This is a genomic window from Cupriavidus sp. SIMBA_020, from assembly GCF_046535395.1.
GTDB lineage: Bacteria > Pseudomonadota > Gammaproteobacteria > Burkholderiales > Burkholderiaceae > Cupriavidus > Cupriavidus campinensis.
The window spans coordinates 55,498-514,274 of the sequence record NZ_JAWRWU010000003.1 but is presented as its reverse complement, the minus strand read 5'-3'; the positions used below and the strand labels follow the sequence as shown (position 1 = coordinate 514,274).

General features: G+C 66.9%; 405 protein-coding genes, 4 pseudogenes and 1 riboswitch (2 of these 410 only partly in view). Of the genes and pseudogenes, 196 read left to right on the top strand and 213 right to left on the bottom strand.

Annotated elements, in window-relative coordinates; translation table 11 throughout:
- Positions 1-149, top strand: partial view of a hypothetical protein gene (locus SB751_RS09185; protein ID WP_211943505.1) — the 3' end only. 370 nt of this gene lie to the left of the window's left edge; only the last 149 of its 519 coding nucleotides appear in the window; the start codon falls outside the window, past its left edge; its stop codon occupies positions 147-149.
- 576 nt (positions 150-725) lie between these two features.
- Here the strand turns inward: SB751_RS09185 and SB751_RS09180 are convergent.
- From SB751_RS09180 to SB751_RS09170, 3 genes are all read right to left on the bottom strand, one after another.
- Entirely contained in the window at positions 726-1,742 is a 1,017-nt protein-coding gene (locus SB751_RS09180) for an aldo/keto reductase (protein ID WP_410747966.1), read from the bottom strand.
- Positions 1,743-1,823: 81 nt separating this feature from the next.
- Positions 1,824-2,690 carry an NmrA family NAD(P)-binding protein gene (locus SB751_RS09175; protein WP_410747965.1) on the bottom strand — a complete coding sequence of 289 codons (867 nt, stop codon included), beginning with the start codon at positions 2,688-2,690 and terminating at the stop codon, positions 1,824-1,826.
- 63 nt (positions 2,691-2,753) lie between these two features.
- Positions 2,754-4,067: a serine hydrolase domain-containing protein gene (locus tag SB751_RS09170; protein ID WP_410747964.1), complete on the bottom strand. Its 1,314-nt coding sequence runs from the start codon at positions 4,065-4,067 to the stop codon at positions 2,754-2,756.
- 347 nt (positions 4,068-4,414) lie between these two features.
- Between SB751_RS09170 and SB751_RS09165 the strand changes: the two genes are divergently transcribed.
- Positions 4,415-5,347: a LysR family transcriptional regulator gene (locus SB751_RS09165; protein ID WP_410747963.1), complete on the top strand. Its 933-nt coding sequence runs from the start codon at positions 4,415-4,417 to the stop codon at positions 5,345-5,347.
- 131 nt (positions 5,348-5,478) lie between these two features.
- Here SB751_RS09165 and SB751_RS09160 read toward each other — a convergent pair whose 3' ends face one another.
- Positions 5,479-6,234, bottom strand: coding sequence for an SDR family NAD(P)-dependent oxidoreductase (locus tag SB751_RS09160; protein WP_144203666.1), 756 nt, complete (start codon positions 6,232-6,234; stop codon positions 5,479-5,481).
- A 142-nt stretch (positions 6,235-6,376) separates the two neighbouring features.
- Between SB751_RS09160 and SB751_RS09155 the strand changes: the two genes are divergently transcribed.
- Complete coding sequence (locus tag SB751_RS09155) at positions 6,377-7,270, top strand: AraC family transcriptional regulator (protein WP_144203668.1); 894 nt, start codon at positions 6,377-6,379, stop codon at positions 7,268-7,270.
- A 69-nt stretch (positions 7,271-7,339) separates the two neighbouring features.
- On the opposite strand, the gene SB751_RS09150 is transcribed toward SB751_RS09155, so the two are convergent.
- The 3 genes from SB751_RS09150 to SB751_RS09140 form a co-directional block, all read right to left on the bottom strand.
- A complete protein-coding gene (locus SB751_RS09150; RefSeq protein ID WP_313816003.1) occupies positions 7,340-12,487 on the bottom strand; it encodes an AAA family ATPase in 5,148 nt (1,715 codons plus the stop codon).
- A gap of 393 nt (positions 12,488-12,880) precedes the next feature.
- Positions 12,881-13,621 carry an SDR family oxidoreductase gene (locus SB751_RS09145; protein ID WP_410747962.1) on the bottom strand — a complete coding sequence of 247 codons (741 nt, stop codon included), beginning with the start codon at positions 13,619-13,621 and terminating at the stop codon, positions 12,881-12,883.
- 85 nt (positions 13,622-13,706) lie between these two features.
- On the bottom strand, positions 13,707-14,255 hold the full coding sequence (locus tag SB751_RS09140; protein WP_410747961.1) for a TetR/AcrR family transcriptional regulator: 549 nt from the start codon (positions 14,253-14,255) through the stop codon (positions 13,707-13,709).
- A 426-nt stretch (positions 14,256-14,681) separates the two neighbouring features.
- On the opposite strand from SB751_RS09140, the gene SB751_RS09135 reads away from it, so the two are divergent.
- Positions 14,682-15,035, top strand: coding sequence for a hydroxyquinol 1,2-dioxygenase (locus SB751_RS09135; RefSeq protein ID WP_410747960.1), 354 nt, complete (start codon positions 14,682-14,684; stop codon positions 15,033-15,035).
- 36 nt (positions 15,036-15,071) lie between these two features.
- Complete coding sequence (locus SB751_RS09130; protein WP_313815995.1) at positions 15,072-16,277, top strand: CynX/NimT family MFS transporter; 1,206 nt, start codon at positions 15,072-15,074, stop codon at positions 16,275-16,277.
- A gap of 164 nt (positions 16,278-16,441) precedes the next feature.
- Here the strand turns inward: SB751_RS09130 and SB751_RS09125 are convergent, their stop codons facing one another.
- The 9 genes from SB751_RS09125 to pcaH all read right to left on the bottom strand — a co-directional run bounded on the left by SB751_RS09125 (position 16,442) and on the right by pcaH (position 27,537).
- The gene (locus SB751_RS09125) at positions 16,442-17,431 is read right to left on the bottom strand and encodes a sensor histidine kinase (protein WP_410747959.1); all 990 of its coding nucleotides are present in this window, start codon (positions 17,429-17,431) and stop codon (positions 16,442-16,444) included.
- A gap of 218 nt (positions 17,432-17,649) precedes the next feature.
- Entirely contained in the window at positions 17,650-18,312 is a 663-nt protein-coding gene (locus SB751_RS09120) for a response regulator transcription factor (RefSeq protein WP_313815991.1), read from the bottom strand.
- Between the two features lie 598 nt (positions 18,313-18,910).
- Positions 18,911-21,595 carry a tannase/feruloyl esterase family alpha/beta hydrolase gene (locus SB751_RS09115; RefSeq protein ID WP_244845151.1) on the bottom strand — a complete coding sequence of 895 codons (2,685 nt, stop codon included), beginning with the start codon at positions 21,593-21,595 and terminating at the stop codon, positions 18,911-18,913.
- Positions 21,596-21,729: 134 nt separating this feature from the next.
- Positions 21,730-22,284 (bottom strand): lipocalin family protein, encoded by a 555-nt coding sequence (locus tag SB751_RS09110; protein WP_144198394.1) that lies wholly within the window; start codon positions 22,282-22,284, stop codon positions 21,730-21,732.
- A 93-nt stretch (positions 22,285-22,377) separates the two neighbouring features.
- A complete protein-coding gene (gene pobA, locus SB751_RS09105) occupies positions 22,378-23,574 on the bottom strand; it encodes a 4-hydroxybenzoate 3-monooxygenase (RefSeq protein ID WP_244845153.1) in 1,197 nt (398 codons plus the stop codon).
- A gap of 36 nt (positions 23,575-23,610) precedes the next feature.
- Entirely contained in the window at positions 23,611-24,780 is a 1,170-nt protein-coding gene (pcaD, locus tag SB751_RS09100; RefSeq protein WP_211944273.1) for a 3-oxoadipate enol-lactonase, read from the bottom strand.
- 25 nt (positions 24,781-24,805) lie between these two features.
- Positions 24,806-26,182 (bottom strand): 3-carboxy-cis,cis-muconate cycloisomerase, encoded by a 1,377-nt coding sequence (locus SB751_RS09095; protein ID WP_410747958.1) that lies wholly within the window; start codon positions 26,180-26,182, stop codon positions 24,806-24,808.
- 76 nt (positions 26,183-26,258) lie between these two features.
- On the bottom strand, positions 26,259-26,828 hold the full coding sequence (pcaG, locus tag SB751_RS09090) for a protocatechuate 3,4-dioxygenase subunit alpha (protein ID WP_144198397.1): 570 nt from the start codon (positions 26,826-26,828) through the stop codon (positions 26,259-26,261).
- A gap of 4 nt (positions 26,829-26,832) precedes the next feature.
- On the bottom strand, positions 26,833-27,537 hold the full coding sequence (gene pcaH / locus SB751_RS09085) for a protocatechuate 3,4-dioxygenase subunit beta (protein ID WP_144198398.1): 705 nt from the start codon (positions 27,535-27,537) through the stop codon (positions 26,833-26,835).
- 102 nt (positions 27,538-27,639) lie between these two features.
- On the opposite strand from pcaH, the gene SB751_RS09080 reads away from it, so the two are divergent.
- The 4 genes from SB751_RS09080 (at position 27,640) to treF (ending at position 31,326) form a co-directional block, all read left to right on the top strand.
- Entirely contained in the window at positions 27,640-28,581 is a 942-nt protein-coding gene (locus SB751_RS09080) for a LysR substrate-binding domain-containing protein (protein WP_410747957.1), read from the top strand.
- 266 nt (positions 28,582-28,847) lie between these two features.
- On the top strand, positions 28,848-29,126 hold the full coding sequence (locus tag SB751_RS09075; RefSeq protein ID WP_144198400.1) for a type II toxin-antitoxin system RelE/ParE family toxin: 279 nt from the start codon (positions 28,848-28,850) through the stop codon (positions 29,124-29,126).
- Positions 29,127-29,143: 17 nt separating this feature from the next.
- Positions 29,144-29,446 carry a HigA family addiction module antitoxin gene (locus SB751_RS09070; RefSeq protein WP_144198401.1) on the top strand — a complete coding sequence of 101 codons (303 nt, stop codon included), beginning with the start codon at positions 29,144-29,146 and terminating at the stop codon, positions 29,444-29,446.
- Between the two features lie 56 nt (positions 29,447-29,502).
- Positions 29,503-31,326, top strand: a complete 1,824-nt coding sequence (gene treF / locus SB751_RS09065; protein WP_410747956.1) for an alpha,alpha-trehalase TreF — start codon at positions 29,503-29,505, stop codon at positions 31,324-31,326.
- Between the two features lie 322 nt (positions 31,327-31,648).
- On the opposite strand, the gene SB751_RS09060 is transcribed toward treF, so the two are convergent.
- Together SB751_RS09060 and SB751_RS09055 are read right to left on the bottom strand one after the other, a co-directional pair.
- The gene (locus SB751_RS09060; RefSeq protein WP_144198402.1) at positions 31,649-32,332 is read right to left on the bottom strand and encodes a Fe2+-dependent dioxygenase; all 684 of its coding nucleotides are present in this window, start codon (positions 32,330-32,332) and stop codon (positions 31,649-31,651) included.
- 40 nt (positions 32,333-32,372) lie between these two features.
- Positions 32,373-34,589 carry a TonB-dependent receptor gene (locus SB751_RS09055; protein WP_244844794.1) on the bottom strand — a complete coding sequence of 739 codons (2,217 nt, stop codon included), beginning with the start codon at positions 34,587-34,589 and terminating at the stop codon, positions 32,373-32,375.
- Between the two features lie 464 nt (positions 34,590-35,053).
- Here SB751_RS09055 and SB751_RS09050 point away from each other — a divergent pair, with 464 nt between their 5' ends.
- Both SB751_RS09050 and SB751_RS09045 read left to right on the top strand, forming a co-directional pair.
- Entirely contained in the window at positions 35,054-35,437 is a 384-nt protein-coding gene (locus tag SB751_RS09050; protein ID WP_144198404.1) for a cupin domain-containing protein, read from the top strand.
- Between the two features lie 23 nt (positions 35,438-35,460).
- Positions 35,461-36,102 carry an MliC family protein gene (locus SB751_RS09045; protein ID WP_144198405.1) on the top strand — a complete coding sequence of 214 codons (642 nt, stop codon included), beginning with the start codon at positions 35,461-35,463 and terminating at the stop codon, positions 36,100-36,102.
- Positions 36,103-36,125: 23 nt separating this feature from the next.
- Here SB751_RS09045 and SB751_RS09040 read toward each other — a convergent pair whose 3' ends face one another.
- The gene (locus SB751_RS09040; protein ID WP_144198406.1) at positions 36,126-36,536 is read right to left on the bottom strand and encodes a hypothetical protein; all 411 of its coding nucleotides are present in this window, start codon (positions 36,534-36,536) and stop codon (positions 36,126-36,128) included.
- 292 nt (positions 36,537-36,828) lie between these two features.
- On the opposite strand from SB751_RS09040, the gene SB751_RS09035 reads away from it, so the two are divergent.
- Positions 36,829-37,167, top strand: a complete 339-nt coding sequence (locus tag SB751_RS09035) for a 2TM domain-containing protein (protein ID WP_410747955.1) — start codon at positions 36,829-36,831, stop codon at positions 37,165-37,167.
- 8 nt (positions 37,168-37,175) lie between these two features.
- On the opposite strand, the gene SB751_RS09030 is transcribed toward SB751_RS09035, so the two are convergent.
- The 4 genes from SB751_RS09030 to SB751_RS09015 form a co-directional block, all read right to left on the bottom strand.
- Positions 37,176-37,970, bottom strand: coding sequence for a LytR/AlgR family response regulator transcription factor (locus SB751_RS09030; RefSeq protein WP_144198408.1), 795 nt, complete (start codon positions 37,968-37,970; stop codon positions 37,176-37,178).
- On the bottom strand, positions 37,967-38,878 hold the full coding sequence (locus tag SB751_RS09025; RefSeq protein WP_211943383.1) for a sensor histidine kinase: 912 nt from the start codon (positions 38,876-38,878) through the stop codon (positions 37,967-37,969). The genes SB751_RS09030 and SB751_RS09025 overlap by 4 nt, the downstream gene beginning before the upstream one ends.
- 187 nt (positions 38,879-39,065) lie before the next feature.
- Positions 39,066-40,337 carry an NAD(P)/FAD-dependent oxidoreductase gene (locus tag SB751_RS09020; protein ID WP_211943382.1) on the bottom strand — a complete coding sequence of 424 codons (1,272 nt, stop codon included), beginning with the start codon at positions 40,335-40,337 and terminating at the stop codon, positions 39,066-39,068.
- A 127-nt stretch (positions 40,338-40,464) separates the two neighbouring features.
- The gene (locus SB751_RS09015; protein ID WP_144198411.1) at positions 40,465-41,397 is read right to left on the bottom strand and encodes a LysR substrate-binding domain-containing protein; all 933 of its coding nucleotides are present in this window, start codon (positions 41,395-41,397) and stop codon (positions 40,465-40,467) included.
- Between the two features lie 234 nt (positions 41,398-41,631).
- Between SB751_RS09015 and SB751_RS09010 the strand changes: the two genes are divergently transcribed.
- Positions 41,632-42,591, top strand: coding sequence for a Bug family tripartite tricarboxylate transporter substrate binding protein (locus SB751_RS09010; protein WP_410747975.1), 960 nt, complete (start codon positions 41,632-41,634; stop codon positions 42,589-42,591).
- Between the two features lie 31 nt (positions 42,592-42,622).
- On the top strand, positions 42,623-44,146 hold the full coding sequence (locus SB751_RS09005) for an amidase (protein ID WP_144198412.1): 1,524 nt from the start codon (positions 42,623-42,625) through the stop codon (positions 44,144-44,146).
- Here the strand turns inward: SB751_RS09005 and SB751_RS09000 are convergent.
- Positions 44,088-45,086 (bottom strand): LysR substrate-binding domain-containing protein, encoded by a 999-nt coding sequence (locus SB751_RS09000; protein WP_144198413.1) that lies wholly within the window; start codon positions 45,084-45,086, stop codon positions 44,088-44,090. The genes SB751_RS09005 and SB751_RS09000 overlap by 59 nt on opposite strands.
- Positions 45,087-45,228: 142 nt before the next feature.
- Between SB751_RS09000 and SB751_RS08995 the strand changes: the two genes are divergently transcribed.
- The 5 genes from SB751_RS08995 to SB751_RS08975 are packed head-to-tail and all read left to right on the top strand — an operon-like array spanning position 45,229 to position 51,703.
- Positions 45,229-46,302, top strand: a complete 1,074-nt coding sequence (locus SB751_RS08995; RefSeq protein WP_144198414.1) for a tripartite tricarboxylate transporter substrate binding protein — start codon at positions 45,229-45,231, stop codon at positions 46,300-46,302.
- Between the two features lie 42 nt (positions 46,303-46,344).
- Positions 46,345-47,868: a UxaA family hydrolase gene (locus SB751_RS08990; RefSeq protein WP_410747954.1), complete on the top strand. Its 1,524-nt coding sequence runs from the start codon at positions 46,345-46,347 to the stop codon at positions 47,866-47,868.
- Positions 47,869-47,893: 25 nt separating this feature from the next.
- On the top strand, positions 47,894-49,369 hold the full coding sequence (locus SB751_RS08985; protein ID WP_144198416.1) for an NAD-dependent succinate-semialdehyde dehydrogenase: 1,476 nt from the start codon (positions 47,894-47,896) through the stop codon (positions 49,367-49,369).
- Between the two features lie 37 nt (positions 49,370-49,406).
- The gene (gene hpaI / locus SB751_RS08980) at positions 49,407-50,213 is read left to right on the top strand and encodes a 4-hydroxy-2-oxoheptanedioate aldolase (RefSeq protein ID WP_410747953.1); all 807 of its coding nucleotides are present in this window, start codon (positions 49,407-49,409) and stop codon (positions 50,211-50,213) included.
- Positions 50,214-50,254: 41 nt separating this feature from the next.
- Entirely contained in the window at positions 50,255-51,703 is a 1,449-nt protein-coding gene (locus SB751_RS08975) for an FAD-binding oxidoreductase (RefSeq protein ID WP_250025834.1), read from the top strand.
- 78 nt (positions 51,704-51,781) lie between these two features.
- On the opposite strand, the gene SB751_RS08970 is transcribed toward SB751_RS08975, so the two are convergent.
- From SB751_RS08970 to SB751_RS08945, 6 genes are all read right to left on the bottom strand, one after another.
- Complete coding sequence (locus SB751_RS08970) at positions 51,782-51,967, bottom strand: CsbD family protein (protein ID WP_144198419.1); 186 nt, start codon at positions 51,965-51,967, stop codon at positions 51,782-51,784.
- A 159-nt stretch (positions 51,968-52,126) separates the two neighbouring features.
- Entirely contained in the window at positions 52,127-52,945 is an 819-nt protein-coding gene (locus SB751_RS08965) for a GntR family transcriptional regulator (RefSeq protein ID WP_313819254.1), read from the bottom strand.
- 114 nt (positions 52,946-53,059) lie between these two features.
- A complete protein-coding gene (locus SB751_RS08960) occupies positions 53,060-53,914 on the bottom strand; it encodes an oxaloacetate decarboxylase (RefSeq protein ID WP_211943381.1) in 855 nt (284 codons plus the stop codon).
- A complete protein-coding gene (locus SB751_RS08955) occupies positions 53,911-54,459 on the bottom strand; it encodes a 3-isopropylmalate dehydratase (protein WP_144198422.1) in 549 nt (182 codons plus the stop codon). Before SB751_RS08955 ends, SB751_RS08960 begins: the two co-directional genes overlap by 4 nt.
- Positions 54,456-55,742, bottom strand: coding sequence for a 3-isopropylmalate dehydratase large subunit (locus SB751_RS08950; RefSeq protein ID WP_186296863.1), 1,287 nt, complete (start codon positions 55,740-55,742; stop codon positions 54,456-54,458). Before SB751_RS08950 ends, SB751_RS08955 begins: the two co-directional genes overlap by 4 nt.
- Before the next feature lie 6 nt (positions 55,743-55,748).
- Positions 55,749-56,663: a tripartite tricarboxylate transporter substrate binding protein gene (locus SB751_RS08945; protein WP_250025967.1), complete on the bottom strand. Its 915-nt coding sequence runs from the start codon at positions 56,661-56,663 to the stop codon at positions 55,749-55,751.
- A gap of 281 nt (positions 56,664-56,944) precedes the next feature.
- On the opposite strand from SB751_RS08945, the gene SB751_RS08940 reads away from it, so the two are divergent.
- Positions 56,945-57,082: a hypothetical protein gene (locus tag SB751_RS08940; protein ID WP_186296864.1), complete on the top strand. Its 138-nt coding sequence runs from the start codon at positions 56,945-56,947 to the stop codon at positions 57,080-57,082.
- A 51-nt stretch (positions 57,083-57,133) separates the two neighbouring features.
- Here the strand turns inward: SB751_RS08940 and SB751_RS08935 are convergent, their stop codons facing one another.
- The 3 genes from SB751_RS08935 to clsB are packed head-to-tail and all read right to left on the bottom strand — an operon-like array spanning position 57,134 to position 60,106.
- Positions 57,134-57,883: a PIG-L deacetylase family protein gene (locus SB751_RS08935; protein ID WP_144198423.1), complete on the bottom strand. Its 750-nt coding sequence runs from the start codon at positions 57,881-57,883 to the stop codon at positions 57,134-57,136.
- Between the two features lie 10 nt (positions 57,884-57,893).
- Positions 57,894-58,859, bottom strand: coding sequence for a lysylphosphatidylglycerol synthase domain-containing protein (locus tag SB751_RS08930; protein ID WP_144198424.1), 966 nt, complete (start codon positions 58,857-58,859; stop codon positions 57,894-57,896).
- Positions 58,856-60,106 carry a cardiolipin synthase ClsB gene (gene clsB / locus SB751_RS08925; RefSeq protein ID WP_211943377.1) on the bottom strand — a complete coding sequence of 417 codons (1,251 nt, stop codon included), beginning with the start codon at positions 60,104-60,106 and terminating at the stop codon, positions 58,856-58,858. The genes SB751_RS08930 and clsB overlap by 4 nt, the downstream gene beginning before the upstream one ends.
- Positions 60,107-60,312: 206 nt before the next feature.
- A riboswitch (cobalamin riboswitch) is annotated at positions 60,313-60,570 on the top strand.
- Between the two features lie 34 nt (positions 60,571-60,604).
- On the opposite strand from clsB, the gene SB751_RS08920 reads away from it, so the two are divergent.
- Complete coding sequence (locus tag SB751_RS08920) at positions 60,605-61,741, top strand: HoxN/HupN/NixA family nickel/cobalt transporter (protein ID WP_410747952.1); 1,137 nt, start codon at positions 60,605-60,607, stop codon at positions 61,739-61,741.
- On the opposite strand, the gene SB751_RS08915 is transcribed toward SB751_RS08920, so the two are convergent.
- The 10 genes from SB751_RS08915 to SB751_RS08870 form a co-directional block, all read right to left on the bottom strand.
- Complete coding sequence (locus SB751_RS08915) at positions 61,738-62,784, bottom strand: T6SS immunity protein Tli4 family protein (RefSeq protein ID WP_211943375.1); 1,047 nt, start codon at positions 62,782-62,784, stop codon at positions 61,738-61,740. The two genes, SB751_RS08920 and SB751_RS08915, sit on opposite strands and share 4 nt — an antisense overlap.
- Before the next feature lie 13 nt (positions 62,785-62,797).
- Positions 62,798-63,871, bottom strand: a complete 1,074-nt coding sequence (locus SB751_RS08910) for a T6SS immunity protein Tli4 family protein (protein ID WP_211943374.1) — start codon at positions 63,869-63,871, stop codon at positions 62,798-62,800.
- Positions 63,872-63,881: 10 nt separating this feature from the next.
- Entirely contained in the window at positions 63,882-64,853 is a 972-nt protein-coding gene (locus SB751_RS08905) for a T6SS immunity protein Tli4 family protein (RefSeq protein ID WP_410747951.1), read from the bottom strand.
- Positions 64,854-64,965: 112 nt separating this feature from the next.
- The gene (locus SB751_RS08900; protein WP_410747974.1) at positions 64,966-65,928 is read right to left on the bottom strand and encodes a T6SS immunity protein Tli4 family protein; all 963 of its coding nucleotides are present in this window, start codon (positions 65,926-65,928) and stop codon (positions 64,966-64,968) included.
- A gap of 101 nt (positions 65,929-66,029) precedes the next feature.
- A complete protein-coding gene (locus SB751_RS08895; RefSeq protein ID WP_410747950.1) occupies positions 66,030-67,577 on the bottom strand; it encodes an esterase/lipase family protein in 1,548 nt (515 codons plus the stop codon).
- Positions 67,578-67,618: 41 nt separating this feature from the next.
- Positions 67,619-68,686 carry a T6SS immunity protein Tli4 family protein gene (locus tag SB751_RS08890; RefSeq protein WP_144198433.1) on the bottom strand — a complete coding sequence of 356 codons (1,068 nt, stop codon included), beginning with the start codon at positions 68,684-68,686 and terminating at the stop codon, positions 67,619-67,621.
- The gene (locus tag SB751_RS08885; protein WP_211943369.1) at positions 68,683-70,299 is read right to left on the bottom strand and encodes an esterase/lipase family protein; all 1,617 of its coding nucleotides are present in this window, start codon (positions 70,297-70,299) and stop codon (positions 68,683-68,685) included. Before SB751_RS08885 ends, SB751_RS08890 begins: the two co-directional genes overlap by 4 nt.
- On the bottom strand, positions 70,281-72,791 hold the full coding sequence (locus SB751_RS08880) for a type VI secretion system tip protein VgrG (RefSeq protein ID WP_313819155.1): 2,511 nt from the start codon (positions 72,789-72,791) through the stop codon (positions 70,281-70,283). The genes SB751_RS08885 and SB751_RS08880 overlap by 19 nt, the downstream gene beginning before the upstream one ends.
- A 181-nt stretch (positions 72,792-72,972) precedes the next feature.
- A complete protein-coding gene (locus SB751_RS08875; RefSeq protein WP_211943367.1) occupies positions 72,973-73,725 on the bottom strand; it encodes a CDP-diacylglycerol diphosphatase in 753 nt (250 codons plus the stop codon).
- A gap of 156 nt (positions 73,726-73,881) precedes the next feature.
- Positions 73,882-74,538, bottom strand: coding sequence for a GntR family transcriptional regulator (locus SB751_RS08870; protein ID WP_144198441.1), 657 nt, complete (start codon positions 74,536-74,538; stop codon positions 73,882-73,884).
- Positions 74,539-74,618: 80 nt separating this feature from the next.
- On the opposite strand from SB751_RS08870, the gene SB751_RS08865 reads away from it, so the two are divergent.
- The 4 genes from SB751_RS08865 (at position 74,619) to SB751_RS08850 (ending at position 78,190) form a co-directional block, all read left to right on the top strand.
- Positions 74,619-75,380, top strand: coding sequence for an enoyl-CoA hydratase/isomerase family protein (locus SB751_RS08865; protein ID WP_144198443.1), 762 nt, complete (start codon positions 74,619-74,621; stop codon positions 75,378-75,380).
- 30 nt (positions 75,381-75,410) lie between these two features.
- On the top strand, positions 75,411-76,406 hold the full coding sequence (locus SB751_RS08860) for a tripartite tricarboxylate transporter substrate binding protein (RefSeq protein WP_144198445.1): 996 nt from the start codon (positions 75,411-75,413) through the stop codon (positions 76,404-76,406).
- Between the two features lie 17 nt (positions 76,407-76,423).
- Positions 76,424-77,614: a CaiB/BaiF CoA transferase family protein gene (locus SB751_RS08855; RefSeq protein ID WP_144198447.1), complete on the top strand. Its 1,191-nt coding sequence runs from the start codon at positions 76,424-76,426 to the stop codon at positions 77,612-77,614.
- 153 nt (positions 77,615-77,767) lie between these two features.
- Positions 77,768-78,190: a hypothetical protein gene (locus SB751_RS08850; protein ID WP_211943365.1), complete on the top strand. Its 423-nt coding sequence runs from the start codon at positions 77,768-77,770 to the stop codon at positions 78,188-78,190.
- Between the two features lie 76 nt (positions 78,191-78,266).
- On the opposite strand, the gene SB751_RS08845 is transcribed toward SB751_RS08850, so the two are convergent.
- Positions 78,267-79,331, bottom strand: coding sequence for a VWA domain-containing protein (locus tag SB751_RS08845; RefSeq protein ID WP_250025822.1), 1,065 nt, complete (start codon positions 79,329-79,331; stop codon positions 78,267-78,269).
- Between the two features lie 75 nt (positions 79,332-79,406).
- Here SB751_RS08845 and SB751_RS08840 point away from each other — a divergent pair, with 75 nt between their 5' ends.
- From SB751_RS08840 to SB751_RS08825, 4 genes are read left to right on the top strand one after another with little or no spacing between them, the layout of a single operon-like run.
- The gene (locus SB751_RS08840; protein WP_144198453.1) at positions 79,407-80,357 is read left to right on the top strand and encodes a S1C family serine protease; all 951 of its coding nucleotides are present in this window, start codon (positions 79,407-79,409) and stop codon (positions 80,355-80,357) included.
- A 12-nt stretch (positions 80,358-80,369) separates the two neighbouring features.
- Positions 80,370-81,383, top strand: coding sequence for an AAA family ATPase (locus SB751_RS08835; protein ID WP_144198456.1), 1,014 nt, complete (start codon positions 80,370-80,372; stop codon positions 81,381-81,383).
- Positions 81,361-82,377 (top strand): DUF58 domain-containing protein, encoded by a 1,017-nt coding sequence (locus SB751_RS08830; RefSeq protein WP_144198458.1) that lies wholly within the window; start codon positions 81,361-81,363, stop codon positions 82,375-82,377. Before SB751_RS08835 ends, SB751_RS08830 begins: the two co-directional genes overlap by 23 nt.
- Positions 82,374-83,429 carry a VWA domain-containing protein gene (locus SB751_RS08825; protein WP_144198461.1) on the top strand — a complete coding sequence of 352 codons (1,056 nt, stop codon included), beginning with the start codon at positions 82,374-82,376 and terminating at the stop codon, positions 83,427-83,429. Before SB751_RS08830 ends, SB751_RS08825 begins: the two co-directional genes overlap by 4 nt.
- 38 nt (positions 83,430-83,467) lie before the next feature.
- Here SB751_RS08825 and SB751_RS08820 read toward each other — a convergent pair whose 3' ends face one another.
- The 3 genes from SB751_RS08820 to SB751_RS08810 all read right to left on the bottom strand — a co-directional run bounded on the left by SB751_RS08820 (position 83,468) and on the right by SB751_RS08810 (position 85,884).
- A complete protein-coding gene (locus SB751_RS08820) occupies positions 83,468-84,175 on the bottom strand; it encodes a cysteine hydrolase family protein (RefSeq protein ID WP_144198464.1) in 708 nt (235 codons plus the stop codon).
- A gap of 31 nt (positions 84,176-84,206) precedes the next feature.
- The gene (locus tag SB751_RS08815) at positions 84,207-85,193 is read right to left on the bottom strand and encodes an alpha/beta fold hydrolase (RefSeq protein ID WP_144198467.1); all 987 of its coding nucleotides are present in this window, start codon (positions 85,191-85,193) and stop codon (positions 84,207-84,209) included.
- Between the two features lie 100 nt (positions 85,194-85,293).
- The gene (locus SB751_RS08810) at positions 85,294-85,884 is read right to left on the bottom strand and encodes a TetR/AcrR family transcriptional regulator (RefSeq protein WP_250025820.1); all 591 of its coding nucleotides are present in this window, start codon (positions 85,882-85,884) and stop codon (positions 85,294-85,296) included.
- Positions 85,885-86,111: 227 nt separating this feature from the next.
- Here SB751_RS08810 and SB751_RS08805 point away from each other — a divergent pair, with 227 nt between their 5' ends.
- The 4 genes from SB751_RS08805 to SB751_RS08790 all read left to right on the top strand — a co-directional run bounded on the left by SB751_RS08805 (position 86,112) and on the right by SB751_RS08790 (position 90,853).
- On the top strand, positions 86,112-87,620 hold the full coding sequence (locus SB751_RS08805; protein WP_211943362.1) for an efflux transporter outer membrane subunit: 1,509 nt from the start codon (positions 86,112-86,114) through the stop codon (positions 87,618-87,620).
- The gene (locus SB751_RS08800; RefSeq protein WP_244844791.1) at positions 87,617-88,792 is read left to right on the top strand and encodes an efflux RND transporter periplasmic adaptor subunit; all 1,176 of its coding nucleotides are present in this window, start codon (positions 87,617-87,619) and stop codon (positions 88,790-88,792) included. Before SB751_RS08805 ends, SB751_RS08800 begins: the two co-directional genes overlap by 4 nt.
- 7 nt (positions 88,793-88,799) lie before the next feature.
- On the top strand, positions 88,800-90,332 hold the full coding sequence (locus SB751_RS08795; protein ID WP_144198478.1) for an MFS transporter: 1,533 nt from the start codon (positions 88,800-88,802) through the stop codon (positions 90,330-90,332).
- Between the two features lie 80 nt (positions 90,333-90,412).
- Complete coding sequence (locus tag SB751_RS08790; RefSeq protein WP_144198481.1) at positions 90,413-90,853, top strand: MarR family winged helix-turn-helix transcriptional regulator; 441 nt, start codon at positions 90,413-90,415, stop codon at positions 90,851-90,853.
- Between the two features lie 15 nt (positions 90,854-90,868).
- Here the strand turns inward: SB751_RS08790 and SB751_RS08785 are convergent, their stop codons facing one another.
- Genes SB751_RS08785 through SB751_RS08775 form a run of 3 tightly spaced genes read right to left on the bottom strand, consistent with a single transcriptional unit; the run spans position 90,869 to position 95,229 of the window.
- Positions 90,869-92,524 carry a DHA2 family efflux MFS transporter permease subunit gene (locus tag SB751_RS08785; RefSeq protein WP_410747949.1) on the bottom strand — a complete coding sequence of 552 codons (1,656 nt, stop codon included), beginning with the start codon at positions 92,522-92,524 and terminating at the stop codon, positions 90,869-90,871.
- Positions 92,481-93,767: an HlyD family efflux transporter periplasmic adaptor subunit gene (locus SB751_RS08780; protein WP_410747948.1), complete on the bottom strand. Its 1,287-nt coding sequence runs from the start codon at positions 93,765-93,767 to the stop codon at positions 92,481-92,483. Before SB751_RS08780 ends, SB751_RS08785 begins: the two co-directional genes overlap by 44 nt.
- Before the next feature lie 34 nt (positions 93,768-93,801).
- Positions 93,802-95,229 (bottom strand): efflux transporter outer membrane subunit, encoded by a 1,428-nt coding sequence (locus SB751_RS08775; protein ID WP_244844793.1) that lies wholly within the window; start codon positions 95,227-95,229, stop codon positions 93,802-93,804.
- A 387-nt stretch (positions 95,230-95,616) separates the two neighbouring features.
- Between SB751_RS08775 and SB751_RS08770 the strand changes: the two genes are divergently transcribed.
- Complete coding sequence (locus SB751_RS08770) at positions 95,617-97,209, top strand: ATP-binding protein (protein WP_410747947.1); 1,593 nt, start codon at positions 95,617-95,619, stop codon at positions 97,207-97,209.
- Here SB751_RS08770 and SB751_RS08765 read toward each other — a convergent pair.
- Positions 97,206-98,438 (bottom strand): CaiB/BaiF CoA transferase family protein, encoded by a 1,233-nt coding sequence (locus SB751_RS08765; RefSeq protein WP_244844788.1) that lies wholly within the window; start codon positions 98,436-98,438, stop codon positions 97,206-97,208. The two genes, SB751_RS08770 and SB751_RS08765, sit on opposite strands and share 4 nt — an antisense overlap.
- Before the next feature lie 2 nt (positions 98,439-98,440).
- Entirely contained in the window at positions 98,441-99,232 is a 792-nt protein-coding gene (locus tag SB751_RS08760) for an enoyl-CoA hydratase/isomerase family protein (protein WP_211943359.1), read from the bottom strand.
- Between the two features lie 141 nt (positions 99,233-99,373).
- On the opposite strand from SB751_RS08760, the gene SB751_RS08755 reads away from it, so the two are divergent.
- Complete coding sequence (locus tag SB751_RS08755; protein WP_211943358.1) at positions 99,374-100,366, top strand: LysR family transcriptional regulator; 993 nt, start codon at positions 99,374-99,376, stop codon at positions 100,364-100,366.
- A 38-nt stretch (positions 100,367-100,404) separates the two neighbouring features.
- On the opposite strand, the gene SB751_RS08750 is transcribed toward SB751_RS08755, so the two are convergent.
- From SB751_RS08750 to SB751_RS08740, 3 genes are read right to left on the bottom strand one after another with little or no spacing between them, the layout of a single operon-like run.
- Entirely contained in the window at positions 100,405-101,385 is a 981-nt protein-coding gene (locus tag SB751_RS08750) for a Bug family tripartite tricarboxylate transporter substrate binding protein (RefSeq protein ID WP_410747946.1), read from the bottom strand.
- 27 nt (positions 101,386-101,412) lie between these two features.
- On the bottom strand, positions 101,413-102,468 hold the full coding sequence (locus tag SB751_RS08745; RefSeq protein ID WP_250025815.1) for an acyl-CoA dehydrogenase family protein: 1,056 nt from the start codon (positions 102,466-102,468) through the stop codon (positions 101,413-101,415).
- A complete protein-coding gene (locus SB751_RS08740) occupies positions 102,465-103,616 on the bottom strand; it encodes an acyl-CoA dehydrogenase family protein (protein WP_144198505.1) in 1,152 nt (383 codons plus the stop codon). Before SB751_RS08740 ends, SB751_RS08745 begins: the two co-directional genes overlap by 4 nt.
- A 285-nt stretch (positions 103,617-103,901) precedes the next feature.
- On the opposite strand from SB751_RS08740, the gene SB751_RS08735 reads away from it, so the two are divergent.
- Positions 103,902-104,936 (top strand): Bug family tripartite tricarboxylate transporter substrate binding protein, encoded by a 1,035-nt coding sequence (locus SB751_RS08735; protein ID WP_410747945.1) that lies wholly within the window; start codon positions 103,902-103,904, stop codon positions 104,934-104,936.
- Positions 104,937-104,966: 30 nt separating this feature from the next.
- Here the strand turns inward: SB751_RS08735 and SB751_RS08730 are convergent, their stop codons facing one another.
- The 11 genes from SB751_RS08730 to SB751_RS08680 form a co-directional block, all read right to left on the bottom strand.
- The gene (locus tag SB751_RS08730) at positions 104,967-118,622 is read right to left on the bottom strand and encodes a filamentous haemagglutinin family protein (protein WP_410747944.1); all 13,656 of its coding nucleotides are present in this window, start codon (positions 118,620-118,622) and stop codon (positions 104,967-104,969) included.
- 235 nt (positions 118,623-118,857) lie between these two features.
- Complete coding sequence (locus SB751_RS08725) at positions 118,858-119,862, bottom strand: FecR family protein (protein WP_250025811.1); 1,005 nt, start codon at positions 119,860-119,862, stop codon at positions 118,858-118,860.
- 99 nt (positions 119,863-119,961) lie between these two features.
- Complete coding sequence (locus SB751_RS08720; protein WP_144198520.1) at positions 119,962-120,477, bottom strand: RNA polymerase sigma factor; 516 nt, start codon at positions 120,475-120,477, stop codon at positions 119,962-119,964.
- 3 nt (positions 120,478-120,480) lie between these two features.
- On the bottom strand, positions 120,481-121,194 hold the full coding sequence (locus tag SB751_RS08715) for an STN domain-containing protein (RefSeq protein ID WP_144198523.1): 714 nt from the start codon (positions 121,192-121,194) through the stop codon (positions 120,481-120,483).
- A gap of 155 nt (positions 121,195-121,349) precedes the next feature.
- Positions 121,350-121,877 carry a YbjN domain-containing protein gene (locus SB751_RS08710; RefSeq protein WP_144198526.1) on the bottom strand — a complete coding sequence of 176 codons (528 nt, stop codon included), beginning with the start codon at positions 121,875-121,877 and terminating at the stop codon, positions 121,350-121,352.
- A gap of 37 nt (positions 121,878-121,914) precedes the next feature.
- Positions 121,915-122,655: a hypothetical protein gene (locus SB751_RS08705; protein WP_092295233.1), complete on the bottom strand. Its 741-nt coding sequence runs from the start codon at positions 122,653-122,655 to the stop codon at positions 121,915-121,917.
- 10 nt (positions 122,656-122,665) lie between these two features.
- Positions 122,666-124,504 (bottom strand): putative porin, encoded by a 1,839-nt coding sequence (locus SB751_RS08700; protein ID WP_144198531.1) that lies wholly within the window; start codon positions 124,502-124,504, stop codon positions 122,666-122,668.
- Between the two features lie 47 nt (positions 124,505-124,551).
- A complete protein-coding gene (locus tag SB751_RS08695) occupies positions 124,552-125,262 on the bottom strand; it encodes an energy transducer TonB (protein ID WP_246118981.1) in 711 nt (236 codons plus the stop codon).
- Between the two features lie 10 nt (positions 125,263-125,272).
- On the bottom strand, positions 125,273-125,683 hold the full coding sequence (locus SB751_RS08690; protein ID WP_092295239.1) for an ExbD/TolR family protein: 411 nt from the start codon (positions 125,681-125,683) through the stop codon (positions 125,273-125,275).
- Between the two features lie 15 nt (positions 125,684-125,698).
- Positions 125,699-127,480, bottom strand: coding sequence for a DUF2341 domain-containing protein (locus SB751_RS08685; protein WP_144198534.1), 1,782 nt, complete (start codon positions 127,478-127,480; stop codon positions 125,699-125,701).
- Positions 127,481-127,519: 39 nt separating this feature from the next.
- On the bottom strand, positions 127,520-129,154 hold the full coding sequence (locus SB751_RS08680; protein ID WP_410747943.1) for a ShlB/FhaC/HecB family hemolysin secretion/activation protein: 1,635 nt from the start codon (positions 129,152-129,154) through the stop codon (positions 127,520-127,522).
- A gap of 290 nt (positions 129,155-129,444) precedes the next feature.
- On the opposite strand from SB751_RS08680, the gene SB751_RS08675 reads away from it, so the two are divergent.
- The 7 genes from SB751_RS08675 to SB751_RS08645 all read left to right on the top strand — a co-directional run bounded on the left by SB751_RS08675 (position 129,445) and on the right by SB751_RS08645 (position 137,013).
- Positions 129,445-129,798 (top strand): hypothetical protein, encoded by a 354-nt coding sequence (locus SB751_RS08675; RefSeq protein WP_211942959.1) that lies wholly within the window; start codon positions 129,445-129,447, stop codon positions 129,796-129,798.
- A gap of 222 nt (positions 129,799-130,020) precedes the next feature.
- Positions 130,021-131,952 (top strand): TonB-dependent receptor plug domain-containing protein, encoded by a 1,932-nt coding sequence (locus tag SB751_RS08670; RefSeq protein WP_410747942.1) that lies wholly within the window; start codon positions 130,021-130,023, stop codon positions 131,950-131,952.
- 31 nt (positions 131,953-131,983) lie between these two features.
- The gene (locus tag SB751_RS08665) at positions 131,984-133,303 is read left to right on the top strand and encodes an HmuY family protein (protein ID WP_144198546.1); all 1,320 of its coding nucleotides are present in this window, start codon (positions 131,984-131,986) and stop codon (positions 133,301-133,303) included.
- A gap of 28 nt (positions 133,304-133,331) precedes the next feature.
- Positions 133,332-134,369, top strand: a complete 1,038-nt coding sequence (locus SB751_RS08660) for a hemin-degrading factor (protein WP_410747941.1) — start codon at positions 133,332-133,334, stop codon at positions 134,367-134,369.
- Between the two features lie 28 nt (positions 134,370-134,397).
- Positions 134,398-135,240, top strand: coding sequence for a hemin ABC transporter substrate-binding protein (locus tag SB751_RS08655; protein WP_250025807.1), 843 nt, complete (start codon positions 134,398-134,400; stop codon positions 135,238-135,240).
- On the top strand, positions 135,240-136,229 hold the full coding sequence (locus SB751_RS08650) for a FecCD family ABC transporter permease (protein WP_144198554.1): 990 nt from the start codon (positions 135,240-135,242) through the stop codon (positions 136,227-136,229). The genes SB751_RS08655 and SB751_RS08650 overlap by 1 nt, the downstream gene beginning before the upstream one ends.
- 1 nt (position 136,230) lies before the next feature.
- On the top strand, positions 136,231-137,013 hold the full coding sequence (locus tag SB751_RS08645; RefSeq protein ID WP_144198557.1) for a heme ABC transporter ATP-binding protein: 783 nt from the start codon (positions 136,231-136,233) through the stop codon (positions 137,011-137,013).
- Positions 137,014-137,049: 36 nt separating this feature from the next.
- On the opposite strand, the gene SB751_RS08640 is transcribed toward SB751_RS08645, so the two are convergent.
- Genes SB751_RS08640 through SB751_RS08620 form a run of 5 tightly spaced genes read right to left on the bottom strand, consistent with a single transcriptional unit; the run spans position 137,050 to position 141,878 of the window.
- Positions 137,050-137,751 carry an RraA family protein gene (locus SB751_RS08640; protein WP_313818564.1) on the bottom strand — a complete coding sequence of 234 codons (702 nt, stop codon included), beginning with the start codon at positions 137,749-137,751 and terminating at the stop codon, positions 137,050-137,052.
- Between the two features lie 26 nt (positions 137,752-137,777).
- Complete coding sequence (locus tag SB751_RS08635; protein ID WP_211942963.1) at positions 137,778-138,980, bottom strand: pyridoxal phosphate-dependent aminotransferase; 1,203 nt, start codon at positions 138,978-138,980, stop codon at positions 137,778-137,780.
- Between the two features lie 2 nt (positions 138,981-138,982).
- Positions 138,983-139,576: an alpha-IPM isomerase gene (locus SB751_RS08630; RefSeq protein WP_144198566.1), complete on the bottom strand. Its 594-nt coding sequence runs from the start codon at positions 139,574-139,576 to the stop codon at positions 138,983-138,985.
- Entirely contained in the window at positions 139,573-140,886 is a 1,314-nt protein-coding gene (locus SB751_RS08625) for a 3-isopropylmalate dehydratase large subunit (RefSeq protein WP_246118982.1), read from the bottom strand. The genes SB751_RS08630 and SB751_RS08625 overlap by 4 nt, the downstream gene beginning before the upstream one ends.
- A 17-nt stretch (positions 140,887-140,903) precedes the next feature.
- Positions 140,904-141,878, bottom strand: coding sequence for a Bug family tripartite tricarboxylate transporter substrate binding protein (locus tag SB751_RS08620; RefSeq protein ID WP_144198569.1), 975 nt, complete (start codon positions 141,876-141,878; stop codon positions 140,904-140,906).
- Positions 141,879-142,041: 163 nt separating this feature from the next.
- Between SB751_RS08620 and SB751_RS08615 the strand changes: the two genes are divergently transcribed.
- The 4 genes from SB751_RS08615 to SB751_RS08600 all read left to right on the top strand — a co-directional run bounded on the left by SB751_RS08615 (position 142,042) and on the right by SB751_RS08600 (position 147,915).
- Positions 142,042-142,980 (top strand): LysR family transcriptional regulator, encoded by a 939-nt coding sequence (locus tag SB751_RS08615; RefSeq protein WP_144198572.1) that lies wholly within the window; start codon positions 142,042-142,044, stop codon positions 142,978-142,980.
- Positions 142,981-143,092: 112 nt separating this feature from the next.
- On the top strand, positions 143,093-145,195 hold the full coding sequence (locus SB751_RS08610) for a hydantoinase/oxoprolinase family protein (protein WP_250025804.1): 2,103 nt from the start codon (positions 143,093-143,095) through the stop codon (positions 145,193-145,195).
- The gene (locus tag SB751_RS08605; protein WP_250025803.1) at positions 145,192-146,817 is read left to right on the top strand and encodes a hydantoinase B/oxoprolinase family protein; all 1,626 of its coding nucleotides are present in this window, start codon (positions 145,192-145,194) and stop codon (positions 146,815-146,817) included. The genes SB751_RS08610 and SB751_RS08605 overlap by 4 nt, the downstream gene beginning before the upstream one ends.
- A gap of 105 nt (positions 146,818-146,922) precedes the next feature.
- On the top strand, positions 146,923-147,915 hold the full coding sequence (locus tag SB751_RS08600; protein ID WP_244844618.1) for a Bug family tripartite tricarboxylate transporter substrate binding protein: 993 nt from the start codon (positions 146,923-146,925) through the stop codon (positions 147,913-147,915).
- A 51-nt stretch (positions 147,916-147,966) separates the two neighbouring features.
- Here SB751_RS08600 and SB751_RS08595 read toward each other — a convergent pair whose 3' ends face one another.
- Entirely contained in the window at positions 147,967-148,965 is a 999-nt protein-coding gene (locus SB751_RS08595; RefSeq protein WP_144198580.1) for a LysR family transcriptional regulator, read from the bottom strand.
- Positions 148,966-149,182: 217 nt separating this feature from the next.
- Positions 149,183-150,094 carry a LysR substrate-binding domain-containing protein gene (locus SB751_RS08590; RefSeq protein WP_144198584.1) on the bottom strand — a complete coding sequence of 304 codons (912 nt, stop codon included), beginning with the start codon at positions 150,092-150,094 and terminating at the stop codon, positions 149,183-149,185.
- A gap of 248 nt (positions 150,095-150,342) precedes the next feature.
- Here SB751_RS08590 and SB751_RS08585 point away from each other — a divergent pair, with 248 nt between their 5' ends.
- Entirely contained in the window at positions 150,343-151,293 is a 951-nt protein-coding gene (locus SB751_RS08585; RefSeq protein WP_144198587.1) for a ring-cleaving dioxygenase, read from the top strand.
- A gap of 26 nt (positions 151,294-151,319) precedes the next feature.
- Positions 151,320-151,946 (top strand): NAD(P)H:quinone oxidoreductase, encoded by a 627-nt coding sequence (gene wrbA / locus SB751_RS08580; RefSeq protein WP_144198590.1) that lies wholly within the window; start codon positions 151,320-151,322, stop codon positions 151,944-151,946.
- 101 nt (positions 151,947-152,047) lie between these two features.
- Here wrbA and SB751_RS08575 read toward each other — a convergent pair whose 3' ends face one another.
- From SB751_RS08575 to SB751_RS08560, 4 genes are read right to left on the bottom strand one after another with little or no spacing between them, the layout of a single operon-like run.
- Positions 152,048-153,094: a glutathione S-transferase family protein gene (locus SB751_RS08575; RefSeq protein ID WP_144198593.1), complete on the bottom strand. Its 1,047-nt coding sequence runs from the start codon at positions 153,092-153,094 to the stop codon at positions 152,048-152,050.
- The gene (locus SB751_RS08570; protein ID WP_144198840.1) at positions 153,091-153,993 is read right to left on the bottom strand and encodes a tryptophan 2,3-dioxygenase; all 903 of its coding nucleotides are present in this window, start codon (positions 153,991-153,993) and stop codon (positions 153,091-153,093) included. The genes SB751_RS08575 and SB751_RS08570 overlap by 4 nt, the downstream gene beginning before the upstream one ends.
- Before the next feature lie 23 nt (positions 153,994-154,016).
- Positions 154,017-155,432 carry an amidase gene (locus SB751_RS08565; RefSeq protein WP_410747940.1) on the bottom strand — a complete coding sequence of 472 codons (1,416 nt, stop codon included), beginning with the start codon at positions 155,430-155,432 and terminating at the stop codon, positions 154,017-154,019.
- Entirely contained in the window at positions 155,432-156,550 is a 1,119-nt protein-coding gene (locus SB751_RS08560; protein WP_144198599.1) for an iron-containing alcohol dehydrogenase, read from the bottom strand. The genes SB751_RS08565 and SB751_RS08560 overlap by 1 nt, the downstream gene beginning before the upstream one ends.
- A 403-nt stretch (positions 156,551-156,953) precedes the next feature.
- Here SB751_RS08560 and SB751_RS08555 point away from each other — a divergent pair, with 403 nt between their 5' ends.
- On the top strand, positions 156,954-157,667 hold the full coding sequence (locus SB751_RS08555; protein WP_250025800.1) for a nitroreductase: 714 nt from the start codon (positions 156,954-156,956) through the stop codon (positions 157,665-157,667).
- Between the two features lie 10 nt (positions 157,668-157,677).
- Here SB751_RS08555 and SB751_RS08550 read toward each other — a convergent pair whose 3' ends face one another.
- The gene (locus SB751_RS08550; RefSeq protein ID WP_250025965.1) at positions 157,678-158,499 is read right to left on the bottom strand and encodes a sulfite exporter TauE/SafE family protein; all 822 of its coding nucleotides are present in this window, start codon (positions 158,497-158,499) and stop codon (positions 157,678-157,680) included.
- 122 nt (positions 158,500-158,621) lie between these two features.
- Here SB751_RS08550 and SB751_RS08545 point away from each other — a divergent pair, with 122 nt between their 5' ends.
- On the top strand, positions 158,622-159,392 hold the full coding sequence (locus SB751_RS08545; RefSeq protein WP_144198602.1) for an AraC family transcriptional regulator: 771 nt from the start codon (positions 158,622-158,624) through the stop codon (positions 159,390-159,392).
- 7 nt (positions 159,393-159,399) lie between these two features.
- Here the strand turns inward: SB751_RS08545 and SB751_RS08540 are convergent, their stop codons facing one another.
- From SB751_RS08540 to SB751_RS08495, 10 genes are all read right to left on the bottom strand, one after another.
- On the bottom strand, positions 159,400-159,993 hold the full coding sequence (locus SB751_RS08540; RefSeq protein ID WP_144198605.1) for a helix-turn-helix domain-containing protein: 594 nt from the start codon (positions 159,991-159,993) through the stop codon (positions 159,400-159,402).
- 52 nt (positions 159,994-160,045) lie between these two features.
- Positions 160,046-161,395 (bottom strand): M20 family metallo-hydrolase, encoded by a 1,350-nt coding sequence (locus SB751_RS08535; RefSeq protein ID WP_410747939.1) that lies wholly within the window; start codon positions 161,393-161,395, stop codon positions 160,046-160,048.
- Between the two features lie 12 nt (positions 161,396-161,407).
- Positions 161,408-162,709, bottom strand: a complete 1,302-nt coding sequence (locus tag SB751_RS08530; RefSeq protein WP_144198610.1) for an amidase — start codon at positions 162,707-162,709, stop codon at positions 161,408-161,410.
- A gap of 34 nt (positions 162,710-162,743) precedes the next feature.
- A complete protein-coding gene (locus tag SB751_RS08525) occupies positions 162,744-163,457 on the bottom strand; it encodes an ABC transporter ATP-binding protein (RefSeq protein WP_313818544.1) in 714 nt (237 codons plus the stop codon).
- Positions 163,454-164,236: an ABC transporter ATP-binding protein gene (locus tag SB751_RS08520; protein WP_211942969.1), complete on the bottom strand. Its 783-nt coding sequence runs from the start codon at positions 164,234-164,236 to the stop codon at positions 163,454-163,456. The genes SB751_RS08525 and SB751_RS08520 overlap by 4 nt, the downstream gene beginning before the upstream one ends.
- The gene (locus tag SB751_RS08515; RefSeq protein ID WP_186296867.1) at positions 164,233-165,441 is read right to left on the bottom strand and encodes a branched-chain amino acid ABC transporter permease; all 1,209 of its coding nucleotides are present in this window, start codon (positions 165,439-165,441) and stop codon (positions 164,233-164,235) included. Before SB751_RS08515 ends, SB751_RS08520 begins: the two co-directional genes overlap by 4 nt.
- Positions 165,428-166,357: a branched-chain amino acid ABC transporter permease gene (locus SB751_RS08510; protein ID WP_092295344.1), complete on the bottom strand. Its 930-nt coding sequence runs from the start codon at positions 166,355-166,357 to the stop codon at positions 165,428-165,430. Before SB751_RS08510 ends, SB751_RS08515 begins: the two co-directional genes overlap by 14 nt.
- 86 nt (positions 166,358-166,443) lie before the next feature.
- Positions 166,444-167,619: a branched-chain amino acid ABC transporter substrate-binding protein gene (locus tag SB751_RS08505; protein WP_144198619.1), complete on the bottom strand. Its 1,176-nt coding sequence runs from the start codon at positions 167,617-167,619 to the stop codon at positions 166,444-166,446.
- A gap of 388 nt (positions 167,620-168,007) precedes the next feature.
- On the bottom strand, positions 168,008-168,997 hold the full coding sequence (locus SB751_RS08500) for a Bug family tripartite tricarboxylate transporter substrate binding protein (RefSeq protein WP_144198622.1): 990 nt from the start codon (positions 168,995-168,997) through the stop codon (positions 168,008-168,010).
- A 211-nt stretch (positions 168,998-169,208) separates the two neighbouring features.
- The gene (locus tag SB751_RS08495) at positions 169,209-169,997 is read right to left on the bottom strand and encodes an HpcH/HpaI aldolase family protein (protein ID WP_144198625.1); all 789 of its coding nucleotides are present in this window, start codon (positions 169,995-169,997) and stop codon (positions 169,209-169,211) included.
- A gap of 118 nt (positions 169,998-170,115) precedes the next feature.
- Here SB751_RS08495 and SB751_RS08490 point away from each other — a divergent pair, with 118 nt between their 5' ends.
- Positions 170,116-171,054 carry a LysR family transcriptional regulator gene (locus SB751_RS08490; RefSeq protein ID WP_144198628.1) on the top strand — a complete coding sequence of 313 codons (939 nt, stop codon included), beginning with the start codon at positions 170,116-170,118 and terminating at the stop codon, positions 171,052-171,054.
- Positions 171,055-171,099: 45 nt separating this feature from the next.
- Here SB751_RS08490 and SB751_RS08485 read toward each other — a convergent pair whose 3' ends face one another.
- The 6 genes and pseudogenes from SB751_RS08485 to SB751_RS08460 all read right to left on the bottom strand — a co-directional run bounded on the left by SB751_RS08485 (position 171,100) and on the right by SB751_RS08460 (position 179,985).
- A complete protein-coding gene (locus SB751_RS08485; RefSeq protein WP_144198631.1) occupies positions 171,100-172,134 on the bottom strand; it encodes a hypothetical protein in 1,035 nt (344 codons plus the stop codon).
- A 187-nt stretch (positions 172,135-172,321) separates the two neighbouring features.
- Positions 172,322-176,191, bottom strand: a complete 3,870-nt coding sequence (locus SB751_RS08480) for an autotransporter domain-containing protein (RefSeq protein WP_410747938.1) — start codon at positions 176,189-176,191, stop codon at positions 172,322-172,324.
- A gap of 265 nt (positions 176,192-176,456) precedes the next feature.
- Entirely contained in the window at positions 176,457-177,542 is a 1,086-nt protein-coding gene (locus SB751_RS08475; RefSeq protein ID WP_144198637.1) for an alpha/beta hydrolase, read from the bottom strand.
- Between the two features lie 9 nt (positions 177,543-177,551).
- A pseudogene (locus tag SB751_RS08470) lies at positions 177,552-178,144 on the bottom strand (aldo/keto reductase).
- Between the two features lie 27 nt (positions 178,145-178,171).
- Positions 178,172-178,987 carry a cupin domain-containing carboxymuconolactone decarboxylase family protein gene (locus tag SB751_RS08465; protein ID WP_250025795.1) on the bottom strand — a complete coding sequence of 272 codons (816 nt, stop codon included), beginning with the start codon at positions 178,985-178,987 and terminating at the stop codon, positions 178,172-178,174.
- 17 nt (positions 178,988-179,004) lie between these two features.
- Positions 179,005-179,985: an aldo/keto reductase gene (locus tag SB751_RS08460; protein ID WP_144198643.1), complete on the bottom strand. Its 981-nt coding sequence runs from the start codon at positions 179,983-179,985 to the stop codon at positions 179,005-179,007.
- Positions 179,986-180,114: 129 nt separating this feature from the next.
- Here SB751_RS08460 and SB751_RS08455 point away from each other — a divergent pair, with 129 nt between their 5' ends.
- Positions 180,115-181,089, top strand: coding sequence for a LysR family transcriptional regulator (locus SB751_RS08455; RefSeq protein ID WP_410747937.1), 975 nt, complete (start codon positions 180,115-180,117; stop codon positions 181,087-181,089).
- A gap of 15 nt (positions 181,090-181,104) precedes the next feature.
- Here the strand turns inward: SB751_RS08455 and SB751_RS08450 are convergent, their stop codons facing one another.
- Genes SB751_RS08450 through SB751_RS08430 form a run of 5 tightly spaced genes read right to left on the bottom strand, consistent with a single transcriptional unit; the run spans position 181,105 to position 187,248 of the window.
- Positions 181,105-181,923 carry an enoyl-CoA hydratase gene (locus SB751_RS08450; protein ID WP_144198648.1) on the bottom strand — a complete coding sequence of 273 codons (819 nt, stop codon included), beginning with the start codon at positions 181,921-181,923 and terminating at the stop codon, positions 181,105-181,107.
- A 25-nt stretch (positions 181,924-181,948) separates the two neighbouring features.
- Positions 181,949-183,364, bottom strand: coding sequence for an aldehyde dehydrogenase family protein (locus tag SB751_RS08445; RefSeq protein WP_211942975.1), 1,416 nt, complete (start codon positions 183,362-183,364; stop codon positions 181,949-181,951).
- Positions 183,361-184,131, bottom strand: a complete 771-nt coding sequence (locus SB751_RS08440; protein ID WP_410747936.1) for an enoyl-CoA hydratase/isomerase family protein — start codon at positions 184,129-184,131, stop codon at positions 183,361-183,363. Before SB751_RS08440 ends, SB751_RS08445 begins: the two co-directional genes overlap by 4 nt.
- Positions 184,132-184,133: 2 nt before the next feature.
- Positions 184,134-186,224: an acetate--CoA ligase family protein gene (locus tag SB751_RS08435; RefSeq protein WP_244844621.1), complete on the bottom strand. Its 2,091-nt coding sequence runs from the start codon at positions 186,222-186,224 to the stop codon at positions 184,134-184,136.
- On the bottom strand, positions 186,217-187,248 hold the full coding sequence (locus SB751_RS08430; RefSeq protein ID WP_410747935.1) for a Bug family tripartite tricarboxylate transporter substrate binding protein: 1,032 nt from the start codon (positions 187,246-187,248) through the stop codon (positions 186,217-186,219). Before SB751_RS08430 ends, SB751_RS08435 begins: the two co-directional genes overlap by 8 nt.
- A 127-nt stretch (positions 187,249-187,375) precedes the next feature.
- Here SB751_RS08430 and SB751_RS08425 point away from each other — a divergent pair, with 127 nt between their 5' ends.
- Positions 187,376-188,284, top strand: coding sequence for a LysR family transcriptional regulator (locus SB751_RS08425; RefSeq protein ID WP_144198663.1), 909 nt, complete (start codon positions 187,376-187,378; stop codon positions 188,282-188,284).
- A 142-nt stretch (positions 188,285-188,426) separates the two neighbouring features.
- Here the strand turns inward: SB751_RS08425 and SB751_RS08420 are convergent, their stop codons facing one another.
- Positions 188,427-189,293: a LysR substrate-binding domain-containing protein gene (locus tag SB751_RS08420; protein ID WP_092293593.1), complete on the bottom strand. Its 867-nt coding sequence runs from the start codon at positions 189,291-189,293 to the stop codon at positions 188,427-188,429.
- A gap of 125 nt (positions 189,294-189,418) precedes the next feature.
- Here SB751_RS08420 and SB751_RS08415 point away from each other — a divergent pair, with 125 nt between their 5' ends.
- The 7 genes from SB751_RS08415 (at position 189,419) to SB751_RS08385 (ending at position 198,444) form a co-directional block, all read left to right on the top strand.
- The gene (locus SB751_RS08415) at positions 189,419-190,006 is read left to right on the top strand and encodes a cysteine dioxygenase family protein (RefSeq protein WP_144198666.1); all 588 of its coding nucleotides are present in this window, start codon (positions 189,419-189,421) and stop codon (positions 190,004-190,006) included.
- A gap of 149 nt (positions 190,007-190,155) precedes the next feature.
- A complete protein-coding gene (locus tag SB751_RS08410) occupies positions 190,156-191,769 on the top strand; it encodes a rhodanese-like domain-containing protein (RefSeq protein ID WP_410747934.1) in 1,614 nt (537 codons plus the stop codon).
- A 72-nt stretch (positions 191,770-191,841) separates the two neighbouring features.
- Positions 191,842-192,843: a Bug family tripartite tricarboxylate transporter substrate binding protein gene (locus SB751_RS08405; protein WP_144198672.1), complete on the top strand. Its 1,002-nt coding sequence runs from the start codon at positions 191,842-191,844 to the stop codon at positions 192,841-192,843.
- A 99-nt stretch (positions 192,844-192,942) separates the two neighbouring features.
- Entirely contained in the window at positions 192,943-194,157 is a 1,215-nt protein-coding gene (gene metC / locus SB751_RS08400) for a cystathionine beta-lyase (RefSeq protein WP_250025794.1), read from the top strand.
- Complete coding sequence (locus SB751_RS08395) at positions 194,141-195,166, top strand: M14 family metallopeptidase (RefSeq protein ID WP_211942977.1); 1,026 nt, start codon at positions 194,141-194,143, stop codon at positions 195,164-195,166. The genes metC and SB751_RS08395 overlap by 17 nt, the downstream gene beginning before the upstream one ends.
- Before the next feature lie 58 nt (positions 195,167-195,224).
- Entirely contained in the window at positions 195,225-196,193 is a 969-nt protein-coding gene (locus tag SB751_RS08390; RefSeq protein ID WP_244844622.1) for a Bug family tripartite tricarboxylate transporter substrate binding protein, read from the top strand.
- Between the two features lie 4 nt (positions 196,194-196,197).
- Positions 196,198-198,444, top strand: a complete 2,247-nt coding sequence (locus tag SB751_RS08385; RefSeq protein ID WP_144198681.1) for a molybdopterin-dependent oxidoreductase — start codon at positions 196,198-196,200, stop codon at positions 198,442-198,444.
- Positions 198,445-198,465: 21 nt separating this feature from the next.
- On the opposite strand, the gene SB751_RS08380 is transcribed toward SB751_RS08385, so the two are convergent.
- From SB751_RS08380 to SB751_RS08360, 5 genes are all read right to left on the bottom strand, one after another.
- Positions 198,466-199,221, bottom strand: a complete 756-nt coding sequence (locus SB751_RS08380; protein WP_250025792.1) for an aspartate/glutamate racemase family protein — start codon at positions 199,219-199,221, stop codon at positions 198,466-198,468.
- A gap of 11 nt (positions 199,222-199,232) precedes the next feature.
- Positions 199,233-200,651 carry a dihydropyrimidinase gene (gene hydA / locus SB751_RS08375; RefSeq protein ID WP_144198687.1) on the bottom strand — a complete coding sequence of 473 codons (1,419 nt, stop codon included), beginning with the start codon at positions 200,649-200,651 and terminating at the stop codon, positions 199,233-199,235.
- Between the two features lie 27 nt (positions 200,652-200,678).
- A complete protein-coding gene (locus SB751_RS08370; protein ID WP_144198690.1) occupies positions 200,679-201,407 on the bottom strand; it encodes an aspartate/glutamate racemase family protein in 729 nt (242 codons plus the stop codon).
- A 63-nt stretch (positions 201,408-201,470) separates the two neighbouring features.
- Positions 201,471-202,670, bottom strand: a complete 1,200-nt coding sequence (locus SB751_RS08365) for a serine hydrolase domain-containing protein (protein ID WP_211942979.1) — start codon at positions 202,668-202,670, stop codon at positions 201,471-201,473.
- Positions 202,671-202,695: 25 nt separating this feature from the next.
- Complete coding sequence (locus SB751_RS08360; protein ID WP_144198696.1) at positions 202,696-203,994, bottom strand: MFS transporter; 1,299 nt, start codon at positions 203,992-203,994, stop codon at positions 202,696-202,698.
- Between the two features lie 193 nt (positions 203,995-204,187).
- Here SB751_RS08360 and SB751_RS08355 point away from each other — a divergent pair, with 193 nt between their 5' ends.
- Positions 204,188-204,910, top strand: coding sequence for a GntR family transcriptional regulator (locus SB751_RS08355; protein ID WP_144198699.1), 723 nt, complete (start codon positions 204,188-204,190; stop codon positions 204,908-204,910).
- A 155-nt stretch (positions 204,911-205,065) separates the two neighbouring features.
- Positions 205,066-206,205, top strand: a complete 1,140-nt coding sequence (locus SB751_RS08350) for a hypothetical protein (RefSeq protein ID WP_410747933.1) — start codon at positions 205,066-205,068, stop codon at positions 206,203-206,205.
- Here the strand turns inward: SB751_RS08350 and SB751_RS08345 are convergent.
- Both SB751_RS08345 and SB751_RS08340 read right to left on the bottom strand, forming a co-directional pair.
- Positions 206,197-206,565 (bottom strand): annotated as a pseudogene (locus tag SB751_RS08345) (SDR family oxidoreductase); the annotation flags it as partial. The gene SB751_RS08350 and the pseudogene SB751_RS08345 overlap by 9 nt on opposite strands.
- A 95-nt stretch (positions 206,566-206,660) precedes the next feature.
- Positions 206,661-207,986 carry a hypothetical protein gene (locus SB751_RS08340; RefSeq protein ID WP_211943010.1) on the bottom strand — a complete coding sequence of 442 codons (1,326 nt, stop codon included), beginning with the start codon at positions 207,984-207,986 and terminating at the stop codon, positions 206,661-206,663.
- Positions 207,987-208,236: 250 nt separating this feature from the next.
- Here SB751_RS08340 and SB751_RS08335 point away from each other — a divergent pair, with 250 nt between their 5' ends.
- From SB751_RS08335 to SB751_RS08300, 8 genes are all read left to right on the top strand, one after another.
- Positions 208,237-208,944 (top strand): LuxR C-terminal-related transcriptional regulator, encoded by a 708-nt coding sequence (locus SB751_RS08335; protein WP_244844626.1) that lies wholly within the window; start codon positions 208,237-208,239, stop codon positions 208,942-208,944.
- Between the two features lie 73 nt (positions 208,945-209,017).
- The gene (locus tag SB751_RS08330) at positions 209,018-210,913 is read left to right on the top strand and encodes an ATP-binding protein (protein ID WP_211942982.1); all 1,896 of its coding nucleotides are present in this window, start codon (positions 209,018-209,020) and stop codon (positions 210,911-210,913) included.
- 108 nt (positions 210,914-211,021) lie between these two features.
- On the top strand, positions 211,022-211,414 hold the full coding sequence (locus SB751_RS08325) for a cupin domain-containing protein (RefSeq protein WP_144198711.1): 393 nt from the start codon (positions 211,022-211,024) through the stop codon (positions 211,412-211,414).
- Between the two features lie 46 nt (positions 211,415-211,460).
- Complete coding sequence (locus SB751_RS08320) at positions 211,461-212,360, top strand: N-acyl homoserine lactonase family protein (protein ID WP_211942983.1); 900 nt, start codon at positions 211,461-211,463, stop codon at positions 212,358-212,360.
- Between the two features lie 375 nt (positions 212,361-212,735).
- Positions 212,736-213,926 carry a mandelate racemase/muconate lactonizing enzyme family protein gene (locus SB751_RS08315; protein ID WP_144198716.1) on the top strand — a complete coding sequence of 397 codons (1,191 nt, stop codon included), beginning with the start codon at positions 212,736-212,738 and terminating at the stop codon, positions 213,924-213,926.
- A 195-nt stretch (positions 213,927-214,121) separates the two neighbouring features.
- Positions 214,122-215,453, top strand: coding sequence for an MFS transporter (locus SB751_RS08310; protein ID WP_144198718.1), 1,332 nt, complete (start codon positions 214,122-214,124; stop codon positions 215,451-215,453).
- Positions 215,454-215,502: 49 nt separating this feature from the next.
- Positions 215,503-216,444 (top strand): 2-dehydropantoate 2-reductase, encoded by a 942-nt coding sequence (locus tag SB751_RS08305; RefSeq protein WP_250025790.1) that lies wholly within the window; start codon positions 215,503-215,505, stop codon positions 216,442-216,444.
- 157 nt (positions 216,445-216,601) lie between these two features.
- Positions 216,602-217,282 (top strand): GntR family transcriptional regulator, encoded by a 681-nt coding sequence (locus SB751_RS08300; protein ID WP_211942985.1) that lies wholly within the window; start codon positions 216,602-216,604, stop codon positions 217,280-217,282.
- Between the two features lie 14 nt (positions 217,283-217,296).
- Here the strand turns inward: SB751_RS08300 and SB751_RS08295 are convergent, their stop codons facing one another.
- Positions 217,297-217,701 carry a nuclear transport factor 2 family protein gene (locus SB751_RS08295; RefSeq protein ID WP_186296870.1) on the bottom strand — a complete coding sequence of 135 codons (405 nt, stop codon included), beginning with the start codon at positions 217,699-217,701 and terminating at the stop codon, positions 217,297-217,299.
- Between the two features lie 275 nt (positions 217,702-217,976).
- Here SB751_RS08295 and SB751_RS08290 point away from each other — a divergent pair, with 275 nt between their 5' ends.
- From SB751_RS08290 to SB751_RS08275, 4 genes are all read left to right on the top strand, one after another.
- Positions 217,977-218,162, top strand: a complete 186-nt coding sequence (locus SB751_RS08290; protein ID WP_144198726.1) for a hypothetical protein — start codon at positions 217,977-217,979, stop codon at positions 218,160-218,162.
- Positions 218,146-219,120, top strand: a complete 975-nt coding sequence (locus tag SB751_RS08285) for an LLM class oxidoreductase (RefSeq protein ID WP_313818491.1) — start codon at positions 218,146-218,148, stop codon at positions 219,118-219,120. The genes SB751_RS08290 and SB751_RS08285 overlap by 17 nt, the downstream gene beginning before the upstream one ends.
- A gap of 75 nt (positions 219,121-219,195) precedes the next feature.
- Complete coding sequence (locus tag SB751_RS08280) at positions 219,196-220,107, top strand: LysR family transcriptional regulator (RefSeq protein WP_144198730.1); 912 nt, start codon at positions 219,196-219,198, stop codon at positions 220,105-220,107.
- A gap of 178 nt (positions 220,108-220,285) precedes the next feature.
- Positions 220,286-222,403, top strand: coding sequence for a LamG-like jellyroll fold domain-containing protein (locus tag SB751_RS08275; protein ID WP_144198732.1), 2,118 nt, complete (start codon positions 220,286-220,288; stop codon positions 222,401-222,403).
- Between the two features lie 99 nt (positions 222,404-222,502).
- On the opposite strand, the gene SB751_RS08270 is transcribed toward SB751_RS08275, so the two are convergent.
- Complete coding sequence (locus SB751_RS08270; protein ID WP_186296871.1) at positions 222,503-222,685, bottom strand: hypothetical protein; 183 nt, start codon at positions 222,683-222,685, stop codon at positions 222,503-222,505.
- On the opposite strand from SB751_RS08270, the gene SB751_RS08265 reads away from it, so the two are divergent.
- Both SB751_RS08265 and SB751_RS08260 read left to right on the top strand, forming a co-directional pair.
- Positions 222,671-223,210, top strand: a complete 540-nt coding sequence (locus SB751_RS08265) for a LysR substrate-binding domain-containing protein (protein WP_410747932.1) — start codon at positions 222,671-222,673, stop codon at positions 223,208-223,210. The genes SB751_RS08270 and SB751_RS08265 overlap by 15 nt on opposite strands.
- A 97-nt stretch (positions 223,211-223,307) precedes the next feature.
- Positions 223,308-223,805: a glycine zipper 2TM domain-containing protein gene (locus SB751_RS08260; RefSeq protein WP_144198736.1), complete on the top strand. Its 498-nt coding sequence runs from the start codon at positions 223,308-223,310 to the stop codon at positions 223,803-223,805.
- Positions 223,806-223,841: 36 nt separating this feature from the next.
- Here the strand turns inward: SB751_RS08260 and SB751_RS08255 are convergent, their stop codons facing one another.
- From SB751_RS08255 to SB751_RS08215, 9 genes are all read right to left on the bottom strand, one after another.
- Positions 223,842-224,090 carry a hypothetical protein gene (locus tag SB751_RS08255; protein WP_144198738.1) on the bottom strand — a complete coding sequence of 83 codons (249 nt, stop codon included), beginning with the start codon at positions 224,088-224,090 and terminating at the stop codon, positions 223,842-223,844.
- A gap of 168 nt (positions 224,091-224,258) precedes the next feature.
- Positions 224,259-225,107, bottom strand: a complete 849-nt coding sequence (locus SB751_RS08250; protein WP_244844628.1) for a Pnap_2097 family protein — start codon at positions 225,105-225,107, stop codon at positions 224,259-224,261.
- A gap of 1 nt (position 225,108) precedes the next feature.
- Entirely contained in the window at positions 225,109-226,392 is a 1,284-nt protein-coding gene (locus SB751_RS08245) for an MSMEG_0569 family flavin-dependent oxidoreductase (protein ID WP_410747973.1), read from the bottom strand.
- A gap of 126 nt (positions 226,393-226,518) precedes the next feature.
- Positions 226,519-226,806 (bottom strand): MSMEG_0570 family nitrogen starvation response protein, encoded by a 288-nt coding sequence (locus tag SB751_RS08240; RefSeq protein WP_144198740.1) that lies wholly within the window; start codon positions 226,804-226,806, stop codon positions 226,519-226,521.
- Between the two features lie 38 nt (positions 226,807-226,844).
- Positions 226,845-227,855 carry a sll0787 family AIR synthase-like protein gene (locus tag SB751_RS08235; protein WP_410747931.1) on the bottom strand — a complete coding sequence of 337 codons (1,011 nt, stop codon included), beginning with the start codon at positions 227,853-227,855 and terminating at the stop codon, positions 226,845-226,847.
- A gap of 11 nt (positions 227,856-227,866) precedes the next feature.
- Positions 227,867-228,421, bottom strand: coding sequence for an MSMEG_0567/Sll0786 family nitrogen starvation N-acetyltransferase (locus SB751_RS08230; RefSeq protein WP_144198744.1), 555 nt, complete (start codon positions 228,419-228,421; stop codon positions 227,867-227,869).
- The gene (locus SB751_RS08225; RefSeq protein ID WP_144198746.1) at positions 228,418-229,497 is read right to left on the bottom strand and encodes an MSMEG_0568 family radical SAM protein; all 1,080 of its coding nucleotides are present in this window, start codon (positions 229,495-229,497) and stop codon (positions 228,418-228,420) included. Before SB751_RS08225 ends, SB751_RS08230 begins: the two co-directional genes overlap by 4 nt.
- Positions 229,490-230,506: a Nit6803 family nitrilase gene (locus SB751_RS08220; protein WP_313818478.1), complete on the bottom strand. Its 1,017-nt coding sequence runs from the start codon at positions 230,504-230,506 to the stop codon at positions 229,490-229,492. The genes SB751_RS08225 and SB751_RS08220 overlap by 8 nt, the downstream gene beginning before the upstream one ends.
- Positions 230,507-230,558: 52 nt before the next feature.
- On the bottom strand, positions 230,559-231,041 hold the full coding sequence (locus tag SB751_RS08215) for an MSMEG_0572/Sll0783 family nitrogen starvation response protein (protein ID WP_144198750.1): 483 nt from the start codon (positions 231,039-231,041) through the stop codon (positions 230,559-230,561).
- Between the two features lie 404 nt (positions 231,042-231,445).
- On the opposite strand from SB751_RS08215, the gene SB751_RS08210 reads away from it, so the two are divergent.
- The gene (locus tag SB751_RS08210) at positions 231,446-232,837 is read left to right on the top strand and encodes a PLP-dependent aminotransferase family protein (RefSeq protein ID WP_144198752.1); all 1,392 of its coding nucleotides are present in this window, start codon (positions 231,446-231,448) and stop codon (positions 232,835-232,837) included.
- 135 nt (positions 232,838-232,972) lie between these two features.
- Here the strand turns inward: SB751_RS08210 and SB751_RS08205 are convergent, their stop codons facing one another.
- The 3 genes from SB751_RS08205 to SB751_RS08195 form a co-directional block, all read right to left on the bottom strand.
- Positions 232,973-233,626: a BON domain-containing protein gene (locus SB751_RS08205; protein ID WP_144198754.1), complete on the bottom strand. Its 654-nt coding sequence runs from the start codon at positions 233,624-233,626 to the stop codon at positions 232,973-232,975.
- A 69-nt stretch (positions 233,627-233,695) separates the two neighbouring features.
- A complete protein-coding gene (locus tag SB751_RS08200; RefSeq protein ID WP_144198756.1) occupies positions 233,696-234,160 on the bottom strand; it encodes a cyclic nucleotide-binding/CBS domain-containing protein in 465 nt (154 codons plus the stop codon).
- A 13-nt stretch (positions 234,161-234,173) separates the two neighbouring features.
- Positions 234,174-234,662: a universal stress protein gene (locus SB751_RS08195; protein WP_144198758.1), complete on the bottom strand. Its 489-nt coding sequence runs from the start codon at positions 234,660-234,662 to the stop codon at positions 234,174-234,176.
- Between the two features lie 468 nt (positions 234,663-235,130).
- Between SB751_RS08195 and SB751_RS08190 the strand changes: the two genes are divergently transcribed.
- From SB751_RS08190 to SB751_RS08180, 3 genes are read left to right on the top strand one after another with little or no spacing between them, the layout of a single operon-like run.
- Complete coding sequence (locus tag SB751_RS08190; RefSeq protein ID WP_144198760.1) at positions 235,131-235,865, top strand: ABC transporter ATP-binding protein; 735 nt, start codon at positions 235,131-235,133, stop codon at positions 235,863-235,865.
- Positions 235,859-238,225: an ABC transporter permease gene (locus tag SB751_RS08185; protein ID WP_410747930.1), complete on the top strand. Its 2,367-nt coding sequence runs from the start codon at positions 235,859-235,861 to the stop codon at positions 238,223-238,225. Before SB751_RS08190 ends, SB751_RS08185 begins: the two co-directional genes overlap by 7 nt.
- A 6-nt stretch (positions 238,226-238,231) precedes the next feature.
- A complete protein-coding gene (locus SB751_RS08180; protein ID WP_144198764.1) occupies positions 238,232-239,419 on the top strand; it encodes an efflux RND transporter periplasmic adaptor subunit in 1,188 nt (395 codons plus the stop codon).
- 260 nt (positions 239,420-239,679) lie between these two features.
- Here the strand turns inward: SB751_RS08180 and SB751_RS08175 are convergent, their stop codons facing one another.
- Positions 239,680-239,892: a DUF2892 domain-containing protein gene (locus SB751_RS08175; RefSeq protein WP_144198766.1), complete on the bottom strand. Its 213-nt coding sequence runs from the start codon at positions 239,890-239,892 to the stop codon at positions 239,680-239,682.
- 290 nt (positions 239,893-240,182) lie between these two features.
- Here SB751_RS08175 and SB751_RS08170 point away from each other — a divergent pair, with 290 nt between their 5' ends.
- The 3 genes from SB751_RS08170 to SB751_RS08160 are packed head-to-tail and all read left to right on the top strand — an operon-like array spanning position 240,183 to position 244,130.
- Positions 240,183-242,903, top strand: a complete 2,721-nt coding sequence (locus SB751_RS08170; RefSeq protein WP_144198768.1) for a bifunctional acetate--CoA ligase family protein/GNAT family N-acetyltransferase — start codon at positions 240,183-240,185, stop codon at positions 242,901-242,903.
- The gene (locus tag SB751_RS08165; RefSeq protein ID WP_144198770.1) at positions 242,900-243,616 is read left to right on the top strand and encodes a hypothetical protein; all 717 of its coding nucleotides are present in this window, start codon (positions 242,900-242,902) and stop codon (positions 243,614-243,616) included. The genes SB751_RS08170 and SB751_RS08165 overlap by 4 nt, the downstream gene beginning before the upstream one ends.
- A gap of 25 nt (positions 243,617-243,641) precedes the next feature.
- Entirely contained in the window at positions 243,642-244,130 is a 489-nt protein-coding gene (locus SB751_RS08160; RefSeq protein ID WP_410747929.1) for a hypothetical protein, read from the top strand.
- 241 nt (positions 244,131-244,371) lie between these two features.
- Here SB751_RS08160 and phaZ read toward each other — a convergent pair whose 3' ends face one another.
- Both phaZ and SB751_RS08150 read right to left on the bottom strand, forming a co-directional pair.
- On the bottom strand, positions 244,372-245,634 hold the full coding sequence (phaZ, locus tag SB751_RS08155) for a polyhydroxyalkanoate depolymerase (RefSeq protein ID WP_410747928.1): 1,263 nt from the start codon (positions 245,632-245,634) through the stop codon (positions 244,372-244,374).
- A gap of 373 nt (positions 245,635-246,007) precedes the next feature.
- Entirely contained in the window at positions 246,008-246,622 is a 615-nt protein-coding gene (locus tag SB751_RS08150; protein WP_144198774.1) for a TetR/AcrR family transcriptional regulator, read from the bottom strand.
- A gap of 111 nt (positions 246,623-246,733) precedes the next feature.
- Here SB751_RS08150 and SB751_RS08145 point away from each other — a divergent pair, with 111 nt between their 5' ends.
- From SB751_RS08145 to SB751_RS08045, 21 genes are all read left to right on the top strand, one after another.
- Positions 246,734-248,026 carry an NAD(P)/FAD-dependent oxidoreductase gene (locus tag SB751_RS08145; protein ID WP_211942995.1) on the top strand — a complete coding sequence of 431 codons (1,293 nt, stop codon included), beginning with the start codon at positions 246,734-246,736 and terminating at the stop codon, positions 248,024-248,026.
- Entirely contained in the window at positions 248,023-248,781 is a 759-nt protein-coding gene (locus tag SB751_RS08140; protein ID WP_144198778.1) for a DUF1365 domain-containing protein, read from the top strand. The genes SB751_RS08145 and SB751_RS08140 overlap by 4 nt, the downstream gene beginning before the upstream one ends.
- A gap of 117 nt (positions 248,782-248,898) precedes the next feature.
- Positions 248,899-250,056, top strand: a complete 1,158-nt coding sequence (locus SB751_RS08135; RefSeq protein ID WP_244844632.1) for an SAM-dependent methyltransferase — start codon at positions 248,899-248,901, stop codon at positions 250,054-250,056.
- 1 nt (position 250,057) lies between these two features.
- Entirely contained in the window at positions 250,058-250,597 is a 540-nt protein-coding gene (locus SB751_RS08130; protein WP_211942996.1) for a chalcone isomerase family protein, read from the top strand.
- Positions 250,594-251,895, top strand: coding sequence for an MFS transporter (locus tag SB751_RS08125; RefSeq protein WP_410747927.1), 1,302 nt, complete (start codon positions 250,594-250,596; stop codon positions 251,893-251,895). The genes SB751_RS08130 and SB751_RS08125 overlap by 4 nt, the downstream gene beginning before the upstream one ends.
- Positions 251,892-252,428, top strand: a complete 537-nt coding sequence (locus SB751_RS08120; protein WP_410747926.1) for a DUF3833 domain-containing protein — start codon at positions 251,892-251,894, stop codon at positions 252,426-252,428. The genes SB751_RS08125 and SB751_RS08120 overlap by 4 nt, the downstream gene beginning before the upstream one ends.
- A 10-nt stretch (positions 252,429-252,438) precedes the next feature.
- The gene (locus SB751_RS08115) at positions 252,439-253,227 is read left to right on the top strand and encodes an SDR family NAD(P)-dependent oxidoreductase (protein ID WP_144198788.1); all 789 of its coding nucleotides are present in this window, start codon (positions 252,439-252,441) and stop codon (positions 253,225-253,227) included.
- A complete protein-coding gene (locus tag SB751_RS08110) occupies positions 253,228-253,686 on the top strand; it encodes a nuclear transport factor 2 family protein (RefSeq protein WP_144198790.1) in 459 nt (152 codons plus the stop codon). It abuts the gene before it with no gap.
- Positions 253,687-253,891: 205 nt separating this feature from the next.
- Positions 253,892-254,785: a fasciclin domain-containing protein gene (locus SB751_RS08105; protein ID WP_244844633.1), complete on the top strand. Its 894-nt coding sequence runs from the start codon at positions 253,892-253,894 to the stop codon at positions 254,783-254,785.
- A 160-nt stretch (positions 254,786-254,945) separates the two neighbouring features.
- The gene (locus SB751_RS08100; RefSeq protein ID WP_144198794.1) at positions 254,946-255,299 is read left to right on the top strand and encodes a hypothetical protein; all 354 of its coding nucleotides are present in this window, start codon (positions 254,946-254,948) and stop codon (positions 255,297-255,299) included.
- Between the two features lie 94 nt (positions 255,300-255,393).
- Positions 255,394-256,599, top strand: coding sequence for a TolC family protein (locus SB751_RS08095; RefSeq protein ID WP_313818453.1), 1,206 nt, complete (start codon positions 255,394-255,396; stop codon positions 256,597-256,599).
- On the top strand, positions 256,596-257,147 hold the full coding sequence (locus SB751_RS08090) for a hypothetical protein (protein ID WP_211943000.1): 552 nt from the start codon (positions 256,596-256,598) through the stop codon (positions 257,145-257,147). Before SB751_RS08095 ends, SB751_RS08090 begins: the two co-directional genes overlap by 4 nt.
- On the top strand, positions 257,125-258,282 hold the full coding sequence (locus tag SB751_RS08085) for an efflux RND transporter periplasmic adaptor subunit (RefSeq protein ID WP_244844634.1): 1,158 nt from the start codon (positions 257,125-257,127) through the stop codon (positions 258,280-258,282). The genes SB751_RS08090 and SB751_RS08085 overlap by 23 nt, the downstream gene beginning before the upstream one ends.
- 9 nt (positions 258,283-258,291) lie before the next feature.
- Positions 258,292-261,396, top strand: coding sequence for an efflux RND transporter permease subunit (locus tag SB751_RS08080; protein WP_144198801.1), 3,105 nt, complete (start codon positions 258,292-258,294; stop codon positions 261,394-261,396).
- 54 nt (positions 261,397-261,450) lie between these two features.
- On the top strand, positions 261,451-261,828 hold the full coding sequence (locus SB751_RS08075) for a hypothetical protein (RefSeq protein ID WP_144198803.1): 378 nt from the start codon (positions 261,451-261,453) through the stop codon (positions 261,826-261,828).
- Positions 261,829-261,947: 119 nt separating this feature from the next.
- Positions 261,948-262,916, top strand: a complete 969-nt coding sequence (locus SB751_RS08070) for a chromate resistance protein ChrB domain-containing protein (RefSeq protein WP_410747925.1) — start codon at positions 261,948-261,950, stop codon at positions 262,914-262,916.
- A 48-nt stretch (positions 262,917-262,964) separates the two neighbouring features.
- Entirely contained in the window at positions 262,965-264,170 is a 1,206-nt protein-coding gene (locus SB751_RS08065) for a chromate transporter (protein WP_250025775.1), read from the top strand.
- A gap of 236 nt (positions 264,171-264,406) precedes the next feature.
- Positions 264,407-265,036, top strand: coding sequence for a GbsR/MarR family transcriptional regulator (locus SB751_RS08060; protein ID WP_144198809.1), 630 nt, complete (start codon positions 264,407-264,409; stop codon positions 265,034-265,036).
- A gap of 3 nt (positions 265,037-265,039) precedes the next feature.
- Positions 265,040-266,428, top strand: coding sequence for a cytochrome ubiquinol oxidase subunit I (locus tag SB751_RS08055; protein WP_144198811.1), 1,389 nt, complete (start codon positions 265,040-265,042; stop codon positions 266,426-266,428).
- Entirely contained in the window at positions 266,425-267,462 is a 1,038-nt protein-coding gene (locus SB751_RS08050; protein WP_144198813.1) for a cytochrome d ubiquinol oxidase subunit II, read from the top strand. The genes SB751_RS08055 and SB751_RS08050 overlap by 4 nt, the downstream gene beginning before the upstream one ends.
- A gap of 59 nt (positions 267,463-267,521) precedes the next feature.
- Positions 267,522-268,445, top strand: coding sequence for an oxygenase MpaB family protein (locus SB751_RS08045; protein ID WP_144198815.1), 924 nt, complete (start codon positions 267,522-267,524; stop codon positions 268,443-268,445).
- A 28-nt stretch (positions 268,446-268,473) separates the two neighbouring features.
- Here SB751_RS08045 and SB751_RS08040 read toward each other — a convergent pair whose 3' ends face one another.
- Both SB751_RS08040 and SB751_RS08035 read right to left on the bottom strand, forming a co-directional pair.
- Entirely contained in the window at positions 268,474-270,042 is a 1,569-nt protein-coding gene (locus tag SB751_RS08040) for an MDR family MFS transporter (protein ID WP_244845169.1), read from the bottom strand.
- A gap of 229 nt (positions 270,043-270,271) precedes the next feature.
- Positions 270,272-272,245, bottom strand: coding sequence for a methyl-accepting chemotaxis protein (locus SB751_RS08035; protein WP_410747924.1), 1,974 nt, complete (start codon positions 272,243-272,245; stop codon positions 270,272-270,274).
- 906 nt (positions 272,246-273,151) lie between these two features.
- Between SB751_RS08035 and SB751_RS08030 the strand changes: the two genes are divergently transcribed.
- The 16 genes from SB751_RS08030 to SB751_RS07955 all read left to right on the top strand — a co-directional run bounded on the left by SB751_RS08030 (position 273,152) and on the right by SB751_RS07955 (position 288,065).
- A complete protein-coding gene (locus tag SB751_RS08030; RefSeq protein ID WP_144202913.1) occupies positions 273,152-273,472 on the top strand; it encodes an RNA chaperone Hfq in 321 nt (106 codons plus the stop codon).
- Between the two features lie 237 nt (positions 273,473-273,709).
- Positions 273,710-274,900, top strand: coding sequence for a FliC/FljB family flagellin (locus tag SB751_RS08025; RefSeq protein WP_144202915.1), 1,191 nt, complete (start codon positions 273,710-273,712; stop codon positions 274,898-274,900).
- A gap of 127 nt (positions 274,901-275,027) precedes the next feature.
- On the top strand, positions 275,028-275,405 hold the full coding sequence (locus tag SB751_RS08020; RefSeq protein ID WP_144202918.1) for a flagellar protein FlaG: 378 nt from the start codon (positions 275,028-275,030) through the stop codon (positions 275,403-275,405).
- A 49-nt stretch (positions 275,406-275,454) separates the two neighbouring features.
- The gene (fliD, locus tag SB751_RS08015; protein ID WP_144202921.1) at positions 275,455-276,870 is read left to right on the top strand and encodes a flagellar filament capping protein FliD; all 1,416 of its coding nucleotides are present in this window, start codon (positions 275,455-275,457) and stop codon (positions 276,868-276,870) included.
- Between the two features lie 15 nt (positions 276,871-276,885).
- Positions 276,886-277,335: a flagellar export chaperone FliS gene (gene fliS, locus SB751_RS08010; protein WP_144202924.1), complete on the top strand. Its 450-nt coding sequence runs from the start codon at positions 276,886-276,888 to the stop codon at positions 277,333-277,335.
- Between the two features lies 1 nt (position 277,336).
- A complete protein-coding gene (locus tag SB751_RS08005; RefSeq protein WP_144202927.1) occupies positions 277,337-277,669 on the top strand; it encodes a flagellar protein FliT in 333 nt (110 codons plus the stop codon).
- Positions 277,670-277,746: 77 nt separating this feature from the next.
- Positions 277,747-279,126, top strand: coding sequence for a flagellar hook-length control protein FliK (locus tag SB751_RS08000; protein WP_144202930.1), 1,380 nt, complete (start codon positions 277,747-277,749; stop codon positions 279,124-279,126).
- Positions 279,123-279,419 carry an EscU/YscU/HrcU family type III secretion system export apparatus switch protein gene (locus SB751_RS07995; protein WP_144202933.1) on the top strand — a complete coding sequence of 99 codons (297 nt, stop codon included), beginning with the start codon at positions 279,123-279,125 and terminating at the stop codon, positions 279,417-279,419. Before SB751_RS08000 ends, SB751_RS07995 begins: the two co-directional genes overlap by 4 nt.
- A gap of 169 nt (positions 279,420-279,588) precedes the next feature.
- Positions 279,589-281,838 (top strand): hypothetical protein, encoded by a 2,250-nt coding sequence (locus tag SB751_RS07990; protein ID WP_410747923.1) that lies wholly within the window; start codon positions 279,589-279,591, stop codon positions 281,836-281,838.
- The gene (rfbF, locus tag SB751_RS07985) at positions 281,835-282,605 is read left to right on the top strand and encodes a glucose-1-phosphate cytidylyltransferase (protein ID WP_144202939.1); all 771 of its coding nucleotides are present in this window, start codon (positions 281,835-281,837) and stop codon (positions 282,603-282,605) included. Before SB751_RS07990 ends, rfbF begins: the two co-directional genes overlap by 4 nt.
- A complete protein-coding gene (gene rfbG, locus SB751_RS07980; RefSeq protein WP_144202942.1) occupies positions 282,605-283,687 on the top strand; it encodes a CDP-glucose 4,6-dehydratase in 1,083 nt (360 codons plus the stop codon). The genes rfbF and rfbG overlap by 1 nt, the downstream gene beginning before the upstream one ends.
- Complete coding sequence (locus SB751_RS07975) at positions 283,684-284,937, top strand: class I SAM-dependent methyltransferase (RefSeq protein ID WP_144202945.1); 1,254 nt, start codon at positions 283,684-283,686, stop codon at positions 284,935-284,937. The genes rfbG and SB751_RS07975 overlap by 4 nt, the downstream gene beginning before the upstream one ends.
- Positions 284,934-285,479 (top strand): dTDP-4-dehydrorhamnose 3,5-epimerase, encoded by a 546-nt coding sequence (rfbC, locus tag SB751_RS07970; protein WP_211944182.1) that lies wholly within the window; start codon positions 284,934-284,936, stop codon positions 285,477-285,479. The genes SB751_RS07975 and rfbC overlap by 4 nt, the downstream gene beginning before the upstream one ends.
- A gap of 43 nt (positions 285,480-285,522) precedes the next feature.
- A complete protein-coding gene (locus SB751_RS07965) occupies positions 285,523-286,593 on the top strand; it encodes an FkbM family methyltransferase (protein WP_144202951.1) in 1,071 nt (356 codons plus the stop codon).
- Positions 286,594-286,611: 18 nt separating this feature from the next.
- Positions 286,612-287,421 carry an NAD-dependent epimerase/dehydratase family protein gene (locus SB751_RS07960; protein ID WP_144202954.1) on the top strand — a complete coding sequence of 270 codons (810 nt, stop codon included), beginning with the start codon at positions 286,612-286,614 and terminating at the stop codon, positions 287,419-287,421.
- The gene (locus tag SB751_RS07955; protein WP_187645218.1) at positions 287,412-288,065 is read left to right on the top strand and encodes a hypothetical protein; all 654 of its coding nucleotides are present in this window, start codon (positions 287,412-287,414) and stop codon (positions 288,063-288,065) included. The genes SB751_RS07960 and SB751_RS07955 overlap by 10 nt, the downstream gene beginning before the upstream one ends.
- A gap of 125 nt (positions 288,066-288,190) precedes the next feature.
- Here the strand turns inward: SB751_RS07955 and fliE are convergent, their stop codons facing one another.
- The gene (gene fliE, locus SB751_RS07950) at positions 288,191-288,511 is read right to left on the bottom strand and encodes a flagellar hook-basal body complex protein FliE (protein WP_092295476.1); all 321 of its coding nucleotides are present in this window, start codon (positions 288,509-288,511) and stop codon (positions 288,191-288,193) included.
- A 353-nt stretch (positions 288,512-288,864) separates the two neighbouring features.
- Here fliE and fliF point away from each other — a divergent pair, with 353 nt between their 5' ends.
- The 7 genes from fliF to SB751_RS07915 all read left to right on the top strand — a co-directional run bounded on the left by fliF (position 288,865) and on the right by SB751_RS07915 (position 297,050).
- The gene (fliF, locus tag SB751_RS07945) at positions 288,865-290,547 is read left to right on the top strand and encodes a flagellar basal-body MS-ring/collar protein FliF (protein ID WP_410747922.1); all 1,683 of its coding nucleotides are present in this window, start codon (positions 288,865-288,867) and stop codon (positions 290,545-290,547) included.
- Complete coding sequence (fliG, locus tag SB751_RS07940; RefSeq protein ID WP_144202960.1) at positions 290,531-291,544, top strand: flagellar motor switch protein FliG; 1,014 nt, start codon at positions 290,531-290,533, stop codon at positions 291,542-291,544. Before fliF ends, fliG begins: the two co-directional genes overlap by 17 nt.
- Positions 291,531-292,361: a flagellar assembly protein FliH gene (gene fliH / locus SB751_RS07935; protein ID WP_144202962.1), complete on the top strand. Its 831-nt coding sequence runs from the start codon at positions 291,531-291,533 to the stop codon at positions 292,359-292,361. The genes fliG and fliH overlap by 14 nt, the downstream gene beginning before the upstream one ends.
- The gene (fliI, locus tag SB751_RS07930; protein WP_410747921.1) at positions 292,354-293,826 is read left to right on the top strand and encodes a flagellar protein export ATPase FliI; all 1,473 of its coding nucleotides are present in this window, start codon (positions 292,354-292,356) and stop codon (positions 293,824-293,826) included. Before fliH ends, fliI begins: the two co-directional genes overlap by 8 nt.
- Positions 293,819-294,271 (top strand): flagellar export protein FliJ, encoded by a 453-nt coding sequence (gene fliJ, locus SB751_RS07925; protein WP_144202967.1) that lies wholly within the window; start codon positions 293,819-293,821, stop codon positions 294,269-294,271. The genes fliI and fliJ overlap by 8 nt, the downstream gene beginning before the upstream one ends.
- A gap of 15 nt (positions 294,272-294,286) precedes the next feature.
- Positions 294,287-295,864 carry a flagellar hook-length control protein FliK gene (locus SB751_RS07920; RefSeq protein WP_313817630.1) on the top strand — a complete coding sequence of 526 codons (1,578 nt, stop codon included), beginning with the start codon at positions 294,287-294,289 and terminating at the stop codon, positions 295,862-295,864.
- Between the two features lie 115 nt (positions 295,865-295,979).
- Positions 295,980-297,050 carry an alpha/beta fold hydrolase gene (locus SB751_RS07915; protein ID WP_144202973.1) on the top strand — a complete coding sequence of 357 codons (1,071 nt, stop codon included), beginning with the start codon at positions 295,980-295,982 and terminating at the stop codon, positions 297,048-297,050.
- A 6-nt stretch (positions 297,051-297,056) separates the two neighbouring features.
- On the opposite strand, the gene SB751_RS07910 is transcribed toward SB751_RS07915, so the two are convergent.
- The gene (locus SB751_RS07910) at positions 297,057-298,043 is read right to left on the bottom strand and encodes a glycoside hydrolase family protein (RefSeq protein ID WP_244845116.1); all 987 of its coding nucleotides are present in this window, start codon (positions 298,041-298,043) and stop codon (positions 297,057-297,059) included.
- A 258-nt stretch (positions 298,044-298,301) separates the two neighbouring features.
- On the opposite strand from SB751_RS07910, the gene alkB reads away from it, so the two are divergent.
- The 5 genes from alkB to SB751_RS07885 all read left to right on the top strand — a co-directional run bounded on the left by alkB (position 298,302) and on the right by SB751_RS07885 (position 303,044).
- A complete protein-coding gene (gene alkB / locus SB751_RS07905) occupies positions 298,302-298,964 on the top strand; it encodes a DNA oxidative demethylase AlkB (protein WP_250025764.1) in 663 nt (220 codons plus the stop codon).
- A 152-nt stretch (positions 298,965-299,116) separates the two neighbouring features.
- Positions 299,117-300,586 (top strand): SLC13 family permease, encoded by a 1,470-nt coding sequence (locus tag SB751_RS07900; RefSeq protein ID WP_211944186.1) that lies wholly within the window; start codon positions 299,117-299,119, stop codon positions 300,584-300,586.
- A 120-nt stretch (positions 300,587-300,706) separates the two neighbouring features.
- A complete protein-coding gene (locus tag SB751_RS07895) occupies positions 300,707-301,768 on the top strand; it encodes an acyl-CoA dehydrogenase family protein (RefSeq protein ID WP_410747920.1) in 1,062 nt (353 codons plus the stop codon).
- Positions 301,765-302,361 carry a class I SAM-dependent DNA methyltransferase gene (locus SB751_RS07890; RefSeq protein ID WP_144202982.1) on the top strand — a complete coding sequence of 199 codons (597 nt, stop codon included), beginning with the start codon at positions 301,765-301,767 and terminating at the stop codon, positions 302,359-302,361. Before SB751_RS07895 ends, SB751_RS07890 begins: the two co-directional genes overlap by 4 nt.
- Positions 302,358-303,044 carry a glycosyltransferase gene (locus tag SB751_RS07885; RefSeq protein WP_144202984.1) on the top strand — a complete coding sequence of 229 codons (687 nt, stop codon included), beginning with the start codon at positions 302,358-302,360 and terminating at the stop codon, positions 303,042-303,044. Before SB751_RS07890 ends, SB751_RS07885 begins: the two co-directional genes overlap by 4 nt.
- Positions 303,045-303,056: 12 nt before the next feature.
- Here SB751_RS07885 and SB751_RS07880 read toward each other — a convergent pair whose 3' ends face one another.
- Together SB751_RS07880 and SB751_RS07875 are read right to left on the bottom strand one after the other, a co-directional pair.
- On the bottom strand, positions 303,057-303,299 hold the full coding sequence (locus SB751_RS07880) for a helix-turn-helix domain-containing protein (RefSeq protein ID WP_377731879.1): 243 nt from the start codon (positions 303,297-303,299) through the stop codon (positions 303,057-303,059).
- A 258-nt stretch (positions 303,300-303,557) separates the two neighbouring features.
- Positions 303,558-304,511, bottom strand: coding sequence for a DMT family transporter (locus tag SB751_RS07875; protein WP_410747972.1), 954 nt, complete (start codon positions 304,509-304,511; stop codon positions 303,558-303,560).
- A 110-nt stretch (positions 304,512-304,621) separates the two neighbouring features.
- Between SB751_RS07875 and SB751_RS07870 the strand changes: the two genes are divergently transcribed.
- The 6 genes from SB751_RS07870 to SB751_RS07845 all read left to right on the top strand — a co-directional run bounded on the left by SB751_RS07870 (position 304,622) and on the right by SB751_RS07845 (position 311,457).
- A complete protein-coding gene (locus SB751_RS07870; RefSeq protein WP_144202987.1) occupies positions 304,622-305,002 on the top strand; it encodes a VOC family protein in 381 nt (126 codons plus the stop codon).
- A 120-nt stretch (positions 305,003-305,122) separates the two neighbouring features.
- Positions 305,123-306,862: an L-arabinonate dehydratase gene (gene araD, locus SB751_RS07865; protein ID WP_144202991.1), complete on the top strand. Its 1,740-nt coding sequence runs from the start codon at positions 305,123-305,125 to the stop codon at positions 306,860-306,862.
- A 99-nt stretch (positions 306,863-306,961) separates the two neighbouring features.
- Positions 306,962-307,900 (top strand): 2-hydroxyacid dehydrogenase, encoded by a 939-nt coding sequence (locus tag SB751_RS07860; protein ID WP_410747919.1) that lies wholly within the window; start codon positions 306,962-306,964, stop codon positions 307,898-307,900.
- Positions 307,901-308,021: 121 nt separating this feature from the next.
- A complete protein-coding gene (locus SB751_RS07855) occupies positions 308,022-308,945 on the top strand; it encodes an intradiol ring-cleavage dioxygenase (RefSeq protein ID WP_410747918.1) in 924 nt (307 codons plus the stop codon).
- A gap of 238 nt (positions 308,946-309,183) precedes the next feature.
- Entirely contained in the window at positions 309,184-310,782 is a 1,599-nt protein-coding gene (locus SB751_RS07850) for an EAL domain-containing protein (RefSeq protein WP_144203001.1), read from the top strand.
- 57 nt (positions 310,783-310,839) lie between these two features.
- Positions 310,840-311,457 carry a LysE family translocator gene (locus SB751_RS07845; RefSeq protein WP_211943987.1) on the top strand — a complete coding sequence of 206 codons (618 nt, stop codon included), beginning with the start codon at positions 310,840-310,842 and terminating at the stop codon, positions 311,455-311,457.
- Positions 311,458-311,470: 13 nt separating this feature from the next.
- Here the strand turns inward: SB751_RS07845 and SB751_RS07840 are convergent, their stop codons facing one another.
- Together SB751_RS07840 and SB751_RS07835 are read right to left on the bottom strand one after the other, a co-directional pair.
- Positions 311,471-312,466, bottom strand: coding sequence for a Bug family tripartite tricarboxylate transporter substrate binding protein (locus SB751_RS07840; RefSeq protein ID WP_144203006.1), 996 nt, complete (start codon positions 312,464-312,466; stop codon positions 311,471-311,473).
- 91 nt (positions 312,467-312,557) lie between these two features.
- On the bottom strand, positions 312,558-313,493 hold the full coding sequence (locus SB751_RS07835) for a LysR substrate-binding domain-containing protein (RefSeq protein WP_144203009.1): 936 nt from the start codon (positions 313,491-313,493) through the stop codon (positions 312,558-312,560).
- Positions 313,494-313,695: 202 nt separating this feature from the next.
- On the opposite strand from SB751_RS07835, the gene SB751_RS07830 reads away from it, so the two are divergent.
- The 4 genes from SB751_RS07830 to SB751_RS07815 all read left to right on the top strand — a co-directional run bounded on the left by SB751_RS07830 (position 313,696) and on the right by SB751_RS07815 (position 319,260).
- Positions 313,696-314,151: a polyhydroxyalkanoate granule-associated phasin gene (locus SB751_RS07830; RefSeq protein ID WP_144203012.1), complete on the top strand. Its 456-nt coding sequence runs from the start codon at positions 313,696-313,698 to the stop codon at positions 314,149-314,151.
- Positions 314,152-314,381: 230 nt separating this feature from the next.
- A complete protein-coding gene (locus SB751_RS07825; RefSeq protein WP_144203014.1) occupies positions 314,382-314,699 on the top strand; it encodes a hypothetical protein in 318 nt (105 codons plus the stop codon).
- 212 nt (positions 314,700-314,911) lie between these two features.
- Positions 314,912-317,857 carry an ATP-binding protein gene (locus tag SB751_RS07820; RefSeq protein ID WP_410747917.1) on the top strand — a complete coding sequence of 982 codons (2,946 nt, stop codon included), beginning with the start codon at positions 314,912-314,914 and terminating at the stop codon, positions 317,855-317,857.
- Positions 317,858-317,868: 11 nt separating this feature from the next.
- On the top strand, positions 317,869-319,260 hold the full coding sequence (locus SB751_RS07815) for an ATP-binding protein (protein WP_410747916.1): 1,392 nt from the start codon (positions 317,869-317,871) through the stop codon (positions 319,258-319,260).
- On the opposite strand, the gene SB751_RS07810 is transcribed toward SB751_RS07815, so the two are convergent.
- From SB751_RS07810 to SB751_RS07800, 3 genes are all read right to left on the bottom strand, one after another.
- The gene (locus SB751_RS07810) at positions 319,244-320,659 is read right to left on the bottom strand and encodes a hypothetical protein (RefSeq protein ID WP_211943984.1); all 1,416 of its coding nucleotides are present in this window, start codon (positions 320,657-320,659) and stop codon (positions 319,244-319,246) included. The two genes, SB751_RS07815 and SB751_RS07810, sit on opposite strands and share 17 nt — an antisense overlap.
- 168 nt (positions 320,660-320,827) lie before the next feature.
- Positions 320,828-321,205, bottom strand: coding sequence for a potassium channel family protein (locus SB751_RS07805; RefSeq protein WP_211943983.1), 378 nt, complete (start codon positions 321,203-321,205; stop codon positions 320,828-320,830).
- A 76-nt stretch (positions 321,206-321,281) separates the two neighbouring features.
- Complete coding sequence (locus SB751_RS07800; RefSeq protein ID WP_410747915.1) at positions 321,282-322,016, bottom strand: GntR family transcriptional regulator; 735 nt, start codon at positions 322,014-322,016, stop codon at positions 321,282-321,284.
- Between the two features lie 163 nt (positions 322,017-322,179).
- Between SB751_RS07800 and pcaB the strand changes: the two genes are divergently transcribed.
- Genes pcaB through SB751_RS07785 form a run of 3 tightly spaced genes read left to right on the top strand, consistent with a single transcriptional unit; the run spans position 322,180 to position 326,000 of the window.
- Positions 322,180-323,553 (top strand): 3-carboxy-cis,cis-muconate cycloisomerase, encoded by a 1,374-nt coding sequence (gene pcaB / locus SB751_RS07795; RefSeq protein WP_211943989.1) that lies wholly within the window; start codon positions 322,180-322,182, stop codon positions 323,551-323,553.
- Between the two features lie 60 nt (positions 323,554-323,613).
- Positions 323,614-324,600: a tripartite tricarboxylate transporter substrate binding protein BugD gene (locus SB751_RS07790; RefSeq protein ID WP_144203030.1), complete on the top strand. Its 987-nt coding sequence runs from the start codon at positions 323,614-323,616 to the stop codon at positions 324,598-324,600.
- Positions 324,601-324,605: 5 nt separating this feature from the next.
- Positions 324,606-326,000 (top strand): class II fumarate hydratase, encoded by a 1,395-nt coding sequence (locus SB751_RS07785; protein WP_410747914.1) that lies wholly within the window; start codon positions 324,606-324,608, stop codon positions 325,998-326,000.
- A gap of 26 nt (positions 326,001-326,026) precedes the next feature.
- On the opposite strand, the gene SB751_RS07780 is transcribed toward SB751_RS07785, so the two are convergent.
- Genes SB751_RS07780 through SB751_RS07770 form a run of 3 tightly spaced genes read right to left on the bottom strand, consistent with a single transcriptional unit; the run spans position 326,027 to position 328,222 of the window.
- Positions 326,027-326,809, bottom strand: a complete 783-nt coding sequence (locus tag SB751_RS07780; RefSeq protein ID WP_144203033.1) for a class II aldolase/adducin family protein — start codon at positions 326,807-326,809, stop codon at positions 326,027-326,029.
- Between the two features lie 50 nt (positions 326,810-326,859).
- The gene (locus SB751_RS07775) at positions 326,860-327,228 is read right to left on the bottom strand and encodes a RidA family protein (protein ID WP_410747913.1); all 369 of its coding nucleotides are present in this window, start codon (positions 327,226-327,228) and stop codon (positions 326,860-326,862) included.
- 7 nt (positions 327,229-327,235) lie between these two features.
- Positions 327,236-328,222: an NAD(P)-dependent oxidoreductase gene (locus tag SB751_RS07770; RefSeq protein WP_211943980.1), complete on the bottom strand. Its 987-nt coding sequence runs from the start codon at positions 328,220-328,222 to the stop codon at positions 327,236-327,238.
- A gap of 206 nt (positions 328,223-328,428) precedes the next feature.
- On the opposite strand from SB751_RS07770, the gene SB751_RS07765 reads away from it, so the two are divergent.
- Both SB751_RS07765 and SB751_RS07760 read left to right on the top strand, forming a co-directional pair.
- Positions 328,429-329,457, top strand: coding sequence for a Bug family tripartite tricarboxylate transporter substrate binding protein (locus SB751_RS07765; RefSeq protein ID WP_250025755.1), 1,029 nt, complete (start codon positions 328,429-328,431; stop codon positions 329,455-329,457).
- A 152-nt stretch (positions 329,458-329,609) separates the two neighbouring features.
- Positions 329,610-330,281, top strand: a complete 672-nt coding sequence (locus SB751_RS07760; protein WP_211943979.1) for a GntR family transcriptional regulator — start codon at positions 329,610-329,612, stop codon at positions 330,279-330,281.
- Between the two features lie 110 nt (positions 330,282-330,391).
- On the opposite strand, the gene acnB is transcribed toward SB751_RS07760, so the two are convergent.
- Positions 330,392-332,983: a bifunctional aconitate hydratase 2/2-methylisocitrate dehydratase gene (acnB, locus tag SB751_RS07755; protein WP_144200025.1), complete on the bottom strand. Its 2,592-nt coding sequence runs from the start codon at positions 332,981-332,983 to the stop codon at positions 330,392-330,394.
- Positions 332,984-333,204: 221 nt separating this feature from the next.
- Between acnB and SB751_RS07750 the strand changes: the two genes are divergently transcribed.
- A complete protein-coding gene (locus SB751_RS07750) occupies positions 333,205-333,351 on the top strand; it encodes a chorismate-binding protein (RefSeq protein ID WP_144200023.1) in 147 nt (48 codons plus the stop codon).
- Here the strand turns inward: SB751_RS07750 and SB751_RS07745 are convergent.
- A complete protein-coding gene (locus tag SB751_RS07745) occupies positions 333,333-334,049 on the bottom strand; it encodes a 4'-phosphopantetheinyl transferase (RefSeq protein WP_211943978.1) in 717 nt (238 codons plus the stop codon). The genes SB751_RS07750 and SB751_RS07745 overlap by 19 nt on opposite strands.
- 257 nt (positions 334,050-334,306) lie before the next feature.
- Between SB751_RS07745 and fliL the strand changes: the two genes are divergently transcribed.
- The 7 genes from fliL to fliR all read left to right on the top strand — a co-directional run bounded on the left by fliL (position 334,307) and on the right by fliR (position 338,830).
- Positions 334,307-334,795: a flagellar basal body-associated protein FliL gene (gene fliL, locus SB751_RS07740; RefSeq protein ID WP_144200019.1), complete on the top strand. Its 489-nt coding sequence runs from the start codon at positions 334,307-334,309 to the stop codon at positions 334,793-334,795.
- A gap of 147 nt (positions 334,796-334,942) precedes the next feature.
- A complete protein-coding gene (gene fliM / locus SB751_RS07735) occupies positions 334,943-335,956 on the top strand; it encodes a flagellar motor switch protein FliM (RefSeq protein WP_144200017.1) in 1,014 nt (337 codons plus the stop codon).
- On the top strand, positions 335,949-336,422 hold the full coding sequence (fliN, locus tag SB751_RS07730) for a flagellar motor switch protein FliN (protein WP_144200015.1): 474 nt from the start codon (positions 335,949-335,951) through the stop codon (positions 336,420-336,422). The genes fliM and fliN overlap by 8 nt, the downstream gene beginning before the upstream one ends.
- Positions 336,419-336,946, top strand: a complete 528-nt coding sequence (gene fliO, locus SB751_RS07725) for a flagellar biosynthetic protein FliO (RefSeq protein ID WP_410747912.1) — start codon at positions 336,419-336,421, stop codon at positions 336,944-336,946. The genes fliN and fliO overlap by 4 nt, the downstream gene beginning before the upstream one ends.
- Positions 336,943-337,749 (top strand): flagellar type III secretion system pore protein FliP, encoded by an 807-nt coding sequence (gene fliP, locus SB751_RS07720; RefSeq protein ID WP_144200011.1) that lies wholly within the window; start codon positions 336,943-336,945, stop codon positions 337,747-337,749. Before fliO ends, fliP begins: the two co-directional genes overlap by 4 nt.
- Positions 337,750-337,762: 13 nt before the next feature.
- Positions 337,763-338,032 (top strand): flagellar biosynthesis protein FliQ, encoded by a 270-nt coding sequence (gene fliQ / locus SB751_RS07715; protein ID WP_092295594.1) that lies wholly within the window; start codon positions 337,763-337,765, stop codon positions 338,030-338,032.
- A 12-nt stretch (positions 338,033-338,044) separates the two neighbouring features.
- On the top strand, positions 338,045-338,830 hold the full coding sequence (gene fliR / locus SB751_RS07710) for a flagellar biosynthetic protein FliR (RefSeq protein WP_144200009.1): 786 nt from the start codon (positions 338,045-338,047) through the stop codon (positions 338,828-338,830).
- A gap of 26 nt (positions 338,831-338,856) precedes the next feature.
- Here the strand turns inward: fliR and SB751_RS07705 are convergent, their stop codons facing one another.
- Positions 338,857-339,663 carry a class D beta-lactamase gene (locus SB751_RS07705; RefSeq protein WP_144200083.1) on the bottom strand — a complete coding sequence of 269 codons (807 nt, stop codon included), beginning with the start codon at positions 339,661-339,663 and terminating at the stop codon, positions 338,857-338,859.
- A 261-nt stretch (positions 339,664-339,924) separates the two neighbouring features.
- Between SB751_RS07705 and SB751_RS07700 the strand changes: the two genes are divergently transcribed.
- Positions 339,925-341,565, top strand: coding sequence for a hypothetical protein (locus tag SB751_RS07700; protein WP_250025753.1), 1,641 nt, complete (start codon positions 339,925-339,927; stop codon positions 341,563-341,565).
- On the opposite strand, the gene SB751_RS07695 is transcribed toward SB751_RS07700, so the two are convergent.
- Positions 341,555-343,204 carry a methyl-accepting chemotaxis protein gene (locus SB751_RS07695; RefSeq protein WP_410747911.1) on the bottom strand — a complete coding sequence of 550 codons (1,650 nt, stop codon included), beginning with the start codon at positions 343,202-343,204 and terminating at the stop codon, positions 341,555-341,557. The two genes, SB751_RS07700 and SB751_RS07695, sit on opposite strands and share 11 nt — an antisense overlap.
- A gap of 396 nt (positions 343,205-343,600) precedes the next feature.
- Here SB751_RS07695 and SB751_RS07690 point away from each other — a divergent pair, with 396 nt between their 5' ends.
- Both SB751_RS07690 and SB751_RS07685 read left to right on the top strand, forming a co-directional pair.
- The gene (locus SB751_RS07690) at positions 343,601-344,806 is read left to right on the top strand and encodes an NnrS family protein (protein ID WP_144200003.1); all 1,206 of its coding nucleotides are present in this window, start codon (positions 343,601-343,603) and stop codon (positions 344,804-344,806) included.
- A gap of 191 nt (positions 344,807-344,997) precedes the next feature.
- A pseudogene (locus tag SB751_RS07685) lies at positions 344,998-345,795 on the top strand (YoaK family protein); the annotation flags it as partial.
- Between the two features lie 35 nt (positions 345,796-345,830).
- Here the strand turns inward: SB751_RS07685 and SB751_RS07680 are convergent.
- Positions 345,831-346,772 carry a GlxA family transcriptional regulator gene (locus SB751_RS07680; RefSeq protein ID WP_144199999.1) on the bottom strand — a complete coding sequence of 314 codons (942 nt, stop codon included), beginning with the start codon at positions 346,770-346,772 and terminating at the stop codon, positions 345,831-345,833.
- A 147-nt stretch (positions 346,773-346,919) separates the two neighbouring features.
- Between SB751_RS07680 and SB751_RS07675 the strand changes: the two genes are divergently transcribed.
- On the top strand, positions 346,920-347,729 hold the full coding sequence (locus SB751_RS07675; protein ID WP_144199997.1) for an SDR family NAD(P)-dependent oxidoreductase: 810 nt from the start codon (positions 346,920-346,922) through the stop codon (positions 347,727-347,729).
- A gap of 3 nt (positions 347,730-347,732) precedes the next feature.
- Here the strand turns inward: SB751_RS07675 and SB751_RS07670 are convergent, their stop codons facing one another.
- The 3 genes from SB751_RS07670 to SB751_RS07660 form a co-directional block, all read right to left on the bottom strand.
- Positions 347,733-348,380: a 4-carboxy-4-hydroxy-2-oxoadipate aldolase/oxaloacetate decarboxylase gene (locus tag SB751_RS07670; protein WP_144199995.1), complete on the bottom strand. Its 648-nt coding sequence runs from the start codon at positions 348,378-348,380 to the stop codon at positions 347,733-347,735.
- An 18-nt stretch (positions 348,381-348,398) separates the two neighbouring features.
- The gene (locus SB751_RS07665; RefSeq protein ID WP_144199993.1) at positions 348,399-349,421 is read right to left on the bottom strand and encodes a Bug family tripartite tricarboxylate transporter substrate binding protein; all 1,023 of its coding nucleotides are present in this window, start codon (positions 349,419-349,421) and stop codon (positions 348,399-348,401) included.
- A 63-nt stretch (positions 349,422-349,484) separates the two neighbouring features.
- Positions 349,485-350,198 carry an RraA family protein gene (locus SB751_RS07660; protein WP_410747910.1) on the bottom strand — a complete coding sequence of 238 codons (714 nt, stop codon included), beginning with the start codon at positions 350,196-350,198 and terminating at the stop codon, positions 349,485-349,487.
- 100 nt (positions 350,199-350,298) lie between these two features.
- On the opposite strand from SB751_RS07660, the gene SB751_RS07655 reads away from it, so the two are divergent.
- Entirely contained in the window at positions 350,299-351,204 is a 906-nt protein-coding gene (locus tag SB751_RS07655; RefSeq protein ID WP_211943251.1) for a LysR family transcriptional regulator, read from the top strand.
- Between the two features lie 113 nt (positions 351,205-351,317).
- Entirely contained in the window at positions 351,318-353,300 is a 1,983-nt protein-coding gene (locus SB751_RS07650; protein ID WP_144199987.1) for a phosphatase PAP2 family protein, read from the top strand.
- Positions 353,301-353,374: 74 nt separating this feature from the next.
- Here SB751_RS07650 and SB751_RS07645 read toward each other — a convergent pair whose 3' ends face one another.
- Complete coding sequence (locus tag SB751_RS07645) at positions 353,375-353,866, bottom strand: flavodoxin family protein (RefSeq protein ID WP_144199985.1); 492 nt, start codon at positions 353,864-353,866, stop codon at positions 353,375-353,377.
- A 35-nt stretch (positions 353,867-353,901) separates the two neighbouring features.
- Complete coding sequence (locus SB751_RS07640; protein WP_144199983.1) at positions 353,902-354,579, bottom strand: hydrolase; 678 nt, start codon at positions 354,577-354,579, stop codon at positions 353,902-353,904.
- Positions 354,580-354,694: 115 nt separating this feature from the next.
- On the opposite strand from SB751_RS07640, the gene SB751_RS07635 reads away from it, so the two are divergent.
- Positions 354,695-355,600: a LysR family transcriptional regulator gene (locus tag SB751_RS07635; RefSeq protein WP_144199981.1), complete on the top strand. Its 906-nt coding sequence runs from the start codon at positions 354,695-354,697 to the stop codon at positions 355,598-355,600.
- 59 nt (positions 355,601-355,659) lie between these two features.
- Here SB751_RS07635 and ycaC read toward each other — a convergent pair whose 3' ends face one another.
- The 3 genes from ycaC to SB751_RS07620 form a co-directional block, all read right to left on the bottom strand.
- Complete coding sequence (ycaC, locus tag SB751_RS07630) at positions 355,660-356,286, bottom strand: isochorismate family cysteine hydrolase YcaC (RefSeq protein ID WP_144200081.1); 627 nt, start codon at positions 356,284-356,286, stop codon at positions 355,660-355,662.
- A 204-nt stretch (positions 356,287-356,490) separates the two neighbouring features.
- On the bottom strand, positions 356,491-356,910 hold the full coding sequence (locus tag SB751_RS07625; protein ID WP_144199979.1) for an organic hydroperoxide resistance protein: 420 nt from the start codon (positions 356,908-356,910) through the stop codon (positions 356,491-356,493).
- Positions 356,911-356,976: 66 nt separating this feature from the next.
- Complete coding sequence (locus SB751_RS07620; protein WP_410747971.1) at positions 356,977-357,318, bottom strand: hydroxyquinol 1,2-dioxygenase; 342 nt, start codon at positions 357,316-357,318, stop codon at positions 356,977-356,979.
- A 490-nt stretch (positions 357,319-357,808) separates the two neighbouring features.
- Here SB751_RS07620 and SB751_RS07615 point away from each other — a divergent pair, with 490 nt between their 5' ends.
- The 4 genes from SB751_RS07615 (at position 357,809) to SB751_RS07600 (ending at position 362,038) form a co-directional block, all read left to right on the top strand.
- A complete protein-coding gene (locus SB751_RS07615) occupies positions 357,809-359,644 on the top strand; it encodes a cytochrome c biogenesis protein DipZ (RefSeq protein ID WP_410747909.1) in 1,836 nt (611 codons plus the stop codon).
- Between the two features lie 358 nt (positions 359,645-360,002).
- Positions 360,003-361,079 carry a porin gene (locus SB751_RS07610; protein WP_410747908.1) on the top strand — a complete coding sequence of 359 codons (1,077 nt, stop codon included), beginning with the start codon at positions 360,003-360,005 and terminating at the stop codon, positions 361,077-361,079.
- A 57-nt stretch (positions 361,080-361,136) separates the two neighbouring features.
- Entirely contained in the window at positions 361,137-361,517 is a 381-nt protein-coding gene (locus SB751_RS07605; protein WP_092295655.1) for a VOC family protein, read from the top strand.
- Between the two features lie 47 nt (positions 361,518-361,564).
- The gene (locus tag SB751_RS07600) at positions 361,565-362,038 is read left to right on the top strand and encodes an MEKHLA domain-containing protein (protein ID WP_144199972.1); all 474 of its coding nucleotides are present in this window, start codon (positions 361,565-361,567) and stop codon (positions 362,036-362,038) included.
- 27 nt (positions 362,039-362,065) lie between these two features.
- On the opposite strand, the gene SB751_RS07595 is transcribed toward SB751_RS07600, so the two are convergent.
- Positions 362,066-362,500 (bottom strand): cupin domain-containing protein, encoded by a 435-nt coding sequence (locus tag SB751_RS07595; protein ID WP_144199970.1) that lies wholly within the window; start codon positions 362,498-362,500, stop codon positions 362,066-362,068.
- 195 nt (positions 362,501-362,695) lie between these two features.
- Here SB751_RS07595 and SB751_RS07590 point away from each other — a divergent pair, with 195 nt between their 5' ends.
- Positions 362,696-363,451 carry a transporter substrate-binding domain-containing protein gene (locus SB751_RS07590; protein WP_144199968.1) on the top strand — a complete coding sequence of 252 codons (756 nt, stop codon included), beginning with the start codon at positions 362,696-362,698 and terminating at the stop codon, positions 363,449-363,451.
- A gap of 211 nt (positions 363,452-363,662) precedes the next feature.
- Here the strand turns inward: SB751_RS07590 and SB751_RS07585 are convergent, their stop codons facing one another.
- The gene (locus SB751_RS07585; RefSeq protein ID WP_410747907.1) at positions 363,663-364,253 is read right to left on the bottom strand and encodes a PAS domain S-box protein; all 591 of its coding nucleotides are present in this window, start codon (positions 364,251-364,253) and stop codon (positions 363,663-363,665) included.
- Between the two features lie 90 nt (positions 364,254-364,343).
- Positions 364,344-364,805 carry a MarR family winged helix-turn-helix transcriptional regulator gene (locus tag SB751_RS07580; protein ID WP_092295696.1) on the bottom strand — a complete coding sequence of 154 codons (462 nt, stop codon included), beginning with the start codon at positions 364,803-364,805 and terminating at the stop codon, positions 364,344-364,346.
- Between the two features lie 229 nt (positions 364,806-365,034).
- Between SB751_RS07580 and SB751_RS07575 the strand changes: the two genes are divergently transcribed.
- Entirely contained in the window at positions 365,035-365,481 is a 447-nt protein-coding gene (locus SB751_RS07575; protein WP_211943253.1) for an Ohr family peroxiredoxin, read from the top strand.
- A 53-nt stretch (positions 365,482-365,534) separates the two neighbouring features.
- Here the strand turns inward: SB751_RS07575 and ydfG are convergent, their stop codons facing one another.
- Positions 365,535-366,284, bottom strand: a complete 750-nt coding sequence (gene ydfG / locus SB751_RS07570) for a bifunctional NADP-dependent 3-hydroxy acid dehydrogenase/3-hydroxypropionate dehydrogenase YdfG (RefSeq protein ID WP_144199964.1) — start codon at positions 366,282-366,284, stop codon at positions 365,535-365,537.
- Between the two features lie 211 nt (positions 366,285-366,495).
- Here ydfG and SB751_RS07565 point away from each other — a divergent pair, with 211 nt between their 5' ends.
- Positions 366,496-366,954, top strand: a complete 459-nt coding sequence (locus SB751_RS07565; protein WP_144199962.1) for a hypothetical protein — start codon at positions 366,496-366,498, stop codon at positions 366,952-366,954.
- Between the two features lie 58 nt (positions 366,955-367,012).
- Here SB751_RS07565 and SB751_RS07560 read toward each other — a convergent pair whose 3' ends face one another.
- Positions 367,013-367,774, bottom strand: a complete 762-nt coding sequence (locus SB751_RS07560; protein ID WP_410747906.1) for an SDR family oxidoreductase — start codon at positions 367,772-367,774, stop codon at positions 367,013-367,015.
- A 46-nt stretch (positions 367,775-367,820) separates the two neighbouring features.
- Entirely contained in the window at positions 367,821-368,663 is an 843-nt protein-coding gene (locus SB751_RS07555) for a DMT family transporter (RefSeq protein ID WP_144199958.1), read from the bottom strand.
- Positions 368,664-368,761: 98 nt separating this feature from the next.
- On the opposite strand from SB751_RS07555, the gene gcvA reads away from it, so the two are divergent.
- From gcvA to SB751_RS07525, 6 genes are all read left to right on the top strand, one after another.
- The gene (gcvA, locus tag SB751_RS07550) at positions 368,762-369,646 is read left to right on the top strand and encodes a transcriptional regulator GcvA (protein WP_144199956.1); all 885 of its coding nucleotides are present in this window, start codon (positions 368,762-368,764) and stop codon (positions 369,644-369,646) included.
- A 79-nt stretch (positions 369,647-369,725) separates the two neighbouring features.
- Positions 369,726-370,649, top strand: coding sequence for a LysR substrate-binding domain-containing protein (locus SB751_RS07545; protein WP_410747905.1), 924 nt, complete (start codon positions 369,726-369,728; stop codon positions 370,647-370,649).
- A gap of 154 nt (positions 370,650-370,803) precedes the next feature.
- Positions 370,804-371,946 (top strand): NAD(P)/FAD-dependent oxidoreductase, encoded by a 1,143-nt coding sequence (locus tag SB751_RS07540; RefSeq protein ID WP_144199952.1) that lies wholly within the window; start codon positions 370,804-370,806, stop codon positions 371,944-371,946.
- Positions 371,930-372,238: a (2Fe-2S)-binding protein gene (locus SB751_RS07535; protein ID WP_211943254.1), complete on the top strand. Its 309-nt coding sequence runs from the start codon at positions 371,930-371,932 to the stop codon at positions 372,236-372,238. Before SB751_RS07540 ends, SB751_RS07535 begins: the two co-directional genes overlap by 17 nt.
- Complete coding sequence (locus tag SB751_RS07530; protein WP_211943255.1) at positions 372,235-373,749, top strand: NAD(P)/FAD-dependent oxidoreductase; 1,515 nt, start codon at positions 372,235-372,237, stop codon at positions 373,747-373,749. Before SB751_RS07535 ends, SB751_RS07530 begins: the two co-directional genes overlap by 4 nt.
- A gap of 132 nt (positions 373,750-373,881) precedes the next feature.
- Positions 373,882-374,847, top strand: coding sequence for a Bug family tripartite tricarboxylate transporter substrate binding protein (locus SB751_RS07525; protein ID WP_244844723.1), 966 nt, complete (start codon positions 373,882-373,884; stop codon positions 374,845-374,847).
- 60 nt (positions 374,848-374,907) lie between these two features.
- Here the strand turns inward: SB751_RS07525 and SB751_RS07520 are convergent, their stop codons facing one another.
- The 13 genes from SB751_RS07520 to flgB all read right to left on the bottom strand — a co-directional run bounded on the left by SB751_RS07520 (position 374,908) and on the right by flgB (position 388,880).
- Positions 374,908-377,583, bottom strand: coding sequence for an excinuclease ABC subunit UvrA (locus SB751_RS07520; protein ID WP_211943256.1), 2,676 nt, complete (start codon positions 377,581-377,583; stop codon positions 374,908-374,910).
- A gap of 490 nt (positions 377,584-378,073) precedes the next feature.
- Entirely contained in the window at positions 378,074-379,309 is a 1,236-nt protein-coding gene (gene flgL, locus SB751_RS07515; protein ID WP_144199946.1) for a flagellar hook-associated protein FlgL, read from the bottom strand.
- A gap of 43 nt (positions 379,310-379,352) precedes the next feature.
- Positions 379,353-381,272 (bottom strand): flagellar hook-associated protein FlgK, encoded by a 1,920-nt coding sequence (flgK, locus tag SB751_RS07510; RefSeq protein ID WP_144199944.1) that lies wholly within the window; start codon positions 381,270-381,272, stop codon positions 379,353-379,355.
- Positions 381,259-381,513, bottom strand: a complete 255-nt coding sequence (locus SB751_RS07505) for a hypothetical protein (RefSeq protein WP_410747904.1) — start codon at positions 381,511-381,513, stop codon at positions 381,259-381,261. Before SB751_RS07505 ends, flgK begins: the two co-directional genes overlap by 14 nt.
- 12 nt (positions 381,514-381,525) lie before the next feature.
- Positions 381,526-382,539 carry a flagellar assembly peptidoglycan hydrolase FlgJ gene (gene flgJ / locus SB751_RS07500; protein WP_144199939.1) on the bottom strand — a complete coding sequence of 338 codons (1,014 nt, stop codon included), beginning with the start codon at positions 382,537-382,539 and terminating at the stop codon, positions 381,526-381,528.
- Entirely contained in the window at positions 382,539-383,732 is a 1,194-nt protein-coding gene (locus tag SB751_RS07495; protein ID WP_144199937.1) for a flagellar basal body P-ring protein FlgI, read from the bottom strand. The genes flgJ and SB751_RS07495 overlap by 1 nt, the downstream gene beginning before the upstream one ends.
- Before the next feature lie 7 nt (positions 383,733-383,739).
- Positions 383,740-384,438, bottom strand: coding sequence for a flagellar basal body L-ring protein FlgH (gene flgH, locus SB751_RS07490; RefSeq protein ID WP_244844726.1), 699 nt, complete (start codon positions 384,436-384,438; stop codon positions 383,740-383,742).
- Positions 384,439-384,449: 11 nt separating this feature from the next.
- The gene (gene flgG, locus SB751_RS07485; RefSeq protein ID WP_144199935.1) at positions 384,450-385,235 is read right to left on the bottom strand and encodes a flagellar basal-body rod protein FlgG; all 786 of its coding nucleotides are present in this window, start codon (positions 385,233-385,235) and stop codon (positions 384,450-384,452) included.
- A 36-nt stretch (positions 385,236-385,271) separates the two neighbouring features.
- Positions 385,272-386,015, bottom strand: coding sequence for a flagellar basal-body rod protein FlgF (flgF, locus tag SB751_RS07480; RefSeq protein ID WP_144199933.1), 744 nt, complete (start codon positions 386,013-386,015; stop codon positions 385,272-385,274).
- Positions 386,016-386,046: 31 nt separating this feature from the next.
- Positions 386,047-387,270: a flagellar hook protein FlgE gene (flgE, locus tag SB751_RS07475; RefSeq protein ID WP_144199930.1), complete on the bottom strand. Its 1,224-nt coding sequence runs from the start codon at positions 387,268-387,270 to the stop codon at positions 386,047-386,049.
- 74 nt (positions 387,271-387,344) lie between these two features.
- Positions 387,345-388,007 (bottom strand): flagellar hook assembly protein FlgD, encoded by a 663-nt coding sequence (gene flgD / locus SB751_RS07470; RefSeq protein WP_410747903.1) that lies wholly within the window; start codon positions 388,005-388,007, stop codon positions 387,345-387,347.
- Between the two features lie 45 nt (positions 388,008-388,052).
- Positions 388,053-388,460 carry a flagellar basal body rod protein FlgC gene (gene flgC, locus SB751_RS07465; protein ID WP_092295836.1) on the bottom strand — a complete coding sequence of 136 codons (408 nt, stop codon included), beginning with the start codon at positions 388,458-388,460 and terminating at the stop codon, positions 388,053-388,055.
- A 12-nt stretch (positions 388,461-388,472) separates the two neighbouring features.
- On the bottom strand, positions 388,473-388,880 hold the full coding sequence (flgB, locus tag SB751_RS07460) for a flagellar basal body rod protein FlgB (RefSeq protein ID WP_144199926.1): 408 nt from the start codon (positions 388,878-388,880) through the stop codon (positions 388,473-388,475).
- Positions 388,881-389,169: 289 nt separating this feature from the next.
- On the opposite strand from flgB, the gene flgA reads away from it, so the two are divergent.
- From flgA to SB751_RS07440, 4 genes are all read left to right on the top strand, one after another.
- Positions 389,170-389,907, top strand: a complete 738-nt coding sequence (gene flgA, locus SB751_RS07455) for a flagellar basal body P-ring formation chaperone FlgA (protein ID WP_149138702.1) — start codon at positions 389,170-389,172, stop codon at positions 389,905-389,907.
- 181 nt (positions 389,908-390,088) lie between these two features.
- Positions 390,089-390,406, top strand: coding sequence for a flagellar biosynthesis anti-sigma factor FlgM (gene flgM, locus SB751_RS07450; RefSeq protein ID WP_149138701.1), 318 nt, complete (start codon positions 390,089-390,091; stop codon positions 390,404-390,406).
- A 9-nt stretch (positions 390,407-390,415) separates the two neighbouring features.
- Positions 390,416-390,877 (top strand): flagella synthesis protein FlgN, encoded by a 462-nt coding sequence (locus tag SB751_RS07445; protein ID WP_144199920.1) that lies wholly within the window; start codon positions 390,416-390,418, stop codon positions 390,875-390,877.
- Between the two features lie 172 nt (positions 390,878-391,049).
- Positions 391,050-391,220 (top strand): hypothetical protein, encoded by a 171-nt coding sequence (locus SB751_RS07440; protein ID WP_177219943.1) that lies wholly within the window; start codon positions 391,050-391,052, stop codon positions 391,218-391,220.
- A 43-nt stretch (positions 391,221-391,263) separates the two neighbouring features.
- On the opposite strand, the gene SB751_RS07435 is transcribed toward SB751_RS07440, so the two are convergent.
- The 6 genes from SB751_RS07435 to SB751_RS07410 all read right to left on the bottom strand — a co-directional run bounded on the left by SB751_RS07435 (position 391,264) and on the right by SB751_RS07410 (position 401,216).
- The gene (locus tag SB751_RS07435; protein ID WP_250025747.1) at positions 391,264-391,674 is read right to left on the bottom strand and encodes a hypothetical protein; all 411 of its coding nucleotides are present in this window, start codon (positions 391,672-391,674) and stop codon (positions 391,264-391,266) included.
- A gap of 156 nt (positions 391,675-391,830) precedes the next feature.
- The gene (locus SB751_RS07430) at positions 391,831-392,070 is read right to left on the bottom strand and encodes a hypothetical protein (protein ID WP_250025746.1); all 240 of its coding nucleotides are present in this window, start codon (positions 392,068-392,070) and stop codon (positions 391,831-391,833) included.
- Positions 392,071-392,522: 452 nt separating this feature from the next.
- Entirely contained in the window at positions 392,523-392,933 is a 411-nt protein-coding gene (locus SB751_RS07425) for a hypothetical protein (RefSeq protein WP_410747902.1), read from the bottom strand.
- A gap of 69 nt (positions 392,934-393,002) precedes the next feature.
- Positions 393,003-393,392, bottom strand: coding sequence for a hypothetical protein (locus SB751_RS07420; RefSeq protein WP_222104633.1), 390 nt, complete (start codon positions 393,390-393,392; stop codon positions 393,003-393,005).
- Between the two features lie 2 nt (positions 393,393-393,394).
- Entirely contained in the window at positions 393,395-398,074 is a 4,680-nt protein-coding gene (locus tag SB751_RS07415) for an RHS repeat-associated core domain-containing protein (protein WP_410747901.1), read from the bottom strand.
- A gap of 85 nt (positions 398,075-398,159) precedes the next feature.
- Positions 398,160-401,216: a type VI secretion system Vgr family protein gene (locus tag SB751_RS07410; RefSeq protein ID WP_410747900.1), complete on the bottom strand. Its 3,057-nt coding sequence runs from the start codon at positions 401,214-401,216 to the stop codon at positions 398,160-398,162.
- A 173-nt stretch (positions 401,217-401,389) separates the two neighbouring features.
- Between SB751_RS07410 and SB751_RS07405 the strand changes: the two genes are divergently transcribed.
- Positions 401,390-402,418 carry an FUSC family protein gene (locus SB751_RS07405; protein ID WP_144199910.1) on the top strand — a complete coding sequence of 343 codons (1,029 nt, stop codon included), beginning with the start codon at positions 401,390-401,392 and terminating at the stop codon, positions 402,416-402,418.
- A 6-nt stretch (positions 402,419-402,424) separates the two neighbouring features.
- Here SB751_RS07405 and SB751_RS07400 read toward each other — a convergent pair whose 3' ends face one another.
- Positions 402,425-403,057: a LysE family translocator gene (locus SB751_RS07400; RefSeq protein ID WP_149138697.1), complete on the bottom strand. Its 633-nt coding sequence runs from the start codon at positions 403,055-403,057 to the stop codon at positions 402,425-402,427.
- 203 nt (positions 403,058-403,260) lie between these two features.
- On the opposite strand from SB751_RS07400, the gene SB751_RS07395 reads away from it, so the two are divergent.
- From SB751_RS07395 to SB751_RS07380, 4 genes are all read left to right on the top strand, one after another.
- The gene (locus tag SB751_RS07395) at positions 403,261-404,145 is read left to right on the top strand and encodes a YihY/virulence factor BrkB family protein (protein ID WP_144199906.1); all 885 of its coding nucleotides are present in this window, start codon (positions 403,261-403,263) and stop codon (positions 404,143-404,145) included.
- Positions 404,146-404,370: 225 nt separating this feature from the next.
- Positions 404,371-406,614 carry an NADP-dependent isocitrate dehydrogenase gene (locus tag SB751_RS07390; protein ID WP_144199904.1) on the top strand — a complete coding sequence of 748 codons (2,244 nt, stop codon included), beginning with the start codon at positions 404,371-404,373 and terminating at the stop codon, positions 406,612-406,614.
- A gap of 108 nt (positions 406,615-406,722) precedes the next feature.
- Positions 406,723-408,657, top strand: coding sequence for an ATP-binding protein (locus SB751_RS07385; RefSeq protein WP_144199902.1), 1,935 nt, complete (start codon positions 406,723-406,725; stop codon positions 408,655-408,657).
- A 68-nt stretch (positions 408,658-408,725) separates the two neighbouring features.
- Positions 408,726-409,079, top strand: coding sequence for a DUF1428 domain-containing protein (locus SB751_RS07380; RefSeq protein ID WP_144199900.1), 354 nt, complete (start codon positions 408,726-408,728; stop codon positions 409,077-409,079).
- Positions 409,080-409,086: 7 nt separating this feature from the next.
- Here the strand turns inward: SB751_RS07380 and SB751_RS07375 are convergent, their stop codons facing one another.
- A complete protein-coding gene (locus SB751_RS07375) occupies positions 409,087-409,965 on the bottom strand; it encodes a LysR family transcriptional regulator (RefSeq protein WP_410747899.1) in 879 nt (292 codons plus the stop codon).
- Between the two features lie 144 nt (positions 409,966-410,109).
- On the opposite strand from SB751_RS07375, the gene SB751_RS07370 reads away from it, so the two are divergent.
- Positions 410,110-411,252: a TauD/TfdA family dioxygenase gene (locus SB751_RS07370; RefSeq protein ID WP_211943262.1), complete on the top strand. Its 1,143-nt coding sequence runs from the start codon at positions 410,110-410,112 to the stop codon at positions 411,250-411,252.
- Between the two features lie 49 nt (positions 411,253-411,301).
- The gene (locus SB751_RS07365; RefSeq protein ID WP_144199894.1) at positions 411,302-412,258 is read left to right on the top strand and encodes a tripartite tricarboxylate transporter substrate-binding protein; all 957 of its coding nucleotides are present in this window, start codon (positions 411,302-411,304) and stop codon (positions 412,256-412,258) included.
- 39 nt (positions 412,259-412,297) lie between these two features.
- On the opposite strand, the gene SB751_RS07360 is transcribed toward SB751_RS07365, so the two are convergent.
- The 6 genes from SB751_RS07360 to flhB all read right to left on the bottom strand — a co-directional run bounded on the left by SB751_RS07360 (position 412,298) and on the right by flhB (position 420,179).
- Entirely contained in the window at positions 412,298-412,750 is a 453-nt protein-coding gene (locus SB751_RS07360) for a flagellar protein FlhE (protein ID WP_244844730.1), read from the bottom strand.
- Positions 412,750-413,466 carry an RNA polymerase sigma factor FliA gene (locus tag SB751_RS07355; protein ID WP_144199892.1) on the bottom strand — a complete coding sequence of 239 codons (717 nt, stop codon included), beginning with the start codon at positions 413,464-413,466 and terminating at the stop codon, positions 412,750-412,752. Before SB751_RS07355 ends, SB751_RS07360 begins: the two co-directional genes overlap by 1 nt.
- A 117-nt stretch (positions 413,467-413,583) precedes the next feature.
- Positions 413,584-414,387, bottom strand: a complete 804-nt coding sequence (locus SB751_RS07350; protein ID WP_144200069.1) for a MinD/ParA family protein — start codon at positions 414,385-414,387, stop codon at positions 413,584-413,586.
- Positions 414,388-414,399: 12 nt separating this feature from the next.
- Entirely contained in the window at positions 414,400-416,943 is a 2,544-nt protein-coding gene (gene flhF, locus SB751_RS07345; RefSeq protein ID WP_250025739.1) for a flagellar biosynthesis protein FlhF, read from the bottom strand.
- 9 nt (positions 416,944-416,952) lie between these two features.
- Positions 416,953-419,040, bottom strand: a complete 2,088-nt coding sequence (flhA, locus tag SB751_RS07340; RefSeq protein ID WP_144199888.1) for a flagellar biosynthesis protein FlhA — start codon at positions 419,038-419,040, stop codon at positions 416,953-416,955.
- Positions 419,037-420,179 (bottom strand): flagellar biosynthesis protein FlhB, encoded by a 1,143-nt coding sequence (flhB, locus tag SB751_RS07335; RefSeq protein ID WP_144199886.1) that lies wholly within the window; start codon positions 420,177-420,179, stop codon positions 419,037-419,039. Before flhB ends, flhA begins: the two co-directional genes overlap by 4 nt.
- Positions 420,180-420,607: 428 nt before the next feature.
- Here flhB and SB751_RS07330 point away from each other — a divergent pair, with 428 nt between their 5' ends.
- Together SB751_RS07330 and SB751_RS07325 are read left to right on the top strand one after the other, a co-directional pair.
- On the top strand, positions 420,608-421,072 hold the full coding sequence (locus SB751_RS07330) for a hypothetical protein (protein ID WP_144199884.1): 465 nt from the start codon (positions 420,608-420,610) through the stop codon (positions 421,070-421,072).
- Between the two features lie 5 nt (positions 421,073-421,077).
- Entirely contained in the window at positions 421,078-421,359 is a 282-nt protein-coding gene (locus SB751_RS07325) for a type II toxin-antitoxin system RelE/ParE family toxin (protein ID WP_244844735.1), read from the top strand.
- A 36-nt stretch (positions 421,360-421,395) separates the two neighbouring features.
- Here SB751_RS07325 and SB751_RS07320 read toward each other — a convergent pair whose 3' ends face one another.
- From SB751_RS07320 to SB751_RS07300, 5 genes are all read right to left on the bottom strand, one after another.
- A complete protein-coding gene (locus SB751_RS07320) occupies positions 421,396-422,259 on the bottom strand; it encodes an oxidoreductase (protein WP_211943265.1) in 864 nt (287 codons plus the stop codon).
- Positions 422,260-422,414: 155 nt separating this feature from the next.
- The gene (locus SB751_RS07315) at positions 422,415-424,202 is read right to left on the bottom strand and encodes an ATP-binding protein (RefSeq protein WP_410747898.1); all 1,788 of its coding nucleotides are present in this window, start codon (positions 424,200-424,202) and stop codon (positions 422,415-422,417) included.
- Between the two features lie 207 nt (positions 424,203-424,409).
- A complete protein-coding gene (locus tag SB751_RS07310) occupies positions 424,410-425,117 on the bottom strand; it encodes a YceH family protein (RefSeq protein ID WP_144199878.1) in 708 nt (235 codons plus the stop codon).
- A gap of 93 nt (positions 425,118-425,210) precedes the next feature.
- On the bottom strand, positions 425,211-426,530 hold the full coding sequence (locus tag SB751_RS07305; protein WP_144199875.1) for an ATP-binding protein: 1,320 nt from the start codon (positions 426,528-426,530) through the stop codon (positions 425,211-425,213).
- A gap of 2 nt (positions 426,531-426,532) precedes the next feature.
- A complete protein-coding gene (locus SB751_RS07300; RefSeq protein ID WP_144199872.1) occupies positions 426,533-427,276 on the bottom strand; it encodes a response regulator in 744 nt (247 codons plus the stop codon).
- A 238-nt stretch (positions 427,277-427,514) separates the two neighbouring features.
- Between SB751_RS07300 and SB751_RS07295 the strand changes: the two are divergent.
- The 3 genes and pseudogenes from SB751_RS07295 to SB751_RS07285 all read left to right on the top strand — a co-directional run.
- Positions 427,515-428,042: pseudogene (locus SB751_RS07295) on the top strand (thioredoxin family protein); the annotation flags it as partial.
- Between the two features lie 76 nt (positions 428,043-428,118).
- Positions 428,119-428,754 carry a maleylacetoacetate isomerase gene (gene maiA, locus SB751_RS07290; RefSeq protein ID WP_144199870.1) on the top strand — a complete coding sequence of 212 codons (636 nt, stop codon included), beginning with the start codon at positions 428,119-428,121 and terminating at the stop codon, positions 428,752-428,754.
- 124 nt (positions 428,755-428,878) lie between these two features.
- The gene (locus SB751_RS07285) at positions 428,879-429,829 is read left to right on the top strand and encodes an ABC transporter substrate-binding protein (protein WP_211943268.1); all 951 of its coding nucleotides are present in this window, start codon (positions 428,879-428,881) and stop codon (positions 429,827-429,829) included.
- A 19-nt stretch (positions 429,830-429,848) separates the two neighbouring features.
- Here SB751_RS07285 and SB751_RS07280 read toward each other — a convergent pair whose 3' ends face one another.
- The 19 genes from SB751_RS07280 to SB751_RS07190 all read right to left on the bottom strand — a co-directional run bounded on the left by SB751_RS07280 (position 429,849) and on the right by SB751_RS07190 (position 450,918).
- A complete protein-coding gene (locus SB751_RS07280) occupies positions 429,849-431,198 on the bottom strand; it encodes a M20/M25/M40 family metallo-hydrolase (protein WP_144199864.1) in 1,350 nt (449 codons plus the stop codon).
- A gap of 193 nt (positions 431,199-431,391) precedes the next feature.
- Positions 431,392-432,027, bottom strand: coding sequence for a protein phosphatase CheZ (gene cheZ / locus SB751_RS07275; protein ID WP_144199862.1), 636 nt, complete (start codon positions 432,025-432,027; stop codon positions 431,392-431,394).
- 12 nt (positions 432,028-432,039) lie between these two features.
- Positions 432,040-432,426, bottom strand: a complete 387-nt coding sequence (cheY, locus tag SB751_RS07270; RefSeq protein ID WP_144199859.1) for a chemotaxis response regulator CheY — start codon at positions 432,424-432,426, stop codon at positions 432,040-432,042.
- A gap of 71 nt (positions 432,427-432,497) precedes the next feature.
- A complete protein-coding gene (locus SB751_RS07265; protein ID WP_144199855.1) occupies positions 432,498-433,574 on the bottom strand; it encodes a chemotaxis response regulator protein-glutamate methylesterase in 1,077 nt (358 codons plus the stop codon).
- A 22-nt stretch (positions 433,575-433,596) separates the two neighbouring features.
- Positions 433,597-434,253, bottom strand: coding sequence for a chemoreceptor glutamine deamidase CheD (cheD, locus tag SB751_RS07260; protein ID WP_144200062.1), 657 nt, complete (start codon positions 434,251-434,253; stop codon positions 433,597-433,599).
- Complete coding sequence (locus tag SB751_RS07255; RefSeq protein WP_144199853.1) at positions 434,253-435,170, bottom strand: CheR family methyltransferase; 918 nt, start codon at positions 435,168-435,170, stop codon at positions 434,253-434,255. The genes cheD and SB751_RS07255 overlap by 1 nt, the downstream gene beginning before the upstream one ends.
- Before the next feature lie 79 nt (positions 435,171-435,249).
- A complete protein-coding gene (locus SB751_RS07250; RefSeq protein ID WP_092295931.1) occupies positions 435,250-435,744 on the bottom strand; it encodes a chemotaxis protein CheW in 495 nt (164 codons plus the stop codon).
- Between the two features lie 33 nt (positions 435,745-435,777).
- Positions 435,778-437,790 (bottom strand): chemotaxis protein CheA, encoded by a 2,013-nt coding sequence (gene cheA, locus SB751_RS07245; protein ID WP_211943269.1) that lies wholly within the window; start codon positions 437,788-437,790, stop codon positions 435,778-435,780.
- A 61-nt stretch (positions 437,791-437,851) separates the two neighbouring features.
- On the bottom strand, positions 437,852-438,847 hold the full coding sequence (motB, locus tag SB751_RS07240) for a flagellar motor protein MotB (RefSeq protein WP_144199849.1): 996 nt from the start codon (positions 438,845-438,847) through the stop codon (positions 437,852-437,854).
- Between the two features lie 13 nt (positions 438,848-438,860).
- Positions 438,861-439,724: a flagellar motor stator protein MotA gene (gene motA, locus SB751_RS07235; RefSeq protein WP_092295940.1), complete on the bottom strand. Its 864-nt coding sequence runs from the start codon at positions 439,722-439,724 to the stop codon at positions 438,861-438,863.
- A 123-nt stretch (positions 439,725-439,847) separates the two neighbouring features.
- On the bottom strand, positions 439,848-440,453 hold the full coding sequence (gene flhC, locus SB751_RS07230; protein ID WP_144199847.1) for a flagellar transcriptional regulator FlhC: 606 nt from the start codon (positions 440,451-440,453) through the stop codon (positions 439,848-439,850).
- Positions 440,450-440,767 carry a flagellar transcriptional regulator FlhD gene (gene flhD, locus SB751_RS07225; protein WP_010812713.1) on the bottom strand — a complete coding sequence of 106 codons (318 nt, stop codon included), beginning with the start codon at positions 440,765-440,767 and terminating at the stop codon, positions 440,450-440,452. Before flhD ends, flhC begins: the two co-directional genes overlap by 4 nt.
- A gap of 413 nt (positions 440,768-441,180) precedes the next feature.
- The gene (locus tag SB751_RS07220) at positions 441,181-441,933 is read right to left on the bottom strand and encodes a DUF4088 domain-containing protein (protein ID WP_144199845.1); all 753 of its coding nucleotides are present in this window, start codon (positions 441,931-441,933) and stop codon (positions 441,181-441,183) included.
- 101 nt (positions 441,934-442,034) lie between these two features.
- The gene (locus SB751_RS07215; RefSeq protein WP_144199843.1) at positions 442,035-443,885 is read right to left on the bottom strand and encodes a methyl-accepting chemotaxis protein; all 1,851 of its coding nucleotides are present in this window, start codon (positions 443,883-443,885) and stop codon (positions 442,035-442,037) included.
- A gap of 129 nt (positions 443,886-444,014) precedes the next feature.
- Positions 444,015-445,673: a PAS domain-containing methyl-accepting chemotaxis protein gene (locus tag SB751_RS07210; RefSeq protein ID WP_211943270.1), complete on the bottom strand. Its 1,659-nt coding sequence runs from the start codon at positions 445,671-445,673 to the stop codon at positions 444,015-444,017.
- Positions 445,674-445,753: 80 nt separating this feature from the next.
- Positions 445,754-446,242, bottom strand: coding sequence for a chemotaxis protein CheW (locus tag SB751_RS07205; RefSeq protein ID WP_144199839.1), 489 nt, complete (start codon positions 446,240-446,242; stop codon positions 445,754-445,756).
- Positions 446,243-446,425: 183 nt separating this feature from the next.
- Complete coding sequence (locus SB751_RS07200; protein ID WP_144199837.1) at positions 446,426-446,809, bottom strand: response regulator; 384 nt, start codon at positions 446,807-446,809, stop codon at positions 446,426-446,428.
- A 211-nt stretch (positions 446,810-447,020) separates the two neighbouring features.
- Positions 447,021-449,006: a putative bifunctional diguanylate cyclase/phosphodiesterase gene (locus SB751_RS07195; RefSeq protein ID WP_144199835.1), complete on the bottom strand. Its 1,986-nt coding sequence runs from the start codon at positions 449,004-449,006 to the stop codon at positions 447,021-447,023.
- 133 nt (positions 449,007-449,139) lie between these two features.
- The gene (locus tag SB751_RS07190; protein ID WP_144199833.1) at positions 449,140-450,918 is read right to left on the bottom strand and encodes a methyl-accepting chemotaxis protein; all 1,779 of its coding nucleotides are present in this window, start codon (positions 450,916-450,918) and stop codon (positions 449,140-449,142) included.
- Between the two features lie 570 nt (positions 450,919-451,488).
- Between SB751_RS07190 and SB751_RS07185 the strand changes: the two genes are divergently transcribed.
- Positions 451,489-451,797, top strand: a complete 309-nt coding sequence (locus SB751_RS07185; protein WP_144199831.1) for an H-NS family nucleoid-associated regulatory protein — start codon at positions 451,489-451,491, stop codon at positions 451,795-451,797.
- A gap of 118 nt (positions 451,798-451,915) precedes the next feature.
- Here the strand turns inward: SB751_RS07185 and galE are convergent, their stop codons facing one another.
- Together galE and SB751_RS07175 are read right to left on the bottom strand one after the other, a co-directional pair.
- The gene (gene galE / locus SB751_RS07180; protein ID WP_144199829.1) at positions 451,916-452,935 is read right to left on the bottom strand and encodes a UDP-glucose 4-epimerase GalE; all 1,020 of its coding nucleotides are present in this window, start codon (positions 452,933-452,935) and stop codon (positions 451,916-451,918) included.
- A gap of 130 nt (positions 452,936-453,065) precedes the next feature.
- Positions 453,066-454,130, bottom strand: coding sequence for a tyrosine-type recombinase/integrase (locus SB751_RS07175; protein WP_186296897.1), 1,065 nt, complete (start codon positions 454,128-454,130; stop codon positions 453,066-453,068).
- Between the two features lie 173 nt (positions 454,131-454,303).
- On the opposite strand from SB751_RS07175, the gene SB751_RS07170 reads away from it, so the two are divergent.
- Together SB751_RS07170 and SB751_RS07165 are read left to right on the top strand one after the other, a co-directional pair.
- Positions 454,304-454,735: a nuclear transport factor 2 family protein gene (locus tag SB751_RS07170; protein WP_092295976.1), complete on the top strand. Its 432-nt coding sequence runs from the start codon at positions 454,304-454,306 to the stop codon at positions 454,733-454,735.
- A 49-nt stretch (positions 454,736-454,784) separates the two neighbouring features.
- Positions 454,785-455,780 (top strand): NAD(P)H-dependent flavin oxidoreductase, encoded by a 996-nt coding sequence (locus SB751_RS07165; RefSeq protein ID WP_149138671.1) that lies wholly within the window; start codon positions 454,785-454,787, stop codon positions 455,778-455,780.
- Positions 455,781-455,789: 9 nt separating this feature from the next.
- Here SB751_RS07165 and SB751_RS07160 read toward each other — a convergent pair whose 3' ends face one another.
- Entirely contained in the window at positions 455,790-456,380 is a 591-nt protein-coding gene (locus SB751_RS07160) for a PadR family transcriptional regulator (RefSeq protein WP_144199823.1), read from the bottom strand.
- A gap of 337 nt (positions 456,381-456,717) precedes the next feature.
- Here SB751_RS07160 and SB751_RS07155 point away from each other — a divergent pair, with 337 nt between their 5' ends.
- Positions 456,718-456,933: a hypothetical protein gene (locus SB751_RS07155; protein ID WP_144199821.1), complete on the top strand. Its 216-nt coding sequence runs from the start codon at positions 456,718-456,720 to the stop codon at positions 456,931-456,933.
- Positions 456,934-457,100: 167 nt separating this feature from the next.
- Here SB751_RS07155 and SB751_RS07150 read toward each other — a convergent pair whose 3' ends face one another.
- The gene (locus SB751_RS07150) at positions 457,101-458,105 is read right to left on the bottom strand and encodes a Bug family tripartite tricarboxylate transporter substrate binding protein (RefSeq protein WP_144199819.1); all 1,005 of its coding nucleotides are present in this window, start codon (positions 458,103-458,105) and stop codon (positions 457,101-457,103) included.
- Between the two features lie 103 nt (positions 458,106-458,208).
- Positions 458,209-458,777 carry the 3' portion of an SDR family NAD(P)-dependent oxidoreductase gene (locus SB751_RS07145; RefSeq protein ID WP_410747897.1) on the bottom strand. Its footprint extends 163 nt past the window's final position, so only the last 569 of its 732 coding nucleotides appear in the window; the start codon falls outside the window, past its right edge — the gene reads right to left on this strand; the stop codon is at positions 458,209-458,211.

Here is a 458,777-nt window from a genome sequence, read left to right as displayed (position 1 = left end):
CGGCCGGCAACAAGGGCGAGCTGATGGCACGTTTCAGCGGGCTGCGTACCGGCATATTTCAAGCAGCAAGCGCTCCGTGGTTTTCACCGAGCAACGTCGTGCCTCCCAATCAGCCCAACTCGTCCGATCTCCTCGCACTTTTGCCGTAGCAACGGAATCCAGCGGTGCCAACGCCAATCAAGACTTGCACACTTGTGGCGGCCGAAACTTGCACGGAGGTGGGACAACGTCGCACGGCGGCGGGTCAGGTGTGGCCGCCGGCTGGTGGTAAAGCCACGATAGCGACCAACACGTATTGACCTTGGATACGCCCAAGAATCCCATCCGCGCCCCGCGCGGATGGCTGACCGCTCAGCTATCGCGTGCGCGAGCACACAGAACACTCGCGGGTTCTACAGGATGAGACGCGCGCCCAGTTGAAAGCGAACGGTCGTCGCAGTGCAACAACAACGCGCAATCGTGATACTCGCCGCGGCGCCCCGCTTTCAGGTCGGCAGCTTTCAGGAGAGTCGCAGACGTCGGCGGCGGCCGATTCACCACCGCAAGTGCTTGATTGCCGCAGGCGGACGGACAACCTCGTGGCGAGGGGCGGTAGCCGACCCATTCCGGTCGGCCAGCCGCAGACTTCCAACGGCGGCTATTCGAGGATGAGCTGCCGCACATGGTCACAGGCATTCCCCATTCAACCGCCTCGCGCAGGCAGGATTCCCGACGCCCGCCCCTCATTAGCAGACGCGATCCCGGTCATGGAAGCGTTGCATCCAGTAGGGGAATGAAAGTGACGGTTCAGATACTTTATCGAGCCGCGCGCACTGTTCGGAGGTTAGTGCGAGATTCTGTGCATCGAGGTTAGCTACGAGTTGCTCGCACGTGCGGGCTCCGACAATGACGGAAGTGATCTGCTCGCGCGCAAGCAACCAACCTAATGAGACTTGAGCCGTCGTGGCCGCCAGTTCGTCGGCGACTTCACGCAATACTGCGAGGATCGGCTCCGCGCTGACTGTATCTACCGGCGGAAAGTCGAGCTTCGCACGCCGCCCGGTAGCTTCGCCATTCTGCGGGTACTTGCCGCTCAGGTAGCCACCTGCGAGCGGACTCCAGACCAGAAGACTCATTCTGTTTGTCGCTGCAACCGGCATTATCTCGAGTTCTATATCGCGGCTCGTCAGCGAATAGTGCACCTGATTGCTCACGACATGAGCCCGATCGGTACGGGACGTTATCCCGACGGCCCGCTCGAGATCGCCTGCACTGAAATTGCACACGCCAATATGGCGGACTTTTCCCTGCGTGACGAGGTCGTCCAGCACACGAAGCGTCTCGTCGAGCGGAACAAGCGCGTCACGGTCATGCAACTGGAACAGGTCGATGTGATCGCGACCGAGTCTCTTCAGACTTGTCTCGACCGAGCGCATGATGTGTGAGCGGCCCAATCCCACTTCGTTCTGGCCGCTGCCGGTACGCAGCCGAACCTTGGTCGCGACGAGCATTCGATCTTCGTCCAGCCCTAGCGCTTTCAGCACATGGCCCACGACCTCTTCTGAGCGACCTTGCGAATAGGCGTCCGCCGTGTCGATCAGGTTGACTCCACGTTCCACGGCCATCGCGACGAGCCGGGCGGCCTGATCGCTGTTCAAGCCGGCAATATTGCCCCAGATGCCCGAGCCGGCACCGAACGTCATTGCGCCCAGGCTCAGCCGTGAGACGCGTAGCCCGGTTCTGCCAAGTGTGCTGTATTCCATCGTGTATTCCTTGTTTGAACGAAAATCTGATGCACCGGTAGAGTAAGACCTGGAGTCCACGCGTCGCGCCATCGACTCTGGTCAGATTCGACGCAACACAAGCTCGCCCAGAACGGTTTCCAGTTCGACGTGGCCGCGCAAGATTTCGTCGGAGCTGCTTTCGAAATCGATCCAGTCTTCGTTGAAGCCGTCCAGCATGCGCATGCGAGGTAGAGGATGCTTCATGCCCTGCTTGCGGAACAGCGCTTCCCACGTCTTCCTTTCGACAACTTCCGCACGCACCTGACGACGCAACACGCCGGCGAAAGCGACTGCGAGATCGTTAGGACTCACCCGGCGTGGGCCCTCAAGCTCGACGATGCGCACACCGCGCCACGTCTGCTGAAGCAGTTCAGCAGCAACGCGGCCTACGTCCGCGGTGGCGACCATCGGCACCGGCTTGTCGAGCGGATGCAGGTAACTGGAAATGACGCCATCGTCGCTTGCAGACGCAACATCCCATGCGGCGTTCTCCATGAACCAGGCAGGCCGCAGGAAGGTCACCGGCATGGGCATCTCGCGCAGCGCATGCTCCATCAGCGTGCGTTGAGTGAGCAGGTTGACCTCGTCGGCCTGTGCGCCGATCGTCGAGAGGCAAACGACCTTGTCCGGCCGCGCCTTTAGGAGTGCCGCGGACACAGCCTCAATTACTGTGCGCGCTTCAGGAAACCCAGGCTCCGGATCGAACTCCGAAGGCGGCAGGATGAAAGCGCCCGTCGCGCCTTCGAACGCTGCGGCGAGCGACGAAGGGTCTTCCATGAAAGCCGTCGCGATCTCGCAACCTCGTTCTGCCCACGCCTCCGCCCGCGTCGCATCCCGCACGACTGCGCGCACTGGCTGTCCGGTAGCCAGCAGTTCGCGGGCCAGTGCGCCGCCCACCTTGCCGGTGATTCCTGTGATTGCATACATTGCTCGTTCTCCATGTGTGGATATATCGTGTGACGCAGCCTGGATGTGCCGACGCTCAACCACTCAGGCGCGACGCAAACCGTCGTAAAACGCCTGCTCGAACTGTCCGTATAGGTTCACGACGCGCGCATCGTAGAAGGGCAGCATCTGCGTAAAGAGCGATCCGGCGACCCGCTTGACCGGATCGACCCAAAAGTAGGTGTTCAACAACCCGGCCCAGCTCACGCTGCCAGCGCTTCGTCCGTGGGGTCCTTGCTCTGTATTGATGTCGAACGAAAGCCCCCACTTGTGCGCGGTCCCCGGAAACTGATCGAAGCTGTTCGACCACGACGGCTGCGCGGTCCTCATTTCCGCGACCTGCAGATCGCCAATGTGATTGCGGAGCATCGTCGCGACGGTGTCGGCGCGCAGCACGCGTTCGCCGCCATACGTGCCGCCGTTCAACAGCATCTGCAGAAACGCCATGTAATCGCGCGGCGTGCTGAAGAGTCCGCCTCCACCCATGAAAAACTCGGGGCGCTGGTTGATCTCGAACGGCTCGGGCGCAAGTGAGCCGTCCGCCTGACGCCTGTGCATGGTCGCGACTCGCTGCTTCTGCTTGCTACCGATGAGAAAGCCCGTGTTGCGCATGCCCAGCCGATCGAAGATGTGCTCGCGAAAGTAGACTTCCAGCGACTGATCGGTCACGGCCTCGACCAGTTTGCCGACCCAGTCTATGCTGATGCCGTACTCCCAGCGCTCGCCCGGCTCGAACTCGAGCGGCGCCGCGAATGCACCGTTCATCGAATAGCCGATGTCCGGCATGCCCGTTACCGTCTCGTACCGACTGAGCTTGTCGCTCCAGATGCTGTAGGTAAAGCCGGAGGTATGCGTGAGCAGATGGCGCACCGTAATCGCATTGCGCGCAGGACGCAGCTTCGACTGCCCCGAGACGTCGAATCCATCGAGGATTTGAGGCGACTTCAACTGCGGCAGGATCTCGCCCGCAGGTTGATCCAGCCGCAGTCTGCCCTGTTCGATGAGCTGCATGCACGCGGTTGCGGTAATCGCTTTTGTCATCGACAGGAGCCAGAAGACCGTGTCAGGACTAATAGCCTCGCCGGTGCGTGCATTCCCCCGGCCACAGGCGCCCTCGTAAACCAGTCCGCGGTCCGTTGCGCCCATGGCGACAACACCAACCACCGTGCCGTCGTCCACCGCCCGTTGCAGGCATTGATCGATCGAACTATGGGCCGGGTGATGGGCCAGCGCGGCGTCGCCACTCGCACGCTGCGGTACTGCCCGCGCGTCGCGGCTTGCGACGCCACCAAGTGTCGCAAGAGCCAGCAGGCTCGACGCTCCCTTCAGGAGGCGACGACGATCCGTTTGAACTGCCATTTTCCGTTCCTTTCCAAATGAATGAATCGCGACATCACAGTGCTTCGGTGGTGGGCGAGCAACGCGCGCCGCGATCGGTTCCAGTTGATGCGTCCAACGGTCGCCAGAGCAACAATGAAAATGGGCTGTGCATGGCGACTTCCTTCGATTGGCGAGACCGGATGTCTCGGTGAGACGTATTCTGGACAAGCACCAAACAAAACAAAATGACATGGATGTCATTGGATAAGTGACAACGCATTACCAATTTGGCATGATCCCAAGACACGATCAGCACTGCTGCGCGGCGAAGCGTTTGCATTCAGGTAGTCGGTCGCGCTCCGCCACACGTATTAACTCGAGAAACCATGAGATCCAGTAGCGAGAAGCTTTCCGGCAGCATTAGCGTGTTCGCCGCCGTAGTGGATGCGGGAACGTTTGTGGCCGCTTCGGAGGTGATAGGAATGACGCCGCCGGGCGTCAGTCGGGCAATTGCGCGGCTGGATAAAAGGTTGAACATCCGGCTCTTCAGCCGAACAACGCGTTCCGTCTCCCTGACTGAAGAGGGCCGCCGCTTTTACGAGGAGGTCATGCCCCATCTCGCCGGGCTTGAGGAAGCAGCGGCCGCTGCGGCAGGTGGCGCGTCCGCTGTGCGTGGAAAGCTGAGAATCAATCTGGATCCTGTCGTCTACCGGACCATTCTCGGGCAACAACTCGATGCGTTCATGGACGCACACCCGGAACTCGAAATCGAGTTCATCGCGCGAGACAGTCTTGGCGACCTCGTCATGGACGGCTTCGACCTCGCTGTGCGATTCGGCGAACCCAAAGCGTCTACTCTGATCGCGAGAAAGCTGCTCGACACCCGCATCGTGACGGTCGCAGCGCGATCGTACGTTGCTCGCTGGGGACGGCCGTCAAGACCCGAGGACCTCGAAGGTCGAGGCCACAGATGCCTTGAGTTTCGCAACCCGGAGACAGGCAAGCCATTTCAGTGGGAATTTCATCGCAAGCGAAGACGTATTGTGGTCGACACTCACGGACGACTCACGGTCAATGATCCGGGTGCCCTGCTCAACGCATGTCTCGCCGGTTCGGGAATCGCGCAGATGTTGCTGCTCGGTGCCGAGCCTCTGATTGCTGACGGCCGATTGATCAATCTCTTTCCCGAATGGGTAGACGAACGGTATCCTTTATACGTCTACTACGCGTCCCGGCACTACGTGCCGGCAAAGACCCGCGCTTTTCTTGACTTCGTGGTGGAACTGACAGGCAATCACGAGCGCGCCGGGGCGCGCTAATGCTGTCGCGGCGGACTGGTGAGGCCATATCGAATGGCCGGGCACGTATGGGTTGCGGTCTGCCATGATCAGGTTACGAACGTCTAGTGCTGGCCGAACGCGGACTCGCGTCCGCGCAAGGTTAGCAGGGCTCAGATGCGCTGGCCGCCCGATACCTCGATGCGTTGCGCGTTGATCCACCGGTTGTCGGCGGAGAGCAGACTCGCAATCATGGGGCCGATATCGTCGGGCACGCCGACGCGGCCCAGGGCGGTCATCGCTGCGAAGGACTGGTTCAGCTCGGGATTGTCTCGCACCGCACCGCCGCCGAAGTCGGTCTCGATTGCTCCCGGTGCCACCGTGTTGACCGCGATGCCGCGCTGGCCCAACTCCTTGGCCAGGTAGACCGACAGCACCTCGATGGCGCCCTTAGCCGCGGCATAAGCGGCATAGCCGGGATAGCTGACGCGTGTCAGGCCCGACGATAGATTGACGATGCGGCCGCCATCGGCAATCAGGGGCAGCAGCGCTTGCGTCAGGAAGTAGACGCCTTTGAAATGCACATCCACCAGCCGATCGAATTGCGCCTCGGTAGTATCCGCGATCAGTGCGTAGTCGCCGTGGCCGGCGTTGTTGACCAGATGGTCGAACGAGTTGCGGCCCCAATGTTGTTGTAACGCCTTCCGCAGTTGTTCCGCGAAGGGCGCAAAGGTGGCGACAGCGCCGGTGTCGAGCTGGAACGCCATCGCCTTGCGTCCCATGGCCTCGATCTCGGCCACGACAGCTTGGGCATCCTGCGCCCGGCTCTGATAGGTGATGATGACGTCGCCGCCCTGGCGGGCGATGCTCAGTGCGGCATTGCGGCCAAGCCCACGGCTTGCGCCGGTAACAACGGTGATTCGGGTCATGTCTGGCTCCTGTCTGGGGTGTGGATGACTGGAAGCCAGTATCGAATTCCACCGCCTCGAGGGGTTGTCGGAAACTCGGAAATTCTTGCCTGATCCTGCAAATTCGTCGCACCACTGCCACCACAGGTGTAGGCTTGTCGCCATGGAATCCACACTGCTCTCCGCCGTCCGACGCTATGCCGACGCCCATTCCGATGCAGCGGGCACGGCCCTGACGCCTGTTCCCGGACTGACCATCATCCAGGCCACGTCGGCGAGCGCGCTGCTCTATTCGATCTCGCGGCCATTGATCTGCCTCGTACAGCAGGGCAGCAAACGCGTGACGATAGATGCACAGAATTTTGATTTCACCGCCGGGGATTCGCTGGTGATTTCGGCTGATGTGCCGACCGTCAGCCAGATCACCCGGGCAAGCATCGCCGCACCGTATCTGTCGCTGGTCATGGAACTCGATATCCTGCTGATCGCCGGGCTGTGCCAGGAGATTGGCGCTGCCGGCGATATCGATGAGACGCCCGTCCGCGTCGATCGCACCGATACGGAAGTGACAGACGCTGCCTTGCGGTTGATGCGTTTGCTCGATCGTCCAGCGGCTGTCCCGGTATTACAGGCACAACTCGTGCGCGAACTGCATTACTGGTTGCTGATGGGGCGCCACGGCACGGCAATCCGAAAGCTGGGCAAGGTAAATAGTCACGCGCAACGCGTGGCACGCGCCGTCGCGGTGATTCGCGCCGAATTCGACAAGCCGCTGACTGTGGAGCGGCTCGCAGCGGTGGCAGGCATGAGCCAGGGCTCCTTTCATCAGCATTTCCGTTCAGTGACATCGCTGACACCGCTGCAATTCCAGAAGTACCTTCGCCTGATCGAGGCGCGGCGCCTGATGTTGTCAGAGAGCGCAACTGCCAGCCGCGCGGCCTTCGCCGTCGGCTATGAAAGCGTGCCGCAGTTCACGCGCGAATACGGACGCATGTTCGGCCAGTCGCCGGCGCGGGATACGCGGGCGGCGCGCGGCAATATCAAGGATGCGGCATAAGGTCCACGCGATCCGTAAGATTGAGGATCGTCGAATGACTGCTCCTTGCTGAGGACTGGGCCCTTGGAATCAACTTGGCGCTGTCGGGATGGAAAAGCGGAAAGTGGTACCGTCGGCACCGGAACTGGATACTTCGATGATGCCTCCATGAGCTTCTACCACCGATCGGCAGATCGAGAGTCCCATGCCCATTCCATACCCCTTCGTGGTCGCGAGCGATTCAAATATGCGACTGGCAATGGCTTCGGAAATCCCGCTCCCTGTGTCCCTGACCGAAGTCCACATCATCCCTTCAGCGTCACGGCGCGTTTGAATCGTGATCTCCTTCGGCCGGTCTTGAATGCCGCTCATGGCGTCAAGCGCGTTCGTCAAGAGGTTGGCAACGACTTGCTGCAACAGAATTCGATCGCCAAGAATGCTCAACGGTCCTTCCTCGAAATCAGTGGCGATGGTCACCCGTTCAACATCGATGCGCTCTTTCAACACACGAAGGACTTCCAGAATCGCTTCGTCGAAATCCATGCGCGAGATATTTGGACGTGACTCTCGGACCATCGATCGGATGCTCTCAATGATGCTCCGAGCGCGGTCACTGCTTGCCGATATCATTTCGAGCGCTGCCACCGCTTGGTCAAGTTTCGGAATCTCCCTGTTCAGCCACCTAATTGCGGACCGGGCGTAAAGGCCCAACGCCGTAATGGGTTGGCTAATCTCATGCACAATGAAAGCCGCGAGCTCTCCTAGTTCGGACAGCCTGGTGACCTCGGCCAGTTTCGCTTGCGCTTCACGAACGTGACGCTCCGCTTCCGCGCGCCGCCTGTGCTCGGCGTCGACGCTTTCGTACAGTTGCGCATTATCGAGCGAGACCGCGGCTTGCGATGCCAGCACCTCTAGCGTTCGAACGCGTGCCGCGTTGAATACATCGGCCGCCAGCGCATTCTCGAGATACAGTAATCCGGTGAGGACGCCCTGCTTAACCAAGGGCACGCACATGATGGAGCGCGGTCTGTGTACCTTGACATAGCTATGAAGACGATATTGCTCGTCTTCACGCGCATCCCTAAGGACCACTGACCCCTTGCTACGCAGTGTTGAATATGCAATCGGTGTCGCGAGCAAGTCTTCAGAGAGTGGTTGACGCAAAAGATCAACCTCGATTTGGCAGTTGACCAATCTCGCGTGTGCAGCCACATCCAGCCTCCCATTCTCGATCAGGCAAAGGACCGCACGCTCCGCGCCCGCATACTGGAGGGCGTTATTCAGAATCACCTCTATTACTTTGGATAGCGAAATTTCTCCTGACAGGGCGCGGACGGCTCTCAGGACTACTTCTGCTTCGAATCGATCTTCGCTCCATGTCAGCGCGACTTCCAGAGGGTGCAACTCCGTCTGACGACGCGTCAGGAGGTGTGGAAATGCTGTGTGGAGCTGACGGACTTTGGCGTCGGCGCCCCAAGTAGCGAAGGCGCTTCGCGCCTGCACCAGGTAACCCTGTTGGGCTGAGCGAAGCCCGCAGCGACCGGCATAGTGAGCCGCAAGTTCTCTCGCAACACTCTGGATATGCATATCGTGTGCTTGGTCAGCCAAGGCGATTGCCTCTTCGTACAGAGAAAGGACTTGACTCTGCTCACATGCAAACGCTCCCCACTCGGCAGCCAGCAATCGCTCACGAGATCGGAAGTTTGTTGGCGACGCTTCGGCCCAAACCTCCATTGTTCTCTTGTGTGCCAGTGCACGACGAGCATGCTCTGATTGAATACCTTCGCCGGACCTATTTGCCAAGGCCATGCGCAGAAGTCCGCTGTAGAAAACAAAATCTGCGTTCTCCAAGAAGGCAGGCGAGGCCCACGCCGCCGCCGCGGCGCGTTCCTCTGCGTTAAGCGCGTCTTCCAACCTGTCCCACAAGAATGCCGACTGGAGCCGGTATGTCCAGAACGCGAAAGCAGCGATATCCCGTTGGAACTCTCCGCTAACGCAATCTGCCATGAGTTCGGCATAGTCGACGCTCGAGTCGGGCAATCCAATGTCGACCGGCACTCCCCGCAACTCGCGGATGAGCCACGCTTGCGCCATGAATGCATCAATCACCAGAGCGAAATTGGCGTCGCGCGCCAGTTTCAATCCCTCTTCGGCGACCTGTTGGGCCTCCGACAATGATCCCCCGCTGAATAGCAGGTTCGTGACGATATGCCGCCGCGAATACACTGCAAATGTCAGGTCACCTTGGCGGCCGGTTAGCTCAGTTGCCTCTTCCAGATGTCGCTTCGCTTCAGCGGATGACCCCGTCCACGGAAGGCTCAGAGAGCCGAAACACATTTGAACGCGGCCTGCGTAGAGCTTGAGCCCTCGCTCCCCGGGAAGCCTCATTGCAAGCTCGCCAAAGGCCGCGGTTATTGCATAGTCACCATACTTGGCACCCGCGACGAAGCTTAGGCAAACGTAGGCATAGCAGGACGCATCGGAATGCCCGTACTCGAGGCTCAGATTTATCATCCTGAGGATGAGCAGCTCAACCATTTCCTGGCTAGTAAACTGCACCGCAGGAATGAGATCCGTCATGACATCTACCGCATTCCGAATCCGGTCATCCACCATCAACGGCAACTGTATCAACTCGTCAACACTTCTGTTCCCATACATTCGCAACAGGCGTTGATACTCACGATCCACGCTTTCCGGATGTGGTCCCTTTGGCAGATTGATCTCCGCTTCTTCGGACAAATAGCGGTAGCCAACCTCCAACGCTCTATCCGATTGATCCAAAGCGACATACATCGCCAGGCGCAGGCGAACGAGTTCCGCGCGATGAGTCGCATTCAGGAAGCGTTGGCGGATCGCAGCCAATCGATCTGAAGCTGTGGCAACGCGCATACATATAAACTCGCACTCACCAAGTCTTAGTTCAATCAGAGCAATCAGGCCGCCATCGACCTCGTCTTCGTCGCCAAGGAAACTCCGCGCGGTCAGCAAGTATGAGATCGCTGACTCGTAGGCCGTTGCCTCTTTCGCTTTGACGGCGGCATTGAGAATGCTAGACGCGAAGAAGCGTCGGCGGTCAGGCGAGTTTGGCATCGCTGCACGAGTAAGGTGATTTGCAACAACAAAGGCGCCCAGCTTAAGCCCTCGATTGGTGGCGTGTTCTACCAGATTTGTTGCCACTTCCAGATGCTTGGTTTGTCTGCCGGACTCGCTGAATGTCAAATACACGGACTCGCGGACTCGATCGTGCATGAAGGCATATTCACCCATTCGCTCTTCGATAAGCTGCTGCTCGATAGCTTCGGCAAGCGAATGCTTCAGCGCGGCGGCCTGAAGGCCGCCCATCGCGGCACACAATATCTCGATTGAAGCTGGTTCCGCGAGAATCGCAAGATATTGAACTGCTTCGAGTGCTCTTCCTGCGAGGGTGGCTACACGTGTAGATAGCAGGGCGACGACATTGGAGGCGTCGGATCGTGCTTCAACTTCTGCAGAAGAGGCTGTCCATTCGCCATGAACCTTGTCGTACACCAAAACGTCGTCGTCAACGAGAGAGCGGGTGAACTGAATGGTGTGAAGCGGATTGCCTCCAGCACTCCGGAAGATGGCACTCTCGAGTACTTTGAGATCCCCAACCTCGTCGTCGAGAATGGCTTGGACCAGGGCACTCACCTCCGAGCCCGATAGCGGCCCGAGCTGGATCCGTTCGATCAAATTTTCCGAGAGGAAGGGCCGCACGTGGGCTCCCTGCCGCTCAGTTTCTCGATCCCTCATTGCGGCCATCAACATAACATGATGGCAATACGGATCGTTCATGAGATAGCAAACGACTTCCAGGGTTGCCTCATCGACCCACTGTAAGTCGTCTAGGAACAAGAGCAGAGGGCGCGTTGGGGAACCAAAGGCGCTAAGTAGCTTTGCCACTGCCGCGAGGAACCGCATCCGCTCTACATGGGGCGACACTGCGGCGTGATGCGTGTGTTCGCCCAAGAGGTGAGTAAAGTCGGGAAAATTGGCCGTAATAAAGGAGGAATCGTCGGAGAGGGCTTCCGCCAGCTGTCTACGTAGTTCATCGAACTGCTTCGGATGGTAGGCAAGAGCAGCCTTGAGAAGCGTTTGAAGGGCGCGGGCAAGACTCGCATAAGGCGTCACTCCGTCGCCGACCTCGCATTTTCCGTGTGCGAATTCACAAGCGTCTACGCCCTCCTCAGCTCGGAATTGGTTGATGAGCGCGGTTTTTCCAATACCTGCCGGCCCTTCAACTAACAACAATCGCCTCGTCTCGCCTGTTCTGTCGCGAATAGCGGCGTGAAGTCTTTCAAGCTCGCGGCGACGACCGATCAGATTCAGTGTGCGACCAAACGGTGATTCGGCTCGACGGAGAATATTCGTAGAACCGGTAGCAGAGGGCGATATGCTTAACGCGATGAGGTCATCGACGACGTCGCGCGCGTTCTGGTAGCGTTCATCGGGCTCCTTCGCGAGCAGCCGACACACAAGCTCGACTATGGGCTCGCCAAAGACTCGACGGAGCTTGATAAGCTCCCGCGCTTCAGGGCGACGTGCGATGTGCGCGTGACCAAGCTCCCATGGCGATAACCCTGGGAAAAGGACTGTGCCGGTTAGCAACCGGTAAAAGATGCAGCCGAGTGAGTATAGGTCAGATCGGTTGTCGAGGATCCTATTCACGCGCCCTGTTGCTTCCGGCGCCATGTAGTCGAGGATTCCCAACTCGATCTCTTGCTCCGCACCGTCGAGGGCGGGGAGCACCGCTACGGAGCCTCGTTTGCGGAAGCCAGTCAACCTTGGTGGTAGCCCGCCGGGGGGAATCATGATGTTCGAAGGCGCGAGGCCACCATGAATCAACCCGCTTTCGTGTGCGGCTTGTAGCGATTGCGCCAAACGTAGCGCATCTCCCAAAAATTCCTCCGCGGTGGTCGACGCAGCAAGCTGGCTTGCCAGCATGTCACCACCAGGATCCTCCAACAGCAAAGCCGGGTTCTGATTATGTACAGCGAACCTCAGAGGGCGTAAGGAGAATCCCTCGTCGCATTTTGCGCGGATGCTGAACTCATAGCGCAGTTGTTCTCGGCTTGCGTCTGAGGCCGGAGCTAGCGGTATCGCGGCAAGTACCGTAGCTCGGGAGAGCTGGGCGCGGTACAGTTCAACGGGCCCTCGGCGCAGTAACGTTAACCTCGCCCCAGCCAGACTGTCCAGCCCACTAATAAACTTAGTCAAAATCGCGCCCCCCTTCCGTATCGTCGCAATTAGGTATAGAGGAGCTTGTCCGTTCCAAGACGGCTTCGTTCAATCCCCGATGTGACGCACCGATGCAAGTGTGTTGGCACATATACCTGCTTCACGACCCGTTCGCGCTCACTGCCAAGCTAGCTTAACCGTGGCGCATGCGGCCTTGGCATTGTGTCAGTTGTAGCCGGCATTATCCCGGATTTTCAATTGTGTTTGCTGTGTCCGTGATCGCTCCTGGCTTGGCGGCAACGCCGTCAGCACAAGTCATCTTGTTAAGGCCCAGCTTCTTTCCGCGTCCGTCGCCCCAACCAACGGGGGCGCGGACGACGAAACAGATCCGCGTCAATATGGCTGGCGGCCTATACGCCATGCAAATGGTAGTTAGAGGGTGAATCCACCATCGATCGTGAGGCTGGCGCCGGTGACATAGCCCGCGTCTTCGCCTACAAGGTAGGCAATAAGGCCCGCGATTTCCGACGGTTGACCGACCCGCTTGAGTGGACTCATTCCCGCCAGAACCTCCGTCAATCCAGCATTCATGTCCGTGTCAGTCGGACCTGGCTGAATATTGTTGACTGTGATGCCCCGCGGCGCCAGATCGAGTGCTACACCCTTGACCATTCCCACCAGGGCGGTCTTGGTCAACTGATAGACGCTGAATCCAGGTGTGCGCGTATGCAGCGCAACGTTACTGCCGATCGTCACCACACGCGCCCCATCATTCAGATGCGGCACAGTTGCCTGGATCGAAAGGAAGACACCGCGCACATTGACGCTCAGCATCTGGTCGAGGTCTTCCAGACTCACGGCATCAACTGCCGCGGCACGCAAAATCCCTGCATTCACAACCACTGCGTCAATGCTGCCGAAACGCGCCACGGTCTCTGCCACCGCTCTGCGGATCGCTTGTGGATCGCCACTATCCGCTTGGATCGCCGCGACTTCCACTTCCAGAGACGCAATCCGATCAACCAGAGCCTGGGCTTTCGTGAAACTGGAAGCATAGGTGAATGCTACGTTGAACCCCTCCTTGGCGAGTCGTTCCACTGCAGCGGCCCCAATGCCACGCGAGCCACCAAAAACGAGAGCCGTTTTGCGAACCGAGTTATCTGCTTTTTGCATGGTTACCTCTTTTTTGACTGTTCAGTCCATAATAAACCAAAAAATACGCCGGAAGGTCCGTGCCGTTGGACGTGCCGGCGTCTGCCTAGATCGCCTGCAGGCGACTCACTACGAACTCAGCTTGTTTATGCAGCTGCTGCATCGTTGCACCTGCACGAGCCGCCAACTGCAGGCCGCTCATCGTGGTCAAGATGAAAGCCGCGGCGTCATTTCGATCAATGTCGGCCGCGATCTCGCGCTGCGCTTGACCTTCTGCAATCCGCTCTGCAATACGTTTGCTCAACGAACGCGACACGCTGTGGGCGAGTTGGAGAAGCTCCTCGTCTGTTGTCCCGAACTCGCCAACAGCTCCCACACCTAGACACCCGAGCGCTCGCTCTGCCGCGTTGGATGGCGCCAACCCCCACAGCAAAGCCCGAATTCCGCTAAGCGCAGACACCTCCCCGTTCAGTCTTGTGAGGTGGATCGCCAGCATCTTCTGCTGATACGTTCGCACTACCTCCATATACAACGAGCGCTTGTCGCCAAAAGCGTTGTACATGCTTTGACGACCAATGTTCATGGCGCTCAGGAGATCGTCTGTCGACGTTGATGCGAACCCCTTCGCCCAGAACACACGGGTTGCCTGATCCAACGCAGCATCTCGATCGAACTCTCTTGGTCTCACCATGAGGCACATCGTAGTAATTATGGATCGTTGTGTCAATAACTATCTCTCAAACAATGAGTGCGCCCGTAGCAAGGGCAGCCGAAGCATGAGAGCGGTGCCGGCCGAGTAAGGGTTGGGCAATGGTTGGGGTTCAGGATTCGGACGTGTTCTCACAACATCACGGATTCCCACCCTCCTTTCCCGTTACCGCTGTTTCCACTTGGATCCTGCATTTGTACGCCTTTGTATCAAGCCGCGTGCACGATACGTGCCGGGACATTAAGGGCGCAAACATGCCACGAACGAGATACGTGAGCGGGCTTAAATAGCATCCATGGCAGCGCACCTCGACGACGACACAGCGGATCGCTGCCAGCAACCCACTCACGCATCCAATCAAGGAAACCGATCATGTCCAAGACCTTCACTTCCCGCCTCGTTCTCGCCGTTGCCCTCGCTGCTGCCGCTGTCGGCGCACAAGCTTCCGTCCTCGGCGCCCGCGACCCGTACAGCGATGGCGCCCGCGCCGTGCAGAGCGCGCGGGATGTCTTCAGCGAAGGCGCCCGCTCGGCGACGGCGGCCCGCGACCCGTACACCGAAGGCGCCCGGTCGGCGGACCCGTATCTCGATGGCGCCCGCTCGGTGCAAGACCAGCGCAGCCCGTTCACCGACGGCGCCCGCACGTTGGCCGGCATGGACCGCACTGGTGTATCGGCAGCCCCGGCACGCAGTGTCGACCCGTACCTGGACGGCGCCTACGCCTGACACCTGACGCCCCCCCTCTACAACCAGGAGAAACCAGTGTTGGTGGCTACAAGGCAGGAAGACAGATCGCTCAGGCTGTTTGCTGGACTTGGCCTGTTCATCATGGCGCTGTCGCTGAGACCGGGCATTGTGTCGATGGGGCCGCTGGTGCATGCCATTCAGTCGGAATTCGGCATGAAACACGCGGAGGCGGCGCTGCTGACCGCCATTCCTGACCTGTGCATGGGTATCTGCGCGATCTTCGTGCCGGCAATCGGCCGCCGCTTCGGCGGCGACCGGGTAGTACTGTTCTCGCTTGTGCTGTTGGGCGTGGCGTTGGCCCTGCGGGCATTCGCAGGATCGCCCGGCAGCCTGTTGTTCGCCACGCTGCTGGTTGGGATTGGCGTCGCCATTTCCGGGCCGCTCCTCGGTGGCTGGATCAAGAGCCATTTCTCCGGCGAGGCCGCGTTCTTCATGGGTATCTACGCCGCCGGGCTCGGTATCGGGGCGACGTTGGCGGCGGTGGGCAGCGAGGCCATCGCCCACGCCGGTGGCGGCTGGCGGCTGGGCGCCGGCATCTGGGCCGTGGTTTGCGTCCTCGCCATTGTGAGTTGGCGCCGCCTGACATCGGCATTTCCGTCGAAGTCGCATGCTGCCCGTGTGGAAGCCGCGGTCAGCCGTGCGCCATGGCGCACGGGGCGCGCCTGGCTGATTGCCATGTATTTCGGGATCGGGCAGTTCATCTGCTACGCCTGCTTCGCCTGGGTAGGGGAGAGCAGTCGGGAATTGCAGATCAACGCGCTGAGCCCGGGTGTCAATCTGGGGTTGTTCGCCGCAATGATCGCGATCAGCAGCTTCCTGTCGGGCTATGTCACCAGCAAGTCATTGGACCGTCGGGGCTGGCTTGTTTGGGCGGCCCTGCTCTCGATTGGTGGCGCCGGCGTGCTTTGGTGGTCGCCGGGCATGTTCGGGGTGGTGCCAGTGGTGGCGCTGGCCCTGGGTCAGGGCGTCTGTTTTGCCTTGGCGATGACGCTGCCCCTGGACAACACCACGTCCCATCATGAAGCGAGCCAGTGGACCGCATTCATGCTGTTCGTGGGCTACCTTATTGCCGCGCTTGGACCGTTTGTCTTTGGCTTCCTGCGTGACGTGACGGGTGCTTTCCAGGCATCCTATGGTGTGCTGGTTGCCGCATCTGTGGCGCTGCTGGTGCTGACGCCGTGGCTTGCGCCACGACTGCAGGACGAAACTCTTCTTGGCTAGACGGGTGCGCATCCACCCTGCCGCCGGCAGAAGACGCCGCGAGGACCATCGCCGGCCCGCGGCGTTTCCGTTGTGCCGAGTGCTAGATCTCGTGGGCTCAAGCGCCGTCCCGCCCGCTGCAGCGTCACAAAGGTACCTCGGTCGCTGTCGGCAAAATGCGAATCTCAAAGAGGCAGGGACAATCTCGCCTCAAGGCCACCCTCTTGCCGATTTTCTAATGTCAATTCGCCACGAATTGCCTTCGACAGTCGGAGGGCAATCGCCAGCCCCAACCCGCTGCCCGGTCCCCGGCCAATAGTTTCCGGCGACCTGTACCACGGCTTGAATACGGCATCGAGTTCCGACGGCGCGATTCCTGGCCCGGAATCGATCACCGCCAAGTGTAGACGCCGGCTTTCCACTCGTACGGTTATGCGAACCACGCTGCCATAACGAAATGCATTGTCGATCAGGTTACCCAACAGCCGGCGCAGCGCGTGCGGGCATGTCACCACAGGACGCCCTACATTTCCCTCAAGGGCCAGCACGCAGCCTGCATCCCGATAATTATGGACCAGCGCCCCAAGAATGCTGTCGGCGTCGACGCTTTCCAGGACTTTGGCAATACCACTCTGCGTGCGTGCGCAGGCCAGTCCTGCTTCAGCAAGTTCCCGAACCTCATCAAGATCCCGTTCCATCGCGTCACGAAGCTGCACATTGTCAATCATGTCGCAACGCAAGAGCATCCGCGTCAGGGGAGTACGCAGATCGTGCGCAAATGATGCCTGCACAGTCAGCAACTCAGACTCTCGCTCCCTACATTGCCGCCACGCGTCGTTAATCGCGCGGATCAATCTTGCGACAATAAGCGGTCCCGCTTCTACCAGGGGGTCCCCCCCTTCTATTTCCGCAGCAGACACGGAGGCCATCTGCCCCGCCAGCGCCCCGATAGCGATCTTCAGCCTCAACATAAGTAGTGTGCAGATCAGCGCCAGTAGCATGGACCCGGCGCATGCGACCGAAAGTGCAATCACTTGGCTTCCCTTGCGCGGAGCTAAAGCCAGCTCTAGGTCATGCGCGGAGACCCAGGGCGCAACAAGCAACGCACCGAGAAGGGCCAAAGCTGCCGCCAAGTAGCGCCGTGTGGAACCCCGGACATGGTAGCGGTCATACATGGAACTCATTTTCCGCGCGTTCTCGTCCGAGTCCGCGAGCGATCGTGAGGGGACCTCATCGGGCGTCGGGCATTCCATCGTCATTAGCATTCTCCGTTCGCCGTCATCCGACGGCGCCGCGGCATAACACCATAGTCTGTGTGCCCGCACCATCAGTCGGTCAGATGATCGCCACTATACGAAAAGATGCTCGGACGTTCTTTCCCGCGCATGCCCGTCTATGCGGCAGATACCTCACCCAGCGCCCGCATGATTTGAACGGCCTCCACCACTGTGCGCGCATTCATCTTGCGCATCGCGTGTCCGCGATAGATCTTCACCGTGATCTCGGCAATTCCCATTGCCGCAGCAATCGTCTTATTCATCGATCCGGCCGCCACGTGTCGTAGAACCTCACGCTCACGCGTGGTTAGGGTCTCCCAGGAACTTCTCAGCCCAGACAACGACTGCTCCGTCTCAAGGCGCCGCATGTCGCGTTCCAGCGCAACCATGACCGCGTCAATCATGTCCTGATCCCGGAACGGCTTCGCAAGGAAATCGACCGCCCCTGCTTTCATGGCTTTCACCGACATCGCAATATCGGCGTGTCCACTCATGAACACCATCGGCATGTGTGGCTGCCCCGTCTGCATCGCAGACTTCTGGAACGCAAGCCCGCTTTGTCCGCGCAACCGAACATCAAGGACAAGACACGACGGTCCCTCCAATTTCGGTGCCCGAAGATAGTCCTCGACAGACCTAAACGACCTTACGTGTAAATCGATCGATTCCAGGAGCGCAGTCAATCCTTTGCACATCAGTTCATCGTCGTCCACGACGTGGACGGTGCCTTGGGCAAACGCCCGCGGGGAAGTCGTGGGGGCGTAAATTGGTGCAGTCATGATCGGAAAGCGTGCGATATCGGGGAAATTTGTGGAGGGGTCGACCGGCAATTCAGTTGCGTTCCGGAAATGCTTTCACATACGGGGGCAGGAGGAAACTCACACGAAAGTATAGTCAGAACACTACTTGTAACCGAAACCGCATCCGGTCGGCTTGGGGCGCGCAAATTGCCTCAATCCCGCTCGTGCACCTGCCTTCTTGCTTTTAACGCAAGGCGTGCCCCATCCGAGGGCAATCATAACTCTGGGACTGAGTTGAAAGCCAGGCATCTTCAATCACGCCGCCACATTCCTCCCGATCGAGATGCCGCCGCTTCCTGATGCCCGATACTCGTTTAGTCTCAGTCAATTCAGAACAACTCCGAGGGGCGGCACGACAGCTTTAGATTGCGGCTCCTGGAGTGACGCAAAGTTTGTCGAACATAATGGGATGACACGCTGATTCGCTCGTTCTCGCGGCGGGTCGAACGTCGGCTTTTTAGCGTTGCAACTGACCGCAACGGATCGTTCTGCCACCCTCAGCCCCCCCGCAGACCGGCGATGAACCAAAAAAAGGCGGGCCCTCAAGGCCCGCTTTTTTCCTCATCGCAGCATCACATCAATTCAACAACCCCAGCTCGAAGCGTCCTGCCGACGTACCGATCAGCAGGCCACCGTTCGACAGGTACGACGCCACCACCCCGCCCGAGGCGTCGAGCACGCCTGCCACCGGCTGGTTGTAGGTCAGCACGCCCGAGGCGCCGTCGCGCACGATGGCCGTGGCGTTGAGGTCGGCGCTGACCTGGCTGCCGTCGGTGCCCATCATGCGGTACCGGCCATCGGCCGCGCCCGCCGTCAGCGGGGCGGTGGGCTGCGAGGCGTAGACGTTCATCCCATAGGCCGTGGCCGAGCGCGTCAGGACCACCGGCACCGGGATGCCGTTGACGATGCCGCTGATCAGCGACCCGCTCAGCACGCCGTCCCCGGCGGCGATGGTGCCGCCCACGTAGTAGTCGAACGCGTTGCGCGCCGGGTTCCAGACGATGTAGCCCTTGGTGGTGTTGGCGCAGGCCGCGTCATAGACCATGAAACCGCCCGCCGCCGTTGCCGAGCAGGTCTGCCACGTGGCCGCCGACGAGCGCAGCCGTGCCGAGCCGGTGCGCAGTGTCACCGCGCCACCCGCCACCGCCGTCTGCACGCCATTGACGTTGTAGATGTCGGCCACGGCCTTGAAGTCCGATGACACGGTCTGGAAGGCCACCAGTGGCAGGAAGCCAGCGCCCGAAACCGGCGCAACCCCACCGGCCAGCACCCCGCCGCCAGTGAAAGTGAAGTTGGCGCCGTTCTCGTCGCTGGCATAGGTGCAGCCGCCCTGCGAGACGAGCTGGCCGGTGCGCGTAACGCCAGCGGTCCGTTGCAGGCTGGCATCGATCGTCACGGTGTACTTGAGGGTGGCCGGGTCCACGCGCACCGACAGCTCCTCGCCGTTGGTGTTGCCGCCCTTCCACGTGGTGGCCACAGCCGGCAGGTTCAGGCAGGACTGCACGATGCCGGACGCGCCCTCGCAGGTGTAGTTGATGGCCGCATCCTGGCTGCCCGAGCCCTTGTACTTCGGCCACGCCGGGTACTGGCACAGCGGCCGCGTGCGGCCATAGGTGCCGGCGTTGGTGTCCATCACCGTACGCTGGCCCGGCGCCACGCCCATCTCCACCCAGTTCTCAAGCGCAGTCAGGGAGTTCCACGCCGGCAGGAAGCTGCCCGTGCCGTGGCCCATGCCGGGCACTGTGTAGAACGTGATGCCCTGGTCCACCGCCGCCTGCCCTACCCGCGCGATCACGGCCTTGTACCAGGCGATGGTGGAATTGGGGCTGATGACTTCGTCGGCCAGCCCGTGCAGCAGGATCAGCCGCCCGCCCTTTGCCAGGAACGCGGACAGGTCCGGATTGGTGGCATCGGTCAGCGCCGAGACGGTCTGCACGCGCGAGGTCCAGCTCCCCGGGCTGGCCGGGTCGAAGGTCAGCGCGTCGAACGTGGCGGCGCGGGTGACGAAGTACTTCACCCACTGGTCGCCGGTCAGGTACATGTTCGCGTCCGCGGTGGTGGCCGGATTGCCGGGCACCGGCCGCGTGCCGAGGTCGCGCGTGGTGAACGGCCCCGCCACCAGCGCGCCTTCCAGGATGTTGTAGCCGCCGGCCACGGTCACGCCGTTGGCCAGCGGGTAGGTCAGCTGGAGCGGCTGCTCGATGGTCTTGACGGTGGCAATCTGCGCATCCGAGAGGCAGGTGTCGCCCGTGTCCGTACCGCCGGGGCAGCGCAAATTGGCCAGCACCTGCATCGCGCCAAGGCGGCAGCCCTCAACATTGCTGACTACCTTGTCGGCCACGCCGTCCAGCGTGTCGCAGGCGGCCATGGCAGCGGCCTGCACCATCAGCGTCTTGTTGATGTTGAGCCAGCCGGCGCCGCCGTTCAGGTAGAGCGCGCGGCCCACGGCCACGTTGGAGAGGCGCGTGCCGGTGTAGTTGAGCGCCGGCTCGTTGGCGATGACGCCGTCGTAGTCGGCCGGCCAGCGCTGGATATAGCTCAGCGCGTCACGCCCGCCCGTGGACGTGCCGAGGAAATACGCGCGCGTGGGTGCGCGGCCATAGCGCTGGCGGATCATCGCCAGGGCCACGTCGTGGGTTTTCTTGAGCGTGTCGCCGCCATAGTTGGCGAGCTGCTCGTCGTTGGTGGCAAAGCGGCCATCGGTGATGCTGGTGCTCTGGTGGCCGGAATCGTCGCCCCAGGTGGCGTAGCCGCGCGCCAGCGGCGCCGGGTCGTCCGGCAGCGCGAAGCGGACGGTCTCGGTGCCGTCGATCAGCGTGCCGTCGAAGCCGCCGCCACCGAACTGGATGCCCTTGCCGTTCCACTGCGTGGGCAGGTTCACCGCGAAGTTGATGTTGGACGCGGCAGCGTCCACCGGGGCGATGGCGCCGCGCACCTGGCAGTACTCGCCGAGCGTGTTGCCGGTGGCGTCGGCGGCAATCAGCGTGGCCGCCGTGACCGTGGCGCCGCCCGAGGCCAGCGTCAGCGCCGAGGCCGGCACGCTGGCGCCGTTCAGCGCGTTGCACGCTTCCAGCGCGCTTAACGTCGGCTGGGCCGGCTGGGTCGGGTTATCGGGATTGTCAGTGCCGGGGGCGGTGCCGGGTGCCCCGCTCGACGCCGACGGGGCATCGTCGCCACCGCCGCACGCGGCCATCAATGCAGTGGCCGCGCAGGCGGCCGCCAGCAGCGCCAGGCGCCGCCGGATGTTCGATCCGGATGTCATGTTGTGGTCTCCTCCAAGCGCACGCGGGTACTTGTGCCGGCATGCTGGAGCGAGACGGTATCACCGGGTCGGTGCTACGTAAAATATATGTCGAGTTGAATATCCATATTTCATTTATATGGATTGCGGGGACATCAGTCCTGCGGCGTAGCCTGGAGCCGGGTGATGTCGAAGCCCTTCGCCTCCAGCCGGCGCAGCAGCGCCTGATAGGCGCCGGACTCCACCGTGGGCGTGCGGGAGAGAATCCAGAGGTACTCGCGGCTAGGCTCGCTGACGGCGGCCAACGTGTAGCCGGGGTCGAGGTCGATGACCCAGTAGTCGCCCCACACCCACGGGATAAACGACAACCACGCCGGGGCAAACCGTACCTCCAGCTTCGGCGTGCCGGCCTCCCCCACCGGCCTTGCCACGCCGGTGGCGTCATCGCTCGTCCCATCCGCCTTGCGGCAGCGGTTCACCACGTCGACCCGCCCATCGGACCGCGCCGCGTACTGCGCCGTGGTGTGGCCGGCGCACTGGCGCTGGAAGCGGTTCGGATACTTGGCGATCTCGTACCACGTGCCCATGTAGCGGGCCACGTCGAGCGAGGCGATGGGCGCCAGCGGCGCGGCCGGCTCGGCGCGGGCGGGAACCAGCGCGGCAGTGGTAAGGGCAGCGAGGGCAGCAAGCCCAAGCACGAAACGCTTCATGGCGGACCTCCGGGGAGACGATAGCGGCATTGTCGCGTGGCATGCGCGCCGCCCGCTGTCGGCGGGCAGACGACTTGCGCCTCGGCAAGCGTCCTACGCCGGCAGCCCAACGTAGTTCTCGGCCAGCGCCCGGCAGGCGGCTTCGGAGCCCACCAGATAGTCGAGTTCGGCCTGCTGGATGCGGTGCGCAAACGCGTCGGCATCGGGGAAGCGATGCAGCAGCGCCGTCATCCACCACGAGAACCGCTCCGCCTTCCACACGCGCCGCAGGCATTTCGCGGAATAGGCGTCGAGTTCGGCCGGATCGCCGCGCTGGTACTGGGCGATCAGCCCGTCGGCGAGGTACAGCACGTCGCTGGCGGCCAGGTTCAGCCCCTTGGCGCCGGTGGGCGGCACGATATGCGCGGCATCGCCCGCCAGGAACAGGCGGCCGAAGCGCATCGGCTCGCAGACAAAGCTGCGCAGCGGCGCGATGCTTTTCTCGATGCTCGGGCCGGTGACCAGCGCCTGCGCGGCGGCGGGGTCGAGCCTGGCGCGCAACTCACCCCAGAAGCGCGCATCCGACCAGGCCTCCGCGCGCTCCGTGGCCGGCACCTGCACGTAGTAGCGGCTGCGCGTCTTCGAGCGCATGCTGCACAGCGCAAACCCGCGTTCGTGGCTGGCGTAGATCAGTTCGTCCGCCACCGGCGGCGTCTCGGACAGCACGCCGAGCCAGCCGAACGGATAGACCCGTTCGAAGATCCGTGTCGATGTCTCCGGCACGCTGGCCCGGCTCACGCCATGGAAGCCATCGCAGCCGGCCACATAGTCGCAGGCCAGTTCATGCGCGCTGCCGGCGTGGCGGAAGGTCACGCGGGGCCGGTCCGTATCGAAATCGTGCAGCGAGACATCGGTGGCCTCGTAGACGATGGGCATGCCGGACGCCGCGCGCGCCGCCATCAGGTCGCGCGTGACTTCGGTCTGGCCATACACGGTGACGTCGCGCCCAATCAGCGCGTGGAAGTCGATGCGGTGGCGCGCGCCCCGGTACGACAGCTCGATGCCGTGGTGCCGCAGCCCCTCCGCGCGCAGCCGCTGGTCCACGCCGGCGCGCGCCAGCGCATCCACCGTCACCGATTCGAGGATGCCGGCGCGGATGCGCCCCAGCACGTGTTCGGCGCTGCGCTGCTCGATGATGACGTTGTCGATGCCGGCCACCGTAAGCAGTTGCCCGAGCAGAAGCCCAGCCGGCCCCGCCCCGATGATCGCCACGCGCGTGGCGCGCGGCATGCCGTTGCCCTGCTGACCCATGGCCTGTCTCCCGATCTGTTTTTTTGTGGTGTGGGACTACCGGTCAACGGCGGCGAAAACCTCCTCCGCCATGTGGAACGCCGAATTCGCCGCCGGCACGCCGCAATAAATCGCAGTCTGCAACAGCACTTCCTTGATCTCGTCGCGCGTGACACCGTTGTTGGCGGCGGCGCGCAGATGAAGCTTCAACTCCTCCGAGCGGTTCAGCGCCACCATCATCGCAATCGTGATCAGGCTGCGCGTATGGCGCGGCAGGCCCTCGCGCGTCCAGATCTCGCCCCAGGCATAGCGCGTGATCAGGTTCTGGAATTCCTCGTTCAGCGGCGAGATCCGTTGCAGCGACCGATCCACGTGGGCGCTGCCCAGCACGTCGCGGCGCACCGCGAGGCCGGCCTCGTAGCGCGCGGCATCGTCGGTCACCGGGCGGCGGCCGAGGATGAAGTCGAGCAGCGCGGCGGTGAAGCGGCCCGGCTGCTCGCGGTTGGACAGGTGCGCGGCGTGCAGTTCGACGTAGATCGCCCCGGGGATGGCCGCGGCGAGTTCGCGGCCCTGCGCCGCCGTGGTCGAGGGGTCGTCGCCGCCCGCAATCACCAGCACCGGCACGGGGATGGCCTTCACGGCCTCGCGCAGGTCCGCGTCGCGCACGGCGCCGCAACTGGCGGCGTAGCCACGCGGGTCAAGGCCGGCGAGCACCGCGCGCAGGTCATCGAGCGCATGACCGGCCGTGGCCAGGAAGCCCGGCGTGAACCAGCGTTGCAGCGAGGCATCGGCCAGCGGCGCCATGCCGTCGCGCAGCACGGTGTCGATGCGGCTGTTCCAGGCGTCCGCCGTGCCGATCTTGGCCGCCGTGTTGGCCAGCACGATGCGGCTGAAGCGCGCCGGGGCATGCGCGCCCAGCCACATGCCGGTGAGGCCGCCCATCGACAGGCCGCAGAACACGGCCTGATCGATCTGCAGGGCGTCGAGGATGGCCACCACGTCACGGCCCAGCACGTCCACCGTGATGGCGCCCTCGGGCGCGGTGGAACGGCCATGGCCGCGCACGTCGTAGCGCACCACGCGGAAGCGGCCGGCCAGCGCGGCGGCCTGCGGCTGCCACATCGTGTGATCGGTGCCCAGCGAGTTGGAAAAGACGATGGCGGGCGCGGTGTCCGGGCCATCGACGGTGTAGAACAGCCGGGCGCCGGCGTGGTCGAGATAAGGCAACGTGGTCTCCTTTTCGGTATGGGGATCAGACGGCGCGCAGGGCCTGCCAGGCGGCCACGGCGGCATCGGCGAAGGCGGCGGCCTGCCCGGCGTAGTGCGCCGGATCGCTGAGGCGGTCCAGTTCGGCATCGTCCAGCAGCCCGGCGTGCGCCGGGTTAGCGGCGATCGTGGCGGCCAGCGCCACGCGCAGCGTCACGCCCTGCTCCACCGCGTGGCGCGAGGCGGCTTCCACCACGTGGTGCGCTTCCAGCCGGCCGATGCGGCCACCGAGGGCCAGCATCGCGGCCTCGCCCAGGATCAGGCCGTGCGTCAGGTCGAGATTGGCGCGCATGCGGGCGGCATCCACCTCCAGGCCCGCTGCCACATCGCCCAACTGGCGCAGCGCGCCGGCGGCAAGGGTGACGATCTGCGGCAGCGTGTCCCACTCGGCCTGCCAGCCGCCCAGCGCGCGCTCGTGCTCCTGCACCATGCCGGCGAGCATCGTCGCCACCAGCGGCGGCACGCGCACAGCCACGGTCAGCACCGCCGCGCAGCCCACCGGGTTGCGCTTGTGCGGCATCGTGCTGGAGCCGCCCCGGCCGGGGCCCGATGGCTCGGCCACCTCGCCCACTTCGGTCTGCATCATCAGGGACAAATCGCGCGCCATCTTGCCGAGCGTGCCGGTGAGCAGGCCCAGCGCCGTCGCCACCGCCACCAGCCGGTCACGGTGGGCGTGCCAGGGCAACGCGGGCAGGTCCAGGCCCAGCTCGCGGGCGAACTGCGCGGCCACGGCGGGCGCCTTGTCGCCCAGGCTCGCCAGCGTGCCGGCGGCGCCGCCGAATTGCAGCACGCGCGCCTGATTGGCGGCCTGGCGTAGGCGGGTCACGTCGCGGCGCAGCGCATCGACCCAGCCGCCGGCTTTCAGGCCGAACGTGGTGGGCAGCGCGTGCTGCAGCCAGGTACGCGCCACCATCGGCGTGGCGCGGTGAGCGGTGGCCAGCGTCGCGCAGGCATCGCCCAGGCGCAGCAGGTCGGTGTCGATGGCGTGCAGGGCGTCCGCCAGTTGCAGCACGGCGCCGGTATCGATGATGTCCTGGCTGGTGGCGCCCCAATGGACGTAGCGGCCAGCCTCGGCATCGCGCCGCGCCACGGCGGCGGTCAGCTGCTTCACGAACGGGATGGCGAGGTTGCCGCCGGCCACGGCGGCCTGCGCGAGGGCGTCGAGGTCAATCACGCCGGCATCGGCACAGACTTCGGTGATGACGGCAGCGGCCTGCGCGGGAATCACGCCGCAGTGCGCCTCGGCGCGCGCGAGGGCCGCCTCGGCATCGAGCATGCGCTGCACCGTGCCGGTATCGGAGAAGATCGCGAGCACGGCGGGACTGCCGAACATCGGATCGGTCAGGCGGGAAATAGAGGGCATCGTCGGCGGGGGCGGACCGGTGGGAAGGCTCCGATTGTGCGGCAAAACGCCTCGCGGAGGGCGAGGCGTGCCGGGGTCAGATATCGAAGAACACGGTTTCGTCCGCGCCCTGCAGCACCACGTTCCAGCGGTAGGTGCCGGGGGCCGTCGCCTCGGCAACCAGCGTGGCGCGGCGCGCGGACGGCACCAGGCCGAGCACGCTGTCGGTGGCGTTGGCGGCGGCTTCATCGCCGAAGTACAGCCGCGTGGCCACGTGCTTGACCAGCCCGCGCATGAACACGGACACCATGATGTGCGGCGCCTGCAGGCCGCCGGCGAGGTCCGGCACCGGGCCGGGCTTGACCGTGACGAAGCGGAAATCGCCGTCCGGGCCGGTCGGCACGCGGCCAAAGCCGGTGAAGCCGGGCACCAGCGGCGCGTCGCCGGTGTCTTCCTCATGCCGATAGCGGCCGGCAGGATTGGCCTGCCAGATCTCGACCATGCCGTCCGGCACGGGCTCGCCGCGGCCATCGATGACACGGCCCTCGATCACGATGCGCTGGCCGGCAAGCTGCGGTGCATCGGCGGTCAGGTCGGCGCAGTCCAGCGCGGCAAGGCCGATATGGAGGTACGGCCCAACGGTTTGGGAGGCGGTAGCGTAGAGCATGGCCTTACTCCATCGGCGTGGCATCACGGCCACGCAGCACGATATCGAATTGGTAGCCGAGCGCGTATTCGGGCGAGGTGGTGGCCCAGTCGAACGTGGCGATCAGGCGGTCGCGTGCCTTGGCATCGGGCACGCAGTTGAAGATCGGGTCGTACGCGAGCAGCGGGTCGCCGGGGAAATACATCTGCGTGACCAGACGCGTGGCGTAGGCATTGCCGAACAGCGAGAAGTGAATGTGCTGCGGACGCCACGCGTTGTGATGATTGCGCCACGGGTAGGCACCCGGCTTGATGGTCTGGAACTGGTAGCGGCCCTGCGCATCCGTAAGCGTGCGGCCATCGCCCGTGAAATGGGGGTCGAGCGGCGCGTCGTGCTGGTCGCGCTTGTGCACGTAGCGGCCGGCGGCATTGGCCTGCCAGATCTCGATCAGCGCGTGCGGCACTGGGCGGCCGTTCTCGTCGAGCACGCGGCCCGTCACGAGAATCCGCTCGCCAATCGGCTCGCCGCCATGGCCGGCGGTCAGGTCGTTGTCGCCTTCGCGGACGAACTCCGGGCCGAAAGTCGGGCCGGTCAGCTCGGACAGCGATTGCGGCAGCGCGATCAGCGGCTGGGACGGCGCGCGCAGCTGGGTGGACGCGTAGGGGTCGAAGCGGTACGGGGGCTGGGTGTCCCAGTACGGGCGACGGTAGGGACCGGGGCGTGGGGGCATCGCGCTGTCTCCGTTTTTGATGAATGTGGCGAGACTTAGACTGTAAGCAACGTCGTAAGTCATGTAAATTGAGTTTTTGCGTAATTTAGATGACTTTTTGTTATGGATGTCACTGATCCGTCGCCCGAACTGTTCCGTAACCGCATTCGGCTGCGGCACCTGCACTGCTTTGTCACCGTGGCGCAGACCCAGCACCTGGGCCGGGCCGGCGCGCGGCTGGGCCTGACCCAGCCGGCGGTGTCCAAGACGCTGACCGAACTCGAGGAACTGGTCGGCACCCGGCTGCTGGTGCGCCAGCGCGCGGGCACGGACCTGACTGCGGCCGGCATGCGCTTCCTGCGCCATGCGCTGCGCATCATCGAGGACGTGGACGCGGCGGCGGACAGCCTGGCTGGCGCTGATGCCCCGCGCCACGAGCGCATCCGGGTGGGCGCGCTGCCGAGCATCGTGCCGGCGCTGCTGCTCGACGCCGTCTCGCAGTTCCGCGCCGCGCACCCCGAGGTGGCGCTGGCCGTGCAGACCGGCATGAACCGCACGCTGATCGACCTCCTCAAGGCCGACGTGCTCGACCTCGTCATCGGCCGCATGGACGACCCCGCCGTCATGGAGGGCCTCTGGTTCGAATCGCTGGGCCCGGAGCCGCTGGTGCTGGCCGTGCGCGCGGGCCATCCGCTGGCGGACAACGCGCGCCCCACCATGCGCGAGGTGCTGGCGTGGCCGCTGGTGATTCCGGTAGTCGGCTCGATCCCGCGCCACAGCACCGAAAGCCTGCTGGCACGCCACGGCCACACCCTGCCCGAAGGTTGCGTGGAAACCGCCGACGCCTACCTGGGCCGCCTGCTCACGCAGCAGAGCGACACCGTCTGGGCCGCGCCCCTCTCTGCCGCCCGCCGCGCCGTGGCCGCCGGCGAGATGGTGCTCCTGCCCGTGGACACCCAGGGCACCGAGGAACCCATCGGCCTGCTCCGCCACAGCGACCGCACGCTGGAACCCGTGGCGGAGGCGTTCGTGGCAGGGATCAGGGGGATTGCGGCGGGGCGGTGAGAGGGGTGTTGCAGGCGAGTTTGTCGCCGCTGCACAACGGACTGCATCAGGATTTGCACCCTTCGTAACAGATCCGCGCGCGTTAGGCCAAATGGGCTCGGGGGCGAGAACTCGCATCCGCCAGCCCTATCGAAGCGATTCTCCCGGACAACGGGAAATCGTTGCGCGCGCCAGCCCTGCGAAGACGCGAAAACGACCATCGTCCGGCATTCAGCAATGCCTTGCGAAGTGTATAGCGAGGCTATACACTTCGAGCCAACACTGACATGATCAAAAGCTTCGCGCATCCTGGCCTGAGGCGTTTCTTCGAGACGGGTTCCAAAGCAGGCATCCAGCCGCATCACGCGGAGAGGCTACGCAGGCAACTCTTTGTCCTCGACCACGCCAAGCGCCCCGAAGATCTCGGATTGCCAGGCTGGCGATTGCATCGACTTAGCGGAACGCTGGTTGATCATTGGTCGGTACACGTCGACCACTGCTGGCGACTGACGTTCCGGTTCGATGGTGACGACGCGATCGTCGTCAACTATCAGGACTATCACTAAGGACCGCGAGACAACGCATGACTCGAATGCACAATCCTCCCCACCCGGGCTCGGTGCTCGCCGAATGGCTGGACGGCCTGGATTCCATGACCATCTCCGCCTTCGCCCGCCATATCGGGGTGACGCGCGCCACGCTGTCGCGCATCGTGAATGGCCATGCGGCCATTACGCCTGATATCTCGATCCGGCTGGAAGAGGCGCTGGGCGCGAGCCGCGAGATGTGGAGCGGCATGCAGACGACCTATGACTTGTGGCAGGCTGCGCAGAAGCCCCGCAAACGTATTCCCCGCATTGCGGGTGCCGAAGACCGGTCGGTTTGAACTTTGCCCAATCCCCCCGACTCTCACCGTGAACCAATCCCCTGGGAGGCATGGCCATGCGACTGCAAGGCAGGACGGCGCGAGACGGCGCCACGCCCGGGCCGGCGGCCCAAACGGGGCCCCAATCGGTGCCGCACGTCGTCGCCCACACCCGCCCGGCAGCGGCCGATGCTGCTGCCGCCCGGCAGGCCAGCTGCGCCGACACCCCGCGCCCCGCGCATTGCCACGCGCTGGCGCCCACGGTCACCCACCTGCCCTGCCCCGGTCCGCGCACGCTCCATGGCTGCGCGGCGGCCGATGCGGTGTCGCCGGCCGAGCGCTACGCCGAGCTGTTCGTCGACGTGCAGGCCAGCGGCCTGTTCGCTGACAGCAAGACATTTCCCGACTGCGTGCCGCTGGTGGCGCCGGAGGTCATCCTGGAGCGCTATCGCGCGCAACGCGAGGCGGCGGATTTCTCGCTCGATGCATTCGTGCAGGCGCATTTCGCGCGCGAGACGATTCCGGACGAGCACTATGTCTCCAACCCCGACCACTCCCTGCGCGACCATATCGACGGCCTGTGGCCGGTGCTGACGCGCGAGCCCGCCGAGCATCCGTCGCTCTGCTCGCTGCTGCCGCTGCCGCGCCCCTACGTGGTGCCGGGCGGGCGCTTCCGCGAACTCTATTACTGGGACTCGTATTTCACGATGCTCGGGCTGGCGGCCAGCGGCCGGCACGACCTGATGCGCGCCATGGCGGACAACTTCGCCTACCTGATCGATACCTATGGGCTGGTGCCCAACGGCACGCGCACGTATTACCTCACCCGCTCGCAGCCGCCCGTGTTCTCGCTGATGACCACGCTGCTCGAAGGCCATGTCACCGATGCGTGCGCCTACCTGCCGCAACTGAAGCGCGAGTATGCATTCTGGATGGACGGCGCGGAGCACCTGCGGCCCGGCGGAGCCTACCGGCGCGTGGTGCGGCTGCCTGATGGCGCGGTGCTGAACCGCTACTGGGATGACCGCGCCCATCCGCGCGAGGAGGCCTACCTTGAGGACGTGGAAACGGCGCGGCGCAGCGGCCGGCCCCACCATATCGTGTTCCGCGACCTGCGCGCGGCGGCCGAATCGGGCTGGGATTTCAGTTCGCGCTGGTGCGATGCCCAACCCGATGCGACAGCCGGGTATTCGCAGGCGCCGGCCAGCGACCTCGCCACCATCCGCACCACCTGCATCCTGCCCATCGACCTCAACGCCCTGCTCTGGCACGCCGAGATCCGGCTGGCCACGCTGTGCAGGGCAAGCGGCGACCACGATTCCGCCAAGCGATACACGGAAGCCGCAGACCGGCGGCGCCACGCCATCTTCGCCAGCATGTGGGACGAAGACACCGGCGCATTCTTCGATTTCGACTGGCAGCGCGGCAAGCGGCGCGACCTGCTGACGGCAGCGACGCTGATGCCGCTCTACCTGCGGCTGGCCACACCGGCGCAGGCCGCACGGGTGGCCGAAGTGGCGCGCGCCCGGCTGCTCGAGGCCGGCGGCCTGGCCACGACCGAGCGCAACTCCGGCCAGCAGTGGGACCAGCCCAATGGCTGGGCCCCGTTGCAGTGGATCGCCATCCACGGGTTGCGGCACTACGGCTGCAAGGCGCTGGCCGACGAGATTGCACAGCGCTGGCTGGCCACGGTGGCCAGCCTCTACACCCACGCGTACAAGCTGGTCGAGAAATACCGGCTCGGGCCGCGCAGCGATGGCGCCGAGGGCGGCGGGGGTGGCGAGTATCCCCTGCAGGACGGCTTCGGCTGGACCAATGGCGTGGTGAGCGCGCTGCTGGTGCAATATCCCCACCATCCCGCAACGCACAGCGAGGCCGGCCGGCGCGACGCCAACGGGTAGGTGCGCCGCCTCACCCTAACGCGTGATGCCACGGGTGCACGGGGGCTGGCGGCGCCTTTCCGTGCGCATCATGGAATTTCGTTCTTTTGTTCAGAATCTCGCAGCGCAGCAGTGGAATTTGCCCGATTTGCCTTCGTTTCCCGCAATAACTCAGCTGAGTTATTGGCGGGCGTAGCGTCGCAGGTCACACTTGCCCCAGGGTCACTCGACACGACCCCAAACGACTTGGCAACTCTTACTACCCCGACGATCCCGCGCGTCGGGGTATTTCTTTGTGCGGCCGCTTTTTTGTGGAAGTAAAGCGCCATCGCGGCCGGGCCGCTCAGGCGTCGGCCCAGCGGCGCAGCAGGTTGTGATAGAGGCCGGTGAGGCCGATCACGGCCTCGTGTTCGTTGCCGAGCGTGGCGGTGACCTGGCGCAGGCGGTGGTCCAGCTCGAACAGCATCGCCCGCTCGCCGTCATCGCGGACCATGCTCTGGATCCAGAAGAATGACGACACCCGCGCGCCGCGTGTGACCGGCGTGACGTGATGCACGCTCGTGGCCGGGTAGAGGACCATGTGGCCGGCCGGCAGTTTCACGCGCTGCTGGCCGTAGGTGTCTTCCACCACGAGTTCCCCACCGTCGTAGTCCTCGGGCTCGGTCAGGAACAGCGTGGCCGAGAGGTCGCTGCGGATGCGGAAGTCGGTGCCGCGCAGGAAGCGGATGGCGTTGTCGACATGATTGCCGAACGTGTGGCCGCCTTCGTAGCGGTTGAACAGCGGCGGATAGACCTTCAGGGGCAGGGCCGCCGAGAAGAACAGCGCGCTGTTGGCCAGCGCGTCCTGGATCAGGTTGCCCACCTCGCGCGACACCGGCGACCCTTCGGGCAACTGGAGGTTGCGTTTGGCCAGCGCGGACTGATAGCCAGAGGTCTGGTTGCCATCGGTCCAGTCAGCCGCGTCCATCAGCGCGCGGCAACGGGCCACCTGGTCTTTGGACAATACGTCCGGAATCTGCAACATCATGATGGTATGCCCCCCGGCGTTACCGCCGGGGGTGGTCGGCTTAGAAGCGGAAGTTCGCCGTCAGCATACCAAAGCGGCCCGGGGCCAGTGCGGCGTAGTGGGTCGTGAATGCCTTGGTGTAGTACGTCTTGTCAAACAAGTTCTGAATATTGAGCTGCAGGGTCAGATTCTTGTTGACACGGTACGCCGCCATGGCGTCGAAGCGCCAGTACGCCGGCACATAGGTCGAGTTGGCCGGATTGCCGTACACCTTGCTCACATAGTAGGCGCCGCCGCCCACCGTCAGCGCCGGCAGCACCTGGTACGTGCTCCACAGGCTGAAGCTGTTCTTGGGCGTATTCGGGAACTGGTTGCCGTTGTTGGCCGCGTTGGCGCTCTGCGGGCCGTTGTCCTTCAGCTCGCTGTCCAGGTAGGTGTAGCCGCCGAACAGGTTCCACTTGTCCGTCACGCTGCCCGCGAAGCCCAGCTCGAAGCCGCGCACTTCCTGCTTGCCGACGTTGGCCGTGGTGTTCGCGTCCACCGCCACGCGGGCGTTGTTCTTCTCGATCTGGAAGATGGCGCCGGTCAGCGACAGGCGCTTGCCGAGCAGGTCCCACTTGGTGCCGAGTTCCCAGGCGCGGCTGCGCTCGGGGTCCAGGTTCTGGACCTGCGCCGACAGGTTGTCCGACCCGTCGCCGTTGGAGGTGCCCGGCGGGGTGGACGCCGTGCCGTACGACAGGTAGATGCTGCCAATGTCCACCGGCTTGTAGACGATGCCGGCCTGGTAGTTGAAGAAGCTCGAATTGTTGGCCAGGTTCACCGCCGCCACGGCCGCGTTGGTGTTCGGGTTGGTGTACGCCGGCGTGGCCGAGGTGGTGCGGTAGCTGTCGTAACGCACGCCGCCGTTGATAAGCCACTGCCTGGTGAGTTCGACGGTATCGAACAGGTACACCGCGCGCGTGTCGGTCTTGGTGGTCTGCGTGTAGCCCATCTTGCCGACACGGCCGGTCCAGACCGCGCCGGGGTTCGGGTTGTACAGGCTCGTGCAGTCGCCGCTGTTGAGCAGCGCGGTGTTGCACGTGGTGCCCGTGGCGCCCGGCACCACGTTGTACGGCGTATTGTCCGTGTCGTCGCGGCTGAACTCGAAGCCGAACAGCATCGAGTGCTTGAGACGGCCAGTGTCGAACTTGGCGATGAAATCGGTCTGGTTGATCAGCGTGTCCGTCGAAGAATCACGGTTTTTACTACTCCGGTACACAAAGCCGTTCGGCACGTTGCCGCGGCTGTCGTCAGGGTTCGTGACGATGTAGTCGTTGCTGCTGCGGCCCCAGCGCGTGGTGTTGCGGAAGGTCAGCTTCTCGCTGAATTCGTGCTGGACGATGGCCGTGGCGATGTCGGTCTGCGTCTCGCGGAAGTCGCGGCTGGTCAGCCCGTAGAAGTTGTTGCGATCCACGTTGGCCGGTCCCACCGGGTTGGCCTTGGTGGCGGTTGCCGACGGACGCGCATACGGGATGCTGTAGTCCGGCATGTCGCGGCCCTGCAGATGGTAGTAGGACAGCGTGACCTTGGTCGGGCTGTTCAGGCCGAACGTAACCGACGGCGCGAAACCCCAGGAATGGCCGCCCACGGCTTCGCGGCCCGGCGTGTTGGCGTCCATCGCCATGGCATTCAGGCGCAGGCCGGTGTTGTCGTTGAGGACGTAGTTGCCGTCGACCGTGGCACGCTTGTAGGCATCGGTGCCGATCCCGACCGAGCCCTGCACGAAGTTTTCCTTGGTCGGCAGCTTCGACACGATGTTGATCATGCCGCCCACCGAGCCCTTGCCGCCGTAGGCCGAGCTGGGGCCCTTGATGACCTCGATGTTCTCGATGTTGAAGGTGTCGCGCGTTTGCGAGCCCGCGTCGCGCGCGCCGTCCACGAAGATGCTGGCGCCAGAGTCGAAGCCGCGGATGAACGGGCGGTCCCCGAGCGGGTTGCCGCCCTCGCCCGCGCCGAAGGTAATGCCGGGGGTGGTGCGCAGGGCGTCCTGCAACGTCACCGAGCCCGATTGCTGGATCACTTCCGCCGGCACGATGGTGACGGACTTCGGGGTATCGAGCAGCGGCGCGGTGAATTTCGGCGATTCCGCCTGATCGACCTTGTAGCCGTCCTCGCGAACTGCCTTGACCGTCACATCCTGCAATTGCTGGACGGAACGGGACGCGGCGGGCGGCGTGGCGGCCAGCGTGGCCGGTGCGGCTTCCTGGGCGGCGGCGCCCTGCATGGCCATCAGGGCCATCGGGCCGGCCAGCGCGGTCACCAGTACGTTGGGACGGAATACCTCCGAATACTTGCTCATCTGCTTCTTCCCCGTGAACTGCCTGTTATGAGTGGTGCTGCCTACGGGGCGCGATTGTATGAGTGTGTAAATAAAAGTACAAATGCGAATCATTCGCATACGTAATGCGCGGACAGGGGTGTCCTCTCGTGCTTCTTCCCTCTAAAGCTGACAAACTCCCGACAAATTCTGCCAATTTCAATGAAACAACCGAGGCAAAACGGTTCCAACCCGACTGGAACTTTTTTATTACGTTTTATTACTGTTGCGGAACCCCCGCAGGCCGTATGACGTTTGGTAGACATGCGGGCAACGGGCATGTGGTGCCTTATGCACCCGCATGACACCGTTCGCTTGCCCACGTGTGACGCCAACGGGCCGCGCTACACTTGCGGCTTGTATTCATCCGCCACCCACCTGTCACCGTGTCAGATTCCCACCCCGCCCTGCCCGCCCTCACCGATTTCCGCGCCGACCCTGCGCCCACGCACGACCGGCCCCGGCCGGATCGTCTTGTCGACGGCAATCCGGCCCGCACCACGTGGACGCACTACAGCGCCACGGCGGGCGATTTCGACTGCGGAATCTGGGCGTGCGAGCCCGGCGCGTGGCGCATTGCGTTTCCGGCGGGCAAGGAGGAGTTCTTCCACGTCATCAGCGGCCGGCTGCGGATCATTGACCATGCCGGCGTGGCGCGCGAGTTCGGCCCCGGGAATGCCTGTGTGATCCCGGCCGGTTTCGAAGGGATATTTGAAGTGATCGAGCCCGTGCGCAAGCACTTCGTCGTCCTGGAACGCAACGCGGGCTGACCACGCCCGGAGGAGGTCTGGCCATGCTTCCACGCCGCATCCTGTCTGTCACCGCGCAATGTGCCATGCTCGGCGCGCTGGCAAGCGCGGGGCACGCCGCCAGCCCCAGCTTCGACTGCAAGCGGGCCGAAGGCCAGATCGAGCAGATGATCTGCAAGGACGACACACTGGCGCGGCTCGACAAGGAAACGACGCGCCTGTACGGGCTGGCGCTCGATGCGCGCTCGATGAGCACGGGCCGCAAGAAGACACTGCTGGCCGAGCAGCGCGGCTGGATCAAGGGCCGCAATGACTGCTGGAAGGCCACCGACGCGCGCGCCTGCACCACCGCCGAATACATCGACCGGATTCACGTGCTGCGCCAGAACTACGCCGGCGCGCGCACGCAGGACGACAAGGGCATCAGCCGGGGGCCATTCTCGGTGCGCTGCCCGGGCGCCGACGCGCTGATCCTGGGCACCTTCGTCCAGACCGAGCCCGGCTACGCCTACCTGACCTGGCTGGACAAGAAGCTGCTGCTGCCGCAGACGCGCGCGGCGTCGGGGGCCCGCTATGCAGCCACGACCGAAGCCGGCGAGGCGATGCTGTGGGACAAGGGCCCCGAGGCCCAGCTTGAACTACCGGGCAAGCCGGCAATGGCCTGCCGCATGGAAGCCCCGGAGTAAGCCCCCGGGGAGCCCCCTCGGGGTCAGTGCACGCGATGAGCGTCGAGGTCCAGCGCCGCCTCGGCGGCGTCGCCGGTCTTGCCCTTGTAGTACAGGTGCACGCCGATGGCCAGCGAGTCATGGCGAATCTCGTGCATGGCGCGCCAGGCTTCGGTCGGGTCCTTGAAGACGAGGTAGTGCGCTTCCTGATCCACCAGCTCCGCCACGCGGTGCAGGCCGTGGCCGTGCAGCGCGTTGACCAGGTGGCCGAGGCTGCGGTGGGTGCGCGCATCGGTGCGCGGATAGAGCATGTGCAGCACCGCCACTTGCTGCGAAGCCATCAGCGCGGAGAACGCGACAACGATGTCCTGGTGTTGAATGGCAGTGACCGAGTCCCCCACGGCCGCGCCGGTTTCACGTTGGGCGGGCAGAATGGCTTCGAGCGTCAGGTTCATGGCGGTACCTCCTTGTTGTAACCGAAAGAACTGTCACACGAAGATTAGGTGGTGATTGCTGCAACGCAATGGACAGGATGGGCAACAGACTGTTCCAGCCAATGCGTCTAATCGCCGCGATACTCGCGCGTTAACCCCGCATAAGCTTTCAATTCCCTTGCAACGCGCCCTGTCACTGGCGCCCCGTTCCGGTCATTCGCGAAGCGAATCCGTCGATTCGGCGCCTCCCCCTGGCATCCCGCCCGCCGGCGGCGTAATTTGTCCTCATCCACCCTATCCGATGAGGTTTCCGATGCGACACGACGCAATGCACCGCCCCGCCAGCCCCGACGACGAGAACGCCATGGCGTACTGGCGCGCCCACCGCATGGTCCGCGCGCTGCGTGGCTGGTATCTGCACCTGTTGATCTACCTGGCCGTGAACGGATGGCTCTGGTTCCGCTTCCTGTTCATGCCGTCGCCAGACTGGGCGCACCGGTCGGTCGAAGCCGGCTGGCCGTGGCCGCTCACCACCACGCTGGCCTGGGGGCTGGGGCTGACGATCCATGGCCTGCTGGTGTGGTGGCGCGTCTCGCAACGTGGGCGCGACTGGGAGTCCCGCAAGATCGACCAGTTCATGAACCGCGACTAAGCCCCCCGCTACATCTGGCGGAAGCGATGCGCGTAGGCGCGCGAGACCGGCAGTTCGGTCTCGCTTTTGGTTTCCCCCTGAGTTTCCCGATTCTGCAGCCGCACAAACAGCCGCCCGGCGTCGTCCCGCCGCGTGCCGGCCACGTATTCCATATTGACGATGGTCGAGCGATGCACCTGCCAGAAGGTGTCCGGGTCGAGCCCCTCCATCAGCTCGGCCAGCGGCGTGCGGATCAGGTGCTCGCCGTCGCGCGTATGCACCACCACATATTTGTCGTCGGCCTGGAAGTACAGCACGTCCTGGATCGGCACGTGGCTGGTGGTGTTGCCCCGGCTCGCCCGCACCCAGCGCAGCGGCGGCGCGCCGGCCTCCGGGCGGGCCGGGCCGCGCGTGAGCTGGCTCAGCAGCTGCGCCAGCTCCGGCAGGGGCGCCGCCTCCTGGAAGGCCTTGCGCAGCCGCTCCACGGACCGCGCCAGGCGCTCGTCCGTGACCGGCTTGACGAGATAGTCCACGGCCTCGCGCTCGAAGGCGTCCAGCGCGTACTGGTCGAAGGCGGTGACGAAGACCACCCGCGTGTCGGTCTCGATGCCCTGCGCCACCTCCAGCCCGGACAGCCCCGGCATCTTGATATCAAGAAAGGCCACCGCCGGCGCCAGTTGTGCGATGGCCTGCGCGGCCTCCACGCCATTGGCCGCCTCCCCCACGATGCGCAACTCGGGCCACAACCGCTCCAGCTTGCCGCGCAGGTGCGTGCGCAGGTGTTCCTCGTCATCGGCGATCAGCGCGGTGGGCGTCCGGGTCATGGGGTCTCTCCGTTTCGGAAGGGGGCGGACAGCGGAATGTCGATGTGGACGGCCGTGCCGGGCGAGCGCTCCACGATGCGCACCTGCGCCTCGCCGTCGTAGAGCACGGCCAGCCGGTCGCGCAGGTTGGACAGCCCCACGCCGGCGCTGGCCGATGGCCGGAAGCCCATGCCGTCATCCTCGATCGAAGCCAGCATGCGCCCGCCGCGCCGCGTCAGCCGCACGGTCAGGTGCCCGCCCTCGATCTTCGGCTCCAGCCCGTGCCGGATCGCGTTCTCCACCACCGGCTGCAGCAGCATCGGCGCCAGCGGCACCTCGTTCAGCGCCGGGTCCACGTCGATCCGGTACTGGAGCCGCTCGCCCATGCGGATCTTGATCAGGGCGAGGTAGTCGCGCAGCAGCGTGGCCTCCTGCGCCACCGTGCCCTGCGTAGCCCGGCTCGCGGCCAGCGACGCGCGCAGGTAGGCGATGAAGTGTTCGAGCATCAGCGTGGCCTTGCGCGGCGCCGGCTCGATCAGGCTCACCACATTGGCCAGCGTATTGAACAGGAAATGCGGCTCGATCTGGGCCTGCAGCAGCCGCATCTGCGCCTCCACCAGCTGCTTCTCGGTGGAGAGCGTGCGCACCTGCTCGCGCGCCATGTACTCGGCGATCTTGCGCTCCTCCCAGCGGCGCCCGAGCAGGCCCACACGGCTCCAGACCAGCACGCCGTGGGCGGTCAGCCCCAGTCCCCAGCCCAGCAGCGGCGCACCGGACCAGGGCCGGTGCGAGGCGCCGAACACGTTCCAGAGCACGAGGATGGTGTTGACCACCACGTAGAGCGTCAGGTGGATATAGAAGCCACGCAGCGCGCGCACGTTGCGGCGGGCGTCCTCATAGGCGCGTTGGTCGGCGGCGGACCGCCACATCTGCGGATCAGGATGGCGCACGGTGGGGTGGGGGCCAGGGGCCGGGGGCGGATCGGGAACGCTGGGAGGTTACCACCGGCGGCGCCCGGCGCAACAGCCCCGCGCGGCGAACCGACGGCGGCGCGGCGTCAGCCGCAATCTGCCGGCGCCAGTGAAGGGCCGGTGTCTCGGACGAAGTCCGGCCCGCTCAATCTCCAAACCGACGCGGGTCGTACGGCGCGGCATCCACATACGTCGCATCCCCGTCGAACAGCTCGGCCAGCAGCCGCGCCGTGGCCGGCCCGAGCGTCAGGCCCTGGTGGCCGTGGCCGAAATGGAACCAGAGCCCGGAGTGGCGCGGCGCCCGGCCCACCACGGGCAGCATGTCGGCGATGCACGGGCGGGCGCCCATCCACGGCTGCGCCTCCACGGGGGCGCCCAGCCGCACCATCTGCGCGGCGATCTGCTCGGCCCGGCCGGACTGGACCGGCGTGGGCGGCGCGTCGCGATGGGCAAACTCCGCGCCCGTGGTCACGCGCAGGCCCTGCCGCATCGGCACCAGCAGCACGCCGTTCTCGGCGTCCAGCACCGGCTTGGACGGCATCGTCTCGGCCGCATAGTGGCGGTGATAGCCGCGTTTTACGAATAGCGGCAGCCGATAGCCCAGCCGCGTGGTCAGATCCGCCGCCCACGGCCCCAGCGCGATTACGGCCTGCGCGGCCTCGACCGTGCCGTCCGCGGTGGACACCTGCCAGCCCGATCCGCTGGCGCGCAGCGTGGCGGCGTCGCCGTGGCAGAAGGTGCCGCCCTGCCGCTCGAACAGCGCCGCATAGCGGGCGACCAGCTCGCCGGGATCGCTCACCGTCCACGGGTCGCGCCAGTGGATGGCGCCGGCCAGCACGTCGCGCAGGGCCGGCTCGGCCTGGTGCAGCGCCGCGCGGTCCAGCAGGGCGTGATCGAGCGCATGGTCGGCGGCCACAGCCGTGGCGTCGCGGGCGGCGGCATCGAATTCGGCTTCGCTGCGGTAGGCCTCCAGCCAGCCGTCATGGCGCACGAGGTCCTGCGCCCCGGCACGGGCGATCCACGGCGCGTGCTCATCGAGGCAATGGCGGATCAGCGCGCTGTAGGCCGCCACCGTGCCGGCATAGCGTGCGGGCGCCGACGCGTGCCAGTAGCGCGCCAGCGCCGGCACCAGGGCCGGCAGCGCGCGCAGGTGGTAGTGCACGTCGTTGCCCTGCCCCGTGGCCACGCGCAGCAGCGCCTGCCAGTCGCGGGGGAAGGCATAGGGCCGCACCGCCTCGCGCTGGAGGATGCCGCAATTGCCGTAGGACGTGGCCCGGCCCGGCGCCTGCCGATCGACCAGACAGACCGCATGGCCGCGCTGCTGCAAGGCCAGCGCGGTGGAGACGCCCACAATGCCGGCGCCCAGGACGATGACGGCGGTGGAGGAAGGATTACCGGGCGCGGACGAATCGGTCATATCGAGATGTATCTATATAGAGGGGGGCGGCGTCAGCCACGATTCTGCCAAGGCAGGCCCGGCGGCGGTGCATCCCTCATGTGCAATGAATCGAATACTCGATTGCCTGTTCGGCAATCATTGCCGCTCAGGCAGGCTCATGGGCCTCCCCCATGCCGATCAGGGAATCGGTCAGTTGCTGGAGGAAGGCGCGGGCGGCCTCGGGCAGGTTACGCTTGGCCAGGGTCTGGACCTCGATATAGCGCTCGTTCATCTCGCGGTCGCGCAGCGGCACGGCGGCGATCAGCCCGGCGGCCAGCCGGCTGCGCACGGACACCTCGCCATAGAACGTGATCGCCCCCCCGCCCGCCGCCGCGAACGACACCAGCGAATCGAGGTAATTGCTGGAAAAGATAGTCTCGTAGTTCAGGCCCTGCCGGCTGCAGCTGGTGTCCAGCAACTGACGCAGCGAGCTGTCCGCGGGCGCCAGCGCCAGCGGGTAGGCCACGACCTGCGAGAGCGAGATCTGGCGCTGGCCGGCCAGCGGATGGTCGGGCGCCATGATGGCCAGCACCGGCGCCGGGTGGCGCAGCTCCACCTCGATGTTCGGCTCGGGCAGCCCGCTCAGGGTCACGCCGATGTCGGCCTCGCCATCGCGGATGCGGCGCGCCACGTCGGCCTGCGGGCAGACCTCCAGATCGAAGCGGATGCCGGTGTGCTGGGCCCGGAACGCCGCCGCCAGCGAGGGCAGGAACTCGTGTGCCAGCCCGGCCACGCTGGCCAGGCGCACCCGGCCGGCGCGCAGGCCGCGCAGGGCCTGGATATCGCCGGTCACGCGCTCGATGTCCTGTTGCGTGCGCTTGGCGTAGGCGGCCAGCAACTCGCCCGCCGCATTGGGCACCAGCCCGCGTGCGCGGCGGTCGAACAGCAGGGTGTCCAGTTCGGCCTCCAGCCGCGCCACCTGCCGGCTCACGGCGGAGGGCGCCACGTTCAGCTTCAGCGCGGCGTCCTTGACCGACCCCGTCCGCACCACTTCCAGGAAGTAGCGGACGGCGGTTTCCTGCAGGGTGCGATACGACATGGAATCTCCGGGATGGCACGTGACACCAACGTCGCCAGTCTAGCGAAGATTGCCGATATGGCAATTGAATATTCGAAAGATTGCGCACACCGCAAGCATGGACCGGCTTACGATGAGATCCAACGAAGCCTGTGACGTGTCCTTTCTCTCTACTGCCGGAGCCTGTTCATGCTTTTCCCCGCCCCCCGCCTTTCGTATCGATTCCCGCGTGGCCGTCGCCTGACGCTGGCCCCCATGGCCGGCGCCCTCGCGCTGGGCCTTGCCAGCGTAACCGGCACCGCCGCCGCGCAGGGCGGCTACCCGACCAAGCCGATCCAGCTGGTGATTCCGTTCCCGCCGGGCGGCTCCACTGACGTGATCGGCCGTATCGTCGGCCAGAAGCTTGGCGAACGGCTTGGCCAGACCGTGGTGGTGGACAACCGGCCCGGCGCGGGCACCATCGTCGGCGCCAGCTTTGTGGCGAAGGCGGCACCTGACGGCTACACGCTGCTGGTTACCTCCGGCACCACCTTCACGGTCAACCCGGCTATCCACGCCAAGCTGCCGTACGACCCCATCAAGAGCTTCGACCCCGTGGCCCAGATGGGCGTGACCGGGCTGATCCTGCTGGCCAACCGCGACACGCCGGCCAACAACCTCAAGGAATTCGTGGCGATGGTCAAACCCTCGCCGGGCAAGTATTCCTATGGCTCGTTCGGCGCCGGCACCACGGCGCACTTCGCGGGCGAGGCGCTGCAAACCCTCACCGGCACCAAGATGCTCCACGTGCCCTACAAGGGCAGCGCGCCGGCCATGACCGACCTGATCGGCGGCCAGATTCCGTTCAGCATGGACACCGTGACCGCCGCCATCCCGCAGGTGAAGGCCGGCAAGGTCAAGGCGATTGCCGTGACCACGGCCAAGCGCTCGGCCCTGCTGCCGGACGTGCCCACGGTGGCCGAGAGCGGCTACCCCGGCATGGACGCCGCCACGTGGCTCGTCATCGTCGCCCCGGCCGGCGTGCCCGCCGACGTGAAGGCCAAGCTTGAGAAGACCCTGGGCGAAGTAGCGGCAGACCCCGCCACACGCCAGAAACTGATCGACAACGGCTTCGAGCCGACCTTCGCCACCGGCGCGCAGGTGGCCGCGAAGATCGTCAAGGAAACGCCCCAGATGCGTGCCATCGCGCGCGCCGCCAATATCCAGGCCGAGTAACCCACCCCTGACGCCTGGCTCCGGAGACAGCATGCCCCTGCAAGACAGCCTGCCGACCTTGTCGGCAGTGGAACTGCGCCGCCTGATCGGCAACAAGGAAATCTCGCCCGTCGCACTGCTCGATGCCTGCATCGCGCGGATCGAGGCCTACAACCCGAAGATCAACGCGATCACGGCCACGGACTTCGAGCGCGCCCGCGAGCAGGCGCGCGAAGCCGAACGCGCCGTGATGCGCGGCGAGCCGCTCGGCCTGCTGCACGGCCTGCCGCTCGGCGTGAAGGATCTGGAGGCCACCGCTGGCCTGCTGACCACCTTCGGCTCGCCGCTGTATCGCGGCAATGTGCCGGCGCAGGACAACGTGCTGGTGGCCCGGCTGCGCGCCGCCGGCGCCATCGTCACGGCCAAGACCAACGTGCCCGAGATGGGCGCCGGCGCCAATTCGCGCAACGTGGTGTGGGGCGCCACCGGCAATCCGTTCAATCCGAATCTCAATGCGGGTGGGTCGTCGGGCGGCTCCGCCGCTGCGCTGGCGGCGGACTTCCTGCCGGTCTGCACCGGCTCGGACACGGGCGGTTCGCTGCGCATTCCGGCCGCCAAGTGCGGCGTGGTGGGCTTCCGGCCCTCGCCGGGGCTGGTGCCGAGTTCGCGCAAGCTGCTGGGCTGGACGCCGATCTCGGTGGTCGGCCCGATGGGCCGCACGGTGGCCGATGCCTGCCTGCAGTTGGCCGCCTCGGCCGGAATGTCGGTGACGGACCCGCTGAGTTACGAGAGCGATCCGCTTGGTTTTCTGGTGCCGGCCAATGTCGACCTGGGCTCGCTGCGCGTGGGCTACACCGAGGACTTCGGCTGCTGCGATGTGGATGACGACATCCGCCAGACCTTCCGCGCCAAGATCGCCGCGATGAAGCACCTGTTCCGCAGTTGCGAGCCGGTGACGTTCGACCTGGGCGATGTGCACCGCTGCTTCGACGTGCTGCGCGCCGAGAGCTTCGTGGCCGGCATGCACGACGCCTACACGCGCGATCCGTCGAGCCTGGGGCCGAATACCCGTGCGAATTACGAGATGGGCGCGCGCATGTCGCTGGTGGACAGCGCCTGGGCGCAGGCCGAGCAGACGCGCATTTTGCAGCGCTTCCAGGCGGCGTATCGGGACTATGACGTGATCCTGTCGCCGACCACGCCGGTCTCGCCGTTTCCGTGGACGCGCCTCTACGCCGACACCGTGGGCGGCCAGCCGCAGGCCAACTACTACCGCTGGCTGGCGCTGACCTACGTGGTCACGCTGACCACGCATCCGTCGATCGCGCTGCCGTGCGGCACGGACATCGCCGGCATGCCGTTCGGGCTCCAGGTGACCGGCGGCTTCCGCGCGGACCGCCAGACGCTGGGCATCGCGCAGGCGATGGAAACCGCCTTCGCCACCTCCCCCACCCTGCGCCGCCCGGTACCGGACCTGGCCGCGCTGGCGGCGCCCGAGCCGGCGCTGCGCTCGATCGTTACCGATCCGCCGTTGTCCGGCGCGACGGAGCCGGCGCGGGACGTCTCTGCGGTTTGATTGCGGATTGAATCGACGCTGCCTCCGCCCGGAGGCAGTCGATCAACTGCTCCGCGCTCGGGGCCTGCCGGCGCTCGCGCAGCCGGATCAGGCCCACGGGCGGCAACGCCACCTCCACATCGAGCGGCAGCACATGGAAACGCCCTTCCGCCTCCAGTTGCTGCCCCACCGACCGCGCCACGAACCCCGCCGCGCCGCGCTGGGCAACGAAGGTCGTCACGGCCAGATAGGATGACGATTCCATCACATCGGCGGGCGGCTGCTGGCCGTGACGAAAGAAGGTCTGTTCGATCTTCACGCGCAGCGAGGCCCACGGCGGCGGCAGCACGCAGGGCATGGCCGATAGGTCGGCCCAGTCCGGCCGGGCCTTGCCGGCGAGCGGATGACCGGCGCCGACGATAGCCACCATCGGCTCGTCATAGAGCGGCTCGGTCACCAGATCCGGCGCCGCGTAGGCCGGCTCCAGCCGCCCCACGATCACATCCAGTTCGCTCAGGCGCAGGCGCGGCAGCAGGTGCGTCAGGTCGCCCTCCTCCACCAGCACCGTGGCGCGCGGAGACTGCGCCTTGAGCCGCGTGACGGCGCGGGCCAGCAGCACCGGCAGCGCCGCGCCCATCGACCCCACCCGCACCCGGCCAGCAGCGCCGCTGGCCACGGACTCGATTTCGTCGCGCGTGACCTCGTACTGCGCCAGTACCGAGCGCGCGAAGCGCACCAGCGACTCCCCGGCCGGCGTGGGCTCCGTGCCGCGCGTGGAGCGCGTGAACAGCGTCATGCCCAGCATCTTCTCCACCTCGGCCAGCACCTTGGACACCGCCGGCTGGCTCACGGCCAGGAACTCGGCGGTACGGCCCAGATGGCGGAATTCGTCCAGCGCCACCAGCAGTTGCAGGTGGCGCAGCTTGATATTGGAGCGCAGCGCGCGGTCGATATGGGCCATCCGGGCAGTCTATCTAACCTTAAGGTTATGAAGCAATGCCATTTCTTGATTGGATTGTTATGGCTGTCATGACCACAATGAGGGCATGGCGATGGCAAAGCACCATCGCCCAGAACGCAAACACAAAAGAGACGGAGACAACATGCCACACGGTATCCCCACCGCTTCCCCCACCGCTTCCCTCATCGCTTCCCCTTCAGAACTCCCGACCAGTCTCGCCCGCCGCCGCCTGCTGCTGGGCGGCGCAGCCACTGCCGTGGCGGCTGCCACTGGCACCGCCGGCCTGATCCTGCCGAACGGCGCCCGCGCTGCGGCCGCCTACCCCGAGCGGCCCATCAAGTTCATCTGCCCGTGGCCCGTGGGCGGCACGGCGGACCAGTCGATGCGGGCGCTGTGCCAGGTGGCGGCCGGCCTGCTCGGCCAGTCGGTGGTGGTGGAAAACCAGGCCGGCGCGTCCGGCATGATCGGCACCAAGGCGCTGGCGCGCGCCAACCCGGACGGCTACACCATCGGCCAGATCCCGATCTCGGTCACGCGCTTCTCCCAGCTTGGCATGCTGCAACTGGACCCGCGCACCGAGCTGACCTATCTGGCGCGCACCTCCGGCCAGACCTTCGGCATCGCCGTGCCAGCCAATTCCCGCTTCCACACGCTGCAGGACGTAATTGCCGCCGCCAAGGCTGACCCGGGCAAGCTCACCTATGCGCACGCCGGCATCGGCGGCGCCACGCACGTGGGCATGGAGCAGTTTGCGATGGCGGCCGGCGTCAAGTTCAACGCCATCGCCTACAAGGGCGGCGCGCAGGCGTTGCAGGACGTGCTGGCCGGGCAGGTGGACCTGCTGGCGGACTCCAGCTCGTGGGCGCCGCATGTGGAGGCCGGCAAGCTGCGCCTGCTGGCGACCTGGGGCGAGCAGCGCACGCCGCGCTTCGCCAGCACGCCCACGCTCAAGGAGCTGGGCTACAACGTGGTGGTGGAGGCGCCCAACGGCATCGGCGCCCCCAAGGGCCTGCCGCCGGCCATCGAGAAGAAACTGCGCGAAGCCTTCCGCGCCGCCGTGGCCAGCAACGAATTCAAGGCCGTGGCCGCCCGCATCGACGCGCCCGTGATGTACCTCGACGGACCGGACTACAAGAAGTACGTGTCCACGGTCTACGACCAGGAAACCCAGTTGATCCAGCGCCTGAAACTGAAGGAAATGCTCCAGCAGAGCTGACCTGAGCTGATCCCAACGCATTTTTGAACGGCAACGTCCATCGTGAATCCGAACCCCGTCATCCGGCTCCATGCCAACGACAACGTGCTGATCGCGCGCAGCGACCTCACGCTGGGCCAGCACCTGCCCGACCTGGGCGTGCGCGCCCGCGCGCAGGTGCCGGCTGGCCACAAGATCGCCGCGCGCGCCATTGCCCAGGGCGAGGCCGTGCGCAAGTACGACACCGTGATCGGCGTGGCTGACCGCGACATCGCCGCCGGGGAGCACGTGCACAGCCACAACCTGCGGCTGGTGGACTTCTACCGCGACCCCGCGTTCTGCCGCGACGTGCGCCCGGTGCAGTACGTGCCCGAGGCCGAGCGCGCCACCTTCATGGGCTACGTCCGCCCGGACGGCCGGGTCGGCACGCGCAACTTCATCGGCATCCTGTCCTCGGTGAACTGTTCCGCCACGGTGATCAAGCACATCGCCGCGCACTTCACGCCGGAGCGGCTGGCGGCGTATCTCAATGTCGATGGGGTGGCCGCGTTCGCCCAGAGCAGCGGCTGCGGCATGTCTTCCCCCAGCGAGCATTTCGACGTGCTGCGCCGCACGCTGGCTGGCTACGCGCGCCATCCGAACCTGGCTGGGGTGCTGATCGTCGGGCTCGGGTGCGAGCGCAATCAGGTGGCTTCGCTGGTCGATTCGCAGGGGCTGGTGCCGGGCGAGAACCTCCACACGCTGGTGATGCAGGACACCGGCGGCACGCGCGAGACCATCGCCGCCGGCATCCGGGCGATCGAGGCCATGCTGCCGGCCGCCAATGCCGCCACGCGGCAGCCGGTGCCGGCCAGCCATCTCAAGATCGGGCTGGAATGCGGCGGATCGGACGGCTTCTCGGGCATCACCGCCAACCCGGCCCTCGGCGCGGCCATGGACATCCTGGTGCGCCACGGCGGCACGGCCATCCTCTCCGAGACCCCCGAGATCCACGGCGTGGAATACATGCTCACGCGCCGCGCCGTGACACCCGAAGTCGGCCAGAAGCTGCTTGACCGCCTCGCCTGGTGGGAGCGCTACACCGCCGGCCACAACGCCCAGTTCAACGGCGTGGTGGGCCACGGCAACCAGCAGGGCGGCCTGGCCAACATCTTCGAGAAATCGCTCGGCTCGGCCATGAAGGGCGGCACCACGCCGCTGCAGGCCGTGTACGAGTACGCCGAGCCGATCGACCAGGCCGGATTCGTGTTCATGGACTCGCCCGGCTACGACCCGGTGGCCGCCACGGGCCAGATCGCCAGCGGCGCCAACCTGATCTGCTTCACCACCGGGCGGGGGTCGATGTTCGGCTCCAAGCCGGCGCCGACGATCAAGCTGGCCTCCAACTCGCCGATGTTCCACCGGCTGGAAGAGGACATGGACATCAACTGCGGCCTCGTGCTCGACGGCGAGCTGAGCGTGGCGCAGATGGGCGAGCGGATCTTCGCCCATATCCTGCGCGCCGCCTCCGGCGAATCCACCAAGAGCGAGCTGCTGGGCCTGGGCGACCATGAATTCGTGCCCTGGCATCTCGGCATCGTCAGCTAACCTCTCACCCACCGTCCCCGCACCCATGCTTGATTCCCTCGCTCAGGCGGACCTGTTGCGTTCGCAGAACCTCGTCGGCCAGGAATGGTCCGATGCCCGCGCCGGCCAGCGGCTGGCCGTGACCAACCCGGCCACCGGCGAGGTCATCGCCAGCGTGCCGGACAGCCATGCCGCCGATGCCGCGCTGGCCGCCGACGCCGCCGCAGCCGCCTTCCCCGCCTGGAGCCGCCGCACCGCCCGGGAGCGCGCCCAGATCATCAAGCGCTGGCACGCGCTGATCCTTGCGCATGAGGCGGACCTGGCCCGCATCATCTCCGCCGAGCAGGGCAAGCCACTGCACGAGAGCACGGGCGAGGTGCGCTACGGGGCGTCTTACGTCGAATGGTTCGCCGAGGAAGCCACGCGCATCTGCGGCGACGTGATTGCCGAGGCCGTGCCGGGCCGCAAGATGCTGGTGATCAAGGAGCCGGTGGGCGTGGTGGCCGCCATCACACCGTGGAATTTCCCGCTGGCGATGATCGCGCGCAAGATCGCCCCGGCGCTGGCGGCCGGCTGCACCGTGGTGGCCAAACCCGCCGAGGACACCCCGCTGACCGCGCTGGCGCTGGTATGGCTGGCCCAGCAGGCCGGGTTGCCGGCGGGCGTGCTCAATATCGTCACGGCCTCGCGCGAGCACACGCCGGCCGTGGTGGATAGCTGGCTGGCCGATCCGCGCGTGCGCAAGATCACCTTCACCGGCTCCACACCGGTGGGCAAGCATCTGGCCCGCGAGTCCGCCGGCACGCTCAAGAAGCTGTCCCTGGAGCTGGGCGGCAACGCGCCGTTCATCGTCTTTGACGATGCCGACCTGGACGCCGCCGTGGACGGCCTGATGGCGGCCAAGTTCCGCAACGGCGGCCAGACCTGCGTGTGCCCGAACCGCGTCTACGTGCAGGACGCCGTGCATGACGACTTCGTCCAGCGGCTGGCCGCCCGGGTGCAGGCGCTGCACGTGGGCCCGGCCACCGAGCGGGCGGCCCAGATCGGCCCGATGATCAACGCCCGCGCCGTGGACAAGATCGACCGCCACGTGCAGGATGCCGTCGCCCATGGCGCGCGGGTGGTCACGGGCGGCGCGCGCGTGCGGAGCGCCGACGGCCCCCACTACTACGCGCCCACGGTGCTGGTGAACGCCACCCCGGCAATGGCGCTGGCCGGCGAGGAGACCTTCGGCCCGGTGGCGCCGGTGTTCCGCTTCCACGGCGAGGAGGAGGTGGTCCGGCATGCCAACGACACCCCGTTCGGGCTGGCCGCGTACTTCTATTCGAACGATGTGCGGCGCATCTGGCGCGTCGCCCAGGCGCTGGAAACCGGCATCGTCGGCATCAACGAGGGCGCGCTGGCGTCCGAGGCGGCGCCGTTCGGCGGGGTGAAGGAATCCGGCTACGGGCGCGAGGGATCTCGCCACGGCCTGGACGACTACATGCATACTAAGTACCTCTGCCAGGGCCAGCTGCTCTGACGCCCCTGCCCTGAACCCATAAAAGAGGAGATTCCCGATGCCCGCCCACAACCCCTTCAAGGCCGCCCTGGCCGCGCGCCAGGCCCAGATCGGCCTGTGGATGTCCGCCGCCACGCCCTACCTCGCGGAAATCACCGCCACGGCCGGTTTCGACTGGCTGCTGATCGACGGCGAGCACGCGCCCAACGACGTGCGCACCATCCTCCAGACCTTGCAGACGCTGGCGCCCTACCGCTCCCAGCCCGTGGTGCGCGCCGTGGCCGGCGAGACCGCGCTGATCAAGCAGCTGCTGGACGTGGGCGCCCGGACCCTGCTGGTGCCGATGGTCGATACCGCCGAGCAGGCGGCGGCGCTGGTGCGCGCCACACGCTATCCGCCGTTCGGCGTGCGCGGCGTGGGCAGCGCGGTGGCACGGGTGTCCCAGTGGAGCGCGCGCACGGACTACCTCGACATCGCCGATGACGAAGTCTGCCTGCTGGTGCAGGCCGAGACCGTGGCTGCCATGCAGAACCTGGAGGCGATCTGCGCCGTGGATGGCGTGGACGGCGTGTTCATCGGCCCGGCCGATCTGGCGGCATCCATGGGCCATCGCGGCAAGCCCGGCCACCCCGAGGTGCAGGCGCAGATCGAAGCCGCCATGCGCACCATCATCGCCAGCGGCAAGGCGGCCGGCACCCTGACGTCCGACCCTGTGCTCGCGCGCCGCTACCTGGAACTGGGCTGCACCTTCGTCGCCACCGGCGTGGACGTGCTGGTCTATGCCAACGCCGCCCGCAAGCTCGCCGCCGAGTTCCTGCCCGACACGGCCACCGCCGCCGCCACGCGCCCCGGCGCCGCCTACTGATTGCCTGATTGCCTGATTGCTGATTGCCTGAAATCCGAGCGATGACCGCCCTGCCCTCTCCCGACCACATCCTCGCCGCGATGCAAGACATCGTCGGCGCCTCTGGCTGCCTGACTGACGCCGCCGACACCGAGTCGTACGTCACCGACTACCGCCGCCTGTATCGCGGCAAGTCGCCCGTGGTGGTGCTGCCCGCCACCACCGAGCAGGTCAGCGCGGTCATGGCGTGGTGCTACGCCCATGACGTGCCCGTGGTGCCGCAGGGCGGCAACACCTCGCTGATGGGCGGGGCCGTGCCGGACGACAGCGGCACCGCCGTGGTCATCAACCTGCGCCGCATGAACCGCGTGCTGGCCATCGACACGATCAACGACACCATGACCGTGCAGGCCGGGGTGACGCTGGCCGGCGCCCGTGCCGCCGCCGAGGAGAGCCGGCGGCTGTTCCCGCTGCGCATCGGCTCGGAAGGCTCCTGCCAGATCGGCGGCAACCTCTCCACCAATGCCGGCGGCACGGCCGTGCTGCGCTACGGCAATATGCGCGACCTCGTACTGGGCATGGAAGTGGTGCTGCCGGACGGGCGGGTGTTTTCGTCGCTGCGCGGGCTGCGCAAGGACAACACCGGCTATGACCTCAAGCACCTGTTCGTCGGCGCCGAAGGCACGCTCGGCCTCATCACGGCCGCCGTGCTGAAGCTGATGCCGCAGCCGCGCGCATCGGCGGTGGCCTTTATCGCCGTGGAAAGCCCGGACGCCGCCGTGAAGCTGCTCGGCGAAGCGCGCCAGCTCGCCGGCCCGGCCGTGACGGCGTTCGAGTTGATCTCCGCGCCGGCGCTGGATCTGGTGCTGGAGTACCTGGGCGATACCGCCTCGCCGCTGCCGGAACGGCACGACTGGATGGTGCTGGTCGAACTGACCTCCGGTGCCGACGAGGAAGCGCTGAACGCCACGCTGATGCAGATCCTGGAGAGCGGCCTGGAGCGCGGCTGGGTCAAGGACGCCGCCGTGGCGGCGAGCGGCGCCGACGCGCAGACCTTCTGGCGCATCCGCGAGGAAATCTCGGACGCCCAGACCCGCACCGGCGGCAGCATCAAGTGCGACGTCTCGGTGCCGCTCTCGCGCATCGCCGAATTCATCGGCAACGCCTCCGCCCGCGTGCTGGCGCTGGAGCCGGCCACGCGCATGGTCATCTACGGTCACATGGGCGACGGCAACGTCCACTTCAACCCGCTGCGCCCCAAGGACCGCAGCGCCGCCGACTTCCTCGGCCAGTGGTACAAGCCCGTCTCGGACCTCGTGGACGGCCTGGCCCACGCCGAAAACGGCTCGATCTCGGCCGAACACGGCATCGGCGTGGCCAAGCGCGACGACCTGCGGCAATACAAGTCCCAGGTGGAACTGGAGCTGATGTGGCAGGTGAAACGCGCCCTGGACCCGAAGAACCTGCTGAATCCTGGGCGGGTGTTGCCGGGGTTGGACAGCCCCAAATAAGGAAGGCGGGGAGTCACCCCCGCCTTCTTACGTACCGAAGTACCGAAGGGCGCCCAGGCGCCCTTTATTTCGGGCCCCTTAGCGCGGCTTCTTCGTGTCCTTCATGTCCTGCTTGGCGTCGCCGTACGCGGCCTGGGTGCGGCCGGCCACCTGCTGCGCCTTGCCCTTCATTTCCGTCGAGGTCTTGCCGGTCATCTTGCCGGCGACTTCCTTGGCCTTGCCCTTGGCCTCTTCCATACGGCCCTTCACTTGATCCTTGTTCATGGTGAGGTCTCCATCGGTCAGGTTGAGACAGTCCGCGCCCGGATTCCGGCATCCCGGGGGCACGGCGCTAATGGACAGTGTAGGAAGGCTGGCGCCCGGCGGGTGTAGGACGTCTTCCCAATGCGCTGTCGGCGTGGCGCCCGGTTTTCGGGGTTTCGGTCACACGTCGTCGCTGGCCGCCGGCTGCGCGGACGGGTCCGCGTCGATCCAGACCTTGGTAGAGGCCCCCACGCGCGTGAGGCGCATCTGGTAGGCGTAGCGCTCCGGGTGATACAGGCCCACCAGGAACTGCACGGGCCGGCCGTTGCGGTCACTGGCCACGCGGGACACGCGCAGCAGCGGCACGCCCGGCGCGATGCGCAGGATGCGGGCCACGTTCAGGTCTGCCGCCGCTGCGCCCAGCGTCTGCTCGGCGGAAACCACCTCCACCCCGTGTTGCTCCAGCGCCACGAGCATCGGGGTGTCCTGGAGGGTATGGCGGTCGATGGCCGCCGCGAGGTCGGCGGGCAGGAAGACTTCGGTATAGGCAATGGGATGGGTCTTGAACTTGCGCACCCGCACCACCTTGAGCACCGGCGCGCCGGGCGGCAGCCCCAGCGCCGCGCTGACCCGGGCGGGCGCGGCCATCTGGCGCCATTCCAGCACGGAGACCCGCGTGCGCAGGCTCATGCTGACGATGTTGTCGAGCAGGCCGCCGCCATGCGAAGTGCCCAGCGCGGCGCCGGGCGGGCCCTCATGACGCGCGGTGGGCACGGTCGGCACCGTGCCCTTGCCGCGCAGCCGCGCCACCAGCCCCTCCTCCTGCAGCCGGGCCAGTGCGGACCGCACCGTCACCCGCGCCACGCCGAATTCCTCGGCCAGCTGGCGTTCGCCGGGCAGGGGCAGCCCGCTCTCGTAGAAGCCGGCGCGGAGGCGGTCGCGCAGGATCAGGCGAACCTGCTGGAACCGGGGCAGCGTGATGTCGACATCGGGCAACATGGCAGGTGGCTTAATAAAGTGGCGTAACGAACATCTCGCCACGGTACGCGCGCCGCGCCCCCTCCGCAACCTTGGCAACCTTGGCAACCTTGGCAACCTCGGCGCCCTGCCCTCTTACTCGTAGCGCTTGCCCAGTGCCAGCATCTCCGGCGTGCCGATGACGTCGTTCAGCTCGGCAAACGTCAGCATCTTCGGCAGGTACGGCGTGGTGGTGCCGTGGGCCGCCAGGCTGGCGAGGTAGTCACGCAGCGCGAAACTGAGCGCCCGCGCCGTGCCACCGGGGAAAATCACGATCCGGAAGCCGATTTCCTCGAGTTCCGCCGCCGGCAGCACCGGCGTCTTGCCCCCTTCGACCATATTGGCCAGCAGCGGCGCGCGGTGGCCGAGCCGGGCGATGGCCGTGCCCATGTCCTCGCGGCTGCGCAGGGCCTCCACGAACAGCACGTCGGCGCCGGCGTCGGCGAGCATCTCCGCCCGCGCCAGCGCGGGCTCCAGCCCCTCCACCGCCACCGCGTCCGTGCGGGCGATGATCAGCGTGCTGGGGTCGCGGCGGGCGTCGCAGGCGGCGCGGATCTTGCCGGCCATTTCCTGGGCCGAAATCAGCGTCTTGCCGTCCAGATGGCCGCAGCGCTTGGGCGCCGCCTGGTCCTCGAACTGGATCGCCGAGGCGCCGGCGCGCTCCAGCACGCGCACGGTCTGCATCACGTTGAGCGCGTTGCCGAAGCCCGTGTCGGCATCGACGATCAGCGGCAGGTCCACCCGCTCGCGGATATTGCGCGTGACCGAGGCCACGTCATCCAGCGACAGGAAGCCGATGTCCGGCCGCCCGAAGCGCGTATAGGCGATGCTGGCGCCGGACAGATAGGCGGCCTGGAAGCCGGCCTGCTCCACCAGCAGCGCTGAAAACGCGTCGTACACGCCCGGTGCGGTGACGATGCCCGGTGCCTGCAGCCGTTCCTTGAGATTCATGGTGTTGCCTCCGTGAGGGACTGTCCGTTCTGTTGCTGTTGTCGTGCCGCGAGTTTGCGCGCGAGATGTGGCACCAGCCCGCCATCGCGGATCATGGCAACCAGATGTGGCGGAATCGATTCGCAGGCGAGCACCGCGCCGGTGTCGGCCACGTGCACGCGCGCGGCGTCGATGTCGCCATGCACGCGCTGGCCCGGCTGCACCACGCCCGCCTCCGGGCAGATCAGCAGCGGCAGGCCGAGGTTGAAGCCATTGCGATAGAACAGGCCGGCGAACGCGGGCGCCACGACGGCGGCCACGCCCAGGTGGCGCAGCACCTCGACAGCCTGCTCGCGCGAGGATCCGGCACCGAAGTTCCGTCCGCCGATCACCACGTCGCCGGGTTGCACCGCCTGCGCGAAGGTGGGATCGAGCGCTTCCAGGCAGTGTTTGGCGATCTCGCCGATGCCGTATTTCATATAGGCGCCGGGCGCCAGCAGGTCGGTGTTGACGTCATCGCCGAAGACCCAGGCGCGGCCGAAGACGGGTTTCTGCGTGGCGTTCATGCCATGACCTCGCGAGGATCAGTGATGCGGCCGGCGATGGCCGAGGCCGCCACCGTGTAGGGCGAAGCCAGATAGACCTGCGACGAGGCGGCACCCATCCGGCCCTTGAAATTGCGGGCGGTGGTGCTGATGGCCACGGAGTCCTCGCCGAAGCGGTGGGCGCCGTAGCCGGCGCAGGCGCCACAGGCATTGGGCAGCAGTTCGGCCCCGGCGGCCTCCAGCGCGCCGAGCGTGCCATCGGCGGCGGCCCGGGCCTGATCGGCCGCGCTGGCCGGCGCCACCAGCAGCCGTACGCCCCTGGCCACGCGCTGGCCGCGCAGCACGTGGGCCGCCATCCGCAAATCCTCGAGCTTGGCGCCGGTGCAGGCGCCGATATAGGCGATATCCACCGAGACATCGGCGAACACGCCGGCGTCTTCGGCCCCAGCCGGGCTGTGCGGGCGGGAGACCTGCGGGGCCAGCGCGGCGGCGTCGAATCGGTGCTCGGCCAGGCACGGCGCGTCTGCGTCGGACTGCCAGGCGGCCAGGTCGATCTGGTCCGCATCGGCCACGCCTACCCGGGCGAGCCAGTCCCGCGTGACCGCATCCGGCGCGATCAGGCCGACCTGCGCGCCCAGTTCGACGGTCATATTGGACAGCGTCATGCGCTCCTGCATCGGCAGCGCGCGCACCGCCTCGCCCGTGTATTCCACGGCCTGGTACTGCCCGCCATCCATGCCGAGCTGCGTACACATGCGCAGCATCATGTCCTTGGCCGAGACGCCCGCCTGGAGCCGGCCATGCCAATGCAGGCGGATGGTCTCCGGCACGCGCACCCAGATCTCGCCCGTGACCAGCACGCCCAGCATCTCCGTGGCGCCGATGCCGAACATGTACGCGCCAAACGCGCCGCCGGTGCAGGAATGGCTGTCGCCGCCCACGGCGAACATGCCGGGGCGCAGGTAGCCCTTCTCGGGCAGCACCACGTGGCAGATGCCTTCCATATCGTGGAAACGCGCCACGCCGGCGGACTTCACCCAGTCGCGCGCCAGCTGCACGATGGCCTGGCTGTCCGCGTCATGGGCGGGCACGTAGTGGTCGGTCACCACCACCACCTTGTCCGGGTCCCAGACCTTGGCGCCGAGCTTCTCCAGCATCGGCTTCACGCGCCGGGGGCCGCCCGAGTCATGCATCATCGCCAGATCCACGCCACACGTGACGATCTCGCCCGGGGACACATGCTGGCGCCCCGTGGCGCGTGCCAGCAGCTTCTGCGCCAACGTCTGCGGCGCAATCTTGGTCATTGCCACTTATTCCACCTTCGTGCCAGACGCCTGGATCACCTTGGCCCAGTGCTGGATATCGTTGCGGACGAACTGTCCAAACTGCTGCGGCGTCATGCTCACCGCCGTGGCGGCCTCGGTCTCCATGCGTTGCCGGTAGGCCGGGTCTTCCACGGCCACGCGCACGGCGCGGTAAAGCTGGTCGACCGTGGCCGGCGGCAGCCTGGCCGGGCCGAACAGGCCAAACCACGCGCTCGACTCGAAGCCCTTCACCGTGCTGCCGATGGCCGGCACGCCGGGGAACTGCGGCAGCGGGTCCTTGCTGCTGACGCCGAGGATCTTGATCGCGCCGCTGCGCGCGTGGGGCAGCACGTTCACCGTGCTCGCGAACATCAGGTCCACCGTGCCGCCGAGCAGGTCGGTCAGCGCGGGGTTGGTGCCCTTGTAAGGGATGTTGAGGATGTCCGTGCCGGTCTGGAGCTTGAACTGCTCGCTGGCCAGATGCAGCGACGAGCCCTGCGCGCCGATGGCGAAGCTCAGCTTGCCGGGATTGCGCTTCGCGTAGTCGATCAGGCCGGCCGTGGTGTCGAACGGCGCGTTCTTGCGCGCCACCAGCACGCTGGGCACCCGCGCCACCATGGTGATGGGCGTGAAGTCACGTACGGCATCGAACGGCAGGTTCTTGTAGAGCGAGGCGTTGATGGTGTGGCCGGTGAAGCTCATCAGCAGCGTACTGCCGTCCGGCGTGCTGCGCGCCACGTACTGCGCGGCGATATTGCCGCCCGCGCCGGGCCGGTTGTCCACCACTACGGTGCGATGGAGCGAGTCCCCCATCGACCGGGCGATCAGCCGGGCCAGCGCGTCGGTGGTGCCGCCCGCCGGGCTGCCCACGACGATGGTGATGGGCTTGTCCTGCGCCATGGCCAGCGGGGAAGCAGTCATTGCCACGGCGGCCACGGCGGCCACGGCGGCCACGGCGCAATGATCGAAGAATTGGCCGAGGAATTGGCCGAGGAATTGTCGTCGGTTGGGGTGCACGTCCTGTCTCCGGTGGGTGTCGGTGTTATGGAGACTGACTCTAGGGGAGCCGCCCGGACGGTTCAATGGGACCAGCTGGTCCTATCGGCAGGACCGGCTGGCCGCCTCCGGCGCCCGGGCCGGTGGCACGCAATCTGCACATGGCAGAGACCGGGCCCGAATGGGTCGCTCACCTGGGAGATTCCATGCTTCATGGCGACGTGCAGGACAAGCAGCAGAAAATGCACCGTTTGCGCGGCAAGCCGCGCCGGGTCTGGACCCATCCGCTCATCCTCGGGGGCATCGCGCTGATGCTCGTGGCCTACATCGCCACGTACTGGTAGGGCCGGGTAAGCCTTACAAGGAAGGGTAACGGCTACCGCTGGCTGGACCGCTCACCGTGCGGGTTTCGGATGCGGATCGAGGGTCCAGTAACGCTCCGGCACACTGATATCCGCCAGTTGCTCCGCATTGAACAGGCGCAACTGGCTCTCGTAGGCTTCCACGGCAAGCGCCTTGCGGGACTGGTACTGGGGCTGGGATAGCGGCAGGTGCACGGGGGCAGCGATCAGGCCCTCCTGCCACCAGCCGGCCAGGCGGCTCTGCAACGCGCCAGGCATGCGGCGGTGGATGGCGTCCTCGTAGAACAGCCACTGCTGGGGGGCCGGGGCCGGGGCCGGGGCCTCGTCGTCGGCGACGGCCAGCGCCGAATGGTCCACCGCCACGGCTTCGCGCAGCAGCATGCAGGCGGCGTTCACGAGCACGTGGTCGGGGTGGTACACCCCCAGCGGCGCGACGATGGTGGCGCGCCGCTGCAGGGACAGCAGGCGGCCAAGCCGCACGGCGATGTCCACCGCGGTGCGGCGCCCGCCGTACTGGCCGTCGAGGAAGTCCAGCCAGACCGGCTCGGCGCCGAGCCGCCGCAAGGCGCGGCCATCCTCCTGCCGGCGCGCCCGCACCGCCTGGGCGCCGCTGGAAAACCCGGCCGCGAGGTCCCATTCCGGCGCGCCAGGTGCCGGGGCAGGCTCGCCGGCAAAGACGGTCACGACCATTGCCGCGTGGCTGGCGGCGATCAGGTTGCCGCAACTGAACACAGCATCGTCCAGATGCGGGGAAATGACGATGATCGAGGCAGGTATATCCATGGTGTCAGGGTTAGGCGCTGTCCGTCCTCGGCTGCGGAGGCCCAGTCCGCATCTCCATCCACGCATACAGCGCAGAGGCAAAGACCATCGGAATCAGGTAGTACAGCGCGCGGTAGACGATCAGCGCCGCCAGCAGCGTGTGCTGGGGCACCTGGTTGCCCAGCAGCAGCACGAACACCGTCTCCAGCACGCCCAGGCCGGCGGGGATATGCGCCAGCGCGCCCGCCACGCTGCCAATCAGCAGCACGCTCAGCACCGCCGGCAGGTTCACCTCCTTCGGCAGCAGCAGGTTGATGATGGCGGCGAGCGTGATCCAGTTGGTGATGGACAGCGCGCTTTGCAGCAGGGCGAAGCGCAGGCTGGGCAGGCTGAACACGTGCCCGCGAATCTTGATGCGGCGCCGCGTGGCCTTGGCGCAGGCCAGCCAGTAGGCCAGCCCGGCAAGGAACATCAGCACGCCCAGGCCGCGCAGTGCCAGCTCGCTGATGCCCCAGGCCGGCGGCAGCGCTGGCGGATACAGGCTGAAGACGATGCCGGCAATCAGCATGTAGCCGGTCCAGTTCGTGACGATGGCGATGGTGTAGACCCCGGCCACCTGCGAGCCGCTGACTTCGGCCTTCGAGTAGAGCCGCAGCCGTACCCCGAGCCCGCCCACCACGGCGCCGATATTGAGGTTGAAGATATAGGCGATGAACGCGGTCAGCATCACGCGCAGCGTCGACAGGTGGTGACGCGTGTAGTGCCGGCCGAGCAGGTCGAACGAGGCGTGGAGCAGGAAGCTCAGGCACGCCAGCCCGGCGGCGGGCAGCAGCGTGCGGGCATCGTAGCCCTTCAACCCCTGCCACACCTTGGCCCAGTCGATGCCGCCCAGCGCGCGGAAGATCAGCACCACCACCAGCACGACGAACGCCACGCCGGCCACGCGTTTGACGGCTTTCCAGGGGATGCGCCGGCGCGCCTTGGCGATCATCGTCATGGGCAGTCCTGTTCGCGCGGGGGCGTGGCCACGCCGCTTTGCCAGCCGGACGGCGGCGCGTCCAGCGTCGGCGTGAGCAGCTTCGGCGTATGGGCCGGCAGCCATCCCGCCCAGGCCGGGAAGCGCCGCAGCGCGTGGAAGACCAGTGCCGTGGCCAGGCCCTGCCAGCGCGGGCGGGCGCCGTCTGGCGTGGCGGGCACTTCCTGGCAGCTGCTTTCCATGCGCGTGCGCAGGTTTTGCTTCAGTGTGGCGGCAAAGGCTGTGTCGCGGATGATGAGGTTGGCTTCGAGGTTCAGGAACAGGCTCAGCGGGTCCAGATTGCTCGAGCCGACCGTCGCCCAGTCGTCGTCGACCACGGCAACCTTGCCGTGCAAGGGCCGCTCGCAGTACTCGAAGATGCGCACGCCCGCCTCGCGCAGGTGGGCGTAGAGCATGTCCACGGTGCGCTTGACCCACATCATGTCGGGGTTGCCCTGGACAATCAGCTGCACGTCCACACCGCGCCGGGCGGCATCGCAGATCGCCTGGAGCAAGCGGTATCCGGGCAGGAAATAGGCGTTGGCGATGATCAACTCGCGCTCCGCACCACGGATGGCCAGCAGGTATTGGCGCTCGATGTCGCGGCGGTGCCGGTCGTTGTCGCGCGTGACAAGGAGCGCGGCGCCGGGGCCGGCCAGCGCGCCAGCCTCGCGCATCCGGCGTGCCGGGCGCTGGGGCGGTGCCTTCGGGCCCGGTGAGTTGGCGTGGATGGCGTCCAGCAGGAACGCATGGATCTCGCGTGCGGCGGGGCCGCGTACCTCGACCGCGTAGTCCTGCTTGGCCAGCGGGCCGGAATCGATCAGGTGCTGTACCGAGACGTTAATGCCGCCGACGAAGGCCACGCTGGCATCCACGGCAACAAGCTTGCGGTGCAGGCGCCGGAACAGGTTGGTACGCATGCCGACCAGCCGCCGGCGGGGCGAGAACAGACGGACAACCACGCCCGCCTCCACCAGCCCGGAAAGGAACGCGGGCGACAGATCGGCCGAGCCGAAGCCGTCGACAGTCAACGCCACGCTGACGCCCCGGCGCGCCGCCGCGATCAGCGCGTCGCGCAGCGGCTGGCCGACCTCGTCATCAAACAGGATGAAGGTCTCCAGCAGCACGCTCCGCTGCGCACCTGCGATGGCCGCCAGTACCCGCGGGAAGTATTCCTCCCCGTTTTCGAGTAGGCGGAGCTGGTTTCCGGTCGTCCATGTGGGGCCCATCTCTGGCACCAAGCACGAACGGTGCCTGCCGCCGCCAGTGCGCGTCGCGGCTTGCCAGACAAGCCTTCCGCACCCGAAAGTGGCCAGATCGTTGCAGCGATTACCGGGCGCGCCTACCTGCCGCTGCAATTTGGGCGCTGCAGGGGACGTCACTTTCCATGCGGCGCCGCAACCCGTAGAATCCGCGCCTGCGGCACAGGTTTTGCCTGCCGCGAGCGATTGCAGGTGCCCGCGCCTTGCGCGGGTTAAACGGGAAACAGGTGCGCCATGGTCCGGGAGATCCGCCCGATGGCAAAGCCTGTGCTGCCCCCGCAACGGTCAGCAGGTCAGGAATCGCCATGCCGGTCCACGGACCGGCAGTCACTGCGCCACGCCGCCACGGCAGGCGCGGGAAGGCGGCGAAACCGGGGAGCCAGCCTCCCGCCCTGCAAGCCCGGATACCGGCCTGTGGTCATCATCGTCACCCCTGTTGCACGGGCGGGGTCGCCCGGCTTATCGATGACACACCATCCGTCTGCGCATTCCCATGGCCGCTCGCGCCCGGCCGCCGTCACCGGGCTGCGCGCCTCTGCCGCCTTTCTCGCCTTCCTCGCCAGCATTTTCGATGACCAGCCCGCCGACAGCCGGCGCAAGGTCACCGCGCTCTACGCGTTCCTGATCCTCGCCAACGTCGTGGCATGGCTGTGGGCCTGGATCGCGTTCCGCCACCAGCCGGTCCTCATGGCGTCGGCGGTGCTGGCCTATACGCTGGGGCTGCGCCACGCCGTGGATGCCGACCACATCGCGGCCATCGACAACGTCACGCGCAAGCTGATGCAGGAGGGTCGCTATCCGATCTCCGTGGGCTTCTTCTTCTCGCTCGGGCATTCGTCGGTGGTGACACTGATGTCCATCGGGGTCGCCTTCGCCGCCGTGTTCCTGCAATCGCACTTCGGTGAGATGCAGGACGTGGGCGGGCTGATCGGCACGAGCGTCTCGGCCACGTTCCTGTTCCTGCTGGCCTTCTTCAACCTGTTGATCCTGCGCTCGGTGTGGCGCGCCTTCCGCAAGGTCCGGCGCGGCGGCACCCTCGCCGCCCAGGACCTGGACCTGATGCTGTCCGGCCACGGCGTGGTGGCGCGGCTGTTCCGCCCGCTGTTCCGCATGACCTCGCGCAGCTGGCACCTGTATCCGATGGGCTTCCTGTTCGGCATCGGCTTCGACACCGCCACGGAGGTGGCGCTGTTCGGCATCGCAGCCGGGCAGGCGGCGCAGGGCATCTCGTACTGGAGCGTGATGGTCTTTCCGGTGCTGTTCACGGTCGGCATGTCGCTGGTCGATACCACAGACGGCGTGCTGATGCTGCGCGCCTACGGTTGGGCCTTCACGCGCCCCATCCGCAAGCTGTACTACAACATGACCATCACGCTGGTCTCGATCCTCGTGGCGGTGGTGATCGGCGGCATCCAGGCGCTGTCACTGATCGCGCGCAAGCTGGAGCTGACCGGCCAGCCGTGGGACTGGATCACCGGCATCGGCGAGCAGTTCGGCATGCTCGGCTACGTGATCATCGGCGTGTTCGTGGTGAGCTGGCTGGTGTCCATGGCGGTGTATCGGATCAAGGGGTATGACAAGATCGACGTGAAGGTTGGCTAGAAGGCATTCGGGCGGGGGCGGAGGGTTTTCGATACGGCGTCCCAGAGGGCCAGTGCCTGGGCTTCGGTGAAAGCGGCCGGCGTTGAGGGGAGATTGCGCATCGTCAGCGCAAAATAGGGCGTGTCCGGACTGCCATCCGTCGCGCCGATCTCCAGCCGGAACAGATGTTCCTGCTCCCCTTCCGCGCGCGTCGGCCGAACGATCAGCCATTCTTCGGCCAGCTCCATCGGCAGCTTGACGACACCCTTTCGCAGCGTGCGCCACCCGTCCGGCGCGCCCGTCGCCGCGTCAATACCGTCTCGCTGCAACAGCGATGGTGCCTCGTGCAGGCTGGAATGGGTGAGGATGTGGAACGAGACCCCTGTGTGGGATGGCAGATCGAAGCGCACATCGACATACTCGTACGGCTTGGATTTGCCCAGCAGATAGCCATGGGGAACACAGAGCGCGGGCTTTGTGGGAAGGCGACCGGCGGCCAGGCCCCGGAAGCTATCCAGCATGTTCAGCACTTCAACGGCGCGCTGGGGAACATTGTTCTTGACCGTCACGTTGCCAACCAGTGGGTTCGCGGACTGGTCCGGCTCGGTGAAGTCCCAGGCCTCGCGCTCGATCCGGATGCGGGCGCCATTCTCCCAGCGATACCCTTCCAGCACCCGCCTGGCCGGATCGGCGTCTACCGCGCCTCGGTGCATGAAATAGCCCGGCTGCCCGTCCTGGGATGTGGTGTTCTTGTACAGGAACGGTTCAGCATCGACGCTCTTGACTGCCTTGAGTTGGGCGCCCCGCTTCTCGATCTCATTCTGGAAGGCGCCGAGGGACATGACTTCTGTCCCAATCATGATGCCGCGAATCTTTGTCGAACCGAGCATCGCCATGCCCGGCGGCATCTCCAGCAGGTAGCGACCCACGCAATGGGGGATCAGATTGTGGGTCAGCGCATCGACGGCCTGTTGTTCCGGCGGGGACATCTTGGGCGCCCTGCCGCAGGCCCCGAGCATCAGGGTCGCGCAGAGCGTGAGGGCTGCCGCGGCATGCGCTTTCACAGACCCTCCGCTGTCAGAAGCCATTGGGCCGGGGCCGCAGGGTTCGGGAGATGGCGTCCCAGACCGCGAGGGCTTCGGCGTCCGTCAGCGATGCGCGCTCTAGCCCGCGATCGTCCGGGAGCGGGACCGCTGTCTCCATATCGAGCCCTACGAAAGGCGCCAGCACATCGTTCTCAAGCGCGTTGCCTTCCAGGCTGAAGAGATGCCCATGCACTTCCGTGGTGGGTCTCGGGCCTGCCAACAGCCATTCCTCGGCGTCAACGCCGGCCAAAGCAACCTTGCCTTTTCGAACCGTTCGCCCCCCCTCGATCTGCGACAATGCGTCCTCGATCTGGCGATGCCTCTGCAATAGCGAACTCCTTTCAACGAGATCCGAATCCGTCACAAGTGTGAATTCGACGTCCTCATGGCTTGCGACGTTGAACATCGCAGTCACGCGTTCGTCCTCTTTCGCTTTTCCGAGAATCAGACCGTCCGGCAAGCACAATCCCGGCTCCGATGGAATCTCGTTCTCGCCGCGGCCCCGGAAATTCGTGAGCAGTTCAAAGACATGATTGGCCTTTGTCGGCACACTGTTCTTGACATCCATACGCTGCACGATCGGGTCATCCGCCTGATCGGGGCTGCTGAAATCTGACGCCTCCAGCGTGACCTTGACGCGAACCCCATTCTCCCAACGATAGCCTTCCAGAATCCGGTTTGCGATGTGGCTGTATTCCGAGCCCCGGTGCATGAAGTAGCGGGAATGCTCGTCCCACGCGGGTACATTCAGATAGAGGAATGGGTGAGCGTCAATGCTCTTTACCGCCTTGAGTTCCGTTTCCCGCTCCGATATTTCCTTGTTGAATGCGTCGATGGACATGATTTCTGTCTCGATCAATGCGTCCTGCAAGGTGACGACGCCCCCGACCGTCGCGTCAGCAGGCAAATCGATAAGATGGCGTCCCACACAACGCGGGGTCAAATTGGAAGTCATGGCATTCACGGTCTGTTGTTCCTGAGGCGCCAATGGAGGGGTCTTCCCACAAGCCGGTAGCGCCAGCGATGCGCCCAGGATCGCGCTGATCACCACATATCGTTTCATCATCGCGGCGCGCTCAGAAGGCATTCGGTCGGGGCCGCAGGGTTCGGGAGATGGCGTCCCAGACCGCGAGGGCCTCGGCGTCGGTCAGCGATGCGCGTTCGAGCGGACGATAGTCCGGAAGCGGATTCGCTGTATCCATTTCGAGCCGCACGAAAGGCGTCAGTACATCGTCCGCGAGCGCGTTCCCCTCCAGCGCAAAGAGGTGCCCGTGCACTTCCGTGGTGGGTCTTGGGCCTTCCAACAGCCATTCTTCTGCGTCGACGCCGGTCAATGCGACCTTTCCTTTACGAACCGTTCGCCCGCCCTCGACCTGCGACAACGCCTGCTCGATCTGACGATGCCTCTGCAGAAGCGAGTCCCTTTCAACGACACTTGAGTCCGTCAGAATGGTGAAACCGAGATCCTCATGGCTTGCAAGACGGAACCTCGACTTTGTGCGTTCCTCCTCGCGCGCCTTGCCGCGGATGTATCCGCGAGGGAGACATAATCCAGGCTCCGTTGGAATCTCGTCATCGGCCCGGCCGCGAAAATTCGTGAGCAGTTCAAAGACATGGTTGGCCTTTCGCGGCACACTGTTCTTGATTTCCATGCGCTGCACGATCGGGTTATCCGCCAGATCGGGGCTGGTGAAATCGGACGCGTCCAGCGTGACCTTGACGCGAACTCCATTCTCCCAACGATAGCCTTCGAGTTTCCGGATTGCGATGTGACTGTGTTCCGAACCCCGGTGCATGAAGTAGCGGGAGTGCTCATCCCACGCGGGCACATTGAGATAAAGAAATGGATGCGCATCCATGCTCTTCACCGCCTTGAGTTCCGCTTCGCGCGCGGATATCTCCTCGTTGAATGCATCGAGGGGCATGATCTTCGTCTCGAGCCGTGCGCTTTCCACAGTGGCGGACCCTTTGACCGTCACGCCGGCGGGCAAATCGATAAGATGGCGTCCCTCACAACGCGGGGTCAAATTGGAAATCAGGGCATTCACGGTCTGTTGTTCCTGAGGCGTCAATGGAGGGGTCTTCCCACAAGCCGGTAGCACAAGCGATGCGCCCAGGATCGCGCTGATCACCACATATCGTTTCATCATCACTGCGCGCTCAGAAGGCGTTCGGCCGGGGCCGCAGGGTTCGGGAGATGGCGTCCCAAACCGCGAGGGCCTCGCCGTCGGTCAGCGATGCACGTTCGAGCGGACGATAGTCCGGAAGCGGATTCGCTGTCTCCATATCGAGCCGTACGAAAGGTGCCAACACATCGTCCGCGAGGGCGTTCCCTTCCAGGGTGAAGAGATGCCCATGCACTTCCGTGGTGGGTCTTGGGCCTGCCAACAGCCATTCCTCGGCGTCAACGCCGGTCAAAGCGACCTTCCCTTTACGCACCGTTCGCCCGCCCTTGATCTGCGACAACGCGTCCTCAATCTGCCGATGCCGCTGCAATAGCGAACCTACTGCAGCGAGACCTGAATCCGTCACAAGTGTGAAGTCGACATCCTCGTGGCTTGCAAGAGTGAAAATCCCAGTCACGCGCTCACCTTCTCGCGCCTTGCCCAGAATCAGACCGTACGGCAGGCACAATCCCGGCTCCGTTGGAATCTCGTTCTCGGCGCGGCCGCGAAAGTTCGTAAGCAGTTCAAAGACATGGTTGGCCTTCGGGGGAACATCGTTCTTGATGTCCATGCGCTGCACGATCGGGTCATCCGCCTGATCGGGGCTGCTGAAATCTGACGCCTCCAGCGTGACTTTGACGCGAACCCCATTCTCCCAACGATAGCCTTCCAGAATCCGGTTTGCGATGTGGCTGCGTTCCGAACCCCGGTGCATGAAGTAGCGGGAGTGCTCATCCCACGCGGGCACGTTGAGATAGAGAAAAGGATGCGCATCCATGCTCTTCACCGCCTTGAGTTCGGCTTCGCGCGCAGAGATCTCCTTATTAAATGCATCGAGGGACATCATCTTCGTCTTGACCCGTGCGTCTTCCACGATGGCCGAGCCTTCGACGGTCATGCCTGCAGGCAGATCGATAAGATGGCGTCCCACACAACGCGGGGTCAAATTGGAAGTCATGGCATTCACGGTCTGTTGTTCCTGAGGCGTCAATGGAGGGGTCTTCCCACAAGCCGGGAGCACAAGCGCATGGATCACGATAAGCAGCGATGAGAGGCGCTTCATTTGCAATAGGCCATGGAAGTGTCTTTCACGGCATCCGTGATCTTGACAATGGACCAGACCGTGAATAGCCGGAGTGGCCAGACCTTGTACACGGCTTCATGCTCGATCCCACGGTAAGCCAGGCAGACCTTCGCTTTCTCTCGTGGCGCTGCGCCGGACCGGCGCGGGACGGTGCCGTCACCGCTCTCGTCCGCACCGTTCAGGTCAAAGACAACGCGCAATGGGTTTCCGGCACTTCGCGTGAGGACCGAAATGGTCCCACGACCTGTGTCGTGCATTACCGTTCCCTCGGCAAGGTCGTCAACGGCGCGCGGCCCGAAGCGCGGCGCAGCATACCGCCGTCCCCATGTGACCTCTCCCCAGGTCGTGTGTGCTGTGTCGTCGCCGTAGAACGCATACGTATTCGGGTGATATCGGTTGGCGATGGCAAGATGAAATGGGCGGACTCGCTTCTGAATGGTTTGCACATATTGTTTCCAGTCCTTGTCGACCGTCTTCTTGCGCGTATCGAGCGGATTGATAAGTTTTTCGTGGCATAGCGCCCACCACTTTCCCCGCACGGTGTAGATCTCGTTATAGGGGTCGGATCGTGGAAGCGAGACCATGCGATTGCCATCACGGATCTTCAGCCAATGGGAGCCGTACTCGGGCGTCGGGAGCAATTGCAGGGGTCCGGGAGCCTGTGCGAAAACCGCCGTCACTTCTTCGGCATTACGACCCAGGACGCTGCCCGCCGCACCCTCCGTACCGGCTTTCACCCGCTTGTAGGCGACCGCCGCACCGGTCGCCGGCATGACTCCATTCACCACCCCAAGGATGACGTCCTTGCCGCCCATCGATTCAGTGAAGTAGCGCCCGACAAGCCCCCCCATCGAATGCGTGACGAGGATGGCGCGGTCACACATGAATCCCTTGCTCCGGTAGAAGGCCATGAACGCATTGACTCTCGCCGCCAGGCGCTTTGCGGAGTCTTCGTTGGACTGCAGCCAGTTGTATCCCACTGCATGGACGGGGTAGCGATACTTATAGGACAACGCGGCTTCTTCGCGCGTAAGCGCGGCCACGCCGATCGATCGGGCCTCCGCCTCCCTTAGCAGCGTGGAACGTATGCCGTTCTGCCATTGATGCGTATCGTTGAGCGCCTCATCGAGCCAGGCGAGGAACTCTCCGTAGCTCATATATGCGACTTCGCCCCAGCCTCGCCGCCGCATTTCCGCCGTCGATAGAGGCGTTTCTGTCGGAAGCTTGCCACCTCCGTACACAACTGTGTCCTGTGGATTCAATATCACCTTCCGCTCGGCCGCACTTCGATTCATCCAATGGAACACGGTACTCAAGCTGTCCAGCAGCCAAATAGCTGTGCTCGCTTTATCCGACTTTGCCAAATTCGACCCCATCACCCCCGGCACGAACACCACCGGGATGACCCGCCGCGAGACCAGGTAGCAAATCGCCTCGGTCTTTCCCTTCGACATGACGGATCGATACCGCACGGAGCCGTCTTCCTGAATCTCGGGCGGGATAATGCGTTGCGTGACTTCCATGACATCACCGTTGTTGTTTGACGTTGACCATCGCCGGCTTCTCAGAGAGCACCCGGCCTGGGCCGCAGGGTGCGGGACACGGCGTCCCATAGGGCCAGTGCCTGCGCCTCCGTCAGCGAGGCCTTCTTCAACGGTTCTTCCAGGCCCGTGGGGCCGCCGTTGCTCAGCTTGACGGCGATGAACGGTGTCTCCGGGCTGCCGGTCGTGGCGTTGCTCTCCAGCCGGAACGCCTGCCCCTGGACGTTCGTCACGATCATCGGCCCCGCAATAACCATCTCCTCGCCCCGGCCACCCGGCAGATCCACCGTGCCCCTGCGTAACGTCTTGCCGTCATCGAGCACGCGTTGCGCAGCGGCAATCGGGCCGCCCCGCCACAGCAAGGAGGTCTTCTCCTGAAGGCTGGAATGGGTGAAGACATTGAAGTAGACGTCCGGATAGGCCGGCAGGTTGAAATCGACATCAACCTGCTCGTCATCCTTCGACTTGCCCAGGAGAATCCCGCCGGGAACGCAGAGACCGGGCTCTGTGGGTATCGCGCCATCCGGCCGGCCGCGGAAGCTGGTGAGCATTTCGAACACCTGCGTGGCGGCGCGGGGCACGTCGTTTTTGACCGCCATCTGCCGTACGAGCGGATCCCTGGTCTGATCTGGCTTTGTGTAGTCCGACGAGCGAAGTCGGATACTGATCAGGACACCGTTCTCCCAGCGATACCCTTCCAGTATCCGATTACCCGGATCGTCGCCGATCGAGCCGCGATGCAGGAAGTAGCGTGAATGCTCATCCCAAGCCGGCGCGTTCACGTACAGGAACGGATGGGCGTCGATACTCCGCGTCTTGGTGAGTTCGGTCTCCCGCGCCGCCATCGCTTTGCGGAACTCGTCCAGCGACATGGCCATCGTCTCGACGATGGCACCTTCAATCTTCACCATGCCGCTCAATTCAACTTGCGCCGGCATATCGATGAGATAGCGCCCCACGCATTGCGGGACGAGCCGGGTAGTCAGTGCCTGGATGGCTTGTTGTTCTTGCTCGGTCATTTTCGGAGAGAAATCGCAGCCTGCAAGCGTCAGGCAAAGGCCGGCGGTAAAGCATCTACGGCTGAACTTCATTTGCTGTACGCCATGGAGGTGAGCTTGACGGCGTCGGTGATCTTCACGATCGACCAAAGCGTAAAGAGTTGGATGGGTAGCGCCTTGAAGGCGCCTTCGTGGTCGATGCCACGATAGGCAAGGCAGACCTTTGTCTTTCCTTTTGGCGCGGCACCCGAGCGGAGCGGGACCGTACCGTCACCGCTTTCTGCTGCGGGTTGGATCTGGAAGACCGTACGAACGGTGTTTTCACCGCGTCGGGTGTGGACGGCGATCTCCCCGGTGCCCTTGTTCGCCACTACCTTGCCCTCCAGCGGGTCATCGACCGGCAAGCCTCTTGCGGGCCCGAGGCCTGCCTGATGGCGTCGCTGCCATGTCACCTCGCCCCAGCTCTTGTGATTGGCATCGTCGCCGAAGAAGGCGTACGAGTTCGGATGGTATCGACCGGAGATTGCCTGATGAAACGGCCTGACGTCGTCCTTGACCATCGACTCATATGTCTTCCAGTCGCGCTCGAGGGTCTCCTTCTTCTTGTCCGCCGGATTGATCAACTTGTCATCGCAGAGGCACCACCACTTTCCACGCTTGATATAGATCTCGTCATACGGATCCGTGTTCGGCAAGCCGATCACCTTGTCCCCGTCCCGGAACTTCAGCCAACGCATGCCGTACTCCGGCGTCGGCAGCAGTTGCAGCGGGCCCGGTGACTGTGCGAAGACCGCAGTCATTTCCTCCGCATCGCAGCCCAGTGCCCAGCCAGCCGGTTTTTCCGTTCCCGCCTTGACGCGCTTGTAGGCGGCTGGCGCGCCGGTAGCCGGCATGACGCCATGCACGACGCCCAGCACCCTGTCTCGCCCGCCCAGCACTTCGGTGTAGCAGCGTGACACCAGCCCGCCCATGGAATGCGTGACGAGGATCACCCGGTCGCACATGAATCCCTGCTTCCGGTAGTACGCCATGAACGTCTCGACGCGCGCCTTCAGGTGCTCCGCCGATGCGCGGTTCGACTGCAGCCAGTTGTAGCCGACGGCATGCACCGGGTACCGGTACTTGTAGGACAGCGCCACCTCCGCGCGGGTCAGCGGCTCCACGCCCACGCGTTGCACGGTGCTCGGCTCCATCAACTGCGAACGCACGCCTGTCAGGAAATCGTGGGTGTCGTTGAGGGCGTTCTCCAGCCAGGCCAGAAACCCGCCGTAGCTGATGTGGGCGACCTCTCCCCAGCCACGGCGTCTCATCTCGTCTTCTGTCAGCGACGTCCCGGCAGGCAGCTTTCCGCCGCCATAGACGGAAGTCGTTCCCGGGTCCAGCATGATCTTCCGGAACTCGGCGCCAACGGGAATCCAGGTCGCCGCATCGGCCATGCTGTCGAGCAGCCACACTGGCTCCTTCGTCAATTCAATGTTGCCGTTGAACCGCCTGCGGGGCCGGAGGCCAAGCAGATTCGACCCCATCACGCCCGGCACGAATACCACCGGGATCATCCGGCGTGACACCAGATAACAGACCGCGACGCTGTCGTCCGGCGGCGTCATGACAGAGCGATAGCGGACCGAGCCGTCCGGCTGGATTTCGGGCGGGATAATGCGTTCTCTCGCTGACAAGGTTGTCGTCCTCAGGATTTCAATGGGCAAAGCAGTTCCACGCTCTCGGCGAACAGGCTCTTCTGCAGCGATGTCCTGCCTTCCGCATCCACCTTGCCGCGAATGCGGCTGCCGTCGTCGCGGACCACGGCATACGACTCATGGCTGGCGGGTTCGTCGTCGAACGGCCACCGGACCGTGAACGCTTCGTCGAACTCCGTGTGCTTCCACGTATTCATCGCCTGCGAGAGCGACTGTTTTCTATCGAGCGTGTAGGAGGCCGACCGGATGATCCGGTCGCCACGCGTGCCGTCCTCGATACCCGTGAGCGACAGGCGCAGGTAGGAGCCGCCGCACTTCAGCAGCAGTTCCTTTTCGGCCTCGATGACCACCCTGCCGTGGGCGCTGCTGATGGTCACGTTCTGGTCGGCCAGCAGGCGCATGTCGTCGCTCTGCGCCTGGATGTCGATGGGTCCCCTTGCGGCGAACAGCTTGATGCCGAGCTTCTGCGCGAAGACCGACACCAGTTCGCCGGCGGCGACGGTGAAGCGCTTCAACGCGCTGAAGTCCGCGTGGCCGCCCGATGTGCCGATCAGGTTCTGGCTCGCGCTCAGTTGCAGGTCGCCGCCAGACGCCAGCGCCATGCCGGCCGGCGCGCTGGCCAGCAGGCCGGCTTGCTTGAGGGTGTCGAGGGTGTTGTCGAGCAGCGCCTTCTGGCGGCCGTAGTCCGCCGCCACCGCCTGCGCGGCCTGCGCGGCGGAGGCCAGCGCCTCGGTCTGCTGGAGCGCCTGCTGGAGCAAACCCCGGGCCGCGTCCATGCCGAGTTGCGGGCCTCTCGCGGCGGGCTGGTCATCGGCCGACAGGAACAGGCCCTTGCCGCCCCGGACGGCGCCCCATCCGGACGTGCGCAGCTCGAAGCCCTCGCCACGCTTCTGCCGCTTGTCGTCGACCAGATAGCCGAGGTTCAGCTGCGACTTGCGCGCAAAGTCGGTGGAGAGCTTGACGCCCTCCTGCCCCTCCCAGTCCTCGAAGCGCAGCTTGTTGTTGCTCTGGGTGCGGATCACGTTGCGCGACAGCCAGCGGTCCCGGTTCGTGATCAGGTCTTCGTGCTGGCTGTTGTGCTGCACGTGGGCGATGTACGGCTTGTTCGGATTGCCGTCGCGGAAGGCCACGTCCACGTAAGTGCCATCGACGAGCGGGAAGTGGAAGCCGGTCTGCCTCGCCCCCGCGAACGGCTTGGCCAGCGCCAGCGGCACGCTTTCGCCGCCATTCGGCCAGGTGTCGAAATCGAGGTCGAAGCGGACCGTGTAGTGCCCCTGCTGCGTCAGGTAGGCGTACTTGTACTGGCCCGGCGAGGTCACGCGGGCAGACAGCGTGCCCTGGATCCTCGGCCATCGGTCTTCGGCCAGCGGCAGCCGGAAGCGCCGGTCCGAAGGGATGGCCTTGAAGGTGTTGCGATAGGCGGCATCGCGCGCGCCGGTGTGGATGACCTCGGTGATGACCTGCCCGTTCGGTGCCTCGGCCAGCGCCAGGTCCATGCGCAGGATGCGCGCCGGGCGCAGGTCCAGCACGTTGCTCTCGCCCGAGAACACCAGTTGGCCGGCCATTGCCGCTTCATGGCGCAGCTGCGCCTCCCACTTGCCGCCCGCGAAGTCCAGGTGATGGGTGCCGAAGACATAGGACTCCCCGTAGGTTGTGGCCTCCTTGCGCGCGACATTCGCCTCACCCGTGAAGCGCTCCCACGCACTGCCCGGGTGGTAGTCCGCCACGCGAAATGACGCCGCCACGGTCTGCGCATGGGATTGCAGCGCGAGCACCGCCTCCACGCCCGCCTCCAGCCCGGCGGTCTCCCGGTACGGCACGCGCAGTTCCGGCTGGTAGAGGTAGTGGTCGATGTCGTCCCCGAACACCAGCATCTCGCCAAACTTGCCGGGCACGAAGTAGCTGTACAGCCCCTCCTGCTCCATCAGCAGGCGGATGTAGGCCCAGTCGGACATCTGGTACTGGAAGCGGAACGCATGCTGCGGATACTTGCGGCGCAGCCGGAAGGTGAACTGATGCCCCTGCAGGCCGTGCCGGCGCAGGATGGCCTCGATGATCTGCGGCGCAGTCTGGTGCTGGTAGATGCGGCTGGCCTGCGTGAGCTTCAGCCGCGCAGCGAGCGGTTCCACCACGGCCTCGTAGGTGAACAGGTCGCGGGAGCGCTGGAGCCGGCTGAGCCGGGTGATGCAGCCGGCAAACTTGCGGGGTTCGGCCCCATCGGCCCCATCGGCGCCATCGGCACCATCGGCACCATCGACGGAATTGCCGTGGTCGATCCGGAAGGTGGCGGCCTTGCCGAGATAGTCGGCGCGCGGGAGTTCCAGCGGGTGCGTGAACTGCACCGTGACGACGTAGGTGTCGCCAAGCCATTCCTTGGCGGTGAAGGACACCACCGACAGCGCGGCGGCATGTTCGGCGCCGGGCACGTCGAGGAAGTAAGACTGCCTCCCCGCCGCCAGGGCACCGCCATCGTCCGCCCGGTATTCCGTCCGCTGCGCCATTGCTTTCACTTCCCTCCCCATCGACTTGGATTTGCGGCAGAACCGTACTCCGTTTCGATGGCGCCGGAAGCGCGCAAAGCGCGCTGTTTGCGCTACGTCATGTGTAGCTAATTCGTTGATTTTCCTAGGGTTTCTCGGAATCTCCTGAGGTCCGGCCAGCCCCTTCCCAGGCGCCCCTGATCTATCGGCCGAGCTTGCAGCGGCGGTCCAGGAAGTCGCTGGCGTGGCCGTTGTTGCCGGGCGCGAGATCGACCGGCTCGTCCACTACGACAAAGCTGCCGCCGGTGTAGGCGAGAAAGATGCCCCGGTCCTGCGGCGCGATGGCGGTGCCCGGTGCCGTACCCATGTCTCCACGCACTTCATCGAACGGATTGAAGGCCAGCACCGGCTGGTCCGCCGGCACGCGCTTCGCCAGCACGCGCTTCCCTGCGAACGTGAACGCCCCCCACGTCGGCGTGATGCCGCTCTGATTCAGAAACTTCTGAGCGGCGCCGCTGATGCAGTCCAGATGGATATGGAGCTGGTCCTGGCTCCGGGAGGCCCTGGAATTCACGGCCAGGCCGATCAGCGTATCGGGCACCGGCTTGCCGACCGCCCTCGCCACGATCTGGCGTTCTTCCCACCCGAAGGCCCAGCCGTTGGCGCGCGGGCCGGTCCAGACGCGCGGGTCTTCCACGCCCGTAACGGGGTGATCGGGAATTACGAGGTAGTGAGAGGCGCCGACGGCGTCCTTGTAGAGCACGAGGCCCCGGTCGCGGTCAACCACGGCGCAATCGGCATGGCGCGGCGCGCCGGCCGTGAGGCAACGCGCCTGCACGTTGCGCCAGAGACCATTGCGGGTGAAGCCGCCACCGGCATTCGGCGGCCACACGATCTCCGCGCTGGCGACGACCGAAACGCAGGCCGCGATGATCGCGACGAACAAGCCTCGCATCGGAAAACTCCTGGGTATGGGTGAGATGTCTTGCGGCGCAGGCATGCGCCGGACCCGGGAGAGTTACCAGAACTTGTGTGGCATTTCTACCATAGGGCGGACTGGCTATCTGGATTGCACGGCGTGGATTGCACGGCGCGGATTGCACTGCGCGCCCTACTCCACCCCCGCGCTGGCCAGCAACACGAGATCGGCGATGGCCTTGCCGCCCGCCGAGATATGGGTCCGCATGGCCTCGGCGGCGACGTCGGCATTGCCCGCCAGCACCGCCTCCACCACATGCCCGTGCTCGCGGTGGGAGCTGGGTACGCGGGCGTCGTTGATGAGGCCCTTCTTCTGCCAGTAGATCGCCAGCCGGCGGCGCAGCTGCACGATCTGCTCCGACAGGAACGGATTGGCTGCAGCCTGGTACAGCACGTCGTGGAATTTGCGGTTGGCTTCGATATAGCCCGCAGTATCTCCGCGCTCAACGTGCTCGGCCGCCGCCTCATGCGCATTGGCCAGCACTTTCTTGCCGGCAGCAGTGATGCGCTGGGTCGCCAGCCGCGCCACCACGCCCTCCATCTCGGCCAGGGTTTCGAACATCGCCACCAGTTCGGCGGCGGTCGGCCGGTGCACGAACATGCCGGCGCGCGGCACGATGGTCACCAGCCCCTGCGCGGCCAGCATCAGCAGCGCCTCGCGCACCGGCGTGCGCGAGCTGTCGAACGCATCGGCCAGCGCCTTCTCGTCGATCTGTGCCCCCGGGGGCAGCGCGCCGGTCTGAATGGCCGACACCACGTTTTCTCGGATGCGATCCTGGAGTGATTGCACGGGTATACCCTCTTTTGTCCTAGAAAAAAAATATCTGTAGGCTTCGTGAATATATCAAGACACCAGGGAGATATTTCGGAATGGATGATAACTCGCCTCTGCTCACTGTGGACGGCGCCGTCGCCACGATCGCGCTGCGCCGCCCCGAGGTCGCCAACCGCCTCAACCCGGGTGATCTACGCGCCATACGGAATCATATCGAGGCGGTCAACGAGATGGCGCGCGTGCTGGTGCTCCGCTTCGTCAGCGCCGGCAAGTATTTCTGCAGCGGCTACGACATCGGCTCGCTGGCCGGCAAGTCTGACGAAGGTGCGCTGAACTTCGGCGAAGTCATGGACGTCATCGAGGCCGCCCGCCCGGTCACCATCGCCGCCATCAACGGCGGCGTCTACGGCGGCGCCACCGATCTCTGCCTCGCGTGCGACTTCCGCATCGGCGTGCCCGGCTGCGATATGTTCATGCCGGCCGCCCGCCTGGGCCTGCACTTCTATCGCGGCGGCATGGCGCGCTACGTGTCGCGGCTCGGCCTGAACGCCGCCAAGCGCCTGTTCCTGACCACCGACCGCATCGACGCCGCCACCATGCTGGACATCGGCTTCCTGACCGAGATGGTCGAGCCGGCGGCGCTCCACGCGCGGGTGGACCAACTGTCTGCCCAGCTGGCCGGCATGGCGCCCATCGCCCTGCTCGGCATGAAGCAGCACCTCAACGCGCTGGCGCGCGGCACGCTCGATGCCGACGCGCTGGCGCGGGACATTCATCGCTCGGAGACCTCGGCAGATCTCCGGGAAGGCGCGGCGGCGTGGAAGGAAAAGCGCCAGCCGGTATTCAGCGGCAAGTAGCGATACAGCTACCCGGAGGAGACACCCACCATGACAAAGACCCCCGTATCCACGCAGTCCCTGGCCGCCCTGGCCACGCTGGCCCTCATCGCCACCGCCGTACCTGCGCAGGCTTCGCCGCAGACGGCCTACCCGACCAAACCCATCCGCCTTGTCATCGGCTTTCCCGCCGGCGGCGGCGCGGACAACACGGCGCGGCTCTATGGCGATGCGCTGAGCCGCGAACTGGGCCAGCCCGTCATCGTCGATAACCGGCCCGGCGCGGGCACCACCATCGCCGCCGAGTTCGTCGCCAAGGCACCGCCGGACGGCTACACGCTCTACATCGCCACGGCCAGCCTGATGGGCGGCGACAAGGTGCTCTACAAATCCATCAGGTACGAGCCGGCCGACTTCATCCCCATCACGCGGCTGGTGGCGGCGCCGATGATCCTCGCCGTCAACAAGGACACCGGCATCCGCAACGTGGCCGACCTCGTGGCGCAGGCCAAGGCGCACCCGGGCTCGCTGAACTATTCGTCCTCCGGCAACGGCGTCATCACCCATCTGGCCGGCGTCTACTTCACCAAACTGGCCGGCGTGAAGATGACCCACGTGCCATACAAGGGCGGCGCGCCGTCCGCACAGGCCGTGGCCGCCGGCGATGTGCAGCTCACCTTCGGCACGGCGCCGTCCGTCAAGCCGATGATCGACACCGGCAAGATCGTGCCGATTGCCGTGACGTCCGCCCAGCGCTCGCCGGCCAACCCCCAGTTGCCGACCATCGCCGAGGGCGGCGTGAAGGGCTACGACCTCTCCGCGTGGTACGGCCTGTTCGCGCCCGCCAAGACGCCGCCCGAGATCATCGACAAGCTCTACGCGGCCACCGCCAAGGTCATGGCCAACCCCGAACTGAAGAAGAAATTCCTGATGCAGGGCGATGAGGTGGCCGTCTCCGCCTCGGTGGCCGAATTCCAGGAATACGCGGCGCGCGAAGGCCGGATCGGCGTGGACCTGGCGGTCTCCAGCGGCGCGAAGATCGATTGAAAGACATGGAGCATGCAATGACCAATCCGACCATCCCCCCCAACACGCCCCCGGCGGGTCAGGGCCAGTTGCCGCTGGCGGGCCTCACCGTGGTGGATCTCACGCGGGTGCTGTCCGGCCCCTATTGCACGATGATGCTGGCCGACCTTGGCGCACGCGTCATCAAGATCGAGCACCCCGACGGCGGCGACGACTCGCGTCAGGTGGGCCCGTTCGTGGATGGCGAGTCGGCCTACTTCGCCTCCATCAACCGGAACAAGGAATCGATCGCGCTGGACCTCAAGCAGCCGGACGACCGCAAGGTGCTCGACAAGATGCTGGAGACAGCCGACGTGCTGATCGAGAACTTCCGCGCCGGCGTGATGGAGAAGCTCGGCTACACCTGGGCCGCGCTGCACGCGCGCTACCCGAAGCTGGTCTTCGCGTCGATTTCCGGCTTCGGGCAGACCGGTCCCTACCGGAACCGCCCGGCGTACGACATGGTGGTGCAGGCCATGGGCGGCCTGATGAGCGTGACCGGCGAGGCCGGCGGCAACCCGGCACGCGTGGGCGTATCGATTGGCGATATCGGCGCGGGGCTGTACGCCACCATCGGCATCCAGTCCGCGCTGCTCAAACGGGCGGCCACGGGGCTGGGCGAACGGGTGGACATCTCGATGCTCGACTGCCAGGTGGCGTTGCTGGAGAACCCCATCGCGCGTTACTCGGCCACGGGCGGGGTGCCGAAGCCGCTGGGCACGCGGCATCCGTCGATCACCCCGTTCGACATGTTCGCCACCCGGGACGGCTTCATCGTCATCGCCGTGGGCAACGATGCGCTGTTCACGACACTCTGCACGGCGCTGGGGCGAGAGGAATGGGCGCGGGACCCGCGCTTCGCCACGGTGCCGGCCCGCAACGAGCACCACGCCGCGCTGAAAGAGGCGCTCGAGGCCCGCTTGGCCGATGCCACCACGGCGGAGTGGGAAGCCGCGCTGGAAGCCGCCGGGGTGCCGCATGGTCCACTCAACGGCGTGCCAGAACTGGTCGAGAACGCGCACGTGGCGGCGCGCGGCATGCTGCTGGACATCGGCATTGGCAACGGCAAGGCGCTGCGCGTGGCCGGCAACCCCGTCAAGATCGGCACGGCAGACGCCCTGTCAGGCGTGCGGAACCCGCCGGCGCTGGATCAGGACCGGGCCCGGCTGCTGGCCGAGTTCCGGGTGTAGGCCCCGCTAAACGGGGTACGCGCGCGTATCTAACCGGCCTTGGCGTGGCGTGCAAGGCTCGTAAATGTCAGTTGCACAATCAAACAGAATGTCAGGTGCCTCGACGCTACAGTGGTCACTCCCAAGCCTGTAGGCGTTTTAGGAGGTACACGAATGAAGCAACATCTGGCGAAATCCCTGTTGATGGCTGGTGCGATGATCGCGTCTTACCCGCTGCTGGCGCAGCAGACGCTGCCAGCCCAGCCGGTGCAGCCGGCGCCACCGGTGCAACAGGGTCAGCCGCCGATGCAGTCGGCCGCGCCGTCCACGGTGGGCGCGCAACAGGGCACGCAACAGGGCGCGCAACCAGGCGTGCCGACTGCTGCACCCGACACCTACGCGCAAGGCTCGGGCCAGTCGGTCCAATACGGCGTGCCGCCCACGGCGGGCGCGCCCATGGCGGCACCGACTTCAGCACCGGTCGCCCCGGCCGTCAGTCCGGCGATGGACCCGAGCGCGGCGGCCAACACTACCCTGCCGCCTGACGCACTGGGCACGCGGCTCGGCCAGCGCAGCCCCTTCCTGGACGGCGCCTGATCCAGCCCCGAGGCACCGAGGCGCCGGGGCGCCGGGGCACCTTGCGGGTGCCTCGGCATGCCGGCGCTGCCGGTACTCACCGCCGGAACCACAGCATCGACAAGGCGCACGCCGCCACCAGCAGCAACACCGACGCCGCCGCCAGCAGCGCGCTCACCTCGGTTTCCTTGTGTTCCAGCGCAAAGCGGGCACTGAGCTGGCGATAGACCTGGCTCAGGTCGGCTGCCGACCCCGCCTGGAAGTACTCCCCGCCCGTTATCGTCGCCACCGCGCGCAGCGCCGGTTCATCGAGCTGCATGAAATAAGACAGGTTCGATTCCCCCGCCGCGCCGCCCTGCGTGGACCCAAACCCCACCGTATAGACACGCACGCCCCGCTGGGCCGCCATGCGCGCGGCTTCCGCCGGGTCCGGGCCTGTGGTGCGCCGTCCGTCACTCAGCAGGATCACCGCGCCGTGCCGATACGAGCCCGGCTGCACCGCCTCCCGTTCCTGGTCGCGCTTGCGCGCGGCATCGGCCGACGCGGCCTCGTCCAGTGAGCGTGGGCCGCGCCCGGGGCGGGCCGACATGCCATTGAACAGGATGTCTTCCAGGTCGATGCCATCGTCGGGAAACAGCACCGCCAGTGCCTGGATCAGCCCACTGCCGGTTGCCGTGCCGCGCTGGAGCTGGAAGCGTTCGAGTGCTTCCAGCATGTCCTGCCGGTTGTTGGTGGGCGGCAGCACCACCGTGGCAGTGGTGGCGAAGGACACGATGCCCAGGCGCACATTGGCCGGCAGCCCGATGATGAGGTCCCGCGCCGCCTGCTGCGCGGCGCTGATGCGCGTGGGCGCCACGTCGGTGGCCTCCATGCTGCGGGAGATGTCCATGGACAGGACCAGCGTGACGGTGTCCGATGGCAGGGTGATGGTGGCGCTGGGGCGCGCGCATGCCAGCAGCGCCAGGGCCAGCGCCACGAAGAACAGCAGGGGTGGAATATGGCGCCGCAGCCGCTGGCGCGAGCCCAGCGCGGCGCGGGGCAGCGCCAGGCTGGCATAAAGCAGCGCGGTCTTCTTCCGCCGTGCCAGCAGATAGAGATAGGCGGCGGCCAGCAGCGGAAGCGCCAGCAGCAGCCAGAGCATTTGCGGCCAGAGAAACTGCATGCCCTGCTCCTTGGCGCGTGAGTGAGAACGATGGTACTGTATTTTCCACGGCGGGACGGGACCTCGGGAGCAGCAATGAAACGGGTGACGATCTACGGATGGCTCTCGGCGGCAGTCGCGCTCGTGTTCATCGCTGGCGTGGGCGTCGCCTGGCTGATGCAGCCGGCCTCGCCGCGCGCGCCCACGCAGGCAGACATCGATTCTGCCGTGCTCCATACGCTGCAAACCAAAAGCCTGCCGTCGCGCACGGCGCGCGCCGCAGAGGCAGTGCGCGAGTCAGTGGTGGAAGTCCGCAGCTACGCGCCAGGGGAAGACAAGGCGAAGCCGGCACCGGCGGCGCCTGACAGCAAGCCGGCGCCATCCGCCAAGGCACCCACCAGGCCGTCGCCAAAATCCTCGCCAAAGTTCTCCGCACCTTCGCCCACGCCAACCCCCGCCCCGCCGCGTGACGAAATCGCCGCGGAAGGCATGCCCGACCACAAGACCGAGGAGCGCCAGATCGGTACCGGCGTGGTCGTGACCGAAAGTGGCATCGTCATCACCAATCACCACGTCATTGCCGACGCCAGCCGCGTGGAAATCCGCTTCCATGACGGGCACATCGCCGAGGCTTCCATCCTCCAGGCGATTCCGGAAAAGGACATCGCCATCCTCCAGGCCAAATCCATCCCCGACGACCTGCCGGCGGCCACGCTCGGCTCCAGCCGGGAGCTGGCGCCCGGTGCCGAAGTCGTGGCGGTGGGCTTTCCGTTCGGCATCGGCCCGTCCGTCTCCGCCGGCGTGGTGTCCGGGCTGGACCGCCAGTTCGTCTCGCCGGACAACAAGCAGAAACTGGACAAGCTGATCCAGTTCGACGCCGCCGCCAACCCGGGCAACTCGGGCGGGCCGCTGGTCAACATGAACGGCGAGGTGGTGGGCATCGTCACGGCCATCCTCAATCCCAACAAGGACGGCACTTTCCTCGGCATTGGCTTTGCCATCACGATCGAAAGTGCCGGCGCATCCATCGGATCTTCTCCCTTCTAGACGCGGAGGCCTATGAACGACGAAGCCCGCAGCGCTGCAGACAGCGCCAACCTGATGGAACGCCTGCTGTACGAGGTGAAGCGCGTGGTGGTGGGGCAGGACCACTTCCTGGAGCGGGTGCTGGTGGCCGTGCTGGCCGGCGGGCACCTGCTGGTGGAAGGCGTGCCGGGCCTGGCCAAGACGCTGACCGTCAACACCCTCGCCCGCACCATGCGCGGCACCTTCAAGCGCATCCAGTTCACGCCCGATCTGCTGCCCGCGGACCTGGTCGGCACCCGCATGTACAACCAGGGCACCGGCGAGTTCTCCACCGTGCGCGGGCCGGTGTTCACCAACCTGCTGCTGGCCGATGAAATCAACCGCGCGCCGGCCAAGGTGCAGAGCGCACTGCTGGAGGTCATGCAGGAGAAGCAGGTCACCATCGCCGGGGAGACGCACCGCGTGCCGGCGCCCTTCCTGGTCATGGCCACGCAGAACCCGATCGAGACCGAGGGCACCTACCCGCTGCCGGAGGCGCAGGTAGACCGCTTCATGATGAAGGTGCTGGTGGGCTACCCGAGCGAGGAGGAGGAGGTCGTCATCGTCAATCGCGTGACCGGCCCGCGCATCCACGTCGGGGCGATCGCCACGCCCGAGCATCTGGTCGAACTGCAGGAAGCCTGCCGCAAGGTCTACGTCGACCCGGAACTGATCCAGTACGCGGTGCGCGTGGTGGCAGCCACCCGCAAGCCGGGCAACTACGGTCTGGCCGACATGGATCGCTACGTGTCCTTCGGCGCCAGCCCCCGCGCCACCATCGGCCTGATCGAAGGCGCCCGCGCGCTGGCCTTCCTGCGCGGCCGGCACTATGCCGTGCCGGAAGACGTGGTGGACCTGGTGCCCGATGTCCTGCGCCACCGGCTGGCGCTCTCCTACGAGGCCATGTCCGATGGCATGACGGCGGATCAGCTGATCGCGCGCATCCTCAAGGCCCTGCCCGTGCCAGAGCGGCCGCTGGAAGCCCATGTTCGGGCGGCTGCTCGCTAGGCGCCGGGCCGGCCCGGACGCCGCTGCCCCGCTCCCCCCGGTCCCGCCCCCCGCGGAGGCGCCGCTGGGCGGCCCGCGCGCCAGCCAGACCGAGGTGCTGGTGCGCCGCCTGGAGTGGACCGTGGTGCGCCGGCTCGATGGCATGCTCCAGGGCGACTACCGCACCCTGTTCCGCGGCTTCGGGCTGGACCTTGCCGATCTGCGCGAATACCGTCCCGGCGACGATGTGCGCCACATCGACTGGAACGTGACCGCGCGGCTGCAAACGCCGCATGTGCGCGAGTTCCAGGAAGACCGCGAGGTGGCGGTCTGGTTCCTGCTGGACCTGAGCGGCTCGATCGATTTCGGCTCCGGTACGGTGCGCAAGCGCGACCTGCTGAACGACTTCACCACCGTGCTGGCGCTGCTGCTGACGCGCTATGGCAACCGGGTGGGCGCGGTGTTCTACGGCGGCGCGGGCGAGATCGCCACGTCGGTGATACCGGCGCGTGCGGGGCGCCGCCAGTTGCTGCACCTGCTCGACCGCATGCAGGCCACGCCCGCCGCATCGCCGGGCGACACCCGGCTGCGTGACCTGCTCGAGCGCGCGCGGTCCGTGGCGAAACGCCGCTCCGTGATGTTCGTGGTCTCAGACTTCATCAGCGCGCCGGGCTGGCAGGCATCGCTCGCCATGCTGGCCCGGCGCCACGAAATCGTCGCCGTGCGGCTGGTCGATCCACTGGAAGTCGCCTTGCCGGACCTCGGGCTGGTGGTGCTGCAGGATGCCGAAACCGGCGAGCAGATGTTCGTCGACACCCATGACCCGGCCTTCCGCAAGCGCTTTGCGGCCGCCGCCGAGGCGCGCGAGGCCGAACTGCGGCAGGGCTTCGCGCGGGCCGGCGTGGAGTGCCTGACCCTGTCGACCTACGCCCGGCTGGATCTGGCGCTGCTGCACTTCGCCCGGCAGCGCCGCCATCGGCAGCAAGGGGCCGCGAGCGGCGCGGGGGCAGCATGATCGATGCGATGAGCGGCCTGCCCCTCTTCAGTTTCCTGTGGCCGGAAATGCTGTGGCTGCTCGGCTTCGTGCTGGTGCTGGGGGCCGCCTATGTCTGGCTCGATGCGCGCCGGCGCCGTGTGGCGGTGCACTATCCCGCGCTGCGCACCGTCGGCCTGACCCCCACCGGCGGCGCCGGCTGGCGCCGGCACGTGTCGCCCGTGCTGGCCCTGCTGGCCCTGAGCGCGCTGATCTTCGCCATCGCCCGCCCGCAGGCCGTGCTGATGCTGCCCTCCCGCATCGAAACCGTCATGCTGGTGATGGACCTGTCCGGCAGCATGCGCGCGCAGGACGTGAAGCCTACCCGCATCCGCGCCGCCCAGCAGGCCGCCAAGGTGCTGCTGGATGCCCAGCCCTCGGGGGTCAAGGTGGGCGTGGTGGCAATGGCCGCCACGGCGGCGGTGGCGCAGGCGCCCAGCCGCAACCGGGAAGACGTGGCCAGCGCCATCGACCGCCTGAAACCGCAAGGCGGCACGGCGCTGGGCAACGGCCTGCTGATCGCGCTCACGACCCTGCTGCCGGAGGCCACCACCGACGCGGCGCTCCTCATGGACGACGACATCCCCCCGCAGAAGACCGCCGATGCGCTGGGCGGCGACGACAAGCGCCCCGGCGCCTACGCCTCGGGCGCCATCGTCCTGTTCTCCGACGGCGAAAGCAACGCCGGCCCGGCGGTAGCCCAGGCCGCCCAACTCGCCGCCGCGCACGGGGTCCGCATCTATACGGTGGGGGTCGGCACCACCGACGGCGTGGTGCTCTCGGTGGATGGCTGGTCAGCCCGGGTCAAGCTCGACGAGCAGGTGCTGAAACAGGTGGCCGACATCACCGGCGCCGAGTACTTCCGCCTGGAAGACGCGAGCCAGCTCAGGAAGGTGTACCGCGCCCTCAGCGCCAGGCTGGCATTCGACAAACGCAACCAGGTGGAGATCACCGCGTTCTTCGCGGCGCTGGGCGCCTTGCTGGCCGGCTGCGCCGGATTGCTGTCGCTGTGGTGGTTTGGGAGGGTGTTGTAGGGCGCCTCCGAACTGCCTACCCGGCGGCCTCAGGCGGCTTACGGCGCCAGGCGCCTGACCGTCTCGTCGGTGTCCCAGAGCGCGTTGGCGATGTAGCGGAAGTTGACCAGCGCCGCATGGTAGCCGTCGCCCTCGGGTAGCTTGGGGCCGGCCACGGCATCGCGCACCACCGCCACCTCGAAACCCTGTTCGAGGAGGTCGCGCAGATGGGACTCGACGCACAGGTTGGCCGCCATGCCGGCGAGGATGACCTGATCCACCCGCTGCTTGCGCAGTTGCAGCACCAGATCGTTGGCCTGCGGCCCATAAAGCTTGTGGGTCGAGCAGATGATGGTCTCGCCGTCCTCGATGTAAGGCTTCAGCTCGGGCATGAAATCGGCGCCCGAGTCGCGGAAGCCTTCCAGCGTCAGCGCGCCGGGGCGGTCGAACATGCCCACGGCATGCTGGAACATCTCCGCCGGGCCCAGCACCTTCCACTTGTGGTCGTGCGGAAAGTAATAGTGCGGGGAGATGGCGACGCAGATGCCGGCCTGCTTCGCCGCCGCGAACAGGCGGACGAGGTTGGGCACCAGGTTCTGCTCGGTCACGCTCTCCCCCACCACGCCCCAACTCCGGCCTTCGGGGCTCATGAAGTCGACTTGCGGGTCGATCACGACCAGCGCGGTGCGCGCAAGGTCCAGCGTCAGGCTGGCGCTGGGCAGGGCCGGCTCGGCCGGGTCAGTGTAGGCAGGGTTGTGATTGCACATGGCGGGGGCCTTTCAAGTTGGGTTGCGCAGGTCAGCTACGGAGGAACGCCAGCAGGTCGGCGTTGAATTTTTCCTTGTGGGTGTCGGTCAGCCCGTGCGGCGCGCCCGGGTAGACGATCAGCCGGGAGTTCTTGACCAGCTTCGCCGAGGCGCGGCCGGCAGCGTCGATCGGCACGATCTGGTCGTCGTCGCCGTGGATGATGAGCGTGGGCACGTCGATCTTCTTGAGGTCTTCCGTGAAATCGGTTTCCGAGAAAGCCTTGATCGAGTCCAGGGTGTTCTTGTGTCCGCCCTGCATCCCTTGCGCCCACCAGGCGTCGATCAGCCCCTGCGACGGCTTGGCGCCCGGTCGGTTGAAGCCGTAGAACGGGCCGGACGGCACGTCGCGGTAGAACTGCGAGCGGTTGGCAAGCTGGGCCGCGCGCAGCCCGTCGAAGACCTCCAGCGGCAGGCCGGTCGGATTGGCCGGCGTCTTGACCATCAACGGCGGCACGGCCGAGACCAGTACGACCTTGGACACGCGCCGCGTGCCGTGGCGGCCGAGATAGCGCGCCACTTCGCCGCCGCCGGTGGAGAAGCCCACCAGGATGGCGTCCCGCAGGTCGAGGGTTTCGATCACCGTGGCGAGATCGTCGGCATAGTGATCCATGTCATTGCCCTGCCACGGCTGGCTGGAGCGGCCATGGCCACGGCGATCATGCGCCACGGCGCGGAAACCCGAGCTGGCCACGAGCAGCATCTGCGACTCCCAGCTATCGGAACTCAACGGCCAGCCATGACTGAACACCACGGGCCGACCCGATCCCCAATCCTTGTAGTAGAGCTGCGTGCCGTCGCGGGCGGTGATGTAGCTGCCGTGCGGCTTGCCCGCTGTCGCGGCGCTGGCCCCCTTGGCAGCCTGTGCGGCTTCGGCGCCGCCGGGAAGGCTGGTGGCCACCAGCGCGGAGGCTGCGGCGGCGCTGCCGAGCAGCAGGTTACGGCGTGACACGCGATTCGGGAGACTCTGATTGGAAGACATGGCGACACTCCTTGCTTTACTACAGGGTTGAGAAAGGGGATGGACCACTGCACGCCTTTTTATATACGACCAGTCGTCTATTAATAGGCGCAAAAAAATTTCAGGACAACAAGCGCTTGAGCGTGACATCCAGGAAGCGCTGACAAGGCGCACCGCTGCGCTCGACCTTCGCGCGCAACACGGCCCCTTCCCACGCTTCGATCACCACCGCCGCCAGCGGCGCGGCATCGACGTCCTGGCGCAACTCCTGCCGCACCTTGGCCTCCTCGATGCAGGCTACCAGCATCCCCTGCCAGCTGGCGAGGATGCCTTCCAGCGCCTTGCGGACCTCGGCGCTGGCATTGGACAGTTCGAGAGACAGGTTCCCGACCAGGCAGCCCAGCTTGAAAGCCTGCGCGGCGTGGTCTTCCACCAGCAGTTCGAACAGCTTTTCGATCCGCTCGAGCGGCTTGATCCGGGCGTCGTACATCACCACCCCGTGCCGGCGCTCGATAGACGCCCAGTACGCACAGAGAACTTCGGCCGCGAAGGCTTCCTTGCTGTCGAAGTAGCTGTAGAAGGAGCCCTTCGGGACCGCCGCAGCCGCCACGATGTCCTGCACGCCGGACGCGTTGAAGCCCAGTTCGTGGATCACACGTCCACCTTTGGACAGCAGTCGCTCGCGGATCTCGGGGTTGGCGGGTCTTGGCATGGTTGTCGTGCTCGGCTGGTATGGAGCGAAATATAGACGACTGGTCGGCTATCGTCAAGCACTGTCCGCGCGTCGATTGGTGCCCGCGCGGCAACATCGTGCGTGTCGCCAGGGCACTACCGGCAGGCGTCACGGCCCCCTACATTGCCAGCAGGCAACCGGCCTGTCGTCGGGGCCGATGTTCAGCCCCGGCCATGTCGTCCGGGCGAAGGTTGCGGAGAAAGGTGATGGCGAAGCCAAAGACGCGTACCGTGCCGGCCTGGGTATGCCTTGGCGTACTGGGCGCGGCGGCGTTCCTGCCGGGCTGCGCCAGCATGACGGGGCTCAAGACGCAGGCCACGGTCGAAGATCCCAACCGCCTGACCGCCACCGCATCGCTCGCGGGCACGCCCCTGTCGCCGGCCGCCTGGCCGGACCGCGCCTGGTGGGAAGGCTTTGGCGATCCGCAGCTCACCGCGCTGGTCGAAGCGGCGCTGGCCGGGCAGCCCACGCTGCGTATCGCCGCCGCGCGGGTGCGCCAGGCCGATGCGCTCGCCGGCGGTGCCGAATCCGCCTTGTATCCGCAGGTCAACCTGAGCGCCCGGACCACGCGCCAGCGCTTCAGCGAGAACGGTCTCGTGCCACGCCCGCTCGCAGGCAGCTGGAAGTGGTCCAGTGACGTGCAGCTTGGCCTCGGCTACGAACTCGACTTCTGGGGCAAGAACCAGGCCGCGTTCGACGCCGCGCTGGACCGCGTGCGCGCCGCCGAGGTCGATTACCACGCGGCGGAACTGATACTGACCACGTCCGTCGTGCGCACCTACCTGCGGCTCGACGCCGCCTACGCCCAGCGCGCGCTGACCGAGCAGACCTACCGCCAGCGCCAGAACACGCTGGACCTGACGCGCCGGCGCGTGGATGCGCAGCTCGACTCCGCCTTCGACATGAAGCAGGCCGAGGCGGCCCTGCCCGCCACGCGCGAGCGCCTTGCCGCCATCAACGAGATCATCGCGCTGACCCGGAACCAGCTCGCGGCGCTGGCGGGCAAGGGCCCGGATGCCGGCGCCGAGGTCCGCCCCCCGCAACTGCGCGACCGCTACGCGGCGGCGGTGCCGGCCACCCTGCCCGCCGAACTGATCGGCCGCCGGCCGGACGTGGTGGCGCAGCGCTGGCGCGTGGAAGCGGCGAGCCACGACATCCGCGCCGCCAAGGCCGAGTTCTATCCGAACATCAGCCTGAACGCCTTTGCCGGCCTGCAGAGCCTGAGCCTGTCCGACTTCCTGACCGCGGGCAGCCGCACCTTTGGCATTGGCCCGGCGCTCTCGCTGCCGATCTTCGACGGGGGCCGGCTGCGCGCCAATCTCGGCGTGCGGCAGGCCGAATACGACGCTGCCGCGGAGCAATACAACGCCACGCTGGTCACTGCGCTGCACGATGTCGTCAACCAGCTGGTGTCCCTGCGCTGGCTGGCCGAGCGCGCCAACGAGCAGCAGCAGGCGCTGCAACTGACGCAGGAGGCCTATGACATGGCCGTGTCGCGTTATCGCAGCGGCGTTGGCAACTATCTGCAGGTGCTGTCCGCCGAGGGCCAGGTCCTGCAGCAGAAGCAGTTGCTGATCGACATTGAAACCCAGGAGCGTACGTTGCACCTCGAACTGATCCGCGCGCTTGGCGGCGGGTATGACACCGCGACAGCCCCGGCCTCCCCTGCCCCCCCGGCCCAGCGCGGCGGTGCGGCCACCCGGAGCGCATCTTGAATCCCGCCAGCCAACCCAATCCCGCGCAAGACCCTGCAAAACCGGCCGAGGTCCGCCCGGCCCGGCGCTGGCGCATCGCCGGCAGCGCCTTGCTCGCCCTCCTGCTCGCCGCCGCAGCCGGCTACTGGCTGCAATATGGCCGGGACCAGGTCTCGACCGAAGACGCCTATGTCGAAGGCAACGTGGTGCAGGTCACCCCACAGGTGGGCGGGGTGGTCACCGCGATCCTCGCCGACAACACGGATCTGGTCACCACGGGCGTGACGCTGGTCGAACTCAATGGCGTGGATGCCCAGTTGGCGCTCGCGGCGGCGCAGGCCCAGCTGGCCCGCACGGTGCGGCAGGTACGCGGGCAGTTTGCCGCGGTCGGCCAGGATCGCGCCAATGTGGCGATACGCACGGTAGATCTGGCGCGGGAGCAGGAAAACATGACGCGGCGCACGGCGCTGGTCGCAAGCGGGGCGATCTCGGGCGAGGAACTGATCCACGCGCGGCATGCCGTACGCGCTGCGCAGGCCGCGCTGACCATGGCCAGCGAGCAGCTCAAGCGCAACCAGGCGCTGGTGGAGCGGACGTCGGTGGGGTCTCACCCCGACGTGCTCGCCGCCGCCGCGCAGGTGCGCAATGCCAGCATCGCCCTCTCGCGCACGCGCATCGCGGCGCCGGTGGGGGGCGTGGTGACCAAGCGCTCCGTGCAGGTGGGGCAGCGCGTCAGCCCGGGCGTGTCGATGATGTCCGTGGTGCCGCTGGATCAACTGTGGGTCACGGCCAACCTGAAGGAGTCGCAATTGCGCGATATCCGCCTCGGCCAGCCGGTGACGCTCACCACCGACCTGTACGGCCGACGGGTGGTGTATCACGGCCGCGTCATCGGGCAGGACGCCGGCACTGGCAGTGCGTTTGCGCTGCTGCCGGCGCAGAACGCCACCGGCAACTGGATCAAGGTGGTGCAGCGCGTGCCGGTGCGCATCGCGCTGGACCCGGCGGAAGTGACGGCCCACCCGCTGCAGATCGGCCTGTCGATGAAGGTGGCCGTCGATACGCGCGCGCGGGACGGCAAGCGGCTGGTGGCCATTGACGCACCGGGCCAGAACTACCGCACCACGGTGTTCGCGGACGAGCTGGCGCACGCCGACGAGGCCGTGCGCCGCATCATCGAAGAGAACTCCTAGGCACGCCATGACTTCCGCCATGACTGCGGCGCCGCCCCGCCGCCTGCTGCTGACGATAGCCGCGCTGACCACGATCGACTTCCTCCAGAACGGCATGGTCGCCTTTGCCGCCGCGCCGATCATGGGGGAGATTGGCGCGAGCCCGGACCAGTACAGCACCCTCGCGGCGGCCTACGCCAGCGTGGCCGTGGTGGTGATCGCCCTGCAACGCTGGATCGTGGAGCGCGCGGGATGGCGGCGCTATCTCCAGGGGTCGCTGGGAGCGGCGGCGCTGGGGGCGCTCCTGTGCGCCCATGCCGACAGCTACGAAACCTTCCTGGTCGCCCGCATGGTCATGGCGCTCGGCTGTGCCGGCATGGTGACCTCATCGCGGCTGACGGTGAACCTGATCCCGCCCGGCCCGGCCCGGTTCTTCGGCATCAAGGCGTTGGCATCCGGCGTGTGCTGCGGCATGGCGCTGGCACCCTGGCTGGCCTCCGCCATCGTCAGTGCAGACCGCTGGCCGCTGATCTTCTGGCTGGTGGCCGGGTGCGCGCTGGCACTGCTGCCGGCCACCAGCGTCCTGCCCGAGGCCACGGCGCCGCCCGCGCAACGCTCGGATGCCCATCCGGTGCGCCTCGCGGCGCTGGCCGTGGGCAGCTTCCTGGTCCTGTATGTCCTGCAGCGTTCCTACTACGATTTCTACGCCGACCGGCTCTGGCTGGTAATCGGCGCCGTCGCGGGCGGCGCCGCCCTGCTCGGCTTCATCTGGGCGGAGTCCCGCAGTGATCGCCCGCTGCTGAAGCTGCGCAATCTGGTTGAACCGCGCTACCTGAGCGGGCTGGCGCTGTTCACGTTCTGCTACGTCACCCTGGGCGCGAACGGCTACCTCCTGCCCATCGCCCTGCAGCGCTCGCTGGGGCATGCCTGGTCCACCGCCGGGCAGTTCTATGCGATGGGACTCTCGGCGGGTGTCCTGACCTGGCTGACCGTTTCGCGCCTGCTGCCGCGCTGGCCCAGTCCGCGCAAGTACTTCGTCACCGGCTTCCTGGCGCTGGCCGTCTCGGCCTGGATGATGAGCCGGATGCCGCCCGCGCCCGACCTGTGGGGCGACGTGCTGCCCGCGCTCGCGCTGTACGGGGTCTTCATCATGATTCTGATGCCGGTCACGGCCATGCAGACCTTCAGCGGCGTGGCGCACGACGAGTCCGTGTTCTCCAACGCGCAGCAGACCAAGAACATGCTGGGGCAGATCGGCCAGGCGCTGGGGGTGACCATCGCCACGGTGGGCCAGCAATGGCTGACCACGTGGCACTACAGCACGCTGCATGACACCATCTACCCGGGCAGCCCGCAGTTCCAGGACGCCCACGCACGCTTCACGGCGGCGATTGCCGCGTCGTCCGATCCGGCGCGCGCCGCCGAACTCGCCACGGCGCAGATCGCGCAGGTACTGGCGCAGCAATCCGCCCTGCTGGCCAATCTCGACCACTTCCGCGCGCTCGCCGTCGTGGCCGTGCTGGCCATCGTCGTGAGCCTGACCCAGAAGGTGATTCGCTGAGCGCGCCGATGCTGGCGCCCGCCCTTCCCATTGACTGACGCATCAGATACATTGACGGCTCCTGGCTTACCCGAGGCGCCGTGAAACACTACAACCGCGAGAACTTCCAGCTGACGCAGAGCGTTGGCTTCCACCTGAACAAGGCCCGCAACGGGCTGCTGATGGAAGTCGACGCGGCGCTGCGGCCGCTGGACATTACCGGCCAGCAGATGGGCATCCTGCTGTCGCTCACGCAAGGCGCGGCCAGCACGCCGCTGGAGATCAGCAAGCTGCTGGAGATCGACACCGGCCTGATGACGCGCATGCTCGACAAGCTGGAGAGCAAGGGCATGGTGCAGCGGCAACGGAGCGAGGCAGACCGCCGCGTGGTCAACCTGATCCTGACCGACAAGGGCCGGGACGTTGCCAGCCGCATTCCCGACATCGCCCCGGACGTGCTGAACCACCGCCTGCGCCATTTCACCCGGGACGAGTTCAGCGAGTTCCTGCGCCTGCTGCGCAAGTTCACCGAAGACGCCTGAGCCGCAGGCGGCCCCTCAGTGGGCTGCCGCAGCGGCGCCCGACATTGCGCCCTTGGTGGGCCGCGTCAGCCAGATCAGCGGCACGATGGCGACGAAGATCACCGCCGAGACCCAGAAGATGTCGTTGAGCCCGAGCATGATGGCCTGCGCATTCAAGCCGCGTTCGAAGAACGCCACGGACTGGCCTGGCGACAGATGCATGGCCGACTGGATCGACTCCAGCGCGGCGGTATAGCGCGGATTGCCCGGGCTGGCCTGCTCCGCAAGCCGGGCGTGGTGGAGCACCGCGCGATCGTTCCACACCGTGGTGGCCAGCGACGTGCCGGCCGCGCCAAAGAAGACCCGCACGAAGTTCGACAGGCCAGCTGCCGCCGGAATTTTCTCCGGCGGCAGGCCGGAGAGGATGATGGCCGTCAGCGGCACGAAGAACAGCGCCATCGGAATACCCTGCAGCAGCGTGGGCAGCACCAGCGTGAAGGTATCCACGCCAGTCGTGTACTGCGAGCGCATGAAGAACACGGCGGCAAAGCCCAGGAAGGCCAGCGTGGCCAGCACGCGCAGCTCCGCCTTCGGCAGCAGCTTGCCCACGACCGGCGCCAGCAGCACGGCAAAAATGCCCAGCGGCGCCGTGACGAGGCCCGCATTGACCGCCGGATACGCCAGGTATTGCTGCATCCACTGGGGCAGCACCACGAGGTTGGCGAAGAACAAGGCAAAGCCTACCGAAATCGCCGCCGTGCCCACCAGGAAATTGCGGCCCTTGAACAGGCGCAGGTCGATGATCGGGTCCGGCTCGGTCAGCTCCCAGATCACGAAGAACAGGAAGCTGAGCAGCGCTACCACCCCGAGCGCGATGATCACCGGCGACGCAAACCAGTCGAGATCCTTGCCCTTGTCGAGCATGATCTGCAGCGCCGCCACCCAGGTGATCAGCGATGCCAGCCCGACCGTGTCGATCGGCAGCTTGCGCACCGGCGATTCGCGGTCGCGATAGACCGCCCAGGTCACGGCGGCGGCGAACAGCCCCACCGGCACGTTGATATAGAAGATCCAGGCCCAGGAATAGCTGTCAGTCATCCATCCGCCCAGCGCCGGGCCGGCGATTGGCCCCACAGTGGCCGTCATGGCCCACAGCGCCAGCGCCTGGGAACTCTTCTCCTTCGGAAACGAGCCGAGCAGGATGGCCTGCGACAGCGGAATCAGCGGGCCGGCCACCGCGCCCTGCAGGATGCGTGCGGCCAGCAGCGCGGTCAGGTTCGGGGCGATGCCGCACAGCCATGACGCCAGCACGAACAGCAGCAGCGAGCCGACGAACAGGCGGATCTGCCCCACGCGCTGCGTGAGCCAGCCCGTCAGCGGAATGGCCACGGCGTTGGCGGCCGCGAACAGTGTAATGACCCACGTGCCTTCATGGACGGACACGCCGAGGTTGCCGGAGATGGTGGGAATCGCCACGTTGGCGATCGACGAATCCAGCACGTTCATAAAAGTGGCAAGCGCCACGGCAAAGCTGCCCAGCACCAGCTTCCCGCCGGTGAGCGGCGGGGGCGGCTGGAAGGCGGTCGCGGTAAACATGATGCGGCTCCGGTAGCGGTGATGGCGGGGTGATGGCGGAGTGGTGCCAGGGTTAAGACGCGGTGCGCGTGCGCGTTTGCTCGCCGCCTCGCTCACGCTTGCGCGCAGCGCTCTGCTCGCCGCCCTGCCCCTGGTTCCGCGCGATGATGCGGGCGATCTCCACGTCCGCCTCGGCGCCGTATTGTCGGAACACGTCGGTGCTGTACGTGGTTCGGGCCGGCTCGGCGGCGCTGCGTGTGGCGTTGCGTGTGGCGCTGCGTGTGGCGTTGCGCGTGGCATCCAGGGCATCGCCGCGCGCCTTGGTTTCCACGTCCACCTGCATGGACAGCCCGATCTGCAGCGGATGCGCACGCAGTTCGGCCGGGTCGAGGGCGATGCGCACCGGCAGGCGCTGCACCACCTTGATCCAGTTCCCCGTGGCGTTCTGCGCCGGCAGGGCCGAGAACGCGCTGCCGGTACCGGCGGAGAAGCCCGCCACCTTGCCGTGGTAGGTCACCGTCCTGCCGTAGAGGTCGGCATGCAGGGCCACCGGCTGGCCGATGCGGATGTGCTTAAGCTGGACTTCCTTGAAGTTGGCGTCCACCCAGACGCCGTCCAGCGGCACGATGGCCATCAGCGGATTGCCGGGCGCCACCCGCTGCCCCACCTGCACGGACCGGCGCGCCACATAGCCGGTGACCGGCGCCGGCAGCGTATTGCGGGCATTGGCGAGGTAGGCGTCGCGCACGCGTGCGGCGGCGGCCTGCACGCTGGGGTGGTCGGCCACGGCGGCCCCGTCGGTCAGGGCATGGTTCGAGGCGAGTTGCTGGCGGGCCGTCTCCAGCGCGGCGTCGGCGGACTTGACCGCATCGCGGGCATGGGCGATGTCCTCCACCGCCACGGCGCCGGATTCGGAAACCGCGGTGCGGCGCCGCAGATCGTCACGCACGCGCGCCACGTCGGCCTCCCGCTGCCGCACGGTGGCGGCCAGCACATCGTTATTGATATAGAGCGCGCTCACCTGCCGGACGGTCTGGCCCAGCGCGGCCTCGGCGCTGGCCAGCGCAATGCGGGTATCGGCCGGGTCCAGCGTCACCACCGGCTCGCCGGCGCGCACGATCTGCGTGTCGTCGGCATTGACCGACACCACGGTGCCGCTCACCTGCGGCGTCAGCTGCACGAGGTTGCCGTTGACGTAGGCATCGTCGGTGTGTTCTTGGAAGCGGGCCACGCCGTAGTAGTAGGCGCCATAGCCTGCGGCGGCCAGGAGCGTGGTCAAGCCCAGCAGGGCCAGCAGGCGCTTGCGGGTCTTCGGCGCGGTGCCGGACGGCTGGCCGGCGGAGGTGGGAGTCGAGGTCATGAGAGGGTCCGTTATCGAGGAAAAGGAGGGCGGATCAGCGGGCTGCCGCTGTCGGCTGGGCATCAGCGACGGTCGCGGCGGTCTCGGTGTACCCGCCGCCGAGCGCGGTCGCCAGCGCGATCTGGCGGTCGCGGCGTTGCATGCGCAGGTTGGTCACCACCTGGCTGCTGGCCAGCGCTGTGGTCTGGGCGTTGAGCACGGTCAACTGCGTGGTCAGGCCACCCTGGTACTGGGCCATCGCCAGCCGGAGCGCGCGCTGCGCGGCCTCGTCGGACCGCGTGGCGTTGACCAACTGCGCGTCCACCGCGCGGATATCGGCCAGTTGCGTGGCCACATCGGTCAGCGCCTGGATCAGCGTGTCGTTGTAGTTCGCCACCGCGAAGTCGAACTCGGCATAGCGGCCCTTGAGCTGGGCGCGCAGCGCGCCGCCATCGAAGATCGGCAGGTGGATGGCCGGCCCGGCCGATGCCGTGCGGCTCGCCGCGCGCAGGAAGCGGCCCCAGCCAAAGGCATCGAGGCCGATGGCCGCGCTCAGGTTGATATCCGGATAGAACTCGGCCTTGGCCACCTTGATGTCGTGCGTGGTGGCCTCCACGCGCCAGCGCGCGGCCACGATGTCCGGGCGGCGCGAGACGAGGTCGGCGGGCAGGTTGGCCGGCAGATGGATCTCGTCGCCCACGCCGAGCGTGGGACGCGCAATCGCCAGGCCGCGATCCGGCCCCTGCCCCAGCAGCGCGCCCAGTTGGTAGCGCGTGCGCTGGATATTGCCTTCCAGCGCGGAGACCGTCACCTGCGCTGCCGCCAGATTGGCCTCGGCGGTACGGAGCTCGACTTCGGTGTCGAGCCCCATCCTCACCCGCCCCCGCGCCACGCGCAGCACTTCGGTGCGCTGGACCCCTTCGTCGCGCGCAATGTCGAGCAAGGCGTAGAGCCGCCCCAGCTCGTTGTAGCTGCGGGCGATGGTGCTCGACAGCGTCAGCCGCACCTGCTCGGCTTCGGCCTGGTTGGCGTGCACCTTCGACACGGCCGAGCGCAGCGCCTCGCGGTTCTTGCCCCACAGGTCCAGCTCGTAGCTGGCGCCGAGGAAGGCCTTGTTTTCCGATTGCCAGGTCCCGGCAAACGCGGGCGGAATGAAGGTGCTTTCGGTCAGGCGCTGGCGCGTCCAGCTATAGCCGGCGCCCACCTGCGGCAGCGTGTTGGCGTTGGCGGTCTCGCTGAACGCCACCGCCGCCGCCACGCGGGCGCGGGCCTTGTCGAGCGTCGGGCTGTCCTGCAGCGCTTCCGCGATCAGCGTCTTGAGTTGCGCATCCCCGAACTGGTCGGCCCAATCCGCCGCCGGCCACCGGCCCTGCTCCGCCGGAAGGCTCTGCGCCGTGGCGTATTGGCCGGGCTGCGCCATCTGGCTCTCGCTCCGCATGCCGGCGTAGTTCGCACAGCCCGCCAGCACCGCTGCTACCACCATGGCCACCGGGGCCGACAGCGCCGGCAGCGTCGGCAGCGCCGGCAGCGCTGGTGCGGCCAGGCGGCGCGCCCCGGGCGGCATTCCGTTTGATTGTTCGAACATTATCTGACCTGTCAGTTAAACGTGCAAAAAAGTGGCGCAGCGTCGGCTCCTGTAAAATCCGGCCGGACTGCGCATTGTTTGCCCGAACAATAATTGACAGGTCAGTAAAAAACAAGCCCTGAATGGACGTTTGTGCGTGCACGTGGCGAAGGCGACAGAAAATGCCTGAAACGCCACAGATCCGCCGGTATCGCGTCCGTCATCTCAGTTGTTCGGGTTTAGCGCTACCATCTGAACCGAGCTCCAGCTGCGGAACACCAGATTCGCCCTTCCCTGTCCTCCCCCATGCCCCACGCCCTCGAAGTCCCCCCGCAAACCGTCGACAAATGGCAAGACATCGTCAACCTGCTCGCCGAGATCATGAGCGTGCCGTCCGCACTGATCATGCGGGCGAAGGCGCCCAATATCGAAGTGCTGGTATCGAGCCACTCGGCAGGCAATCCTTATGAGGCGGCCGAGACCGCCCCGCTGGATACGGGACTGTATTGCGAGACCGTGATGGAGACCCGCCAGCCACTGCTGGTGCCGGATGCCATCGCGGACGTGGACTGGAATGCCAACCCGGATATCAAGCTGGGCATGATCTCCTACATGGGGCTCCCGATCAGTTGGCCCGATGGCGAAGTGTTCGGCACGATCTGCGTGCTCGACCGGAAGAAGAACGCCTACAGCGACCAGTTTCTCCGCCTACTGGCAATGTGCCGGGACATCCTGCAGGCCGACCTGAACATGCTGATGGCCTTGAGCGGCCAGCTCGCGGAAAGCCAGGCCAGGATCCGGCGCCTGGTGGACTCGGACATCATCGGCATTTTCCTGTGGGAGGTGGAAACCCAGGTCATCGTCGAGGCCAATGACGCCTTCCTGCGCCTTGTTGGCTACGACCGCGAGGACTTGCGGTCGCGCGGCATGCGCTGGACCGCGATGACCCCGCCGGATTGGCTCGAGGTGGATCTGCGAGACCGGTTGCCGGTGCTCAAGCGCAGCGGCCACCTGCAACCGTTCGAGAAGGAATACTTCCGCAAGGATGGCAGCCGGGTGCCGGTGATGATGGGCGTGGCCCGGTTCGAGGACGGCGGCAAGCAGGGCGTCGCGTTCGTGCTGGATTTGACCGAACGTAAGCTCGCCGAAGCCGAAGCGCGCGAGAGCGAGCGCCGCTACCGGGAAACCCAGAACGCGCTGGCGCACGTCAACCGGGTCACGACCATGGGGCAGCTCACGGCCTCCATCAGCCATGAGCTGAAGCAGCCGATCGGCGCCTGTGCGATGAACGCCAGCGCGGGCCTGCGCTGGCTCGGCGCGGTGCCGCCGAATCTGGAGGAAGCGCGCCTCGCCTTCGAGCGGATCAACAAGGATGCCCGGCAGGCCAGCGACATGATGAGCCACATCCGCGACCTGTTCAAGAACGCCCCGCTGCAAAAGGAGGGGGTGCAGATCAACGAGGCGATTCGCGAGGTCATTTCGCTGACGCGCGGCGAAGTCGTCCAGCATGGCGTGGCAGTGCAGATGCAGCTCGCTGAAGATCTGCCACCGGTCAAGGGCGACCGCGTCCAGCTGCAACAGGCCTTGCTGAACCTCATCATGAATGCCGTGGAAGCGATGAGCACCGTGGAGGACGGCCCCCGGGAACTGACCGTCCGTACCGCCGCCGATGCGGACCACACCGTGGTGGTCACGGTGCGTGACTCCGGACCGGGCGTGCCGCCCGAGCACGCGGCGCGCCTGTTCGAACCCTTCTGCACCACGAAGTCCAGCGGCATGGGCATGGGACTGACGATTTGCCGATCGATCATCCAGGCCCATGGCGGCACCCTGGAGCTCTGCGAGAACGAAGCGCGCGGGGCCTTGTTCCAGTTCACGGTGCCCACGCTCGACGCCTAGCGGGCGTTCCCGGCAATCATCGCCGCGATCTCGGCGACGTCCATCCCCGTCTCCCCCAGCACCTCGGCCGTATGCTCGCCCAGCGCCGGCGCCGGGCGGTGGATCGCGGTCGGGGTTGCGGAGAACCTGGCCGTGGGGCGGATCTGGCGAATCGGCCCAACCACCGGATGCGTGGACTCCTGGAACAACCCCACCTCGCGCAGATGCGGATGCGCGGGCAGTTCATCCAGCCCGTAGATCGGTGTGGCGGGGATGTCCACCCGCTCGCACATCGCCATCCATTGGGCCGTGGTCCGTTCTGGCGCCAGTTCGCGCAGATGACCGTACAGGGCCTGGATATGCGCATTGCGCGCGCGCCGGCTGGCGATGTCGTAGCGGCTGGCGAGGTCGTTCCGCCCCACCTCGGCAAAGAAGGCGTGCCAGTGCTTCTCGGTGTAGGGCAGCAGGCTCATCCAGCCGTCCGCCGTGCGCACCGGCTTGCGCCCGCCGCCGAGCAGCCGCGCGTAGCCAGCCTTGCCCGGATTGGCCGGGAACGTCATGCCGCCCATATGCTCGGTCAGCACGAAGGCGGTCATGGTCTCCAGCATCGGCACCTCCACGTACTGCCCCGTGCCGTGCCGCTCGCGATGGAACAGCGCCGCCAGCACTGCGTTGGCCACCGCGAGGCCCGTGGTCTTGTCCGCGATCAGGCTCGGCATGTAGTCCGGCGCGGCACCATCCCCCGACGCGGCCCCCACGAAACCGCACGCGGCCTGGATGATGTCGTCGAACGCCGGCTTGTCGCGGTGCGGCCCGTCCTGGCCAAAACCGGTGGCGGCGCAGTAGACGATGTCCGGCTTCAGCGCCGCCACGGCCGCATAGCCCAGGCCCAGCCGCTCGATGGCGCCAACCCGCATGTTGTGGATCAGCACGTCCGCCGTGGGGATCAGCCGCGCCAGCGCCTCGCGCCCCGCCGCGCTTTTCAGGTCGAGCACGATGGAGCGCTTGTTGCGATTCAGCGCGAGGAAGATCGAACTCATGCCCGCGTGATGCACCACGCCGTTGGCGCGCATGAGGTCGCCTTCGGGCGCCTCTACCTTGATCACGTCGGCGCCCATGTCGGCCAGCAGCTGCGTTGCCATCGGCCCCAGCACGACCGAGGACAGGTCCAGCACACGTACCCCGTGCAGCGGGCCGGCGGCAGCCGGCGCGTCGGGCATCGATCGATCGCTCTTGGCAGTCCGCTCCATGTTCAGCGCCCCTGGAATTGCGGCAGGCGCCGCTCGGCCATCGCCGCCACGCCTTCGCGGAAGTCCTCGCTGGCGAACTCCTTCAGTTGCGCCGCCAGTTCCTGCCGGTTGACCTCGGCAATGCGGTCCGCCAGCCCCTGCCGCAGCGTGGCGCGGGTGCTGCGCACAGCCAGCGGCGCGGAGATGGCGATCTCCTGCGCCAGCGCGTGGGCCTGCGCCAGTTCGTCGCCAGGCTCGGCCAGCACGTCGGCCAGGCCGATCTCCACGGCGCGCGCGCCATCGATGCGCCGGCCCGTGTAGAACAGCAGCGCCGCCTGCTGCTCGCCGATCAGGCGCGGCAGCGTCACGCTGAGGCCGAAGCCCGGATGAAAGCCGAGCCGGTTGAAGTTCACGCTGAAGCGCGCGTCGCGGCTGGTCACGCGGAAATCCGCAACGAGCGCCAGCCCCACGCCCGCGCCAACGGCCGCACCATGCACGGCGGCCACGATCGGCTTGGCCGTGCGGAACAGGCGCATGGCCTGCCGGTAGAACGGGCTGGGGTCGCGCGCCACGCTGCTGTCCTGCGCGCCGAAGTTGGCGCCGGCGCAGAACGCCTTGCCCTCCGCCGCCAGCACGATGGCGCGGCACTGGGGTGTTTCGTCGAGCGCGGCGAAGACTTCGGCGAGCTGCGTCATGCAGGGCTCGTCCACGTAATTGTGCGGCGGGCGACGCAGCGTCACCTGCGCCACATGGCCTGTCATGGCGACCTGGACCATGTCGGTGGAAAGCTCGGACACGGCACGTTGCGTAGGCATGGGGGGCTCCTTCGGTTGGATGGCGCGCATCGGGCGCCACGAATAGTGGGTTATGTCTGGATCGATATACACTGCAGGGGTCCACCGGACGCCCCGCCAGGGGCCAGGTCCGGCCTCAACATACAAAACCTAGGGACATCGATGGAGCAAGGAGACAGCCTCGCCGGACCGGGGGGCGACACATCAGGCAACACCACGGGCGGCCGACGCCTGCCGCTCGCGGACCTGCGCAAGAAAGACCTCAACCTGCTGGTGGTGCTTGCCGCACTGCTGGAGGGCAACAGCGTGAGCGAGGCCGCCAAGCGGCTCGACAGCACGCAGCCGTCCACCAGCCGCATGCTGGAGCGGCTGCGCGACGAAATCGGCGACCCGCTGCTGATCAAGAGCGCGCTGAAAATGCTGCCGACCCGCCGCGCCCAGGAATTGCAGCCGATGCTCGAAAGCGTGCTGCGCCTGATCGAGCAAATCTACACCCAGGCGGCCGACTACGATCCCACGCTGGAAACCGGCTCCTACGCCATCGGCATTAACGACTCCCTGCAGGCCGTGATCGCGCCCGGCTTCCTGGAGGCGCTGCGCCAGACCGCGCCGCGTGCGCGCGTGCGCATGCAGCCGGTGCCGATGCCGAGCGGCGTCAGCGCGCTGTCCAGCGGTGCCATCGACGTCATGGTGGCCTTCCACCCCGCCGAGGAGCACGAATCGCTGCGCGCGGAACTGCTGTTCAACGCGCAGTTCGGCTGCCTGTGCGCCACCGGCAACCGCCAGATCGGCGACCACCCGACGCCGGCCAACCTGACGCCGCTGCCCTGCCTGGACGTCTCGCAGTTCGGCCTCGTGACCAAGCTGATCGACCGTTACTTCGGCGCCCACGGCACCACCCGCAACATTGTCGGCACGCTGACCAGCTATCTGGCTGTGGCCGACGCCGTGGCGGGCACCGCCATGTACGCGATGGTGCCCGGCTACCTCGCCCCGCTGCTGTGCCGCCACACCGGCGTGCGCTTCGCGCCGGTGGTGGACCCGCTGCTGACCGTGCCGGTCCACCTGTGCTGGCACAACAACGTCCACACGCACCCCTTCGTGTCGGTGCTGCGCACGCTGCTGACGCAAGCCGCCGCGCCGCTGGCGCGCTGACGTCCCGGGTAGTCCATGACGGCTGCGTCCCATCGCGGCTACTCCGGACGGATGCCCGCTGCCTGCGCCACCCGGCGGAAGCGCGCCATCTCGGTCTGATGGAAGCTGCGCATGGCATCGGGGTCGTAAGGCATCAGGCTGGACCCCGAGCGCGCCACGTAGGCGGCGGACTCCGGCGTCTTCAGGATGGCCTGCATCGTCGTGGCCAGCCGGGCGACGATATCGTCCGGCGTCTGCGCGCGCACGTAGAACGACACCCAGCTGTACTGGATGTAGTCCGGATAGCCGCTCTCGCGCACCGTGGGCACATCCGGCAGCTCCGGATGCCGGCGCTCGCCAGACACCGCCAGCGCGCGCAGCTTGCCCTGCTTCAGCAGCGGCAGCGCGCCGCCGGTATCCACCAGCGCCAGGTCAAGCTGGTTGCCGAGGATGTCGGCCATGATCTGCGCCTGTCCCTTGTAGGGGATATTGGTAAAGCGGATGCCCGCGAGCGACCCGAACCAGACCGCCGCCAGCTGGTAGCCAGCGGAGTAGGTGCCGACGTTGAACGGCCGCTCCTGCTTCTTCGCCGCCGCAGCCAGGTCGCCCATGGTCTTCAGCGGCGACGTCAGCGGCACCACGAACACATTCATATTGCGGCTCAGGCCCGCCACCGGGCGCAGATCGGCGACGGGGTCATAGGGCAACTGCTTCGTGACGAGGGGATTGACCGACATCGGCGAATTGCTGGCCAGCAGGATCGTGTAGCCGTCCGCCGGCGCGCTCTTGAGCGCCTGGATGCCGATCACGCCATTGGCCCCGGGCCGGTTCTCCACCACCACCGCCTGGCCGAGTTCGCGCGCCAGCGCCTCGCCGTAGAAGCGCGCCGAGGCGTCCGAGCCGCTGCCGGGCGTGAACGGCACGATGATCCGCAACGGCTTCGAGGGGAAGTCCTGCGCGCGCTCGCCCGCCTGCGCCATCGACGCGTGGGCGAGCAGCGTGGCGGCCACCCCGGCCAGCATCGTCTTCAGCCATGTCATGGTGTCTCCCCGTGTGTCGTCTGAAGGCTAGGCCGCGGCGGTGGTCAGGTCCGCCCACAGCGCATCGCCGCCGCGCGCAATCGCGCGCCGGCCAATCTCGGCCGCCCAGTACGCCTCGGTGCCGCACTCGGCACGCCAGGCCCACACGCGCCGCGTGGATTGGTGCAGCGAATGCTCGTGCGTGAAGCCGATCGCCCCATGCACCTGATGCGCGATGGCGGCCGCGCGGCCGGCGGACTGCCCGCAGATCACCTTGGCGACCATCGCCGCCTGGGTCCAGTCCCCGGCGTCGACCGCCGCACAGGCGGACGCCACGGCCATGCGCGCGGCCACGGTCTCGTTGGCGAGGATGGCCAATTGCTGCTGCACCGCCTGGAACTTGCCGATCGGGCGGCCGAACTGCGTGCGCTCGTTGGCGTATTGCACGGTCTGGTTCAGGATGCGCTCCAGCAAGCCAGCGATGCCGATGGCCCGCGTCAGTGCGCCAAGCGCCTGCGGCGGCGCCGGCCATCCCGCAGGATCGCCGCGCACGGCGGCACTGTCCGGTACGCGCTGGACGGTCAGCCGATCGCGCGGCTCGTTGGCGAGGTTCACACCGGTTTCCACCGCCGCGGCGCCGGTCGCGGCGAGCAGCCAGAGCGGCGCCTTGGTCTCGGCGTCGATCGCCCGGATCAGCACATGGCCCACGTAGCGGCCCCACGGCACCGCCACCGGGCTGTCCAGTTCCCATCCATCGCCATGCAGGCACGCGCTGACGGGCACGGCAAGGTCGGCCATGCCGATCGGGCCGCCCGGCATCGACACGCCAAGCTGGTTCAGGACCCAGCCTGCCACCACGGTGTCCAGGAACGGCGCCGGGGCGTTGGCGCCGGCCAGCAGCACCGGCAGGCCCTCGGTCCAGCTGGCCTGCGCGCCCTCGTCCGCTTCCGGCACAAAGAGGCGGGTGAGGCCGCTGGCCTCTACCTGGTCCCACAGTTCGGCCGGCCACAGGCCGTGTTCCATCGCGTCGATCCGGGCCGGCGTCACGGCATCGGCAAAGAGACGGCTGGCGCTGTCCGCCAGCATGCGTTCGAGTTCGTTCATCGGACCCCCAGTCCCTTGGCAATGATGCCGCGCAGGATTTCGCGCGTGCCGCCGCGCAGCGAGAAGGACGGCACAACCTGTGTCAGATAGCGGTGCGTGGCCGCGAACGGCGAGCCGCTCCCCTGCAGGGCATCCCCGAACAGCTGGTGCGCCACTTCGGGAATCCGTTGTTCGAACAGCGCACCAAGGTCCTTGACGTTGGCGGCGGCCACCTGCGGGTTCTCCCCGCGATTCAGCATGGCCGCGATGCCGCGCGACATCTGCCGCAAGGTGGTCAGTTCCGCCACCAGCAGGCCCAGCTCCGTGGCCTGGCGGCTATCGGCAGCGTCGGCGTGGTCCAGCATCTCGGGCAGCAGCGCGTAGCTGCTCAGGTAGCGCTCGGGGCCGCTACGCTCGAACGTCAGCTCCGCCGTCACCTGCGCCCAGCCGTCGCCCTCCTTGCCGATCAGCATGCGGTCCGGCACGAACACATCGGTAAACACCACCTCGTTGAAGCCCTCTTCGCCGGAGAGGCTGCGGATCGGCCGTACCTGCAGGCCCGGCGCAGTCATGTCGACCAGGAACTGCGACAGGCCCTTGTGCTTGTCGTCGGCGCCGCGATCGGTGCGCACCAGCGCAATCATGTAGTGCGAGCGGTGCGCGTTGGAGGTCCAGAGCTTGGTGCCGTTGATGACCCAGCCACCCGCCACGCGGTCGGCGCGGGTGCGGATCGAGGCGAGGTCGGAGCCCGAGTCGGGCTCGCTCATCCCAATACAGAAATAGACCTCGCCACGGGTGATGCGCGGCACGATCTCGGCGGCAACGGCCGGATCGGCGTAACGCATCAGCAGCGGCCCGCTCTGCCGCTCGGCCACCCAGTGGCCGCCGACCGGCGCGCCGGCGGCAAGCAATTCCTCAAGGACCACGTAGCGTTCGAGCATCGAACGCCCCTGGCCGCCGAACTCGCGCGGCCAGGTCATGCCGATCCAGCCCTGCGCGCCAAGCGCCAGGCTGAACTCCGCATCGAAGCCGCTCCAGCTCTTGGCGCGCAACGGCCTTGGCCGGTCCGGCATGACCCGGGCGAGAAATGCCCGCACCTCGGCCCGCAATGGTGCCAGCGGCCCATCGGGCTCGGCTGGGCGGATCACTATCCTGGCGGCTGTGTCCACGCTGTCTCCTGTCGTTTTGGTGTGTCGCGTTGCCGGGGGCCCCGCGAAAGTGACGACGAGATTAGCAAGCCGCAGACGCCGCACCTATCGCACGGACGGCATATCCGAAATGCATGCGCGGGAGCCCGAGGCATGGTTTTCCCGTAGCCGGACCCGTGCCTGCGCGGCGCATACCGGCCCGCGCATAACGGATATGCCCCGCCGAACCTTGCCTCGGTGCGGCGCGAGCCAGTAGGCTCTTCCTCCATCAAACGACGACGGATCACCGTTGCGGAGGAGACCACCATGAGACACCGACAGGACAAGGTTCGCACCATCCCTCACCAAACCCGGCGCCGTACGCTGCACACGCTGGCCACGCTGGCGGCGGCTATCGGGCTGGCCCCGCTCGCTGCCCTCCCCGCCCTGGCGCAGGGCGATGCCGCCAGCTTCCCCAACCGGCCCGTGAAATTCATCGTGCCGTTTCCGCCGGGCAGCGGCACGGACACCGGCGCGCGCATCTTCGCCAAGAAGATCGGCGACCTCACCGGCCAGCCGGTCACGGTGGAGAACAAGCCGGGTGGCAACGGCTTTATCGGCGTGCAGACCGCGCTCAACGCGCCGGCCGATGGCTACACGGTCTTCATCGGCAGCAACTCCACGCTCTCCACCAACGCCGCCACGTTCCGCAAGCTGCCCTATGACCCGCTGACCGACTTCGCGCCGATCAGCCTGCTGACGCGCGGCCCGTGCCTGATCATCGTGCCGCCGAATTCGCCGTACAAGAACGTCGAGGAGCTGGTGGCGGACGGCAAGAAGCGCCCCGGCGCGCTCAACTACGCGAGCGGGTCGATGTCGTACACGCTGTATTCGGAATGGCTCAACGACATGACCGGCATGCGCACCACCGGCATCAACTACAAGGGGGCGGGCGATGCGATCAACGTGACGCTCTCCGGCACCGTGGACTTCGCGGTGGTGGACGCCAGCGGCGCCATCGAGCTGGTGAAGAGTGGGAAGCTGCGCGCGCTGGCGTACACGGCCCCGCAGCGCACCCACCTGCTGCCCGATGTGCCGAACGCGCAGGAGGCAGGCATTCCGCAGTTCCTGGCCTACAACTGGGTGGCCGCGGCGGTCTCGGCCAAGACGCCGCCGGAGCTGGTGCGCCGCTGGGCCACGCTGTTCCACCAGGCGGCAGAGACACCGGAACTCAAGGACTACTACAAGCGCCAGTCCACGACGGTCATCATGTCCAGCCCGGCCGAGATGCGCCAGTACCAGCAGGAGGAAATCCAGCGCTGGAAGCAACTGGCTTCCAGCGCCGGCATCCCCCTGCAGTAAGGGTCGCAGTAAGGGCCGCTGTACGGTCCTTTACCGTTCCAGGTTCTTGCGCTCCGTGGCGGTAAGCATGCGCAACTGCGACTCGCCCAAGTCCATCTGCCCCAGCACCTGCACCACGCCTTGCGGATCGTACTTCGGCGGCGTGGCACTGGCCCCTTCGCGCCCACGCGGCGCATAGGCGCCGGCGCCCCCGTCGCCCTCATTGCCGTTGCCGAGCACCCGCACCGTGAACACCGACGGCAAGCCCTGACGCGCCGCCGCGCGGTCACGCTGCACGGCATCCTGCGCCGCGCTGGCCGCCTGCGACGCCGCCGCGCTGGCGTTGCTCAACGCCCCCACGTTGATCGCCGCCACCACCGGCATGCCCGCCGCCTTGCCCTGCACCTGGATGTTTTCCGCATTGACCACTCGCAGCGCCGCCAGATTGACGTTGCCCGAGACCCGGATACCGGCCTCGCCCGCGTCGATGGTGCCGAGCGGCGCAATCAGGTCGATATCGCCCGGCGGCACTTCCGGGATCGGGTTCAGCGTGGCGATGCCCGCGCCGGTGTTCGGCGTGGTCGGTGACAGCGCCACCAGCCCGATGTCGTCATACGTGCGCCGCTGCGGCGTGTAGACCACGGTGGACTTGGAGCCGCGCCCCGCGTTGATGTCGCCCTGCGCCGACCAGCCCAGGATATTGCCGCCGAAGGTGGTGAAGATGCGGCTCTGGCCCAGCAGGATGCTGTCGCGGGCATACATCTGGATCTCGCCCGCGCCCTGCGTCAGCACGCCGGAACCCTCGCCCGGCACGAAGCCACCGTCCACGCCGACCAGCGTCCGGCCACCCGGCGTGAACACGCTGATGTCGCCGCCGAAGTTGGTGTGGATGCCGGCGTCGAGCACGTCGTAGAACGGCACGCTGCCGGGGCTGCCCGCGGCCAGCCACTCGGCCTTGCTCAGATACTTCGTCCCCGGCTTGGGACGCGTGGTGAAGCGCCCGTCCAGGCTGTCCTGCCCGTTCTGGTAGAAGCGCGCGCTGCTGAACATCGTCAGGTCGCCCTGATAGTCACCCTGAGCGTCCGCCGCCTGCCCCGGGAACAGCGTGGCGATGGCCTCGCGGCCGCGCAGGTAGCTGCCCGCGCGCGGGCCCGTGGCGTCGTTGAACTCGCGGCCCGAGGCCTTGAGTTCCGCGTAGTACACGTTGCGCAGGTAGGCGCGCTGCTGTTCCGGCGGCAGCGCGGCGAGGAACTGCCGCGCGTCCATGGTGGCGGCATCGAAATGCACGCCCAGCCCGTTGCTGCCGCCGAATCGGTCCGTCAGCCAGTTGACCAGATGCAGTTGGCCGGCCAGCCCGTACTCGCGTTGCAGGTCGCGGCTGGGCGCCGTGGTGCCGGCAGCCAGCGCGGTCTGGCGCGACTGGTCCAGCTCGGCCTGCCGGGCGGCCAGGAAGGCCGGGGCGCCGGCCTCGTCGCCGGTGTAGCCGAACTCGGCGCGCAACCAGTCGCCCAGCGTCAGCTTGCCGCCGTAAGTGGTCACGGCCTTGCCCGGCTGGTCGGCCAGCGGGCGCCCGCTGTCGGCCTGATTGGCCGCGTCCAGGTAGCGCGCGGCGAAGGCGTCGAAGCCCAGCCCATCGAGCCCCCTGGCGCCCACGCCGGCGGCCACGGCAATGGCCGCGCCGTTGGAGCGGTCGTGCTGCGCCGAGCCCGCCACCGCGCCGATGCTGCGCAGCTCGCCCTTGTCGGCCAGATAGAGATCGCGCCCGGCGGTCACTTCCAGCAGGCCGGGGCCCGCCACGTAGAAGCTGCCGCCGCGGATGTCGCGGCCCGCCGAGATCACCGAGATGTCATCGTCGTTGCCATGCACGATCAGGTTCCCGCGCGTGGTGGCGATCGTGTTCCGGGTGGGCCGCAGCGGCGCGTTGGGCTCGCTGCTGTAGTACTGGCCAAACCAGCCCAGCGCGTCTTCCGGTGCCATCGCGAAGGTGCCCAGCGGCGTGCCGGCGTTGACGATATCGCGCCCCGCGCGGATCGCCACCGGCCCGCCCCCCTCGTACAACGGGCTCTGGGTGCCTACCGTGCCCGTGAGGCTGCCCACGTAGACGATGGTGCCGGTACGCAGGCCGACGATATCGCCCTCGTTCGCATAGAAGCGCGCGGGCGGCTGCCCCTCGCGGGTATAGCCGGACGCGGTGGGCGACGTCAGGCTGAACAGCGGATACAACTGCTCGCTCTCCACCCCCTTCGAGAACAGCACGCTGGGCGCCAGCGCCTGCGGGTCGATATTGCCGACCACGTGCTGGCCGTACCAGGCGTTGCCGACCACGCCGAGGAAGCCCGGGTTGAACGGGCTCGGCAGCAGCGTGGGATTGGCGCCGGACTGCGTGACCGCATAGCCGGCGGCGTAGATCGAATCCCCGGCCAGCAGTTCCAGCGCGCCGGTGCCCGTCACCGCGAAATGCGGGCTCACCGGCGAAGGTGCCAGGATCAGGCCGACCGGCGACTGCTCCGGACTGTTGTTGCTGACCCGGCCGGAACTCGCATTGCCGTAGTACAGGCTGCCGTTGGGCGCCGCCGCGCGCAGGATCGACGGCATCACGAAGCGACCGTCGGTGGCGCTGTGGTTGCTGCGGTCCCGGTCGTCCGTCCACGACGTGGACGGCGTCAGGTTGCCGCCGGCGCTGAACAGGTCGATGGCGGTGGACGGCGTCCACAGCGAGAACCAGCTCCAGCCCTCGCCATCCTGCGCGGTGCCGTCGAGCGTGAACGGCGTGCCGTTGTGGAACTGGGCCACGCGGCCCGGATCCGCCACGCCGCCGATGACCAGATCGCCGCGCGACTCGATGCGCACGCCGGCATCGCCCACCACCAGCACCGGCCCGCCGCCCGCGATGGACGAGGTGGCCACATAGGGCTGGTAGGCGCGCGTCTCCATCGGATCGGCACGGTCGTAGCGCAGCTCGATGCCGCCCACGGCGCCGGCTTCCAGCCGCAGCGCGCCGCGCAGGTTGACGAACGTGCTGTTCAGGTCCAGGCGCGGATTCGAGAAGCGGGTCAGCGGCGTGATCTCGCCATTGCTCTCGGGCTGGTTGCGGACTTCCGCCACCGGGTTCAGGCCGCCGCCGATGCGGATGTCGAGGTCGCCCCCGCCGGTCTGCGTCAGCGTGCTGCCATCGGCCGAGACGCGGCCCGTGCTGCCCACGGCCAGCACCAGACCCTGGCTGCGCGAGAGCACCGGCGCGCCATTGCCCATGCGCGATTCCAGCATGCCGGCGTTGCCGCCGGCTTCCATCACCAGATTGCCGCCGCCGAGCGTGCCGATACCGGTGAAGCCCACCAGGAACGGCAGGGTGCCCTGCACCGCGTACTGGTCGTCCTTGGCCGCCACATAGCTGCCGAAGTTGACCCACCACGCCGTGGGCACGCCCTCGCCGGGCGCTGCCGCGCTGCCGGTGCCCTGGCGCCACAGCCAGCCGCCCACGGCCGAGGTGTCGAAGTGGATGCGCATCTGGCCCAGCGCATCGTCGTTGCGGATGGTGCCCGGCTTGGTGCCGATGATGTCGCCGCGCACATCGCCCTGCGCGCGCACCAGCACGTTGCCGCCGTGCTCGGGATACCACGCCTGGTACGTGCTCTGCGCGCCGCCGTTGATGAACGGCTCCAGGTAGGCGCCGTTAGCGCCCAGCAGCGTGCCGTCCGCGCCCCTGGCGCGCGCCTGGTTGTAGGCGGCATCCACGCCGGCCGCCTGCGTGCCGGCGGTATAGACGCCGAACGGCGAGGTCATGGTGAAGTCGGCCGCGGCCAGCAGGTCGAGGTCGCCGGTGCCGGTGCGCAGCACGCTGAACATCTGCTGGCGCCCCGGCATCATCTTGTCCTCATAGACCGGCGGCGTGCCATCGGCGATCTTCTCGACGAGGATGCCAAGGCCCAGGTCGTTGAGCCCCGCCACTGCTTCCTCACCGCCATACGCCTCGAGGTTGATCGGCGTGCCCGGCACTTCGCCGAACATCCAGGCCTCCGGCCCCCAGATGTACTTGCCCGGGATGCCCGTGCCCGGCTTGAGCACGGTCTGCTGGGCCAGCCCGTAGTGGGTATCGGCCAGCAGGAGCTGCCCGCGCGTGCTGCGCGGCTGCAGCGCGCGGGTGTCGGCCGCCGTGAGGTCGGCGCCGCCCACCAGCCGCATCGACCACGCCTGCGAGCCCTGCTCCAGCATCGGCGCCAGCGCCCAGGTGCGGCCCTGGTTGCCGCTGGCATCCGCGTCGCGCATCAGCACGGTGGTGGCGTCGCCGGGCAGCTTCACCACGGTTTCGGCCGGGATCATGGCGCCCTTGCGCAGCATCAGGTCGCCCGCCAGCACCACGCCGTTGACCGGGCCGTAGGTGGGCATGTCCACCACGGCGCCATCGGGGAACGGCAGCGGCACGCCGGCCGGCCACGTCATGGCCGCCACGTGCGCGGCGCCCGGCAGGCGGTTGCCCGCGTCGAGCTGCATGCCGGTGGTCAGCGTGAGCGCGGCGGAGAGCACCGTGCCGGCCGGATGAATCACATTGCCCGCGCCGTCGCGGATCGCGCCGCCCAGCACCGTGCCGGCCGGCAGCACGAGGTCCGCCGTCAGCGTGGCGCGCGTGGGCAGCTCGGTCCCGGCGCGCAGGCTCATGGCCTGGATCGGCAAGGCGTAGTTGAGCGCGCGGCCCGGCTGGAAGAAGGTGCCGTCGGCCAGCGTGACCTTGCCGTCGGTCGGCACCACCACGTCGCCGCCCCAGGGCACGCGGCCCTTGACCAGCATCCAGCCGTTGTCGTCCGGCGTGACGGGCAGCGCGGCGCCGTCGAAGCCATCGGACACGCTGCCAAAGATCTTGAAGTCCCCGCCGGCACGCATCACCAGCGCGCCCGCCTCGCCGGAGCCGCGCACGCCGGTCTGCTGCGTATGCGGGTTGACGCTCGCGTAGCGGTAGCCGGACAGGTCGATATCCCCGTCGATATGCAGGTCGCCATCGGGCGTGATCGAGACGATCTCCACGCCCGGGCGCAGGTGGAAGGCATCCGCGTAGGTGCGCAGGCCGGCCAGCCTGCGGGTCATCAGGTCGCCGTTGGCCAGCGCGTTGCCCATGAAGGTCAGGCTCTCCGCGTGCTTCTGGTCCAGGTAGCCCTGGGTGATGGACTGGTAGTCGCGCCCATCGGCCGTGCCGCCGGAAACCAGCGGCGCGTCGTTGTAGGTCTGGAAGGCGTTGACGGTGATCGCGCGCGCGCCGTCGATGCGCACGCTGCCTGATGCGTCGATGTCGACGTCGTTGCCGGTGGCGCCGCCCAGCCGGCGGGCGCTCAGCTCCACCGTGCCGAGCGACAGCGGCGTGCCGTCGGTGCCGGCGCGCACGTCCATGCGCGCGCCGTCCGCCAGCGTCAGCCGGCCTTGGCCCGCGTTGATGTCGATCACGGCGCGGTTGGGCGCCTCGATCACCTGCCCGTAGCTGTCCACGCGCAGCACGCGGCCATGGGCGTCCAGCAGCGCGCCGCCGCCAATCGTCACGCCATCGCGCGCGGCCAGGCGGATGCTGCCGACCTGCTCGCCGCTGGCGTCCACGATGCCGTTGACTACCAGCCGGCCGCCATCCACCGAGACGCTGATCTCGCGCGCCTTCAGTTCGTCACCCACCGTCAGGTCGCCCTGCTTGATCTGGAAGTTGCGGCTGCCGGTGACCCCGCCCGCCGTCAGGCGCTGGTTGAGGCCGATGAAGTCGGCCACGTGCTGGCCGCGAATGTCGGCGCCGCCGGCCGCGTACGGCACCCACGTGCCGCCCGCATCGTAGTAGCCGGTGCTGCCGCCCACGATGGCGCCGCGCAGGTCCACCGTGCCGGCCCCGGCCCCAGCCCCCACCGCCACGGCGGTGAGCTTGCCGGCGCGGTTCTCCAGCGCGGAGAGGTCGATGCGCGAACCAGCCGTCTGCAGGATGTTGCCGGACTGGCTTTCCAGCACCACGTCGCCGCCCCAGCTGTACTTGCTGACGTCGAAGAAATCGACCTTGCGGCCGGCGAGGTCCAGCCGGGCGCCATCGCCGAGCACGACATCGCCCTCGGCGGACACCGTGAGCTTGCCGCTGGGCAGCGCCACGGTGGTGTCAAGTGCCACGCTGCGTCCGGCGAGCGAGACTTCCGCGCCCAGCGCGGCAATCAGCTCCGCATTCGTCAGCGCGGGCGCGGTAGCCCCGGCAGGCGCGGCCACGTTCACCGCGCCGCCCGCGCGGATCTTGTTGACCGAGCCTGCCGCGCCGGTCAGCAGCGGCGTATGGATGGTCAGGTCGCCGCCGCTGTAGGCGTAGGCGTTGGTGGCCGCATCCCAGGCGCCGCGCGTCTGGTAGACCGCGAGCGAGCCGGTCTGGTTGGCCGTGACGCGTTCGCTGGCGTTCAACGCCACGCCGCCGAAGCCGAGCACCAGCCGGTCCATATCGTGGATGGTGTCCGGACGGGTGCCGGGGCCGTAGCCGAATTCGATCTGGCGCGCATCGACGATGAACTGCCCGCTGCCGTTGCCTGCGCCACCGGCCGCCACCTGCCCCGGCGCGGTGTTGGTGCCGTTCCAGACCAGCGTGTCGGTACGGATGCGGGCGCGGGCGTCGGCGTCTCCCAGGCCGCAGATGGCCGGGGTGGTCAGCACCAGCCGTTCCAGCGAGGACTTGCCGGTGGCAGGATCGATGGTGGACAGTTCGATCGAATCGTAGAAATTGACCGCGTCGCGCGCCGTCAGGACGAGGTTTTCCAGTGCCGGTGCGCCGGCGCTGGTGTCGCCGCGCAGCAGGCGGTCGAGCACGCCCTGGTTGAGGGTCAGGCCGGGGGTCAGGGCGTTGCGCGCGGCCATGGCCGCCAGCGACGCCTCGCTCCCCACGTTGATGCCGCCGACAGCCAGCGTCAGGTTGCGCGTGCCGTAGCGCGCCGTGTCGCGCAGCTCGAAAGTCTGGTCGGTGGCGGCCGCGATGGTGCCTTCCGAATAGAGCTGCGTGGTGCCGTTGCAGACGGCGCCCGCCGCGCAGGCGCCAATGTCGATGCGGCCCGGGCCCTGCGCCGGGTCATTGCCGATGGCAGGCGGCAGCAGGTCCAGCCAGCCGTTGGACACCGCCAGCACGGACAGCCGGGCCGGATCGTAGACGTAGCCGTCCATGGAATCCCACGCGGCCTTGCCCTGGCCGAGCGTGTTGATGCCCGCGCCCTGCTCGATGACGATGCCGCCAGACTTGAGGCCGGTGACGAGGAACACCTCGCCGGCCTTGAGCACCGCGCCTTCGCGCAGCACGATGTTCCGCGCGTTGCCGGTGAAGGTGGCGATGTTGTCGCGCTGCGAGTTGGTGGCGGAGCGCACCACGGCGGGCAGGCCGCCGATGCCGAGGCGGTTGGCGCCGATGGCATTGAGGTCGTCCGCGTGCAGCGAGATCTGGTTCAACAGATCCCCGCCGGGCAGCGCCCTCGGCGTCGCGCCGGCCGCCAGGATCTCGTAGTCGCCGGAGTTGCTGACGACCAGCGCGCTGCCGCCATAGCCGCCCGTCGGCGTGCCGTAGGCGGTGGTGCCGCTGGCAAAGCGCAGCGCGGGCGCGTCACCGATCTTGCCGGCCTGGATGTCGGCGATGAATTCGAGCTGAAGGCCCTTGGCGTCGCGCTCGAGCATGGGCCGCGGCACGCCGTTGAGGGCCGCGTTCGCCAGGCCGAATTCGGCGTAGCTCGTTTCGTTGTACTGCGACAGCCGGCGCAGCATATCGGCCGAGGTCAGGAAAACCTGCGTCGGCAGCGCATCGCGGAGGGTCGTGTTGGCCGTGCCGAGCTGCGCCGAGGTCGCGTACGAGCCATTGCGCATGGCCAGCGCCGGTCCCTGCCCCAGCCCAGCCTGGCTGGCGCCGTTGAGTTCCACGCGGAACGCGCCCGGCAGCAGCGCGAAGGTCGAGGGCAGCAGCGTGTAGGTGCCGGCCGGCAGCCCCGGCACCCCCGCGCCGATGGTGATCTGGCGGCCGATGGCCGGGTCGCTCGCGCCGTGTTCGGCCACGATCGGCGCATAGCCGGCCTGCGCACCCGGCACGATCGCATAGATGGGGTTGGTGTCCACCCCGGGCAACGTGAAGCCGCCCTTCGGCGACACCTGCACCAGCGGGTTCATCCGTGCGTCGGTAGAACCGCCGCGCCCGGCCAGGAAGGCCGCGCCGGTCAGCTCGCCGCCGCCCGACATGTCCAGCAGCGCGCCCGGCTGCACGTCAATGGCGTGGCCGGTCAGGTTGATGGTCGGCCCCGCGCCTACGCCGGGGAACACCACGTCCGCGCCGTTGTGCATATAGCTCAGGCCGTCGAGCGTGCCGCCATAGGGCATCACCAGCCCGTTCGCGCTGACCGAGGTCACGCTGCCGGGCAGCACATTGACCACGCCGGTCTCTGTGCCGTTGCCGCTGGTCCCGATCGAAACCGACCCGAGCGGCGCCCGCACCACGCCGCCCTGGTTGACCGTGGGACCGGACAGGCTCAGCGTGCCGAAGACCGAATACGGCGTGGCGGGGAGTGCATCCCCCACCCGCTCGATGTTCAGCACGCGGGTCGGATCGAAGGTGCGGATGGGGCTGCCCCACTGGTTGACACCGTCGATCTGCCCGACCAGGACCCTGCCGCTGTCCAGCATGGCCGGGTAGATCTGCGAGGCGGCCAGCGTCAGGTCGCCCGGCTGGTACAGCAGCGCGGCGCCGGACATGCGGATGTCCGAGGCGCTGCGCAGCGTCATCTGGTCGAACGCATCGCGCTCCACCTTGAGCGGATCGACGGCGTTCTGGATGATCTCGCCGCGCGCGCCAACGCTCAACTCGCCCACGATGTCGAGGAACTGCGCATCGGCCAGGAAGCTGGTGCCGTCCGCCACCAGCGGCACACCGAGCGTGCCGCCCGCCGCGCCGGAATTCTTGGAGCCGCGCACCGGGTTCGGCATGATGCCGTTTTCGCCCTGGCTGCGCGTGGCGCCGGCGAGGCGCATATAGGGCGCCGCCAGGCTGACACGCGTGCCGGCCGCAGCCTGTTCGGCCAGGCCGATGGCGCTGGCCGTCAGGCTCAGGCTCTGGCCCATGGCCAGGTTCACGTCGCCATCGAAGCTGATCAGGCCGTTGGCAAGCAGCGCCAGATTGTCGAAGCCGCCCGCCGCCACGCGGTCCACGCCCACGCGGGCGGTGCCGTAGCGCAGCGCGGTGTCGCGCATGCCGGGGCGCAGCGCGTCGGAAAGGCCGCTATCGCCCTGCACCTGCGCCACCACCAGTTCACGCGGCACGCGCACTGCGTCGTCCACCGCCGCGCCCTTCAGGGTGTTGCGGTCCACGCCGAGGTAGGACGGCGTCTCCAGGTTGATCGCCAGCGTGCCGCCGGCCGCGCCCGCGCCACCGGCGGCCGCACGCAGGTCGCCATCCACGAACAGGCCGCGCATGGAACTGAGCGCGATCACCCCGCCGTTGCTGGCCACGTTGACCGGGCCGACGCCGGCCACGTCCACCACGGCCGACGCCCCGGAGGCGTCCAGCCGCGCACCGGGCCGCACCACCACGAAGGCATCGGCCGCATCGACCTCCCGTGCGCCGTCCACGTGGCGCGCGCCGATCTCGATGGTGCCGCCGTTGGCGACCTCGCCATAGGCCCGGCCCTGCACGTCACGCGCGGTGACCGCACGGCCTGCCACGTCGATCACGGCATCGCCGCCGATCCAGATCGAGCGGGCGTCGGGCGTGCCGCTGGGTGACGCCGCGTTGCCCACGCCCAGCGCGGTCTGCAACACGGCCACGCTGCCGCCCCACGCGTTGAGCGTGCCGTCGATGGTGATCTGGCCGTTGCCCTGCAGCGTCAGCGCGTGGCCCGGATCGACCGTGACCGTGGCGCCCTGCCCCACCGTCACCGGCGCCTGGCCGTAGACGTTGCCGCCACCCAGCACGAGGTCGGCGCCGCGCCGCTGCGTCAGCACGCCATGGACCGGATCTTCCTCCCACAGCGGCGGCAGCCAGCGCTCCAGCGCCTGCGCGGGGTCCGCGCCGGTGGGCACCCTGTGCGCCGCCGTGGTGTCGTGGCGCAGCACCGGCATGATGACGTCGACGGTGGCGCCGTTGGCGATCTGCGAGCCCTGCTGGCCCGATACGTCGTACTTCGAAAACCCGGTCTGGAACAGGTCGGTGTCCAGCACCAGCAGCGGCTTGACCGCTACGTCGGTGGAAAGCACCACGCCGGCCGGCAGGCGGTCCCCGGCGGCCATCGCATGGTCGGTCTGGAACGCCGTGCCCGCCTTGACCGTGGTGCTGTACATGGCCACCGGCATGCCATTCGGGAACACGTTGGCCGGCACCACATAGCCGGCGCCCATTTCGCCCTGCGTGCGCACCAGCACGGTCCCGGCGGGCACCGTGGTGCCGCTCGCGTACCAGCCGCCGTTCGTGTCGTACACGAGGAACGGGTTGAAGCCGACGCCCTGCGGCACCACCCACGGCGTAGCGAGCGTGAGCGGCCGGCTCGGCGCGATGGCGATGGTGCCCGGCGACACCTGGCCCGGCGCAGCAGTGTCGGACGTGAACGTGTAATCCACCGGCAGCACCGTGCCCGCCTTGATCGTGAACGGCTGGTCCAGCGTCAGGTGCACCGGCACCGATTCCCCCGCGCGCAGCACGCCGGATTCGGCCAGCAGGCCGCCGCCGATGGCGACGCCCAGGCCCGAGTCGATGGTCAGCGTACCGCCGCCGTTCACCCCGTAGCCGCGCAGATCGCCATCCATGCGCAGCGTGCCCGAGCCGGTGCCGGCCACGTCATACTGGTTCGAGCGCAGCGTGATATTGCCGCCGCGCCCGCCGCGCAGCGCGCCGTCCGCCATCAGCGCGGCGCCGGACGACACATCGATCAGGCTACCCGCGCCGAGCGTGACGTCGCCCGAGCTGCTGACCGTGACCGAGCCGCCGTTCACATAGGGCAGGCCGTCGATGTTGCTGGGGTCCTGCTTGAGATTGGTCCACAGGCCGCGCGCATCGAGGGTGACGCCGGGCGCCACGGTCACGGTTGCCGCGCCGGTGGGCGAGTCAGTGACTGGCCGGTCGATCCAGTTGCCCGGGCTGCCCCGGCTGACGATGTCCCCGAGCGCGATGGTGCCGCCACGCGCGGTAAGGTCCGCGCCGATATCCACCGTGGTGGCATGCAGCCCCAGCGCGCCGCCCGGCGCCACGGCCAGCGGCGCATCCACCGCGATGCCGTCCTTGGCGAACACGGTGAAGCCGCCGAGTTCCAGCCCGTTGAGCCAGCCGGCATCCAGGCGGATATGGCCGCCGCTCTGGTCCGCCGGCAGCGCGTCGTCCAGACCGATACCCTGCGCGATGCCCTGCACCGCGCCAATGTCGACCTGCCCGGCCACCGCCGTCGGGATTTCCCGGATCGTGTTGGTGGCGGGATCGAACAACGGCACCAGCTTGCCGATCACCAGCTGCCCATGTCGAGGTGCGGCGATCTGGGACTGCTGATAGCCGTCCAGCCCGGCATCGCGCGCCTGGCCCTGGCGCGGGCCCTGGTAGACGGTGGCGTCGATATCGCCCTGCATCACGGCCGAGGCGGTGGACACCACCACGCGGCCAGCATCGCGGCCCACCGTGTAGCCGTTCTCCAGCCGCTCGCGCGGCGCGATCAGCGGGTTGTAGAACTGCTCGGTGGCCTTGGCGCCCCAGCGCTTGTGCGCCGCCTCGAAGCCGCGATAGACGCCCTCGTAGGTCATGTCGCCGGGCGCCGTGGCGAGGTTGTAGAGCTGGCCGTCGCTGCCGCGCAGCCAGGTCTGCTTGATCTTGCCGGTCTGCACGTCCAGCGAGCCGCCCGCCACGTTGATGGACGACCCCGCCCGCGAGACCAGCTCCCCGCCTTCGAACAGCACGGTGCCGCCCAGCGCGGCCCATTCGCCGATGCCGTGGCCGCTGGTGTTGAGGTAGCCGCTGACTTCCAGCAGGCCGCCGCCGGTGTACCAGCGGTCCGTGGTGGCGCCGTTGGTGCCGGCGGGCACGCGCACGAGATAGCGCCGGTCCACCCACATGGTGGTGTTGTTCAGCTTGCCGGAGTCCCGGTTGTTCGGCGCGTCGCGCTGCTCGTTGCCCTGGACGTTGATCTCGACGTTGTTGGACTCCATCGCCACGCGCACGCCCACGGCGCCCGCCACGTCCAGCACGGCGCGATCGGCCAGCAGCGTGCGCCGCGCGGCATTGACCTGGATCTGCCCGCCGGTGGCCAGCGCCAGCGAATCGGCGTCGAACAGCACGTCCCCGCCCGAGGCGATCTGCACCAGCGACTGGTCGCGCCGGTTGTAGCCGCCCTCGCTGGCGGTGGCGGAATCCTTGATCAGCGCGTCGCGCTGCACGTCGAGCGCGGTCTCGTTGCTGTCGGCCAGCAGGATGGCGGTGACGCTGCCCGGGGCCAGCGTCACGCGGCTCTTGTCGTCGCCCTCGGCGCGCAGGTGCACCGTGCCGCGCGTGGTGACGGAGCTGCTGGAGAGCAGCACGCCGCGCTGCTCGACCGTATGGCCCTTGAGCGTGATGTCGCCGGTGGCGGCCTGGATCAGGCCGGCGTTGGTGACCAGCCCGGCCGTGGTGCCGGTGTTGCGCAGCACGTCCACCTCATTGCCGCGCGTGGTGGACGTCTTGTTCGCGTCGGTGCCCATGCCCCGGCGAATCACAAAGCTGTCGCCGGCGGCCAGCGTGGTCTGGCCGTTCGGCGTGACGATGGTGCCCCGGTTGTGCGCCTCGCGGCCGGCCAGCAGCACATAGCCGCCGCCCTCGGTCACGCTCTGCGGCGTGCGCGTGGCGATGCGGGCACCCGCTTCCACCACTACGTCGCCCGTGGCATTGCCGAATGACGTGGCGGTCGCCGTCGAAACCAGGTCATTGGCGAAGGTGGGCACGTAGCCGCTGCCCTTGGCCTCGCTGAACAGCCCCTTCTGGAACTGGGCATCGGTCATGCCGGCGGCGGCGGCCACGAGGTTGCGCGTGTCGACCTGGCTGGTGCCCTTGAAGACGATGCCGTTGCGGTTGACGATCATCACCGTGCCGTCGGCCTTGATCTGTCCCTGGATCTGGCTGGGCCGCGCCTGCGGGTCGTTCACGCGGTTGAGCACGGCCCAGTCGGCCTGCTGGTGGAACTCCACCGTGGTATTGCGCCCCACGTTGAAGGTTTCCCAGTTCAGGATGGCGCGGTCGCCGGTCTGCTCGATGGAGACCACGGTCCGGCCATCGACAACCTTCTGCCCGGTGGCCTTGTCCAGCGGCCGGGCGTTCTGCCAGCCCGCCGTCAGGCTGTTGGTATCGACCTTGAGGCCGCCCTCGGCCAGCCCGTCGGGGACGGACGGGTCCTGCGCGGCGGCCTGGCGCGCCGCAGCCTGCGCGGCCTGCATGGCGGCGATGGCCTGCGCGGTGGTGGCGAGGTTCTGGATCGAACGCTGGAGCTGCTGGCTGGCCTGCTGTTGCTGCGCGGACGGGTTGGTCAGCGCGGAGGCCGGCATGCCGTTCGGCAGCCGGCCGGTCGCGGCCGCCGTGCCCTGCATCATGTTCTTCTGGGCCATCCAGTCGCGGCTGAAGGCCTGCTGGGCGTGCGCGCTATCGAGCATGCCGCCCGCTGCCACCAGCAGCGCTATCGCATGGGCCAGCGGCCGGCGGCGTGGATTCGGAAGCCGGAAGCCGCCGCCGTATTGTGGCGAAGGCATGTTCCCGCTGTGAGCGCGCATCTGCATGGTGATCTCAATCCCGTCAAGCAACGTTGGCGGGCCGCCTCTCGCAATCTGCGTGGCGTGGCGGCCCTGTCGTCATGTCCACCGACGGCAAGCGCCGTCGATGCTCCTGGGACCTAGACCATTGGGCCGAAGGGAATCGGCAAGCTTTTCCTTGAAGATTTCGTGACAGCGATCCGGGAAAACCCGGACCGGCGTGCCTGCGAAAAACCTAGCTCAGCAGCACCACGCCGCCCGGCAACGTGCGGGCATGCAGGCCGAAAGAACGCTGCATCTGGACGATGGCCTTGTCGAGCGCATGGATCTGAAAACGGCCGGTGACCGGCTTCGCCGCGAGTTGCCGATCCAGCAGCACCACCTTGCCGGTGCGGTAGCGGTTGATCTCGTCGAGCACCTCGCCCAGCGGCGCATCGGTGAAGCGCAGGTAGCCCGCGCGCCAGCCGGGCATGCGCGCGGCGTCGAGCTGCTCGGCGCGGCCCAGCGCGTGGTCGTCGTAGCGCAGTTGCTGGCCGGCTGACAGTTGCGCGGTGCCGCTGGCATGGGCCACCTGGACCTGGCCGTCGATACAGGTCACGCACACCGCGCCGCCCAGGTGCCGGACCTCGAAGCGCGCGGCCCGGCGCTGGAGCGCCTGCGTGCGACCGGCGCCGGCCGCCACCACGAAGGGCGTCTCGGCGTGGGTCAGGTCGATGGCAGCTTCCCCCGCGATCAGGTCGATACCACGCGTGCCGCCGGCGCCGGGCCACACCGCGATGCTGGTGCGCGTATTGAGTTCGACATCGACCGCCCCGCCCAGCGCCAGCCGCCGCTGCTCGCCCGTGGCGGTGCGGTAGTCGGCACGCCATTCGTTGGCGGCGGGCCACAGGCCCAGCGGCGGGTGGACCACGGCCGCCACCGCTGTGGCGGCGGTGGCGCCGAGCGCGCCGCCGAGGAACGCGCGCCGCTGCCAGCTGGACGGACGCCGTGCCGCCGGCAGCGTGGCGTGCATGGCGGCGGGGTTGCGCGCCTTGACCATCGCGGCGGCCTCCCCAAGCTGGGCCCAGCGGGCGCGCGCGGCGGCAAAAGCGGCCGCGTGGGCAGGGTTGGCCTGGCACCACTGGCGCAGCGCCGCACCGTCGGCATGCGTGATCTCGCCCGCCGCAACACGGCGCACCCAGGCGAGCGCCTGCCGCTCGACGGGATCCAGTTCGCGCGGCGGGGGGAACGGAGCATTCATGGTTGGGATCATGGCGTCAGACGAGCCATCCTCGGGTAGCGCCCGGCAAGCAGGCTTACAGACAAGACGGTTGGGCGGACGCGGATCGGCACGATTTCTTCACTCATGCTTCGGCATGTGCGCCATGCAGTACTCATGGGCGCGTTTCAGTTCCAGGCCGACCAGCCGCGTGGATACGCCGAAGCGCACCGCCACCTCCTGGTTGGAACGCTCCTCCACGCGTACCGCGAGGAAGATCGCCCGCCGCCGGGGCGGCATGCTGTCGATCAGCCGCGCCAGCGCCTCCACCTCGTCGCGCGCGGCCACGGTCTGCGCCGGCCCCGGGGCGGGATCGGCGATCTCGAGCATCAGCGTGTCCACCTCGTCCGCGCTCATATAGCGGCGGTCGCGCTGGAGCCGGTCCAGCGCGAGGTTGGTCGCCATCCGCATCAGGTAGGCGGCCGGGCTCTTGACCGGGCCGCTCTCCTCGCTGCGGTCTTCCAGATGGACCCAGGTGTCGTGCAGCGCGTCGCTGGCCAGCTCGGACGAGCCGAGCCGCCACGTCAGGCGCCGCTTGAGGTCTTCGTAGCGCAGCGCGAGGAGATCGCGCAGGGTGGCGCGGGTGGAATCGCTCATGGCTCAGCCCGCCTGCCGTTCGCACGCGGGGCGGCACGCGCCGGCCTGCGCCGCCCGCGCGTCGCAGTGCACGGGATGGACCAGCAGCACGAAGGGCCGCGACGGATCGGTCGGCGACAGGCCCACATCGACCTGTTCGAGGGTCTCAACGATGGCTGCATCGCGTGCCTTGTCGCCGGTGGTGTCCAGCAGCCGCACGTGGCGAACATGGCCGGACGCATCGACATGCACCCGCAGCGCCAGCCGGTATTCCCCGAACGCCAGCGACGGCCGCGCGCACAGCGCCCGGTAGATGCGCGCCTGCACCGCGCCGTCGACCTGGCGCTGCCGGCTGGCGGTGGCCTCTGGCGCGGGCGCATCCGGCGGGCGGGGTGTGGGGATCAGCACGAAGGCATCGGACGCGGCGGCCTGCACGGCCAGTCCCGTGCCCTCCACCAGCCTGCGCAGCGCGTCCTCGGGGCGATAGCGCCCGTGAACCGGCGCCGAGCTGCGGCCCTCCGCGAGTTCGGAGGGGAAGAAGACGGACAGGCTGGTCAGCCTGTCGTACTGCGCCAGCGCCTGTTTCAAGGGCTGGGCCGGCAGGTCGAAGGCGATCTCGGCCATGCCGTCCGGCGTGGCCTGCTGGGCGCGGAGCTTCTGGCAGGCCATGCAGAGCACGAGCAGCGTCAGGTAACCCACCAGCGCGCGCGCACTGGGCGATGCGACCAGCCTTGCCATCACGATCCAAGATGAGTCGTCCGTTGAGGAATGCCCGACGGCGCTGCATGCGGGCGCCTTGAGCCGGTCCGCATCGTAGGACTCCTGTGTGACGTAACCGTGACTGCAAGGCGGTGCACTGCCCGCCCCCCTCCGGGAGAGGGGCGTGGCAAGTTTCAGCCGGCAACGGCGTCGGTGACTTCATCAGCGGCCAGCCCCGCTGATTCCGTCCCGGCGGCCTGGAAGTTGCGCAGATGCAGGAAGAACTGCCCCATCATCTGCACCCACAGCTGCATCGCCACGCCGACATAGGCGGGCGCAACGCCGCCGGAGACCATCACATCCATCTCCAGCACCACGAACTCGCCATGCTGCGCCACCCGCGCGAAGCGCCGGCTGCGGTGCCACTCGGCCACCACGCCCTCGGGCAGCGTGCCGCCCTGCACGCGCAGCGGGCAGCTCAGCGTGAAATCCACATACTCGCCCGGCGCGGCGGCATTGCCCCACAGCACCTGGAAGCCGACGCCGTGGCTGGCGCTGTGCAGGCGCGGCACGCCCTCCTGCTCGATGACGGTGACGGCGCAGCCGGCCGCCTTGATGGCGTCCGCTACCTGATCGGGCGTGATGGCCTGCAGGAGCGTGGGTTGTTCGGTGGTTTGCGCGACGGTGTCGAACGGCGTGGCGATGGTGGCGATGGTGGTCATGGACTTGTCCTGAGATCTGAAATACGTGGAAGAGGGGTTAGTGCGTCTTTTGCGGCGCGGCGTCCGGCTGGCTCGCTGACTGGGCCGATGGAGCCGCCGGCGCAGCCTGCGCTGCCGCGGCGGCGGAGAACTGCCCTTCGTAGAGCTTGTCGCCAAACTGCTGCGCAATCTGCTCGTAGCGCACGCGGCTCTGCGCGGCGAAGGGCTGGCGCGCGCTCAGCACCGTGCCGAGGTCGACGGTCTCGTAGGCCTGCAGCACCTCCTGGCCCACCGCGTACAGCTGCGCGTTCTTGGCTTCGCACTGGGTCAGCGCGGTCTTCTGCGCGGTGGTTTCGGCGGCCAGGCGCTGGCGCTCGGCGTCCAGTCCGCGCGCCATCCTGAGCAGTTCGTCGTACGCCCCGCGATACTGGGCAATCTGCGCGCCAGCCTTTTCCGCCAGCGCCTGGCCCTGCTGCTGGCTCTGGCGTAGCGCCTCGCGCGACTGGCGCTCGCCGGCCAGTTGCGCGCGCGCAGCCTCCAGCTCCTTCTTCAGGGCCTCGACATCGGCCGACGCCGCGCCGGCCTTGGCGGCGGGCTGGCTGCCGGCGCCGGCCTTGAGCACCGCCAGTTCGTTCTGCGCCTGCTGGAGCTGCGCGGTGGTGTTGCGGAGCTGGTTGCGCAGGCGCTCTTCCATGCTCTGGCCGGCCGGGGCCTGCTGGGCATGGGCGGCGTCGGCGGCGGCGCCGGCCACCAGCAGCGTGGCGGCCAGGGCAATGCCGGGGAGGAACGGATGGGACACGGTGTCCTCCTTAGAAACGGGCGTTGACTTCAAGCTGCAGCGTGTCGATCGACAGCGGCGGCCCGAACACTTCCTTGGTCGAGATCCAGCGGCCGGTCAGCCAGGCGTTCTTGTCGAACGCGTAGGAGCCGCCCAGGTAGTAGCCGCGCGCATTGGTGCCGCCCATGTGGAAGGTAGAGTCGTTGTAGCCGTCCGGCATGGCGTCCGGCTCGATGCGCTTGTAGCCAGCCAGCACGTTCCAGTCGCCGCGTGCCGAAGGCGTGGGCTTGCCGAAGGTGGCCTGGAACATGTAGGCGTTGCCGCCGCTCTTGAAGTCCGCGCGGCTGGTGCCGCCGCTGGCGCCGAAGTTGTTCACGATGCCGCCGTTGGCGCGCGCGAACATCTCGTCCGGGTCGTAGGCCAGGTTGCGGATGTAGTTGCCGTCCAGGCGGAGCATGTACTTGCCGGCCACCTTGGTGTCCCAGCGCAGGTTGACGTCGAGCAGCTGGAATTGCGAGGCCAGGCCCACGTACTGCGGCTGCGGCGTATTGGCCGGGTCAAGCGGGTTGAGCGCGATATTGCGCAGCAGCATCAGCGTGTTGCCCTTCTGCATGAAGGCCGGGCGGCTCCAGTCGGTGCTGCAGCTGGTGGCGCCCGCGTAGAGCGCGCACGGGTCGGAGACGCGGCCGCTGACGTTGTGGAAGTCGTAGTAGGCCAGCGCGCCGCGCAGGCGATTGTCGTCGTTCACCTTCCAGCTCGCGCCGATCTGCGCGCCCAGCAGCCACTTGTTCTCGCTGCCCATCTTGTCCTGGCTGTTGCCCGGGAAGCCGTCCGACGAGTATTCGAGCGGGATCAGGCCGAGCGAGCCGAACAGCGAGACGTCGCGGTTGGGTAGCGCCTTGTCGAACTGCGCGGCGATGCCGTCGAAGTTCAGGTCGTTCGAGAACAGCGTGTCAGACGACACGAACGGGTTGCCGAAGCGGCCGCCGGTGATCTTGACCCACTCGAACGGCTGGTACGACAGCCAGCCCTGGTCGAGCCAGACGTCCTTCTTGGCCAGCCCACCGCCGAGCGTCTGGTTGGTGGAGACCGGGCTGTTGTCGTTGCCGGTGGCCAGGCGCACGCCGGCCTTCACGCTCTCGGACACATCGGCCAGCACGCCGAGCCGCGCACGGGCCTTCCACTGGAGCGTGCGGTTCTGGCGCGTGTTGAGCAGCGGCGGCAGCGCCAGGTTGGTGTTCGGGTTGACGTCGAAGCCGCTGCCCGAGTTGATGGCGGCCCAGTCGATCTCGATATTGCTGTTGTTGGCGGAATAGAAGCGCGATTCGTTGCGCAGGCGCACATCGCCCTCGACATGGATGCGCTGGGTCCACTCCGGCATCTCGTTGGGCGCGGCCCAGCCTTCGGCCTTGGCCTGGGCCATCACCTGGACCTTCACCTCGTCGCGGATCTCGTCCCGCACGGTTTCCGGGATGTACGGCACGCGCACGTCGCCAGGCTGCAATGCAGCGGCGGTCACGGCTCCAGCGGCCGCGCCCGTGACGGCCCCGGCCCCGGCACCCGTACCCGCAGACGTCTGCATGGTCGCCAGTTGGCGCTGGGTCTGCTGCGCGGCCATCGCCTCGGTCTGGGCCTGTGCGAGCAGGGCCTCGCCGGCGTCCTTGCGCAGCGCGCCGCTCTCGATCAGGCCACGGATCAGCTTGACCATGGTGCTGTCTCCCGGCGCGGCGGCGGTCTGGGCGCGGGCGCCGCCACCCGCGGCCAGCAGCGCGACGGCCAGGGCAAGCGCCTGCGCGCGGCGCCGGGTGCGTGGAGCGCGCGTGATGTGCGGGGTGCACCGGGTGCGCGGGTGGATGGCGGAGGGATTCATCGGTGTGTTCTGCATGATGTGTTGGGAATGGGGGGCACGCGGCATCGTCATGGTCGGCGCCCCTTGATCGACATGCGCAGCGGCGAGCGCAGCGTGGCCGGCGGGCGTTCGTCGGCACGGAAATCGCGCACCATGGCGAGCACCGCTTCGTCAGTCCTCGCGTTGCCGGTGCCTTGCGTGAGCTGCACGCGCGTGACCGTGCCGTCCGCATCGAGCCAGAGGTCGATGCGGATATCGTCGAACGCCAGCTGGCGGGTGCGCGCATCACGGGCGAACGCCTGCTGCAGCGCGCTGGACAGCCACGACGCATAGGAGCGGCTGCCGAGCCCGCCACCGCCGCCGGTCATGCCGCCGCCGCGCCCCGCGCCGATGCCGAACGCATCGGTGCCGGCCTGCGCGGCGCCGTCGATGGTGACCGGGTCGCCCAGATCCTTGGAGGGACTGGGCGGGCTGTCGTCCTTGGGCGGATCGAGCGGTTCCATCGGCTTGGGCTCGGGCTCGCGCACCTCCGGCTTGACCTTCTCCGGCTCCGGCTCGGGCAGCTTCTCGGGCTCGGGCGGCGGAGGCGGCGGCGGGGGCAGCACCAGCGTGGGCGTGGCGGCTACCTCGCGCCTGGTGCTGGCCGTGCCGGACAGCAGGTGCCAGACCACGGCCACAAGCACCACGAACGCCAGCGCGCCAATCAGGTGCCCGCCCCAGCGGCGCCACAGCACCGCAAAGCGCGCGCGGATATCAGGCGGGGGATCGCGACGGTTCACGCTGTCTCCCTTACGCCGGCTTGCCGGTGACGAGGCCAATCTGGTTGAGCTCGATCCGCCGCAGCAGGTCGAGTACCTCCACCACCTTCGCGTATTGCACGGCGGCATCGCCGCGCACGATCACCGGGAAATCCGGCGTCAGCGCCTTCTCGGTGCGCAGGCGCTCCTCCAGTTCCGGCAGCGACACCGGGTAGGCGTCCAGGAACACCTGGCCGGCGTTGTCGATGGTGATGGCCTTGGTCTTGGGCTTCTCCAGCGCTACCGAGGCGCTGGCCTTCGGCAGGTCCACCTTGATGCCAGGGATGCTGGCGTTACTGGTGAGGATGAAGATCACCAGCACCACCAGCAGCACATCCACGAACGGCGTGATGTTGATGCCGCCGGTGCGCTTCTTGGTGCCGAACTTGGCTGCGTGTGCCATGGTCTCGGTACCCCGTCAGGCGCTGTGCAGCGCGGCGGGCACGCGGCGGCCCTCGCCCTGCTCTTCGGCCAGGCGCGTGGCGAACTCGTCCACGAACACCGCCATGTCGGCGCCGATGGCGTCCGAGCGCGAGGCCAGCCAGTTGTAGCCGAACAGCGCAGGGATGGCGACACCGAGGCCGGCGGCGGTACACAGCAGCGCCGCGGCCATGCCCGGTGCCACCGAGTTGATGTCCACGGCGCCGGCCATGGCCGCCACCACGAACACCAGCATGATGCCGATGACCGTACCGAACAGGCCCACGTAGGGGGCGCCCTCGATAGTGGTGGAGAGCCAGTTCATGCGTTGCGCCATGCGCTCGTTCTCGCGCACCATCACGCCGTCCATCGCCGCGCGGATCGCGCTGATGGTGGCATCCGACACCGCGTTGAGGTCGTAGCCCATCTGGTGGCGGCGATGCAGCTCCTCGGTGGCCACCTCGTACAGGCGCCACAGCGACGAGTACGCCTTCACCTCCGCCGGCACGCGGCCAGTCTTGGCGAGGTGGTCCAGCGAGGCCGCGGAGGTATCGCGGAAATGCGCCATGAAGGCGGCGTTGGCGCGCGCGTTGGCGCCGTAGCTGCGGCCCTTGGTGATCATGATGGCCCACGAGGCGGCCATCATCAGGCCCAGCAGCGCCACCACGATCCAGGCGTCCAGCGGCATGGCCGCAAGGATGAAGCCGAAATGGCTCTTGCCGGCCTGCTGCTCATCGGGTCCGTATGCCGTCAGGCGCGATTCGGCGCCTTGCGACACGGCATCCGCCAGCAGCAGCGGCGCCGGGCGCGCGATCTTCGACAAACGCAGTTCGTCGATGGCGCCGGCGAACGGCGTGCCACCGGCCTCGGCGGTAGCCCCCGCCAACGGCGCGCCGATGGCGGCGGGCGTGTTCAGCGCCGGCAGCGCCAGCGGCAGCGTCGCAGCCGAGCGGCCGCCCACGTACAGCGTGACCGCCTTGCCATCCGCACTGACCGCCAGGTGCGACCACTGCCCGGCCTGCACCGGCTGGCCCGGGCGGCTGCGCTGGCCGTTGACCTGTACGAACGGCACGCCCTGGTCGATGCCGATCACCAGTTCGCTGGCGCCATCGCGGCGGGCATAGATCACCTGCTGCGCGCCGAGCTGGTCCGGGCGTACCCACGCCGAGAACGTGAACGCCGCGCCGGCCTGCAACGCCAGCGACGGCGAGGCGGGCAGCATCAGCGGTGCAGCGCCAAGCTGCGCGCCGCGCCCGATGATGGTGCCGTCCTTGGTCACCACGGCGGTCTGGCTGTTGTTGCCGTAGGCGGTGGAGTCGCGCGCCGGCACGTTGGCCTCGGCGAAGTGATAGACCAGCGTGTAGTCGGGGTCGAAACTGCGCTGGCCGTTGCCCGAGGCGGGCGCCTTGGGGTTGCCGTAGTACATCCAGATCTGCTGCGGACTGCCCGCCGAGACGGCCGGCACATCCACCCAGACCAGCGCGATGCCCAGCAACGGGTCGAACTGTTCGATCTGATGGTTCAGCACGGTCTTGTCGTCACCGGCGACGAAGCGCAGGTCGGCGCCGCTCTCGCTGACGCCCTCGAAGGTGAAGTTGCCGGTATGCAGGCGCAGCAGCACCGGCGTGCGGCCGGCATCGCCGCCAATGGCACCGCCCTGCGGGCCGGCATCGATCGTGACCGGCTTGCGATAGGCCCAGTCGGGCTGCCACCAGGCGTGCGCCAGGCCCGGCAGCAGGGTGCTCGCTAGCGCGAGCAGAAGCAAAACGATGCGTCGCATGACAAGGGTTCTCCGTAGATATATGAGGGGCGCCCGCGCTCAGTAGCTCGCGGTGACGCTGAAATTCAGGCGTGGATCGAAGCGTTCCGTGCGGGGGCCAGCCTTGAGCGGGAAGCCCAGGTCCAGGCGGCCCGTGACCTGCTGGCCCAGACGGAAGCTGGTGCCCAGGCCCGCCGAGGCCAGCGAGAAGGTGCTTTCCTGCTCGGGCAGCGGTTCGCGCAGCCGCAGCTGGCCGCCATCGACGAAGGCGTACACGCGCCAGTCCTCGACCACGGTGGGGAAAAACGGCAGCGGCGGCGCGCGCAGTTCGAGCGAGCCGACCACGCCGTAGTCGCCGGTGGCTTCGGCCGAGAGGTAGCCGCGCACCGAGTTCATGCCGCCGGCCGCGATCTGCTCGCTCGATACCAGCGGGGAATCGGTGATCTGCCCGGCCAGCCGCCACGCGAGCTGGGTGTTGCCGGGGAAGCTGTAGCTGCCGGTGGTGTCGGCCTTGAGCACGGTGAAGCTCGGCGACGCCTTGTAGCGCTTGTAGTCGAACTGTTCCCAGTTGCTGCCGTAGCCGAGGAAGCTGCGCGTGCCGGATACCAGCGCGATGTTCAGGCCGTACTGGCCGCGCTCGCTCTGGGTAAAGCCCGAATAGGACAGCGTGATGGGCGCGTACTTGAGCGGCACGTTGTCGCTGGCGCTGCCGAGGCGGGTGGTTTCCTGGTTGTCCTTGAAGTCCACGCCAAGGCTCAGCGCATGCCACCACGCGCCGGTGTCCGGCACGGTGTAGGTGCCCTTGACCCCGACCGAGTGGCCCTTGCCGAGCACGCTGGTGCCGCCCACCGTGGCGACATTGCTGTCCGACTTGTAGCCCGAGGCTTCCACGCTCCAGTTCGTGCCCCGGAACGGCGCCACGTAGGAGCCCGAGAACACCTTGGTCTGGTTCATGTCCTGCGGCGCGCCGAAGACGCTCAGCGAGGCGCTGTGGCCGAGCTGCCAGAGGTTGTCGTGCCCCAGCGAGGCGGTGGCGCGCAGGGCCTCGGTATCGGGGCTGTAGTCGTTATTCAGGCCGACGCTGGCGCGCCACGGGCTGCTGTCGTCCACCTTCAGGTCGACATCCATCGTGCCGGGCAGGCTGCCCTGCCGGACCAGCGGCGCCACCTGGCGCTTCGCGCCGCGATTCACGGCGGTCAGCTCCGCCTGCACCTGCGTGAAGTCGGGCACTGCGCCTTCCTTCAGCGCCGATACCTGCTCGCGTACCTCGCGCGGGGAGTTGTACTCGGCGCCCACCACGCGCACGCGGCCCACGCGCGTCTCGCTGACCTGCAGGAACACGATGCCGCCGCTGACCTGCTGCTCGGGCAGTTCGACATAGACCGACTGGTAGCCCTTGGCCTGGTAGGCCGCCGTGAGCGCGTCGCGCGCGCCCTCGATGTCCTGCATGGTGCGGTCCGGGCCCAGGAACGGCCGGACTGCCCGCTCGATCGAGCGGACGTCGAGCACGGTATTGCCGCGCACGATGTACTCGTTGACGTTGACACGCCGCGCCGTCTCCGCCGTCTCCGCCGTAGCCGCCGTAGCCACTGCGGCCTGCTGCGCGCCTGCCAGACCCGGGGTTCCCAGTCCAATGACCGCCAGCCACACCGCACTCCAGCTCGAAGGCGGGCCGTTCTTCTTCACGTCATGCATTGTTGACTCAATTGCTCTTGTTCGATTCGGTGCCGTGGCGCGCCCGCGGCCTCGACCAAGGCCCGTGATGCGGATGCATTCGGCAGCGGGAGACATGATGGAAAGCCTTCATGTCAGCGTTGCGCTCGGTTGCCTAGACGGCCGGCACGGCCGCCGACTGTCGTTTGTCACAAAAGCTTCATCGAGAAAAAAATGCTGCGTGGCCACACGGCACGGCTGGCTATACTCGGCCGAGGCAGAGCGCCGGAACGCCGGAACGCCGAAACGCCGAAACGGACGGAGGGATCGACATGGGAATGCGGAACTGGCTGGGCGCGATGGCCGCCATCGTGGCGGGCAGCGCGGCGCCCATGACGTCGGCCTGGGCGGCGCCGTGCGTGCAGGTGGAGGTGAACGGGGAACGCGCGCCCTCGTACGACTGCCTGACCGAGAAGCTGAAGCCTGCGCGCGGCGGCCCGGCCGCCAAGGGGGAGACGGCAATGTCGTCCGAATCCACCGTGCAGCGGCCATCAAACCAGCTGGGGCTCTATAACCACGCAGCCACCAGCCACCGCATGGGGAACACCTTCGGCACCTCGGTGTATCCCCAGCGGCCAGCCCCCGCACCGCCGGCTGCGCCGGTGGTGCCACGCGGGCAGCCCTGACGGTTCTTGAGCCTGGGGCGGCGCGGTCCTGTGCCAGCCCGCCCCGCTGCCGCTCTCCATCTCCACCCAGCCTGAATCCCCTTAAATGTATCTAAACGTTTCCAAACGTATCTTCTTGTACAAATTAATACGAATCATTATCATTCGTACTTTCTTTCGTATTGATGCCCCCAACCCATGCGCCTCACACGCATTGCGCTCGTTACCAGTTCCCTGCTTTCCATGTGGCCGACGGCCCCTGCCCTGGCGGCCGATGGCCAGGAATTGCCAGCCGTGGTGGTCACCGGAACCCGTTCGGAGAAGCCGATCGACGAGACGCCCATCCGTACCGAGGTGGTGGATCGGCAGGAAATCGAGCGCACGCATGCGCGCACGCTGAAAGACGCGCTGGAGAACGTGCCCGGCCTGCAACTGAGGGAAATCCACGGCAAGTCGGGCTACGAGGTGACGCTGCAGGGCATGACCAGCGACCAGGTGCTGGTGCTGATCGACGGCCTGCCGATCACGGCCAGCACCGGCTCCACGGTGGATGTCTCCCAGTACCTGCTGACCGAGGTGGACCGGGTGGAGGTGGTCAAGGGGGCCAGCTCGGCGCAATACGGCAGTTCGGCCATGGGCGGCGTGATCAACGTCATCACGCGCCCCATCCGCAAGGGCTTTTCGGGCGCGATGACGGCCGATGGCGGCAGCTACGGCGGCCAGAACGCCGATGGCTCGCCCGGCCTGCTGCACGGCAACGTGCGCCTGGAAGGCGGCACCGGGCAGTTCCGTGGCCGGCTTTCCGCCGACGCCCTGGACAACAAGGGCTTCGCAGTGGACCCCGATGGCTGGACCCGCCACGGCGACGCCGTGCGCCGCCAGCAGTACGCGGGCCGGCTCGAGTGGCTGCCCACGCAGGCCGGCAGCTTCTGGTTCGACGCCAGCGCCTATCGGGAAACCGACGAGCAGCGCTACCAGTACTACGCCCCGCCCAACTACGTGCCGCAGCGCAAGACCGAGGATATCGACCGCAACCGCTATACCTATGGCGGCCAATGGCGCTTCGACAACAGCGTGCGGGCCCGGCTGGCGGGTGTGGCCGAGACCTACGACACCACCACGCGCGAGTACTCCAACAGCTTCCAGACCGCCACGCGCAACAGTTCGCAGCGCACCGACCATGTATCGACCCAGTTCGACCTGCCGGCGTGGTACTCGCAACTCTGGCAGTTTGGCGCCGATTTCCACCGCGAGCGGCTGGACCAGACCGTCAACGGCGCCTCCGAGCTGGCCGGGAATGCCGAGCGCCGCGCCGGCGAGCTCTACTTCCAGAACGACATCCTGTTCAGCGAGACCTGGGAGATGATCGTCGGCCTGCGCGGCCAGCAGGATTCGGACTTCGGCAGCCATTTCGCGCCCAAGGTGGGCGTGCGCGGCAACCTGCTCGCCACCGAGGACTGGAAGGGCGTGCTGCGCGCCAACTATGGCCAGGGCTATCGCGTGCCGAACCTCAAGGAGCGGCACTACCTGTTCGACCACAGCTCGCTGGGCTACATGGTGCTGGGCAACCCGGACCTGAAGCCCGAGTCGTCGCACAGCTTCCAGCTCGGCGGCCAGCTGAGCTGGCGCGACCGCGTGACGGTGGATGCCAACCTGTTCTACAACCGCGTCTCGGACCTGATCCAGACCGACATGGCCAACTTCACCGTGGTCAATGGCATTGCCACCTACACCTACCGCAACGTGGCGCGGGCGCGCACGCAGGGCGCGGAAACCTCGCTGCGCTGGCGCGCCACCGGGGCGCTGGGCCTGACCGCCGCCTACACCTACACCGACGCGGACGACCTCGACACCGGCGCGCAGCTGACCCGCCGTCCGCGCCATATGGGCCGCCTTGGCGCCGACTGGCGCGTGCTGCCTTCCACGGAAATCACCGCACGGGCGCGCTTCCAGAGCAGCGAGGTGTCGGATTCCACCACCGGCGCACGCTCGCCGGGCTGGGGCACGCTCGATCTGGTCGTCAACCAGCGCATCGGCCGCAATGCCACCGTCTTCGCCGGCGTGAACAACCTGTTCGGCCGCCAGCGCGATTTTTCGAATGCCAGTGATTTCGGGCCCGTGGCGGGGCGCTTTGTCTATCTGGGCGCGCGATTCAACGTCGACGTCGCCCGCTGATTCCAACAAGCAACCAGGGGAGCGAACCACCATGAAACACACCCAACCCATCACCCGTCGCGCGCTGGGCGCGCTCAGTCTCATCGCGCTGGCCGCGACGCTGGCCGCCTGCGGCGGCGGTGGCGACGATGGCGGCACCGCCACCACGCCGCCCACCAGCGGCGGTGGCACGGTTACCCCGCCGACCACCACGCCGTCCACGTCCAGCTTCACGCAGACGGCCGAATGGACGTTCACGCTGCCGGCCGCCGGCACGTCGCTGTGCTACGACTTCAACACCAAGGCCGAAGTGGCCGGCTGCACCGGCACCGGCTGGGATCTGAAGGTCACCAGCAGCGGGCTCACCGGCACGCTCTGGAGCAATAGCGGCACGAGCGGCACGGGCGGCGGCGGCGTGTTCGGCAGTCCCCTCGCCAACACCTGGGCCGACCTGTCCACCTGGAAGAACGCCACCATCGATCCGGTCAACGGCACGCTGCCTGCCGCCGTGTTCCTGAAGGACTCCGCCGCCGGCGTGTTCGCGAACAGCAACGCGATCAGCTCGGCAGCCTTCGAGTACGGCGTGGCCAGCGCCACCGACCACCTGCTCTACCCGACCTATCGCACCTTCATCATCACCAGCAACAGCGCCAGCGCCGACACCACGGGCACCGTGGGAGCGCCGGTCTTCGCGCTGCAGGTCACTGGCTACTACGGCGGCTCGGGCGGCACCACGTCCGGCTATCCGTCGTTCCGCTGGATCGACCGCAGCGCGCCGGGCGTGGTGCGCACGGCCCAGGTCAATGCCTCGGCGGACTGGGTCTACTACGACCTGGTGGCGGGTGCCGTCAGCACGGCCAGCGGCACGTGGCATATCGCGTTCAACCGCTATAACGTGAAGCTGAACGGCGGCCAGTCCGGCAGCGGCACCGTGGCGGGCTTCCTGGGCAAGACGCCGGCGGGCTTCTATGACGGCACCGGTGCGCCGGTTGCGTCGAAGTTCACCGATGCCTCGAACCTCACCGCCACGCTGGCCGACCTCACCGCGCCGGACCTGACGCTGCCCACGGCCGCCAACCAGTGGATCAAGGACGCCAACGCTTCGGCCCTGAACCCGAAGTACACCGGCACCTACCCGAACGCGCTGAACTACGGCTGGCTCTCCTACTTCCCGACCGCTGCCGCGTCGGCCGCGAATGGCCTGCCCGCGGTGGCGCACCTGATCGCCGCCAATCCGCAAGGCGCCGTCATGCTGCGCGGTGGCGAGGGCTCCACCTACGCCCGCTTCCACCTGACCAAGATCCAGTACGCCGATCCGAACGTCAACAGCAGCGCGCAGACGTGGACCATCAATTTCGACGTGCAGCCCTGATACCCGACCCCCAAACAACCCGAACCCTATGGCACACGATAGTTTTGAAGCCCTGCGCCAGCGCCACGACGCGCTGGTGGCCGCCACGCCCGACCTGCGCATCCGCGAACGCGCCAGCCGCCTTGGCGCGACCGAGGCCGAACTGGTAGCCGCCGGCTGCGGCGTGACCTCGCGCCAGCTGGGCGGCACCGCGCAGGCGGTGTTCCGCGACCTCGGCTCCCTCGGGTCGGTCATGGCGCTGTCCCGCAACGACGCCGCCGTGCACGAGCGGCATGGCCACTACGAGAACATCCAGGCCGATGATGGCCCGGTCGGCATCGTGCTCGGGCCGGATATCGACCTGCGCATGTTCTTCAGCGCGTGGCAGTACTTCTACGCGGTAACCGAGAACGGCCGGGACAGCATCCAGTTCTTCGACAAGGCCGGCGAGGCGGTGCACAAGGTCTACCGCACCGCCCAGACCGACGCGGCGGCCTGGCAGGCGTACATCGACCGGCATGCCCTGCCGGCGGCGACGCCCGTGGTGGTGGCGCCGTTCGCGGCGTCCACGGAAGCCGCCCAGCCCGCTGACGCCGAAGCGCTGCGCACCGACTGGCGCGGCCTGAAAGGCACGCACGACTTCTTCAGCATGCTGCGCCAGCACAAGGTCTCGCGCATCGGTGCGCTGCGCAACGCCGGCCAGGACCTGGCGCAGCAGGTGGCCGACGGCGCGGTGGAAACGGTGCTGCAACGGGCGGCGGAGACGGAGCTGTCGATCATGTGCTTTGTCGCCAATCGCGGCATCGTGCAGATCCACACCGGGCCGGTGCAGCGGCTGGCCCGGACCGGCCCGTGGTTCAACGTGCTGGACCCGGCGTTCAACCTGCACCTGAACACTACCGCGGTGACGTCAAGCTGGGTGGTCAACAAGCCTACGGTCGATGGCTGGGTCACGTCGCTCGAGCTGTATGGCGCGGACGGCGCGCTGATCGTGCAGTTCTTCGGCGAGCGCAAGCCCGGCAAGCCGGAGCTGCCGGCGTGGCGCGCCCTGCTGCAGTCCCTGTGCCCGACGGCGCTGGCGGCGTAAGCCGTCTTTTCAGGAAGGAGGTTTCATCATGACTTTGCTGCGCCTGGCGCTGCTTTCGCTGCTGTGCGCAGCCGGCATGACCCACGCGGCGCCGCCGGCCCGCGTGGTCGGGCTGGGCGGCGCCATCACCGAGATTGTCTATGCGCTCGACGCTGGCGGCACGCTGGTCGGCGCCGATTCGTCGAGCATCTACCCGCCCGAGGCGCTCAAGCTGCCCAAGGTGGGCTACTACCGCACGTTCTCGGTGGAGGGCGTTGCCAGCCTGAAGCCGAACCTCGTGCTGGCGTCCGACCAGAGCGGCCCGCCGCAGGCCTTCGAGCAACTGCAGCGCCTGGGCAGCAAGGTGGTGGTGCTGCCCTCCGCGCCGACACTGGCGGCGCTGGACCAGCGCATCCTCGGCGTGGCCGCCGCGCTGGACATGCAGGCCCGGGGCACCGCCCTGGTCGATCGGCTGCACGCCGAACTGCGCGAGCTCAAGCCGCCGGCACAGCGTCTGCGCGTGCTGATGGTGAGCAGCCATACCGGCAAGATGCAGGCCGCCGGCGAGGACACCGCCGCCGACGCGATGCTGGCGCTGGCCGGCGCGACCAATGTGCTGGCCGGCCAGACCGGCTACAAACCCTTCTCGGCCGAGGCGGCTGCCGCGCTCAAACCCGATGTCATCGTCACCACAACGATGTCCGTCAGTGCCAGCGGCGGCGTGGACAAGTTCCTGGCGCAGCCCGGCCTGAACGCCACACCGGCCGCGCGCCAGAAGCGCGTGATCGTCATGGATGACCTGCTGCTGCTCGGCTTCGGCCCGCGCCTGCCGGACGCGCTGCGCCAGCTGCAGGCCGGCTTTGCGGCCCGCCCGGTGGCCGCCGCACGCTGATGCCGCGTCCGCCGCTTGCCGTATTCACGGCCCTCTGCGCCGTGCTGGTGGTCTCCGCGCTATGGGCGTCCGCCAGCGGCGCGCTGTCGATCCCGCACGGCAGGCTGCTGCCGCTGCTGTGGTCCGGCGCCACCGACGGTGACGACGTCATCTGGCGCAATGTGCTGATCGAGGTGCGGCTGCCCCGCATCGTGCTGGCGGTCACCGCGGGCGCCGCGCTGGCGCTCTCCGGCGCCGTGATGCAGGCGCTGTTCCGCAACCCGCTGGCGGAGCCGGGCCTGATCGGCATTTCGCTGGGCGGCGCCGCCGGTGCGGTGGCGGCCATCGTGCTGGGGGCGGAAGGGCTGTTCGGCATCGCGCCGGCCGCTTTCGGCGGCAGCCTGATCGCCACCGCGCTGGCCTATCGCCTGGGCACGCTACGGCCCGGCGTGGCCAGCCTGCTGCTGGCGGGCGTGGCCATCAACGCCATCTGCGCCAGCATCGTCGGCTTCTTCACCTATCAGGCCAGCGATGTGCAGCTGCGCAACCTCACCTTCTGGAACATGGGCAGTCTGGCCGGCGCCACGTGGAGCATGCTGGCCTGGCTGGTACCGCTGGTAGTGGTGATCTGCGCGTTGATGTTGCGTGACTGGCGCGCGATGAACGCGCTGCTGCTGGGCGAGCGCGAGGCGCAGCACCTCGGCTTCGACCTCGCACGCCTGCGCCGGCGCCTGATCGTGCTGACCGCCCTGCTGGTGGGCCCCCTCGTCGCCGTGACCGGCACCATCACCTTCGTCGGGCTGGTGGTGCCGCACCTGATCCGTCTGCCGCTGGGGGCCGATCACCGATGGCTGCTGCCGAATACGCTGGCTGGTGGCGCGATTGCCCTCACGCTGGCCGACTGGCTGGCGCGCACGGTGGTGATTCCTGCCGAGTTGCCGATCGGCATCGTCACGAGCCTCGTGGGCGGCCCCTTCCTGTTGTGGATGCTGACGCGCCGGAGCGCCTGACATGCTGACTGCACGCAACCTGCAATGCAGCCGTGGCCGCCGCCGCGTGCTGGACGCCATCGATATCGACCTGCCCGCCGGGGAAGTGCTGGGCGTGCTGGGCGCCAACGGCGCCGGCAAGAGCACCCTGCTCGGCACGCTGGCCGGCGAGCTGACTCCGGAGCCGGGCCTGTTGCTCAATGGGCGGGAGATGGCCGCGTGGTCGGTGGCGTCGCTGGCGCGCTGCCGCGCCGTGCTGCCGCAATCGCCGGGGCTCGGCTTCGACCTGCCCGCGCGTGACGTGGTGGCGATGGGTGCCTACCCGTTCCCCGAACTGGCGCCGCGCGCGCTCGCCACGCTGATCGACCGCACGCTGGAGATTGCGGACGTGCGCGCGCTGGCGCCGCGCGCCTACCAGAGCCTGTCCGGTGGCGAACAGCAGCGCGTGCAGTTCGCCCGCACGCTGGTTCAGGTGCTGGCCTGCCGGGCGGCTGACGAGTACCGGGTGCTGTTCCTCGACGAACCTACGTCGAGCCTGGACCCGCGCCACCAGTTGCTGTTGCTCCAGGCCGTGCGCACGCTGAGCCGCACCGATGGCCTCGCGGTGCTGGTGGTGCTCCACGACGTCAACCTCGCCGCGCGCTGGTGCGACCGCCTGCTGTTGCTGGCCGATGGCCGCACCGTTGCGCTGGGCGCACCGGCGGACGTGCTGTCGCCAGCCCATCTGGCCACGGTGTACGGCATGGACGCCACCGTCATCGACTCCCCGGTGCATCCGGGCACACCGATGGTGGTGTTCGGCTAAGCGCCGCGCACAGCCGAGGCCGCAACCGGGGGCCGGTCAGATCGGCAGGCCCTTCTCGCGCAGTACCGCGTCGAACCGTTCCGGGTCCGCGGTGCCCAGCCGGTTCGTTTCGCGAATCCTGGCCTCGCGCTCCAGGTGCAGGCGCGTGCGGCGCAGGACATCGGCGGCTTCGGCCGCCGGCACCGCAATCACCCCATCGGCATCGCCGACAATCAGGTCGCCGGGCAGGACGGCCATGCCCGCACACGAGACCGGCACGTTGATCTCGCCCGGGCCATCCTTGCTCGGGCCGCGATGGGTATGACCCCTCGCAAAGATCGGCATGCCGTCCTCGGCCCACTCCAGCAGGTCGCGGATGGCGCCGTCGATCACCAGCCCGCCGAGCTGCCTGGCCATGCAGGTGGTGCGCATCAGCCCGCCAACGAGGGCCTGCGTGACGTCGGCGCCGCCGTCGATGACAAGCACGTCGCCGGGCTGCACCATCATCAGCGCCTTGTGGATCATCAGGTTGTCACCGGGCCGCACGCGCACGGTCACGGCCGGCCCGCAGAGCACGGTTTCCAGCCGCGCGTGATACTGCCGCAAGCCGTACGTGCCGACGTTGCGGCTCATGGCATCGCCAATCGCCGCCACGGGCATCTCGCGGAACGCGTCGACGATGGCTTTCGCAGGCCCCTCGGCGCGCGGGTTGATGCGATAGCCGGCCGGCCACTGCACCGGTTGGGTGGTATCGGTCATGTCAGGACTCCCTTGTCAGCGGTGATTCAGCGCAGTTGTTCGCAGGCCGTACGCAGGCGCGCCAGGCCGGCTTCGAGCCGCTGCATCGACGTGGCAAACGAGATACGGAAGAACGGCGACACGCCATAGGCGCCGCCCTGCAACACCGCGAGATTCTGCGCATCCAGCAGGTACATCACGAAATCCTCGTCGGTCTCGATCCGCTTGCCATCGGGCGTGGTCTTGCCCAGCAGGGCCGCGCACGAGGGAAACACATAGAACGCGCCTTCGGGCGCATGGCAGGTGATGCCCGGCATGCTGTTCAGCGCCGTCACCACCGCGTCCCGGCGCGACTGGAACACCCGGCTGCGTTCGGCAATGAAGTCCTGCGGCCCGGTCAGTGCTTCCAGCGCTGCTGCCTGGCTGATCGATGACGGATTCGACGTGCTTTGCGACTGCAGCTTGACCATCGTCTTGACCAGCGCCGCCGGCGCGCCGCCGTAGCCAATGCGCCACCCGGTCATGGCGTAGGCCTTCGATACGCCGTTGATGGTCAGCGTGCGTTCCTTGAGCGCCGGCTCCACCTGCGCAATCGTCGCGAACTCGCGGCCATCGTAGAGGATGTGCTCGTAGATATCGTCCGTCATCACCCAGACGTGCGGATGCCGCAGCAGGACCTCCGCCAGCCCTTTCAGCTCCGCATAGGAATAGGTGGCGCCGCTCGGGTTGTTCGGCGCATTCAGCACCAGCCAGCGTGTGCGCGGCGTGATGGCCGCCTCAAGCTGGGCGGGCGTGAGCTTGAACGCGTTCTCGGGCAGGCAGTTGACGAAGACCGGCTTGCCTTCGGCCAGCAGCACGATATCCGGATACGAGACCCAGTACGGCGCCGGCACGATGACTTCATCGCCGGCCTGCACGGTGCACATGAAGGCGTTGAAGATGATCTGCTTGCCACCCGTGCCGACGATCAGCTCGTTGGGCGCGTAGTCGAGCCTGTTGTCGCGGCGGAACTTGTCGGCAATGGCCGCGCGCAACTCGGGCGTGCCGCCGACGTCGGTGTACTTGGTCTGCGACGCCGACATGGCGCGCGTGGCGGCCTCGCAGATGTTCTGCGGGGTGTCGAAGTCAGGCTCGCCGGAAGTCAGTCCGATGATGTCGCGGCCAGCGGCGCGCAACTCCCGGGCGCGCTGGCCCGCCATGGAACTGGGCGACGGCTTGATACGGTTCAGGCGTTCAGCAATGAGGGGCATGATCAGAGCGGTTGAGAAGTGATGGCAGTTACAGGCCGGGACGGCTTGAGGAACTGGCGGTGCTGCCGCAGATACGGCACCAGCCCGCCAGCTTCGCGGATGGTCAGGACCACATCGGGCACCGGCTCGCACGCGATCACGTGCGCGGCATCGGCGCCGACGTGCAACGTGGCCTGCGCGCCGGCAAGCCGCAGCGAGAGCGGCGCGCCTTCGGGCACGGCGCCGGTATCGGTACCGGTATCGGCGGTAATCAGCAGCAGGCCGTTGTTCACGGCATTGCGCCAGTAGGTGCGGGCAAAGCTCTTCGCCACGACCACGCGAATGCCGGCAGCCAGCACCACGGTGACGGCCACCTCCATGGCCGAGCCACAGCCGAAGTTGTGCCCGGCGACGAGGATGTCGCCATCGCGGACGCTGCCGGCGAAGTCCGGGTCGAGGTCTTCCAGCAGGAAGTGCCGCAGCATGTGCGGATCGACACTGTGTTTCTTGCGGCTGGAGGCGATGATGTAGTCGGTGTTGATATCGTCCCCCAGACGGCGGGCGCGGCCTTCGATGACAAGGGAACGGGAATCGGCTGCGGGTAACGGCGAATTCATGACGTGACGACGGAGTCTCGGGGGTCCGCCAGATGGCCACTCGCTGCGGCGGTGGCGCATGCAAGCGGCGAGGCGAGGAAGATCTGCGCATGGCGATTGCCCATGCGCCCCTTGAAATTGCGGTTGGCGGTCGAGATCACGCGTTGGCCGTCACCGGGAATGCTGCCGCAGGTGCCGCAGCAACTGCCGCACCCGGGCGGCTGCAGTTCGGCGCCGAGGGCGACGAACTCGGCCAGCATGCCGTTGCGCTCCATCTCGGCCCGCACCGGTTCGGAAGCCGGCGTGACGATCAGCCGCACGCCGGGCGCCACGCCGCCGCGTGCGCGCAGCACCGCCAGCGCCTCGCGGTAGTCCTTCACGCGGCCACCGGTACAGGTACCCAGGTAGACGATGTCGATCCTGGTGTCGCCCGCGTCGGCCAGATCGACCACGTTGTCCACGCGATGCGGCAGCGCCACCTGCGGCGCGACCGCCGACAGGTCGAAGGTCAGCGTGTCGACATAGGTGGCGTCGGCATCGGCGGAGACCGGCGTGTAGCGGTCGGGGCTGACGGACGCGTTGGCCGACAGCCAGTCCGCCGTGCATTCGTCGAACGGAAACAGTCCGGCCTTGGCGCCCATTTCCACAGACATATTGGCGAGCACGATGCGGTCGTCCATATCGAGCGCCGCCACGCCGGGGCCGGCGAATTCCAGCGCCAGATAGTTGGCCCCGCCCACGCCGAGGCGCCGGGCCATGGTCAGGGCGACATCCTTCGCCGAGGCGTAGGCCGGCAGCGCGCCCGTCAACCAGATGCGCAGCGTGCCGGGCACCTTCAGCCAGAGCTGGCCGCACTGGAGGATGCCGGCGAGATCGGACGAGCCAATGCCCGAGCCAAACGCGTTGAGCGCGCCATAGCTGACCGCATGGGAATCGGCACCGACCACCAGCTGGCCCGGCAGCACGCGGCCGCGTTCCAGCATCAGTTGATGGCCGATGCCCTCCCCCACCTCGAACACGCACAGGCCGTGCGCCCGGGCGTAACTGCGCGCCCGGTCCTGCAGCCGCAGCGCCTGTTCGCCCGACGGGGCGCCGTAGTGGTCCAGCGCGAATACCAACCGCTCCGGGAAGGCTGGCGGCGGCAGGTTGCCCTCGGGCTGCATGTCGCGGAAGTAGTCGAGCGCCATCGGGATCGACCCATCCGTGCCCATGGCGCCATGCGGCGCGCAAATCGCCAGGTCGTCGGCGTAGACCGCTTCGCCTGCGGCCCGCGACAACAGCTTCTCGGCAAGGGTCTGGCCACGCGTAGCGGCCGGCTGGAGAGACATCATGACTATCAGGGCGTGGCTCAGTTGAGCTTGATCTGGGCGGTCTTGATGACCTTGCCCCACTTGTCGTGCTCGGCCTGGATCAGGCGCCCGAAGTCCTCGGGCGTGCCGCCGACCGGTTCCACGCCCAGGTTCAGAAGCTTCGCCTTGACGTCATCGGACTTCAGGATCGCATCGATCGCACGGTTGAGCTTGAGCACGATCGCGCGCGGCGTGGCGGCCGGCGCCACCACCCCACTCCACGAGAGCGATTCGTAGCCCTTGACGCCTGCCTCGTCGAGCGTGGGCACATTGGGCAGGCCTGGCAGACGCTTGCGGCTGGTCACGGCCAGCGCCTTGAGCTTGCCTTGCTGCACGAAGCCGATGGACGACGGCGCGTTGTCGAACAGCATCGTGACATTGCCGCCGAGCAGATCGGTCAGCGCTGCCGAACTGCCCTTGTAGGGCACGTGCAGCATGCTCACGCCGGTCATCGACTTGAAAAGTTCGCCGGACAGGTGCGTGGAGCTGCCGGGGCCGGACGACGCGAAGCTCAGCGCGCCGGGGCGCGTCTTGGCCAGTTGCACGAGGTCCGCCACGTTGGTGGCCGGCATGCCCGGCGACACCACCAGGATGTTGGCGTTCTGCGTGGCGTAGCTCACGGGCACGAAGTCCTTGGCCGCGTTGTAGTTGAGCTTGCCGTACAGGTGGTCGTTGATCGACAGGATGCCCGTGGCCCCCATCAGCAGCGTGTAGCCGTCAGCGGGAGACTTGGCCACCAGCTCGGCACCGATATTGCCGCTGGCGCCGGCGCGGTTGTCCACCACGAACGGCTGCTTGAACTGCTCCTGCAGCTTCTCCGCGAGGATGCGCGCCACCACGTCGGTGGAGCCGCCGGCCGCGAACGGCACGACAATGCGGACCGCCTTGTCGGGGTAGGAATCTTCCGGCCCGGCAAGGGCCAGCGTGGGCAAACAGGCAAGCAGGACTGCGGCGCGACCAAACAGGTTCTTCATGGGGGGATCCTGGGCAGAGGGGGTAGGGTTTTGCTTGGCCACGTATGCAGCCCCGTGGTTGCGAACACAGTCTAGAGAGGGCCATTACCGTGGACAATCGACTTTTTTGCGCCCACTATTACCAAATTCTGATAAATCGCCCGCCGCCCCCCCCCCCCGCCTGATGCGTCACAACGTCACCCTCAAGCAGTTCCGCTGTTTCCTGGCCGTGGCCGAGACCGGCTCGTTCACCGCCGCGGCGTTGCGGCTGCACATCACCCAGTCCGCATTGACCGCGACGATCCAGCAACTGGAGGAGGTGCTGGGCCTCCGGCTGTTCGACCGCACCACCCGCCGGGTGACGCTGACCGGCCATGCGGAGCGCTTCCGGCCCGAAGCGGAGCGGCTCGTCAACGGTATCGACGGCGCCGTCTCGGACCTCGTGGCGCTGGCGCAGGGCGAGCGTGGCCATATCCGCATCGGCGCGGCGTCGTCCGTCATCAGCCAGTTCCTGGTGCCGGCGCTGCCGCGCTTTCGCGACGCGTATCCGGGCATCACCGTCTCCCTGCGCAACCCCGCCGCGCAACAGACCGAGCGCCTGGTACTCGAGGGGGAAGTCGACTTCGCCATCGACAGCAAGTATCGCGGTGCGGAGGAACTCGACTACACGCCGCTGGTAGGCGACTGCTATGGCGCGGTCTGCCACCGTGATTCGCCACTGGCCACCCTTGATCGCCCGATCCACTGGACCGACCTGCCCACGGGCGGCTATATCGGCTTCAGCGCGGACACTGGCATCGGCCACTTCCTGCGCACACACGCGGCCCACTGGTCCATGCTGCAGGGCGAGCACGATGAGGTGGAAAGCACCACCTACCTCTTCGCCATGCTTGCGCGCGGCAACTACTACTCGGTGCTGCCGGCGCTGGCGTATCAGCGCAACGAGTTTCCGGAACTCGTGTTCCGCGAACTGCACGGCCCGCGCCTGTCGCGCGAGCTTTGTGTCATCACCCGGCCGCTGCGCTCGCTGGCGCCCAGCGCGCAACGGCTGCTGGCCCTGCTGACCGATACGCTGACCGAGATGCCCATGCCGCCGGGGGTGACGCTGCTGGCCAGACGGTAGTCGGCAAGCGATATATCGCCACGACTGATCAATCGATCTTTATTTTTCATTGGTCATCATCAATCGGTATTCCTATCATCGTCTGACGATTTCATGACGACGGGAGTGCCTTGTGACGACGTGGGCAATTGGCATCGATATTGGCGGCACCTTTACGGATGTCGTCGCACTGGACTACGGCGCGGGCAGGCTCGTCAGCCTGAAGGTCCTTACTACCCACGGTGACCCGGCGCAGGGCGTGGCCGATGGCGTCAGCCGGCTGATGCACACCCACAACATCGACCCACGGCGGGTCACCCGCGTGGTCCACGCCACCACGCTGTTCACCAATGCGTTGATTGAACGCCGTGGCAGCACCACCGGCTTGCTGACGACCTTGGGTTTCCGGGACGTGCTGGAGATTGGCCACGAGCGCAAGTACGACCTGTATGACCTGACGATCGAGCCAGCGCCGGCCCTGGTGCCGCGCCGGCTGCGCGCCGAGATTCGGGGACGCATGGATGCACAAGGCCACGAGATCGAGGCGCCGGACGCCGGGGAGGTCCGCGCGGTAGTGGGACGGCTGGTCGAGCAAGGCGTCGATTCACTTGCCGTGTGCCTGCTGCACGCCTACGGCACGCCGGCGCACGAGCGGCTGGTGCGCGACTGGATCGAGCGTGATTTCCCCGGCCTGCACGTCACCTTGTCTTCCGATGTGGCGCCCGTCATCCGCGAGTTCGAGCGCAATTCCACCACCGTCGCCAATGCCTATATCAAGCCGCTGGCAACGCGCTACCTCGACGCGCTCGAAGGTCGCCTGCAGGCGCTGGGTCTGCACGCTGGCGTGCTGATGATGCTGTCCAACGGCGGCCTGGCGCATATCGGCGAGGCCAAGCGCAATCCGATCGAGCTGCTCGAGTCCGGCCCCGCGGCTGGCGCGATCTCGGCGGCCCACTACAGCCTGCGCGATGCACAGCCAGACCTGCTGGCCTTCGACATGGGCGGCACCACGGCCAAGCTGTGCCTGGTGGAGGATGGCAAGCCGGCCATCACCTTCGGCTTCGAAGCGGCTCGGCGCAAACGTTTTGCCGAAGGCAGCGGCCTGCCAATCCGCATTACCACCATCGACCTGATCGAGATCGGCGCCGGTGGCGGCAGCATTGCGCACCAGGACGCCCTGGGCCTGCTGAAAGTGGGGCCGCAGAGCGCCGGTTCCGAGCCGGGGCCGGCCTGCTACGGGCTGGGCGGCACCGATCCGACCGTGACGGATGCCAATCTCGTGCTCGGCTACCTCAATCCCGATTACTTCGCAGGCGGCACGATGGCCATCAGCGTGGACCGCGCCGCCGAAGCACTTGGCCGTGCAGGCGAGCGGCTGGCGCGTGACGTCACCGGCGTGGCCTGGGGCATCCATGACATCGTTGCCGAGAACATGGCCGGCGCCGCGCGCGTGCACGTGGCCGAGCGCGGGCGCGATCCGCGCGGCTTCGTGCTGCTGTGCACCGGCGGCGGGGGGCCATTGCATGCGTACTACGTTGCCCAGAAGATTGGTGTGCGGACCATCCTGTGTCCGCCCGCCGCTGGCGTGGCGTCTGCATACGGCCTGCTGGTGTCACCGGCACGCGCCGACCGCTCGCGCACGGTAAGCGTGCGGCCCGCCACGGATGCGCTCGACCGGCTGGAAGCCGCCTTTGCCGAACTGGAATCGCAATCGCGCGAGGCGCTGGCACCACTGGACGATAGCTTCGGCCCGATACAGCTGGTGCGTCACGCCGATGGCCGCTTCGCCGGGCAAGGCTTCAACCTGTCGGTGCGCCTGCCCGATGGCCCCTACATCGGCAAGCAGCCGGCGGACGTGGTGCGCGCCGCCCTGATCGCCGCGTTCGAGTCCGGCTATCGCGAGAAATTTGGCCGCACCCCGCCCGATGTACCCGTTGAACTGGTGACCTTGCGCGTGACGGGCGAGGCGCCGCCACGGCAGGCTTTCGTGGCCGAAACCCTGCCTGAAGGCGTGGACGCCGCCCCCGGCAGCCGGCGCAAGGTCTATTTCAGGGAGGCCGACGGCTACCTGGACACGCCGGTCTTCGACCGCGCCACACTGCCAGCGGGATTCCGCGCGCAGGGGCCGCTGCTGATCGAGGATGCCGGCTCCACGCTGGTCGTGGGACCGAAGGGCCGCGTCACGCAGGGCGCGAGCGGCAATCTCGTCATCGAACTGGAGGAGCACGCAGCATGACCCGCCACCCCATGCCCGGCGCGGCTTCCGCCGCCGACCCCATCTTCCTGGAAGTGTTCTGGACGCGCGTGCGCGCGGTGGTGAACGAAGCCGCCAAGCTCATCGTGCGCACCTCCTTCTCCACCCTCTCCACCGAGGCCAACGACTTCGCGGTGGTGGTCACCGATTCGGCGGGGTGCGCGCTGGCAGAGAACAGCGGCAGCATTCCCTCGTTCATCGGCACGCTGCCACGCACCGTGCGCGCCGCCATCGCGCAGATCGGCGCGGACAACATGCGGCCCGGCGACATCTTCATCACCAACAACCCGTGGATCGGCACGGGGCACCTCAACGACGTGTGCCTGGTCAAGCCGATGTTCCATGGCGAGCGCCTGGTGGGGTTCGCCGCGACGGCGGGCCACGTGCCCGACATCGGCGGCAAAATCCGTTCGGTGGATGCGCGCGAGCTGTTCGAGGAGGGCTTCCACATCCCGATGATGCCGCTCATGCGTGAGGGGCAAGTGGACGACACGCTGCTGCAGCTGATCCGCACCAATGTGCGCACGCCCGAGCAGACCGTGGGCGATATCTGGTCGCAGGTGGGCGCGGTGGAGCTGATTGCGGCGCGCCTCCATGACATCCTGGCCGAGTACGCCCTGCCCGGCATCGACGATCTGGCACAGGCCCTGTTCGACCGCAGCGAGGCTGCCATGCGCCACGCGATTGAGCAGCTGCCAGCGGGGGAATATCGCTACACCATGCAGACCGATGGCTTTGGCGAGCGCTTCACCTATGCCGTCACGGCGCGCATCGGCAATGGCGAGATCGAGTGCGATTTCGCGGGTACGTCGCCGCAACAGCCGCGCGGCATCAACTGCGTGCTGGCCTATACCAGCGCGATGACCGCCTATGCGATCAAGTGCCTGCTGCTGCCCGACCTGCCGAACAACGACGGGCTGTTCCGCCCGATCCGCGCCGTGGCGCCGGAAGGCTCGCTGCTCAATCCGCGCTCGCCCGCACCGGTGGGAGGCCGCGCATGTACGGGCCACTACGTGCCCACCGTCATCTTTGGCGCGATGCAACAGGTGCTGCCCGAACGCGTGATGGCCGGCGCCGGCTCGCCACTGTGGATTGCCAACCTCAGCGGCACCCGCGAGGATGGCCGCCCGTTTGCCACGGTGCTCTTCTATAACGGCGGCCTGGGCGCCACGGCCGGCAAGGATGGCGCGTCCGTCATGTCCTGGCCCAGCAATATCTCCCCCACGCCAGTGGAAGTGGCCGAGCGCGACGCGCCGCTGTTTTTCCGCTACAAGGCCCTGCGCCCGGGCACGGGCGGTGCCGGGAGGCAGCGCGGGGGGCTTGGCGAAGAGGTGTGCTTCGTCAGCCGTCACCCAATGCCCCTGTCGATTGTCTTCCTGACGGAACGGCTGATTGTGCCGGCGCCAGGTTTCGCCGGTGGCGAGGCCGGCGCCTGCGGCGAAGTGCTGATCAACGGGCAGGCCGTGGATGCACGCCAGCCGCAGACGCTGCAGCCCGGCGACGAAGTGATCCTGCGCACCCCGGGCGGTGGTGGCTTCGGCCCGGCCACCGAACGGGACATCCAGCGCATCGCGTACGATCGGGAACAGGGCTACGCCACCTGAATCGGCACGCATCATGCATGCGGAGGAGACAAGAGCCGGCACCCGAAGGTGCCTTTGCCACACAACATCCGGGCGGACCCACGCCGCACCGGTGGAGAGGTAGTCATGCATTGCATCTTCAAGACGCTGTCCCTGCCCGTCGCGCTGTTGTTGCTGACGCCCCTGGCCCACGCGGCCGATGCCACGCCCGCGGAGATCGCCGCGTATCCCAGCAAGCCGGTTCGCATCATCGTGCCGTATCCGGCGGGCGGCTCCACCGACGTGCTCGCGCGCGTGCTCGGCCAGAAGATCGGCGAGGAAATGGGCCAGCCGGTGGTGGTGGAGAACCGCCCCGGCGCCAGCGGCAATATCGGCGCGAGCTATGTCGCCAAGTCGCCGGCGGACGGCTACACGCTGTTCCTCGGCACCTCCACCGCGCTGGCCGCCAATCCCGGCCTGTACAAGACGCTGCCCTACGATCCGCAGAAGGACTTCGCGCCGATCATCCTGGCCACCACGCTCGCCAGCCTGGTCGTCGTCAACCCATCGGTGCCGGTGAAGACCATGCAGGAGCTGGGCGCCTACCTGAAGGCGCATCCGGGCACGAGCTATGCGTCGTCCGGCAACGGCACGCCGGCGCACCTCGGTGGCGAGCTATACAAGAAGATGGCGGGCGTGCAGATGAACCATGTGCCCTACAAGGGCGGGGCGCCGGCGCTGACGGACCTCATTGGCGGGCAGACCTCGCTGATGTTCGCGATCCTGCCCGAGGCGATGCCATTCGTGAAGGAAGGCAAGCTGCGCGCCCTGGCGGTGACCACGGCCAGGCCCACATCCAACGCGCCGCAACTGCCGACGGTGGCCGAAGCTGGCGTGCCGGGCTATGAGCTGATCGGCTGGTATGCGTTCCTGGCGCCGCGCGCCACGCCACAGCCCATCGTCGCCCGGCTGAACAAGGCGTTCGACGAGGCGCTGCAGGACAAGGCCGTGCGCGAGCGGCTGACCAGCCTCGGCTTCGATGTCGCCGGCGGCCCGCCGGAGCGCCTGGCCAGTACGATTCGCAGCGAGACGAAGAAGTGGAAGCAGGTCATCGACGAGGCGCACATCAGCCTCGACTGACGGTTGCAGCGCCGGATGGGCTGGGGCGGCGCGGGCGCGGGGCCGGCCGCTTCAGCCCGCTTTCCGGCGCGTGGTGTGATGCGTGGTGTGACGCGTAGGGCTGCGCGGTGCGGGTTCCTCGCCAATGATCGACACGCCATCGGGCAACGCCTGCGCACGGATGGTGTCCATGATGACGTCAAGCATGCGTTGCGAACTGGGCGACAGCGAGCGTAGCCGCCGCGTGATCAGGCAGATCTCGCGGGACAGCACCGGCGCGGCCAGCTCGCGGTACGCCAGATCGGTAAAGCCGGCCGCCTTGGCCGCCAGCGCGGGGATGATCGAAAAGCGCCCACCTTCGTTGAGCACTGCGAACAGCGAGGTCGTGCTCGAAATCTCGTCGCGTTCCCCGCCGAAGACCGGCCAGTGTCCCGCGTTCTCGTGCAGGAAGGTGCCGATGCCCGTGTCGGCCGTGAAGGCGACGAAACCTTCCGGACCAAGATCCGCCCACCGCAAGGGCCCGGAACGCCGGGCAAGCGGATGGTCCGCACGGCAGACCACGCCGTAACGGTCTTCCAGCAGCGGCACGTAGGAGAGTTCGTCGATGCCCTTGTGGCGGCTGGTGATGGCAAAGTCGAGCTCACCATCCATCACCATCTGTTCGACCTGCTCCGCGCCGGCATCACGCAGCGTGAACGTGACGCCCGGATACTGCTGGCGGAACTTGCCTACGGCCGTGACCAGGAACTGATAGATCACCGACGCCGCTGCCGCGATGCGGATATGCCCCTTCTGGCTTTCCGCGAACGATTGCAGGTCGGAAATGGCGCTGTCGAAATCCCGAAGGATCCGGTCGGCCTCGGCCTTGAAGCGGACCGCCTCCTGCGTCATGATCACGCGCCGCGTACTGCGATCGAACAGCTTGAGCCCGATCGATTCCTCGAACTGCTGGATGGTCGCCGTCAGCGCTGACTGCGTGACAAACAGGCGCGCCGCCGCCGTGGTGAATGATCCGGCATTGGCCACCTCGACAAACGAGCGCAGGTGACGCAGGGAGATAGTGCGATTCATGAGGCGTGCGACGTGCCGGCGTTGGGAGGGATGCCTGCCAGCATATATTCGATGCGGTGAATGATCAACGATGACTGATCGCGGCTGGCGAAAAGCCACGCGCCGCGCATCCAACGCTGGCCGGCATCGCCGCCTAAGGACGCGGTTTGATGAGAGTCCTGCAAAACGGCTGCGGATCTCGCCGCCGCCGGGACGGTCTGGCGCAAACCGCGCGCGACTAACCGCGGTCGAAGGCGGTCACCTTGGGCAGCACCACGGCCAGGTAGTCCACCATCGTGCGCACCGCCGGCAGCAGGCCGATACGGTATGGGATCAGGGCGGTGATGCGCGCGTCGGCGGCGATCCATTGCGGCAAGATCTGCCGCAACGCCCCGGCCTTCAGTTCCGTCTGGCAGATGTATCCGGGCAACGCCGCGATGCCGATGTTTGCGCAGGCGGCTTCCTTCAGTGAAATCAGGCTGTTGCTCTGGAACCTCGGATCGATCGGCACCGTAACGGTGCGCTTGTCGGGGCCCTGCAAATGCCATTGCAACGGTCCCTTGCTGACCATGCCGATGAGCGAATGGGTCATCAGGTCTTCCGGCTCGGCCGGCACAGACATCCGTTCAAGGTATTCCGGACCCGCGAACAGGTACCACGGCGCCTTCGCCAGCGGGTGCTGGATCAGGTTGGAGTCCTGCAGTTGCCCCGTATGTCCGCGAATCGCGAGGTCGAAGCCCTCCCCCACGATATCCACCAGCCTGTCCGTAGCGGTCTCGACGATCTTGACCTTGGGATTCTCGGATAGGAAGGTGGGCAGCACGTGCCGCAGCGCAAACTGCGCGATCTCGGCGGCGGTGGTCACGCGGATCACGCCGCTCGGTTCCGCCAGCCGCTGGCGCATCGCCTCCTCGGCCACCTCCGCGCTGCGCAGCAGGTTCATCGCGTACTGGTAGAACTCCTGGCCCACCTCGGTCATGGCGAACTGCCGCGAGGTGCGGTTAATGAGGCGCACGCCCAGCGACGCCTCCAGTTCCTTGACCCGATGGCTCAGCGTCGACTTCGGCAGGCGCAGCACCTCGCCGGCCGAGGTGAAGCCACCACGGTCAACGACCTGCACGAAGAAATAGACATCCTTCAGATCCAGCATTGCATGGGGGCGCGCAGTCCGCTGTCGCTATGGCAACGGCTGTCATGGCAGTATGGTATCGAGCTCCGATCATACTGCACGGCGCGCCCAGTGGCATCCGGGCAAACCTTGGTACGCCGATCGTTCGGTTTTGCCGAACCTTGCGTACACGATCTGACCGCTTCCCAATCGATATTGAACGCTTAAGCTGTTGCATATGAGCGGCTTCGCGCTGTCTCGTGACCATCAATACTCAAGTGGAGAGGACAATGTCGATGATCAAGGGATTTCATCATCTGACCGCCGGCGTGAGACACGCGCAGGAGGATGTGGATTTTTACGTCAAGCTGTTGGGGCAAAGCCTCGTCAAGAAGACTGTTCTTCTGGACGGCGAGGACCCGATCTATCACCTCTACTACGGCAATGCCAACGGCGACCCGGGTACCCTGGTGACATCGTTCCCGTTCCGGCAGAAAGGGGTCACGGCGCGCCCCGGCTCGGGCCAGGTCCGGGTCATCAACTACTCGGTGCCGACTGGCTCGCTCGATTTCTGGCGCGCCCGCTTCGACGCGATGGGCATTGCCTACGACAACGCCATCACCGCGCGCTTTGACGAGCGGCGCCAGCGTTTCCATCACCCCTGCGGCATCGAGTTCGACCTGGTCGAGACCGATCTCGATAAGCGTCCGGCCTGCGTAGCCAGCGATATCCCCGAGGCGTTCGCGATTCGCGGCGTGCACAGCATCACGCTGTCGCTGCGCGAGGTGGCCGAATCGATCCGTTTCATGAGCGAGGCGATCGGCTTCCGCCAGGTTGGCCAGTCCGGGCCGTACTACCGCTTCGAGACGCACACCGGAGGCCCCGGCATGGTCGTCGAGTTCCTGCATGAACCGGACCGCCACCAGGGTTCCTCGGTCTATGGCGAAGGCACGATCCACCACGTGGCGTTCGCCGTCGACACCATGGACCAGCAGATGGCCCTCAAGGAAAAGTTCATGGCGCTGGGCTACATCGACACCTCGGAGTCGGTGAACCGCAACTACTTCCGCTCCATGTATTTCAAGATGCCGGGCGGTGTGATGTTCGAGGCGGCCACCACCGATATCGGCTTCGCGATCGATGAGGAACCCGGCCACTTCGGCGAGGAATTCCAGCTGCCGCCCTGGCTGGCCGACCGCAAGGACGAGTTGCTTGGCCGACTCGAACCCATTTCCGTTTGACCGACTTCACCCTGTCTGGACCTGACATGCAGAAACCCAAAGTACTGATCGCCTTCTATTCCCGCAACAGCTCCACCGAACTGCTGGCCAAGGCCGTGGCGGCCGGCGCCATCGAGGCCGGCGCGGAAGTCCGCCTGCGCCGCGCGCGCGAGGTGGTCGGCCCCGACGTGATGCGCCAGGCGCCGGGCTGGCTCGAGAACGCCACCGCAATGAACGACCGCTACGAAGCGCCGACCGAGGCCGACGCCGAGTGGGCCGACGCCATCGTGTTCGGCACCCCGACGCGTTTCGGCTCGATCTCGACGGAACTCAAGGCCTATATCGACAGCCTGGGCGGCCTGTGGTTCCAGGGCAAGCTGAACGGCAAGGTCGGCTCTGTGTTCGGATCGACGTCGTCGCGTCACGGTGGCAATGAATCGACGCTGCTCTCGATCTACACGCCGATGGCACACCTGGGCCTGATCATCGTGCCGCTGGGCTACGCCGACGCCGTGATGTTCAAGGCCGGCACGCCGTACGGCGCGACCCATGTCTCGCACCTCGACGCCAACAAGCCCGACGAAGACCACCTGGCCGTGGCCCGCTTCCAGGGCCGTCGCGTGACCAGCGTGGCGCGCTCGCTGCGTTGTGCGCAGGAACCCGTGGCCGCTTGATGTCAAAAAAGGGCGGGGACTTGCGGTCCCCGCCCTTCTCTGCCCTCCGCCCTTCTCAATACCCCGCCGCCTGTTTGCTTCCCGCTTCCAACGCTGCAACCCTAAACCGCCACGGCCTCACCGCAGCTCGCCACCGCTTCCATGTACAACGACGGCGGCATCGCGCCGAGCGTAGCCTGGATGGCTTCCTTGCACAGCGACGGCCGCCTGGCGAGCAGATCCACATAGCGCGAGACGTTCGGCAGATCCCCCCACAGCAACCCCAGCCCGAGGTATGCCATCCGCACCAGGTTGACGCCCCACAGCACATCGCCCAGCGTGAACGGGCCGCCCTTGAGATAGGTTTCCGACGACAAGGACAGCGCCCGTTCGAGGTCTTCCAGCAGGCTTGCCACGTGAAGGCGCGCAGCCCGCTGGAACGCCGCATCGTGGCGAACTGACTTGCCACCGCGCTCCTTGGCGATCTTGGCGCGATAAGCGGCTACCAGCGCGGCATCGTCCGCGTTGGCGGCAATCATCGCTTCGAGCGCCATGATCTTGTAGTCGTAGACCCGTTCCATGCCGGCCTTGAGTGCATCGGGCCGCGCATCGGCATCGGGATGGAAGCCATAGAGCAGCGTGCCGTTCGGGATCCTGTCGACAATATCGACCTGCTGCATCACCGCCGCGCGCGCCACTGCGTCTTCCGGCACCAGTTTCACCGGATCATGGGACACCGCGTCCAGGTAGCAGCAGATCCGCTTCGAATCGGCGATCACCCGCCCGGCCTCGTAGTCCACCAACAGCGGCACCACGCACGGATCGAAGCCTTCGGTCTCGACCGAGGTACGCCCGCTGTAACCGCTGACAAATGCCCTGTTCACCTCCTGCCCGGCGATCAGGCGCAGGCGGACATAGGGCGGATGGTAGTGCTCGGCCGGGATGACGCCCTCCGGCCCCATCGAGCCCAGGATCATCATGTCGTTCGAGCGGTACGACAGGCGCTTCTCGGCCAGCACCGTGCGCACTTTCTGCGAGCACAACGAGCTCGCCGCATGAAAGAGCTCGAAGCGCGGCGCCGCATCACCCCCGACGATCGTGATCCGCGCGGGATCGGCAATGGCGGCACGGGCACCGGCCGCCAGACTCGTCAATGTCGTATGGTTCATTGCTGTGCGCCCCCTTGCTTGTGCATGTGCGGGCATGCCGCCGGCGGGTCGCCGATAAAGCCACGCGCCGACCAGAGTTCCGGAAACGGGATCTCCGCCATGGTCGGCACCAGCCAGGCAACGCCCTCGGTGCCGAAGTAGGCCGGGCGGGCGCCGAACGTGCGGCGCGTGGCCATCAGATGCAGGTGCTTCCAGGCGGAGAAGCCCTCCGCGACATCGGCCAGCGTCTCGCCGAGATGCTGGAGTTCGAGATGCTGGTGCGGGTCGGCATACACATCGCGCCATGCCTTCTCGACGTCCTTGCTGGGCGTATAGGGTTGGCTGAAGTCGCGCTGGAACACGGCTGCCGGCACCGGGAAGCCGTGGCGGTCCAGGTAGCCGAGCACATCGTCGTAGACGCTCGGCTGGTGCAACGTCGTGTTGAGCTGGTCCCAGCGCGCGGGTTGCGGTTCGAAATGCTGCAGGTGCTCCCCCTGCTTGATACCGAGCAGGTAGACCATCTGCCGGTAGGTCCAGCCCTGCAGCGCGGTGTCCTTGCCGAACGTCGCCACCGCGCGCGACAGGATAGCCAGCAGGTCGGTAGGGGTCATCCACGCCAGCGAGCGCCACGTGGCGTTGAGCGGCTCGTGATGGGCAACCACGCGTTGCAATGTCTTGATGGCCTGCGCCAGATCATTGGCCCGCAACTGCGCCTGGGCGATCCGCAGCTCCTTGATGATCAGCATCCAGTAAAGCTCGGACACCTGCACCGACGTGATCCATGCATGCTCGCCGGGATGATCGCTGACCGGGTGTTGCAGCGAGTGCAGCACGTCGGTGCGCATCCAGGCGCTGTAGGGCGTCTGCCCGGGGGAAGCGCTGGCCGGGGCGGCGCGCTCTGGCTTGACGGAGTCGTCCATCATTGTCTCCTGGTTGTGAGGGGTTAGATCTCGTGGGCCGCACCAGCCCGCAGCAGCAGTTCCATCTGCTGCGCGATCTGCAGCAGCGCGCCGTCGTCGCCCGGCTTGGCCACGACCTGCAATGCCGCAGGAAGACTGCAATCGCCGCTCGGCAATGGAATCGAGATGGCGGGAAACCCGGCGATGTTGAACGGCGCGGTGTACGTCATCAGCGCTTCGCGAACCGTGCCGGACCAGGCGCCGATCTCCACGGTGGCGGCACCAAGATAGGGGGCAACGCACGGGCAGGTCGGCAGCACGAGGTAGTCGACCGTCGACATCGCCTCGCGCAGCCTGGCCGTGAATTGCCGCCGGGTCTGCTGGGCCGCCGCGTAGCCGCTCAGGTCCATCGTCTCCGCGCGCCGCAATCGGTCGACGGTCTCGGGGTTGTAGTGCGTGGCGATGCGGTCCCGGTCGTTGCGCCGGAAGTGCTCGATGCCGCCCTCGATCAGCACGATGTTCGCGAAGGCATCGAATGCGCCGTCGAACACGCCGGACGTGTCGACATTCACGCAGGCGAAGACCCGCCCCAGTCGTTCGATCGCACGCTCGAATGCCGCGGCGACAGCCGGGCTCGCCGGTACCGGCGCGATCTCCGGGATCACGCCAACGCGTGCGGACAGCCACGCATCGCTTTCGGGCACCTCGATGTGAAGGGCATCGGCCAGCAACAACACATCGTCGACCTGCGCGCCAAGCAGGCCAACGTGGTCGCACGAGGGCGCCAGCGGAAACACGCCACGCGTGGAGAACGTATCGAACGTCGGCTTGTAGCCGACCACGCCGCACAGCGCGGCGGGAATACGCACGGAGCCGCCGGTATCGGTGCCCACCCCGGCCATGACCGCACCATAGGCGATCGCCGCCGCGGCGCCGCCGCTGGAACCGCCCGGGATACGTGTGCGGTCGAGCGGGTTCAGCGTATCGCCAAACCTTGCGCTGGCGGTGGTCACGCCCCACGCGAACTCATGGGTCGTGGTCTTGCCGACGACGATCGCGCCCCGCTCCGTCAGCGCTTTCACGATGTCGGCGTCGGCGGCAGGCAGGTGCCCGAGGTAGGCCGCCGAACCGTAGCGGGTCTCCATGCCCTTGGTGTCGATCAGGTCCTTGATCGCGATGGGCAGCCCTTCCAGCGGCCGCTGCCGATTCTCGGCGTAGCGACGGTCACTCTCCGCCGCCGCCTTGAGCGCGCGGTCCCAGTCGATGGTCGAGAATGCATTGACGGCTCGCTTGCTGGCTTCCGCCTCGTGGAGCGCCTGCTCCGCCAGCGCCGTCGCGGATACCTGCCGCGTCGCCAGGGCGTCGAGCGACCTGCGCAGCCCGGCTGGTTGCGTGGCCGCGCGGGCCGACTGCAGCAGATCACGGTGATGAAGGTCGGGATGGATGTCAGGATGGGTCATCACCACATGCTCTCCAGCAGTGCATCGAGCTTCTGTCCGGCGTGGTCGCCCAGGTCACCGACCTCGGCGGGATAGTTCTGCTTCAGCAACGCCGCCACCTCGGACAGCTTCGCGCGGTCGAAATCGAAGGCGGCGAGCCGGCTCGGCAAGGCCAGGGCGTCCACGACATGCGCAATGCGGTTGGCCAGTGAAGTGGCAGCCGTTGCGTGCCCCGTACCGGAAGCGAAGATGCCGAACTTGTCGCCATAGGCATCGGCGCAGGCGCGAATGACGGGCGCCAGCGTGATGCACGAGGTCATGCTGTGTGGCAGCCCGAACGTGCCGCCCAGGATGTGCCCGATGCGATGGCTCAGTCCGTAGATGACCGACGCGGGATAGAAGTAGCACTGCCAGGCACCAAGCTGGAGCTGCAGCAGGTCGTCGGCCGAGACCAGGCCGCGCGCGATGGCTTCCCGTGTCTCAAGCTGCGGCGGCCACTTCTCCAGCACGGCGAGGAAGCGCTCGACGCCCCGCGCGGCCAGGATCGCGTGCGGATGATCCACGCCCACCCTGCGCATCCCTTCCACCGCGTGGTCGATACCCTTGATGGCCGAGCTCAGCAGTAGCGCGCGGGGGGTATCGATGACCAGGCGCGGATCGATGGCCACGATCTTGGGCGCCGTTTCACGCACGGCGTAGCTACGCTTGAATTTCTGCGGACCATCCGTCTCCGTCACACCGAAGTAGTGGGAGAACTCGGAGCCGGACAAGGTGGTCGGGAAGGCCGCGATGGGCAGGTAGCGCCCGGTCTGCTTGAAGTGCTCGTAGGAGACCGCCTTCGCTGCGTCGAGCACCGAGCCCCCGCCCAGCGCGACGATGGACCCCGCGTCACGCGTGAGGCACGCTTGCAGGCCGTCGCGCACGGCGAAGTCCGGCACATGCGGTGGCAGGTCGATAAAAGACCCCACGCCATCCCGGATGCCCGGCTTCAGGATGTCACGATGCAATGATTCGAGGAACCCGACCGTGAAGGTGATCGGGCGGCGGATGCCGCGGTCTCCCAGCGACGCGGCAACTTCCTCCAGGATGTCGTGTCCCCAGACAATCTCTTCTTGCGGCAGGCATTTCAACTGGTTCATCCACTCGCTCCAACGTATGTCGCATGCAATCGATGCAAGGATCTCGAGTGAGAAGATAGGCGATCCGGATTCAGCCGTGCGCGCGGCTTTCAGGAACATTGCGTCCATGAATATGGACGCCGGAATGCATGCATTGGCGCGCGCTTGCCAGCGGTGCATCGCGGCGATGTAGCGGTGCAAGCGGCATATTTTTCGTCCCACTTGCACAGGTAAACCCTCAGAGATCGGCACCGTCTTCACGCATGGCGCGCCGGTGCGGTGCATCGTTCATCGTTCTCGGACGAAGCATGCAAAGATCGCCATCTTTTCAGCGTCCACCACACGGCTATGATTTTTTCACCGCGACCCCCACATGGAGAAAAGAGCGATGGAAATGGAATTGGAGGCTGAGATGGAGACGGCGATGAACACAGAGACGGGCACGGAGATGAGCACGGCGGCGACCCGGTTCACCGAGACACTGATTCGAGGACGCCGCAGCAAGCGTGCGTTCCTCGACCGGCCGGTGCCGCTCCGGACGGTGCGGGATATCCTCTCGGTGGCGAAGTACGCGCCGAGTTCAAGCAACACGCAACCGTGGAAATGCTATGTCCTGACCGGCAGCGCACGCGAGCGCATCACCACCGCCGCGGTCGACGCCTATCGCGCCGGCCCGGACACACTGGCCCACGAGTATCCGTTCTTTCCCAAGGATCTGCCGGCGCCGTATTCGTCGCGTTTCAACATGTTCCGCGGCATGCTCGGCGACGCGCAGGGCGTGGCCCGGAGCGATATCGCCGGACGCCGGCGCGACGTGGAACGCCAGTTCCGCTTCTTCGACGCGCCGGTCGGGCTGATCTTTACGATGGACCGATGCCTGGAATGGGCCAGCTTCCTCTGCTACGGCTGCTTCCTCCAGAACGTCATGCTGGCCGCGCGCGCGGAAGGGCTGGATACCTGCCCGCAGCAGATCTGGTCGCTGCAATCCGACGTGCTCCGCAAGGGCCTCGGTATTCCCGACTGCGAGATGGTGGTGGCCGGCATGTCGCTGGGTTATGCGGACAACAGCGTGCCCGAAAACAACATGGCTCTTCAGCGGCTTGAACTCGACGCCTTTGTCTCGTTCATCGACAACTGAAGCTGGCAAGTCACGCAAAGCTGCCGCCCGCCACCATCGTCACCAGCACCAGGGCGAGCAGCGCGATATACGTGACGGCGTGGACGCGGTCGGGGATGCGGCCGATCCACCGCGCCGCCAGCCGGATACCCGCCCAGGAACCGGCCGCCAGCACGACGAACGCCAGCAGATCGACATACCCGGCGTGGCCGGGCCCGAAGCTCGCGCCGTGCCGCCAGGCCAGCGCGACGTAGGTGGCGGTGGCCGCCACCGCCATCGGCAATGACAGCGGGTTGGCCATCGCCGTCGCCTGCGTCATGGTGGCGCCGCGCCGGCGCATCAGCGGCACGGTCATCACGCTGCCGCCAACCCCCAGGAAGGCGGCAATCGCCCCGATACCGACGCCGATGGCGGCCGTGGCGGCTGCCGTCAGCGGCCGCGCGGTGCCCGGGCCGGCACGCATGAATCCGGGGCGCAGCGTGCTGTCCAGGATCGTCGCGGCCAGATAGGCGACGAACGCCCACCGCACCCAATCGCTGCTGAGCCAGCTCGCGGCGGCGGCACCAGCAACGGCGCCAACGGCGATATAGGCGCCCATCGCCCGGATGCGCGGCCAGTCCAGATTGCCGGCGCGATGATGGCGCCACGTGGCCATGGACGCGCCAAAGATCATCACGCACGACGACGTGGCCACGGCGATCTGCATCGCCGCCTGCGCCACAGCGCTGCCGGCCGCGTGCGTCATCGTGAGCATCGTATAAAGCAGCGGCACCACGACAAAGCCACCGCCAAAGCCAAACAGCACCGTCGTCACGCCGGCAAGGCCGCCGCAGATCATGAGTACCGCGTACATCGACATCGTCAACCCTCGTTTCCCATCGAATGGATCATGACGATACGGCGGTCGTCGCTGGCAAACTTGCGAGGTTTGGACAATAATCTTCGAGATTCTGCCAACGCTTCCGCGGCGCCCACATGCTCAATGTTCCGCTCGACAGCGTCGATGCCAGCCCGTGTGCCGCGCTGGCCATCGGCACCGATTACAGCTTCGGCACGCTACTCGATACGCACAGCCACCGCCGCGCCCAGTTCCTGTATGGCATGACGGGATTGATGGAGGTGGGCACCGAAGAAGGTGCGTGGGTGGTGCCGCCCTATACGGGCGTGTGGATTCCTGCGGGGAAGCCGCATCGGGTCCGCATGAATGGTGTCAGTACGCGCAGCGTCTACGTGCTGCCGGAGTCCGCGCCGCGCAGCAGTCCAGGCTGCGAGGTGCTGGTGGTCAGCCCCTTACTGCATGCGTTGCTGCTGGCTTCGTCAGACGTGCCCGCGCACTACGCGGCAGACAGTCGCGAAGGGGCCCTGATGCAGCTGATCCTGTTCGAATTGAATCGCGCGCCGACCTTGCCGCTGTTTGCGCCCATGCCGCGCGACCCGGCGCTAGCCAAGCTCTGCGCGGCACTGCTGGCGCACCCCGATATCCGCGCATCTGCCGACGACTGGGCGCGGCAACTGCATTGCAGCCCGCGCACGTTTGCGCGCCTGTTCCAACAGCAAACCGGGATGCCGTTCGGCGCGTGGCGCCAGCAGGCGTGCCTGTTGGCTGCGCTGTCCCGCCTGTCGGCCGGCACGCCCGTTACAGAGGTGGCGCTCGATCTCGGCTACGACAGCCCTAGCGCGTTCTCGACGATGTTCCGCAAGGCCCTGGGCGTGCCGCCCTCCTCGTTCCTGACATGGCATCCGTGATGGCCCGCTAGAACGTCGCCGGTGAATTCACCCAGAGCACCTTGGCCACGACGTCGCCGACGTTGCGGTAGCCGTGCGGCACCTGGCTCGAGAATGTGAACGCATCCCCCGGGCCGATCAGGTAGACATCGTCCCCGAGCATCAACTCAAGCTTGCCTTCCAGCACGTAGCCGACTTCCTCGCCCTGATGCTCGATCTGGCCGTCACTGGCTTCGCCCGGCCAGACGATGTGGATGTTGGCCTGCAGCAGGCCGCCGCGCTTGGGCAACACCACCCGTTCGAGCGCCACGCCCCCCACGCGGATGACGGGCCGCTCGCCATGACGGAGGATCGGGGACTGATGCGCATCATCCTCGCTGGTGAGCGCGCCGATATTGGTGTCGAGCGCCACGGCCAGCCGGTGAAGCGTGGTGAATGACGGCGTGGCCAGGCCGCGCTCGACCTTTGAAATCAGGCTTTCGGAGCAACCGGCCTTGTTCGCCAGTTGCAACAGGGTATAGCCGGCCACCAGTCGCGCGTGGCGCAGCTTGACACCAAGCGTCAGGGTGGCCGACTTGCTGTCGACCGGTTCTTGCGGGATCGGGCTCGCGGTCTTTGCCATGCGGGCTTTTTGATTGGGATTCAAAGGGGCGGCCACGCTGCGCCGGAGTCTGTCACGGCCGGCGGCAGGCCAGTTCGGCGACAGTGTACGCCAGCGCCTGCGCGCCCAGGAACAGGTCCGTGGCGTCGGTCTCCTCCGCGGCGTTGTGGCTGATGCCGTCCTTGCTCGGCACGAAGATCATCGCGGTCGGGCAATGATCGGCCAGGTACATGGCATCGTGAAAGGCGCCGGACGTGAGCCGCATGGGTGGCGCACGGCCCGCAAGCTGGCTGGCCCGCGCGCAGGCGCGCTGGATGGATGCCAGCATCGCTTCGGGAAAATACGTCGGGCCTCGATGGAAGAAGCGCGTGATCGCCACGTCAGAGGCCGGGGCATGACGCGTGCAGGCCAGCCGCAGCGCTGCCTCGGCGCGATCGAGGGCGGCGTCGTCCAGGCAGCGCATGTCCACGGTGAAGGTCACCTTGCCCGGGATGGTGTTGACCGAATTCGGTACCACCGCCCATTGGCCAAGCGTCAGGCGCAGCTCCGGCGCGCCCGTTGACCCCGTTGACCCCGGTTCGCGCGGTGCCAACGCATAGAGGTCCTGCGCGATGGCGACGGCCACGGCCATCGCATCGCGCCGCACGGCCATCGGCGTGGTGCCGGCGTGCGCCATGGTGCCCGCGCACTCCACGCGGAACCAGCGCACCGCCTGGATGCCGGTGACGACCCCGAGCGGCACGGCGGCCGCCTCCAGCACGGGGCCCTGCTCGATATGGAGTTCCACGCAGGCGGACATCGGTCGCGCCATCGGCACGCGCTCCACGTCAGGACTGGCGGCCAGCGCAGCGTCCAGTGCATCGCCAAATCGAACGCCAGCCTGATCGGCGGCATCGCGATAGCCGGCCAGCCGCGCCGGATCGACAAAGGCGCTGGAGCCCATCGCGCCGGGCCCGAAGCGGCTGCCCTCCTCGTTGGTCCAGGACACCACCTCGATGGGCCGCACCGTTTCAATGCCAGCCGCGTTGAGCGCTGCAATCACTTCGAGGCCCGCCAGTACGCCATACGCACCGTCGTACTTGCCACCCACGGGCTGGGTATCGGCATGACTCCCGGTCAGCACGGGAGGCAGGTCCTCGGTGCCGGCCCGCCGGAAGAACAGGTTTCCGCAATCGTCGATGCTGACCTGGCAGCCCAGTGCGCGCGCCTGATCCACAAGATGGCGGCGCGCCGACAGGTCGATCGCCGTCAGCGTTTCGCGCGACACGCCGCCGTCGTCACGACCGCCAAACTGCGCCAGGGCAGCGAGCGATGCCGCCAGGCGACTGGCGTCGACATGATCCTGTGCCCGTTCCGCGACGGCCTGTACGGCGCTGTCCACGATGCCCTCGGTATCCTTGGGCTGATGCAAGCGATTCAACATGTTCTCCTGATGTCAGGCTGCCAGAGCCAGCGCCTGATGCAAACGATGCGCCACGGCCAGCACGTGCGCATCGGTGTGGCGCGGCGCGGTCACGGTGACGCCCACGGGCATGCCGCTGGCGCCCGTTCCAGTCGGCACATGGACGCACGGCGTACCGAGCAGCGTCCACATGCGGCAGAAAATCGGATCGCCGGTGGCGGCCAGCCCCTCGGGTGCTTCGCCTTCGGCGCTGGGCGCCAGGACCACATCGAATCCATCCAGCAACACCGCCAACGACGTCCGTGCGGCTTCTGCGTGCGCAAGCGCCGCGCGGAAGCGCTCACCCGACACCGCGCGCCCGGCTTCGAGCTGCCGGGCAAACGCCGCGCTGAATTCCGCTGCCCGGTCACGCGCTTCCGGTGCAAACGCGGCGACGGCCTCGAAGGCCATGATGTCCATCTGGGCTTCGGTGAGGCCATGGCAGGCCACGGGCAACCCGACATCCTCTACCGTTGCGCCGAGGCCCTGCAAAACCCGTGCAGCCGTCTCCAGCGCGGTACGCGCATCCGCACTGGCGCGGTCCCAGTGTGGCGTGCGGACAATGCCGACGCGCAACGGCGTGGGTGCCTGGGCACAGGCTTCCGCAATCGAGACATCGCGTGCCAGCGTGCCGATAAACAACGCCGCATCATCCACGCGCCGGGCCAGCACACCGACCGTATCCAGGCTGGGCGACAACGGCTTGATGCCGGCCAGCGGCAACGTGGCGTGCGTGGGCTTATAGCCAATCACACCGCAGTAGGCGGCAGGACGAATGATCGAGCCGGCAGTCTGGGTACCAAATGCCAGCGGCACCATGCCGGCGGCCACGGCGGCGGCAGAGCCACTCGACGAGCCACCGGGCGTGCGGGGAGCCTCCACAGGTGCCCGCGGATTTCGCGTGGGGCCCGGCTGGAATGTCGCAAACTCCGTGGTAACGGTCTTGCCCACCACCACCGCGCCGGCACTGCGCGCCAGCGCCACGGCGGCGGCATCCAGCGCAGGCCGATGTGTCGCGTAAATCGGCGATCCATATGTCGTCGGCAGATCCGCCGTATCCATCAGATCCTTGACGCCGAGCGGGATGCCGTGCAGCGCGGCCGAGGCGGTGCCGGCATCCAGGCAGCGCGCCTGCGCGATGGCGGCTTCAGCCCCAACGTGCTGCCACGCATGGATGGCGTCGTCCTGCACCCGGATGCGCTCGAGCGCGGCGCGCACCACGGTTTCCGCACGCAGTTCGCGGCGGGACATGCGCGCTACCAGCTCACGCACGGGAAGATCGAGATATTGGTCCACGGCATCAGTCTCCAGAATCGATCCGCCAGCACACTCAGCCAAAGTACGCGGCGCGCACTTCGTCATTCTCACGCAACGCCTGCGCCGAGCCTTGCGCCACCACGCGCCCCTGCGTCAGCACATAGCCCTGGTGGGCAATCGCCAGCGTCTGGCGCGCGTTCTGTTCGACCAGCAGCACGGTCATGCCAAGCTCATTGATCTGCTGGATGACCTTGAAGTTTTCCTTCACGTACAGCGGCGACAACCCAAGCGACGGCTCGTCGATGACCAGCAGCCGCGGCTGCGCCATCAATCCACGGCCAATCGACACCATGGCCTGCTCACCGCCCGACATGGTGCCGGCCAGCTGCCCCGACCGCTCGCGCAGGCGCGGAAATATCTCGTAGACGCGCGCGATGCGCTCCCGCACCTTGGCCGGATCGGCCTCCAGAAAGGCGCCCAGTGCCAGGTTCTCGGCAACGGTCATGCGCGGAAATACCTTGCGGCCCTCCGGTATGCAGGAAATGCCGCGCGCGATGATGTTGTGCGTCTTCTCCGCAGCGATATCCACGCCATCCCACAGGATGCGGCCCTTGCGTGCGGGCGTCAGGCCCAGGATCGCACGAATCAGTGTGCTCTTGCCCGCGCCATTGGCACCGAGGATGCAGGTGATCTTGCCCGGCGGCACTTCGATGGAGACGTCATGCAGCACGTTGACCTTGTCATAGCCCGTGCTCAGGCCCTCCACGCGCAACGTGTTATCGCTCATGCGGCTTCCTCCCCGAGATAGGCTGTCTGCACGTCGGGATCGGCGGTGATCTCGGCATACGTGCCTTCGGCGATCTTCTTGCCGTAGTTCAGCACGACGCACCGTTCGGTGATGCGCTCGATCACGTTCATTTCATGCTCGATGAGCACGACGGACAGGTCTTTCAACTGGCTTCGCACCTGGAGGATGTCGTCCATCAGCTCATGGGTCTCGTCATGGGTCATGCCGGCCGACGGCTCATCCAGCAGCAGCAGCCGTGGCCGGCTCATCAGCGCGCGGCAGACCTCGATACGGCGACGGTCGATCATCGTGAACGATTCGACCGGCTCGAACAGCCGACTCACCAGCGGCGGGCTGAAGATGCCCAGCAGTTCGCGCACCGATTCCACATAGCGCTCATATTCGGCCCGGAATGCCTGGCGGCGAAACAGGTTGAACACCAGCCCGTGCTGCATGTGCTGGTAGTCGCCGATCACGATGTTGTCGAATACGGTGAGCGGCAGCGACAGGCGCGAGCGCTGAAAGGTCCGCGCCACGCCGCTGCGATAGATGTCCTGCGGCGTCTTGCCGATGACGTTCTCGCCGTTGTACGTGATGGTGCCCGCGCTGGCCTTGTAGAGCCCCGTGAGCACGTTGAAGAACGTGGTCTTGCCGGAGCCATTCGGTCCCAGCAGGCCCAGCACTTCCCCGCGGCGGATGTCGAGCTGGAGATTGTCCAGCGCGGTCAGGCCGCCGAACCGCATCGTGAGGTTGCGTACCTCGATCATCGCGTCGCTCATTTGGCGTCCTGGGTCGGGAAGAACAGACGGATCTTGCGCGGCAGCAGCCCATCGGGGCGGAACAGCAGGATGGCGATGACCAGCGCCGCGTAGAACAGGAAGCGGTACTCCTGGATGAACTGCAGCTTCTCCGGCAGCACCAGCACGATGATGGCGGCCGGGATCAGGCCAACCACATTGCCCAGACCGCCCAGGATGACGATCGACAGCATCAGCAGCGAGTCGGCGAACGTGAAATTGTTCGGTGCCACGAACGCCGTCACCATGCCGTAGACGCTGCCTGCAACGCCGGCGAAGAAGTTGCCGAGCATGAAGGCGATGACCTTCCAACGCGCGATATGGAGGCCGAACGTCGCGGCGGCGGTTTCATCCGTACGCACCACGTCCATGGCCAGCCCTACCCACGAGCGCTCCAGTGCCTTGACCACGGCAAAGGTGCCCGCGCAAATCGCCAGGCTCAGCAGGGCGTAGCTGGCGTAGAACGACACGTCGACGCCGAACAGCGTCAAGCCCTCATTGAACTGGAAGCCGAACAGCGTCATGCCGGGAACCTGCAGGCCCTGCGGGCCGCCCAGCACATCGTTGACCTCGAGAAAGGTCTTGAACAGGATGCCGAACGCAATGGTCACCAGCGCCGCATAGTGACCACGCGTGCGCAGCACCGGCGCGATCAGCAGCGAGCCGATCACCGCAGCGGCGATGCCGGACAGCACGATCACGAGGATCGTAGGGATGGGCGTATGCGCGGCGAGCACCGCCGTGGCATAGGCGCCAATGCCGAAGAACGCCGCGCCGGCAAAGTTGGACACGCCGGAGAAGCCAAACTGCACCGTCAGCCCCAGGCAGGCGGTGGTGTACAGCAGCACCGCGCACAGCATCAGCAAGACAAAATGGCTTTCGTGGAACAGCACGATCAGCGCGAGCGTGCCCGCCACAGACCACAGCCGCGACAGCCCGGGCCGCCGGGCAGCCGCCTGCTCTACGGCCCGCGTGACCTTGAACCTGCCTGCGATGACCGTCGCTGCGACGGCCAACGCCAGCAGCGCGGCCACGGCAACCTGCGATTCCGCGTGCAGGAACAGATAGAGATAGGCCACGATGACGATGGCCGCGATGCCCAGCACCAGGGCCGGACTGCGCTGCTTGCCGCCCGCGACAACGGCGGCCGGTGGCAGTGGATTCGAGACGTTGTCAGACACGTTCACTGGCTTTCTCCGCAATCAGTCCGGTCGGTTTGAAGGCCATCAGCACGATGACCACGGCGAACGCAAAGACATCCTTGTAGGCGCTGGGGATATCGGGCACCAGCGCCGGTAGCGTCGCACTGCCCAGCACCTGTAGCGCGGCAAACAGGAAGCCACCGAGGATGGCGCCGTACAGGTTGCCCAGCCCGCCCAGAATGGCGGCCGCGAAGCCGATCACGCCGAGGAGCAGACCGACGTTGAAATTGATCTCGTTGTAATAGAGGCCGTTCATCACGCCAGCCAGCGCGGCCATGGCCGAGCCCAGCGCAAAGGTGACCAGCACCACCACTTCAAAGTTGATGCCCATCAGGCGCGCCGTCTCGCCGTCCTGTGCCACGGCGCGGATGGCCATGCCAAAACGCGTGCGCGTGATCAACAGATGGACGCCGATGATGATGGCGACACCCGCGGCCAGCAGGATCAGGTTGTCGGCGCGGAGCGTCAACGCGCCCAACGACAGCTCCGTGGTGGGCAGCAGCGCAGGAAACGGCTTTGGGTTCGACCCATCCGGGTAGAATAGGCGCACGGCTTCACGCAGCACCGTACCCAGCATCAGGGTCGCCAGCAGGGTGTTCAGCGGCGGCGCCTTGCGCAAAGGCAGGATCAGGAAGCGGGCAATCACGGCGCCCAGCAGACCGGTCACGACGATCGCGCACACCACGATGGCCAGCAATTGCAGCCACGGCGAATCCACGTGCAGCGCCAGGACGCCGGCCGATGCGGCGAGCCCGGCGAATGCCCCCACCATCAGCACATCGCCGTGAGAAAACTTGATGACGTCCAGCACGCCGAAGAACAGCGTGAAGCCGACCGCCACCATGGCGTAGATCATGCCGAGCATCAGCCCGTTGAAGACATACTGTCCCAATACACTCATCGGTATCCCCAGAATGGCCTGAATAGACCGTCCAGCAGCGCCAGGCCGGGTCCGCAGACGGCGCGGGCCCGGCACCGGCACCACGCTTACAGTCCAGCCAGCTTCTTCTTGCCCTTGGCGTAGGCGCTGTCCTCCCAGATCACCCACTTGCCGTCCTCGACGACGTACTTGGTGATCAGCGGCACCACGTTCTGGCCGTGATCATCGAAGGTCACCTTGCCGATGATGGTCTCGACATCCTTCGTACCGTTCAGCACGTCACGCACTTTCTTGCGGTCCGGACCGACTTTCTCCACGGCGTCCATGATCAGGTTGGCGGCGGCAAAGGCGAAGGGGCCATAGGCTTCAGGCGGTTCACCATACTTCTGCTGCGTATAGCGTTCCATGAAGAACTGGCCGCCCGCCAGCTTTTCCACCGGAGCACCTTCGATAAAGGCCAGCGAGCCTTCAGACAGGGGCTTGCCCACGCCTTCGATATAAGCATCGGACTTGATACCCGACGTGCCTTCGAACTGCGCCTTGATGCCCAGCTTCTCCATCTGGGTGCGGATACGGACGCCGAGCGGCGTGAGGCCACCGAAATAGACCACGTCCGGCTTCAGCTCGCGGATCTTGGTCAGTTCGGTCGTGAAATCCTGCTGGTCGGCCGTTACGCCGAAGGTGCCGACGATGGTGCCGCCATCCTTCTTCAGGTATTCGCTGAAGTATTTGTTGTGGCCCTTGCCGTAGTCGGTGGTGTCATGGATGATCGCCCACTTCTTGTAGCCCAGGCCGGTCATGAACTTGGCCGCCACTTCACTCTGGTTGATCATCGTGCCGTTGACGCGATGAATCTCCTTGAAGTTGTTGCCATACGTGACCTCGGGGAGCACCGCGCCCCAGACCACGGCCGGCATGCCGAAGCGGTTGTAGACCCCCACGGTGCCCATGGCCACGGCCGAGCAGAAGTGCGTCACGCCGCCGACGATCGATTTGTCCGCGGCAATCTTGGTGGCCACCTGCACGCCCACGTTGGGCCGGCATTCGTCATCCTGGACGACCAGTTCGTAGGTGTATTTGGCCTTGGGATCGGCATTGCGCAGACGTACGGCCAGGTCAGCGGAGTTGCGCCCACCCAGGCCAATCGACGACACACCGCCGGTCAGCGGGCCCACAAAGGCGATCTTGACGACGTCCTTTGCCTGCGCCGGCGCGGACATCAGCACCACGCCCGTGGCAGCGGCGGCAATCGCGGCGGCGGCCGCAGTTTTCTTCTTCAGCACTCTGTTCCCCTATATAGACATGTCCAACGGGCGGCAGGCCCGGCGCCTGACCGAACGGGTGCAAGGCGCCGACCGCACGCCGGAACACAGCGAGGAAAGTCCTCTGCACCAAATTCAAGTCACTTGAATGCTATGCAACAGACGTGCCAAGGGGCAACGAGCAATAACCCGTAGGACTTTTGGGGGGAATGAGAGGGAAGATGCCGCGCGACGGCGCCAGAGCAGGGGCCGTGCGGGGCATTTCGGTGCATGACTTGCTTTTTCGGTGCATGGGCGGGGGGAGCCCGTCACGCGTCAATGGATGTCCGCCGACGCCCGATCGCCGTATCGGCACTGCGCATAGCCTTGAAATACTCGGGCGTGAAGAAGGAATCAGGTGCCGTCTCGCTCATTCCGGCACCACCCCGGCCGCCTGGATGATCTTGCCCCACTTGGCGACTTCCGCCCGCTGGAACGCGGCGAACGCGGCTGCCGGCTTGCCCTCCGGCTCCACGCCAAGCGCGCGCAGGCGCTGTTGCACGGCGGGCGTCGCGACGACCGCCGCGATCTCGGTGGCGAGCCGGTCGACAATCGGCTTCGGTGTGCCCGCTGGCGCGAAAATGCCCTGCCAGGACTGCATCTCGAAACCCTTCAGCCCCTGCTCCGCCAGCGGCCGGACGCCGGGCAGGCTCGGCAGCGGGTGCGCCGACGTCACGCCGATCGCGCGCACGCGCTTGCCGTCGAGCATGGGCTTGGCGGCGGCAACCGTCTCAAACACCATGTCGATCTGGCCGCCGATCAGGTCCGTCATCGCCGCGGCCCCGCCCTTGTAGGAGATCTGCTGCAGGCGCGTACCCGTAATGCTCTGGAACAACTGGCCCGACAGCTGCTGCGAGCTGCCCGGCCCCGCCGTGCCGAACGTCAACGCGCCGGGCTTGGCCTTCAAGGCAGCGACGATCTGGTCGACTGACTGGTACTGGCTCTCGTTCGACACCACCAGCACGTTGCTGACCGTACCCACAAGGTTCACCGCCACGAAGTCCTTGACCGGGTCATAGCCAAGCTTCTTGTAGAAGAACGGGTTGACGGCGTGCGTGGTAATGGTGCCGCCCATGATGGTGTAGCCGTCGGGCTCGGCACGGGACACGAATTGCGTGCCCAGGATGCCCGATACGCCAGGCTTGTTGTCGATGACGACCGGCTGTCCCAAGCGCTGCGACAGGCCTTCGGCAACAATGCGGGCGGTGGCATCCGACACCCCGCCCGGCGAGAACGGCACCACGTACTTGATCGGCTTGCTCGGCCAGGTATCGGCCCGCACGCCCGGCGCGGCCATGACGAGCGAGAGCCCGCCGATTGCCAGGGCCGCGCGCAACGCGCAGCGATTCACGAATCTCATGTCTTGTCTCCAGTTTTTATAGGAATGTCCCGCTTCAACAGAGCGGGCGTCCACCATCGACAGAAATCACCACGCCAGTCGTGACAGGCATGGCACCTGCCGCAGCCAACACCATGGTGGCGACCTCCTCGGGATGCGCCAGGCGTCCGAGTGGCGTGAGCCGCGCCTGCATTTCCCGCCACGCCGGGTCCTGGCCCGGTGCCGGGCCGAGCTAGTAGCGCAGCGTCGGCGCCGGCATGTCGTGGGGCTGCGCCGCCTGCCGGAAAGCCTGCGTGATCAACGTGGTGGCAACCGTGGCGAAGTAGCGCGCGCCGAACTGGCCGTAGCGCTGCTCGTCCTCGGCGCCCAGCGCGATGATTCCGGCGCACTTGCCCTGGCCATCGACGGCACGCAGCGCTTGCTCGATGGCCGCTGCCACGGCCGGCGACTTCCAGTCGTTGCCGTAGCCCATGGCGTGTGACAGGTCGTTGGGGCCAACGAATACCGCGTCGATCCCGTCCACTGCCGCAATTTCCGCTGCGTTGGCCACGCCTTCGGGGGTCTCGATCATGGCGATCAATGCCACACCCTCGTTGCTGCGGCTGGTGTGCGGGACGCCGGGAAAGGCGCCATAGCCAGCCGCGCGACTGCTGAAAGCACTGCCGCGCCGGCCGATGGCGGGGTATCGGACGCGCTGTACAAGGTCGCGCGCCTCATCGGCAGTCTCGATCATTGGCACCTGGACGCCGCTGGCACCCATGTCCAGCACACGCGCGATATCGCCAAGAAAGCAGCGCACCACGGGAATGATCCCGCTGGCGCGCGCCGCGCGCAGCATGTGCTCGGTCGTCTCGAAACCGGCCGCGCCATGCTCGTTGTCGATAATGACGAAGGCAAACCCCGCGTAGGCGCACATCTCCACGATGGCCGGGCTGGGCAATGCGGTAAAGACGCCGCGGAGCGGGGCGCCGCTGCGCAGCAGCGCAGGCAGGCGGTCGTCGATGGGGTGTTGGATGGTCATGTCTCGCGCTGTTGTTCTGGTCTCCCACCCTTGATGGCGGCTGGGTGAAGACATTCTGCGTACTCGCGAGTTATATTTCCAATATTACTTCTGTATCTGACTTATACAACTCCTGTATATGTACACCCCCCTCGAACTCCGCGTGCTGACCTCGTTTCTCGTCCTGGCTGACGAGCTCAATTTCACACGCGCCGCGCGGCGCCTGAACATGACCCAGCCACCACTCAGCCTGCAGATCAAGCAACTGGAGGCGCAGATCGGTGCCCAGCTGTTCGAGCGCAACAAGCGCAGCGTGCGACTGACGCCGGCAGGCCAGGTCCTGCGGGCCGAGGCGGGGAAACTATTCGACATCGAGCACCGCGCGCGGCAAATGGTGACCCAGGCCGATCGCGGCGAGAACGTCGGACACCTTGGCATCGGCCTGACCGCGATCTCCGCCATCGAACTGGTTCCAGACATCCTGCGGCAGTTCTCGGCGCACGTGCCCGGCGTCCTGTACTCGCTGCGCGAGACCAGCTCCGAAGCGATGATCCAGTCGCTTTTGGGGAACGAACTCGATGTGGCGATCCTGCGGCCGCCAGTCACCGATTCCCGCCTGCAGGCGCGACGCCTGATGTCGGAGCCTTATGTCCTGGCCGCACCCGCCAGCCATCCCCTGGCCGGAAAGTCCAGTGTCAATGCGCGTGACCTCGATGGCCAAAGCCTTGCCACGCTCGAACGGCGCTACGGCCAGTATGCGCACGACCTGATGATGACCTGGCTGGCGGAGCACAGTGTGGTGCCATCGTGCATGCACGACGGGGCGCGCCACCACGCCATGATGTCGATGGTGGCAGCCGGCGTGGCGGTGTCGCTGGTACCCGCCTCGGCCGCTGCGCAGCCGGTCAAGGGCGTGGTCTATCGACGGATCGCCAATCGGGATGTGCCGACCCTGGAGCTTTGGATCGCCTTCCACAAGGAAATCGGCAATCCGCTGACCCGGCCGTTCGTCGAACAGGCGGTGGAGATCGCCGCTCGCTACAGGGTTGATCAGCGGTGCTTCACCGGCCAGGTATGAGTCGGTTTTCTTTTCGGAGACTGCCCGTTGCGCCGCGAGCCGCCCCTACAGGTAACGTTCGGCTTCTTCCAGCAGCCGCATGCGCGTCAGCATGACGGCTCGTGGAATTCGTACCAGCAGAAAGGTTCTTGTGGCGGGCGGGTCGCCGGGGATACTGGCAGTGGTGAACTCGAGCGCGTCACTTGGCGACATGCTGTCCTCGCCCGTGACGACATTCATCCGGCTCAGTCTGATATGACGGCGTTCGATGAAAAAATAGGATTTCGCGTCGGAAAACGTCGTCTGCAAGGAGAGCAACTGAGATTCCAGGGCGTTGACCGAATCCTTCGACACTGACGCAGTGCGCGCATTGGCATCGCCCTCGGCAAGCTGCGCCCGCAACCGCGCCTGCTCGTCGGGGTCCGGTGCCGCCGCGCCGCCGAGCATCGCGCGCATGCCCACGCCCTCCCCCTCCCCCTCCAGGAACCGCAACCGCTTGCCGAGCAACGCCATCTCCTGCAAGCGCCGGTCGCGGCCGACACCGCCGGCCGCCGCGCTCGCCAGGCCCTGCAAGGCGAGCTGGTCCAGCATGCGGCCCTCGATCTGCCGGCAGAGTGCGGGCTTGTCGCGCCCACACAAGCGCACCTGGTGGTCACTGAAATTGACGATCGTCTGCAGCACATCGGTCCGCATGACATCCCCTTCCAGACCCACGCCCAGCGTGCGCTTTTCAGTCATGTCCATACCGAGCACGGCGAACGCCTCCGTTGCATCCGGCGATGTCTCGAAGAATTGCTGCAGATCGGCTGAGCGACTGAAGATCAACTGAACATCATGGGGCGTGCCGAAGCACGCGTGAACGTAGGGGTCCGTTGCCCACGCCTGCGGACTGGCCTCCCGGGGCGCAGGGATGCCGGCGATCAGCGTGCGCACGTAGTCGAGTGCCGTGCCGAGGTGTGGCGCCAGCCTTTGCGCATAGCGCGGCAGCAATCGAAGCCGCGGACTCAGCCGGCAAATTTCCTGGGCCAGCGCCTCCAGCTCCCTGCTGCTGTGCGGGCTGGCACGTCTGCGGCCGTTCAGTCGCCAGTTCAAGATCCCCATGCACAATGCTCCGCTGACATGCGACGCGTACGCGCCGAGTCATCCGGCGCGATGTCCTGAAAGCCTAGGACAAAAGGTCGCGCAGCGCTTGCGCTGCATCAACGTCAGCGTCAACGTCAACGTCGGGCGACGATGGCCCTGGTCCTGCAGTGTGACGAACCGGCCTCCGCGCTGGTACGCCCCGGCCCTAGAACCGCCACCGCAATCCCACCGTCCCGGTATGGTCCTGGTTGCCGCCGCCAAACTGGCCGGTATAGCGCAAGCCGAGCGTGGCCGTGGGCGAGATGGCGAGATCGGCGCGCAGTTCGGCCAGGGCCGCGTTCTGGGCAATCGGGGCGCCCGTCACCGTGAACGGCTGGCTGCCGTCGAAGGCCAGCGTGGTAGCCGGGCGTACGTCGCCGAACGCGTGGCGCCAGCCCGCCCCGACGTAGAACGCCGCGTCGGTGCCGCCAAACTGGACCCGTACGCTGGTGCGCAGGCCGAGCGTGGTGGTGGTCAGCGTGTTGCTGTCACCCGGGCTGTGCAGGGCCGCCGAGCCGCCCGTCTCCGCGAAGCTGCGCATGCGTGTATCGCTCCATGCCACGCCGGCATACGGTTCGAGCTGGGTTGCTGCCGATAGCGGCATGGCGAAGCCGGCTTCCGTGAAGACCTGCGCCGTGCTGGCGTGATAGCTGGCCGTCAGCGACTGGACCGTGCTGCCGCCAAGGCTGGCCTGCCGGTCGGTGTCGGCGTCGTGCCAGCTATAGGCGGTGCCGAACAGCCATTTGAGCTTGCCGCCGCCGAGCGCGAACGCGCGGCCGCCATAGAGCGTGGCGCTGAAGGAATCGGTGATGGCGCGTGAGGACCGTTCGCTCACGCGCAGCGTGCTGTTGGCGTAGCCGAACGCCCCGCCGATGCGCCAGTCTTGCCCCACCGCCCCGTCGCCGCCCAGATAGAAGCCGCCGGTCTGCTGGCGCACGCGCGCCACATCGGCGCTCCCGTGGAAGGTCTGCCAGTTACCCAGCACCTCCACCCACAGCGGCTGGGCGGCGGAAATGGGCAGGGCTGCGGCCGGCAGGGGGCCGCCTAGCTGGGCGATGGGCGCGCCAGGCAGCATGCCGGCGGACAGGCTGTCGTTCAAATGCGCCAGCGGCAGCGCCCGTGCGCCACCTGCCAGGGTCATCAGACCCGTGGCCACGCTGGCGTGGGCCTCCCCGGAGAGACTGTCGAAGACGGCCGGCGGCGCGCCCTGGGGCAACGTCACCACGGCTTCGTGCACAGGGTTGCTGTCCGGCAGGGTCTCCAGTGCGTTGGCCACGGCACGCTGGTTGCCGGTGACCGCGGCGTCGGCAAAGCGCATGGGCCGTGGGGTGCCTCCGCCGGTCCCGCCACCCGTGCCGCCACCCGTGCCCGGATCGACCGGCGAGACAGGGTCCGTCACGTCCTTGCGCGTAAGTGCCAGGGTGACCTCGTTGGCGCCATAGGTCAGCGTCGGGTCAAGGAACGCGTAGTTCGAGCTGACCGACGCAAAGCGGCCCTGCACCGTCCCGGCCGTCAGGATGCTGTAGCGGCGCGTGGACGCGAAATTGCCGTCGGGGCCGACATGGATCACCGCCCCGCCGAGCGTGGCCGTACCGCTCACCGCCACGCGGTCGCTGGCCGACGAGGCCGGGTCGGCTTCCACGCGATAGGTTGAACCGGCGGCCAGCATCAGGTCGCCGTTGACGGTCAGCGTACCGACGGAATTGCCCGGTGCCAGCGTGCCGCCCGATGCAATCACGGTACTGCCCACGCTGCCAGCGCCGCCCAGCGTGGCGCCGTTGTTCACTGTGACCGCGCCGGCCACGCTACCGTTCACGGCCAGCGTGCCGGCGTTCACCTGCGTCGCACCGGTATAGGTATTCGTGCCGCTCAGCGTCAGCGTGCCGGCGCCGATCTTGATCAGTCCGCCGCCGGTGCCGCCACCGGCACCGCCATCCTCGATCGTGCCGCTCACGGTGGTGGAGGTATTGTTGCCGCCCACGGTCAAGACGTTCTGGCCGAGCTGGAAGCGCCCCGCTCCCGCGATAGCGCCGGCGGTGATCCGGTGGTCGAAGGCCGGACCGGATGTGCCCGAGAAATCGACCCAGCCCCCCGCATCCGTCACCAGCGAGGCGTTGCCGGCGGTACTCCAGCCCCAGAACTCGGTGTAGCTGCCGCTGCGGGTGGTGACCTGGCTGTTACCGCCGGTGCTGCCCTCCTGGAACGACATCACGCCGCCGTTGTTGACGATCGTCGCATTGGCGGCCGTGCTGCTGCCGAGCAGATACGTGAACCCGCCGAGGTTCGTCACCTGGGCATTGCCGAGCGTGCCGGCGCCGTACAGGTTGATGTAGCCGGACCGATTGACGACCTGCCGGCCGCCCAGGTCGAAGCCGCCGTTCAGGCGCAGCGTTGCGCCGCCATCGACACTGACCGCACCACTGCCCAGCGCGCCGTTGACGTTGGCGATCAGCATGCCGGCGTTGACCTGCGTGCCGCCGGCGTAGGGGTTCACGGCGTTCAGTTCGAGCGTGGCGTTGCCGGTCTTGGTCAGGCCGCCGGGGCCGTCGATGACGCCGTTGTGCGTCAAGGTGCCATTCGTGACCTCGAAGGTGCCGCCGCCCGCGCCGAGCGTGGTGGCGCGCGCGGTGGTCATGGCGGCGGTGGTCCGCAGCGTGCCGCCGTTCAGACCGAGCGTGCCGGCTGCCGCACCGAGGTTGGCGTCCGAGGCAATCGCCAGCGTGCCGCCCAGGATTTGCCAGCTCGAGATGCCCGTGTTGCTGCCGGCCAGGGTCCAGACCGACGCACCGATTTTCTCGAAATGCTCGAAGCCACGATACAGGCCGGCGTTGCCGATGCCGCCGGTCAGCGTGAAAGCGCCGGTGTCGCCAGCCAGCGCGAAGGTGTCGTCGGTGCCATAGGCCTCGATGCTCCCCACGACGCTGTTGCCCCAGAACTCGAAACGGTTCGTGCCGCTGAAAAACTGGACAGCCGCCACGCCGGGGCCGCCTGCTACGATGGTCCCCTTGTTGACGATGGTCAGGTTGCTGCCGCGCACGCCCACGCCGGAGGCCCCCGTAGTGCCGTTCGCGGCCTGCGAAGCGTTGTAGTTCATGCCGCCCACGCCACCGGCGCCACCCGCCCCACCCGCGATCGTGCCCTCGTTCAGCAGCGTGGAGCCGCCGGCCAGTTCCATGCCGTTGCCGCCCCTGCCGCCGTTGCCGCCCAGGCTGCCGTAGTAATCGTAGACGCCGTCGCCGCCGTTGCCCCCGGCCCCGCCATTGCCACCCGCCACCACGGCATTTGCTTCGATATGTACCGTGGCCGCGCTGGTCACCGCCATGCCGACACCGCCGTCGCCGCCGTTGCCGGCGCCCTGGAGGCTCGCGATCGGCTTCGACCCGCCGCCATTCCCGCCATTGCCGCCCCAGCCGCCGGCCACCCGGCCGCCCGCCTTCACCACGATCTCGGCACCGCCCGCGTGGCTCAGGCCGTACCCGCCTTCGCCGCCGCCGCCGCCACCCCCCTGATACGCAGGCGGCAAAAACGAGCCGTCATTGCCTCCGTTGCCACCTTTGCCGCCGTTGCCGCCGAACACGCCGCCGGAGATGGTGGTCGGCACGGCGCCCGTCACCATGCCATCCGCGCCACCCCCGCCGCCGCCGCCACCGCCGCCTGTGAGCAAGGCATTGTCGAAGTTACCGTCGCCACCGTTGCCGCCGAACTGGCCTGGCGCGGTACCCGCTGCGCCCGCCAGCCCCTGCGGCGTTGCCTGGGACGCGTTGATGCCGCCCGCCCCACCGGCCGCGTAGCGCGCGCCGCCCCCGCCACCAGTGCCGTCGCCATCGGGCACGGTCAGTCCACTCTGGCCAGCCTGGCCCGAAGTGAAGCCGCCCACCCCGCCCGGCAGGTTAAGGCTGTAGCCCCCGACGCCACCGTTGCCGCCAGCGGCCTGCGCCGACGACGCGGAAAGGGACATCATGAGGATGGCAACCGCGCCGGCAATGGCGCGCAGGCACGGCTGTTCACCGGCGGCGAGGCTCGAATGTCTTGTCATGTGGATTTGCGGCCGGCCAGGCCGGCGACCCTATTCCCTGCGCGGCGGCCAGCGGCTTGCCGGCAATGCGCACGCTTTCATTGTTTTAATGTGCGGGCGGGCGCCCGTGCGAACCTCAGTGGCGTCGGCGAGAAGCCGAAACGGCGCACGAGACTGGCCCCCTCGGGGTGGGATTTTCGCAATTCTGCGGCGGGAAAGATACGCCGGCGTGGCATGAAAGGCCCCGATGACACATTCCGTGTCACTTTTGAGACACTCGGCTTGCTTAGTCGAGTTCCGCTCTCGAAAGAAACGCCTGCATCTGTTCTGCGACCTGGAGATTGTTCAAGTCGGAAAATGGGAAATGCGTGTTGCCGCGTATCCCCACGTCCGGCAGGTGCACCAGCTTCGCGTCGCCACCATGGCGATTGACGGCATCGACCCACAGCCTTGCCATGGCCAGCCGCACGCGCCAGTTGTCCAATCCAGGATCGCTGCTGGGCTCGGTCGGAATGTTGTCGCCGTAGTAGATGACGATCGGAATCCGCGTCAGCGCCTGGAACTGGTCCATCGTCACCGCCGTTCCGGCCAACGGTCCGGTCAGGCTGGACATCGTCGCGGGCACCTCTCCTTCCGGAAACACGAAACCGCTGCCGGGTTCGAAGGACACCACGGCACGGATGGCCGGATTCCGCATCGCCGCCTGCCACCCCAGCCCGCCGCTGTAGGAATGTGTGATCAGGATGCCGGGGCCGATGCGCTGGAACAGTGCCGACACGGCATCCACAGCCACCTTGTTATCCAATGGCCCCGTATCCGGCACCATTTGCCGGAAGTACTGGTTCAGCGCTTCCGGATCCTTCGAGAACTGCACGCCGGGATAGAAGTTCGGCCAGGCGCCCAGGCGGAACATGTTGAACCAGCGTTGCTCGTCCGGTTCCGCGGCGATCCGCGCAGCCACCGTGCTGCGGCCGGCGCCACCCCGGCGCGGTTGGTCGATCAGGTACACGGGGAAGCGGCGGCGCACAAAGATTGTCTGGAACCCTTCGCGGCCGTCGGGTGTGGTCTCCCAGGTCTTCGAGAACTCGCCAAAGCCGTGCCACATGACCAGGGGCAGCTTTCGCGGATTCACGGGGATCTGGTACACCACGCGCGCGTGGTCGCCATGCAGCGTCTGCCCGTCCGGACCGGCCTTGCCGAGCGCATAGGTACCTGGGCTCTGCACGACCGTACCGCCGACCGCGAAGCTGCCTTGGGACTGGAGCACGATCGGCGCAGACGCGTCCGTCGAGTCTGTCGCATGGGGCACTGCGCATGCGCCAAGGAGGGCCGCGCAGATCAGCGGCAAGATTCGTAGGGATTGTCGAAGCATGTCGCTGCCTTAGAGACCGAGCTTGCGCTCGCTCATCCACTTGACGATCTCTGGGTCGCGGTGCGAGAAAAAACTGCTCGTGCCGGTTTCCAGCGTGGAAATGGCCTGCATGTCATCGTCCGACAGGGCAAAGTCGAAGATGGCGAGGTTCTCCTCCATGCGCGCCTTGCGCACGGACTTCGCCAGCGCCACGATATTGCGCTGGACCAGCCAGCGCAGCACCACTTGCCCGACCGTCTTGCCGTGCCGCGCAGCGATGGCCAGCAGCACCTCATTCACGAAGAGGTTGTTTCGACCTTCCGCGAACGGCGCCCAAGCCTCCGCCTGCACGCCCAGCTCGCGCATGAAATCCACGCTTTCTGCTTGTTGGTGGAACGGATTGACCTCGATCTGGTTGACGGCCGGCGCAATCTCGTTGAACGCGTGGATGTCCATCAGGCGATCTGGCTATTGCGATAGGAGGCGGCGGTATCGATCAGGCGATAGCCGGCCTGCACGGCATCGACGACACAGCGCTCGCATTCGGACGCATCGGCGATCTGGAAAACACCGTAGCCGAGGATCGGCATCTTGACGCCGTTGTTCAGGGTTACTTCCTGCATGATTGGCTCCTGTTTCGGTCTGTGCCTTTACTGCGGCTTCCTGTTGAAGACTTCCTTGGCCACGTCAGCCGCCGTCACGGCGCTGGGCCAGCCAGCATAGAACGCGAGATGGGTCAGCGCCTCCACCAGCTCGGCCTCGCTCAGGCCATTCTGCCGGGCCAGCGCCAGATGCGAGCGTAGTTGATCCGGGCGATTCATGGCGATCAGTGCGCTGACAGTGACCAGGCTGCGGTCGCGCCGCGAGAGGCCGGGCCGGGCCCACACATCGCCGAACAGCACATCGTCGGTCAATTGGGCCAGCTTGGGCGCCACGTCGCCGAAGCGCTGCTGTGCCACGGAGGGGCCTTGTGCCAGCGGCTTGGCGGCGGCCGTGCCCGTGCCGTACTGAGCGTCGCTGACCTGCTCGAGCCAGTCCACGGTCTTGCCGTCCTGCGCTTCCTGGATGGCGATATGGGTCATCGGGCTGCCGGGCGCGGCACCGTGCCAGTGCTTCGTGTGGGGCGGGATGCGCACCACATCGCCCGGCCGGATCTCCTCGATGGCCCCGCCCCAGCGTTGGATACGGCCAACGCCGGCGGTGACGATCAGCGTCTGGCCCAGCGGATGGGTATGCCACGCGGTGCGGGCGCCGGGGGAGAACGTCACCGACCCGGCTGACGTGCGGTCAGGTCCGGCGGGCGTGAACAGCATCTCCACCTTGACGCTCCCCGTAAAGTTCTGCGCTGGCGCCGCCTGGGCCTGGCGCGATGCCGCGCGGGAAATCTGCAACTCGGGTTCCGCCGCGGCGGCGCCGTCCAGCATGGACAACGCGAGGGTGGCAATGGCAAAAGGCTTCAGCATCATTGGGGGGGCTCCTGTGTTCAACGGCCCACGCGGGCTTGCAGCGCGGCGGGATAACGGTCGCCGTGGACCTGGATCTGCGCAAGGGCAAGCTGGATCTGGCGCAATTCGTCACCAGACAGCGCCAGGTCAGCCGCGCCGAGGTTCTCTTCCAGCCGGTGCAGCTTGGTCGTGCCCGGGATGGGGACGATCCACGGGCGCTGCGCCAGCAGCCAGGCCAGCGCCACCTGCGCCGGGGTGGCGCCCTTGTCCCTGGCGATGACGCCCAGCGCATCGATCAAGGCCTGATTGGCCTGCCGCGCCTCCGGCGTGAAACGCGGGACGATGTTGCGGAAATCGTCCTTGGCGAAGCTGGTGTTCTGGTCGATGGCGCCGGTGAGAAAGCCCTTCCCCAGCGGGCTGAACGGCACGAAGCCGATGCCCAGTTCGTCGAGCGTGGGCAGGATCTCGTGCTCGGGCGCACGCCACCACATCGAATATTCGCTCTGGAGGGCTGCCACCGGCTGCACGGCATGGGCACGCCGGATCGCCTCGACCCCAGCCTCGGACAGGCCGAAGTGCCGCACCTTGCCCTCGGCTATCAGGTCCTTCACCGCGCCGGCCACGTCCTCCATCGGCACTTGCGGATCGGTGCGATGCTGGTACAGCAGGTCGATGCGGTCAGTTCGCAGGCGTTTCAGCGAGGTTTCCACCACGGCGCGAATGCGCTCGGGGCGGCTGTCGAGACCCTTCTTCGAATCACCGTCCTGGAAGCCGAACTTGGTGGCGATGACCACCTGGTCGCGCATGGGCTGCAAGGCTTCGCCCACCATCTCCTCGTTCAGGGCGCCGTAGGCTTCGGCGGTATCGAAGAAGGTGACCCCGCGCGCGAAGGCGTCACGGATCAGTTCAACCCCAGCGGCACGGTCCAGCCCGGGACCGTAGCCAAAGCTCAGGCCCATGCAGCCAAAGCCCAGGGCGGAGACCTCCAGGCCGGAACGGCCGAGTTGTCGTTTGTTCATGATGCGCTCCTGTCCGGTGGAATACAGCCTCCGACTGTAAAGCGCGACGTCTCAACCTACTAGCCCTCGCCGGCTTGCATGAGTAACAAGAAAAACTTGATAATCGGCAGGCATCCGAGGGAATAGACCATGCCGATCAACGAGTTCCGCGCCATTGCCATGTTCGCCAAAGCGGTGGAAATGGGCAGTATCCGCCGCGCCGCGTTTGCGCAGGGCGTCAGCCCCCAAGCGGCGAGCCAGGCCATCGCGCAACTGGAGCAGCACCTTGGGGTGCGCCTGCTCCACCGCACGACCCGCAACCTCGCACTGACCGAGGACGGGCAGCGCCTGCTCGAGAACACCCAGCCGGCCATCGCGGCACTGGACCGGGCGCTGTCCATGGCCCGGGAGGCCAAGGACGAGATTGCCGGCCCGCTGCGCATCGTGGGCCCGAAGTCGTGCTTCGCGGCGATCCTCATGCCGGTGCTCGATGCCTTCTGTCGCAGCCATCCCGGCATCCAGCCGGATGTCCAGCTCGACGATGGCATCGGCAACTGGGTGCTGGACCGCATGGATGTCGGCTTCCGGATCGGGGCGTCGCCCAGCGAGGGTGTGATTGGCCGCCAGTTGTTCCCGCTCCAGATGATGGTCTGCGCCGCACCTGCCTACCTGGCCAGGTACGGCATCCCCGCCACGCTGGATGACCTGGTGAACCACCGCTGCAGCGTCTTCCGGCGGCCGGCCACCGGCGCGGTGGCGCCCTGGTATCTGACTGTCGATGGCAAGCTGGAGCATCGCCCAGTGTCGCCCGCCTTCTCCACGAACGACGCCGAACTGGAATTGCAGGCGGTACTGGCAGGACACGCGCTCGGGCAACTGGCGAACTATTCGGCGGCGCCCCACATCCGTGCCGGCCGCCTGGTTCCCGTGCTGTTACCGCATATCAGCGCCCATATGGGCCTGCACATCTACTACGGCAGCCGCGCCGCCCAGCCGAAGCGCGTGCGCGCCTTTATCGAACATGCCATCCATCACTTGCTGGACTGCCCGGATGTTGTGCTGTCCGGCCAGGAACTCGAGATGGCTTTGCAGGGCTGGCGCGAACGCCGCGATGCCGCTCGCTGAGGCGGCGGCCTTCCGTCACCGGCCGGAGAACCGGGCGGGCCTGCGCTCGATGAAATGCGCCACGCCTTCCGTAAAGTCCTCGCTCTGGATGCTTTCGAACATCTCGGCGTTGGCAAGGCGCGTGGCCTCGGCCAATGACTGGAACGGCTGCTCCCACAGCTGGCGCTTCATCACGCGGATGGAGCGGGGCGAAACGTTCTCGGCCAGGTCGTCGGCGTAGTCGAGCGTGGTTGCCATGAGGGCGTCCGCATCGACCACACGGTCAACCAGGCCGATCCGCAGCGCCTCGTCGGCCAGCACCTTGCGCGCCGAATACAGCAGGTCAGCCGCATGACCGGGGCCGACCACGCGCGGCAGCAGCCAGGAGATACCGTGCTCGGCGATCAGGCCCCTGCGCGCGAACGCGCTGCTGAATGCGGCGTTGGCGCCGGCAAAGCGCATGTCGCAGTACAGCGCGAACACCAGCCCCAGCCCCGCTGCCGCGCCATTGATGGCCGCGATCACGGGCTTGCGCATGGCCGGAAAGTAGCCGTAGCGCGTCTGGTAGTCGGCGCGCCGGTTCATGTCGAACGGGCGCATCCACTGGGCGGCGCGGATATCGCCCGGCGGCAGCACTTCGAGCTCGTTGATGTCCATGCCGGCGCAGAAGCCCTTGCCGGCCCCGGTCAGCACCACCACGCGCACGTTGTCGTCGCGATCGACGGCCTCCATGGCGTCGCGCAGCTCGGCCTCCATGACCTTGGTCAGCGCATTGAGCTTGTCCGGCCGGTTCAGGGTGACCACGGCGATCCGCTCGCTCTTCCCCGCGCGAGCAACGGTAACCTGACTGTACATATTGCGACTCCTTTCGATGTCGTGATTAGGGAAGCTGAACGGCTCTCGGCTCCAGGAACTCCTCGAGCCCATACACCCCGCCTTCCCGCCCCACACCGGACATGCCGAAGCCGCCGAACGGTGCGGCGGGATTGAACCGGGCGCCGTTGACGTCCACCTGCCCGGCCCGCAGGGCGTTGGCAACCGCTTCGCCGGCCCTGTCATCGGCAGCCCAGACTGCGGCGGCCAGCCCATAGCGCGTGCCGTTGGCCAGGGCGATGGCCTCGTCGACGCTGTCGTAGCACAGCACCGCCAGCACCGGCCCGAAGACCTCCTCGTTCGCCAGCCGGCTCTCGGGGGCGACGTTGCCGTAGATGGTCGGCGCGACGAAATAGCCGGTTGCCGGCACCGGCGCATCGGGGCCGCCGGCGATCCGGTCGAAGCCTGCCTGCTCCGCTTGGGCGATATGCGCCTGTACGCGCTGACGCTGCACAGCCGACAGCAAGGGACCGATCCGGGTGTCGCCCTCGGCGGGATCGCCGAGTTTCATCGCGGCCACGGCCTCCGCCAGCAGTGACCGGCATCGCGGGTAATCCTCGCGTGCAACGATCAGCCGGGTGGTCGCGCTGCAGGTCTGCCCCGAATTGAGGAAACATGAACTGACCGTCGCCTTGACCGCCCTGGCGAGATCCGCGCCCGGCAGCACCACAGCCGCCGACTTGCCACCCAGTTCCATCGACACGCGCTTCATATCGCCGGCCGCCTGCGCAGCGACCTTGCGACCCACCGCCGTCGAGCCGGTGAACGACACCATCTGGATATCGGCATGCGCTACCAGCGCCTCGCCCACCTCCGCGCCCCCCAGCACGAGATTGAGCACGCCGGGCGGCAGTTGCGCCTGCTCGCAGGCGGCCATCAGCCGCTCGGTCACCGCCGGGGCCAGCTCGGAGGGCTTCAAGACCACCGTGCAGCCGGCCAGCAGCGCCGGCGCCAGCTTGGCCGTGATCTGATGCAGCGGGTAATTCCACGGCGTAATGGCGGCCACCACCCCGACCGGTGCCAGCGTCACGCGGGAATTGCCGATCGTGCGGACAAAGGCGAACGTATCGGCCAGCGCCGCCGTGGCGCGCCACGCGGCGATTGGCGCATCCACCTGGATGCGGCGCGACAGCTTCAGCGGCATGCCGACTTCGCGCGAGATCTCAGTGGCCAGTTCCGCCGCACAGCCTTCCAGCGCGTCGGCCAGCGCGAGCAGGTATGGCGCCCGCCCGGCTGCGCCCAGCGCCTGCCAGCCTGGCTGCGCCCGCGCGGCAGCCGCCACGGCTGCGGCCACATCTTCCGCACTGCCGAGGCTCACCTCGCCCAGCGGCGCTTCGGTCGACGAATCATGGATGCGCACTGACGCGCTGGCGCGTATCGGGCGACGTGCGCCGTCTATATAGTGTTGGGTCCACTGCTTCACTGCGACTCCCTTGTGTTGCGTTTTTCGAGGAACGCAGCCATCACGCGCTGCGGTTCACCGTCGGCATAGCATTCAAGCTGCGCGCGGATGCCGGCGACACAGGCCTCATCGAAACCCGGCTGCGTCATCGCGCGGAAGCGCTGCTTGGACAGGCGTACGGCGGTGGGCGGCAGCGCCGCGAGCGACCTGGCCTGGGCGAGTGCCTGCGACATCAGTTCGGCCTCGCCGCAAAGCGCGGTCACCAGGCCAATGTCGAAGGCGCGCTGGCCATTGACCAGTTCACCCGAGAGCGACATCTGCACGTTGTGGGTGTGCCCCACATCCAGCGTCATCAGATAAGACCCGACGATGCTCGCCAGCCCCGCCTTGACCTCGGGCTGCCCCCAGCGGCTGTCGGCAGTGGCGAGCCGCCAGTCCGCGCACAGCGCCAGTTGGAAGCCCGCGCCTGCGGCCACCCCCCGCACGGCGGCCACGCAGGGCTTGTCCAGGTCGCGGACGGCCTGGTACATCGCCCGCTGCCGGTTCAGCCAGGGCACGAGCTGCTGCCAGGTCACCGTGGCCGCCTCATCAAGATCCTGCCCGGCGCAGAAGGCCCGCTCGCCGGCACCGGCCAGCACCACGGCGCGCACCGAAGGGTCGGTGTTGAGCCGGCCCAGCGTTTCGATAAGCTCGCCGCGCAGGACGTCGTTGACCGCGTTCATGCGTGTCGGCCGGTTCAGCGTGACGATGGCGATGTCGCGATCGTGTTCAACGCGTACGGTTTGCATTGTCAATTCCCCTTGAGTTCCACCACGGCATCGACCGCCATGACCCCTTGGCCGGCCGCCATCACCATCAGCGGGTTGATATCGACCGAGACCAGCGCAGTGCGATGACGCAGTGCCCAGTCGCCGAGCGCGACAGCGGACGCCGCCAGGGCATCCAGATCGAGCGCCGGAATGTCCCGATAGCCATCGAACAACGGTGCCAGACGCAGCCGCGCGCAGGCCGCCTTGACGTCTTCGGCCGTGAACGGCGCCAGCAGTGTCACGACATCCTTGCGGAGTTCAAGCAGCGTGCCGCCCTCGCCGATCATGACCAGCGGCCCGAACAGGGGATCGACCGAAACGCCCAGCGCAAATTCATGCCGGCCCTTGACCATGGCCCCCACGACCACCCGTGGCGATGCCACGCCGAGCCGCTGTAGCGTATCGAGGCAGTCCTGCGCGGCCCGGGCCACGCTCGCGGCATCGGTGAGCCGAAGGTGCACGAGGCCATGCTCGCTCTTGTGCGGGATATCTGCCGCACAGCCCTTGACCACCACGGGCGTCCCGCCGAGCGCCTTGAACGCGGCCAGCGCCGCCTCCACGCTGTCACACAGCCGGTGCGGCACGGCCGGCACGCCAGCTTCGGCGAGCAAGGCCAGGCTGTGGGCCTCGTCCTGCAAGCCGCTGCCGTCGAGCCGCTTCGCATCGGGCCAGCCCGGCGTGGGCGCCCCCTTGGCCAGCCGCTGGTGCGCGGCGTACTGGGCGAGCGCGCCAATGGCATCGGCCTCGGTGACGAATGCCGGCACGCCATGCCGCTCGAAGACCTCGCGGACGGATTGCTGCGGCGCGCTGACCACCAGCGGCTTGGCCCGGTCCGCGCTGAAGGCCGCGGCGTCGCGGGCCAGCGCCTCGACGTCGTAGCCGGGGCCTGCCACCGGGATGCCGACCATCACCATGTCGGCCTGCGGATCGGCGCCCAGCGCATGGAGTACACGCGGGAACATGTCGCCCTTGCCCAGCAACGCCGCCGTCATGTCGAGCGGATTGCTGGCCGTACCGAACTCGGGCAGGATCCCGCCCAGTTCGCGCAGCGTTGCCGGCTGGAGTTCGGTCAGCGGCAGATCGTGCCGTTCGGCCAGGTCGGCCGCCATCACGCCCACCGCGCCGCTATGGCTCATCACCACCGTGCGGCCCTGCCCCGGCTGGCGCTGCTGCAAGTACAGCGGCACCGCACGGACCAGTTCGCCGATGTCGCGCGCACGCCATATGCCGTGCCGGGCCAGGAACGCATCGATGGCAGCATCGTTGCCGACCAACGCACCGGTATGCGAGGCTGCCGCCTTTGCGCCGCGCTGGCTGTTGCCGGCCTTGATCGCCACGATGCTGGCGCCGCGCGCTCGCGCCACCTGCGCCGCATGGGCAAGCTGGGCCGGGTCGGACACCGATTCGAGATAGACCAGGATCAGCCGCACGTAGGGGTCCGCCGCCACGGCGGCTGTCATCGTGCAGGCGTCGAGATCGGCGTCGTTACCGGTTGCCACCAGGTAGCGCACGCCGTAGCCGGCCTGGCGCAGCAGCGCATAAGGCATGACGCTCGCCGCGCCGCTCTGGCTGATGATCGCGATCGGGCCGTCCTGGGGCGCCACCTCCATGAACATCGTCGAGAAATTGAGCACCGCGCCGTTGGCGAAGTTGGCCGTGCCTTGCGCGTTCGGGCCCACCACCCGCATGCCGCTGGCATTGGCCACCGTCACAAGCTCCTGCTGCCGCTGGCGCCCCGCCTCGCCCGTTTCGGCAAAACCGGACGCCATGATGACGGCGGCCTTGACGCCCGCCGCGCCGCACTGGCGCACCTGCTCTAGCGTGGCATCGCCGGACACGGCAATCACGACGGCGTCCGGCGTCTTGCCGATTGCATCGAGCGTGGGGTAGGCCCGATAGCCCTGGATGACCTCGCGCGCCGGGTTGACCGGAAACACCTCGCCCGCGTAGCCGAAGGCGCGCATGTAGTGGATCGGACGCCCGCCCACCTTGTTGGGGTTGTCCGAGGCGCCGATCACGGCCACCGAGGCCGGCGAGAACAGCGCGTTGAACGTTGCGGAGGTCTCAGTCAAGGGTCGCTCCCGATGCCTTGACCACCGGCGACCACTTGCCCGCGTCATGCTCGATCATCTTCGAGAAGTCAGCCGGCGTACCCGGTAGCGGCCGGGCGCCCAGCGCGGCGAGCTGGCTCTGCACGTCAGCCTGCACCAGCACGGCCTGTAATTCGCTGTTAAGGCGGCGGATCACGTCTGGGGGGGTGCCCTTCGGTGCCGACAGGCCGAACCAGATCGTCACGTCGAAGCCCGGCAGTCCCCCCCCCGCAATCGTCGGCACCTTGGGCAGCGCTTCCGAACGCGTCGCGCCGGTCACGCCAAGCGCCTTGACCTTGCCGGTGGAGATGTACTGCACCTGGCTCGATACGGTGTCGAACATCATCGAGATGCGGCCGCCCAGCAAATCGGTGAACGCCGCCGCCGAGCCCTTGTACGGCACATGGACGATATCGATGCCCGCCATCGACTTGAACAACTCGCCGGACAAGTGGTTGGAGCTGCCGTTACCGGCCGAGCCGAAGGTCAGCGCGCCCGGCTTCTGCCTGGCCAGCGCCACCAGTTCCTTGACGTTGCTGACCGGCAGGCTTTTCGGTACCACCAGCACGTTGACCGTGGAGGCCACCGAGCCCACGGCATCGAACGACTTGAGCGGGTCCACCTTCAGCGAGCGGTAGAGCCACGGGTTGATCGCCATGGTGCCGGTGGTGGAAAAGAACAGCGTGTAGCCGTCGGGGGCTGCCTGTGCGGCGGCCTCGGTGGCGATGGTGCCGCCGGCCCCGCCACGGTTGTCGATCACCACGGGCTGTCCGAGTTGCTGCGACAGGTGCTGGCCAATCAGCCGCGCCATGGCGTCCGTGGGTCCGCCGGCCGGAAACGGCACCACCAGGCGGATCGGCTTGGCGGGATAGCCGGTGGCGGCGGTAGTGGCGGCGGTAGCGGTAGCGGCGGCGCTAAAGCCGACCAGGGCGGCCGGGGCGGCCGCCACCAGCAAGGCGCAAAACGGCCGCCGGAATGCGCGAAGCGCAGCGGAAAAGCACGGCATGTTGTCTCCATTTATGTCGTAAGCCCTCTCTGCGGTGAGGGATGACCTCAGTGTATGGAGTCCTGGTCCAACGCAAAAGAGTATGATCAGCGATATCTGATATCGACTTTTTAGATGGATCGACGGCGTGAACCTGAAACAGCTAGAAACCGTGGCGCTGGTGGCGGAAGTGGGCTCGCTGTCACGTGCGGCGCGCTCGCTGGGGATTGCCCAGTCGCTGGTCAGCCGCGCCATTGCCCAGATCGAGGCGGAATGGGGCGACCGGATCTTCGAACGGACCGGCCGGGGTGTGGTGTTATCGGAATTCGGCCAGCGGATCTTCCCGCATGTCCAGTTGCTGCTGGCCCAGTCGGCCCGGCTGCGCGACGAGGTCAAGGACGCCTCGGGCGTACCGTTCGGGCAGGTCAGGATCGGGGTGCTGCCGTCCATGGCGCCACGCCTGATACCCACATTGTTCGAGAATCTGCGCGCCACGGCGCCGGGTGTCCGGCTGCGCGTGGCCGAGGGGTTCAGCGGACAACTCGACGAGGAACTGGAATCGGGCCATCTGGACCTGGCGGTCATCAATCGCTATGGGCCCGGGCCCCGCCAGGGAGAAGACGTGCTTGCGGAGGTGGCCACTTATCTGATCTGCGCGCCCGGGCATCCGCTCGCCGGGGTGCCGACGGTGCCGTTCCGCAAGCTCGATGGCCTGCCGCTGGTCCTGCCACCGGCCCCGAACGGGCTGCGATCGATTCTCGACCAGCATGCGCGCCAGCTAGGCGTCTCGCTGGACGTGGCACTGGAAGTCGAATCGCTGAATACGATGAAGGAGGTTGCGCTTGCGGGTGGCGCGCTGACTATCCTTCCGATCCTCGCCGTGGATCACGAAGTGGCCGCCGGGCGCCTGTCCGCCGTCGAGATTGTCGAGCCGAGCTTGCCACGGACCATTGCCCTGGGCGTCACGCGGCATCATCCGCTGTCCCGGGCGGCACGACTCGTTCTTGCCCGACTGCATGAGTTGGTGCCTGAGGTGGCAAGCCACCCGCATGGCTAGTGGCCCCCTGCCGCAAGTCAGAACGTCCCCATCGACAGATAACGATAGTCAGTCTTCTTCGTTGGCATGCCCGCGCCGCGCGCCTACGATGATGCCTTCCTCATTCCGGCACCGGCGGCACCGCCGGAGTCGCGGGTAGCGGTCACGCGCTGACCAGCCCGCGCTGCAGGGCTGTTTTGAGCATCGAGAAGACATGACGCGCGACGGGATTGACCGCATTGGGACGTGCCCAAAGGTAATAGGTGACATCGGGCAGCCGCGGCAGGCCGTCGGCCTCGCCAAGGATGCGCATGTCCGCCGCCAGCAGGTCGATGCTGCGCGCGGTAATCCCCAGCCCGCCGCGCAGCGCCGCCTTGATGCCGATCAGGCTGGGCGCCAGATACGCAATGCGCCACGGCACGCCGGCCTGCGTCAAGGCTTCGAGCGACAGCTTGCGGAACAGGCTCGGCTCGTCGGCCAGGATCAATGGCACCGCCGTACCACGCTCGTAGACAAAATCCGCCGAACAGACCCAGATCGTCGGCGTGGTCCGCAACACGATGCCGTCGAGCGTATTGTCCTCGCGCGTGGAAACGGTCAGGTCGATCTCCCCGCGCCGCAGCGAATCCATCAGGAACGGGCTGCGCCCCACGTGGATCTCCAGCCGCAGGGCCGGCGAGGATCGCGCGATGTGCGACAGCAGCCCCGGCAGGATGGTGTCGGCCACGTCATGCGGCGCGCCGATGCGCAGGGAGCCGGTCAGGTCGCCCTCGCGCAGCATGCGCAGGGCTTCGTCGTTGATGGTCAGCAACTGCCGCGCGTACTCCAGCAGCTTCTTGCCGTGCCGCGTCAGGTGCTTGCCACGCCCCTGGCGCTCGAACAACGGCAGCCCGATCTGCTCCTCCAGCCGCTGCATCTGCTGGGTCACGGCCGATTGCGTGCGCTGCACGGTTTCGGCGGCCGCGCCAAAGGTCTCGTGGTCGGCAATGGCCACCAGGGTACGCAGCAAGTCCAGGTCAAGATTACGCATTCATTAGATCCGCTAATGGATTTTCGTTGCGCATTAAGTGGTTTTCAGGACAGGTGTTCATTACAGTGAAACAAGAAACACCGTTCTACCCGTCAAAAACAACGATTGCAAGGATTGATCGCATCATGTCCATCGCACAACAGCGCCATGCAGCTGTCGGAGACACCATTGAATCCATTAGGAACATCGTAGACAAGGGCGGCGTCACCCGTGCCAGCCTGGCCGATGTCCTGACCCAGGTGGAAGACCTGGCCGCGCGTACCGAACTGTGGGCCGAAGCCGATTACCCGCCGCCAGAGCCCGGCGAGCGGCAGGCGCGCTACCTGATCGCCGAGGACCCGGACAAGTCCTACGCGCTTTACCTGAACGTCTTGCGTCCCGGCAAGCGCATTCCGCCGCACAACCACACCACGTGGGCCTGCGTGGCCGGCGTCAGCGGCGTGGAATTCAACGATGTCTACCTGCGCACGGACGATGGCAGCCAGCCCGGGGTGGGCACGCTCGAGCATGCGCGCACGGTGGAGGTGGGGCCGCGCAACGGCATCGCCCTGCTGCCGGATGACATTCACTCGGTCGAGATCCGTGGCGAGGACATCATCCGCCACCTGCATATGTACGGCCGCGCGCTGGAAACGCTGACCGACCGGCTGACGTTCGACCTCGAGACCGGACGCTGCCAGATCATGACCGTGGGCGTACAGACCCGCCGCTAACCACAGCCGCCACAGCCGCCACAGCCACCCCAGCCACCGGGGGGACTTGAGCCAGACAAGCCAAGGCCGACAGCCCCCCGACTCCTGAGACACAGCACGCCGCAATTTCCTCTCCGCGCAGAGGACGGCCCCCTATCGCCCGGAATTTCATGAGCCACCCACACTACACCGCTGTCGACGCCGCCACCCTGAAAGGCTGGCTGCACGATGCCGACGAAATCGCGCTGTTCGACGTGCGCGAACACGGCCAGTACGGCGAAGGCCATCCGTTCTACGCCGTGCCGCTGCCATTCAGCCGTCTGGAACTCGATGTCGGACGCCTGGCGCCGCGCACCGACGCGCGCATCGTGCTGGCCGACAATGGCGACGGCGTGGCGCAAGCCGCCGCCAACGCGCTGGCACGGCTCGGCTACACCCAGCTGTTCGTGCTCGACGGTGGCATGCCGGCGTGGCAGGCCGCCGGCTACACCCTGTTCGCCGGGGTCAACCTGCCCTCGAAGACGTTCGGCGAACTGGCCGAGCATCACTACGGCACGCCGCGCGTCTCGGCGGCGGAACTTGCCGCGATGCAGGCTGGCCCGAACGCTCCGGTCGTGCTCGATGGCCGCCCGATCAGCGAATTCCGCAAGATGAACATCCCGGGGGCCATCTGCTGCCCCAATGGCGAGCTGGCCTATCGCCTGCGCGACCTGGTGCCCGACCCCACCACGCCGATCGTCATCAATTGCGCGGGCCGCACGCGCAGCATCATCGGCGCGCAGTCGCTGATCAACGTCGGCGTCAGCAATCCGGTCTACGCGCTGGAGAACGGCACGCAGGGCTGGTATCTGAATGACTTCACGCTCGAACACGGCGGTACGGCGCGTTATCCGGACAACGCCTCGCCACGCGATCTGGACGCCGCGCGCCATGCCGCACAGGCACTGGCAACGCGCTTCAAGGTGCCACACGTCACCGCGGCGCAGGCCGTCGCCTGGCTGGCGGACCCGGCGCGCACCACCTATCTGTGCGACGTGCGCACGGCCGAGGAATTCGCTGGCCAGACCCTGCCCGGCGCACAGCACACCCCGGGCGGTCAGCTGATGCAGGCCACTGACCAGTACATCGGCGTACGCCGGGCGCGACTGGTGCTGTTCGACGCCGAGGGCGTCCGTGCCACGGTGGTGGCGAGCTGGCTGCGCCAGATGGGCCACGACGCCGTGGTCCTCGACGGCGGACTGCAGGCCGGGCTGGCAGCGGGCGTCAAGGCTGCACCAGGGCTCGCGCATGGCGCCATCGCCTCGGAGACCGTCAGCGTCGCGGCACTGGCTGCCGGTCTCGCGGGCCGGTCGATGCTCGCCGTCGATCTGCGCGCCAGCATGAGCTTCCGCGCCGGCCATATCGCCGGTAGCCAATGGACCACGCGCGCGCGACTGGCGAGCGACCTGCATGGCGTGCCGCACGACACCACGCTCGTGCTCGTTGGCGATGCCGAGGGCGCAGATCCGGCCGATATCGCCGTGCGCGACCTGCATGCGCTCGGCTATTCCGATGTGCGGCGCCTGCAAGGCGGCGTGACCGCATGGCGTGACGCCGGCCTGCCGATTCACCAAGGCGCCGACACCCTGCCCGATGCGCGCTGCATCGACTACCTGTTCTTTGTGCATGACCGCCACGACGGCAACAAGGCCGCCGCACGCCAGTACCTGGCGTGGGAAACGGGCCTGATCGCCCAGCTGGACGCGCAGGAACTGGCCACGTTCCATTTCCCGCCCATCGACTGATTTCGCCTCACCCCCTGCATCGCCACCCTAAACCTGCCATAGAAGAACGAGGTCCGCCCCATGTCACGCCCGATGTCATCCCGTCTTTCGCAGTACCTGGTTGCAGCACTCGCCGTCACCACCGCTGTGGCGACCAACCTTGCGGCGGCCCAGCAGCCGCTGGCACCGGTGAATGGCTTCCCGACGCAGCCGCTGCGCATCGTGTCGCCCTTCCCCGCCGGCGGCGGCAACGACGCCGTTTCGCGCGTGGTGGCCACGCGCCTCTCGCAGGTGCTGGGCCAGAGCGCCGTCACCGACAACCGTGGCGGCGCGGGGGGCAACATCGGCACGCGCTATGTGGCGGAAGCGAAGGCGGACGGCTACACGGTGCTGACGTCACAGGTGTCGATCATGGCGGTCAACCCGACGCTCTACCGCTCGCCCGGCTTCGACCCCATCAAGCAGTTCATCCCGGTCACGCAGATCAACGCCGCGCCGCTGGCCATCGTGGTATCGGCCAACGCCCCGTGGAAGACCTTCGAGGAACTGGCCACCCAGGCCAAGGCACAGCCGCAGAAGATCACCTACGCCACGCCCGGCAACGGCACGCTGTCGCATCTGGTGGGCGTGGTGCTGGACAAGGACAGCAATGTCTCGCTGCAGCATGTGCCCTACAAGGGCGCGGGGCCGGCCATCAACGACCTGCTTGGCGGACAGGTGGATGTGCTGATCACCTCGACGTCCTCGGTGGCGGGATTCATCCAGACCGGCCGCATGCGGGCATTGGCCGTCACCAGCCCGCGCCGTCTCGGGGTGTTCACCAAGGTGCCGACGCTTGAAGATCTGGGCTATCGCAATGCACGCTTCGAGGACTGGTACGGCTTCTTCGTACCGGCTGGTACGTCTCCGGAACGCGTGGCGCTGTTGAATCGCGCCATCGTGCAGGTGCTGCAGATGCCGGACGTGGTCAAGACGATCAACGAAGGCGGCAGCGACGTCGTGGCCAACACGCCGGAGGCATTCGCGGCGCAGCTGAAGCAGGACATCTCGCGCTGGTCACAGATCGTCAAGCTCTCCGGCGCGCACGTCGACTGATCCACGCTCCGGCACTCACGCAACAGGACACCACAGGGCACAACAGGGCACGGTCCTTGCGACGCCCGTACAACCATGAGCCATCCCCACAGGCCAACCATGACGTCATCGCTCCCTACCCGCCTTGCACATGCCGGACGCACGCATGCCGTGCAAGGCGGCCAGCCCGTGAACCCGCCTGTGGTGCGCGCCAGCACCGTCCTGTTCGAATCCGTGGCCCAGCAACGCGAAATGCGTGCGCGCCGCGACACCGAGCGGCTATTCACCTACGGCGCGCGCGGCAATCCGACCAACTTCGCGCTGGAAGACATGGTGACCATGCTCGAAGGCGGCTATCGCACGCGGCTGTTTCCCTCGGGACTGGCCGCTGCCGCGATGACGATCCTCGCCTATGTGCGGCCGGGGCAGCACGTGCTGCTGCCCGACTGCGTCTACGAGCCCGTCCGCAACCTGGCCAACGGCTTCCTGCGCCAGCACGGCATCGCCACCGACTTCTACGCGGCGGATGGGTCCGATCTCGACGCGAAGCTGCGGCCCGAGACGCGACTGGTCTATGTGGAAGCGCCCGGCTCGCTGGTCTACGAGATGTGCGACCTGCCCGCGCTGGCCGCCCGCGCCCATGCCCATGGCGCGCTGGTTGCGGCGGACAACACCTGGGGCTCGGGCCTGCTCTACCGGCCACTGGAACTGGGTGCCGATATCTCGCTGATGGCTGCCACCAAGTATCTCGGCGGTCATTCCGATGTGATGATGGGCACCGTCTGCACCACCGAGGCGGCGTGGCCGGCACTGGCGACAATGGCTGACGCGTTCGGCATGACGGTGAGCCCGGACGACGCATATCTGGTGCAGCGCGGTATCCGCTCGCTTGGCGCCCGTCTGGCGCAGCATCAGCAGAATGCACTGACGGTGGCACTTTGGCTGCTCGATCGCCCCGAAGTGGCCGACGTCTTCTGCCCTGCCCTGCCGCAGGATCCCAACCATGCCCTGTGGCAACGCGACTGCCACGGCACCAATGGTCTGCTGTCATTCACCTTGCGCTCGCAGGCACCGGTGGCGCCGGAGCGGTTCGTCGACAGTCTCACGCTGTTCGGCATCGGCGCCTCGTGGGGCGGTTTCGAGAGCCTCGCCGTGCTGGCCGACATGCGCCGCGCGCGCAGCGTCACCGACTGGGCCGCCCATGGCACCGTGATCCGCCTGCACATCGGCCTGGAAGGCGTGTCCGACCTGCTGGCGGACCTCGACCAGGCCTTCGCCGCCATTGCCGATATTGCCCTCACACCTCAGGAGTCTTCCCATGCCCATCATCGGTGACTGGCTGCGCCAGCAATCCGGCCCTGCCCGCACCAGCGGGCAACTTCCCGTTGGCTCGATGGCCTCCGGGATGTCCGTCACGCTGCCCTATGTCGCGGTGCGCGGCGCACAGCCGGGCCGCACGCTGTGGCTGCACGGCCAGGTTCATGGCGATGAAATCAACGGCATGGTGGCCGCGCTGCGCTTCGCGCGCAGCCTAGATCCCGCCACCCTGCGCGGCAATGTCGTGGTGACGCCCACGGGCAATCCGCAGGCGCTCGACGCGCGCCGCAAGCGCAATCCCTACGACGAACTCGACCTCGACCAGACCTATCCGGGCAACGCCGGCGGACTCGTGTCCGAGCGCCTCGCCCATGCACTGATGGCCGAGATACGCGGCGTGGCGGACGTGCTGATCAACCTGCATACGATGAACCCGCTGTTCGACGCACGGCCCTACACGGTCTACAAGGTGCACCCGGACAGCCGCGTCACCGAGGCCGATGTACTGGCGGCGATGGCACCGTTTCATCCGCATGTCGCCTGCCAGCAGGACGTGGGCGGCAAGGGCGAACTCCCCGGCAATATCGCCGGCGCGCTCGACTACCAGTGCCTGGCCGCCGGCATCTGCGCGTTCATGCTCGAACTGGGCAGCGGCAGCCGCTTCGAGGCCGACAACATCGACGTGGCGGAAACCGGCTTCCACACGCTGGCCGTGCAGATGGGCATGCTCGATGCCACGCCGGCCAGACCGGCCAGGCCGGCCGCCACCAGCCTGCGGCGCGTCAGGCGGCGCGGCTGGATCACGGCCGACGAAGGCGGCCTGTTCCTCCCGGCAGCGCGTGCGGGCGATCTGGTGCCGGAAGGCGCGTCGATTGGCGACACGCTGAAGCTCGACGCATCGCTCACGCCCGTCAAGCCCCTGTCACGCGATGGCGTGCTGATCGGCCTGCGCAGCGATCCCGTCGTGCACACCGGCGAACGCCTGGCGTTCGTGGCCTGGGAATGGGACACGGTGTCCGTCCCCTGATCCTGCCGCGCCCCCCATGTGGCGAAGTGAAATTTGACTGTTCCATCGGAGTTTGATCATGTTTGCTCGCGCGATGCGCATCCTCTTTCCCCTCCTTGCCGCCGCCGCGCCGCTCGCCACGCATGCGGCCTGGCCCGAAGCCTCCAAGCCCATCCGCGTCGTCGTGGGCTTCCCGCCGGGCGGCGGCGCCGATGCACTCGCGCGCGCCGTTGCGCCCGCGCTGTCGGAGCAGTTGAAGGCCAATGTCATCATCGACAACCGTCCCGGCGCGGGCGGACTGATCGCCACGGATATGGTCGCGAAGTCCGCGCCGGACGGCTACACGCTTTACGTCGCCACGCCGGGCTCGTTCACGATCTGGCCGAACCTGCGCAAGCTGAACTACGACCCGCAGAAGGACTTCGCGCCGATCAGCGTGCTGGTCACCATGCCCAATGTGCTGGTGACGGGCGCCGACGCGCCATACAAGGACGTGCAAGGCATGCTCGCAGCCCTGCGCAGCGCCAATGGCAAGTTCTCCTACGCATCGGGCGGCAACGGCACCATCGGCCAGATCGCCGCCGAGCAGTTCAAGATGCTGACCGGGCTGCAGATGCAGCATGTGCCGTACAAGGGCACCACGCCTGCGCTGACCGATGTGATGGGTGGCATCGTGCCGATCACGTTCTCGGATCCCTCGGCGAAGCCGCTGATCGCATCGGGCAAGCTCCGTGCGCTGGCCGTGACCACCGCCACGCGCTCGCCGCAGTTCCCCGGTGTGCCGACCGTCGCGGAGTCGGGGGTTCCCGGCTATGACGTCACCAACTGGTACGGGATGGTGGCGCCCGCCGGCACGCCGGCCGAGGTTATCGCGCAGCTGAACAAGGCACTCGTGAAAGTGATGGCAGACCCCGATATCCGACAGCGTCTGGCGGTCTCGGGCATGGACGCCACGTCCAACACGCCGCAGCAATTCGCCAAGCTGCTGAGTACGGAGCGCGCCAAATGGGGCGACCTGATCCGCAAGGCCGGCATCCAGGGCGATTGAGATCGTGACTATTCGCCGCTATCCGCAACTAGCGCATTGGGGCGCCTTTACGGCAGTCGTGGATGACGGCCGGCTCGTCCGCTGCGAACCTTTCGCCGCGGACCCCAACCCCTCGCCGCTGCTCGAATCGATCGCGCCGATGGTCTACTCGCCCACCCGGATTCGTACGCCGATGGTGCGGCGCGGCTGGCTCGACAAGCGCGAGGCGGCCGATGGCCATGCACGCGGACGCGATGATTTTGTCGAAGTGTCGTGGGACGTGGCGCTCGATCTCGTCGCCAGCGAGATCACGCGGGTACGTGACGCCCATGGCCCGTCCGGCGTGTTCGGAGGATCGTACGGCTGGTCCTCGGCAGGCCGGCTTCACCATGCGCGTTCACTGATCCGCCGCTTTCATTTCAGCGGCGGCGGCTGCGTCGATCAGGTCGGCAACTACAGCTGGGGCACGGCGCAGTTCCTGTTGCCCCATGTGATTGGCACCGACCGTCCGTTGACCGGCCGCGTGACCGCGTGGCCCAGCCTGATCGCGAACACCGAGATCTTCATCGCCTTTGGCGGACTGGCACTCAAGAACGGTCAGGTCTCCTCCGGCGGCGCGGCCGAGCATACGCAGGAAGGCTGGCTGCGCAAGCTGGCCGCCAGTGGCGCCACGGTCATCAATATCAGTCCAACCCGCGACGACTGCCCCGACTTTCTCGGTGCCGAGTGGATTCCGATTCGACCGAACACCGACGTGGCGTTGATGCTCGCGCTGGCCTACGCCCTGCGCCGCGCCGATGCGCACGACAAGGCGTTCCTGCAGACGCACTGCAGCGGCTGGGCCGAACTGGAAGCCTATCTGCTCGGACACAGCGACGGCACGCCAAAGACACCCGCCTGGGCCGCCGCCATCACCGGCATCCGCGCGGTCCGCATCGAACAGCTCGCCACGCAGCTCGCCGGTAAACGTAGCTACATCACCTGCAGCTTTGCCGTGCAGCGCCAGCATCGCGGCGAGCAGCCGTACTGGATGGCCATTGCGCTTGCCGCCATGCTCGGCCAGATCGGCCTGCCCGGCGGCGGGTTCGGCTTTGGCCATGGGTCGATGAACGGCGTCGGCAATCCGCGTGTGGCTACGCCGGGGCCGGAGATGCCGGTCGGGCGCAACCCCGCCGGACTGGACATTCCCTGCGCGCGGCTCTCGGACATGCTGCTTCATCCGGGCACCCCTTATCGCTTCCGTGGCGAAACCCGCCACTATCCGGACGTGAAGCTGATTCACTGGGCCGGCGGCAATCCGTTTCATCATCACCAGCAACTGTCGCGGCTGCGTGAGGCGTGGGCGCGGCCACAGACCGTCATCGTCCAGGACATCTACTGGACCGCCACGGCGCGCCATGCCGACATCGTGCTCCCCGTCACCACGGCGCTGGAGCGCAACGATATTGGCGGATCGTCGCGCGACCGCTACGTGCTGGCGATGCATCAGGCCATTGCGCCGCTGCATCAGGCGCGCAGCGATCTCGATATCTTTACCGATCTGTCGGAAAGGCTGGGGTACCGCGAGGCCTTTACCGAGAACCGCGACGAGAGGGGTTGGCTCGCTGCCATCTACGCGCGATGCCGCGACGCGCAAGCGCGTGCCGGCATCGAACTCCCGGCGTTCGAGGAATTTTGGCGAACCGGCTACGTCGCGCTGCCGCCACCGACGGAGGACTTCGTGCTGTTCGATGATTTCCGTCACGACCCTGCCGCGCATCCTCTGCGCACGCCGAGCGGACGCATCGAACTCGCCAGCCCGACCCTCGGGACCCTATCGGAAGATTGCGGCACGCATCCCAACTGGCACCCCCCGGTGGAATGGCTTGGCGCCCCGGCGGCAGAGACGTATCCGCTGCATCTCGTGTCCGTTCAGCCCGCCGATCGGCTGCACAGTCAGCTCGACCCCGCCCCGCTGGCGCAGGCGGGCAAGATCGCCGGGACGGAGCGGATTACGCTCCATCCCGAGGATGCCGTGGCGCGCGGCCTGCATCCCGGCATGCGGGTGCGGGTGCACAACGCGCGGGGCGCGCTTTCCGCCGGACTGGCGACCAGCGACGGCGTGGCGCGCGGCGTGGCCGTCATGGCCACCGGCGCCTGGTACGACCCCGATGCGGATGGCGTGGACCGTGCAGGCGCCGCGAATACGCTCACGCTGGACATCGGCACGTCAGACCTGACGCAGGGCCCCAATGCCATGAGCTGTCTGGTAGACGTGTCGCCCGATGCCTGAAGCCGGGGCGCCAACAGGGGATTAGCCGCCCTGCCCCAGCAGCCGCGCCAGCGTCGGCGGCAGGCCCGCGTTGGGCTTTTTCGGCGGCCGTGCGAAGCTGCCTTCGCGCGCGCTGCCGGCCTGCAGCGCCACCAACGCCACCAACGACTCGCAGTGCCGCACGGCGCTGCTGACGCCATCCACCACGGGCACCGGGATCTTTCCCTTGAGCGAGCGCGCCAGCCCGGCCAGCGGCGCGCCGGCCACGATGATCACATCGGCGCCATCCTCGCGCACGGCCTGCAGGCTCATGGCCTCCAGCCGCTCCGCATGGTCCTCCTGCACGCTGCCAATGTCGCGCAGCGGCGATTGCAGCGAGCGGATGCTGGCCAGGCGCGACGTCAGGCCATTGGCAGCCACGCATTCGCGATACCACGCCTCAATGCGATGCGAGATCGCAATGATCGAGAAGCGCTGGCCCAGCAGGCAGGCACTGGCCAGCGCGGCTTCGGTCATGCCGACGACCGGCACATCGAACAGCTCCTTCAGACCGGCCAGGCCCGGATCGCCGAATGCGGCGACCACCAGCCCGTCAAACTGGCCGGCGTGCTCGGCCGCCGCGCATGCAGTGGCATAGCCACCCACCAGCGCCTCGAAGCGCGTTTCGATATAGGCCACGCCAAACGCCGCGGTGGCCATCGTGATGCGGGTGTCCGGTGCGGCGGTGCGCTGCGCCTCCGCGTGGATCAGGTCGGTGACCGACGCGCTGATATTGGGATTGACGATCAACAGGTTCATGGTTTGCGCCCTCAGATCTCGGGTTGGCCCGCTTCGAGGAACCGGCCACGGCCGGCCGTGGGTTCCAGGTATTCGCCGTTGCGCACGATCAACTCGCCCCGCGAGAACGTGGTCATCGGCCAGCCAGTCACCTCGATACCTTCATACGGCGTGTAGTCCACGGCGTGATGCAGGTTGCTGTTGGCGATGCGCACCTGGCGCGCCGGGTCCCACAGCACGATGTCGGCATCGGCGCCAATCGCGATGGTGCCCTTGCGCGGGTAGAGCCCGTACAGCTTGGCCGGTCGGTACGCGGTCAGTTCGACGAACTGGTGCAGAGACAGCTTGCCGCGCGTCACGCCATCGAACAGCAGCGGCAGGCGGGTCTCGATGCCGGGCACGCCGTTGGGGATGTGATCGAACGGCTGCGCCGTGCCGCCGAGCTTCTTGCCCTCGGGATCGTCGTAGTTGAACGGCGCGTGATCCGACGAGAAGACGCTGAACACGCCGTTGGCCAGCGCGCGCCACACGGCGGCCTGATTCTCCGGGTCGCGCGGCGGCGGACTGCACACGCACTTGGCGCCCTCATAGCCGTCGTCGCCAGGCAGGCCCATGTCTTCGGCGGTCAGGTACAGGTATTGCGGGCAGGTCTCGGCAAGGATCTTCATGCCGCGGCCCTGCGCCCAGCGGATCTGCTCGATGGCTTCCTTGCCGGACACATGCACGATCAGGATCGGCACATCGACCAGTTCCGCGAACGAGATCGCGCGATGCGTGGCTTCCCGCTCCACCACTGCGGGGCGTGCCAGCCCGTGGAAGCGCGGCGCGATGCGGCCTTCGCCCACCAGCTTGTCGGTCAGCCACGAGATGCAATCGGCATTCTCGGCATGCACCATCACCAACGCCTTGTTCTGGCGGGCGACGTCCAGCACTTCCAGCATTTCCCGGTCCGACAGCTTCAGGTCGTCGTAGGTCATGTAGACCTTGAACGAGCTGTAGCCCTGGCGGATCAGCGCCGGCAGTTCGTCCTGCAGCACGGCGGGCGTCGGGTCCGCCACGATCAGGTGGAAGGCATAGTCGATGACCGCGCGGCCATCGGCGCGGCGATGGTAATCGGCCACCGCCGCCCGGAGCGAATGACCCTTCTCCTGCGCGGCGAACGGGATCACCGTGGTGGTGCCGCCGCACACCGCCGCGCGCGTGCCGGTAAAGAAATCGTCGGCCATACGCATGCCGTCTGGCATGGGCTGGTCCAGGTGGCAATGGCCGTCGATACCACCGGGCAGGGCCAGCAGGCCCGTGGCGTCGACTTCCGTTGCGGCGGCGGGCAGGTCGTGCCCGAGCGCCACGATGCGGCCGTGGCGCACGCCGATGTCACAGCGGAAGCGGTCCGAAGCGGTGACCACGTCGGCATTGCGGATCACGAGGTCAAGAATGTTGTCTGCAGGCATGGTCATCCCTCCGTTACGCGCCCTGGCTTACTCGACTTCGCGGAACAGCCGGCCCCAGCCCGTCAGGGCGCGGGTGTCCACGCCGGCCAGGCGCAGCGACTTCCACACGACCGTGGAGATCGTGTCATAGAGCGGGATGCCGGTCTCGGCTTCCAGTTCCTCCGCCAGATGCGCGGCGTGCAGGTTGGTGCAGAACGTGGAGATGGCCTGCACGTTTTCCTTGGCCAGTTCGCGCACCATCGCGCGGATCGTGTCCTCCTGAACCTCGGCGAAGCTGTAGTTCACGTGGAGGTCCAGGTGACGCTCGGCCGAGCAGTCGAAGCCGCTGCGCTGGTAGTTGGCAATGATGCGCTGCTGCACGTCGGCCAGATACGGCGTGGCCAGCCCGAAGCGGCGCGCGCCGGTCTTTTCGAGGATTTCGTTCAGGGCCAGGACCGAGGTAGTGGCGGGAATGCCGGTGGCTTCGGTGATCTGCTTGCACAGCGCCAGGTCACGGTCGAAGCCGAGCCAGCCGGACGAGGTGCCGTTCCACGCAATCACGTCGACACGGGCATCGGCCAGCAGGCGGGCCGCCGCGAGGATCTTCTCCAGGTCGAACTGGCCCAGCGCCTGGTCACGCAGTGAAATCTCGGTGACCGTGAAGCGCGAGAAATGCGCGCTGACGTTGGGCAAGCCGCTGACCATCGCGCTGGTAATCGGCTCCAGCGCGGTGTTGGAAGACGGCGTCAGCATGCCAAGGCGAATCTGTTTGCTCATGGTTGTTTCTCAGGAGTTTGCGGGCACCGTCTGGGGGCAGCGCCTCTGCAGGTTGTATTGGTTTTATTGTTCGGGCTTGTCGTTGAAGGCGAGCTGCGTGCCGGGCACACCGTGGCTGGTGCGCGCCAGTTCGAGTTCTCGCTTCAACGCGGCTTGTCGCGCGGCGTCCGGCTTGACGGCGTTGCCGGCCTGCAGCGCGGGAAGCACGTAGTCGTTGACCATCTGGCGATAGAGGTCGAGATACTTCGCGTCGCGCAGGCCGCCCTGCGTCGACATGATGCTGTTCATGACGATCACCGCGTTCTGCTTGGGCAGCACCGTGATGAACTGGCCCTTGTAGCCCATGGCGCTGAATTCGCGCTCGCTCTTGACGATGTTGTTGACCCAGCAGTAGTAGCCATAGTCCCCGGCGGGGCCGGACGGCGTGGTCATCTGGGCCACCCACGAGGCGGGCACGATCTGCTGGCCGTTCCAGCGGCCCTGGTTCAGCATCAGCATGCCGAGCCGGGCCATGTCGAGCGAGCGCAGGCGCAGGCCCCATCCCCCGGATACGGCGCCCTTGCCGTCGGCACCGTCCCAGCGGTAGTGCGCCATGCCCAGCGGCTTGAACAGGCGCTGCGCGGCGTACTGCTGCTCCGGCATGCCCGTGACCTGGCTGATCGTGGCGCCGACCAGCACGGGGTTGACGTCGATGTAGTCGAACTCCGTACCGGGCTTGGCCCGCACACTGGCGGAGGCGGCCACCTTGAGGCGGTCCGGCACGCCGTAGTACAGCGTGTCGGTGCCCTCCACCAGCTTGTACGACAGGCCGCTCGACATCGACATCAGGTGCCGCAGCTGGATCTGCTGCTTGTCCGCCAGTGACGGGGCAAGATCGGGGCGAGCAGCCGCCAGCCTTGGGGCCGGTGCGTCGCTCGCGCTGAGCTTGCCGTCACCGACCAGCGTGCCAACCAGCAGCGCGCTGATGAACTTGGTGACGGAGTACAGCTCGTGGTTGTAGTCCCGCGAGAGGCCGTCGCCGTAGCGCTCGAAGACGATCTTGCCGTCCTTGATGACGAGCAGGCTGCGCACGTCGAGCTGGTCGCGCCGGATCCATTCGGACAAGGCGACGAGCCGCGTGGAATCCACGCCGACCGACTCGGGCTGTGCCGTGGGAATGCCTTCGGTGGTAGCGGTGGCGGTGGCGGCGGCAGCCATGGCCGGCTGTGCCAGCAGGGTGCCAGCGGCCAGCAGCGCCGCCACCACGGGGTGGAATCGTTGCATGTTGGTCTCCTCCAGCCGATGCCCGTCAGACCGGGATCTTCTTTTCGTAGTCGATGGCGGTGGACGACAGCAGCAGGCCCACGCCGGCGGCGGCAAAGAACATCAGCGCCAGGAAGTACGAGCCGGTGAACTGCACAATCATGCCGACGATGATCGGCACGCAGATGCCGCCGATATTGCCACCGAGGTTCATCACGCCGCCCAGGAAGCCGATCTTGTCACGGGTACCCAGGATCGACGGGATGCACCAGAACAGGCCGCACCAGCGCAGGAAGAACAGCGTGGAGGACAGCAGGGCCACGACCACCGTGGCGTTGGTGACATAGGCGACGGAGAAGATCGACACAGTGGCGACCACGGCGGCAATGCCGAACAGGGTGCGCATCACCACGTTGGGGCGGCCGCCGGCCTCCTTCCACTTGTCCGCGATCCAGCCGCCAACCAGTTCGCCCACGAAGCCGCTGAAGAAAATGATGAAGCTGGCACCGCCCATCGCCTTGATGTCGAACCCGTGCACCTTGTTCAGGTAGTTGGGCATCCAGGTGAGCAGGCCGTAGAACACGGTGTTGAAGCACATCCAGCCGATGGCCATGCACCAGACCGAACGGTACTTGAAGAAGTCGAGCGAACGGCCCGACAGATTGGCCGGCTCGGCACGATGCTCGCTGGCCTGGGCTTCCTCGATATAGCGTGCCTCGAGTTCGTTCACGCCGGCGTGCTGGCGCGGGGAATTGCGGATGTACCACCAGGCCACGGCGCCGGCGATGACGGTGCCCACGCCCGCCACGACGAAGGCCAGGCGCCAGGAGTCGAGCGCGGCAATCAGCCAGGTGATGATGATCGCGCCCAGTGCCGCGCCAAGCGGCGCGCCGCCATCGAGCAGCGTGGCGCCACGGCCGCGTTCGTTCTGCGTCATCCAGATGGCGTTGAGCTTGCCGCCTGCCGGATAGATCGGCGCTTCGGCGGCACCGAGGCCCAGGCGGGTCAGCATCAGCGTCGTGGCGCTGGTGCACACGGCGGCCAGGGCCTGGAAGGCACCCCAGAACACGGTGGCGCAGGCAATCACGATGCGCGGCTTGTATTTGTCGGCCAGCATGCCGCCCGGCACCTGCATCAGGGCGTAGGTCCAGAAGAACGAACTGAGGATCAGGCCCTGCATGGTGGGGCTGAGATCAAACTCCTTCGCGATCAGCGGCATGGCCACGGACAACGACGCGCGGTCGATGTAGTTGATCGCGATCAGGAACAGCATCATCAGGAAGATCTTCCAGCGGACGGTGCTGCGCGTGGCCGGCATCGTGGCGGCCTGGCTCGTGGATGGCATGACGGGGGTCTCCTTGCTCCTTGGGTGCTGCGTTGTCGAGGCGTTTCTGTTCGGGGTGTCGCGCAACTGGACGGAGTATAGGATACGTAATCTGTAATTACAACGCGTGTAAGTCGTTGATTTATATGCATAGGGAAAGCACCAATTCCGGGTGTGATAGGCTTCGCTTCAGTGCAATTTCCCCATTCTGGTGATGTCCGTGACACAAGCGCTGCCCAAAACCGCCCGACTCCGCACTCTTGGCATGTCCGCCGAAATCGCGGCGCGGCTGCGCACGATGATTCAGGAGGGCGAGCTGCCGCCCGGGGTCCGTATCGACGAAAAGGCGTTCTGCGAAGCGTTCGACGTTTCCAAGACGCCCCTGCGTGAAGCGCTGAAGGTGCTGGTGTCGGAAGGGCTGGTGCTGCATCGCCAGTACATCGGCTACCGCGTGGCGCCGCTGGACCTGGGGGAATTGCGCGAGACCTTTGAAACGCTGCATGGGCTGGAAGCCCATGCCGGTGAACTGGTGGCCCGCCGCATGAGCGACGCGGCGCTCGCCAAGATCGAGCGCAAGCACCAGGCCATGATCGACGCGCATGCAGCCAGCCGGCGCACGGACTACTTCCGCATCAACCAGGAAATCCACCAGCTGATTGTCGACAGCGCGGACAACGCCGTGCTGTCCGGCATCTACGCCACGCTGATGAGCAAGGTGCATCGCGCGCGGGGCGCGGCCAACACCGACATGCTGCGCTGGCAGGAATCGCACGAGGAACACGAGGCCATCATGGCCGCCCTGCGCGAAGCGGGCCGCCCGCGACTGCCGCAGATCCTGCGCGAGCATTCCGAGAACACTGCGAAGGAAGTCTTGCGGGTACTCGAGCAAACCCTCGCGGAGCCTGCCGCGCGCGTGGCTGGCGCCAGGGGGCGCTAGGGTACGCCAGGGGGCGCCAGGGCGGGGCCCGCTGCGGCAGGAGGGGGCCCGCGCGTTCTCCTTGGCGATTCGGTCGCCCTTGGAGCAAAATCCGCTTCAAATCGGTTCGCGCGCTTTCGCGACCGATCACCGAAAAGGCAGCAAACCGCGCAGCCATGCAGCCCACACCCCACAAAAGTCTGCCCGACACCACTCGCGGCCCCGCCAGCCGGGTCGCCCGGAAGCACGGCGTGTGGCTCGGGGTGTGGCTCGGGGTGTTCGCACTACTCCCCGGCTGTACCTCCATTGGCCCCACGACCATCGTGGCGGACCGCTTCGACTACAGCGCGGCAATCGCCGACTCCTGGAAGCAGCAAACCCTGTTGAACATCGTCAAGCTCCGCTACGTGGACCTGCCGATCTTCGTGGATGTGGCATCGGTGGTTAGCGGTTACTCGTTGCAGGCGGGCGTATCGATGGGCGGTACTGTCTCGACGGCGAGTGCGGTACAGGGCAACTTCCTGGCTACGGGCGTGCAAGGCGTCTATACGGACCGGCCCACCATCACCTACACGCCTGCAACCGGCCAGAAATTCGTGCGAGGGCTGATGGAGCCCATCGATCCCAAGAACATCTTCCTGATGCTCCAGAGCGGCTACGCCGCCGACTTTGTGCTGGGCATGACGGTGGAGTCGCTCAACGGCGTGCGCAATCGCGCAACCGCTGCAGGCATGGTGCGCGAGGCGGACCCGGAGTTCCTGCGCGCCATCGAGTTGATGCGCGACGTGCAGGCCGCCGGCGCGTTCTCCATGCGGGTGGAGGAAGACAAGGTCAAGGGATCGATCGGCGTACTGCTGTTCCGGCGCGAAGACATGCCTGCGGACATCCTGGAAAAAGTGGTGGAGATCCGCCGCTTGCTGAAGCTGCCCGCCACGACGCAGAAGTTCACGCTCAGGTATTCACCGGCCCGTGGCGCGGAGGACGAACTGTCGGTGAACAGCCGCTCGATGCTGCAGATCATGCTTGCCTTCTCCAGCTACCTGGAGGTCCCCGAAGCCCACCTGAAAGAGCAAAGCGCCCTGCCTGGCCTCGCGCAGACTACCGAGCAGGCGCAGCGGGGCGCGGTACGGATTCACAGCGGTAAGGAAAAGCCAATGGAAGCCTATGCCGCCGTGCACTACCGGGGCTACTGGTTCTGGATCAACCAGAGCGACCTGACCACCAAACGGGCGCTCTCGGCCATCATGCTGTTCTTTACGTTGACAGATACCGGCAGCAAGGAGCCGCTGCCGTTGATCACCATTCCCGCCCAATAGGCCAATAGGCCAATAGGCCAATAGCCTAATTGCCCGATATTCCGATAGCCCGATAGGCGGACGATTCCTGCCGAAGGCGTCGCCGTGCTGTCTCGGGCGGGTGTCTGCCTGTGCGCTCAGATCTGCGCCAGGCCGCCATCTTCGGATCGGGCCGGGGCTGACGACGTTGACGCGGATCGCGCGGTCCTTCAGGTCCAGCGCCCAGGAGCGGGCGAAATTGCGCACGGCAGCCTTGCTGGCGCTGTAGACGCTGAAGTTGGCAGTGCCCTGGATCGACACCCTGGAGCCGGTCAACACCACGGACGCGCCATCGACCAGCAGCGGCAAGGCCTTTTGCACGGTGTACAGCACGCCACGCAATTGGCCGCAACCGGCCGCAACCGGGCCGCAACCGGGCCGCAACCGGGCCGCAACCGGGCAGGATCGCGGGCCGATGTCGCGCCGGCCGGCGGCGGCTAACGCTTCCGGCAGGTACCTTGCACAAGGAAGGTCCAGTTCACTGGATCGGTCGGCTGGCTGGTCACCTCGGCGTAGTAGGCCATGCTGTTCTCGTCGAGCGGCATGAACACCTGCGTGCGCAGGCCGGTGACGGTGCTGGGCGGGACCGCCGGCACGATCCAGTCGGCGTACATGGTGCCCGGGATGGCGGCCGGGGATGAGAAGCCCAGCAGGTTATTGGCCTGATTCAGCGTCAGTGAGGCAACCTGCCCGGTCCCGGCACTGGTGACCTGCCCCGTGTCTGAGATGGTCAGCGTCTCTTCCTGCATCGAGCCATCGAGCGCGGCCCGGATGCCGAGGCCCGTGACATCGGCATACGACACGCCCGGCTGCCGGCAGACCCACTGCCCTGCTGCCTGGCTCGCCGTCAGCGTCTGGGCGGGCCGGAAGACGCCCGTTCCGGTGATGCGGTTGCCGCCAGTATCGAGCTGAAGGTGGTCGAGGTACAGCGATGTCACACCGTTCACCCTCAGCGGGAACACCTGTCCCCAGAGCTTGCCGCCCAACGTCAGCGTGTAGGCGCCCGGGTAGCGCGTCTGGTCCGCCAGCGCCAGGGTGCCGGCATAGCCCATGCTGCAGGTGTCGCTGTACGGACCAGCCTGGCACATCCGCACCGTGCCATCGGCGCCCACGCGCATCTGCCCGCCCATGCCGTACTGCACCTGGAGATTCCCCGAACTCGTGTAGTAGGTGGATTGCCCGCGCAGGAACGTGTAGGTACCGGCCAGCTCGGCCGCCGTCACCGGCGTGCTGACACTGCTCGCCGTGACCTGCCCCGACAGCTTGCCATCGCCGAGTTGCTTCGGCAGGCCGGTGATCTCGCCCGTCAGCGTGGTGCCGGACACCGTGAACGACGCCGTCACCGCGCCCAGCAGCGCGGTCACGAATGCCGGCGGTGATTCGGCGCTGTCGGCCTCGAGTGTGCTGACGGTGTAGATGTTGCCGTTCTTGACGTAGTGGCCGATCACCGCGCCGGACAGGCCGAACGCCGAATCGGAGAAGCGGATCCGCACCTGACCAGCGGCCGGGGCATCCAGCGTCACGGCAAGCGTGTCGCCAAAGCTGATCACGCCCAGGTACGTCACGGCCTGGGGCGTCGCTGGTGTCTCCGGCGTGCCCGGCGTGGATGGCGTGTCCGGCGTCACCGCACCGCCGCTACCGCCCCCGCCGCCCCCGCTGCCCGTACCGTTCCCCCCGTCATTTCCCCCATCCCCGCCGCACGCCCCCAGTGCGACGCTGACCGCCAGGGCCGCCCATGCCTTCACCAAGGTTTCCCGTTTCATCTGCGACCCCTTCCCCGTTCGATAGTCTGCTGGCTCGCCGAGCCTGTTGTTTTGGTGCATGCCCACGTGCGCCGTCTTTGCATCCGGTCCCACGCGTGCAACAATCCGGCTGGATCATAGCCTTGGGTTTTCGGGCTGTATGTCCCCAGATCGTGCGACATGCCGTCATGCCCTACGATCGTGGGGCGTAGCGGCAGCACGGGCCGTTGCATATCGTGCCTCGACCCGCTCGTTTCGCATCCAACCTCCCGTGCCACCTGACCACGCCCCGCCGCTTGACTCGCCCATCCGCGTCGCCCTGATTGAGGACGATACCCGTTTCAGCACGGCATTCCTCGAGGCACTGTCCGGCGCCCCCGACATGCTCACCGCTGGCGCCGTCACGACGTTGCGCGACGGACTGGCGCTGCTGCAATCCGCCCCCGCCGCCGACATCCTCGTCGTCGACCTGGGGCTGCCCGATGGGTCCGGCATCGATGCCATCCGCGCGGCACGCGTGGCGTGGCCGCGCTGCGATGTGATGGTGGCCACGGTCTTCGGCGACGAAAGCCACGTCATGCAGTCGATTGCCGCGGGCGCCACCGGCTACCTGCTCAAGGACAGCACGGCGGCACATATCGTGCGCGAGTTGCGGTCGCTGCATCAGGGCGGCAGCCCGATCAGCCCGCTGATCGCCCGCCAGGTGCTGTCCCGCCTGCAGGCGCCGCCAGCCGGCGCGCTGGCGCAAGCCCCCCAGGCACCAGCAGGCCCGAAGCCTTCCGCGCTATCCCCGCGCGAAGTCGAAGTCCTGAACGACATCACGCGTGGCTTCTCCCACGACGAGATCGCCCAACGGATTGGTGTATCGCGACATACGCTGCTGACCTATGTGCGACGCATCTACGTCAAGCTGGACGTCCACTCGAAGGTCGAGGCCATCAACGTGGCCCGGCAACACGGGCTGCTGCGCGATGGCTGACGGCGCTGGCGCGCCAGCATGGCAACCGTGGCGCCAACGGTGGCGCCGACGGTGGCTCCCCCTCGTCCTGGCCATGCTGCTTGCCGGTTCGCTGCACGGCGCTCTGGCGCAGGCCCTCCCCTGGCACATCACCTCGGCGCAGCTACGGATCACGCCCGGCGGCACGCTCGACCGGCTTCCGCCGCAGCTTGCGCTGCCCGCCACTGGCGAAGGATGGCAGGACACGCCATTGCCGATGGTGGTGCCGCGCCACGTGACTCCCGATGAGGTGGGGTCAGGCCACATCGAGACAGTCTGGGTGAAACTGGCGCTTCCGGCGGCCAGCGCCGCGGCCGCGACCAGTGAGCCCCTCTACCTCTATGCGCCGCGCTGGCAGACCGTGGGACGTCTCACCGTGTATGCAGACGGCGAGCAGCTCTGGCAGTCTCGCGGCGGGCCGGTGTGGAACGGCTACAACTACCCCTTGTGGATCGCGCTCGGGCACGCGCCGCGCGACATCGTCATCCGTATCGATGTGATGGGCCAGGTTGGCGCCGCGCTGTCGTCCGTGCGGATCGGCACGCGCGAGGACCTGTTCTGGCGCTTCGCTGTACGCAGTTTCCTCCAGACGCAGTTTCCCTACCTGTCCAGCGGCGGCCTGCTTGCGGTGGGCATCTTCTCCCTGCTGGTCTGGCTCCGGCGTCGGGACGAAACGCGTTACCTGCTGTGCTTCCTGGCTGCGGGTGCATATTTCCTGCACACGCTCCAGTATCTGGTCGGCCAGGACCCCTTGCCGATTCCGGAGGCCTGGTTCAGCTGGCTGGCGTTCAACAGCATCGCCTGGCTGATCCTGGCCTGCTACCTGTTCATCTTCCGCTATCTGGGCCTGCGCTACCGGCGCCTGGAGACAGCGCTGTACGGCTCGGTCGTGTTCCTGGCCACCAGCACGCTGCCGTTGTCGTGGCTCACGCATGTGGTGTTCCTCTACCCGCTGTCCCAGTTGCTGCTGGTGGGGTTGAATCTCGTGGTGTCGATTGCGGCGTTGCGGGCCGCCTGGCGGGCCGGATCGCGCGAGGCGATGACATTTTCGGCCTGGAATGCGATGAGCACGCCGATCGCCCTGCATGACCTGCTGCTGCAGAACTACCGCATCGATATCGAGAGCATCTATCTGCTGTCCTACCTGGGATGCGTGCAGCTGCTGCTGTTCATGATCCTGATGTATCGCCGCTATATCAGCGCGCTGGATGAGGTTGCGCAGGCCAACGCCAATCTGTCGCTGCGTCTGGCGCAGCGGGAAGCGGAACTGCTGGAAAGCCATCGGCAACTGCGCGACGTGGAGCGCCGCGAGACCCTGACGCGCGAGCGGCAGCGGCTGCTGCAGGACATGCATGACGGCCTCGGGTCATCCTTGATCAGCGCCTTGCGCATGGTCGAGAAGGACGCCTCCGGCACGGCGCGCGCCGACGATATCGCCCAGGTGCTGCGGGAATGCATCGACGATCTCAAGCTGACGATTGACTCGCTGGAGCCGGTATCGACGGATCTGTTGCTCCTGCTGGCCACCTTGCGTTACCGGCTGGGGTCGCGACTCGAAGCCGCCGGCATCTCGCTCGCGTGGGAGGTCGACGATATCCCGCCGCTGCAATGGCTCGGCGCCCAGAGCGCGCTCCACATCCTGCGTATCCTGCAGGAGGTCTTCACTAACGTGCTCAAACACAGCCGCGCGACCGCGATCCGCGTGCAGACCTGCCGCGATGACGACACGGTGCTGGTGCGTGTACACGACAACGGCACGCCCTTCTCTCCTGCCGGGACGCCCCCGGCACATGGCGGCAGAGGGCTCGCCAACATGCAACGCCGCGCGTCGGCCCTCGATGCGGCGGTGTCCTGGCAACCGGACGCGAGCGGCACGTGGTTCACGTTGCGCCTGCCTGTCGCGCCCGTGACCGCATCGCTTGATGCGCCAGGCAACGGACTTGTTCCGTGATGTATCAATTCATGTTCATCGCCGTGCCTTTATCCCGCTAAAACGCCCCCCTAAAGTCTTTTCCCAGGCAACGACCTGATAACAATGATTTCATTGAGGAGAAGACAAATGTCACCCGTGACACGACCGCTGGCTGCATTTTCCACTGCCATGTTGTTGTGCGCGCTGAGCGGTACCAGCTCATTTGCTCAGACGCGTACACCACTGCAGACGATCGACTTCCCTCAGGGCTACCAGACGGTGAGTGTGATTGCGGAACTCGAGCCGGGTGCCTGCACGGGCCGGCATGCGCATCCAGGAGTCGAGAGCGCCTATGTGGAGGAAGGCGAGGCGGTTGTGAAGTTCGATGAGAAGCCGGACCTGTATCTCAAAGCCGGACGTCCGCTGCAATTCGCGCAAGGCGAAATGCATAACGTGTGCAATACCGGCAGCGTGCGGTTCAAGGCGATTGCCCACTACATCGTTGAGAAAGGCAAGCCACTGGTCTTGCGCGGGCAGTGAAATTGCGCCGTGATGTGCGGCGTGCATTCTGAAGAAAGGATTGATCATGCTGAGACAAGCAAAACTGGCGGGGGCGTTTATCCTGGCTGCCTGTATCTTCGTACTGGAAGGGGTGCCAGCCGCCCACGCCACCACAAAGCTTCCTGACCCCGCCAAGGCGGGGGTCGCCGAGAAGCTGTTCAGGCTGGATTGCGGTCGCTCCCTTGCAAACGACGAGTCGGTGTGGACGCCGGGCGCGAACGCTGGGCGCAGTATCGAATTCTCATCCACCTGCTGGCTGGTAAAGCATGGAGACGAATGGCTGCTTTGGGATACCGGTGTTCCTGAAGAAGCATTCAACGACCCCAAGGGGTGGTCCACGCTCCCTAAATTGATCGTCTATCACCTCGACAAGACACTGACCGATCAATTCGCTGAAATCAACCTGAAGCCAGGCGACATCACGCGAGTCGCCATATCGCACACACATGGCGACCACATCGGTAACGTGCGGTTGTTCCCCAGCGCCAGGGTCATGATGCAGCGGGCGGAGTATCAGTGGATCTACTCGCCGAACGGGCCAAACGACAATGTCAATCAACTGATGGCACTGGCGCGCAAACTCCTGGGAACGCCGAAGAACCTTCAGCTCGTCGACGGTGATACCGATGTGTTTGGCGACGGGAGCGTCATGCTCGTTTCCACGCCAGGGCATACCCCCGGCAGCCAGTCACTGCTGGTCCATCTCAAGAACGCCGGCTTCATCATCCTTTCCGGCGATGTCGTTCACCTGGAAGGGAATTTCGAGAAGAACATCGTTCCATCCCTGAATACGAATAGCCCTGAATCCATCGCTTCCATGGAAAAAATCAGGCAGTTGATGGCAAAGTACAAGGCGAAGCTCTTCATCAATCACGACAAGAAGCAATCCAACAAGTTGAAGCTGCTCCCGGCTTACTACGACTAAGGGCGTGGCGGATTGATTATTGCCCCGGCGAATCGCGTACGTTCGCCGGGGCGTGACCTGACAGGCATCGAATATCCCCTGAATCGCCGCACGTTGTGCGGTCGTCATCCGTGAGTCATGCGGGGTGGACGGCATAGCCGCCCTCTCCGTCGGCCACGCCCTCCCTCCCCCGCCGTTCAGAGCCATCCCCGCACGCCGCACACGCCCCACGCCCCATCTGGAGCGCGGCGCCACGTAGTCCGCAGCCAAGTGCTTATTGCGCCTCATTACGCCTCATCACGCCGTATTTCGGGTTAACCATGCTTGCAGTCTGGCGCCTTGCACCTTAGATTAATTGTTAACAATTAACTGTCAACACTGAAGTGAGCAGACATCATGCGAATTGAGCACTTTGAAACCCTCTCCTGCGACGCCGGATGGCGGAACTACTACTTCCTGAAGGTGGTGACGTCAGATGGCACTGTGGGCTGGAGCGAGTACGACGAGTCGTTCGGGCCTCCCGGCTTGACCGGCGTGATCGAACAATTGGGCGCTCGCCTGGTCGGCAAGTCGGTGTATGACCACGAGGAGGCCTATGGCCGGCTGGCCGCGTCCTTGCGCCCCGCCCCGCATGGGCTCAGCGCCGAGGCAATCGGCGCCATCGAAAACGCCCTGCTCGATGCGAAAGCCAAGAGCCTCGGTGTGCCGGTCTACCAGCTGCTGGGCGGCAAACATCGAGACAGCATCCCGATCTATTGGTCGCATTGCGCCACCTGGCGCATCAGCCATCCCACGCTGTACCCGCCTGCCATCGTTGATCTGGACGGCGTCAAGAAGGCCGGCGAAGACGCCCGGGCATCCGGGATTTCCGCGCTCAAGACCAATCTGTTCGTCAATGAGAATGGCAAGCCGCGCCAGTGGATGGCCGGATTTGGTTCCCCGTACGCGCCGTCTCTCAATGTCGACAAGGCGATGCTGCGTAACCTGCGCGCGCACCTCGAGGCACTTCGCGACGGCGCTGGCCCCGACGTCGATATCCTGGTGGACCTGAACTTCAACGCGCGTACCGAGGGTTACCTTTCGCTGATCAAGGCCATCAGCGACTTCGACCTGTTCTGGGTGGAACTCGACATCTACAACCCTGAGGCCATGGCGTATATCCGCCAGCGCAGCCACGCCCCGATTGCCGCGTGCGAAACGCTGTTCGGCATCCGCCAGTTCCTGCCCTATTTCCAGGCGCAATCGATGGACGTTGCCATCATCGATGCGGTCTGGAACGGCGTATGGCAAGCCATGAAGATCGCCAACGTGGCGGACGCCTTTGACGTCAACATCGCGCCGCACAACTTCTACAGCCATCTGTCGACGATGATGAACGTTCATTTTGCCGCGGCGGTGCCCAACCTGCGCGTGATGGAGGTGGACGTGGATCGGCTGGCCTGGGACGACCACTTGTTCACCCGAAACCCCGAGATCGTGAATGGCGCCATTCAGGTTCCGGATGCCCCGGGCTGGGGCTGCGATCCGATCGAAGACGCCCTGCGCGCCCATCCCCCGAAAGTGCGCCGGAGCCATCTGGGTCTGTAGGCCATGTAGGACCAGCACCGCAGGCCCGGTACCGCGCGCCGCAGGCGCAACAGCATGGGCGCGCGCTTCCCGCCGCGCCTGCCTCACCCCTCGACGCAACTTCCGGGATGGAGCGGAGACCTGTTGTGGATCGACACTGCAGGCTCCTCCCGGAAGCCACCGAATAGACAAACTGAACGGATAGCGAGAGCAATCATGAAGACGGCCTCCCCCTCTGCGGTATTGCCAGGCACGGCACCCGCTCACACACACGACGATGTGCAGCGCGCCTATTCCAAGGTGACGTGGCGCATTATCCCGTTCCTCTTCATCTGCTATGTGTTCGCCTATCTGGATCGCGTGAACATCGGATTTGCCGCGCTCCAGATGAAGCAGGACCTCAGCTTTTCCGATGCCGTGTATGGGCTTGGCGCCGGCATATTCTTTATCGGGTATTTCCTGTTCGAGGTGCCGAGCAACCTCCTGCTCGAAAAAATTGGCGCTCGCAAGACACTGATGCGCATCATGATTGTCTGGGGCGTAATTTCAGGAAGCTTCGCGTTTGTCACCACGCCCACGCAGTTCTACGTGGCGCGCTTCCTTCTCGGCGCTTTCGAAGCCGGGTTCTTTCCGGGCATTGTGCTCTACCTGACCTACTGGTTCCCCCCCATGATGCGCGGGAAGATCATCACGGTCTTCATGTCGGCCATCGCCGTGTCGGGCGTCATCGGCGGGCCGCTGTCCGGCTGGATCATGGCGAATATGGGCAGCGCTTCAGGGCTCGCCGGCTGGCAATGGCTGTTCATCATCGAAGCCATTCCCTCCATCATCCTGGGTGCCTTTGTCTACTTCGTACTCGCCGACAAGCCGGCCGACGCCAAGTGGCTTTCCGCCAGGGAAAGAGCGGTCATCATCCACGCCGTGGGTACGACGGGCGGCCATGGCCACGACGCCACCTTCTGGAGAACCCTTCGGGATCCGCGGCTGTATGCACTGTCGGCCATCTACTTTGCGATTGCGGCCGGCCTCTACATCATCAGCTTCTGGCTCCCGGCGATGATCCGCAGCTACAACGTGACCGACCCCCTGCATATCGGCTTGCTGACCGTGATTCCGTACGGCATCACCACTGCCGGCATGGTTGTCATCGGCAAGCATTCGGACAGGACGCGCGAGCGCCGCTGGCACGTTGCATCGGGCATGATCGTGGCAGCGCTCGGCCTGGTGACCGTGACGTACGTGCATGACAGCCTCACCCTCGCACTGACTGTGCTGTCGATCACTACCCTGGGTATCCTGACTGCCATGCCACTGTTCTGGACGATCCCGACCTCATACCTTTCCAGCGCTGGCGCGGCGGGCGGCATTGCGGTCATCAACAGCATCGGACTGATTGGCGGCTTTGCCAGCCCGTCCGTCCTCGGGTGGGTGAAAACCACGACGGGCTCGCTGGACTACGGCTTGTACACCTTCGCCGCGATCCTGGTGCTCGGCTCCGTGCTGCTGCTCCTCGCCATGCCACAGCGTCTGCTCCGAGAAGACACCTGACCCGGGGAAGCATGGAAATGCTTCCCCGGCTGCGAACACGACATTCTTGATGGAGAACTTCATGCGAATTCTAGTACTGGGTGCCGGCGCAATTGGCGGCTACTACGGTGGCCGACTGGTCCAGCAAGGTGCCGACGTCACCTTCCTCGTGCGTGCGGCGCGGCGCGCCATTCTCGAACGCGATGGCCTGAACATCCGAAGCCAGTATGGCGATTTCCACGCCCCCGTGAAAACCGTCACGCAGGAGGAGCTTGGGGGGCACTGGGATATCGTGCTGCTAACCAGCAAGGCCTATGACCTGGATTCCGCGATCGAAGCCATCCGCCCTGCCGTAGGGCCCGATACGGCCGTCCTGCCACTTCTGAATGGCATGGCCCATATCGATAAGCTCAACGCCGCCTTCGGGGCCGAGCGTGTGCTCGGCGGCCTTGCAAAGATCATTGTCACGCTCGATAGCGAAGGAACGATCCAGCACCTGAACGACTGGTGCTATATCAAGTTCGGCGAACAGTCCGGCATCCTGAGCGAGCGGGTTCAGACGCTTCAACGCGCGTTTCCCGCCGAGGGCGTGGTCGCGAGCGCCGTTCCGGACATCATGCGCAATATGTGGGAGAAGCTTGTCCACCTGTCCACCGTGGCGACGGTCACGACGCTCCTGCGCGCAAGTGTTGGCGAAATTGCCCAGGTAGCGGGCGGCACGGACCTCTTCTATCAAGTGCTGTTGACCCACGCCGAAGTGGCCGCGCGAGAAGGATATCCGATGACCGAGGCCTTTCTTGCGGAGTACCGCCAGTTGTTTGCCAACAAGGCATCGGCCTACGTGCCATCGATCCTGCGCGACCTGGAAAGGAAGTCGTCGATCGAGGGCGAACATATCGTCGGGTACATGCTCGCCCGTGTCAGGGCACATGGGCTGGACGATACCGTGCATCGTCTGTGCTGGATGAACCTGAAGGCGTACGAGCTGCGGCGCGCCAACGGCAGGCTATGAGCGCCCTGATTGTTAACAAATCATTGCCTACAATTAACAAGGGCCCCTTCCCACGGCGGTATCATGTCGGGCATGGCTCCCTCGGGCACCGGAATCGGACCACAGCGCCCGGTTATGCCGATGGAGTCACAATTCCCGCCTGGCAAATCGAGCAAACATGAATACTCGCGTTGAAATTGACAAGCGCAGCCTGGACCGACAGGCTGCCGACTGGATTCGCGACGCCATCTTTTCCGGAGATCTGGCGCCGGGTTCCAGGCTCACGGAAATATCCCTCGCGACGCAGATCGGCCTTTCCCGCTCGACGGTTCGCGCGGGCATGCAACGTCTGGCCAACGAGGGCCTGCTCATCCAGCACGCCTACACCGGCTGGGAAGTTGTGTCGCTTTCCGCTGAGGACGCCTGGGAACTCTATACGCTGCGCAGCAACCTGGAAGGGATGGCCGCACGGCTGGCCGCCGCGCGCATCGATGAGGCAGGCCGCGCGCGCCTGCTCAACGCCTTGGCGGACCTGAAGTCCGCCATTGGGGACAAGGATCCCCGACGCATCGCCCAGGCCGATCTCGCCTTTCACAAGACCGTTGTGGCGCTGTCGGGCCATCGGCGGCTCATCGTCCAGTACGGACTGATCAGCGACCCGGTCCTGCTCTATATCCTCCTGACCACGAAATTGATGGAGTATTCGCAGGCGATCTATGACGAGCACGAGCAGATGGCGGCGGCAATCCTGAGCGGCGACGCCGCGCAGGCGGAGAAGCTTGTCTGCGACTCAGCGCAGATGCATGGCGAGCGCCTCGTGAAGACACTGCAGGCGCAAAGCGAGGTTCAGGCGGCCTAGCGCCGCACTGACGATCACTCGGCTCGCTCCTCGATGTGCGTGTAGAGCTTGTTGACGATGACCCAGTCACAGCCAATCCTCAACATCGAGAGGAAGTCATAGTAGTTGTTGCCCGACACCTTCACGCGGACTTTGGCCGACGCCATCTTGCCGAGAACCTCTACCGACAGGATGGACATGCCGTAGGGATCATTGCGCGACGCAGGGCTCTCGCGGCTGGCAACGCCCTGCAGATAGGCCTCAAGCGTCTTCTGCACAATCTCGCCGCGCACTTCGCCAAACAGCAACGCATCAGGATGAAAGGTCGACTGCAATGCGTCGACATCCCCGTCGTAGATGGCGTCCAGGTAAGTCTGCAAGAGTTGAAGGATGCGCTGGTGGGCGCAGTCCACGGTCGCCTGGGTAGGTGACACGGTCATGATTTTCTCCTTGGGCGGGCGCAACCGACAGCCCTGGACCGCACTGTAGGCGCGCGAACGCGGCAGATAAACAGCACCGGCGGAACGTGTCTTTCTACGCCATGTAACAAGCCAGTCGACACCCGGGGCCGATGCACTATCAATGCAGCGGAACAATTGATTTGCGGCTGACCCCGATGATCCGGCGCGGTCGATTGCCCAGAATTGTGAGCATCCACCCGTCGCGGACGCATTGCGGAATCTCGGGTGCCACTCACTCCTCTTGATTAGCCGCCATGACATTCCACGCACCTGAAGCTGCAAGCGCAGCGCAAGATCACTGGGCCGACGAGTTGCCGCAAGCCCTATGGCTCGACGCCGCCGAGCTCGACGAACTCCCCTATACCTTCATCTGGCGTTCGGCGCACGAAGGGAACACCCGCCGTGCCAGCACCGGAGGGCGCCATGCTGAATCCCTCTGACACCCTGCCCCAGACCAACCCCGGGTTCTCGCGCATGTTCGCACCTGGCCGCCTGACGCTCGGTGTGCTGTTCGCGATCGAGTCATACCCGGGCGATGCGCCCACGATGGTCGACCAGATCCGGCTGGCGAAGCGGGCCGAGCAAGCGGGATTCGCCGCGCTGGGCGTGCGGGACGTGCCGTTGCGCGACCCTTCCTTCGGTGACCTCGGCCAGATCTTTGATCCCTGGACGTGGCTCGGATACGTCGCCGGTCAGACGTCATCGATTGCGCTCTTTACCGCAGCCATCGTGCTGCCGCTACGGCACCCGCTGCACACGGCCAAAGCGGCAGCCAGCATAGACAGGCTGACGGGAGGCCGACTGGTCATGGGGATTGCCTCCGGCGACCGCGCTATAGAGTTTCCGGCGTTTGGCGTAGAACACGCCCAACGTGGCGCGTTGTTCCAGGAACAGGTTGCCTACCTTGAAAACGTGTGGGGCAACGCCTATCCACAAATCCACGGCACGTACGGCACGTTGCATGACGCGGACCTGGTCCCCAAGCCGGTTGCCCGACGCGTGCCGCTCATCGTAACCGGCCACAGCCAGCAATCGATCGATTGGATCGCGCGCAAGGCTGACGGCTGGATCACCTACCCGCGCCGCATGGATCTCCAGGTGGAAGTGATCCGCCAATGGCATGACGCCGTCGCGGCTACGTCGCCGGGCACGTTCAAGCCTTTTGCGCAGCCTTATCACATTGACCTGACGGCCGATCCCGACGTCTCTCCCACCCCGATCCACGGGGGCCATCGCCTGGGCCGCAGCTGGCTGATGCGGCACCTGGAGACGCTCGAACGCGCGGGCGCGAACCATGTCCTGTTCAACCTGAAATATGGCAATCGCGCCGCCGAAGCCGTACTCGAGGAACTCGCCACGCATGTGACGCCCCGCTTTCCTGCCTTGGGCACGGCTTGATACCACGGCCGCCGCCGCACAAGCGGCGCATCGAGCATACCTCGCAACGACAGTCATGACACGGTGTCAACGACCATGAAGCGTCAATTCGACGATCTGCAACTTGGCAGCATCGAACTCTTTTGCCTGGCCGCGGAGCTCAGCAGCTTCACGGCGGCAGCGGTGGCTGCCGGCGTCACACCCGCTGCGGTAAGCCGCAGCGTTTCACGCCTTGAAGAGCGCCTCAACATTCGTCTCTTCGTGCGCACGACGCGCCAGATCCGTCTGACCGATGAAGGCAGGGCGTACTTCGAGCAGAGCCGCACAGCGCTTGCGCTGCTGGTAGAGGCCGAGCGGCACATCGGCGGCCAGCATGCGACGCCCGCTGGACGCCTGCGCATCAGCCTGCCCACGCCCTACGCGCACTATCGGGTGCTGCCGGTGCTTCCCGCGTTCCGGGAGCGCTTTCCCGAAGTCGAGATCGACGTGCACATCAGCAACCGGAACGTCGACTTCGCCGACGACACCTATGATCTGTCGATTCGCGGGCGCGCACCCGACGATTCGGCACTCATTGCGCGCAAGCTCGAGGACGCGGAACTGGTGGTCGTCGCCACACCGGACTACCTGAGGCGGCGCGGCACGCCAAAGTCGCTTGACGATCTGCTTGGGCATGAGTGCATCCAGTTTGAACGCCCAAGCAGCGGGCGCCGCATTCCGTGGACTTTCCGCCAGAATGGCGAAGACGTGAACGTGATCACCACCGGCACATACGCCGCATCCGAAGACGTGCTGGGCGGTGCAACGCTCGCGCGCGCGGGCGCCGGCCTATTCCAGACCTATCGCTTCGTGGTCGAGGAAGACTTGCGCGATGGCACGCTGGTGGAGGTGCTGAAAGATCTCGGCGGCAGCTCTCGACCATTCATGCTGCTGTATCCGCACGCCCGACACATGTCGACCCGCGTGCGGGCCTTGATTGACTTTCTGATCGAGAAGTTCGCGCCCTAGGCAACGGCGCGCTCACGCCCTTGCCGGTAGCCGGTGTGGGCGCTGGCATTCTCCCCGGTACGCGGCGACGCACTGACAGCCCGCCCCCCCGCCTCCAAAACGTCACATTTCGATCAACACCCTGTCACGAGTGCTGCTCAGAATCACGGGCTTTTCGTGGGTCAACAGGGAAGTCGCAATGCAAAGCAAGACACCGGGCAAGCCAACCACAATCGATACCGTCAAGCTCGAGGGCATTCCAGACCGCCAGCGCCGCCTGCTGCTCAGGGCCGGCCTTGGCATGTCGCTCGGCACCTCGGCCCTGCTGGCCGCCTGCGGCGGCGGCGACGATGCCGCGCCCGGCACGCCGGCCACGACGCCCGGCACCACGCCGGGCGGTGGCACGCCGTCGGGCAAGGTCTCGAGCTTCGCGCTCGCCGTGCTGCCCGACACGCAGTTCTATTCGCGCTACGCCACCACCGACGAGAACCTGCAGTTCCAGCGCAAGTACGGGTCCACGCCGTTCCTGGCACAGACCAAGTGGATCACGCAGAACGCCGCCAGCCTGCGCATCCCGTTCACGATCCACCTCGGCGATGTGGTGGATCAACAGGGCAAGCCGCTGCAGTGGCAGATCGCCGACGAGGCCATGGAAGTCATGGAGGCGGCCCGCGCGCCGTACTCGATCCTGGCCGGCAATCACGACGTGATCTCGGACGTGGACTACGTCAACGCCGGCAGCCAGGCGTCAAACACCGACGCGCAGCGCAACCTGGCCAACGAGCCGTACCTGAAGACGTTCCCGACCACCCGTGCGCAGCGCCAGGCCACCTTCGGCGGCCGCGATCCGTCGGGCTTCCACGAGTACCACTTCTTCGAGGTGGACGGCAACCGCTTCATGGTGCTGTCGATGTCGTGGCGCGCCTCCGACGCCGCCATCACCTGGGCGCGCAACGTACTCAAGCGCTACCCGAAGGTGCCGGTCATCCTCTCGACCCACCAGCTGCTCAATATCGGCCCGGATGGCGTCAGCCCGCTGGAAGTGCCCTACGGCCTGATGCTGTGGGAGACGCTGATCAAGGACAACGACCAGATCTTCATGACGCTGAACGGTCACTACCATGGCGCGGCGCACCTCACGAAGACCAACGACTTCGGCAACCGCGTCGAGGAAATGGTGGTCGACTACCAGATGGCGTACATGGGCGGCAACGGCCTGATGCGCCTGTATGAGTTCGACCTGACCAACAACAAGATCAAGGTCATCTCGTTCTCACCGTGGGTGCCGCAGAAGCCCACCGAGACGCTGAACGAGTTCGACGTGGCGGTGCTGACCGACAAGAACCAGCAGTTCGAGATCGACTTCGATTTCCGCAAGCGCTTTGCGCGCTTCAACCCCGACTTCGCCACGCCGACGGCCGGCAACGACCCGATCAACGACCGCGCCAAGGCCGCCATCCTGGCCAACTACACCGAGCCGAGCGTGACCGACAAGAAGGCCGCCGCCGACACCAACGACTACCCGCAGGTGGCCTCCACGGTGGCGCACTGGCGCTTCTTCGGCGGTGCCGACGGCGCGGCGGTGCCGGTCGGCCAGGTGATCGACGACCTGACCGGTGCCAACCCCCTCTCGCGCGAGGCACTGGCCAACGGCGGCGCGGCGCAACTGGGCGACATGACGTGGTCGAATGACCACCACTACCTGTCAGCCGCCCCGGGCAGCGTGAAGTTCGCCAACTCGGTGAACAGTCCCCAGCGCATGAGCTACTTCGCCACGCAGACCACGGCGGCACTCAATGCGATGACGTTCGACAACGGCTACACCGTGGAGGCGTTCATCAAGGTGCCGGCGTCGTGGACGGCCGGCAACAATGCGTGGATGAACATCATGGAGCGCGAGGGCCAGCGCAGCGCGGTGACCGGCTTTGGCAGCGGCGACGGCGACGAAAGCCCGCTGATCTTCGCCATCTCCAGCCTGCGCGAAGTGCAGTGGGAAGTCACGCCGAGCACGGCCGGCACCAAGAACCCGGCCGCGAACTGGTCTGGCGAGATCATCGCCGAGAAATGGGTCCACGTCGCCGTGGTCAACGACCCGGCGAAGAACGAGACCGTGATGTACGTGGAGGGTGCCCCGGTGCTGCGCAACGCGTCGAACACGCGCGGCATTGCCGCCGTCAGTGCCACCAGCCGCTTCTTCGTGGGTGGTGGGGTCTACGGCAACGTCCCGTCCAACGGTTTTCTCGGCCAGATCGGCGAAGTACGCCTCTGCACGGAACCGCTGGCGTCAGACAAGTGGCTGACGGCGCGGCGCGCCTGAGCTGAGCTGCGCTGAACTACTTCGGCGCCAGGCGCAACAGGCCCATGCCGCCATGCGATGTTGCATGGCGGCACGGGCCTTTCTACACCAACGCCAGGCTTATTGTGGCTGGAGACTGCTCCGCTTCGCCATCGCGCGGAACTTGCCGGTCTCTGTCTGCAGGAAGCGCTGCGAGTCAGCCACCGAGCTGGGCTTGGCCACTTCCGCACCGGTCGCCTCCAGACCGCTGACCACCTGCGCGTCCTGCAGCGTTTCGACGAGCGCCTGGTGCAGCCGTGCCACCACGGCCTCTGGCGTGCCCTGCTTGACCATGATGCCGGCCCGGAAGGCCGGCCGGACTTCGCGATCGCCATCGCCGATCCGGACGACCTGCCGCCCGAACTGGCCTTCGAGCCGCTGTTCGAGGTCAGTGCCGTACCGGCCGGCAGAACCGGCCATCCGCTGGCCGGTGCGACGGACTGGCAGGCGCTGGAGCATGCCCGGTGGACTCTGAACCTGTCCCCGGGCAGCCAGAGCGAGACGTTGCTGGAATGGCTGCGGACGAGCGACCTGCCCGTCCCGCGCCAGATCACGGCGTGCACGTCGCCCACGCTGATGACGGAGCTGATGCGTCGCACCGACGCCATCGGCTACTGCCCCACGCAGTTGCTCACCGATCCGATGTATGGCAATGGGCTGCAGGCGTGCACGGCGCTGTCGCCGTTGCCGCCCCCGATGCTGGTCGGCCTGATCGGCCTGCGCGCGATGCCGCTGGGGGCGTCGGCGCGCATGCTGGCCGAACTGTTTGTCGGCTACCTGGCGCCATAGGACCCTGCGAACACGCAAAGCCCCGGCTTTCGGAAAAGTCCCCTGCGCCGCACAGCCGTAGTGTGGCTCCAGTCATTGATCCAGACAGGAGCCGCCCATGCTTTCCACACGTCGCCCTTCATTGCTGCACCGCCCGCTGGCCGCCATGCTGCTGGCCAGCACGCTGCTGGCCTCTGGCTGCGCCGAGTTCGCGCCGCCGGGCAGCGTCTACAGCGCCGGACAGACCTCCCTGCCCCAGACCGTGACGATGGCCACGGTCGAGCGCGTGCGTGTGGTGCAGATCGATGACAGCAGCCAGGGATCGAGCCTGGCAGGGGAACTGGGCGGCGGCCTGCTGGGCGCCGTGGCCGGCAGCGCGATCGGGCACGGTCATGGTTCGCTGCTGGCAGGTGTGGCCGGCGGCCTTGCCGGCGGACTGGCAGGGCACGAGATCGAGTCGCGCGTGGAGCGCCATCCCGGCTATGAAATCACGGTCCGGCTGCCCGACGGCCGGCTGCAGGCGATCACCCAGCCGGCATCCGAAGGCAGCTTCTACCCCGGCCAGCGCGTGCAGCTGCTATGGTCGGAAGACGGCAAGGTGCGGGTGACGGCCTGAGCGGCCAGGGAGCGCGGCGCGGCGGCTGCGCGGCGGTCAGACCTTGACGGCCGCGAACAGAATCAGCGCGGCGATCGGCGAGGACACCAGCGAGATCACGGCGCTCTGCTTGAGCGTGGCCTTCAACATCACGACGAAACCGAACGAGAACGCCACGAACGTCACCACCCAGGTCACGAGCGTGGCGGGACCGGACAGCGATCCGCCCGTCAGCTTGGCCATGGCCGCCGCCGCGATGGCGTTGAACAGCAGTGCCACGAATACGGCCTTGAGAGCCTCGGTCACGGTTGGGTCTTCACCCGTCACCATCCTGGCGACACGGTTCGGCTATATCGGCCTCGCGCCGAGATTCTTTCGGGGAAATGGAAATTCCCCCAGGCGGAGCTGATGAACTGACCGAAGGTGCCGATAGGCCATCGGCGCGAAGCCCGGAGTGAACGGCTTTGGGCTGGGTCAACGCTGCCGCCAACGTTTGCGCGTCACCACGTCGGCGATCTTCTCGCCATCGGCGACGCGGCGGATCTCGCACCAGTGCGCGATACCATCATGGTGGTGCTCCACGACGCTGAATGACAGCTTCAGCGACTCACCGACGTTGACGTTGCCGTGGAAGAACAGGTCACGCTGCGCAACCGTGGGCGGCTCGCCGAACCGCAGCCACTGCCATTCGGCGCGGTCGACCATCGACTGGAAATTTGCGAAATAGAGCAGGTCCGCGCCATTGAAATCCGCATAGGGGCACGGCAGATACTCTGCCGTGTGCCGCGCCGGTTCCAGGCTCTGACGTATGCCCAGGTGCTCGCCCCAGGCACCGGCTCGAAAACGCTTGGCGAGTGTCACTAGTGCATCGGCAGATTGCGCCACGGCGGAATCGGGCTGCGTGTCCTGCTGCGGAAAGGCTGCCCTGACAACGGAGCGATTGTCGCGCTCACGCTCGCGCCGGATAAAGGTGGACATCATCTCGACGTCCACACACCGCGTCCCGTCTGCCACCAGCACGTGGCGGCTGAGATGGCGCGCACCCGCGACGCGGTCCAGCCGCGTATCGATGCGAAACGCCGCATGCTCGCCGAGCGCCTCCAGTGAGGCATCGCGCACGCGAATGGCGAGGAATGCTGCATAGGCGATATTGCCATCGGCGTCGCGGAACTCGGGCACGGCCTGGCCCGCGCGAGCCGCCAGCGCCTGCCAGTGCAGGTCGCCGCAGGTCTTCAGCAGCCAGTTCTCCGAAAGCCCGGTGTATGAAAGCTGCGGCATGCCCGCGACATAGTGCACGCAACCGTGCGCGCGCCCAATGCTCATGTCAGGCTGCCCGTTGATAGCCGGCGTGGCGCTTGCCGATCAGGTCGGCGAGATGCCCGGCGTCGCGCGCGATACCCGAGAAGCGACCCGAGCCCCAGGTATGCAGCCACGGCAGGCCCAGGAAGTAGAGACCATCGTGCGGCGTGACGCCACGCACATGCCCTGGATAGCCGCGTCCGTTGAAGGCCGGCACGTCGAGCCAACTGAAGTCCGGTCGAAAGCCGATGCACCAGATGATGGCGCCAATGCCCGAATCGCCAAGCGCCAGCGTGGTGCGTTCCGCGTCCGGCTGCCACACCGGCACGTACACGCTGGCGGGCGGCGCCTCGATGCCGTTCTTCTCAATATACTTGTCGATGCCGGCATTGATGCGGTTGTAGGTCTGGTCGGCGTCGTCGAGACTGGCCGCGAGATTGGGCGAAAAATGCAGCGCGCCGTCCCGATAATCCTCGAGCACGCCATACAGTTCCATGCCCTCGGTGGCGAATCTTCGCAGGTCGATGTCGCGTCCGCCGTCCCGGCCGGTAACGTAGTGGTTGGTGTTGTCCCGCACGCCTTCACGCAGCGGGTGCTCGCTGACGGGCATGTCGTAGTACTGCATGTCCGCGAGCCAGTCCACCACGTCGCGTCCACGATAGAAGCGTGCGCAGCGTGGAGCCTCGCCCACGGCCAGGATCACCTGGCGCCCGGCCAGGTGCAAGTCCTCGGCGATCTGCGCGCCCGACTGGCCCGAGCCCACCACCAGCACTGCGCCTTCGGGCAAAGCCTGCGGATTGCGGTACTCGGAGGACTGGATCTGACGGATGCCGGCGGGCAGGCGCTCGGCCATGCGCGGCACGATGGGGGCGTGATAACCGCCGGATGCCACCACCACCTGGTCGGCACTGAATTGCCCTTGCAAGGTAAAGACGTCGTAACCCCCCTGCGGCCGCGGCGTGACGCGGCGTACCTCCGTGTGCTCCAGCACCGGGGCGTCCACCATGGCGATGAAGCCGTCGAGGTAATCGATGATCTCGTCCTTTTTCATGAAGCCGTGCGGGTCGTTGCCCCGGTACGGGTAACCCGGCAGCGCGCATTGCCAGTTGGGGGTGACGAGGCAGAAGGCATCCCAGCGCTGGCTGCGCCAGGTATGCGTGACGGTGTGCTTCTCGATCACGAGATGATCGATACCGGCCTGCTTCAGGTAGTAGCTCATCGATAGTCCGGCCTGGCCGCCTCCAACGACGATCACGCTGTAGTGATGCGCGGTGGCTGCGGGCTGAGACGGTTCGGGTGTGCTGGGCATGATGAATTCCTTTGTGTGCGTGGTTGTGGATGTCTTTTCGCTCACTGCGCCGGCGTTGGCCTCGGCGCTGGCGTTGGCCTCGGCGCTGGCGTTGGCGATGGCGCCCCGGCGGACGGACGCGGTCACCTAGCAATCAAAGCCGATCAATCGCACGCTGGCGCCCGGAGCAGCCTGCCATCGTCGCGCAGTGCTTTCCATCGCTTCCAGCTCGGCCATGGCGGCGGTGCATGCATAGCCGTACTTGGCGCGCACGCGCTCCGAAGCCTCGCTCAGCGCCAGGCGCGCCCGCCTCATGAATTCGTCGAGCGGATAGTCCTGGCCCGCGTCGAAGTAATCAGTGACCACCGAGGATGGCGAGTAGCAGTTCGACTCCGTCAGGTCGGGCCAACGGACGCGGAAATAGGTGACTGGCATGTGAGGGTCTTACGGATGGGTGTCGGTCGTGGCGGGCGTCAGGCGCCCGTGGGTTCGGCTTCACGTGGCACGATAAATGGGTCGCCTGCAAAGTCCCAAAGCACAGCGCGCTGTGCCATGGAGCCAGTGCCTGCGCGGATGTTGACCAGGCGTGTGTCGTCGATCGTCCCGATCTCGGCACAGGCGATGTCCCGATCCTGGAAGCGCATCAGGACTGCCGGCACGTGCGCCTCGTCCACAGCCAGGAGGTAGCCGAAGCTTGGGAACGCCGTCAGCCAGCGCGCCAGGGGCACGCCGAGCGGCAGCGGGATCGCACCCAGATCGATGTTCGCGCCTACCCCCGAGCATTCCAGCAGCATCAGCGCTGTGCCAAGGGTGCCTGCCATGCTGATGTCCTTGGCTGCGTCGCAAAGCCCTTCCTCGGCCAGCGCTGGAAGTACCTCCAGATCCGCACGCAGGCGGCCAGCTGGCGCCGTCGTCGACGCATTCCAGAAGGGATAAGGCTCGGCAAACGCGCCGCGCAGATCTACCGCCATCAGCAGACGTTGGCCGGGGCGCGCGGCGAAGCTGGACAGCAGTTGGCGCGCGCGGCCGAGAATGGCCACTGCCAGTTGTGCACGGTCGCTGCGCGCATTGCTGTGGCCGCCAACAATGGGCACGCCATAGGCGGCCGACGCCGCAGCCATGCCTGCGAGGATCTCCGCCGCATTGTCCAGGCCTTCGCTCCAGATCGCATCGACCACAGCCAGCGGCCGGCCGCCCATCGCGTACACGTCGCTGACATTCACCATGACGGCGCTGTAGCCAGCGAACCAGGGCATCGATTCGACGAAATCGCTCACCATGCCCTCGATGGCGAACAGCAGGTAGCCGTCCGCGTCGGCAATGGCGGCACAGTCGTCGCCAATGGCCACGGCCTGACCGAGGTCTTCGGTGCCGTTGGGCAAGGCGCGGCCCAATGACGACAGCATGCCGGCAATGTCAGTCTTGTGTGCGAATCCGCGGCTGGCACGCAGCGACTCGACCAACCGGCCGAGGTCGAGATCCAATGCCTGAGCTGTCATTGCCGGGCCCTGCCTTCGACGATAAAGCCCGTGCACGGCGTATGGCACGGCGGGTAATGATTGAGGTCGGCCTGCATCAGATGATGCGGGCGCCCGAGCATCGTTTCCTCCGACAGCACGCTCCAGTGCAAGCGCCGGAATAACGGCACATTCTGGCTTTGGACGTGTGCCAGGAAGCGGCGGCAGCCAAGCGCGTGGGCGCTGCTCACAGCCAGGCGGATCAGCGTGGCGCCGATCCTGCTGTGGCCACGAAACGCGTCGTGTACGGCGAGCCGGGATCCAAACCACACGCTCGGCTCGCTCTCGTGGATGCGTACCGTGCCGACCACGGTCCCGGGGTTGTCGGCATCGTCGGGATGGTGCAGCACGGCCACAAGCGGTTGCGCGACATCGTCCACGACGTCGCGGTCGTCGCCACTGAAGATGCCCTGCTCGTCGCAGAACACCGTGCGCCTCAGCCGATAGGCCTGCTCGACTTCCCAGGGTGCCTCCGCCCAGCGGACGCGAAATGTCGGGGCCACCGGCACCTCGATGCAAAGCTCGGTTTTCATGCGGCGAGGTCCTCGTAGGATGACAACGACGAGCACGCGCCGCACTTGCCGCAACCGGCCTTGATGTCGGCCGATCGGATGCCGCCGGCGCTCACCATGGCGCCCAGTGGCTGCAGCACCGACTTCATGAATTCGGGTGTAGGCGCTGGATGGTCTTCGAGGGGCGTGCCAGAGATGGGCACGAACGGCACCACGAACGGATAGACGCCGATGTCGACGAGTTCGCGCGAGATGGAAAGAATGGCCTCGGCCGTATCGCCGAGCCCCGCCAGGATGTAGGTACTGACCTGGCCGCGGCCGAACACGGCCACCGCCGCCTTGAACGCCTCCATGTAGCGGCTGATGGGAACAGAGGCCTTGCCGGGCATGATGCGTTCGCGCACCGTCGGCGTGACCACTTCCAGGTGCATGCCGAGCGTGTCGATCCCCGCCGCCCGCATGCGGCTGAACCAGCGGTCATCGTCGGGCGGCTCGCACTGCGCCTGAATCGGCAAGTCCACTGCCGCACGGATCGCGAACGCGCTGTCGCATAGGATGGCGGCACCGCGATCGGGCGTGGGAGGCGTCCCCGTGGTGAGCACCATGTGCTTCACGCCGTCGAGCAGCACGGCCGCGCGCGCAACTTCGGCCAGTTGCTGTGGCGTCTTGTGTGCAACCGTTCGGCCTGCCGCCAGCGACTGTCCGATTGAACAGAACTTGCAGGTCTTCTTCCGACTCTCGTACCGGATGCAGGTCTGCAGCACCGTGGTGGCCAGCACATCGGCCCCATGCAGCGTGGCGATATGGGAGTACGGCACGCCGTCCAGCGTCTGCATCGCGTAGAAGCGCGGGGTCTTCGGAAAACTGATGCTGGCGATGGGTATCGTGCCGCGCGATAGCTTGACCGTGCCGTGCGCGTCGGGCGCCGACGCAGCAAACGGCGAGTGCCATGCGGTGTTGGTGTGTACCGGCACCATGATTGTCACGCCATCGATGGTCACCGCCTTGTGGTCCGATGGCCCCGCCCCGCCGCGGCGGCTCGCGGCCCCCGCGCGCGGATCATCCAGACGCATCCCGACCGATTGAAGTTCAGTCATCAACTGCCGGATCGAGGCCGGCGTCGTCTCGCTGGAGTGCATGTTGGGTGCTCCCGTTGATGTTGGTAGAGGCGGCTGCCATCGGCCATGCTGTGACTGCCGGACGGTCGTTGATGGCAAGGCTAAGCAGTTCCGGGCGTGCATAGTGGCCCACCGAGTCCATCATGCGCTTGCGCTTGGTGATCAGCGACATGTCGAGATCGGCGATGACCATGCCTTCGCCCTCGCGCAGTGGTGTGGCCAGGTGCTGGCCCTCCGGCGAGACGATGGCTGTGTTGCAGCCACCACGCAGCGCCTTCTGCAGCATGGGGTCGGTGGTAACCGAGGCGATCTGGCTCTCCGTCAGCCAGCCCGTGGCGTTGACAACGAAGCAACCCGACTCGAGCGCGTGATGACGGATGGTCACGTCGATCTGCTCGGCGAAGATCGGGCCGACCAGCGAGCCCGGGAACTGGCTGCAATGGATTTCCTCGTGCTGGGTCATCAGCGCGTAACGTGCCAGCGGGTTGTAGTGCTCCCAGCAGGCAAGCGCGCCGACTCGGCCGATGGTGGTGTCGGCCACCTTCAGGCCTGCAGCGTCACCCTGGCCCCAGATCATCCGCTCGTGGAACGTGGGTGTGATCTTGCGGCGCTTTACCGCGAGCTTGCCATCTGTATCAAAGATAAGCTGCGTGTTGTAAAGACTGCCGTGGTCGCGCTCGTTCACGCCGAGCACCACCACCATGGTGTGTCTGCGCGCGCGCTCGGCCACGGCATGGGTAACGGGGCCAGGTACCACCACGGCCTGGTCGTACAGCCGCATATGATCAGCGCCAGATTGCACCGGCGGCCGCACGAAGGAGAAGTACGGGTAGTAGGGGACGAACGTTTCCGGGAAGACTATCAGCTGCACGCCCTCGCGGGCGGCGTTGTCGATGGCCTCGCAGACTTTGGCGAGCGTCCCGGCGCCGCTCTCCAGATCGGGCGAGATCTGGACGGCGGCGGCCCGCACGATGCGTTTCTGTGACATGGCGATACCTGTTCCGTTTGGCTTGATGTGGCGGTGGTGCTCGCGGTGGTGCTCAGACGGTCCAGGTGTCGATGATCACGGCGTTGTCGCGTACGTGCAGCAGCTTCAGATCCAGCACGTCGAGCGGGTTGATCGGGCGCACACCCTCGATGAGCGATGCCTCCCCGTGGCCGTACAGCGCTTGCAGTGCGAAGCGGCATGCATAGACCTTGCCGCCTTCGGCCATGAACTTGGTCAGTTGGTTGTTGAAGTTCAGGTGCCCCGGGAACGCTTCGTCGCCGAGCGTGGGGAATCCGCGTTGCAGCCCGAGCGTGACGCCGGGCCCATAGAGCAGAATCGACGTCTCGAATCCCTTGCGTTGCAGTCGCGTGGCCTGAAGCATGTTGACGAAGCCAATGGATCCTTCGAACGCCACCGTATGGAACGTGACGAGCGCCTTCTGGCCCGGCTCGGCCTTCACGTCTTCGAACACCTTCTCCTCGTAGTCGACCAGGAAGTCGCCTTTCTTGTGTGCGGGCTTGTTGACTGCGGGCATGCATGACTCCATTTCGTTGGGTTGGTCGATCAATCGATGCGATGGCCTGACGATCAATCGATCGGCTCAGGGGCGGCCGATGGAGGAGCTTGTGCAATCGATATGCCCATCGGCGCGGGTGGCCATGCGATCAATTGCCGATCAAGCAGGAAAGCCCGAGTTGATCGCATCAATGATCGGATGCGAAGCATGCCGAGATCGTGCTGGCGTGTGGCTTCAGCGCCACCCTGTGCAAGCAGTCCGCATGCACGGTTCCGTGGAACCTGGCGATGGCATGCACACAATCCGTGCCGGATCGGGGTAGCTTCGCACCATCAATGAACGGATCCGATGCGATCAATAGGGCACGATTTATGCATTCAATCGAACACCGTCGGACAGTGATCGATTCACCGGAGCCACCGTTGTCAGCCCTCACCATGCACTGGGAGAAATGCATCGCAGAAAGCGCCAAGCCGGCGTACCTGATGATTCCCGACCTGATCGAAGAAGCATTACAGAGCGGGCGTCTGCAAGCGCGCGACCGGCTTCCGGCGTTACGCGATCTGGCCAATGCGCTACGGCTCAACTACACGACCGTGGCGCGCGGCTATAACGAGGCGCGCAAGCGCGGCCTGATCGATACCAAGGCCGGCAGTGGTACCTTTGTACGAGGCCGCGCACCGTCCATGCCATTGCGCGGGGGCACCGGCGCCGAAATGACCATGAACAATCCGCCCGAGCCGGCGAGCATGGCGGCGCGGCTGCGCGAATCGGCTGCGCAGTTGATGGGAGCGGCCGACCCTTACACCCTTCTGCGCTATCAGGACTTCGGCGGCACGCCCGCCGACCGGGCGGTGGCTACGCGCTGGCTCAAACGGTTGGTTCCCGCGTGTCGCCCGGAGACGGTGCTCATCACACCAGGCATCCATAGTGCGCTGGTGGCATTGCTTTCACAGCTTGCGCGGCCGGGCCAGCCGATCTGCGTGGATACGCTTGCTTATCCCGGTATCAAGGCAATCGCCGCGCAGCTCGGCGTGCATCTGCAGGCATTGCCCGGTGACGAGGACGGGCCGCTTCCAACTGCGTTCGAGTTGCTGTGCAAGTCGCAGAAGCCCTGCGCGTTCTATTGCAACCCGACCATCCAGAATCCCGGCACGCGCACCGTACCGCAGGCACGGCGCGAACTGCTGGCCGATGTCGCCCTGCGCTACAGCGTGCCGATCATTGAGGACGATGCGTACGGAATGCTGCCGCCGAACGGACCGGACGCGTTCGCTACATTGGCGCCGGAGCTCACGTACTACGTGACCGGCTTGTCCAAGTGCTTTGGCGCCGGGCTACGGATCGCGCTCATCCACGCACCGACGCCGCGCCAGACGCAGCGGCTCGCCGGCACACTGCGTGCCACCACGGTGATGGCGAGCCCGTTCAACACGCTGCTGGCCACGGCTTGGATCCAGGATGGGACGGTGGACGACATGCTCAAGGCGTTGCGGGCCGAGAATGTGGCGCGCCAGGCGATTGCACGTGAGGTACTCGGCGAGCGGCGCTTCGAGGCCGATCCGAACGGGTTCCATCTGTGGCTACCCATTCCTGCGGCAAGCGCATGGACCCCGTCCGAGCTTGCGCTGCACCTACGCTCGCGTAGCATTGGCGCGGTGTCGAGCGTAGCGTTTTCCACGGACGGCAACCCTCCCGATGCGATCCGTCTCTGCCTCGGTGGCCCGGGCGATCGTGATGAAATCGAGGAATCACTGCGGATTGTGGTGGACACGCTGGACGACCCGCATCACCTGCATTCGGCGATGCTTTGAAGTCCAGTCTCCAGGGTCTTCCCGGCGCCGGCACAGGCCGGCCGGCCAATTCATCGGTGAATCGATCGGTCGTGCATCGAGCGGTGGTGCATGAATTCACAAGCGTCGGCAGGACCTGCCAACGCTTGTCACCGCCTACAGATTCACGCGGATGTTGTTGACCACCGAGCTCACACCTGGCGCCGACCACGCTGCGTTCATCGCGGCCTCGCGCTCGGCCCACGTGCGCAGGCTGCCACCCAGGGTGACCACGGCACCTGCGACGGCCACCGTCACCTGCGCGGCATCGTTTACCGCCTGGCGCTCGATGGCGGCCTTGATGCGCGCACTGAGGTCCTCCCGGCTTGCCTGCGGGCGGGTGCTGATCGCGTTGATCACGTTCTTCACACCGAGCAATCCCGACACCGCGCGTTCCGCGGCCATGCGCTGGTAGTTCCAGTCCACGGTTCCAGTGAGCCGGACTACGCCCTGCTCCACCGTCACCTGAACGCGATCAACCGGAACGAACGTATTCCACGCCAGCACATTGGCCACCGCCCGCGCGATATCGCCATCGGTACGCGCCGCATCGGCGGGCAGTCGCACGTCGATCTCCACAGCGAGCGCCTTCACGCCCGGGATGCGCCGTATCGCTTCTTCCGCCGCATTCTTCTCGGCAAAACTCGCCAGGTGCCCGGTCAGCGTTACCACGCCGTCGCGCACCTGCACGCCGATGCCGGCAGCATCGACTGAGGGCTCCCATTCCAGTTCCTCCAGAACACTCTCCTTGAGTTGCGTATCGTCTTTCATGCCTGACTCCCCTGTGTCGTTGCCATTTTCAACCCGGCGCCACTACCTGGCGGTACCCCCAGCGCGCCACTACACGCGCAGCGGCGGCTGCACGTATCCCGAACGCTCACGCTCCTGTTCATTGCGCACGAGCGCGGCCAGCATGCTCCAGTCTGCCGCGATTGCGCCGAGCAGATCATCGAGCGAGACCACGCCGGTCAACGCATCGCCGTCGAGCACGCCGAGCCGGCGTACGCCATGCGATAGCATCAGCTGCATCGCATCCTGGATCGTCGCCTGGCTGTGGATCGTCACCAGACCGGGCGTCATCGCATCGATCACGCGCGCCAGGCACGGGTCCGCACCCATCGCGGCGCCAGCGAGCACGATGTCACGGTCCGTCAGGATGCCCACCACGCGCTCGCCGGCCGGCGTGCTGTCGGTCACCACCAGGCTTCCGACGTGCTTGTCACGCATCTGCACCGCCGCCTCCTGCAGGCTGCAATCGGATGGAATGTGCACGGCTTCGCGTGAACAGATGTCCTGAATATTCATGATGTCACTCCTTTTAAAGTGTGGCGCGAGATGGGGCCGGTGCCGCCGTTTCGTGGGATACCTCGTGCACCAGGAGCACCGGCACCGTGCAATGACGCGCGAGCGCTTCTGCCACGCTGCCCAGCAATACGCGCCTGAGGCCGTGCCGGCCATGCGTGCCGACCACCACCAGGTCCGGACGCGATGAACGCACGTACTTCTCGACAAGTCCCGCCACGTCGCCCATGTTGAGGATCTCGTCAATCAGCGTCTCCACATGGCGCACGCCGGCCGCGTCGGCTACGCCGGCGGCATCGCGCAATAGATCGTTGCCGGCCGCCACCAGCGCCGGGCTGACATCGGCGCGCAGGCCGTAGCCGGTCTCGTACTGCAGGTATGCGTAGTTGATGACGTGCAGGATCTCCAGCCGCGCCCCGCAACAGAACGCAAGCCGGATCGCCTCGTCGAGCGCGCAACGCGCACACTGGCTTTCGTCGATTGCCACCAGAACATGTCGGTACATGGCCGCTACTCCTCCGCCAAACCGGGAACCACAGTGCCCCCCATGCGCCAAATCATCATTCGTCGCGGTGTTTCCGGGGCCGGCCTGCCGAGCCCACGCCATCGTCGGGATGGTGGGTCGATGGGGCAGTCGGGTGCTGCGGTTGCCAAGCCAATATAGAAGGACACTTGGACCGCAGACTGATCTACATCAAGGCTTCTCAAGCCGGGTCGGAGGACTCACCTGCAGATCTCCGCGAATCGCCGCGCCACTTTCGGCCGCTGCTGCAAAACCTGACGTGTATCAAGGCCCGCTCGCGCGACGCATATACGTTAGAAGTGCGCAACGGCTGCGCGAGTGCGTCATGTCACAGCCGGAATAGCGATCCATACCCGTGACGTTTCATTGAAGCGACAGACATGCGGAGGATGTAATGGAAGACATTGTCCTGCCGATCAACGCATCGGCCTCCAGCTAAGCGGCGGTGCAATGGAGCGCATCAGCGACGCGGCGAACGGCCGGGAGGCGCTGTTTCGACTGCGAAACGTCGGCAAGACCTACGACATGGGTGAAATCCAGGTCCGCGCACTTGCCGGTGTGGACCTCGACCTGTACGGTGGGGAGTTCGTGGTCCTGCTGGGTGCATCGGGAAGCGGGAAGTCTACGCTGCTCAATATCCTCGGCGGCTTGGACCGGCCCAGCATCGGGACGGTGGTGTACCGCGATCACAACCTTACCGACGCCGACGATGCGGGCCTGACCCGCTACCGACGCGAGCATGTCGGCTTTGTCTTCCAGTTCTATAACCTGATCCCGAGTCTTACTGCGCTGGAAAACGTCGCTCTCGTCACGGAGATCGCCCTGCAGCCGGTGGAGCCGCTCCGCGCGCTTGGCATGGTCGGCCTGGCGCAGCGTAAGGATCACTTTCCGGCACAACTCTCCGGCGGAGAGCAACAGCGTGTAGCCATCGCGCGCGCCGTGGCCAAGCGCCCCGACATCCTGCTGTGCGACGAACCAACCGGCGCGCTCGACTACAGCACGGGAAAGCTGGTGCTCGACGTGCTTGAGCAGGTGAACCGCGAACTTGGCGCCATTACTGTCGTCATTACGCACAACGCAGCGATCTCGGCGATGGCCGACCGCGTGGTGCATATCAGCAGCGGGGCAATCCTCGGCATCGAGCGCCATGTCGCGCGCGCACGCCCCTCGGAGCTGTCATGGTGAGCGCGCGATCGAAAATGCTGGGGCGCGACCTGTGGCGGCTGCGCGGGCAGGTGCTCGCCGCTGCACTCGTGGTTGCCTGTGGCATCACCGTCCTGGTCGGGATGCAAGGTGCCTGGGAGTCGCTGGTGATTGCGCAGGAGCGCTACTACGTCAGCCACCGTTTTGCTGATGTGTTTGCCAGTCTCAAGCGTGCGCCGGCAGGTGTCGCCGATGAGATTCGCGCCTTGCCCGGCGTCAGGGGCGTCGAGACGCGAATCGTTCGGGACGTGACGGGCGATGTGCCAGGGTTCAGCGAGCCCGCCACCCTTCGGCTGGTGTCCTTGCCGGCCATCGGCATGCCGGTCGCAAACGCGCTCTTCCTCTTGTACGGCAACTATCCCAGCCCTGCCCGGGAAGACGAGGTCGTAGCCAGCGCGGTTTTTGCCGCAGCGAATGGCCTGAAGGTGGGCTCCCGCGTGACCGCTGTCCTCAACGGGCGCGCACGGCAATTGCAGGTGGTCGGCATCGGAATGTCGCCTGAGTATGTCTACGAAGTGGGTCATGGCATGGTGTTTCCGGATAACCGTCGCTTCGGCGTGCTGTGGATGGGCCGGGATGCGCTGGCATCGGCATTCGGCATGGAGGGCGCGTTCAACGATGTGGCGCTGACCCTCGACGCAAAGGTCGATCCGCGCCAGGTGATCGGCCCGCTCGACCGCCTGCTGGCGCGCTATGGCAGCCTCGGCGCCTACGGCAGGGAGGATCAGCTTTCGCATCGGTTCCTGACCGACGAACTGGGTGAGATTGGCATCACCGCCACATATGTGCCGGCCTTGTTTCTCGCGGTATCTTCATTCCTCCTGTACGCGCTGCTGAGCCGACTTGTGACCGTTCAGCGCGCCGAGATCGGCTTGCTCAAGGCGTTCGGCTATAGTGGCCGTGCTGTCGCCCTCCAGTACCTTCGCTTCGGGCTCGCCACCGTTGGGGTCGGCATTGCGGCCGGGATTCCGGCAGGCCACTACTTCGGGCAGCTGATGGTTGCCCTGTACCGCCAGTACTTCCACTTTCCGCAACTGCAGGCCGTGCTTAGCCCGCGCGCACTCGTGCTGGCCGTGCTGGCAAGCACGGCGGCGGCGATGGTGGGGGCCGGCGCCGCCGTGTGGCGCGCGGCCAGGTTGCCACCTGCCGAAGCCATGCGCCCGGAACTGCCCGCTGGCTTCCGCGCGGGCCTGCTGGATCGTATCGGGCTGCTGCGCGCGATGCCCATCCCGTTACGCCTGATCCTCCGCAATCTTGCCCGGCGGCCGGGCAAGGCCGTGCTTTCGATGATGGGGATCGCCCTGGCCGTCGGGCTCATGGTGGTCGGCAGATTCGGCCTTGACGGTGTCAACGAGATTCTTGCCTTGCAGTTCGGTCGGGTCCAGCACGACGACGTGACGCTGATCTTCACTGACGCCCAGCCGGCCGGCGCCGTCTTCGATGTCGTGCAGCTGCCCGGCATCCTGCGAGTCGAAGGCTTTCGGGTGGCCCCGGTCTGGTTACGCCACGGCCACCGCGCGAAGCGGGTGGAACTCACGGGCCTTGATGCCGATTCGGTGTTGCACGAGGTCGTGGGCCATACCACGGGGCGCCATCAAGTGAATGCGGATGGACTTGTCATCTCGGCGAGGCTGGCAGCGACCTTGCACCTGCACGTTGGCGATCGGGTGGAGGTAACGTTGATGGAAGGGCGGCGCAACACCTTCAGCCTGCCCGTGACGGCCACCGTTGACGATCTGCTTGGCCTTGGCGCCTATGTGGACCGGCTCGCGTTGTCGCGGTACCTCGGCGAGAGTCCCGCCATCAGTGGCGTCCATTTGCGCATCGACACGCAGATGGCGGAGTCGTTGTACAGCAGGCTCAAGCGGCTGCCGGCGATCAGCTCCGTCATTGTGCGCCGAGCGGTGTTGGAGTCGATCGGCAATACGCTCGATCGCACCTTCGTCATTTCGAGCCTGGTCCTGGCGGGCTTCGCCTCGGTCATCGTCGCTGGCGTGGTCTATAACAATATCCGCATTGCGCTCTCAGAGCGTGGCAATGAATTGGCAAGCCTGCGCGTCCTGGGCTTCTCCCTTCGCGAGGTGGCAACCATTCTGATCGGCGAACAGGCGCTGCTGACGGCTGCGGCATTGCCCCTCGGCATCGCCGTAGGCTATGGTCTCTGCGCACTGCTGGTGCCAGTATTCGACCGTGATGCCTTCCGGATTCCTCTTGTGCTGGAGCGGGTCACGCTTGTCTTTGCCATGGTGCCCGCCGCGTGCGCCGCGCTCGTGGCGGGGCTCCTCGTCTTGCAACGCCTCAGGCACCTTGACCTGGTCGCGGTGCTGAAGACGCGGGAGTAGCACGCCATGCGCCTCTCGGGCGGCACCGCCGCCATCGTCCTTGCCGGAATCGGATTGATCGCTGGATCCGCCTATCTGCTGAAGCCCGCGCCGTTGGCGGTCGACACCGTTCAAGCCATACGCGGTGCGCTCGAGATCACGATCAGCGAGGAGGGCGAAACCCGAAGCAAAGAGCGCTTTGTCGTTACGGCGCCGGTCAGCGGCAGACTGATGCGCATCGGGCTGCGCGAAGGGGACCTTGTCGAAGCCGGACAGGTCATCGCCGAACTGGCGCCATTGCCGCTGAGCGCGCAGGAGCAGGAAGAGGTCCGGGCACGAGTGGCCGCGGCGCGGGCGATGCACCGCGAAGCGCTGGAGCGGGTCCGGCACGCTGCCGAGGATTACGCGCAAGCACAACGCGAGCGGCAGCGGATCGAGCGTCTGGTGCGCGAGCGCTTCCTGTCGCCACAAGCGGGCGAGCAGGCCGCCAACCTTGGCATCACCGCGGGAAACGAGCTGGCGGCGGCGCAGGCACGGGCCAGCGCGGCGCAAGAGGAGGTCCGGGTGGCCGAGGCCGGCATGGTCGCCTTGCGTGCGCTCAAGGGCGAGTCCCCCCCCTTGGTTGCGGTGACGGCGCCAGTCGCCGGGGCGGTGCTGGAACTGCCCGAACGCAGCGAGCGTATCGTGAGTGCAGGCACGGCGTTGCTAACGGTCGGCGACACGCACGACCTGGAGGTTGTGGCGGAGTTGCTGTCTACTGAAGCCGTGAAGGTGCAAACCGCGATGCCGGTGCATATTGACGGCTGGGGCGGCGACGCGCAGATCCGTGGCATCGTGCGGCTTGTCGCGCCGCATGCCTTCACCAAGATCTCGGTCCTTGGTATCGAGGAAAAGCGGACCCATGTGATGATCGACCTGATCGAGCCCCCTGCGCAGCTTGGCGATGGCTTTCGCGTGATCGCGAGGATCCGCCTTTGGCGAGCAGACGATGTGCTCAAGATCCCGATCAGTGCGGTCTTTCGATGTGACACGGCGCGCTGGTGCGTGTTCGCAATCGTAAATGGTCGCGCGGTACGGCAAGAAGTTCGCGTTGGCCACAGGAATGCCGAGGAAGTCGAATTGCTCGACCCACTGCCAGAGGGCCTTCAGATGGTTCGATATCCGTCGAACAGCCTGGCGGACGGCCAGCGTGTGACCAGACGAAAGGCTCAATAATTGGGCAGGTCCCGCCCCAAAAGGAAGCCGTTGCAGTCACCACATGTGACGTGGAGCCTCGGTCGCCTTGATGGCCTATTGAGGGCATCAAGTAGCGTCGATATTTGACTTTGGTCCCTGCTGATCACGGACCAACCCAGGCGCAACCTGACTAGACCGGATGTCGACCACCGTTGACCGGCAACTCTGCGCGGGGCCACTTGCATTTGGAGGAATTCGAGTGAAACGGTGTTCACCGTGACCCCACGGGGAGGCAATCATCAAGGCCTTCGCAGATTCTTCGGCACATTGCGTGGACAAGTGCTCAGATTGAACAACCGGTAGAGCGGGCAATATCCAACGGCACCGGTCAAGAGCGGCACTAGCCCAATCCATCCCCAAGGGCCGATCAGGCTGGTGGCTGCCGCCCCGACGAGCCCGATGCCAACAGCCATGCGCAGCACGCGGTCCGCGCCACCTTCGTTACGTTCCATGATGGCACCTTCCCTTTCCTTCAGACACAAGGTGGCAACTGCTCAACCCGTATAGAGGGATATTGCTCATGAGGATCTCCCTGCTGTATGGCTCGCCGAAGCACGAGCGACTTCATATTGGCAACGACGACGGCGTTGCCATTGCGCTAGATCAAGCCCGCCCCACTGTGCATTTCTATATTGGGGAGGTGTGCAATGACGTGCTCTTTGGAGCCCCTGTTGGATGACCGCCTGTGGGCCTATGGCCATGCATGCGCCGTCGCTGTTCCCTGGCCAGGAGAGGCCTCCCGATGACCGTGCGCAATCTCAAGCATATGTTCCGCGCCACATCCGTGGCAGTGATCGGAGCGTCCACCCGTCCTCAGCGAGTGGGTAGCACCGTGCTGGCCGACCTGATGACGGCGGGCTTCAAGGGAAACATCTACCCGGTCAATCCCAAATACGCCGCAGTCGCCGGCCTGCATTGCTATGCGGCAGTGGAGGAACTGCCCGCATGCCCCGATCTCGCCGTCATCTGCACACCGCCGGCAACGATACCGGCCATCATCGCGGAGCTCGGCCGGCGGGGCTGTCGTGCCGCAGTGGTTCTGAGCGCCGGCATGTCCAGGCCAGACGCCGAAACTGGGATCACCCACCAACAGGCCATGCTGGAAGCAGCCCGCCCGTGGCTGCTGCGCATACTAGGACCCAACTGCGTTGGTCTGATTGTGCCAAAAATTGGCCTCAACGCCAGCTTCGCCCATGCCATGGCGTTGCCCGGCAAGCTCGCGTTCGCTACACAGTCTGGAGCGCTGGCCACGGCAGTCCTTGACTGGTCACTTTCGCGCGGCATCGGCTTCTCACATTTCATATCGCTTGGAGACAGCGCTGACGTCGATGTCGCAGACGTGCTGGACTATCTTGCCAGCGAGGCCGATACCCATGCCGTCCTGCTGTACGTGGAGGGCGTCCGCGACGGCAGAAAGTTCATGTCCGCGGCACGCGCTGCCGCGCGCAACAAGCCCGTACTCATCGTCAAGGCGGGACGTACACCGGAATCCGCCAAGGCCGCTGCCTCCCACACAGGTGCACTGGCCGGCGCCGACGACGTGTACGATGCAGCGATCCGTCGTGCCGGCCTGCTGCGCGTCGATACGACCGAAGATCTCTTTGATGCCGTCGAAACCCTTGCCCGCGCACGGCCACTCTATGGCGAGCAGCTAGCCATCGTGACCAATGGCGGAGGCGCCGGCGTGATGGCGACTGATGCGCTGCTGCGCGGCGGCGGCGCACTGGCGGGGCTGCCGGCAGGAACCATGGCGCGGCTCGACGCCGCCCTCCCGTCGACATGGTCGCACGGTAATCCTGTCGACATCGTGGGCGACGCGCCGGTAGCGCGCTATGTGGACGTCGTGCGCGCCCTTGCGGAGGCGCCAGGCATTGACGCCCTACTGTTACTGCACGCGCCGACCGCTATCGTCCGCAGCGCTGAGATCGCGGAGGCGATCGTCGAGGTCGCGCGCAGCCAGCCGGTTCCGCTCTTCACGAGCTGGCTTGGCGGCGACGCTGTCAGTGCGGCCCGCCGCCTCTGCCGCGATGCGGGCATCCCCACCTATGACACCCCCGAACAAGCCATAAAGGGGTTCCTGCAGGTCACCACGTACCGTCGCAATCAGGCACTGCTGATGCAGACGCCACCGTCCGTCAGCCCGGATATCGCGCCCGACAACCGGGCCGCCCGGCGCATTATCGATACTGCTCGGCAAGAAGGCCGCACGCTGCTGCATGCGCACGAGGCCAAGGGGGTGCTTGCCGCGTACGGCATCCCGGTCGTCGAGACGCGTACTGCGCCAGACGCCGAATCGGCAATCCTCGCCGCACGGGACCTTGGCTTTCCTGTTGCGCTGAAGATCGTTTCACCCGATATCTCACACAAGTCCGATGCGGGCGGCGTGGCGCTCGACCTGCGTTCGGATGAACAGGTTCTGGCGGTCGCACTCGCGATGGTGAAGACGGTGCGGGAGCGCGCACCGCTCGCCCGGATCGAGGGGTTCTCGGTCCAGCGCATGGTGACGAGCCGGACGGCGTTCGAACTCATCCTCGGCGCCGCCAACGATTCGGTGTTCGGTCCTGTGATGCTCTTTGGCCACGGCGGTACAGCCGTGGAGCGCATTCGGGACTGCGCTGTGGCCTTGCCTCCGTTGAATCCCTTGCTCGCGGCTGAACTCGTGTCGCGCACGCGCATCTCGCACCTGTTGAGCGGGTACCGTAATGTGCCCCCGGTCGACATCGACGCCGTGATTGGCGCGATACAGGCCGTATCGCAGCTCGTCTGTGACGTGGAAGACATCATCGAACTGGACATCAATCCGCTCGTGGCGGCCCACGACGGGGTGATCGCACTCGACGCCCGCATCGCGTTACGTGGGAGCGAGGTGGGACCGCGTTGCCGGCTTGCGATCCTGCCTTATCCGGCGACACAGGAGCGCCCTGCCCTCTGGCAAGGTGAAGCGCTCACGCTGCGCCCGGTGCGGCCGGACGACGAACCTGCGTATCGCGTCTTTTTTCAGGCACTGGCACCGTCCGACGTGCACTCCCGCTATCTGTGCATGTTCAGGCAGCCCGAGCATAGCCAGCTAGCGCGCATGACCCAGATCGACTATGCGCGGGAGATGTGCTTTGTCGCCGTCCGGCAAGGCATGCAGGACGGCGACAAAAGCGAATTCATTCTCGGCGAATGCCGTGCGGTGGCAGATCCCGACAACCAGCGTGCGGAGTTTGCCATCTCGGTGCGTTCCGACGTAAAGGGGAAGGGACTTGGCACCCTGTTGTTACACACACTGCTCGACTACTGCCGCGCGCAAGGTACGGCCGAACTGTACGGCGTTACCGAAGCCACCAACGCCCCGATGCTCGCACTGGCCCGGCGGTTCGACTTCGAGTTGACCGCTACGCCAGACGGCATCCATATGCGTCGCGCCCTGGCCGGGGTGGCCCCGGCTATACCGACTGCTTTACCGGAGGTAACTTGACCATGAAACCCCATGAAGGCTTGCTTGCCGCATTCCTGGCCATCCTGCTCATGGCACCGTCTGCCCTGGCGCTGGCACAGCGCCCTGACACGCAGGGGCCCGCCCAGGTGCCAACCATGCGCGGCGCGGACCTGCTGACCCCAGCGGAGATTGCCGACTTCTGCGCGCGCATGGAGCACGCGCAAACGCCCGACGCGCGCCGTATGGAGACCCGCCGATTAAGGGGACTGATGCGGATGCGTGCCACGGAGCGCGGTGTGCGCCTCTCTCCCGGCGATGGCACAGGGCGCCCGGGCATGGGCAACACGGCCTGTATGGCCCGCCCAGGCCAGACGGACGCGGTTGCCGCAATCGGGCTCGCGGATGCCGGCGTCGCAGCACCGCACGAGCAACTGCGGGACGGCATTGCCTACCTGAGCGGCGGCATCGGCGCCGATGAGGCCTCCGCGATGCGCCTTGCCGCGTCCCGCTACAGTCTGCGCCTGACGTTCACGGGCCGCCACGGTGAATTCCTGTCGGACGTCGCGACAGAGATCTTCCGCGAGGGCGGCAATCAGGTGTTCTCGGTCACCTCCGAGGGTCCATTCCTGTTTGTCCGCCTGCCACCGGGGACGTATCGCGTCGTCACCAAGGCCGACGGCGTCGAACACACCGACAGGGTTACCGTGCCTGCCCGGGGCGGCGTGTCACGCACTGTGACATGGACCTCCTGACCTTAACCAATGCGGAGATACGTCGATGACTCGATTATCCAGCAGGCCGTTGCGTGGCGCGGCCCTCTTGGCCCTCGGGGCGGTCTGGCTCGCCGCCATGGCAGCGCCCTTGGTCGCCGGGGCGGCCGAAGTTCGCTCGCAGAATGGCATCAGCTATATGAGCGGCGGAATCGGACGCGAGGACGTGGACAGCATGCGCGCGCAGGCCGGGCGCTTCAACGTCCGCCTCAGCCTGATCAGCGCGTCGACCGGCGAGTCGCTTTCCGATGTCCTTGTCCTCGTGTCCAACAGCGATGGCAAGCGACTGTTGCGCGTCGTGACTGAAGGACCGCTTCTCTATGTTCGCCTTGATGCCGGCGCGTATGTCGTGACCGCCGAGTACCAGGGCCAGCAGCGGGTCGTCCAAGTGACGGCCGGACCGACGCCGCTAGACTTCGTGATCCGGATGCCCGTGAACACGCTGGAGGACGACTGGCTCTATTGTGAGACGCGCTGCCCGCGTCGCGAACGCTGACACAAGCGTGACAATGACGGGCGCCTTGGATATCGCCACCGGGTTGTGCAACGGGTTGTGCAACGGGTTGTGCGAACGGGCGCAAGCCCCGTCCTTGGGGGGGCGCTCGCTGACGCCCCGGGACAATACGTGCTCGAACCGTAGACGTGGCGCAACCCGACCGGACGAGCCATTTCCCGGGGATGACGTGACCGTGCGACCTGTCCGGCGAGGTCAAGTCAATTTTTCAGCCGCAATGACATCAGGACCTGCCATCCGCAGAATGGCGGGCGGGGCTTGCCGTACCCCTTCCGCAAGCGGGCGCGGGCGCGCGCCATGCGACCATTCTCCGTTGCAGTAAGGGATAGACACGGACGAGCCAGGGCTTGCCACTGAACAACCCATAGTGATCACAGTCAGCAACGGTAATCTGTTCGTGGAATGCCGGCGGCAGATTTCTGCACAGGGTATGCGCAGCGTGGGTCTGTCCTGCCCCTGTGATGGTGTCTTCGGCGCCTTCCACGGTCAGCAGGTGGGTGCCCCGCATGACCCCAGGCCGGACACTTGCGCCAGCGACGCGCCACTTGCCGCGCGGCAACAGAAAGCGGTGGAATACCACATCGATCGTATCCGCGATGAATTCCGCAGGAAGATCAACCGTAGCCGAATAGTCGATCGCCGCCGCCATGCTGGCGGATATTGCCGCCGGGTCTCCCAGGAAGACACCGCGCATGGCGTCAAGGAACAGTCCCGCCTGCCGCGCTGGTTGCCCGCTCGCCAGTGCCGATAGCTGGAGAAAGCCCGGGTACACGATCCGCCCCGCCCCAGCATAGCCATGTGGGACTACGCCCGTATAGCGGTCCGCGAACGATTCCCGCGAGACTCGGCTCGCGGCGCGACCAATCGCAGTCGGATGGCATCGGGCATCAACGGGGCCACCCATAAGGACGAGCGATCGGAGTTCCGGCCCCGGACTGGCCGCCAGGCGCGCAGCCGCAGCCAGTGCCGGCACAGTTGCCTGGCAGACCGCCAACACATCGAGGTCCGCAGGCCCCAGCCTTGCCATGAATCGCTCCAGGGCCAGGACGTGATCATCGAGACCGAAGGCCCCTGCTTCGCGCGGAATGTCTCGCGCATCGATCCAATCCGTCACATAGACATCAGATTCATTAAGCAGCGAACGGACGGCAGTGCGCATCAGCGCAGCATGGTGGCCCGCTTGTGGCGCACACAGCAGTAACCGGGGCCGCGCCACGGCGTCTTTGCCAGCGCAGAGACCAAACCGCAGAAGCCGGCAGAATGGTGTCTGCACCTCGACCGTGACGCTAACGGGCAGGGATTCTCCCTGATTCTCAATCGATGTAATGCCGAATGCAGGCGTCCCGAACATGCACATGGACGCCTGGAACGTCTCGTAAGCCTGCGCAAACTGGGCGCGCCGTAGGACGTCGGCCATGCGCGCCGAGGGGTTGAACGGCCAGAACCAGTCGACCTGTTCAACGCCTCCGCACGTCGCGTGGCGCATTGCGGCTTTCCCACCGTTCATTCTGGCCTCCTTGCCGCCGCACTGCACGCCGGCGGTGACAACGTGGCGAGCGGTCGCGAATCGAATGCGCCGCAATCGCGCCCGCAACCGCCGCAAACGCAGCGGCAATGCTCATGCTCGGATCGCGGCGCAGTGCCCGAGGACACAGGCAGGCAGCCATGGCATCCCCCGCCACGCTCGCCGTCAAACAACTTGCGCGGCGCCCTGAAGATCTGTGCGGTCAAGTCGCCAGGGTTCGGCGACTCGCGCACCGGGCAACTGGGTGACCTGGCCGCACTGACTGGCGCCACGGTGGTCTCGCCGCAGGCAGGCATCTCGCTCGAACACGTGACCCTGGAGCCATTGGGTGAGGCTAGGGACGAGTCGCGATCCCGTGAAAACACACTTCAAGCATGTGGGCGACGATTTGCTGGTCGTCCATTTTTGCGTATAGGCGCAGATACTCGACCGCCGGGTCGCACGTGCGCGAATAATAGGAAAAAAGGATCACGTCGTCCGGAAGCGCGCTGGCCAACTCCCCCGCTTTCTTCGCCTCCCTAACCAGCCCCTTAAGAGTGCCGTTGAGCTTGAGCACGCGCGTCACATAGCGCAGATTGCGCGTCAGCATGTCGCGCACGTGCGGGCTGGTCGAGGGCAGGAACGGCAGCCCGCCTTCCAAACGTACACGCAGCGCCCACGCCAGGAGCGCACGCAAGCGCCCCATCGCTGTTTCATCCCGCGGCAAGCGCTCCAGAAAATCGATGGCCCCATCGATCAGCCGGATCATGGCAGCGCCCACAAGGTCATCCTTCGATCTGAAATGCTTGTAGAGGATGGGCTTGGAAATGCCCACCTCGCCGGCAACGTCATCCATCGTCATCAGGTCGAACCCTTTCCCCGCCAGGATGCGCGAGGTCGCATCCAGGATCGCGTCCTCGCGCAACCGGAAGGTCTGGTCCTTGAAGCTGATCTTGCCCAAAATACCCATTTGTAAATTTCGTTACTATGCAGTAACCTTCTTTCCGAGACAGTAGGGGTATGGTAGCACCCCCACTCCAAAACGCATCAGCAACCGCGAAAAAAGTCAGAAAGGTGCCGCGTGAGCGCTTATTCAGTCACTCAGAGGGGATTGCGAATTGCCGTTGTAGGCGCCGGGGTCTCGGGCTTGGCGAGCGCTTGGCTGCTTGCGAGGGATCACGCCGTCACGCTTTTCGAGGCTGGCAACTATCTGGGCGGGCATACCAATACGGTCGACGTCGCCCTTGATGGCCACACCTGCCCGGTCGATACAGGGTTCCTGGTGTTCAACGACCGCACGTACCCGAATCTGGTAGCGATGTTCGAAGCGCTTGGCGTGCGTTCTCACGCAAGCGATATGTCGTTCGCGGTCTCACTGGACGAGGGGCGTCTCGAATGGGCCGGCACCAATGTGAGTACTGTCTTTGCGCAACGTCGCAACGCCTTCTCCCCTACCTTCCTTGGAATGCTCCGAGACATTGTGCGTTTTAACGGCGCAGCACAGGTCCATCTGGCATTCGCCGAACGCAGCCGTTGCTCCCTTGGCGATTTGCTGGAAGCTGGCCAATACGGACAACCCTTCCGTCAGCACTACCTGCTGCCTATGGCCGCCGCCATCTGGTCATGCGCGACGGCTGACGTGCTGCGCTTCCCGGCCGCCACGTTCCTGCGCTTTTGCTTGAATCACGCGCTTCTGCAGGTCCGCAACCGCCCGCAGTGGCGCACTGTTGCCGGCGGCGCGCGCGAATATGTCCGCCGCATCGCCGCACATCTCGATGACATCCGACTGGGCGTTGCCGTGCGCGCCGTGCGCCGGGATGGAGACGGTGTGAGCGTCATGACCGACGCAGGCACATCACGTTTCGATGCCATTGTCTTCGCCTCACACGCCCCAGACACACTGCGGATGCTGGCCGATGCAACACCAGCCGAACATCAGGTGCTTGCAAGCGTCCGCTACGCGCCCAATATCGCGATCTTGCACACCGATGCGACGCTCCTACCCCGCCGCCCAAGTGTATGGTCCGCCTGGAACTACCTCGGCCGCCGCCATAGCGATGCACAACGTGCGGTGTGCGTAAGCTACCTTCTCAACCAGTTGCAGCCCCTACCGTTTCGCACGCCCGTCGTGGTCACACTCAACGCCTTTCGGGAGCCCGCACCCGGCACGGAGCTGCGCCGCTTTCACTACGAGCATCCCCTCTTCGACCTCGCGGCCATTGCAGCGCAGCAGCAACTGCCTGCCTTGCAAGGCGAACGACGAACCTGGTACGCCGGCGCCTGGACCGGATACGGCTTTCACGAAGACGGCCTGAAGTCCGCACTGCGGGTGGCCCGCGACTTTGGCGCATTGCCGACTTGGTCTCGACTATGAAGCCCGCCGCATTGCTCCTGCGCTGCCGCGTCATGCACGATCGCCTGCGCCCCGCCCGCAACCGCTTCGCGTACCCCGTCTTTTGCCTGCGCATCGATATCGATGGGCTGCCGGCCTTGCAACAGTGGTGGTTCGGCATCGACCGCCGGAGACCTTTCAGCCTGCATACGCGCGACTACGGACCGCGCGATGGCACGAGCCTGGGCAAGTGGATTCGTCCACGTCTGGCTGCCCTGGGGCTGCCAGACGACGGACCGATCTGGTTGCAGACCACACCGCGCATCTTCGGCTATGTCTTCAACCCGGTCAGCTTCTGGTATTGCTACGACAAGGCCGGCGCACTGCGCGCATTAGTCGCTGAAGTGAACAACACGTTCGGGGATCATCATGCCTACCTTGTTACAGCACCGGACCTTGGCGTCATCCACGCGCGCACAGTGCTCGCTACCCGCAAGCGCCTTCATGTGTCGCCCTTTAACACAGTGCAGGGCCACTACGCGTTTCAAGTGCGCGAAACTGAAAGCACAGCGTATGCCGGCATTGACTACTACGATGACAACGGCCTCGTGCTTCGCACCTCGATTGGTGGCCACAAGTCGCCGCTGACCTTGGGTCGCATGCTGTTGGCCGTGGCACGCCAGCCCTGGGCCGCGATTGCCGTCATCGTACGCATCCACTGGCAGGCATTTCGCCTGTGGAGGATGTCAGTTCCCTTTCATGGCAAGCACCCGCCTTCGGTACCCCCCATCGGCTAACCCCATCTCTGCCCGTCCCTATCCGCTCATATGAACCGTCTTCCATCCGGACATCGTGCGCTGCTACAGCCTTGTACCCCAGCCCTGCTGCCGTCCCGGACGTCCGTGTTTGTCCGGATGTTCCTGGCCGTGCTCCAGCGCCTGGCCGTGGGCCATCTGGTGCTCCTACGGCCGGACGGGGAGGAGGCGATCTACGGCGATCCGCATGAAGCGCCGGGGGCTCGGCTGACGCTGCGGGACTGGCGCGCTTGCGAAGCCGTCCTGAGCGCCGGCGATATTGGTTTTGCCGAGGCTTACCGCGCCGGATGGGTAGACACCCCCGATCTGGTCGCCCTGCTGCGCCTGGCCCTTGAGAATGAATCAGTCTTGTCATGTGCCATCGATGGCGCGTGGCTGAGCCGCCGCTGGTATCTGCTGCGACATCTCTTTCGCAGGAACACACGGGGCGGCAGCCGGCGCAATATCCATGCCCACTACGATCTGGGCAATCCCTTCTACGCCCTGTGGCTCGACGAGACCTGGAGCTATTCCGCCGCGCACTTCGACGGTCACAACGAACGCTCACTGACAGAGGCACAGGAAGCCAAGTACGCGCACATCTGCGACGTGCTTGGGCTGAAGCCCGGCATGCACGTCCTCGAGATCGGGTGTGGCTGGGGCGGTTTTGCGATGCATGCGGCCAGACGCGGCGTGAACGTGCACGGTGTCACGATCTCCGCCGCCCAACTGGCACACGCCCAAATGCGCATTGAGCAGGAGGGCTTGACCGACCGCATCAGGCTCGAGTTGCGCGACTATCGCGACCTGGAAGGCACGTACGACGCGATCGTGTCAATCGAGATGTTCGAGGCAGTCGGGCAGGCCTACTGGACCGCCTTTTTTGACCAGCTCTCCCGGACGCTTCGCCCGGGGGGCCAGGCCGTGGTGCAATCGATCACAATCGACGACAAACGCTTCGATGCATATCGATATAGCAGCGACTTTATCCGCGAGTACATCTTTCCCGGCGGCATGCTCCCAAGCGCCGAGCGATTTGCTGAGGCCGCCGGTAAATGCGGATTCTCGAGCCGTACGGCGTTGGCCTTCGGTAGTGACTACGCCGAAACGCTTCGGCGATGGCGCGAGCGCTTTGAGGCCCAAGCCGGGGCGATCCTGGCCCTTGGCTTCGACGAAGCATTTATACGCATGTGGCGGCTCTACCTGTGCTACTGCGAGGTCGGATTCGACGCAGGTCGCACCGACGTCATGCAGTTCCTCCTCACGCGCAGGGACTAGCATGGCACGGCACCTCGCAGCCTTGATGCTTGCGCTAACAGCTCTGCCTGGTATCGCGGCCGCCTCGTGGCGCGACGCCCTACCGCAGGCACATATGATCGGCCAAGGCAACTACCGCTGGTTGGGGATGCGCATCTATGAAGCGCAGCTTTGGAGAAGCCAACCACCGGTCTCCAACGACCCAGCCGTGGTGCTCGACGCCCCGTTCGCGCTACACCTCATTTATGCACGAGACATTCGTGCACAGCGCCTGGTGGACACCAGCATCGAGGAAATCCAGCGTATCCACGGCAATTCATTGTCCGAATCGACCGTTGGCCAGTGGCGACAGGCTCTTTCACGCGTATTGGTCGACGTGCGTGCGGGTGATCGCTTGACTGGCGTGTACACGCCGATGCAGGGCGCGCGCTTCTACGCCAACGACAGCGAGACCGGGCGGGTCGACGATCCCGTGCTTGCCCACGCATTCTTCTCCATCTGGCTTGGCCCGTCGACCCGTGATCCGGTATTGCGCAGGAAGCTCCTCGGACTAGCTCGATGACCATACGCTCGGCTCACCTCGTTGCCTACGGTGCATTGGGCCTCCCGCTTGCCATGGTGGCGCTGCCCATATACGTCCAGGCGCCTGCGTATTACACCTCTCGCCTTGGCATGCCTTTGTCCACGGCCGGCCTCATCCTGTTTCTCACCCGCCTTGTCGATACCGCACAAGACCCATTGCTCGGGCGCTGGGCAGATACGCTGGCGCGCAGCCGCCGTCTCCCCACTGCTTTGTGGATCAGTGCCGCGTGCCTCATCGCCGCATTTGGGGCCTTGTGGATGCCGATGGTCTCAGGCAGGGCACTGGCCACCTGGTTTTCCGCCGCCCTGGTCGCCGTATACGCTGCGCACAGTTTCATGAATGTCGCGTACCTCGCATGGGGTGCCACGCTGGGGCCCGATAGCAGCGTATTGACCCGGGCGGCAGCCTGGCGCGAAGGCGCTGGCGTGTTGGGTGTCCTCATTGCCAGTGCGGGGCCAGCGTGGCTGCTGGCGAACGAAGACACGGCGCCGCAAGATGCCATGGTCCCATTCATTGCGCTCTTTGGCATCCTGTTGATCGGCGCGCTTTGGGTACTGCGCTTCGCTCCTCCCTGGCGAATGATGCCGAGTTCGAATACTCACCTGCACGGCCGCGGCAGCGACTCCCCTGCCATCTTGGGCGTATGGAGAAACGTACGCGACAACCGCTCGTTCCGAGCGATTCTGGTGCCCTATTTCCTGAACGGACTATCCGTCGCCATACCCGCTTCCCTGGCCGTCTTCTTTATCGAAGATCGACTGGGTGCAATGCAATGGGTCGCACCCAGTCTCGCGCTGTATTTCCTGGCGGCCGCCCTGGGGCTCCCACTCTGGGTTCGCATATCCGGGCGCGTCGGTCCCCAGCGCGCGTGGCGCGCCGCAATGGGACTGGCGATCGCGGCGTTTGTGTGGGCGGCGACGCTCGGACCGGGAGATGTGGCGCCGTTCCTCGTGGTATGCATCGGATGTGGCTTTGCACTCGGGGCAGATCTTGCATTACCGCCGGTCCTGCTGGCCCAGTGCATTCCGAATGGCGAAGGGGCCGGCGCCTACTTCGGGATCTGGACCCTGATCGGCAAGCTATGCCTGGCGCTCTCCGCACTGATTCTCCCTGGGCTCGCTTGGCTGGGCTATCAACCGGGCACCCCGGCCATCGGCACGCCCGGCGTGGCGCTCGCCCTCGCCTACGCCGGCCTACCCTGCCTGCTCAAGCTCGGAGCGCTTGTCGCATTGCGCACGAAAACGCCCACAGCAAAAGTCACAGAGGAACTCCAATGAAACCGCTCGTTGCGATAGTGCTTGGCGCCGCTACGATTCTCGGCACGGCATGTACGATGCCTGATGTCAGCCTGTATGCGCAGGAGCGCCCAGTCTTCGACTTGCCCCAGTTCTTTTCAGGCAATACCGAAGCATGGGGAATGTTCCAGAAACGCAGTGGCGAAATCGTCAAACGATTCCATGTGGCACTCGACGGCCGCATGTCGCAGGATCAATTCGTCCTGCACGAAACGTTTCGCTACAGCGACGGTACAACGCAGGAGCGTACTTGGACACTCAAACGCGAGCGGGACGGCACCTGGCGTGGCGAGGCACCCGATGTCGTTGGCACGGCAACAGGAGAGTCTGCCGGCAATGTCCTCCGGTGGCGCTATACCTTGCAGCTTCCAGTCGACGGAAAGGTCTACGACGTCCAGTTCGACGACATGATGGTTCTCATCGACCCGCAGACGATGATCAATCGTGCCCGCGTTACCAAGTTCGGCTTCGAAGTCGGGCAGGTGACGGTCGTTTTTCGTCGCCCGGCGCCGTAGGGGCGCAAGCATGGTCTTCGGTCTGCACCTTAACCCGCGCCTGCGCGACTGGCATGGCAAGCGCGTCTGGCTGGTCGGCGCATCGAGCGGGATAGGGGCTGCGCTCGCCAAAGCGCTGCTTGGGAAAGGGGCCTGGGTCGCAGTTTCGGCGCGTCGCGCGGACGCCCTGCTCGCGGTGGTCGAAGGCCATCCCAAGGGCGTCGTGCTCACCATGGATGTACGCCAGCCTCAAGATTGGACAGCGACCCACGACGCGCTTTGCGAAGCATGGCAAGGCGTGGATCTGGTGGTCTTCTGTGCGGCTGACTACCGTCCCCTAAGCCCTTGGGAGTTAAGTGCGCGGGAAGCGCACGACACGATAGAGACGAACGTTTGCGGCGTCTATTACGGCCTAAGCGCAGTGCTTCCCGCAATGCTTCTGCGGCGCTCGGGCGGCATCGCCATTGTGGCAAGCGTCGCGGGCTACATCGGCTTACCCGGCGCCACGTTGTATGGCCCCTCAAAGGCGGCCCTGATCAACCTGGCGGAGCTTCTGTATACGGAACTCCATGCACACGGCCTCGGGGTGTACCTGATCAATCCGGGCTTCGTCAAATCGCGCCTGACGGCGCGCAACACCTTCCGGATGCCCGCCCTCATCACACCGGAAGTTGCAGCGGAAGCAATTCTCACCGGGTTGGAACGAGGTCGCTTCGAAATAGCGTTCCCACAACGCTTTACACGCTTGGTTCGTCTTATCAGTCTACTGCCGTACCGAATCAGCCTTGGCCTGCTACAGCGGCTGACCCGCATATCATGAATGTCTCTGACCCACATGCCAGATCAATATACCCTGCCGCCACATACCCTAGCCGCGTTACTGGCATGGTACGACGCGTTGTCGCCCTCCTCACTCGCACATCTGGACCAGTATTACGCGCGGCAGGCGCGCTTCTGCGACCCGTTTAACGACGTTTGCGGAATCCCCGCGATCCGGGCGGTCTTTGAGCATATGTTCGAGAGCGTTGAAGCCCCGCGCTTTGCGATCCAAACGAAAATGAGCAGTGGTGCCGAAGCTATTGTTTCCTGGAGGTTTACGGGAAACGTGCGTCAGCATGCTTTCGACGTACCCGGCTGCACACAGTTCTCTTTTGACAGGGATGGCTTCGTTGCAAGTCATCAGGATTTCTGGGACGCCGCCACGCTGTGGCGTCAATTGCCACTGATCCGCACTCCCGTAGCATGGCTATGCAAACGTTTTTCTTCAAACGTTACATAAGTCCTCTGAAAATTCGCTCGCTGGATAGTAGGGATCACCGCTCGTCGTGATGCAAGTTAGAGGAAATCGACCAGTTTTTTCACTTTGCGAGTTGAAGGAGGCAATCCATGGCCGCATAAAAAGCTAAAACCTGTTGGAGCGCTTATTGCTTGGCACAGTTTGGAGAATGATCATGCTACGGTGGATTATAGGATTATGTAGTGCCATGTTGCTTGCCATTACCGTGGGATGCGGTGGCGGCGACGATCCCCCCAAGAACGTCGTGCAGGTCGCCAATAACGACAGCCGTTTCAGTATTCTCGCCGAAGCCGTTCAGGCAGCGGGCCTGACGGATACCTTGACCGCACCCGGGCCCATTACGGTGTTTGCTCCCACAAACGATGCTTTTTCGGCGTTGCTTGGTGAACTCGGCGTGACCAAGGACCAACTACTGACAAACAAGTCGCTGTTGACAGCAGTACTTAGATATCACGTTGTGTCCGGGCAAATCCAGAGCGGCGCGATTCCCCTCGGTAAGCCCATCAATCCGGTTGGGGGTGGATTTTTCAAGATCGACAAAATCGGCACCAGACTCGTCGTCACAGATGGGCGCAACCGAACGAGCAACATCATTCAAGCGGACATTGCCGCATCCAATGGCGTCATCCATGCCATCGACAAGGTGCTTTTACCTGCCGACAAGACAATCGTGCAAACGGCCATTGCTAACCCTGACTTCAGCATTTTGGTGGAGGCAGTGACAGCCGCAGGATTGGTTGACACGCTCAATGCGCCTGGGCCTTACACCGTTTTCGCACCGACCAATGCGGCATTTGCATCGCTGTTGACTGAACTGGGTGTCACCAAGGAGCAACTTTTGGCGAACACACTGTTGCTTACGAAAGTGCTGACATACCACGTGGTGCCCGACCTGGTCCTGAAAGCCAGTGTTCCGCTTAACACGCCGATAAAGACTGTCGAGGGTGAAGCGTTCACCGTCGGCCCAACCTTGGCGATTACGGACCAGCGTGGCCGCCAGTCGAACATCGTTGGCACAGACGTGCTGTCCTCAAACGGGGTCATCCACGTTTTGGACAAAGTCATCTTGCCCGCACCCTGAGTGCTCTACGGGTGCACGGACCGTGACCGTGCACCCCCCAGCATCGGCATCACCCGGCACGGGCCAATGCGGAGTTTCAGACGCTTCTTTCCGGCACGCCCATCCTCAGACCGCGAAGGGATTGTGTCGGACGCCGATTTGCTCATGTAGAATTCGTTCCATGTCGCGAATCATAGCCATTTTCATGATGCTGATTCTGCCACTGCAGGCCTTTGGCGCAGTGGAGCGACAGTTCGACCATATGTCGGGCGAAGCCATGGATCATCTGGTCGCGCATGCCGAGCATGTGCAGCACCACCACGACGATGACGGCGCCATGGAGGAGGACGATTCCCTTGCCTCCGCGACGCACCAACTCGCTTTCGACCTGATGTCGAACCTCCCTGGCACACTCCTGTCCGTAGCGCTCCCGCTGCTGCTGGATACCCAACAAGTCGTGCCATCTTTTGCAGGCAGCACCATCCCCACGCCTGCATACAGTCCCCCCTTACGACCACCTCACGTGCCCGCCTGACGGCGGGGCGTTGTCCTTTTCTGCTCGCCGTGTCCGGCTGTGACACGGTACCCCGTCGCGACGCTTGCTCGAGCTTTTGGCGTTTGGGGAATTTATGCAGAAGTCATTGCTATGCCTGGCGGCGTCCTTCGGGATGCTGGCCAATGTCTGCGCGCAGACACCGACCACGGATTTGCGCGCCCTGTTCGATGCCGCCTGGCAGCGGTCGGTTGCCGTACAGGCGACCGAGGGCCGTCGGCTGGAAGCCGCTGCCAGCCGCGTCCAGGCTGACGCCCTGATTGCGGGGCCACCTTCTATCGACTTGCGGCACCGCGGCGACCAGCTTACCGATCGTCGCGGTGTCCGGGAAAGCGAGGTTGCTCTGGGCGTGCCGATCTGGATGCCGGGGCAGCGCAGTGCCCGCGGCGCGCTTGCGGAGGCCCACGCCGCCGAAGCGGAATCCGCTGTCAGGCTGGGCCAACTCGCCGTCGCCGCCGAGGTTCGGCAACGGGTGTGGCAACTTGCCGCCGCGGAATCGGAGCGAGACGTGGTGCGGCGCCGCGTGATCGTCGCGCAGTCACTGCGCGACGACGTCAGGCGCCGCCTGACTGCAGGCGACCTTGCCCGGACAGATCTGCTGTTTGCGGAACAGGAACTGCTTGCAAGCCAGGCGCTGCTGACGGAGAGCGAAGCGCGGCTGGTGGAGACCCGTGCGCGCCTTGTGCAGACCACGGGCTCGGCCGAATTGCCGGCGAGGTTCGAGGAAACACCGGCCTCCGTAGGCTCAGCCACCTCCCATCCCCGGCTTGACGCCGCGCAAAGCGCCGTGGAACGCGGCGAACGACAGGTCGGGTACCTGCAGAAGTCCCGTCGTGACCCACCCGAGGTCGGCTTGACCTATCGACGCGACACGGCGGGGGGCGGCCTGCCGAGTGACCAGACCATAGGCGTCTTCATCCGCATCCCTTTCGCCACCGATGCGCGCAATCTGCCTCGCGAAACGGCTGCGCAGACCGAACTGATGACCGCGCGCGCGGAACGGGACCGAGCCGAACGCATCGTGCAATCGGAAATCGATGCCGCCCGGCAGTCGCTAGCGCTGGCCGAACAACAGCTCGAACTGGTCAGCCAGCGTAGCAGCACGCTGTCGGAGCGCTCGGACCTGCTGCGCAAGACGTTCAACGCCGGCGAAATCGGCTTGCCCGAAGTCTTGCGCGCCCAAAACCAGGCATTGGAAGCGGAAACGGAGCTGGCGCAGATGCGCGCACGCCGTGGCCTCGCCATTGCCAATCTGAACCAGGCCCTCGGAGTCCTGCCATGAACCGAATCCTGACCATCGCATTGCTGTGCTGTGCGACGCTGACTGCACACGCAGCCCCTGGCGCCCACGGGCCCAACGGCGAGCACCTGGACGCACCAGCTGCCACTGCCAGCGCCGTCACCACGCTTCCCGTGATTGAAGCCAATACCGAGGGTTTCGAGCTGGTCGGCACCCTCCACGGCGATGAACTCTCCGTCCTGGTCGATCGCTATGACACCAACGCGCCCGTCACGACGGGAACGCTCGACGTCGAACTCGGCACGATCAAGGCGCAGTCGAAACTTCATCACGACATCGGGGACTTTTCCTTCACCGACCCGAAGCTCCTTGCTGCGCTGCGCCAGCCCGGCGACCACGCGCTCGTCTTCACGTTGGTGACTGGCAACGATGCCGACCTCATGGAAGGCAAGCTCGTCGTCGCGCCAGGCACGGACGGCCATCGCCATTGGCAATTCAAGCGTGTGGCATGGTTCGTCGTGGCCCTCCTTGCCGTGCTCCTGCTGACTGCAATTGCCTGGCGAGTGCGTGCTCGTCGATCCATTTCCTGAGGGCCGCGCCGCCATGAACAAGATAACGATAGCAATCGCCATTTCCGCGCTGATCGCAAGCCACGCGATGTCCGTGTCGGCCGCACCCGGTGCCCACGGGCCCGACGGGGAACACCTGGACACCGCCGCCGGTACCGGCAGCGGTCTGCTCCGCCTCCCTGACGGCAGTGTGCAGGTGCCCAAGCTGGCGCAGCGGCGCATGGGTATTCGCACCATGATGCCGCAGAGCGGAGAACACCCCCAATCGGTAACCCTTAACGCAACCGTGGTGATGGATCCGAACGCGGGTGGCCGCGTGCAGGCCGGTCACCCAGGCTGGCTCGAGCCGCCCCGGAGCGGCTTCCCGGTGCTGGGGCAGCGCGTCGCCAAGGGGCAGACGCTTGCGGTGCTTCGACATAAGAACGAACCGTTCGATATCGGCAACCAACAGGCACAGCTTGCGACGCTGACGGCCAACCTCAAGCTGGCGCGGCAACGGCTGGAGCGTCTGGAGTCGTTGCAGGACAGCATTCCACGCAAGGATATCGATGCCGCGCGTGCGGAGGTCCAGAGCCTGAGCGGCCAGCGCGACGCGGTGACAACCAGCCTGCACCCGACGGCCCCGTTGCGCGCGCCCGCCAGCGGTGTGATTGCCTCGGCCAGCGTGGTCGCTGGTCAGGTGGTCGCGCCGCAGGACGTGTTGTTCGAAATAGTCGATCCACTGCATCTATTGATCGAGGCCCAGACTGCCGACACTTCCCTGGTCGGTCGCATCCGCGATGGCGTGTTGGCTGACGGCGGAAAATCCGGCGGCATGCTGAAGTTTGTCGGCGCGGGCCGCAGCCTGAAGAATGGTGCGGTGCCGCTGACGTTCAGCCTGGCAGACGGCGCGTCGACGCTTGCGGTGGGCCAGCCCCTGACCGTGCTGGCGCGGCTCTCCGACACGATGCAGGGCATTGCATTACCCAGCGAGGCATTGGTACGGAACCCGAACAACGAGCCAGTCGTCTGGGTCAAGTCCGGGACGCAGCGCTTTATTGCGCAACTCGTTGAAGTCCGCACGCTCGATGCGCGCACCGTGATCGTCACCCGGGGACTGTCGCCGGAGAACCGGGTGGTCGTCACAGGCGCCGCGTTGATCAACCAGATCCGATAGAGGCGCGCCATGTTCAACTGGATTGTTCGCGCGAGCCTCGGCAACCGGCTGCTGGTGCTGGCCCTGGCTGCCATCCTGATGGTGTACGGCGCCCTCACGGCCTGGCGCACCCCCGTGGACGTGTTTCCTGATCTCAACAAACCACTTGTCACGGTGATCACGGAAGCTGGCGGTATGGCTCCCCAGGAAGTGGAACTGCTCGCATCGTTCCCCATCGAGACGGCGCTGAATGGCATGCCGGGCGTGACCCGCGTGCGGTCCGTTTCGGGCGTTGGCCTGTCCATCGTCTACGCCGAGTTTGACTGGGGCAGCGACATCTACCGCAACCGGCAACTGGTATCCGAGCGGCTCGCACTGGTCAGGGAACAACTTCCCGGCGGACTGACGCCGATCCTCGGCCCCGTATCGTCGATCATGGGCGAGATCATGCTGGTCGCGTTGCCCATCGATCCCGAAATGGCCAGCCCCATGGCCGCTCGCGAATATGCGGACTTCGTACTCCGGCCGCGCCTGCTGTCGGTACCAGGCGTTTCGCAGGTCATTCCGATCGGCGGCGAGGTCCGCCAACTGCGGGTGGAACCCGATACGGCACGCATGGCGCAGTTCGGGGTCACGCTGGAGCAGGTGACGCGCGCCTTGCGCGACTTCGCTGCGAACACGAGCGGTGGCTTTATCGATCTCAACGGACGCGAGTACCTGATCCGCAACCTGGGTCGCACCAGACAGCTTGAAGATCTCCGTGGCCTCGCCGTCTCATATCGGGACAGCGCGCCCGTGCTGCTTGAGCAGATTGCGGATGTCCGCCATGCCGCAGCGGTAAAACGCGGAGATGCTGGCTTCAACGGACAGCCCGCAGTGATCGTCAGCGTGCAGAAGCAGCCGGCCGCCGACACCGTCAAACTGTCGCACGATCTCGAACAGGCCCTTGCCGAGTTGAAGCAAGGGATGCCTGCCGGCCTTGCCGCGCCGCGGATCCTGTTCCGTCAGGCGGACTTCATCGAAGCCTCCATCGGCAACGTCATGGAGGCGCTGCGGGATGGCGCGATCATGGTGGCGATCGTCCTGTTTGCGTTCCTGCTGAGCGCGCGCACCACCGCCATTTCGCTGATCGCCATCCCCTTGTCCCTCGCCGTTACGGCGCTGGCATTCCATCTGCTCGGTCAATCCATCAACGTGATGACGCTGGGTGGGCTGGCCATCGCAATCGGAGAACTGGTCGATGACGCCGTGGTGGATGTGGAGAACATCCTGCGGCGGCTGAAACAACGGCGTGCCATGGACGCCCCGCCTCCGGCACTGGACGTCATCTGGCACGCATCCGTCGAGGTGCGTTCGGGCATCGTCTACGCCACGCTGGTCGTGGTGCTGGTCTTCGTCCCCCTGTTTGCGCTGCCGGGCATTGAAGGCCGGCTGTTTGCGCCGCTGGGCATCGCCTACATCGTATCGATCCTTGCATCGATGCTGGTGTCGATGACGGTAACGCCTGTGCTGTCGTACTACCTGCTCCCGGGCATGAAGCGCCTCGACCATCCGGACAGCCCACTTGTGCGCTGGCTCAAGAAGGTGGAGACCCGCGTGCTGGAATGGTCGTTTCCGCGCGCCCGTCGCGTGCTGGCAGTTGCCGTGGCCCTGGTGCTGGTGGCTGCCGCCACCGTTCCGTTCATGCCCCGAGCATTTCTGCCCGCGTTCAACGAAGGCTCGCTTGTCATGTCGCTGATGCTCAACCCCGGGACATCGCTTGCCGAGTCCAACCGGATCGGGGCGCTGGCCGAATCCCTGATCCGGCAGGTGCCGGAAGTCGTTCAGGTGGGTCGCCGTACCGGACGCGCGGAACTGGACGAGCATGCGGAAGGTGTGCATTCCTCTGAAGTCGATATTGACCTGCATCGCTCAGGCCGTAGTCGCGAAGCGGTCATGGCAGCGATCCGCGCGCAGCTTGCGACGCTGCCGGCGTCGGTGGCCATCGGCCAGCCCATTTCCCATCGACTCGACCACCTCCTGTCTGGCGTGCGTGCCCAGATCGCCCTGAAGATCTACGGCGACGACCTCGATACCCTCCGCGGCCTGGCGGAGAACCTGCGCGGCAAGCTGGCGGGCGTCCCCGGCCTGGTCGACATCTCCGTGGAGAAGCAGGTCTTGATTCCGCAGGTTAACGTGAGGCTCGATTACCGCAAGGCCGCGCAATATGGCGTTACCCCCGGCGACGCGCTCTCGGCCCTGCAAACGCTTGCCGACGGGACGCGCATCTCGCAAGTCATCGATGGCGTCAAGCGCTTTGATCTTGTGGTGCGCCTGCCCGATGCAAGTCGTACCCCGCAGGACCTTGCACGCATCATGATCCAGTCCCCGCGTGGGGCAATTCCGCTGTCAGCCATCGCCACCGTGGAGGAGTCCGACGGTCCCAACCAGGTGGGTCGCGAGAACAGCCGGCGCCGCATTGTCGTCTATGCGAACACCGATGGTTCCGACATGTCCCGCGTCATCGCAGGTGTGCGGGGTGCCATTGCCAGCACCGGACTACCCGGCGGGTACTTCGCCAGTATCGAAGGTCAGTTCCAGGCCCAGGAACAGGCCACCCGGCTGATCGTCCTGCTGGCAATGGGGTCGCTGGTGATGATTTATCTTGTGCTGTTCTCCCGGTATCGTTCTCATCGGCTGACACTGGCCATCATGACCAACATTCCTTTCGCGCTGATTGGCAGCGTTGTGGCGATGTGGCTCGGCGGGCTGACGCTATCGGTCGCATCGATGGTCGGATTTATCACGCTGACGGGCATTGCCACGCGCAACGGCATCCTGAAGGTCAGCCACTACATCAACCTGTGCCGGCTCGAGGGCGAGCAGTTCGGCGTGCCGATGCTGGTACGCGGATCGCTGGAGCGGCTGACCCCCGTGCTGATGACGGCGCTGGTCGCCGCGTTTGCCCTCGTCCCGCTACTGATCTCCGCCGATGCGCCTGGGAAAGAAATCCTTCACCCCGTGGCAGTGGTGATTTTCGGTGGCCTGCTCAGTTCTACTGTGCTGGACGCCGTACTGACACCGCTCGTGGTCTGGCTGTTTGGGCGCGAACCGATCGAACGCATGGTCCGTGAAGCGGGCCAGGACGCTTACTGAACGACGGGCTTTGTGGCGACGCCCTTCAAGTCGCCCGTGTCCTTGGAGAAACACATGAAAAAACTCGTAGCGATTGGCTGGGCCGTCTTCACCCTTGGCGCCACCGGACTCGTTCACGCACATGACGCCAAGCCAGCGCAGTATGGCGGCGCGGTCCAGACAGCCAGCGACCTGCAATTCGAACTGGTCAACAAGGATGGCAAACCGGCTCTTTACGTCGACGACCATGACACCAAGAAATCTGTCGGTGGCGCAAAAGGCAAGCTGACTGTGCTGTCGGGCACGACGAAAACAGAAACCGCGCTGACGCCTGGGTCCGGCAACGTCCTGGTCGCTAACGACCCCGTCCCGCTTCCTCCGGGCGCCAAGGCCGTGGCAACCGTGACATTCGCCGACGGAAAGACCGTCACGGTGCGCTTCGCCATCAAATAGGAGGAGCCGGCAGCCGTCATTTATGTGGAGCAATATCCACCTTTTACGCCGGTTCACGCCTGCCCTGTAGAGATCTCTACAGCATTGAAGCAGAACCTACGACCCACTATGCTGGGCGCATGACTTCTCTTCAATTCGCTTCTCCCTGGGTGGTGCTGGTTGTCAGCCTGCCCACATCGGCCGCCACCGCCCGCATGCGGTTCTGGCGCGGCATCAAGGCGTTCGGTGCGGCTGCACTACGCGACGGTGTCTATTTGCTGCCCGACATCGCAGGCCTGCGAGAACCGTTGCTGGCCCTGGCCACAGACGCGGCCAGCGAGGACGGCAAGGTCTGGACGCTTTCCGTCCAGGCCACCGACACACAGCAAGATGCCGAGTACCGCGCGTTGTTCGATCGCACTCCCGAATACGCAGACTGGATGGCAGAACTCTCCAGTGCTCGGGCGACGTTGGCGGAGACGGACGAAGCAGACCTCCTACGCATGGCGCGCCGGTACGGTCGCGCATACGATGCGATCCGCAGGATTGATTACTTCCCGAATGAAGCCTCGGTCCGTGCCGAAGCACAGTGGCGCGATTTCAATGCAGCCATCGACATCATGCTTTCGCCAGGCGAACCGCAGGGCATGGCGGGCGGGATTCCGAGGCGCGACCCCACCCAATACCAGGGGCGACGCTGGGCAACACGACAGCACCTCTGGGTGGACCGTGTTGCCTGTGCCTGGCTGATCCGGCGCTTTATCGACCCCCACGCCTCCTTCCTCTGGCTGGAGGACATTCGCCAATGCCCAGGGGAAGCATTGGGGTTCGACTTCGATGGCGCGACGTTCACGCATGTCGGCAACCGCGTTTCCTTCGAGGTGTTGCTCGCCAGCTTCGGGCTGGATGAGAACAAGGGACTGGCGCGTCTCGGCCAGACGGTTCACGTGCTCGACATCGGCGGCACGCCCGTTGCGGAGGCCCGTGGTTTCGAAGCGGTACTGGCGGGCGCACGCGAACGCCTGCCAAATGACGATGCGCTGCTGGAGGAGGTCGGGACCGTCCTCGACTCGCTTTACACGCACTTTTCCAGCGCGCGCAAACGCTAGGTCGTTGCCTGTTCCCAAGTTTCCGAACGTCTCTCCACGCAAGACAACATGAACTCGCCCCAGCCACCCGCCTCCGCCTCCGCCTCTCCTGCACACGAACGCCCCTGTTACACGCTACGGCAACTGGTGATGTACTTCCTGCGGCTGGGCACCCTGGGATTTGGCGGTCCGGTAGCGCTTGCCGGCTATATGCACCGGGATCTCGTCGATGCGCGGCAGTGGATTACCGATGCCGACTACAAGGAGGGGCTTGCCCTCGCGCAGTTGGCGCCGGGCCCGCTCGCCGCCCAGCTCGCGATCTACCTCGGATACGTGCACTACCGCATCCTCGGTGCCACACTCGTCGGCGTCGCCTTTGTACTGCCATCATTCCTGATGGTGCTGGCGCTCGGCTGGGCCTATGTGCGCTTCGGCGGTCTGACCTGGATGCAGTCGGTGTTCTACGGCGTGGGCGCGGCGGTGATCGGCATCATCGCGATCAGCGCCTACAGGCTCACCAGGAAGAACGTAGGCAAAGACAAGCTGCTGTGGTTCGTCTATCTGGTACTCGCGGCCGTCACGGTCATCACCGAATCGGAGGTCGCGTGGCTGTTCCTCGCTGCCGGGATATTGGTCTGGTTTTGGCGTGCGCCGCCGAAATGGCTGCGGCACGGCAGGCTGAACGCGATGGCGGCAACCCCATTGACGGCGGCAAGCGGCGTGCTGAGTACCGTGGACTGGCCGCTGCTCTCCCAGATCGGTGTGTTCTTTGCCAAGGCCGGTGCATTCGTCTTCGGTTCCGGGCTTGCGATAGTGCCTTTCCTGTACGGTGGCGTGGTGACCGAACACCACTGGCTGAACGACAAGCAGTTTGTCGATGCCGTAGCGGTAGCCATGATTACGCCCGGCCCGGTTGTCATTACCGTCGGCTTTATCGGCTACCTTGTGGCTGGGCTGCCCGGTGCCTGTGTGGCAGCGGCCGCCACGTTCCTGCCTTGCTACCTGTTCACCATCCTGCCGGCGCCCTATTTCAAGAAGTACGGGAAGTTGCCCGCGATTCTGGCGTTCGTCGATGGCGTCACCGCGGCGGCCATCGGCGCCATCACCGGCGCGGTGATCGTCCTGGCCAAGCGCTCGATCGTCGATATCCCGACCGCGCTGCTAGCGCTCGTTACCGTCGCGTTGCTGCTCAAGTTCAAGAAGCTGTCTGAACCAATGATCGTCGCGGGTGCGGCCTTGATTGGGCTGGTGGCCTATCCGTTGCTGCATCACTGAGTGCTGCGGCGCAACGCATGAATCGATCGGCTACGACTTGGCCACACAGGCCGCCTTCCGGCGCGTTGGCACCCTGAACTGATGGGAATACGGCGTTGCATATCGCCGTGAGCACCGCACGTCACGGCGCTTGTGGTACGCAGTGACCAGCGACCTTTTGACGCACCGCAAAAACTCCTGCAGGACGGCTTGATCCGTATTAAACTTTCACAAATTCTTGAAAGTTCGAAACGTTCATGCAGCTCTCGCCCCTGATCCAGCGCTTTGTCCTTCACTTTGGTGAGATGGGCAGCCGCTGGGGTATTAACCGGACGGTCGGTCAGATTTACGCTCTGCTCTTCACCGCCTCGCGCCCCCTGAATGCCGACGAAATCGCCGAATCGCTCGGTTTCTCGCGCTCCAACGTCAGTATCGGCCTCAAGGAGCTGGAATCCTGGAGTCTGGTGAAGCTCTCCCACCAGCCAGGGGACCGCCGCGAGTACTTTTCCGCGCCCGATGACGTCTGGGCGATTTTCCGCACGCTGGCCGAGGAGCGCCGGCGCCGCGAGATCGATCCCACGCTGTCCATGCTGCGCGAGGTCCAGCTGGAGGCCGCCACCTCCCCGGAAGACCGCCACGCCCAGGCGCGCATGAAGGAGATGTATGGCCTGATCCTGCTTGTCACCACCTGGTTTGGGGACATGCAGCGGCTCGACGTCGCCACGCTGGAAAAGCTCATGCGGCTCGGCTCCCGCGTGACCAAGCTGCTCGACGTCAAGGACCGTTTCGCCAGTGCCATCGGCATGGGCGGCGACAAATCCACCGACGCCGCCCCCAAGAAAGCCCCCAAGACCCCCGCAAAGTCCTCCCGCCCCCGCAAGGAGTAACCCGTGTTTGCCAGTCTCGACCCCGTGGTGCTGGCGCGCATCCAGTTTGCCGCCAATATCACCTTCCACATCCTTTTCCCCACGATCAGCATCTCGCTGGGCTGGGTGCTGCTGTTCTTCAAGCTGCGCTACGGCAAGACCGGCGATGAAAGCTGGATGGCCGCCTACCGGGTCTGGGTCAAGATCTTCGCCCTGACCTTCGCGCTCGGCGTGGTCAGCGGCATCACCATGAGCTTCCAGTTCGGCACCAACTGGCCTGGCTACATGGAGACCGTCGGCAACATCGCCGGCCCGCTGCTGGCCTACGAGGTACTGACCGCCTTCTTCCTGGAAGCCACCTTCCTCGGCATCATGCTGTTCGGCATGCGGCGCGTCAGCAACCGCACGCACACCATCGCCACGCTGCTGGTGGCGGGCGGCACCACGCTCTCGGCGTTCTGGATCCTCGCGCTGAATTCGTGGATGCAGACCCCGGCCGGCTTCGAGATGATCGACGGCCGCGCCCACGTGACAAGCTGGCTCGAAGTCATCTTCAACCCGTCGTTCCCCTACCGCCTGACGCACATGCTGCTGGCGTCCGGGCTGACCGTGGCCTTCCTGCTGGCCGGCGTCTCGGCCTACCGCTGGCTGCGCGGCGACCGTGGGCGCGATGTCATCCATTCGATGCGGACCGGCGTGGTGCTCGCGGCGATCCTGATTCCGCTGCAGATCGTGGCGGGCGACCTCCACGGCCTGAACACGCTCCACCACCAGCCGGCCAAGATCGCCGCGATGGAGGGCATCTGGAAGACGGAGAAAGGCGCGCCGGCCGTGCTGTTCGGCATTCCCAACGCCCGCACGCAGACCAACGACTTCGAGATCGCCATCCCCAAGCTGGCCTCGCTCTACCTCGCCCATGACCTCGATGGCGAGATCCGGGGTATCGACGCCTTCCCGGACCGCCATCCCCCCGTGGCCCCGCTGTTCTTCGCCTTCCGCATCATGGTCGGCGTGGGGCTGCTGATGCTGGCCGTGTCGTGGATTGGCGCCTGGCAGTTCCGCCAGCGCGGCGAGCCCGCGCCGTGGATGGCCCGCGCGCTGGTGGCCATGACCTTCTCCGGCTGGGTGGCGCTCGTCGCCGGCTGGTACGTGACCGAGATAGGCCGCCAGCCGTACCTGGTCTACGGCGTGCTGACCACGGCGCAGGCCGCCTCCAAGGTACCCGCCGCGATGATCGGCAGCACGCTGGCGATGTACCTGACGCTCTACCTGGCGCTGATCGTGGCCTATATCTCCGTGGTGTTCCACCTCGCCCGCAAGGCCGGCACCCCGGCCGAGGATGCCCCCGAGGCGCCCGCCGCCGTCCAGACCCCGCAACCCGTCCTTCCCGGCCAACCCAGGAGCAAGTCATGAACCCGGCTACCCTTCCCGACCTGACCCAGCCGGCCGGCTGGATGCCGCTGGTCTTCCTGGCCCTGATGGGGCTGGCCATGCTGATCTACGTGATCCTGGACGGCTACGACCTTGGCGTGGGCGTGCTGCTGCGCCGGGCCGACGATGCGGACAAGGACCGCATGATCGCCTCCATCGGCCCGTTCTGGGATGCCAACGAAACCTGGCTGGTGCTCGGCGTGGGCCTGCTGCTGACCGCCTTCCCGCTCGCGCACGGTGCCATCCTGACGCACCTCTACCTGCCCGTGGCGCTGATGCTGGCGGGGCTGATCATCCGCGGCGTGGCGTTCGATTTCCGCGTCAAGGCGCGCGATCCGCACAAGCCGTGGTGGAACTTCGCGTTCTACGCGGGCTCGCTGCTGGCCAGCTTCTCGCAGGGGCTGATGCTCGGCCTCTATATCACCGGCTTCCGCTACGACCTGCCGAACCTGCTGTTCGCCGTGGCCGTGGGGCTGTGCCTGGTGGCCGGCTACTGCCTGCTCGGCGCGAGCTGGCTGATCATGAAGACCACCGGCAGCCTGCAGCTGCGCGCCATCTACTGGGCGCGGCGCAGCCTGTGGCTGACGGCGCTGGGGGTGGCGGCCATCTCGGTGGTCACGCCGCTGGTGAGCCCGCGGATCTTCGAAAAATGGTTCTCGCTGCCCAACATCATCCTGCTGGCGCCGATTCCGCTGATCACCATGGCCGTCTTCGTGGTAGTGGAGCGCCTGCTGCGCAAGATGCGCGACCTGCATGCGCGCGGCAACGACCGCTGGTGCTGGGTGCCGTTCGCGGGCACGGCGGTGATCTTCCTGATGGCGTTCAACGGCCTGGCCTACAGCCTGTTCCCCTACCTCGTGGTGGACCAGATCGACATCTGGCAGGCAGCCAGCGCGCCGGAATCGCTGGCGGTGATCCTGATCGGCGCGGCGGTGGTACTGCCCACCATCCTGGGTTACACGGTCTATGCGTACCGTGTATTCTGGGGCAAGGCCACGGACCTGCATTACTACTGATCCACCGACCCCCACCCATTGACCCGTGGCCCCGGGCGCCAGGGAGGCGCCCCAGCGGCATGTCCTCTCGCGTCCCCGGCCCCCCCACGGAATCCGCCAACCCGCCCCTGCTGACGCGTCTGCGCAGCCACGCCGGCGCGCAGGTGCGCGCGCTCACGCGCAGCAACTCCGGCCTGTCGATCGACTACGACAACCCGCCGGGCGACCCCGGCCTGTTCGGGCCCGATGCGGTCTGCTGGCGCGTGCATGGCGATTTCCCGGCGATGCTGGCCGGCGGCGTCAGCGCGCTGCTGCTCCAGGCGCTGCACCCACTGGCGCTGGCCGGGGTGTGGGACCACTCGACCTTCCGCACCGACATGCAGGGCCGGCTCGGCCGCACCGCGCAGTTCATCGCCGGCACTACCTACGGCAGCCGCGCCGACGCCATGCGGCTGATCGAGCGCGTGCGCCGCATCCACGCCAATATCAGCGGCCTGGCGCCGGACGGCCAGCCCTACGCCGCCGACGACCCCGCCCTGCTGACCTGGGTGCATGTGGCCGAAGTGTCGAGTTTCCTGGCGGGATACCTGCGCTATGTCGGCCCGCTATCGGCCGCCGACCAGGACCGGTATTACGCCGAGGAGGCCACCGTGGCCGCCCTGCTGGGCGCGCCCGACGTGCCAGGATCGCGCGCCGAGGTACACGCCTACCTGGAAGCCCAGCGCCCCTATCTGGTTAACAGTGAACGCACGCGCGAAGTGGTGCGATTGGTGATGGCGATGCCGGTGGCCAACCCGCTGCTGGTGCCGGCGGTGCGGACCATGGCCGATGCCGGCGTGGCGCTGCTGCCGCCCTGGGCGCGCGAGGCGCTCGGGCTGCACCGGCGCTCGATGCGCCGGACCCTGGCCGTGCCGGCGATGGGCGCGCTGGCGCCCACCTTGCGCTGGGTACTCGGCCCCGGGCTCGCGGCCCGCGCCCGGCGGCGCGTGGCGCGCAGCGCGTAACGCTATGTAGAACGACTGCTATATAGAACTACTCCGCCGCGCTGGCCGCCGCCGATGCCGCCACGGGGCTGCCGCGCAGCGTGGTCTCGCGCAGCCGCATCACCAGGAACGGGGCAATCAGGGACACCGCCGCGCTGAACAGGAACAGCGTGCGGAACGCCTGCTCGGCCGCCACGCGCACCGCCGCCGCGTCGCCATCGCTGGCCGCACCCATGGCGCGCCGGAACATGCTCATCAGCACATCCTCGCCGCCGCCGAGGTCGCTCACGGCCATCCCACTATGGCGCAGCAGGGCAATCAACACCGTGGTCAGCACGGCCACGCCCACCGCCCCGCCCAGCAGCCGCGAGAAGGCGGTCAGCGCCGTGGCGATGCCCACCTGCTGCGGCGGCACCGAATTCTGCGTGGCAACGAGCCCGCTCGGCAGTTGCAGCCCGATGGAGAGCCCAAGCACGATCATCACCAGCGCGGACGCCATCACGGCGTGCGGCGGCATGAACGCCAGCGCCACGATGGCCAGCGGTGCGATGATCGAGCCGGCCAGCTGCATCGGCTTGTAGCGGCCGCTCCACGACATCAGCCGCCCGGAGATATAGGCGCCGAACGGAATCGCCAGCGTCAGCGGCACCAGCCGCAACGCAGCGGTGTCGGCATGGGCGCCGCCCACCACCTGGAAACGCAGCGGCAGCAGCACCGACATCGCAATCAACTGGAAGAAGCACAGGAACAGCGTGGTGCAGCAGATGGCCACGGTGGGCACACGCAGCATCGAGAGCGGAATCACCGGATCGACGGCGCGCCGCTCCTGCCAGACGAACAGCACCATGCCGACGACGCCCGCCGCCAGCAGACCAAGCGTGTGGAGCTCCAGCGGCGAGTGGCCCTGCCCCAGACGGGTCAGGAACACCAGCACGCCCGAGAGCCCGCCGCCGAACAGCAGCGCGCCGAGGTAGTCGATGCGGTGCCGGCGCCCGCCCACGGGCAGGTGGCGCAGGGCGCGGCGCACCACCACCAGCGCCAGCAGGGACAGCGGGATGTTGATCCAGAAGATCCAGCGCCAGGACAGAAAATGCGCCAGGTAACCGCCGATGACCGGGCCGGCCATGCTCGCCACGGCCCAGACCCCGCTCACGTAGCCCTGGTAGCGGCCACGCTCGCGCAGCGGCACCACATCGGCGATGGTCGCCTGCGAGACCGAGATCAGCCCGCCGCCGCCCAGGCCCTGCAGGATGCGGGCGAGGATCAGCATTGGCATGGTCGTGGCCATGGCGCAGAAGATCGACGCCAGCAGGAACAGCACGATCGAGAACGAGAGGACGGAACGGCGCCCGAGCACGTCGGACAGCTTGCCGTAGATCGGCGTCACCACGGTGGAGGCCACGAGATACGCCGAGATCACCCAGGCCATGTCCTCGAAACCGTTCAGCTGGAGGGCGATGTCCGGCAGCACCACGGCCACGATCGACTGTTCCAGCGCACCGAGCAGGATGGCCAGCATCAGACCGAACAGCACCTGCATGACGGGCACGTCTGGCGGCGGGGTATCAGGGGCGCGAGCGGGCTGCGGGGGGGAAGACGGCACGGAAGAGGCGGACATGGAAGGCCTGCGTGGCAGACGGCGGCGCGACCGGCCGTGCCTGCTCTTGTGTGGTCAAGGAGAGCCGGTATTGTAGGCGCATGCCGCCGGCCCTGCTTGCCGAAGTGCCGTATGGCTTACAGGCGGCTTACAGGCTACCTTCAGGAGGACACCGGGCGACGCCGGGCGCCGCCTGAAGGTGGGACCACTACTATCGATCAGAAGATCAGAAGGCCAGAAGATCAGAAGATCAGAAGGTTTCCCAGTCGCCGGCCTCGACCATGGCAGGCGCGGGCGCGGCGGCGGGACGCCGGCGGGCCGGCGTGGACAGCACGGGCTCCTTGCGCTGCGGCGTCACCGCCGGGCGCGGCTTGGCGGGCGTGACCGGCTGGCGCGCGGACAGCACCGACGGCTGCGGCTTGCGCGCCACCGGCGGACGCACCGCAGCCGGCACAGCCGGGGCGCGGGCGCCACGCGGCGCCGGGGCGGGTGCGGGAGCAGTCGCTGCCTTGGCCGGCAGCGCGGGCGCGGCCGGGCGGCTGATGGCCCGCACGCGGGCGGGGGCCGGCGCGGCCAGGGCCGGAGCCTTGGCCTTGGCCTTGGCAGGGGCGGCGATGCGCGGCGCAGCCGTCACCACGGCCGCGTGGGCATGCGCCTCGGGGGCGCGCACGCCGCCCAGGTCGAAGCGCGCCACCTCGGACACCAGCCCGCCGGCCTGCTGCATCAGGCTCTCGGCCGCCGCGCTGGCCTGCTCCACCAGTGCCGCGTTCTGCTGCGTCACCGATTCCATCTGGGTAATCGCCAGGCTGACCTGCTCGATGCCGGCGGTCTGCTCCTCGCTGGCCGCGCTGATCTCGCCCATGATGTCGGTCACGCGGCGCACGGCGCCAACGATATCGTCCATGGTCTTGCCGGCCACTTCCACCTGCTTGGCGCCGTCCTGTACCTGACGCACCGAGCTGTTGATCAGTTCGCCGATCTCCTTGGCCGCCGACGACGAGCGCTGCGCCAGGCTGCGCACCTCGGCCGCCACCACGCTGAAGCCCCGGCCCTGCTCGCCGGCACGGGCCGCTTCCACGGCCGCGTTCAGCGCGAGGATGTTGGTCTGGAAGGCGATGCCCTCGATCACGCTGATGATCTCGGCCACGCGCGCGGAGGACTTCGAGATACCGTCCATGGTGTCCACCACGCTGCGCACCACCCGGCCACCTTCCGTGGCCACATCCGAGGCGTTGACCGCCAGCTGGTTGGCCTGGCGGGCATTCTCGGCGTTCTGGCGCACGGTGGAGGTCAGCTCTTCCATCGAGGCGGCAGTCTCCTCGAGCGAGGCCGCCTGCTGCTCGGTCCGCTGGGACAGGTCGGTATTGCCGATGGAAATCTCGCGCGCCGCCGTGTCGATCGATCCGGCGGCCTGCTGGATGCCGCGCACCAGCACGCCAAGCTGGCCGAAGGCACGTTCCATCGCGCCGAGCATGCGGCCCATCTCGTCCTGGGTGCGCACGGCAATGGGATGGCCCAGGCGGCCCTGGGCTAGCGCCTCGGCAGCGTCCAGCGCCTGGCCGGCCGGGCGCGTCACGGAGCGGGTGATGGCCAGGCCAAGCAGCGCGGCGATCACGGCGGCAGCGGCCGCCAGGCCGATCAGCAGGTTGCGGGCAAAGACATATTGGGCGGAGGCCTCGCCCACGGCGTCGACGGCCATCTTCCGGCCCATCGAGGCAAACTGGTCGAGATTGTCGAAGTAGGCGGCCTGCGCCGCCGGCAGCGTCACGATCAGGCCAGCGCGCGCGCTATTGAAGTCACCAGCGCGCAGTTGCTGCATGACAAGGTCAAGCTGCCCGTTGTAGGCCTTGCGGGCCTCGGTCAGCTGCCCGAACTTCGCCATGGATTCGGCGCGGCCACTGGCGGTGACGACCTTGCCGAAGGCATCGAGGCCGGCGCCCATTTCCTCGCGCATCTTCGTGATCGCGTCCGCGTTCTGTGCAGCCAGCGCCACGTCCTCGGTCAGCGCGCCGTCGCGCACCAGCACGCCGATCATCAGCGCGCTCTCCTTCACGCGGTTCAGGTCAATCACGCGCAGCAGCCGCTGCTCCACCGCCTGGTGCATCGCCTCGTTCATGCCGCGCAGCGCGGTCACGCCCACGGCCGCCACGGCCGCCAGCAGCAACACCACCGCACAGAATGCCAGGGACAGTCGTGCCCCGATACCCATGTTTCGCAAGCCCATCTCAGCGTACCTTTCTCTCTTTTTTCGATGTTCGGATGGTCGTCTGGCGTCCACCGGAATCCGGGTGTCGCCACCAGCGCTATCGGGCAGGCCGGCGCGCTTCTTGAGCGGAAAATCGAAATAGGGGGAAAAGTGCCGGTAGTTCGTCAAATTGCCGCGTCAGCGCGTGGCGTCTAATCTGTTCCGGGCACCCCGGCCCGGCCGACCACGGCCACTGCGGCACCAGACCGCGACGAAACGACGAGGGCAAAAAAAAGAAGCCCACGCGCGGGGTGCTCGTAGGCTTTCAGGACTGCTGTGAAAGACCGGGGGTAAACCGGTCCGAACCTCGGAATATAAACCCGCTTACATGAGGTGTAAATCGAGCTTCTATCAGGGCATACCCTGATGGCGGCTGTAACGAATTGAGCACTTTCGTGATCCATGTGCTGCCATGCCGCACATTCGGGCATATCGGCAATTATCGGCAGCGTCCCGCAAAGCTTTAGCCCGAGCGGATGGCGGCGCAAGCGTTGCTTTCTGTCAGGCCCTGATAGCGAAAGGTGCTACTTCAATCACACCGACTGCATCAATAAAATAAATAGAGCTTTACCTCTAGACCTCGTCTGCTAGCCGACTTTGTCAACACTTGTAAAATTTTGTTACCCTCCCGGCTGAAGTATTCCCCTTCTCTCTTCGCAGGGCCGACCGAACCGCTCGGCCGGATAGCGCCATTCCCCCGTTCGGAAGGCGCGCCCGCTATTGTGATGAAGGTGAGCCCCTGCCGCGGCTCCGAGAGCGAATGTTTCATATCACGCCAGGATCAGGGCGCCCCGCCCGTCACTTTTAGTGCGACCTCGATCCATGCGCCTGGTCCTCGGACCATTGACAGCCGCCAGAACCCTCGCGGGCTCTTCCGGAGAAGTTGTGAAGCAGGAAAAAAAGGTCCCCCGTCCCAGCCGAAAGTTGCAGCATCTGCACTTTGCGGCCCACAGCGCCAGCCGCAATACCGTCATCGTGCACCTCTCCAATGGCACGCGGCTGACCGGGATCGTGCTGGCCTCGGACAACTACATGATTCTGCTGGGCAAAACGGGCGAGGACCCCTCGCCCACGGTGGTCTACAAGCGCGCCATTACCGTGGTGACGCCGGCGCACGCGCCGGAAGCCGATGCGGCGGTGCTGGACGCCGAGGCGTCGCCCGATTTCGTGCGTCTATATATACCGCGCACCCGCAAGCGGCGCTGACGCCGCCGGGCCGGCCCGCACCGGCGGCGCCCCGTTCTTCCCCCGGGCAGGCCGGCATCCGCAATAACGCCGCGGGTTTCCGGCCACACCCGCAAACTCTCGCAAAGATCACTCTAAAGTCTCCTACCGCCCTGTCGATAACCCTTGCAACGGAGGCACTCTACGCCCTGCAACGCAGGCAGCCAACGTTACGGCACCCGCCGGAATGCCTAAAACATTGCAAATAGGAGTCGTACCATGGCGCAAGTCATCAACACCAACATTCTGTCGCTGCAAACGCAGAGCAACCTGAACACGTCGCAATCGTCGCTGAACAGCGCGATCCAGCGTCTGTCGTCGGGCCTGCGCATCAACAGCGCCAAGGACGATGCTGCTGGTCAAGCCATCGCCAACCGCTTCACCGCCAACATCAAGGGCCTGACGCAAGCTTCGCGTAACGCCAACGACGGTATCTCGATCGCGCAAACGACCGAAGGCGCGCTGAGCGAAGTCAACAACAACCTGCAACGTGTCCGTGAACTGTCGGTGCAAGCCGCCAACGGCACGAACTCGTCTTCGGACCTGAAGTCGATCCAGGACGAAATCAAGCAGCGTCTGTCGGAAATCGACCGCGTGTCGGCTCAGACCCAGTTCAACGGCGTGAAGGTCCTGGCCAAGGATCAAAACATGTCGATCCAGGTTGGTGCCAACGACAGCGAAACCATCTCGATCGCCCTGAAGCAAATCACGTCGAAGACCCTCGGCGTTGCTGGCTTCAGCGTTGCCGGCCCGCAAGGCGCCACGGCTTCGATCGGTTCCGCCGCTGCGCAGACGGCTCTGGGTTCCGCCACCCCGGTGACGGCTGCTTCGGCAACCGGCATCGCCGCCGCTGACATCCAGCGCGCTCTGGGCCTGAACACCTCGGCTGCCATCAACTCGCAATCCGTCGTGACGGATTCGAAGGGCAACTGGTTCGTGCAAGTGAGCATGACCGGCCTGACCGCCGCCGACGACGCCGCTCTGTCGTCGAAGGGCTTCGCTGGCAACGGTACCGCCACGTCGACCACGATGTACATCGCCGTCAAGCCGACCGACGCTTCGGTGTCCGGTTCGACCGCTGGCTTCACGCTGACGGGTTCGTCGCTGCAAGCTTCGGACTTCCAACAGGCCGCCACGACCAACCCGCTGGCAACGCTGGACTCCGCGCTGGCTTCGGTTGACAGCCTGCGTTCGAGCCTCGGTGCTGTGCAAAACCGTTTCGAGTCGACGATCAACAACCTGAGCACGACGGTGAACAACCTGTCGGCTTCGCGTTCGCGCATCGAAGACGCTGACTACGCAACGGAAGTGTCGAACATGACCCGCGCGCAGATCCTGCAACAAGCTGGTACCTCGGTGCTGTCGCAAGCGAACCAGACCACGCAAAACGTGCTGTCGCTGCTGCGTTAATCGCCGCGCCGCAAGAAGGCCGGGCCGCAAGGCCCGGCTTTTTTGCCGGAATGTTTTGCAGGCAGCCCACTGCCTGCAAAGCGTTTCAACCGAGCAGAACCCCTCGCCTCACCGGACGGAGCAAACCATGGCAACTCCCAATCCCGTTTCCACTCCGGCGGCCCGCATTCCCGCCGACACCGTGGCCATCGCGCCGGCTTCCGCCGCCCCGACCGCCACGGTGAAGGCCGTTCGCCCGTCGCAGGAAGCCGACCGCGCGGACACCCGGCCCGCCGCCGACGCCCCTGCCGATACCGCCGCTGCGGTGCAGGAGCTGGTGGACGTGCTGAAGACCACCTCCATTGGCCTGCGCTTCGCCATCGACGACCAGACGCATCGCGTGATCACCACGGTTTTCGACAAGGAGACAGGCGAGATCATCCGGCAGATGCCGAATGAAGACGTTGTGCGCCTGGCGCGCGCGATCGACAAGCTCCAGGGTTTGTTCGTGAGCCACGCCGTCTGACATCTGCAACCTCCCAGTTGAAGTCAAAAAACAATAGGTAGAAAAAGACATGGCAATCTCTTCCATCGGTATCGGTTCCAACCTCGAACTGCAAACGCTGCTCGACAAGCTCCAGGCAGCCGAAGAACTCCCGCTCACGCAGATCAACAACCAGGCCAAGAGCTACCAGGCCAAGCTGTCCGGCTACGGCACCATCAAGAGCGTGCTGGATGCCTACTCGGCCGCCGCCAAGACGCTCGGCACCGCCGCCACGTACAGCGCCGTCAAGGCCAGCGTGACCTCGGACAGCGTGCTGAGCGCCGCCACCGACGCCACCGCCGTGGCGGGTAGCTACCAGATCGACGTGACATCGCTGGCCACGGCGCAATCGCTGGTCTCGAAGCAGGTAACCGACAAGAAGGCCGCCATCGGCGGCGGCACGATCACCGTGGACTTCGGCGCCGACCTCGCCACGGGCGGCACGCCGACCAGCACCAAGACGGTGACGATCGGCTCCGACACCTCGCTGGAAGGCATCCGCGACTCGATCAACAAGGCCAATATCGGCGTGACCGCCAGCATCATCAACGACGGCTCTGGCACGCCCTATCACCTGGTGCTGACGTCCGACAAGACCGGCACGCAGTCCGGCATGCGCGTGAGCGCCAGCGACAGCGCCGTGAGCGACGTCGTCGCCTACGACCCCGCCCTGGCCACGCAGCCGAACGGCATGTCCGAGAAGGTGGCCGCTGCCAACGCCGCGCTGAAGATCAATGGCATCGATGTCACGAGCCAGAGCAACACCGTGGTGGACGCCGCCCAGGGCGTGACCCTGACGCTGAAGTCCAAGGGCACCACCAACATGAGCGTGACGCGCGACGACGCGTCCATCAAGGCTGCCGTGCAGGGCTTTGTCACCGCATACAACAACATCCTGACGGCCGTCGGCTCGCTGACCACGTTCGATACCGAGGCCGGCACCGCCGGCGCGCTGAACGGCGACGGCACGCTGCGCAACATCACCACGCGCCTGCGCTCGATGCTGAACACCCCGATGTCCGATGGCAACGGCGGCTCGCTCACGCTGTCCGACCTCGGCATCGAGTTCAACGTGACGCCCGAGAACGCCGGCAAGCTGGAAATCGACGACGACAAGCTGAACAAGGCACTGGCCGGCGGCGTCCAGGGCCTGTCGAACTTCTTCTCGGGCGTGAACGGCGCCGCCGGCATGGGCAAGACCGTCACCGACTATGTCGACTCGCTGAACGGCACGTCTGGCGCGCTGACGGCTGTCACCGACGGCATCACCGCCACGCTGAAGGACCTGGAAGACAAGTACACGGCCACGCAAGACCGTGTCACGTCGACCATGGACCGCTACCGCGCCCAGTTCACGCAGCTGGACCTGCTGGTTTCGCAACTGAACCAGACCAGCAGCTACCTGACGCAGCAGTTCGCCGCCATGAACGGCACCAGCAGCAAGTAATTTAACGGAGGCAACATGTTCGCGCGCCAAGCCATCAACGCCTATGCCCAGGTCGGCGTACAGACCGGGGTCATGAGCGCCAGCCCGCACAAGCTGATTGCGATGCTGTACGACGGCGCCCGCTCGGCCATCGCCCGTGCCAGGTTCCACCTGGAAAATGGCGAGCTGGAGGCGCGCGGCAATGCCATCTCCAAGGCGATCAACATCATCGACAACGGGCTGCGCGCGGTGCTGGACCACGAGGCCGGCGGGGAAATCTCCGCCAACCTCGAATCGCTGTATGAATACATGACCCGTCGCCTGATGCTGGCCAACCTGCGCGGCGACGCTACCCTGCTGTCGGAAGTGGATGCCCTGCTCGAGAATCTTGCCTCGGCCTGGACCGCCATCGACCCGGCAGCGCCCACTGACGCCGAGCCCGCTGCACCGACCGCCATCACGCAGCCCGCCCTGCAGGAATCCTGAGATGTTCGATATGTCCCCCATCGTCAGAAGCTACGAAGAGCTGCTGGTGCTCTCGGAGCAGATGCTCGAAGCCGCGCGCGCGTCCAACTGGGATGCGCTCAACGATCTCCAGCAGGTCTACATGGCCGAAGTGGATCGCCTGCGCCTGCTCGATCACAGCAAGCCGTTCACCGAGAACGAACGCCTGCGCCGCTTCCAGTTGCTGGAGCGCATCCTGGCGTACGATGCCCGGATCCGCGACCTGACCATGCCGCGCCTGGCCCAGTTGGGCGAACTGCTGAACAGCTCGCGCCGCAAGCTCGAGTTGTCCGCCGCCTACGGCGCCACCGCCTGATTCCACCGCCCTTCCGTGCTTGCGGAAGGGATCGACCGACGCGTATCACGTCCATCGCCAACCGCTGACACGCGCCCATGACTGGCATCCAAATCCCGGCGGCCCTGGTGCCCCACGCCGCACCGGACACGCAACTCTCGCGCCCGGCGCTGGCCATCGACAAACTCGCGGCCCTGATGCCGGTGCAGGAGGTCTCCCAGGGCGACGTGCAGTCGTCCACGGGCGAGACCGTCCAGGCCCGCCAGCCCAACGTGGTCGGCCCCGGTGGCATGGATGCGCGCGGCAACGCGCTGACCAGTTCCACGCGCGAGACCCTGAGCTTTGCCGCGCGCGCCATCCTCGATCTGTTCGAATCGGGCGACGCGCAGCCGTTGCAGACGCGGGCCCCGCTGCTGTCCACCGCGCCCGGCGCGGGCAACGCATCAGCGGCCACGCTGTCCGCAGCGCTCGCCACGCTGGTCGACCAGAGCGGCTTGTTCTACGAATCGCATGTGGCGCAATGGGTGGTGGGCCAGCGCCCGCTGTCCGCCCTGCTCCAGGAACCGCAGGCCGGCCTGCGCCCGCCCCCCGCGCCCAACTCGCCCGCCCAGCCGGCCTCGCCAGCGGCAACGCCGCCGCAGCAACCCGCGCCCGGCGCCGGTGCGCCGGTGGCGCTGCTGCCCTATGGCGGACCGCCCGCCGCGCCCGCACCGACACCCAGCGCCGCGATCCTGGCGGAACTGACGCGCCCGACCATCTTTCCGCTGACCACCGGCGTGCCGGCGCAGCCCGCGCGCGGCCATGGCGCCGACGCCGGGAGCCAAGCTGGCCAGCCTGGCCAACCCGCCAGCGCCAGCGCCTTGCCCGGCCAGGCCACGCCATCGACACCGGCCGCCGAGCAGCGCCGCGCCGCGCACGCCAATGCGGCGGCGCATGCGTACCAGATCACGGCCGAGGTCTCGCACGAAGGCCACCATATCGCCCAGGCCCAGCGCGCGGCGATCATCGCCAGCTGGAATGCGGCCGACCAGCCCGCCGCCCCGCAGCAGCCCGACGTTGGCCCGCCGGTCCACCCGGCCAGCGAAGGCGTGGTGCGCCAGCAGCTGGAGCTGCTCGCCACGCAGCAGTTCCGCTGGACCGTGGAAGCCTGGCCCGGCATGCCCGTAGATTGGGAAGTCACGCGCGAGCAGCAAGGTGAGCACTCGCCCACATCGGCCGATGCCGCGACCTGGAGCACCCGGCTGCGCCTGAACCTGCCCCGGCTCGGGCATGTCGATGCCGTGCTGACCCTCGGCGCGCACGGGCTGGAAGCCCGGCTGGTGGCCGACGACCGCGCCACCGCTGGCCGTCTGGCCGAAGCAGGCGCTGACTTCCGCGGCCAGCTGGAAGCCCACGGCATCTCCCTGCTGAACCTCAACGTCAGCGCGGCCACCGAGGTGGAAGCGCGCCTGGACGCCATGCCGGCAGCCCAGCCATGAGCGCGAACGATCCGCACCGCGACGCCGCCGTCGCGCTTTCCTACCAATCCGCCGACAAGGCGCCGCGCGTGGTGGCCAAGGGCTACGGCCTGTCCGCCGAAGCCATCATCGCCCGCGCCCGCGAGGCCGGCGTCTACGTGCACGGCTCCCCGGCGCTGGTCAACCTGCTGATGCAGGTAGACCTCGACAGCCAGATCCCGCCGCAACTCTATGTGGCCGTGGCCGAGCTGCTGGTCTGGTTGCACCGGATGGAACAGCCGGACGCCGTGCCGGCCCTTCCAGCCCTCACCTGACCCGGCCCGCCCCGTCCCACAGGCGCCGAGAACGGCACCCACGCTGAAATAGCGCCAATTTCGGCCCGTGTTCCGGCCGATGACGCGGAACGTCCCTTGTTACTGTGCACGCATCGATCAGCCCGTCTGCCGTCCGGGCTGGCACCGCGCCTTTGCAAAGCACAACGCCATGACCAAGAACGTTTCGATGGGTCCCGCGCAGCGGACCATCCAGCAGGCCTGGAATGCCTACCACGCCAACAAGTACGCGGACGCGCTGAAGCTCGCCCGCGCTGCCAAGCGCATTGCCGGCACGCTCCCCGAACCGTACTACCTCGAATCGCTGTGCCTGTCCGGCCTGCACCATAGCGAGGAAGCCAAGCGGCTGGCGGAAGCCGGCATGAAACGCTTCCCGAACCATCCGGGCTTCCTGGGCCTGGTCGGCGCGCTCGAGGTGGCCCTGGAAAACTACACCGCCGGCATTCCGCTGCTCCAGCGCAGCCTGGAACTCCAGCCCGGCTCGGCCCATCTGTGGCAGGTGCTCGGCACGGCCATGTTCTATACCGGCGACTATTTCGAAGCCCGCCTGGCCGGCGAGAAAGCCGCCAGCCTGCTGCCGAACGACCCGGTGGCGGTGGGCAACTACGCCTCCGCGCTGCGCGAATCGGGCAGCACCATCGAAGCCATTCCCGTGTTCCGCCGCGCCTGCGCGCTGGACCCGCTGCAGCGCGTGAACCGCTCCAACCTGCTGTTCTCGCTGCTCTACGACGAAACCATCGGCGCCGAGGAACTGCGCCGCGAGGCCACCGACTGGGCCCGCACGCTGGCGCGCACGCCCGTGGAAGCCCCGGCGCTGCGCGCCAGCGAAGGCGAGCGGATCCGCATCGGCATCCTGTCGAACGACTTGCGCCGCCATGCCTGCGCCTACTTCCTGATTCCGCTGATCGCCAATCTGGACCGCACCCGCTTCGAGGTGCACCTGTTCTCGCTGTCGAACGTCAACGACAACATCACCAAGAAGATCCGCGTCTACGCGGAGGGCTTCCACGACCTCTACAAGATGTCCGAGGCCGAGGTGGTCAAGGCCGTGCGCGCGCAGCGCTGCGACGTCATGGTCGACCTGGGCGGCTACACGGGCGCCTCGCCCCTGACCTACATGGTGCATCGCCTGGCCCCGAAGCAGCTGACGTGGCTGGGCTACCCCGGCACCACCGGCATGGAGCAGATCGAGTACCGCGTGACCGACTGGACCGCCGATCCGGAGGGCTTCGACCACAACTACACGGAGAAGCTGCTCCGGGCGCCCGTGTTCAGCGCCTACCACCCGATCGTCACCAACCCGCTGAAGATCTACGACCCGCGTTTCCGCGTGCAGCCGACCCCGGCGCTGAACAACGGCTACATCACCTTCGGCTCCTGCAACACCATCGCCAAGCTGGGTCCCAAGACCATGCGGCTGTGGAGCGCCGTGCTGGCGCGCTGCCCGAACGCCCGCATGCTCGTGGAAGCCACCGGCTGCGACCGCGACAACGTGCGCGAGATGCTCTACGAACGCATGGAAGCCCATGGCATCGACACCAGCCGCGTGGAGCTGATCAACCGTGACGGCGCGGCGCAGTACGTGACCTACCACCGCATCGACATCGCCCTGGACACCGCGCCCGTCACCGGCGGCACCACCACCTGCGACGCCATCTGGATGGGCGTGCCCGTGGTCACCTTCTCCGGCGACACCTTCCACCAGCGCGTGTCGGCCCCGTTCCTGCACGCCGCCGGCCTGGACGACCTGATCTGCGACACCGAGGAGCGCTACGTCGACGTGGCCTGCGCGCTGGCGGCCGACGTGCAGCAGCTCAACGAGATCCGCATGTCGATCCGTCCGCGTGCGGAGCAAAGCGAGATGTTCGACGCGCAGCGCTTCGCCACCTGGTTCGAGGACCAGCTGACCGAGATCTGCAGCGAGACCAAGCCGATTCCCGCCCGCACCGAACCGCGCCGCTCCGGCCTGTTCTTCGCCGGCGCGTGGTATCCCGCCGAGGACCTGGTGATGTCGGTGGCCGCTCACATCCACCTGAAGGAATGGGTGCCGCTGCTCAACGTGCTCGAGAACCTGACCTCCACCTGGTACCGCAACTGGGTGGTGGCCTACGGCCTGGCCGAATTCAAGTACCACAACGGCGAGGCTGACGCGGCCATCGACCTGCTGGTGGAAGCCATCGGCATGCGCCCGTACGCGCTGCCGCTGTACCGCAAGCTGGCGCTCTGGCTCGACGAACTCGAACTGGACAAGTCCGCCCTCGCCCAGCTGCTCGACGAGCAGTTCGGCCTGGCGCTGGACGTGCTGGAAGCCTCGCCGCCGCCTACCGTGTTCGAGGTGATCGGCATCGAGGTGGCCACGCAGGGCGCACCCGAAGCCGCCGCCGAGGAGGTGGCAGCATGAAGGCCGTCATCCTGGCCGGGGGCCTGGGCACCCGCATCTCCGAGGAATCGCACCTGCGGCCGAAGCCGATGATCGAGATCGGCGGCAAGCCCATCCTCTGGCACATCATGAAGATGTACTCGGCGCACGGCGTGAACGAGTTCGTGATCTGCCTGGGCTACAAGGGCTACGTCATCAAGGAGTACTTCGCCAACTACTTCCTGCACATGTCCGACGTCACGTTCGACATGCGCGAGAACCGCATGGCCGTGCACCACCGCAAGGCCGAGCCGTGGAGCGTGACGCTGGTGGATACCGGCGAGGACTCGATGACCGGCGGCCGCCTGCGCCGCGTGCGTGAATACCTGACGCCGGGCGAGCCGTTCTGCTTCACCTATGGCGACGGCGTGTCCGACATCGACATTACCGCCGAGATCGCCTTCCACCGCGAGCACGGCCGCCGCGCCACTGTGGCTGCCGTGCAGCCGCCGGGCCGCTACGGTGCGCTCGAACGCGACAACGACAAGGTGTGCGGCTTCACCGAGAAGCCGCGCGGCGATGGCGCCTGGATCAACGGCGGGTTCTTCATCCTGCAGCCGGAAGTCATCGACCTGGTGCCGGACGACGCCACGAGCTGGGAAGAAGCCCCCATGCGCCAGCTCGCCCGCTCCGGCCAGATGGCCGCGTACGAACATACCGGCTTCTGGCAGCCGATGGACACGCTGCGCGAGAAGAACCTGCTGGAAGACCTCTGGCAATCCGGCAAGGCGCCCTGGAAGACCTGGTAATGGTGTCGACTGCCTCCCCGTCGGCGGCGCTCTCCGCGTTCGCAGGCCGGCGCGTCTTCGTCACCGGACACACCGGCTTCAAGGGCGCCTGGCTGGCGCTGCTGCTCGCGCGGCTGGACGCGCGCGTCAGCGGCTATGCGCTGGCCCCCAACACCACGCCGAGCCTGTTCGACGCCGCGCGCGTGGCGCCGGCGCTCGCGCAGCATACGGTGGGCGATGTCCGCGACGCCGCCGCGCTCACGCGCGCGCTGCACGCGGCGAAACCGGAGATCGTGCTGCACCTGGCGGCCCAGCCGCTGGTGCGCGCGAGCTACCGCGACCCGGCCGAGACGTGGTCCACCAACGTCATGGGCACGGTCAACCTGCTCGACGCCGTGCGCACCTGCCCGTCCGTGCGCGCGGTCATCGTGGTCACCACCGACAAGTGCTACGACAACAAGGAATGGCTGTGGGGCTATCGCGAGACCGATCCGCTCGGTGGCCATGACCCCTATAGCGCGAGCAAGGCCGGCACGGAACTCGTGGCCGCCAGCTATCGGAAGTCGTTCCTGGCCGAGCGTGGCGTGCTGCTGGCCACCGCCCGCGCCGGCAACGTGATCGGCGGCGGCGACTGGTCGGAGGACCGCCTGATTCCCGATGCCGCCCGCGCTGCCGCCCGTGGCGCCGTCCTTGAGATCCGCAGCCCGCAGGCTACACGGCCGTGGCAGCACGTGCTGGAAGCGCTGCACGGCTACCTGCTGCTGGGCGCCCGGCTGCTGGCCGGCGACGCCGCGCTGGCCACCGCCTTCAACTTCGGCCCGGAAGCGCGCGACAACCTGCCAGTCGCGCGCGTGCTGGGCGGCTTGCAGCCACACTGGCCGGAACTCCAGTGGGCGCATTGCCCGCCGCCGGGCGCCGCGCCGCACGAGGCCCGCAACCTGTACCTCGATTCCTCCCAGGCGCACACGCTGCTGGGCTGGCAATCGCGCTGGACGCTGGACGAGGCGCTGGCCGCCACCGCGCGCTGGTATCGCACGGTCCAGCACGAGCCGGGCCAGGCCCGCGCCATCACCGAACAACAGATCGAGCAATTCTGCGCATGACCACTGCTGCCACCGCTCCTACCCCCTGCTGCCGCGCCTGCGGCGCGCCGCTGACGCAAACCGTCGTGGACCTCGGCCTGTCGCCGGTCTCCAATGCCTTCATCCGGCCGGAGCACATCGCACAGGGCGAGATGTTCTACCCGCTGCACGCCATGGTGTGCCACAAGTGCTGGCTCGTGCAGCTGCGCGACGCCACGCCGGCGGAAACCCATTTTCACGACGACTACGTCTACTTCTCGTCGTTCTCCACCTCGTGGCTCGAACACGCCCGCCGTTACGTGACGGCGATGACCGAGCGCTTCGACCTGACCCCGGCGAGCAGCGTGATGGAGATCGCCAGCAACGACGGCTACCTGCTCCAGTATTTCCACCAGAACGGCGTGCCATGCCTGGGCATCGAGCCCTCCGCCAATACCGGCGAGGCGGCCCGCGCCAAGGGCATCGACAGCCGCGAGCTGTTCTTCGGCGAGCGCACCGCACGCGCCCTGCGCGTGGAAGGCTGGCAGGTGGACCTGCTGCTCGGCAACAACGTGCTGGCCCACGTGCCTGACATCAACGACTTCGTGGGCGGCATGCCGATCGTGCTGAAGCCCGAAGGCGTGATCACGCTGGAGTTCCCGCACCTGCTGCGCCTGCTGGAGCAGAACCAGTTCGACACGCTGTACCACGAGCACTACTCCTACCTGTCGCTGACGGCGCTGGTGCCGATCCTCGCCCGCGCCGGGCTGCGCGTGTTCGATATCGAGCACCTGCCCACGCACGGCGGCAGCCTGCGCCTGTTTGCCTGCCACCAGGCCTCGCGCCGCGCCACCACGCCGGCCGTGCAGGCCTGCCTGGATGAGGAAGTCGCTGGCGGCCTGACCTCGCCGGACCGCTACGCCCGCTTTGCCGAGCGCGTGCGCCAGGCCAAGCGCGACCTGCTGGCCTTCCTGATCGAGGCGCGCCGCGCCGGCAAGCGCGTGGCCGCCTACGGCGCCGCCGCCAAGGGCAACACGCTGCTGAACTACTGCGGCATCGACGCCGACCTGATCGAATACGTGGTGGACCGCAACCCGGCCAAGCAGAACAAGCTGCTGCCCGGCACGCGCATTCCGGTGCGCTCGCCCGATTCCATCTACGCCAGCCGGCCCGACTACCTGGTGATCCTGCCGTGGAACATCAAGGACGAGGTGGTCGAGCAGATGGCCGGCATCCGCGCCTGGGGCGGCCGCTTCGTGGTGCCCATTCCCGATACCGTGGTCCTGCCGTGATCTTCACCCCGACCCGCATCGCCGGCGCCTGGCTGGTGGACCCCGAACCGCTGCCCGACGCGCGAGGCTTCTTCGCGCGCACGGTCTGCGTGGCGGCGTTCGCCGAGCATGGCCTCGATGCGCACTTCGTGCAGCAGAGCGTCTCGCGCAACACGCGCGCCGGCATCCTGCGCGGCATGCACTTCCAGACCGGGGCGCATGCCGAGGACAAGCTCGTGCGCGTGACCACCGGCGCGGTGTACGACGTGATCCTCGATTTGCGCCGCGCGTCCGCCACCTACCTGCAATGGCAGGCAGTGGAATTGTCGGCGGACAACCAGCGCGCGATCTACATCCCGAAGGGCGTCGCACACGGGTTCCAGACCCGCACGGCGCTCTCCGAGGTGTTCTACCAGATGACGGTGCCGTTCGCGCCCGGCAGCAGTGCCGGCGTACGCTGGGACGACCCCGCCATCGGCATTGACTGGCCAGACTGCGCGGACCGCATGGTCTCCGCGAAGGACCTGGCGCTTCCCCTGCTCGCCGGGCTTGGCGAGCATTGACAACCCCTTTTATTCGAACCTGACAATCCAAGCGGAGCCACCCATGACGACTGAACATCTGCAAAAGCTGTCCGACGCCCTGCGCACGGTGGGCGGCAGCGCCGCCGCCCGCGACAAGGTCATCGCCCTGTGCAAGAGCATCGAGCAAGACCTGGACGCCTACGAAGGCAGCGTGCGTGACGACATTACCGGCCCGATCGTCGATGCCATGTACAACGAGCAGTCGCGCCTGCGCAAGACGCTGGCCGACGGCACGGTGTTCGAATTCCTGTACCGCACCAAGATCGCGCGCGACTTCCTGATGAGCACGCCGCCGCAACCGGACCACGTGTGGGAGCCGCAGACCACCAAGCTGCTGCTGAAGCTGTGCGAGCGCGGCGGCCATGCCGTGGTGGGCGGCGCCTACTTCGGCGACCAGGTGATCCTGATGGCGCGCCGCCTGGCCCAGGCCGGCGGCACCTGCCACGCGTTCGAGCCGAATGCCGACCAGCTCGGCATGCTGCGCAACAACGCCACGCTGAACGGCGTGGAGAACATCCGCAGCTGGCGCCTGGGCCTGTGGTCGGACAGCACCACGCAACTGCGCCTGGTGGGCCACGACTCGTTCGCCCACGCCGAGCACAGCGACGGCCCCGCCGGAGACGACAGCTTCTCGACCATCACCATCGACGAATACTGCGCCCAGCAGAACGTGGACAAGCTCGGCCTGATCATGCTCGATATCGAAGGCGCCGAACTGAACGTGTTCAAGGGCGCGGCGAAGCAGCTGGCCCGCCCGGCCGGCGAAGCCCCGAACCTCGTGTTCGAGGTGCACCGCCACTACGTGGACTGGAGCGCCGGCCTGCAGAACGCCGAGATCATCCGCATGCTCACCGGCTTTGGCTACCACGTCTACGCCGTGCGCGACTTCAACTCGAACGTGAACATGGAAGGCCGCCCCGTGGAGCTGGTGCCGGTGGACCAGGTCTACCTGGAAGGCCCGGCGCACGGCTTCAACATGGTGGCCGTCAAGGACCCGGCGCTGCTGGCGGGCAAGGATTTCGCGGTGGTGCCGGGCGTGAGCCCCAAGCTGCTGTGGCACCGTGACCCGGCGCTCCACCATCCCGTCAACTGATCGACCCCGAGGAAAGTGATGCGCTGTACGGTGATTGGCGGGGCCGGCTTTGTCGGCCGCCGCCTGGCGGACACGCTGCGGCGTGCCGGCCATGAGGTCTGGGTGCCCGCGCGCGGCGACCGCGCGCTCTTCACCCGGGACCTGGGCCATGTGTATTACTGCGCCGGCCTGACCGCCGACTTCGCGGCACGCCCGTTCGACACCGTCACGGCGCACGTCTCGCTGCTGGCCGATGTGCTGCGCGCAAACCGCTTCGCGCATCTGGTCTACCTGTCCTCCACGCGGCTGTACGACACCTCGCAGCTGCCCGTGGGCGACGAGGCCGCCGCGCTGACGCTGCAGCCGGCCAGCCCGCGCGCGCTGTACGACCTGTCGAAGGGGCTGGGCGAGAACCTCTGCCTGACCGTGGCCGCCGGCCGCGCCGCCGTGGCGCGGCTCTCGTGCGTGTTCGACTGGTCGGCCGATTCGCCGGGCTTCCTGTCCGAATGGCTGATCCGCGCGGCCACCGAGCGCGCGTTCACGCTCGACAGCGACGCCGGCTTCGTGCGCGACTACATCCACCTGGACGACGTGGTCGGCGCGCTGACCGCGATGTCCACGGGCGGCGCCAGCGGCATCTTCAACGTGGCCAGCGGCGCCAATGTGTCCAACGGCGAGCTGGCCGAGGTCTTCAACCGGCTCGGCTGGGATATCGCGCTGACCCGCGCCTCGCCCGTGCAACGGGCCGCCGTGTGCAGCACCGAGGCGCTGCGCAGCCTCGGCGTGGCGCCGCGCGACGTACGCGACGTGATGGCCAGCCATCTGGAAGGGATCAAGCCATGGAACTGATCGGCCATACCCGCGAGTCGCTGGCTGCCTACACCTGCGCCCAGGTGGCCAACCTGGTGCCGGATGGCCGCCACGCGGCGCTGCTGCCCGTGGTGTCCCGCCACATGGACGAGGCACTGGCCCGCGTGGGCCGCTGCATCGACGCCGTGCGCATGTGGCGCCCCGGCCAGTTCAACTACCTGCACTCGTCGCAGTACTGCCAGTACCTGTACTACCTGTCGAACACGATCTGGCGCAACGAGCGCAACGGCGAGGCCTGCACCAAGCTGTTCCTGCTCAACAAGGCGCTCAACGCGATCGACCTGTTCTACGAGATCGAGATGCCCGAGGTGTTCTTCATCGGCCACTCCGTCGGCATCGTCCTGGCCAAGGCCACCTACGGCAACTACCTGGTCCTGTACCAGAACTCCACCGTGGGCAAGAACCACGGCGTGGCGCCGGTCATCGGCGACGGCGTGGTCATGTACCCCAACACCGCCATCATCGGCCGCAGCCACGTCCGCAACGGCTCGGTGATCTCGCAGGGCGTCAGCGTACTCAACCGCGAAACCCCGGGCGACTGCCTGGTCTACGCCGGCGAAGCCGGCGACCTGATCTGCAAGCCCGCCTACGAACGGGCGGCGGCGGAGTATTTCAGGGTGTGAGGGGATAACAGACGGGATAACAGACGACGAAAGACGACAAAAAGGCCATGTCGCGGGAGCGCGACATGGCCTTTTTGTCGTTCCCAACCCACGCGCCAACAGCTACGCGGGCCGGAAAGCCGTCGTCAAACCGGCATATTCATCATTTCCTGGTACGCCGCCGCCAGGCGGTTACGCACCTGAACGGCCGTCTGGAACGACACGTTGGCTTTCTGCATGTCGATCATCACGTCGTTCAGGGCCACGCCGGGCTTGCCCATTTCGAAGGCTTCGGCCTGGCCGTAGGCGCGGTCCTGCACGGCGTTCAGGCGTTGCATGGAGCGTTGCAGCTCGCCCGCGAAGCCTTCGGTGGAGGCCGCCGGGGCCTGGTTGGTGCTGCCGCCGCCAGCCACCTGCGCCAGGCCGCGCAGTTGCTGGAGCATGCCTTCAATCGAGGAGATCGTCATGACGCGTCCGGTTCTGTGAGAGGGTTTCCCGAACCACGCGCCTGATACATCACACGCAGTCCGTTTTCAGTGCTCGCACTGTACCCACCCGCGCCACCAGCCCAAAGGATGAATTCGGCGGGAAAACCTCGCCTATTCAGCCAATTGTCCATCAGCCTTCTGGCCGATCATCGCTACCGTGCCGGATCTGGCGGATCCAAGCGTATCGACGCACCGCCCCGGCCTGTTATCAACCAGCGGGGAGTGCGCGTGTTTTTTCAGCAGCGTAATGTGAGCCAAGCCGAAATGATTAACGGCAGCCAAGGCGAAAGTGGCAAGGGCAGGACTAACCCTGCCGCGCCGGAGTCGCGCGCATGAACGCGGCGGCTACCCTGCCGAACGGCGCGGCACTGGTCGACAAGCTCAAGGCCAATCCGCGCCTGCCCCTGATGCTCGGCGGGGCGGCACTGGTCGCGGCCATCGCCGTGGGCGTGATGTGGTCACGCACGCCGGACTACAAGGTGCTGTACAGCAACCTGTCCGAGCGCGACGGCGGCGCCGTGGTGGCCTCCCTCCAGCAGATGAACGTGCCGTACAAGTTCGCCGAAGGCGGCGGCGCGCTGATGGTGCCGGCGGACAAGGTGCACGAAATGCGCCTCAAGCTCGCCAGCCAGGGCCTGCCGAAGAACGGCAACGCCGGCATGGAGCTGATGGATAACCAGAAGTTCGGCATCAGCCAGTTTGCCGAGCAGGTCAACTACCAGCGCGGCCTGGAAGGCGAACTCGCCCGCTCGATCGAGTCGATCGGCGCCGTGCAGTCGGCCCGCGTGCACCTGGCCATCCCCAAGCCCACCCTGTTCGTGCGCGAGCGCCAGAAGCCCACCGCGTCGATCGTGCTGCAGCTCTACCCGGGCCGCGCCGTCGATGAAGGCCAGGTCGCCGCCATCAGCCACCTGGTCTCGTCCAGCGTGCCCGAACTCACGCCGAAGTCGATCTCCATCGTCGACCAGCACGGCAACCTGCTCTCCGGCACCAATGACCGCTCGCTGGACGCCAGCCAGCTCAAGTTCGTGCAGCAGGTGGAACAGAACTACGTGAAGCGCGTGGAAGCCATCCTCGCGCCGATCCTCGGCAAGGACAACGTCCACGCCCAGGTCACCGCCGACGTGGACTTCTCGTCCGTCGAGCACACCGACGAAAGCTACAAGCCGAACCAGGACCCGACCAAGGCGGTCATCCGCAGCCAGCAGACCAGCGAGTCGAGCACGCAGGGCGCCTCCCCCGTGGGCGGCGTGCCGGGCGCGCTGTCGAACCAGCCGCCGGCCGCCGCCGTGGCGCCGGTGACCACGCCGCAGCCGCCGCGCCAGCCGGGCCAGCCCAATCCGCCGGCCCAGGCCAACGCGAACCAGACCACGCAGACCGCCGAGAAGACCGGCCCGAGCACCAGCCGCCGCGACGCCACCACCAACTACGAGGTGGACCGCGTGGTGCGTCACGTGCAGCAGGCTCCGGGCGGCGTGAAGCGCCTGTCGGTGGCCGTGGTCGTGAACTACCGCCAGAAGCTCGATGCCAAGGGCAAGCCGGTGACCGAGGCGCTCTCCGCCAAGGAACTGGCCCAGATCGAGAACCTGACCAAGGAAGCGATGGGCTACTCGGCTGACCGCGGCGACTCGCTGAACGTGGTCAACAGCCCGTTCACCGACAACGCGGAGAAGGAACCCGAGCTGCCGCTGTGGAAGCAACCGCAGATGATCGACCTGGCCAAGACCGGCGTCGGCTACCTGCTGCTGGCCATCCTGGCGATGTTCCTGTGGTTCAAGGTGGCGCGTCCGGTGCTGCGCAAGTACACCGCCCCGCCGCTGCCCGCGCCCTCCGAGACGACGGACGCCACCGAGGCCGTGCTCCTGCCGCCGGAAGAAACGCAGAATCCGGAAGTCCTGCGCCTGGCCGCGAAGTACGAAAGCGATCTCGCCCTGGTGCGCGACGCCGCGCAACGCGACCCGCGCCTGGTCGCCAGCGTAATCAAGAATTGGATGTCCCATGACGAACGCCAGTAAGGGAATGCCCGAAAAGGGCCTGCAGAAGAGCGCCATCCTGATGATGGCGATTGGCGAGGACGCTGCCGCCGAGGTGTTCAAGCACCTGTCGCCCCGTGAAGTGCAGGGGCTGGGCTCGGCGATGGCCAGCCTGTCGTCGGTAACGCGCGAGGAAATGGCCGAGGTGCTGGCCGAGTTCCGCGGCGAGACCGAGCAGTACCTGGCACTGAACGTGGACTCCAGCTCGTTCATCAAGAGCGTGCTGAACAAGGCGCTGGGCGAGGAACGCGCGCTGTCCGTGATCGAGGACATCCTGGAATCGCGCGATCCGGGCGGCGGCATCGACTCCCTGAACTGGATGGACGCCACCTCGGTGGCCGAACTGATCAAGGACGAGCACCCGCAGATCATCGCCACCATCCTGATCCACCTGGACCGCCAGAAGTCGTCCGAAGTGCTGGGCTTCTTCACGGACCGCCTGCGCAACGACGTGATCCTGCGTATTGCCACCTTCGGCGGCGTACAGCCGGGCGCGCTGCAGGAGCTGACCGACGTGCTGACCAAGCTGCTGGCCGGCCAGAGCCTGAAGCGCAGCCGCATGGGCGGCGTGCGCACGGCGGCCGAGATCATCAACCTGATGAGCACGGCCCACGAGGAAGCGGTCATCGACGGCGTGCGCACGCACGACAGCGACCTGGCCCAGAAGATCATCGACGAGATGTTCCTGTTCGAGAACCTGCTGGAAGTGGACGATCGCGGCATCCAGCGCGTGCTCAAGGAAGTGGCGACCGAATCGCTCATCGTGGCGCTCAAGGGTGCCCAGCAGGAACTGCGCGACAAGTTCATCCGCAACATGTCCACCCGTGCGGGCGAGATGCTGCGCGAAGACCTGGAAGCGCTGGGACCGGTACGTGTGTCGCAGGTGGAGGCCGAGCAGAAGGCCATCCTGCAGGTGGTGAGACGCCTGGCGGAATCGGGCGAAATCCAGATTGGCGGAGGAGACGATGCCTACGTTTGAGCGCGGCTTTGCCGCCAGCCGCGGGCCCGCCCGTGGCGACACCGGCACCAGCATCGGCAGTGGCAGTGGCGCCGGTGCCAGCGACCCGTTCGACAATTTCAGCGCGTTCGAGCCGCCCAGCCCGGTGCGCGCCCGCTCACGCGGAGACGCCTGGCAGCGCTGGCAGATGGTGTCGCTGGACCCGCGCGACGCATTGAAGAAGGCGCTCGAGTCCGTCCAGCTGCCCGCCGAGCCGCCGCCCCCGCCGTCCATCGACTTCGAAGCCCTGCATGCGATGCGCGAAGGCGCCCGCAAGGAAGGCTATGCCCAGGGCTACACCCAGGGCCAGACCCAGGGTTATGGCGACGGCCACCGCGAAGGCTATGCACGCGGCCTGGAATCGGCCCGCACTGAAGCCGCCCGGCTGCAGGAACTGGCTGGCAACTTCCGCGACGCGCTGGGCCGCGTGGATACCGAGATTGCCGATGCACTGGTCGGCCTGGCGCTGGACGTGGCGCGCCAGCTGGTCCGCAAGACCATGGAGACCGATCCCGCCGCGCTGCTGCCCGCCGCGCGCGAACTGCTGGCGGCCGAGCCGCCGCTCTCCGGCTCGCCCTGCCTGCTGCTGAACCCCGAGGACGTGACGCTGGTGGAAACCCATCTGGCCGGCGAACTGGAAGCCGCCGGCTGGACCGTGCGCGCCGACGCCACCGTGGCGCGCGGCGGCTGCATCGCCAGCGCCGCGAGCGGCGAGCTGGACGCCAGCCTGGCCACCCGCTGGAGCCGTGTGATCAAGGCCCTGGGCCGCAACGACCCGTGGGAGCCCCCGCATGCATGACGCCCAGCCCGCCGCGCCGGCCCAGCCGGTGCCCCCGTCGGCACCGGCCTCCGCCGCGCTGCACACCGCGCGCTGGCGCGACGCGCTGACCAGCGCCTCGGCCGGTATTGCCGAGGTCGATAGCAAGCGCGCCTGTGGCCGCCTGACGCGCGCCGCCGGGCTGGTGCTGGAAGCCGTGGGCCTGCGCATGCCGGTGGGCAGCGACTGCCTGATCGAATTGCCGGGTACGCAGCACGCCCATGGCGGCCCGCGCACGGCCGAGGCCGAAGTGGTCGGCTTTGGCGCCGACCGCCTCTACCTGATGCCGCAATCGGACGTGGCCGGCCTGGTGCCGGGCGCCCGTGTCTATCCGCTCGAACCGTCGCCGCAGCCGTCCGGCATAGCGTCCCCGCGCGAACCCGGCTCGAAGCGCCTGCCGGTGGGCCACGGCCTGCTGGGCCGCGTGCTCGATGCCGCCGGCCGTCCGCTCGACGGGCTCGGCCCGATTTCCGCCGCCACCGAAGTGCCGCTGGCCGGCCAGCAGATCAACCCGCTGATGCGCGCCCCGATCGAAACCGTGCTGGACACGGGCGTGCGCGCCATCAACGGCATGCTGACCGTGGGCCGTGGCCAGCGCATGGGCCTGTTCGCCGGTTCCGGCGTCGGCAAGTCCGTGCTGCTGGGCATGATGGCCCGCTACACCAGCGCCGACGTGATCGTGGTGGGCCTGATCGGCGAACGCGGCCGCGAAGTGAAGGACTTCATCGAGAACATCCTGGGCGAAGAGGGCCGCAAGCGCTCCGTCGTGGTGGCCGCGCCGGCCGATACCTCGCCGCTGCTGCGCATGCAGGGTGCCGCCTACGCCACGCGTCTGGCCGAGTATTTCCGCGACCAGGGCCAGCACGTGCTGCTGATCATGGACTCGCTCACCCGCTACGCCATGGCCCAGCGCGAGATCGCCCTGGCCATCGGCGAGCCGCCGGCCACCAAGGGCTACCCGCCTTCGGTGTTCGCCAAGCTGCCCACGCTGGTGGAGCGCACCGGCAACGGCCCCGAGGGCGGCGGCTCCATCACCGCCTTCTACACCGTGCTGACCGAGGGCGACGACCAGCAGGACCCCATCGCCGATTCCGCCCGCGCGATTCTGGACGGCCACATCGTGCTGTCCCGGAGCCTGGCCGAGAGCGGCCACTATCCGGCCATCGACGTGGAAGCCTCCATCAGCCGCGCCATGACCGCGCTGATCGAGCCGCCGCAGTTCGCCTCCGTGCGGCGCTTCAAGCAACTGATGTCGCGCTACCAGCGCAACCGTGACCTGATCAGCGTGGGCGCCTACGTGCCCGGCAACGATCCGGAACTGGACCTCGCAATCCGCCTGCACCCGCGCATGGAGTCATTCCTGCAACAGGACATCCATGAGCGCGCGGACTACGAAGCTTCCATCGCCCGCCTGCACGATCTCTTCGAGAGGACGCAACATGGCTAAGCCCACCCCGCTCAACACGCTGGCCGAACTGGCCCAGGACAACACGGACAAGGCCACGCGCGAGCTGGGCCGGCTGCAGGGGCTGCGCACGCAGGCCGAGCAGCAGCTCCTGGCGCTGACCGAATACCGCCACGAGTACCGCACGCGCATGCAGGCCATCGCGGCGGAGGGCATGACCTCGGGGCGCTGGCAGGACTTCTCGCGCTTTCTCGACTCGCTCGACCACGCCATCCGCCAGCAGACCAGCGCGCTGGCCAAGGCCGAGGCCGACCTGCTGGCTGGCCGTGCCAACTGGCAGCAGCAGAAGCGCCGCCAGAACTCGTTCGACACGCTGATCACCCGCGCCGAAGTGCGCGAGCAGCAGGTCACCGCGCGGCGCGAGCAGCGTTCCACTGACGAATACGCCGCCCGCATGGCCCGCCAGCCGGCCAGCGGCCAGAACTAACCTGCCAACAAGAACATGATCGATATCAGCCAGCTCGTCGGCAACGCCGGCCTGAAGACCCCGACCTCCGGCACGGCCGGCGACGCCCGTGCCAGCGCCGAGGCCAATGCGTTCCAGGACGCGCTGACCCGCGCGCGCGACAGCGGCCAGCCAGCCGTGCGCGTGCCCGCCAAGCCGTCCGGCAACAAGGCGGACGCCAGGGACACGGCAGCCAAGGACAAGTCGGCCGAACCATCGACGCAGAACAAGGGTGACACCCAGACGGCGCAGGCCAATACGCGTCCGGCCAAGGATGCCGACGGGAAGACCACCGGCAAGGCCGATGCGGCCACGGACACCGCGCAGGATGCCGAAGACGGCCAAGACAGCACCGTGGCGTCTGACGCCGCCGCCGCTGCCGCCGCGCTGGCTGCCGCCATGCTGCTGCAACCGCTGCCCCAGCAGCCGGCCCCGACCGACAAGGCCGCTGCCGACCCCACCGGGCTGAACAGCCTCGCTGGCCTGAACGGTATGAATGGTGTGAACGGTCTCAATGGTCTCAATGGTCTCAATGGCCCGGCCACGCTGACCGGCCAGGCCGCCGCGCAAGCCGCCGCCGCACAGGCCGCACAGGCCGCCGCTGCGGCTGGCGATGCCGCCGCCCCGGCCCAGACCGACCCGCTCGCGCAACTGCCGGCCACGACCACGGCCACCGCCGATGCCACGGCCAAGGCGTCCACGCCGAGCCCGGCCGACACGCTGGCGACCATCGCCCAGCAACGCGCCGCGCTCCAGGGCACCGCACCGACCACCGCCGACAAGATCGCCGCCGCCACGCAGCAGGCACCGATCGCTGGCGCGCAGGACGCGCGCGGCCAGTCCGGCAGCCACACGGGCGGCCACACCGGCGGCCAGTCCGGCAGCCAGCAGTCGAGCCTCGGCCAGACCGCCCAGCCGGCACTGCAAGCCACCGCCGCGCCGAACGCCAACGCCCCCGCCGCCAACCCGTTCGCCGCCGCAGCGGCCGCGGCGCGTACCGGCGAAGCGGCCGATACCGGCGCCACGAATGCCAGCAGCGCCGCCACGCTGGCCTCGGCCATCGCCGCGCAGGCTGCCGTGCATGCCACGCCGGCCGCCGCCGCAGCCGCCGCGCGTCCGGCCGTCGCGCCGAACGTCGGCGACAGCCAGTGGGCGCAGGCCCTCGGCCAGCAGATGGTGCGCCTGTCCACGCAAGGCAACCAGACCGCCGAACTCGATCTCAACCCGCCCAACCTCGGTCCGCTGAAGGTGGTGCTGAACGTGGTGAACGATCAGGCGCAGGCGCAATTCGTGTCGCCGCACCAGGCCGTGCGCGCCGCCGTGGAAGCCGCGCTGCCGCACCTGCGCACGTCGATGGCGGAAGCAGGCATCCAGCTGGGCCAGGCCTCGGTCGGCTCGGACGGCTTCGCCCAGGCCGGCAACGGCGGCCAGCAGCAACCGCAACGCCAGTCCGGCGGCAGCGCATTCGGCCAGGCCACCGGCTTCGGCAAGGACACGGCGCCCGCCGTGTCCGCTACGCCTGCCCCCCGCACCCCGCGCCCGCTGGCGCGCGGCGAGGTCGATACGTTCGCCTGATGCGCCGGGCATCGGACGGCGCCTGCGGCCAGCAGGTGCCCGTCCGGAACTTCCCCGCACGCGGGGCGGTCAGTTGTGCGACGATCCTGTCTCTTCCTCGCACCCCGCCCCCACCATGTTCCTGCTCCGCCAGACCCTGCTTGCCGCTGCGACTGTCGCCGCACTCTCTGCGCCGCTCGCCCATGCCGCCGACCCCACATCGGCCACACCGCCCGCCACACCATCGGCCACACCGCCCGCCGACAGCGGCCCGGCCTACGGACCCGAACTCGAAGGCTTCGACTACCCCGCCCCGGTCCAGCGCTACCGCTTCACCTCCCAGGGCGAAGCCATGCAGATGGCCTTCCTCGACGTCAAACCCGAGAAGCCCAACGGCCGCGCGGTGGTCCTGCTCCACGGCAAGAACTTCTGCGCCGCCACCTGGCAGGAAACCATCCGCCAGCTGAGCGGCGCCGGCTACCGCGTGATCGCGCCGGACCAGATCGGCTTCTGCAAATCGACCAAGCCGGCGCGCTACCAGTACACCTTCCAGCAACTCGCCCGCAACACGCACGACCTGCTGGCATCCATCGGCGTCAGCAACGTGACGGTGATGGGCCATTCCACGGGCGGCATGCTGGCGATGCGCTACGCGCTGATGTACCCGCGCGAGACCCAGCAGCTCGTGCTGGTCAACCCGATCGGGCTTGAGGACTGGAAGGCCAAGGGCGTGCCGCCGCTCTCCGTGGACCAGTGGTACACGCGCGAGCTGGCCACCACCGCCGACCGCATCCGCAACTATGAGAGGGCCACGTACTATGCGGGCCAGTGGCGCGCTGACTACGAACCCTGGGTGCAGATGCTGGCCGGCCTCAACCGGGGTCCGGGCAAGCAGATCGTGGCGTGGAATTCGGCCCTGCTGTACGACATGATCTACACCCAGCCGGTGGTCTACGAAATGGGCGCCATCCAGGCCCCGACCCTCCTGCTGATCGGCGACAAGGACACCACCGCCATCGGCAAGGACGCCGCCCCGCCAGACGTCCAGGCCCGGCTAGGCCGCTACCCCGAACTGGCCAAAATCACGGCCCGCGCAATCCCGAACACCACGCTGGTGGAATTCCCCGAACTCGGCCACGCCCCCCAGATGCAGGACCCGGCGGCGTTTCATAAGGCGTTGCTGGAGGGGATGGCGCGGCCGAGGTAGCCCCGCTCAGAACGGCAACCCGATGTAGTACTTGCCCAACTCCGTCAGCTGCCCATCGCCGCCGAGCAGGCTGGTGAAGTGCATGTCGTTGTTCCAGCGGCCGGTGAACCAGGCGTAGCGGAACACGTCGGCGCGTTGTTCGCAGATGGCGACCATTTCCTTCATCTGCTGTTTCTGCTTCTCGATGGTGTCGATCTGGGCGCCGTCGGCGTTGCTGTGCCAGTTGGCGAACTCGGTCACCCAGAACGGCTTGTTGTACTTCATCAGCCGGTCGAGCTGGCCGCCGAGGCCGTAGTCGTACCAGTGGAAGGCCAGGTAGTCGATGCGCGGGTCGCGGTTGCCGTTGGCGGTGCGATAGGCGGCGTAGAACGCGTCCATCCAGACCACCGGGTCCTGGTAGCCGGGCATGGTGCCCCAGGTGATGGTCGGGCCGACCAGCTTGACGCCGGTGTGGGCGGCGATGGCCTCGTAGCGCGGCCAGACGGTGGCGGCCTGCGCCGGGGTCAGGTTGGCCTGATCGGTGAGGTTCGGCTCGTTCATCAGCAGCAGGTACTTCACGCGCGGATTGGCCAGCAGCCAGGCCTCGATGGCGGCGTCGTTGAAGTTGTCATTCCAGAGCATGGGAATGAAGTCCATGCTGTACGTGGTGGTGGCATCGGCGGGCGCCGTGCCGTTGGGCTTGGCGGCCCAGTTGTACCACCAGGACACCCCGGGGGCGAGCGCTGCGAAGTCCTGCGCGCTGACCAGGTCGTAGGCCACGCCGCGCTTGGCGCTCTTGGTCACGCCCGGCGTGCCGGGGTCCGGATTGTTCACCGGCGGCACCGGCGGATTCGCCGGCGTCAACGGCGCGCCGGCGCCAGGCGAGCCGTTGGTCGCCTCCTCGCCCCCGCCGCCACAGGCGGCCAGTGCCAGCATGCCGGCGATCAGTCCCGCGCCCAGCAAGCGCCGGACAAGTGTCATCCCGCGCCGTGGCGCGAATTGCTTGGTTTCCATCGTATTGACCCCTTCTGGTTATTCCCGTGCGCGCTGTGTTTTTGTCGATCCGCGCTATCGTCCCTTGACGGAACTCGCGGATGATAACGGAAGCGCACTCGGAATCCATGCCGGTTTGCCCATTTACAACGGTGCTCACCGTCCGTTGGCACCCCGTTGGCACCCCGATAGCGTGAACGCGCTGCACGCCCCGGCCACCCGGCAACCGGGCGAGCCGCTATCATCGGCATGCCGCGCCCGCCCGGTCCCCCACCCATCATGACTTTCGACCTCTTCGACGCCCTTCCCGCCGACCCCGACACCCCGCCCGCCACCGAGCCCCTGGGCCCGGGCGCCGTGGTGCTGCGGGGTTTTGCGCGCGATGTCGATACCCGCCTGCTGGCCGCCGTGGACCACCTCAGCGCGCAGGCCCCGTTCCGCCACCTGATCACCCCCGGCGGGCTGCGCATGTCCGTGGCGATGACCAACTGCGGCGAGGCGGGCTGGGTCTCCGACCGCACCGGCTACCGCTACGACCCCGCCGACCCCGATTCCGGCGCGCCGTGGCCGCCCATGCCCGAGGTGTTCCGCGCGTTGGCCGAGCGCGCCGCCGCCAGCGCCGGCTACCCCGGCTTCGCGCCCGATGCCTGCCTGATCAACCGCTACCTGCCCGGCACGCGGCTCTCGCTCCATCAGGACCGCGACGAACTGGACCTGCGCGCGCCCATCGTCTCGGTCTCGCTCGGCCTGCCCGCCACCTTCCTCTGGGGCGGCCTGCGCCGCGCGGACAAGCCGGCGCGCATCCGGCTCGCCCATGGCGACGTGGTGGTGTGGGGCGGCCCGTCGCGGCTGGTCTTCCACGGCATTGCGCCGCTGGCGGATGACGATCACGCGCTCACCGGGCGCACGCGCATCAATCTGACCTTCCGCAAGACACGCTGAACCGGAAAACACAAGCGACAATTCCTCGCGCCGGGCACCAGTTACGCATCCGGCACGCGCCAGAGGCGTGCAGTACGATACGGCACCACGACAAATGGCTGCCGGCGCCAGACGTCAACAATCGCGCGACCGGCATCCGAAGAGACACCGCGATGCCTGCCGATTCGACCCCCGCCGCCAAGCCAACGGCAACGCCAACGCCCACGCCCACGCCCACGCCAACCGCCCCGCAATTTTCCGGCCGCCCGGCGGACTCCATCCGCGCCGCGCTGCTGATCGCAGCCAGCATCGCCGCGGTCTGGATCGCCGGCCAGGCCGCCGGGGCGCCGCCCGCGCTGATCTGGGCCGGCGCGCTGGTGGTCTCCACCGTGTCCTGCTGGGCCACTGGCGCGCTGCCCGAACCCACCGCCACGCTGCTGTTCTTCCTGTGCGCGGTGGTCCTCCATATCGCGCCCGCGCCGGTGGTGTTCTCCGGCTTCACGTCCACGGCCTGGTGGCTGATGTTCGGCGGCGCGGTGACCGGCGTGGCGCTGCGCGGCACGGGGCTGGCGCTGCGGCTGGCGGACATCATCTTCCACAAGCGCGTCAACACCTATCCGCAGGTGATTGCCACGGTAGCCATGAGCGCGGTGGGGCTGGCGTTCCTGATGCCGTCCACCACGGGCCGGGTGCTGCTGTTGATGCCGATCGTGCTGGCGCTGTCAGACCGTCTCGGCTTCCGGCCCGGATCGAACGGGCGCATCGGCATGGTGCTGACCGTGGCGGCGGCCAGCTACATGCCGCCCACCTCGATCCTGCCGGCCAACATCCCCAACAGCGTGCTGCTGGGCGCGGCCAACTCGCTCTATGGCATCAACCTCAGCTATGGCAGCTACCTGCTGCTGCATTTCCCGGTGCTGGGCGCGCTGAAGACCGTGGTGCTGGTCTGGCTGGTCTGCAAGCTGTTCCCGGAGACGGCGGCGATGACGCCGCAGCCGCCCGCCGCGCGCACGCCCATGAGCAAGCCCGAGACGCTGCTCGCGCTGCTGCTGGCGCTGGCCGTGGCCGCGTTCGCCACAGACGCCTGGCACGGCATCTCGCCCGCCTGGATCTCGCTGGCGGCGTGCATCGTCTGCCTGCTGCCCGGCATCGGGCTGGTCTCGCCCAAGGCGCTGACCGAGCAGGTGCACCTGGTGCCGCTGCTCTACGTGGCCGGGTTCCTCGGCCTGGGCGCGGTAGTCGAGCACACCGGCCTCGGCACGGCCATCAGCGCCGCGCTGCTGCACTGGCTGCCGCTGGCGCCGGGCCACACTGCCGGTAACGTCGGCGCGCTGGGCGCGATGGGGGCCGTGCTCGGGCTGATGTCGACGCTGCCCGCGCTCCCCGCCGTGATGACGCCGCTGGCGCGCGACCTGGCCACCGCCACCGGCCTGCCGCTGGAAACCGTGCTGATGTTGCAGGTGCCGGTGTTCTCGACGGTGTTCTTCCCCTACCAGTCGCCGCCCATCGTCATCGCCATGCAGCTGGGCGGCGTGGGCCTGCGGCACGGCACGCGGCTGTGCCTGGCGCTGGCGGCCATCACGGTGGTGGTGCTGCTGCCGCTGGATTACCTCTGGTGGCGCCTGCTGGGCTACCTGCCGTAACCAAACCCCCTGTGGGATTCGGCTGACATCGCGGCGCGCCGTTTGCCGGCAGGCGCCGCGCGGCGCCGTGCGTACCCTCCAAGTGACAGATTCCGATGCTGGCACGAGGATGGAGGCACCATGGGCGACTTTCCGGACAATCACGGCGCGCACGCCCACCTCGGGGCCCTGATCTCCGAGTTCGTCCGGGGCGGCAACATCCCCCTCCCCGGCCATGGCCAGACACTGGCGCGCTGGCAACTGTTCGCCACCATCGCCGCCAAGCGGGGCGCGGTCGCCATCAAGCTGTTCGAGGCCCATGCCGATGCGCTGGCCATCCTCGCCGAAGTCGCCGGCGCCACGCCGGCCCCCGACACCCGCTGGGCGATCTGGGCGGCGGAACCGCCCGATGCCCGCCTGCGCGTGCAGACCGATGATTTGCCCAAGGTCCCCCCCGACCTCTCCCACATTGCAGGACTGACCGACTCTGCCAGCTTCACCCCCGCCCGCCTCACCGGCCGCAAGGCCTGGTGTTCCGGCGCCGGCGAGGTCTCGCACGCGCTCGTCACTTGCTGGCTGGATCAGGCGGAGCCCGGTGCCCAGCGGCTGGCCGTCGTCGACATGGCCGGGCCCGGCATCCGCGTCACGCGCGAGGGCTGGCACGCCGTGGGCATGGCCGCCACCGATAGCGGCGATGTCCTGTTCGACGATTGCCCCGCGCTGCTGCTGGCCGCGCCGGACGCCTACCTACGCCGCCCCGGCTTCTGGCACGGCGGGGCCGGCATCGCAGCCTGCTGGCATGGCGCGGCGCTGCCGCTGGCCAACGCCGTGGCCAACGCCGTGCGCGCGGCGCTGAAGAAGCGGGACGACCCCCACGCCGCCGCCCACCTCGCCGCCATCGACGGCGACCTGCACGCCAGCGCCGCGCTGCTGCGCGAGACCGCGCGATGGATCGACGACCATCCCACCGAAGACGCCTTCGTGCCGGCCATGCGCGCCCGCACCGTGATCGAGGCCGCCGTGCTGCGCGTGATCCAGCACGCCGGCAACACACTTGGCGCCGGCCCGCTGTGCCGCAACCCGACGCTGGCCGCGCTGTACGCCGACCTGCCCGTGCTGCTGCGCCAGAGCCATGCCGAACGCGACCTCGCCGCGCTGGGCCAGCGGCTGGCGCAGGGCGATAGCGATATGGGAACGCTATGACCGCAACCGCCACGGACTTCCACGCCATGTTCGAGAACCCCGACCCCTGGGGCCTGGAGTCGCTCTGGTACGAGGCCCGCAAGCGCGACGTGGTGCTCGCCGCGCTGCCTGACGCCCGCTACGGCACAGCATTCGAGGCCGGCTGCGCCACCGGCATGCTGACCGAGCGCCTCGCCGCGCGCTGCGACCACCTGCTCGCCGTGGATCTCGTGCCCCGCGCCGTGGCCTGCGCGCGCGAGCGCGTGGCACGGCACCGGCATGTCGAGGTCGCCACCGCCAACCTGCCAACGGACTGGCCCACGGAAGGCCCCTTCGACCTGATCGTGCTCAGCGAGATCGGCTACTTCTTCGCCCCCGACGCCTGGCTTGAGACCGCGCAGCGCGCGGCCGGCGCGCTGACCGAGGCGGGCGTGATCCTGGCCTGCCACTGGCAGCGCCCGTTCGCCGGGCGCACGCAGTCCACGCGGCAGGTGCACGCGGCCATCGCGCGGCAACCGGGGCTGCATCGCCATGTGCGGCATCTGGAGCCGGATTTCCTGCTCGAAGTCTGGTCGCGCAACGCGCGGCCGCTCCGCCAGCGGGAGCCAGCATGATCGGCGTAGTCGTGCCCGTTCACAATGAGGAAGACCATCTGGAGGCATGCCTGCGGGCGCTGGCCATGGCGGCCACCCATCCGGCGCTCGGTGGCGAAGCAGTGCGCGTGGTGATCGTGCTCGATGCCTGCGACGATGGCTCGGCCGCCATCGCCCAACGCCACGCGCCGGAGCGCATCACCTGCCTGGCGATTGCCGCGCGCAACGTGGGCGAGGCGCGCCGCGCCGGCGCCCAGCATCTGCTGGCCCGGCAGGCGCGCTGGCTGGCCTTTACCGATGCCGACAGCCGCGTGGCGCCGGACTGGCTGGTGGCGCAGCTCGCGCTACGCGCCGATGCGGTCTGCGGACTGGTCACGGTGGAGGACTGGAGCCCCCAGCCGCCGCACGTGGCCACGCGGTTTGCCGCGCGCTACCGGCGCGAGGAGGGGCACCGGCATGTCCACGGCGCCAACCTCGGGGTGTGCTCGCATGCCTACCGGCGCGCGGGCGGATTCCTGCCGCATCCGGTCAGCGAGGACGTGGCGTTGATCGAGGCGCTGCAGGCCATCAACGCCCATATCGCCTGGAGCACGCTGCCGCAGGTGACCACCAGCGCGCGGGCGCGTGGCAGGCTGGCCGGCGGCTTTGCCGATCACCTCGCGATGCTGGCCACGGCGCACGAGGGCGAAACGCTGTTGCCCTGAGTGAGTCGTGCCTTACCACTCGAACTTCTGGATTTCCGCCTCCCCGATCGCGCGGTGCTGCACGACGAGATCGAGGTCATACGCCCCGAGCAGCGCCAGCAATTGCCCCGCGCTGATGGTCTCGGGGTTCAGCTCCATATGCGAAATGCGGCTTTGACTGATGTCGAGCCGGGCGGCCGCTTCCGCCTGTGTCAGGCCGGCGACCTTGCGTGCGCCTTGCAGCACCTGTCCAAGCTGGTCAGGGGTGGAAATCATGACTCTCAGCATCGCGGTCATCCAGGAAAAGTTAAAAATCTATCAATTCTGACCATTGATTGACAAAAACTCCTAGCGCTAGATCAAGCGACTACGCATGCCATAGGTAAGTGCCCGCTTCGCCGAATGTAATGTTGTCAAAATAAAACGCTCGCCCCGCAGCGGCGCGGTGGCAAGCCCTACAAACGGAGGGAGGCGGAGGGAGGCGCCCAGCGTGGAGAACGAGCCGCGCAGTGGAAGAGAAATCGGTATGCGGGACTAGCGTCGCCGCGCGGCGATGACCAGCGCGATGCCGCCGAGGATGGCCACCGCGCTGACCGCCAGCCGCGCGGTCATCGGCTCGCCCAGCCAGGCGATGCCGCCCAGCGCGGCCAGCACCGGCACACTCAACTGCACCGTGGCCGCCGTGGTGGACGCCAGCCCGCGCAGCGCGGCGTACCAGATCACATAGCCGATGCCGGACGTCACCGCGCCCGAGGCCGCCGCCAGCGCCACCCCGTGCCAGTCGACCGAAAGCTGGGAGACCGTCCCCCTGCTCACCACGCTCACCACGCTCACCACGCTCACCGCCAGCGCCAGCGGCACCCCGCGCACGAAGTTGCCGGTGGTGGCGGCCAGCGCGTCCGGCGCGCCCCGGCCCCGCAACGAATAGACGCCCCAGCCGATGCCGGCGACGGCCATCAGCAGCGTCGCCCCGGGCGGCGGGGCCTGCAAACCCGGCAGCACCAGCCAGACCAGGCCCGCCAGCGCCAGCACAATGCCGAGCCACTGCGCCGCGCGCAGGCGGTCGCCACGCCGCAGGCCGTCGCCGATCATGGTCGCCTGCACGCTGGCGAACAGCACCAGCGCCCCGGTGCCGGCGGCCAGCCGCAGGTAGGCGAAGGAAAAGCCGCATGCATAGACCAGCAGCGCCACCGCACCGATCCAGTCGCCCCCCATCTGCGCGTGCGCGTGCCCGTGCCCATGCCGCAGGTCCCGCGCGTCACCCCGGGCGCGCAGGTACAGGATCGCCCCCAGCACCAGGGCGGCCGAGGCCACCCGCACCAGCGTGAACGTGGCCGCGTCGATGCCGGTGCCCTTCAGCGCCGCCCGCGCCAGCAGCGAATTGGCCGCGAAGGCGACCATCGCCAGCGCGGTCAGGGCAGCCGTGGTGGCCGTGGTGGCGGGGGGTGCCGGGAGGGTCGTCCGGGGGGTGGACGGGGGCCGGGCCATCATCGATTTGTCATTTGGGAGAAGGGGGCCGATGAACCATACTGGGGCCATGATGCGCCCATACAGGTGTCCCTGTCGGCGCCCCCACCAGCCAGATCCAGGAGACCACCATGCTCAGGGACAGCCATGCTTTCAGCGGATTCTCGGTCAACGACCTCGCCATGGCCAAGGACTTCTACGCCAACACGCTCGGCCTTGTGGTCACGGAGGAGCACGGCATGCTGGCGCTCAACCTGCCCGGCGGCAACCACGTGCTGCTCTATCCCAAGTCCAACCACGCGCCGGCCACGTTCACGGTGCTGAACTTCCCGGTGGAGAGCGTCGAGAAGACCGTGGACAGCCTCTCGCACCACGGCGTGCGCTTCGAAATGTATGACGAACCCGGCATGAAGACCGACGCGCGCGGCATCTGCCGGGGCGAAGGCGGCCCCGTCATCGCGTGGTTCCGAGACCCGGCCGGCAACATCCTCTCGATACTGGAGGAGCAGTAGCCTGCGCAGGTCTCCGGCGTTGCCGGATCGGTGTGCCTGCCAATACACTAGTGCCTCCAACCCACACCCCAACGGCGTGCTGCCTGGCAGGCGCCGTGACGACAGCAACGGTGGAGACACATGACAGTTCGAAGAAAGACCCCCGACACGCTGCGCAGCGCGCGCTGGTTTGCCCCCGATGACCTGCGCTCCTCGGGCCATCGCTCGCGCATCATGCAGATGGGCTACGCGCCCGACGAGTGGATGGGCAAGCCGCTCATCGCCATCCTGAACACCTGGTCGGACATCAACCCCTGCCACGCCCACTTCCGCCAGCGCGTGGAAGACGTCAAGCGCGGCATCCTGCAGGCCGGCGGCTTCCCGGTGGAGCTGCCCGCCATCTCGCTCTCGGAAAGCTCGGTCAAGCCGACCACCATGCTCTACCGCAACCTGCTCGCCATCGAGGCGGAGGAGCTGATCCGCTCGCATCCCGTGGATGGCGCGGTGCTGATGGGCGGCTGCGACAAGACCACGCCGGGCCTGCTGCTGGGCGCCACCAGCGCCGGCGTGCCCGCCATCTACGTGCCGGCCGGGCCGATGCTGCGCGGCAACTACAAGGGCAACGTGCTCGGCTCCGGCTCGGACGCCTGGAAATACTGGGACGAGCGCCGCGCCGGCAACCTGAGCCAGGCCGAGTGGATCGGCATCGAGGGCGGCATCGCGCGCAGCCACGGCACCTGCATGACGATGGGCACCGCCAGCACCATGACCGCCATCGCCGAGACGCTGGGCATGAGCCTGCCCGGCGCGTCGTCCATTCCGGCGGCGGATGCCAACCATATCCGCATGGCCTCCGAGTCGGGCCGGCGCATCGTCGAGATGGTCTGGGAAGACCTCACGCCGGCGCGCATCCAGACCCGGGCCGCGTACCTGAACGCCATCGTCGTGGCCATGGCCATGGGCTGCTCCACCAACGCCATCATCCACGTGATTGCCATGGCGCGCCGCGCCGGCCATGACATTGGGCTGGACGACTTCGACGCCGCCAGCCGGCATGTGCCGGTCATCGCCAACATCCGGCCCAGCGGCGACAAGTACCTGATGGAAGACTTCTATTACGCGGGCGGCCTGCCGGCGCTGATGAGCCGCATCCGGGACAAGCTCGACCTGACCACGCTGACCGTGACCGGCCGCACGCTGGGCGAGAACATCGCCGGGGCCGAAGTGCACAACGACGATGTGATCCGTACGACGGAGAACGCCCTGTACCGGGAAGGCGCGCTGGCCGTGCTGCGCGGCAATATCGCGCCGGACGGCTGCGTGATCAAACCGAGCGCCTGCGACCCGCGCTACTTCCGCCATACCGGCCCGGCGCTGGTGTTCGACGATTACCCGTCGATGAAGGCTGCCGTGGAGGACGAGAACCTCGACGTGACCGCCGACCATATCCTGATCCTGCGCAACGCCGGCCCCCAAGGCGGCCCCGGCATGCCGGAATGGGGCATGTTGCCGATCCCGAAGAAGCTGGTGAAGCAGGGCGTGCGCGACATGCTGCGCATGTCCGACGCGCGCATGAGCGGCACCAGCTACGGCGCCTGCATCCTCCATGTATCGCCCGAGGCGTACATCGGCGGGCCCTTCGCGCTGGTACGTACCGGCGACCTGATCTCGGTGGATATCGACCGGCGCAGCATCCACCTGGAGGTATCCGACGAAGAACTGGCGCGCCGCCGCGCCGTCTGGACCCCGCCGCCGCCCCGCTATACGCGCGGCTACGGCTTCATGTTCTCCCGGCACATCCGCCAGGCCAATGACGGCTGCGACTTCGACTTCCTCCAGACCGATTTCGGCGACCCGGTGGGCGAGCCGAGCATCTACTGACCGCAAGCCTTCCGCAAGCATCGTCCCCGATAATGGCGGGCGCGCCGCCCCCGGCCGCCCTCCATCCTCCGCTACCTTCCCAGACAGGACCAATTCCGCATGAAACCCCGCCTTCTGCAGCACGGCCGCCTGCCCGAACACACCGAAGCCCGCCTCGCCGAATCCTTCGACGTGCACCCGCTCTGGGCCGAGACCGACCCCGCCGGCTACCTGGCCGCCCACGGCGCCGGGTTCGTGGCGATGACCACCCGGGCCGCCACGGGCGTGGACGCCAAGATGCTGGCCGCGCTGCCGAACCTGCGCGTGATCTCCAGCTTCGGCGTGGGGCTGGACAAGCTCGACCTGGACACCGCCCGTGCGCGCGGCATCGCGGTGGGCTACACGCCGGACGTGCTCAATGACTGCGTGGCCGACACGGCGTTCGCCCTGCTGATGGACGCGGCGCGCCAGGTCAGCGCGGCGGACCGCTACGTGCGGCGCGGCGAGTGGCCCAAGGCCCCCTATCCGCTAACCACGCGCGTCAGCGGCAAGCGGCTGGGCATCGTCGGCATGGGGCGTATCGGGCGCGTGATCGCGCAGCGCTCGTCGGGCTTCGACATGGAAGTGCGCTACTTCGGCCGCAAGCCGCAGGACGGCGTGGCCTATGGCTTCGAGCCGTCCGTGGAGGCGCTGGCGCGCTGGGCGGACTTCCTGGTCGTGGCCACCTCGGGCGGGCCGGAAACACGCCACCTGATCTCGGCCGGCGTGCTGGAGGCGCTCGGGCCGCAGGGCTACCTGATCAATATCGCGCGCGGCACCGTGGTGGACGAGGCCGCGCTGGTCGACGCCCTGACCCACAAGCGCATCGCCGGCGCCGGGCTGGACGTCTTCGAAAACGAACCGCACGTGCCCGAGGCGCTGTTCGGGCTGGACAACGTGGTGCTCCTGCCCCACGTGGCCAGCGGCACCCACGAGACCCGCGCGGCCATGGCCAACCTGGTGTTCGAGAACCTGGAGAGCTTCTTCGCCTCCGGCGCGGTGGTGAAATCGGCGCTCTGATCCGCCGATCGCCCCCTTGGTCGCCCCGTTACCACGTGTAGCCGGGGCGACACAGACGCGAAACACTGGCGGGGCACCCCCGGGACTACACTGGGCATTCCAGCTTTTTACGGAGCGTGCGATGCCCGACTCTCCTGCCTCGCCACCATCGACAGCATCGATCCCCCGCCGGCGCCACCTGCTGGCGCTGGGCCTGGGCAGCGCCGGCCTGACCGCGCTGGCCCGCGTGGCACCCGCCGCCGAACCCCGGCCGGCCACCGCCGCCACGCTCCCCCTGACCGCCCAGACCACCGAGGGCCCGTATTACTTCGATGCGGGCAAGATCCGGCAGGACATCACCGAAGGCCAGCCCGGCGTGCCGCTGGAGGTGCGCTTCACCGTGGTGGATGTGCAGGGCCGCCCGCTCGCCGGCCATCGCGTGGATCTCTGGCACTGCAACGCCGCCGGCGTGTACTCGGGCTATGACGGCCAGCGCGACGGCCAGCGCGACGGGCAGCACGACGGGCAGCACGACGACAAGGGCCAGCGCATTAGCACGCGCGGCCAGACCTTCCTGCGCGGCAGCCAGCCGGTGGGCGCCGATGGCGTGGCGATGTTCCGCACGATCTATCCCGGCTGGTACGCCGGGCGCGCCACCCATCTGCATATGAAGGTGCTCGACCCGGCCGGCCGGGCGCACCTGACCACGCAGTGCTTCCTGCCCGATGCGCTCAACGAGTATCTGTATAGCCAGCTCCCCGCCTACCGGCGCCGGCAGGTGCGCGGCACGCTGAACAGCAACGACGGCATCGCGCTGATGGCCGGCGAGACCGTGCTCGGCGCCGTGCGCGAGGCGCACGACCGCTACGTGGCCACGTTGACGCTCGTGGTGGACCCCGCCGGCACGGCCCCGCGCGAGGGGTTTTCCGACCATCCGCCACCGGGCCCGCCGCCGATGTCCCGCGATGGCCGCCGCCCGCCGCCACCGCCGGGCCAGGGCGAGCAGGCCGCCCCGGCTGCCGGCAGCGCCCGCGCCGCCGCGCTGATCCCCGGCGTGCGGCTGTAGCCCGGCCGCTGTCCGCTGTCCGCCCGAGGCCCAAGGTCTCCATCAATGCCTGCCATGGAAAAAATGCAAAATCCACGGCAATGGCCAGACATGACCCGTAATTGTTAGTTATGCTCCCCAGGGGCGGGCCGATGGCCTGCCGATCAGCCGGGCGTTGACGATCCGGCACATCATGGGGGGCGGCGCATCCTTGGGAGCGCCGCGTTCAGCGCGGTTCTCCAGGAGGGGATGTTCTCCGATGCAGCGCAGCTGGTTTCTCGCGTTGACGATTGCCCTGGCCACCCTGGCCACGCTGTTCCCGGTGGGAATCGGCGTGTTCATGGCGCAGCTGGAGGCCAATCGGCGCGAAGCCGACCAACTCGCGGTGTTCGCCGACGCGGCGCTGCGGCGCGGCGAGGCGGTCATGACCCAGGCCATCAGCGCCATCCAGGACATGGAGCAGCTCCGCGACGAGCCCTGCTCCCCGTCGAATCTCGTCGAACTCCGGCGCATCACCTACAGCTATCGCTTCCTCCAGGACGCCGGCGTCTATGGCCGGGGCCGGCGCCTGTGCTCGGCGCTGCTGGGCCCGGTGCAGGCGCGCACCCTGCCGCTGCCACCGCCCGACTGGCGCACGCCCGATGGCTACGACTTCTGGTTCGACCTCGCCAACCCCTTCAGCGCGCCGCGCCGGACCATCCTGATGGGCCGCAACGGCAACCACGTGTCGATCGATCCGCAGGTATTCGTCGATGTGGTGGACCGCGACACGCGCATGCTGGCCGTAGTGCATACCGACGCCGGCCGCATCTTCGCCACCACGCAGGGCGCCAATCTCGCCCGCTTGCAGCGCGCCTACGCCGACCATGCCTATGGCCCCGGCGGCGCCGCCCGGCATGAGGACGATGCCGCCGTGGTGCTGCGCAAGTCACGCAACATGCCCTTCGCGGTGGTGGTACTGGCCCCGCGCGCGGCCCTGCTGACCAACTGGCGCGCGCTGCTGGTGGGCGGGCTGATCGTCGGGCTGGCCGCCGGGGTGCCATTGGGCATCCTGGTCTGGCGGCGCGCCACGCGGCGCTTCAGCCTGGAGGGCGAGCTGCGCGGCGCGGTACGGCGCCACGAGATGGCGGTGCACTACCAGCCCATCGTCGCGCTCTCCGACAACCGCTGCGTGGGCGTGGAAGCGCTCGTGCGCTGGCGGCGCAATGGCCGGCTGGTGCGCCCCAACCTGTTTATCCCGATGGCCGAGAACGCCGGGCTGATCCAGCAGATCACCGATCAGGTGCTGGAGATCGTGCTGACCGAGCTGGGCACGCTGCTGCGGCGGCATCCGTCGTTCTATGTCTCGATCAACGTGGGCGCGGAGGACCTGAAGAGCCGGCGCTTCCTGACCGTGCTCAACGCGCGGCTGCGGGACTCCGGCATCGCGCCGGCGCAGATCCGCATCGAGGCCACCGAACGCGGCTTCCTGGAGCCGGACGTGGCGCGCGACACCATCCAGGCCTTCCGGGATGCCGGCCATCCGGTCTATATCGACGACTTCGGCACGGGGTACTCGAGCCTCTCCTACCTGGAGAGCTTCAAGGTGGATGCGCTCAAGATCGACAAGTCGTTCGTGGATACGATGGGGCAGGAGGCGGCCACCAGCACCGTGGCGCCGCATATCATCGCCATGGCGCGCTCGCTGGGGCTGGAGGTGGTGGCCGAAGGCATCGAGGACAGCGCGCAGGCCGACTACCTGCGCGAGCAGGGCGTGGACTACGGGCAGGGCTGGCTGTTCGGGCGGCCCCTGCCGGCCGCGGAACTGGCCCAGTTCCTGAGCAAGAACGCCGCGCCGGCGGCGCCAGCGCCGGCCTGACACGAATCACCGGCAAACCCACCCACCCCGAATACATCGATAAAAAAAGGAGGCCCGATGTCCCTGCCCACCCTGTTCCTGACCGCTGCCGGCGTTGGCCTGGCGGTGGCCGCCCCGGTCGGCCCGATGGGCATGCTCTGCATTCGCCGCACGCTGGCCGAGGGGCCCCGCGCCGGGCTGGCGATCGGGCTCGGCATTGCCTGTGGCGATGCGGTCTACGGGATGGTGGCGGCGCTGGGGCTGGTCGGCATTTCGCAGTTCATGCTGGCCTATGACAAGCCGCTGCATCTGGCGGCCGGGCTGTTCCTGGTCTACCTGGGCCTGCGCACGTTCTTCCACACCCCGACCGAGGCCGTGGCCACGCTGCGCGGCAACGGCTCGCGGCGCCGGGCCTTCGCCAGCGCCCTGCTGCTGACGCTGACCAACCCGCAGACCATCATCATGTTCGCCGCGCTGTTCGCCACACTGGCGCCGCGCGGGCCGTTCTCGACCCCCATCGCGCTGACCACGGTGCTCGGTGTGTTCTGCGGGTCGATTGCCTGGTGGTGCGTGCTGGTGGCGATGGTCACCGGCGCCCGCCACGCGCTGGGCCAGCGCGTGCGGCAGTGGATCGACCGGGTCACCGGCCTCGCGCTGGCCGCGTTCGGCGTGGCGGAGATCCGGCGGTCGATCTAGGCGCGTTGGGCGCTTACTCCGCCTTGGCCCCCGAGTCCTTGGCCACCTTGGTCCACTTGACGGTCTCGGTCTTGATGAAGCCGGCCAGTTGCGGCGGCGTCATGTCGCCGGCGGTCACGCCCTGTTCCTCGAAGCGCTTCTGCACGTCCGGCTGCTTGAGCACCTTGGCCAACTCGGTGCTCATGCGCTGGCGCACGGCCTCGGGGGTGCCGTGCGGCGCCATCAGCGCGTACCACGTGGTCACCTCGTAGCCCGGCACGCCGCTTTCCGCCACGGTCGGCACGCCCGGATAGGCCGCCGAGCGCTTGGCCGTGGTCACCGCCAGCGCCTTCACCTTGCCGCTCTTCACATGCGGATTGGCCGACGGGCTGGTCTCGATGGCCATCTGGATCTGGCCGGCGATCAGGTCCGTCATCATCGGCGCGCCGCCTTTGTACGGCACGTGGGCGATGTCGGTGCCGGTGGCCGCGCGGAACAGCTCGCCCGAGAGGTGCTCGGTGCTGCCGATGCCCGCCGAGCCGTAGTTCACCTTGCCCGGATGTGCCTTGATATAGGCGATCAGCTCCGGCACGGTCTTGGCCGGAATCGACGGATTGACCAGCAGCACGTTCGGCGTCAACGCCACCATGCCGATGGGCTCCAGGTCTTTCTGGAAGTCGTACGGCAGGGTCTTGTAGATGCCGGGCGCCATGGTGTGCGCCACGGTGGCCAGCAGGAAGGTGTAGCCGTCCGGATTGGCGCGCGCCACGATGGACCCGCCAATGGTGCCGCCCGCGCCGGGGCGGTTGTCCACCACCATCGGCTGGCCCAGCGCCTCGCCCAGCTTCTGGCCCACGGCCCGGCCGATGATGTCGGTGGTGCCGCCCGAGGCGAACGGCACGACCAGCGTGATCGGCTTGGACGGCCAGCTATCGGCGGCGAAGGCGGGAACGGCGGGGATGGCAGCAAGGGTGGCGGCGGCGCCAAGGCAGGCCTTGAGCACGGCACGGCGCGGCATGCGGATGGTCATGCGGGTCTCCGGGGGGATCTTCTGGATGTGTAATCGCCCCACTGTACTGAGACGTCCGCATCACAACCAGCCCCGCACCGGCGGGAGGTCTTCAGGATTTGTGAAGGGTCGCCCCGGGCCAGCGGCCCGCCGTCACCAGCCCGCGCGCCACGCTGTCCAGCACGCTGCGGGCGGCCAGGCCGGCCGGGGACAGTTCGTCGTCGGACAGGCTGACCAGCAGGTTGGGCCGGCGCACGCCCGCATCGGCAATCTCGATCAGCACCAACGGTTCGCCCGGCTCGCCCAGATGCCGCGCCACGGCCGCGCCGGGCTGGATGGTCGCGCCAAGGCCGGCGCGCACGGCATCCATCAGCACGGCCAGGCCGTCGATCTCGGCCACCACGTTGAGGGCGCGCTCGCTACGCGCGAAGGCCGCGTTCAGCACCGCGCGCAGCCCATGGGCGTTGCTGGGCAGGATCAGCGGCAGGCCGTCAAGTGCCTCCAGATGCACCGGATCGGTGGTCGGCAAGCCCGGCTGGTCTGGCCGGGCGATCACGAACAGCCGCTCCTCCAGCAGCGGCACCACGCTCCAGCGCTGGCCGGGTTCGAGCTGGAACAGCACGGCGAGGTCGAGCTGGCGCGCGCCGATCATCGTGGCGAGGTTGCCGGAGAGGCTTTCCACCAGATGCAGGCGGATATCCGGGTAGCGCTCGCGCATGGCCAGCATGAACGGCGGGCCCATGACGGAGAGCGTGCTCGGCGCCATGCCCACGCTGACATGGCCGGAGAGCCGCGCGGTGCGCGCGGCGCGGGCGGCGTCATCGGCGTGGCGCAGCGCCAGCTGGGCCTGGCGCCAGAAGGCGAGCCCGGCGTCGGTCGGCACCACGCCGGTGGAGGTGCGCTGGAGCAGCCGCGTGGACAGCTCGCTCTCGAGCCGGCTGATCTGCTGGCTCAGCGCGGACGTGACCACGCCCAGCCGCTGGGCCGCCTGCCCCATGCTGCCCAACTCCACCACATGCACGAAGTAGCGCAATTGGCGCAATTCCATCGTCTTCATCCCAGATCTGTCACGCGGAGCCGGTATTGTGCCTGTGCCGGGCCACTTGGGCAGACAAAGCGGGCCAGGATCACCAAACTTGACGGAAGTCAGCCATATGCCGGTTGACCGCGCGACGATACTGGATGAGCATGTAGGTAACCCCTGCGCAGGACTCACCTTCCACCCAAGGTATCCACCGGAGCTTTCCACCATGAACAGCTTTCCACCGACGCTGTGGCCTTTCCCCGCTTTTTCATTCCAGGGCGCCTATGCGCTGGACGACAAGATGATCGAGAACTGGCGCAAGATGATGGGCCTGAACTCCGATTTCGCGAAGTCCTGGATGGACGAAGCCCAGTTCGACTGGGCCTCCTGCTTCATGCCGCAAGACCCCGAGGAACTGTACGCGCGGCAGTGGTCCAACCAGATGCCCTTCCTTTCGATCCCGATGCACTACGCCACCGCCATGCTGGAGCAGGGCGCGGCCATGCAGCGCACGTGGCTCGACAGCTGGGGCCGCATGTTCGGCATGTTCGGCCTGCCGACGCTGCTGCCGGCCATGCCCGTGATGCCCGATATCGCCGCCGTGGCGACGTCCGGGGGTGACATCGTCGACGTACCGGCCGTGGCCGTGCGCGAGACGCCCCGCAAGGGCAAAAGTGGCTGAAAACCGTCATCGGGGCCGGTGAGATGCCCCGGCTTTACACGGTCTTTTCTGCAACGCACGGCCTTGATGCGACGTTTTACGCATATCTCTATCGGCACGGTTGATGCATATACTGAAATGTCAGTATGCTGGTAGAGACACATCGCGCCACCTGCCCGATGGCTTATGAAGCTGTTGAGGGCGCAGTCGAGGCAGGTACCTGAATCGCGCCCCATCCCGCGAGGCCCACTATGAGCAAGACCCTTATCTCCAGCCTGATCGCCGCCGCTGCCGTTGTCGCGATGCCGCTGGCCCACGCCCAACAGAAGCCCGTGGACCCGTACACGCAAGGCGCCAAGGTCGGCAAGGCCGATCCGTACACCGACGGTGCCAAGTCGGGCAAGTTCGATCCGTACACGGACGGCGCGAAGTCGTCGACCAAGACCGACCTCGCACCGAGCAAGCCGGACCCGTACACCTCGGGTGCCAAGAGCGGCAAGCCTGACCCGTACCTGGACGGCGCCAAGACCGGCAAGCCCGATCCGTACACCGACGGCGCCAAGAAGTAACACCGAGTAACACCGCCGCGCTCGCGCGGGCGTGCGGCCGTCACGGAATGTGACACGCCTCACGCGCATCGTCAGCGCCGCCCGGCACGCCCGCAAGGACGTGCCGGGCGATTTTTTTTTGGCTCTCCACCGTGCGGTGGATTTGCTCATCGCGCCGAGGGCATTCAAAATAGCGCTTCGTCCGGCTCGCCCCCGCCGGCGAGGAACTCATCTTGACTAGCCGCGCCCCTGCCGCCAGGGCCGACCTACCGGTCGCCTTTGGTTCGTTCACGCTGCATATCGCGCAGCGCCTTTTGCTGGAGTCCGGCCGCCCCGTGCGGTTGGGCGCGCGTGCGCGCAGCATCCTGGCCGCGCTGGTCGAGCGGGCCGGCGAGGTGGTGGGCAAGGCCGAGCTGATCGCCTATGCCTGGCCTGACGGCGATGCGGAGGAAGCCACGCTGCGCGTGCACATGGGCGCGCTGCGCAAGGTGCTGGGCGACGGCCAGGGCGGCACGCGCTACATCGCCAGCGTGGCCGGACGCGGCTACTGCTTCGTCGCGCCGGTGGCGCGCGCCACCACCCAGGGTGCCCCCGGCACCTTCCCCGCCGCGCCCGCCCACGATGCCCATGACGCCTACCTCCCGGCCCGCGTGACCCGCGTGATCGGCCGGGAAACCCTGATCGCCGCGCTCGCCCAGAGCCTGCCGCAGCGGCGCCTGCTTACGCTGTGCGGCGCGGGCGGCATGGGCAAGACCACCATCGCGCTGGCCATGGCCGAGCGGCTGCTGCCGGCCTATGCGGACGGCGTGCGCTTCGTGGATCTGGGCCGCGTGGCCGACCCGGGACTGGTGGACGCCGCGCTGGCCGCCACGCTCGGCATGACGGCCGGCCCCACCGCGCGCGCGGCGCTGGTGGACGCGCTGCGGCACCGGCGCATGCTGATCGTGCTGGACAGTTGCGAGCACGTGATCGACGCCGTGGCCCTGCTGGTGCTGGCGCTGCTGCAGGGGGCGCCGGACGTCCACCTGCTCGTCACCAGCCGCGAGCCGCTGCAATGCGAGGGCGAATGGGTCCAGCGCGTGCCGCCGCTCGCCCTGCCCTCCCCCCGCAACGAAATCAGCGCGGCGGAGGCGATGCACTACCCGGCCGTGCAGTTGTTCGTGGAGCGCGCCATCCACAGCGCCGACACCTTCCAGCTGCCGGACGCCGATGCGCCCGGCGTGGTCATGCTCTGCGCCAGCCTCGACGGCATGCCGCTGGCCATCGAGCTGGCCGCCGCACACGTGGAAACCTTCGGCGTGGCCCATCTGCGCCGGCTGCTGGACGACCGCTTCCAGATGTCGGCGGACAACAGCGACATCGTGCAGCCGCGCCACCGCACCCTGCGCGCGCTGCTGGACTGGAGCTACGACGTGCTGCCGCCCACCGAGCGCGTGGTGCTCACGCGGCTGGCCGTATTCACCGGCAAATTCACGCTGGCCTGGGCGCGCGCGGTGCTGGTGGACGCCGAGATCAGCCGTGGCGATGTGGAAACCGGCATCGCGGCGATGGTCGCCAAATCGCTGGTCAGCGTGGATGCCAGCGAAGGCGTGGTGCGCTACCGCCTGCTGGCCACCACGCGCGCCTATGCGCTGGAACGGCTGGCCCGGGGCGGCGCGCTACGCGACCTGCAGGCCCGTCACGCGCTGCACTGGCGCGATGCGCTGCGCGCCACCTGGACCGACGAGCCGACGCTGACGCAGGCCGAATGGGCCGCGCGCTACGGCAACGCCATCGACGACGTGCGCGCCGCCATCGGCTGGGCGCTCTCCCCGGACGGCGACGCCGCCCTGGGCGCCACGCTGATCATCGCCGCGCTGCCGCTGGGCTACTTCCTCTCCCGACTCGACGAATTCTGCGGCTACACGGCGCGCGCGCTGGCGCTGGCCGACGAGGGCGCGGCGCCGCTCGACCCCACGCTGACCACACGGCTGCGCGTGGCGCTGGGCACGCTGATCTATCACACGCGCGGCGTGGCCGCCGGTGCCGAGGACGCCTACCAGCGCGCGCTGCGCGACGCCGCCGCGCTGGCGCAATCGGGGCCGCAATCGGGGGCGCAACAACAGGCACTGGCCGGCATCGGCATGATCGCGCTGGCGTCTGGCGACTACGCCGCCGGGCGCCACCACGCCGAGACCATGTGCGCACTGGCCGACCAGGACGGCGACGCGATGGCCCGCCTGTGGGCCGAGCACACGCTGGCGCTGGCGCACCACTACCTGGGCGACCACGGCACCGCGCGGCATCTGGCGCGGCACGTGCGCACGCATCCGAGCCCGCTGGTGCGGCCCGTGGACAACCTCACCGCGCTGGTGGACCGCCGCGTCTGCATGCGCATCGTCGAGGCGCGCACGCTGTGGATCGAGGGCTACGCGGACAGCGCCGCGTCGCTGGTCGCCCAGTGCGTGGAAGACGCGCTCACCGACATGCCGCTGGCACTGGCCCAGGCGCTGGCCTTCGCGGCCTGCCCCATCGCGCTGTGGCGCGGCGACGAAACCGCGCTGGCCGATTACGCCAACCGGCTGCGCGAGCACTCGTTGCGCCACGCGCTGGTGGCGTGGCATGGCTGGGTGGAGATGCTCGACGCCGCGCTCGCGCTGCGCGACGGCACGCCAGCCCCCACAAACGCGGACGCGGACGCCGACGCGCACCGCCACCTGCAAGCGCGGATCACCCATACCGGCGGCAAACAGGCCGATCTCTACGCCACCTTCGGCGCGCGCTTCGTCACGCCGCTGGCCATCACGCGCGCGGTGGCGGGCAAGTCCGGCTGGTGCATGGCCGAAGTGCGGCGCGTGGCCGCCGAGGCGCACCCGCATCGGCACACGCAAGCGGGCCGCCTGGCCGCCGCCGCGGCCTTCGAGCAAGCGCTGGACGTGGCGCGCGCGCAGGGCGCAAGGGCCTGGGCGCTGCGCGCCGCCACCAGCCTGGCCCGGGTGCGTCATGAACTGGACCAGGGTGGTGACAGTGTGCGCGCCGCCGACCTGCTTTCGTCGATCTGCGCGCGCATGCCCGAAGGACGCGGCACGCGCGACTATCGGGACGCGCAGGCCGTGCTGGCGTACTACACCAGCACGCCGGCCAGCACGCAGGCCATCTCTGCCGCAAACGACGCAGCCACCACGCAGGCGCGCGGATGACGAAGGCAACCATGGCAAAGACCGACCCTGACGGCGCGGCCGGGCGCGCGTACCGCTTTGGCACCTTCCTGCTGCGGCCGGCTCGGCGCGAGCTGGTGGCGGACGGCGTGCCGGTGACGCTGGGCAGCCGCGCCTTCGACCTCCTCGCCGCGCTGGTCGAGCACGCCGGGCACGTGGTCTCCCGCGATGCCCTCACCGCCGTGGCGTGGCCGCGCATGGTGGTGGAGGACAGCAGCCTGCGCGTGCAGATCGCCCATCTGCGGCGCGTGCTGGGCCCGGAGGGGCCGGGCATCGTCACGGTCCCGGGTCAGGGCTACCGCTTCGACGGCATGGTGCAGGTCGTGGACGAGGGGGCCGCGCCGGCGGCGCAGGTCATACCGGCCGCGCGCGTGCTGCCGCGCCGCCTCACCGCCATCATCGGGCGCGATACCGAGGTGGCCCGCGTGCAGGCGGTGGTGCAGCCGGGGCGGGTGGTCACCCTGGTTGGCATCGGCGGCATCGGCAAGACCACCGTGGCGCTGGCCGCCACCGAGCGGCTGGCGGGGGACTATGCCGATGGGATCTGCTTCCTGGACCTCGGCACGCTGCCCGACCCCGCACAGGGTCTCGCCGCCGCGTTCGGCGCGGCGCGGATGGACGCGCTCGGCCACGCCATGGCCGGCCATCGGCTGCTGGTGGTGCTGGATGGCTGCGACTACGCACCGGAAGCCGTGGCCGCCCTGCTCGCCCAACTGGCGCAGGCGCCCGGCGTGGCGGTGCTGGCCACGAGCCGCCACCCCCTCGGTGCCGCCGCCGAACACCGCCTGCGGCTGCCGCCGCTGGACCTGCCTCCTGAGGGCGAGATCGATGCGGCCCGCGCCCTGACCTTCGGCGCGGTGCAGCTGTTCGCCTCCCGCGCGCAGGCCAGCGGGGCCGGCTACACGCTGACCGACCGCGACGCCCCGGTCGTCGCCGCGCTCTGCCGCCGGCTCGACGGCCTGCCGCTGGCCATCGAACTGGCCGCCGGCTGCGTGGCCGCGTTCGGCGTGCTCGGCCTGCTCGATCAGGCCGACGACCGCTTCAACCTGCTCGAAGCCCGACGCCGGAGCCCGCAGGAACGCCAGCGCTCGCTGCGGGCATCGCTGGATTGGTCGTACGTCCGGCTGTCCGCGCCAGAACAGACCGCGCTGCAACGGCTGTCGGTGCTGGACGGGACGTTCACGCTGGCATCTGCCGAGGCGGCCATCGGCGCGGATGGCATCGACAGCGCGGCAGCGGCGGACGTGCTGGAAGCACTGGTGGCGCAGTCGCTGGTATCGGCGGCAGCCGGGGACACCAGCGAGGGCGGCCCACGCTTCCGCCTGTCGCCCATGGTGCGCGCCTACGCGCGCGAGCGGCTGCAGGCGATCACTTCGCCTCGATAGACTCGTAGGTCGACACGTAGGTCACTTCCGGGTAGACCCAGGAGCGAATGAGGCTGATGCGCATGTCTTCGACATAAGACAAGGTGTAGCGGCTGGTCTCGGCGCCGCTCTCGGTCACCGTGCAAGCCATGTCGATGGCCATGCCGGTGAGTGTCGGCAGGATCCGGCTTGCCGCGTAGCGCCCGCCGGTCCGGCAGGTCACCTTTTCCTGCTTCGGCGCGCCGGTCGCTTCCCCGCGCCACGACGACACCGAGAACGTCATCCGGGCGTCCGGCTTCACAGTGACCGGACGCTGCGCCGGCTCGCTCAGCATGGAGTACTGCGGCGGGTCCATGGTCTTGGCGCCGTGCACGTAATCCTGCTGCTTCTTGGTCCATGGGAAGGTGTCCCCAAGGTAGAAGCTGCCCAAATAGGGAATGTCATCCATCGTGCTTGCCTCCTGGAAGCACTGGAGGATCGGCGCCTTGACCACCGTGCACACCGACTTCATCTCGATATAGTCCGATCGCTCGCCGGCCTTGATCGAGAGAAGCGAATGCGTCTCCACCTGCTTGAATGGCATCTTGCCGCCGAGCGAAGTCATTTGCTTGCGGAGGGCGGGAGGCATGGCGGAGAGGGTGAAGTCGGCGTCGAGGACATCCCGGCTGCTCTTGAAAGGCGCGGGCAGCGCGGCAGTCTTGGGGCGTTCGGCGCGCGCCCGGCCGCCGAGCAGGTAGAGCACGAGATCGTCGCGATCCGCTTCGTCGATCTGGGCGACCGTGGCGCGCACAACGGCGTCGACAAAGCACGCCGCGTCCTCGTCGGAAATGTCCTTCTGACCCAGATCGATCAGCTTCTGGACGCCGCCAGGCATCTTGGCGGCAACCTCGAGTGTCTTGGCAGCGAACGTGCGCTCCAGCGCCGCCGTGCGCTCGGCCGTCAATCGTGCGTGGGAAACGTCTCTGGCTTCGGCCTGAAGGCCGAGATAGAACACGCGGTAGGCCGCATCCAGGTCGATGGACGCCGCCTCGCCAATTGGAGCATTGCGGCGGCACAGCAATGGCATGCCGCTCCGCAAGTAGGACATCCGCGTCTGACTATCGAGGCGCGTCAGGTTCCGCGTCATCTCGCAGTGGCGGCATCCCTCGCTGGCAACCCGGTTCAACCTCGGTTGCAGTTCCTCGTCAGTGAGCCCCTTGCGGATCTCCGCATCATCCTCTGCAGCCTGCAGCCATTTCCGCACCGCCGGATTGCCCGCCAACTGGCGATCCGCGCCTTCGCGGCTCAGCGCGATATCGGTCATCGGGTGGCCGCCGGCGCCGGGCGTCGCGGCACCTTCCGCCGCGCCTGCCGAGTGCATGGCAAGGAAAGTCCAGACTGCAACAAACAGCAACTGCAGGGCACGTCGTGTGAGCGTCATGATGGGAGGGAAGGTGCGGCGTCACGCCGAATTGGAGCGAGACCGTAGCACCGACACCCCGTCATGTCGCGGATGGCGAAGGAGGGTGTGTTGCGACCCGCCAACGCAGGACGCTGCGCCTGCTTTAGCAGGCTAGGTGAGCGCTGACTATCGGCGGGGCATGACCCCTCACCCCAACGTTCGCCTCGCCGCAGCCTGGATCGCTTGCACGGCCGCCGCGGTCATGACGCCCATCGCCAATACGCCCAGCGCGCCGAGCGCCACCGCGAGAACGCGGCCCAGGGCGGTGGTTGGGACGACGTCGCCGAAGCCGATCGTCAGCGACGTGATCGCACAGAAATACAAGGTGCCGCCGAGCGACGATGGCGACCGGCTGCCCGCATCGACCGGGCCGCCGACGTAGTACATCGCTAGCGACAGCAGGACGAACAGCCCGCCGAGGAAAATCAGGATCGAGCGCAATTGCCACAGCACGGCGGTGAATTCGGCAATGGCGTGGCGCGGGCGGATGGGTATCGGCCCGGAATCGTTGCGGATGGTGGCCATAAGCGGTGGACTCCCTTGATTTCCCTTCAAAGACAAGGTGCGGCGAAGGCCGCGCTAGTCCATGTTAGGTGCCGGATCAGCCCGCCGTGCGTTTCAGGCGCGTGGTGACCGAAAAGGTTTCCGCCGGATGGATCGTCACCGACACCTCGAAGGTGTCGCCCGCCTCGTCGATGTAGCGGCGCACGATCTTCAGCACCGCCGCGCCCGGCTCCAGCCCCAGCGCGCGGGCGATGCGCGGGTCCGCCAGCGTGGTGGCGCGCACATCCTGCTCGATCTCGGCAATCGGCCGCCCGTGGCGCGACTCGATCAGGGCGCTGACCAGCACGTCGGGCGTGTTGCGCACGATCGGGCCGATGTCCGCGTAGGCGCTATCTATATAGATATCGGTCCAGGCCATGGGCGCGGCGCGGGCGCCGTCGTCCAGCCGCACGCTGGAGATGCGCAGCCAGCGGGTGTCCGGCGTGCCGCCCAGGTCGGCCGCCACTTCCGGCGGCGCCGTCACGGTCTCCACCGACTGCACCACGCGCCGGTGCGCCTCGCCGAACTGCATGAGGTCTTCCACCGAGGCCAGTGTGGGCTTGAACACGGCCCGGGGCTGCGCGGCCTCCACACGGGTGCCCACGTTCTTGCGGCGCGACACCAGCCCCATGTCCTGCAAGGACTGCAACACCGCACGAATGGTGTAGCGGCTGGCCTGGAACTGCTCGCACAGCGCGAATTCGGTCGGCAGCAGCGTGCCCACGGGGAATTGGCCCTTGGTGATGCCATCCAGCAATTCGCGGGTGATCTCCGCTGCGTTTGTTTTACTCATAAAGGCCCGTTACATCACATGATCGGTGCGGCGCGGCAGGGCTGACGGAACCCGGGTTTACGCCCCGGGTTTACGCCGATTTCCGAAATATGTTCGAACATATTTAATAATGGATATGTTCGAACATATACGAGATCCCGTCAGCATGCCACAAGGTCGCACCATGCCCAACTATTCGATTCCCGCCGCCAGTACCGTTGTCGACTCCGCGCTGTTCCGCGACGCCTTCGGCACGGCGGCCATGCGCGAGATCTTCTCCGATGGCGCGCTAGTCCAGCGCTACATCGACGTCGAGATCGCCCTTGCCCGGGCCGAAGCCCGCGTCGGCGTGATTCCGGCCGATGCCGCCGAGACCATCGCCAGCGCCGCGCGCCTCGACCGCATCGACTTCGACCACATGCGCGAGGAAACCGACATTGTCGGCTATCCGATCCTCCCGCTGGTACACCAGCTCGTGGAAATGTGCGGCGATGCCGGCCGGTACGTCCACTGGGGCGCCACCACGCAGGACATCATGGACACCGCCGTGGCCCTCCAGGTGCGCGACGCGCTGGACAGCATCGACGCCGATATCCGCGCCCTGCGCGGCATTCTGGCCGACCTGGCCGCCCGGCACCGCGACACCCCGATGGCCGGCCGCACCCACCTGCAGCAGGCCCTGCCGGTCACCTTTGGCTACAAGGTGGCGATCTGGCTGGCGATGTTCGACCGCCACCAGCAGCGTCTGGCCGAATTGCGCCCGCGCGTGGCCGTGGTGGAGTTCGCCGGGGCCGCCGGCACGCTGGCGTCGCTGGGCGACAAGGGCTTCGCCGTGCAGCAGGCGCTGGCCGAGGAATTGGGCCTGGGCGTGCCCGCCACCACCTGGCACGTGGCGCGCGACGGCTTTGCCGAAGCGGTGAACCTGCTGGCGCTGGTCACCGGCTCGCTGGGCAAGATCGCGCTCGACATCATGATCATGGCGTCCACCGAGTTCGCCGAGGTCTACGAGCCCTTCGTCAAGGGCCGGGGCGCCAGCAGCACCATGCCGCAGAAGCGCAACCCGATTTCGAGCGAACTGATGCTCGCCGCCTCGAAGGCGGTGCGCCAGCATGCCGGGCTGATGGTCGATGCGATGGTGCAGGACTTCGAACGCGCCACCGGCCCGTGGCACGCCGAGTGGATCGCCATTCCCGAGAGTTTCATCCTGACGGCCGGCGCGCTGCATCAGGCGAAGTTCGCGCTGGGCGGGCTGATCGTCGACGTGCCGCGCATGGCCCACAACCTCGGCATCACCAGGGGGCTGATCGTCGCCGAGGCCGTGATGATGCGCATGGCGCCCCACATCGGCCGCCAGCAGGCGCACGACGTGGTCTACGACGCCTGCCGCACCGTCAACGAGCAGGGCGGCACGCTGGCCGAGGCCCTGCTGGCGCTGCCGGCCGTGACCGAGCACTTCGACCGCGCCGCCATCGCACACATGGTGGACCCTGCCAATTACCTCGGCCTGGCGCCGCAGATGGTCGACCGGGCCATCGCGCTGTCCGGCGAAGTGGCCTGAGCCCTCCGGCCGGCGCCACGCACTGCTTTCCACACGATAAGACTGATTCAGGAGACAACCATGCAATGCTTCCCCGCCTTCGTGCGCGGCGCGCTCGCCGCCGCCGCCCTGCTCACCGCCGTATCCGCCCAGGCCCAGAACTGGCCGGCCAAGCCGATCACGTGGATCGTGCCGTTCGCGGCCGGCGGCCCCACTGACGCGCTGGCGCGCAACATCGCCGAGCGCGTGGGGCGTGAGGTCGGCCAGTCGATCATCATCGACAACTCGCCCGGTGCCGGCGGCACGGTCGGTGCCACCAAGGCGGCCCGCGCGCCGGCGGACGGCTACACCATGCTGGTGGGGCATATGGGCTACATGGGCGCGGCGCCGGCGCTCTACAAGAAGCTGCCGTACGACCCGGTCAAGGACTTCGCGCCGGTGTTCCGCTTCCCGGACACGCCGATGGTGCTGATGGTGCGCAAGGACCATCCGGCCAAGGACGTGAAGGCGCTCGTCGAATATGGCAAGCAGAACCCGGGCAAGCTGTTCATCAGCAACGCCGGCATGGGCTCCACCTCCCACCTGATTGCGGCGATGTTTGCGTCGGCGGCGGGCATCAAGGTGTCGCTGGTGCCCTACAAGGGCGCCGGTCCGGCGCTGATCGACGTGATTGGCGGCCAGGTGGACGGCATGTTCGACCAGACCAACACGGCGCTGCCGCAGATTACCGAGGCCAAGGTCCGTGCGCTGGCGGTGACCTCGGCATCGCGCGTGGGCCAGCTCAAGGACGTGCCGACGCTGGCCGAAACCGTGGTGCCAGGCTTCGAGGCCGCTACCTGGTACGGCATCTACGCGCCGAAGGGCACGCCGCAGCCGGTCATCGACAAGATGCAGGCCGCCTACCTGAAGGTGATGAACGACAAGGCGTTCACCGACCGCCTGTCCGCGCAGGCCATCCAGATGCTGCCGGCCGACAAGTACACGGCCAGCGCGCTGGGCAAGCACACCGAGGCCGAAGTCGCGCGCTGGAAGGTGCTCGCCGCCAAGGCCAACATCTCGCTGGACTGAGCGCCATGACATCGCCCCGGGTGGAGCATGACGCCTTCGGCCCCGTCGAAATCCCGGCCGACCGCTACTGGGGCGCCCAGACCCAGCGCGCGCTGGCCGTGTTCGGCATCGGCAGCGAACGCTTTCCAGACTGCCTGATCCACGCCTTCGGCCTGCACAAGATGGCGGCGGCGGTGGCCAACCAGCAGTGCGGGGCGCTGGAGGCGGAGATGGCGTCGGCCATCTCCGCCGCGGCGGCCGAGGTGCGCAGCGGCGCGTTCGATGCGCATTTCCCGCTCACGGTCTGGCAGACCGGCTCCGGCACGCAGACCAACATGAATGCGAACGAGGTGATCGCCAACCGGGCCAACCAGCGGCTGGGCCAGCCGCTGGGGACGAAGCAGCCGATTCATCCGAACGATCACGTCAACCGCTCGCAGTCATCGAACGACAGCTTTCCCACGGTGATGCACCTGAGCGCGGTGCTGGAACTCGAAGACCGGCTGCTGCCGGCGCTGGCGGCCCTGCGCGACAGCCTCCAGGCGCGCGCGACGGACTTCGCGGACATCCTGAAGCTGGCCCGCACCCACCTGATGGATGCCGTGCCGACCACGCTGGGCCGCAGCTTCGAGGGCTTCGCCGCCCAGGTTGGGCACGGCATCGCGCGCATCGAGGCGACCCTGCCGCGCCTGCTGATGCTGCCGCAGGGCGGCACGGCGGCGGGCACCGGGCTCAACGCCCCGCCCGGCTTCGCGGAAGCGTTCTGCGCGGAGGTGGCCCGCCTGACCGGCCTGCCCTTCCAGCCCAATCCCTGCAAGGTGGAAGGCATGGCCGCGCACGACGCCCTGCTGGAGTTGTCCGGCGTGCTGAACGTGATTGCGGCGTCGTGCATCAAGATCGCCAATGACCTGCGCTGGATGAGCTCCGGGCCAAACTGCGGCCTCGGCGAACTGGTGATGCCCGAGGACGGGCTCACCTCGTCGATCATGCCGGGCAAGCGCAATCCGACCATCGCCGAAGTCATGGTGCAGGCCGGCATGCAGGTGGCCGGCAACCACGTAACGGTGACCATGGCCGGCGCCTCGGGCAGCTTCGAGCTGAACGTGGCCAAGCCGGTGCTGATCTACAACGTGCTCCAGTCGATCCGGCTGCTGGCCGACAGCGCGAACACCGTGGCCGAGCGGGTCATCCCCGGGCTGGCGCCGGACCGCGCGCGGCTGGCGCGCCAGCTCGACAGCCCGCTGCTGGCGGCCACCGCGCTGAACCCGGTGATCGGCTACGACCAGGCGGCGCGCATCGTGCGCCACGCCATGGCGCACGGCGTGGCGCCGCGCGAGGCCGCCATCGCCCTGGGCATCCTGCGTGGCGACGAATACGACCGGCTGGTCGATCTCGAACGCATGGCCCGGGGCGTGGCGTAACCAGCGACGAGGGCGGGGACGCCGCCTCAGCAGCGATAGTCCCCGCCATCGCGGTCCAGCAGGCGCAGCAGCGCGGTCCACTCGCGGTCCAGGTGCACCGTGTCGAGGTAGGCGTAGTCGTCGTGCTGCTTGGCGGCGTGCTCGCAGACCTCGGGCGACGGCAGGGTGACCTTCTGGCCCATCGACAGCGTCTGCAGCTGGATCTCGCAGGCGCGGTTCAGGTAGAACATGCGCGTGAACGCCTCCGCCACCGAGCGGCCGGTGGTCAGCAGGCCGTGGTTGCGCAGGATCAGGTAGTTGGCGTCCTGCATCGAGTGCACGATGCGCGAGCGCTCGTCCAGGTCCAGCGAAATGCCTTCGTAGTCGTGGTAGTTCACGCGGTTGTAGAACTGCATGCTGATCTGGTTCAGCGGCAGCAGGCCGCACTCCAGCGCGGCGACAGCCATGCCGGCGTCCGTGTGGAGGTGGACCACGCACTCCACGTCGTGGCGGCTCTGGTGCAGGGCGCTGTGGATCGTGAAGCCGGCGGCGTTGACCTCGAAGCGGTTATCGCCGATCGGCCGGCCTTCGGTATCGATCTTCACGAGGCACGAAGCCGTGATCTCGTCGAAAAACCAGCCGTGCGGATTGATCAGGAACTGGTCCTGCGTGCCTGGCACGCGCACGGAAATATGGGTGTAGATCAGGTCGGTGAGCTGGAACTTTGCCGCCAGGCGGTAGGCGGCGGCCAGCTGCACGCGCACCGCCCATTCTTCCTCGCTGATATTGCGCGGCTTGCGGTTGCGGTGCGGGTCCGTGGTGGAAATCATGGTGGCGTCCTCTGGGGAAATCGGCGGAAGTCGGCGGAAATCGGCGGAAATCAGGCGAGCAAGGCGGTGATGACGATCTCGACGCGGTAGGCCGGGTCGGCCAGCTCGACCTTGCCGCAGCAGCGCGTGGGCGTTTCGCCGGGGACGACCCAGGCGTCCCAGACCGCGTTGAAGCCGTCGAAGTCGGCCATGTCGGCCAGCCAGATCTGGGCGGTTAGCGCGCGGCGGCGGTCGGTGCCGGCCTCGGCCAGCAGGGCGTCCACCTTGGCCAGCGCTTCGCGGGCCTGGCTGGTGATGTCGCCGGACTTGTCGTCGGCCACCTGGCCGGCCAGGAAGACCATGCCGTTGGCGATGACGGCCCGGCTGCGGCGATGGTTCTGGTCCAGGCGGACGATGGGCGATGCGGAAGATGTGGACATGGCGGGCTCAGGCGTGGGTCTTGACGATGCGGCGGCAGTGCTCCAGCGCGGCGCCGATCAGGTTGTTGTTGGCTTCCGGCGTGCGGAAGGCCGAATGGGCGGACAGCGTGACGTTGGGCAGCGTGGTCAGCACGTGGCCGGCGGGCATCGGCTCCACCGTGAACACGTCCAGCCCGGCGTGGGCCAGCTTGCCGCTGCGCAGCGCCGCGATCATGGCGTCTTCATCCACCAGCGCGCCGCGCGCCGTGTTGACCAGGATCGCGCCGTCGCGCATCGACTGGATGCGCTCCGCCGTGATCAGGCCGCGCGTCTCGTCGGTCAGCAGCAGGTGCAGGGACACCACGTCGCTCTGCGCCAGCAGCGTGTCCAGATCGACGAATTCCACGCCCTCGTGCGTCTTGGGCGAGCGGTTCCAGGCCAGCACGCGCATGCCGATGCCCCGCGCCAGCCGTGCCAGTTCCTGGGCGATGCCGCCAAACCCGACCAGCCCGAGGGTCTTGCCTGTCAGCTGCACGGCGTCCGAGCGCAGCCAGTTGCCGGCGCGCATCTCGCGGTCCATGCGCGCGAAGTTGCGCGCGGCCGCCCACATCAGCGCGAACGCGCATTCGGCCACAGCGGTATCCCCGTAGCCCTTGATGGTGTGCACCGTGATGCCGATCTCGGCCAGTTCCTCCGGATTCATATAGCTGCGCGGGCCGGTGCCCAGGAACACCACGTGCTTGAGACCCACGCAATGGCGGGCGATCTCGGTCGGCAGATGGGTGTGGTCGATGATCGCGATCGGCGCGCCGGCCAGCGTGGCGGGCAGTTGCTCGGGCGTGATCTCGGGCTGGCGGTTGATGGTCAGCGGCAGGTCGTCGGCCCGGTGCAGGCGGGAAGCCACTTCCGACAGTGTGGGATTGGCATCGACGAAGACGGCGCGCCATGCACCAGCATCGGACGCCGGATTATGGGTAGCGGGGCGGGCAGGCGTGGCGGGAAGAGAAGAAGTCATTGTTTTTACTCGGCAATAAATAGGGGTGAACCATTACGGTGCCGATGAACCAAAACGGGGCTCGATGAGGCCGCAACGGTGAAGCGCAGCATAACGCTTTACAGAATACAGATCAATAATTAAAGTCTGTATACAGGACGGAGTGCAGGACCGGGAGCCACCCGGCCCGCACGTTGCCCCCACCACCCTGCCCTTGGAGCGTTCCCATGACGATGCGCCGACTTGCCCCGCGATTTGCCTTGCGATTTGTCCCGTTTTCCGCCTCCCTGCTTGCTGTCACGTTGATGGGGCTGGCCAGCCCCGCTTCGTCCCAGGACACCAAGTCTTGGCCCAACAACACGATTGCCATCGTCAGCGGCTTCCCCGGAGGCGCCGCCACCGACATCTACGCGCGCCGGCTTGGCGTGGAGCTGAACAAGGAATTCGGCGTCTCATTTATCTCCGATAATCGCCCCGGTGCGGGCGGCAATATCGCATCGAGCCTCGTCGCGCAGGCCAAGCCGGATGGTTATACTTTCCTGCTCGGCACGGCCGGCACGCACGCGATTAATCCCGCGCTATATTCGAAACTGTCATTTGACGTGGTGAATGATTTCTCGCGCATTGCATTATTGGGCACGCTGCCGAATATCCTGCTCGTGAATCCCGAGAAGCATCCGGAGATCAAGACCTGCCAGGACCTGATTGCCGCCGCGAAGAAGGCGCCCGGCACGTTGAACTACGCCTCGACGGGCAACGGCGCCTCCGGCCATCTGGCCGGCACGCAGTTCGCCACGGCCTCGAAGACCAGCTACGTGCATATCCCGTACAAGGGGCAGGGGCCGGCCATGACCGCGCTGCTCTCGGGCGAGGTCGATTTCTTCTTCAACCAGAGTTCGCCTAGCCTGGGCGCCATCCAGTCTGGCAAGGTGCGTGCGTTAGCGGTCACTTCGTCGCAGCGCGTGAGCGTGCTGCCGAATGTGCCGACCGTGGCCGAGGCCTGCAACCTGCCCGGCTTCGAGAGCACCACCTGGTATGGCCTGTTCGGCCCGGCCGCGTTGCCGGCGGACATCCAGAACCGGATGTCGCAGGCCGTGCTCAAGGCCATCGGCACGGAAAGCTTCCGCCAATGGCTGGTGAGCCAGGCGATCCAGCCCATTGCCGATGGCGGCCCGGCGGCGTTCAAGCGCACGCAGCTTGCCGATATGAAAGCCTGGGCCAAAATCGTCAAGGATTCTGGCGCGCATATCGATTAACGCAGAGCAAAGCGAAGCGGACCGATTCGCACGGCCGGACGCCGGTTGCCGCGAGGTGTATACACCGCCGTGCACAGAATCGAATTCAGGTATATTCCAGCCTTTCGCCAGTACCGGCGAAAGGCTGATGACCGAAGACAGGACTCAATACCGTGGCAACCGTGGCAAGTGACAGCATCGTCGAGCAGGTTTATGACAAGCTCAAGCAGATGAGCGTGGGCTATGACTTCAAACCCGGCGAACGGCTCAACGAAGGCGTGCTGGCCAGTGCGCTGGGCGTCAGCCGCACCCCGCTGCGCGAGGCGCTGACCCGCCTGACGACCGAAGGGCTGCTGCGCTTCTCGCCGGGCAAGGGCTTCTTCTGCCGCGATCTGGATGCCCAGGAAGTGTTTTCCCTCTACGAGCTGCGCAAGGTCGTGGAGACCGAGGCGCTGCGCCTGGCCATCGTGCGGGCCAGGGAAGAGGACATCGACGCCCTGCTCTCCTTCCTCGAGAACACCGGCCCGGAACCGGGCGACCGCACGGTGGAAGAACTCGTGAAACTCGACGAGACCTTCCATGAAGGGCTGATGGCGATGTCCGGCAACCTGGAGATGCTGCGGGTGCTGAAGAACATCAACGCCCGTATCCGCTTCGTGCGCTGGATCGACATGGAGCGCTGCGACCGCCGCGTCAGCCAGAACGACCACCGCGAGATCCTCCTGGGCCTCAAGGCGCGCGACCCCGAGCGCTGCATCCCCATCCTCACCCGCCATATCGACCGCCGCCACGACCAGATCGCGACCGCCCTGAAGGAAGGACTGGCGCAGATCTACATGGGCTGACGGCCGCCCTACCTCCCGCCTTCCCCCCAAGAAAAAACCCCGCGCTGCCATCGGCAACGCGGGGTTCGATGCCCTGCCGCGAACGGCAGGACCGGCTGTGCCCGGAACGCTTACACGTTCACGGTGTCGGCCACTTCCTTGAAGTCTTCGATCTGGTCGAAGTTCATGTACTGGTAGATCTTGTCGCTGTTGGCGGTCAGCACGCCCATGTCGGCCATGTACTCTTCCTTGTTCGGAATGCGGCCAAGGCGCGAGCAGATGGCGGCCAGCTCGGCCGAACCCAGGTACACGTTGGTGTTCTTGCCCAGACGGTTCGGGAAGTTACGCGTGCTGGTGGACATCACCGTGGCGCCTTCGCGCACCTGTGCCTGGTTACCCATGCACAGCGAGCAGCCCGGCATTTCGGTGCGCGCACCAGCCGTGCCGAACACGCCGTAGTGGCCTTCCTCGGTCAGCTGCTTCTGGTCCATCTTGGTCGGCGGGGCCACCCACAGCTTCACGGGGATGTCGCGCTTGCCTTCCAGCAGCTTCGAGGCTGCGCGGAAGTGACCGATGTTCGTCATGCACGAGCCGATGAACACTTCGTCGATCTTGGCGCCGGCCACCTCGGCCAGCGTCTTCACGTCGTCCGGGTCGTTCGGGCAGGCGACGATCGGCTCATGCACGTCGGCCAGATCGATCTCGATCACGGCGGCGTACTCGGCGTCGGCATCCGGCTCCAGCAGCTTCGGGTCGGCCAGCCACGCTTCCATGGCCTTGATACGGCGCTGCAGGCTGCGCGGGTCCTGGTAGCCCTCGGCGATCATCCACTTCAGCAGCGTGATGTTGCTGTTGATGTACTCGATGATCGGTTCCTTGTTCAGGCGCACCGTGCAACCGGCGGCCGAACGCTCGGCGGAGGCGTCGGACAGCTCGAAAGCCTGTTCCACCTTCAGGTCGGGCAGACCTTCGATTTCCAGGATACGGCCCGAGAAGATGTTCTTCTTGCCTTGCTTGGCCACGGTCAGCAGGCCCGACTTGATCGCGTACAGCGGAATTGCGTTGACCAGGTCGCGCAGCGTGACGCCGGGCTGCATCTTGCCCTTGAAGCGGACCAGCACCGATTCCGGCATGTCCAGCGGCATCACGCCGGTGGCGGCGGCAAACGCCACCAGACCGGAGCCGGCCGGGAAGCTGATGCCGATCGGGAAACGGGTGTGCGAGTCACCGCCAGTGCCGACGGTATCCGGCAGCAGCATGCGGTTGAGCCACGAGTGGATCACACCGTCGCCCGGACGCAGCGAGATACCGCCGCGCGTGCTGATGAACTGGGGCAGCGTGTGGTGCGTCTTCACGTCCACGGGCTTCGGGTAGGCGGCGGTGTGGCAGAACGACTGCATCACCAGGTCGGCCGAGAAGCCCAGGCAGGCCAGGTCCTTCAGCTCGTCGCGCGTCATCGGGCCGGTGGTGTCCTGCGAGCCCACCGAGGTCATCTTCGGTTCGCAGTACGTACCCGGGCGGATGCCCTTGCCGTCGGTCAGGCCGCAGGCGCGGCCAACCATCTTCTGGGCCAGCGTGTAGCCGCGTCCGGTGTCGGCCGGATTCTGCGGCAGGCGGAACAGCGTGGACGGGGCCAGGCCCAGTGCCTCGCGGGCCTTGGCGGTCAGGCCACGGCCGACGATCAGCGGAATCCGGCCGCCGGCGCGCACTTCATCGAACAGCACGTCCGACTTGACCTTGAATTCGGCGATCACGGCGCCGTTCTTGAGCGCCTTGCCTTCGTACGGGCGCAGTTCGACCACGTCGCCGGTGTCCATCTGCGACACGTCGAGTTCGATCGGCAGCGCGCCGGCGTCTTCCATCGTGTTGTAGAAGATCGGGGCGATCTTGCTGCCCAGGCACACGCCGCCGAAGCGCTTGTTCGGCACGTAGGGGATGTCTTCGCCGGTGAACCACAGCACCGAGTTGGTGGCCGACTTGCGGCTGGAGCCCGTGCCGACCACGTCGCCCACGTAGGCCACGAGGTTGCCCTTCTCCTTCAGCGACTCGATGAACTTCACCGGGCCGCGCTTGCCGTCTTCCTCGGGCTGGAACGCGGTGCCTTCACGCTTGTTCTTCAGCATGGCCAGCGCGTGCATCGGGATGTCCGGGCGCGTGGTGGCGTCCGGGGCCGGCGACAGGTCGTCGGTGTTGGTCTCGCCCGGCACCTTGAACACGGTGATGGTCATCGAGGCCGGCACTTCCGGACGGTTCGTGAACCACTCGGCGTCGGCCCAGCTTTGCAGCACGGACTTGGCGTTGGCGTTGCCCTTGTCGGCCTTTTCCTTCACATCGTGGAAGGCATCGAACATCAGCAGCGTGGTCTTCAGCGCGTTGCCAGCCACGGCGCCGACTTCGGCGTCGTCGAGCAGCTCGATCAGCGGGGAGATGTTGTAGCCGCCGAGCATGGTGCCCAGCAGTTCGGTGGCGCGGGCGCGCGAGATCAGCGCGGTCTTCTCCGAACCCAGGGCCACGGCGGCCAGGTAGGAGGCCTTGACCTTGGCGGCATCATCCACGCCGGCCGGCACACGGTAGGTGATCAGGTCCAGCAGGGTCTGTTCCTCGCCCGCCGGCGGGTTCTTGATCAGTTCGATCAGCTCGGCGGTCTGCTTGGCGGTCAGCGGCAGAGGGGGAATGCCAAGCGCGGCGCGTTCGGCAACATGGGCGCGATAGGTATCAAGCATGGGAACCTGCTGGTAATAGGGTTATGACGTACAGCTTTGTCTCTGTGGGTCCGGCGGCGCAGCACACCGCTGGTTGCCGCGTGATTGTAATCCGAAGTCCGGCCCAGATCAAATGTCTTATATCTTATATAAGACTTAAAAACCACGAAGGTCGGAAAATCGGGGCTTGCAGGGTGGTGGATCGATAAAAAACACATGAAACGCGGCGGACTTGTCCCGCGCTGGTCCTGCGCTCGGTGTTCCGCCAGGGGGAGGCGTGCTGGCTGCAGGCCGGCGCCGGCATCGTGCGGGACTCGACGCCCGCCCGGGCGTGGGAGGAGACCTGCGAGAAGCTGGCCAGCGTGGCGCGCTACCTGCGTGAGGCCTGATAAGCCGACGCCGACGCCGACGCCGGCGCCGGCAGGTGCGCCACGGTGACCACATGGCCGGACGTGGCAGCCCACGCCACCCCGACCTCGCTGCCGGCCGGCCACCGCGGGTGCCAGTGGCGGGTCAGTGTCAGGGTCAGATGGCCGGCGCTGGCATCGGTCAGGGTGGCGGCGGTGAAATCGAAGAACTGGCGCACCGTCGGATAAAGGGCCTTATAAAGCGCTTCCTTGGCCGAGAACAGGACGGTGACCGCTGCTTCGATCGACGTACCTGCCCGGGCGGCCAGGAGATCGATCTCCTGCGGCGTGGCCACCAGGTGAGCGATGTCGGCGGCGCGGGCGGAAGTGAGCCACTGCTCCGCGTCTACCCCAAGCCCGGCGGTGGTTGACGCACGCGCGGCCAGCGCCACCGCCATGCCGTCCGCATGGCTGATGCTACCGATCCAGCCGTCAGGCCAGACCGGCAGGCGGTCTTCCCCGATCGTGACAACGTGTTCTGCCGCGCCGGCCCGGACCAGTGCCACGCGGGCGCAATAGCGGCCCGCGCGGAAGTGGCCCTGGCGCCTCGGCGTTGCGGTCAACAGCACGTCCGGGATGCGTTCCGAGGCAGCATCCGGCGCCGCGACGCCCGTCCAGGCCAGCTGGCAGAGCGTCACACTGGCGGGCAACCCCAGCGACAAGTGCAGTAAATCGCACATTTCGCTGCCGTGTGGGGCGTCAATGTCTGGTCGGGAAGACAAAGTGGTCATTCCATGTGAAGTCGACACTGACATCTTAAGTTCCGGGCTGGCGATTCGTTAACCATGTTGCAGGCGCTAATGGCGCGCCCATGCGCCTCCGCGCCCCGATCCCACCCAGCTCAAACGGCCAAGCTGAGTGGGTTTCCCCCTTTTTATCGGCCCTTTGCTTGCCTGCGATTCGGGAAGAATGGCAGGCATTCCGACACAGGCATCTCATGGCGAACACGCTTTCCCCCTCCCAGACTGGCGGCAACTCAAGCAAGCGCGGTCGACTGCTGCTGATTGGCGGCGGCGTGCTGGTGGTGGTGCTGGGCGTTGGCGGCTTCGTGCTCGGCAGCGTGCTCGGCGGCAACCGCCAGGCGGCAGCGCCGGCAGCACCCGTCATCCCTCCGCCGATCTTCGTGCCGCTCGACGCATTCACGGTGAACCTGAAGAGCGAGGACGGTGACCGCTTCCTGCACACCGGGCTGTCGCTGAAAGTGGCGGACGCCGACACCCAGGGCCGTCTGGCCCAGTACCAGCCGGAAGCGCGCAGCCGCATCCTGCTGCTGCTGTCGGCCCGCCAGCCGGCGGACCTGGCCACGGTGGAGGGCAAGCGCAAGCTGGCCCAGGACGTGCAGGCTGCCATCAGCCAGCCGTTCGCGCCCGGCCTGCCACCGCAGAAGATCCTGGATGTCTTGTTTACATCGTTCGTGGTGCAGTAAGCCGCTGGCGCCCTGCTCCCGAACCCACTGCATAACCGACATGACACTGTCCGCCGACCTTCCTTCCTGCCGTCGCGCCTGGCGCGCCGACTGAAGCCGGCCATGGACCGTTTCATCCTTACAGCTGTTCACGGGGCAGGACACTAGATGGCCTACGACAAGTTCCTCTCGCAGGACGAGGTAGACGAGCTACTGAAAGGCGTATCGGGCGAATCCGATGCGCCCGCAGCCAGCAGCGCGCCCGCTATTGATGAAGGCGGGGTGCGGCCGTACAACCTGGCTACCCAGGAACGGATCATCCGTGGCCGCCTGCACACGCTCGAAATCATCAACGAGCGCTTCGCGCGGGCGCTGCGCACGGCGCTGTTCAACTTCATCCGCCGCGGCGCCGACATCTCGGTCGGCTCGGTCAGGATCGAGAAGTACGGCGACTTTGTGCGCAACCTGCCGGTGCCGACCAACCTGAACCTGGTCCACATGAAGCCGCTGCGGGGCACCGCGCTGTTCGTGTACGACCCGAACCTCGTGTTCCTGGTGGTGGACAACCTGTTCGGCGGCGACGGCCGCTTCCACACCCGTGTGGAAGGCCGCGACTTCACGCAGACCGAGCAGCGCATCATCCGCCGCATGCTGGACCTGACGCTAAACAGCTACGGCCAGGCCTGGCGCACCGTGCATCCCATCGAGTTCGACTATGTCCGCTCGGAGATGCACACCAAGTTCGCCAACATCGCCGGCGCCAATGACGCCGTGGTGACCACCGCGTTCCATATCGAACTGGGCGCCGTGGGCGGTCAACTGCATATCTGTATTCCCTTCTCGATGATCGAACCGCTGCGGGATCTGCTGATGAACCCGCTGCAGGACGAGGTCGAGGTGGACAAGCGCTGGCTCGGCCAGCTCTCCACCCAGCTGCGTGCCGCCGAAGTGGAACTGGTGGCCGAATTCACGCACCTCCAGAGCACCGTGGCCGAGGTACTGGCCATGCGCGCCGGCGACGTGCTGCCGATCGACCTGCCCGAGAAGCTCTTCGGCAAGGTGGACGGCGTGCCCGTCATGCAATGCGGCTTCGGCACCATGAACGGCCAGTACGCGCTGCGCGTGGAGCGAATGATCAATTACCAAGACAGCGATTCCAACAAGGAAGACGATCATGACTGACGGCACTCAGGACAAGCCGGTCGATCCGATGGACGACTGGGCCAGCGCCCTGGCGGAGCAGACCAGCGCCGAGCCGGTACCCGCCGCCGCCCCGGCCGCCACGGCACCCGCTGCGGCGGCGCCTTCGCAAGCCATGGCCACCGCCACCCCGGCGGCCTCCACGGTGTTCCCGCCGCTGGCGCAGGAAGCGCCGGCCGGCTTCCACAACGATATCGGGATGATTCTCGATATCCCGGTACAGCTGACCGTGGAACTGGGCCGCACCAAGGTACCCATCAAGAACCTGCTGCAACTGGCGCAGGGCTCGGTGGTGGAACTCGACGGCCTGGCCGGTGAACCGATGGACGTGCTGGTGAATGGCTACCTGATCGCCCAGGGCGAGGTGGTGGTCGTGAACGACAAGTTCGGCATTCGCCTGACGGACATCATCACGCCGTCCGAACGTATCCGGAAGCTGAACAAATGACAGCCGTGTCGCGCCGGCTGCGGTCTGCCGGACGCTTTGCCGCGGGCCTGATCCTCACGGGTCTGGCCACGGCCGGTGCGCAGGCTGCAGATGTTGTATTGAGTACCGCCCAGGCGGCCAGTGCACCGGCCACCGCGGCTGCCCCGGTGGCGCAGACCGCCCCGGTGATCAACGGCGGGGCCAGCCTCGCGCAGGCCGGGCTCGGCCTGTTTGCCGTCATCGCGCTGATCCTCGGCATGGCCTGGCTCGCGCGCCGCGTGGGCCTGGTGCGCCACGGCAGCGGCGGCGCCACCATGAAGGTGGTGGGCAGCCTGATGCTGGGCGCGCGCCAGAAGGTGGTCATGGTGGAAGTTGGCGATACCTGGCTCGTGCTGGGCGTCTCCGCCGGCGAGATCCGTCCGCTCCACACCCTCCCGGCCCAGCCGGATGCCATGGTCCCGGCCGGCACCAACGCGCCGCAGCCCCTGCAGGGCGGCTTTGGCGAGCGCCTGATGCGCGCGATGCAGGAAAACCTCAAGAAATGAACACGTTGCGTGCCGCCATCGGACGGCATTCCGCCCGCGGCTCCCGCGCGCCTGCCATCTGGCTCGCGCTGCTGCCGGTAGCCGTCGGGCTGGCGCTGTCGGCCCTGCCCGAATCGGCCCTGGCCCAGGCGCTGCCCGGCGTGACCAGCAAGCCGGCCGCCGGCGGTGGCCAGACCTGGTCGCTCTCGATCCAGACGCTGGTCCTGCTGACCTCGCTGTCGTTCCTGCCGGCCGCCATGCTGATGATGACGGGCTTCACCCGCATCGTCATCGTGCTGGGCCTGCTGCGCAGCGCGCTGGGCACGGCCTCCTCGCCGCCGAACCAGGTGCTGGTGGGCCTGTCGCTGTTCCTGACCTTCTTCGTCATGTCCCCGGTGTTCGACCGCGTGTACACCGACGCCTACAAGCCGCTCTCCGAGAACAAGATCAGCCTGGAGACCGCCGCCTCCCGCGCCGCCGTGCCGATGCGCCAGTTCATGCTGCGCCAGACCCGCGAAAAGGACCTGGCGATGTTCGCCCAGATGGCCAAGACGCCCGAGATGAACGGCCCGGAAGACGTGCCGTTCTCGGTGCTGGTGCCGGCCTTCGTCACCAGCGAGCTGAAGACCGCGTTCCAGATCGGCTTCACCATCTTCATCCCGTTCCTGATCATCGACCTGGTCGTGGCCAGCGTGCTGATGGCCATGGGCATGATGATGGTGCCGCCGGCGACGATTTCATTGCCATTCAAGCTGATGCTGTTCGTGCTCGTGGATGGCTGGCAACTGCTGCTGGGCTCGCTGGCGCAGAGCTTCATGACCTGACAAGGAGCCTGCCATGACGCCCGAAACAGTCATGACCATCGCCACGCAGGCGATGAAGATGACCCTGATGCTGTCCGCCCCGCTGCTGCTGGTGGCGCTGGCGGCCGGTCTGGTGGTGAGCCTGTTCCAGGCCGCCACCCAGATCAACGAAATGACCCTGACGTTCATCCCGAAGCTGATTGCACTGTTCGTGACGATGGTGCTGGTTGGCCCGTGGATGATCAACACCTTCGTCGACTACATGCGCGAGGTGTTCCAGGGCATTCCCGCGCTGGCGCACTGACGCCCGCCTGCCGTGATCGACGTCTCCACGGCCCAGCTCTACGGCTGGATCGCCGCCTTCCTGTGGCCGATGTTCCGCCTGCTCGGGCTGATCGCCACCGCGCCGCTGTTCAGTGAATCGACGATTCCGCGCCGCGCCAAGGTGCTGCTGGCCGGCGCGCTGTCGGTCATCGTCTCGCCCACGCTCGGCAATATCCCGAGCGCCACGGTCTATTCGTTCGACGGTTTCCTGATCATCCTCAACGAGGTGGGCATCGGCGTGGCCATGGGCTTCACCATGCGGCTGGTCTTCGCGGCGGTGCAGACCGCCGGCGAGGTGATCGGCCTGCAGATGGGCCTCTCGTTCGCCTCGTTCTACGACCGCTCCTCCGGCGGGCAGACCATGGTGCTGTCGCGCTTCCTGAACATCGTGGCGATGCTGCTGTTCATCGTCCTGGACGGCCACCTGATGATGCTGGCCGTGCTGGTGGAAAGCTTCACCGCGCTGCCCATCGCCGGCACGCCGCTCTCCGGCCACGGCTGGGGCGCGGTGGCCAAGGCCGGGTCGATGGTGTTCTCGGCCGGCACCCTGCTCTCGCTGCCGATGATCGCCACGCTGCTCACGCTGAACCTGGCGATGGGTATCCTGAACCGCGCCTCGCCGCAGCTCTCGATCTTCGCGGTGGGCTTCCCGGTGACGCTGCTCGGCGGCATGCTGGTGCTGACCCTGGTCATGCCGCAGATGGGCGCCTACATGCAGCACATGGTCGAGGCCGGCCTGGCCACCATGGGCGCCGTCCTCGACCAGCTGGCGCCCTAGGTACCTGAAGGGGCGCCGCCCTCTCGCTAGTTCGCCTGCGGCAGCGCGCCAGCCTGCCGCAGCGCGGCGCGGCCGATCTCGAGCCGCTTCGGCCCCTGCTCCATCTTCGGCATGTCCATGTTCATGGCGAAGACATAGCGGTCCTCCCCGCGCGTGACCGAGCCAACCCACCAGCCCACATCGACACCCTCCCGCGCGGACCAGCCGGTCTTGGCCCGCAGCGTGTACGCCGGGGTCTGCTCGATGGTCAGGATGTCATCCAGCGCGTCGTAGCTGCGCGCCGAGATGCCCGGCAGCGTGCGCGCCACCACGGCCCGCATGAAGTCGATCTGCTGGTAGGTGGTGATCTTCAGGTGGTTGTTGAGCCAGAACTGGTCCACCGGGCCGCTCACGTCCGCATTGCCGAAGTGGGCCGCGCCGAGGAAGCGGCGGTACTGCTCGGACCCCACACGCCGCGCCAGCGCCTGGTAGGCCGGCACGCACGAGTTCTTCAGTGCCAGCCGCAGCGACACATCGGCATTGCACACCGCCGGCAGGATCGGCTTGCCGTGGTGGGTCCAGACCTTGCCGTCCCAGGGGATCTTGTCGTTGTCCACGTCCGCCACGGCGCCGGTCTCCAGCCCGATCAGCGAATTGAAGATCTTGAAAGTGGAGGCCGGCGAGTAGGCCACGCGGGCGCGCGCCGGGTTGTAGGCGTACAGGCGCGCGGCGCCCACGTCGTAGATCAGCATCGTGCCCTGCGTGCCGGCGGCGTCGAAGAGCGGCTTGAGGTCGAGCGGGGTTTCCCTGGGGGCTTCCTTGGCCGTCTGCGCGTGGACCGGCGCGGCCAGCATCAGCGCGGCGGACAGCGAGGCGAGGCAAACAAGGCGGGAATATCGGGCAAGGCTGGGAAATCTGTTTGGCATGTTCTGCACCTTTCTGAGGGGAAGATCGAAATGTCATGGGATGACAATCCAGGCCCGGATCGTGGTGCGGAGCATAGGCGCTGATCGCCGGGGCGCCAACCCACCCGGGTGTAACACGCGTAACATGGCGGGCACGATTCCGCCCCCGATTCCGCCCCCGATCGCGCCCCTGGTCGCCCTCAGCCCCCCATGCCCGCCCCGCTCGTCCAAATCGACCTGTCCCCGCCATACCGCGTGAACGGCCAGCCCGCGCGCTACCAGTCCGTCTGGCTGCTGGCGCGCATCTGGCTGGCCACCGCGCGCGACCATGAAGACCTGCCCGCCGCCGCCGTGCGCGCCCGCTTTGCGGAGGCTGCCGATGTGCGGATGATGGTGTCGCGCGCGTTTGCCGACTTCGCGCGCTGGGGCGTGCCGGTGGGCTGGGGCGGCGACACCTCGGCGCCCATCGACCATCTCAGCCCGGCCCGGCGCAGCCGGGGCCCGTTCTGGATGCCGCCCGCCAGCGCGCGGCGCCTGCGCTTCGCCGCCGGCGGCAAGGCGCTGGGCGCCGCCGCCGTGGCGCGCTGGCTCGGGCAGTCCGCTGCCGATAGCGCTGATAGCGGCGATAGCGCCGCCGCCGCCGACGATGGCCTCGGCTACGTGATGCGCGACATGGCGTTCTGGAGCCACCTCACCCAGGCCATGCGCGGCGCGCAGGACGGCGTGCCGGGCACGCTCGATGCCGGCGTGGCCGAGTTGTTCCGCGCCGCCCAGCGCAGCGCGGCGGATGACTTCCAGCAGGCGCTGTCGCTGCTCAAGGAGAGCCTGGCGTGGCGCCGCAGCGACCGCCTCGACCAGAGCCGCGCGGCGCTGCGCCGCTTCCACCGCGTGGTGGCGCGGGGCGGCGTCAGCGCGGCCCTGCCCACCTTCGCGGCGATGGGCCACGTGGTGCGTGCGTGGGAACACTACGCACGCGGCGACCTGGACACCGCACAGGGCGAACTGGCGCGGCTCAACGCCGATGCCGAGCTGCGCCCGGTGGTGCGCTACAACCCGCGCGTGCGCTTCGAAACGCTGAACCTGGGCGCACTGGTGCGCAAGAGTCTGGCGCTGCGGCCGGACGACCCCAAGGCCAAACCCGGCAAAGTGGATCGCCACGCCGCCGCGCGCGACGCCCTCCAGGCGTTTTCCGGCGCGCTGCAGGCCGGCTACGAGGCCGATTCGGTCGATGCCGTGCAGCACGCCGCCGCCAATATCGGCTGGTCGCTGTGGCTGTTCTGGCAGCACGGGCTGGTCGATGAAGGACGCGCGCTGGCCGCCGGCGACGTACAGCGGCAGGCCATGCGCTGGCTGGGCCTGTCCGAATGGATCTGTGACCGCTTCGGCGTGGGCGGCGGCTCGGCCTGGAACACGATCTTCCTGCTGCGCGTGGCACGCGGCACCGCCGATGTGGAGGCCCCCGACAGCGTTGCCGCGTTCCGCAGCCAGCGGCCGCTCACCGTGGCCGCCGCCATCGACGCCCTGCGCCCCTTCCACGCCCCGTTCGCGCCGGCCAAGGGCTTCGTGCGCTGGTCGTCGGTGGCCGCCTTCGCGCTGGAGGAGCACGATGCCGGCCACGTGCGCTACAACGCGCTCCAGCTCGCCAACCTGCTGATGGAATCGGCCTGGTACCTCACCCACGAGCAGGGCGCCACGGCCATCGCCTATACCGCGATGGAGCGGCTGGCGCAGCAGATCGGCGCGCTCAGGCCCGCCGAGCGCGGCTTCTTCCGCGCCGGGCTGCGCGCGTTTCCGCCGGAGTTACGGGCGGCGGCGGCGGAAGCCATGCGCCGCCCGCGCCTCAGCCGCTGAACTGAACCGCCCGCACCGGCAACGCGCGGCGGCGCGGCGCATTGGTCATGTCGGCCACATCGCCGGCCCCTCCCCCCGCCCGGCCCGGCAGGCGGAAGAACGCCACCGCCTCGTTGAGCATGCGGCCCTGTTCGTCAAGCGAGCGGGAGGCCGTGGCGGCCTCGTGTACGAGGGTGGCGTTCTGCTGGGTGACCTGGTCGATCTGCACGATGGCCTGGTTGACCTGCTCGATGCCCCGGTTCTGTTCGGCGGACGCCGCCGCGATCTCGTTGACGATGCCCGTCACGCGGGCCACCGCCTGGGTCACCTCGCCCATCGTCTTGCCGGCCTCGCTGGCCAGCAAGGCGCCTTCGCTCACCTGCGCCACGGAGGCCTCGATCAGCTCCTTGATCTCCTTGGCCGCGCTGGACGAACGCTGCGCCAGCCCGCGCACCTCGCTGGCCACCACCGCAAAGCCGCGCCCCTGCTCCCCGGCGCGCGCCGCTTCCACGGCCGCGTTGAGCGCGAGGATGTTGGTCTGGAAGGCGATGCCCTCGATGATGCCGGTGATATCGGCAATCTTGGCCGAACTGGCGCTGATGCCGTTCATGGTGTCCACCACGCGGCCCACCGTGCCGCTGCCCTCTTGCGCCACGGTGGCAGCGCTGCGGGCCAGTTCGCTGGCCTGGCGGGCGTTCTCGGTGTTGTGGCGCACCGTGGCGGTCAGTTCCTCCATGCTGGCGGCGGTCTGCTCCAGTGACGCCGCCTGCTCCTCGGTGCGTGCGGACAGGTCCGCGTTGCCGTTGGCGATCTCGCCCGTGGCATCGACGATGCTGGCGCTGCCCTGCCGCACGCGCGCCACGGTTTCGGTCAGGCGGTCGTTCATGTCGCGCAGCGCGCCCAGCAGGCGGCCGGTCTCGTCGTCCGAATTCACCTCGATGTGCAAGCCCAGTTCGCCCCGCGCCACGGTGCGCGCCACGTTCACGGCGCGCTGGATCGGGCCGGTGATGGCGCGCGTCAGCAGCAGGCCGCCCATCAGCCCGAACACCACGGCGGCCAGCGAGACCACGACCAGCAGGTTGCGCTGCGTGCCGTAGTCGGCCTCCAGGGCGGCCACCATCTCCTGCTGGCGCTCGTGCGTGAAGCTGGCGTAGGCGTCGGTGGCCTTGACCAGCTCGGCCAGCAGCGGACGGCACTCCGCATTCATCCTGGCGATGGCCGCTTCCTGCTTCTTGTCCAGCGCGAGGCCGACGATGGCCGTCGCCACCGGGCCGTAGCGCGCTTCCACGCTGGCCATGCCGGCCACGAGGCCGCGCGCGGTCTCGCTGACGCCTTCGCGCGACACCATCTCCCTGAGCCTGGTCATGCGCGCCGCCACGTCGTCATGCGCGCGCAGCACCTCGGCCTTTTCCACGTCGAGGTCTGCCTGCGTAGTCACCAGCACCAGATTGCGCGCGGCAATCGCGCGGCGGTCCACGGCGGAGCGCAGTTGCGCGGCCACCTCGGCCCGCGCGTTGAGGCCATCGACATAGGCCTTGAAGCCGCTGGTGGCACGGTTCAGCGCGTACAGCGACAGCCCCGACACCAGCAGCACGACCAGCGCCAGCGTGCCAAAACCGGCCACGAGCTTGGTCTTGATCGAAAGATTGCGAAAGCTCACGGTGATCCCCCTTTTCCCGAAGGCTTGCCCGCAGGCATGCCGGATTGCGCGTCACGCACACGCGTGACGGCCGAATCGCTGAGAGCCCGTTCCCCACTCGCTGGCACATCGCGATATGACTGACTCTGCCCTTGCTGGCGCGCTCGCGATTTGGCGCGCGTACGCGCCGTGCTCTGTCTAGTGCGTGGGCTAACGGCACGCCGTGGAAACCTTTACCCCTACCGCAGTAGGGCTACCCGCAGGGAGGGAATGGTTAACCCGCGCGAAGTGACGGCACCGCCAGATTTCGGTGCAAACCCGCCCCAGGACTGGGCCAATTTTAAAGTTGCATATGTAATGCAGGTTTTATAGAATCGATCCGTCGCGGCGTTCGGCCGCGTGTTCATGCGAGCAACGATGTCCGTCCTGCTGCCGATCTCTCCCCCCTCCCGTCCCGACGCCGGCTATCGCGGACTGCCCGTTTTCGCACTCGGCTTCCGCCCCTTCTATCTGCTTGCCGCCGCCTTCGGCGCGCTGGCCGTGCCGGCCTGGGTGGCGCTCTACCTCGGCTGGTGGCAGCCGGCCGCGCAGCCGTGGATGGGCACCATGGCCTGGCACGCGCACGAGATGGTGTTCGGCTTCGCGGCGGCGGTGGTGGTGGGTTTCCTGTTCACCGCCGGCAAGAACTGGACGGGCCTGCAGACACCGCAGGGCACCTGGCTGGCCACGCTGGCCGGCACGTGGCTGGCGGCACGCATCCTGATGTGGGCCGGGCCGGCCTGGGCGGCCATCGCCGTGGATGCGGCGTTCCTGCCGCTGTGCAGCTTCAGCTTCTATCGCCTGCTGCGCCGGGCCAGGAACCAGCGCAACATGGGCCTCGCCATCGCACTGGGGGTGCTGGGCGCGCTGAACCTTGCCTTCGACCTCGCCATGGCCAGCGGCCATCCCGGACTGGCCTTCCAGATGGCCGATGCGGCCACGGGGCTGGTCATCGTCTTCGTCACGGTGATCGGCGGGCGGGTGATTCCGATGTTCACCGCCAACGGCGTGCCCGGCGTGCGCATCCGCCGGATGGCGACGGTGGAGCGCGCGGTCATCGCGCTGACCCTGCTCGCCATCGTCGCCCATGCTTCGATGGTGTCGCCGCTGGCCACCACGCTGCTGGCACTCGGCGCGGCGGCGGCGCACGGCATCCGGCTGGCCGGCTGGGACCCCCTGCGCACCTGGCGCAAACCCATCGTCGCCATCCTCCACCTGGCCTATGCCTTCCTGCCGATTGGCTTCCTGCTGATTGCCGGCGCCGCGCTGGGCTGGCTGGACCGCTCCACCGCGCTCCACGCGCTGACCGTGGGCGTGATTGGCTGCGCCATCATGGCCATGATCACCCGCACCGCGCTCGGCCACACCGGCCGGCGGCTGGAAACCGGCCATCTGGAACACCTGGCCTACGCCTGCATCGTGCTGTCCGCGCTGGTCCGGGTGGCGCTGCCGCTCTGGCTGCCGGCGCTCAAGGCCGAAGCGGTGGCCGGGGCCGGCGCGCTCTGGGTGGCGGCGTTCCTGTGCTACCTCGTCAAATACACGCCCTACCTGTTGCAGGTGCGCGTCGACGGCAGGGATGGCTGATGCAGGGGTATGTCGTGTCGATCTCCATCACTTGACCAGACCGTGTCTGTCCCGGGCGAGGTGACCGTGATGCGTCACACGCTGTCTGGATATGACGTCCTAGGTCTTGAATGCCTCCTTCGGGAGGCATTTTCAATTGGCCGCGTCGTATGATGAGGGCTTTCCCGCGTCGCGATCCCGCGAGGTTGGCCATGCCTATCACCTATCTGCGCAGTCTCACCGCGCGCCAGCGCACTGCCCACGCCAACCGGCAACTGGCCGGATTCCTGTGCTTCGTGGCGGGCGCGGCCAATGCGGGCGGGTTCCTCGCGGTCAAGCAGTACACCTCGCATATGTCCGGCATCGTCTCGGCGATGGCCGACGATCTGGTGCTCGGCAACATCGCCCTGCTGCTCCAGGGCCTGGGCGCCTTCCTCTCCTTCCTGCTCGGCGCTGCCTGCTCCGCCATCACCATCAACTGGGCCCGGCGCAACAGCCTGCGCAGCGAATACGCGCTGCCGCTGGTGCTGGAAGCCGGCCTGCTGCTCTGCTTCGGGCTGATGGGCGCGCAACTGGGCCTGAAGCAGTGGCTGTTCGTACCGGCCACGGTGATGTTGCTGTGCTTCATGATGGGCCTGCAGAACGCGATGATCACCAAGGTTTCCAACGCCGAGATCCGCACCACGCACGTCACCGGCATGGTCACGGATATCGGCATCGAACTGGGCAAGCTGTGCTACTGGAACTGGGCGCCGCCGCTGGGCAACCGGCGGCCCGTGACGGCCAACCACACCAAGCTGCGCATGCTCTCCCTGCTGGTGGGACTGTTCTTCGGCGGGGGCGTGGTGGGGGCGCTGGCGTTCAACGGCATCGGCTACACCGCCACGATTCCGCTGGCGGCGCTGCTGCTGCTGGTGGCGCTGGTGCCGGTGCTCGACGACGTGCTGCCGCGTCTCTTCCTCCTGCTGCGCGCGCGCCGGCTGGCGCGGCGCAGCCGCCGCTGGGGCCGCCGGCGCTAGGCGAACAGAACAACCCGCCAGCCACCCTAAGCGCGCGCCGCGCGCCGCACCGCCTGCGGCGGCAGGCCGAAACCGCGCACGAAGGCCTCGCGCATATGCCGGCGGTCCCGGAAGCCGGTTTCGCGCGCCACCACGTCCAGCGGGTGGCGGCTCTGTTCGATCATCAGCCGCGCCGCCTCCAGCCGCAGGCTTTCAATCGCCTTGGCCGGCGACTGCCCGGTCTCCGCCGTAAAGATCCGGCTGAACTGGCGCGGGCTCAGGTGCACCGTCTGCGCGAGTTCCTCCACCGTCAGCGGCTGGCTCAGGTGCTTGCGCGCGTGGTCGATGGCGCGCTGGATGCGGTCTGACTTCGGCGCCATGTCCAGCAGTTCCGAGTGCTGCGACTGCCCGCCCGCGCGCCGCTGCACCATCACCAGCTTGTGCGCGAGGGACCGCGCCGCGTCCGCGCCAAGATCCTTCTCGACCAGCGCCAGCGCCAGGTCAAACCCGGCCGTCATGCCCGCAGAAGTCCAGATCGGGCCATCGACGATATAGATCCGGTCGTCCTCCACGCGGATGTCCGGGTGCTGCTGCTGCATCGCCCGCGCGTACGCCCAGTGCGTGGTGGCGCGCCGGCCTTCCAGCAGCCCCGCCTCGGCCAGCACGAAGGCGCCGGTGCATATCGACGCCGCCCGCCGCGCGCGCGGCGCCGCGCGGCGCACGAAGTCCAGATGCGCCGCCGGCGTCGGCGTGGCGACCGGGTCCCCCACGCCGACGATGATCCACGTATCCACCGCCGTGCGCGGGCCGGCGGCGCGCGTCTCCACGTGCATGCCCAGCGAGGAGGCCACCGGCCCGCCTTCCACCGAGTAGTTGTCGATGGCGTAGAACGGCTCGCCCGCCACCATGTTGGCGTACTCGAACACGCTCTGCGTGGCCAGCGCCATCACCTGAAAGCCATCCAGCAACAGAAATCCGATGCGATGCATTGATCACTCCACTACCCGCCGTGGGGTCATGTCCTGAATCCGTACCATAAACGTCATTTCGGCCATCGTCAAACGTCCCTACGATGGCATCCATGGATTCGACGAATCCGATCCGACGATACGAACCGATTCACAAGGAGCATCACCATGGCAATCATCCCGACCCCTCCCCTCGGCACGGCCCTGATCACGGGCGCTTCCACCGGCATTGGCGCGCTCTACGCGGAGCGGCTGGCGCGGCGCGGCTACAACCTGATCCTGGTGGCCCGCAACCGGGAGAAGCTGAACGCGCTGGCCGCGCGCATCACGGACGAGACGCGCCGCGAAGTGGAAGTGCTGGTGGCGGACCTGAACGACCGCGCCTCGCTGGCCACGGTGGAAGACAAGCTGCGCCAGGACGCCAGCATCACGCTGCTGGTGAACAACGCCGGCGTCGGCACGCACACGCCGCTGCTGGAGAGCGATGTGGACAACATGACGCGGATGGTCGAGCTGAACGTGACCGCCCTGACGCGCCTCACCTACGCCGCCGTGCCGGGCTTCGTGGCACGCGGGCAGGGGTCGATCATCAATATCGCGTCGATCGTGGCGGTGGCGCCGGAGATCCTCAACGGGGTCTATGGGGCGAGCAAGGCGTACGTGCTGGCGCTCAGCCAGTCGCTCCATCACGAGCTGAAGGACCAGGGCGTGCGCGTGCAGGCGGTGCTGCCGGGCGCCACGGCGACCGATTTCTGGGCGATTGGCGGCCTGCCGGTAGAGCACCTCGACCCCGCCATCGTGATGCCGGCGGCGGCCATGGTGGATGCGGCGCTGGCCGGCTTCGACCAGGGCGAGCTGGTCACGATCCCGTCGCTGCACGCCATCGAGACGTGGCAGGCCTATGAAAGCGCGCGCCAGTCGATGATGGGCCAGCTGTCCCGTAACGAGCCGGCCCCGCGTTACGCCACGGCGGACTGATTGTTATCGCAGTCCGAGTGACGCAAGCGTCTCTCGCAGGCCCAGCAGCTCGACCATGGTCGCGCCCTGGGCCAGCCGCTCGCGCATCTGCGCCTCCTTCTGCTCGCGCGCCGCGCTGGCGGCGATGACCTCGGGCACCTCCTCCGCCGCCACGATGACGAGGCCATCGCGGTCTCCCACCACGATGTCGCCGGGCCGCACCACCGCCCCGCCCAGGACCAGCGGCAGGTTCAGCTTGCCCGGCTGGTGCTTGTTGGTGCCGCGAATGCTGAGGCCCCGGCAGAACACCGGGAAGCCCATCTCGACGATTTGCGAGGCATCGCGCACCGCGCCGTCGATGACCAGCCCGGCAATGCCGATCTGCTGCGCCGCGAAGGTCAGCACATCGCCCCACGGGCCGGCATCGACGAACGCCTTGGCGTCCACGACCAGCACATCGCCCGGGCGCGCCTTGGTCAGCGCGTAGTGAATCATCAGGTTGTCGCCGGGGCGGATGTCCACGGTCAGCGCCGGGCCGGCCAGCCGCATGGACGGGTCCAGCGGCGCGATGCGCGGGTCCACGGCGCCCCGCTGGCCCTGTGCCTCGTGAATCGTGGCGGTACCCAGGCGCTTGAGCTGGTCCAGCTGGGCGGCGGTGATCGAAGTTGTCATGGTGAGCGGCGATGGATGTCAGTCAACGGTCGCGCCGGAGCGCTTGACCAGGGATTCCCAGTACGGCAGTTCCTTGCCGATAAAGGCGCGGAACTGGGCCGGCGTGCCGCGCACGTCGCCCGAGCCCATCTCGGCCAGCTTGGCGGCGACATCCGGCTCGCCGAGCACGGCGTTGAGGTCGTCGCTCAGGCGCTGCACCAGCGGCGCGGGCGTCTCCGCCGGCACGAACAGGCCGTACCAGTTCTCGATCACGAAGCCCGGGAAGCCGGCCTCCTGCATGGTCGGCAGGTCAGGCAGCGCACGGGCGCGCTTCGCGCCCGTGGTGGCCAGCGGCCGCACGCGGCCGGACTTGAGCTGCGGTGCCAGCGCCGTGGTGGTCTCGAAGGCAATCGGCACCTGCCCCGCCAGCACATCGCTCAGCGCCGGCCCCTGGCCGCGATACGGCACGTGGATCAGGTCCAGATGGCGCTCCAGCTTCAGCAGTTCGCCCGCCAGATGCTGCGGACTGCCGCTGCCGCCCGAGGCGTAGCTGTACTTGCCCGGCGACGCCTTGACCAGATCCACCAGCTGCCCGACGTTGCTGGCCGGCAGCGCCGTGTTGACGTAGAGCACCAGCGGCACGGACGCCACCTCGCCCACCGGGGCCAGCGCGCGGGTGGGGTCCAGCTTGAGCTTGTACAGGCTGCGATTGATGACGATGCCGGTGTTGTTGCCGAGCAGCGCCGTGCAGCCATCGCCCTTGGCGCGACCCACGAACTCGGTGCCGATATTGCTGCTGGCGCCGCCCCGGTTATCCACGATCACCGGCACGCCAAGGCGCTTCGACAAGCCCGGTGCGACGATGCGCGCGAGGATGTCCGTGGTACCGCCCGGCGGGTAGGGCGAGACGACGCGCAGCGTGGTGCAGGGGTAGGCGGGGGTATCGGCAGCGGCGAGGGCGGTGGATTGCACGCCGGCGAAGGCTGCAGCAAAGGTCGCGGCCAGCGCGAATCCGTACGCCGCGCGCCGGCGCCCACTGGTCTGCGGGGAGGGGAATGCCATGTCTGTCTCCATCTCTATTTATAGTGTGCGAGGGGCCGGGGCAGCCCCTTCGCCACGCCGGGCTCAGTGGCCGGCGCGTTGCAGCGTGTGATAGCCGAACTGGCGGCGGGCGTCACGCAGCGCCATGCCCTCCAGCGCGGCGCCGAGAATCTGGTCCTCCACGTCACGCGTGCGCAGCGCGCGTTCGAACACCTCCTGCGCGCGAGCCTGCGGGACGACCACCACGCCGTCCGGGTCCGCCACGATGAAGTCGCCGCTGGCCACGCGCACATCGCCCAAACTCACCGGCTGCTCCACCGCCCGCACCTGCACCCGGTCCTTGCCGGTGCGCATGAAGCGGCCGCGCGCATAGAGCGGATAGCCGGCCGCGTCGGCCTCGGCGGTGTCCCGGCAGACGCCGTGGATCACCGTGCCGCCCACCCCGCGATGCGCCGCCAGCCGGCTCATGATGCCGCCCCAGACCGTGCAGTCCACGCGGCCCGCGTTGTCCAGCACGGCCACTGCGCCCTGCGGAATGTCATCGAGAAAGTCGCCCACGGTGCCCGGCGTGGCCAGGTCCACCGGCACGAAGGCCACGGTGAAGGCCGGGCCGAACACCTGCGGCTGGCCGGCGATGTGCTGGATGCCCAGCGCGCTGCCGGGCAGGCGGAAATAGTCGAGGGCGTCCGAGATCTCGGCGGTCGAGAGCTGGCGGGCGCGGGCCAGCCAGTCGGCCTGGCCGGGTTGGGAGGTGTCGGAGGTGTCGGAGGTGTCGGGGGTGTCGGGGGTGTCGCTCATCGTGCTGCGTCTCCTGCTGCTTTTCTCTACGGATGCACGCAGTTTCAAGTAAAGTCCTATCGAGATCAAACATCGAAAAATGGACTCGACTTCAATAAAAATGAACTTGCGGCAGCTACGCTATTTTTGCGAAGTGGTGGATGCGGGCAGCGCGGCGGAAGCCGCCAACCGGCTGTTCGTGGCGCCCACGGCCATCAGCATGCAGCTTGGGCAGCTGGAATCCCTGCTCGGCGCGCCCGTGTTCGACCGCTCCCGCCGCCCGATGACGCTGACCGCCACCGGCCAGTTTCTCTATCCGCGCGCCAAGGACCTGCTCGCGCAGATGCGCCGGCTGGACGAGGAGGCGCGCGCCATCGCGGCCGGCAACCTGGGCTGGCTCGGCATCGGCTTTACGCGCTCGGCCATCTTCTCGATCCTGCCGGCAGCGGTGCAGCGCTTTCGGGAACAGCATCCGGATGTGCACTTGGATCCACTCGAACTGCTGTCCGAGCACCAGCCGGCGCAACTGCGGCGCGGGCGTATCGACGTGGGCATCTCGCGCTATGTGGGCGAGTTCGAGCGGCCTGCCGACCTGCACTACACCACGCTGTTCGAAGACCCCTTCGTGGCCGCCGTGCCGTTGCAGAGCCCGCTGGCACAGCGCACCGCCATCGCCGCGCGGGAGCTGGACGCGCTGCCGCTGATCCAGTATCCGAAAGACCCGCAGAGCGGGTTCGCCAGCCATATGGTGACGGCACTGCGCGACGCCGGCGCCCATCCCACGCCAGGACATGAGGCCATCGAGATCCATACCGCGCTGGGGCTGGTGGCAGCCGGGCTCGGCTTCACGCTGGTAGGGGCGTCGGTGGCGGCGCCGAACCGCACCGACGTCGCCTTCGTGCCGATCGACGATCTCCGCGTGCGCGCCACGCTGGTGGCCGTGACCCGCGCCGGGACACCGAGCCCGGTGATCGACGCCTTCGTGGCCGCGCTCGCCGCCAGCCATGATGGCGTGAAACCCCGATGACATCGGCCGGACTTTATTAGAGGTTCACGTGCAGCAATCGTCATAACAGCTTCACGCTCCCTCCCTAGCATGGCGGGCTTCCGTTCGTTCCCCGGCCGCCGCGCCTGCCCACCATGCTCTCTCCCCGCCATGCCCGTACCCTGATCGCCAGCCTGATCGGGGCCATGCTGCTGACCGCCTGCGGCGGCAGCGACGACAACAACACCAACAACACGGGCGCATCGACCCCGCCGCTGGCCGTGCCGGCGGCGCCGAAGGACCTCGGTTTCGTCGATAGCGCGCCCGTGGCCGACCAGGCGGCGGTGCTGCCGTTCGTCGACTTCGCCTATACCAACCAGCGCGGCGACGCGCGCTACGCCACGCAGGACACCAACGCCGGCGTGCGCGTGCTGGGTGGCTTCCTCGACCTGTGGCAGCCCCGCTCGCTGATCGTCGATGCCGGCACCACCGCGGCGGCCAACGGCAGCTTCCCGGCCGTGGTGGCCTCGGACTGGACCGGCCTGCCCGGCGACGCCACCGACGGCACGATCCGCAACGCCGCCGTGCTCGCCGCCAACATCGACTACGTGGCCACCGTGACCGCGCAGCGCACCGCCGCCCAGACGCTGGCCGCCTATCTCGACGACCGCCGGGGCAAGGCGTACAGCATCACCGACGGCATGGGCCCGCTGACCACCGCATGGCGCACCGCCGCCCAGCAGACCACCACGATCACCGACATCGCCGCGGACGCCACGACCGTGCTCTACAACGACAGCGGCAACAACACTGGCGTGGCCGGCAGCGCCAACACGGCGTTCGGCACGGTGGTGGACTTCGTCAACAACATCGGCGAGAACGGCTCCACCGAACCGGCCAAGCGCTTCTTCAAGTACGCGCGTCCGTGGCGCTGGAGCGCCAGCGTGCAGGTGGTGCCGGCGCTGGAACCGGCCAAGAGCCCCACGCCGGCCACCGATGGCGGCTACACCAGCGGCCACACCGCCGAAGCGGTGCGCGACGCCATCGCCATGGCCTACGTGGTGCCCGAGCGCTTCCAGGAGATGGTGGCGCGCGGCCTGGAACTTGGCGAGAACCGCATCCTCGCCGGCATGCACTCGCCGCTGGACGTGGTGAGCGGCCGCATGCTCGGCCAGGCCACGGCGGCGGCCAGCATCGCCACCGGCAACAATGCCGCCCGCAAGGACGCGGCCTACGCCCAGGCCCGCAGCACGCTGATGGCGGCGGCCAACGTCACCACCGACGCAGCGTTCCGTGACTTCGCGCATTCGGGCAGCACCGCCACCGACCGCTTTGCCGACTACGCCACCAACAAAGCCAACTACGTGCGCCGCATGACATTCGGCTTCGCGCCGATCGCCGATACGACGAAGCCGGCGGTGGTGCCGAAGGGGGCCGAGGTGCTGCTGGAGACGCGCCTGCCGTACCTGGACGCCGCCCAGCGCCGCGTGGTGCTGAAGACCACGGCCGTGGCGTCGGGCTACCCGGTGATGGACGATGCCGAAGGCTGGGGCCGCCTGAACCTGTTCGCCGCGGCCGATGGCTACGGCGCGTTCCGGGGCGACGTGGTCGTGAACATGGATGCCAGCCGTGGCGGTTTCCACGCGCTGGACACGTGGCGCAACGACATCGGCGGTGACGGCAAGCTGACCAAGCAGGGCACGGGCACATTGCGCCTGGGCGGCCAGAACACCTACACGGGCGGCACGCAGGTGACGGCCGGCATGCTGCAGGCGGTCTCGGCCACGGCATTCGGCAAGGGAGAGGTCTATCTGGGCGGCGGTACGCTGGCGTCGAGCGCGGACGCGCAACTGGTGATCGCCGGCGCGTTCACGCAACTGGCCGACACCACGCTGCAACTGGACATCGGCAGCGGCGGCGCGGGGCGCCTCGCGGTCAGCGGCATCGCCACGGTGGCGGGCGGCACGCTGGCGGTGAACTTCCGCAGCGGCTTCCGTCCGTCGGTGGGCGACACCATTGCGCTGCTGAACTGCGGCAGCCTGCGCGGCCGCTTCACGACGATCTCGGTGCCGGGCTACAAGACCACGGCGGTCTACACCGAGACGGGCCTGTCGATCCGCATCGACGGCACGGCCTGAGGGAGCTTGAGGGAGCTTGAGGGAGCCTGAGGGAGCCTGAGGGAGCCTGAGGGAGCCTGAGGGAGCCTGAGGGGCTAGAACACGCCGAGCGCGAGGCCGGCCGCCAGGCCGGCGCCAAGCTCGGCGCAATGGTCCAGGTCGTCCTGGCCGATCTGTTTCGTGGCGAGGATGGCTTCCGGCGTCTGCGCCCTGGTGCAGACAATCAGCGTCGGCGCCACGCGGTTGAGGCGCCAGCCCGTGGCGATGCGCTCAAGCTGGCGCTGCGCGTTCTGGCCGTCACTGCCGGCGCAGATCATGGCCGCGTAGGGGCGGCCGTTCACGCGGTCCAGCACCGGGTAGTAGCAACGGTCGAAGAAATCCTTCATCAGGCCGGACATCGCCGCCAGGTTCTCTGGCGTGGCGAACAGGTAGCCGTCGGCCGCGAGCACATCGGCGGCGCCGGCCTCGGTGGCGCGCAGCAGCCGGACGGCCACGCCCTCCTGCCCGCGCGCCGCCCGGGCCGCCGCCTCCGCCATCTGCGCCGTGCCCCCGGTCATCGTGTGATAGACGATCAACAAGGTCTTCATGGTGCGCCGACTCTACCATGTGGGACCGGGTGTGTTCAGCGCGCGGAGTCGAGCACCTCGCCTGCCGACTGCACGGCCTGGGCCTTGGTGTAGCTCTCGATCAGCAACTGGTAGGCCGGGAAGATCTTCGTGTAGACCTCGGCCCACTGCTGGGCATCGTCGCGATGCCAGGTCTGCTGGAGTTCGGAGGCCACGGCGGCGGTGTCCATCGGCACCACGCCGGCCTGCACCACGCGCGCCAGCGTGATCTCCTGGGCCATTTTCGAGTAGGTGCCGGACGCATCGACCACCGCGAACACCTTGTAGCCGTCCGCCACCGCGCTGATCGACGGAAAGGCCATGCAGACGCTGGTGATGGTGCCGGCGATGACCAGCGTCTTCCGCCCGGTCTCCTTCACGGCGGCGACGAACTCGGGGTTGTCCCACGCGTTGATCTCGCCCCTGCGCGCCACATAGCGCGCGTGCGGCGCATTCTCATGGATTTCGGGAATCAGCGGGCCGTTGGGCCCCTGCGGCACGGACGCGGTGGTGATGACCGGCAGCTTGCAGAGCGTGGCCATCCGGGCCAGCGCCGCCGCGCGCTGGCGCAGTTCGGGCATCGGCATGTCGCCGATGGTCTGAAACAGGCCGCTCTGATGGTCGATCAGGAGCATCGCGGTATCGGAGGGGTCGATAACAGGACGCTGGCCGTTGAAGTTTGCCGGGCTGCTCATGGTGGTTCTCCTTGGAGGTGAGTGCGGACTCAGCATAGGCTGCCCGCGGCTTTGGCTGTAGACTCGGATTCACGCTCTCAGCGTCCTATTTCGTGAACGACAAACCCAGGCACGCATGCAAGATCTGAACGATCTCTACTACTACGTGGAGGCAGTGGAACATGGCGGCTTCGCGCCGGCCGGCCGTGCGCTGGGGGTGCCGAAGTCCAAGCTCAGCCGGCGCATCAGCCTGCTGGAGGAGCGGCTCGGCGTGCGGCTGATCCACCGCTCCACGCGCCAGTTCGCCATGACGGAGATCGGCCGCACCTACTACGAGCACTGCAAGGCGATGCTGGTGGAGGCGGAGGCGGCGCAGGACGCCATCGACATGACCCGCGCGGCGCCGCGCGGCATTGTGCGTGTGACGTGTCCGGTGGCGCTGCTGCAGGTTCACGTCGGCACCATGCTGGCGGACTTCATGGTGCGCCACCCGCATGTGACGCTTCATCTGGAAGCGACCAACCGGCGCGTGGACCCGGTGGCGGAAGCGGTGGACGTGGCCATTCGCGTCCGGCCGCCGCCGCTGCAGGACAGCGACCTGGTCATCCGCGTGCTGGCCGAACGCACGCAATGCCTGTTCGCCAGCGCCGACCTCGTGCGGCAGCGTGGCCTGCCGCAGCGCCCGGCGGACCTGGCCGACTGGCCGAGCCTGAGCCTGGGCGCCCCGCAGGCCGAGCATGTCTGGCGACTATGCGGCCCCGATGGCGAGGCGGCGGACATCCGCCATCGGCCGCGCTTCGTGACCGGCGACATGATCGCGCTGCGCACCGCCGCGCTGGCGGGGGTGGGCGTGGGACACCTGCCAGTGATGATGGTGTCGGCGCAGCTGGCCGAGGGCTCGCTGGTACGGCTGCTGCCGGAATGGCCGCCCCGGCCCGAAATCCTGCACGTGGTCTTCCCCTCCCGGCGCGGCCTGCTGCCGTCGGTCCGGGCACTGGTGGACCATCTCGCCGAAGCGTTCGGGGCGCTGCGCGAAGCCTAGCGCCCCAGGGCGCGGGACGGCCCGGGCCGGCGCCGTCGCATCGGCGAAATCAGGGCGGCTTACTTGCTGCCCTTGACCGTGGTGTAGCTCGTGATCAGGTTGCGGTAGTCGGGAATGTGGTTCGAGAACAGCGTGCCGAGCCCCTCGATGTCGTTGCGCCAGTCGCGGTGCAGCTCGCACGCCACGCCGAACCAGCTCATCAGCTGCGCGCCGGCCTGGGTCATGCGCTGCCAGGCCGCGTCCCGCGTGATCGGGTTGAAGGTGCCGGAGGCGTCGGTGACCACGAAGACGTCATAGCCTTCCTCGATGGCCGACAGTGCCGGGAAGGCGACGCAGACCTCGGTGACCACGCCGGCGATCAGCAGCTGCTTCTTGCCGGTGGCCTTCACGGCGGCGACGAAGTCGGCGTTGTCCCAGGCGTTGATCTGGCCGGGGCGCGGAATGAACGGCGCCTCGGGGAACATCGCCTTCAGTTCCGGGGCGAGCGGGCCGTTCGGGCCATCCTCGAAGCTCGTGGTCAGGACGGTGGGCAGGCCGAAGTATTTGGCACAGTCGGCCAGCGCCAGCACATTGTTCTTGAACTTGTCGGGTTCGATATCACGCACCAGCGACATCAGGCCGGCCTGATGGTCCACCAGCAGCACGGCGGCTTGGGACTTGTCCAGGCGGTTATACGTTTTGGTCATCATGCGCTCCAATGGAAGACCTGGGCCGGGCGGACGGGCATCCGCCCGGCGGGGGTAGCCCTGCGGGCCAGGCTCCGCCGCGAAACGGCGGCGTGAAGTCCACTGTAGGCGATCCATCGGCAGCGCGGCAGTCATGAAATGCGGATCGCAGCGTCCTGGCAAAGGAACGCTGCGCGGGACTGCCATCCAACCAGATCGGGCCGATCAGACCAGATTGATCTCGATATGGATGTTGCCGGTGAGGGCCTTCGAGTACGGGCAGGTCTGGTGGGCCGTCTCCACCAGCGCCTGCGCCACATCGCGCGGCACGCCCGGCAGGCTCACGTTCAGGCGCGCCTGCAGCAGGTAGGCATCGCCGGCCTTGCCGAGGTCCACTTCCGCGTCCACGGCGGTGTCGCCCGGCAGTTGCACCTTGCGGGCCTTGGCCGCGAGGCCCATGGCGCCGATGAAGCACGCGGACCATCCGGCGGCCAGCAGCTGTTCCGGGTTGGTGCCGATGCCGCGGGTGCCCGGCGAGGCCAGCTTGATGTCCAGCCGGCCGTCGTCGCTGCGCGCCGCGCCGTCACGGCCGCCGGAGGTGATGTGGACCTTGCCGGTGTACAGGACGTTTTCGATACGGGTCATGTCGTTTTCCAGTTTGCGGGTTGAAATGCGTGGATCCAGTCGGGCGGATCAGGCGAATCAGTCGAATCAGGCGTAGGCGCCGTCGAGGTAGGGGTCGACCGTGCGTGCCGGGTCGGCCGAGACGCCGGTGCGGTCCAGGCCGGCCATGATGCGGGCGCCGTCCGTGTACGGATCGACATTGCGGGCGCCATCGGTGAACGGGTCGACGTTGCGGGCGCCGTCGCTGTACGGGCTGCGGGCGTCCTGCACGGAGCGGGCACCGTCGCTGTACGGGTTGCGCGGCTCCTGCACCGAGCGGGCACCGTCGGTGTAGACATCACGGGCGCCGGTTACGGCGGCTTGGGCGCCGGCAGCGGCGGCAACGAGGGCAACGGCGAGAACGAGGCGCTTGGCGATGGAGGTCATGATCGTATTTCCTTGAAATTTGGGTTCGGTAGTCATTCAGGTATTGCGAGGCGGGTTGCGGTGCGTCTGGTTTGTTCGCTTGCCGCGCTGCCACGGAATGCATTTAAGTCGACGGACGTATCGCGCCCGTAGCGATTTGGGGGCCTTACTGTCAGGGCACGTATCGCTGCGGGAGCCAGATACAAAGGCGTACAAAAAGGCGGCGGGGCGGAGGGGGGGAGCACCCCGATCCGGCGGGATTCGGGTGACGGGAACGGGCCAAAGCGGGCCAAACCGGGGACCAAATCGGGCCGGCTCGGACCAAATCGGGCAAATCGGGCAAATCGGACGCTACCGGGCCGATCGGCGAGCCCGCCGGACGCCGCCATGTATCACTCTGTATCTGGCGACGGCCTCGCCACAGTGGCATACGCCCAGCCGCGCTGGCGACACATCGGCGATATGCGCAGCGGGTCTGATCGAGGCAAGCCAATCTTCCTACCGGATGCCAATCATGACCCTGCTGATACTTGCCTATATAGGTGGCGCACTCACCATCCTGAGCCCGTGCATCCTGCCGGTGCTGCCCTTCGTGTTCGCCCGCGCCGGCCAGCCCTTCGTGCGCAGCACGCTGCCGATGCTGGCCGGCATGGCGCTGACCTTTGCCGCCGTGGCCTCGCTGGCCTCGGTGGGCGGCGCCTGGGTGGTGCATGCCAATCAGGTGGGGCGCTACGCCGCGCTGGTCCTGCTCACGATCTTCGGCGCGAGCCTGCTGCTGCCCGCGCTGGCGGACCGGCTGGCCCGACCCGTGGTGGCACTCGGCAACCGGCTGGCCGGTGATGGCGACACCTCCACGGTATGGCGCTCGCTGCTGCTCGGCGTGGCCACCGGCATGCTCTGGGCGCCCTGCGCCGGCCCGATCCTCGGCCTGGTGCTGACCGGCGCGGCGCTCAATGGCGCCAGCGTGCAAACGTCGCTGCTGCTGGCCGCCTACGCGGCGGGTGCCGCCAGCTCGCTGGCCGTGGCGCTGGGCATCGGCGGCCGGGTCTTTGCGGCGATGAAGCGGTCGATGGGTGCCGGCGAGTGGCTGCGGCGCGGCCTGGGCGTGGGCGTGCTGGCTGGCGTGGCGATCATCGGCACCGGCACGGACACCGGTCTGCTGGCGCGGCTGTCGGCCGGCAGCACCACCGGGATCGAACAGGCGCTGCTCAATGCGGTGGAAAAGGCCCGCGACATGCCGCCGCAGGCCGCAAAAAACGGCGCTAATGCCGCTAATGCCGCTAATGCCGCTAGCAACGCCAACCACACCAATGACGGCATGCTGCTGGCCGCCAACGACGCCCGCGTGGGCTTCCCGGGCGGTGTGTCGGGCGCGTTGCCCCCGCTGCCGGTCGAAGGCCGCCTGCCCGCGCTGGACGGCGCGGTGCAATGGCTCAACTCGGCCCCGATCACCCGGGAGCAGTTGCAGGGCAAGGTCACGCTGGTCTACTTCTGGACCTATTCCTGCATCAACTGCATCCGCTCGCTGCCCTACCTGCGCGCCTGGGCGGACAAGTACAAGGACCAGGGCCTGACCGTGATCGGCGTACATACGCCGGAGTTCGCGTTCGAGAAGCAGCCCGAGAATGTGCGCCGTGCGGTGGCGGACTTCCGCATCGGCTTCCCGGTGGCCATCGACAGCAATTACAAGATCTGGCGCGCCTTCGACAACAGCTACTGGCCGGCGGCGTATTTCGTCGATGGTCGCGGCAACATCCGCCATCACCAATTCGGCGAAGGTGGCTATGCGACGTCCGAACGTGTGATTCAAGCACTACTTGCGGAAGCCGGCGACAAGTCGGTGGCCACGGGGCTGGTCGCCCCGGAGGCGCGCGGCGCGCAGGCCATGCCTGACCTGAACAACGTGCGTTCGGGCGAGACTTATGTCGGGTACCAGCAGGCTACCAACTTCGCCTCCCCCGGCGGCCTGCGGCCCGATGCGGCGCGCGACTACACGGTCGGCAAGCTGGATCTGAACAGCTGGGGGCTGTCTGGCCGCTGGACCGTGGGAGCGGAGCAAGGGACACTTGACCGCGCCAACGGCACCATCGCCTACCGCTTCCATGCGCGCGACCTGCACCTCGTGCTCGGCCCGGCAGCCAATGGGCAGGCGGTGCGCTTCCAGGTGACCATCGACGGCAAGCCGCCCGGTGCCAGCCATGGCGCGGACACCGACGAGAACGGCAATGGCGCGGTCACGCAAACCCGGCTCTACCAGCTGGTGCGGCAGGCGGGCGAAGTTGGCGACCACACGTTCGAGATCCGCTTCCTCGATCCGGGTGTGCAGGCTTACGCGTTCACCTTCGGCTGAAGATGAATTAGCAACGTAATCGTCACTTTCGCGGGGCTTCCCCGCGCATGCGGTAAACTACGCCCCGTTCTGCCGGCCGGGGCGCCGCTGCATCCAGCCCCTCCCAGCATCATCTGCCCGGCAAACACCCCTCTGCTTCACCTTCGCTCCGGGGACTGCGCCGCCCATCGCGCGCAGCCGCCCGGTCATTGACCTGCGCCCCCCATCGGAGACCTATCCGGGAACCCTTCCGGGAACCCGTCGGCGACCCATCGGGGACCGCGCGCAGGACTGAATCCTCAGGCAGTTTGTCTGACTCCACCCTCCCGGGGCACGCGTGCGTGTGCCGCGGGCGGTCCGTTTTCCGGAGGACAACGCAATGAAGAAGCCAGCCAGCCTTTGGCTGCTTGCGGCCGGGCTCCTGCCCGTCGCCGCCCACGCCGCACCGGGCGTGACCCTGTACGGCATCGTCAGCTCGGCGGTGCGCTATACGTCGAACATCGACGGTCATCACAACGACCAGGCCGCGCTGGTCTCGGGCGGCATGGTCGGCAGCCGCTGGGGCCTGAAGGGCGATGAAGACCTGGGCGGCGGCCAGCACGCCATCTTCCAGCTGGAAAGCGGCTTCGCCAGCGACGACGGCCGCGCGTCCTACAACGCGCTGTTCGGCCGGCAGGCCTGGGTGGGCCTGAGCGGCGACTGGGGCAGCCTGACCTTCGGCCGCCAGTACAACGCGCTCAACAACATCGGCTGGGCGTTCGACCCGCTCGACCAGGGCTGGGGCAATTTCTGGTCCGATCCGCTCTACATCGGCGGGGACATCTTCTTCCAGGACTACCGCATCGACAACAGCGTGGTCTACCAGCGCACCGTGGGGCCGTTCTCCGTGCAGCTGGACTACGGCGCCGGCGAGCAGGCCGGCAGCATGGGGCGCGGCACCACGCTCGGCGGCGGGGTGAAATACCAGCAGGGCCCGGTGGTGCTCGGCGTGGCCTACGACCAGCGCCGCAGCGACGATGGCGCCAACACGCTGCGCAACTACTCGGTGGGGGGCTCCTACGCGGTCGGCAAGGCTACGGCCTACCTCGGCCACATGGGCCGGCGCGAGTCCGCCGGCGACGCGCGCTTCGCCATCTCGTTCGTCGGGCTCGGCTACCAGCTCACGCCGGCGTTCCACGTCTCGGGCGCCTATTACCGCTACCAGCAGTCCGGCGACGTGACCACGCAGTTCCAGGACACTCCGGTGCGGCTGGGCGGCGGCAACGCGGACAGCATCGCGCTGGTGGGCGACTACGCGCTCTCCAAGCGCACCAGCGTCTACGTGGAGGCGGATATCGTGCATGCGCGCGGCGGCGCGGTGGGGCGGGAGACCGAGTACTGGGCCGGCACGCCGGCCACGGACGTGGACGACTCCACCCGCATCGGCGTGATGGTGGGCATGCGGCACCATTTCTGAAGCCGCGCTATCATCGCCCGCTCAGTCCGTTACATCTGTTCAACCCGGGAGCCGGCGATGACCGCGAACATGGACACCATCGAGATCAAGGCGTTTCTGCCGGCGCAGGATTTCGACCTGTCGAAGCGTTTCTACCTCGACCTCGGCTTTACGGAGGCGTGGGGCAGCGACGAGATGGCCTACCTGCACGCCGGGCGCTCCAGCTTCCTGCTGACGCGCTTCTACGAGAAGCCGTTCGCCGAGAACCTGATGATGTCGCTGCTGGTGGTGGATGTGGAGGCGTGGTGGCAGCACGTGGTGGCCCAGGACCTGGGCGCGCGCTACGGCGTGCGCGTGAACCCGCCCGAGGACCGGCCCTGGGGCATGCGCGACTTCACGATCGACGATCCGTCCGGGGTGCTGTGGCGGATCGGCCAGTCCATCGACCAGCCGGCCTGATGGCTGCCTGATGGCTGTCTTGGCTCCCTTCCTTCCGCTTTACGCCTATGTCTTCGATACTTTCCCCCCGCGAGCCCGGCGACGCCGCCTACTACCAGCTTCTGGCCGATAGCTACCAGCGGCTGCTCGGCCGCACGCTGGTGCCCGAGCCGATGCCCGCCACCAAGGCGGCCCGCTGGCTCTACGAGGAAGCGCCGTTCGCGGTACTTGCCCACAACACGGCGCCCGATCCGGTTTTCGTCTACGGCAACCTGGCCGCCCAGCAGCGTTTCGAGTACGACTGGGCCGCCATCACGCGGCTGCCGTCCCGGCTCTCCGCCGAGCCGCCCAATCAGGCGGAGCGGCAGGCGTTCCTGGCGCGCGTGCAGCGCGTGGGCTACGAGACCGGCTACACCGGCGTGCGCATCACCCGCACGGGCAAGCGCTTCATGATCGAGGAAGCCACCCTGTGGCAGCTGATCGACGCCGACGGCGTGCTGCACGGGCAGGCGGTGATCATTCCCCGGACGCGCGACCTGTAGGGAAGCGCCGTGACCGTGCCTTGAACGTCACTTGACCGGCGCTACCAGCGGCACGCCCTTCCGGACCACATAGGTCGCCAGTTCCGACGCCTTGCCACGCCCCACGTTCTTGGCCACGTGCGCGGTGCCGTCCGGGATGAACAGCGCCTCGCCGGCCTTCAGCGTCACCGGCGCGCGGCCCTCCAGCTGGTATTCGAGTTCGCCCGCCAGCACGTAGGCGATTTCCTCGCCCGGATGGGCATGCTTGATCGAGACGGCGCCCGGGTCGAAGTCCACCCGCACCTGCACGGCTTCGCGCCCCGGCGTGCTCAGGTCGCTCTGCACCAGGTCCGTACGATGGAGGCCGACGTTCTGGGCGTGCGCGGCCTGGAACAGCCCCGCGCCGGCCAGCAGGACGGTAGCGGCGAGGATACGGCTGGAGATACGGGCGGGGGTGCGGGCGGGGGTGCGGGTAGCAGTCATGGGAAGCCTTTGCGTTGCAGTGGAATGAGTCGCCATTGCAACGCGCCGGTGTGTGGCGCGTGTATCGGGCCGGGGGCGGTTCTGTATGCCGATGTACGAACGCCCGGCGCCGATACGCGGCGATACAATGTCCGCCACGCCCGCCCCGGTGCGGGCCGGCGCCCTCCCCCAACGTAGGTTTCCGACTGCTACCCCATGACCGTAGACAAGCCACTCCTGGACGCCTTCGCCCCGACCGGCGTGCTGCGTGCCTCGATCAACCTGGGCAATCCGATTCTTGCGCACCGCGTTGACGTTCCCGCCGCTGGCGGCGCTGGCGGCGCTGGCGGCGTATCCGTGGACCTGGCCGGCGCGCTGGCCGAGCGGCTGGGCGTGAAGCTCGAACTGGTGGTGGTGGAGACCGCCGGCAAGTCGGTCGATCTGGTGGCGAACGAGCAGGCCGATATCGGCTTCTTCGCCATCGACCCCAAGCGCGGCGCCAGCATCGCCTTCACGGAGCCCTACGTGCTGATCGAGGGCTACTACCTCGTGCACAACGACTCGCCGGTGCGCACCAACGCCGATGTCGATCACGCCGGCACCCGGGTGGTGGTCGGCAAGGGCAGCGCCTACGATCTGTTCCTGTCCCGCGAACTCCAGCATGCGGAGATCGTGCACGCGCCGTCGTCGCAGGAGGTGGTGCGCACCTTCCTCGAACAGGATCTCGACGTGGCCGCCGGGGTCCGCCAGCAGCTGGAGGCCGATATCCGGGGCCTGCCCAACCTGCGCCTGCTGGACGAGCGCTTTATGGTGATCCGTCAGGCGATGGGCGTGCCGAAGTCTCGCGGCGACGCGGCGGCGGCCTTCCTGGCGGCGTTCGTCGAGGAGCGCAAGGCGTCCGGCGCGGTGGCGGCGGCGCTGCAAAAGCACCGCATCCAGGGCGCGACCGTGGCGCCGTTGGCGGCGGGCTAACCCATCGACGAGCCTCAGCGGCCGACGAAGGTGGGCTTGCGCTTCTCCGCAAAGGCCGTCGCCGCGTTCCGATAGTCCTCGCTCTGGTCGCTGCGGCGCGTGGCCTCCGCAATGGCGTGGCGCGCATTCGAGAATAATTGTTAGCGGATCGCAATACATCATTACTGCATTTGTCCGCACTGACCTATCCGTCGAACGCCCCGCTATGCCTTCAGGTCTGCTCCATGCCGCGCAGGCACAGGCTCATCAGCCCCATGCGCCCGCGCACGCCAAGCTTGGCGAAGACCCGGGCGACATGCGCCTGCGTGGTGGATGCCGTCAGGCCCAGCCGTGCGGCGATCTGGTTCTCGGAGGCTGCCGTCAGCAGCAACATCAGCACCTGCTGCTCGCAGGGCTCGAGCAGATTCAGCAAGGCGGTGGGAATCAGGTGGTCGCAGGTGGGCTGGCGCAAGGCGGTGACATCGTGCGCCACGCCCAGGCGCAGTTGATGTGTCTCCAGCCAGCGGGCGGACCATGAGAAGTGAACGTCACTGCCGTCGCGGTGCCGGTAGCGGTTCTCGAACCCCGTGCGCCGGTGCCCGGCCATCACCGCGCCCGCCTCACGGAGCGTCCGGTCGCGGTCATGCGGCGCCACCAGTTCGATCATGGTCTGGCCGATGATGGCGGCCTGGGACAGGCCCAGGCTCTCCGCGCACCGCGCATTGACGTAGCGGATCTTCCCAGCCTTGTCGACCAGGAACACCGTGTCTGGCAAGCTGTCCGCCAGCGTCAGGATCGCGTCTTCCGCCAAGCGTTCAATCATGTGTACCGATCCCCGGGGCCGCGACAAAGCCATCGCGACAATGTGGCCGATCATGCCAGAGGATCGGCGTTCACTCCAGCGGCACCGGCCCTACGTCTCGTCCTTGACCGCATGCACGATGTTGTCGCGCAGTGCGATGACCTCCTTCTGCAACTTGGCAAAGGCCGGCGGCGTCAGCCCGCATGCCGACATCAGGTCGGTGCTCGCGGCCTTCTCGCGCACGCGTCGCCCGCTTTTCGTCAGGCTCACGCGCACCTGCCGCTCGTTCTCCGGGTCGCGCTTGCGTTCGACATGGCCCATCGCCTCCAGCTTCTTGAGGATGGGCGTCAGCGTGTTCGACTCCAGGAAGAGCTTTTCGCCGAGGCCGCTGACGGTCTGCCCGTCCGCCTCCGACAGCGCCACCAGGGTGACGTACTGGGTATAGGTGAGCCCGAGCTTGTCCAGCACGGGACGGTAGAGCTTGCCGAAGGCGAGATTGGTCGAGTAGACCGCGAAGCACAGGAAGTCCGACAGCGGGGTATCCGCGGCGCTTGTCTCATCAATGGGTTTCATCTGCTTCCTCGTCGTGATGGGCCGATGGCAAAGAATACATCGTATGCGACGCAATCGTAAGCGCTGAGCGCCGTCCCCGGCCCACCGCCACGCCGCCCGCCGGGTTTCTTCACGCGCGCCGTACAAACGCCTTGACTTGTCCGGTCCCGTGAACCATTATGCAACGCATGCGATTACATCGCATGCGATTTGTTAAACCACACTAGTTTGAGAGAGACCCTCACCCATCATGACCAAGATCGAAAAAGTACTGTTCACCGGCAAGACCCACACCACCGGCAGCAAGGGCGGCCCGCGCCATCACGGCAACCTCGACCTCCATCTCACCACGCCCGGCAACGACACGGCGCCGACCTATGCCTATGAAGCGGTGCAGTCCCACCCGACGGCTGAACAGCTCTTCGCCGGCGCGTGGTCGGCCTGTTATATCGCCGCGCTGGGCCTTGCGGCCAAGGAGTTGAAGGTGGCGGTGCCGGCCGACCTGTCGGTCGAGATCGAGGTGGACCTGGGCATGACTGGCGCGGACTACTTCCTGCAGGGCCGCATCCACGTCAACCTGCCCGGCGTGGCGCAGGAGGCGGCCGAAGCCGTGGCGCACCGCGCCGATGCCATCTGCCCGTACTCGAAGGCTACGCGCGGCAATATCGACGTCGTGCTGAGCGTCGTCACCGCGTAACGGCGGTAACGGGGGTCATGGCGCAACCGCTTCCGCGTTGCGCCATGCCTGCCTTACTCCCGGTGAATCGCCAGCGGCCCGAACGACTGGGTGACCGGCATCACTTCCACGAAGTTGATGTTGACGCGCGCGGGCAGCGTTGCGGCCCAGAACACGGTTTCGGCGATGTCGTCCGGCGTCAGGGCGTCCGCGCCTTCGTAGACCTTCTCCACGCGAGCCTGATCGCCGCTGAATCGCACCGACGAGAACTCGGTGCCGCCCACCAGCCCCGGCGCCACGTCGGTCACGCGCACGCGGGTGCCTTGCAGGTCGGCGCGCAGGTTCAGCGAGAACTGGCGCACGAAGGCCTTGGTCGCACCGTAGGCGTTGCCGCCCGGATAGGCGTAGGCGCCGGCCGTGGAGCCGATGTTGATCACGTGGCCGCGGTTGCGCGCCACCATGCCGGGCAGCACGGCGCGCGTCATATACATCAGGCCCTTCACGTTGGTGTCGACCATCGTGTCCCAGTTGTCCAGATCAGCCTTCTGCGCCGGCTCCAGGCCCAGTGCCAGGCCGGCGTTGTTCACCAGCAGGTCGATCTCGGCAAACTCCGGCGGCAGCGCGGCCACGGCGGCGGCCACGGCTTCGCGGTCGCGGACATCGAGGATCAGCGGCAATACCTTGTCGCGGCCCAGCGCGTCGGCCAGCTCGGCCAGGCGGTCCGCACGGCGTCCGGCCGCAATCACGCGATGGCCCGCCGTGGCGAAACGGCGGGCAATGGCGGCGCCGAATCCTGAGGTGGCGCCGGTAACGAAAACGATCATCTTGCTCTCCAAACTGGGACGGGTTCGGGCACCGATACTACACCGTATCCCCTGCCCCAGCCGTGGCTGGCGACACGCACTGGCTGCCCTGAGACCTGCCGGCGTGGAAGGCCATGGCACTGGGCCGGCGTCCGCCATCCTGGCGGGCGAAACCCCACACGGTCTTCTATAGTTTCTGGACGACCGACCCCGCACCCAAAGGAGCTCGACCATGCCGACCGCGCACGATGACCCTGCCCCGAACGTCTTTGATGCGTGGTCCAGTTCCACGCGGCAGCTGATGCAGGACTGCTCGCGCTACTTCGTGTCGCCATGGCTGAGTCAGCCGATTCTGCCGAACTGGCGCTTTGGGGATACCTACATTGTCTCGGAGGACAATTCGAGGGACCCCGGCATGGAGCGCCGCATCCTCTCGGAAAACAGCTATGGCCGCCAGCTCGGCCGCATCATGGACGCCCTGGAAGTCCTGGTCAAACACCAGAAGCCTGCCGACGACCCCGACAGCAAGGCCGCGCTGAAGGCGTTCCTGGAACTGGCCGAACAGATCCGCCAGATCAAGGCCGAGACCCAGTCCGACCGGGTCGACCAGCTCAGGACCAGCCTGGAGCGGCTGAAGACGCAATGTCCTGATGACTTCCGGCGCCTGATGCACAGCCTGCCCAAGCCGTAGCCCAAGCCGTAGCCCAAGCCCCGTAGCCCCGTAGCCCCCCACCCGTTGGCGCGCCTGCTCACCGCCCGCCCGTGACATCGAGGAAGGTGCCGGTGCTGTAGGACGCGTCGGCGCTGGCCAGCCACAGGATCGCGCGGGCGACCTCTTCCGGCTGGCCGCCCCGGCCCATCGGGATCGAGTCCTTGACGCGATCCACCCGTCCGGGTTCGCCGCCGCTGGCATGCATCTCGGTGTAGATGTGCCCCGGGCGGATGCAGTTGACGCGGATGCCCTCCCGCGCGACTTCCTTGGCGAAGCCGGTGGTGAAGGTCTCCAGGGCGCCCTTGGACGCCGCGTAGTCGACATACTCGTTCGGACTGCCGAGCCGGGCCGCGCCCGACGAGATATTGATAATCACGCCGCCCCGCCCGTTGTGACGCTGGGACATGCGCCGGGCCGCCTGCTGGGCGCAGAGCATGGGGCCGATGGCGTTGACGGCGAAGATGCGCTGCATCCGCGCGAAATCGAGATCCTCCAGCCGGGACTGCCGTGCGAGGATGGCGGCGTTGTTCACCAGCACGTCGATCCGGCCGAACGTCTGGTCGATGGCGGCGAATAGCTGGGCGACCTGCTCGGGGTCCGCGCTATCCGCGCGCACGGCCAGCACCCGGCGGCCCAGCGCTTCCACATCGGCCACCACTGCGAGGGCGGCGGATTCATTGGCGACGTAGCTGATCGCCACATCGTAGCCCTGTGCGGCGGCCAGGCGCGCGGTGGCGGCGCCCACGCCACGACTGCCCCCCGTGATCAGAATCAGCGGTGCCTGCGGGACGGTATTCATGTTTTGCGCATCCTCATGTGATGATTGATTAACTATTGTGGCAGGCTCAAACCCCCAGGCACACCGCGCCGGCCGCGACGACGATGCAGGCGAGCCAGCGCGTACCGCTGACCGACTCCCGCAGGAACACCCGCCCGATCAGGACCGCGAAGACCACGCTGGTCTCGCGCAACGCCGAGACCGCGCCCATCGCACCCGATTGCAGCGCCCAGATCACGATGCCATAGGCGGCAATCGACACCAGCCCGCCGACCAGCGACGAACCCACCGCCAGCGGCTCGGACCGCACCGGTGCCCAAAGCGGCGCCAGCCCCCGCACCGCGACGAACAACACCGGCATCAGCCAGTAGAACAGGAACATCCACGCCGTATAGCTGAGCGGCTGGTCGCCGGACAACCTGACGCCGATGCCGTCGATCACGGTGTAGAGGGCAATCATCGCCCCGGTGGTCAGCGCGGCCAGCGCCCCCGCGCGGGACGCGCGGTGCCCCTGCAGGGCCATCACGATGATGCCACCCGAGACCATCGCGACGCCAAGCGCCCGCAAGGGGCCGATCGCCTCGCCCGCGAAGAGCGCGGCGCCAAGCGTGACCAGCAGCGGCGAGGAGCCCCGCGCAATCGGATACGCCAGCGCCAGGTCGTTGCGGCGATAGGACCGCACCAGACTCACGTTGTAGACGATATGCACGAGCCCCGACGCGACGATGTACGGCCAGGCGGCGCTGGCCGGCAAGGGGTTGCGCAGGACGACGAGCGTGGCGACGGCCGCGATGGCGATGCTCATCCACGTCATCGACAGGAACCGGTCGCGGTTGCCGTGCAGCATGGCGTTCCAGCTCGCGTGGAGCATGGCGGCGAGGAGCACGATACCGCCGGTATAGCTGAGCATTGGGGTGGGAGGGGAGCAGGAAATGCCCAAGAATATCTATCTTGAAGCGGCACGACAAACCAGATAAATTGCCACATCGCGTTAGAAAATCTATTGCCATGAAACGGGTATTGCCGCCGCTCAATGCCTTGCGGGCCTTCGAGGCCGCAGGCCGGCTGGGCAGCTTCAAGGAAGCCGCCGCCGCGCTGCACGTGACGCACGGGGCGGTGAGCCAGCAGGTGCGCCTGCTCGAGGAATGGCTCGGCGCCGCGCTGTTCGAGCGGCATAACCGCCGCGTGACGCTGACGCCGGCGGCGAAAGCCTATCTGGCGGAAATCGGCCCCTTGTTCGAACAGCTCGCGCAGGCCACCGCGCGCTACGGGGTGCCCGGGCCGGTCTCCCGGACCCTGTCCGTCAACGCGCCCGCGACCTTCACCCTGCGCTGGCTGGTGCCGAGGCTGGCCAAATTCCGCGCCGAGCATCCCGATGTGGAGATCAAGGTGGAGACGTCGAACGAGCCGCTGGAGAGCCTGAAGGACGACCATGACCTGATCATCCGAGGGGGTCCGGACACGTTCTACGGCTACGCGATGCGGCCTTTCCTGACCGAGGAGCGGCTGCCGGTTTGTAGCCCGGCGCTGTTGCAGCGCCAGCCGCTCGGGGTGCCGGGCGACTTGCGCCACCACACCCTGCTGCATACCTCGAGCCTGCCGCGCCTTTGGCCGGACTGGCTGGCGAGCGCGCAGATCCCCGGGCTGCGGCCGGCGGCCACGCTGACCTTCGACCACTTCTACCTGACCTTGCAGGCGGCCATCGACGGCATCGGCATCGCCATGGGGCCGACGTCGCTGGTCTCCGACGACCTCGCCGCCGGGCGGCTGGTCGCCCCATTCGCCGGCCCGCGCCTGCCGTCGCGCAGCTATTGCGCCTACGTGCCGGACGAGAAACGGGGCGATGAACTGGTCGGGCTGTTCCAGTCATGGCTGGAACGGGAGGGGATGTGATTCTGCGGCGATGCGCTACGGACCCATACGGATCTGGTATACCATCGCCCGCTAGTCCCCGCCCTCCCAAGACCCCGGCATGAAGTTCAAGGAAATCAGTGCGTTCCAGGCCGTGATGCGCTCCGGCTCGATGACCGCGGCGGCCACCGAGCTGTACACGTCGCAACCGAATGTGAGCCGGCTGATCGCGCAGCTGGAATCGTCCACGGGACTGACGCTGTTCACGCGCAGCGCCGGCCGCCTGATTCCCACCGAGGAGGGCCTGGCTTTCCTGCGCGAAGTGGAACGCGCCTTCGTGGGCCTGGACACGCTCAAGGACGCCGCCCGCAACATTCGCCAGTTCGGCAAGGGCCGGCTGCGCATCGCCACGGTCCCCTCGCTGGCCATGACCGTGCTCCCGCTGGTGCTGCAGCGGTTTCATGCCGACTACCCGGACGTCAACGTCGCCATGGAAACCAGCAGTACGCAGCTGGTGGCCGACAGCGTCGGCAGCCGCTACTGCGACCTCGGGCTGGTATCGTTCCTGCCCCCCGCCGCCGTCACCGATGCCCAGCCCGTGGCCGAACTCGCGGGCTGCTGCGTGCTGCCGCCCGGCCATCGCCTGGCCAGTCTGGACGTCATTACGCCCGCCGACCTGGCCGGCGAGTCCTTTATCTCGATGAGTCACGGGGATGGCCTGCGCGCCGCCGTGGATGCGGCGTTCGCCGCCGACGACCGGCGTGTCATGCACTTCGAGACCCCCTACGGGGCCACCATCTGCAAGATGGTCGGGCTGGGGCTGGGCGTGGGCATCGTCAATCCGCTGGTCGCCCGCATGCACGCCGCCGAGGTGGTGGTCCGGCCATTCCGGCCGCGTATACCGTTCGTCAGCTACCTCCTGCTGGCCCGGAACCGGCCCGCCAACGTGCTGGTGGACCGCTTTATCGAGCGGCTGAAGGAACTCATCGCTGCCGAAACGGCATCCCTGCCACCGGGGCTATCAGGTTTTCGTATAGACGCCTGACAGACTCGTATTTGCGCGCGCGGCGCGCGCTCCGCATACTGGCTCGCACTGACACACCGCTGTTTCGGCTGGTGTTTTCATGATGCTTGCGAGTACCAGACATGATTTCCAGCAGGGCCCAAGGCCCGCAATCCCCTCACGGAAGGCGCTGCAGATGACCGCAGCCTCCACCTCCCGACTCCCCGTGTTCGACGTTGCCGTCATCGGCGGCGGCCTGGTCGGCTCGGCCGTGGCCTACGGCCTGCGCGGCAGCGTGGGCACGATCGCCGTGCTCGACGAGGGCGATATCGCCCTGCGCGCCTCGCGCGGCAATTTCGGCCTGGTCTGGCTGCAGAGCAAGGGCTACGGCATGGGCGCGTACAGCCGCTGGACGCTGAACTCCACGCGGCTGTGGCCAAAACTTGCAGCCGGCCTGCTGCAGGAGACCGGCATCGACGTGGCCCTCGAGCAAAAAGGCGGACTGACGCCGCTGATGGGCGACTACGAGATCGAGGCGCGCCTGGCCTGGGTCAACACACTGATGTCACAGCCCGGCGTAGAGCCCTACGAATGGAAGTTCCTGGATCATCACCAGGCCGCTTCGCTCGTGCCCGGCCTGGGTCCCGATGTCACCGGGGCGATCTGGACGCCGCACGATGGCATCGTCAATCCGCTCAAGCTGCTGCGCGCCTTCCATACCGCGTTCAGCACCAGCGGGGTCGAGTACCTGCCGCACCACGGCATCACGGACATCGTGCAGCAGCCTGGCGGCGACTTCGTGCTGACCACGCCGAATGGCACCGTGCGGGCGCGCAAGATCGTGCTGGCCGGCGGCCTGCGCAACGGCGACCTGGGCCGCATGGTGGGCATCGACCTGCCGATGGCCCCGCAGCGCGGCCAGATCCTGGTGCTCGAACGCACGCGCCGCCTGCTGGACACGCCCATGGTCACGCTGCGCCAGAACGACGAGGGCAGCTGGCTGGTGGGCGACTCCCAGGAAGAGGCGGGCTACGCCGAACAGGTCACCACGCTGCCCATACTGGCCACGCTGGCCGACCGTGCCGTGCGCACCCTGCCCGCGCTGCGCGACGTGCGCGCGGTACGCGCCTGGTCCGCGCTGCGCGTGCGCGCCAAGGACGGCTTCCCGGTCTACGAACAATCGGCAACGCACCCCGGCGCGTTCATCGTCACCTGCCATAGCGGCGTGACGCTGGCCGCCACGCACGCGATGCACCTCGCCCCCATGATCGCCGCTGGCGAGCTGCCACCCGAGCTGGCCACTTTTTCGACCCGGAGATTCCATGTTCAGACGCATTGACGCGGCCGTCCTGCAAGCGACGGATCGCAAGGTACGGGTCACCGTGGATGGCACCGCGCTGGAATGCCGGGAAGGCGACAGCGTGGCGGCGGCCCTGTTCGCCGCCGGTGTGCTGGCCTGCCGCGACACGGCCGTTTCCGGCGCCGCACGCGGCCCCTATTGCATGATGGGCATCTGCTACGACTGCCTGGTCCGCATCGACGGCCGGCCCAACCAGCAGGCCTGCATGGCGCGTGTGCGCGATGGCATGACCGTGGAACGCCAGCACGGCGCGCGCGAGGTGGCGGCATGAGCATCGAGATCGCTACCACTACGTGCGACCTGCTCGTGGTCGGCGCCGGCCCTGCCGGGCTGGCTGCGGCCACCGAAGCTGCCGCGCTGGGCCTGTCGACGGTACTGATCGACGAGCAACCGGCCCCGGGCGGACAGATCTACCGCGCGATCAGCAGCACCCCGGTGCAGAACCGCGCGATCCTGGGCGAAGACTACTGGCACGGCCTGAGCCTGCTGGAGCCCTTCGCCAGGAGCGGTGCACGCCATCTGCCGGCGGCAACCGTATGGTCGGTCAACACGCTCGACGCGCAGCCTGGTACGGAGGGCGATGGCGACGGCGATACCGATACCGATGGCCGGGCCGCCGGCTTCGAGGTCGCGTATTCGGTGGCCCACCCCGGCCAGGACCCGCAGGCCGCGCTGCTGCACTGCCGCCACATCATCCTGGCCACCGGCGCGCAGGAGCGGCCGTTCCCCATTCCGGGCTGGACCTTGCCCGGCGTGATCACGGCCGGCGCCGCGCAGATCCTGCTGAAGACCTCCGGCGTGGTGCCCGAAGGGCGCACGGTGCTGGCGGGCGGCGGGCCCCTGCTCTACCTGCTCGCCTATCAATACCTGAATGCCGGCGTGAAGCTCGAGGCGATTCTCGAGACGACCGATAGCGCCCAATGGCGCAAGGCGCTGCCGCACGCCTGGGGCTTCCTTCGCTCGCCTTATCTCGGCAAGGGGCTGAAGCTGCTGCGCGCGGTTCGCAAGGCCGTGCCGATCGTGAGCGGCGTGACGGCGCTTGAAGCCATCGCCGGCGCCGGCGGCCAGGTCGCCGAGCTGCGCTATCAGGCGGCGGGCCAGCGCCACAGCATGGCGATCGACCAGTTGCTGCTGCATCAGGGCGTGGTGCCGAATACCAACCTCTCGCGCGCCATTGGCGCCGAGCATGTCTGGAACGAGCGCCAGGACTGCTGGGAGCCGATGGTGGATGCATGGGGCGCGACGTCGATGCCGCACGTGAGCATTGCCGGGGATGGCGCAGGCATCGCGGGCGCCGTGGCCGCCGAGCATCGGGGCCGCATCGCCGCCGTGCATGCCGCTGCCGCGCTGGGTCGCATCGGCAAGGCAACCCGTGACGGCAAGGCCGCCTCGCATCAGGCGGCGCTGGCGCGCGCCACGCGGGGCCGCGAGTTCTTCGAGGTGCTGTATCGCCCGCTGCCGCAGTTCCGCCGCCCAGTGGGCGACACCATCGTCTGCCGCTGCGAGGAAGCCACCGCCGAACAGGTGCGCCACGCCGCGCGCATCGGCTGTCAGGGCCCGAACCAGCTGAAGGCGTTCCTGCGCTGCGGCATGGGGCCGTGCCAGGGTCGTCTGTGCGGGCTGACCGTGACCGAACTGATCGCCGACGAACAACAGCGCCATCCGCGTGACGTGGGCTATTACCGGCTGCGGTTTCCCACCAAGCCGGTGACGCTTGGCGAGATCGCCACGCTGCCGCAGACCCAGGCGTCGCGGGACGCCGTGGTCCGGTTCAAGAAGTAAAGCGCAGTAGGCAGCAACATGAAAACAGAAGCGAGGACCGGGTCATGCATGGCATCCCGCGTCCCGCCAGTCGAACCAGCACAGCGACGACATCCTGAGAGCACTCCTCAACCCCCTTATCGAGAATCAACCATGGCGTTTTCCAAGATCGTCCCCGCTCTCGCCCTCGCACTGGCCGCCGCCCAAGGCATGGCCCAGGAACTGCCGCCGGGCCCGATGCGGATGCTGGTCGGCTTCGCGCCGGGTGGTGGCAACGATGTCATCGCCCGCACGGTCGCCACGCAGTTCCAGCTGAACACCAAGACCACCATCGTGGTGGAGAACAAGCCGGGCGGCGGCAGCACCATCGCCACCGCCGAGATGGCGCGCGCCAAGCCGGATGGCTCGGTGCTGCTGCTGGGCTCGGTGGGCGGCCAGGCGATTGCGCCGTCCATCTACAGCAAGCTGCCGTACGACCCCGTCAAGGGCGTGCAGCCGGTCTCGCTGGTGGCCAAGTCTGCCAACGCGCTGGTCGTGAACAATGACCTGCCGGTCAAGAGCGTGCAGGAGCTGCTCGCCTACGCCAAGGCCAATCCGGGCAAGCTCAATGTCACGTCGCCGGGCAATGGCACGATCTCGCACCTGTCGGCCGAACTGTTCAAGAGCATGGCTGGCGTCTCCATCACGCACATCCCCTATCGCGGCGATGCGCCGGCGATGCAGGATGTGATGGCGGGTCAGGCACAGATGACCTTCGCGAGCCTGCCATCGGCCAAGGCGGGGGCCGATTCCGGCAAGGTGCGCATCCTCGCCGTGACCAGCACCAAGCGCGTGGAAACCATGCCGAACGTGCCGACCATCGCCGAGTCCGGCGTGCCCGGCTATGAAGTGGTGTCGTGGTACGGCGTCTTCACCACGGGCGGCACGCCGATGCCGACGGTGAACCGCCTCGCACAGGAGATCGCCGCCGTGGTGGCGCAACCTTCCATCCGTGATTCGATCGCCAAGCAGGGCATGGAGCCCAGCGCGCTGGGCCCGGTGGAGTTCACGCAACTGGTGAACCGTGACGCCCAGAAGTGGGAGAAGGTCGTGAAGACCGTCGGCATCAAGCTGGACTGACCAGCGGGATGACCCAGGCAGGGCGGGCGTTGAGTGGCTCAACGCCCGTTACAGGGAGGATCAACGCAGCTCCCTTGCCAGATATCCCGCCGTCCGGCTCACCTCCACGCTTGCAATCTCGCTTGGGCGGCCGCAAGCCACGACGCGACCGCCCTGTTCTCCGGCACCGGGCCCCATGTCGATCACCCAGTCCGCCTGTGCCACGACACGCATGTCGTGTTCGACGACCACGACGGTGTTTCCCGCATCCACCAGTTCCTGCAGTTGCACCAGCAGGCGGTCCACATCGGCCGGATGCAGTCCATTGGTGGGCTCGTCCAACACGTAAAGCGTGTCGCCGCGCTGCGCGCGTTGCAGTTCATTGGCCAGTTTGATGCGCTGTGCCTCACCACCCGAGAGTTCGGTGGCGGGCTGCCCCAAGCGAAGGTATCCCAGTCCGATATCACGCAACGCCTTCAGCGATCGCATCACCGGCGGCTCGTCCGCAAAGACGTCGCATGCCGCATCGACGGTCAGACCGAGGATGTCAGCAATATTCCTGCCCTGCCAGGCAATCTCCAGTGTCTGCGGCTGATAGCGCGTGCCATGGCAGGTGGAGCACGGTGCATAGACACTCGGCAGAAACAGCAACTCCACGCTTACAAAGCCCTCGCCTTCGCATGTCGGGCAACGACCTTGTGCCACATTGAAGGAAAAGCGCCCTGGCGTGTAGCGCCGTCTGCGCGCCGCGGGGGTGTCCGCGAAAAGCTTGCGCACATGATCGAACAGTCCGGTATAGGTAGCGAGGTTCGATCGCGGCGTGCGGCCAATCGGTTTCTGATCGACGCGCACCAGGCGGCGCACCGCTTCCATGCCGCCCGTGATGCGCCCTTCCGTCGGCGCATCCGTTACCGCGAACAGCGGATCGCGCTCCTCGTCGGCATCGTTGTCGGTCGCGCGGCCCAGATGACGGTTCACCAGTTCCGGGAGTGCCTGGCTGATGAGGCTCGATTTCCCCGAACCCGAGACACCCGTCACCGCCGCGAAACATCCCAGCGGGATTGCAGCATCGAGCTTGTGCAGATTGTTGCGGGAGACATGCGCGAGCTGGAGCCAGCCTGCCGGATCACGCTGCATTCGCTGCGGCGCCTGGTGCTGGCCAAACAGATACCCTGCGGTACGCGATGCCGACACCGCCGCGAGTCCGTCAGGCGGCCCGCTATAGAGCACACGTCCGCCGCCCTCACCCGCGGCCGGTCCAACGTCTACGATCCAGTCCGCGTGGCGCATGGTCTCCGTGTCATGCTCGACCACGAACAGCGAGTTGCCGGCCGCCTTCAATCGTCGCAACGCCAGCAACAGCGCCTCGCCGTCGGCTGGATGCAGCCCGGCCGATGGCTCGTCGAGCACATAGACCACGCCGAACAGCTGGGACGACAATTGCGTGGCGAGCCGCAGCCGCTGCAATTCGCCCGACGACAGGGTCGGTGTGCTGCGGTCCAGCGACAGATAGCCCAGTCCGAGATCGATGAGCGTGGACACCCGCTCCATCAGCTCTTCCGCGATGCGTTGCGCGGCCAGCCGCTTTTCGTCGGAGAGGTTGGGCGTGCGGCGCACGTCGGGCGCCACCTTGTGCGCGGAGCCTCCCGCGGCGACGCGCCTCGCCGTGGCAGCGCGCATCGCTTTCGTGCTCAGCACCGCGCCGGATGCTACATCGGGGCTCGCCCACTCTCCGTGCGCAATGGGACGCATGATCTCCGCCACGCGGGCAAGGGGAAGGTGCGCGAACTCGCCGATGTCGATGCCCCCGAACGTCACCGACAACGCTTCCTTCTTGAGCCGCTTGCCGTGACATGCCGGGCATTCGCGCCCCAACATATATTGCGCCACCCGCTTCTTCATCAACGCGCTCTGCGTCGTGGCAAAGGTCTGCAACACATAGCGGCGGGCGCCCGTGAACGTCCCCTGGTAGCTGGGCTCCAGCTTGCGCTTGAGCGCAGCGCGCACTTCCCTGGGCGTAAAGCCAGCGTAGACCGGCACCGTGGGCTGTTCCTCGGTGAACAGGATCCAGTCACGATCCTTCTTCGGTAGCTCGCGCCAGGGCTTGTCCACGTCGTAACCGAGCGTGACCAGGATGTCGCGCAGATTCTGTCCATGCCATGCGGGCGGCCATGCCGCAATCGCGCGCTCGCGTATCGACAACGAATCGTCGGGGACCATGGACTGCTCGGTGACATCATAGATTCGCCCCAGACCATGGCAGGTGGGGCAGGCGCCCTCCACCGTATTTGGCGAAAAATCCTCCGCATACAGCATTGGCTGCCGGGCAGGATAGGTGCCGGCGCGCGAATAGAGCATGCGCACAAGACTCCCCAACGTGGTGACACTCCCGACGGTGGAACGTGCATTCGGCGTACCGCGCTGCTGCTGGAGCGCAACGGCCGGCGGCAGTCCTTCGATGGCGTCCACCTCCGGCACGCCGACCTGATCGATCAGCCGTCTGGCATAGGGGGCTACCGACTCGAAGTAGCGCCGCTGGGCTTCCGCATAGAGTGTGCCGAACGCCAGGGACGACTTCCCTGAACCCGAAACGCCGGTGAAGACCACCAGCGCGTTCCGAGGGATATCGACATCCACGTTCTTGAGATTGTGCTCACGCGCACCGCGCACGCGGACGAAGTTGCCTGCCACGCCGCCGGCGGCAGCCGGCAACGTGTCGTCCTGTGTCAATTGGCCCTGGCGTTTTTCATCCTTCATGCGAACTGGCCGTACTCGTTTCTGATTCGCTTGCTCGGAACCGGCACTCTTGCAGAAATTCCCGACGGAATCTACGGCTTTCAGCTAATTCGTACGTGGTCGGGGACCGCGAGCGGCGGCAATAGTCCCGCAAGGCAGGAACCATGCCAAGGAGGGGGTGAGGACGAGGAGAATATGAGAAAGCATCCTATCGGACGCTTCTGCGAGGGGCGCTGGGCTTGCGAACGCGTCGTGCGATAGCGTTCTTGAGCAGGACTGGTAAGCGACAATCGGGTGACGCTGGCGTCCGCCCGAGAGCCAGGAAGAGCAGCTTCAGTGTGCGACCGTTGTCCGCAACAGTGATGAGCTTGGGCCGGGCCGAGAAGACGCGGACGTCGACTTCATGACCCGGTGTGAGGGACGAACAAGGTTTGGAAAGTTCGTCCTCACACCACCTCACAAACGCCGGGCCCACCTCTCAAACGCCGGGCCGGCGGCGGCCCGTCCTCTCTTACAGATACTTGAACAGGTTCATCCCCTGGATCTGCATGAACGATTGCTGCGCGCCTTGCAGCGCGGTCTGGCGCTGGTAGAACTCGCTGATGGCGGCCGCGTAGTCCAGGTCTTGCAGGCCCGACAGCGTTTGCGCGTTCGAGAGCGCGCGGTTCTCGCCGATGGTGTCCAGCGCGTCGATTTCATTCAGGCGCGAGCCCACCGACGAACGTACCGTCAGCACGTTGTCCAGCGAGTTGCTGAACTGGCGGATGCCCGTGGCGATCACGTTCTGCAGGTTGGCGTTAGCCGCTTCCTGGTTCAGGCCGGTGTTGATCGGGGCCTTCAGCGCATCGATCACGGCCTTCAGGTTCGCGAACACGTCCGCGCCGGCCTGCTGCGCCGGCTTGGCGGTCATGGTGTCGCCGTCTGCCGGGGCGCCCTTCACCGAGAACGACACGCCAGCCACATTGATGGCCACGCCTTCCGCGTAGTCCGTCGGGGTGCCCACGGCGGTACCGGTGGTGGTGTCCATGATGCTGTACTGCATCCTGCCCGTGCCGGCATTGGTCTGGAACGTCAGCGTCAGCGAGTGGCCGTACAGCGGGTCGGTCGGGTCCGTGACGGAGATCGCGCTGTAGGTGCCCGTGCCGGTGTTGGTCGAATTGCCCTTGAGCACGTAGCCGGCGTTGCCGGTGACGCTCATGAACACTTCCGAACCGTTGTTGCCCGCTTCCATCTGGCGCGCGGCATCCACCTGCAGCAGCTGGTGGCCGGTGTCGCCCTGGTACAGCGCACCGCCCGCCGCGTTGAGCGAGAACGGCACGGTGCCCGACTGCAGGCCGGCGAAGATGTAGTTGCCGTTGCCGTCGTCGGCGTTGGCCAGGCCCATCAGCTGGTCGAACTGGCCCTGCAGCGCGGTGGCCAGCGACGCGCGGTCGTTGTCGCTCATGGTGCCGTTACCGGCGTTCACCAGCATGGTCTGGATGCTCTGGATCGTCGTGGTGACGGTGGCCAGCGTGTTGTCTTCCAGGCCGAGGGAGGCCGTGGCCTGCCTGCGCGACGTGGTGTACTGGGTATTCACTGCACCGGACTGCGACACACCCAGCGCGCGCGTGGCGGCCACGGGGTCGTCGGACGGCGTCAGGATGCGGCGGCCGGTGCCGAGCTGCTGCTGCACGTGCAGCAGGGCCGATTGCTGGCCGTTCATCGAGGCCAGGCCCTGGTGGTACAGGGTAGAGGTAGCAACGCGCATGGCGAGATTCCTTCGTATCCGTTGAGATCGTTGGCGGCCGCGATTACGCGCCGATGCCGATGAGGGTGTCGAACAGCGTGCTGGCCGTCTGGATCACGCGTGCGTTGGCCTGGTACAGCTGCTGGAACTTGAGCATGTTCACGGTTTCCTCGTCCATGTTCACGCCCGAGACCGACTGCTGGGCCACATAGATCTGGTTGGTGATGCTGTCCTGCGAGGTCGAGGCGATGGTCGCTGACTTCGTCGCGCTGCCCACGTCGTTGACCAGCTGCGCGTAGGCGTCGTTGAAGCTCGACGTGCCGTTGATGGTCTTGGCCGTCTGCAGCTTGGCCAGCGCCAGCGCGTTGCCGTTGTCGGCCACGGCGCCGGAGTTGTTGGCCAGCGTGAAGGTGTCGCCGTTCTTCGGCGCGCCGTCGAACGTGAAGGTCATGCCGTTGAAGGTCACATCGGTGCCCGTGCCGTTGGGCGCGGTGCTGGTCGGGGTGACTACCGCGCCGGTGGAGTCGGTGAAGGTGTAGGCACCCGCCACGCTGTCGTACGTGGCCGTGATCGGCGCATTGGCCAGCAGCGCAAAGCCCTGCGCCACGTTGGTGAGCTTGGCGGTGCCCGTGCCGGTGTTGTTCTTGTTGACGTCGGCGCGTGCCGGGGAGGCGGCGGCTACCTTGGCCGGGTCGGTGATCAGCGTGCCGAAGCTGGCAGCCGCGTTGCGCGTCGGCTGGATCTGGAACGAATCGTTGGCGTTCATCGGCGCGCTAAGGCTGATCGAGACACCATCGACGACCATCGGCGTGGCGGCGGTCGGGGCGGCCGCTTGCGAGGCCACCACTTTATTGTCCGACAGGCGCGTCAGCGTGTAGTTGGTACCGTCGAACTTCAGCGCGTAGTCGCTGGTCGTCAGGTTGCTGGCGTTATCGATGGTGGCCGAGGCAATCGCCGCCGAGGTGTTGTTCTTGTTGGCGTAGACCACCGGCGAGCCCAGCGAGAACATGTCCGTGCCGATGGCGCCGTTCAGGTCTATGCCCAGCTTGTGCTGGTTGTTGAAGGTCTGGCCGATGGCCAGCGAGAGGCGGCCGATGGCGTTCTGTGCCGGCTCCAGGGAGTCCGAGCGGAACTTCAGGATGCCACCGAGCGAGCCGCCCGTCACCGAGCCCTCGGAGGCTTCGATGATGTTGCCGCTCAGGAGCGTGTAGCCCACCGTCGTGCGGCCGGGGTCGGTGGCCGAGGGCAGCGCCACCATGTCGTACGAATCGCTACCCATGACCAGCGGCTGGCCGTTGCCGACGAACACGTTGTACGTGCCGCCGTCCTGCACCACCACCTTGGCGCCGACCAGTTCGGTCAGCATGGCCACGGCCTGGTCGCGCTGGTCGAGCAGGTCGTTCGGCGGCTGGCCACCGCCGGCGGCGGTCATGCGCGTGATTTCCTTGTTCAGGTTCGCGATCTGCTTGGTGTAGTCGTTGACCTGGGTCACCGTCGACTTGATCTGCGTGTTCAGGCCGTCCTGCAGCTGCTTGAAGTAGTCGCTCGAAGACTTGATCTGGCCAGCCAGCGCCTGGGAAGCCGAGAGCAGGCTCTGGCGCGCGGCGGTGTCCGCCGGCGTGTCCGACACGGCCTGCACGGCGGCGAAGAACTTCTGCATCAGCGGCGAGAGACCGCCCTTCTGGTCGGCCAGCAGGTTGTCGATCTGCGAGAGCTGGTCCGCGTACGTCGCCAGCTGGGCGCTGGCCGACGTGGCGCCACGCAGCTGCCCGGTCAGGAAGCTGTCGTACACGCGCTGCACGGTAATGGTGTTGGAGCCCTGGCCGTAGAAGCCCGAGCTGGTGTACTGGCCGCCCGCCGACGCAATAATCGTGTTCTGGCGCGTATAGCCCGCGGTAGCCGCGTTGCTGAAGTTGTGGCCGGTCGTCGTCAGCGCGTTCTGCGCCACGTTCAGGCCCGAAAGACCGATATTAAAGAGAGACATGTGTCTGACCCCGGATCTGTTGGTAGCCTTCGGCGTGCGGCCGGCGGCGGTGGATGAGCAAGTTAACGGCGCGAACCACGCGGGACTTTAGCGTCTCATCGGCCATTTCCACGTACTGGCCGGCGCGCATGTTGTGAGCGATCACTTGCATGAAGACGTAGTCTGGAAGCGACAATAGCGCGGCCGAGAGCGGGCCGCGCGAGGCGTGGTACGGGGCGTTGGGCGGCGAATGCGTTGCCATGCCGCCCACCCTTCAGGTCGAAACCTTCTTCATGATCCGGACCAGCTTCTCGCCGTAGGCCGGATCGGTGGCGTAGCCGGCGCGCTGCAGGCCATGCGCGGCTTCTTCCGCGCTGTTGGCGGCCACCACGCCCGCGTAGCGCGAGTTGGTGGTCAGCAGTCGCGCGTAGTCAGCGCACGCTTCGTCGTAGGAGCCGTAGGCACGGAAGCGGGCCCGCACCTTCTGCGGCTGGCCATCGACATATTCGGTGGTCAGCACTTCGGCGGTCGGCCCCTTCCAGTTGGCGCCGGCCTTGATGCCGAACACGTTGAAGGTGGTGGAGCCGTCCGGGTTGGTGATCTCGCGGCGGCCCCAGCCCGATTCCAGCGCGGCCTGGCCGACGATCAGCTTGGCCGGCACGCCCGAGGCGCGCGAGGCGGCCATGGCCGGTCCGGCCAGCCGGTTGACGAAGTTGCTGATGTGTTCGGGGGAGTCGTCCGGCAACTGGCCCAGTTGCGACTGGCCGTTCTGCTGCCAGTCTGCCTGGCCCTGGTATTGGCGCACGCCGGCGGTGGGGTTCCACGCGCTGCCGGGCAGTACGGTGCCGATCGGCGGCGGGCCGTCGGCGTCGGTAGCGCCGCGGCTATCGAGCAGGGCCGCCATCTGGGCGTCCTGCTGGCGTCCGCCCACCCCGGGCGCGGCCATGGTGTCCGGCAGCTGCGTGCCCGTGGCCCGCGCCAGCTGGCGGATCATCACATCGGCCAGGCCAATGCCGCGCGAGGACAGCTGCTGCGAGAGCTGCTGGTCCATCATCGACATGTAGAGCTTGGTCTGCTCGTTGTCGAACAGGCCGTCCTGCGGCGTGGCGTCGCGCATGCTCTTGAGCACCATCTGCGTGAAGACGGCCTCGAACTGCTTGGCGGCCGCCTGCAGGGTGTTCTGGTTGTTGCCGGCGCGAGCCTGGTTCTTGAGCGCCTCGAAGCCCTGCGTATCGAGCGCGAAGCGCTGCGAGACGTCGGTCTGCGAGGAAAGCGTGGCGCCCGACATCAGATGATCTCCAGTTCCGCGCGCAGTGCCCCGGCGGCCCGCATGGCCTCCAGGATGGTCTGCAGGTCGGCCGGCGTGGCGCCCAGCGCGTTCAGGCCCTTGACCACCGCGGCCAGCGAGGCGCCCGCCTTGACGATCTGGAGCGAGCCGCCGCCCTGCTTGAGGTCGATCTGCGACACCGGCGCCACCACGGTCTGCCCGTTGCTGAACGGGGCCGGCTGGCTGATCACCGGTTGCGTGTTGATCACCACCGACAGGTTGCCGTGCGCCACGGCACAGTCTTCCACGGTGACCGCCTGGTTCATCACGATGGAACCGGTGCGGGCGTTCAGGATGACCTTGGCGGCGGCCTTGGCCGGGGTGACGTCGAGGTTCTCGATCCGGGCAAGGAAGCCCACGCGTGCCGTCGGCGCCTGCGGGGCGCGCACCTGGACCACGCGGCCATCCATGGCGGCGGCAGTACCGGGGCCCAGGTTGCGGTTGATGGCGTCGACCACGCGCTCGGCGGTGCCGAAATCGGTGTCCTTGAGTTCCAGGTTCATGTAGCCGCCTTCTGGCTGGAAGGCCGCGACGGCGCGTTCCACCACGGCGCCGTTGGCGATGCGCCCTACGGCCAGCTGGTTGATCTGGACCTTGCTGCCGTTGGCCGCCGCACCCGCGCCGCCCACCAGCATGTTGCCCTGCGCGATGGCGTACACCTGGCCGTCGGCGCCCTTGAGCGGCGTCATCAGCAGCGTGCCGCCGCGCAGGCTCTTGGCGTTACCCATCGACGAGACCACCACGTCGAGCTGGCTGCCCGGCTGCGCGTACGGCGGCAGCGTGGCGGTCACCATCACGGCCGCCACGTTCTTCAGCTGCATGTTCTTGCCGGCGGGCAGCGTCACGCCGAGCTGCGAGAGCATGTTCGTAATGCTCTGCGTGGTGAACGGCGTCTGCATGGTCTGGTCGCCGGTGTTGTCCAGCCCCACGACCAGGCCGTAGCCGATCAGCGGATTGTCACGCACGCCCTGAAACGTGACGAGGTTCTTCAGACGTTCCGCATGCGCCGTGCCGGCGCCCGCCAGTCCGAAGACCAGCGCGAGCGCGAGCAACAGGCGAGGAAGAGAGACCGCGCGACCCCAGCGGGTAGAAAGGCCGGGCGGGGTGCCCAATAGCGAGCCTGGCTTGTGGAAAGGCATCGGAGGCAGAAACATGGCGGGATCAGAACGGTAAGACATTGAGGAAGAAGCGCTGCAGCCAGCCCATGTTCTGCACTTCGTCGATGTATCCCTTGGCGGTGTACTCGATCCGTGCATCCGCCACCTGGGTGGACGGCACTGCGTTGTCGCCGGTGATCGTGCGCGGATTGACCACGCCGGAGAAACGGATGAACTCCGCCCCCTGGTTGATGGCCATCTGCTTTTCTCCGGACACCACCAGGTTGCCGTTGGCCAGCACTTCCAGCACCGTGACGGTGATGGTGCCGTTGAAGGTGTTCGCGGCGGTGGCGCCGCCGCTGGCCTTCAGGGCATTGCTGCCGTTGACATCGGCATTCGACCTGGCGCTGAACAGACCGGCCAGCGCACGTGGCACCGCGTCGAACGACAGCGTGGTGCTGCCCGTGCGGCTGGCATTGGTCCCGGAGTTCTTGCTGGCGTTGACGTTCTCGCTGATCACGATGGTCAGGATGTCGCCAACGTTACGTGGCCGCCGGTCCTCGAACAGCGGATTGCCCGCGTAGGACGAGGCAAAGATGGAACCCGTGGGCGCGCCCACGGCGCGCGGCTCGGCGCGTGCCGTGGTGGGCGTCTGCACGAGGGGCTCCTTCGGCATCAGCGCGCAGCCGCCGCTCGCCAGCACGGCCAGGCCGGCAAAGGCGTACAGGGCAAACACACCGAGGCGATGCAGCTTGGCGGCCATGGTCACTCCCATCATCCCATCTGGGTCAGGCGTTGCAACATCTGGTCGGACGTCTGCACTGCCTTGCTGTTGATTTCGTACGCGCGCTGGGTCTGGATCATGCTGACCAGTTCCTCGACCACGTTCACGTTCGACGCTTCAACGTAGTTGTTCTGCAGCGTGCCCGCGCCGTTCAGGCCCGGCACGGTGGTGTTCGGCGCGCCCGAGGCATCGGTCTGCGCGTAGAGGTTCTCGCCCAGGCTTTCCAGGCCGGCCGGGTTCGGGAACGTGGCGAGCTGGATCTGGCCGACCGTGGCGGCGTTGGTCTGGCCCGGCTGCATCACCGTGACGGTACCGTCGCGGGCTACGTTCACCGAGGTGTAGTTGGCCGGCAGCGTGATGGCCGGGTTCAGCACGAAGCCGCTCGACGTCACCAGCTGGCCGTTCGGGTCCACCTGGAACGAACCGTCACGCGTGTAGGTGGTGGTGCCGTCCGGCATCGTCACCTGGAAAAAGCCCTGGCCGATGATGGCCACATCGCGCGAGTTGCCGGTCTGCGTGGGGTTGCCCTGCGTGTGGATACGTTCCGTGGCCACGGGGCGCACGCCGGTACCCAGCTGCATGCCCGAGGGCAGCACGGTCTGGTCCGACGACAGCGCGCCCGGCTGGCGGATGGTCTGGTACATCAGTTCCTCGAACACGGCGCGGCTGCGCTTGAAGCCCGTGGTGGACACGTTGGCCAGGTTGTTCGAGATCACGTCCATCTGCGTCTGCTGCGCATCGAGGCCGGTCTTGGCAATCCAGAGTGAGCGGATCATAGTTTTCCTTCGTGTTCTGTGTCAGCGCAGCGCGCTTCAGTTGTTGGACAGCAGCGCGTTGGCCCGCTGGTCGTTGCTATCGGCGCCGGTAATCATCTTCATCTGCATCTCGAAGCGGCGCGCGTTGGCGATCATGTCGACCATCGCCTCCACCGGATTCACGTTACTGCCCTCCAGCGCGCCGGAGATCACACGCACCGTGGGGTCCTGCTCCAGCGCGTTCACGCCGGGACGCAGGCGGAAGTAGCCGTCGTCACCGCGTGCCAGCCCTTCGGGCGGCGGCGATACCACGCGCAGCTTGCCGACCTGGGCCAGGCCGTTGGCGGCCTCGCCCGGGCCACGTGCCACCACACTGCCATCGGTACCGATGGACACCGTGGCGCCCGGCGGCACCGCGATCGCGCCACCGTCGCCCAGCACCGGCCGGCCGGCCGAGGTCTGGAGCTGGCCGTCGGCCGAAATTTGCATCGCGCCGGCGCGGGTGTATGCCTCGGAGCCGTCGGGCATCTGCACCGCCAGCCAGCCGTTGCCCTGCAGGGCGACGTCGAGGTCGCGGCCCGTGTACGTCAGCGGGCCGGCCTTCATGTCGGCACCCGGCGTGGAGGCCAGCGTGAAGGCGCGGGTCTGCGTCTCCTGCCCCACTACCGGCACGGCGCGATACAGGTTGATCTGCGCGCGGAACGCCGGCGTGGAGGCATTGGCCAGGTTGTTCGATACCGCGGCCTGCTGGTCGAGTATCTGCTTGGCGCCCGAGAGGGCGGTGTAAATCATGCGGTCCATGTCGGCGTTCCGGCGGAGAGATCAGCGTGGATCAGATGTTCACCAGGGTCTGCAGGACGGTGTCCTGCGCCTTGATGGTCTGCGCGTTGGCCTGATAGTTACGCTGCGCGACGATCAGGTTGACCAGCTGGCCGGACAGGTCCACGTTGGACTCTTCCACGGCGTTGGACTTCAGCGTGCCCATGGCGCCGCCGGCCGTGCCGAGCAGTTCCTGGCCCGAGGCACCGGTGGCGGACCACACGTTGTCGCCTTCCGGCTTCAGGCCTTCCACGTTGCCGAACGTCGCCATGGCGATCTGGCCCAGCGACAGCGTCTTCTCGTTCGAGTAAGAACCGAGGATCGTGCCGTCTTCCTGCACCGAGAAGCCCAGCAGCGCGCCCGATGCGTAGCCGTCCTGCACGATCTTCTTCGGATCGTTGTCCGAGCCGAACTGCGTGGAACCGGTCAGGTTCAGGTTGGCGGTCAGCGCGGCGGCGCCGTTGGCGGCCGGCAGTGCGAGCGTCGGGTTCGCCGGCGTGGTCGATTGCATCACGCCGTTGCTGTCGAAGGCCATCGATACCGGCATGCCGGCCAGCGTGTTGCCCGCGGAATCGGTCAGGTACATGTTCCAGTTGGTACCGCCCGGCACGGTCGGCGCGGCAGCCGACTTGGCGAAGTACGCGGTGACCTGCTGCTTGTTGCCCAGCGAGTCATAGACGCTGATCGCCGTGCTGTAGTTGAACATGTCCGACGTCGGCAGCGCACCCGGGGCGCTGGCGAAAGCCGTGGTCGGCACGGTGCTGCGCGAGTCGAGCTGGAACTGCGCCGTCACCGTCTGCGTGGCGCGCGGGGGCATCTGTGCATTGCTGATGGTGATCGGCTGCGGAGCCACGCCGCCGGCGGTGGTGCCAGCCGGGTAGCCCGTGACCTGCAGGCCCGTGGCGTTGACCAGGCGGCCATCGTCCAGGCGGTTCATCTGGCCGTTGCGCGAATAGAACACCGAGCCATCGGTATTGGTCAGGCGGAAGAAGCCGTTGCCGTTGCTGATGGCCACGTCCAGGTTACGACCGGACGAGGCGATGTTGCCGTTGGTGAACGACTGCACCACGGCGTTCACGCGCGTGCCCAGGCCGATCTTCGAACCGGCGTACACGTCCGCGAACTGCGCGGTGGATTGCTTGAAGCCAACCGTGTTGGCGTTGGCGATGTTGTTGCCAATCACGTCCAGGTTGGACGCGGCGGCGTTCAGGCCGCTTACCCCTTGACCAAAACCCATGATTTTCCCCTAATAAGGCTGTCGTTCGTGAATTGCCCGCGCGTATGCCGGACCGGGTGATACGTAAAAGTGGATCAGGAAATGCGGCGCACGTCGTCGACGTTGGCGGTCTTGCCGTCGCCAAGTTCGACCAGCACGCCGGTGCTGTCACCGCTGATGGACTGGACCTTGCCGTAGACCAGCGCGATGGCGCTGACGTCCTTGCCCTCGGCCGTGCCGGACACCTTGAAGGTGTACTCGCCATTGGGCACGGCGTTGCCCTGGTCGTTCTTGCCGTCCCAGGCGATGTCGTGCACGCCGGCGGTCTGGCCATTCATGTCGATGTTGCGGACCACGTTGCCGTTCTTGTCCAGCACCTGCACGGTGACCGAGTCAGCCGTGGACGGCACGTCCACGCCAATCTTGGTGGCCACGCCGTCCGCCACGGTGATTGCGTTGCCCGGCACCATCACGGTCTTGCCGATCAGGTTGGCGGAGTCCATCGCGCGGCTGGCCGCGGTCTGCGAGAGCAGCGCGGTCAGGGTTTCGTTCATCGTCTGCAGGCCGCTCACCGTGCTGATCTGCGCCAGCTGCGAGGTGAGCTGGGCGTTGTCCATCGGGTTGAGCGGGTCCTGGTTGTTCATCTGCGTCACCAGCATCTTCAGGAAGTTGTTCTGAAGATCTGCCGCGCTGGAGCTGCCGCCCTTGAGCGCGTCATTGACGGCGGAGTTGCTGTTGACGTTAGAGGTGGTCGTCATGGTGTCGGTTCCGGCGGTTCCTGGAAGGATTCGAAAGGTTGTGGGTTACTGACCGATCGTCAGCGTCTTCAGCATCATGGTCTTGGCGGTGTTGAGCACCTCCACGTTGGCCTGGTACGAACGCGACGCCGAGATCATGTTGACCATCTCTTCCACCGGGTTCACGTTGGGCATCGTCACGTAGCCGTTGGCGTCCGCCAGCGGGTGCGACGGGTTGTGCACCATGCGGGCCGGGGCAGCGTCTTCCATGACGCCGGCCACCTGCACGCCGCCCACGTCGGACTGGCCGGGCGTGGGCGCCATCTCGAAAATCACCTGCTTGGCGCGATACGGCTGGCCGTTCGGCGCCACGGCGCTGTCCGCGTTGGCCAGGTTGGAGGCCGTAACGTTCATCCGCTGCGACTGCGCGGCCATGGCAGAGCCGGCCACGTCGAAAATGTTCATGCTGGGCATGGTCGGTCCTCGTTAGCTCTGGATCGCCGACAGCATCGTCTTGATCTTGCTGCTCATGACCGTCAGGCCGGCTTCGAAGTGCACCGTGTTGTCGGCGAACGCCACGCGCTCGGTGTCCATTTCCACGGTGTTGCCGTCCATGCTCGACTGCAGCGGAATGCGGTAGTCGAGGTCGGCGCTGCTCGAAGTCGGCGCCTGGCCCGGCAGGTGGCGCTTCTGCGTGGTGGAAAGCGTCATGCCTTCGCTCTGGCGGCCGCGCTCCACCGACGTCGCCAGGGTGCTGGCGAAGTCGAAATCGCGTGCCTTGTAGCCCGGCGTGTCCGCGTGGGCGATGTTCGAGGCAATCACCGATTGCCGCTGGGTCCGGAGGCTCAGGGCTTCCTGCTGGAAGCGCAACGCCGCATCGAGTCTGTCGATCATGTCTGCCTTTCCTGCTCTGGCTTCAACTTCGGGGAGAAAACTGCCGTAGACCTGGGTATGCGTATACGCGTGCCGGTCCGGGGCTTCTTCAGGGTTGCCATCTTAGGGGCCGCCCTGTCACGCCAATCGTGCGAATAGGACCGAGAAATCCGCGCAATTCGCGCCGACCCTTCGCGCGAGGCTGCCTACAATTGCCCCACAGATTCGTTGTTGTATGCCGATGTCGTGGGGCGGCATCGCGCGGGCCCGCCCGCGCCGGCCACCCCCCATCCTTGCTGGGATGACCCCTATGAACCTCACTCGCCAGGCCGCCGGGCTGATGGCGCTGGCCGGCTTCGCGCTGGCCCAGCCGTCCGTCGCCGCGCCCGCCCAGGTCACGCCGGTGGCAATGCCGTCGGCTGCCACCCCGTTTGCCGACGACCCCGTGCGCGTGGTCGTCGAACAGTTCCTGCTGCGCCAGGCCACCGGCCTGCCGGGCAAGGTCAGCGTGCAGGTGGTGCCGCCCTCGGGCGGCCGCGCGCCCGATTGCCAGAACCCCGAACCCTTCCTGCCGTCCGGCGCCGCCCCGTGGGGCCGCGTGGCGGTGGGTGTGCGCTGCGGCGGCGACCGGCCCTGGACGCGCTACGTGCAGGCCCGGGTCTCGGTACTGACTGATTACTATGTAGCGGCCCGCGCAATGGCCCCCGGCGAGACCATCAGCGCCGCCGACCTCGAAGTGCGCCAGGGCGATCTGGCCGCGCTACCGCGCGCGGTTGTGACGGATCCGGCACAGGTAGCCGGCGCCGTGGCGGCCAACCGCATCGCGGCCGGTTCGCCCATGCGCACTGATCTGCTCAAGAAGTCGATTGCCGTGAAATCCGGCCAGACTGTCAACGTGACCGTCGAAGGTGACTCGTTCCAGCTCACCAGCGAGGGCAAGGTGCTCGCCGATGCCGCCACCGGCAATTCGGTGCAGGTGCGGCTACGCAACGGACAGGTGGTCAGCGGCCTCGTGCGCAGCGGCGACACCGTCGTCCTGCAGCAGTAATCGTCACATTTTTAACGGAAGAAGCCCGAAGTAGTCGCCAGGATTCCCGCGGAAGCAGGAAGAAAGAGCAGGCGCAGGCGGCGCATGCGAGAATGCCGCCCCACCCTGATCCGGATGCGAAAACCCTAAAGTTCCGGGTGGAACATCCGATAAGCCAAGGGAACCCAGCAAGGATTTCACCGTGAAGATCAACCAATCCACTCCGTCCCTGCCCGCCGATGCCGCGGCAACCGACAGCGCAGCCCGTCCGGCCGCCAACGGTGCCGCCTCGTCCGCGACTTCCGGCGCCTTGACCGGCGTGCGCGTCAGCCCGCTGACCGCGCAAGTGCGTGAGATCGGTTCGCGTCTGGTCAATGAGACCGACGACGACATCGATACCGCGAAGGTCGAGGAAATTCGCCAGGCCATCGCGGAAGGCAGGATCAAGATCGATCCCAGCAAGATCGCCGACGGCTTGCTCGCTTCGCTGCGCGAGTTGAGCCAGGGCGAAAGCCAATAACTCCCTGACATGAGCCAAGCCCTGATCCAGACCCTGAAGCTCGAAGCTGACGCCATCGCCGCATTTGGCCGCACTCTCGCCGAGGAGCGCGACGCCATCAAACGCCAGGATTTCCAGGCGTTGAGCGAGCTGCTCAACCAGAAGATGGAACTGGCTCAGGGCCTCACGCGCGCCACCGCGGCGCGCGAAGCGCAGATGATTGCGCTGGGCCTGCGCGTGGGCCCGGGCGGCCTGCTTGTGGGCGGGCTGGTGGATGCGGCCGTGGCTGAGGCGTGGCGCAAGGTGGTGTTCTTCGCCAGCAAGGCCAAGGACGCCAACGAGTTGAACGGCGCCATCGTCAACGCCCACCTCGAATTCACGCAGGAAGCCATCCAGGTGCTGCGCCAGGGCGGCGCCGGCCCCAACGAGATGTATGGCCGCGACGGCCGCGCGCAGAACGCCGCAAGCGGCGTGAGCCTGGCGGCCGGCTGAGTTACATACGCATCACACCGCCGGTCCCAATCCGGCGGTAGTCAGAACCGGCCTACGCAAGGCTAGGTCATCGACCGATCCCGGCCGGCAGGCACCTTGCCTACATTGACAGTCAGGCGCATCCGCACGACACGCGCGGATGCCACCACTTTCTGTCTGGGAGGTGTCACTCATGTCCTTCGCGCTCTATCTCATCGGGCTCATGCTGCTTGTCGGCGGCATCGCCTGGGGCCTCAGCATCGCTGGGTTGGCTCCGGTTTATATCGGTATTGCCTGCTTGGTGGTACTGGGAATTGGAGTGATGTCGGCGGTTTCGCGGACGCGAACTAAGGATCCGTCGTAGGGATGTGGGCGTGGGCGGGCTGGCGCGTGAGGGGCGCTCCGCCCTATTTCGCATCGGTTGCGATCGGAGGCGCTGGCTCCTCATCACTAAAAATAAAGTCATCCGATTCCAGGTTGTGGTCCACCCTGTACTGCTCCTCCCACTCCCAAAAGCCTTCCGGCTCCCTGGAGTCGATACCTCTCCACCAATAACACTCACCGTGCGCTAATATCATGGCCCAGTGATAGTCGAGGTCATGAGCGCGTACGACTATGGCCATATAGTCATCCAAAGCTTCTTCCACAAGCCAGGAATTCATTAGTATGGCGTCGGCCTCGTCTTCCGTTTTCCCCGCATATTTCACCATGATGGCCCTAATTATAGCCACCCAGGAACGAAAATTGAAAACAACACTTTCTCTGGGATCGCGGTCGTTAACGATGACGATACCATCGACAATTTTGCTTTCATCCATTGCTAGCTCATCACTCTCGTTATTTGCAATTTCTCGCCTGTTACGCTACTCCGGCGATTCGTCACTGTCACAAAGCTCCGGTCCTGCAGGTTATGCTCTTTTCTGTATTGCTTTTCCCAACCCCAAAAACCTTCGGGCTCACGCGAGTCGATACCCTCATCCAGATTGCGGACCATGCGCCAACAGCATCGCCCAATGATATTCAAGGTCGCGCGAACGCATAACAATAGCCATATGACCATTCAGAGCCCCACCAAATGAGGAGCGCACCAGACATTTCGCCTCAGCCTCTGTTTTGAATGCATATCTCGCTATGATTGCCTCCATGATCGAGACCCAGGTATGAAAATGACATCCCCCTGGATCCTCATCATCAACAACCAAGATGCTGTCCACGATCCTGTCTTCATCCATCGCACTAACCCTCCCCGATTTTGTGTGAACATCTCACCGGCTTTCGCCGAGGAAATTGCAAACTGACACCCTTTAGCCACAGGGTGCGCACCATTTTTTACGGCACCGGGATTTTTTACCAAGAGGCCACTTACTGCATCATATCCATGCGAAAGCTTTACGCCCACGCGTAAAAAAGCCGACGCACTTCATCTGTAGGCTTGACTACCTTTAATATCAAGCGCAGCCCCCCGCTCCAAGCGGAAAATACGGTGATCTTCGGACACTGGCATGGCGCCTGTTTACATCGCTATTGCCTGCCTCGTGGTGATGAGTATCGGGTAATGTCGGCGGTTTCGCAGACGAGAACTAAGGATCCGTCGTCGGGAAAGTGTCGGCTTTGGCCAGAGTGGGCCCAGCGCGTCTTGCGACGCGTTTCGACGATACGCCTTCGCCTAGCAGGGGTGTTGCGTCACGGGGGGATTTTTTGGTGGATGTCTGAAAATGAAGCTCTCCTGTTTCAGGTTGTGATCCCTTTTATATTCCGCCTCCCACTCCCAGAAATCATCTGGCTCGATCTCACTTATCCCCCTGTGCCAATAGCGCTCCCCATGAACGAGTATCATAGCCCAATGATAATCGAGTTCATGTGCCCGTACGACAATGGCCATATAATCCTCTAGAGCCCTCTTTACGAGCCAAGAATCCATAATTATTTTTTCGGCCTCGTACTCGCTCTTTTCCGAATATCTAACCATGATTGCCTTTATGATTGACACCCAGGTTCGAAAATTAAAAACGACGCCTTGCCGGGGATCGTGGTCATCGATGATGACGATGCCATCGACAATTTTGCGTTCGTCCATCCTAGCAGTCCTCCTGTTGGCTTTGTCGAAAATCAAGATCCCCTTCGCGGAAAATCTGCATCAGCAATGCTAGGTTGGTGCATCATCGTCAAATTCGAAGCTTTCGGCTTTGAGGTTGCGGTCTTTTCTGTACTGGGCATCCCATTCTTTATAGCCTTCCGGTTCGTTTGTGTCGATTCCCCTCAACCAATATCCCTCCCCATGGGCATAGAGCATCGCCCAATGATAATCTACCTCATGGGCACGTAAAACTACAGCCATATAGTTTTTCAGGGCGTTTTCTACTAAGGGCGACTCAAGAAGAATGGTCTTGGCTTCGACCTCATTTTTTCCACCATACTTGACCATAAGTCCCGCGATAATCTCCACCCACGTATGAAAGTTGAAAATAACGACTTCCCTCGGGTTCTTGTCATTAATGATTCGAATACCATCGACAATCCTTCCTTCGTCCATCATGACTAACAATCCTCCCTCATGGATGCATTAAATATTGAAATCGCCTTTGCGGAAAAAACTGCCATCTGGCAGCCACTACTTTTCGGATAAGCACCACTCTCTTTTACTGCTAGTGGGTTTTTAACCATAGGCCCGCTTACCGCATCGTACCCATGAGAAAGCGTACCCTTACGGCCTCGCGTGACAAAATCAGCCCACTCCGAGTCTGCAAAATCGAATACTTTTATATTCAATTTCTGTAATTCCGCATCCGGAACGGCAAACGTGGTAATGGTTGGGCGCTTTTTTGAACGCCAATCCTCTGCTTGCGCCCTATCTGTCGTCACATAAAATCCTCTTTTTCCTGCGGGGTTAAAATCCAGATTTGCGCGACTCCTTGCAGGATCAATTCCCCCTTTAATATCCCCTGCATGGTAGAAAGTTGTTGTCTTTTCAAGGGCTGAAAGTCCGAGGGGATCGAGATACTGCACCGGATTCGGTGCATACGCGTAGGCATTAATCCCGCCTTCCAGCCCAATCGGGTCCTTGCTCACAAACCGCCCGCTTACCGGATCATAGTACCGGTGCCGGTTGTAATGCAGCCCTGTCTCGGGGTCGTAATACTGGCCCTGGAAGCGCAGTGGGTTGGCAATGCCTGCCTTGCGCGCCGCTTCGGTGATGACCTCGCGCGCGGCGCCCCATGCCTTGTACTGGGCAGACCATGCAATCTCGCCGGTCTCGTCGGTCAACTCCTGCGGTGTGCCGAGGTGATCGCATTGGTACCAGGCGATGGCGTCGAACGGCCGGGGGGCGATGTCCTCGGTCCACAGCGGATCCTCATCGATGTCGTAGTCGCCCGCGTAGTCGGGCTGGCGATGCAGGGCGATGGCGTCATGGCGCACAGCCTGGGCCAGCGGTATGAAGGTGCCGGGCTCGTACAGATAGTGCGTGCTGCGGTCCGGCCGGCTTTCCCACGCCAGTTGGTCGCCGTCCCAGCCATAGAGCGTGACGCCCTGGGCGGAGGACGACTTGACGAGCCTACGCCCCAGCGCGTCGTAGATGTACTGCACTGACAGGTCCGCTTGGCGATAGCCGGCCAGCCGATTGAAAGCATCCCACGTGAAGGAGGCCGCCACGCCATGGTCCAGACGTCCGATGAGGTTGCCGCGTTCGTCCCATTGATATTGGGTGCCGGCGTATTGCCGGAGCAGGTTGTCCACCAGCCTCGGGCGGCCGGTCAGGCGACTATCGGTGGCCCGTCGTCCATGTGCCGGAGTAGCCTCATACAAGCGCGTATCGGGATCGTCGAGCAGGTTGCCGGCCGGGTCGAAGGCGAACGTTTCGCTGCCCAGTGCGCTGTGCGCAGCGAGCAGCCGGCCCACTGGGTCATAGCGATATCGCAGCGTGCCGCGCCGCATGTCGCGGATACCCGATAGCTGCCCGACCGCGTCGTACTGGTACTGGCGGTGCAGCAAGCGATGGCCCGCCCGGGCGCCCTCGATGTGGGATAGCGTCTGTTCCACCAGGCGCCCCGCCGGATCGTAGGCCTGCGCATGGGCGAGCCGGTTGCCCTGCGTGCGAAGCACCTCCCGGTGCAGGTCGTCGCGCTCCAGATGGACCAGTTCGCGGTCATCCAGCATCACGCCGTGCACGTGCCCCGCGCCGTAAGTCAGCGCGGCCACGCGGTGTCCGTCCGGACGGATCGTGGCGATGCGCTGGTGCAGCGCGTCTAACTCGTGCCGCCAGACCGCCACCAGCGGCTGCTCCAGGCACCGGTAGTGCTGATGTTCGCGCACCACATTGCCCGCGGCGTCGTGGAACCATTGCAGGCGGCTGTCCGCGTTCTCGGCCAGGATCATGCGGCCGTCGCCGTCATAGGCGAACGTCTCGGCCTGGCTGTGCCTGACCTGGCCTTGTCGATCCAGCTGGCCCGCCTCGCGGCGGATCAGGCGACCGGCTGCATCGAATGCGTACGTCGTCTGCAGTTGCCCGGCATCGACGCTTCTTGTCAGCCTGCCCGTAGCGGGGTCATGGTGGTGGCGCGTCGTCTTGCCGTCGAAGCCGGTTTCCTCGAGCAGGCGCCCTACCGGGTCGTAGTGGAACTCGGTCCTGGCGTCGTTCTCGTTGACGAGTGTAATGAGCCGTCCGAGCTTGTCCCACTGGTAGCCGAGCGTGCGGCCCGCCGCATCGGTGCGCCCTGCTATCAGGCCGGCCTCGCTGTAGTGCCAGGTGGTACGCCGGTGCAGCGCATCGGTGTACGCCAGCAGCCGGCCTTCAGCGTCGCGCTCGAAGTATTCCGCGCGCCCATCGGGGTGGCTGACGCTGGCCAGTTGCCCGGCCTCGTACTGGTACTGGGTCGCCTCGCCTGCCGCATTCGTGAATGTCACCAGCTCGCCGCGCGCGCCATACTGCCAGGTGCTGGTCTTGGCCGAGCAATCGGTATAGCTGGCGAGTTGCCCCGAGGTGGTGTAGGCCAACTGCTTCTTCCCGCCCCGTGCGTCGAGTATTTCTACCAGCAAGCCGGTCTGGCTGTAGGCATATTCCGTCTTGTGTCCGAGCGGGTCAGTCTCCTCGATCAGATTGCCGCGGTCGTCATGGCGGCGCTGCCACAGCCCGCCCTCGGCATCCCGGATGCCGATGAGTTGGTCGCCGTCGTCCCAGGCGTAGTGCACCGCGCTGCCGTCCGGGCGCAGGTGCTCGAGCAGGTTGCCGCGCCCATCGTAGGCGAACCTGTCCACGGCACCGTCCGTACGCACATGCCGCACAACATTCTTGGCGTCGTCGCGGAAGAACCATTCGGATCGTCCGTCGGGATGCCGGATCCGATAGGTGTAGCCGAGGATGTCGTAGTAATGCGAGGTTTCGTGGCCGAGCGCGTCGGTCACGCAGGTCACGCGGATGTCGGGGTCCCACGCCAGGCGGATGTCGAAACTGCCGTCATCGGCCCATTCGCGCACCGCCCGGGCATTGGGGCCGTCGCCGTGCCACTGCAGGTTCGTGCCGCGTCCGGTGCGGTCCGTGTAGCGCGTGAGCAGGTGATGCCGGTAGGTGTAGTCCCAGTGGGCGGCGTTCTCGTCCTGCGCCATCACGAGATCGCCCGCGCCGTCGTAGGTATAGCGCGAGAGCTGCCGCACAAGCTGGCCGTCGGCGATCTGCCACAGTTCGGCAATGCGCCCGGCCGCGTCGGGGCGGACGCCGATGTGGGCCATCGTCGCCGTACCTTGATAGGCGATCACATCCGACAGCACGGTGTCGCCGTGAACGCGATGGTCATAGTGCAGCGCCACGCCCGCGCCGCTGCGCAGCTTGATGCCGGTCAGGCGGAAACGCTGCCCGTGGCGGCGGTAGGTCTCCTGAGCTTCGAAACCCCGGGCGAGCGTCAGCGCGTTCTCCGACACCCGCACAAGCGTGATGTTCTCGATCGGATCGTGGTGGAACTTGCCAATCTCGGGGAGCGGATATGCATGGCTGCGGCCATCGCCGGCGTGATACACCACGCCCTTGGACACCTGATCGAAGCGGGTGGTGTACGGGGTGATCCAGCGCGCGCCGCATGGGTTCGATACACCGGTGTCGTAGGCGGCGAGGCTCGAGCGGTAGGTACGCGTCCAGGCAAGCGGCAACTGTCCCGGCAGGATGAAATCGGTGTGCGACAGCGTCTCGTCGCCGGTGGCGAAGCTGATGCTGCGCCGGCTGCCGGAGGGTGCCGGGCAGTTTCGGCAGCCGGGGCTGCCCCGTGCTGGCGCCTGACGGCCGATGGCGCCCAGTTCGCCATCCTGCGCGCGTTGCCGTGCCTCGCTGGTGTACTTCGGATGGACATTGGCGCTCTGGCCGGCGCGCCGCTTCTGGCGCCAGCGCGCCACCGCCTGGGCAAGTATCGCCAGCAGCCAGCCGAGGCTGTGCGCGGCCCGCGGATCAGCCAACTTCGCCAGTTGCGCCCGCAGCGTCGGGCCCATCTCGCGCAGGGCGCCCGCGCTGGCGGCCACCTGCTGCCGCATCTTCTCGGGCATCGCGAGCCGCACCGCCGTGTTGGCCACCGCCTTGCCCGACGCCTTGTGGGCATCCCACACCGCACCAAAGATATTGCCGATGGCCGCCCGGGGATCGTTCAGCAACTGCTCCGCCGCAACGCCGGCTTGCGTGCGGGCCGACCGCGCGTTGCCGGCGGCGTCGAGCCGGCCCAGCGCGACGGCTTCCATCCCGCCGGCAATCTCGCCCAGCAGCCTCTCGCCCAGGGCGCCGGCATCTTCCAGGATGCTGCCCAGCTTCGCCTGCGCCTGCTGCACAAAATCGTCAAGCTCGCCGATGATGGTGGCGTTCAAATGCCCGACCAGCACCTCGATCAACCCATCTCCGAGAGCAGCCGTGGCGGCGTGGCGCAGTTCCTGACGAACCAGTGCGAGCGTGGGCCGCAGGCTCATGCGTGCCGCTGCCATGCCCGGTGGCAACGGCAGGACGCCGATCAGGTTAATCCCCAGGCTGGCCCAGTCGAACACATCGCGCGAGCGGCTGCGCATCAGCGCGAAGATGTCGTTGAGCGCATCGACCAGTGCCATGATGTTGCCCACCACGGGCAAGCCGCCGGCCACGGCCTGGATGCGCGCCAGCGTCACCAGCCCGCCACTGGCCTGCCGCAGCCACGCATCGACCTGCGCGGCACCCCGGCCCACATCCTCCACGGCGATGGTATTGAGCGGGGCCACTACTGTCTCGGGCGGGCGCGGAGCAGGTGAAGGCGTCGGTTGGGACATGGCTGGGCGTGATGGCGATGGAGGGTTTCGGCGGGAATCAGGAGACAAATCCCGGCGTGGTCATCGAAGGCCGGGCGGGATGCGATACGGCCTTGGCCAACGCCGGCACCGCCATCGACGTCGGCATCGCGATCGGCATCGCCTGGCCCAGCAGCGCCTGGGCGCCGGACAGGCCGAATGCCGCAAGCCCATCGGGAATGCCCTTGACCGCCGTGGTGAGCTGTTGCGCGAACTGCAGTGCCTGGCTGGTCTCGCTGGCCCGGCTGGCGGCAGCGAGCACCTGCCCGGCGACAAACCCGGCGGCGCTGTCGGCCATCGCGCTGGCGCCCGCCTGCCCTGCCGCGCGCGGCGACCATGTCGGCTGGCCGACATGACTGGCCTCGACCCAGGTATCGGCGGGGTCCTTGCCAAAGCGCACCGTGGCAGGGCCCGGTGCAAGCCCGCCGACGGCCGCGAAGCCCTTGGCGTTCAAGCGGCCGGTCACGGCCTTGCCCAACGCGTCCTCCACGCGGAACTCCCCACCGATGCCGGTGCGGTTGGCGTAGTGGTTGAACAGTTCGAGATTGCCTTGCCCGGGCTTGCGCGGCGGCGGGAACGCCGCGGCACCGCGCTGTGCCGTGATCAGGGCATAGCTGGCGGTGCGAATGACATACGCGGCGCCGGTGCGATGCGTGATGCCGCCCGCGTCATAAGTGGTACTGCTGCCGCCGCCGCTGATGACGAGCTGCTGCCGGGCCGACAGCGTGATCCGGTCGGCGGTGGCCGTGATCCCGATCCGGGCCAGCAGGTTGATGCTGTCGCGCAGCGCGCGCAGGTCGATGTCGCCGCCGGCCGCCACCAGCCGCCACCCCATGCTCTGGATAAAGATCCGCACGCCCCGGCTCGCGCTGGCCAGCAGCCGCTTGCCCACGGCCAGGCTGGTATGCCCGCCGCTGGTGAGCGCCAGATGCTCGCCCGAAGCAAGATGCGTGGAGCGCGCCGTGGTGGCCTCGATGCCGGCCGGGCTGGCAAGCACAAGGTGCGGCGCGGCCAGTTCGGGAAAGCTGCCGGCATCCGCGTTGGCGACCCCTGTGCCGTGGATGTCGTCGTTCTGCTGCTGGATGGCGCTGGCCACTTCGGCCTGGTCGGCCGCGTCCTGCGCCGCGTGCTGCTGCGCCAGCGCGGCCAGCGTTTCCTGCTGTGCACGGGCCACCGCCAGCCGCTCCACGGTCTCGCCCAGGTCCTTGTGATGCGCGCTGGCGTTGGCACGTCGCTCGGTGGTCAGCAGCATGCCGTGGGCGCGCACTACGCCCTGGCCGTCCGTGCGCAGCTCGAAACCCTCGCCCCGCTTGTCCTTGCGCCCGGCGCCGTGCAGCACGCGCGTCAAGAAGCCGAGGCCAAGCCATGAGGTCTGATGGTCGCTCTGCAACTGGGTCTGGATTTCTCCCTGGGTATCGTCCTGGACAAAGGCGTTGGCGCGCTCGCCATGCAATTCCTTGCTGACAAAGCCGGACAGCGCGTGCTGCGCCGGCAGGGGCCACTGCGGCATATTGAGGCGGTTCGGTACGCGGCCGGTGACGATGGGACAATCGGGATCGCCATTCAGGTGCTCGACCACCACCTCCTGGCCGATGCGCGGCACGTGCACCGCCCCGAAGCGATTGCCCTGCCACGCCGAAGACACCCGCACCCAGCATGAGCTGTTGGCGTTGCGCTGGCCGATCCGGTCCCAATGCATCTGGATACGGATGCGCCCATACGCGTCAGTCCACGTCTCCTCGCCCTCCGGCCCTACCACCGTGGCGGTCTGCGGGCCACTGGCGCGCGGCTTGGGCTGCGTCCGCTCGGGCCGGAACAGCACGTTCGTCGGCTGCGCCGTGAAGGCGACCTCGCAACGCCACTGCTGGCCGATGCCCGACGCTTCGGGCACATCCTCGATCTCCAGATCGGCGCCGAGGATCAGGTACTCGCGATTTGCCCTGTCCTGGACGAAATGGCTCAGCTTGAACGTGCACCCTGGCACCATGGCGCGCACGTGGCCCCGTCCGCTCGCCCGGCTGCCGTGCTGGCGGAGGGCCTCCATCCGCAGCCCGGCGACATGGCCGCCTTCACGCCACGGGTCGTTGTCGGTGGCGGGCTGGCCATGATCGCCTGGATAGTCATAGACCTCTGCCTCGGCATGCGCGGTGTCGAGTGGCGCCGCCGAGCGCACCGCGAGATCCGCGCCTGGCTTGACGAAATCGTAGTCGGAACTGGCCCATTGGCCGGACACGAGGCGGTCGTGCAGCACGAACGCGTGCAGGCATTCCTCGTCGATGCGGTCCGCGCTGCGCTGCCAGCGAATGGTGTGGTAGGCGGCGCTGCTGTACGGCGCGAACGCACTGTTGGCATCGGTCAGCACCAGCCGGTGCTTGCCGTCGCTGTGCGCGATGTGCCAGGAGATGCCCCATTCCTGGGTCAGGCGCTGGAAAAAATCGAAGTCGCTCTCGCCGTACTGCACCTGGTATTCACGGCTGGGATAGCGCGCCGCGTCGACGCGCCATTCCACGGGGAAGGCGTAGGCGCAGAGCAGCGCGTCGAGGATCTCGACCACGGTTTGTTGCTGAAAGACGCGGTAGTCCGTCGTCAGCGTGGCCAGCCAGAGCCACGGGCGCAGCGTCAGGCAGTAAGCGATCTGCCGACCCTGCGGGATCGGGCCGCGCACGCCGGTAATCAGCCCCGTGATCTCCCGCGTGCCCGCGCCGATGCGGCCAGATGGCCCGGCGCCGCTGCCGTCGAGTTCAATCGCAACCGTCAGTTCCTGGCCGCGCAGCGCGTGCGTGTCGAGGTTCGCCGCCGGGCCGGACGGCGCGTGCCGCGCGTCGGGGGTTTTCAGTTCCACTTCGTATTCGAACAGCTCGCACAGCCGCTCCGTGCCGGACAGCCGCGAAAACACCAGCGCCGGTGTACCCATCAGCGTGGGCAGACCGGCGCAGCGGACAGAGACGGTACGGGACGGCAGCGGCGATGGCTCGCGCATATCGGAGCGGTCGATACAGGATGAAGGCTGGGCGGCGGTATGCGCCGGCTTGCCGCACGGCGCAGCAAGCACAATGCGGCGAAAGGCCCGCATCATCGAATATGACAAGTTCGAAAGTGCGCTTAGATATACTTCAATGAGATCTGCATGACTCGAGATGGCAGCCAGGAGCGTGCGGTGTTAAGGAACCGGCGGCCCATGTTGCGGATCGTGCGCCGGGCTCTATACACTACAAGCGTCCCGGCCCCCCCCGAAAGGTGATCGCCCCCATGCTCGAGGCCCTGCGAAATACAACAAGCGCGCTGTTCGACCCCGATCGCCGATTCCGCCAGGCCCGCATCTTCCACGCCACGCGCGTGGCGCTGGCCCTGCTGGTCTCCATCGCGCTGACCACCGGCATCAACGTGCCGCATGGCGAATGGGCCTCGATCACGGTGCTCGTGGTCATTGGCGGGCTCCAGCATCACGGCAATATCCGCCGCCGCGCCGCCGAGCGCGGGGTGGGCACGCTGATCGGCGCCTTCGTTGGCCTGTTCCTGATCCTCCAGGAAAGCTACTTCCGTATTCCGCTGCTGACCTACCTGCTGATCGCCGTGGCGTGCGGGTATGCGGCCTACCATGCGGTCGGCAAGGGGGGATATATCGCGCTGCTGGCCGGCATTACGGTGGTCATCACGGCCGGCCACGGCGACCAGAACGTCTATGACGCGCTCTGGCGCACCGTCGATGTCATGATCGGCACGGCCATCGCGCTGGTCTTCTCGTTCGCGCTGCCGGCCTATGCGTCGTATTCGTGGCGTTTCAAGCTCGCCGGGCTGCTACGCGCCTGCGCGGCCGTCCACGCCAAGATCGAACGGGGTTTTGCGGATGAGAGCGAGCGCCAGCAGGCCATGATGAAGCTGGGCCCGCCGCTGGTGCAGCTGCGCAGCCTGATCCCCTCGGTGGCGAAGGAAACCGGCACGCCGCCGGCGGATCTGGAGGAAGTCCAGCACTGCGCGCGGGTGTGCATCAGCGCGCTGGAGATGCTGGCGACGATTCCGCCCGAGAGCATGGATGCCTGCGGAGAGGAGCACTGCATCCGCGACCTGCTGCTGGAGATGGCCAGCGCGCTGGAAGCCGGCGACGAGACCATGGTCCGCCAGAACATCACCCTGCCAGCGCCGCACCCGGACGATCCGTCCATCGGCCATAGTTCGTTTGCGTTCCTGACCCTGCAGCTGTCGGCCGAGCTGGGCCATCTGCGCGACCATCTGTCCCAGATGGCGGCGCAGCATCACTTTCCCTACGCCACGCGCTGAGCCGGGTTACTTCCGGTCCGTCAGCGCGATGCGCATGGCCAGCGCGCCGAGTACCGTTCCCATCACATAGCGCTGCGCGCGCAGCCATCGCTCGCTGCGCGACAGGAACGCGGTAATCCCGGACGCCCCCATCACCAGCAGGAAGTTCACCGCACCGCTGACGCCGATCTGCACCGCGCCCAGTTGCAGGCTCTGCCACAGCACGGAGCCCTGCTCGGGATGCAGGAACTGCGGGAAGAACGACAGGTAGAACATCGCCACCTTGGGATTCAGCAGATTGGTGACAAAGCCCATGCTGAACAGCTTGCGCGGCGGATCGGCCGGCAGCGCGCGGGCCTGGAACGGCGCCGCGCCGCCGGGGCGCACCGCCTGCCAGGCCAGCCAGAGCAGATAGGCCGCGCCGGCCAGCCGGATGGCATCGAAGGCGAACGGCACCGCCATCAGTAGCGCGGTCAGCCCCAGCGCGGCGGCCATCAGGTGGACCACAAACCCGAGCAGCACGCCCGCCAGCGAGACCAGCCCAGCCGCCCGGCCCTGGCACAGCGCGCGGGACACGCAATAGATCATGTTCGGCCCCGGGGTCAGCACCAGGACAAGGGCGGCCAGGGCAAAGAAGGCCAGGTCGTGCCAGTCGAGCATGTCGGATTTCCTTCAAAAAGGGCGACTTCGGGGGATCGGGCCATTATAGGAACGGGTGCCCTCGTCGAGTGGATACAGATGCGCATGGCTTTCGGCCACATCTGTACAGCACCGGCCGCCGTGTCGGACAAACTCGCCTTGCCGGGGCACCGCTGATGGGCCACATTGGGGCCACATTGGTCTGTGACGCCTCCTTGCCTCCCATGCCCATCCTCGACACCCGCATCCGGCACGTCCTTCAACACCCCGGCCGCTTCATCCTGACCACGCTCCGGGAATTCCGCGCCAACCAGGGCCTGCTGCTGGCCGGGGCGGTGGCGTACTACGCGCTGCTGTCGATCGTGCCGTTGCTGATCCTGATGCTGATTGGCCTGTCGCACGTGATCGACCCGGCCCGGCTGCTCGATACGCTGGCGCGCTACCTGGAATGGCTGCTCCCGGGGCAGTCACGCGCGCTGGTGGCAGAACTGGCGCGCTTCATGGAGCACCCCGCCCTCGGCTGGGTGCTGCTGGTGACGATGATCTTCTTCAGTTCGCTGGCCTTCACCGTGCTCGAGAACGCCATGTCGGTCATCTTCATCCATCGCGTGGCCATCCGGCGGCGCCATTTCCTGGTCTCGGCCATCCTGCCCTATTGCTACATCCTCGTGCTCAGCGTGGGGCTGCTGGTGGTGACACTGGTGGCGGGCGGGCTCCAGACCATCGGCGAGCGGCACCTGGAGGTGCTCGGCCATGACTGGTCGCTGGACCGCCTGTCCGGCACCCTGCTCTACCTGCTCGGGCTGGCTGGCGAGATCCTGCTGCTGACCTCGATCTACCTCGTCATGCCGGTAGGCCGGCTCTCGGTGCGCCATGCACTGGTGGGGGCGGTGTTCGCCTGCGTGCTCTGGGAGGTGTCCCGCCACGTGCTGGTCTGGTATTTCGCCACGCTGTCCCAGGTGGGGCGGGTGTACGGCTCCCTGACCACGGCCATCGTGGTGCTGCTGAGCCTGGAGATCGCCGCCACGCTGCTGCTGTTCGGCGCGCAGGTCATCGCCGCCGTGGAGCGCTCCGGCGCCGACCCGGCGCCGCAAGGCTTCCACACCTAGCCGCCAATCGGCCATTTGGCGGTAGATAACCGACAATTGCCGGATTTGTCGGCATGATGGATGACACAAACAACTTCGACATCTGAATGCCTTTGCATACATCCGCGCAAAAACCGCAATGGTTCGCCCCTCCCGACACCAAAAATAAGGCAAAATTCGGGTCTTGCCCCCGGCTGTGACCCACCCGGGGCATTTTCCAACCTGATTCTTGATGCGAGATAAGCAATGAGTACCCAGCAGCCAACCATCATCTACACCCTGACCGACGAAGCTCCGCTGCTGGCGACCAGTGCCTTCCTGCCCATCATCCGCACGTTCGCCGCCCCGGCTGGCGTGAACGTCGAAACCAGCGACATCTCGGTGGCGGCCCGCATCCTGGGCGAATTCCCCGAATTCCTGACCGAAGACCAGCGCGTGCCGGACAACCTGGCCGAACTGGGCCGCCTGACGCTGCTGCCGGATACCAACATCATCAAGCTGCCGAACATCAGCGCCTCGCTGTTCCAGCTGGTCAGCGCCATCAAGGAACTCCAGTCGAAGGGCTACAAGATCCCCGACTACCCGGAAGATCCGAAGAACGACGAGGAAAAGGCCATCCAGAAGCGCTACTCCAAGTGCCTGGGCAGCGCCGTGAACCCCGTGCTGCGCGAAGGCAACTCCGACCGCCGCGCGCCGGCCGCCGTGAAGAACTTCGCCCGCAAGCACCCGCACAGCATGGGCGAGTGGAGCATGGCTTCGCGCACCCACGTGGCGCACATGAAGCATGGCGACTTCTACCACGGCGAAAAGTCGATCACGCTGGACCGCGCCCGTGAAGTGCGCATGGAACTGGTCACCAAGAGCGGCAAGACCATTGTCCTGAAGCCGAAGGTGGCCCTGCTGGACGGCGAAGTCATCGACAGCATGTTCATGAGCAAGAAGGCCCTGCTGGCCTTCTACGAAGAACAGATGGAAGACGCGCGCAAGACCGGCGTCATGCTGAGCCTGCACGTGAAGGCAACCATGATGAAGGTGTCGCACCCGATCGTGTTCGGCCACGCCGTGAAGGTCTTCTACAAGGACGCCTTCGCCAAGCACCAGAAGCTGTTCGACGAACTGGGCGTGAACGTGAACAACGGCCTGGTGGACCTGTACACCAAGATCGAGGCGCTGCCGGAGTCGAAGCGCGAAGAAGTCATCCGCGACATGCACGCCTGCCACGAGCATCGCCCGGAACTGGCGATGGTGGACTCGGCCAAGGGCATCTCGAACCTGCACGCACCGAACGACGTGATCGTCGATGCCTCGATGCCGGCCATGATCCGTATCGGCGGCAAGATGTGGGGCGCCGACGGCCGCACCAAGGACACCAAGTGCCTGATCCCGGAATCGACCTTCGCCCGGATCTACCAGGAAATCATCAACTTCTGCAAGACCAACGGCGCCTTCGACCCGGTGACGATGGGCACGGTGCCGAACGTCGGCCTGATGGCCCAGAAGGCCGAAGAGTACGGCTCGCATGACAAGACGTTCGAGATTCCGGAAGACGGCGAGGCCCGCATCGTCGACAACGCCACCAATGAAGTGCTGTCGGCGCTGACGCAGAAGGTCGAGCAGGGCGATATCTGGCGCATGTGCCAGGTCAAGGACGCCCCGATCCGTGACTGGGTGAAGCTGGCCGTGACGCGCGCCCGCAACTCGGGCACGCCGGCCGTGTTCTGGCTGGACCCGTACCGTCCGCACGAGGCCGAGCTGATCAAGAAGGTGGAAACCTACCTGAAGGACTACGACACCAACGGCCTGGACATCCAGATCATGTCGCAGGTGCGCGCCATGCGCTACACGCTGGAACGCGTGATCCGCGGCCTGGACACCATCTCGGTGACCGGCAACATCCTGCGCGACTACCTGACCGACCTGTTCCCGATCATGGAACTGGGCACCAGCGCCAAGATGCTGTCGATCGTGCCGCTGATGGCTGGTGGCGGCCTGTACGAGACCGGCGCCGGCGGTTCGGCACCGAAGCACGTGGCCCAGCTGGTGGAAGAGAACCACCTGCGCTGGGATTCGCTGGGCGAGTTCCTGGCCCTGGCCGTGTCGCTGGAAGAGCTGGGCATCAAGTCCGGCAACGTCCGCGCCAAGGTGCTGGCCAAGACGCTGGACGCCGCCACGGGCAAGCTGCTCGACAACAACAAGAGCCCGTCGCCAAAGACCGGCCAGCTCGACAACCGCGGCAGCCAGTTCTACCTGGCCATGTACTGGGCCCAGGAACTGGCCGCGCAGAAGGACGACGCCGAACTGGCCAAGACCTTCGCACCGCTGGCCAAGACGCTGACCGACAACGAGAAGACCATTGTTGGCGAGCTGTCGGACGTGCAGGGCAAGCCGGCCGACATCGGCGGCTACTACATGCCTGACTTCGACAAGCTGGATGCCGTGATGCGCCCGAGCAAGACGCTCAACGCGGCCCTGGAGGCCGTGAAGGGCTGATGACCGCCCCCTCCGCCCCGGCACCCGGGGCGGAACCGCCAGAACGGCCGGGCCCGCGCAACCGCGTGGACCTGGCCGTTTTGCATTGACCACCACACAAGCCACATCGTGCAGGAATCCCCGCACTCCCTCGCCGCCGCCGGACTCGACAGCGCCGCCTTCCACGCGCTGGCGGACGCGCTCGACCAGGCGTTCTGCATCATCGAGGTGATTTTCGACGGCGACCGGGCAATCGACTACCGCTTTGTCACGGTCAACCACGTGTTCGAGGCCCAGACCGGGCTGCATCAGGCGCAGGGCCGCAATATGCGCGACCTCGCACCCGGGCACGAGGCCCACTGGTTCGAGATCTATGGCGAGGTGGCGCTGCGCGGCCATCCGCGCCACTTCGTCGAGCAGGCGCGCGCGCTGGACCGCTGGTTCGAGGTGCACGCCTTCCGCGTGGGCGATGGCGTCCGCCCGCTGGTCGGCGTGCTGTTCCGCGACATCACCGCCCGGCGCGAGGCCGAGGCGGCGCTGCGCAAGACCGAAACCCAGGCGCAGCTGGCCGTGGCCATCGCCCGGCTCGGCACCTTCCGGCAGGACACCGAAACCGGGCTGGTCTATATGGATGCGCGCATGCGCGAGTTGCGCGGCGGCGGCGAGGCCGAAGTCATGCCACTGGCCGAGACCCTGCAACGCGTGCACCCCGATGACCGGCCCCGGCTGCTGCAGGCCGTGGAAACCGCCATCGCCACGGCCGACGAAAGCGGCGGCGGCGGCTTCGAGGTGGACTACCGCATCCTCTGGCCCGACGGCAGCGAGCACTGGCACGCGGCCAACGGGCAGGTCGAGTTCGAGGGCGAGGGGCGCAGGCGGCACCAGGCCAGCGTGCTGGGTACGGCACTCGACATCACCGTGCGCAAGCAGGCCGAGGCCATCCTGCGCGAGGCCGACGCGCGCAAGGACGAATTCCTCGCCACGCTGGCGCACGAGCTGCGCAACCCGCTGGCCACCATCCACAACGCGCTCCAGCTCCAGCGCGCCGATGCCGCCCGGGTGGACGCGCCGCGCCTCCAGGCCATGCTCGACCGCCAGGTGGAGCACATGATGCGGCTGATCGACGAACTGATGGAGGTCTCGCGCATCACGCGCGGCGTGATCGAGCTGAAGCATGAAGCGCTCGACTTCGCCGACGTGCTGCGCAATGCCGTGGAAGCCGCCCGCCCCGCCGCCATCCAGGCGGGCCACGTGCTGACGCTGCAGCCCGCCGACGGCCCGCTGCCGGTGCACGGCGACGCGGTGCGGCTGGCGCAGATCCTCGGCAACCTGCTGGCCAACGCGGTGCGCTACACCGATCCGGGCGGCCGCATCGACGTGCACGCGTGGCGCGATGCCGCCGGCATCCACGCCGCCGTGACCGACACCGGCATCGGCATCCCGCCCGGGCATCTGGGGCGGCTCTTCGCGCTGTTCGGTCAGTTCGACAAGAACGCGCCGCGCTCGCAGGGCGGGCTCGGCATCGGGCTCGCCACCGCGCGCAAGCTGGCGCAGATGCATGGCGGCGACGTCCAGGCCGCCAGCCCCGGCCCGGGGCTGGGCAGCACCTTCACCGTCACCCTGCCGGCCAGCGACGCCCCCGCCGCGGCCGACGACGCGAAAAGCCGACCCGGCTCCCTGCCCAACCCGGTGCGCGTGCTGGTAGTGGATGACAACCGCGACGCCGCCGACAGCGTGGCGATGCTGCTGGACATGTACGGCGCGACCGCGACGGTGGCCTACGATGGCGCGAGCGCGCTGGAGTCCCTCGCCCAATGGTGGCCGGACGTGGTGCTGCTGGACCTCGGCATGCCTTCAATGGATGGCTACGAGGTGGCCACCCGCATCCGCCAGACCTGGCCCGATCGACCGGTGACGCTGGTGGCGCTGACCGGCTGGGGCCAGGCCGCCGACCGCGACCGCACCCGCGCGCATGGCTTCGACGCCCACCTCGTGAAGCCGGTGGGGCTGGACGCCCTGCTGGCGCTCCTTGCCGGCTGCGGCGGCGCTGCATCGCCCAAATAGGCCCCATTCGTCACACGTTACGCCGATGGTCTATGGTGATAAGCCCAGGACCCAGCGGAGCGAGTGCCATGGCATACATCGACGGATTCGTGCTGGCCGTGAAGACGGCCAATCGGGAAACCTACCGGCAAGTGGCGCAGAAGGCGTCTACCGTGTTCAAGGAACACGGCGCGCTGAAAGTGGTGGAATGCTGGGGCGACGATGTGCCGGAAGGCAAGGTCACCTCGTTCACCATGGCCGTCCAGCGCAAGGACGACGAGACGGTGGTGTTTTCGTGGATCCTGTGGCCCTCGCGCGAGGCGCGCGACAAGGGCATGGCCGCCGCGATGGCGGACGAACGGCTCAAGGAGGGCATGGACCCGATGCCGTTCGACGGCCAGCGCATGATCTTCGGCGGCTTCGAGGTCATCGTGGATGCCTAGTGGATGCCTAGCGGACGCCGGGTAGCAAAGTGCGCTCCACGGCCTCGGTGAGCGCCTGCAGCACCCGGCTGTCCTCGTCGGCCTTGCGCGACACCAGCGAGATCTGCAGCGTCGGCGCGTCGGCCCCCAGCCGCACGCGCCGCACGGGATAGCGGTCGCAGACCGTCGGGTCCATCAGCTGCACCACGGAGACGCCCAGCCCCGCGCTGACCATGGCGACGATGGCGATCACGCTGTCGAACTCCATCGCACTGCGTTTCTCCGGCATCACCCCGTGCACGTACCGCGCCGCCATGGCGCCGGTGACGGTGGCGCGGTCGTAGCGGATCCAGTCGTAGCGGGCGAGCAGATCGGCTGCGCTGGCCTCCCCCACGTCCGGCGGGGCGATCAGCACCATCTCCCGCGTGCCCACAGGATGCCAGCGCAGGCTCGCCACGCGGCCGGCTTCGGGCCGGGCCACCACCGCCGCATCGAGCTGCCCCGCCTTGACCAGATCCAGCAGCCCGGCGCTGCGCCCGCGTACCGGCCGCACGCGCAGCTTGGGATAGTGGTCGCGCAGGTGGCGCAGCGTGCCCGGCAGCAGCACCGGCTGGATCGACTCGATCACCCCGAGCCGGACCGAGCCCTCCACGGCCACGGACACCCGGCGCCGCAGCGCATGGAGGTAGCGCAGCCCGCCCTCCATGGCGGCGGCCACCTCGTGCGCTACGGCTGTGGGCCGCACCTGCAGGCCGGAACGGTCGAACAGGGGCTGGCCGACGTACTGCTCCAGCTGCTTCATCTGCATGCTGACCGCGCTCGGCGTGAGGTGCATCGTGGCGGCAGCCGCCGCGAACGAGCCCTCCTCGATCACGGCGGCAAGGGTGGCGAAGGTCTCCAGCTTCATCAGTTTTCCTTATCAGCGACGTCAAGGAACGTCACTTTTTCTTAGCTGTGCGGAAGCTTAGACTGGCTGCACGACGTCATGCAAGGCGCTCCGCCGGCGCCCGCATCCGACGTCCCTTCCATAAGACTCCGAGACACCGCCCCCATGACTGCCGATCACCCTACTGATCACCCAGATCACCCCCCCTATCGCCCCACCGCGTGGCTGGCCGCCGATGCCGACCGCGACACCTCCTGGATCCAGCGCCTCTCCGCCGCCGAGATCGCCAGCTTCGACGCCGCCCTGCACCACGCCAGCGCGCTGGACAAGCCGCTGCTGGAGATGACCGCCGATGACTTCCCGCTCGATGCCGCCGCGCGTGACGCGCTGGCCCGCGCCATCGACACCACGCAGGGCCGCTGGGGCATGTGCCTGGTCAAAGGCTTTCCCGTGCACCGCTGGACCGAGGACGAGACCCGCCTCGCCTACTGGGGCATGGGCCTGCACATGGGCGTGGCCCGCACGCAGAACCGCGCCAGCGACTTCATGAACGATGTGCGCGACGTGGGCGCCGCCTACAAGAGCAAGAACGGCCGGGGCTACAACACCAACGCCGGCCTCGACTTCCACACCGATTCCTGCGACGTGGTGGGCCTGCTGTGCCGCCGCGCCGCCCGTACCGGCGGCGCGAGCAAGGTGGTCAGCTCGATCGCCCTGCGGGACGCCATGCTGCGCCGCCGCCCGGACCTCGAAGCCGTGCTCCACACCCCGTTCCACTACAGCTACCAGGGCGCGCAGGCCCCCTCCCAGCCGCCGCACTATGCCTGCACCATCCTCGGCAACCATCCGTGGGCGTTCGCCATGCGCACCAATCGCAAGAACGTGGTGGCCGCCCAGCGCGACTTCGACGATGTGCCGCGCCTGACGCCGGCCCAGGAAGCCGCCCTTGACGAACTGGACACCCTGCTGACCGACCCGAGCCTGTGCTTCTCGATGCAGCTGGAGCAGGGCGACCTGCAACTGCTGAACAACTACGTCACCGTGCATTCGCGCACGAACTTCGAGGACTACGAGGAGTTCGACCGCAAGCGCCACCTGCTGCGGCTCTGGCTGGCCGTGCCGGGGGCCCAGCCGCTGCCCGATGAGTGGGCCGACTACTTCACCGACGTCCGCGCGGGCGCGGTGCGCGGTGGCCTGCGCGGCAGCGCGCGCAGCGCCGCGTTTGACGCCTACGAGCGCCGCCAGGCCGCCGCGCTGGGCATGCCGCTGATGCCATGGGCGCCGGCCACCCGGCCCGCCACGGCCTAGGCGCCAGCATCGCCCCACAAAAAATACAAAGATAAAAACGGAGACAACCATGGAACGACGCGATTTCCTCGCGCTGCTGTCGGCGGCGCTGATCCTGCCCCCGGGTCTGGCGCGCGCGGCGCCGGCCGTCACGAAAGTCCTCGTCGGCGCCACGCCGGGCGGCGGTACCGACATCGTCGCGCGCTCGCTCTCGGCGGAGCTGGAGCAGCGGCTCAGGCATCCCTTTATCGTCGAGAACCGGGGCGGCGCGGCCGGCAATATCGCGGCCATTGCCGTGGCCAAGGCGGACCCCGATGGCGGCACGCTGCTGCTGAGCTACACCAGCCACGCCATCAATCCGGCGCTGTTCGAGAAGAAGCCGTTCGACGCCATCAAGGACTTCACGCCGATCTCGCTGATCGCCAGTTCGCCGCTGATCCTGGTGTCGCGCCCGGACCTTGGCGTCACCAACCTGCGCGAGCTGGTGGCGCTGGCGAAGGCCAAGCCGGGCAAGCTGAGCATCGCCGTGGCTGGCGTGGGCAGCGCCAACCATCTGGCGGGAGAGATGCTCAAGCACGAGGCTGGCATCGACATCGTCAGCGTGCCGTACAAGGGCGCCGGCCCGGCCGTGGCCGATGTGGTGGGCAGCCAGGCCGACCTGCTGCTCGGCAACGTGGCCACGGTGCAGCCGCTGCTGGCGGCCGGCAAGCTCAAGGGGCTCGGCGTAAGCAGCCCGCAGCGGCTGCCGGCGTTCCCGGACCTCGCCCCGATTGCCGATCTCGTGCCGGGCTTCGACTACAGCTCGTGGTATGGGCTGCTCGGCCCGGCCGGCATGCCGCCGGATCTGGTGCGGGAGCTGGAGACGGCAGTCCGCGCTGCCGTGGCGGCGCCGGCCATGCGCAAGCGCTTGCAGGGGGAAGGTCTGGTACCGGTGGGGAACAGCGCCGCCCAGTTCGCGCAGTTCCTGCAGGCGGAAATGGCGCGATGGGCGAAGGTGGTGGCCGTCACGCACACACGCGTGGCGTGAGCCAGCAGATGGGGATTGCGGGGGACGCGCCGCTGACGGTTAGCGGAAGCTGACCGTCACCTCGTTGCTGCGCCCTTGCAGCGACGGCGCCAGACCGCCGCTTCCCGGCACGCGGAAGGCGAACACGAAGCCCTTGCTGGCATCGTCACCGACGAAGGCGTTGGTCTTGCCCTCGGCGCCCGGCAGCATCACGCAGCGGTCGGCATTGCAAAGGTAGGCTTGCAGGTCCGGCGGCGGCACGCGTGTGAAGCTGTAGCGCCAGCGCACCGCAGTGATGACGCCAGCCGACTGGGGCAGCACCCCGCCCGGCACGATCGGCGCGGACAGCGCGCGCTGGCCCCGGTTCGCAATCATCGGGCCTACCGCCGAGCCGGTCCAGGCATGGCGCGACGGGCCGATTTCGAGCGTCGCCTTCGTCAAGCCCTGCGCCGCCAGGATCGCCGGCAAGAAGCCGCAGAGCGCGGCCACCGTCATCGACAGCCAGGCTCGCATTACAACAGGCCCCGCAGCTGGTTGCGCAGGCGGGTAATCGCCTGGCTGCGGATCTGGCACACGCGCGACTCGGTCACTTCCAGCACCGCGCCAATCTCGCGCAGGTTCAGCTCCTGGTCGTAGCACAGCGACAGCACCAGCTTCTCCCGCTCGGGCAGCTTGTCGATGGCGCGGATCAGCGCCTCGCGCATGCCGGACTCCATCAGCACGGTCAGCGGGTTGGCGTCGTCGGTCACGCCAAGGTGGCGGTCCAGGAAGTCTTCCTCGCCGGAACGCTCGAAGTCCTCGTAGTGCAGCAGCTGGCAGCCGTAGACCTCGTTGAGCAGCTCCTGGTACTCGTCGAGCGGCATGTCCAGTTCCTTGGCCACCTCGGAGTCGATCGGCGTGCGGCCGAGCTTCTGTTCGAGACCGCGCTGGGTGCGCTCGATCTTGCGCGTGAACTGGCGCAGGCTGCGCGACTGCCAGTCGTTGGCGCGCACCTCGTCCAGCATTGCGCCTCGGATGCGCTGGCTCGCATAGGTCTCGAAGCGCGCGCCATGGTTGTCTTCATAGCGCTTGGCGGCATCGAGCAGGCCGATCATGCCGGCCTGGATCAGGTCGTCGATCTGGACACTGGCAGGCAGCTTGGCCGCCAGTTGCAACGCGATCCGTCGCACCAGCGGCGCATGTGACTTGACCACGCCTGCCTGTTCGAGCTTTCCCTGAATCGTATACATGGTGGAATTCTCGGTAAGAACTTGGTTCGGTGCCAGCGCCCCGCCTGGCATGGTGGCCTGCGGGGCGGACTGGCTGGCTGAGTGTCGGTCCGGTTGTTGCGACTTCTTGTTCTGTTGTCAGGCGGGAACGGCCGCGGCCATTCCCGGAGAGACTGCTTCCTGGCGCAGCGGCCATGCCCCGATGCCGCTGGCCACGTGGCGCAGCGCGCCGGTGGCTGCGGCGGCCGGATAGGCCTCCACGACGCAGCGGCCCAGTTGCAGCGCGCGCGCCACCAGCGGGTCCAGCGGCAGGTAGCCCGCCAGGCTTGCCTCCACGCCCAGGTACTGGCTCGCCGTGCGGGCCAGGTTGCGCGAGAGGGCCATCACCGTCGCTTCCTTGTCCGCCATGTTGACGATCAGCTGGAAGTGACGGCATGCGAACTCATGGTGCAGCCGCTTGATGCAGGCATAGGCTGCGGTGATCGACGTGGCCTCGGGCCGCATCACGATCACGAAGTTGTGCGCCGCGCCGGCCATGGGCGACAGCGCGCCGGTCTCGCTCGACTGCGCATCGACCAGCACCGTGCGGATGCCCGGCAAGGCGCGGTCGTCGATCTGCGCGCCGGCAGGCACGTTGCCGGCCGGCAGCACCGCCACGCCACTGGCAGCGCGGGTGCCGAGCGCTGCGTCGAACGGCATCCGTCCGCCCAGCACATCGGCCAGCGTGGCCTTCGGCGCCGCGCCGGCCAGCCGGATAGCGCGCGCGGCGGCGCGATCTTCATCGGCCAGCAGCACGCGTTCGCCCTGCATGGCGAGCGCGTTGGCCAGGCCGAGCGCCACGGTGGTGGTACCGGCGCCAGCCTCGCAGCCCACCACGGCGATACGCCGGGTGACGCGCGGTGCCAGCATGCGGCGCAGGCTTTCCGCCTGGTCGGAGCCCATCAGGTTCAAGGCTTACTCTCCTGCCGGGGCCAGTTGGCGCGCGGCACTGGCGCCGATGGCGTCCATCGCCTGGCGTGCCGCGTCGGGCGTGTCGTCGAAAGCCGGCGCCGGGGCCGCGTTGCGGCCCGGGTAGTTCTCGAGCACATCCAGCAGCGCCAGCAGGCGGCCCATGCCTTCGTTGAGCACGGCGCCGGACACCGGCGCGTTGACGCGGGCGGAAGCACGGCCTGCCAGGCGCGACAGGAACGCCGGGGCCGTCGGCGTGGGGTTGTGTTGCAGGCGCAGCGCGGTCAGGCCGAGCTGCACCGAGACCAGCGTGCCGAGCGTGTCGCCATCGCCCTCACCGTCGCCCTCGTTGCCCTGCGCGAAGTGCTCCATCGCGTGGCGCAGCGTGCGGAACTGCTCTTCCGCGTGGTGCGTCCACTGGGCCCAGCGGGCCACCTGGGCCGCCACGTCGGCCAGCGCCGGGTCACACAGCACGTAGTCCACGGACAGCATGTCGCCGGTTTCGCGATCCACCAGACGGGACACCACGAGGCAAGCCTCGGTGCCGGCTTCGGCACCGGCGCCCTGGCCACGGCCACGCGCGGCGGCGCGCACCTGGCCTTCGGGTACGCGCACCATGCAGTGGCCGAGCCAGTGCACGGCATCGCGGTCGCGGCAGCTGGTGTCGCCGATGGCGAGGAAGGTGAGCGTGTCTGCGATGGTGTCGAGCTTGTTGGCAGCGCCGTCGGCAATCACCCGCGTGGTCTTGCGCGTGCCGGCCACCCAGCGCTCGCCCAGTTGCTGCCAGCGCGCCAGCGTGGCGGCGGACGGCAGCGAGGCATTGAGGTTGACCACGGTGCGGGCAGCGGCCAGCGTGGCGCGCACGGTGGCGGCTTCGGCTTCCGCCTCAGCCTCGGCCATCGACTGGCGCGTGCGGCCGGCGGGCACCACGGTGGTGGCCAGCGGCGTGCCGTCACGGTCGGCCAGCCACAGCGTCTGCTGCAGCAGTTGTGGGGCGCGGCGGCCCGGCACGGTCTGCGAGGCGGTGCCGGTTACGGCGAGTACATAGCGGTCGCACGCGCGGCTGGCGTCGCGGCACATCGACAGGCGCACCTGCTGGGCCATCTGGCGCAGCGCCGGCGCACCGGCCCCGCGTTGCTGCCACAGCGAGCGGGCCACGTCGAAGCCGTACTGCGCGCCGTTGAGTTCCTCCACGCATACGCCCACGGCGTTGGCGCTGTCGGTCAGCGAGCGCAGCACGTCGTCGGCGCCGGCGCGCTCGGTCTGGGCCGGCTCGGCGGCGCTGGCCTGGCGGCGCGCCACATCGGCATCGGCGAACAGCGAGCCACGGCGCGGCGTCAGGAAGGCACGTTCGACCAGGGCATCGGCCTGGGCCAGTTCGAGATGCTCCGGCACGCGCTGGCCGGTGGAGGCGTAGAACACGGGCAGGCGGTGACGGATCACCACATCGAGCACCGAGCCGAGGTGGGTGGCTTCGTCCAGCTTGCTGATGATGCAGCCGTCGATGCCGGCGGCGTCGCCAGCGGTGTCGTTACGGTAGGCGTGCACCACTTCATTGAGGGTGTCGCCGTGCGCGGCGCCGTTGAGCAGCAGCACACGCTGCATCGGGGCCTGCACGCCAGCCAGCATCGAGATCTGGTCGGACAGGCTGCGGTCGCGCTGGCTCATGCCCACCGTGTCGATGATGACGAGGTGCTTGTCCTTCATGGCCGACAGCGCGAAACGCAGGTCGGCGGCGTCCTTCACGGCATGCACGGGCACGCCGAGGATGTCGCCATAGATGCGCAGCTGCTCGTGCGCGCCGATCCGGAAGCGGTCGGTGGTCAGCAGCGCGAGCTTGCCGGGGCCGTGGCGCAGCACGAAGCGCGCCGCCAGCTTGGCGGTGGTGGTGGTCTTGCCGACGCCGGTCGGGCCAATCAGCGCGAGCACGCCGCCCTGCGCGAACAGCGTGTCCTCATCGGCCAGCACCGGCACCTTGCGAGCCAGTTCCTGGCGGATCCAGGCCATCGCGGCCGGACGGTCCGTGCCCACGGGCAGGTGGGCGAGCAGCGTGCGCGAGAGCTGGCCCGAGAAGCCGGCGTTGACGAGCCATTCGAACAGCGACTCGCGCAGCGGGTCGCCAGCGGCCACGCCGGCGGGCGTGTTAGCCAGGCCGGCGAACTGGCGCTCCAGCATGCTGCGCATCGAGGCCAGCTCGCCGCGCAGGTCGCCGAGTGCGGCCGGCTCGGGGGCGTCCGCGGCCATCATCGACGGCATCTGCGCCATCGGTGCCGGTGCGATCTGCGACATCGAGGGCAGCGAGCCCATCGGGCTCATCGCGCTCATCGGGTTCATCGCCAGCATCGGCGCGGAAGGCGATGATGGCAACGAAGGCGCGTACGGCTGCGCCGTGGCACTGACGGCGCCCAGGTCCGCATCGCGCATCGCCACGATCTCCACGCCGCCCTCGACGGCCCGGTTGGACAGCACCACGGCGTCGGGACCCATGGCCTCGCGCACCTTGCGCATCGCTTCGCGGCCATTGGCCGCCACAAACTTTGCCACGCTCATGTTCGTTCCTTACGCCGCGCCGCCGATCATTGCGGTAATGCGGATATTGCGGTTGTCCGGGACTTCGGCATGCGACAGCACCTTCAGTTGCGGCAGCGTGCGGCGCAGGAAGCGCGCCATCAGCGGCCGCAGCGGCGACGGCACCAGCAGCACGGGGTCGAGCCCCATCTGCTCCTGGCGGCCCACCGCACCCTGCGCCTGCTGGAGCAGCGCGTCGGCCAGGCCCGGCTCGATGCCGCCGCCGTTGGCCAGCGCCTGTGTCAGCACGCGTTCCAGGCCGGCGTCGAGGCTGATGACCTGCAGGTCGGCATTGTTCGGGAACAGCTGCTGCGTGATGGCCCGGCCCAGCGCCACGCGCACCAGCGCCGTGAGTTCGGTGGGGTCGCTGACCTTGGTGGCATGCTCGGCCACCACGTCGAGGATCGTGCGCATGTCGCGGATCGGCACGCCTTCGTCCAACAGGCTCTGCAGCACCTTCTGCAGGCCGGTCAGCGAGATCGTCTTCGGCACGAGGTCTTCGGTCAGCTTCGGCGATTCCTTGGCGATGCGGTCCAGCAGCGACTGCACTTCCTGGCGGCCCAGCAGCTCGGAGGCGTGCATCTGGATCAGGTGGTTCAGGTGGGTAGCCACCACGGTGCTGGCATCGACCACGGTGTAGCCGTAGGCCTGCGCCTGTTCCTTGAGGCTGGCGTCGATCCACACCGCCGGCAGGCCGAAGGCGGGGTCGCGCGTGACCGGGCCCGGCAGCGTGCCGCTGACCTGGCCGGGGTTGATGGCCATCCACTGGCCCGGCGTGGCCTCGCCGCTGCCGATCTCCACGCCCTTGAGCGTGATGCGGTAGGCGTTGGGCTTGAGTTCGAGGTTGTCGCGGATATGCACCACCGGCACCAGGAAGCCGATGTCCTGCGCGATCTTCTTGCGAATGCTCTTGATGCGGCCCAGCAGCTCGCCGTTCTGGCCACGGTCCACCAGCGTGATCAGGCGGTAGCCCACTTCCATGCCCAGCGGGTCGACCATCGTGACGTCTTCCCAGGTGGCTTCGGCGGCCTCGGCGGCCACGGCCGGCTTGCGCTCCTCGCGGACCTTGGTCTCGGCCTGCACGGCGTCACGGCGCAGCATGTAGCGGCCGAACCAGAACATCGCGCCGGCCAGCAGCAGGAAGGCAAAGTGCGGCATGCCGGGGATGATGCCCATCGCACCGATGATGCCGGCGGTCAGGAACATCACGCGCGGGTTCGAGAACAGCTGGCCGGTCAGCTGCTGGCCGACATCCTGCTCGTTCGACACGCGCGACACGATCACACCGGCGGCGGTGGAGATCACCAGCGCCGGGATCTGCGCGACCAGGCCGTCGCCGATGGTCAGCAGCGTGTAGTTGTGCACGGCGGTGCCGAAATCCAGGTCGTGCTGCACCATGCCCACGACCATGCCGGCCGCAACGTTGATGAACATGATGATCAGGCCGGCGATGGCGTCGCCGCGCACGAACTTCGAGGCACCGTCCATGGCGCCGTAGAAGTCGGACTCCTGCGCCACCTCGGTACGGCGCTTGCGGGCGCCTTCCTCGTTGATCAGGCCGGCGTTCAGGTCGGCGTCGATGGCCATCTGCTTGCCGGGCATGGCATCGAGCATGAAGCGCGCGCCCACCTCGGCGATACGGCCGGCACCCTTCGTAATCACCATGAAGTTGATCACGACCAGGATGGCGAACACCACGATACCGACCGCGAAGTTGCCGCCCACCAGGAAGTGGCCGAAGGCCTCGATCACCTTGCCGGCGGCGTCCGGGCCGGTATGGCCCTCCAGCAGCACCACGCGCGTGGAGGCCACGTTCAGCGACAGGCGCAGCAGCGTGGAGAACAGCAGCACGGCCGGGAACGCCGCGAAGTCCAGCGCCGTGCGGGTGTACATGCCCACCAGCAGCACCATGATGGACAGCGCGATGTTGAACGTGAACAGCAGGTCCAGCACGAACGCGGGCAGCGGCAGGATCATCATGCCGAGGATCATGACGATCAGCAGCGGTCCTGCCAGCGCCTTCAGCTGGGCGCCCGAGCGCAGGCCCGGGGTGTTGAAGAAATTCGTCAGTGCGTTCATGCGCGGGCTTCCGGTACGGCAAGTTCGTCCGGCACCACCAGCTCCGTCGGGCCAGAAGGCTGCGGACCGTTGGAGTAGTGCCAGTGTTTCAGTTGATAGACCCAGGCCAGGACCTCGGCCACGGCGGTATACAGGCCCGCCGGGATTTCATGGCCCAGCTCCACGTGCCGGTGCAGCGCCCGCGCCAGCGGCGGCGCGGACAGGATCGGCACGCGATGTTCGGCGGCCAGTGCGCGAATGCGGGCGGCCACTTCCTCGGTTCCCTTGGCCACCACGCGCGGCGCGCCCATGCGGCCTTCCTCATAGCGCAGCGCCACGGCGAAGTGCGTGGGGTTGGTCACCACCACATCGGCCTTGGGCACCTCGGTCATCATGCGGCGACGCGCCATGGCCCGCTGCTGCTGGCGGATGCGGGCCTTGATGTGCGGATCGCCATCGGTTTCCTTCAGCTCCTGCTTGACCTCTTCCTTGGTCATGCGGAGCTTCTTGTAGAACGTCCAGAGCTGCCAGGGCACGTCCAGCGCCACCACCAGCAGCAGCGAGCCGGACACCACGCCGCACACGTAGAGCACCAGCTCCATCAGGTGCAGCAGCGCCTCCTGCACGGGCGCGTTCATCAGCGCCACGGCCTCGGGCAGCTTGCGCCAGACCATCCAGGCGCCCACGCCGCCCACCAGCAGCGACTTGGCGATGGCCTTGCCGAGTTCCACCAGCGAATGCGAGGAGAACATCCGGCCCAGCCCCTGCAGCGGCGAGAGGCGCGAGAAATCGGGCATGAACGACTTGCTCGCGAAGAGCCAGCCGCCCAGCGCCAGCGGCGCCACCAGCGCGGCCACGCCGAACATCAGCAGCAGCGGCATGAAGGCCAGCAGGCTGTCCCAGATGGCGATGCCGAACTGCGACAGCATGCGGTTGGTGTCGAACGCCGTGGCCGGCTCGAAAGCCAGGCTCTTGTGCATGACGGCGTCCAGCCGGCGGCCCAGCGTGCCGCCCATGACCCACAGGCCGATCACGCCCGTCATCAGCATCACGAACGTGCCGAGCTCGCGCGAACGCACCACCTGCCCCTCCTCGCGCGCCTTTTCAAGGCGCCGGGGTGAGGCGGGTTCGGTTTTCTCGAGATCGCTTTCCTCGGACATGGACGCTCCAACGCGAAGCGCGCAGGCGGCACTTCGTCAGCGAGGATTATCAAATCCCGGGGGCGCTGGCATTCAGGGGAAAAGGGAGGGAAACAGGTGCCTGTTTCAGGAATGAGGGGGGCAGCGGAGTTAACGGTCCGGGGGGTGCCGACCTTTAGGGGAAAGGTGCGCTTCCGGCCGCTTGGGCGCCGTTTCGGCACCGATCGGGCGGCCATCTTGCCATGTCTTGCCGATACCACGCAATGATGTGTTTTCGTTAAGGATTGCACCAAACATGTGATCTCAACAGCAATTCGACTGTCTTTGCGGGTTATCCGGGTAGTGTGGAGCGGCTTTCGCGAATCTCGTCAGGCTGTTGTGAACTGGCAGCCAAACAATAGATATTTGGTAGCATATCCTCCGTATCGATCACTTTCAGGGGACATGCGATGACGGCACAGACGGCGACTATCGACCAGGCCATGCTGGAAAAACTGGCCGCATCCGGCAGCCTGCAGTGCGTACGCGTCGTGGCGCAGACGGGCGGCTGGCGGATCGTGGTCCGGTACGGGACGAGCGAGAGCACCCTGGTGGTCCGGCGCGGCAACATCCGCGTCTGGCCGAAGCTCGACACGTTGGTCACCTTTCTCGTCCGTATGCAGATTGCAGAATTTGAAGTCGACGCCACGGCGTTCCAGCCTGGCACCCCCGTCGCCCGTCCACGCCTGGACGCCGCCGAGCGCATGCGCGCGGCCCATGAGGCGGCGGCTTATGACCGGTGGTTCAAGGGGCAGGTGCAGGGGGGGCTTGAGGACAAAGGCCCCACCGCAACCCACGAAGAGGTGGAACGGGAGATGGACGCACTGAAGGCTGCCGTCCGGGCCCGGGCGGGAGAACCGGGAGACAAGGCTTGATCGTCGTGTGGCGGGCCGCTGCAAGAAAGGACCGCCGCGCACTGTTCGAACGAACCCTGATACATAACCCGACGGCAGCCGTACGATTCGACGATCTGATTCGCGAGCGGGTCGAACGGCTGATGGCCTTTCCGGCCATGTACGCGGTCGGTCGCGCGCCCGGCACGCGTCAGATCGTGCTGGACGAGGAGCATATCCTCGTCTATCGGATCAAGCCGCGGCGCGAGATTATCGAAATTGTTCGAATCGTGGGCGCCCGCCAAGCGTTTCCGGGGCGTCGCGCCTGATGACGCAGCGCCCCGGCCCGACTTGCCGCGACGGCCTTACCGCACCACGTCCGCGTGGTCCGTCGACTCAGCCAGGGTGCGCCAGGCGGCCAGTTCGGCTTCCACGAACTTGTGCTTCTGTTCGATGCGGGCGATGGCGTCGGAGCCGAGCGGCAGGCGCAGCGGCGGGTTATCGCTGTCCACCAGCTGCAGCATCGCCTCGGCGAGCTTCTCCGGGTTGCCCGGCTGGTTATGGTTGGCACCGGCGGCGAACACGCGCATCGCGCCCACGGTCTCGGCGTAGTCGGCAATCTCGGTCTTGGTGGCGACCAGCGAGTTGTCGTTCAGGAAGTCCGTGCGGAAGAAGCCCGGCTCTACCACCGTGGCGTGGATGCCCAGCGGGGCCAGTTCCTGGGACATGGCTTCGGTCAGCCCTTCCACCGCGAACTTCGAGGCGCCATAGACGCCCCAGCCGTGATAGGCCGAGTAGCCGCCCAGCGACGAGATGTTGATGACATGGCCGCTGCGCTGCCGGCGCATCTGCGGCAGCACGGCCCGGGTGACGGCGAGCATGCCGAAGACGTTGGTGTCGAAGTTAGCCTTCGCTTCGGCGATGCTGGTCTCCTCCACCGCGCCGAGCACGCCGTAGCCGGCGTTGTTCACCAACACGTCGATCCGGCCGAAGCGGGCCACGCCCTGGCGCACGGCCTCGATGGCGTCCGCTTCGCTGGTTACATCGACCTTGACCGCCAGCAGGCCAGGCTGGTCGCCAATGGCATCGACGATGGCCTGGGGGTTGCGCGCCGTGGCGATGACGCGGTCGCCGCGCGCCAGCGCGTTGCGGACAAACAGCGTGCCGAAGCCGCGCGATGCACCGGTGATGAACCAGACCTTGCTTTGGGATTGTTTCGAATCGGACATGACTGACTCCTGGGATTTGGGTGGCTCGGTTCCGGCCTTCGCTGCGTTCGCCGCGGCGCGTCGGTTACCGTTGAGACCCATGGTAGGTAGTCAGGCTTCCACAAACAATGGTGATGTGGATTGCATGAAAAGCAACTACTGGTTGTGAATCGACCTCACCCGGAATGAGCACTTTCGGCCGTGACACCGCCACGCACCGTCTCGACGATCGCCTGCCGCAGCAACGGGGCGGCAATCGGCTTATGCAGCACCCGGAGGCCGCTGGCGTGGAGCGCCTTGAGGCGGTCCGGCGCCGTGTCACCGGTGACGATCAGCCCCGGTACCTCGGTGTCGAGGTATTCGCGCAACCACGCGATGGCCTGCCGCCCGGTCACCTGCGCGGCCAGCCGGAAATCGGCCAGGATCAGGTCCACCGGGGCCGGGCCGGCGATGCGGGCGCGCTGGTGCGCCGCGCAAACTGCTTCAACCGTGGCGCCCGCATAGACGGTGTGGCCCCAGAACGCGAGCAGGTCGCCAAGCGCTGCAAGGATCTGCGGATCGTCGTCGACCAGCATCACGCCATAGCGCGCCTGGAGGTCCGCCGGAGCGAGGCCTTCGGCGCTGGTCAGGGCCGGCGCTTCCGGCTCGGCATCGCGCGCCAGCGGCACGGTCACCGAGAAATTGCTGCCACGGCCGGGCGTGGAGCGCAGCGTCACGGGGTGGCCGAGCAGGTCCGCCAGCCGGCGCACGATGGCGAGGCCGAGGCCCAGCCCGTGTTCGCTCTGCACATTGAGCAGCTGGGCGAATTCCTCGAAGACCAGCGCCTGTTGCGAGGGGTCGATGCCGGGCCCGCTGTCCAGCACCTGGATCTCGATCGCGCCGGGCCGGCGCCGGGCGCCCACCACGATGCGCGACCGGGGCGCGTAGCGCAGCGCGTTGCTCAACAGGTTGTCCAGGATGCGCCGCAGCAACTCGGGGTCACTGTCGATCCACGCCTGCGTGACCCGCACGCGCAGCGTGCTGCCGCGCTGGCGGGCCTGCTCGGCGTACTCGTCACGCAGATCGGCGAGCAGCTTGCCGAGGGGCAGCGGCCGGCGCCGGGCCGGCATCAGGCCGGCGTCCAGCCGCGACACATGCAGCAGCCCGTCGAGCAGGCCGCCCATGCGATCGAGCGTGCCATTCAGGCGCTGGCTGATTTGCGTGGCCGCGTCGGCGCGGACATCGCCACGCTCCGCCACCGCCGCCAGCGAGGCGGAAAGCAGCCCCAGCGCATGCACCGGCTGGCGCAGGTCGTGGCTGGCGGCGGCCAGGAAGCGCGTCTTGGCCATGTCGGCAGCGGTCGCCCGGTCGCGCTCATGCTCGAGCTGGCCGATCAGGGCGAGGTTCTCGAAGCGCAGCTTCACGCCGGTCAGCAGGGTGTGATAGGTGACGCGGCTGAAATAGCTGTTCACCACGATCATGGCAATGCCGAACGCCGCGTAGACGTTGTAGATGGGCTCCGGCTGCATCGCGTTGTGGACGATGAACGGGCCGCCCATCAGCAAGACCATGCCGACGTAGATGCGCGGCTGGGCAGACAGCGCCGGCACGGCACCGCACGTCATGCCGGCCAGCACGATGCAGGCGAAGGCCGTCCACTCCGCCCCGGGCGGGAACAATGCAGTCGAGCCGACCCATCCCCACAAGGCGGCCGATACCCATGACATTGCTGCGAAGCGGTTGGCCCAGACGCGCGGCGTGGCGCTGGACTCATACCGATAGAACACCATCGAAAGCAGGATGCGCGCGAGCGTGACGGCATAGACCAGCGCCATCCACCACAGCAGCGGGCCGGCGTACGTGCTGTGGCGCAGCACGAACACGACGGCCACCGGAATCACGAAGTTGGCGAACAGGACCCCGTGCGACTGCCGATACAGCAATCGCACCATGGCGGACTGGATGTCGCCACTGGGCTGGCTCATGAGGATTCCGGGAAGGCGCAGGCAAACAGGGCCGTGTGACGGCCGACGCCCCTTTATAGCATCGAACCCCTCACGCCGAGACGCAAACGGCGCCCGGCGCGCGCGGACTGATTCCTCCCCGCAACACCCCCACGTTGGCGGGGCGGCGGGTTTAACGCAACTGCCATCAAGCGTGGAAACTGTCTGGCTGGGTGGGTGGGTGGGTGCCTAGGCGAGCCGCCCGGGCTCCACGTCGATGCCGAGCTGTGCGGCCATCTCTTCGACCAGGGACTGCAGCCGCGCCACCTTGTCGGCCAGCTCACGATGGCTGATGCGCAGCGCTTCCAATTCCGACGACGAGCCGGCTTCCGGCGCCGAGGCCCCACGTGGTGCGGCCAGGTCCGCCACGCTGACCTCCCCGCAGAGCAGATGCATCCAGCGGCTCTCCCGCTCGCCCGGGGCGCGCGGCAGGCGGATGACGAGGGCCGGATTGCGCTCGGCCAGTTCGTCGAGAAACGCCTCGACGGACGAGATATCCGCGAAGGCGTGCAGGCGCGCCGTGTTGAGGCGCAGCTCCGCCGCCGTCTGCGGGCCGCGCAGCAACAGCGTGGACAGCAGCGCCGCCGACTGGCTCGGCACGCCCAGCACCTTGGCCATGTTCTGCTCGAAGCGCGGCACCCGGCTGCTGCTGCCCTCGAACACCAGACTCAGCGACTTCAGGCCGTCGATAGCCGTCAGGATCTCGTCCTCGGACACGCTCATCACAGGGGACCGCGCGGTCTTCTGGTTGCAACCCGCCGCGAGCGCATTGAGCGAAAGCGGATAGGTGTCCGGCACGGTGTACTGCTTCTCCAGCAGCACGGCGAGCACGCGGCCTTCCAGCGCCGTCAGCGCGCGCAGCGGCGGCCGCGCCGGGATTTCTGTCGTAGCATTCATTGATGACATCAAGGTGAGAGGCGCGATCACGCGAAGACGCCCATTGGATCGCAAGCACGGGGACGATGCAACCGCCGCGTGATCAAGCCATCATCAAGGCAGAATCACCTCCGCAGAGAGTCCGCCGCCTTCGCGGTTGCGCAGCGCCAGCTTGCCACCGAGCGCCTGCGCCAGTTGCTGCGCGATGGCCAGCCCCAGCCCGCTGCCGCCGGTGTCGCGGTTCCGCGAAGCCTCCACGCGATAGAACGGCTGGAGCACGGCATCGAGCTGTTCCTCCGGGATGCCGGCGCCGCGATCCATCACCATCAGCCGCAGGGCGCCATCGGCGTCGCGCCGGGCGACGATCTCGGCCGCGCCGCCGAACTTCAGCGCGTTGTCGATCAGGTTGGTCAGGATGCGCCGCAAGGCATGCGGGCGCGTGACGATCGCCCCGCCCACGCATGCCTCCATGGTCACGGCCTTGCCGGTGTCCTGATAGTCGTAGACCAGGCTTTCCAGGAACGATCCGATGTCGATGCGTGTGTCGGCCTCGCCATCGACGTGCGTGCTGCGCGCGTACGCCAGCCCTTCGCGCACGAGCCGCTCGATCTCGGACAGGTCGCTGATCAGCTTGTCCTTCTCCACGGACTCCTCCGCCATCTCGGCACGCAGCTTCATGCGCGTGATGGGCGTCTGCAGATCATGGGAGATGGCCGCCAGAATGCGCACGCGCTCCTCCACGAACTGGGCGATGCGGTCACGCATGGCGTTGAACGCCACCGCCGCGTGGGCCACCTCGCTCGGGCCGGTCTCGCTCATGCGCGGCGTGGTCTGGTTCGGGTCGAGCGTGTTCGCCGCATCGGCCAGCGTCGCCAGCGGCCGGATGGCCTGCCGCACCGCAAGCCAGCTGCACAGCACCAGCAGGGCAAGTTGCGCCACCATCACATAGGGGAGCCAGCGCGCCAGCGGCGCCATGGCCGGGTGGACGTCGATGGTCAGCGGGCTGCCGTCGCTCAACGTCAGGTGCGCCTGCAGGCGCTTGCCGTCGCCCGGAATCATCTCGACCCGGACCGGAAAGCGCTGGCCGGCCGCCTCCTCGATCTTGGTGGCGATGTCCTTGGCGCGCATGGTCATGTCGGGCACGCCCGGCAGCCCCGGACCGAGGATGTAGCGGTACGTCGGCCGGTCCAGCCGGTGGATCCAGTCAGGGCGCTCGGCGGCAGGCAGGCGGTCGAGAATGGCAATGGAGGTCGCCACTTCATTCTCCAGCGTGCCCAGCATGACCGTGCGCGCGGTGACGTAGCGTTCCATGAACAGCACCGTGAACGACATCGCATAGGCGATGACCAGCCCCGCCAGCAGGATCAGGAACAGCCGCGCGCTCAGGGTGCCGGGCCACCAGCGCACCCGCGGCGGCGCTACCAGGGCGGACATGGTCATTCGCGTGCCTCGGTGATCTCGACGGGCATCGCCAGCACATAGCCTTCGCTGCGCACCGTCTTGATGTAGATCGGCTCGCGGGCGTGGTCGCCCAGCCGCTGGCGCAGGCGGCTGACCAGCAGGTCGATCGAGCGGTCGAACAGCTCGGCGTCGCGGCCTTGCGTCAGGTTCAGCAGCTGGTCACGGTTCAGCACGCGCTGCGGATGGTCGACAAACACGCGCAGCAGGCGGTATTCGGCGCCGCTCAGCGCCACGACGGTGCCGTCCTTGTCCAGCAGATGGCGTGCCGTGGTGTCGAGCCGCCAGTCGCCAAAGGTGAGCAGCCGGCCCGCTTCGGACACCTGGAGGTTGGGCGGCAGCATCCGTGTGCGCCGCAGCACCGCCTTGATCCGCGCCATCAGCTCACGCGCGGCGAATGGCTTGGCGAGGTAGTCGTCGGCGCCCATTTCGAGGCCGATGATCCGGTCCGTCTCGTCGCTACGGGCGGTCAGCATCAGGATCGGGGTGCTCTTGTGCTTGCCGGCGCGCAGTTCGCGGCACAGCGTCAGGCCGTCGTCGCCGGGCATCATGATGTCCAGCACGATCAGGTCGACGACGTTCGACTCCAGGAACTGCCGCATGTGGCGGCCGTCCGGCGCAATGGTCACGCGCAGGCCGTTGCGGGTCAGGTAGGTGGAAACCAGCTCGCGGATTTCGCGGTCGTCGTCAACAACAAGGATATGGTCGATGTGGGCGTCCATCTGTCGGCGCTCTCGGTAGGTTTCGGTGGCGATGAGCGGAGTTTGCCCGCTCTGGCGATTGGTTGCACTTCCCTTTGTATGCCAATGTATCTGGCCAAGCCGGGCAGACAATACCTTACCTGGCGGCCGGCGGGCGATACATCCGGTACACGCGCACGGTGTCTGATAGCGACCATACACCACCTGAACGGAGCGCACTGCCATGACCACCCCCTCTTCCTTCTCGCGCCGCACCTTTGGCGCCATGGCGCTGGCGGCAGTTGCCGCCGTCGGCATCAGCCTGGCCAGCGGCCAGTTTCCGGGGCTGGGCGACGCCCGTGCCGCCCGTACGGACGCCCCGGCGCCCCCGCTGGACGGCGCGACGACCTGGCTCAACTCGTCCCCGCTGACCCTCGAACAGCTGCGCGGCCGGGTCGTGCTGGTCGATTTCTGGACCTACTCGTGCATCAACTGCATCAACACCCTGCCGTATGTGCGCAAGTGGGCCGAAAAGTACAAGGACCAGGGGCTGACCGTGATCGGCGTGCATACGCCCGAGTTCCCGTTCGAAAAGGACGTGGGCAACGTCCGGGACGCGCTGAAGCGGTTCAAGCTCACGTACCCCATCGCCGTGGACAACGACTACAAGATCTGGCGCGCCTTCCAGAACAACTACTGGCCGGCGCTGTACTTCATCGACGCGAACGGGCGCATCCGCCACTACCACGTGGGGGAAGGCGACTACGAGCAGTCCGAGCAGATCATCCAGTCGCTGCTGAAGGAAGCCAAGGCTGGCGGCGCGGCACAGGCGCCCGCTGCGGCACCGGCGCAGTAAGCCGACGGCCAACCCAAGGAGATTCCGCATGAAGCTTTACGCAAACGAGATTTCGTCGGCCACGTCGCGCGTGCGCATCGCGCTGGCCATGAAGGGTGTGCAGGTGGACATCGTCAACGTCGGCATCCTGGGCGACGGCGCCGAGAACCGGCAGGCGGACTACCTCGGCATCAATCCGCAAGGCCTGGTGCCGGCGCTGCAGACCGACGACGGCGAACTGCTGACCCAATCGCTGGCCATCGTCGAGTACCTGGACGAGCGCTTCCCGCTGCCGCCACTGCTGCCCAAGGACGGTGCGGGCCGCGCCTTCTCCCGCTCGATCGCCCTGGCCATCGCCAGTGAAATCCATGCGCTGGTGCCGCCGCGCGTGGCCGCCCACCTGGCCAGGATCCCCGGCATGGGCGCGACGGGCGTCGTGGCGTGGAACCGCCACTGGATCCTGGAAGGCCTGGGCGCCGTGGAAGCCCGCCTCGCCGCCCGCCGCACCGGCCCCTACGTGGCCGGCAACACGCCGACGATTGCCGACATCTTCCTGTTCCCGCAATCGATCAACGCAGAGCGCGCGGGTATCGAACTGGAGCAATGGCCAAATATCGCGGAGATCATGGATCGGCTGCGGGACATCAAGGCGTTTGCGGAGAATGCGCCGGCGGCGCGGCGCTGATCCGGGGGCGTCCCGAGATTGCCCGCCCGCATAACAAAGCGCGAAAACATTCGTTCGCATCGCCGGGGGCACGGCGTAGGGTCTTGGACTATTGGCCAGTCCGGCCTTGTTCGAACGGATTCCGATGACCGCTTCCCGCCGCCAGTTCCTGCGCTTTGGCGCCACGCTTGCCGCTGCACCCGCGCTGATTTCCACCGCGCGGGGGCAGTCGCGCCCCGTTCTCAAGGCGGGGGATCAAAAGGGCGGCCTGCGCGCGCTGCTCGAATCCGCCGATGCGCTCAAGGGCATTGGCTATGACATCCAGTGGACCGAGTTCCCGGCCGCCGCGCCGCTGGCCGAGGCGCTCAATGCCGGCGCCGTGGATTGCGGGCCGATTGGCGATGCGCCGGCAATCTTCGCGCTCGCGGCGGGTACGCGGATCAAGCTTATCGGGGCCAATCGGTCCGACCCTTACGGCACCGCCATCCTCGTGCGCCCCGATTCGCCGCTGAAGACCGCGGCCGACCTCAAGGGCAAGAGCATCGGCACGAACCGGGGTTCGATTGGCCATTTCGTGACGCTGAAGGCGTTGGCGTCGGCCGGGCTGAAACCCGAGGACACGAATATCCGCTTCCTGCCGCCGGCCGATACCAAGCTCGCGCTGACCAACGGCTCCGTCGATGCCTGGGCGACCTGGGAACCGTACACGGCCATGGCGGAGACCAGCGGACACGCCCGCGTGCTTGTCAGCGGGCGCGGCCTGTGGTCGGGGCTCAGCTACCTGGCCGCCACCGACGCGGCGCTGGCCGCCAAGCGCGCGGTGCTGGCGGACTTCCTCCAGCGCGTGGTGCGCGCCCAGGTCTGGTCCTATGAACACGTGGCGGAGTTCTCCGCCACGCTGGCCCGCATCATCGGCATCTCCCCTGAGGCGGCGCGGCTGCAGTTCGAGCGGCGCCACACGACCTGGCAGCCGATCGATGCCAGCCTGGTCGCCATCCAGCAGCAGACCGCTGACTTCTACCTCAAGTCCGGCCTGCTGAAGCAACGGCTCGAGGTGGCATCGACGTTCGACACCCGCTTCGGACTGCCCACCTGACAGGCCCGAGGGCAGCGCCCTACTTCGCCGGCCGCCTGGCGAGCAAGGGCTCGCTCACGCCGTCGACACCTACCAGCCCGAGCACCGTGGTGAGTGCCCACTGGGCGCCCTCGTGGGCGTTGGTCGGGTCGAACCATTCGTCGCGCGAGTGGGAACCGCCCGACTTGCCGCCACTGCCGAGGATGACCGCCGGAATCCCGAGCGACATCGGCACATTGGCATCGGTGCTACCGGCGCGCAGGCTGGGCGCTTCCTTGCTGTTGGCCTTGATCACGCGCACCGCCGACTGCACGATGACCGAGTCCGTGGCGGTCTGGCCCGCCGGCCGGTCGCCGATCTGCTTTGCCTGGAAGGTGATTTCGTTGCCCTTGGCGGGCGACCAGCGGCCGTTCTCGTCGGCCACGCCCGATGCGATGGCGGACATGATGTGCCTCTCGGTCTCGAGCAGGGCCGGTGTGCCGTTGGAGCGGATATCGACGGCCATCCTGGCGTCGCCAGCGATCGCATTGACCGATGTGCCGCCCGCCACCGTGCCCACCGTGAACGTGGTCTTCGGGTCCGTCGGCGTGCGCACGTCGCTGACCTTGCCGATCGCGCGGCCCATCGCCTGGATGGCGCTGGGCAGGCCGAACGCGCCGAAGCTGTGGCCGCCCGGGCCACGGAACATGATTTCGTAGCGATGGCTGCCGGTGCCTTGCGTCAGCACGCGCTCGCCGGTGCCCGGCTCCAGGCCGATCATGCCGTCGATGTCGGGATGATCGCGGAACAATGCCTTCATGCCGCGCAGGTTGCCGAGTTCCTCCTCGCCGACGTTGCCCACGAACACGATGTCCCCTACGGTGCGGACGTTGTTTTCGTTGAGCACCTTGAGCCAGGACAGCAGCACGGCCAGGCCGCGCGTGTCATCGCCGATGCCGGGCGCGTAGAGCTTGCCGTCGCGGGATTTCACGGTGACGTCGGTGCCTTGCGGGAATACGGTGTCAAGGTGGGCGGAGACCAGCAGCTTGGGCCCCTTGCCGATGCCCTTGCGGATACCGATGGCATTGCCTTCGGCGTCGATGCGCGCATCGTCCAGCCCCAGCGCCTTCAGGCGCGACACGAAATACTGGGCGCGTGCGGACTCCTTGAACGGCGGCGCGGGAATCTCGGTCATCGTCTTCAGTTCGGCCAGCGCGCGGGCGTCGTCCGCCTTCACGTCGTCGAGCAGCTTCTTCACCACCGGCGAAGCCTCGAGGCGCGTATAGGTGCTGTCAACCTGGGGCGAGACCTGCGGCACCGTCAGCGTCTGCGCGGCGGCGATACCGGCGAAGGCCAGCGTGGCGAACGGAACAGCGTGACGGGCGAAGACGGTACGGCAAACGGCGGGCATGGCGACGGTATCCTCTGGCAGTGATACGACACGAAGGCCCGGCCCGGGACCTGCTCGGTACCGCGAAGCCGGGGAGCGGTCACATTCTGCCAGCGAACGCAGCGATGTGCTCGACGCGCCGTCTCCAAAAACAAACGGGACAATCGCCCGACGCGATTGTCCCGTTGCATCCTGCCATTGACCTGATGCGGCGTCAGAAGCCCAGGCTTGCCAGCAGATCGTCCACCTGCGACTGGTCCGACACCACGTCGGCCTTGCCCTCGGGGTTGATCTGCGGGCCGTTCATCAGCGTGGGCGGTGCTTCCACGCGGCGTTCGGCCGGTACATTGTCGATCAGTACCTGCAGCAGCTCCTGCTCCAGCGAACGGATCATGTCCATCATCTTCTTGATGACCTGGCCCGTCAGATCCTGGAAGTCCTGGGCCATCATGATGTCGAGCAGGTGGCTGCCCGTGGCCTTGGCCTTCTGCGGCACCTCGGTCAGGAACTCGCGCGTATCGAGCACCAGGGCCCGGGCATCGCCCAGTTCCACGGGGGTCTCGAACCACGCTTCCCAGCGCTTGTCCAGCGCGTTAGCCTTGGCTTCGAGATCTTCCTGCAGCGGCTGCGCCATTTCCACGGCCGTGAGCGTGCGCTCTGCGGCCTGCTCGGTCATGGCGGCGATGTAGCTCAGGCGGTCGCGCGCGTCAGGAATGGCCTGTGCGGCCCGCTCGATTTCCTTGTCGAGCCCCAGCTCCCGCATGTTATCGCGCAGCATCCGCGTAAGGTTGCCGATGCGATGGATGATCTGCTCGGCCGATTCATTGCTGAAAGTCGGAGTCGTCGACATGTCGTGCCCCTCTTACTGACCCAGCTTCTCAAAGATCTTGGTGATCTTCTCGTCGAGCGTCGCCGCGGTGAACGGCTTCACCACATAGCCATTGGCGCCAGCCTGAGCCGCAGCAATGATGTTTTCCTTCTTGGCCTCGGCCGTCACCATCAGCACCGGCGTCTTGGCGATCTCGGGAATCGCGCGGATCGACTGCAGCATGGTCAGACCGTCCATGTTCGGCATGTTCCAGTCGGACACCACGAAGTTGAAGCTGCCGTCCTTCACCTTCTCCAGGCCGGCGGCGCCGTCCTCGGCTTCTTCCACGTTGGTGAAACCGAGTTCCTTGAGCAGGTTACGGATGATCCGACGCATGGTCGGGAAGTCGTCGACCACGAGGATCTTGATGTTCTTGTCCACTTTACGGCTCCAATACGGTTGTGGATAACAAATACGAAAACTGCGCCCGGCGCGTGCCCAGGGTCTGTGCCCTACACGCGCTGCGCCCGCGCACCGAAGGTGGCCAGGTGCGCCATGACGCGCTGGCTCATCGAATGCAGGGGCACTACTTCATGCACGCCGCCGGTGGCGATGGCCTCCTTCGGCATGCCAAACACGATGCAGGACTGCTCGTCCTGCGCAAGGTTGTAGGAGCCGGCCTCGCGCATGCGCAGCATGCCGCGCGCGCCGTCCTTTCCCATGCCGGTCAGGATCACGCCCGTGACGTTCTTGCCGCCGTGCACGGCAGCGGAGTCGAACAGCACATCCACCGACGGGCGGTGCCGGTTCACCGGCGCTTCCTGCGACAGGTGCGCCACGTAGTTGGCGCCGCTGCGCGCAAGCAGCAGATGCGAGTCACCCGGCGCGATGTACGCGTAGCCGGGCAGCACACGCTCGCCGTGCTCGGCCTCCTTGACCGTGATGCGGCACAGGCCGTTCAGCCGCTGCGCGAACGATTTGGTGAAGCCGGCCGGCATATGCTGGACGATCATCACGGCCGGGCAGTCCGGCGGCAGCGGCATCAGGAATTCCTTGATGGCCTCGGTGCCGCCCGTGGACGCGCCCACAATGATCAGCTTTTCCGTCGACAGCAGCGGCGTGCGCAGCAGCGGCGCAGGCGGCGCGCCTTCTGCCGCGCCCTCGGCGCGGGGGGCCCGCACCCGGGCACGCGACGCCGCGCGGATCTTGTCGGCGATGGTGTCCGTGTACTCCATCAGCCCGTCGCGGATGCCCAGCTTGGGCTTGGTGACGAAGTCCACCGCACCCAGTTCCAGCGCGCGCATGGTGATTTCGGACCCGCGCTCGGTCAGCGACGACACCATCAGCACCGGCATGGGCCGCAGGCGCATCAGACGCTCGAGGAAATCGAGCCCGTCCATGCGCGGCATTTCCACGTCCAGCGTCAGCACGTCCGGGTTCAGGCGCTTGATGAGGTCGCGCGCCACCAGCGGATCGGGGGCGGTGCCCACCACTTCCATGTCTGTCTGGCTGTTGATGATCTCGGTCATCAGGCTGCGGATAAGCGCGGAATCGTCCACGCACAGCACCTTGATCTTCGCGGCGGTCATATCTGGTCTCTACGTCTCATTTTCAGGTCGGCGCCCTTGCCGTGGCCTGCCGCGTAAACAATTCCACTGCGCCTCGTACGGGCGCCTTCGTGGAGGTGGAAATCGCGCGTGCCAGCGCACGCTCCTCGCGTTCCACGCCTACCGTATCGTCTTGTCGAGTCAGCCGGCGCACCAGCGCCAGGCCGCTGCGCGGGAAATAGCTCACCCGTCGCGCGTGCGGGCCGCGCAGGTCTTGCGCCGCCACGCGAATCTCTTCGGTCTTCAGGTACTTCAATACAAAATCGGCATTCCGATCCCCAATATTGAGGGTCGTCATGTTCGCCAGTACCGCGCCGCCACCAAAAACCTTGGCTTCCAGGCGCTCACGCCGGGCGCCCATCTTCAATAGTTCATTGATGAGCACTTCCAGCGCGTAGCAGCCGTAGCGCATCGAGGCGGACAGCATGCGGTCCGGCCCGGCGTTCTCGTCGTCCGGCAGCATGAAATGGTTCATGCCGCCTACGCCCGCCACCTCGTCACGGATACAGGCGGCCACGCACGAGCCGAGCACCGTGGTGAGCACCACGTCCTCGCCGCTCACGTAATACTCGTTCGGCAGCAGCTTGATGGCCTGCTTGCCGAACTCGCGGTCGAAGTACTTGCGGGTGGCAATGGCTTCCGGCATCTGGGGCGTACGCATCATGCACCTCCGCTGCCGCCCTTGCCGGCCAGTTCGTAGACGGTCTGTCCGCGCAGCTGGAACGCGCGCGTGACATACGAGAAATTCTCGGAATGGCCGGCGAACAGCAGGCCATTCGGCTTGAGCAACGGGGCAAACCGTTCCAGGATGCGGCCCTGGGTCGGCTTGTCGAAGTAGATCATCACGTTGCGGCAGAAGATGGCGTCGAACTTCTCGCGCAATCCCCATTCCGGCGCCAGCAGGTTCAGCGGCTCGAAGGTGATCGTCGAAGCCAGGTCCGGCTTCACCTTGACCGAGCCCGAACGTGCGCCGGTGCCCTTCAGGAAGAACCGCTTGAGCCGTTCCTGCGAAAGTCGCCCCACCTGCTCGGCCGTGTACACGCCGGCGCGGGCCTTGGCCAGCACCTGGGTGTCGATGTCGGTGGCCAGCACCGTACCCGCGCGGTCGCCCAGCGCCTCGGCCAGGGTGATGGCGATGGAGTACGGCTCCTCGCCCGTCGATGCCGCCGCGCACCACACGCTGTAGGGCCGGCCAACCTTCTTGGCGTGCTCGGCCAGCAGCGGGAAGTGGTGCGCCTCGCGGAAGAACGAGGTCAGGTTCGTGGTTAGCGCGTTGGTGAAAAACTCCCATTCCTGGGAGCGATCATCAGACTCGAGCAGGGCCAGGTAGCTGCCGAAATCGGCCAGTCCCAGCGAACGCAGGCGCCGCGCGAGGCGGCTGTAGACCATCTCGCGCTTGTGACTGCCGAGCGAGATGCCCGCGCGCTTGTGAATCAGCGCGCGCACCTTCTCGAAATCATGCTCGGTGAGCAGGAAGTCACGCATGTCGTCGCGCAGCGGCGCCAGCACCGGTACGGCGGGTGCGGCAACCGCGCCTGGCTTCCCGATGGCGCTGGAGGAAGAACGGAGCGGCGTCATGGTGTGTATCTTCGTGGAGTGCCGGGGGTCGGCGGGTAAATCTTATGGGGCTTCTGGGCGATCTTGCCGGCTGGCCCGATCAGGCCAGTTCGGCTTCCACCAGCTCCATCTCGGAACTGGTCATCATGCGTTCGATGTCGATCAGGATCAGCATGCGGCCTTCCACCGAGCCGAGTCCGGTAAGGTGCTCGTTCGAGACCGACACGCCGAACTCCGGCGCCGGCTTGATATCGTCACCGGTCAGCGTCAGCACGTCCGAGACGCCATCCACCACGATACCGACCACACGGCCCGCCACGTTGAGGATGATCACCACGGTCTGGTGGTCATAGCGCACGTTGCCGAGGTCGAACTTCAGGCGCAGGTCCACGATCGGGACGATCACGCCGCGCAGGTTGGTCACGCCCTTGATGAAGCCGGGCGCGTTGGCGATGCGGGTGACGGTCTCGTAGCTGCGGATCTCCTGCACTTTCAGGATATCGATGCCGTATTCCTCGGTGCCGAGCGTGAAGACCAGGTATTCCTGGCCAGAGGCTTCGCCCGCCTGAGTATCGATGTGTCCGATGCCGGCCATGTCAGTGCTCCTTTGCTGTCGCTATGCTGTCAGTTACTGTGCAACCGCCGCGTCCTGGCGGCGCACGCCGGTGCGCTGCAGCGCGCCCACGTCTACGATCAGGGCCACGCTGCCGTCGCCGAGGATCGTGGCGGCCGAGATGCAGGGCACCTTGCGATAGTTCGTTTCGAGGTTCTTCAGCACCACCTGGTGCTGGCCGATCAGCTGGTCCACCAGCAGCGCGAAGCGCTTGCCCTCGGCGGCCAGGATCACGGCGATGCCCTGCGTCGGCTCCTGCAGCGCGCCGGTCACGTTGAAGACCTTGTGCAGTTCCAGCAGCGGCAGGTATTCGCCACGCACATTCATCACGCGCTCGCCGTTGGCGGCGGTGTGCACATCCTCGGACTTCGGCTGCAGGGACTCCATCACGCAGTTCAGCGGCAGGATGAAGGTTTCCTCGCCCACGCGCACCGACATGCCGTCCAGGATCGCCAGCGTCAGTGGCAGTACGATGCGGGTGGTGGTGCCATTGCCCGGGCGCGACGCGATTTCCACGTGCCCGCCCATTTCCTGGATGTTCCGCTTGACCACGTCCATGCCCACGCCACGGCCGGACACGTCGGTGACCACCTCGGCCGTCGAGAAGCCCGGCGCGAAGATCAGCTGCCAGACTTCCTCGTCGCTGATGTTCTCGGACACCGGCAGGCCGTTCTGGATCGCCTTGGCCAGGATGCGCTCGCGGTTCAGGCCGCCACCGTCGTCGCTCACTTCGATGACGATGTTGCCGCCCGCGTGCTGCGCGGAGAGGATCAGCTGGCCCGTCGGCTCCTTGCCGGCGGCCACGCGCTTTTCCGGGGTCTCGATGCCGTGGTCCAGGCTGTTGCGCACCAGGTGGGTCAGCGGGTCGATGATCCGTTCGATCAGGCTCTTGTCGAGTTCGGTCGCCTTGCCGAACGTGACCAGGTCGATCTGCTTGCCGAGCTTGCTGGCCAGGTCGCGCACCAGGCGCGGGAAGCGCGAGAACACGTAGTCCATCGGCATCATGCGGATGGACATCACCGCTTCCTGCAGGTCACGCGCGTTGCGCTCCAGCTGGCCCATGCCCGAGAACAGGCGGTCGAACAGCACCGGGTCGAGCGAGGAGGCGGTCTGCGCCAGCATCGACTGCGTGATGACCAGTTCGCCCACGAGGTTGATGATCTGGTCGACCTTCTCGGTCGGCACGCGGATCGAGCCGGAATCCGGCGCCGCAGCGCCGGCGGCCGGCTTGGCCTTTTCCTTGTCCTTGGCGGGTGCGGCGGCAGCCGGGGCAGCGGCCACGGGTGCCGGCGCGGCCACCGGGGCCGGCGCGGGTGCCGCGGCGGCCGGGGCAGCGCCACCGTCCACGGTTTCCACGGTGATCTGCTTGTCGTCGATCACGAAGCAGCAGACCGCGATGATGTCATCGGCGCTGCACTGGCTGTTCAGCCAGATGACGAGGTCGCCGTCGGCTTCCTGCTGGCCGGTGATCTCGCCCAGGTTGGCGATTTCCTCGCGCAGCAGCGCCTGGTCGCCGGCCGATACCTTGAGCAGGCTGATCTTCAGGTTACCAGCGCCACCACCGGCAGCGGGTGCGGCGGCCACGGGGGCCGGAGCGGCAGCGGCCACCGGCGCATGGCCCGGCTCGCCGCCGGCTTCCTCGGCCAGCTGCTGCAGGACGGCGCAGATGCGCGCCAGCGTTTCCGGATCGGGTTCGGTGCCGTTACGGTAGGCGTTGAGCTGATCTTGCAACACGTCCTTGGTTTCCAAAAAGGTGTCGATGATGACCCGGTTGAGGGCCAGTTCCCGCCGACGCGTACGGTCGAGCAGGTTCTCGAAAATATGGGTGGTCGCGGTCAATGCCGCGAAGCCGAAGGTGGCGGCGCCGCCCTTGATGGAGTGCGCGGCACGGAAAATGGCGTTCAGCTCTTCCGAATCGGGGGACTCGATGTCCAGCCCGAGCAGCAGCTGCTCCATTTCCACGAGCAGTTCTTCCGCCTCTTCAAAGAAGGTCTGATAAAACTGCGTGATATCGATATCGACAGACATGACCGTCCTGACTCGCTAAATTGCTCTGGAAGATGTGCCGCCCTGTCACGGGCGGCACGCCTCATTCGATCTTGCCCTTGCCGGCGGCGCCGCTGCCGGACGGCCTGGCCGCCGGAGCGGAGGCCGCCTGCGCCTGCTCCACCTGTGCCTGCAGTTCCTCTGCGGCACGGCCCTTCTGCGCCTGCACGGACACTTCGGCCGCGCTCGCGTTTTCGGATTCGAACTGCGCCTGGGCCCGCTTGTTCAGCACCACGATGCTGATGCGGCGGTTCACCGGGGCCAGCACGTCGTTCTTTTCCAGCGGCATGGTGTCCGCCAGGCCCAGCACGCGCAGCACCTTGCCTTCCTGCATGCCGCCGGCAATCAGCTCCTGGCGGGAGGCGTTGGCACGGTCCGCCGACAGTTCCCAGTTGCTGTACGCGCGCTCGCCCATCATGTACGTGGCCGAGTCGGTGTGGCCGGACAGGCTCACCTTGTTCGGCATCTCGTTCAGCACCGGGCCGATCTCGCGCAGGATGGTGCGCATGTACGGCTCCACCGAGGCGCTGCCGGTGCGGAACATCGGCCGGTTCTGCGTATCCAGGATCTGGATGCGCAGCCCTTCGCTCGTGATGTCCAGCAACAGCTGCGGACGGAACTGGCGCAGCACCGGGTTGTTCTCGATGATCTGCTCGAGCCGGCCCTTCAGGGCGCGCAGGCGCTCGGTGTCCAGCTGGTCGCGGCGGCGCTGGGCGTCCGACGGATCGTTGGTCTGCGCGCGCATCACTTCGCCATCCTTGGCCTGCACGTCCTTGCCGCCGCCGGGAATGACGCTCTTCGACAGGCTGCTCTTGTCGCCGCCGGCAATCGCCACCTTGAGCGGGGTGCGGAAGTACTCCGCCACGCCCGCCAGCGTCTTCGGCGAGACCGAACTCAGCAGCCACATCACCATGAAGAAGGCCATCATCGCCGTCATGAAGTCGGCGTAGGCAATCTTCCAGCTGTGGTTGCCATGCGGCTTGGAATGCGACTTGGCCTTGCGGATGACGATCGGGCGCAGATCCTGGGCGCTGCTCATGACGTCTCTCCGGTCAGGTCAGGCTCTTGACTTCGCGGACGTGGTCATCGAGCTCGAGGAACGACGGCCGCACCGTGGAGTACAGGACCTTGCGGCCGAATTCCACCGCCACCAGCGGCGCGTAGCCGTTGAGCGAGGCGAGCAGCGTGACCTTGATGCACTCGTACATCTTCACGCTCTCGGACACCTGGTGCTCCACGCGGGAGGCCAGCGGCGAGACGAAGCCGTACGCAAGCAGAATGCCGAGGAACGTGCCGACCATGGCGTGGGCCACGAGGGCGCCCAGCTCGGCCGGCGGCAGGTCTGCCGAGGCCAGCGCGTGCACCACGCCCATCACCGCGGCCACGATGCCGAAGGCGGGCAGGCCGTCGCCAACGCGCGACAGCGCATGGGCGGGAATCTCGGCCTCGTGGCGGTACGTTTCGATTTCGTGGTCCATGAGCGCCTCGATCTCGAAGGCGTTCATGTTGCCGTTGACCATCATGCGCAGATAGTCGGTGAGGAATTCCATCATCACCGCATCGGCCAGGATGCGCGGATACTGGCTGAACACGCTGCTGGCCGCCGGGTCGGCGATTTCCTTCTCGAGGAACAGGATGCCCTCGCGGCGGGCCTTGGAGAGCAGCACGTACAGCAGCGCCATGATGTCGAGGTACAACTCCTTGTTGTACTTCGAGCCACGCAGCAGCATCGGCATGGCCTTCATGGTGGCCTTGATGGCCTTGCCGCTGTTGGAGCTGACGAAGGCGCCCAAGGCGGCACCGCCGATAATGATGAGCTCCGCCGGTTGATAAAGCGCGCCCATGTGGCCGCCGGTGATGGCATAACCGCCCAGCACCGATGCCACCACGACGACATAGCCAATAACTACTAGCACGATCGGATCCCCGTCTGAAAAACACGCGTCAGGCACGCACGGGCATCCTGTAGGGGCGAGCGGGGTCACCGCTCACCCGTCCCGGGGAGCCCGATTGCCGCGCGGACATCTGGCCCGATGGAATCAGGCTTCGGTCAGCGTGGCTGCGGCGTCCTTCGAGAGCTTCTTCACTTTCCCAGCACGCGACGGCGGACGGCACAGGCTGCACACGAAGTTCGCGTGCGGCTCATAAGCGTGCGTCACGAACTGTCCGCCGCAACATGTGCACGAGGAAAGCTGCAGCATATTGCTCTCGAAAAACCGTACTAACGTCCAGGCACGGGTGAAACTTAAGACAATTTCGCCGCCCAGCAGCGAAACGTGCTCGAGGTACAGACGGTAAGCGGCCACTACGGCACGAATGCCCGACGTCTCGCCTTCCTGCACCATGAACTGGTACGCGGAGAAGAACAGGGACGAATGGATATTCGGCAGCCAGGTGGTGAACCAGTCAGTCGAGAACGGGAGCATGCCCTTGGGCGGCGACGCGCCCCGCAGCTCCTTGTAGAGGCGGATCAACCGGTCGCGCGAGAGCGTGGTCTCGGCTTCCAGCACCTGCAGGCGCGCGCCCAGGCCAATCAGCTCGATGGCGAGCTGGGTCTGGTTCGCGTCCTGCAGGACGCTTTTCCGGTTGGGGGCAGGGGTGGCCGTAAAGCTGCGGGCCGGCTGGGCCTGTAGGAGCGCGGTCAATTGAGCGACTCCACAGGTTGCCGGGCCAGCAGGATAGCAGCGTGGATCTGCTGCATATCGTGGCTCTTGGCCGTGTGGGTGAGCGTGGATAGCAGCGCATGATCGTCAAAGCGGAAACGGCACAGCACCATGTTCGATGCTGCCAGCTTGACGAGTTGCGCCGAGGTCAGTTTGGCAAGAATGTCGGCAATTTCCTTGCTGACGCCAAGCCTGAACATGGCTTCCACCTGGTTTTCGCGCACCAGTCTTTGCGCGAGCAGAAGATAGGCGAGATTGACCTCCCTGATCTCCTGGAGAACTTCACTGCTTTCCAATTTTTCCCCGCTACCAAAACCCTTCGACCGCTTGTCCGGCGCTTACCGGCTTCGTGTCCCTGGGGACACTGGCCGGCGACCAGATCGTTTAGTGCGTGTTCGATGGGTACGACGTACTACGAAAGAACTTCGCCCGGTTACACCTTCTCTCTGAAACGTTACATCTGTTACAGAGTGTAAGTGAAACTGTTACGTTTATATCGGCAATCGGCCCGGAATGCCAATCCCTACTTGAGTTGGGGTCCGGCAAATGTCGCACGGAAAAGACATGGCCCGCCGAATTTGTAACACCAGCACGCGCCTGCTTGTGGTTTACATCAAGCGCGTTCAAGCACGTAACGCATCGTGTACCAAACGGATACACGCCTTGTGCGGTGGACATGACATGGCCAGACGGAGGCCAGCAGATTCCACTATTGACGAACCAGCGCGCCTTGGCTAAACACGCGCCGCAGCCATGCGGCAAGCCGCGCAAAGACGTCGTCAGGCGCCTCACGGAACAGCTGCGGCCGCGCCCGCTCCACTTGCTCGAGCATGCGCGCGGCTTCGTCGGCACTGACCGAGCCGTACTCGAGCGCAAGGCCCAGCAGCGCGCGCATCTCGCCCACCTTGCTGCGGCCCAGCGCCTCGCTCTGCTCGGTCTGTAACGCATACATGACGTCATACGCGCGTTGGCGAAGACTGTCGGCAATCCGCCACGCCGGGGTACGCATGCGCTCCTCCAGCGTGCGGATGTCGATGGCCGACGCCGAAATCTGCGCAGCCAGCGCCTCGGTGAAGGCGGCGTCGGCGCCGGCCTCGGTGAGGATCTGCGTGGCCCACTCGCGCGCGTGCTCCACGCGCTGCTGCGGCGTCCAGTCGGGCTGGATGGCCAGGCCGAAGCCGAAGCGCTGGGCGTCGCGCATCAGCGCGGCCAGCGCGTTGGGCAGCTGCTTGTCGAAGACCTTCTTGGCCCAGCCGTATTCGCCGCTGGCCAGCAGCCGCATCACGGCGCGCTCGGTCAGCGGGCCGTCCTGCTGCATCAGCCGCGCCCGCAGGAAGTCGTCGAACGCAGGCGGCACGAACTGCGGGTCGATGCCAGTGGAAACTTTTACAAAGGCGTCGAAATCCGCGCGCAGCCTTGCCGTGGCTTCGGCCGACAGCGACAGGTTGATATCGGTAGTCATGATGTCATCGCATGCAAACGCGCCCCGGCGCAGCTTTTACAACGCTGCAGCCGGGGCGCACGGCGCGACTGGGCACGGCAGTCAGAACGGCGTGAGGCCGGTCAGAATGCGCTCCAGTCGCCGTTGTCGGATCCATTACCGGCCGCCGTGGCGGACGGACGCAACAGCTTCGGCTCGGCCGCTTCCGTGTCGTCGGCGGCTTCCGCTGCCGCCGCACCGGCACCCGCCACGACCAGCGCCGTGCCAGCCGCCTTGTTACGCGCGCCACGGGCCTTGGCACCCTTCGCCGAGGTTACCGCCTTGACGCCGGGCCGGGCCACCGAACGCGCCGCAGGCGCGGCCGACAGGCCCAGCGCGGGCGCCGTCGTCGCCGCATCGTCATGCGACAGCTTGTAACCCGACACCGAATCCTGCAGCTTCATCGCCTGATCCTGCAGCGAGCCCGCGGCAGCCGCGGCCTGCTCCACGAGCGCCGCGTTCTGCTGCGTCACCTCGTCCATCTGCGCCACGGCCTGGTTCACCTGTTCGATGCCCGAACTTTGCTCGGCCGAGGCCGCGCTGATCTCGCCCATGATGTCGGTCACGCGCTTCACGGCCTGGACGATCTCGCCCATGGTCGTGCCCGCCTGGCCCACCAGCGCCGCGCCGTTGTCCACGCGCGCCACGGTGTCGCCGATCAGGCCCTTGATTTCCTTGGCCGCGTTGGCGCTGCGCTGCGCCAGGCTGCGCACCTCGCCAGCCACCACGGCAAAGCCGCGGCCCTGTTCGCCGGCACGCGCCGCTTCCACGGCGGCGTTCAGCGCCAGGATGTTGGTCTGGAAAGCGATGCCTTCGATCACGCCGATGATGTCGACGATCTTGCGCGAGGCCTCGTTGATCTCGTCCATCGTCTGCACCACGCGGCCCACCACCTCGCCACCGCGCACGGCGGTCTCCGAGGCATTGGCGGCCAGCCCGCTGGCCTGACGTGCGTTATCGGCGTTCTGGCGCACCGTGCTGGTCAGCTCTTCCATGCTCGAGGCGGTTTCCTCGAGCGAGGCTGCCTGCTGCTCGGTACGCTGCGACAGGTCGTTGTTGCCAGCCGCGATCTCGCGCGATGCCGTGCCGATCGATTCCGCCGATTCCTTGAACTCGCGCACCATCGACGACAGTTGCTCCTGCATCTGGCTCATGGCCAGCAGCAGGCTGCCACGGTCGCCGTTGCGCAGCGCCACCTTGCCCGAGAAGTCGCCGTCGGCGATCTGCGAGGCGATGGACGCCGCATAGTCGGGCTCGCCGCCCAGCTGCTTGGACAGCTGCCGCGCCAGGAACCAGCCCAGCAGTACGGAAAGCCCCAGGCCACCCACCACCAGGATCAGCATCAGCACGCGCGAGCTGTTATAGACGCTGGTCGATTCGTCCATATTGGCCTTGGCGCGCTCGTCGCGACGCTTGACCATCTTGAACAGCACGTCTTCCAGCGCGCGGCTGTCCTTGAGCAGGTCAGCGCTCTCGGTGAACACGGTGGACTCGAACTGCGACGTGTCCAGCGGCTGCTTGCCGACCAGCGCCACATACTTCTCCATGCGCTCGCGGAAGGCCGGCAGCAGCGTTTCATACTGCTTGACCATTGCCTGGCCTTCCGGCGCCGAGAACGAGTCCTTGGCGGCCTTCACGCGCGACTCCATGGCGGCCAGCGATTTCTCGATGGTCTCGCGCTCGGTGGCGCGCTCGCCCATCGTCGAGGCGGACAGCAGCGCGATCTGCGAGCGGCTGGCGTAGACGAGGTTGATATTGCCGTCCTGCACGGCCTTCAGTGCCTGCAGGTCGCTGTTGTAGATCTTGCCGGTCCATTCCGCCATGCGCCCCATATTGACAACGCCCAGCAGGCCGACGATGGCGCCGATTACGGAAACGACCAGGAAGCCGGCAATGAGCCTGGTCGTAACGCGCAGTTGATTGAACCACTGCATAGAACTACCCCCTTCTGTCAAAAAAGACCGGGATGGGCATCGGTTGCCGCCTCCCGCGTTGTTATCGCGGCCGCAAGGCCGCTCTTACCCCGTTCCTGGCGCCACGTTGTGCCCGTGGCGTCTTGACGTTCAGATACTTGCGTACCCGGCTCCGCTCCCCACTTCCGGCGCCGGCAGGCCCTTGCGCGGGCGCGCCGGCCGGACTTCGGCCTGCAAGCTGACGCGGAAGGTGGATACCGACTCGCGCAACCGGTTGGCCTGTTCTTCCAGTGCGCCGGCCGCGGCAGCGGCCTGCTCCACCAGCGCAGCGTTCTGCTGCGTCACCTCGTCCATCTGCGCCACGGCCTGGTTCACCTGTTCGATGCCAGAACTCTGCTCCGCCGATGCCGAACTGATCTCGCCCATGATGTCGGTCACGCGGCGCACGGCCTGCACGATCTCGTCCATGGTTGCACCCGCGTCGCTCACCTGCGCCGCGCCGTTCTCCACGCGTGCCACGGTGTCGCCGATCAGGCCCTTGATTTCCTTGGCCGCGTTGGCGCTGCGCTGCGCCAGGCTGCGCACCTCGCCCGCCACGACGGCAAACCCCCGACCCTGCTCGCCGGCCCGGGCTGCTTCCACGGCGGCGTTCAGCGCCAGGATGTTGGTCTGGAAGGCGATCCCTTCGATCACGCCGATGATGTCGACGATCTTGCGCGAGGCCGCGTTGATCTCGTCCATTGTCTGCACCACGCGGCCCACGGCGTCACCGCCGCGCACGGCGGTGTCCGAGGCATTGGCAGCCAGCCCGGTCGCCTGGCGCGCGTTGTCGGCGTTCTGGCGCACCGTGCTGGTCAGCTGCTCCATGCTCGAGGCGGTTTCCTCGAGCGAGGCCGCCTGCTGCTCGGTGCGCTGCGACAGGTCGTTGTTGCCGGCCGCCACCTCGTGCGTGGCCGTGGAAATGTTCGCCATGCCTTCGTGGATGTCGTGCACCACGGACAGCAGGCTGCGCTGCATGGTGCGCATGGCCCGGGCCAGCGCGCCGATTTCATCGTTCGATTCGTGGTCGAAGCCAGTGGTCAGGTCGCCCGCGCCCATGCGCAGGGCGAAGTCGAGCATCTCGCCCACCGGGCGCTCCACCCGCGTCACCAGCATCGAGCCCGCCGCGAACGAGGACAGCACGGCGAGCCCGAAGGCGCCCCACAGCCACGGCCACAGCTGCGCCGCGGCCTCCGGCGCGAGCCAGTGCGCACCGCCCGCGGCGGCCAGGAACCAGACCAGGCCGGCCAGCTGGGCCCAGAGGATGCGGCGCTTGAGGTCCACGCGCGTCAGGCGGCCCAACAGCCCGGCGAGGCCCGTGCGCACCACGGCGCCATCGCGAATCGCCAGCCCGCGCGCCCGGTTCTCCCGGAAGCGCTGGTACAGCGCGGCGGTGGCATCGATCTGCTCCCGGCTGGCCATCGCCCGGACCGAGGTGTAGCCCACTACGCGGCCCGCCACGCGCGTGGGCGTGACGGTGGCCAGCACCCAGTAGTGGTCGCCGTCCTTGCGGCGGTTCTTGACCAGGCCGGTCCAGGACTGGCCGGCCTCCAGGGCGCGCCAGAGATCGGCGAACGCCTCCGGCGGCATGTCGGGATGGCGCACGAGGTTATGCGGCGCGCCGAGCAGTTCCTCCGCCGTGAAGCCGCTGGTCTCGATGAACGCCCGGTTGGCGAAGGTGATCCGTCCCTTGAGATCGGTTCGCGAAATCAGATAGTCGTTCGGCGAGAGCAGGTGCTCGCGTTGGGTTACAGGCTGGTTGTTGCGCATGTCTCGTTGCTGCGTAAATGCCGTGGGCGCCAGCGCGCTTTGTCAGGCGTGCGCGCCGTAGGCCGGTGTGAAGTGGGGGGTCAGTGGCTGCTGGCCGCGGCGTCGATGGCGGCGAGGTCGTCGATGTTCATCAGCTTCTCGATGTCCGCCAGGATCAGCATGCGGCCCTCGAGCGAGCCCAGCCCGCGGATGTATTCGGTGTCCACGCCGCCGGAGAGCGCCGGGGCGGGCTTGATCTGCGCCGGCGCCAGCGTCAGCACGTCTGACACGCCGTCCACCACGATGCCGGTGGTGCGTTGATTGAGATCAACGATGATCACCACGGTGTACTGGTCGTAGCTGACCTCGGCCTGGTTGAACTTGATGCGCAGGTCGATGATGGGAACGATGGTGCCGCGCAGGTTGATCACGCCCTTCAGATAGGCGGGCGCGTTGGCGATCTGCGTCACCGATTCGTAGCCGCGAATCTCCTGCACCTTCAGGATGTCGATGCCGTACTCTTCGCGACCCAGGCGGAACGCGAGGAATTCCTCACCCGCGCCGTCTGCCTTGTTGATGCTCGTATTCATGGTTGCCCCCGCTGGCTGGATGGGTCGAGGCCGGGGTTCCGTGCCCCTTGGCTTGTGGCGACCCGCGATTTGCGACCCACAATATGCGGCCAGAGGCAGCCGGCACACGCCGGACACCTGCTATGGCCCTCCAGTATTTACGGCATCAAACGGGGTGAATGAAGGGCGACATGGACCCGGACATTACCCCTCCGTGGGAGGGGTCAGCAGGGCTTCCACCGACGCCATCAGCTCGTCCGGATCGAACGGCTTGGCCAGGAAACCGGACGCACCGGCCTCGCGGGCCTGGTCGCGGATGCGGTCGTCGTGCTCGGTGGAGAGCATCAGGATCGGCACGCCGGCATAGGCCGGCAACGCCCGCAGCGCGCGGATCAGCGTCAGGCCGTCCATGCCGGGCATCACCTGATCGGTCACCAGCATGCCGAAGCGCCCTTCCAGCGCCACCTCATGGGCTTCCTTGCCGTCAGCGGCCTCCGTCACCGTGTAGCCACCAGCCCGCAGGCAGGCGCCGATCATGCGGCGAAGGGAAGGCGAGTCGTCGACGACGAGAATGCTCGGGAGGGACATTGGGGGGACTCCGGGGGTAAAAGTTGGTCCGCCTGCGTGCGTGCAACGGGCGCGCGGGCGCCCAGGCGGCTGGCGACGGACGGGCCAGCCGTGTGCACGCGGTACGCGTGCCACTGCCCTGTCTTCAGCATAACGTCCCGTTCGCGCACGGATTTGAGGCAACAACACGCCAATTAGAGGGAAGCCTCTAATCCGGGAGACTGGCGCGGTGTCAGGCGCGCAGCGGTTCGGCGCCGTACAGGGTATCGGCGAAGGCCGAGGGCTCCAGCGGCAGCGCCATCAGGAAGCCCTGCACTTCGTCGCAGCCCATGCCGTGCAGGATGTCCAGCTGCGAGTTCGACTCCACGCCCTCCGCCACCACCTTCATGCGCAGTTCGTGCGCCAGCGCCACCATCGAGCCGACGATCGCGCGGCCCTGCGGGTCCGTATCGAGCCCGCCAATCAGCGTCCGGTCGATCTTGAGCGTGCCCACGCGCAGCCGCTTCAGGTAGCCCAGGCTCGAATAGCCGCTGCCAAAGTCGTCCAGCGCCACCTGGATGCCCAGCGCCTGCAGCTCCGCCAGCGTCTCCAGCGACTTGCCGATGTCCTTCATCGCCGCCGTCTCGGTAATCTCCAGCGTGATGGCCGAGGGCGGGATGTCGTGCTGGTGGATCTGCTCCAGCAGGTACTGCGGGAAATTCCGGCTCGCGAAACGCAGCCCGGACACATTGATCGCCACCGGCACGATGGGCAGCCCCGCGTCGTGCCACTGGCGCACCTGCGCGCAGACCGTGGCGATGACCCAGTCGTCGAGCTTGTCGATCTGGCCCGACTGCTCCGCCACCATGATGAATTCGGCCGGATTGACGGCGCCCAGCGTGGGATGGCGCCAGCGGCACAGCGCCTCGGCGCCCACCACGCGGCGGGTCTTCACATCGAACTTCGGCTGGTACATCAGCTTCAGCCCATCGTCCTGGATGGCCAGCCAGAGGTCGCGCCGGATCACGCGCATGCGGCGCGCGCGCTCGCCGGCGGCGGAATTGAACACGCGCACCTGGTTGGAGCCGCTCTCGCGCGCCTCCGCCAGGCTCACGCGGGCGGCCTGCATCAGCGCCTCGGAGGTCTGCGCGTCGCGCGGATAGATGGCGATGCCGATATTCACGCCGATCTGCATCTGCAGGCCCCGCGCCGCCACGAACTCGGCCAGGGAACCGAGCACGCGCGAGCCCAGTTCATGGGCCCGGCTGTGCTGCACCAGTTCCGGTACACCCACCGCAAATTCGTCGCGCGCCAGCCGGGCCAGGAAATCGTGCGGCTCCAGCGCGGCCTGCGCCAGCGCGCCGGCGTCCTGGGCGAGGATGTCGTCGGCGCGCACCTCGAATACTTCGTCCACCTCGCGGAAATCGGCAATATGGATCAGCAGCACCGCGCAGCCGGTCTCGGAGAGCCGGGCATGGGCGATGGTCTGGTCGAGCCAGCGCGCGAACGCGTTGCGGTCCGGCAGGTCGGTGGCCACGCTGTACTCGCCGACCGGGGCCTGTCCACGCGCGGCGGGCCGCACGGTCAGGCCGGGAATGCGCGGCGGACCGCGCCGCCCCGCGCGCTGGTCCTGGCGCGAGAGCATGCCGGCCGGCAGTTCGTCGATGCCCTCGCCCGCCAGGGCCGGCTCCACGCCAGCCGGTACGGGCAACCAGCCGCGCGACTGCGCACGGTGCACGGCGAACATCGCGGCGCAGAGCAGCGCCAGGCCGCCAGCCAGCCAGGCGGGGGCGGGCAGTCCGGTGGCTTCCACGCAGGCGCGGGCGCTCAGCGCCGTGCCGCCGCACACGCGCCCCAGGCGCGCGCCGGCCACGGCCACCAGGCCGGCGCCCGAAGCCATCGCCAGCGCCACGGCCACGCCCCAGCCGCGCCGGCCCTGGCGGAACCAATGGAAGATGGGGGGAATCACTTGCGCGACGATCGCCGTCGCCGCCAGCGTGGCCACGAACGTGGCGGCCATCTTCACGCCGTCATTGGCGGCGGTGAGCGTGCCGGAGGCGATGGCCACCCAGACCGGCATGCCGAGCGTGGCCTGCGACATCAGTGCCGCCGACCACGTCAGGCTGCGCGCGACCTTGCGACCCGGCGTGCGGTCGCCCGAAGCCGTGCGGCGCCAGCGCGCGGCGGCAAGGCCGAGCACGGACGCAAGCAGCAGGAGGCTGTAACTCGTGGCAGTCATGGGGGCGGCGCGTTGGTGGCGGGCACGGATGCCGGCATGTCCTCGATGCGGGCCATCGGGCAGCCCGCATCACGGCATCCTGTCTCCGCCATGTGAACAGTCAAGCGCTTGCTTCGAACGAGGATCGGGACGATCAGAACGCCGCCCAATCGTCGTCCGCACGCGAGGCCGCGGGGGCACCCCCGGCTGCCGACAACTGCGGGCGCACCAGCGCAGCCTCGCGCGACTTGCGCACCACCGGCGGCCGCGCGCTGGCGGGGCGGGCAGCGGCCCGTGTCGGGGCCGGGGCCGGCGACGACATGGCCAGCTTCGGCGCGGCATGCAGCGGGGCCGGCACGGCGGCGCGACGGCCGTCCTCGCCACCCAGCGTGAACACCGACACCACGTTCTTGAGCTTCTGTGCCTGTTCCTCGAGCGCGCCGGCGGCTGCCGCCGCTTCCTCGACCAGCGCCGCGTTCTGCTGCGTCACCTGGTCCATCTGGTTCACGGCCTGGTTCACCTGCTCGATGCCGGTGGTCTGCTCCTGCGACGCCGCGCCAATCTCGTTCATGATGTCCGTCACGCGGCGCACGGCCTGGACGATCTCGCCCATGGTCTGGCCGGCCTCGGCCACCAGACGCGTACCGCTTTCCACGCGCTGGCCCGATTCGCCGATCAGCGTCTCGATTTCCTTGGCGGCGTTGGCGCTGCGCTGCGCCAGGCTGCGCACCTCGCCGGCCACCACGGCAAAGCCACGGCCCTGCTCACCGGCTCGCGCCGCTTCCACGGCGGCATTCAGCGCCAGGATGTTGGTCTGGAAGGCAATGCCCTCGATCACGCCGATGATCTCGACCACCTTGCGCGAGGCGCCGTTGATCTCGTTCATCGTATCCACCACGCGGCCCACCACGTCGCCGCCCTTCATGGCGATCTGCGACGCCTCGCCAGCCAGCACCCCAGCCTGGCGCGCGTTGTCGGCGTTCTGGCGCACCACCGTGGTCAGCTCCTCCATGCTGGCCGCGGTCTGCTCCAGCGACGACGCCTGTTCCTCGGTGCGCTGCGACAGGTCCGTGTTGCCGGCGGCAATCTGCTGCGTGGCCGAGGCAATCGAATCGGTGCCGCCGCGCACTTCCGCGACGATGCCCGACAGGCTCTCCTGCATCTTCGCCAGCGCCTGCATCATCCGGCCGACCTCGTTCTTCGACATGCTGACGATGCGCGAAGTCAGGTCGCCGCGCGCCATGCGCTCGAACACGTCGAGCGCTTCCTCCACCGGGCGCACGATCGCACGGTTCAGCATCACGGCCGCCATGAAGGCCACCACGATACCGGCCAGGATCAGGGCGATCGACAACAGGCGAATGTTCTCAAAACGGGCCTGGGCGGCTTCGAAGCTGCCCTTCGCCACGTTCATCTGGAATTTCTCGAGCTTCTCGTGCGCCGCGGACATCGCGCGCTGGAGGTCAGGCAGCACGTCGCGGGCCAGGCGCAGGGCCTCCTCGCGGTTGCCGGCGACCAGCGCCTGCTGGAGCGGGGTCACGCCCTTCTCGAAGAAAGCCTGGCGCGTGGCGGCCAGCGGGGTGGCGAGGGTCTTTTCCTCATCGCCCTGGGGCAATGCCGAATAGCGCTTCCAGCCGGCGTTGGACGACTCCACGAAAACCATGGAGCGCTCCACGTGCTTCTTCATGTCGTCGTTCTCGCTGCCGGGCATCACGCCACGGTCCAGCGCCAGGCGCAGCCGGGTGGTGCCCAGCATCGCCTCGCTCAGCGAGAGCGCCGAGGCAAGCTGGTTCGAATAGGTTTCCTTCAGCGCATCATTGGTTTGCGAGATGCCATGCAGCCCAGCCCCGCCAACGAGCAGCAGGATTGCGGTCAGCACGACCATGGCGCCCCGCAAAAGTGTCTTGATCTGAATATCGTTGTGAAAGGACATGATTCGCTGAATGAAAAGGAGGAAACCCGGCGCCCTCCCGGCACCGGTCCGGCAGGCGGACACCCCTGGCAGCCTGCTCAAGACACGATAACGGCGCGGTCTCAACCATCCTTGAGGCAACTGGCAAATGGAATTCCCGGTGTGGATAAGGGACCCCAGGCGAATGCGCAAAATGCGGTGACATACACTGCACATATGCACCGGATGCGTTGCACAAAACATCCGCCTGAAACAGGCGAATTGTCCGAAATGCAGCAGAATCCGAAACGCGCCGGCAGGGCCGTTCAGCGCCCGCTGAATATCATCGCCTTTTGTACGCGCGTCCGTACGTGGCCCTGTGGTATCGATGGATATCCTGACCGCCCGGGTATTCGCCCTGGCGTTACCGGGAATGCCCCTCGGCAAATGCCGGGGGGCGACAGTTCACCCCGATAAAAGTTCAGGGGATTAAGTGATTTGAGACTTTTCGCAAATTAGCCCCCAGCGCGGAAAAGGGATTTGCAGTACCAGGTCCAGCGGTTATAATGCCCACGACTATTCGCGGACCCATCTATAAATCGAGGCTTGGAAATGGCGACCTATCAGGAAATCGTTCAGAAAATCAGCGAACTGCAGAAGCAGGCGGAAGAGATCAAGTCGCGCGAGCAGGCGGCTGTGATTGCCGATATTCGCGAAAAAATCGAACAATATGGCCTGACTGCCGACGATCTTGGTTTTGGCAGCGGCAAGGCCGTGGCCAGCAAGAAGGCCGCGCGCAAGGTGCCGGTGCGCTATCGTGACAGCGCGGGCAATACCTGGACCGGCCGTGGCAAGCGTCCGGGCTGGCTGACCCAGGCCCTGGCCAACGGCAAATCGGTGGAAGATTTCCTGATCCGCTGATCGCCGCGTCCACCGCACCAACAAAAAACCGGGCCAAGGCCCGGTTTTTTGTTGCGATTCGTTTTGTTCCGCTACGTTATCCCCACCGCCGCAGAAACGGGTACGCGCCCGTCATCGGTCAGCCCGCAAACCCGTTCGGGTTCATGGACTGCCAGCGCCACGAGTCCTCGCACATGCGGTCGATGTCATGCTGGGCGCGCCAGCCAAGCAGTTCCCGGGCAAGCGCCGGATCGGCATAGCAGGAAGCGATATCACCCGGCCGCCGCGCCACGATCTCGTAGGGAACGGGCCGGCCGCTCGCGCGTTCGTAAGCCTTCACCACCTCCAGGACGCTGTAGCCCCGGCCGGTGCCGAGGTTCACGGTCATGCCGCGCGGCTGCTCGCGCAGGTATTTCAGGGCCGCCACATGGCCGTCGGCCAGGTCGCAGACGTGGATATAGTCGCGCACGCCGGTGCCATCCACGGTGGGATAGTCGCCGCCATAGACGCTCAGTTTCTGCCGGCGCCCGCCCGCCACCTGGGCCACATAAGGCATCAGGTTGTTGGGAATGCCGCCCGGGTCTTCGCCAATCAGCCCGCTTTCATGGGCGCCAACCGGGTTGAAATACCGGAGATATCCGATTCGCCAGCTTTCATCCGAAATCTCGAGATCGCGCAGAATCTGCTCGCCCATCAGCTTGGTCTGGCCGTACGGATTGGTCGCGGACAGCGGAAAATCCTCGAGGATCGGCACGGCATGCGGATTGCCGTAGACCGTGGCCGACGAACTGAATACCAGTTGTTTCACGTTGGCCGACTGCATCGCCGCGCAAAGCGTCAACAATCCGTTGAGATTGTTGCTGTAATACTCGATCGGCTTGCTCACCGACTCGCCAACCGCCTTCAGCGCGGCAAAATGGATCGCGCCGGAAATCTTGTGTTCGGCGAACAGCTTGTCCAGCAACGCGCGGTCACGCACGTCACCTTCGACAAAATTGGGCGTTGCGCCGGTAATCCGTGCCAGGCGTTCGACAACCGCCCGGTTGCTGTTACAGAGATTATCGATACCGACAACGTTGTAACCCGCTTGGTGCAGTGCCACCCAAGTGTGGGAAGCAATATAGCCGGTGGCACCGGTCAGCAGTAAGGTCTCAGCCATGGAAAGGATCAGGGTCAGAAATGGGTTCGGGGGCGATGCCACGCGCCGGATCAGGCGCTTTACGCGGGGCGCTCATCATAGCCGGCGCGGGTTACGCCGAACATATCACGGCTGCATCACAGCGCCATCGTCAAGACGGCTGAGGCGCGGTGGACGCGGCCGGGGGCAGGCCGGCACGTGCCTGCCAAGCCTCATAGGCGGCGTGCAGCCGCCAGCCGGACTCCAGATCGCGCATGCCCAGCACCTGGGCCACCCTGGCCGGAGCGGTGCCGGCATCAAAGTGCATCGCGCCGCACGTATTGCGCAGCGTCTGCGGCGACGCCCGCTCGCGCCGCCCGGCCAGCACGCCGGCCTCCTCTAATAGCAACTCCACCCGACGGTAGATGGATGCCGCATGCATCGGCCGCCCGTTTGCCATCGCCGGGAAGACCAGTTCGCCGAGCGTGCCGGCGGCCGCGCGCAACGCCAGCCAGTGACGCAGCGGCGCATCGGCAAATGGGAACAGCGGCACGGTATAGGCGCGGCCGTTGTCCGGGCGCACCATGCGCAGGGCCAGCCCGGCGCCCTCTTGCGCGCCCTCTTGCGCGCCGCCTTCCCCCCTTTCGTCCAATCCGTCGATGGTCTCCACGCGCAGTGCCCGCACCTCGGCCACCTTCAGGCCGCCGCCCAGCAGCACGGCAATCAGCGCCACATCGCGCGCCCGCTTCCACTGCGTGGGCGAAATCCCGCGCGACAGGTCCGGACGCTCAAGCCCATCAGGCGACAGCACGCGCGCAACCAGCAGGTCCCGCTCGCCCGGCAGCAGGAAGGCCGTGGGGTCGTTGTCGCCCTCCGCCAGATGATTCTTCACCGCCTGACTCGCAGGATTGTGCAAATTCTGTTGCAGCAGCGACAGATGGTGAAAAACCCGCTCGATCAGCCGCGCATAACGATAGCGATGGCGCTTGTGCAAGTCCTGGGCATCGAGAAACGCGCCAATCTGGCCCGCCGACCACGTCAGCGGCGGCAAACCCTGCTCGCCGGACCAGCGCAGCAGCTTGCCCCACATCGCCCGATAGACGACGGCAGTGCCGTGCCGGAAACCGTGGCTGGCCAGCCAGCCATCGAACGCGCGCTCGGGTTGACGGTGCCAGGCGTCGAGGTCGGCATCGAACAGGGCATCGGGTTGCGGGTCGGCCCCGGAAGGCGTGGTCAAGGGCGCTCCTGAATGACGCGCCGCGAAAAAGCGGCGATGCGTGCATTGTAGACAACCCGGCACACGAAGCCGCTTGCAAAACGCCGCGGCGCCGTGATACCTTGCCATCCACTATGCAACCAGTTGCATAATTACGCGATACGATTCCCAACGACGTGATCGGAGGAGACCCGATGCGAAACCTCTCACTCGCGCCCGCCGCGGCGCAATCGCTGGATACATGGCACACGATGATCGCCACCCACAATATGGACGCGCTCGATTCCATCGTCGCCGACGAAGTGGTGTTCCGTTCCCCCGTGGCGCACACGCCCTACCCGGGCCGCGCCGCCATCCAGCTGGTGCTGACCACGGTGAACGAGGTCTTCGAGGACTTCCGCTACCACCGCAGCTTCGTCGGTGACGACCAGGCGAGCGTGGTGCTCGAATTCAGTGCCAATGTGGCCGGCAAGGCGCTGAAGGGCATCGACATGATCCGTTTCGATGCCACCGGAAAGATCGTTGAATTCGAGGTCATGGTGCGCCCGCTGAGCGCATTGCAGGCGCTTGGCGAGGCCATGGGCGCCCGCCTCGGCGCCCAGAAACACATCTTGCGGGGCGCCTGAGCGACTCGTTCTTCACGCATATCTGCATATCTTTCAGAGGAATCCCACCATGGCCCTGCCCGCCCTGCTCCAGAACCTGTCGCTGCCGGCTGTCTGCTCGCCGCTGTTCATCATTTCCAATCCCGACCTCGTGATCGCCCAGTGCAAGGCCGGCGTGGTCGGCTCGTTCCCGGCGCTGAACGCGCGCCCGGCCGAGAAGCTCGAGGAATGGCTGGACCGCATCACCACGGAACTGGCCGAGCACGACGCCAGGCACCCGGACCGCCCGTCCGCGCCGTTCGCCGTGAACCAGATCGTGCACAAGTCGAACGACCGCCTCGAGCACGACCTGGAACTGTGCGTGCGCTACAAGGTGCCCATCGTCATCACGTCCCTCGGCGCGCGCAAGGAAGTCAACGACGCCGTGCACTCGTATGGCGGCATCGTGCTGCATGACGTCATCAACAACACCTTCGCGCGCAAGGCGATCGAGAAGGGCGCGGACGGGCTGGTCGCCGTGGCCGCCGGCGCGGGCGGCCATGCCGGCACGCTGTCGCCGTTTGCGCTGCTGCATGAAATCCGGGAATGGTTCGATGGCCCGCTGCTGCTGTCCGGCGCCATCGCCAGCGGCAACGCCGTACTGGCCGCGCAGGCCGCCGGGGCGGACCTCGCCTATATCGGCTCGGCCTTCATCGCCACGCAGGAAGCCAACGCCCAGGACGCCTACAAGCAGATGATCGTCGACAGCTCGGCGGACGATATCGTCTATTCCAACCTGTTCACGGGCGTACACGGTAATTACCTGCGCAACAGCATCGTGCGCGCCGGGCTTGACCCCGAGGCCCTGCCCACCTCCGATGCCTCGAAGATGAATTTCGGCTCGGCGAGCGTCAAGGCGTGGAAAGACATCTGGGGCGCCGGCCAGGGCGTGGGCGCGATCAAGCGCGTGGTGCCGGCCGGCGAACTGGTGCGTCGATTTGTGGAGGAATATGCACTCGCCCGCCGCCGCCTGGGGTTGGCCGAGGCAGCGCCGGCCAGCGCGGCCTCCGCGCTCGACGTAGCCTGACGGTAGCGTTTAGGCGTTGTCGCTGGCGGCCGGTGCCGCCAGCAACGGCAGCAGGTCCTTGGCCCACTGCACCCAGTCTTCCTCGTAGCGGATGCCGCGCCTGAGCAGCGCATGATGGATCTGCCGCGTGCGGTCGGCCTGCCCGACCGCGAAATCCTTCTGCTCGATCTTGAGAAACGTCTCAAGCCGTGCCTCGTGCAGCGCGATCAGCCGCGCCATCTCGTCGGCCAGTCCAAGTGGCCCGATGGCAGCATCTGCACGTAGCTTCACCAGAATTTCCTCACGCTGATCCAGCCCCAGCCCGGGGGCGAGCACCCAGCGCGCCAGTTCGTCGCGGCCAGCCGGCAACACGCGATACACCTTCTTGCGACTCTTCTTCTCCACGCCGTCGGCCTCGGCGGGCTCGCCGTTGCTCACGCTGTTGCCCTGCTCATCGGCGGCAATCCAGCCGTGATCGGCCATGCGGCCCAGTTCCCGATAGATCTGCTGGTGCGTGGCGTGCCAGAAATAGCCGATGGACTTGTCAAACCGGCGCGCGAGGTCGTAGCCGGAGGACGGCTTTTCGATCAGCGAGATCAACAGGGCGTGCTGGGTAGACATGAGGCGGGATCTGGGTGCGGGGGCCTGGCATGAAGGTTGCGATCCTGCCCCACGGTGAGCGGGTCAGGTCGTGGCGAAGCTGCCCGGCATGGTAACGCGCAAGTCACGCGGCGTCATGCCGTTAACCCATGGGATACGCGCTTGTTGCGGCCCAGGCGTCGGCAGCACGCGCCGGCGTCTATTTATGACAATTTAGACAATTGTCTCGAAACAGATCTAAAAAAAACGAAATGGCATTTCCCGACCGCTTGCAATACATTCCAGACATTGCCACCCGCATGCGCGCGCCCCTTTGCCGGCCCAACGTTCCGCGTCATGCGTCTCCCGGGAGTTGTCTATGAACGCAAGACCGGAATTTGCCGAAGGCTCCGCCGCTGGCGAAGCCGCCGCGCCTGCCCCCGCGGCCCGCGCCCGCGCCGGTTCGGCCCCGATTTACTACCGGCTGCCCGATACGCCGGAAGGGCATCACATCAAGGAATATGCAAGCGGGCTGCGCCAGCTTGTGCGTTTTGTCGGTGTCGAGGAACAAGTGGTCAAGTACAGCCTGACCTGATTTCCCGCACACCGGCCCGTGTCGGTTGTCTCCTCCTGTCCCTCCGGGACCTGGGATTTCTGCCCGCAACTGGTTTGCGGGCTTTTTCTTGGGCATAAAAAAACCGGCCCATCGGGCCGGTTCCCAGTACTGCTTACTGCGTACTGCGTACTTCAGTGCTGCAACGATCAGTCCACCGTCGCGCCGGAGGCCTTCACGACCTTGGCCCACTTGGCGGACTCGGACTTCATGAAGGCGGCGAGCTGGGCCGGCTTTTCCGGGTTCGGCTCGGCGCCTTGTTCGGCCATCTGCTTCTTCACTTCCGGCATGGCGAGGATCTTCACCACTTCGGCGTTCAGGCGGTCGACGATCGGCTGCGGCGTGCCGCCCGTGGCGTACAGCGCGAACCACGACGTGGCTTCGTAGCCCGGCACGCCGGCTTCGGCCACCGTCGGCACGTCCGGCAGGGCCGGCGAGCGCTTGCCCGAGGTCACGGCGATGGCGCGCAGCTTGCCGGCCTTCACGTGCGGGTACGACGACGGCATGTTGTCGAACATCAGGCCGATCTGGTTGCCCAGCAGGTCGTTCACGGCCGGGGCGCTGCCCTTGTACGGAATGTGCTGGATGTGCAGGCCGGTCATCGAGTTGAACAGCTCACCCGAGAGGTGCATCGACGAACCGCTGCCCGACGAGCCGTACGACAGCTTGTCCGGGTTGGCCTTCACGTAGGCGATCAGCTCCTTCACGTTGTGCACCGGCACCTTCGGGTTCACCACGACGATGTTCGGCACCATGGCCACGCGCGTGATCGGCGCGAAATCCTTCACCGGGTCGTACGGCAGCTTGGAGTACAGCGACTGGTTGATGGCGTGCGTGCCGATGGTGCCCATGAACAGCGTGTAGCCGTCACCCGGGGCCTTGGCGGCCAGCGAGGCGCCGATGTTGCCGCCCGCGCCCGGACGGTTGTCCACCACCACGGGCTGGCCCAGCACCTTGCCCAGTTGCAGGCTGACGATACGCGCCAGGATGTCGGTGGTGCCACCGGCCGAGAACGGCACGATCATCGTGATCGGCTTGGTCGGGTAGGTGCCCTGCGCCTGCGCGCCGCCCACGGCAGCAATGCCGGCGGCCAGTGCCACGCCAGCGGCCAGCAGGCGTCTGCGCGCCTTCGAAGGTTGATTGGTCATGCTCATCTTGTGCTCCAGGAATGAAATGCTCGCCAACGGCTGGGATAAGCGCCGCCGGCGCAAAGCTTTGAATCGCTATTTCCGCCCCGTGCCAGGGCGGGCATCTTTCTTATACGGGTGCCACGCCGAGCGTGGTTCCGCCGCAGACGTACAGCACCTGTCCGGTCACGAAACCATTCTCGGGCGAGAGGAAGAACAGCGAGGCACGCGCCACGTCTTCCGGCGTTCCCATTCGTTTCACGGCGATGCTTGCCAGGATGCGCCGTGTCTGTTCGCTGCCCTCCGGATTGCTCCGGCGGAACAGCTCGGTGGCGATGGGACCCGGTGCCACGGCGTTGACGGTGATACCGTCGCCGCCCAGCTCCATCGCCAGCGTTCGGGTCATGCCAACCAGCCCGGCCTTGACCGCCGAATACACCACGCGGTCGGGCTTGCCCAGCGCCGCGCGCGAGGCCATGTTGACGATGCGGCCAAAGCCGGCCGCCCGCATCGCGGGCAGGCAGGCCCGGGTGAGCAGCATGGTGGCCTGCAGCGTCAGACCCACCACGTAGTCTAGGTCGGCCGTGGTGGCCGTGTCGGCCGTGCCGGGACGAGTGGCGCCGGCATTGTTCACCAGCCGCGTCACGGCAAAGCGGGACGTCACCTGCGCCGCCGCCGCGCGCGTGGCGTCGGCGTTGG

What these genes read in the sequence shown, in the direction of transcription:
- SB751_RS09180 (WP_410747966.1), bottom strand. Translation starts at nt 1,742, where the DNA reads ATGGAATACAGCACACTTGGCAGAACCGGGCTACGCGTCTCACGGCTG.
- SB751_RS09175 (WP_410747965.1), bottom strand. Translation starts at nt 2,690, where the DNA reads ATGTATGCAATCACAGGAATCACCGGCAAGGTGGGCGGCGCACTGGCC.
- SB751_RS09170 (WP_410747964.1), bottom strand. Translation starts at nt 4,067, where the DNA reads ATGGCAGTTCAAACGGATCGTCGTCGCCTCCTGAAGGGAGCGTCGAGC.
- SB751_RS09165 (WP_410747963.1), top strand. Translation starts at nt 4,415, where the DNA reads ATGAGATCCAGTAGCGAGAAGCTTTCCGGCAGCATTAGCGTGTTCGCC.
- SB751_RS09160 (WP_144203666.1), bottom strand. Translation starts at nt 6,234, where the DNA reads ATGACCCGAATCACCGTTGTTACCGGCGCAAGCCGTGGGCTTGGCCGC.
- SB751_RS09155 (WP_144203668.1), top strand. Translation starts at nt 6,377, where the DNA reads ATGGAATCCACACTGCTCTCCGCCGTCCGACGCTATGCCGACGCCCAT.
- SB751_RS09145 (WP_410747962.1), bottom strand. Translation starts at nt 13,621, where the DNA reads ATGCAAAAAGCAGATAACTCGGTTCGCAAAACGGCTCTCGTTTTTGGT.
- SB751_RS09135 (WP_410747960.1), top strand. Translation starts at nt 14,682, where the DNA reads ATGTCCAAGACCTTCACTTCCCGCCTCGTTCTCGCCGTTGCCCTCGCT.
- SB751_RS09125 (WP_410747959.1), bottom strand. Translation starts at nt 17,431, where the DNA reads ATGTATGACCGCTACCATGTCCGGGGTTCCACACGGCGCTACTTGGCG.
- SB751_RS09120 (WP_313815991.1), bottom strand. Translation starts at nt 18,312, where the DNA reads ATGACTGCACCAATTTACGCCCCCACGACTTCCCCGCGGGCGTTTGCC.
- SB751_RS09115 (WP_244845151.1), bottom strand. Translation starts at nt 21,595, where the DNA reads ATGACATCCGGATCGAACATCCGGCGGCGCCTGGCGCTGCTGGCGGCC.
- SB751_RS09110 (WP_144198394.1), bottom strand. Translation starts at nt 22,284, where the DNA reads ATGAAGCGTTTCGTGCTTGGGCTTGCTGCCCTCGCTGCCCTTACCACT.
- pobA (WP_244845153.1), bottom strand. Translation starts at nt 23,574, where the DNA reads ATGGGTCAGCAGGGCAACGGCATGCCGCGCGCCACGCGCGTGGCGATC.
- SB751_RS09095 (WP_410747958.1), bottom strand. Translation starts at nt 26,182, where the DNA reads ATGCCCTCTATTTCCCGCCTGACCGATCCGATGTTCGGCAGTCCCGCC.
- pcaG (WP_144198397.1), bottom strand. Translation starts at nt 26,828, where the DNA reads ATGCTCTACGCTACCGCCTCCCAAACCGTTGGGCCGTACCTCCATATC.
- pcaH (WP_144198398.1), bottom strand. Translation starts at nt 27,537, where the DNA reads ATGCCCCCACGCCCCGGTCCCTACCGTCGCCCGTACTGGGACACCCAG.
- SB751_RS09080 (WP_410747957.1), top strand. Translation starts at nt 27,640, where the DNA reads ATGGATGTCACTGATCCGTCGCCCGAACTGTTCCGTAACCGCATTCGG.
- SB751_RS09075 (WP_144198400.1), top strand. Translation starts at nt 28,848, where the DNA reads ATGATCAAAAGCTTCGCGCATCCTGGCCTGAGGCGTTTCTTCGAGACG.
- SB751_RS09070 (WP_144198401.1), top strand. Translation starts at nt 29,144, where the DNA reads ATGACTCGAATGCACAATCCTCCCCACCCGGGCTCGGTGCTCGCCGAA.
- treF (WP_410747956.1), top strand. Translation starts at nt 29,503, where the DNA reads ATGCGACTGCAAGGCAGGACGGCGCGAGACGGCGCCACGCCCGGGCCG.
- SB751_RS09060 (WP_144198402.1), bottom strand. Translation starts at nt 32,332, where the DNA reads ATGATGTTGCAGATTCCGGACGTATTGTCCAAAGACCAGGTGGCCCGT.
- SB751_RS09055 (WP_244844794.1), bottom strand. Translation starts at nt 34,589, where the DNA reads ATGGCCCTGATGGCCATGCAGGGCGCCGCCGCCCAGGAAGCCGCACCG.
- SB751_RS09045 (WP_144198405.1), top strand. Translation starts at nt 35,461, where the DNA reads ATGCTTCCACGCCGCATCCTGTCTGTCACCGCGCAATGTGCCATGCTC.
- SB751_RS09040 (WP_144198406.1), bottom strand. Translation starts at nt 36,536, where the DNA reads ATGAACCTGACGCTCGAAGCCATTCTGCCCGCCCAACGTGAAACCGGC.
- SB751_RS09035 (WP_410747955.1), top strand. Translation starts at nt 36,829, where the DNA reads ATGCGACACGACGCAATGCACCGCCCCGCCAGCCCCGACGACGAGAAC.
- SB751_RS09030 (WP_144198408.1), bottom strand. Translation starts at nt 37,970, where the DNA reads ATGACCCGGACGCCCACCGCGCTGATCGCCGATGACGAGGAACACCTG.
- SB751_RS09025 (WP_211943383.1), bottom strand. Translation starts at nt 38,878, where the DNA reads ATGTGGCGGTCCGCCGCCGACCAACGCGCCTATGAGGACGCCCGCCGC.
- SB751_RS09020 (WP_211943382.1), bottom strand. Translation starts at nt 40,337, where the DNA reads ATGACCGATTCGTCCGCGCCCGGTAATCCTTCCTCCACCGCCGTCATC.
- SB751_RS09015 (WP_144198411.1), bottom strand. Translation starts at nt 41,397, where the DNA reads ATGTCGTATCGCACCCTGCAGGAAACCGCCGTCCGCTACTTCCTGGAA.
- SB751_RS09010 (WP_410747975.1), top strand. Translation starts at nt 41,632, where the DNA reads ATGGCCGGCGCCCTCGCGCTGGGCCTTGCCAGCGTAACCGGCACCGCC.
- SB751_RS09005 (WP_144198412.1), top strand. Translation starts at nt 42,623, where the DNA reads ATGCCCCTGCAAGACAGCCTGCCGACCTTGTCGGCAGTGGAACTGCGC.
- SB751_RS09000 (WP_144198413.1), bottom strand. Translation starts at nt 45,086, where the DNA reads ATGGCCCATATCGACCGCGCGCTGCGCTCCAATATCAAGCTGCGCCAC.
- SB751_RS08995 (WP_144198414.1), top strand. Translation starts at nt 45,229, where the DNA reads ATGCCACACGGTATCCCCACCGCTTCCCCCACCGCTTCCCTCATCGCT.
- SB751_RS08985 (WP_144198416.1), top strand. Translation starts at nt 47,894, where the DNA reads ATGCTTGATTCCCTCGCTCAGGCGGACCTGTTGCGTTCGCAGAACCTC.
- hpaI (WP_410747953.1), top strand. Translation starts at nt 49,407, where the DNA reads ATGCCCGCCCACAACCCCTTCAAGGCCGCCCTGGCCGCGCGCCAGGCC.
- SB751_RS08975 (WP_250025834.1), top strand. Translation starts at nt 50,255, where the DNA reads ATGACCGCCCTGCCCTCTCCCGACCACATCCTCGCCGCGATGCAAGAC.
- SB751_RS08970 (WP_144198419.1), bottom strand. Translation starts at nt 51,967, where the DNA reads ATGAACAAGGATCAAGTGAAGGGCCGTATGGAAGAGGCCAAGGGCAAG.
- SB751_RS08965 (WP_313819254.1), bottom strand. Translation starts at nt 52,945, where the DNA reads ATGTTGCCCGATGTCGACATCACGCTGCCCCGGTTCCAGCAGGTTCGC.
- SB751_RS08960 (WP_211943381.1), bottom strand. Translation starts at nt 53,914, where the DNA reads ATGAATCTCAAGGAACGGCTGCAGGCACCGGGCATCGTCACCGCACCG.
- SB751_RS08955 (WP_144198422.1), bottom strand. Translation starts at nt 54,459, where the DNA reads ATGAACGCCACGCAGAAACCCGTCTTCGGCCGCGCCTGGGTCTTCGGC.
- SB751_RS08950 (WP_186296863.1), bottom strand. Translation starts at nt 55,742, where the DNA reads ATGACCAAGATTGCGCCGCAGACGTTGGCGCAGAAGCTGCTGGCACGC.
- SB751_RS08945 (WP_250025967.1), bottom strand. Translation starts at nt 56,663, where the DNA reads ATGACTGCTTCCCCGCTGGCCATGGCGCAGGACAAGCCCATCACCATC.
- SB751_RS08940 (WP_186296864.1), top strand. Translation starts at nt 56,945, where the DNA reads ATGCTTCATGGCGACGTGCAGGACAAGCAGCAGAAAATGCACCGTTTG.
- SB751_RS08935 (WP_144198423.1), bottom strand. Translation starts at nt 57,883, where the DNA reads ATGGATATACCTGCCTCGATCATCGTCATTTCCCCGCATCTGGACGAT.
- SB751_RS08930 (WP_144198424.1), bottom strand. Translation starts at nt 58,859, where the DNA reads ATGACGATGATCGCCAAGGCGCGCCGGCGCATCCCCTGGAAAGCCGTC.
- clsB (WP_211943377.1), bottom strand. Translation starts at nt 60,106, where the DNA reads ATGGGCCCCACATGGACGACCGGAAACCAGCTCCGCCTACTCGAAAAC.
- SB751_RS08920 (WP_410747952.1), top strand. Translation starts at nt 60,605, where the DNA reads ATGACACACCATCCGTCTGCGCATTCCCATGGCCGCTCGCGCCCGGCC.
- SB751_RS08910 (WP_211943374.1), bottom strand. Translation starts at nt 63,871, where the DNA reads ATGATGAAACGATATGTGGTGATCAGCGCGATCCTGGGCGCATCGCTG.
- SB751_RS08900 (WP_410747974.1), bottom strand. Translation starts at nt 65,928, where the DNA reads ATGACTTCCAATTTGACCCCGCGTTGTGTGGGACGCCATCTTATCGAT.
- SB751_RS08895 (WP_410747950.1), bottom strand. Translation starts at nt 67,577, where the DNA reads ATGGAAGTCACGCAACGCATTATCCCGCCCGAGATTCAGGAAGACGGC.
- SB751_RS08890 (WP_144198433.1), bottom strand. Translation starts at nt 68,686, where the DNA reads ATGAAGTTCAGCCGTAGATGCTTTACCGCCGGCCTTTGCCTGACGCTT.
- SB751_RS08880 (WP_313819155.1), bottom strand. Translation starts at nt 72,791, where the DNA reads ATGGCGCAGCGGACGGAATACCGGGCGGACGATGGCGGTGCCCTGGCG.
- SB751_RS08875 (WP_211943367.1), bottom strand. Translation starts at nt 73,725, where the DNA reads ATGCGAGGCTTGTTCGTCGCGATCATCGCGGCCTGCGTTTCGGTCGTC.
- SB751_RS08865 (WP_144198443.1), top strand. Translation starts at nt 74,619, where the DNA reads ATGGATGATAACTCGCCTCTGCTCACTGTGGACGGCGCCGTCGCCACG.
- SB751_RS08860 (WP_144198445.1), top strand. Translation starts at nt 75,411, where the DNA reads ATGACAAAGACCCCCGTATCCACGCAGTCCCTGGCCGCCCTGGCCACG.
- SB751_RS08855 (WP_144198447.1), top strand. Translation starts at nt 76,424, where the DNA reads ATGACCAATCCGACCATCCCCCCCAACACGCCCCCGGCGGGTCAGGGC.
- SB751_RS08850 (WP_211943365.1), top strand. Translation starts at nt 77,768, where the DNA reads ATGAAGCAACATCTGGCGAAATCCCTGTTGATGGCTGGTGCGATGATC.
- SB751_RS08845 (WP_250025822.1), bottom strand. Translation starts at nt 79,331, where the DNA reads ATGCAGTTTCTCTGGCCGCAAATGCTCTGGCTGCTGCTGGCGCTTCCG.
- SB751_RS08840 (WP_144198453.1), top strand. Translation starts at nt 79,407, where the DNA reads ATGAAACGGGTGACGATCTACGGATGGCTCTCGGCGGCAGTCGCGCTC.
- SB751_RS08835 (WP_144198456.1), top strand. Translation starts at nt 80,370, where the DNA reads ATGAACGACGAAGCCCGCAGCGCTGCAGACAGCGCCAACCTGATGGAA.
- SB751_RS08830 (WP_144198458.1), top strand. Translation starts at nt 81,361, where the DNA reads ATGTTCGGGCGGCTGCTCGCTAGGCGCCGGGCCGGCCCGGACGCCGCT.
- SB751_RS08825 (WP_144198461.1), top strand. Translation starts at nt 82,374, where the DNA reads ATGATCGATGCGATGAGCGGCCTGCCCCTCTTCAGTTTCCTGTGGCCG.
- SB751_RS08820 (WP_144198464.1), bottom strand. Translation starts at nt 84,175, where the DNA reads ATGTGCAATCACAACCCTGCCTACACTGACCCGGCCGAGCCGGCCCTG.
- SB751_RS08815 (WP_144198467.1), bottom strand. Translation starts at nt 85,193, where the DNA reads ATGTCTTCCAATCAGAGTCTCCCGAATCGCGTGTCACGCCGTAACCTG.
- SB751_RS08810 (WP_250025820.1), bottom strand. Translation starts at nt 85,884, where the DNA reads ATGCCAAGACCCGCCAACCCCGAGATCCGCGAGCGACTGCTGTCCAAA.
- SB751_RS08805 (WP_211943362.1), top strand. Translation starts at nt 86,112, where the DNA reads ATGGCGAAGCCAAAGACGCGTACCGTGCCGGCCTGGGTATGCCTTGGC.
- SB751_RS08795 (WP_144198478.1), top strand. Translation starts at nt 88,800, where the DNA reads ATGACTTCCGCCATGACTGCGGCGCCGCCCCGCCGCCTGCTGCTGACG.
- SB751_RS08780 (WP_410747948.1), bottom strand. Translation starts at nt 93,767, where the DNA reads ATGACCTCGACTCCCACCTCCGCCGGCCAGCCGTCCGGCACCGCGCCG.
- SB751_RS08775 (WP_244844793.1), bottom strand. Translation starts at nt 95,229, where the DNA reads ATGGTGGTAGCAGCGGTGCTGGCGGGCTGTGCGAACTACGCCGGCATG.
- SB751_RS08770 (WP_410747947.1), top strand. Translation starts at nt 95,617, where the DNA reads ATGCCCCACGCCCTCGAAGTCCCCCCGCAAACCGTCGACAAATGGCAA.
- SB751_RS08765 (WP_244844788.1), bottom strand. Translation starts at nt 98,438, where the DNA reads ATGGAGCGGACTGCCAAGAGCGATCGATCGATGCCCGACGCGCCGGCT.
- SB751_RS08760 (WP_211943359.1), bottom strand. Translation starts at nt 99,232, where the DNA reads ATGCCTACGCAACGTGCCGTGTCCGAGCTTTCCACCGACATGGTCCAG.
- SB751_RS08755 (WP_211943358.1), top strand. Translation starts at nt 99,374, where the DNA reads ATGGAGCAAGGAGACAGCCTCGCCGGACCGGGGGGCGACACATCAGGC.
- SB751_RS08750 (WP_410747946.1), bottom strand. Translation starts at nt 101,385, where the DNA reads ATGACATGGCTGAAGACGATGCTGGCCGGGGTGGCCGCCACGCTGCTC.
- SB751_RS08745 (WP_250025815.1), bottom strand. Translation starts at nt 102,468, where the DNA reads ATGAACGAACTCGAACGCATGCTGGCGGACAGCGCCAGCCGTCTCTTT.
- SB751_RS08735 (WP_410747945.1), top strand. Translation starts at nt 103,902, where the DNA reads ATGAGACACCGACAGGACAAGGTTCGCACCATCCCTCACCAAACCCGG.
- SB751_RS08730 (WP_410747944.1), bottom strand. Translation starts at nt 118,622, where the DNA reads ATGCCTTCGCCACAATACGGCGGCGGCTTCCGGCTTCCGAATCCACGC.
- SB751_RS08725 (WP_250025811.1), bottom strand. Translation starts at nt 119,862, where the DNA reads ATGAATGCTCCGTTCCCCCCGCCGCGCGAACTGGATCCCGTCGAGCGG.
- SB751_RS08720 (WP_144198520.1), bottom strand. Translation starts at nt 120,477, where the DNA reads ATGAGCGATTCCACCCGCGCCACCCTGCGCGATCTCCTCGCGCTGCGC.
- SB751_RS08715 (WP_144198523.1), bottom strand. Translation starts at nt 121,194, where the DNA reads ATGGCAAGGCTGGTCGCATCGCCCAGTGCGCGCGCGCTGGTGGGTTAC.
- SB751_RS08710 (WP_144198526.1), bottom strand. Translation starts at nt 121,877, where the DNA reads ATGACCACCATCGCCACCATCGCCACGCCGTTCGACACCGTCGCGCAA.
- SB751_RS08700 (WP_144198531.1), bottom strand. Translation starts at nt 124,504, where the DNA reads ATGAATCCCTCCGCCATCCACCCGCGCACCCGGTGCACCCCGCACATC.
- SB751_RS08690 (WP_092295239.1), bottom strand. Translation starts at nt 125,683, where the DNA reads ATGGCACACGCAGCCAAGTTCGGCACCAAGAAGCGCACCGGCGGCATC.
- SB751_RS08685 (WP_144198534.1), bottom strand. Translation starts at nt 127,480, where the DNA reads ATGCGACGCATCGTTTTGCTTCTGCTCGCGCTAGCGAGCACCCTGCTG.
- SB751_RS08680 (WP_410747943.1), bottom strand. Translation starts at nt 129,154, where the DNA reads ATGCATGACGTGAAGAAGAACGGCCCGCCTTCGAGCTGGAGTGCGGTG.
- SB751_RS08675 (WP_211942959.1), top strand. Translation starts at nt 129,445, where the DNA reads ATGGGAATGCGGAACTGGCTGGGCGCGATGGCCGCCATCGTGGCGGGC.
- SB751_RS08670 (WP_410747942.1), top strand. Translation starts at nt 130,021, where the DNA reads ATGTGGCCGACGGCCCCTGCCCTGGCGGCCGATGGCCAGGAATTGCCA.
- SB751_RS08665 (WP_144198546.1), top strand. Translation starts at nt 131,984, where the DNA reads ATGAAACACACCCAACCCATCACCCGTCGCGCGCTGGGCGCGCTCAGT.
- SB751_RS08660 (WP_410747941.1), top strand. Translation starts at nt 133,332, where the DNA reads ATGGCACACGATAGTTTTGAAGCCCTGCGCCAGCGCCACGACGCGCTG.
- SB751_RS08655 (WP_250025807.1), top strand. Translation starts at nt 134,398, where the DNA reads ATGACTTTGCTGCGCCTGGCGCTGCTTTCGCTGCTGTGCGCAGCCGGC.
- SB751_RS08650 (WP_144198554.1), top strand. Translation starts at nt 135,240, where the DNA reads ATGCCGCGTCCGCCGCTTGCCGTATTCACGGCCCTCTGCGCCGTGCTG.
- SB751_RS08645 (WP_144198557.1), top strand. Translation starts at nt 136,231, where the DNA reads ATGCTGACTGCACGCAACCTGCAATGCAGCCGTGGCCGCCGCCGCGTG.
- SB751_RS08640 (WP_313818564.1), bottom strand. Translation starts at nt 137,751, where the DNA reads ATGACCGATACCACCCAACCGGTGCAGTGGCCGGCCGGCTATCGCATC.
- SB751_RS08635 (WP_211942963.1), bottom strand. Translation starts at nt 138,980, where the DNA reads ATGCCCCTCATTGCTGAACGCCTGAACCGTATCAAGCCGTCGCCCAGT.
- SB751_RS08630 (WP_144198566.1), bottom strand. Translation starts at nt 139,576, where the DNA reads ATGAATTCGCCGTTACCCGCAGCCGATTCCCGTTCCCTTGTCATCGAA.
- SB751_RS08625 (WP_246118982.1), bottom strand. Translation starts at nt 140,886, where the DNA reads ATGATGTCTCTCCAGCCGGCCGCTACGCGTGGCCAGACCCTTGCCGAG.
- SB751_RS08620 (WP_144198569.1), bottom strand. Translation starts at nt 141,878, where the DNA reads ATGAAGAACCTGTTTGGTCGCGCCGCAGTCCTGCTTGCCTGTTTGCCC.
- SB751_RS08615 (WP_144198572.1), top strand. Translation starts at nt 142,042, where the DNA reads ATGCGTCACAACGTCACCCTCAAGCAGTTCCGCTGTTTCCTGGCCGTG.
- SB751_RS08605 (WP_250025803.1), top strand. Translation starts at nt 145,192, where the DNA reads ATGACCCGCCACCCCATGCCCGGCGCGGCTTCCGCCGCCGACCCCATC.
- SB751_RS08600 (WP_244844618.1), top strand. Translation starts at nt 146,923, where the DNA reads ATGCATTGCATCTTCAAGACGCTGTCCCTGCCCGTCGCGCTGTTGTTG.
- SB751_RS08595 (WP_144198580.1), bottom strand. Translation starts at nt 148,965, where the DNA reads ATGAATCGCACTATCTCCCTGCGTCACCTGCGCTCGTTTGTCGAGGTG.
- SB751_RS08590 (WP_144198584.1), bottom strand. Translation starts at nt 150,094, where the DNA reads ATGCTGGATCTGAAGGATGTCTATTTCTTCGTGCAGGTCGTTGACCGT.
- SB751_RS08585 (WP_144198587.1), top strand. Translation starts at nt 150,343, where the DNA reads ATGTCGATGATCAAGGGATTTCATCATCTGACCGCCGGCGTGAGACAC.
- wrbA (WP_144198590.1), top strand. Translation starts at nt 151,320, where the DNA reads ATGCAGAAACCCAAAGTACTGATCGCCTTCTATTCCCGCAACAGCTCC.
- SB751_RS08575 (WP_144198593.1), bottom strand. Translation starts at nt 153,094, where the DNA reads ATGAACCATACGACATTGACGAGTCTGGCGGCCGGTGCCCGTGCCGCC.
- SB751_RS08570 (WP_144198840.1), bottom strand. Translation starts at nt 153,993, where the DNA reads ATGGACGACTCCGTCAAGCCAGAGCGCGCCGCCCCGGCCAGCGCTTCC.
- SB751_RS08565 (WP_410747940.1), bottom strand. Translation starts at nt 155,432, where the DNA reads ATGACCCATCCTGACATCCATCCCGACCTTCATCACCGTGATCTGCTG.
- SB751_RS08560 (WP_144198599.1), bottom strand. Translation starts at nt 156,550, where the DNA reads ATGAACCAGTTGAAATGCCTGCCGCAAGAAGAGATTGTCTGGGGACAC.
- SB751_RS08555 (WP_250025800.1), top strand. Translation starts at nt 156,954, where the DNA reads ATGAACACAGAGACGGGCACGGAGATGAGCACGGCGGCGACCCGGTTC.
- SB751_RS08550 (WP_250025965.1), bottom strand. Translation starts at nt 158,499, where the DNA reads ATGTACGCGGTACTCATGATCTGCGGCGGCCTTGCCGGCGTGACGACG.
- SB751_RS08545 (WP_144198602.1), top strand. Translation starts at nt 158,622, where the DNA reads ATGCTCAATGTTCCGCTCGACAGCGTCGATGCCAGCCCGTGTGCCGCG.
- SB751_RS08540 (WP_144198605.1), bottom strand. Translation starts at nt 159,993, where the DNA reads ATGGCAAAGACCGCGAGCCCGATCCCGCAAGAACCGGTCGACAGCAAG.
- SB751_RS08535 (WP_410747939.1), bottom strand. Translation starts at nt 161,395, where the DNA reads ATGTTGAATCGCTTGCATCAGCCCAAGGATACCGAGGGCATCGTGGAC.
- SB751_RS08525 (WP_313818544.1), bottom strand. Translation starts at nt 163,457, where the DNA reads ATGAGCGATAACACGTTGCGCGTGGAGGGCCTGAGCACGGGCTATGAC.
- SB751_RS08520 (WP_211942969.1), bottom strand. Translation starts at nt 164,236, where the DNA reads ATGAGCGACGCGATGATCGAGGTACGCAACCTCACGATGCGGTTCGGC.
- SB751_RS08510 (WP_092295344.1), bottom strand. Translation starts at nt 166,357, where the DNA reads ATGAGTGTATTGGGACAGTATGTCTTCAACGGGCTGATGCTCGGCATG.
- SB751_RS08500 (WP_144198622.1), bottom strand. Translation starts at nt 168,997, where the DNA reads ATGAGATTCGTGAATCGCTGCGCGTTGCGCGCGGCCCTGGCAATCGGC.
- SB751_RS08495 (WP_144198625.1), bottom strand. Translation starts at nt 169,997, where the DNA reads ATGACCATCCAACACCCCATCGACGACCGCCTGCCTGCGCTGCTGCGC.
- SB751_RS08490 (WP_144198628.1), top strand. Translation starts at nt 170,116, where the DNA reads ATGTACACCCCCCTCGAACTCCGCGTGCTGACCTCGTTTCTCGTCCTG.
- SB751_RS08485 (WP_144198631.1), bottom strand. Translation starts at nt 172,134, where the DNA reads ATGGGGATCTTGAACTGGCGACTGAACGGCCGCAGACGTGCCAGCCCG.
- SB751_RS08480 (WP_410747938.1), bottom strand. Translation starts at nt 176,191, where the DNA reads ATGACAAGACATTCGAGCCTCGCCGCCGGTGAACAGCCGTGCCTGCGC.
- SB751_RS08475 (WP_144198637.1), bottom strand. Translation starts at nt 177,542, where the DNA reads ATGCTTCGACAATCCCTACGAATCTTGCCGCTGATCTGCGCGGCCCTC.
- SB751_RS08465 (WP_250025795.1), bottom strand. Translation starts at nt 178,987, where the DNA reads ATGATGCTGAAGCCTTTTGCCATTGCCACCCTCGCGTTGTCCATGCTG.
- SB751_RS08460 (WP_144198643.1), bottom strand. Translation starts at nt 179,985, where the DNA reads ATGAACAAACGACAACTCGGCCGTTCCGGCCTGGAGGTCTCCGCCCTG.
- SB751_RS08455 (WP_410747937.1), top strand. Translation starts at nt 180,115, where the DNA reads ATGCCGATCAACGAGTTCCGCGCCATTGCCATGTTCGCCAAAGCGGTG.
- SB751_RS08450 (WP_144198648.1), bottom strand. Translation starts at nt 181,923, where the DNA reads ATGTACAGTCAGGTTACCGTTGCTCGCGCGGGGAAGAGCGAGCGGATC.
- SB751_RS08440 (WP_410747936.1), bottom strand. Translation starts at nt 184,131, where the DNA reads ATGCAAACCGTACGCGTTGAACACGATCGCGACATCGCCATCGTCACG.
- SB751_RS08430 (WP_410747935.1), bottom strand. Translation starts at nt 187,248, where the DNA reads ATGCCGTGCTTTTCCGCTGCGCTTCGCGCATTCCGGCGGCCGTTTTGC.
- SB751_RS08420 (WP_092293593.1), bottom strand. Translation starts at nt 189,293, where the DNA reads ATGCGTAATCTTGACCTGGACTTGCTGCGTACCCTGGTGGCCATTGCC.
- SB751_RS08415 (WP_144198666.1), top strand. Translation starts at nt 189,419, where the DNA reads ATGTCCATCGCACAACAGCGCCATGCAGCTGTCGGAGACACCATTGAA.
- SB751_RS08410 (WP_410747934.1), top strand. Translation starts at nt 190,156, where the DNA reads ATGAGCCACCCACACTACACCGCTGTCGACGCCGCCACCCTGAAAGGC.
- SB751_RS08405 (WP_144198672.1), top strand. Translation starts at nt 191,842, where the DNA reads ATGTCATCCCGTCTTTCGCAGTACCTGGTTGCAGCACTCGCCGTCACC.
- metC (WP_250025794.1), top strand. Translation starts at nt 192,943, where the DNA reads ATGACGTCATCGCTCCCTACCCGCCTTGCACATGCCGGACGCACGCAT.
- SB751_RS08395 (WP_211942977.1), top strand. Translation starts at nt 194,141, where the DNA reads ATGCCCATCATCGGTGACTGGCTGCGCCAGCAATCCGGCCCTGCCCGC.
- SB751_RS08390 (WP_244844622.1), top strand. Translation starts at nt 195,225, where the DNA reads ATGTTTGCTCGCGCGATGCGCATCCTCTTTCCCCTCCTTGCCGCCGCC.
- SB751_RS08380 (WP_250025792.1), bottom strand. Translation starts at nt 199,221, where the DNA reads ATGAACCTGTTGATCGTCAATCCCAATATCAGCGCGTCGGTCACCGAC.
- hydA (WP_144198687.1), bottom strand. Translation starts at nt 200,651, where the DNA reads ATGCCTGCAGACAACATTCTTGACCTCGTGATCCGCAATGCCGACGTG.
- SB751_RS08370 (WP_144198690.1), bottom strand. Translation starts at nt 201,407, where the DNA reads ATGAGCAAACAGATTCGCCTTGGCATGCTGACGCCGTCTTCCAACACC.
- SB751_RS08365 (WP_211942979.1), bottom strand. Translation starts at nt 202,670, where the DNA reads ATGCAACGATTCCACCCCGTGGTGGCGGCGCTGCTGGCCGCTGGCACC.
- SB751_RS08360 (WP_144198696.1), bottom strand. Translation starts at nt 203,994, where the DNA reads ATGCCATCCACGAGCCAGGCCGCCACGATGCCGGCCACGCGCAGCACC.
- SB751_RS08355 (WP_144198699.1), top strand. Translation starts at nt 204,188, where the DNA reads ATGTCCGTGACACAAGCGCTGCCCAAAACCGCCCGACTCCGCACTCTT.
- SB751_RS08350 (WP_410747933.1), top strand. Translation starts at nt 205,066, where the DNA reads ATGCAGCCCACACCCCACAAAAGTCTGCCCGACACCACTCGCGGCCCC.
- SB751_RS08340 (WP_211943010.1), bottom strand. Translation starts at nt 207,986, where the DNA reads ATGAAACGGGAAACCTTGGTGAAGGCATGGGCGGCCCTGGCGGTCAGC.
- SB751_RS08330 (WP_211942982.1), top strand. Translation starts at nt 209,018, where the DNA reads ATGCTGCTTGCCGGTTCGCTGCACGGCGCTCTGGCGCAGGCCCTCCCC.
- SB751_RS08325 (WP_144198711.1), top strand. Translation starts at nt 211,022, where the DNA reads ATGTCACCCGTGACACGACCGCTGGCTGCATTTTCCACTGCCATGTTG.
- SB751_RS08320 (WP_211942983.1), top strand. Translation starts at nt 211,461, where the DNA reads ATGCTGAGACAAGCAAAACTGGCGGGGGCGTTTATCCTGGCTGCCTGT.
- SB751_RS08315 (WP_144198716.1), top strand. Translation starts at nt 212,736, where the DNA reads ATGCGAATTGAGCACTTTGAAACCCTCTCCTGCGACGCCGGATGGCGG.
- SB751_RS08310 (WP_144198718.1), top strand. Translation starts at nt 214,122, where the DNA reads ATGAAGACGGCCTCCCCCTCTGCGGTATTGCCAGGCACGGCACCCGCT.
- SB751_RS08305 (WP_250025790.1), top strand. Translation starts at nt 215,503, where the DNA reads ATGGAGAACTTCATGCGAATTCTAGTACTGGGTGCCGGCGCAATTGGC.
- SB751_RS08300 (WP_211942985.1), top strand. Translation starts at nt 216,602, where the DNA reads ATGAATACTCGCGTTGAAATTGACAAGCGCAGCCTGGACCGACAGGCT.
- SB751_RS08295 (WP_186296870.1), bottom strand. Translation starts at nt 217,701, where the DNA reads ATGACCGTGTCACCTACCCAGGCGACCGTGGACTGCGCCCACCAGCGC.
- SB751_RS08290 (WP_144198726.1), top strand. Translation starts at nt 217,977, where the DNA reads ATGACATTCCACGCACCTGAAGCTGCAAGCGCAGCGCAAGATCACTGG.
- SB751_RS08285 (WP_313818491.1), top strand. Translation starts at nt 218,146, where the DNA reads ATGCTGAATCCCTCTGACACCCTGCCCCAGACCAACCCCGGGTTCTCG.
- SB751_RS08280 (WP_144198730.1), top strand. Translation starts at nt 219,196, where the DNA reads ATGAAGCGTCAATTCGACGATCTGCAACTTGGCAGCATCGAACTCTTT.
- SB751_RS08275 (WP_144198732.1), top strand. Translation starts at nt 220,286, where the DNA reads ATGCAAAGCAAGACACCGGGCAAGCCAACCACAATCGATACCGTCAAG.
- SB751_RS08260 (WP_144198736.1), top strand. Translation starts at nt 223,308, where the DNA reads ATGCTTTCCACACGTCGCCCTTCATTGCTGCACCGCCCGCTGGCCGCC.
- SB751_RS08250 (WP_244844628.1), bottom strand. Translation starts at nt 225,107, where the DNA reads ATGAGCATTGGGCGCGCGCACGGTTGCGTGCACTATGTCGCGGGCATG.
- SB751_RS08245 (WP_410747973.1), bottom strand. Translation starts at nt 226,392, where the DNA reads ATGCCCAGCACACCCGAACCGTCTCAGCCCGCAGCCACCGCGCATCAC.
- SB751_RS08240 (WP_144198740.1), bottom strand. Translation starts at nt 226,806, where the DNA reads ATGCCAGTCACCTATTTCCGCGTCCGTTGGCCCGACCTGACGGAGTCG.
- SB751_RS08230 (WP_144198744.1), bottom strand. Translation starts at nt 228,421, where the DNA reads ATGAAAACCGAGCTTTGCATCGAGGTGCCGGTGGCCCCGACATTTCGC.
- SB751_RS08225 (WP_144198746.1), bottom strand. Translation starts at nt 229,497, where the DNA reads ATGACTGAACTTCAATCGGTCGGGATGCGTCTGGATGATCCGCGCGCG.
- SB751_RS08220 (WP_313818478.1), bottom strand. Translation starts at nt 230,506, where the DNA reads ATGTCACAGAAACGCATCGTGCGGGCCGCCGCCGTCCAGATCTCGCCC.
- SB751_RS08215 (WP_144198750.1), bottom strand. Translation starts at nt 231,041, where the DNA reads ATGCCCGCAGTCAACAAGCCCGCACACAAGAAAGGCGACTTCCTGGTC.
- SB751_RS08205 (WP_144198754.1), bottom strand. Translation starts at nt 233,626, where the DNA reads ATGAAAGACGATACGCAACTCAAGGAGAGTGTTCTGGAGGAACTGGAA.
- SB751_RS08200 (WP_144198756.1), bottom strand. Translation starts at nt 234,160, where the DNA reads ATGAATATTCAGGACATCTGTTCACGCGAAGCCGTGCACATTCCATCC.
- SB751_RS08195 (WP_144198758.1), bottom strand. Translation starts at nt 234,662, where the DNA reads ATGTACCGACATGTTCTGGTGGCAATCGACGAAAGCCAGTGTGCGCGT.
- SB751_RS08190 (WP_144198760.1), top strand. Translation starts at nt 235,131, where the DNA reads ATGGAGCGCATCAGCGACGCGGCGAACGGCCGGGAGGCGCTGTTTCGA.
- SB751_RS08185 (WP_410747930.1), top strand. Translation starts at nt 235,859, where the DNA reads ATGGTGAGCGCGCGATCGAAAATGCTGGGGCGCGACCTGTGGCGGCTG.
- SB751_RS08180 (WP_144198764.1), top strand. Translation starts at nt 238,232, where the DNA reads ATGCGCCTCTCGGGCGGCACCGCCGCCATCGTCCTTGCCGGAATCGGA.
- SB751_RS08175 (WP_144198766.1), bottom strand. Translation starts at nt 239,892, where the DNA reads ATGGAACGTAACGAAGGTGGCGCGGACCGCGTGCTGCGCATGGCTGTT.
- SB751_RS08170 (WP_144198768.1), top strand. Translation starts at nt 240,183, where the DNA reads ATGACCGTGCGCAATCTCAAGCATATGTTCCGCGCCACATCCGTGGCA.
- SB751_RS08160 (WP_410747929.1), top strand. Translation starts at nt 243,642, where the DNA reads ATGACTCGATTATCCAGCAGGCCGTTGCGTGGCGCGGCCCTCTTGGCC.
- phaZ (WP_410747928.1), bottom strand. Translation starts at nt 245,634, where the DNA reads ATGCGCCACGCGACGTGCGGAGGCGTTGAACAGGTCGACTGGTTCTGG.
- SB751_RS08150 (WP_144198774.1), bottom strand. Translation starts at nt 246,622, where the DNA reads ATGGGTATTTTGGGCAAGATCAGCTTCAAGGACCAGACCTTCCGGTTG.
- SB751_RS08140 (WP_144198778.1), top strand. Translation starts at nt 248,023, where the DNA reads ATGAAGCCCGCCGCATTGCTCCTGCGCTGCCGCGTCATGCACGATCGC.
- SB751_RS08135 (WP_244844632.1), top strand. Translation starts at nt 248,899, where the DNA reads ATGTTCCTGGCCGTGCTCCAGCGCCTGGCCGTGGGCCATCTGGTGCTC.
- SB751_RS08130 (WP_211942996.1), top strand. Translation starts at nt 250,058, where the DNA reads ATGGCACGGCACCTCGCAGCCTTGATGCTTGCGCTAACAGCTCTGCCT.
- SB751_RS08125 (WP_410747927.1), top strand. Translation starts at nt 250,594, where the DNA reads ATGACCATACGCTCGGCTCACCTCGTTGCCTACGGTGCATTGGGCCTC.
- SB751_RS08120 (WP_410747926.1), top strand. Translation starts at nt 251,892, where the DNA reads ATGAAACCGCTCGTTGCGATAGTGCTTGGCGCCGCTACGATTCTCGGC.
- SB751_RS08115 (WP_144198788.1), top strand. Translation starts at nt 252,439, where the DNA reads ATGGTCTTCGGTCTGCACCTTAACCCGCGCCTGCGCGACTGGCATGGC.
- SB751_RS08110 (WP_144198790.1), top strand. Translation starts at nt 253,228, where the DNA reads ATGTCTCTGACCCACATGCCAGATCAATATACCCTGCCGCCACATACC.
- SB751_RS08105 (WP_244844633.1), top strand. Translation starts at nt 253,892, where the DNA reads ATGTTGCTTGCCATTACCGTGGGATGCGGTGGCGGCGACGATCCCCCC.
- SB751_RS08100 (WP_144198794.1), top strand. Translation starts at nt 254,946, where the DNA reads ATGTCGCGAATCATAGCCATTTTCATGATGCTGATTCTGCCACTGCAG.
- SB751_RS08095 (WP_313818453.1), top strand. Translation starts at nt 255,394, where the DNA reads ATGCAGAAGTCATTGCTATGCCTGGCGGCGTCCTTCGGGATGCTGGCC.
- SB751_RS08090 (WP_211943000.1), top strand. Translation starts at nt 256,596, where the DNA reads ATGAACCGAATCCTGACCATCGCATTGCTGTGCTGTGCGACGCTGACT.
- SB751_RS08080 (WP_144198801.1), top strand. Translation starts at nt 258,292, where the DNA reads ATGTTCAACTGGATTGTTCGCGCGAGCCTCGGCAACCGGCTGCTGGTG.
- SB751_RS08075 (WP_144198803.1), top strand. Translation starts at nt 261,451, where the DNA reads ATGAAAAAACTCGTAGCGATTGGCTGGGCCGTCTTCACCCTTGGCGCC.
- SB751_RS08070 (WP_410747925.1), top strand. Translation starts at nt 261,948, where the DNA reads ATGACTTCTCTTCAATTCGCTTCTCCCTGGGTGGTGCTGGTTGTCAGC.
- SB751_RS08065 (WP_250025775.1), top strand. Translation starts at nt 262,965, where the DNA reads ATGAACTCGCCCCAGCCACCCGCCTCCGCCTCCGCCTCTCCTGCACAC.
- SB751_RS08060 (WP_144198809.1), top strand. Translation starts at nt 264,407, where the DNA reads ATGCAGCTCTCGCCCCTGATCCAGCGCTTTGTCCTTCACTTTGGTGAG.
- SB751_RS08050 (WP_144198813.1), top strand. Translation starts at nt 266,425, where the DNA reads ATGAACCCGGCTACCCTTCCCGACCTGACCCAGCCGGCCGGCTGGATG.
- SB751_RS08045 (WP_144198815.1), top strand. Translation starts at nt 267,522, where the DNA reads ATGTCCTCTCGCGTCCCCGGCCCCCCCACGGAATCCGCCAACCCGCCC.
- SB751_RS08040 (WP_244845169.1), bottom strand. Translation starts at nt 270,042, where the DNA reads ATGTCCGCCTCTTCCGTGCCGTCTTCCCCCCCGCAGCCCGCTCGCGCC.
- SB751_RS08035 (WP_410747924.1), bottom strand. Translation starts at nt 272,245, where the DNA reads ATGGGCTTGCGAAACATGGGTATCGGGGCACGACTGTCCCTGGCATTC.
- SB751_RS08025 (WP_144202915.1), top strand. Translation starts at nt 273,710, where the DNA reads ATGGCGCAAGTCATCAACACCAACATTCTGTCGCTGCAAACGCAGAGC.
- SB751_RS08020 (WP_144202918.1), top strand. Translation starts at nt 275,028, where the DNA reads ATGGCAACTCCCAATCCCGTTTCCACTCCGGCGGCCCGCATTCCCGCC.
- fliD (WP_144202921.1), top strand. Translation starts at nt 275,455, where the DNA reads ATGGCAATCTCTTCCATCGGTATCGGTTCCAACCTCGAACTGCAAACG.
- fliS (WP_144202924.1), top strand. Translation starts at nt 276,886, where the DNA reads ATGTTCGCGCGCCAAGCCATCAACGCCTATGCCCAGGTCGGCGTACAG.
- SB751_RS08005 (WP_144202927.1), top strand. Translation starts at nt 277,337, where the DNA reads ATGTTCGATATGTCCCCCATCGTCAGAAGCTACGAAGAGCTGCTGGTG.
- SB751_RS08000 (WP_144202930.1), top strand. Translation starts at nt 277,747, where the DNA reads ATGACTGGCATCCAAATCCCGGCGGCCCTGGTGCCCCACGCCGCACCG.
- SB751_RS07995 (WP_144202933.1), top strand. Translation starts at nt 279,123, where the DNA reads ATGAGCGCGAACGATCCGCACCGCGACGCCGCCGTCGCGCTTTCCTAC.
- SB751_RS07990 (WP_410747923.1), top strand. Translation starts at nt 279,589, where the DNA reads ATGACCAAGAACGTTTCGATGGGTCCCGCGCAGCGGACCATCCAGCAG.
- rfbF (WP_144202939.1), top strand. Translation starts at nt 281,835, where the DNA reads ATGAAGGCCGTCATCCTGGCCGGGGGCCTGGGCACCCGCATCTCCGAG.
- rfbG (WP_144202942.1), top strand. Translation starts at nt 282,605, where the DNA reads ATGGTGTCGACTGCCTCCCCGTCGGCGGCGCTCTCCGCGTTCGCAGGC.
- SB751_RS07975 (WP_144202945.1), top strand. Translation starts at nt 283,684, where the DNA reads ATGACCACTGCTGCCACCGCTCCTACCCCCTGCTGCCGCGCCTGCGGC.
- SB751_RS07965 (WP_144202951.1), top strand. Translation starts at nt 285,523, where the DNA reads ATGACGACTGAACATCTGCAAAAGCTGTCCGACGCCCTGCGCACGGTG.
- SB751_RS07960 (WP_144202954.1), top strand. Translation starts at nt 286,612, where the DNA reads ATGCGCTGTACGGTGATTGGCGGGGCCGGCTTTGTCGGCCGCCGCCTG.
- SB751_RS07955 (WP_187645218.1), top strand. Translation starts at nt 287,412, where the DNA reads ATGGAACTGATCGGCCATACCCGCGAGTCGCTGGCTGCCTACACCTGC.
- fliE (WP_092295476.1), bottom strand. Translation starts at nt 288,511, where the DNA reads ATGACGATCTCCTCGATTGAAGGCATGCTCCAGCAACTGCGCGGCCTG.
- fliF (WP_410747922.1), top strand. Translation starts at nt 288,865, where the DNA reads ATGAACGCGGCGGCTACCCTGCCGAACGGCGCGGCACTGGTCGACAAG.
- fliG (WP_144202960.1), top strand. Translation starts at nt 290,531, where the DNA reads ATGACGAACGCCAGTAAGGGAATGCCCGAAAAGGGCCTGCAGAAGAGC.
- fliH (WP_144202962.1), top strand. Translation starts at nt 291,531, where the DNA reads ATGCCTACGTTTGAGCGCGGCTTTGCCGCCAGCCGCGGGCCCGCCCGT.
- fliI (WP_410747921.1), top strand. Translation starts at nt 292,354, where the DNA reads ATGCATGACGCCCAGCCCGCCGCGCCGGCCCAGCCGGTGCCCCCGTCG.
- fliJ (WP_144202967.1), top strand. Translation starts at nt 293,819, where the DNA reads ATGGCTAAGCCCACCCCGCTCAACACGCTGGCCGAACTGGCCCAGGAC.
- SB751_RS07920 (WP_313817630.1), top strand. Translation starts at nt 294,287, where the DNA reads ATGATCGATATCAGCCAGCTCGTCGGCAACGCCGGCCTGAAGACCCCG.
- SB751_RS07915 (WP_144202973.1), top strand. Translation starts at nt 295,980, where the DNA reads ATGTTCCTGCTCCGCCAGACCCTGCTTGCCGCTGCGACTGTCGCCGCA.
- SB751_RS07910 (WP_244845116.1), bottom strand. Translation starts at nt 298,043, where the DNA reads ATGGAAACCAAGCAATTCGCGCCACGGCGCGGGATGACACTTGTCCGG.
- alkB (WP_250025764.1), top strand. Translation starts at nt 298,302, where the DNA reads ATGACTTTCGACCTCTTCGACGCCCTTCCCGCCGACCCCGACACCCCG.
- SB751_RS07900 (WP_211944186.1), top strand. Translation starts at nt 299,117, where the DNA reads ATGCCTGCCGATTCGACCCCCGCCGCCAAGCCAACGGCAACGCCAACG.
- SB751_RS07895 (WP_410747920.1), top strand. Translation starts at nt 300,707, where the DNA reads ATGGGCGACTTTCCGGACAATCACGGCGCGCACGCCCACCTCGGGGCC.
- SB751_RS07890 (WP_144202982.1), top strand. Translation starts at nt 301,765, where the DNA reads ATGACCGCAACCGCCACGGACTTCCACGCCATGTTCGAGAACCCCGAC.
- SB751_RS07885 (WP_144202984.1), top strand. Translation starts at nt 302,358, where the DNA reads ATGATCGGCGTAGTCGTGCCCGTTCACAATGAGGAAGACCATCTGGAG.
- SB751_RS07880 (WP_377731879.1), bottom strand. Translation starts at nt 303,299, where the DNA reads ATGATTTCCACCCCTGACCAGCTTGGACAGGTGCTGCAAGGCGCACGC.
- SB751_RS07875 (WP_410747972.1), bottom strand. Translation starts at nt 304,511, where the DNA reads ATGGCCCGGCCCCCGTCCACCCCCCGGACGACCCTCCCGGCACCCCCC.
- SB751_RS07870 (WP_144202987.1), top strand. Translation starts at nt 304,622, where the DNA reads ATGCTCAGGGACAGCCATGCTTTCAGCGGATTCTCGGTCAACGACCTC.
- araD (WP_144202991.1), top strand. Translation starts at nt 305,123, where the DNA reads ATGACAGTTCGAAGAAAGACCCCCGACACGCTGCGCAGCGCGCGCTGG.
- SB751_RS07860 (WP_410747919.1), top strand. Translation starts at nt 306,962, where the DNA reads ATGAAACCCCGCCTTCTGCAGCACGGCCGCCTGCCCGAACACACCGAA.
- SB751_RS07855 (WP_410747918.1), top strand. Translation starts at nt 308,022, where the DNA reads ATGCCCGACTCTCCTGCCTCGCCACCATCGACAGCATCGATCCCCCGC.
- SB751_RS07850 (WP_144203001.1), top strand. Translation starts at nt 309,184, where the DNA reads ATGCAGCGCAGCTGGTTTCTCGCGTTGACGATTGCCCTGGCCACCCTG.
- SB751_RS07845 (WP_211943987.1), top strand. Translation starts at nt 310,840, where the DNA reads ATGTCCCTGCCCACCCTGTTCCTGACCGCTGCCGGCGTTGGCCTGGCG.
- SB751_RS07840 (WP_144203006.1), bottom strand. Translation starts at nt 312,466, where the DNA reads ATGACCATCCGCATGCCGCGCCGTGCCGTGCTCAAGGCCTGCCTTGGC.
- SB751_RS07835 (WP_144203009.1), bottom strand. Translation starts at nt 313,493, where the DNA reads ATGGAATTGCGCCAATTGCGCTACTTCGTGCATGTGGTGGAGTTGGGC.
- SB751_RS07830 (WP_144203012.1), top strand. Translation starts at nt 313,696, where the DNA reads ATGAACAGCTTTCCACCGACGCTGTGGCCTTTCCCCGCTTTTTCATTC.
- SB751_RS07825 (WP_144203014.1), top strand. Translation starts at nt 314,382, where the DNA reads ATGAGCAAGACCCTTATCTCCAGCCTGATCGCCGCCGCTGCCGTTGTC.
- SB751_RS07815 (WP_410747916.1), top strand. Translation starts at nt 317,869, where the DNA reads ATGGCAAAGACCGACCCTGACGGCGCGGCCGGGCGCGCGTACCGCTTT.
- SB751_RS07810 (WP_211943984.1), bottom strand. Translation starts at nt 320,659, where the DNA reads ATGACGCTCACACGACGTGCCCTGCAGTTGCTGTTTGTTGCAGTCTGG.
- SB751_RS07805 (WP_211943983.1), bottom strand. Translation starts at nt 321,205, where the DNA reads ATGGCCACCATCCGCAACGATTCCGGGCCGATACCCATCCGCCCGCGC.
- SB751_RS07800 (WP_410747915.1), bottom strand. Translation starts at nt 322,016, where the DNA reads ATGAGTAAAACAAACGCAGCGGAGATCACCCGCGAATTGCTGGATGGC.
- pcaB (WP_211943989.1), top strand. Translation starts at nt 322,180, where the DNA reads ATGCCCAACTATTCGATTCCCGCCGCCAGTACCGTTGTCGACTCCGCG.
- SB751_RS07790 (WP_144203030.1), top strand. Translation starts at nt 323,614, where the DNA reads ATGCAATGCTTCCCCGCCTTCGTGCGCGGCGCGCTCGCCGCCGCCGCC.
- SB751_RS07785 (WP_410747914.1), top strand. Translation starts at nt 324,606, where the DNA reads ATGACATCGCCCCGGGTGGAGCATGACGCCTTCGGCCCCGTCGAAATC.
- SB751_RS07780 (WP_144203033.1), bottom strand. Translation starts at nt 326,809, where the DNA reads ATGATTTCCACCACGGACCCGCACCGCAACCGCAAGCCGCGCAATATC.
- SB751_RS07775 (WP_410747913.1), bottom strand. Translation starts at nt 327,228, where the DNA reads ATGTCCACATCTTCCGCATCGCCCATCGTCCGCCTGGACCAGAACCAT.
- SB751_RS07770 (WP_211943980.1), bottom strand. Translation starts at nt 328,222, where the DNA reads ATGACTTCTTCTCTTCCCGCCACGCCTGCCCGCCCCGCTACCCATAAT.
- SB751_RS07765 (WP_250025755.1), top strand. Translation starts at nt 328,429, where the DNA reads ATGACGATGCGCCGACTTGCCCCGCGATTTGCCTTGCGATTTGTCCCG.
- acnB (WP_144200025.1), bottom strand. Translation starts at nt 332,983, where the DNA reads ATGCTTGATACCTATCGCGCCCATGTTGCCGAACGCGCCGCGCTTGGC.
- SB751_RS07745 (WP_211943978.1), bottom strand. Translation starts at nt 334,049, where the DNA reads ATGTGCGATTTACTGCACTTGTCGCTGGGGTTGCCCGCCAGTGTGACG.
- fliL (WP_144200019.1), top strand. Translation starts at nt 334,307, where the DNA reads ATGGCGAACACGCTTTCCCCCTCCCAGACTGGCGGCAACTCAAGCAAG.
- fliM (WP_144200017.1), top strand. Translation starts at nt 334,943, where the DNA reads ATGGCCTACGACAAGTTCCTCTCGCAGGACGAGGTAGACGAGCTACTG.
- fliN (WP_144200015.1), top strand. Translation starts at nt 335,949, where the DNA reads ATGACTGACGGCACTCAGGACAAGCCGGTCGATCCGATGGACGACTGG.
- fliO (WP_410747912.1), top strand. Translation starts at nt 336,419, where the DNA reads ATGACAGCCGTGTCGCGCCGGCTGCGGTCTGCCGGACGCTTTGCCGCG.
- fliP (WP_144200011.1), top strand. Translation starts at nt 336,943, where the DNA reads ATGAACACGTTGCGTGCCGCCATCGGACGGCATTCCGCCCGCGGCTCC.
- fliQ (WP_092295594.1), top strand. Translation starts at nt 337,763, where the DNA reads ATGACGCCCGAAACAGTCATGACCATCGCCACGCAGGCGATGAAGATG.
- SB751_RS07705 (WP_144200083.1), bottom strand. Translation starts at nt 339,663, where the DNA reads ATGCTGGCCGCGCCGGTCCACGCGCAGACGGCCAAGGAAGCCCCCAGG.
- SB751_RS07700 (WP_250025753.1), top strand. Translation starts at nt 339,925, where the DNA reads ATGCCCGCCCCGCTCGTCCAAATCGACCTGTCCCCGCCATACCGCGTG.
- SB751_RS07690 (WP_144200003.1), top strand. Translation starts at nt 343,601, where the DNA reads ATGTCCGTCCTGCTGCCGATCTCTCCCCCCTCCCGTCCCGACGCCGGC.
- SB751_RS07680 (WP_144199999.1), bottom strand. Translation starts at nt 346,772, where the DNA reads ATGCATCGCATCGGATTTCTGTTGCTGGATGGCTTTCAGGTGATGGCG.
- SB751_RS07675 (WP_144199997.1), top strand. Translation starts at nt 346,920, where the DNA reads ATGGCAATCATCCCGACCCCTCCCCTCGGCACGGCCCTGATCACGGGC.
- SB751_RS07670 (WP_144199995.1), bottom strand. Translation starts at nt 348,380, where the DNA reads ATGACAACTTCGATCACCGCCGCCCAGCTGGACCAGCTCAAGCGCCTG.
- SB751_RS07665 (WP_144199993.1), bottom strand. Translation starts at nt 349,421, where the DNA reads ATGGCATTCCCCTCCCCGCAGACCAGTGGGCGCCGGCGCGCGGCGTAC.
- SB751_RS07660 (WP_410747910.1), bottom strand. Translation starts at nt 350,198, where the DNA reads ATGAGCGACACCCCCGACACCCCCGACACCTCCGACACCTCCGACACC.
- SB751_RS07655 (WP_211943251.1), top strand. Translation starts at nt 350,299, where the DNA reads ATGAACTTGCGGCAGCTACGCTATTTTTGCGAAGTGGTGGATGCGGGC.
- SB751_RS07650 (WP_144199987.1), top strand. Translation starts at nt 351,318, where the DNA reads ATGCTCTCTCCCCGCCATGCCCGTACCCTGATCGCCAGCCTGATCGGG.
- SB751_RS07645 (WP_144199985.1), bottom strand. Translation starts at nt 353,866, where the DNA reads ATGAAGACCTTGTTGATCGTCTATCACACGATGACCGGGGGCACGGCG.
- SB751_RS07640 (WP_144199983.1), bottom strand. Translation starts at nt 354,579, where the DNA reads ATGAGCAGCCCGGCAAACTTCAACGGCCAGCGTCCTGTTATCGACCCC.
- SB751_RS07635 (WP_144199981.1), top strand. Translation starts at nt 354,695, where the DNA reads ATGCAAGATCTGAACGATCTCTACTACTACGTGGAGGCAGTGGAACAT.
- ycaC (WP_144200081.1), bottom strand. Translation starts at nt 356,286, where the DNA reads ATGACCAAAACGTATAACCGCCTGGACAAGTCCCAAGCCGCCGTGCTG.
- SB751_RS07625 (WP_144199979.1), bottom strand. Translation starts at nt 356,910, where the DNA reads ATGACCCGTATCGAAAACGTCCTGTACACCGGCAAGGTCCACATCACC.
- SB751_RS07615 (WP_410747909.1), top strand. Translation starts at nt 357,809, where the DNA reads ATGACCCTGCTGATACTTGCCTATATAGGTGGCGCACTCACCATCCTG.
- SB751_RS07610 (WP_410747908.1), top strand. Translation starts at nt 360,003, where the DNA reads ATGAAGAAGCCAGCCAGCCTTTGGCTGCTTGCGGCCGGGCTCCTGCCC.
- SB751_RS07605 (WP_092295655.1), top strand. Translation starts at nt 361,137, where the DNA reads ATGACCGCGAACATGGACACCATCGAGATCAAGGCGTTTCTGCCGGCG.
- SB751_RS07600 (WP_144199972.1), top strand. Translation starts at nt 361,565, where the DNA reads ATGTCTTCGATACTTTCCCCCCGCGAGCCCGGCGACGCCGCCTACTAC.
- SB751_RS07595 (WP_144199970.1), bottom strand. Translation starts at nt 362,500, where the DNA reads ATGACTGCTACCCGCACCCCCGCCCGCACCCCCGCCCGTATCTCCAGC.
- SB751_RS07590 (WP_144199968.1), top strand. Translation starts at nt 362,696, where the DNA reads ATGACCGTAGACAAGCCACTCCTGGACGCCTTCGCCCCGACCGGCGTG.
- SB751_RS07585 (WP_410747907.1), bottom strand. Translation starts at nt 364,253, where the DNA reads ATGATTGAACGCTTGGCGGAAGACGCGATCCTGACGCTGGCGGACAGC.
- SB751_RS07580 (WP_092295696.1), bottom strand. Translation starts at nt 364,805, where the DNA reads ATGAAACCCATTGATGAGACAAGCGCCGCGGATACCCCGCTGTCGGAC.
- SB751_RS07575 (WP_211943253.1), top strand. Translation starts at nt 365,035, where the DNA reads ATGACCAAGATCGAAAAAGTACTGTTCACCGGCAAGACCCACACCACC.
- ydfG (WP_144199964.1), bottom strand. Translation starts at nt 366,284, where the DNA reads ATGATCGTTTTCGTTACCGGCGCCACCTCAGGATTCGGCGCCGCCATT.
- SB751_RS07565 (WP_144199962.1), top strand. Translation starts at nt 366,496, where the DNA reads ATGCCGACCGCGCACGATGACCCTGCCCCGAACGTCTTTGATGCGTGG.
- SB751_RS07560 (WP_410747906.1), bottom strand. Translation starts at nt 367,774, where the DNA reads ATGAATACCGTCCCGCAGGCACCGCTGATTCTGATCACGGGGGGCAGT.
- SB751_RS07555 (WP_144199958.1), bottom strand. Translation starts at nt 368,663, where the DNA reads ATGCTCAGCTATACCGGCGGTATCGTGCTCCTCGCCGCCATGCTCCAC.
- gcvA (WP_144199956.1), top strand. Translation starts at nt 368,762, where the DNA reads ATGAAACGGGTATTGCCGCCGCTCAATGCCTTGCGGGCCTTCGAGGCC.
- SB751_RS07545 (WP_410747905.1), top strand. Translation starts at nt 369,726, where the DNA reads ATGAAGTTCAAGGAAATCAGTGCGTTCCAGGCCGTGATGCGCTCCGGC.
- SB751_RS07540 (WP_144199952.1), top strand. Translation starts at nt 370,804, where the DNA reads ATGACCGCAGCCTCCACCTCCCGACTCCCCGTGTTCGACGTTGCCGTC.
- SB751_RS07535 (WP_211943254.1), top strand. Translation starts at nt 371,930, where the DNA reads ATGTTCAGACGCATTGACGCGGCCGTCCTGCAAGCGACGGATCGCAAG.
- SB751_RS07530 (WP_211943255.1), top strand. Translation starts at nt 372,235, where the DNA reads ATGAGCATCGAGATCGCTACCACTACGTGCGACCTGCTCGTGGTCGGC.
- SB751_RS07525 (WP_244844723.1), top strand. Translation starts at nt 373,882, where the DNA reads ATGGCGTTTTCCAAGATCGTCCCCGCTCTCGCCCTCGCACTGGCCGCC.
- SB751_RS07520 (WP_211943256.1), bottom strand. Translation starts at nt 377,583, where the DNA reads ATGAAGGATGAAAAACGCCAGGGCCAATTGACACAGGACGACACGTTG.
- flgL (WP_144199946.1), bottom strand. Translation starts at nt 379,309, where the DNA reads ATGCGCGTTGCTACCTCTACCCTGTACCACCAGGGCCTGGCCTCGATG.
- flgK (WP_144199944.1), bottom strand. Translation starts at nt 381,272, where the DNA reads ATGTCTCTCTTTAATATCGGTCTTTCGGGCCTGAACGTGGCGCAGAAC.
- SB751_RS07505 (WP_410747904.1), bottom strand. Translation starts at nt 381,513, where the DNA reads ATGGCAACGCATTCGCCGCCCAACGCCCCGTACCACGCCTCGCGCGGC.
- flgJ (WP_144199939.1), bottom strand. Translation starts at nt 382,539, where the DNA reads ATGTCGGGCGCCACGCTTTCCTCGCAGACCGACGTCTCGCAGCGCTTC.
- SB751_RS07495 (WP_144199937.1), bottom strand. Translation starts at nt 383,732, where the DNA reads ATGTTTCTGCCTCCGATGCCTTTCCACAAGCCAGGCTCGCTATTGGGC.
- flgH (WP_244844726.1), bottom strand. Translation starts at nt 384,438, where the DNA reads ATGGCCGCCAAGCTGCATCGCCTCGGTGTGTTTGCCCTGTACGCCTTT.
- flgG (WP_144199935.1), bottom strand. Translation starts at nt 385,235, where the DNA reads ATGATCCGCTCACTCTGGATTGCCAAGACCGGCCTCGATGCGCAGCAG.
- flgF (WP_144199933.1), bottom strand. Translation starts at nt 386,015, where the DNA reads ATGGACCGCATGATTTACACCGCCCTCTCGGGCGCCAAGCAGATACTC.
- flgE (WP_144199930.1), bottom strand. Translation starts at nt 387,270, where the DNA reads ATGGGTTTTGGTCAAGGGGTAAGCGGCCTGAACGCCGCCGCGTCCAAC.
- flgD (WP_410747903.1), bottom strand. Translation starts at nt 388,007, where the DNA reads ATGACGACCACCTCTAACGTCAACAGCAACTCCGCCGTCAATGACGCG.
- flgC (WP_092295836.1), bottom strand. Translation starts at nt 388,460, where the DNA reads ATGCCCAGCATGAACATTTTCGACGTGGCCGGCTCTGCCATGGCCGCG.
- flgB (WP_144199926.1), bottom strand. Translation starts at nt 388,880, where the DNA reads ATGATCGACAGACTCGATGCGGCGTTGCGCTTCCAGCAGGAAGCCCTG.
- flgA (WP_149138702.1), top strand. Translation starts at nt 389,170, where the DNA reads ATGAACCTCACTCGCCAGGCCGCCGGGCTGATGGCGCTGGCCGGCTTC.
- SB751_RS07445 (WP_144199920.1), top strand. Translation starts at nt 390,416, where the DNA reads ATGAGCCAAGCCCTGATCCAGACCCTGAAGCTCGAAGCTGACGCCATC.
- SB751_RS07440 (WP_177219943.1), top strand. Translation starts at nt 391,050, where the DNA reads ATGTCCTTCGCGCTCTATCTCATCGGGCTCATGCTGCTTGTCGGCGGC.
- SB751_RS07435 (WP_250025747.1), bottom strand. Translation starts at nt 391,674, where the DNA reads ATGGATGAAAGCAAAATTGTCGATGGTATCGTCATCGTTAACGACCGC.
- SB751_RS07425 (WP_410747902.1), bottom strand. Translation starts at nt 392,933, where the DNA reads ATGGACGAACGCAAAATTGTCGATGGCATCGTCATCATCGATGACCAC.
- SB751_RS07420 (WP_222104633.1), bottom strand. Translation starts at nt 393,392, where the DNA reads ATGATGGACGAAGGAAGGATTGTCGATGGTATTCGAATCATTAATGAC.
- SB751_RS07410 (WP_410747900.1), bottom strand. Translation starts at nt 401,216, where the DNA reads ATGATGCGGGCCTTTCGCCGCATTGTGCTTGCTGCGCCGTGCGGCAAG.
- SB751_RS07405 (WP_144199910.1), top strand. Translation starts at nt 401,390, where the DNA reads ATGCTCGAGGCCCTGCGAAATACAACAAGCGCGCTGTTCGACCCCGAT.
- SB751_RS07400 (WP_149138697.1), bottom strand. Translation starts at nt 403,057, where the DNA reads ATGCTCGACTGGCACGACCTGGCCTTCTTTGCCCTGGCCGCCCTTGTC.
- SB751_RS07395 (WP_144199906.1), top strand. Translation starts at nt 403,261, where the DNA reads ATGCCCATCCTCGACACCCGCATCCGGCACGTCCTTCAACACCCCGGC.
- SB751_RS07390 (WP_144199904.1), top strand. Translation starts at nt 404,371, where the DNA reads ATGAGTACCCAGCAGCCAACCATCATCTACACCCTGACCGACGAAGCT.
- SB751_RS07380 (WP_144199900.1), top strand. Translation starts at nt 408,726, where the DNA reads ATGGCATACATCGACGGATTCGTGCTGGCCGTGAAGACGGCCAATCGG.
- SB751_RS07375 (WP_410747899.1), bottom strand. Translation starts at nt 409,965, where the DNA reads ATGAAGCTGGAGACCTTCGCCACCCTTGCCGCCGTGATCGAGGAGGGC.
- SB751_RS07370 (WP_211943262.1), top strand. Translation starts at nt 410,110, where the DNA reads ATGACTGCCGATCACCCTACTGATCACCCAGATCACCCCCCCTATCGC.
- SB751_RS07365 (WP_144199894.1), top strand. Translation starts at nt 411,302, where the DNA reads ATGGAACGACGCGATTTCCTCGCGCTGCTGTCGGCGGCGCTGATCCTG.
- SB751_RS07360 (WP_244844730.1), bottom strand. Translation starts at nt 412,750, where the DNA reads ATGCGAGCCTGGCTGTCGATGACGGTGGCCGCGCTCTGCGGCTTCTTG.
- SB751_RS07355 (WP_144199892.1), bottom strand. Translation starts at nt 413,466, where the DNA reads ATGTATACGATTCAGGGAAAGCTCGAACAGGCAGGCGTGGTCAAGTCA.
- SB751_RS07350 (WP_144200069.1), bottom strand. Translation starts at nt 414,387, where the DNA reads ATGGGCTCCGACCAGGCGGAAAGCCTGCGCCGCATGCTGGCACCGCGC.
- flhF (WP_250025739.1), bottom strand. Translation starts at nt 416,943, where the DNA reads ATGAGCGTGGCAAAGTTTGTGGCGGCCAATGGCCGCGAAGCGATGCGC.
- flhA (WP_144199888.1), bottom strand. Translation starts at nt 419,040, where the DNA reads ATGAACGCACTGACGAATTTCTTCAACACCCCGGGCCTGCGCTCGGGC.
- flhB (WP_144199886.1), bottom strand. Translation starts at nt 420,179, where the DNA reads ATGTCCGAGGAAAGCGATCTCGAGAAAACCGAACCCGCCTCACCCCGG.
- SB751_RS07330 (WP_144199884.1), top strand. Translation starts at nt 420,608, where the DNA reads ATGACGGCACAGACGGCGACTATCGACCAGGCCATGCTGGAAAAACTG.
- SB751_RS07320 (WP_211943265.1), bottom strand. Translation starts at nt 422,259, where the DNA reads ATGTCCGATTCGAAACAATCCCAAAGCAAGGTCTGGTTCATCACCGGT.
- SB751_RS07315 (WP_410747898.1), bottom strand. Translation starts at nt 424,202, where the DNA reads ATGAGCCAGCCCAGTGGCGACATCCAGTCCGCCATGGTGCGATTGCTG.
- SB751_RS07310 (WP_144199878.1), bottom strand. Translation starts at nt 425,117, where the DNA reads ATGAATGCTACGACAGAAATCCCGGCGCGGCCGCCGCTGCGCGCGCTG.
- SB751_RS07305 (WP_144199875.1), bottom strand. Translation starts at nt 426,530, where the DNA reads ATGTCCGCCCTGGTAGCGCCGCCGCGGGTGCGCTGGTGGCCCGGCACC.
- SB751_RS07300 (WP_144199872.1), bottom strand. Translation starts at nt 427,276, where the DNA reads ATGGACGCCCACATCGACCATATCCTTGTTGTTGACGACGACCGCGAA.
- maiA (WP_144199870.1), top strand. Translation starts at nt 428,119, where the DNA reads ATGAAGCTTTACGCAAACGAGATTTCGTCGGCCACGTCGCGCGTGCGC.
- SB751_RS07285 (WP_211943268.1), top strand. Translation starts at nt 428,879, where the DNA reads ATGACCGCTTCCCGCCGCCAGTTCCTGCGCTTTGGCGCCACGCTTGCC.
- SB751_RS07280 (WP_144199864.1), bottom strand. Translation starts at nt 431,198, where the DNA reads ATGCCCGCCGTTTGCCGTACCGTCTTCGCCCGTCACGCTGTTCCGTTC.
- cheZ (WP_144199862.1), bottom strand. Translation starts at nt 432,027, where the DNA reads ATGTCGACGACTCCGACTTTCAGCAATGAATCGGCCGAGCAGATCATC.
- SB751_RS07265 (WP_144199855.1), bottom strand. Translation starts at nt 433,574, where the DNA reads ATGACCGCCGCGAAGATCAAGGTGCTGTGCGTGGACGATTCCGCGCTT.
- cheD (WP_144200062.1), bottom strand. Translation starts at nt 434,253, where the DNA reads ATGCGTACGCCCCAGATGCCGGAAGCCATTGCCACCCGCAAGTACTTC.
- SB751_RS07255 (WP_144199853.1), bottom strand. Translation starts at nt 435,170, where the DNA reads ATGACGCCGCTCCGTTCTTCCTCCAGCGCCATCGGGAAGCCAGGCGCG.
- SB751_RS07250 (WP_092295931.1), bottom strand. Translation starts at nt 435,744, where the DNA reads ATGGCCGGCATCGGACACATCGATACTCAGGCGGGCGAAGCCTCTGGC.
- cheA (WP_211943269.1), bottom strand. Translation starts at nt 437,790, where the DNA reads ATGTCTGTCGATATCGATATCACGCAGTTTTATCAGACCTTCTTTGAA.
- motB (WP_144199849.1), bottom strand. Translation starts at nt 438,847, where the DNA reads ATGAGCAGCGCCCAGGATCTGCGCCCGATCGTCATCCGCAAGGCCAAG.
- SB751_RS07220 (WP_144199845.1), bottom strand. Translation starts at nt 441,933, where the DNA reads ATGACTACCGATATCAACCTGTCGCTGTCGGCCGAAGCCACGGCAAGG.
- SB751_RS07215 (WP_144199843.1), bottom strand. Translation starts at nt 443,885, where the DNA reads ATGCAGTGGTTCAATCAACTGCGCGTTACGACCAGGCTCATTGCCGGC.
- SB751_RS07210 (WP_211943270.1), bottom strand. Translation starts at nt 445,673, where the DNA reads ATGCGCAACAACCAGCCTGTAACCCAACGCGAGCACCTGCTCTCGCCG.
- SB751_RS07205 (WP_144199839.1), bottom strand. Translation starts at nt 446,242, where the DNA reads ATGAATACGAGCATCAACAAGGCAGACGGCGCGGGTGAGGAATTCCTC.
- SB751_RS07200 (WP_144199837.1), bottom strand. Translation starts at nt 446,809, where the DNA reads ATGTCCCTCCCGAGCATTCTCGTCGTCGACGACTCGCCTTCCCTTCGC.
- SB751_RS07195 (WP_144199835.1), bottom strand. Translation starts at nt 449,006, where the DNA reads ATGACTGCCACGAGTTACAGCCTCCTGCTGCTTGCGTCCGTGCTCGGC.
- SB751_RS07190 (WP_144199833.1), bottom strand. Translation starts at nt 450,918, where the DNA reads ATGTCCTTTCACAACGATATTCAGATCAAGACACTTTTGCGGGGCGCC.
- SB751_RS07185 (WP_144199831.1), top strand. Translation starts at nt 451,489, where the DNA reads ATGGCGACCTATCAGGAAATCGTTCAGAAAATCAGCGAACTGCAGAAG.
- galE (WP_144199829.1), bottom strand. Translation starts at nt 452,935, where the DNA reads ATGGCTGAGACCTTACTGCTGACCGGTGCCACCGGCTATATTGCTTCC.
- SB751_RS07170 (WP_092295976.1), top strand. Translation starts at nt 454,304, where the DNA reads ATGCGAAACCTCTCACTCGCGCCCGCCGCGGCGCAATCGCTGGATACA.
- SB751_RS07165 (WP_149138671.1), top strand. Translation starts at nt 454,785, where the DNA reads ATGGCCCTGCCCGCCCTGCTCCAGAACCTGTCGCTGCCGGCTGTCTGC.
- SB751_RS07160 (WP_144199823.1), bottom strand. Translation starts at nt 456,380, where the DNA reads ATGTCTACCCAGCACGCCCTGTTGATCTCGCTGATCGAAAAGCCGTCC.
- SB751_RS07155 (WP_144199821.1), top strand. Translation starts at nt 456,718, where the DNA reads ATGAACGCAAGACCGGAATTTGCCGAAGGCTCCGCCGCTGGCGAAGCC.
- SB751_RS07150 (WP_144199819.1), bottom strand. Translation starts at nt 458,105, where the DNA reads ATGAGCATGACCAATCAACCTTCGAAGGCGCGCAGACGCCTGCTGGCC.